Source organism: Enterobacter sp. E20, from assembly GCF_000801755.2.
Taxonomy (GTDB): domain Bacteria; phylum Pseudomonadota; class Gammaproteobacteria; order Enterobacterales; family Enterobacteriaceae; genus Enterobacter; species Enterobacter asburiae_B.
Window position 1 is genome coordinate 4,001,539 of sequence record NZ_CP012999.1, and the last position, 456,299, is coordinate 4,457,837.

The following is a 456,299-nucleotide window of genomic DNA, read 5'->3' on the forward strand; positions in this document are numbered from 1 at the left end:
CTTCACCTGCCACCACGGCAAAACCACGCCCCTGTTCACCCGCGCGCGCCGCTTCAACCGCCGCATTGAGTGCCAGAATATTGGTCTGGAAGGCAATGCTGTTGATCACGTTGGTGATTTCAGCAATTTTCTTCGAGCTTTCCGAAATACCGCTCATGGTGGTCACCACCTCTTCCACAAGCGAGCCGCCGCGGCTGGCGGTAGTTGAGGCGACATCGGCCAGCTGGCTGGCCTGACGCGCGCTTTCCGCGTTCAGTTTCACCGTGGCGGTCAGCTGTTCCATGCTGGCTGCCGTCTCTTCCAGCGCAGCCGCCTGTTCTTCGGTACGGGAAGAGAGATCGTTGTTACCGCTGGAGATTTCTGTCGCGCCGCGCCAGATATTTTCACTGCCGGAGCGAATCGTGCTGACCGCTTCGCGCAGGCTGTCCTGCATCGCGCTCAGCAGCGGCACCAGCTGCCCCACGCAGTTGCGGCCGAACGGCTCAATGGGCTGGCTGAGATCGCCCTGGGCAATCTGGCGGAACTGCTGGCGAATGCGAGCCAGCGGTTTGACCAGCATCGCCACCAGATAACGGTCGGTGAAGAGCAGGATCAGCAGGCCGATAATCGTGGCGACGATAATCACCGTGCGGGTCATACTTGTCAGGCCGTCCACCACCACGCGGGTACTGTCGAGCGACTTCGCGGCGGCATTGTTGAACTCCTCAGCGGCCGCACCGAACGCGCGGCTCAGCGGTGGCGTGACGTTGTTGGCCTGCTGGCGATACCCCTCCAGAGCCCCCTGCTTCGCCTGCTGCATTTGCGGCGTTACGCCCTGTTCAAGCAGCGCCTGCCAGGAGCCGATCACCCGGGAAGAGACCTGCTCGTCCATCGGGCCTGGGGAGATCGCTTTCATCTCGGCCAGTTTCTTGCCCATGTTATCCAGCGCCTGTTGGGCAGAGGACAGATCCGGCGTGCCGCCTGCGGCTTTGACTTCCATCGCACGGCTCAGGCGGGTCACAAAGCGGAAATATTGATCGTTACCCTGGCTGAGTACCGTCATCTGTTTAACCAGCTGGCGATCGACTTCATTGCCATCCGATACGCGAGAAAGGGACCAGGTGCTGTACAACCCAACGCCCGCCCACATTAAACAAAAGATCCCGAGAATCGTCAGCATGACGAAACGGATCGTGAAATTACGGAGCATATTCATAAGTCTTCCTTGCCGTGAGGGTGAGTTCGCCCAGAGGCGAGTACTACTCTCGTTATCGGCAGGAAAGAGGGAAATTATAACGTTTTGTGATCATTTTTAATTAGCGTGGCTTCACTGGTCACACAGCAGACGTTAATCATTAGGCCCGCGCTTAGTGATGCAATTTGTGATGTGATAAGTGCAGAGTGGGAAAGCGCTTTGAATCTGTGGCAGGCGTCGTCGGATAAATAGTGCGGTCTGATACCCTCATCCCGGCCCTCTCCCACAGGGAGAGGGCGCTTAAGTAAGGGGAATTACTTCTTACTGATCTTATCCAGATACCCCATCACAAACGCAGACAGCACAAACGTCAGGTGGATGATGACGTACCACATCAGTTTGTTATCCGGCACGTTCTTCGCGTCCATAAACACGCGCAACAGGTGGATAGAGGAGATCGCCACAATCGACGCGGCCACTTTATTCTTCAGCGACGAAGCATCCATTTTGCCCAGCCAGCTGAGCTTCTCTTTACGCTCGTCGATATCGAGCTGGGAGACAAAATTCTCGTAGCCGGAGAACATCACCATCACCAGCAGCCCGCCCACCAGGGTCATGTCCACCAGCGACAGCAGAACCAGAATCAAATCCGCTTCGGCAATAGAAAAAATGTTCGGCAGAACATGCCAGATTTCCTGAAAGAACTTAATCGTCAGTGCGATAAGTGCCAGCGAGAGGCCAAAATAGACGGGGGCCAGTATCCAGCGGGAGGCGTACATGGCATTTTCAAAAAAGCGTTCCATAGAGTCCTGTTTGCAAAAGAAACCAGCGCCCAGTATATCTCAACGGCGCTGACTGTTTGCAATAACTCAACGGTACGTCACTCAGACGTTGTCTGGGTTAACCTCGGGACGTGCGTACTCCGGCCAGACAAGCGCCACCAGTTCAGGATAGGCTTCCAGACTGAACTCGCGAAAACACTGACGCAAATTTAATACGTCCAGATCGGAATAAGAGACCTTCTCGCCGTTAAGACAGCGCTTTTTAATATTGTCATAATATTTATAGACTGCTGAATTCAGATCGCTACAGCGACGCTGCGCCTCAAACAGTCCAGGCGTGTCATTAATTTCCGACATTTTCATGCGCTTAATTGTCGCGTGTAAAAAGTCGATATATTCGTGGTTCACCCGCCAGTACCAGACAGGCGTAACGGAGTTCATCAATACAGAGAAATGGTCTTCCCCTTCCTCTTTTGTCATCAGTTCAGGTTGCGGGGGTTCACTGGTGTCTTTCGACACTTTCGTTTTATTGAACTCCTGCATCAATAAAAGCACACCAGCGGTCAGTAATAGTAATGTGATGACCGTAAAAAAGATGCTGTTCATGGGTAGGCTCCATTTTTTTTGATTTTAAATTTGCCTCATGATATTGTCAACGAATCTCACGCCTTTACCAACCCCACCCTGTTGAAAATAAAGGAAATTAAAAATGCTGCCCGACTATCTCGTCCCGGCTAAGTACCACATTACGCCTGTGGAACAGCAACCGACGGAAGCAGAAAAAGAGGCCAGTTTCACTCAGGGGAAAAGAAAGCTCTCTGATTTCGAGCCCGATATATTAATTGGTGTTTCCCGAACTGGCAAATCCCGAAATATGTTGCTGGAAGAGCACGATCGCCATATAAAAGACCGCTTATTTCGCGCCATAAAAATTGAAGCCTTTGTCCACCTGCTGAATGACCTGCAGGCCGAGGGTGAAATAGATGCCCAGAAACTAAGTCAAATAATGACCGAGAAAACCGAAGAAATTAATGAAGCGGGCAATGAAATTTGGCTTAATTTAATTACGCGCGAAAAAAACAACCCAATCTTTTATAGCCTGGGGGAAGATTAACGTGAAAGAAGTTAAAAACAACGACGTTTATTTGACTTTAGATGATAAAAAAAGTGATGAATTTATCTTAAAGCAAAATCTCGACGCGCTAAGAAACACAAAAAATGACGAGATGACGCGTATTACGCAAGACCTGGTATCGATCCCGGCGACGCTCGTTCGTCTGAAATGGCAGAATCGCCGTGAAATTTATCCGCTGCAGGTCAAAGAAGAAATTTACGGTGCCGTGATGAACGCCATCATAGAGCAGCGTCCCGAGCTGAAAGAGAAGCTTCTGGGACGTCTTGAGGCCAATTATCAGTATCTGCTTGCCAGAGAAATCGCCACCCTGCGTCTGACGCGCAAGCTGTCCGACGGTGAGTACCGTACCTCAAACGTCACCTGCGTGGCGCTTGATGAGGACGCGCTGGCAACCCCTTCTACCGCACCGACGGATAATAAAAACGCATAAACCGACAGGCATAAAAAAAGCCGGCTTTCGCCAGCTTCTTTATTACTTCGAGGCCGCTTTCTCTTCGCCGACCAGTCCAATCTTCAGGTAACCCGCCTGATGCAGCGTGTCCATTACCTTCATCATGGTTTCATAATCAACGGTTTTATCCGCGCGGAAGAAGACCGTGGTGTCTTTCTTACCGCCCGTAAGCTGCTCCAGCGCCGGGATGACAGAGTCGGCCGTCACCGGGTCGTTCCCGAGGAACATTGATTTATCCGCTTTCACCGACAGGTAGATAGGCTTCTCCGGGCGCGGCTGGGGCTGGCTGGAAGAGGCGGGCAGATTCACCTTCACATCCACCGTCGCCAGCGGCGCGGCCACCATGAAGATAATCAGCAGAACCAGCATGACGTCGATAAACGGCGTCACGTTGATTTCATGCATTTCGCCGTTATCGTCCAGATTTTCGTTTAGACGCATCGCCATACTCTTAACCTGCGCGCAGTTTAGACGCCGCGTGCACCGGCTTAACCGAGCTGGCGTTCAGGTCGAGATCGCGGCTTTGCAGCAGCAGAACCTGCGCGGCAACGTCACCCAGCGTGGCTTTGTAGCTGCCAATCATGCGCGCGAAGATGTTGTAGATGACCACCGCCGGAATAGCGGCAACCAGACCGATTGCCGTCGCCAGCAGCGCTTCAGCGATACCCGGCGCCACGACCGCCAGGTTGGTGGTTTGGGTCTGCGCGATACCGATAAAGCTGTTCATGATGCCCCAGACCGTACCGAAAAGACCGATGAACGGAGAGATCGCGCCGATGGTCGCCAGATAGCCGTTGCCGCGCCCCATGTGTCGGCCAACGGCCGCAACGCGACGCTCCAGGCGGAAACCGGTACGTTCTTTGATGCCTTCGTTATCTTCACTGCCAGCGGAGAGTTCCAGCTCGTTCTGCGCTTCGTTCACTAACAGGGTGGTCAGGCTTTTCGCGTGGAAGGATGAGGTCATGTCTGCAGCCTGATCCAGAGAGCGGGCTTCGGCCAGCTGCTGCTGTTCCCGCTTAAGGCGACGCTTCTGCGAAAGCAGCTCGGCGCTTTTGCTGAAGAAAATAGCCCAGGTGACAACGGACGCCAGAATCAGGCCGATCATCACAATCTTAACCACGATGTCAGCATGCTGATACATGCCCCAAACGGAGAGATCCGTCTGCATCAAATTATTACCCACTCTGTATCTCCAGGACGCAAATCACAAAATCTGAGCGTAATAATATCAAAACGTCGTCGAATTGATAGTAGTTCTCATTAGTATTTGCATGGTGCCGTAATTTTCGTTCACTTTCCTTGCGCTTACGCAGTAAAAATTTCTTATGCAAATTTTTGCTAATATTTTCTGCTTATTCGATAAGCCCCGGGGTGCAGTTTTTTCCAATCGTGGTAGTCTGGACGTCCAGACGTATAAAAACAGGGTTAGCGAACATGACAAAGAAGCATCTTGATACCACGCTGGTACAGGCAGGACGCAGCAAAAAATATACGCAGGGATCGGTCAACAGCGTGATTCAACGAGCCTCCTCGCTGGTATTTGATACCGTAGAGGAGAAAAAAATCGCCACGCGCAATCGCGCGAAAGGTGGGCTGTTTTATGGCCGTCGCGGCACGCTAACCCATTTCTCTCTTCAGGAAGCGATGTGCGAGCTGGAAGGCGGCGCGGGCTGCGCGCTGTTCCCGTGCGGGGCGGCGGCAGTCGCCAACACCATTCTGGCGTTTGTGGAACAGGGCGACCATATCCTGATGACCAACACCGCCTACGAGCCCAGCCAGGACTTCTGCACCAAAATCCTCAGCAAGCTCGGCGTAACGACCGGCTGGTTCGACCCGCTGATCGGTGAAGGCATTGCCGAACTTATTCAGCCAAACACGCGCATTGTGTTCCTGGAATCTCCGGGATCGCTCACCATGGAAGTTCACGACGTACCGGCTATCGTGAAAGCCGTGCGCAGCAAAGCGCCAGAGGCGATCGTGATGATCGACAACACCTGGGCGGCGGGCGTGCTGTTTAAAGCCCTGGAGTTCGACATTGATATCTCGATTCAGGCGGCGACGAAATACCTGATAGGCCACTCTGACGGCATGATTGGCACCGCGGTTTCCAACGCGCGCTGCTGGGATCAGCTGCGTGAAAATGCCTACCTGATGGGCCAGATGGTGGATGCAGATACGGCCTACATGACCAGCCGCGGACTCCGCACGCTGGGCGTTCGCCTGCGTCAGCACCATGAAAGCAGCCTGAAGGTGGCCGAATGGCTGGCGCAGCATCCGCTGGTTGAGCGCGTGAATCATCCCGCGCTACCGGGCAGTAAAGGCCACGAATTCTGGCAGCGTGACTTTACGGGCAGCAGCGGTCTGTTCTCGTTCGTGCTGAAAAAGCGGCTAAATAACGACGAGCTGGCGAGCTATCTGGATAATTTTACCCTCTTCAGCATGGCCTACTCCTGGGGCGGTTTTGAATCTCTGATCCTGCCTAACCAGCCGGAACAGGTTGCGGCTCTGCGTCCCGGCGGTGAAGTGGACTTCAGCGGTACCCTGATTCGACTGCATATCGGTTTAGAAAACGTTGACGATCTGATTGCCGATTTAGCAGCAGGGTTCGAGCGTATCGTGTAGAGTGCTGGCTGAAAATGTACTCCCTGGACGCTTTTGTGGACACCGCAAGCAGAAAAGTCTGCATGAGTTGCGCCCGGGATCAAACCCGACGGGCGAATAAGGGAGTACAATAGCGCTATATCTGCTGTTCCACAGGAAAGTCCATGGCTGTTATTCAAGATATTATCGCGGCGCTCTGGCATCACGACTTTGCCGCGCTGGCGGATCCTCACGTCGTCGGTATCGTTTACCTCGTGATGTTCGCAACTCTGTTTCTGGAAAATGGATTACTGCCAGCCTCTTTTTTACCCGGTGACAGCCTGCTTTTACTTGCCGGGGCGTTAATCGGGAAAGGCGTCATGGACTTCACGCCAACGATGGTTATTCTCACCTCCGCAGCCAGCCTGGGCTGCTGGCTGAGCTATCTGCAGGGCCGCTGGCTCGGGAATACCCGCGTCGTGAAAGGCTGGCTGGCGCAGTTACCGCATAAATATCATCAGCGTGCGACCTGCATGTTCGACAGGCACGGCCTGCTGGCACTGTTGGCGGGGCGTTTCCTCGCGTTTGTTCGCACGCTTCTGCCAACGATGGCGGGCATTTCCGGTCTGTCAAACCGCCGCTTTCAGTTCTTCAACTGGCTCAGCGCCCTGCTGTGGGTGGGTGTGGTCACCACGCTCGGCTACGCGCTGAATATGATCCCCTTTGTGAAACACCATGAAGATCAGGTGATGACATTCCTGATGGTGCTGCCGATGTTCCTGCTGGTGGCAGGACTGGTGGGAACCATCGCGGTAGTGATTAAGAAGAAGTACTGCAGCGCCTGATCCCCTCACCCTGACCCTCTCCCCATAGGGGAGAGGGGAAAAGCTTAAGCTCCCTGCATGGTTCGGATGCGTGATGCATCCTCTCCCGGCGTGACGCCGAAATAGCGCTTAAACTCCCGACTGAACTGCGACGCACTTTCGTAACCCACCCGCATCGCCGCCGCGCTGGCCTTCATGCCGTCGTGGATCATCAGCATCCGCGCCTTATGCAGCCGGTAGGTTTTAAGGTACTGCAGCGGCGAGGTGCTGGTTACCGACTTGAAGTTATGGTGAAACGCCGAGACGCTCATGTTCGCTTCCGCCGCCAGCTGGTCGACGCTGAGGTTTTCCGTGTACTGGCTTTCGATACGCTTGAGCACGCGGCTTATCAGGCTGAAGTGGGTCTGTCGGCTCACCAGAGCCAGTAACGCCCCGCCGCCCGGGCCCAGCAGCACGTGGTAGAGAATTTCGCGGACGATCTGCTTGCCCAGAATACGCGCGTCCAGCGGCCTTTCCATCACGTCCAGCAGACGCTCAATGGCGCAGAGGATCTCTTCCGACAGCGTCGCCGAGTTAATCCCGCTCGACGCCATAGACGGCTGGAAGAATTCGTCTTCGCCAATATCCATCAGCAGCTCCTGCAGCTGAAGAATATCGACGTTGACGCGAATACCGGCCAGCGGAACGGCCTCTGTCGCGAAGGTTTCACATTCGAAGGGTAAAGGTACCGTCAGGAGCAGATATTCATTGGTGTCGTAGCGGAACACGCGCTCGTTGATATAGCCAATTTTATGGCCCGAGAAGAGAAAAACGATGCCCGGCTGGTACATGACCGGCGTGCGCGTCCCGGGCTGCGTGCCGTAGAGCAGGCGAATGTCAGGAAGCAGATCGCTGACACCATTTTCTTTATCTATCAGTCTTTTAATCTGCGCAGTGAGCTGATGGCAGATCGCTTCACGGTTCATATTACGTTACTCCGGGTACGGTTTCCGACGTTGACAGTGTGCGTCGTTTTCCGCGCTTTCTCCAGCGCTCTGTAGAAATGGGCAAGACATCGGCAGGAATGTGCATTGAGAGGATAGTCCCGGACAGACACAATGTGCAGCATCAGGTCGCCCTCTGCGCCACCACGGTTTTTCACCCACTAAAGGGAACGAGCAATGAACAACTTTAATCTTCACACCCCAACCCGCATTCTGTTTGGTAAAGACGCTATCGCCGATCTGCGCGCGCAGATCCCCGCTGACGCCCGCGTGCTGATCACCTACGGTGGCGGCAGCGTGAAAAAAACCGGCGTGCTGGATCAGGTTTACAGCGCCCTGGACGGTCTGGACGTGCGTGAGTTCGGCGGCATCGAGCCAAATCCGTCTTACGAAACGCTAATGAACGCGGTGAAAATTGCCCGCGAAGAAAATATCACCTTCCTGCTGGCCGTCGGCGGCGGCTCCGTGCTGGACGGCACCAAGTTCATCGCGGCGGCAGCGCACTACGCTGGCGGCATCGATCCGTGGCACATTCTGGAAACCCGCGGCAGCGACATTAAAAGCGCCATCCCGATGGGCTCCGTGCTGACCCTGCCGGCCACCGGTTCTGAATCCAACAAGGGCGCGGTGATCTCCCGTAAAACGACCGGCGACAAACAGGCCTTTATGAACGAACACGTTCAGCCTGTGTTCGCGATCCTGGATCCGGTTTACACCTACACCCTGCCTGCGCGTCAGGTGGCGAACGGCGTGGTCGATGCCTTTGTTCATACCGTTGAGCAGTACGTCACGTATCCGGTAGATGCCAAAATTCAGGATCGATTCGCGGAAGGCATTCTGCTGACGCTCGTCGAAGAAGGTCCGAAAGCGCTGAAAGAGCCGGAAAACTACGACGTTCGTGCCAACGTCATGTGGGCGGCAACGCAGGCGCTGAACGGCCTGATCGGGGCTGGCGTGCCGCAGGACTGGGCAACCCATATGCTGGGCCACGAGCTGACGGCGATGCACGGTCTGGACCACGCTCAGACGCTGGCCGTTGTGCTGCCTGCCCTGTGGAACGAAAAACGCGATACCAAGCGCGCCAAGCTGCTGCAGTACGCCGAGCGCGTGTGGAACATCACCGAGGGTTCTGACGATGCGCGTATTGATGCCGCCATCGAAGCGACCCGCAGCTTCTTTGAAGGTCTGGGCGTGCCAACGCGTCTGTCCGGCTACGGCCTGGACGGCAGCTCCATCCCTGCCCTGCTGGCGAAACTCGAAGAGCACGGCATGACCCACCTGGGCGAGCACGGCGATATTACGCTCGACGTGAGCCGTCGCATCTACGAAGCGGCACGCTAAGCGTTTTTGCCCTCCCGACTTTCGTTTTTTGACATTTCGTCCAGACTTAATGCACACCCCATCGCCGGAGGAACACTCCGGCGATGCGCACCTGAAGGAGGAAAAATGGCAAACCAAACCGTAATCAAGCTGCAGGACGGCAACGTGATGCCCCAGCTGGGGCTAGGTGTATGGAAAGCCGGTAACGACGAGGTCGTCTCCGCCATTCATAAAGCCCTGGAAGTCGGCTATCGGTCCATTGATACCGCCGCCGCATATAAAAACGAGGACGGCGTGGGTAAGGCACTTGCCAGCGCCGGCGTCCCCCGCGATGAGTTATTCATCACCACGAAACTGTGGAACGACGATCAAAAACGTCCCCGCGAAGCGCTGGAGGAGAGCCTGGAGAAACTCCAGCTCGATTTCGTCGATCTCTGGCTGATGCACTGGCCGGTTCCGGCTATCGATCACTACGTTGATGCCTGGAAAGGGATGATTGAACTGCAGAAAGAGGGGCTGGTGAAAAGCATCGGCGTCTGTAATTTCCAGGTTCATCACCTGCAGCGGCTGATTGACGAGACTGGCGTTGCACCAGTGATTAACCAGATCGAGCTGCACCCACTGATGCAGCAGCGCCAGCTACACGCCTGGAACGCTACGCATAAAATCCAGACCGAGTCCTGGAGCCCGCTGGCGCAGGGCGGCGAAGGGGTGTTTGATCAAAAGATTATCCGTGAGCTGGCGGATAAATACGGTAAAACCCCGGCGCAAATCGTCATTCGCTGGCATCTGGACAACGGCCTGGTGGTCATCCCGAAATCGGTCACGCCATCGCGCATCGCCGAGAACTTCGACGTCTGGGATTTCCGTCTGGACAAAGAAGAGCTGGGTGAGATTGCGAAGCTGGATAAGGGTAAACGGCTTGGGCCGGACCCGGATCAGTTTGGCGGATAACACCTAAAACGAGCCCGGTCTTGCGCCGGGCTCGTTTTAATCTATAAACCGGACTGACATCTCGCTTCTCCGGGAAGGTCAGGCAATGTGCAAATAACGTTATACACTTTCCCTTCAAGGTTATGTGGCCCACCGAGACCGCCGCCTGCTTCTGCTTCATATTCCTTTCCGTTGACGCTTATCTGGAGCGGGGTGTGATAAATCCAGTCCATCGGACCTATTGGCAGAAAAAAGATCCACTCATGCTGGCTCTGAAAAGCAAAATGACCGTTGTGGTCAGAAAGCGTCTGCTCCCTCTCTAATATTATTTTTGCGCCCGGGACAGGCTTACCTACGCTATCGATTAGACGTCCTTCCACTTCTGGCTGCGTCTGGCGGTGCATTACACAACCGCATAGCGTCAGGCCAATCAGCATCGCTCCTGTTAACTTCCTTATTTTCATTTTGGGACTCCTACCCTTATGCAGAAAAAAGCCGGGTGGCGGCTTCGCCTTACCCGGCCTACGCGCCGACCTGTAGGCCCGGTAAGCGCAGCGCCACCGGGTTTTGTTACATGTTTAACCGATCTTACGTTTTACGTTCTTCTTCGTTCCCGCTCCACCGTTCGAACGCTGATGCATAATCGGCGTGTGCTTGGTCAGCGCCGGGCGCGTATTGCGGTTCTGGCGACGCGCTTCGCGCATCTCATCCAGCGTCGGGGCCGGTACCAGGCAGTCGCGGCGCGAGCCGATCAGGTGTTTTTTACCCATCTCTTCCAGCGCCTGACGGATCAGCGGCCAGTTTTTCGGATCGTGGTAGCGCAGCAGCGCTTTATGCAGACGGCGCTGTTTATCCCCTTTCGGCACCACCACCTCTTCACTCTTGTAGCCAATCTTACTCAGCGGGTTCTTGCCGGTGTAATACATGGTCGTCGAGTTAGCGAGCGGTGACGGATAGAAGTTCTGCACCTGATCCAGGCGGAAGCGACGCTGCTTCAGCCACAGCGCCAGGTTCACCATGTCCTCATCGCGCGTGCCCGGGTGCGCGGAGATGAAGTAAGGGATCAGGTACTGCTCTTTACCCGCCTGCTTTGAATAGGTATCGAACAGCTCTTTAAAGCGATCGTAGCTGCCCATGCCCGGCTTCATCATTTTCGACAGCGGGCCTTCCTCGGTGTGCTCCGGCGCAATCTTCAGATAGCCGCCGACGTGGTGCGTCGCCAGCTCTTTGATGTAGCGAGGATCTTCCACGGCGATGTCGTAACGTACCCCGGACGCGATCAGGATCTTCTTGATGCCCTTCAGGTCGCGCGCGCGGCGGTAGAGGTTGATCGTCGGCTCGTGGTTAGTGTCCATATGCTCGCAAATGCTCGGATAGACGCAGGAGAGGCGACGGCAGGTTTGCTCCGCGCGCGGCGACTTGCAGCGCAGCATGTACATGTTCGCGGTTGGGCCGCCAAGGTCGGAAATCACGCCGGTAAAGCCCGGCACCGAGTCGCGAATCGCTTCGATCTCATTGATGATCGAATCTTCAGAGCGGCTCTGGATAATACGCCCTTCGTGTTCGGTAATGGAGCAGAGCGAGCACCCTATAATTCTGATCATTTAGAAATTTTTTTGCGTTTAAAATCAATGAATTGAAAGATTTCATTTTTCTAAGTCTGATAAAACAGATGAAAACCCAACTGACTATACTCATAAAACTCAATCTTTGCGCTGCTGTACGATACCAGTAATTACAGGCGCCGAGTTTAACATCATGAAAAGTAGCCCAATAATGAATGACGCAACGCCAGCTGCGGTGCCTAACTTCTGACTGAACACCATTGAAACAAAGTACATATTTGGGATAAAAACGGACATAGCAATCACGAAAAGTAACTTATTCAGATAATTATTTATTCGGGTCTTAACCTCAACTCTATCATAAAAAGCCATCGAAACGTAAGCAGTTATCAGTGAATAAAAAGACCATGTCATATAGTTAACCGATTCATTAAATGCCTCTCGCAAAAGCAAAGCACTTTCTGTCATTCCCTACCTCATTAAATCAATAGAAAATAAATCTGAATAATTTATTTTTAAAAGAAAAGAACACAACATAACTTCAGTAGTTATGATTAATCCCTGAATGATTATTTCTTAGCAAGATATAACATGCTTAATGTATATCAGGCAATAAAAAAACTCCCAAAGACCACCGCTGTGGTCTTCAGGTATAGGATTTAAAGAACGAACTCAGTCCGGAAACGTATCACTATCTTCTGTAACGTCCGCTTTCTCTGGTAACATTCTGTTTTTAATATACTGTGAATTCCTGCAGATGAGAGGAAAAATCTCCGAGTTATTCATTATACAACTCGTTGCCGTACGGGCGTCCTCCGGAGACCATGATGAAAATGAAAACGTCTGACGGTCAAGCCATTGAGACAATAATACATTATCAACAGAAGCGCTAAACAGCGCCGCAATAGCCCTGCGTTCAACGGCCTTCTCAGGTTCAATAAACGACAACTCATTATGAAAACGGGTAATAATCGCAATACGGCTGTCAATACGAATATGTCTTTCAAGTAAGACATCGTGCAACTCATCAAGTACAGTCTCTCTCTGGGTATCGTCGAGGCAAGACCACAGGAAATGAATGTTCTCGGCATTTGTGACAACGTCTGGCTCTGCATCACGGAACCATGATGCAAAGATACCCACACTACCTTCCATCCGGATATGCTGCCCCTGAAGTTGCATTTGTTCAAGGATAAAGCGCATGTTCACAGGAAGAACCGTAAAACACTCAATAAGCCTTTCAGAAGAACTAAATACTCCACATGCCAGGGCGTTCAGCTTTTTCTTCAAAATATCAAACTGCTCACCTGACTGATATACGTCATGGAGAAATACTGGACCCATAGCATTCACATCAGACTCAATTATTTTCTCTGACAGTGCTTTTTGACGCTCTCGCACAAATATTAAAAGAGAGGTTGCATTTGTAGCTTCTTTGATGACGTCATACTGACCTTTAACAAAGCTCAGGACAGGTATATTCACCAGAAGACCTAAATCAACAATCCTGCCAACAGCATTTTTGATGTACGGCAGAACATTTTTATCCTTAAGTGCTATAAAGATACTCTCGGCAGTACGTAGATAACGAAGATATGCAGCCAAAGCCAGGTCAAACCGTTCCTCACCAATATGTTCACTGTACGACTCGATACCGGCATAGTTACCATGGAGCACCATGTGAGCAACAGCCTGTGCAGCAAATTCCGCAGGGAAGAGATTCCTCGTCGCCGTATTATTAAGATAATATTGATTTAAAACATTATTATTCCAGTCCGGGCTCAGAACAATTTTTCTGAAATGGATAACGTCCTCAACAACCTGACGATTTTTAAGCGTCATTATTGCAGAGCTAACCTGAGCCCCACCTGTACCATCATTCTTTCCAATTACGTTCTGTACCGCCTTCGATGCAATATTGATATGCCGGATAATTCCCGGATTAAAAAGGTCTATCTGAGGTTGCTCAGCTCCATAGCGTAACATCTCCTCCCGACCGTGATTTCCGATATCTAGTGTGCCAATTTTCAGGTTTGACAAGGTCTCTTCATTATTGACAAGGTATTCCACATAAAATACGCCATCTACAAAATTCTCCATTTTATTCAGTAGTGATTCACCGGCCAGAACAGAGTATGAATCAGCTTCCTGCAGCAACGTCTGCGTGGATTCAGCCTCCAATTTTTCTGAATCCTGAATTTCATCAAGTTTACTCACAATAAACGATATTTGCCTTTCGACGAAAGGCTCTAGGCTTATCCGCCCGTCAGCCATCAGTTTCTGCAGACTCAATACGAAACCTTCATCATTCTTTTCTCTGAGTGAAACAGCATAACTCTGATTCAGCATTTGCACTGCGACTTTGAGTTGCGGTTCGGCGAGAGCCTGACACTTCTCATCCATCCGGCTATAAGAAACCAGCCAGTCTCGCATCTGAATATGTGGTGCCACTCGCTGCCATGCTTCAGCGAAACCCCACAAGGCCGTCAGTTCTTCAAGCCGTGGGATATTTATAGCACCAATCGCGTCTTTAAGAGGCGTATCAAGCAACTCGCTCCTGGCAAGCTCCACCGTGGACTGATAGTGGATGCTCATCAGAAATTCGCTCCATCTTTCTGTATCGTTATTAAAAATTCGGGATATTTGTTGATAAGTTAGCGAGAGCATCTCGTCAAAATCATCCGGAGCAATACCGGGTTCGGTCTGACTAGCTTTGGGATCGCGAAGTAATACTTTAATATCTCGCTCCCCGTATCTGACCACCAGTAAGTAGAGAGCAATAAGAATATGGCGATGATCTTCTGTTGCAGGAACGGTAAGGTTCAGAATATGAATATCATTAACAAACTTCTTCATTAATCGCGGTGTGATACGAGGATACTCAGAGGGTTTCCAGCGCTCAAGCAACACCGTTGCTTCCCGGCACGCTATCCCTGCATCCTCATTTACTGTTTCTTTCCAGTACTGCCTTAACGCTTCCTGCCATCCTGCCGAAATAAGAGGAGGAACCTGAAAACTTACAGGAATCCGCTTTGCAATAAACTCACGCCCGCTGAAACCCGCCACAGAAAGTGAGGCTGAAACCTGTCTTGCCGAATAGGGCACCACTATCCTGAAGTGTTCATGAGTGGCTCCGGCAATAAGCTCCATATCACTCCAGAGCTCTTTCACTTTGTCTGCACTGATTCGGTCCAGATTATCAATGATAAGGATGAAGCGATCTCCATGGGAAATGACCTCTTTGGAGGTAAATCCCTGCAGAGCTTCAGCCAGCTCAATAGCTCCGACCTCCTTATTAACTAGCCAAGTCTCTTCAATCCTGTCAGTACTGTTGCGTTTGAACAAATCACCAATACTCGAATACCCTTTCTTTCTGTACCATTCCATGTTCTGCAGGCATGCCAGTCCTGCGACCATAATGGCAGGAGAAAGAAACGCGGCCACCTCAACATAAAAAAGCCACCCTAATAATGACTCCTTGTTAGTAAAATATTGATTAAGGTCTGTTAGCACATAACGAAGCATCTGCACGGAAAGCAATGACAGTAAAATAAAAACGACGGTCAACCAGCTTAGCCTGCTGCTGACCCTCTTGTCGTATTCAACGATGTTACCCAGAGCCAGATTTTTATACTTATCCAACACATCCCGGGAGCCCGGACATTGTAGGCTGACCCCGTGGTGGATGACATCGATAAGCGCTTTTTTAGTTGAGCCATGATGGTAACGTTCTGCATCAAAGTTAATGAACGTAAAATCATCTTTAAGCTTTTTCTGCAGGAACTTCAATATTGTTGACTTACCTGAACCCAGCTCACCTTCCAGACCAATAATATTGACATCAGGTGTCCTGATGATCTGAGCCACATTCTCTGCAACTTTTTCATGACTGCTGCCTCTAAACATATCCTGGTCAGCGGGTGATTCCGTCTGCAATCGTAGAGTCATTCAGCAATTTCCTTCGTTATAACGTAAGATTCTTTCACTATTAGACACAGTACAGAGCCCACAGCAACCAAATGACTGCAGCCGGGGCAGTTTAGTTTTAAGCATGCATAAGCCGATTTCGATGGAATCCCTTTCACACAATAATATTGAATTGAAGCAATGAAAACATTAATGTGTTTGTTGTGACTAGCTGCAGGGGCCTGGAAGAAATTCCAAAGCCTGACAAACCGGAACAGGGCTTGCTCTGCTCCGGTTTTATCCAGTTCATCTTGAAGCCCTTGTTTTTGTTACATATCCCTGCTCACTCTTTCAGCCATTGTTAAGCTTCTTGTGTGTAATCTGCGAATAATACGGATGCAAAATTGATGCAATGGATTATACATACCTACAGCGCACGTTACGCTGAGCTGAATCGAATTTCAGAGAACGTTCTTCGCTATTACCCTGCCCAGCCAGTTGAACACATTTTATCATCCGGCCCCGAGAGTGACATGTTCTCTGCCTGGTACAGCCTTCATCAGAGTCAAACTAGACGTTATTTACAGGCAAAAGAAGACAGCTACAGAGTTTAAGTCTGACATTATTCGTGGCTGTGTCTGCCTTCGGAGTTTTCAGCTTATCCCGATAACAGCGGTTTTGAAAAATTGACGTTTTTTACACCGGTACATTGCCCGAACGCAATCTCCCCCGTAGCGAAATACCGCCCCGCAGAAAATCGTCCATGCTCGGCATGCCCCTGGAACATCAGCATCTTTTCAATAAAGGTTTTACAGCCTATAGTCTGTATAACACAAAATACACCTTACCTGCTGTATTACAGGGCGGTACTCCCTACTCAGTCTGCGAGGCAGGTCACTTATGAATAATCAGTTCCCGATAAAAACGCTGAACCAGCTCAGACCTGTGCTAATCGGGTTTCGCAAAATCAAGGGCTTCACGCAAAAAGATGTGTCTGAGAGGCTTGCCGTAACGCAGCAAACCTATGCCCGCCTGGAAGCAAACCCTGCTAGCGCCAGTATTGATCGTCTGTACAAGGTATTCAGTATTCTGGGCGTAGAAATAACGCTGTCATCTATTTCCCCTTCACCCTTCATTTCCCACACAGAGATGAGGGGGGCATTTGACAGCACTCCCGCCAGACGGGAGAAATGGTGACTATTAGAAGTTTGCTAGTTTTGTCGAATGACGCCAACTACATGTCCGCATCCATCGAGTAGTGGCTTCAAGCCACGATTGTCACTGCCTCCGCTGCCTTTTTCCAGTAACTCTCTCCTTTTAATTCTAATATTTAGGGGTGTCAACGCAAAGCAGAAACGGCACCTTCTTTGCGAGACAGAAATGACCTGTGATTGCCTGGCCGATTTATGGCAGCTAAGTGCGAGAAGCGGATATAGCGAATTCGCCATTGTACGGGATTAGCAGGTTTACTGAAGCAACCTGCGATGGCGTTATGGCAATAGTCAGTCCCCTGTCCAGTCGGCATAGGTGGCCACCTCGTCACCGCCGGGGATAAACTGATTGAAGCCTCCGCGCAAAATCACTTATTCTTTTCCGTTAATAAAATGCAGGAGCAAAGTCATGACTGGCGAAATTCGTGGGCGAGGCAGGCCACGAAAAACAGAGAGTACCTATACAGATACCCGTAATGACCTGATCCGAAGCGGGCTTGAACTGCTCACGCAGAATGGTTTTCTTTCAACGGGAGTCGATGCCATTGTCAAAAATGCCAGTGTTCCTAAAGGCTCATTTTATTACTATTTCAAGAGCAAAGAAGAGTATGCCCAGACTGTTCTGAGCGCCTATGACAGTTTCTTTGTGCATAAACTCCAAAAACATCTGTATGAATCATCCTTCACACCAATGATGCGTCTGGAAAATTTCATCGACGATGCCTGCGACGGCATTAAAAAGTACAATTTCACCCGGGGCTGTCTGGTTGGCAATATGATGCAGGAGAGTCCGGGTCTTCCACTGTCCTTTATCAAACAGCTCCACGAAATACTTGAGCGCTGGCAGGCGCTTGTGGCGTGCTGTCTGTCCGACGCGTTATCTTCGGGCGAAATCCGTTCCGATATGAATAATACGCAACTGGCGGCCATTTTCTGGAGCAGTTGGGAGGGTGCCGTAATGCGTGCCAAACTTTATTGCTCAACCCAGCCTGTGTACGACTTCTGGAGCTATTTCAAAAAGTCAGTACGCTATCAGCCCTCTAAGGACACGGCTGTTGAAAAGTAAAAAAGGGGCCGCAGCCCCTGATAATAATTATCAAACCCAGGCTGAGCCTGGCTTCCACTTCATTAGCTACACTGAATTACTGCCCGGCCACGAATTCCGCCACTCAGAAGTTTTTCGGCCACATTGATGGCATCACTCAGCGGATAAACGGTGGTCAGGCTATCCAGTCTGGACTCCGGTAAATACTGTACCGCCTGCTGCCAGATCGCCGCTCTTTTTTCCTTCGCGAACATGACACTGTCAATCCCTTTCAGCGTGACGCCACGCAGGATAAACGGAGCCACATTCCCCATTAGTTCCATCCCCTGTGCCATGCCGCAGGCTGCAACAATACTGCCATAACGCACCCCGGCGCATACATTGCAGAGCGTATGGCTACCGACTGTATCAATGGCGGCAGCCCAGCGTTCTTTCTGTAACGGTTTTCCGGGACAGGAGAGCTCGGAACGGTTAATAATCTCGTCCACACCGACCGTTTTATAGAGCCAGGCAGCCTCTTCCGGGCGTCCAGTAGACGCCGTAACGCGGTACCCCATTGATGCAAGGATCATGGCCGCAATGCTCCCGACGCCGCCGCTGGCACCGGTAACAAGTACCGGACCATCTTCAGGCTTAATACCATGATTCAGAAGTGCGTCTACGCACAGCATCGCGGTAAACCCAGCTGTTCCGATTGCCATTACGTGTTTGCCGTTAGCGCCAGCCGGGAGCGGCGTCAGCCAGTCTCCATTTACCCGTGCTTTTTCGGATAGTCCGCCCCAGTGTTTTTCCCCAACACCCCAGCCGGTCAGGAGAACCTTATCTCCGGCCTGATATTCGGGATGTGAACTGGCGGACACTGTACCGGTAAAATCAATGCCGGGCACCATGGGAAAGCGTCGGACGATTGGGCCCCGGCCCGTAATGGCCAGTGCGTCTTTGTAGTTGATGGATGAATAGTCAACATTGACCTCCACATCCCCCTGCGGTAGTTCACTTTCAGCGATTTCAGCAAGTTGCGCACTATAGCGTCCATCTGTTTTGTTGATTAATAAAGATTTAAACACGTTCACCTCGTTTGTCCGGGCGTTTACCGTTCAGTCATTAAGTCGTCAATAAATAATATTGACCGATCGTCTAATAATCAACACTACGATCCCAGTGCTTTGCCAGCATTCAAGAAACATTATTCATTTCATGCACTTAAAGCTGTCTTTTTTGACCGACATCAAACTGTATTCTGGTTTATCTGGTGCAGAGGGAAAATCAGCATCCCTGAAGATACATAGCTAATGCTTCAGAACACGGCTGATGATGCGATAAAACAACCAGGCTTTAATGAGTTAGTCTGAGCGGACCTTCGGCTCAGTAAATAGGTCCGCTCCGTGCCAAGAGCAGACGCTGGTAATTCGGGTAATGGTGCCAACTTACTGATTTAGTGTATGATGGTGTTTTTGAGGTGCTCCAGTGGCTTCTGTTTCTATCAGCTGTCCCTCCTGTTCAGCTACTGAAGGCGTGGTGCGTAACGGTAAAAGTACTGCCGGACATCAGCGCTATCTCTGCTCTCACTGCCGTAAAACATGGCAGCTACAGTTCACTTACACCGTCTCTCAGCCCGGTACACACCAGAAAATTATTGATATGGCCATGAATGGCGTCGGATGTCGCGCCAGTGCACGCATTATGGGCGTTGGCCTCAACACGATTTTACGACACTTAAAAAACTCAGGCCGCAGTCGGTAAACTCACGCATACAACCGGGCAGTGACGTCATTGTTTGCGCGGAAATGGACGAACAGTGGGGTTACGTCGGCGCTAAATCACGCCAGCGCTGGTTGTTTTACGCGTATGACAGGATACGGAGGACGGTTGTGGCGCACGTATTCGGTGAACGCACGTTGGTCACGCTGGAGCGTCTTCTGGGCCTGCTGTCGGCCTTTGAGGTCGTGGTATGGATGACGGATGGCTGGCCGCTTTATGAATCACGCCTGAAGGGAGAACTGCACGTTATCAGCAAGCGATATACGCAGCGCATTGAGCGGCATAACCTGAATCTGAGGCAGCATCTGGCAAGGCTGGGCAGGAAGTCACTGTCGTTCTCAAAATCGGTGGAGCTGCATGACAAAGTCATCGGGCATTATCTGAACATAAAACACTATCAGTAAGTTGGAGTCATTACCGGTGCTCTGATATATTTATTATACTATAGTGGGGTATGTGTTGATCTTAATGTAATACTCCCCTATAGTATAAGAAATACAGAGCAGTGAGGTAAGCAATGCCCAGTACTCCTGAAGAGAAAAAAAAGGTCCTAACCCGGGTTCGCCGTATCCGGGGTCAGATTGATGCTCTGGAAAGAGCACTTGAAAGTGGCGCTGAATGCCGTTCCGTTCTCCAGCAAATCGCCGCCGTCCGGGGCGCCGCTAACGGACTGATGGCAGAGGTGCTGGAGAGCCACATACGGGAAACCTTTGACCAGAATGACAGCTACAGTCATGAAGTCAGTAAATCAGTTGACGATACGATTGAGCTGGTTCGTGCCTATCTTAAATAGGTGAGGCCATTATTACATTGAGGATATATTACGTATGAAATCACGTGCCGCTGTTGCATTTGCACCAGGGAAGCCCCTGGAGATTGTTGAAATTGATGTTGCTCCGCCTAAAAAAGGCGAGGTGCTGATTAAAAACACCCACACAGGTGTCTGCCATACCGATGCCTTTACCCTCTCAGGGAATGACCCTGAGGGCGTTTTCCCGGTGGTTCTCGGCCACGAGGGAGCCGGTATCGTCGTTGAAGTTGGTGAAGGCGTCACCAGTGTGAAGCCGGGTGACCATGTTATTCCGCTCTACACCGCTGAATGCGGGGAGTGTGAATTCTGCCAGTCCGGTAAAACGAACCTCTGTGTATCGGTTCGCGAGACTCAGGGCAAAGGACTGATGCCTGACGGGACCACTCGCTTTTCATACAACGGTCAGCCTCTTTACCACTACATGGGATGTTCCACATTCAGTGAATACACCGTTGTGGCCGAGGTTTCTCTGGCAAAAATTAACCCGGAGGCGAACCATGAACACGTCTGCCTGTTGGGTTGTGGCGTGACTACCGGTATTGGCGCCGTCCATAACACGGCTAAAGTGCAGCCGGGCGATTCAGTTGCCATTTTTGGTCTGGGGGCAATTGGTCTGGCTGCGGTACAGGGGGCCCGTCAGGCAAAAGCGGGACGTATTATCGCTATCGATACTAATCCGACAAAATTTGACCTGGCCCGTCAGTTCGGGGCCACTGACTGCATTAACCCGAATGATTATGACAAACCGATTAAAGATGTTCTGCTGGATATCAACAAGTGGGGTATTGACCATACCTTTGAATGTATCGGTAACGTTAACGTCATGCGTGCAGCGCTGGAAAGTGCTCACCGTGGGTGGGGGCAGTCCGTTGTCATTGGTGTCGCAGGGGCCGGACAGGAGATTTCCACCCGTCCTTTCCAGCTGGTCACCGGGCGCGTATGGAAAGGTTCCGCGTTTGGCGGAGTAAAAGGCCGCACTCAGCTCCCCGGTATGGTCGAGGATGCCATGAAGGGGGATATTGACCTTGAGCCATTTGTAACCCATACGATGACACTGGATGAAATCAATGACGCCTTCGAGCTTATGCATGAAGGCAAATCTATCCGGACAGTGATTCATTACTGATCCCATCAGAATTTTAATCAACTCAAACTGAAGGAAGTGGAAAATGACAACTCCGGTAATTTCTGGTGACGGCATCTTTTCTCATGTGTTCATTGGCGCAGCCGATGTCGAGAAATCCTCCGCATTTTACGATGTCGTCCTGGGCACGCTTGGTATCAATAACCTCGGCCCGTTTGGCAACGGCTGGGTACTCTATGGCCGCGAAAAGCCGGCATTTATCATTGCCCGTCCGGGCAACGGTGAAGCACCTTCCGCTAACGGGGTGACTGTCGGCTTCGCTGCTGCCACCCCGGAAGAGGTTGATGCTTTCCATGCTGCCGGCCTTGCCGCCGGTGGAGCTGATGAAGGTCAACCTGGCCCGCGTGGTCACCTTCCCGGGGCCTATGCTGCCTACCTGCGGGATCCGGCGGGTAACAAAATCACGGCGTATACGTTTATCTGACGTCCGGATTTAAAGATACTTCCCCTGGCTTCGGTCAGGGGAAATAACCATGAGATAACGGCTGATGGAACTCATTGAGCAGCATGCCAGCTCTGGCGGCTGGCAAAACGTGTACCGGCATTATTCACAATCCCTTAATTGTGAAATGAATTTCGGTGTGTATCTTCCTCCCAAAGCAGTAACAGAAAAACTGCCGGTACTATACTGGTTGTCGGGCCTGACCTGTACTGAGCAGAATTTCATCACCAAATCAGGTATGCAGCATTATGCAGCCCGGCATAACGTCATCGTTGTTGTCCCGGATACCAGTCCCCGGGGTAATAATGTCCCGGATGCCGACAGTTACGATCTTGGCCAGGGGGCCGGTTTTTATCTGAACGCGACGGAACAGCCGTGGAATGTTCATTACAGGATGTATGACTATATTCTCAGAGAGCTTCCGGATGTCGTCATGAATCATTTTCCTGCAACGGCAAGAAAATCTATATCCGGTCATTCTATGGGAGGGCTGGGTGCTCTGGTGCTGGCTCTGCGAAATCCTGGTGAATATGTGAGCGTATCAGCATTTTCCCCGATAGTATCGCCTTCTCAGGTGCCATGGGGGCAACAGGCATTTAGCGCTTACCTGGGTGAAAACAGAAAAACGTGGGAAGCCTACGATCCAGTCAGCCTCATTTTACAGGGTGAAAAATTACCAGAAATCTTCATTGATCAGGGGCTGAGTGACGCCTTTTATGAAGAGCAACTGCGCACCAAAATCCTTGAGAGAGTATGCAATGAGATGAACCTCAATGCGTCGTTCCGATATCATACTGGATACGACCACAGCTATTATTTCATTTCCAGCTTTATTGGTGAGCACATTGCTTACCATGCCAACAGGCTCAGGCTGTCAGCATGAGTTGATTTCCAGCCTCAGAAAATGTGCTTAATTTTCAGGCCTGAACAGGGCCTGAACCCTGCAGACCTGAGATGTACTGTAACTGAATCGCCACGGATAATCTAGACACTTCCGAGCCGTTGATGGACTGACCCCGCCCCGGTAGACGATCCTGCCCTATAGTTTGGACTGACCCCACGCCTGTAGACAAATCCTGTCCTCACGACGAGGCCTGTTCGAAGGCCTCCGGACTGACGTCGCCGAGGTGGCTGTGGCGCCGGGACCGGTTATAGAAGACTTCAATGTAATCGAAGATCCGCCCGGGCCAGATCCCTGGTTTTATATATGCGTTTTCTGATCCGTTCTTTTTTCAGCGAACTGAAGAACGATTCGGCCACCGCATTATCCCAGCAGTTGCCACGCCGGCTCATGCTCGGCGCCAGGTTATTGGCCCGGTAGAAGCGCTGCCAGTCGTCACTGCCGTACTGGCTGCCCTGATCGCTATGTACGATAACCTCGCTGTCTGGTTTTCGGCGCCAGACCGCCATCATCAGCGCGTCGAGCGCCAGTTCGCGTGAGAGAGTGGGTTTCATCGACCAGCCGACCACATTACGGGCGAAGAGATCGATAACCACCGCCAGATACAGCCAGCCCTGCCAGGTGCGGAGTAGAGTAAGAGGCAGGGCGTAGTCGGACTATTTCCCTGCCTCTCCTCCCCGAACCGGACGTGCACCTTTCAGCGCATCCGGCTCTCCATTTAAATGCTGGCGAACGCCATTGCCACTTCTGTAAAGCGCGATGTATACGTGTTTCTGGTCTCCGTCCTCAGATAGGGATTACCTTCGGGTAGCCGCCAGCGGAACAGCTTCTTGCCTTGCCCCACCAACCGGTACAGTATTTCGCCGCTGAGCTTGCCGTGATTGGTTTTACCAAATAAAACCCACGTTTTGCTCTGACCCGGTTTCGGTGATTTACACCACCACCTCATCAGGGAAGCGATACCTGTACGGTATTTGCGGGCCAGCCAGTGAGCCAGCTTCCAGAACACGACACGGTCGATATAACTGAAGACTTTGGCCTTAAAATCAACGAACTGATAGAACATGGCCCAGCCTTTCAGTTTTCGGTTGAGTTGTTCAGCCATATCGACTTTGCTTTCACTGTAGTTGCCTGATAACAGTGCTGTCAGCGATGCGGCGAAGTTTCTGGCTTTCTCCTGCGGGATCGTTGAGACCACTCGCATCTCGCCATAACGACTGCGTTTGCGAATGATCCTGTGCCCCAGAAAGATAAAGCCGTCATTAACATGGGTGATTTTAGTCTTATCCATGTTCAGCCTGAGTTTCAGACTGCCTTCGAGCACACCCCGACACTCCTCCCTGATGGCTTCCGCCTGTGCTTTGGTGCCTTTGACGATGAGGACAAAATCATCGGCATAGCGGCAGTACGCCACCGCGGGTTTCCACTGCCAGTTTTCTCTGACCGCCGTACTTCGGCCCCGTTGGATACTGTTATTCCAGTACCACCGATCTTTTCTGGCTTTCCCGCTCAGGTAGCGCTCATGCAGGTATTGATCGAACTCATTCAGCATGATGTTCGATAATAGCGGCGATATAACACCGCCCTGTGGTACACCTTCACTGGCCGCCCGAAAGAGACCGACATCGATATGTCCCGCCTTGATGGTTTTCCACAGCAGAGTCATGAAACGTGCGTCACTGATCCTGCGGCGTACAGCCTTCATCAGCAGTCGATGATGTACGGTGTCGAAGTAACTGGACAGGTCGCCTTCAATCACCCAGCGTCCCCGGGTTTCACCACAGTCTGTGAGCTGTAATTTCACCGTGCGGATCGCGTGGTGGACACTGCGCTCAGGCCGGAAGCCATATGAGAGCGTATGAAAATCACTCTCCCATATCGGCTCCATCGCCATCAGCATGGCCCGCTGAACAATACGATCCCGCAACGCGGGGATACCCAGTGGTCGCAGTTTGCCGTTGCTTTTAGGGATGTAAACCCGTCTGGCGGGCAAGGGCTGGTAGTGGCCTGAGAGTAATTCATCCCTGAGGATTTGCAGCTCAACAGCCAGTCTGGCCTGTAGCATTGTTTTGTTCACGCCATCAACGCCGGGGGTATGGGCCCCCTTTGATGAAAGCGTGATCCGCGCCGCTTCAGCCAGCCATTCTGGTTGTGTTATCAGACGCAGCAGCCGTTGAATCCGTAGGGACGGATCGGTGGCTGCCCATGTGGCAAGCTTGCGTTGCATTTCGCTGATTATCAAAGGTCTTCACCTCGTTAGGTCAGTTAATTCACGTCGCAAACACATTCAAACTGCTTCCCTTCGCCATGTAATGGGCTTTCCCCATCGCGGACTACTACGGAAGCTCCGCCAGCCAGCGCGTCATCGGAGCCATGCCCCCTTAACATCCGTCGCTGACCTTCCCCGGTTTACCTGCCTGGACTCAGGCATACTGAGGAGGCTGCCCGTCGCACTCTTTATCCTTGCTTGCCGCAAGTTGGCAGAAGTCAGCAACGCAAGCGTGATAGACGCTGCTGCCCCGGTGTTTCGCATACATGTCAAAACACCTTCGACCGGCAGTGCTTACGTATCACTGCCAGTTCCTCCTGCACGGCCTGTCAGATCACGTAGGCCGTGGTGACGTTTTCAACCCACAGAGGCGGATTAACGGGTTCATGTTCTTCAGCCTTTCAGTACTTAACCTTGAGGATCATCTCGGCTTAGTGATCTCGCCTCAATCCCCGTTGTCAGCGGGTTACATCACCCTGCGGGCATGCCGCAGGTCACTGCCGCTCAGGTTCTCCACCGTCACACCCGGTGGGATTGTTGGGTTTCTCATCGTGAGTTACCGGTTCAATATTCCAGACAGACTCGCGGTTCATTTAAGCATCCATGCCCGCCCTGAACTCCGGGCACACTATAAGTAATATCGGTGACCCAGACCTGGGTGGCCCGGACAACGGTGAACTGCCGCTGCACGAGATTAGGAGCAACGACTGAAGGCCTGCCAGCGATACGACGTGGCGCTTTATAGCCGCGCACAGCTTTAATCCGGTCCAGTTGCATGATCCGACCCACCCGGTTTCTACCACAGGTTTCCCCGATTTCGTTCAGATCGCCATGAACCCGCCGGTAACCGTATACGCCTCCGCTCAGGGAATATGAGTCGCGGATAAGCATCAGCAGGCGCTGGTTATCTTTATCACGCGCCGAGACAGGGTTATGCAGCCACGCATAGAACCCGGCCCGGGCGACATTCAGTACCCGACACATCGTCATCACACCCCATACAGTTCGGTGCTCATTGATAAAGCGGTACTTCAGTCGGGCTCCTTTGCAAAGTACCGCGCGGCCTTTTTCAGGATATCCCGTTCTTCTTCGGTGCGTTTTAGCTGCGCCCGGAGTTTCAGGATCTCGCTTTTAGCTTCCAGTAAATCCCGGGCATGCTGCTCGCTGTTATCAGGTTTGATAGCCCGTAGCCACTTGTAGAGGCGGTGTGCAGAGACGCCCAGACGCTCAGATACTTAGGCGACGGAATAACCGCGTTCCGTTATCTGACGGACGGCTTCTTCCTTAAATTCAGGTGTAAATCGTGGTGTGCCCATACGCTCCTCCTATACTCAAACTATAGGGCAGGATCGTCTACCGGGGCGGGGTCAGTCCAGGGAGCCGTTAACGACCTGATGGCGGTTGTTCTGGAAAGCTATCTTCGGGAGGAATTCCCCGATACGGGCAAACGAAATGAGTCGCAGAAGAGGTCAATCGACGACACCATTTCGATAGTCCGCTCCTATCTCCGTTAACTCTGCCAGGCAGATGTCTGATGGGGTCTAAAACTGTAATGAAAGGAAATGACATATGAAATCACGTGCATTATTCATCTGTATTTTTTAATTGGTACCCGAAACCGCCTGAGTGTCGCCATCAGCTGGGTCTGGAACCACAGCGTCGCGTACCGGGGAGCCCGCATTATCACGGGAGCCAAATCTCCGGTCCCGGGTACGCCGCCAGCCAGTTCTCATACAGAAGGCGGATCCGCAGGGTACCGCTGAAACTTCAGCGGTGTCCCACATGGTACCACCGGGCCCAGCTTCAGCAATCTGTTTCCAGTCACACAAACGCTTTTTTCGACGGGCTTTCTGATCGAGCGGTCCGGCACACCAGATACCGTCACAAGAGGTGGCCTTATTAAGAGCGGACACACCTAGCACAGGAAATTCTATGGCAAAGAAACTTTTCGGTTATCATCCCATCCTGACTGACGACAACAATTCAGTTGTGATTCGCGGTGCTCGCGAGAACAACCTTAAAGAGGTGGATGTTTCCATTCCGCGCAACGCATTGGTTGTTTTTTCGGGTGTGTCAGGCTCGGGTAAGTCTTCACTGGCCTTTGGCACCATTTATGCTGAGGCGCAACGGCGCTACTTTGAATCGGTTGCCCCCTACGCTCGTCGCCTCATTGATCAGGTCGGGGTTCCGGATGTGGATGCCATTGACGGACTGCCGCCAGCCGTTGCGCTTCAGCAACAACGCGGTGCCAGTAACGCGCGCTCCTCTGTCGGCAGCGTGACCACCTTATCCAGTCTGGTGCGAATGATGTACTCACGGGCGGGCGCTTATCCTGCCGGACAACCGATGCTGTATGCCGAGGATTTTTCTCCCAACACGCCGCAGGGGGCATGCCCTTCTTGCCATGGTCTGGGCCATATCTATGAGGTAACTGAAACACTGATGGTGCCCGATCCCTCACTTAGTATCCGTGAAAAGGCTATTGCTTCCTGGCCCCCGGCCTGGCACGGACAGAATCTGCGGGATATTCTGGTGACGCTGGGGTATGACATCGACACTCCCTGGAAAAATCTGCCAGCGGAAGACCGTCAGTGGATCCTTTTTACCGAAGACACCCCCACTGTACCGGTTTTCCCGGGACTGAGTCCGGAAGATACGCGCGAAGCCGTCAGGAAAAAAATGACGCCGGGTTATATGGGGACCTTCACCGGGGCACGTCGTTATGTGCTACATACCTTCGCCAGCACGCAAAGCGCGTTGATGAGAAAACGAGTCTCCCGTTTTATGGAAGGCAAGCTGTGTCCGGTCTGTCACGGGAAAAGACTGAAGTCAGAATCATTGTCCGTCACCTTTGCCGGTGTGGACATTGGTGAATTTATGCAGATGCCCTTAGACCAGCTGGCGGAATTGCTCCTTCCAATCTCCCGGGGGGATTTCAGTGCCCACCACGCCGGCGCAGATGCCGACAGGGATATCACCCGTCGGGATCTGACAGAGCGTGCTGCATCCGGAAAAGCGGTCCATTCCGATAACGCCGATGTCTGCCGGACATCGGCGTTATCGGAAGAGAAACGACTGGCGGCACAACGGCTGACCGGTGGTGTCATGGCCCGGTTGTATCAGTTGCAGAAGCTGGGGCTGGGTTATCTTACGCTGGACAGAGCAACCCCAACTCTATCTGCAGGAGAGCTTCAGCGACTGCGTCTTGCCACGCAACTCAGTTCGATGCTGTTTGGTGTGGTCTATGTTCTTGATGAACCGTCTGCGGGTCTGCACCCCTCAGACAGTAAAGCGCTTTACGATGCGCTTGAGAACCTTCGTGATGCCGGCAACTCGGTGTTTGTCGTTGAACATGATCTTAACCTGATGCGACGGGCGCAATGGCTTGTTGATGTGGGACCGTCGGCTGGTGAACAGGGAGGACATGTTCTCTACAGTGGTATTCCTGAAGATCTGAAAGCCGTCACCCAATCTCGTACCGCGCGTTATTTATTTGATGAAGTCCGGCCACCACAATCTTTTGCCCGTATCCCATCCGGGTGGCTGAAACTGCAGGGGATCCATCGCCACAATCTTAAGTGGATCGATGTTGATATTCCTCTGGGTGTGCTGACAGCCGTGACGGGAGTCTCTGGCTCCGGTAAATCCAGTCTGATTGCCCAGGCCTTACCGGAACTGGTGCTTTCTTCACTTGGCGGTGAGCCAGAAGACGTGCTTTCCGAAGCCAGCGACGCTGAGGGGCCATCCGTAACGGAGAAAACGTACGGTACCCTGACCGGTGATACCGGACTGGTAAAGCGTCTGGTTCAGGTTGACCAGAAACCGATAGGCAGGACCCCCCGTTCAAACCTGGCGACATATACCGGGTTGTTTGATCCTGTTCGTAAGCTCTTTGCCGGAACGACTGACGCCAAACTCCATCATTACGATGCGGGTCAATTCTCTTTCAATGTGGCAAAAGGCCGCTGTGCAACCTGTGAAGGTGAAGGATTCGTCAGCGTGGAGCTGTTGTTTATGCCGAGCGTGTATGCACCGTGCCCGACCTGCCATGGCGCGCGGTATAACCGGGATACTCTCAGGATCTGCTGGCAGGACAAAAATATCGCGGAGGTCCTGCATATGACGGTGGATGAAGCCAGTCAGTTCTTTGCGACTGAAGAACCAGTGGCTCGTCCCCTCCGTCTGCTGAGTGAAATTGGTCTGGGCTACCTGCGTCTGGGACAACCAGCAACCGAGTTATCCGGAGGGGAGGCGCAAAGGATCAAGCTGGCAACCGAACTACAACGTAGCCAACGTGGCCACACGTTGTATATCCTAGATGAACCGACAACCGGCCTGCATGCTTCAGACGCCGACCGCCTCCTTGTGCAGCTGCAGCGGCTTGTTGATGCAGAAAATACGGTGATAATGATTGAACACGATATGCGGGCGGTTACTCAGGCAGACCAGGTTATCGACATCGGTCCTGGAGCGGGACATGAGGGAGGACGCCTGGTTGCCGCAGGAACTCCCGAACAGGTATCGCAGGTCAAAGAAAGCCGTACCGCACAGTATATTGCCAGGGAACTCTCACGGAACGGTTAAAAAGGGCTGTGTCGTCATTGCGTCAATGGCGGCACATTCCCGGCGTGTTCTGTATCAGTAATCTCCCGCAGGTATAATTTCAGCGCATCCCACTGGTTCAGCGCGTACGCGAACGCCTTCGACAGCTCCGAGTGCCGTGACAGCGTTTTCTGCTTTTCACGCAGCCAGCCCTCCAGCGCGGTCAGCAGCGGTACCGCTTTTTCCTGCCGAATGGCCAGCCGTTCCGCCGCGCTTTTGCCCCGGATGCCCGCCTCGATGCCATACAGCTCGCCGATACGGCACAGCGCTTCGGTCGTGGTGTCAGAGGGCGTCCGCACGTGCACGTCCGCCTGCAACACCCCGCTGAACCCCGCAAGATGCGACTGCGGATGTGTAACGCTGGCGTGATAGAAATTTTAAGTCAGTCATCAGGTGTCCACCTAATTAGGGGTCAGTTTGGATATCGAAAATTATTGTACGTCAAGGTTATTTTTTGACCTCTCTACTTTAGCGGGCCTCAGCCGACGAAACTTATCGGAAGCCGGTACCGGCCAGTCTGACTGAAGATGGAAGCAAAATTAATGCTGTGGGCTACCATACCTTCTTTAACAGGTGATTTGTGAACTGCAACTTCTCGGAACGGGAGTTTGCGCAAGGACCGGAAGTCCGCTTTTCGCTCATAGCGGACCGTTCCTGCGCACATGTCTGCTATGTGGTAGAGGCAGACAATACTTACAGCACAGGGCGTTAATAAATACGGAACAGATCAACCGCAGATGCCTCCTCCTGAATGTATTAATTTTGCTATCTCGTCGGCAAAATCAGGGAACAAGTCTGGATATGGAAGCGCCTGGCAGCTGAAAGTATGAATAATAACGCCCTGACAGGATATTTTATTGCACCCTGTCAAAAGTCATACATTCTTTCCCGGTTTTTGCTTTCTCATACCGGATAACTCTATTTAAGGCTTAAGGATAACCTTCGTCCATCCTTCATCCCGCTCATCGAAGTGCTTATATCCGGCAGGAGCCTCTTCAAGCGAAAGACGATGAGAAATTATTTTGCCCGGACTGGCTTTATCGTGATGGATGAGGCGAGACAGCTGACGGTTATAGGCCTTAACGTTCGCCTGGCCGGTACGGATTGCCTGTCCTTTAAACCAGAAACTCCCAAAATCAAATGGCATCTTACCCTCTCTGGCAAGCTCCGATTCAGCCCCCGGATCCTGAGGAATAAAGACGCCAACCACACCAATTCCCCCGGTTGCTTTCGTCGACGCAACAAGACTGTTCATGGTAACAGAGTTATCTTCATGGCCATGTTTGTTACAGCACTGATAGCCAACACATTCGCAGCCACAATCCGTACCGCGTCCATCCGTCAGGTCGAGAATTTTTTGTACAGCTTCATCGCCAGTAGCATTGATGCCCGTCGCCCCCATTTTTTCAGCCAGAGCCAACCGGTCTGTGTGCGTATCAACCACAAACACCTGTGAAGCACCTTTAATGATCGCCGAATGAGCTGCCATCAAACCGACCGGCCCCGCGCCATAAATGGCCACGCTTTCACCAGGCTTCAATCCGGCAAGTTCTGTTGCATGCCAGCCGGTAGGAAAAATGTCAGAGAGCATCACATAATCATCTTCTTTTTCTGCCGCATCAGGGGGAAGAACAAGGCAGTTAAAGTCGGCAAATGGCACCCGAAGCAGTTCCGCCTGACCTCCCTCCCAGGGACCCATTTCAGCAAAACCATAAGCTGCGCCTGCCGTACCCGGATTGGTAGTGAGACAAAAGCCGGTCAGACCTTTTTCACAGTTTTCGCAAAAACCACATCCCACGTTAAACGGCAGACAAACATAGTCGCCCACCTTAATACGTTCAACGCCTGAGCCAATTTCGACCACTTCACCCAGGTTTTCGTGACCCAGAATCCGTCCCTGTTCAAAGCTGGTCCGGCCCTCATACATGTGCAAGTCCGACCCACAAATGTTGGTGGTGGTGATGCGGACGAGTACATCCGTGGGGCGGACAATTTTCGCATCCGGTACGTCTTTTACTTTTACATCATAAGGACCGTTGTAAATTACTGCTTTCATGATCTTCTCCTTCTTGCGTGCGGAAAGGAAATGCTGCCCCGCGGATTGGGGTATCAATCGAGTTTAGCTGCCATAACAGATCTCGCGATCGGCGAAAGGACGATTAGGATGTTTCTTAACTAAGTGCATTGAAGTCTGTAAGACAGGTACTTACCGATGAAGGCTGCCTGGAAAACGTAAAAACATCACACGTTAATCGTAAGCGTGCAGTGAGAACCGTATTGACGAAGTGAAGCTGGTCAGGCAGGCAGAGTAACCCGCCACGGGAGCAGAGCACCCACCCGGTTCACAGGCCAGTCGGCGATGACATCAAGTACATGATGCAGATAGCGTTCCGGATCCACGCCGTTTAATTTGCACGTCCCGATAAGACTGTACAGTGACGCACCGCGCTCACCACCATGATCCGAGCCGAAGAACAGCCAGTTTTTTCTCCCCAGACTGACCAGTCGTAGGGCGTTTTCGGCAATGTTATTATCCACCTCCACCCAGCCATCTTCTGCATAGCGGGTCAGCGCCGGCCACTGGTTCAGCGCATACCCGAACGCCTTCGCCAGTTCTGAGTGCCTTGAGAGGGTTTTCTGTTTCTCCCGCAGCCACCCCTCCAGTGACGCCAGCAGCGGCAGCACTTTTTGGTGCCGGACTGCCTGCCGTTCCTCTGCTCTTTTACCTCTGAGCTCCGACTCGATGGCATACAGCTCGCCGATCCGTTTCAGCGCCTCCTCCGTCAGGGCTGACGGGGTACGGACGTGAACATCGTGGATTTTTCGGCGGGCATGGGCCCAGCACGCGGCTTCCTTTATATGGCCGTCGCGGTAGAGCTCGTTGAACCCGGCGTAGGCATCAGCCTGCAGTACGCCACTGAAGCCTGCAAGATGGGTCTGAGGGTGGATACCTTTTCTGTCCGGGCTGTAAGCGAACCACACTGCGGGGGCCAGCGCTGATCCGGCGTTGCGGTCGTCTCGAACGTACGTCCATAAGCGCCCGGTCTTCGTCTTCTTATTGCCTGGCAACAGCACCGGGACAGGCGTATCGTCAGCATGGAGTTTGCCGTCGGTCAGGACATAGTGCTGAAGGGCTTCATCCAGCGGTGCCAGCAGACGACAACACGCATCCACCCAGCCCGACAGTACAGAACGACTCAACACTACACCCTGGCGGGCATAGATCTCCGACTGGCGATACAGCGGTGTGTGCTCTGCATACTTTGAGGTCAGCACTCGGGCCAGCAGCCCCGGTCCGGCGATCCCCCGTTCGATGGGGCGCGAAGGAGCCGGGGCCTGAACGATGCGATCGCACCGACGGCAGGCATGCTTTTCACGGACTGTCCGGATAACCCGGAAGGCGCTGCGCATCAGCTCCAGCTGTTCGGCGGCATCCTCACCCAGGTAACTCAGCGAACCACCGCACTCCGGGCAACACGGCTCAGTCGGCAGCAGCCGCTTCTCATCCCGTGGGAGTGACTCAGGGAACGGTTTGCGGGTGCGGGTCTGACGCAGCGGGCGCTGCACTGCCGGGTCATCCACCCGGCCGGTCAGCGTATCGCTTTCCTGCTGCAGCAGGTTCAGGTCAGCTTCCATTTGCGCGATACGGCGGGATACCTTTTCGGAACGACTGCCGAAGTTCATCCGGCGCAGCTTATCCAGTTGCGCCTGCAGATGGTCTATTTCGCGTTCCCGGTTGCTCAGCTTTTCCTGCAGGGCGTGGATCAACGCTTCCTGTTCGGCCAGGCGCTGTTTCAGCAGAAGGATGTCGTCAGAAGAGGTGTCGTTCATAAGCCTGTATTTTACCAGGCTTATTCTGCGACAACCAGGATAAAGAGCGCTACAACATGGTCAGGGATGTCAGTAACCGCTTTGGCTGTCGCCAGTCGATACCTTCCATCAGCATCGCCAGTTGCGCCGGCGTCAGGAACACTTTGCCATCGCGGGCTGAGGGCCAGGCGAAGCGACCACGTTCCAGTCGCTTTGTCAGCAGGCACAGACCATCGCCGGTGGACCAGAGCAGTTTTACCTGACTGCCGCTGCGTCCCCGGAAGATGAAGACGTGGCCGGACATCGGGTCATCTTTCAGCGCGGTCTGCACCTTTGCGGCGAGGCCATTGAAGCCGTTGCGCATATCGGTGATACCGGCAACCAGCCAGATTTTTGTGCCTGCGGGAAGATTTATCATACAGGCCCCCGCATCAGTTCGCGCAGGACAGTGCTCATGAGTTCAGCAGAGGGATGAGTCAGTGTTATTTCTCCTCCCCGACATTTTATGTGGCAGGTAGCGGGAGGAGAGCAGGATGGTAGTTCGAAGGTTGGGAGAGAAGAGCCCGCCTGAAGCTGCACGGGTATCAGGGCAGGAAGCGACGATGAGTTTTTTCGGGGCCGACAGACCCGCCCTTCACGCTGCCAGAGCCTTATCCATTTAAAGAGCAGGTTATCATTGACGTCATGTTTCCGGGCCAGTGCGGCAATACTGCCTTCTTCTTCAAGAGCCAGCCTGACCAGTTCCATTTTGAATTCAGGGGAATAGTGTTTCCGGGGAAGTCTTTCTTTAGCGCGCATGAGGTGTCCACCTGCAAAATAAGTGGGTGCTTAAGTTACAGGATCCTGGATTCGGGACCAGACGGTACTCAGACGACGCTTACCGTTAATCCGGTTTTTTTAAGCAGGCAAGGGATTACGGACAGCTTTGAGCGAGAAGCGGATAAAGTAAATCTATCTCATTTCTGCATTGTGCCAGAAGTAGACATAGGTGAATTAGGTAACCCTAGAGATGCACTTTGAATCAATGATATGAAATGCTGAAAAGGTAATTAACTAATTCAAAATTTGAATAATCAGTTATCTCTTCCATGCTTAATACGTAACCTTAGCTAAGGAGAAATTATGTTAGACGAATACAAAAAATGCATCGAAGCCTGTTATCTATGTGCAACGGCATGTGATAACTGTGCGGCTTCGTGTCTCGACGAAGAGAATCTGGAGATGATGCGCGAGTGCATAAAACTGGATATGCAGTGTGCAAATATCTGCCGTCTTGCAGCTCAATTCATGACACTAAATAGCGGGTCTGCCCAGGATCTTTGCCGTCTTTGCGCTGATGTTTGTCAGAAGTGCGGTGACGAGTGTGGAAAGCATGAACATGACCATTGTCAGGATTGCTCAAGCGCTTGTCATCACTGCGCCGAACAATGCAGAAAGATGGCCGCCTGAGAAAAACTCAAATTACCAAACCCGCTTCGGCGGGGTTTTATATTCCCGGTAATAAGTCGTAGAAGGATGAGATAGATGAGTTTAAGAGTACGGGCGGGAAATAGATCTACTCGAAAGTACTAGCCTCAATGACAAATTCTGGCACAGATTATTTGATTGGCTCAATGTCCGTTTTCGCTGACAGCGGACTGCACCCCGCCGGGGTGACCGCTTCGTGCCAGAATTGGACGTTTCCAAAATCTGCATGCACTAATCGGTGGAGAGCAGATCTCACTGCATAGCCATGCAGACGCGCAGAAATCATCAGGGGCGTTTGAAAGGTGCCGGAAACAGGCGGGAGGCCGCAGAAACGTGCTGAGGGCGCCTGCGGCGGTGCGCCCAAGGGTTGTTATGTTTAATATGGCAGAACTTTCCTGTCGCTATCATTTTGACGCCCGCTATTCGCTCATAGATATGCCTGTCGCGTTTGCGGCTTTACTTGTTATACCCAACCTGCCTGATTTTTATCGCCAGCATCCCGGAATTGAAATTATCCTGAGCAGCTCAGACCGCCGACGGAATATGCTGCATGATGGCCTGGACTGCATACTGAGGGTGGGGGAGCTGGACGATGGCGACTATATCGCAAAGGAGGTGGGAACCGTTAAAATGACGACCTGCGCCAGTCCTGCGTATCTTGATCAACACGGCACCCCGGAAACAATGGACGAGTTGCAGCAGCATCAGGCCGTCAACTGGATTAACAGCAGCAACAGACAAGTTATGCCCTGGACATTCGGGACGTCAGAGGGCTCCACCGAAATTGAACTTCCAGGCAGGCTTGTCGTGGATAACTCAGAAGCCTACATTGCAGCAGGCCTGGCGGGGCTGGGAATACTACAGGGCATGAATATTTTTTTGCAGCCTTATCTCGATCGCGGGCTGTTGGTAGAGGTTCTGCCAGATAATACGTCCCCGAATCGCAAACTGTAACTTCTGTATCCGCACCGCCATCTCTCCCGAAAAGTACGGGCGTTTACCGACTGGCTGGAAAGTTTATTGTAAACGCCTGGGGGCCTGCAGCCTGCTGGTACGTGCGCTGCCTTTTATCGGCCCGCCAGCTTCTGTATGGCTTCACGGACAGGAGCATCGCCAGACGTCAGCTCAATGATGACGCGGCTGACGGCAGGTTGCTCAATGAGTTCAGCCAGCGTAGCCGCCACGTCATCACGGGGCACGTTACCATACGGGATGGCCAGGCCGGCACGTACATAACCCGTACCAGTCTTATCCTGCAGCGCGCCGGGGCGCAGGATCACCCAGTCAAGCTCGCTTTGTGCTAGTTCCACATCGGCCATTTTTTTAACACGCATATAATTTTCGAATGATTCAGAAGTGGTTTCTCCCCGTGCGGACTCCGGGAATGCAGAAACGAGCAGAAAGCGAGACACACCGGCACTGAGGGCGGCAGCTACCGACTTTTTCAGCCCTTCGCCGTCGACCGCATTGGTCATCTCCTGTCCCCCCTTACCGCCGGCACCGGCAGTAAACACCACTGTATCACTACCTGCAAAGTGCATCGCCAGCGCAGCTGCATCCAGCTCTGTCAGGCTCCCACTGACGGGCTCAGCACCCAGCTCGCCTAGCAATGCCTGCTGCTCTGGCTTACGGTAGAGGGCACGAACAGCATGCCCCCTACCTGAAAGGATCCTGCACAGACGCTGGCCGATTTTGCCTGCACCACCGATAATGAAAACATGAACCACAGTTGTCTCCTTCTGGGGTTATGATGTGTCCGAAATTATAACCTGACATCAGGTCAGTTCCTTTGAGCCTGACCGATTGCACTGCATGCTGCTGCCAGCACCAGACAGCTGGTCAGATACTCAGTTGTTCTTATAGCTGAGAACAACAGCCGTACCGATTTAGCTCTCCCGTCACGATGAGAACTCCTGAACCGGTTACACGCAATGCCGGCCAATATCTTCCGTTATATTCGAAAGATCCACGCAAGTTACTGAAGTGCGAGGGACGCAATGTGTACCTTGAACGAACTGAAGTCAGCGGAACCCTGAAGGTTCGATTCCATAGCGTTCAGAAAACTGCTTGCTGAAGCTCGATAGTGAATTGTAACCCACCCGCCCCGCGACCGTTTTTACCGGCAGCGTCGATGTCATCAGCAGGCGGAGAGCCTCCGCGATACGTGCATCGGCGATAACTGAGCGTAAGCTGGTTGACTCACTGGCCAGGTGGCGCCGAAGCGTGGGGCCACTGAGTCCCGTCAGATCTTCAATTTCAGCAGCACTCCAGGGATGAGCCGGTTTGTCCGCTACCATCTGACGGATTTTCATGGCCAGACTTGGCTGCCGGGCTCGCAGCAAAGCATGGTATCCCATGCCATAAAGCCAGAGCACCACTTCAACCATGGCGTGCAGGGAAAGCGGACGCTTCCCTTCCCGCATTGCGGCTGTCCAGCGGTTAAGGGGTGAAAGAAGAGCTGATACGGAAATGGCTGCGATGCTGCCGGTGTCCTGTGGTGGTGGTGCGGCAAGTAACAGCCTGGCTGCTTCAAGCTGTTCCTCCGCGAGCACCACGCTCAGGGCAACAAACTCACCACTTTGTTCTGAAGGGGCATATTCTATATCGATGCTACGGGCATTCGGGACGACCATAATCTCGCCCGGGATCACCCGGTGCCATTTCTCATTTTCACGATACCGGAATTCTCCTTCCAGCGGGAAGGAAAGGGTCGCACCTTCCACCTCGAACTTCTTTACCTGATGCGTCTGTTCTGCGCGAAGGCAATCGCAGGGAAGTGGAAAACGGGAGCGTGCCAGGGTAAGAAGCTCAGCGAGGAGATCATCAACGGGAGAATCGGAAAAGCTGACTGTTTGCATATTCATCCGGAATTTGACTTTGACCGCTATTATACGTCGCCATATACAAAAGCATACAGCGACGCGTGCGGTTGTCTATTCCCGGATGACAAAAATCAGGCCGATTATAGTTATTGCCATACCCACAAGCATGGGCAATGTAATGGCCTCTCCAAACAGCAACCACGCTTCAGCTGCCGTGAGAATGGGAACCAGGTAAAAGTAAGTAGCGACTTTGGTTGCTTCACCGCTTCGTATCATAAAAATCAGCAACATAATCGCCAGAACCGATACGCCAATAACCAGCCAGCCCAGACCCAGCGCAAATGATAAGCTCCACTGCGTCGGAGCAGATTCGAACATCAGGCTAATTGCACCCATCGATATTGTCAAAGTGACGTACTGTAAAAACGTGTTCGCAAAGATATGTCCATCTCCCTGAGCACGGCGCTGATAAAGCGCTCCGATCGTTACGCCAAATAACCCCAGCATGACCGACCCAAAAGCCACAGGATCCAGTGCAAAACTATGCTGGCCTGGCGAGAGCACCAGGAAAACGCCCGCAAAGCCAATCGCAATACCCAGCCATTTCCGGGGATGCAGGGACTGACGGTGCATGAGTGAAACCAGTATTGCAGTCAGTACCGGCTGCAGGCCGGTGATGAGCGCCACAATGCCTGACGGCATGCCACGATGGATGGCATAAAAGCATCCGCCCAGAAAGAAGCTATGCAGGAAAAGTCCGACAATCAGGTTGCGAACCATTCCTCTGCCGGACGGAAAACGGGCCCTGAACCCCAGTGTAAGCAGCAGAAGGACCAGACAGGAAAATGCGCCACGCAGGAATAAAAGATGAAACGGCGCGCTGTACTGCACGGTAAATTTGGCTGCGACAAACCCTGACTCCAGAGGAATACAAAAAGCCAGGGCGCAAGAGTAATGAGCCATTTTTTTGTGAGGCAGTGATATTCATAGTATTGCAGGTGGGTTCTTGTCGGGCGATATGAAAGGGGATCTTCCCGGTCACTATTGTGTGCACCGGGAAGGAAGGTGATCAGACTGCGGGTGACCACAGGTCGTAATTCAGTGCGAAGCTGTTACCTTCACGGATAACCTTACCGGTAGTAGGCAGGTTGAAGTGCATACCACTGACAGCCAGGTTATCGCTCGCTGCGCGGTCAAGCACTTTGCTACGGATGGCCGCCGCCGCCGCAGGATCGCTGTCGAACGCGATAGTAACGTCAGGCTGAGCAACCTGAATGTGCGGGAAGTGAACAATATCACCCCAGATGAGCAGCGACTCTTTTTCATCACCCAGCAGATAACCGGTATGTCCTGGTGTATGGCCGAACAGCGGTACAGTCTGAATACCTGGTAAAATCGCTTCCTCGCGGAATGGCACCAGTTTGTCGTCATAAGCGCTGAAGGCGTTCCTTGCTACTTCAAAGAACGGCTTGAATGCGTCAGGCGCGCCAGCGGAAATGGTTTCATCACGCCAGAAAGCGAGTTCTTTCTCATGCACAAACAACTGCTGAACATTGCGGAAAACGGGAGTCTGCAGGGGGCCTGCAAGCCCGCCGATATGGTCAGGATGCGCGTGAGTCAGGAGAAGGGTATCAATCTGAAGCGGGTCAATGCCTGCCGCGGCCAGGGCTACCTGAAGCCGACCGCCCCAGCCATTGATACCTCCGGCACCACTGTCAATCAGGATGGTTCGCTCAGGCGTCTGGATAACGTAGACGTTGATATTAATACGGGGTACTGCTGGCACACCGCGCTTCTGCAGTAAATCCTCGGCACGTGAGCCGTCAATACCAGACAGCAGCTCAAAAGATACGTCCAGATAGCCATCACTCAGCATGGTCACAGTCATGTCACCTACTTTTTTGCGATTGATAGCCGGGGCCTGCCAGTTCAGTTGTGAAGTCATATTGGTCTCCGTTACGATTAGAGGTCATCAGGTTTTACTTTAGCAATAGTAACGAAATTTCTGGTTCGAACTGCTCATCCTGCTACGTAAACCGCTCATTCTTAAAATCCGGAGCACAGCAGGTTATATTGCTTTTGCCTTTCTCATGTAAGGTGTCGGTATTATCTTTACCGGAGCCTGTAATGGACATTATTGGAATTATCATGTCGGCGGGAAAAGCCTCTGACCAGTCCTCAAGCACCCGACAATAGTGTCCCGCCTCAATCCCCGCCAGGGCAGAAGACTCCGGCAGGTAGGCCAGGCCGTAGCCATCTTTTACTGCCTGAAGCATTGGATAAATGCTTGAAAAAGTAAGCTGCCCGTCCACTTTTTTCACAATCTCCCCCTGCCTGACAAATTCCCAGCCATACAGCGGGCCTGTGGGTGACAGACGTATATTGATGCAGTCATGTTTTTCCAGCTGAGAGGGATGTAGCGGCAGACCTCTTTCTGCAAGATAGGTGGACGATCCAATGACGACAAACCGTATGTCCGGTGCGATTCGGACGGCCACCATATCCTTTAATATGTCATCACCAATTCGGACTCCGGCATCAAAATTGCCCTCAACAATGTCGACAAAACCGTTCTGCTGCGACATTTCCACCTTGATATCCGAATATTTTTTTAGTAACGGTGACAATCGTGGCCAGAGACATTCATGAATCATGTGATCTGATACCGTAAGTCTGACCAGCCCAGCCGGTGTATGGCGCAGTCTCTGAAGAGCTGTCACGCCCGCTTCAATGCGCGCAAGACCGGGTTCAAGCGTCAGTAATAATTGTTTACCGGCTTCGGTGACAGCCACCCGCCTGGTTGTACGCATAAGTAACGGCATGCCAACGCGCTCCTCGAGACGACGTATCGTGTGTGAAAGCGTGGATGCCGAGATCCCGAGGCGGACAGCAGCCCGTGAAAAACTGCACTCCTGTGCTACTGCCATGAATGCAACATAGTCATTAAAATCGTGACGCATACCGTTCCCGTTCAGGATCTCCGATAACATTATCAGAACCATTTAGGTTCATGATGCCGATTCTGTGAGCCATCAGGCAACCCCCCCGTTCCGCTCATCCGATCATAATTTTTATAAATCTAGATATTGGTAAATCTCAATATGTGGAATAAAGTGTCGTGGTTCTGCGGCTACATCGGCCGAACGACGACATGCCAGGTCGTAAATGCTGAGACATGGCGTTTCAGTGATATTGAAAATTCGCTATATCAGGATATGTAATGAAGACGAAAAACCTGTTCTCTCCCACCAGACTAGGTCCCTACACCCTGAAGAATCGTGTTGTACTTCCGCCTTTAACCCGCTCACGGAGCTCACAACCGGGTGATATTCCGAACGAACTGATGGCTGAATATTACGCACAGCGCAGCAGTGCCGGGTTTATGGTGACCGAAGGAACACAAATCGAACCTCGTGGGCAGGGTTATGCGTGGACCCCGGGGATCTACAGCTCACGGCAAGTGGAAGGCTGGAAGAAAGTGACGCGGGCAGTGCATGAAAAAGAAGGCATCATTTTTGCCCAGCTCTGGCATGTCGGAAGAGTATCCCATAACTCCCTGCAGCCATGTAACGCCTCGCCTGTCGCTCCGTCGGCGATACCGGCAGGGGAAAACGTTAAGGTATTCATCGAAACCGGGCCGGGAGAGGGTGCGCTGGCTACCGCTTCCTGCCCCCGCGCACTGGAAAAAGAGGAAATTAGTGAGATTGTCAGGATGTACGCCGGGGCAGCTCAGAACGCCCTTGATGCCGGTTTTGACGGTGTGGAAATTCACTGTGCAAATGGATACCTGGTTAACCAGTTCATGTCATCCCATAGCAACAAAAGAGAGGATGAATATGGTGGCTCATTACATAACCGGCTGCGGTTTCTGCGCGAAGTGACGCAGGCTGTCGCTGATGTGGTCGGTAAAGACCGTGTGGGAGTCCGTTTTGCTCCGCTCTTTCAGACCACGGATGAAGTAAGGGTCTATCTTGGCCTGGTGGAAGATGATCCCCATGAAACCTATACCGAAGCCGTTAAAATTCTTGAAGAAATCGGAATAGCCTATATTTCTCTTGCTGAAGCCGACTGGGATGATGCTCCCGAATTGCCTGAAGCATTCAGAGCTGAAGTCCGTAAGTTATTCAGCGGTGTAATTATGTATGCCGGGCGATATACGCAAGAAAAAGCCGAACGGATTATCGGTGCTGGCTGGGGAGACATTATCGGATTTGGCCGCCCGTTCATAGCTAATCCGGATTTACCGCAGCGCCTTTATCATGAATGGCCACTGAATCCGGTCGATCCAACAACCATGTATGGTGGAACGGCAAAAGGCTACACAGATTATCCCGCCTTTGGCTAACCATTCTTATGAGCATCAGCTTTTCAAAAGCTGATGCTTAACGTAGAGAAGTATCGTAACATTGCAATTCCTCAATGCGACAAGTGACAGAGTTTATGCCTGATATTGATTTGAATGACGTGATTAAGGCGCTGGGAAACCCTGTTAGAAGAAAAATTCTGCATATGCTCAAGGAACCGAAAATACACTTCCATCAGCCTTATGCTGATGCGGACGAGTTCGGTGTGTGTGTCAGTATCATTCAGGAAAAGGTCGGGCTCTCACAGTCTACCGTTTCTCTTTACCTCTCAGCTCTTCAACGGGCACAACTTGTTACTTCTCAGCGCATCGGTCCCTGGACGTACTACAAACGTGACAATGATAAAATAAGGGTTGTTCTTGAGTTGCTGAAAAATACAATCTGATACAGGACTGAGCACATTCAGTGTAACAGTACCGGGGGTTCGTACTTGCGATCCCGGCAGGCATTCCATGAAAGCGCACTAATTCCTCAATATCAGGCTGCAGACCGGTCATAAGAGGCTAATAGTTTTGCAAAATATCCACCAGTTTGGGTCAAATCACTCTGTCGGTTGGTGTGCATACTCGGTGCAAGGACCTGCAGATATTTAAGATGGCGGATAGCTTGTTACAGTGCCGCTGATGACATTCCGACCCTGTTGCCGTCCGGGTAAGATAATACCTCTGACAGCGGTCATAAAAGCCCAACATAATTGTCTTTCGAGCCATATATTAATCGCTCATCGCGCTCTCTTTTTCGAAGAGGTGTCACTTAATCATGATCGGTCAGTACAAAAAGACAGTGCTTTTCCAAATTCCGGACGGTTGTATGCGAAAACGGTGAAGCTCAACAAATGGTGTCATCGCTGTGCAATGCTCTGCGGGCTCATTCTTTCAGTTAACTGTTTGGTTACAGCTTCAATGAAGTATTTCAGTTAATTCACAGCGAGGGTTTGAGGAAACCACGCTGTGATTACCCAACGCTCATCCGGAGCATCCGGATTGAACTGTCGCTGGAGCTTGTTGGGCGACACGATACTGGCCTCGCCTTTACATGCCCTCGGGCTCCGGTATCCGACCTGAGCCTTTATCCCGACACGTTTCATCAGTCGCCAGACTCTGTTCACTCCGCACTGTTGCCCGCTGTCCCGCAGATCCAGATGGATTTTGCGATAACCATAGACGCATCCCGATTCCAGCCAGAACTGTTTAATCTGTCCTGTCAGTCTCAGGTCTGCCTGATGGCGTTGTGAATGCGGCTGCTGAAGCCAGGCGTAAAAACCACTGGGATGTTCATCCAGCACCCGACAGAGCAGGCGAACAGGCCAGCAATAGGTGTTGTCACGAATAAAGGCGTACCTCAGTCGGACAGCTTTGCGAAGTACGCCGCGGCTTTTTTTAATATGTCCCGTTCGTCGGTAACCCGCTTCAGCTCTTTCTGAAGACGGCGGATCTCGGCCTGAGCATCTGACTGTTCTTTATTAGTGGAAGAATCCGGACCGTAGTTCTTTATCCAGGCGTAAAGGCTGTGGGTGGTGATATCGAGACGCGTTGCAACGCTGGCAACAGAATAACCGCGATCAACAACCTGTTTGACTGCTTCAATTTTAAACTCTTCAGGATAACGCTTACCGCTCATGGGCACCTCTCTTTAAGTCATCTTAAATGACTCTGAGGTGTCTGTTAAACCTGTGGCGATTCACCTCGCGTCCTTCCGTTCAGTATAGCCTCAGTCCCTGACACCACCCGAGAACGGAATGACGTCCCCTTTCTCCCTCCCGGTGTTGCGTTCAAGCTCCCTGACATACTGCTGTAAAAGTATAAGGTTATGTAACAGCTCTACATTTTCAGCCATCATCTTTTTGATTTCTTCCCTCAGCTCATTTCTCTGACGGCGATACTTTTCTTTCAGCTTGATCTGCTGCTCAATGCCCTGCTCATCAACCGGCGCGGTGCCCTGGCACGTTTTTTTCAGACTGCGGATAGCCTCCCTGACCTGCCTGTACTCAGGACAGTTATAATTCAGGGTGCCGTTTGCCAGCCCCGCTCGTTTTTCCACAGCATACTGGCTGATACGCTCCCCTGATAACATCAGTTCCCTCAGGGCCTGCTCTGCTCTTGCCTGTGTTTTTTTAACCCCCGACTGTTCGTTCGTCATGCTCTATTCATCCTTTTCAAAAAAACGGACAGCATCTGCATAAAAATCTCTCTCAAGCATCAGAAAATCCCTGTCAGCCTGAGGAGCATTATTTCGCACGGCAATCTCCAGAAGGTTGTCATAATGAGCCATCCTGCGTTTCCACACGGGAACAGAATCAGCTCCGGCCAGCATGTTCTCACATCCCGGATTGCAGGACGCTGACTGAACAACCGCCTTAAACTCGCAGTCATGGCCATTCATGCAATAAAAACCGTTTCCAAGAGATACCAGTTTTTGCCCGCCTCGTTTAGCCATGCTCATCGCTTTTTTCAGTGTAGGAAACGTCATCTGATGTAAGTGCCCACCTCTCTGGGACATCAGTAACTTCCCGCCTTCGCCATAAAGCAGGCCTTCATGCTGATAAGAAACAGCCCTGGAAGCTGAGAGTTCGGTATCAACCCTCTCAATCTCGGCAGCGAATGCCTGAGGGATCGCCCGGCTAAAATGCGAAGCGTTGAGTGCACCGGACATATACCACTCCGTCATGCCTCTGATTAAGTGCTTAAACTGCCGGATAAGATCATTAGTAGAAATCAGATCAAGACGCCTGAGGTGTACAGCAAGTGAACGGCGAAACTGATGGGTTCGCAATGGCCAGAAAGCCCCCTCCCGAATCTCCATCGCAACGCGTTCATCATCACGTATGTTTGGATTTAAAAGCCTGAACTCATCAATATGGTCACGTCGGATGAACAGATGGTGTCTTTTCACAAATTTCTTTGCCCACTCAGTCTGGCGCTGCGTCCCCATAAAAGAGAGTTTTTGCTCCGAGAACCACGACCTGATATTTAAAGACAATGGAACATTGTCCAGCGTCTTCCCGTCCAGGCCTGTCATGATTTGATTAATTCTGCGTAAATGCTGAAAAGGCTTTTCCACATAGCGACAAACAACCCAGTCTTCGTGACTTCCACCTTCCGGGGCGAACTTATGCAACACCGAACGAAGTCCCAGGATATCACCATCATAAATCAGTGAACCGTGCATCACGCCAAGCACTTCGCTGTGTCTCATCCCCGACATGGCCTGTATCACATTCATGACTTTTAACGTCAGCTCAAAATGCCAGGTGTTCAGCTTTATGTGATCAACGCCAATAAAATCAGATCTCCAGCGCTTATTTTTATGTACCGAGAACCAGCCCTGCATCCCGGGGCCAAGTGTCGCGAAAAGCGCCCGAATTTCCCCGGCAACAATATTGTAGTAATACGCGGCCCGGTAATCCGGTATGCTTTTTGCTGTCCCTCTTTTACGGGCTTCCAGCATCGACGTATAGTAAGGCGAATCATAAAAACCGTTTATGATAGCGCACAGCCGGGAAAACCCGTCAAAATCGAAATCACTGATTTCAGCATCCAGTTCAGTAATCAGCCCTTCCCAGACAGACATCATAAGACTGAAAGGCATACAATATGTCTGGTTTGAATCATCCACACTGTTGTAACTGTCGAAGCTAATATCAGGAAAGTAACCGTATTTTCGAAGACGGGTATGACCTGTCAGCGAGATATCCGCCAGGTCCATAAAGTAATTACGTAATGTTCTTTCAGAACGCTTCCTGCCGTGCTCATCCTCCTCCTTCATCTTTACAATGAAAGCATTCCGGACAAGCGGAAAACGAAGCTGAAACAGACTGCGATACCCCATAGACTCAATAATACGGGCTCCCGCCACAATGTTTGCACATTTCCGGATCAGGGACTGCGTCTTCGCGGTCCTGCCGACAATCCAGAGCAGGCTGGCTGAGATGATTTTGGCTTCAAGACGCAGTTCAGGATCCCGTATGCCTGAAAAATTAACGGTTCTTAACGTTTCACCAATATGGGTTCTGACATAGCGATTGGTCCAGACATCATCCCTGAAATAAATATTCAGCGTCTCCTCATTGATAAAACGCATATCATGTTCATCTGAGCTGGCGATAACCAGGCAGTTATTCAGACGTTCAAAGCTTTTGTTTTCTAGTGCCTCACAGATGATATCCTCAGTCGGAAACTCATCCCCTGAACGAAGCGGCGTTCCGGCAGGAAACTCCGCCATTCGACTACGGCTTACCTCTTTTTTCTTCAAATCTGCCATACCGGAGCCACACCTTCTCGCTGAAGTTTAACGCGCGCTTTTTTCAGGGTCGCCTCATCTACCAGCCCAAGCCGTAAATCAATCTTCAGGAGTAACGTTTCATAACGCTCCACAGCATTGACCGAACCGATGTACAACGGTTTTCCATACTCGATAGCATGCCTGAATGACAGCAGGAGCCATACAGACTCCAGCGTTTCCACAACGCAACTTTTTGAACATTCGACACAATGAGAAAAATCCGCACAAGCCTTTGGTGTCCGGCCAAATCGTTTTTGCTTTTTTATAAAGCGCAATTCAATATCTGTAGGCGGCTCCTGCGATCGACATCCCAGGCCATTCAATAAAAGATCCACACCCTCATCGCTTCCACGCAGATCGATCCCCAGCTCATCAGCAACTTTTACCCGCTCGGATAACGCACGTGTCGCAATCCCCTGATTCATAAGCGTATCAAGTGCAGCACTGAAGTTTTCCTTCGCCCCCTGTGGGTTACCTGCAGCATAATTCCGCCTGTAAGTGCCCCAGTTATGCTGTGCTTTTTCCGCCGTAATCAGACCATTCTTTAATGTTCTGTCCGTATACTGCTCAGACGTTTTGCGCAAGCCAGAAACGGTAATTGATGGAAGCGAGGGATTAAGCTGCCGCATCGTGGCCCACGCCCCCTCAGAGTTAGAAAATTTAGTCAGATGACTGGGATTAAGAGAATAAAGCTTACGGAATTTCACCTGCGGCTCACTCAGAAACAGCGCCTGTACCGGAGGGAAGTTATCTGCGGAAACCAGATAGTTAACGATGTCGTCCCTGAGCCTGATAAAAGACAGAAACCAGTAATAGCCCGCACGTTTGGTCACATACTCCGATTTACCTATCGTCAGACGTATATACTTATTCGCTCTCCCCTTATAAACATAATCAGTGCTGATACCCTTTTCATCCAGATGTATATCATCCCGCGTCAGACCCAGAACCTGAGAGGTGTTTCCCCATGTGTGGTAACAGAACAGAAAAAAAGAAGTAAGAAAGTAATTTTCCAGAACGTCCCTGATGATGATCTCTGCCCTGCTGACCCCGTTCTCTCCCGGATACCGGAAATACGCTTCATAAACAGGTGCCAGCAAAGACGGTGAGAAATGCCGCACCCCTTTTTCCGATTTAGCGATATGCTCCCGGATACATCCCGCAAGGAACTCATTCATGGATGACAACTGCCTCAGGATCTCGGAAAGTTCATTCCTGGTATAGCTATCCCTTCCCTGCTGCTGATACGTTCCTTTCGGTAAGAATTCATATTCATACCGCCTCTGAATCTGCCCGCCCGTAAGCAAAAACCGGTTGACCACGGACAAGTAGTGTCTTGCCATCCTGACTGAAATTTTTCGCCGACGAATATCGTTCATGAGATGTTTAATATACATTTCAACGCCTTCAGCCGTGCCATAGTCATACTGATTGACTGACTGCCATATAAAAAACATATTGAGATAACGGAAAATGGTTAACCTTCCGGCGGGACGGTAAGACAGAAGAAATCGTTTCAGAGAGGCAATAAAATCGCGTTTTTCAGGGCGGGCAAGATGCGAATGTTCACTAAACCATCCGGGGAGCAACACATAATCTGAAAAATGAGCCTGAAGATAAACGTCAAGTAAATAATATCGGTTCAGATCCCGCTGAGTGATGTGTCCGCTGACCGTCTCCCATGACAGCACATTTTCGGCCATCCACGTTATCTGCGTTTCACTCCGGCTCATATATGGCTCCATCGCGACCTGCAGCACCGTCAATCAATGCGTCCATGACCCCGGCGACTGCATCAGAAATCTGGTTTTGCTGAAGAAAGACGATGTATTTCATCGTCGTATTTTCGCTTTTATGGCCCATCCAGTATTTTACTGTACCCAGCGCATTTGCGGCCTGATCGGGATAGCAACTCAGTGCCGAGCGTAAAAAATGGGTCGCAAACGTTGCCCGCAAATCATGGGGTTTATGTCTGAACACATTTCCCGGAGCAGACCGGGCCAGGCGATGGCGAAAACTGTACCAGCGGGAGTAAAAGGCTTTTTCAGACATCCGTTTCCCGTTTGCCATTAAAAATAAAGGCTCGTGCCGCCCTTCCCCACCCTGTCGTGCACGCCATTTTTGGATCTTCTTTTCATACTCCTCATCCGCCAGATAATCCAGAACCTGCTCGTACAATCGTCTGGTGATGAAGAGTTCTCGCGTCATCCCAAACTTCGTATGAACTCCGCATCTCGGACCAATATGAAGCCCCCTGATGGTCAACTCAGATACAGGGACACTGGCAAGGTACTCTTCAGTAAAGAGTGACGACGGCAGGGTCAGCATTTCATCCAGCCGTAACCCACAATTTTTCATCAGCACAATCATTAAACTGAACAACCCGGACTCAGATTTCAGTGCCTCATCCAGGATATGAACCTCTGCATCATTCAGTGGGTTGATTGTCCTTTTTGTTGTGCTGGTTATCCTGATGGCAAGATCCGAACTTATCACCTTGCGTCGCCCGTCAACGACTTTTTCGACCAACGTAAAAAATGAGCTGGCAGCCAGCTCACCACACTTGCCCAGAAATACGTAAAACCGTCGGATAACGCTGATGTACACCGCCGCGGTGGATGAGGCGATGCGCCCCTGCCTTACGGCCCCCAGAAGATACTCCCTGAAGCCATATGTAGGGCTTTGGTATTTCAACGTTCCCGGGGTGAAAGGGTCAAGTCCGTTATCCTCCAGCCACCTTATCCAGCGTAAAAATGCCCGGGCTAAAGGCTTTAAATCCCTGGCCTGCAGGATAGCTTTATCCATAAGATAAAAGTGTACATATCGGCTCAGTTTTCGATTCTGGATGCCGCTAATATAAGGTATTTCAGCATACAGAAATCCGGGTTCAAATTTCAGTTTCGGCTCTGTTGCATCCAGTTTGCTGACACGCCCATAACGCGCATGAATGTTAGTGATTATCCTCACAGTCTGTCGCCCTGAAACGCCACCTCATGCCTACACTATAAATCCGGAAGAAGAAAAAACAAACAACCAGGTTGCCGGGAGTGAATATGCAAATCAGGAGGAAAGTAAAAGATGTAACGACACCATCACGATGCAATACATTGACCTCAACACGTTACCCGGACCATACGTGATAAACATCACAAATCCTTTGAGTGAAGAACTTAAGATGTGATTTTCATTTCCCGGCACAAACCGTGCCCTTAAAAAACAGGCAACGGATACATCTTAATGCCAGAAGTAAACCTTAATTGATTGAATACAGCCTGAGTCCATTGCAAAAATAACACACAGGGTAAATTCGCATATACAGAACCCAACGAAAAGCAAAAGAAACCTGTAACACATTTCGTTTACCTGTCACTTTCAATTGTAAAAGCCAGCAGAAAAAGCGCATATAACTATATTTATCCCTGCGGGGACTTTTGTTTGTGCTATATATTTTTTACAGAGAACCGCAACGCGTCCAAACACAAGAATATATTTACCTCTGGAAAATGGTCTGACTCCCTTTCACGTGGTTGTAGTGACCTGTTCTGTGATTCATGTAATGTCTTTTCTGGATGAGGAAAATATGTCATCACTGATATTTTATACAGACGAAGCACAAGCACTGATTGTAACAGATACCCTTGCCGTCACCGATAATGGGGAGCCGTTATCTTTTGTTTCCAAAGCAGGTTACATCCCCCAGCTAAGAACCATCATAGCAGGTACGGGGGCAGGTGGATTTTCTAACACCTGGTTGCTTGAAGCATCAACCAGAATGGTCGTATCAGGTATACAAAATCTCAATTATCATACATCGGCCTGTCTAAGGAGGCTGTGGAAACAATACAAGCATGACCATGCAATTCCCTCTTCTTCAACGGTGACAACCAGTGTTTATCAGTTCGCAATTTGCGAGGAAACAGGAAATATCGTTTCGTTCGCCTATCGCTCAGTCCATGATTTCGAATCAGAGCAATTACAATACGGAACAGGAGTAAAACCTGAGTGCCAAATCCTGGATGGGGATTTGTTGCAGACAATTCCTGTAATGATGAATGAACAAAGGGCTATACAGGCGACATACTCACACCCGGAACGGATCCATATTGGCGGTGAGATGATTGCGCATTATCTGACATCATCTATGTATCAATGCTTTAAGATTGGGGAATTTGAGGATTTCAGAACTCAGGGAGAGTATATATTGAGCAGGATTTAGGCAAAACGCGGTTCAGATAAAGTGCTTTTAACAGGCTTGCTGAACATTAAAAGGATATCTCTCAATTACGATGAATAGCTTGAATTCTAAAAATAGAAAAGTAGAGTTTAACTCTAAATACATAAAAACAAGAGTAAACGAACAGCCGCCGAAGCAGCCGCGCATGATGTTGATCGAGAAGCGGATCATCTCATACGCCGGGATACGGGCGTTACCGTACGCCGGGTGCGGCACGCGCTTGTACGGCAGCGCAAAGACGCTGTCCATCTCTTCGGTGGAGAGCGGGATCGCCGGCGGGTTGATCCAGATAAAGCGCTCGCCGTGCTTCTGCATCAGCGCGCGGGCGCAGCCCGGGTTGGTTTCATGGTGCAGAATACGGGACGCGTGCGCGTAGAGCACCTTGTCGGCTTTCACCTTCTCGTAGGACGGCAGCAGCACATAAGTCTTTTCCCACGGTTTCGGACGCGGCGGCTGCACAACGATAGCCTTCGCTTCCGCTTTTTTCGGCTCAACCGGCTTGTTATCGGCACACGGCAGATCTTCGCCGTACGGATGCGGGATCGGGTCGATTTTGCCCGGCATATCAATGATGCGGGAATCCACCCCGCTCCAGCCCGGCAGCGCCTCTTTCACCATAATGGCGGTATTGCGCACGTCGCGGATGCTGCTCACCGGCTCACCCTGCGATAGACGGTGCGCCACTTCCACCAGCGGACGCTCGCCGTTACCGTAAATCAGCATGTCGGCTTTGGAATCCACCAGCACCGAGCGGCGAACGGTATCTGACCAGTAGTCGTAGTGCGCGGTGCGGCGCAGGCTCGCCTCGATGCCGCCCAGGATCACCGGGACGTCTTTCCAGGCTTCTTTACAGCGCTGGGTATAGACCAGGGTTGCGCGGTCGGGGCGTTTACCCGCCACGTTATCCGGCGTGTAGGCGTCGTCATGGCGCAGCTTGCGGTCGGCGGTATAGCGGTTGATCATCGAGTCCATGTTGCCTGCGGTCACGCCGAAGAACAGGTTCGGTTTACCCAGACGCATAAAGTCGTCTTTGCTGTTCCAGTCAGGCTGGGAGATGATCCCCACGCGGAAGCCCTGCGCCTCAAGCATACGGCCACAGATGGCCATGCCGAAGCTCGGATGGTCAACGTAGGCATCGCCCGTGACCAGAATGATGTCGCAGCTGTCCCAGCCCAGTTGGTCCATCTCTTCCCGGGACATCGGCAGGAATGGCGCCGGTCCAAAGCAGGCCGCCCAGTACTGGGGCCAGGAGAAGAGGTCACGATCCGGCTGGATCAGGGAAATTGCGCTCATAATGCTTCCGAAGAAAAAATAGACAAAAGGAGCGGGATTATACGCTGTTCATCCGCCAGATTTGAAGAAAAGGATGCAGGAAGCAGGCAGATATTCGTGGAAGTCGTTAAAATACGGCGCCCTGATAATTTTGAATCATAATATTCACTATATTTTCCGGTGAGTTGCCCCGGAACGTGTTATTGCGCGGAGCTCTGTCGTGAAGCCCAACGATTCGTTACATGTATCCCAGCTGCGGGTTGTCCTTCACCTCTGCGGTTTTCTGGTTCTGCTGTACAGCCTTTCCATGCTGCCGCCGATGGTTATCGCCCTGCTGAATAAAGAGCGGACCTACTTTGCCTTCCTGACCACCTTTTTAACCTTTTTTACTCTCGGAGGGTTAACCTGGCGGGCAACCCGTCACGCCGGCATACAGCTTCGCACCCGCGACGGGTTTGTGATTATCGTGCTGTTCTGGCTGCTGTTTTCATTCATTAGCGCCATGCCGCTCTGGATGGATGACGGGCTACAGCTCTCCTTTGCCGACGCGCTCTTTGAAGGGGTTTCCGGGATCACCACCACCGGGGCAACGGTGATCGGGGACGTCAGCGCCCTGCCCAAGTCGTACCTTTATTACCGCGCTCAGCTGAATTTTATCGGCGGGTTAGGCGTCATCGTGCTGGCCGTCGCGGTCCTGCCGCTGCTGGGCATCGGCGGCATGAAGCTCTATCAGTCAGAGATGCCGGGGCCGTTCAAAGAGGAGCGTTTGACTCCCCGCCTTGCCGATACCGCGCGCACGCTGTGGGTAACCTACTTCGCGCTGGGCGTAGCCTGCACCCTGGCCTACTGGCTGGCGGGAATGTCATTTTTTGACGCCCTCTGTCACGGGCTGTCGACCGTGTCGTTGGGCGGGTTCTCCACCCGCAGCGAGAGCATTGGGTTTTATGACAGCCACGCGATTGAGCTGGTCGCCGGGGCGTTTTCACTGCTCTCCGCGTTCAACTTCACCCTCTGGTACGTCGCCATTGTCAGACGCACCCTGAAACCGATTCGCCGCAGCCCGGAGGTTAAATTCTTTCTGAGCGCCGCCGCGGTGATTATTGTCATCACCGCCTGGCAGGTCTGGCATGCCGGGATGTACAACGCTACGGATAGCCTGGTGCACGCCTTCTTCCTTGCCAGTTCGATGATGACCGATAACGGCCTTTCGACCGCCGACTATGCCCAATGGCCCGCACACACCATTTTCCTGCTGTTGAGCGCTAGCTTTTTTGGCGGCTGCGTAGGCTCGACCTGCGGCGGGATCAAAGCCCTGCGTTTTCTCATTATGTTCAAGCAGAGTATTCAGGAGATGAACCAGCTGGCGCATCCGAGAGCGCTGCTGAGCATTAAGGTGGGCAAAAGCGTGGTGAATGAACGCGTCCTGCGCTCGGTATGGAGCTTCTTTTTTCTCTACGTCATGATCACGGGCTTTTTTGTCTGGTCGCTCAACCTGATGGGCTACGACCTGTTTACCTCATTCGCAACGGTTGCCGCCTGCATCAACAACATGGGGCTGGGGTTTGGCGAGACGGCGTCGACGTTTGGCACGTTAACCGAGGGGGCAAAACTGCTGATGTGCGCGGCGATGATCCTGGGGCGTCTGGAAATTTACCCGGTGCTGATTCTGTTCTCGCGCTTTTTCTGGCGGGCATAAAACATTCCCGGCGAACCGGGAATGTTGGGGTTAAGGTGCGGGGTTGATCAGCATCTGCCCCACGGAGCCCCTGTCCATCATCTCCAGCGTCTGGCTGTGGAACAGGAACGGGAAGTGCGGCCACGAAGGCTGACCGTAATAGACAAGCAGTTCAACCTGGCCGTCTACCCAGACGGTATCTTTCCAGCCGCGGTCTTCCGGGAACGGCATCGCACCGTTGACGTTGCGGATCAGGAATGCCACCCCTTCAATATGGAACGACTGCGGCATATCTGAACGGACCGTCCAGCGCTCCCAGGTGCCCTGCTGCGCGGTAATGTCGATGCGGTTGACGTCCCACAGCGCGCCGTTGATGCCCGGGTCGTCGCCCAGGCTGATATCACGGCTACGCACCGGCGAGCCGCTCATGATCTCCTGCGGCAGCAGGCGCATTGGCAGGCTATCGGTCACCAGCGGCAGTAGACCGGTTGGGCGCAGGGTCAGCACCAGGGTCGAGACAAGAATGCTCGACGGTTCAAAGAACCCGCGAATGCGGTCCACAATGCTGGCCGCTTCACCGCAGGTGACAGACACTTCATCCCCATTGGTCATATCAATGAGAACTTCGCGACGTTCGCCCGGCGAGAGCGCCAGCTGTTTGACGGACACCGGGGCCGGTAAAAAGCCCTGGTCGCCGGAGATCACGTGCAGCGGACGGCCATCGCTCATTTGCAGCTGATAGCGGCGCGAGTTAGACGCGTTGAGCAGACGCAGGCGGACCCAGCCGCGCGAAACTTCCACATACGGGCTTTGCGCGCCGTTGACCAGCAGCGTATCGCCGACAAAGCCACCGCTGCCCGGCTCGCTGTATTCTGGCGTACCGAAATTATCCAGACGCTTGTCCTGGATGATAACCGGGAAATCATCCACGCCGTAGTGGTTCGGGATCGGCAGGGATTTGCTGACCTCATCTTCCACCAGCCACATTCCGGCCAGGCCATTATAAACCTGCTGCGCCGTGCGGTTAGGCGTGTTGGCGTGATACCACAGGGTGGCCGCGCTCTGGCGAATCGGCAGAACCGGCGCCCAGTCGGCGCTGGGTGACATCATTCGCGCCGCGCCGCCAATCAACGGGCCAGGCACCTGTAAGCCGCTGATGGTCATGGCGACATTTTCAGGGGTACGGTTACTGTAGATGAGCTTTACGTCATCGCCATTCCACACGCGTATGGTCGGCCCAAGGTAACGTCCGTTAATGCCCCAGACCGGCGCGCGCGTCCCCTGGGTAAAGGACCAGTGGCTACGCTGCAGCGTCAGGAAAAGCGGCTGACCGCGACGGGATTCAATTAATGGCGGAATGGGCAGCGGCTGTTGCTGCCCGGCGGCGCTGGCTGTCAGCGGCATCGCACCCGCACAAAGGGCGATCCCGGAAGCCTGAATAAACTGACGCCGACTGAGTGACATATAAGCTCCATCTGAAACGACTAACAACGCGGGAATTCGTTTTCCCTTCAACGCCGGATTAAATCTTACCGGCGGCTTCTCTCTCTGCGACTTCTTTGTCGAGCTGCGCAATATGCTGAGCCATCAGCTCACGGCAGTGCGCTGCCAGCTCGCGCACCTGGTCTTTACCGTATTTGCTGGTATCGACGGGTGGCAGCATTTCGACAATCACCAGCCCGTTATTCAGGCGGTTAAGATTAATCTTATTCGAAGTATTGGAAACACACACAGGAATAATTGGAACACCTGCCGCAATTGCGGCATGAAACGCCCCGGTTTTAAACGGCAGCAGGCCGCGGCCGCGGCTGCGCGTTCCTTCCGGGAACATCCAGATTGAGATTCTGCGCTTTTTAAAATGATTGACCACTTCCGCAATGGTGCTGTGCGCTTTCGCACGGTTATTACGGTCGATCAGCAGGTTACCGGTCAGCCAGTACAGCTGGCCAAAAAACGGGATCCACAGCAGGCTTTTTTTCCCCACCGTCACGGTCGGTGGCAAAACGATATTTGCGGCGGTCACCATATCGTAATTGTTCTGATGGTTGGCGATATAGATGGCGTTACCGAAATTCTCCGCCCCTTCAGGCAGACGTTTTTCAACCTTCAGACCAAACAGCGGCGCAAGGCGACCGAACATATGGCCGAAGGTGGCAACATGCTTAGGATTACGCGGACTGAACAGGCAATAGATGCAGCCGAAAATACAGACCAGAATGCAGTAGATAACGGTAAGAATAAGACGAACAATATATAGCATAGCGACCTCTGAAGCCCCAACAGCTGACAATTATACTTCACCTGTGGCCAGGTAAGGACTTTATTACGAGCGCGTATTGTTAATCGCAACGCACGAATTAACAACGATTTTACGGGAAATTTTATTGAAACTCCCCCTCCGGGCAGAGGGGGATATCACGACATTACTCTTCGCTGTCACCCGCAGCGCTGCGTGCAGGAGAGTCAATCTCCACGCGGTCGATGCGCTGCAGGCCGCGCATCAGCGAGCCGCGGCGACCGCGCTCACCCACCACTTTCTGCAGCTCTTCCGGACGAAGCTTGATCTTACGCTTGCCGACGTGAATGGTCAGCGTGCTCTGCGGCGGCAGGAGGAAGAGGTGCGCCAGGCCATCTTCGCCTTTCGCGGCTTCCGCCGACGGGATGTTGATGATCTTGTTGCCCTTGCCTTTCGACAGCTCCGGCAGATCGCTGACCGGGAACATCAGCATACGTCCGGCGGTGGTGATCGCCAGCAGCATGTCGCTTTCGTTCTCGATCACCAGCGGCGCCATCACGTGGGCGTTGTCCGGCAGGCTAATCAGCGCCTTACCGGCACGGTTACGGGAGACCAGATCGTTGAAGGTACAGATAAAGCCGTAGCCCGCATCGGACGCCAGCAGCAGCTTCTGGTCATCGGCTTCCATCAGCATATGGTCAACCGTCGCACCCGGCGGCAGCGTCAGCTTGCCGGTGAGCGGCTCGCCCTGCCCGCGCGCGGAAGGCAGCGTAATCGGGTCGATGGCGTAGCTGCGGCCGGTGGAGTCGATAAACGCCACCGGCTGGTTGCTCTTGCCTTTCACCGCCGCTTTGAAGCTGTCGCCCGCTTTGTAGCTCAGCCCCGGCGCGTCGATATCGTGGCCTTTGGCGCTACGCACCCAGCCGCTCTGCGACAGAACAATGGTCACCGGCTCGGACGGCTGCATGTCGTGCTCGTTCATGGCCTTCGCTTCTTCGCGCTCGTGCAGCGGAGAACGACGGTCGTCGCCGAAGGCATCGGCATCGGCCTGCAGCTCTTTCTTCAGCAGGGTGTTCATCTTGCGCTCGGACGCGAGGATCGCCTGCAGCTGATCGCGCTCTTTTTCCAGCTCGTTCTGCTCGCCGCGGATCTTCATCTCTTCCAGTTTGGCAAGATGGCGCAGCTTCAGTTCGAGGATCGCTTCGGCCTGGGTTTCGCTGATGCCAAAGCGCGACATCAGCGCCGGCTTCGGCTCGTCCTCGGTACGGATGATCTCAATCACTTCGTCGATATTGAGGAACGCCACCAGCAAACCTTCGAGGATATGCAGGCGCTTAAGCACTTTCTCCAGACGATGGTTCAGACGACGGCGGACCGTATCGCGGCGGAACGTCAGCCATTCGGTGAGGATCTCCAGCAGGTTTTTCACCGCCGGGCGTCCGTCGAGACCAATCATGTTCAGGTTGATGCGGTAGCTTTTTTCCAGATCGGTGGTGGCGAACAGGTGGTTCATCACCTGCTCCATGTCCACGCGGTTGGAGCGCGGCACGATCACCAGACGGGTCGGGTTCTCGTGATCCGATTCGTCGCGCAGGTCGTCCACCATCGGCAGCTTTTTATTGCGCATCTGGGAGGCGATCTGCTCCAGCACTTTGGCACCGGAAACCTGATGCGGCAGCGCGGTGATCACCACGGCGCCGTCCTCTTTATTCCACACCGCGCGCATGCGCACGGAGCCGCGACCGTTCTGGTAGATTTTGCGGATTTCCGCGCGCGAGGTGATGATCTCGGCTTCGGTCGGGAAATCTGGCCCCTGCACGATATCCAGCAGCTCGTCGAGCGTCGCTTTCGGCTGCTCAATCAGGGTAATGGCGGCTTTCGCCACTTCACGCAGGTTGTGCGGCGGAATGTCCGTCGCCATACCGACCGCGATACCGGTGGTACCGTTCAGCAGGATGTTCGGCAGACGCGCGGGCAGCATCTTCGGCTCCTGCATCGTACCGTCGAAGTTCGGCACCCAGTCAACGGTTCCCTGCCCCAGCTCGCCCAGCAGCACTTCGGCATATTTAGAGAGACGGGATTCGGTATAACGCATCGCCGCGAAGGATTTCGGATCGTCCGGCGCACCCCAGTTCCCCTGCCCGTCCACCAGCGGGTAGCGGTAAGAGAACGGCTGCGCCATCAGCACCATCGCTTCATAACAGGCGCTGTCGCCGTGCGGATGGTATTTACCCAGTACGTCACCGACGGTACGGGCGGATTTCTTAAACTTGGCGGTGGCGTTCAGCCCCAGTTCGGACATCGCATACACGATGCGGCGCTGAACGGGCTTCAGGCCATCCCCGATAAACGGCAACGCCCTGTCCATGATGACGTACATGGAGTAGTTCAGGTAGGCGTTTTCCGTGAATTCATGTAGCGCGAGGCGCTCTGCCATATCGCTCATTACGTGTGATTCCTCAACTCAGAAACCGAAGGGTTTCAGGCAATATTGCCGCAGATACTACCTCATCTGATGAATTGAGTCACAAAGAAAAAGGGCCGCACAGGCGGCCCTTTTCGGGTTATTTGTTCAGCTTAATAACCTGCTTCACGTCGATTTCAAACTCGTTCCAGTCTTTATCGACTTTACCCTGCAGTTCAACTTTATCCTGCGGAGTGACGGTTACGCCGTTCCAGCGCTTGTGGTCAATCTCAACTACGACCGTGCCGGACTCATCGCGGAAGGTGTAGCGGTCATCGGACAGGCGCTCGGTGATGTTCCCGCGCAGCTTCACCCAGGCATCGTCCTTCAGGTCTTTCACTTTTGCCGCGGTGGTGAGGTTGGCGTTGTTATCGACAAAACCGCCCTGCTGAGTTTGCGTCTGGGTCTGTGTGGCCGATGGGCCAGTAAAACCGCCCTGAGCAGCAAAGACCGGCGCGGTGGTCATCATCATGATGGCAGCAATTGCAGCGAATTTTTTCATTTTCATCTCTCCCTTTAATGTCGTTTCGCAATCCATTTAACAGGGTAATCCTTAACAACTTCTTAAGGGAAAAATTTATTTATTATTGCTGTACAGCAGGCGCTTACAGAGGGTTTACTGACGACATCAAGGAGGGAACATGCGCATTTTACTGGTAGAAGACGACAGGTTAATCGGCGACGGTATCAAGGCGGGGTTGAGCAAAATGGGCTTTAGCGTGGACTGGTTTACCGACGGTAAAACCGGCCAGGCCGCGCTCTCCTCTGCACCCTATGATGCCGTGGTGCTGGATCTGACGCTGCCGGAAATTGACGGTCTGGACATCCTGCGCGCGTGGCGCGAGAGCGGGCGCAGCGAGCCGGTACTGATTCTGACGGCGCGGGATGCGCTTAACCAGCGCGTCGAAGGGCTACGTCTTGGCGCGGATGATTATCTCTGTAAGCCGTTCGCGCTGATCGAAGTGGGTGCCCGCCTCGAAGCGCTGGTCCGCCGCAGCCACGGCCAGGCGAGTAGCGAGCTGCGTCACGGGAAGGTCACGCTCGATCCGAGCCGTCTCATCGCCACGCTGGACGGTGAGCCGCTGACGCTCAAGCCGAAAGAGTTCGCGCTGCTGGAGCTGTTAATGCGTAACGCCGGTCGGGTGCTGCCGCGAAAGCTGATCGAGGAAAAACTCTATACCTGGGACGACGACGTCTCCAGCAACGCCATCGAGGTTCACGTCCATCATTTGCGCCGCAAGCTTGGGAGCGAGTTTATCCGCACCGTGCACGGCATCGGCTATACCCTGGGTGACGCATGAAACTGAGCCTGAAGCTGCGCCTGACGCTTCTCTTTTTACTTCTGTCTCTGACGGCCTGGTTTGCCGCCAGCCTGGTTGCCTGGCAGCAGACGACCCACAAGCTCGACAAGCTGTTCGATACCCAGCAGATGCTGTTTGCTAAACGGCTGCTGACGATGGATCTGGACGAGATCCGCGCCCCCGAACGCATGCGCGAGATCCCGAAAAAAGTGAAGCACGGTCGTCTGGACGACGACGCGCTGGCTTTCGCCATTTACGCCGTCGACGGCAAAATGCTCCTCAACGACGGTGAAAACGGACGCGATATTCCGTACCACTATCGCCGCGACGGGTTCGATAACGGGCAGCTGCAGGGCGACAACGACGAGTGGCGTTTTTTATGGCTAACCTCACCCGACGGGAAGTACCGCGTAGTGGTCGGCCAGGAATGGGAGTACCGCCAGGAGATGGCGCTGGACGTGGTCAGCTCGCAGCTGACCCCCTGGCTGGTGGCGCTGCCCGTGATGTTGCTGCTGCTGATCGTCCTCCTGAGTCGGGAGCTGAAGCCGCTGAAAAAGCTGGCGCAGACCCTGCGCTCCCGCTCGCCGGATGCCACCGATAAACTGCCGACCGAGGGCCTTCCTACGGAAGTACGCCCCCTGCTCGACTCGCTGAATCATCTCTTCGCGCGCACCCAGGAGATGATGACCCGCGAGCGCCGCTTTACGTCCGATGCCGCCCACGAGCTGCGCAGCCCGCTGGCGGCCCTGAAGGTGCAAACTGACGTGGCCCAGCTCTCTCATGACGATCCGCAGGCGCGGGAAAAGGCGCTGACGCAGCTGCATGCGGGCATCGACCGCGCTTCCCGGCTGGTGGATCAGCTCCTCACGCTGTCGCGTCTGGACTCGCTGGATAACCTTGACGATGTCGAACCGATTCCCCTGGCCGACTTGCTGCAGTCGGCCGTGCTGGATATCTGGTATCCGGCGCAGCAGGCGGGCATTGATATTCGCCTGAACATCCATGCACCAGAGGTGACACGCACGGGCCAGCAGCTGCTCCTGAGCCTGCTGGTGCGCAACCTGCTGGATAACGCGATTCGCTACAGCCCGCGCGGCAGCGTGGTGGACGTAACGCTGGACGCGCGTGGCTTTACCGTGCGCGACAACGGCCCAGGCATTTCATCGGACGCGCTGGCGCGCATCGGCGAGCGCTTTTATCGCCCGCCGGGTCAGGATGCCACGGGCAGCGGGCTGGGGTTATCCATTGTAAAACGCATCGCCGCCCTGCACGGGATGCGCGTTTCGCTGGGCAATGCCCCTGAAGGCGGTTTTGAAGTGAAGGTCAGCTGGTAAGGGATTATTGCGTTTAACGCAAAAGACTTTGCACATTTTGCTCATTTTACCGCACCGTCCTCGCGCGTAGAATACTGGCCATACTCTCATCATCGAGGACAAATAATGAGCAACATCCTGATTATCAACGGTGCAAAAGAATTTGCGCACTCTAAAGGCCAGCTGAATGACACCCTGACCGAGGTCGCGGACGGTTTCCTGCGCGACGCCGGGCATGATGTTAAGGTCGTGCGTGCAGACAGCAGTTATGACGTGAAGGCCGAAGTGCAGAACTTCCTGTGGGCTGACGTGGTGATCTGGCAGATGCCAGGCTGGTGGATGGGCGCGCCGTGGACCGTGAAAAAATACATGGACGACGTGTTCACCGAAGGTCACGGCTCGCTGTATGCCAGCGATGGCCGCACCCGCTCTGACGCCTCCAAAAAATACGGCTCGGGCGGCCTGATTCAGGGCAAAAAATATATGCTCTCGCTGACCTGGAACGCCCCGCTGGAAGCCTTCACCGATAAAGAACAGTTCTTCGAAGGCGTGGGCGTCGACGGCGCGTACCTGCCGTTCCACAAGGCTAACCAGTTCCTGGGCATGGATCCGCTGCCGACCTTTATCGTCAACGACGTGATTAAAATGCCTGACGTCCCGAGCTATATCGCAGAATATCGCAAGCATCTCGCGGAAATTTTTGCTTAACTGGTAGCCTGGAATTAAAGGAGTAGTAAACATGCTTACCGTAATCGCAGAAATCCGTACTCGTCCAGGTCAACATCACCGCCAGGCGGTGCTGGATCAGTTCGCGAAAATTATCCCGACCGTACTGAAAGAAGAAGGCTGCCACGGCTACGCGCCGATGGTGGATGCCGCCACTGACGCCAGCTTCCAGGCGACCGCGCCAGACTCGATCATCATGGTTGAGCAGTGGGAAACCGTCGCGCATCTTGAAGCGCACCTGCAGACCGCGCACATGAAAGCGTGGAGCGACGCGGTTAAGGGTGACGTGCTGGAAACCCACATCCGCATTCTGGAGCAAGGGGTTTAAGTTTCCCCTCCCCCGCCCTCTCCCGAAAGGAGAGGGAGAACAGATCCAGGCCCGGTGAGCGTCAGCGCTACCGGGCTTTGTTTTTAGGTGCTTTTCTTCCCCGGCTTTAACCCACGGTGTAGCTCGTTGATGCGCTTCATCGACTTGATGGTGCGCTGCGGCTCGGTGGAGGCGACGGATAAGATGATCATCTCCAGACACAGCAGCACCGTGCCGTGGAGCGGGATTTTGCCTTTTTCGCCGCCGCGCGGAACGTGGATCACCACGCTGGCCTCCTTGCTGAAACGCGAATCGAGGGCGTTGGTCAGCAATATAGTTGGAATGCCCAGACGTTTTGCTTCACGCAGCGTGGTTTGCCCCTCCCGGTGCGCGGATTTCTGCGCCATCATCACCAGCACGTCGCCGCGCTGAAGCGCAATCAGCTGCTCGGCAAGCCCTATCCCGGTACGGTTAAGCGGCGTGGCGGGTAACCCCATGCGACTGAACAGCCTGGCGGTGTACTCGGCCAGAATGCCGGAGGCGCCAATGCCAAATATGGCAACCTGCCTCGCCTGCGCCAGCAGAGAGACCGCCTGGGCCATCGCGTAGCGGTTGTGGGGCTCGGATAACACCTCGCAGGTATGCTGATGCCCCTCCAGCACGAAATCAATGCTCGCGTTGACGTCGCTGGCGAGCGTATTCACCGTGGTGGACATCTTTTCGCTGGAGGTGACCACCGGACCAAACCACTGCTCCAGCGTCTGCTTGAGATCGCGCAGCCCGGCGAAACCCAGCGCCTGAATGGCGCGGACCACCGTGGCATCCGAGGTTTTCAACAGCGTCGCGATCTCCATTGCGGTCTGTTCCATCACCGCTTCGCGGTTGTCATGGATATAGCGTGCAACCTGCAACAGACGCGGCGTCAGCTGATGCGCACGCGCGCGAAAGCGGTCACCATAGACATCCACGCGCCCTTTCTCTTTGCGGATCACCGTGACGCCTCCGGCAGCGGACGCCCGGCAATCTGCGACTGCACCTGCGCGGCCATCAGCCCTAACGAGGCGTACGAATTCGAGATGGCCTCTTCACGCGAGATCAGCACGTAATGCCCGGTTCTGCAGGCATTCAGGAACTGACACCAGCCCGGCATGACCGCATCCATCGCCGCCAGCTCGTCCTGCGGTTTACCGCCCGTATCCCCGCGCCAGGTGGCGAAGACGAAATCGGCATCCAGCTCCGGCAGGCGCTCGGCGCTGACGTCGATGCGCCCTCCGTCCGGGATGGACTCAATCAGCGGCGGGAAGGTGAACCCGGCGTCGCGCAACACGCGGCCCAGCGAGTGGTAGCTGTGCATGGCATTAATCTTTCCCTGATTCGCCTGAATCACGGACACGGTCACCTTGCTGGTATCAATTGTCGCCTTCAGGGCCTTAATCTGCTCCTGATAGCGCCGCTCCAGAACCTTGAGCCGCGCCTGCGTTCCCGTCAGCTGAGCCAGCTTGCGGTAGATCTCCGGCGCGCCGCCGTCGAGATGATCGATGCTCACCGTCGGGGCAATTTTCGCCAGCTGTTCCACCGGGGTGTTGCGGGTCGGCTCGGTAACGATCAGGTCAGGCTTTGCGGCGGCGATGGCTTCAATGTCGATATCGGCCGTGCCGATAAACTTAATGTCGGAATTATCGAAGTCGACGCCGGTCAACATGCCGCTGGAGCGCAGGAAGTGGCTGCCGTCCGGCCGCGTGCGGCCATGGCTTGCCACCGGCGGCACGCCAAGCTCAATCAGCGGAATGGTGATATCCAGATCGTGTAAAGAGACAATCCGTTTCGGATGAACCGGCACCACCACTTTTCGGTTCAGATCGTCAGTAAACGTCTGCGTCGGCTCCGCCGCACCCACCGCGAACCCCACCAGCAACAGCATCGAAAACACTACGCGCATTTTAGTCCCCTAAAATCTGTCCCGACGCTGCCAGAGCAGCAGCAGGAAAAACGGTCCGCCAATCAGTGAAATCACAATTCCCGCCGGCAGCTGCAGCGGGAGGAACGCCAGACGTCCGACGTTATCCGCCAGCAGCACCAGCAGCGCGCCCAGCACGGCGCTTCCCGTCAGGAGCGCGGTTTGCCCACCGCGCAGCAGCAGGCGCGCCATATGCGGAGCAATCAACCCCACGAAACCAATACTGCCCACGCACGAGACGCAGGCCGCCGTCAGCACTACCGGGGCGAGAACCCGCAGCAGCGCCAGCCGGGTTATGCGCACGCCAAGGCCCGCTGCGGCCTGATTGCCGAGCAACGCCACGTCCGCTGCCCGCGCGGTAAAAAGCAGCAGCGCAAACGCGGGGGCGGCCCAGAGCGCGGCTAACCCCACCAGCGTCCAGTTTGCCGCATGCAGGCTTCCCGCCAGCCACAGCATCGCCGTCTGCACGTCCCGCACGTCGGCGGTGGTGATAAAGACGCCCATTGCGGCGGCAAACGCCCACGACACGCCGATGCCGATCAGGATAAATCGCGGGCGCGAGATATCGCGCGCCAGGGCGATCACCAGCAGCGCGGTAAGCAGCCCGCCGGCCATGCCGACCAGCGGACGCCAGGCCAGGCCCAGCGCCGGGAACTGAAAAATCAGCAGCAGTACCGCCGCGCTACAGCCCTCCTTCACGCCGATAAGCCCGGGGTCAGCCAGACCATTGCGGGTGATGGACTGCATTGCCGCCCCCGCCATGCCGAGCATCGCGCCGCACAGCACCGCCATCAGCAGGCGCGGCAGGCGGATATCCATCACGATGTAGCGCGTCTCCGCCGTCAGGCTCTCAGGAGAAAACAGCGCCCGCCCGATGGCGGAGGTGGGAACAGGCAGAGATCCGTGCGTCAGGCCAAAGCCCAGCAGGCTTAACGCCACCAGCGCTAAAAGCGTCAGGCACGCCAGCGCCCTCGGGCGAACCAGCGCCGATAAACGGCCAATACGGATCGCGCGGAATCCGGCCCGGTTCATTTGAACATCCTCGATGCCATAAAGATGAATACGGGTGCGCCGACCAGGGCCGTCATGATGCCGGTTGCCAGCTCCCAGGGCGTAAACAGCGTGCGGGCGGCGATATCCGCCAGCAGCAGAACCAGCGCGCCACACAGGGCAGACAGCGGCACCATCACGCGTAAATCGACCGACACCAGACGGCGAATGAGCTGCGGCACGACCAGGCCGATAAAGCCAATCGGCCCGGCAATTGAGACGGCCGCGCCGCAGAGCAGCGCGATGGCCAGCAGGGCGAGCAGGCGGGTTTTCAGCAGCGACACGCCAAGCCCCTGCGCCATTCGGTCTCCCAGCGCCAGCATGTTGAGCGAGGTCGACAGCCCGATGGCGAGAACAAAACCGGCTGTTGCGGCCCACAGGGCACTCCGGAGCGTCTGCACGTTGATCCCGGACAGGTCCCCTGCCAGCCAGGTGCGCATGGCGAGCAGCGTCTGTTCATCGAGGATTAACACCGCGGCGGTAATCGACGAGGCAAACGCCGACATCGCCACGCCGCACAGCGTGACCTTCATCGGCGTAAGCCCGGTGCGACCGGACGAGGAGAACATCAGCACCAGCAAAAACAGCGCGGCGGCACCGGCGGCGGCAACGAGCGGGCGCCCAAACGGCAGTGACAGCCCAAGCGCGCTGGTAATCACGACCGCCAGCGCGGCCCCGGCGTTGAGCCCCAGAATATGCGGCTCGCCGAGCGGGTTGCGGATCACGGACTGCAGCAGCACGCCCGCCACGCCGAGCGCGGCGCCCGTCACCATCGCGGCGCAGAGGCGCAGCAGTCTTAATTTGATAATGACGTTATGGTCGAAATTGCGCGGATCGAAATGGAAGAATGCCTCCACCACCGTCTGCGGGGCGATGAAGCGTGCGCCGATGCCCAGATGCATAATCGCGCCCAGCGCCAGCAGCAGTGCGAAGATCGGAAAGGCCAGAGAGGAGCGCATCATGGCTGAACGGTGCTCTGGCGAAACGGCATAAAGAACGGCTTGCCGGTCAACGGGTTTATGGACATATGCACGTCGACATCAAACACCGCTTTGATCAGCTCCGGCGTGCAGGCATCGCCCTCATGCAATACGCCTTCAACTTTCCCCTGGCGTAAAAAGACCAGCGAATCGCCGTAGTTTACGGCGAAGTTGAGATCGTGCAGCACCACCACGACGGTACGTCCGTGCTGGCGGGTCAGGGTGTGCAGCAGTTCCAGGATTTCCACCTGATAGCGGAGATCGAGAAACGTTGTGGGCTCGTCAAGCAGGATATACGGCGTTTGCTGCGCAAGCGCCATGGCGATCCAGCAGCGCTGACGCTGGCCGCCGGATAAGCTTTCCACCGGCATATGGGCGAACTCCGCCGTGCCGGTCAGGCGCAGGGCCTCTTCTACCGCCAGCTCGTCCTCGTCGCTCCACTGGCGCATAAAGTTCTGCCAGGGAAAACGCCCGCGCGAGACCAGCTCAAAGACGGTCAGCCCTTCCGGGAGCAGCGGAGACTGCGGCAGGATACCCAGCTGGCGGGCGACGGCTTTGGTCGGCTGCTCGTGGATCGCCTTGCCGTCGAGAACTGCCGCGCCGCCAAGCGGCTGAAGCAAACGCGCAATGGTGCTCAGCAGCGTGGATTTTCCGCAGCCGTTCGCCCCTACCAGCACGGTCATTTTCTGCTGTGGGATCGCAAGGGAGATATCATCAACGATGATTTTTTTCTGATAGCCCGCAGAGAGGTTCTCCAGAACCAGTCCCGGTTTTTTTGTGTTGTGAGCCACGTGAATGCCAACGTAATAAAAAAGCGCAACAAATATAAATAAAAATCATTCTCTTTTGAGAGTTTGACGCTGCGCCATGTAGTAGTCAAGAGAAGAAACACCCTGATAAAACCAGGGGTAAGCCTGAGGGAAAATGAACGCGGAACGGCTTGCAATAACAATTATTTCAATAGATTAATGATTATCCCGCTGCGCTTATACGCCCGGCTAAACGTTGTAGTCGATTTTTTCTTTTTTCCATTTACTACTACATTCGCGCATGATTGAATGATTCTCAATTACATGTCCGATGTCCACCGTGGCTAACGGACAGACCGTAAAGGGCAATGACTCACACATTTTTCCGCGAAACGTCATTCGCGGGATATTTCGGGATAACAGATGTAATGGCTACGTTCACACCTTCACTCTCTGGGGTAAAAGGGCGCGCGCTCTTTTCACTGCTGTTTATGGCGCCGCTGGTGCAGGCAGCAGATAACACCGCGACTAAAGACGGCGAAACGCTTACCGTCACCGCCGATCCAAATACGACGGCGGAGGCCACGAATGGCTATCAGCCGTTGAATACCTCCACCGCGACGTTAACCAACATGCCGATGCTGGACATCCCGCAGGTGGTCAATACCGTCAGCGACAAAGTGCTGGCGGATCAGCATGCCACCACGCTGGATGAAGCGCTCTATAACGTCAGCAACGTGGTGCAGACCAACACACTGGGCGGTACGCAGGATGCCTTCGTGCGCCGCGGATTTGGCGCGAACCGCGACGGCTCGATCATGACCAACGGCCTGCGCACCGTGCTGCCGCGCAGCTTTAATGCTGCAACCGAGCGCGTGGAGGTGCTGAAAGGCCCGGCCTCGACGCTCTACGGCATTCTCGATCCGGGCGGCCTGATCAACGTCATCACCAAACGCCCGGAGAAGACCTTCGGCGGTTCCCTTTCCGCTACCTCGTCCAGCTTTGGCGGCGGCACCGGACAGATCGATGTTACCGGCCCGATTGACGGAACGCGCCTGGCGTATCGCCTGACGGGCGAATATCAGGACGAGGATTACTGGCGTAATTTCGGCAACGAACGCAGCACCTTTATCGCTCCGTCGCTGACCTGGTTTGGCGATGATGCCACCGTGACCGTGCTCTATTCGCATCGCGACTATAAAACGCCGTTCGATCGCGGAACGATCTTCGATCTCAACACTAAAAAAGCCGTCAACGTCGATCGCAAAACCCGCTTCGACGAACCGTTTAACGTGACCGACGGACAGTCCGATCTCGCTCAGCTCAACGCGGAGTATCGCCTTAACAGCCAGTGGACCGCGAAGTTCGACTACAGCTACAGCCAGGATAAATACAGCGATAACCAGGCCCGCGTGATGGCCTACGATTCAAAAACCGGCAACCTGACCCGCCGCGTGGATGCGACCCAGGGCTCGACCCAGCGTATGCACACGACGCGCGCGGATCTGCAGGGAAACGTGGACATCGCGGGCTTTTACAATGAGATCCTGACCGGCGTGTCGTATGAGAATTACGATCTGCTGCGTACGGATATGATCCGCTGTAAAAACATTAAAGACTTCAATATTTACCACCCGAGCTACGGCAGCCTCGGCAAGTGCACCACCGTCTCGGCATCCGACAGCGATCAAACCATTAAGCAGGAAAGCTACTCCGCCTACGCGCAGGACGCGCTGTACCTGACCGATAAGTGGATCGCCGTCGCCGGAATGCGCTATCAGTATTACACCCAGTACGCGGGGAAAGGCCGTCCGTTTAACGTAAACACCGACAGCCGCGACGACCAGTGGACGCCGAAGCTGGGTCTTGTTTATAAGCTCACCCCGGCGGTCTCGCTGTTTGCCAACTACTCTCAGACGTTTATGCCGCAGTCGTCCATTGCGAGCTACATCGGCGACCTGCCGCCGGAAACGTCAAACGCGTATGAAATAGGCGCTAAATTCGACCTGTTCGACGGCATTACCGCCAATATTGCGCTGTTTGATATCCACAAGCGCAACGTGCTGTACACCGAAAGCATTGGTGATGAAACCGTCGCCAAAACCGCGGGCCGCGTGCGCTCTCAGGGCGTGGAGGTGGATCTCGCCGGGTCGCTGACCGAGAACACCAACATTATCGCCAGCTACGGCTATACCGACGCGAAGGTGCTGGAAGATCCGGACTATGCGGGCAAACCGCTGCCGAACGTGCCGCGCCATACCGGCTCCCTGTTCCTGACCTACGATATTCACAATGCGTTTGCCGGGAATACCCTGACGCTGGGCGGCGGCGGGCACGGCGTAAGCCGTCGCTCAGCAACCAACGGTGCGGATTATTATCTGCCGGGCTATTTCGTGGCGGACGCGTTTGCGGCGTACAAGATGAAGCTACAGTATCCGGTGACGCTGCAGGTGAACGTGAAAAACCTGTTTGATAAGACCTACTACACGTCGTCGATTGCGACCAACAACCTGGGCAACCAGATTGGCGATCCGCGCGAAGTGCAGTTTACGGTGAAGATGGAGTTTTGATGTAAAAAAGCCCGGTGCCGCTAACGCTTACCGGGCCTACGATCCATTCCCTCTCCCTGTGGGAGAGGGTTAGAGTGAGGGCATCAGGCCTCAATATCCGCCATATCGCCTTTCTCCTGCAGCCAGTTACGTCGGTCTTCCGAACGTTTCTTGGCAAGGAGCATATCCATCATGGCGTTGGTTTGCTGCTCGTCTTCATCGCTGATCGTCAGCTGCACCAGACGGCGCGTGTTCGGATCCAGCGTCGTTTCGCGAAGCTGCATCGGGTTCATCTCGCCCAGCCCTTTAAAGCGCTGCACGTTCGGTTTGCCCTTCTTGCGCTTCAGCTGTTCCAGGACGCCCGCTTTCTCTTCTTCCGTCAGCGCGTAGTAAACCTCTTTGCCGAGGTCGATACGGTAGAGCGGCGGCAGCGCCACGTGGACGTGACCATTTTTCACCAGCGTTTTGAAGTGCTTCACGAACAGCGCGCACAGCAGCGTGGCGATGTGCAGACCATCGGAGTCCGCATCCGCGAGGATACAGATCTTGCCGTAGCGCAGCTGGCTCAGATCGTCGCTGTCCGGATCGATACCGATCGCTACCGAGATATCGTGCACTTCCTGCGAGGCCAGCACTTCATCAGAAGAGACCTCCCAGGTGTTCAGGATCTTACCCTTGAGCGGCATGATCGCCTGATATTCACGATCTCGCGCCTGCTTGGCCGATCCGCCCGCCGAGTCCCCTTCCACGAGGAACAGCTCGGTACGGTTGAGATCCTGCGCGGTACAGTCCGCCAGCTTGCCCGGCAGCGCAGGGCCGCTGGTCAGCTTTTTACGCACCACTTTCTTCGCGGCGCGCAGACGACGCTGGGCGCTGGAAATGGCCATTTCGGCCAGCATCTCTGCTGCCTGCACGTTCTGGTTCAGCCACAGGGTAAACGCATCTTTCACCACGCCGGAAACGAACGCCGCGCACTGACGTGACGACAGGCGCTCTTTGGTCTGACCGGCAAACTGCGGATCCTGCATCTTCACGGAGAGCACGTAGGCGCAGCGATCCCAGATATCTTCCGCCGACAGCTTCACGCCGCGCGGCAGAATATTGCGGTATTCGCAGAACTCACGCATCGCGTCCAGCAGCCCCTGACGCAGGCCGTTGACGTGGGTACCGCCGAGCATGGTTGGGATCAGGTTGACGTAGCTTTCGGTCAGCAGCTCGCCGCCTTCCGGCAGCCACAGCAGCGCCCAGTCCACGGCTTCGGTATCGCCGCTAAAGTTACCGACAAACGGTTTTTCCGGCAGCGTCGGCAGGCCGTTTACCGCTTCGCACAGGTAATCGTTCAGACCGTCGGCGTAGCACCAGGTTTGTGCGGTATTGTTAACGTGATCGGTAAAGGTGATTTCCACGCCCGGACACAGCACCGCTTTGGCTTTCAGCAGGTGCGTCAGGCGAGAAACGGAAAAACGCGGGCTGTCGAAGAAGCTTTCGTCAGGCCAGAAGTGGACGCTGGTACCGGTGTTGCGTTTGCCGCACGTGCCGACAACCTGCAGATCCTGCACCTTATCGCCGTTTTCAAACGCGATGTTGTACACCTGACCGTCGCGACGGACGTTCACTTCCACGCGTTTGGACAGGGCGTTCACCACGGAAATGCCCACGCCGTGCAGACCACCGGAGAACTGGTAGTTCTTGTTGGAGAACTTACCGCCCGCATGCAGACGACAGAGGATCAGCTCAACGGCAGGCACGCCCTCTTCCGGATGGATATCCACCGGCATGCCGCGCCCGTCGTCGATGACTTCCAGCGACTGATCGGCGTGCAGAATGACGTCAACGCGTTTGGCATGGCCCGCCAGCGCTTCGTCAACACTGTTATCAATAACTTCCTGGCCCAGATGGTTTGGGCGCGTCGTATCGGTGTACATCCCCGGGCGGCGGCGAACCGGCTCAAGCCCGGTGAGGACCTCAATGGCATCAGCGTTATAGGTTTGCGTCATGATTTAAACTAGCAATTCGCATTGATTGTCAGTGGCTGTGCAGTCCAAGAAAATCGACAATCTGGGTGAAATGATTCTCAAAGCCCGTGAAAGCATGGTTTCCGCCCTCTTCTATAGTCTGGCGGCAGGAGGCGTAATACGCCACTGCCTGGCGGTAATCCAGCACTTCATCACCCGTCTGTTGCAGCAGCCAGATGAGATCCGGTGCCTCAAGCGGGTCGACCTGCATAACTTTGAGATCGTAAATATGGCGTGACTCTAGCACATATTGCTGCCCGGTGTAGGGGTTCTCGTTTTCGCCAAGAAAGTCCCTCAGCAGCTCAAATGGCCGTACCGCCGGATTAACCACAACGGCGGGCAGCATGAAGCATTGTGAGAGCCAGGTGGCGTAGTACCCGCCCAGGGATGAACCGACCACACCGAAGGTTTCGCCGCCGTGCGCAAGCACAATAGATTCCAGCATCTCCGCGGCCTCTGCCGGGTAAGGCGGCAGCTGCGGGATAATCATCTCAACGTCGGGGTGATGCTCGCTCAGCCACTGGCGAAACTGTGTCGCTTTTGCAGAGCGCGGCGAGCTGTTGAATCCGTGCAGATAAAGGAGCGTAGACATCAATAGCCTTCTGAAGCGGTATCCGGGCGGAATTTTGCACCGGTCAAACGGCAGACTTCCGTGGTCAGCGTGCCGTCGGCATGCAGTTCCAGCCAGCGCCAGCCTGGCGCGATGGTGTCAAGCGTAAAGTTGGCGCAGTGCGGCTTAAACTGAACGCAGGTCGACGGCGTCGCCAGCATGCGGCGCCCGTTCCAGTCGAGATCCTGTTCCTGATGAATATGTCCACACAGCAGATTTTTCACCCGCGGGAACTTCGCCAGCACGCGATCCAGCGCCGCGGAGTTGCGCAGGCTGTGCTGATCGAGCCAGCTGCAGCCCGCCGGCAGAGGATGATGATGAAGCAACAGCAGCGTGTGACGTTCAAGTTCAGCAGCCAGTTTGGTCTCAAGCCAGTCGAGCTGAAACTCGCTTAACTCACCGTGCGGGACGCCAAACACCTGGCTATCGAGCAGCAGGATCTGCCACTGTTCACCCGCAAAAACACATTTCGCCGGAGAAATTCCCGCATCCTGAAGAGAACTGTACATGGCGGGCTGGAAGTCATGGTTTCCCGGCAGCCAGACGCAAGGCACACTAAAGCTCGCGATGCCTTCAGCAAAATGCTGGTAGGCCGCGGAGGACTGATCCTGCGCCAGATCGCCCGTTGCGACAATCAGATCGCATGCACGGTTTTCAGCGTGAATGGCGCTAAGTACCGCCTGATAACTCTCCCAGGTGTTGACCCCCAGTAGCGTTTCATGCTTTTCGGCAAAAAGGTGGGTATCGGTGATTTGTAATATCCTGACTGGCGCCCCACCAGCAACAGTCAGGTTCAACAGGCTTTCCAAATGGTGTCCTTAGGTAGGTTTATGACGCTAACAAACCGGAATCGCCATTGCTCCATGTGCTAAACAATATCTTAGCCAGTCGGCTAAAAACTGGTTAATTTGATGCTTTTCGTCGCGTTGATGCAACTTTTTATTCGGGTAATCATACCGCGCCTTGAAGCGAAAGATCTGCTGGCTTGAACACACTTCAGCGACCATCGCGTCGTGATAGAGGCGCACCGTCATCGACGGCAGGCTCCAGTAGCTAATGCTGGGTGCCGTTTGCTCAATCTCCACCAGCGTAGTGTAGCGCGTTGATTCTGTTATCGTTAACCGATACTGCGCGTTGCTCACCTGATAGCTTACCGTTTCGCCGGGTGCGTCGTTTCGCGGCAGCAGGCGGCGCAGCTGTGCGAAATTGGTTTCGCACAGGCGCATCATTTCTGGGAAGTCAGGCGTATAGCGCTTCATTTTTTCCACTCGTTTCGTAATGTCTGATAATGCAGCTGCAGCCATTGCAGGGCGATGACAGACGCTGCGTTGTCGATTTTCCCCTCTTCTACCCACTGATAAGCCTGTTCCCGGCTCACCACATGAACCCGAATATCTTCGTTTTCATCTGCCAGACCGTGGATCCCTTCCGCCGTCGTGGCGTCCACTTCGCCCACCATTATGGACAGGCGCTCGCTGGTACCGCCCGGGCTTGCCAGATAGCTCAGCACCGGTTTTGTACGGCCCACCACCAGTCCGGCCTCTTCCAGCGCCTCGCGACGGGCGACGTCTTCAACAGACTCACCTTCTTCGATCATCCCGGCCACCATCTCCAGCAGCCACGGGCTCTCACTGACGTCATAAGCGGCGATGCGGATCTGCTCCACCAGCACAACTTCGTCACGCACTGGGTCAAAGGGTAGCAAGACTGCCGCATGCCCGCGCTCAAAAATTTCGCGTCTGATTTCGCCGCTCATTTCCCCGTTAAACAGGCGATGCCTGAAACGGTAAAGATCCATTGAAAAAAAACCGCTATAAAGCGTTTCTCGTGCAATAATTTCTACATCGTTTTTGGCGAATGTCACGGGCAACTTTTCTGTTTTTTGCATGAGTCGAGTCCTGGTAGCAATGGTGATGAAATTGTGAATTTCAAGGCTGTTTGGCTGCCGTTTGTAAGGGTATATGGTAGATTGGTGCAAATTACCGCCAGATGGCACGTTACGCCAACCTTTTGGTATGGAAGATTCTGTTAGAATCGGCAATTATTTTTTAATTAGATCAGCGCTAATACTGCTTCACAACAAGGAATGCAAATGAAGAAATTGCTCCCCATCCTTATCGGCCTGAGCCTGACGGGCTTCAGTGCAATGAGCCAGGCGGAAAACCTGTTACAGGTCTACCAGCAGGCACGTCTGGGCAACCCTGATTTACGTAAATCAGCGGCCGATCGTGATGCTGCGTTTGAAAAGATTAACGAAGCGCGTAGCCCCTTGCTGCCACAGTTAGGTTTAGGTGCAGATTATACCTACAGCAACGGTTTCCGCGACGCTAACGGCGTAAACTCCAATGCTACCAGCGCCTCACTGCAATTGACACAGACGCTGTTTGATATGTCCAAATGGCGCGCCCTGACCCTGCAGGAAAAGAGCGCGGGTATCCAGGATGTGACCTATCAGACCGACCAGCAGACGCTGATCCTGAACACCGCCACGGCGTACTTCAACGTGCTGAGCGCGATTGATGCACTCTCCTACACCGAAGCGCAGAAACAGGCGATTTACCGCCAGTTAGATCAAACCACCCAGCGTTTCAACGTGGGCCTGGTCGCGATCACCGACGTGCAGAACGCCCGTTCACAGTACGACACCGTGCTGGCTAACGAAGTGACCGCGCGTAACAACCTCGACAACGCGCTGGAATCCCTGCGTCAGGTCACCGGGAATTACTATCCTGAGCTGGCGTCGCTGAACGTGGACAGCTTTAAAACGGATAAACCGCAGGCCGTTAACGCCCTGCTGAAAGAGGCGGAAAACCGCAACCTGAGTTTGCTGCAGGCGCGTCTGAGCCAGGACCTGGCCCGCGAGCAAATTCGTCAGGCGCAGGACGGCCATCTGCCAACCCTGAGCCTGAGCGCGTCTACCGGCGTCTCTGATACGTCCTATAGCGGCTCTAAAACCAATACGTCCCAGTATGACGACAGCAATATGGGTCAGAATAAAGTGGGTCTGAGCTTCTCCCTGCCGCTGTATCAGGGCGGTCAGGTCAACTCTCAGGTGAAACAGGCGCAGTACAACTTTGTTGGCGCGAGCGAGCAGCTGGAAAGCGCCCACCGCAACGTGGTGCAGACCGTACGTTCCTCCTTCAACAACGTGAACGCCTCGATCAGCAGCATCAACGCCTATAAACAGGCCGTTGTGTCTGCGCAGAGCTCCCTGGATGCGATGGAAGCGGGCTACTCGGTCGGTACGCGTACTATCGTGGACGTGCTCGACGCGACCACCACGCTGTACAACGCGAAACAGCAGCTCTCAAGCGCGCGTTACCAGTACCTGATTAACCAGCTGAACATCAAACAGGCTTTGGGTACGCTGAACGAGCAAGACCTGCAGATGCTGAACAGCGCGCTGGGCAAACCGGTCTCCACCTCTCCGGACAGCGTTGCGCCGGAGAACCCGGAGCAGGTTGCCGCGGTTGATAACTTCAACGCTAACAGTAGCACCCCTGCGGCACAGCCGGCCGCTGCGCGTACCACTACATCCGCCAGCAAAGGCAATAATCCGTTCCGTAACTAAGAGTGTTATCAGGCCCACTGCGGCCTGATGCCCTCCACCCCGCCCCTCTCCCACAGGGAAAGGGGCGCATCTGAATCACATCCGAACGTAAGCCAACGTAAAGATCCCCCTGATTCCGCCCCTCTTCGCTTCATTTTCAACCACTCATCCTCTATCCTGAGCGTTATTACCACTGGGTCCTGGAAGACAAACATGAAACGGACAAAATCCATAAATCACGCTTCGTTCCGCAAGAGCTGGAACGCGCGTCACCTCACCCCTGTTGCGCTGGCGGTCACGGCTGTCTTTATGCTGGCAGGCTGTGAGAAAAATGACGAAACGGTTTCGCTGTATCAAAACGCAGACGACTGCTCTGCCGCAACCGGCAAAGCCGCCGAATGTAAAACGGCTTACACCAGCGCGCTGAAAGAAGCGGAACGTACTGCACCGAAATATGCCTCACGCGAAGACTGCGTGGCGGAGTTTGGTGAAGGTCAGTGCCAGCAGGCACCGGCTCAGGCAGGCACCGCACCTGAAAATCAGGCGCAGGCGCAGTCCAGCGGCAGCTTCTGGATGCCGCTGATGGCAGGCTACATGATGGGTCGCCTGATGGGCGGCGGTGCGGGCTACCAGCAGCAGCCGCTGTTTAGCTCGAAAAACCCGGCCAGCCCGGCTTACGGTCAATATACCGATGCCAGCGGCAAAGGCTACGGCGCAGCGACCCCAGGCCGCACCGTGAACGTTCCGAAAACGGCGATGGCGCCGAAGCCTGCGACGACCAGCACCATCACCCGCGGCGGGTTTGGTGAATCTGTGGCGAAGCAGACCAGCATGCAGCGTAGTGCGACAGGCACCTCCTCTACTCGCTCAATGGGCGGCTGACCATGGAACGAGTCAGTATCACCGAACGCCCGGACTGGCGCGAAAAAGCCACCGAGTACGGTTTTAACTTCCACACCATGTACGGCGAGCCGTACTGGTGTGAAGACGCCTATTACAAGCTCACGCTGGCTCAGGTGGAAAAACTGGAAGAGGTGACGGCCGAGCTGCACCAGATGTGCCTGAAGGTCGTGGAAAAGGTCATCGACAGCGACGAGCTGATGGCAAAGTTCCGCATTCCGAAGCACACATGGGGCTTTGTGCGCCAGTCGTGGAAAACGAATCAGCCTTCGCTTTACTCTCGCCTGGATCTGGCGTGGGACGGCAAAGGTGAACCGAAGCTTCTGGAAAACAACGCCGATACGCCAACCTCTCTGTATGAAGCGGCGTTCTTCCAGTGGATCTGGCTGGAAGACCAGGCCAATGCCGGAAACCTGCCGGAAGGCAGCGACCAGTTTAACAGCCTGCAGGAAAAGCTGATTGAGCGTTTTGCCGAGCTGCGTGAACAGCATGGCTTTAACCTGCTCCATCTCGCCTGCTGCCGCGACACGGAAGAAGACCGTGGCACGGTTCAGTATCTGCAGGACTGCGCCGCCGAAGCGGAAGTGGCGACCGAGTTCCTCTATATCGAGGATATCGGCCTGGGTGAAAAAGGTCAGTTTACGGATATGCAGGACCAGGTGATAAGCAACCTGTTCAAGCTCTACCCGTGGGAATACATGCTGCGCGAGATGTTCTCCACCAAGCTGGAAGATGCTGGCGTACGCTGGCTGGAGCCGGCCTGGAAGAGCATCATCTCTAACAAAGCCCTGCTGCCGATGCTCTGGGAGATGTTCCCGAACCACCCGAACCTGCTGCCAGCCTATTTTGCGGAAGATGATTACCCGCAAATGGAAAAATACGTTGTTAAGCCGATCTTCTCCCGCGAAGGCGCAAACGTCTCGATTATCGAAAACGGCAAGACGCTGGAAGCGGTTGAAGGGCCGTACGGCGAAGAAGGGATGATCGTCCAGGAGTTCTATCAACTGCCGAAATTTGGCGACAGCTATACGCTGATTGGCAGCTGGCTTATCAACGATCAACCGGCCGGGATTGGTATTCGCGAAGATCGCGCGCTGATCACGCAGGATCTGTCACGGTTTTATCCGCACATTTTTGTCGAATAGGCCGCGGCCTGATGCCCTCACCCCGCCCCTCTCCCACAGGGAGAGGGTGCAAACACTCAAAACGGCAACCTGAGGTTGCCGTTTTGCTTTTATTACCCAATCTGCACCGACAGCATACTCAGACTCCCCATCTCAATACCGTCGACCGGGATCGTAACCGGCTCCTGACCATCCCACGCGCCAAGCACGTACAGCAGCGGCAGGAAGTGTTCCGGCGTCGGGTTAGAGAGCGAACCGCCATCATGATCCAGATAGTTCACCAGCGGATGCTCCTCAGCCGGGCCTTGCCAGGTCAGGTTCGCTTTGACGTAGTCGTTAAAAGAGGTTGCCCACGGGTACGGCGTGTTCTCACCGTGCCAGCGTGCGGTACGCAGGTTATGCACCACGTTGCCGCTCGCCACCAGCATGATGCCTTCATCACGCAGGGTTGCCAGCTTGCGCCCCACCTCCAGATGCCAGGCCACCGGTTTAGTGCTGTCGATGCTCAACTGCACCATCGGGATATCCGCGTCAGGATACATTTTAATCAGCACGCCCCAGGAGCCATGGTCAAAGCCCCAGGCTTCTTTATCCAGCGCCACAGGGACAGGCGCCAGCAACTCTACCAGCTTTTGCGCCAGCTCAGACGAGCCGGGGGCCGGATAATGCGTGTCGTACAGCGCCTGCGGGAAGCCGCCAAAATCATGAATGGTTTTTGGCGCTTCCATGGCGGTCACGCCCGTCCCACGGGTAAACCAGTGCGCAGACACCACCACGATCGCTTTCGGACGCGGCAACGTCTCGCCCAGATGACGCCAGGCGCGGGTATAGACGTTGTCTTCCAGAACATTCATAGGGCTACCGTGGCCTAAAAACAGGGCTGGCATACGGGAAGAAGTCATGGTGATATCCTTACAGAAGGTGTCAATTTAATGGTGCTACATTACGCGCAATCCGGCAAAGATGAACGCAGATAAGCGTGAAGATCATCATCAGGAAATTTGAATGTAAGGAATGTGTAAAGCCGGGTTTTCACCCTCGCTTTGCCAGAAATGGATCATTTATATTAATGAGAATGATTATCAAAAGGAGCAATGCATGTCAGTCCCCCTGATCCTGACCATACTGGCGGGCGCCGCGACCTTTATCGGTGCGCTCCTCGGCGTGCTCGGCCAAAAGCCCTCTAACCGCGTACTGGCCTTTTCACTGGGCTTTGCTGCCGGGATCATGCTGCTCATCTCCCTGATGGAGATGCTGCCTGCCGCGCTGGGCACGGAAGGCATGTCTCCGCTGCTGGGCTACGGCATGTTTGTCTTTGGCCTGCTGGGATACTTTGCCCTCGATCGGATGCTACCACACGCGCATCCGCAGGATTTAATGCAGAAAAACGTGACGCCCATGCCGCGCAATATCAAGCGTACCGCCGTGCTGTTAACGCTTGGCATCAGCCTGCACAACTTCCCGGAAGGGGTCGCTACCTACGTGACGGCCAGCAGCAATCTTGAGATGGGCTTTGGCATCGCGCTGGCGGTCGCCTTACACAATATTCCTGAAGGACTGGCCGTCGCCGGACCCGTGTATGCCGCAACGGGATCGAAACGCACCGCGGTGTTCTGGGCGGGCATTTCCGGGATGGCCGAAATCCTTGGCGGCGTACTGGCCTGGCTGATCCTTGGTAGCCTGGTCTCTCCGGTGGTGATGGCGGCGATTATGGCCGCGGTAGCCGGGATCATGGTTGCGCTTTCGGTGGATGAACTGATGCCGCTGGCGAAGGAGATCGATCCTAACAACAACCCCAGCTATGGCGTGCTGTGCGGAATGTCGGTGATGGGATTAAGTCTGGTTCTGCTGCAGACCGCAGGAATCGGGTAAAAAAACGCCGGGATATCCCGGCGTTTTTATTTTCAGCTGGCTTTGCGCTCGTGCGCCTGGCGATACTCAACCAGATCTTCAATCGTGACCACCGGCATGTTGTGCAGGCGGGCAAAGGTGATGCACTCCGGCGCGCGCGCCATGGTGCCGTCATCGTTGGTCAGTTCGCACAGCACGCCAGCAGGTTTGAAGCCAGCCAGCGTCACCAGGTCGATCGTCGCTTCGGTGTGACCACCGCGGGTCAACACGCCGCCCGCCTGCGCACGCAGTGGGAAGACGTGGCCTGGACGGTGCAGATCGGATGGCTTCGCACCATCAGCAATCGCTGCACGTACGGTGGTCAGACGGTCAGCCGCAGACACACCGGTGGTCACGCCATGCGCAGCTTCAATGGTCACGGTAAAACCGGTACCAAAGGCGCTGGTGTTGTTTTCGACCATCATCGGCAGCTCGAGCTGCTTACGACGATCTTCGGTAATACACAGGCATACGATGCCGCTGCCGTGACGGATGGTCAGCGCCATCTGTTCAACGGTCATGTTTTCGGCGGCGAAAATCATGTCGCCTTCGTTTTCACGGTTTTCATCGTCAAGCACCATCACACCGCGGCCTTCGCGCAGTGCATCCAGTGCATGTTCAACACGTTGAGTTGAAGTGCCAAAAGAGGAAAGTAGCGTCTGATTCATGGTAAAAAAACCTCATTAACATTATGGTTACCAGAATCAGGGCAGTCTTAGGAGCGCCGTATAAGCGGCAAAAAGATAACGTGAGCGGGCCCATGCCCGACTTGATCGTTACTCTCTCCCATCCGGACTCTAACCGTCGGCCCCGGAATTACACCGGATCTGCTGACCTTTGAGTATTCACCCAAAGCGCTCGCGGGCTTTCAGCGTCACGCTGATTTACCGCCGGTGGGGAATTTCGCCCCGCCCTGAGAATAAGCGAGATAACTATAACGCTATTGATTATCCTGGGCAATGCATAAGCATCAAACAATTTTGTTTACCCCGGGCATGACGCGCTACAATGGACACTAACACTTTTCCATCAAGGGAAACGCCAATGATTGACCCGAAAAAAATTGAGCAGATCGCGCGTCAGGTTCATGAATCTATGCCAAAAGGCATTCGTGAATTTGGTGATGACGTAGAAAAGAAAATCCGCCAGACGCTGCAGGCGCAGTTGGTTCGCCTTGATTTAGTCAGCCGCGAAGAGTTTGACGTGCAGACCCAGGTTCTGCTGCGCACCCGCGAGAAGCTGGCGCTGCTGGAACAGCGTCTGAGCGAGCTGGAAAACCGCAATGCGCCGGAAGAAGTGAAGCCGGCACCGGCCATTCCACCGGTGGATGACCAGGAGTAAGTGCGGCCTGATGCCCTCACCCCAGCCCTCTCCCACAGGGAGAGGGAGAAAAAAACGGGCCAGCTGGCCCGTTTTTTTTTACTGACTGTCTTTCTGGATCTTCTTGATGATGTTGGTGGTTGAGCACCCGTCCTCAAAGTTGAGCACCATCACCTCGCCGCCGTTGGCCCAGACCTCTTCGCTACCCGCGATTTGCTCCGGCTTGTAATCCCCACCTTTTACCAGCAGGTCCGGCAGAATGCCGGCAATCAGGCGCTGCGGGGTATCTTCTTCAAACGACACCACCCAGTCCACCGCTTCCAGCGCGCCGAGCACAATCATTCGCTGCTCTAGCGGGTTCACCGGACGCGTTTCGCCCTTCAGGCGTTTCGTCGATGCATCGCTGTTAACCGCCACAATCAGGCGATCGCCCAGCTTGCGCGCGTTCGCCAGATACGAAACGTGGCCCGCGTGCAGAATGTCGAACACGCCGTTGGTCATCACCACTTTTTCACCACGCTTGCGCGCGGCGGCAACGGCCACCTTCAGCTCGTCTTCGGTCATGACGCCAAAACCGGTATCCGCACGACCGCGCACCGCGTTTTCCAGCTCGATTGGCGAAACGGTTGAGGTACCAAGTTTACCGACGACCACGCCCGCCGCAGCGTTAGCGAAGTAGCACGCCTCTTCCAGCGAGTTTCCTGCTGCCAGCGTCGCCGCCAGCACGCCGATCACCGTATCACCGGCGCCGGTCACGTCGTACACTTCCTGCGCCTGGGTTGGCATATGCAGCGGCGCTTTGCCCGGCTGCAGCAGCGTCATCCCCTGCTCGGAGCGGGTCACCAGCAGCGCGGACAGCTCGAAATCGGCAATGATCTTCATGCCGCGCTCAACCAGTTCGTCCTCGGTTTTGCATTTGCCCGCCACCGCTTCAAACTCGGAGAGGTTTGGCGTCAGCAGCGTCGCGCCGCGATAGCGCTCAAAATCGGTCCCTTTCGGGTCGATCAGCACCGGCACGCTGGCTTTACGCGCCAGCTGAATCATCGTTTGCACGCTCGCCAGCGCGCCTTTGGCGTAGTCGGACAGCACCAGCGCGCCAATATTGCCCAGCGCCTGGTTGATACGCTCGTGCAGCGGCTCAGGATCAACGCCTTCGAACCCTTCTTCAAAGTCGAGGCGGATCAGCTGCTGGTTGCGCGACAGCACGCGCAGTTTCGTAATCGTTGGGTGGGTCGGAACAGAAACGAAGTCGCACTTCACGTTCACGTCCGCCAGCGACTTGCTCAGCGCGCGCGCCGCATCGTCGATGCCGGTCAGGCCCACCAGACGCGACTGCGCGCCCAGAGAGGCAATGTTCATCGCCACGTTTGCCGCGCCGCCGGGACGCTCTTCAATGGTGTCGACCTTAACCACCGGTACCGGTGCTTCCGGAGAGATGCGGCTGGTAGGCCCATACCAGTAGCGATCCAGCATCACATCCCCAACAACCATTACCCCAGCACGTTCAAACTCTGGCAGTGTTACTTTCATTCCTGACTCCAGAAAGATTCACAATTTGCGCGCGATAATATCACACTTGATTTGTTACGCACGGTTCCACCAGCCACTTCTGCCAGCTGGCCGTTACCTGAGCACGTTCATGAGCAAAACAGTCCAGCGCTACGTGCCCCGGCTGCTCCTGCAGCGCCAGGTGATGAAGCTCATCGCGAAGCGTCGTGTAGGCGCGGGTTAAGGCCTGCGCCTCCTGCTCGTCCATGATGTCGTTTTGCGCCAGCAGCTCCAGAATGCGCACGTTATCGGACCAGCGCGTCAGCTTCGGCTTGTCGTGGGCGTGCAGCAGCACCAGATACTGGGTAATGAACTCAATATCGGTAATCCCGCCCTCGTCGGCTTTAATATCAAAGCGATCGCGGTGTTTATTGCCGAGATGCGCGCGCATTTTCTCGCGCATTTCGCGCACTTCCGTTTGCAGCGTGCTGCCATCACGCACGGTGGTCATAACCTCCTTACGGATGACGTCAAACTGCGTTTTGAGCTGCGGATCGCCATACACCACGCGAGCGCGCACCAGCGCCTGATGCTCCCACGTCCAGGCTTCATTCTTCTGGTAATCGGCGAAGGACTCCGTCGAGGTCACCAGCATGCCCGCCGCGCCGGACGGACGCAGACGGGCATCCACTTCATACAGAATGCCCGACGAGGTGCGGGTGCTGAAAAGATGCATAATGCGCTGCGCCAGGCGAAGGTAGAACTGGCGCCCGTCAATTTCACGCTCGCCGTCGGTCATTACGTCAACCGGACAGTCGTGCAGGAAGATTAAATCCAGATCGGAGCTATAGCCCAGCTCCCAGCCGCCAAGCTTGCCGTACCCCACGACCGCAAAGCCGCGTCCTTCACGTTCGGCCAGGTGTTTCGGCTGGCCGTAGCGCGCCACCATCTGCACCCACGCCTGATGGACCACCGCGTCGATGATCGCCTCAGCAAGCCAGGTTAAGTGATCGCTCACTTTCATCACCGGCAGCGTTCCGGCGATGTCAGCCGCCGCCACGCGCAGCATCTGCGCCTGCTTAAACTGGCGCAGCGCCTCCAGCTGTTGCTCTTCGTCTTCTTCCGGCACGCGCAGCAGATACTGACGCAACTCGTCCCGGTAGGCATCCGTCGCCGTGGGCTGATACAGCGTGTTCGGATCGAGCAGCTCATCCAGCAGCAGCGGGTAACGCGCCAGCTTGTTGGCCACCATCGGCGACGCGGCGCAGAGCGTAATCAGGTGCTTCAGTGCCCCCGGAAACTCGCTCAGGAGTTCCAGATAGGTGGTACGCGTGATGATCCCGCTCAGCAGCGGCATCATGCGCGACAGCGGCACCGGCGCGTCCGCCCGCGAGCAGACCTCGCTCAGCAGGTGCGGCATCAGGTGATCCAGCACCTGACGGCCGCGCGGGCCGATGGCGCGTTTGTTCAGCTCAAGACGGAAATCCGCGATCAGCGCCACCACGCGATGGCGGGCGTCGTCGGTTAAGTGCGTCAGCACCGGCGTGGTGTCATCTTCCTGGAGCGCATCCTGCCACAGCTCGCGCCAGTGCTCGGAAAGGGCATCGTCCGGTGATTCACTTTCGTCATCACCGATCAGCTCGTTAAAGATGCGGCGCACGCCTGCCATATGGGCATCCAGCCGTTCGGTTAACGCCGCCCAGTCGTCCACACGCATGCCCCAGGCCAGGCGCGCCCGGTTAAGGTCATCGCCCGGCAGGGTCTGGGTCTGTTCGTCGTTGATGCTTTGCAGCAGGTTTTCCAGACGACGCAGGAAAAGATAGGCCTCGCGCAGGGTTTGCGCGTCGCCGTCCGGCAGCAGGTGCAGCTGCTCGATGGCGCTCAGCGTCGGTAACAGCGAGCGGGACTGCAGGGACGGCTCACGGCCACCGCGAATAAGCTGGAAGACCTGGACGATAAATTCGATTTCACGGATGCCGCCCGCGCCGAGCTTGATGTTGTCTTTCAGGCCGCGACGGCGCACCTCACGGGCAATCATCCCTTTCATATTACGCAGGGACTGGATCACGCTGAAGTCGATATAGCGACGGAATACGAACGGGCGCAGCATGGCGCGCAGCTCGTTGGCGTAAGCGTCGTCGCTGTCGCCCATAATCCGCGCTTTAACCATTGCATAGCGCTCCCAGTCGCGCCCCTGCTCCTGGTAGTAATCCTCCAGCGCGGCAAAGCTCAGCACCAGCGGTCCGCTGTCGCCAAACGGACGCAGGCGCATGTCCACGCGGTAAACAAAACCGTCCTGCGTCGGCTGATCCAGCGCCTTAATCAGACGCTGACCGAGACGGGTAAAGAACTGGGCGTTGTCCAGCTCGCGACGGCCGCCGCGCGTGGAGCCGTTCTCGGGCCAGGCAAAAATCAGGTCGATGTCGGAGGAGAAGTTCAGCTCGCAGCCGCCCAGCTTGCCCATCCCCAGAATCAACAGCGGCTGAGGAACCCCTTCCTCGCTGCACGGCGTGCCCCACTCTTTACAGCAGGCGGCGTACAGCCAGTCGCGCGCGGCGACAATCAGCGTTTGCGCCAGCTCGCTTAGCTGCTGCAGCGTACTCTCTTCGCTCACCCGCTCCAGCGCCTGAGCCCAGGCAATGCGCACCATCACCCGACGGCGGAACTGGCGCAGGACGCGCATCAGCGTGGCTTCATCCGCAACGTCTTCGAGCGCGGTTTGCAGCCAGCCGGCATACTGTCGCCACTCGTCCGCGTGCGGCGGCGCGTTCTCAAGCTCTGCCAGCCAGTCCGGGTTGGCGGTGATGCTTTCCTGCACAAAATCACTGAAGGCGAGCACGCTCTTCGCCTGCTCGCTTAACGATGACGCCGGTAATGACTCAGGCAGACGTTCGCAAACGGTCTGCCACTGCTGCTGTAACGGTGAAGAAAGCGGCATTATAGGGGTTCCTTGCCAGAGTTAACGTTTTCCGCTGTGCAGCCAGAACGGCTCCTGCGAAATGGCCTCGTTACGGAAATGCTCAATCTCAATATGCTGGCGGGTTTCAATGGCATGCTTCAGCCCCTGCCAGTTTTCCAGCCAGGCCTGGGTTTTAACGCCGTCATAAGCGCCGGAAAGCAGCAGCATGCTGTCGATGTTGCGCGACAGACGGGGAAGCTGATCGCCATACTGGTCCCCGAGCGGATACGCAAAGGTGCTCTTCAGCTCGGCGGCATGACGGGAAAGATGAATATCCGCGAAACGCTTAAAGTTTTCCGCGATTTTGGTCTCCGCTTTCGCATCCAGGAAGGCGCGCCAGCCGCGCGTCACCAGAAACTCGGTCAGCGCCAGTTTTGCCGAAGCGGCTTGCGGGCTGTAGATCGCCGTTTGCGCCGATACGTCGGAGAGCATCAGCGTTTCGGTTTGCGTCAGCAGATCACGTAAGTGAGCGCTCGCTTTGCGAGGAACAATACCGCCGAACAGCGTCAGGGTATGGCGCACCAGGGCAATCGCCGCCAGCACGTGGGATTTCGCGTTTTTCACATTTCGCACCCACAGCTCTTCATGGTACTGCCACTGAGAAAGCGCCAGCTCCAGCGCGGCTTCCAGGCCCTGTTCAACGCTGGCCTTCGGCGCAACGTGCAAAATGGTCGTCTCTTTCAGCACGCGCGGCGCATTTCCGGCGGCCAGATGGTAACCCCGCGCGGCTTTACTCAGGCTTCCCTGACGCAGTCCGGACTGGTTCACCAGCCTGCGCGCCAGCTTCAGCACGTCAATGGCGTCCCCTTCCAGCAGCTCAAGCTCGAGTTCACAAATCGGTTCCTGGAACTCACCCGCCTTCACGTCGCCCAGATCGAGGGCGATTTCGATGCGGCTTTTGCCTTCCGTCACCAGCCATTTTTCGCGCCAGAAATCGGTGCTGAACAGCGGCTGTACCTGTTCCGCCAGCGTGGAAGGCAGCTCGCCATCCGGCCAGACTTCCGTCGGGAAACGTTCCAGCTCAAGTTCTGGCTTGCTGATGTCGATATTGTATTCCGGGCGCTGATGTAAACCGCCGACCACGCGGCCGGCAATTTTCATCGTCATCTCGTAGCGCCCGCTCGCGCCGCGGATGCGCAGCCCCATATCGTGGCGGCGCAGCCAGTTGTCTGGCGTTTCGTAATAGATATTAAGCAGTTGTACCGGTTCATGGTGTTCGCCGGAAAGCGTATGCAGATGCTGGCGGAGTGCGTCAACGCTGTCTTTTTCGACGATAAACTTTAATTCGATTTCTTGTGCCATAGCCTTGTACTTTTGCGTGCGTCACAGACGCGTCAATGAGGGCGAACTTCCTCGCCATTTGTTTGTCAGTACATAGTATTTTGCGCCAAATTGCCATGCAATGAGCAATTTGTCGGGCGTAAATCTGTAGAGTCGTGACACAGATGATTCTGATTGCTGACGAATGCTTTGCGTAGAGACACTGTTGCCACTACTATCGTTCCACTATTTATGAAAATAACGACTAATGATGCTTAAATTACGCCTGATTGGACTTACTTTACTCGCTTTTAGCGCCGCAACCGCAGTGCACGCTGAAGAGAAGCGTTACGTTTCTGACGAACTGAACACCTGGGTACGCAGTGGCCCCGGAGATAATTATCGCCTCGTGGGCACGGTGAATGCCGGCGAGGAAGTCACCCTGTTACAGACCAACGCGGACACCAATTACGGTCAGGTGCGCGACAGTACCGGCCGTACGTCCTGGATCCCGCTGAAAGAGCTGAGCACCGTGCCAAGCCTGCGCACGCGCGTTCCCGATCTGGAAAACCAGGTGAAGACCCTGACCGACAAGCTGAACAACATCGACGGCACCTGGAACCAGCGCACCGCTGAAATGCAGCAGAAAGTGGCGCAAAGCGACGGGGTGATTAACGGTCTGAAAGAAGAGAACCAGAAACTGAAAAACGAGCTGATTGTCGCGCAGAAGAAAGTGAATGCCGCTAATCTGCAGCTCGACGACAAGCAGCGCACCATCATCATGCAGTGGTTTATGTATGGCGGCGGCGTGCTGGGCGTGGGTCTGGTGCTGGGTCTGGTCCTGCCGCATCTGATCCCAAGCCGCAAGCGTAAAGACCGCTGGATGAACTAATTCGTCTTCTCTGCCAGACTTGCGTATCATTCTGGAAAAGAGAAAACGGGAGAGTTGGGCGTGAAGAGTTATCTGGTCGGTGGTGCGGTACGTGATGCGTTGTTAGGTCTGCCGGTCAAAGATAAAGACTGGGTGGTGGTTGGCGCTACCCCTGAAGAGATGCTCGACGCGGGCTACCAGCAGGTAGGCCGCGATTTTCCCGTGTTCCTGCACCCGAAAAGCCGTGAAGAGTATGCCCTGGCGCGTACCGAGCGGAAATCGGGCTCGGGCTATACGGGCTTCACCTGCTATGCCGCGCCGGACGTGACGCTGGAGCAAGATCTTCTGCGCCGCGATCTCACCATCAACGCGCTGGCGCAGGACGAGGACGGGCAGATCGTTGACGCCTATGGCGGTCAGGACGATCTGCGCAACCGTCTTTTACGTCACGTCTCCCCGGCGTTTTCTGAAGATCCGCTCCGCGTGCTGCGCGTGGCGCGCTTTGCCGCGCGTTACGCCCATCTCAGTTTCCGTATTGCCGATGAGACAATGGCGCTGATGACCGCCATGACCGAGGCGGGCGAGCTTGAACATCTGACGCCAGAGCGCGTCTGGAAAGAGACGGAAAATGCCCTCACCACGCGCAACCCGCAGGTCTTTTTCCAGGTCCTGCGCGACTGCGGCGCGCTGAAGGTGCTGTTCCCGGAAATAGACGCGCTGTTTGGCGTGCCTGCCCCGGCAAAATGGCACCCGGAAATTGATACCGGCGTACACACGCTGATGACCCTGAGCATGGCGGCCATGCTCAGCCCTGAGGTGGACGTGCGCTTTTCCACCCTGTGCCACGATCTCGGCAAAGGCCTAACGCCAAAAGAATTCTGGCCTCGCCACCACGGGCACGGCCCGGCGGGGGTGAAGCTGGTCGAGGGGCTGTGCCAGCGTCTGCGCGTGCCGAACGAGATCCGCGATCTGGCGAAACTGGTGGCCGAGTTCCACGATCTGATCCACACCTTCCCTATTCTGAAACCGGCCACCATCGTTAAGCTTTTCGATAACATCGACGCCTGGCGCAAACCCCAGCGCGTCGAGCAAATCGCGCTCACCAGCGAAGCTGACGTGCGCGGTCGTACCGGGTTTGAAGCGTGCGATTACCCGCAGGGACGTTTATTGCGTAAAGCCTGGGACGTAGCGAAAGCGGTGCCCACGAAGGACGTTGTCGAAGCGGGATTCAAAGGGCCGGAAATTCGCGAAGAGCTCACGAAACGGCGAATTCAGGCGGTGTCGGACTGGAAGGAAAAGCATTGCCCTCAGCCGAAAGACTGAGGGCCATCGGTCAGAAGAAGACCACGTACACCGCAGCCGCCACGATAAAGCGATAGATCGCGAACGGAATAAACGAGATACGCTTAATCAGCTGCAGGAAGGTTTTAATGGCAATCAGCGCCACGATAAACGCGGTGATGAAGCCGACGGCGAACATCGGAATGTCGCCAGCCGTCAGGAAGTGATAGCTCTTATAGACGTCGAGTACGGTGGCGCCCATCATCATCGGCACCGCCAGCAGGAACGAGAACTCTGACGCGGCGTAACGGCTTACGCCCATCAGCATCCCGCCGGAGATGGTTGCGCCTGAACGCGAGAAGCCCGGCCACAGCGCCAGACACTGGAAGCAACCAATGATAAACGCCTGACGATACGTCATATCGTCCAGACCTTCCGCGCGCGGCGTTTTTGGCTTCAGCACTTCCGCGGCGATCAGCAGGAAGCCCCCCACCACCAGCGCGTACATTACGTTAATCGGGTTAAACAGCGATTTGATGGCGTCGTGGAACACCAGGCCCAGCAACACCGCAGGGATCATCCCAAGCAGAATATGGATCAGTGACAGACGACCTTTACTGGCCCCCTCGTGCTGAGGCGGACGGCCAAAATGGATGCCGATCAGGCCAAACAGGCGACGCCAGAACATTACGACCACCGCCAGAATAGACCCCAGCTGGATCACCACTTCAAACGTTTTTGCGGTATCGCCTTCAAAGCCCAGCAGATGGCCAACGATAATCATATGGCCCGTACTGGAGACCGGCAAAAACTCCGTCAATCCTTCGACCACACCCAGTATTGCCGCCACCAGCAGCGAGTGCATATCGCTCATCTATAAACCCCTAAAAAGATATAAAAAAACGGTCGCCCCAACGGCTACCGTGAAAGATACAGCTTTAAGACCGGTATAACCTAAATTGGTTTAGCAATTATGACGTTAATTCTTGCCTTTCAGATTTGTGCCACGCTCAATAATGACGCCAACGTTGGCGGCGCGCGCCACCGCTCCCGGCTTGCTCAGCTTGATGCGCACCCACGGTGAATTGAATTTGTTCAACAGCAATTCTGCGACTTCTTCCGCCACCCGTTCGACCAGCGCAAAACGTTGCCCTTCAACGTGGGCGATGACCGCTTCACTGATATCGGCATAGCTCAGACAGTCGTTCACGTCATCGCTTTTTGCCGATTTGCGGTTATCCCATCCCATTTCGATATCGAACACCAGCTTCTGCTCGATGGTCTGTTCCCAGTCGTAAACACCAATTGTGGTGATTACCGAAAGTTGCTCTATAAATACAATATCCATCACGACCTGCCTGCTTTTTGGCTAAACCGGATACCACTTCCGGCGAATTATGCGTATTATCCACAGATGCTGAGAATACAGATACATTTTCAAAACGGAACAGCGTTATGAGTGCAATCGCGCCTGGAATGATCCTCCTCGCCTATCTTTGCGGCTCAATCTCCAGCGCCATTCTGGTCTGCCGCATTGCCGGGTTACCTGACCCGCGTGAAAATGGTTCCGGGAATCCGGGGGCGACCAACGTACTACGAATTGGCGGCAAGGGAGCAGCCGTAGCGGTTTTGATTTTTGATGTTCTGAAAGGGATGCTGCCCGTCTGGGGCGCCTATGCGTTGGGAGTTACGCCGTTCTGGCTGGGGCTCATTGCTATTGCCGCCTGCGTTGGCCATATCTGGCCCGTATTCTTCGGCTTTAAAGGCGGCAAAGGCGTTGCGACCGCCTTTGGTGCCATTGCGCCCATCGGCTGGGACTTAACCGGCGTCATGGCCGGGACCTGGCTTCTGACCATTCTTCTGAGCGGCTACTCGTCGCTGGGCGCCATCGTCAGCGCGCTGATCGCTCCGTTCTACGTCTGGTGGTTCAAACCCCAGTTCACCTTCCCGGTGTCGATGCTCTCCTGTCTTATCCTGCTGCGTCATCACGACAATATCCAGCGCCTGTGGCGTCGTCAGGAGACCAAAATCTGGACGAAGCTCAAGAGAAAGAAAAAAGACGCTCCGAAGGGTTAGTTATGCCTTATAGCCAAATGTGATTTTGGTCACCTTCTGCCTGTGGTAACTGTTAGAGACACAACACAACCACACAAAAAGAAAAATGGCAGAAATCACAGAACCAACTCCCCTTTCAACGGCAGGAAGCACCCCGGATGGCGACATCAAGTGGGTGCGCAGCGCATCGGATGTATCACGCCTCGTTAATGACGGTTCTCAGGGCCGGGCAAACGCCCGTATCGTGGTCAGTATCGCGCTGGGCGGCATTTTTCTCGATGCCTACGATCTGGGCGCGCTGGCGTTCGGCATTAAAGACATAACCCGCGAATTTAACCTGACGCCCGCCGGGACCGGTATGGTGGCCTCGGCCATTACCTTTGGTGCCATTGTCGGGGCGCTGCTCGGCGGTTACCTCACGGATAAAATCGGGCGCTACCGCGTTTTTATGGCTGATATGGTGTTCTTCGTGGTGGCAGCAATCGCCTGTGCGCTGGCCCCGAACGAATATGTGCTCGCGGGCGCCCGCTTTGTGATGGGGCTGGGGGTCGGGATCGACCTTCCCGTGGCGATGGCGTTTTTAAGCGAGTTCGCCAGGCTGAAAGGGCCCGGAAATAAGGCCTCCAGCGTCGCGATGTGGTGCCCCACCTGGTATGCCGCCATCAGTATCTCCTACCTGCTGGTGCTTTTCTTCTACGCCGTGCTGCCGGAAAGCCACAGCGACTGGCTGTGGCGTTTGATTCTCGGCTTTGGCGCGGTGCCCGCGCTGGTAATTATCGCCATCCGCAGCCGCTATATGAGCGAATCTCCGGTCTGGGCGGCGAATCAGGGCAACCTGAAAGAGGCGGCGTCGATTTTACGCCAGTCGTATAACATCAATGCCCACGTGCCGCAGGACGCGCTCGGCCAGCCCGCACCTGTCGTGAATAAAGCGAAATGGTCAAACTATCTGAACCTGTTCCGCGGCATCTACTTGCGCCGCACGACGCTCGCCACGCTGCTGTCCGTCGTCTCGTCGTTTGCCTACAACGCCGTGGCGTTTGGCCTGCCGGTGATCATCTCCAGCTTCTTTGTCCAGTCGATGCTCACCACCATTCTCATTTCTCTGGCGCTTAACCTGCTGTTTGCCTTCGTCGGCGGACTGCTGGCGGTACGCTACGTACCACGCTTCGGCGCCTGGCGGATGTCGCTTGCGGGTTATGCCTGCCAGCTTGTCGCATTGCTTGGCCTGGCGCTGATTGGCCGACCGGAAGGTGTCTCTGAAGGCGTGCTTGCTGTGGCGATGCTGGCGCTTTTCCTGTTCGGTCAGGGCTTCGGCCCGGGCGCGCATACCATGACGTTCGCCTCCCTGAGCTACCCGACCTCGCTGCGCGGCGTGGGCGTGGGCCTCAACCAGACGCTGATGCGCAGCAGCTCGACGCTGTCGCTGTTTCTGTTCCCGCTGCTGGTGGCGTCGCTGGATACCGCCGTCTTCTGGGTGATTGCGCTGGCGCCGTTTATCGGCCTGGCGTCGCTGCTGGCAATCCGCTGGGAGCCGTCCGGGTATGATGTGGATGCGGAGGACTACCGGTAACGACACATCACTTCGGTGGGTTCACCCCACCGAAGGGTTCTTATAAATCGTCAAGCAGCGTCCGGGAGAGTTTTTTTAGCATCTCAAGCTCATCGTCATTCATCCGCATGCTGCAGCGAATCTGGTCCGGCAAAGCCATCACCCGTTTCTTCAGGTCTTTCGCCTTATCGGTCAGTACGACATTTTTCATCCTTTCATCACCCACAACCGCGATACGGTTGAGGAATCCTTTTGCCTCAAGCTTTTGTACAAGCGGGGTCAATGTGCCCGAATCAAAAAACGTCTTATCGCTGAGATCGCGAAGTGGAATGTTGTCTTTCTCATAAAGCGCCATCAAAACAACGAATTGCGGATAGGTTAGATCCATCTCTTGCAGTAAAGGGCGATACTGCCGAACGAACGCGTTGGTGACCGAGTACAGCGAGAAGCAAAGTAAATCGTCTAGCGTTTTGTTTTCTTTCATTTTTCTATCAACTCCGAATCGGTTTCCTGAAAAAATTATAAATAATGTTTGACTAAAAGTATCTTGCGCGCAAGTATTATATCAACAACTAAGTAGCGCACTACATAGTTATCTCATCCGATCAAATACGCTTAAAGAGGCACTACCATGAAAACACTAACCGCCATCTTGGTTTCTTCAGTCTTCGAGTCAGCTGCGGCATCCGCTCAAACCACCAATACCCCAACCCCGACCGCAGGCGTACAGGCATTTCTGAATGTTTTGAATTCCGGCAAGGGTAGGCCAATGGAACAGATGACCCCGCAGGAGGCCCGCCAGGTATTGATTGGCGCACAGCAAGGCGCAAAACTGCCGCCCGCTCAGGTTTCTGAAAAAACGATCCAGGTAAATGGCCAGGCGATAAAACTGAAAATAGTGAAACCTGAAAACGCCAGCGGCACGCTCCCCGCTTTTATGTTCTTTCACGGCGGCGGTTGGGTGCTGGGTGACTTCCCTACCCACGAACGCTTAATCCGCGACCTCGTTCGCGCTTCGGGTGCCGCTGCGGTTTACGTCGATTACACTCCGTCACCTGAGGCCCATTTCCCGGTAGCAATTAATCAGGCCTATGAAGCGACAAAATGGGTCGCCGGGCACGGTCAGGAAATTGGCGTGGACGGTAGCCGTCTGGGTCTGGTGGGTAACAGCGTGGGCGGCAACATGGTGGCTTCGGTGGCGCTGCAGGCCAAACAGTTCAATGGGCCAAAAATTCGCTACAACGTCATGCTCTGGCCGGTTACCGATGCGAACTTTGATACTGCCTCGTATAACCAGTTCGAAAATGGCTATTTCCTGTCGAAAAACATGATGAAATGGTTCTGGGATAACTACACCACCAGCGCTGCCGATCGCAACAATATTCTTGCCTCTCCGCTTCGCGCCAGCACCGCGCAGTTGAAAGGCTTCCCCGAAACGCTGATCCAGACAGCGGAGCTGGACGTTCTGCGGGATGAAGGTGAAGCATTCGGGCGTAAACTGGATGCGGCTGGCGTCCCGGTGACCGTCACGCGCTATAACGGCATGATCCACGACTACGGCCTGCTTAACCCGCTGAGCCAGGAGCCAACGGTGAAAGTTGCCCTTGAGCAGGCAGGTGCAGCATTGCATGAACACCTGAAGTAGGATCGTCATTCATCTACAGAGCACGGCCCCGGCCGTGCTTTTTTATTTCTCCTGCCTGGCCATCCATAAGCGACTCGTATGACAGCCTTCATTTCTGCCAGGGCATACTGAAACGTATCCCGATGGTGTGGAAATGGATGCAGCATGTTAGCAGCTCAGGTCACTGATAATACGTATAAAGGCTGGCAGGCGTCGCTTGCCCTGCAGTTTTGTCACACCCCTGAGAAAACCCTCCTGTACTCCGCCCACCACGTCGGGCCGCTCACCGTTCAACGTCCGTTTTACCCCGAAGGCGAAACCTGCCACCTTTACCTGCTGCACCCGCCCGGCGGAATTGTGGGCGGCGATACGCTGGACATTTCCGTTCGGCTGGACGCCAAAAGCCACGCGCTCATCACCATGCCCGGGGCGAGCAAGTTCTATCGCAGCAGCGGCCCGCAGGCGCGTCTGAACCAGCATTTTTACCTCGATGAAGATTCCACGCTGGAGTGGCTCCCGCAGGACACCATTATCTTCCCCGGCGCGAATGCCGCGCTGCGCTCCGTCTTCCACCTGAAGGCCTCCAGCACGCTGCTGGCGTGGGAGCTGTACTGCCTGGGGCGTCCGGTGATCGGTGAGACCTTTAGCCACGGCACGCTGGAAAGCCGCCTTGAAATCTGGGTTGAAAACGAACCGCGCCTGATCGAGCGTCAGCATCTTAGCGACGGCGATCTCACGCCCGTCGCCGGACGTCCGTGGCTCGGCACGCTGCTGTTCTATCCGGCCAAAGAAGAACATCTCGACGCGGTGCGCGAACGGCTCGCGCCGCTGGAAAATTATGCAGGTGCAACGCTCGCTGACGATCTGCTGTCGGTGCGTTTTCTCTCCGACGACAACCTGATTTGCCAGCGGGTGATGCGCGACATCTGGCAGTCGCTTCGCCCGCTTCTCACCACCAAAACCGCCTGTTCGCCGCGTATCTGGCAGACATAAGAGAAACGTTATGGAACTGACTCCCAGAGAAAAAGACAAGCTGTTGCTGTTCACCGCCGCGCTGGTTGCCGAACGCCGCCTCGCGCGCGGGGTAAAGCTCAATTACCCGGAATCGGTCGCGCTGATCAGCGCCTTCATTATGGAGGGCGCGCGCGATGGCGAAACCGTCGCCTCGCTGATGGAAGCGGGCCGCCACGTCCTGAGGCGCGACCAGGTCATGGAGGGCGTCCCGGAGATGATCCCGGATATTCAGGTCGAAGCCACCTTCCCGGACGGATCGAAGCTCGTCACCGTCCACAACCCGATCGTCTAAGGAGCGCGCGATGATCCCAGGTGAATACCAGATCCAGCCCGGAACGATTGCCCTCAACGTCGGGCGTGAAACCCAACGCGTGGTTGTCGAAAATCACGGCGACAGGCCGATCCAGGTCGGATCGCACTACCACTTTTACGAGGTCAACCCGGCGCTGAAGTTCGATCGGGAAGCCACCAAAGGCTTCCGGCTGAACATCCCGGCGGGCACCGCCGTGCGCTTCGAGCCCGGCCAGAAGCGGGAAGTGACGCTGGTTCAGATCACCGGTGCGCAGCGCATTTTCGGCTTTCGCGGTGAGGTAATGGGCGAGGTGAAACATGGCTGACATTTCGCGCCGGGCGTATGCCGATATGTTCGGCCCCACCACCGGAGATAAAGTGCGGCTTGCCGACAGCGAGCTGTGGATCGAAGTGGAAGACGATCTCACGGTCTACGGCGAAGAGGTCAAATTCGGCGGCGGAAAGGTGATTCGCGACGGCATGGGCCAGGGGCAGATGACCGCTGAGGGCTGCGTGGATCTGGTTCTCACCAATGCGCTGATCGTCGATCACTGGGGGATCGTAAAAGCCGATATCGGCGTCAAGGACGGACGGATCTTCGCCGTCGGCAAAGCCGGGAACCCGGACATTCAGCCCGGCGTGACGATCCCCATTGGCGCGGCAACGGAAGTGATTGCCGCCGAGGGGAAGATCGTTACCGCCGGCGGGATCGACACCCACATCCACTGGATCTGCCCGCAGCAGGCGGAAGAGGCGCTGGTTTCCGGCGTCACCACCATGATCGGCGGCGGCACCGGACCGGCGGCGGGCACCAACGCCACCACCTGCACGCCGGGGCCATGGTATATCGCCCGCATGCTGCAGGCTGCCGATACGCTGCCGGTGAATATTGGCCTACTCGGCAAGGGTAACGGCTCCAGCCCGGACGCCCTGCGCGAGCAGATTGCCGCGGGCGCCATCGGGCTGAAGATCCACGAAGACTGGGGCGCGACGCCCGCGGCAATTAACTGCTCGCTGGAGGTGGCTGACGAGATGGATATTCAGGTGGCGCTGCACAGCGACACGCTGAACGAGTCCGGGTTTGTCGAAGACACGCTGGCGGCCATCGCCGGACGCACCATCCACACTTTCCACACCGAAGGCGCGGGCGGCGGCCACGCGCCGGATATCATCACCGCCTGCGCGCATCCGAATATTCTGCCCTCTTCCACCAACCCGACCTTGCCCTACACGGTGAACACCATCGACGAGCATCTCGACATGCTGATGGTTTGCCATCACCTCGATCCGGATATCGCCGAGGACGTGGCGTTTGCGGAATCCCGCATTCGTCGTGAAACCATCGCCGCCGAAGACGTGCTGCACGATATCGGCGCGTTCTCGCTCACGTCGTCTGATTCTCAGGCCATGGGCCGCGTCGGGGAAGTGATCATCCGCACCTGGCAGGTGGCGCACAGCATGAAGGTCCAGCGCGGCGCGCTGCCGGAAGAGACCGGCGATAACGACAACTTCCGCGTGAAGCGCTATGTCGCCAAATACACCATTAACCCGGCGCTCACCCACGGCATCGCCGATGAAGTCGGTTCGATTGAGGCGGGCAAGCTGGCGGATCTGGTGGTCTGGTCCCCGGCGTTCTTCGGCGTCAAACCCGCCACCATCGTCAAGGGCGGGATGATCGCCTGCGCGCCGATGGGCGATATCAACGCCTCAATCCCTACGCCGCAGCCGGTGCATTACCGCCCGATGTTTGGCGCGCTGGGCGCCGCGCGCCACGCTACCCGACTGACGTTTATCTCGCAGGCCGCCAGTACGAACGGCATTCCGCAGCAGCTCAACCTGCAGAGCGCCACCGCGGTGGTGAAAGGCTGCCGAACGGTGAAAAAGGCGGACATGATCCACAACGGCCTGCAGCCGAATATCACCGTGGACTCGCAAACCTACGAGGTGCGCGTCGACGGTGAACTGATAACCAGCGAACCGGCTGACGTTCTGCCGATGGCGCAACGCTATTTCCTGTTTTGAGGAGTGATGATGATCTATTTAACCCAACGCCTGGACCACGCGCATCCGATTACCGCCAGCGTCACGCTGCCGATTGACGTGCGGGTGAAAAGCCGCGCCCGCGTAGCGCTGAACGACGGACGCGAAGCCGGGCTGATGCTGCCGCGCGGCCTGCTGCTGCGCGGGGGCGACCTGCTGACGACCGACGACGGCAGCGAGGTCATCGAAGTGATCGCCGCCCCGGAGTCGGTTTCCGTGGTGCGCTGCGCCGATCCGTTCCTGCTCGCCCGCGCCTGCTACCACCTGGGCAACCGCCACGTGCCGCTGCAAATCATGCCCGGCGAGCTGCGCTATCACCACGACCACGTTCTCGACGATATGCTGCGCCAGTTCGGTCTGGACGTGACCTACGCCAGCCTGCCGTTTGAACCGGAAGCGGGCGCTTACGCCAGCGATGCCCACAGCCACAGCCATTCTCACGCTCATTCACATTAAGGATCCATCATGCGCAAGTATTTACCGCTGTTACTGCTGGCTTTTTCCGTTCCCGCGCTCGCGCATCCCGGCCACGGCACCGACAGCTTTCAGGCCGGTTTTCTCCACCCGCTGACCGGGCTCGATCATCTGCTGATGCTCACCGGTGCGGGCGTGCTCTCGGCGCTGAGCGGCCGCAAACTCCTGCTGCCGTTTGCCACCCTCGGGATGATGCTTGTCGGCGCCATTGCGGGCAGCCTGCTCGGCGGCTTCAGCGGCATGGAGATGCTGATTATCGCCTCGCTGGCGGTATCCGGCGTGATGATGTTTAAAACTGAAAACCGTCTGCTGCTGGCGGTACCTGCCCTGGCGATGTTCCACGGCTGGGCGCACGGCGTGGAGATGTCCGGCCACAGCTTCTGGCTCTTCACCAGCGGCTTTATGCTCGCCAGCGCCACGGTGCTGTGCGCCAGCTTTGCTGCGGGGCTGCTGCTGCGCCGTCACGACGGCCTGCGTAAAACCTTCGGCGGCGGGCTGATTGTCTCCGCCCTGCTGGCGCTGATGAGCTGATGGAACACGCCCGCCAGAGGCTACGCCTGATGCAGCTCTCAAGCAGCAGCCTGCCGGTCGGGTCGTTTACCTGGTCGCAGGGGCTGGAGTGGGCCGTTGAGGCAGGCTGGGTCACCGACGCCGACGCGTTCAAACGCTGGCAAATCCAGCAGATGGAGCAGAGCTTTTTCTGCGTCGATCTGCCGCTGTTTATCCGTCTTTATCAGGCCTGCGAGCAACGCTCTCTTACAAATGCAAAACGCTGGACGGCATACCTTCTCGCCTGCCGGGAAACGCGCGAGCTGCGCGAAGAGGAGCGCAACCGTGGAGCGGCGTTTACGCGGCTGATTAAGAGCTGGGAACCTGACTGTCCGCCCGAATGGCTGCCGCTGTTTATGCAAAGCCAGCTCTGCGGTATGGCCTGGCTCGGCGTGCGCTGGGGCATTAGCGCGCACGAGCTGGCGCTCAGCCTCGGCTACAGCTGGATGGAGAGCGCGGTGATGGCGGGCGTCAAGCTGGTGCCGTTTGGGCAACAGGCCGCGCAGCAGCTGATTATCGAACTGGGCGACCATTACGCCGCCGGGCTTGAACAGGCATTTTTGCGCAGCGACGACGCGCTGGGGGCAGCAACGCCGCTGTCCGCCATCGCCTCCGCGCGCCACGAAACCCAATATTCACGACTATTCCGTTCCTGAGGAGTCAACATGGCTGATTACAAACATCCCCTGCGCGTAGGCGTGGGCGGCCCGGTAGGATCGGGCAAAACCGCGCTGCTGGAAGCGCTCTGCAAGGCGATGCGCGACACGTATCACCTGGCGGTGGTCACGAACGATATCTACACCAAAGAGGATCAGCGCATCCTCACCGAGGCGGGCGCGCTGGAGCCGGAGCGCATCGTGGGCGTAGAGACGGGCGGCTGCCCGCATACCGCCATTCGTGAAGATGCGTCGATGAACCTGGCGGCGGTGGAGGCGTTAAGCGAGAAGTTCGGCAATCTGGATCTGATCTTCGTGGAAAGCGGCGGAGACAACCTGAGCGCGACGTTCAGCCCGGAGCTGGCGGATCTGACCATCTACGTGATCGACGTGGCCGAAGGGGAAAAAATCCCGCGCAAGGGCGGGCCGGGGATCACCAAATCCGATTTTCTGGTGATCAACAAAACCGACCTCGCGCCGTATGTCGGTGCGTCGCTGGAGGTGATGGAGCGCGACACCAACCGCATGCGCGGCGAGCGCCCGTGGACCTTTACCAACCTGAAAGCGGGTGACGGTCTGGCGACGATTATTGCGTTTCTGGAAGAGAAAGGGATGTTGCGGGTGTAGGGCCATAATCCCCTCTCCCTGTGGGAGAGGGTTAGGGTGAGGGATTACGCCTCCGGCAGTTCCGCCAGCGGCCAGCGCGGACGCACGGACACGCTCAGGTCGGACGTTGCGCCCGCGTTCAGGCGCACCATTCCGGCGTAAGCGATCATCGCGCCGTTGTCGGTGCAGAATTCCGGACGGGCATAGAACACTTCCCCGCGACGCTTTTGCATCATCTCGGCGAGCTTCGCGCGCAGCGTGCGGTTGGCGCTGACGCCGCCCGCCATCACCAGACGCTTAAAGCCGGTCTGATCCAGCGCGCGCTTGCACTTGATCATCAGCGTGTCCACCACCGCATCTTCGAACGCGCGGGCGATATCGGCGCGGGTCTGCTCGCTGTCATCGTTATTGCGAATCGTATTCGCCGCGAAGGTTTTCAGCCCGGAGAAGCTGAAATCCAGCCCTGGACGGTCGGTCATCGGACGCGGGAAGACAAAGCGCCCTTCCGTTCCCTGCGACGCCATTTTCGACAGCATCGGGCCGCCCGGATAATCCAGACCCAGCAGCTTGGCGGTTTTATCGAACGCTTCACCGGCGGCGTCGTCGATCGACTCGCCCAGCAGCTCGTACTTGCCAATGCCCGTTACGCTAATCAGCTGCGTATGACCGCCGGAGACCAGCAGCGCCACAAACGGGAATTCAGGCGGATTCTCTTCCAGCATCGGTGCCAGAAGATGCCCTTCCATATGGTGAACCGGGATCGCCGGCACATCCCACGCAAACGCCAGCGAACGGCCAACCGTCGCGCCGACCAGCAGCGCGCCGACCAGGCCCGGGCCTGCGGTATAGGCCACAGCGTCGATATCGTTTGAACTCAACCCGGCCTCTTTCAGCGCCGCCTGAATCAGGGGAACCGTTTTACGCACGTGGTCACGAGAGGCCAGTTCAGGTACGACGCCGCCGTAGTCAGCGTGCAATTTCACCTGACTATACAGCTGGTTGGCCAGAAGCCCTTTTTCGTCGTCGTAAATGGCGATGCCGGTTTCATCGCAGGATGTTTCAATACCCAGTACACGCATGACTTGTTTTACCTCGTTTCAATACCGCGCAGTGTAGAGCCTGGGCGGGTTGATGTAAAACTTTGTTCGCCCCAGGAAGAAGGCTCGTGTATACTCCTCACCCTTATTAAAGTCCCTTTCAAAATCGCATCGGTGCTTTACAAAGCAGCAGCATTTGCAGTAAAATTCCGCACCATTTTGAAATAAGCTGGCGTTGATGCCAGCGGCAAACCGAATTTATTAAAGGTGAGAGTTACATGCCGGTAATTAAAGTACGTGAAAACGAGCCGTTCGACGTAGCACTGCGTCGCTTCAAACGTTCATGCGAGAAAGCAGGTGTTCTGGCTGAAGTTCGTCGTCGTGAGTTTTATGAAAAACCAACGACCGAACGTAAGCGCGCTAAAGCTTCCGCTGTGAAACGTCACGCGAAGAAACTGGCTCGCGAAAACGCACGCCGTACTCGTCTGTACTAATTGGTTGAGGGCCTCAGCCCTCAATTGACAGACAGAGTAATAGTCGTAAGGCCGTGCTTCCGGAAGGAATGCGCGGCTTGTTTTCGTTTATGAGTCACTAAAAATAACGGGGCATATGGCCGGAAGAATCCCACGCGTTTTCATCAATGACCTGCTTGCCAGAACCGACATCGTCGATCTCATCGACGCGCGGGTAAAGCTAAAAAAGCAGGGCAAGAACTACCATGCGTGCTGTCCGTTCCATAACGAAAAAACCCCCTCCTTCACCGTAAACGGTGAAAAGCAGTTCTACCATTGCTTCGGCTGTGGCGCACACGGTAATGCCGTCGATTTTTTGATGAACTACGACAAGCTCGAGTTCGTTGAAACCGTCGAAGAGCTGGCGGCGATGCATAACCTTGAAGTGCCGTATGAAGCAGGCAGTGGGCCAAGTCAGATCGAGCGCCATCAACGGCAAACGCTGTATCAACTGATGGATGGCCTGAATTCGTTTTACCAACAGTCTCTTAAGCACTCTGCGGCTGAGCCTGCGCGTCAGTATCTGAACAAGCGCGGACTGAGCGACGATGTCATTGCGCGTTTCGCTATTGGTTACGCCCCGCCCGGCTGGGACAACGTGTTAAAGCGTTTTGGCGGCAATAGCGAAGATCGTAAGTCTCTCATCGATGCAGGCATGCTGGTCACCAACGACCAGGGACGAAGCTACGACCGCTTCCGCGAACGGGTGATGTTCCCGATCCGCGACAAGCGTGGCCGGGTAATTGGTTTTGGTGGTCGCGTGCTGGGTGATGCCCTGCCGAAATACCTTAACTCCCCGGAAACCGATATTTTCCATAAGGGCCGCCAGCTGTACGGTCTTTATGAGGCGCAGCAGAATAATGCGGAACCTCCGCGTCTTCTGGTCGTCGAAGGCTATATGGACGTCGTGGCACTGGCGCAGTACGACATCAACTACGCGGTTGCGTCGTTAGGGACGTCCACCACCGCCGATCATATTCAACTGCTGTTCAGGGTGACCAATAACGTCATCTGCTGTTACGACGGTGACCGCGCAGGGCGCGACGCCGCCTGGCGCGCGCTGGAAACCGCGCTACCCTATATGACCGACGGGCGTCAGCTACGCTTTATGTTTCTGCCCGACGGTGAAGACCCGGATACGCTGGTGCGTAAAGAGGGCAAAGCGGCGTTTGAAGCGCGGATGGAGCAGGCTCAGCCGCTCTCCACGTTTTTGTTTAACAGCCTGATGCCGCAGGTCGATTTGAGTACCCCTGACGGGCGCGCGCAGCTCAGTACGCTGGCGCTGCCGTTAATCAGCCAGGTGCCCGGCGAAACGCTTCGCATCTATCTGCGTCAGGAGTTAGGCAACAAGCTCGGCATTCTGGATGACAGCCAGCTTGAACGTTTAATGCCAAAACAGGCTGAAAACGGTGCGGTTCGCCCCGCGCCTCAGCTAAAACGCACAACCATGCGTATACTGATAGGGTTGCTGGTCCAAAACCCCGAGCTTGCGCCGCAGGTGCCGTCGCTGGCGGGTTTAAACCACGAAAAATTGCCCGGACTTGGCTTATTTTCAGAACTGGTCAACACGTGTTTGTCTCAGCCAGGTCTGACCACCGGACAACTTTTAGAGCATTATCGCGGCACAAAAGAGGCCGCTACCCTTGAAAAATTGTCGATGTGGGACGATATAGCAGATAAGGACATTGCAGAAAAAACGTTCACCGACTCACTCAACCATATGTTTGATTCGATGCTTGAGCTGCGCCAGGAAGAGTTGATTGCTCGCGAGCGCACACACGGTTTAAGCAGCGAAGAACGCCGGGAGCTCTGGATGATTAACCAGGAACTGGCGAAGAAATAAAAAATTTAACGGCTTAAGTGCCGAATATCGATCGGGAAGCCCCCGGCAGCCGCACTGAGAGGCAGCGGCAAAAATATAAGTACGCCCTCGCTTTAAAGGTTGGCAGCCCCATCGCCGACACCAATCAAACGAATTAAGTGTGGATACCGTCTTATGGAGCAAAACCCGCAGTCACAGCTGAAACTTCTTGTCCAACGTGGTAAGGAGCAAGGCTATCTGACCTATGCCGAGGTCAATGACCATCTGCCGGAAGATATCGTCGATTCAGATCAAATCGAAGATATCATCCAAATGATCAATGACATGGGCATTCAGGTGATGGAAGAAGCACCGGATGCCGATGATCTGTTGCTGGCTGAAACCTCCAACAACACTGACGAAGATGCGGAAGAAGCTGCTGCACAGGTACTGTCCAGCGTGGAATCTGAAATCGGGCGTACCACTGACCCGGTCCGCATGTACATGCGCGAAATGGGTACCGTTGAACTGTTGACCCGCGAAGGCGAAATTGACATCGCAAAACGCATCGAAGACGGGATCAACCAGGTTCAGTGCTCTGTTGCCGAGTACCCGGAAGCGATCACCTATCTGCTGGAGCAGTACGATCGCGTTGAAGCGGAAGAAGCGCGCCTGTCTGACCTGATCACCGGTTTTGTCGACCCGAACGCTGAAGAAGATATGGCGCCTACCGCCACTCACGTCGGTTCTGAACTGTCTCAGGAAGAGATGGATGATGACGAAGACGAAGATGAGGAAGAGAGCGACGACGACACCGCGGACGATGACAACAGCATCGACCCGGAGCTGGCGCGTGAGAAGTTTGCCGAGCTGCGTACCCAGTACGAAGTGACGCGTGACACCATCAAAGCGAAAGGCCGCAGCCATGCCGCCGCTCAGGAAGAGATCCTGAAGCTGTCTGAAGTATTCAAACAGTTCCGCCTGGTGCCAAAACAGTTCGACTACCTGGTGAACAGCATGCGCGTAATGATGGATCGCGTACGTACCCAGGAACGCATCATCATGAAGCTGTGCGTTGAGCAGTGCAAAATGCCGAAGAAGAACTTCATCACCCTCTTCACCGGCAACGAAACCAGCGAAACCTGGTTCAACGCGGCTATCGCAATGAACAAGCCGTGGTCTGAAAAACTGCACGACGTGAAGGACGATGTACATCGCGGCCTGCAGAAACTGCATCAGATTGAAGAAGAGACCGGCCTGACCATCGAGCAGGTTAAAGACATCAACCGTCGTATGTCCATCGGTGAAGCGAAAGCCCGCCGTGCGAAGAAAGAGATGGTTGAAGCGAACTTGCGTCTGGTTATCTCTATCGCCAAGAAATACACCAACCGTGGTCTGCAGTTCCTGGATCTGATTCAGGAAGGCAACATCGGTCTGATGAAAGCGGTAGATAAGTTTGAATACCGTCGTGGTTACAAGTTCTCCACCTACGCAACATGGTGGATCCGTCAGGCTATCACCCGCTCTATCGCGGATCAGGCGCGCACCATCCGTATCCCGGTGCATATGATTGAGACCATCAACAAGCTCAACCGTATCTCTCGCCAGATGCTGCAGGAGATGGGCCGCGAGCCGACGCCGGAAGAGCTGGCCGAGCGCATGCTGATGCCGGAAGACAAGATCCGTAAAGTGCTGAAGATCGCCAAAGAGCCAATCTCCATGGAAACACCAATCGGTGATGATGAAGATTCGCATCTGGGTGATTTCATCGAGGATACCACCCTCGAGCTGCCGCTGGACTCTGCCACCACCGAGAGCCTGCGCGCTGCGACGCACGACGTTCTGGCTGGCCTGACCGCCCGTGAAGCAAAAGTCCTGCGTATGCGTTTCGGTATTGATATGAACACCGACCACACGCTGGAAGAAGTGGGTAAACAGTTCGACGTTACCCGTGAACGTATCCGTCAGATCGAAGCGAAGGCGCTGCGTAAGCTGCGTCATCCAAGCCGCTCTGAAGTACTGCGTAGCTTCCTGGACGACTAATCGGTCCTGACAGTGAAAAAGCTCCCTTCGGGGAGCTTTTTTTGTTTATTCCCTCTCCCTGTGGGAAAGAGTAAGGGTGAGGGTGAGGGCATCAGGCCTCAAAGGATTACAGCCCCCGCACCATCAGCGCCTCATCCAGCTCGCGATACGCTTCCACCAGCTTATCCAGCGTCGCCCTGTTGAGCCCGCTCGGGTTCGGCAGCACCCACACCTGCGTAACGCCAATCATGATGCTCTGCTTGCCCCACTGCGTTCCACGCTGGCTAAACGCCTGCTCGTAGGCCTGCTTGCCGAGGATCGCCAGCGCGGCGGGCTGATAATCCTCTATCTTCTTGATCAGCTCCCGCCCGCCGCTGCGCAGCTCATGCAGGTTGACCTCGCTCGCCTGTACCGTAGGCCGCTCGACCAGCATGGTAATTCCACAGCGCGTGTCCAGCAGATGCTGCTCCTCTTCGGGCTTGAGTAGCCTGTCGGTAAACCCGGCCTGGTAGATCACCTTCCAGAAGCGATTACCCGGATGGGCAAAGTGAAAACCGGTGTGCGCCGAGGACTTGCCCGGGTTGATTCCGCAGAACACCACCCGCAGGCCTGGGGCCAGAATATCGTTGATCATCTTTACTCCCGCTCGATACATCGTCTGGGAAGTATAAAGGATTGATTATGCGTTGTTTATAAAAACAGCAGGCAGGTGTGAATGGCTGGATTGCTGCGGGGAGTTACTTTATAATTCACCGCCACGGCCCCTTAGCTCAGTGGTTAGAGCAGGCGACTCATAATCGCTTGGTCGCTGGTTCAAGTCCAGCAGGGGCCACCATATACAGCAAGGGCTGACGAGATATCGTTGGCCCTTTTGCTTTTTTTGGGGATATGCCGGGGATATTCCGCAAAGGGAAGTATGGTTCACTATCGTGACTACGTGCCGTTAAAAAGCTAAACGTTCTAACCAAACTTAACGAAGGGATAAAGCATGAGCCCACGGCGCCCAATACCTCAGAAATTATACTTTCAGTCTATTGAAAGGCAGCAGGAACGTGAAAGATACAATGAATTTCTAACCTCTCGGGGCTATGAAAATAGCCCTGATAGCGCTCACCTGTACACAATGAGCAGGGGCTATACCGGCATGAAAGCAAGGGACACTATAATCATGCTGGTGGGTGAACTGCCTTACATGTATGACTAATAAAGTTGATGGCCCTTTTTATCAAATCACCCCATTTTTTTATTTTCGCGGGTGTAAAAATATGATGAAGAGGGCCGTTCCGCAAAACAAAGGGCTCAGGGATTGATCCTCCCCCTCCTATCGATGGGTATGCAGCAAGATAAACGATACAGAAAAGCTAAATATACAGATGTTTATTTAGCTTTTCTGTTACGAGTCTAATGCTGGTGGTAATCCAATAGCGTTGTTTCAGATGACAGTATGGAGACTCGTCAGGAATGTTTATAAAGCGTAAACGATCTGTCCAGCCAGAGAACAAAGGTAGCATTACGCTTGTAACCCACCATACGTGCCTTACTGCAAAATCGAAATGCAAAAAGTTCTACGTCTTCGGTTACATGGGCAGGAATAGCTGCTTTGATTGAGCTACGGGAGATTTTTTTCGTATCCGAGCTTATGCCGGTCCTGCTGGCGGATATCCGCCCATGAAAGTTGACTCAACCAGAAAAGCTTATCAGTTAACGCTGCCTTTTCCTTTTGCTCATAGCAATCAACGCAAAAACCGTTTTTGAAGATAACGAAACGAAAATTCATGAGGTTTAACGTAAGTAAACAAGCCTGGCAGGCATGCCAGCTGCACTATCGCCCTGCAAGCAGGGTGGAGCACAGTGTGCTGGTAATTTCCGAAATGTTTAAATGTAAGCTGTGCAGTTCGCAGCTCCCCGAATGCGAATAGGCTTTTTACGACGCAATTAACAAATAAAAAAACCATTTACAGATATCAGAATTGAAGCGAAAAACCGGAAACTGCTAATTACGTACTTTTAACGGAGTACTTAACTGCGAATTCGCAAAATTAACTCCCCAAAAAAAGCCCCTACGCGGGGCGTTTGTTAGTTGCTGGTGGTGGGCCTGCTGCAACCCGTCAGAACTGCACAACTGTTTTATGAATTGCGCACTAATAAGACAAGCTTTTCCCCGCTAAAAACGATCACAGCGGCTACCAGCGCATTAAACATGATGTACATCGTGAAATAGTTATCCTCAACACGGTCTGGGTAAGGTTCCAGTTGCTCTGTCGGGATGTAATTCATGAGATTCGTGACGGCATATTTCAGGCTGTCGGCCAGCGGGTCGAATACCCCTGAGAGCATCAGCGCAAACGTGATAGTCAGAAACATCAGCAGGCGTAACGACCACTTAGCGGGGCGTGACATCGCAACTCCCTGAGGCATTACCAATAACCGTAATATCACCATAAGCCCAGAGTTTATCCCCCTGCAGAATCCGGTGCCGGTGAGCCTTCAACAGAGCAGCACGTACCATGTAAAAATCACGCGAAAGAAAGAAGGTGATGCAGCCCTCACTGATGCCAGAACCATCTGGACGCGGTGGATGCAGGCGGAAATGACCTCGTTGATAGTGATGTGAACTGTCAACGTCAAAGGTCATGTAGTCATCCACTACACCGTCTTTGCGGAACAGGGCAAACCAGTCGTAGTAGTTATTTCCGGTAAACGCGTGTTTGAACCATGTCTGGCTGTGAGAAAATAATCCACCTGACGGACGATCTACAATCCAGTAACTCCCTGGAGGGACGGTGGCATTTGTCATGTACGAACATTCAGGTTTGTTGGCGAGATCGCCCAGCCCGGAAAACACCGGAAATGAACCTACCCCGCCCACATCCAAACGGGCTACGCGCCCCTCATCGTAAAGATGGTTAAAATCAACCCGGCAACTGTTCATCAGGCCACCACTCGCTGGTTCCATGAGTCTGTGTAAGAAATATTCCCGTCGAGATATAGCCAGGTAATGCTTTCATACGCCAGCGACACGGATTCAGTAGGGTTATTCATTTGACCGCCAGTGTTTTTAAAATTGTGCATCACTGGCGTGACAGCCACCACTTTGACGTTTTTCAAAATAACGTGCATGAATTCTTCCTCTACGCCTGCGTCATTAATCCGATACCATTTAATGATTGCTTGCTGGAGTGTCTCGCCCTGACAGACGGCACGATTCAGGTAAGGTGTGGCCTTATCGAACTCTTTGGTAAAACTTAACTGGTCATGCACACGCGTCCCCGTAAGTTTTCCAAAAGTATTATCGTAAGGGATATGCACGCCGTGGTTAAAGCTCTGCATTTCAATAGCACCTTCACGCAGCAGAACATTGCTACTCCCTTGAATCAGGGTTCCAGTAGAGTTATAAAGCCAAATATATGCAGGAACAGCCATTTTGTTAATTCCATTTAGTTGAGAAATTAACCAAACCTTACAGCCACTATTTTTATCAAAATGTAATTTTTTATAACGATTGAAACCCCAATAAAATATTTATATAAATAAAAACAGCTAATAAATATGCTGAATATTTTAAAGTTGAAAAGGGTTGAGTTTTTTAAAGTCAGACTTTCGACTTTTTTACGCGATCTTATTCAACCTGGTCAGAAAATTGTGCTTTCGCCTGCTTCATTGCTTACAGACATTCGACAGCATGCTGGCGCTCTTCTGAGGTGATTTCGCCGCACGGCTTACTCTTCAGAGCGTAATGCACCACACAGTGGCTGCCGGCGGCGACTGCTTTTATTTTTTCTCTGCTGTCTGGTGGTTTCCGGTTTCACCTGGATATCACGCCATTTATCGCCGGGGCTGAGAGCAGCCCTCAGGATGAGCCTGATTAATTTTTCTGTTCACAGATTAATTCCCCTGGTGAAAATTCTTTCAGCAGGGGCCACCAAATTTTAGTTTTAGAATCATATGATTAAGCCACTCAATTGAGTGGCTTTTTTATTGATTTTTTGAGCCGGCAACGCAGCCGCTAACCGTGGTTTAGCGAAGCCGTTCGGACACGCTCAGAGGCGCCCGGGGTCGCGATCAGGCGCTCCACGGACTCCATCGTCACGAACGTACAGCTGCAGTCTACATTGGTGCACTGGTGATAGCGCTCTTTGGTATTTTCACTTAGATAGCGACTGGTACGCGCATGCGCAGAGTGCTTGCACTTAGGACAATGAAACATGTACCCCTCCACTTGATTCACATTTTGTGAATCAATAATACCCAAAATAAAACCAATAGCAACTACATTACTCACTATCAACAGTAAATTTTTCGTCGCTGACGTTCAGCTCAAGCTTAAGCTGCGTGGTAAATCCGCTATCGTTGAGGGTATGCACCACCTCGCTGATGATCCACGCCTGCTCGTCGATGACGCGTTTAAAACCGTTTACCAGTACCGGCGTTTCGGGGAACAGATCGGCGCGTCCCAGGGCAAGCTGGATGGAAAACTCTACGGTTCCCCGCTGAAGCGCGCGCCACTTAGCCTCTGCGGCCCTGAGCGCCTGCTCTTCAGAGGCATAAACCGTGGTGAGCTCAAATACGTTCTCCGCCGATCCCACCAGCCTCTCTTGCGGTTTCTGCTCCTTGCCTGCTGCTCCCGCTACCGGTGCGGCGGCATCCGGGTGCTGCAGTGCTTCTGTCTGCTGCCCTCCGGACTGACGATTAATACTCAATTGAGGATTTTGTTGTTTGGGGTCACGCGTTTGCAGCCATTTGGCCGTTACGCCGGAATAATTTTCACGGTCAGTTATGGAAAAAAGGTGCTTATCGCCATCCCCACGTTCAATCATCATTAAGGAAAGCGGAGTGCCGCTGGCCGTCACGGCCTGGCCCGCTTTCATAAAGATAATCTTCCCGGCTTTGATTGAAACAAATGCTCCATTACGTTCAGCAAGGCGGGAGAGGAAGGCCGCGTCTTTCTCCTGAGACTGGTCAATATGAGAGATGGCGATGGATGCAAGCCCTGACGCGACGCTGGCGGTCAACTGGTTACGCTGAGCGATGGTATCGACTATCGCGCCAATCGTCGTGTCATGCCACGACTGTTCGCGCCGCACGTTTAGCTTTCCACGAAAATCTGCGCTGAATCCCTGGATGGTCAGCGTGTCCGGCGCGCCCCGGAAATGAATCGCATCAATCGTAAAGTCCCCTTTCTCCTCGAGCGGGGTTCCCTCCCATCCCAGCCATAAGGACAGCCTTGCCCCCCGGGCAGGCAAGTCCAGCAGCCCGTCGGAATCATCCAGCAGAATATCCAGCTGATCGGCTTCCAGCCCCCGTTTGTCGGTCATGGTCAGGCTGATAAGACGATGGCTGAAATTTTGCGTGATATCACGATCGTCAAGCTTAAGCATAAAATCAGGGGCGATTTTTCCACCCGCCCGGATATTCATTTCGGTGATCATCCCACCAGCCCTCCAATGCTATTCCGTGCGCTTTCCACCAGCTCTGAGGCCTGCGTTCGCAGGTCGCCAAACGTCGTCATCAGCGATTCGTCCACGCGTTTTAGCGACAGGGTAAACTCAATTTTTCGGGCGGTACCGTCACTGTAAAAATCCGAATGCGTGTGCGTGACTTTCTCAATGACAAACATGCCGTGAATGATGCCGGTACCGTCTATCAACGGCCATGCCCGCCCCTCATTTGCCATCAGCTCAACCGCCTTGAGGGAAAGCCGCCCTCCCGTGAGTTCCGGGTAAAGTAAGCCGGAGAGGCTAAAGGATGTCTCACCTTCGCCAAGGTACTGCCAGGCTTTGGGTTTCCCGATGCGAGCGCTGGATGCCCAGCGGTAGTCTTTTGTGAATATCATTGACTGATACGGTAAGGTTCGTCGTTCAAAGACAAACAGACCCAGCACCATTAACATTTTTTCTCTCCTCAACCATACATAAAGCTGGATTGCTGCCGTCTCGCTTTATCCTGTTCAATGCTATCTATCGTCTCCCGGATTTGACGCGTCAGATCCGTTCCGGAGGCCGTGCTCCCCTGCAGCGTGATGTTATATTCGCTTTTACTCTGATCGACGTAAGAGCGTCCTCCAGTAGCGATGGTCGGCTGATACCCCAGGCTGCCGCCAGAAATCCCCGCGCCCGGAATATAAGCGCTGCCCGCCGGTGAGGATGCCGCTTCTGCTTTTGCCGCAGCGGCGTCGAGATCGCCCGACTCGTTTTTGATAAGACCGAGCTTCTCCAGCAGCCAGCTGGCCTTGCCGCTCAGGCTATTAAAGAGATCAAGCGGCGCCATTAACGCATCGCCCAGCGCCTGACCAAAAATCACGCCAGCGTTTTTACAGCCATCCAGCGTTTCCTGCGTTGCCTTGATCGGCGTAATCAAGTCGGTGAACCATTGCCAGATACCACCCAGCTTCTCCGAGATAGCGTCAAATACTGCCATCACCGGTGAGAACAGCGCCCCCAGCGGTGCGAAAGCCGTCGAAAGCCCTTCCATCACCCCGCCAAAGAAGGCGCTGATGGGCTCCCAGTATTTAAAAATCAGTAAAGCACCGGCAGCAATCGCCGCGCCAAGGGCAATCACCGGCCAGCTAAGCGCGCCCAGCACCGTCATGATGGCGCCTCCCACCACGCTGAATACCGTTCCCAACATCCCGGCCGCGGTAATCACCATATTGACTCCCGTCAGAACCGGGCCGATAACCGTGCCTACGCCACCCAGTACGCCAGCAAACGCCTGTGCGCCGACAACGATGCTGGCGAGGGTCTGCGTCAGCTCAGGGTTGGCATTCACCCAAAGGGAGGCCGTGCCAAGCCAGCCGGTTGCGGTTGTTATCAGGTTGCGCAGAGTGCCATCCGCTTGATCAAATACATCAATCTTCAACCCGTTCCACGCGGCCTGGAATCGGTTGATATCGCCGTCAAGATTATCGGTCTGCACGGAAGCCGCGAGCGCGGTACTGCCCTTTGCCCCCTGCAACTGCTGGCGTTTTTCATCAAGCGATCCATCACCCGCAGCGGAAGCCAGCGCCCCCGCGGCTTTTATGGCATCCGGAGTCTGAACATGGCGCAACATCGCGCTGAGCGCATCCCCGGCGGCGGCACCTTTCATTCCTTTTTCTGCCAGAACGCCCAGCAGCGCGGTGGTCTCTTCAAGCCCCATACCAGATACATCCGCAGCGGGCGCAGCAGAGGTGACGGCCGCTACCATTTCAGCGAGGCTGGTATTCGAAGAGGTGAAACCGCGCGTAAGCACATCTGCGATGCGTCCCGCATCCGTATCGGCCAGGCTGTACGCGGCCTGCGTGCTGGCGATCATATCGGCCGCTTTAGCCGCGTCGACATTCCCCGCCAGGCTGAGGTTGACCGTTGGCGCGGTGGCCGCAAGCAGCCCATCGGCGTCATACCCTGAACGAGCCAGTTCGGTTTGTGCCTGGAGGACCGTATCTGCAGGTACTCCGGTCCTGGCGCTGACCTCCCGCGCCTGCTGGCGAATCGCCTCAAGCCGTGAATCCCCCTTCGCCAGACCAAGGTTTGCCTGAATGGCCGACATCTGCTTTTCAAAGCTGATGCCAGGCGCCATAAACCGGGACGTCTGGTCAAAGCCCGCTTTTGCCATGCCCACGCCCGCATTCGCAAGCTGACGCACCCGCGCGGTAACGCGTTTGCCTGACTCGTACCGATTCTGAACGGTACTCAGCCGCTCCTGCTGCTGATTGACGCGGGCAAGCGCATCCCGCTGCCGGTTAAGCTGCTGCGTTTTTTCGCTGATGTGAGTTCGTAAACGACGCTCATCCGACGAGAGCGTGCGCGTGTTGACTCCCGCCTGAGCGAGTTCAGCGCGCTGACGCTGTACCGAGTAGCGTAAGCTGTTGTACTCATGCTTAAGGTCGGCCGCCGATTTTCGGGCTGCAGTCAGCGCATCAGCCTGTGCCTGGGTGGGGTTTTGCGTGTTTTTAAACTGCACCGCCAGCGCCGCTGCCTGCTGTTTCGCCTGAGCAAGCGACTGCTCCGTCGTGGCGAGCCGGGCATTTGCTTTTCTGAAGCCGTTAATGCGCCCCGCCTGCTCATCGAGCGCCCCCAGCGCCGTCTGCGCATCGCGGATATCGCTCGCGAGAGTGAGGCTGGCGTTCTGGAGAGCGTTAAGCGGTCGGGTTGCCCGGTCGACTGCCTTAAGCAGCTCCTGAAGACTGACATTATTACTCATGGTGGTTTCCGCTTCGCTGCAGCGCTTTTTCGCGCCATAAGAGGAGTTCGGTCACGCTAAGGGAGTACAGTTCTGACGGCGGCCAGTGAAAAATCACCGCGATATCCGCCATCAGATCGTCGACCGACACATTTTCGGGAAATTTCAGCGAGCCGAAGCCGGTGACAAAAAACCGATCACCTTACCTGCAAAAGAGAGCAGATCGCAGGCATCCAGGCGCGCAACCTCATGCTCGGTCAGCGCCGGCGAGGTCATTCGCGGCAGCACCTTAATCAGCGCATCCACGTCAGATTGCGCCAGCGACGCCAGCGATACGCCGCGCAGGGTCCCCGCATTGGGTTTTGCGACGGTCACCTTTTCGATTTTTTGCTCGCCGCGCTGAACGGGGCTATCAAGCGTGACGATGTGTGGGTTTTCACTTTCGTTCATGGCGGTCTCGTTGATATGTTCCATTTCGTTACTCTTCAGAAAGTTAACTCACCGGCCGGTCATCCCGGCCGGTTAAAGGGTTACAGGCCGATGGCCTTACGGTGTTCTGCCAGGCGATCGACGCCGTCGACTTTGAGCACCATGTTGATGATGTCGATTTCGATGATCTCTTTGCCATCAATGGTCAGCTGGTAGTAAGCGCACTCGGTGGACATCTTGGTGGTGCCGCTCTCGCCCTGCTTGTTTTCACCGCCATCAAACTCTTTATGACGGCCGCGCATGACGATTTCGACGGCGGAGATTTCGCCGGTATCATCGCGCTGATAAGAGCCGGTAAAGCGCAGCGGCACGCTGTCCGCGCCCGGAGAGGCATACTGCGCCCACAGCGCGGCGTCCGGCAGGCCGCCAACGGTCCACTCCAGCGCCAGGGCATCATCGTCCAGGCCAAGGTCGACAGAGACCGAGCCCGGCATACCGCCGCCGCGATACTTCTCCAGCTTGCGGGTCAGCTTCGGTAAGGTGACAGACTCAACAACGCCCATATAGCTCAGGCCATCATTGAACATATTCAGGTACTTAAGTTTGCGTGGTAACGCCATGCTTCAGCTCCTTAGCTGTTAACCGAATCTGACAGGTCTGCCAGATAGGTATCGGTGATGCGCTGGCGCAGGGTCAGATTTTCCAGCGGCGGGACGGGGGTGTAGTCGTAATCGATATACAGTTTCCCCGCTTTCAGGGTGGATGCATCGTTCGACTCAGGGTCATACCAGCAGGAGCCGTCGACGATATAGCCGTTGGTTTTCAGCTCGCGGAACTTGGCGTTAATACCGGAAACGATGTCGCGGATAAGCGTTGGCGTGATGGGTTTATCCATCGCCCACGCGTGCGCTTCCGCCATGGTATCGGCCAGCACCTGTGCGGTACGGGTGTAGTTTTCAAAGACGAATAACGGATCGTCTGAGCAGGTACGGTTACCCCAGAATTTAAAGCCGTCGTTGCGAATCAGCGTGGTGACGCCAGCCTGGTTAAGCAGGTTCGCATCGGTAGCCTGTTCCTGCAGATCCCAGGAGACAGAGGCGCTTACGCCAGTAACGCCGTTGACGCCAACGTTTGACAGGGTTTTATGCCAGCCCATGGTCTGGTCGATTTTGGCGCGCAGGCCAAGCGCGCGGGCGGTCGCCCAGGCCGTCGTCGTTGCGTTCGTGGTGGTATCCCATGCCAGAAAATCAGGATGGATAACCATCAGCTCGCGCTGGCTGAAGTTTTTGCGATAATTAATCGCTTCAGAAATGGTTTTACATCCCCATGCGCTGACATAGCCGAACGCGCGCAGGCTCTGGCACATGGCGGCCAGTGCGGTCGCCACTTCCTGAGAATCCAGCCCCGGCACGCCGAGAATACGTGGCTTGACGCCGGTTACCGTTTTCGCCGTGAGAAGCGCCTTCAGGCCGGTATATTTAATGAGATGGTCACTCCCTCCTTCCCGGTACTATGCTGAGGACAGGCTTTCATTCGGAGAACTATCATGGAAAACATTGCGCTCATTGGTATCGATCTGGGTAAAAACTCTTTCCATATTCATTGCCAGGATCGTCGCGGGAAGGCTGTTTACCGTAAAAAATTTACCCGGCCAAAGTTGATCGAATTTTTGGCGACATGCCCCGCTACAACCATCGCAATGGAAGCCTGTGGCGGTTCTCACTTTATGGCACGCAAGTTGGAAGAGTTGGGGCATTCCCCAAAGCTGATATCACCACAATTTGTCCGCCCGTTCGTTAAAAGCAATAAAAACGACTTTGTCGACGCCGAAGCTATTTGTGAAGCTGCATCGCGTCCGTCTATGCGTTTTGTGCAGCCCAGAACGGAATCTCAGCAGGCAATGCGGGCTCTGCATCGTGTCCGTGAATCCCTGGTTCAGGATAAGGTAAAAACAACCAATCAAATGCATGCTTTTCTGCTGGAATTTGGCATTAGCGTTCCCCGAGGAGCTGCCGTTATTAGCCGACTGAGTACCATTCTTGAGGATAATAGTTTGCCTCTTTACCTCAGCCAGTTATTGCTGAAATTACAACAGCATTATCACTATCTTGTTGAGCAGATTAAAGATTTGGAATCCCAGTTGAAACGAAAGTTGGACGAAGATGAGGTTGGACAGCGCTTGCTGAGCATTCCCTGCGTCGGAACACTGACAGCGAGTACTATTTCAACTGAGATTGGCGACGGGAAGCAGTACGCCAGCAGCCGTGACTTTGCGGCGGCAACAGGGCTTGTACCTCGGCAGTACAGCACGGGAGGTAGGACGACATTGCTGGGAATTAGTAAGCGAGGTAATAAAAAGATCCGAACTTTGTTGGTTCAATGTGCCAGGGTATTCATACAAAAACTGGAACACCAGTCTGGCAAATTGGCCGATTGGGTCAGGGATTTACTGTGCCGGAAAAGCAACTTTGTCGTCACTTGTGCTCTGGCAAACAAGCTGGCCAGAATAGCCTGGGCCCTAACGGCACGACAGCAAACTTATGTAGCATAACGGCAGAAATACACCGGTTTAAAGAATTACTGATCTGGTTTTGCGAATACTGATATTGATGATACTAACGGCCCACCGGCCTGTTGAGGAACCTGTAAAACGGAAAGGCTCATTGAAGCCGTATATTTTCTGGAGGTTCATCAGGCGCGGAACTCATCAAGGCGCGGGAATAAAATCCCATTCAGACGCCGGATAGATTCAAGCAAGCCAACTTGTCGTCAAAATCGGTGTTGCAAAAACGGGAGTGACCATAGATACCGTTTTCATCGGTAGTACCGATGATATTGGAAACGGTCTGCTTGCGCGCCTCTTCCGGGGTTTCAGCGGTGCCTTCGGCCACGCGAACAACCACGACAACCGGTTTGCACTGGTCGGCGATCGCTTGCAGAGAAGCGGACAGCGTCCCCGCCTTGCCGGCTTTCGCAATCGCGTTTTGCACGTTGGTAATGAGCACGGGCTCGTTTAAAGGAAATGTCTTGTCGTCAGCATCGCTGGCCGTACAGACCATGCCGATGATTGCCGTCGAGACGGTGGAAATGGTGCGGGTGCCATCGTTGATTTCGATAACTTCCACGCCGTGGTGAAAATCACTCATCCGTTTAACTCCTTGGTTAGTTGGTGAGTGATATTGTCGCGGCTGGGCTTGCTATGAGCTAACCATCCCTGTCCAGCGGCCGCTGGCACAACGATTGTCCGACTATCGTGGCGGGGAATTTTTTATAAAGCGTGGAAATACCCACATCAAAAATTAACGCAACGCGCTGTCGGGATTCCCCGGAAGCAATCAGCCTGCCAGCCTGAGCCCATTCCTCCTGCGTCAATTTAGGGCGTCTGCCACCAATTCGTCCCTGTTCTCGCGCTGCGGCCAGCCCGGCGCACGTCCTCTCGACAATGAGTTCACGCTCCATTTCAGCAAGCGCCCCCATGATATGGAAGAAGAAACGACCCATTGGCGTTGAGGTATCAATGCTATCAGTCAAACTGCGGAAGTTAATGCTTCGCTGGCGTAGTTCCTCGGTCATTGAAACAAGGTGGCGCATACTGCGCCCGAGCCGATCAAGTTTCCATACAACGAGAGTATCGCCCGCATTAAGTTGTCTGAGGGCTCGATTGAGTCCCGGTCTGCTTGTCGATTTACCGCTGATTTTATCTTCAAAAATGAGCTCACATCCTGAACGCTGCAGCGCGTCACGCTGTAAGGCGGTGTTTTGTTCATTTGTTGACACGCGTACATAGCCAATAAGCATGGTATTTCTCTCCGTCAAAACCGGAAATCATGCCATTTAATGGATAAACACGCATTTTCGAAAACCTTGGTTTGGGAGAAGGCTCTGCTTTGCCGGTTGGCGTCCCCGTTCCGTGGCCGTCAGCAACTCCACCGACGGGGTGGCTTAAATGCAACGGAGCGGCGTTCGCGGCTGCGCAATATCCGAATCTGGCTCTGGCTTATCCAACCTTGAAACTTCCAGACTTACGCGGGGAGTTTATCCGTGGCTGGGATGATGGACGTGGAGTTGATTCCGGGCGTAGCTTACTGTCGGCTCAGGGGGATGCTATTCAAAATATTGTCGGGACGTTGGGAAGAACCCAGCTATTTCAAGATACGATGTACACTGGTCCGTTTAATCAAATCGACCAGCTAGGTTCCGTTGGTTTGTCTCCTGCTCCCGGCCCTGCTGTTGGATATGGTGCCTGTAACTGGTCTTTTGATGCATCACGCGCAGTCCGCACTGCAACTGAAACTCGTGCGCGAAACATCGCATTTAACTACATCGTGAGGGCTGCATGATGGCTAAAGCTGAATTAAATCAGGACATGATCGCCACGATGGCAGGGGAAATCACCGTGTTTAACTACGATGGTGAGACACGCGAATATCTGTCTTCATACGTTGAGTATCTCGCCGTGGGGGTAGGTATTCCTGCAAATTCCTGCGTTGATGTTCCGGGAGAGGGTAAAACCGGCTTTGCCATTTGCCGTACAGAAGACCTTTCATCATGGGAATATATCACTGACCACCGTGGTGAAACGGTATACAGCACAGAGACGATGCAACAAGTTGAAGTGACGGCACTGGGGGAATATCCCGAAGGTGCAACGCCCAATGCTCCTGCATCACCGTACGATAAATGGGACGGAGAAAAATGGGTCACGGATTCTGCCGCAAAACATCAAGGTGATATTGCTGATGCAGAACAATACCGACAAGCACTCCTCGTTAATGCAGATGACCTAACCTCCGACTGGCGAGTAGAGCTGATGCTAGGCGATATAAGTGAAGAAAATAAAAAGAAATTGTCGTCGTGGATATCTTATAAAGCTGCGGTTAAAGCCGTCGATGTGTCGACGGCTCCTGATGTTAGCTGGCCTGTTAAACCGGCGGTGTAGGCCATTTGATATTTGGTGCAGCGTCAGGAATGACAGCTTGCAATTCCTTTATGTAGGTCAGCCAGAGCATCAGGCTGGCCTTATCTTTATCATTGATAATGCCTAACTGCAGCTCCGTCTGCCATAGGCTGATCGTTGCCTGCGCTTTAACTAATAAAGCTGATTTTTGCTTTTCTGCAGCTTCCACGTCTGCGGTATGTAGCTTGTCGGTATTCGTAACCCACTCGCTGCCGTTCCACGTATCGTATGGCGTAGCAGGAGCCAGCGTCGTGGTCTCTTCTGGGTAATCCCCTGGTAAAGATACAACAAGTGCTTCACCAGTTTTGGTGCCGTAGATTGTTTCACCTCGATGGTCGGTAACATATTCCCACGCCGTAAAGTCTGCTGTACGACAAATGGCAAAACCCTCCTTTTGCTCTCCTGGCGCATCAGTACAGGATAAGGCTGGAATACCGACCCCTACGGCGAGATACTCAACGGATGAGGACTGTAATTCACGGGACTCACCGTTAAAGTTATAGACGATAATATCCCCAGCCACTGTGGCGATAAATTCACTATTTAGTTCAACTTTCGCCATTATGCGGCCCTCACGATGTAGTTAAATGCGACGTTCCGTGGCCTTGCCACACCACCCACTGCGGATTGACCACTAACTGTTGTACTTAATTGTGCGGTTGAGTACGGGATAGTGCCGTTTGATGACAGCCGGTTAACAGCAAAAGGCTTTTGATAATTAGCCATTGAATCCATGCCCACACCATCCATTAATGGTTTGTAGTCAGGAGGTGCATATACATGCATGGTGTTCATCACATCATCTTCTGTACTGCCGGAAATAGATACAGCCATCAAACTACCCATCTGAAGCGATAGCAGGCCGCGCCCGGAATCAACTCCACGTCCATCATCCCAGCCACGGATAAACTCCCCGCGTAAGTCTGGAAGTTTCAAGGTTGGATAAGCCAGAGCCAGATTCGGATATTGCGCAGCCGCGAACGCCGCTCCGTTGCATTTAAGCCACCCCGTCGGTGGAGTTGCTGACGGCCACGGAACGGGGACGCCAACCGGCAAAGCAGAGCCTTCTCCCAAACCAAGGTTTTTGAGAACCTCAGCGCTCAACCCCGCATCGGCAATTTCTTTTAACGCATTGGCGATTAAAGGGTACTGTTTATGCGGATTATCAGCAGCAATATGCTTTTTCATCTGATCATCAGCATAGCTCTTTACCTCAAGAGCTTTATCGTCAACGTACTGACGCGTTGCCAGCACAACCGACGGATCAATTTTCAGGGAAATTGACGATGTGCTCGACACAATAAGAATCATGCGAATGGTCTGCGTGCGGCCACTGCCTTCCTGCAGCTGAGGCTTATATGTCTCCGGGCAGTTAGCCACGGCGATCAGAATGCCGTCGTCGTCATAGAGACCGATCTCTCGGATCCAGAAACCGCCCTCATTCTCGGGAATAATCTGTTCAGCGATGATCTGGCTGGTATTGTTTGGGTCAACAGCGAGCAGGTTCAGCGGCGCTATGCGTTTTTGGTTGACGAGCTTCGTCTGCGCCGGGTCGGGGGTTGGCAACGTTCCGTTGGCGTCGCCTACCGCCATTTGCGTCAGGCTGAGTTGCGTACCAAGTGCCGTCGCGTTAGCTAGCCGCGCCGCGCCCTGATTCGTCAGTATGGCAAAATATTTTGCGGTCATGCGTTCACTCTCAGGTTATCAATCAAATGGATGGCCGAGGCCGGGTAATAATCACCACTGACAATAAGTTCCTCAGTGGTATAGGGGTAAACAGCCAGCGCATCGCCGTGATAGCATCCTGCGCCAACATAAAACTCTCCCGTTGAGCTCAGGCTGATAGCCAGCCCGGTCATGTGTCTACTTGCCGGTTTGGCATCCTCAATGAGCCGTTCAAGCTCCTGATACATTTCGTCAGTGATGCCGTTATCAAGCACACCGACAACCAGACGGAATGTGCCAGGCTCCTCACCGAGCTGCCACCACTCGCGCACCTCAATCAAAAAGCCAAGCGGTTCCACCACACGACGCAATGCGCTGATGGTTCCTTTGTGCTGATGGACGAAAAACGAGGACATAATGACGCTGCGCTTCGTGCTCTCCGGCCACGCCTCATCCCAACGGTCTACCGACAGCGCCCATGCCAGGTAGGGAAGTAAATTCACCGGGCACGCGCTGGGGTTCCATAAGGTGCGTAGCGGTACCGGCACTCGTTCAATATTCGAGAGCGCAGCGGCAGCGGCGACTTCCAGCGGCGAGGATCCAACGGGTAACAGCCTTTCACTCATCCGAACCCCCGATCGCTATCTGATACGAGGTACAGTTCGAGGCCTGCGACTTACTCAGTACAATGTCAGAGTGGGGAGATTCCAGTTCCACGCGCTGCACGCCTTCAACGTGAAGTGCTGCATAGATGGCCGAGAGACGAATATCGCGTCCAAGGCGATGCTGCGCGCTGATATAATTCCGCAGCTTCTGCTCTGCAGCTTGCCTGATGGGTTCAGCTTCTGGTCCGGGATAAACGTAGAGCGTTGCGTTTATCTTGTAAGGCACAATTTCTGCTGACTGGACAGTTACACGATCGCCGACCGGGCGGACGGTTTCAGCGTTAAGCGCTTTTTCAACAACCGCCAGTAGTTCAGGACGAGCGGTACCATCCCCCTCACGGGATAACACCGAAATCGTCACGTATGCGGGCTGAGGGCTTTCAACCGAAACGTCAGCGACCCGCCCGTCGGCACTTCGACCATGATATTCATAGGCTCCAACCGGCCCCGCGACGCTCAACCCTTCAAAGGCCTGCTGCGCACGCAGTCGCAGGTCAGCATCAGACTCCATGACGGCAGCCGTTGGCGGAATGGTAGTGTCATCGCCCGGGGTGATGGTCAGGCGTTCGGTATTATTGTTTCCCGCAATAACGTCCAGATCGTGACCGGAAGAATAGGCCAGCGTCACGGCCAGCGCAGCCTCATTAACCCGCTGGCGCCAGATAACTTCCCGGTAGGCATTCTCCTGCAGCAGCTTCACAATCGGCTCGGATTCCAGCGTCAGCGTCCGTGCAATCGCCTCTCGCTCCTCTTCCGGATAGAGGGAGACAAAAGTGGCCTTTCGTTCTGCCAACAGCGTTTCATAATCCACCTCCTCCACGACATCAGGCGCGGCGAGCTGGCTCAGATCAACAATAGCCATAGCGTTTAACTCAGTGAAATGGTGATAGAAAAGGATTGCCCGGAGGTCGGGCGCGTGCCGGTGATATCGACATACAACGTCCCGTCGTTCTCCGAACGCTCGAAAGTGATGGCCGTCAGGCTTATTCGCGGCTCCCATTTCTGGATGGCGGAATAACAGGCGGCCATGATTTGCAGACGCAGCGCCGGGCTCTGCGGCCTGTCGATCATCGCCGCCAGCAGCGAGCCGTAATCCCGCCGCATGACCCGCGAGCCAATCGGCGTAACCAGAATGTCGCGCACGCTTTGCCGGATGTGTTCCGCCTCTGAAAGGCTAAGCCCGGTCTGCCTGTTCATCCCCCTGTAACGCACCGTCATTGTGTCCCCTTAGTCCAGCTTCCACCGCTTTGCACACTGCCGTGCGCGTGGTTATCCAACTGCACCCCGTTGGAGGTGAATTTACCGCCGGAATGCTCAATATTTCCGGCCATCAAGCCGCCCTTCTGCACTTCAAGAGAGGCAGTAATTAACTTGTTAGTGCACACCACTTCAGGCGTATCCAGCGTAATGCGGGACGTTGACGTCACCCTCACCTCCGGCACTGTGGCGGTCAGCGATTCAGAGGCGGTAATGTCGGCCGTTTTAATGCCTGTAACCGTCAGCGCCCCGTGACCGGGTTCGTACTCGATGACCGCCCCGTCAGGAAACGAGACGTGGAACGCATCAGGTGACCCGGACGGCGCCGGATGGTCGTCAGAGAAAATGCCGGGCAGCACAAAGGCGGTATCAAGCTCGCCGCCGATGGCCAGCAGCAGCACCTGCTCTCCCTCGGAAGGGGCCCACCAGACGCGCGAACGTCCCGCACGACAGGTGAGCCAGTTCAGCCAGGTGGTTTTCATCCCGCCGGTCTGGACACGACAAAGCCCTCTGCTGAGGTCAACATCGGTCACAACACCGATACGAATAAGATTGCGGATCGCGCGAGCGATGCCGTTCATGGAAGTTAATGTATTCATGAGAAGAGAATGCCGTTCAGGAGGAACGGCAGCAACGAGACGGGGTTTTCTGCGGGATGATACAACAAGCGGTCCAGACGGCAGTCGGATGGCGGCCTTCAGCGCGAGGAAATTACTCCTCCCACTGGCTGACCAGCTCGCCGTTAACGTACAGCGCCTTCGGACGCGTGACGGGCTCCGGCAGCGGCGGCTCGGGGGAATACGTCGCGTGCAGAGCGCCCTGCTCCTGGGAAACAAGAATACGCTCGGTTAATTGCACGCTGATGGTGATATTCATCGTATCGTCATCGTTTAAGACGATCGCGAAGGTGTAACCGTTTTTACGGCCTTCATCGAGGGTAAAAATATCCGGCTGGTTTTCCCGAAGCCAGGCCAGCACCGGGACGAAAAATCCCTCGCTGTCGCCGGTGAAGCCGCTAACCTTCACGTTCAGCGCATACCGCTTTTCAAAGGAGAGCGAGGAGGCCAGTCGGGCGTCAATATTGCCGCCTCCGGCCGACATCTGCAGGCGCTCCGGGTTGGCATTGAGTTGGGGGATCGCGTCAATTAATGCCTGACGCAGGCTCTTGAGTTTGTGCATCGAGTTTATCCTGACAGTCTTTGATGATTTCAACCTGCAGCGCGCAGGCGATAAGGGCGTATTCCAGCCTGCGAATATCCGCGCTGAGATCGCCGTTAGTGGCGGGTTCGCTCCCCGGCATCGGGCAGCGGCTCACCTTCGGGCAGGCGTTGTAAACAATGGGCTGCGGAGGCGCAGGCGGTGCGGGTGTGCAGCCTGCGGACAGCATCAGGCAGCTGAGCGGTATACCAGCGGCGTAACGCTTCATTTTCATTGAGTAATCTCCCGATAGTCGCTTCCCGTCTTGCCCTCTCCTCGCCCGCGGTGACAAGCTCCTCACGGAGCCTGACCTGGGCGTTTTCATTTGCTCTGGCCATCCGCTGCGACAGGGACAGCTGCTGATTAAGCGTGGCGAGGGCCGTTTTTTGCTCGCTGGCGACCCGATTGGCCGTAGCTAAGGAACGGGACAGGTTCAGGTTGTCATGACGAAGCCACAGCGCGATGGCCAGCAGCCCGGCCAGCGCCAGCATGAGCGTTCTCACGGCAGCCCCTTCATGCACCAGGCCTTCTCGCGGACGCGACGGTTTTCCAGCCCGGCATTTTTGACGCCGTTGACGTACACCCAGCGGGTAAGCTGCCCGCATGCATGCGGCCACTGTTTACGTTTGATAAAGGACACCAGCGTCGAACGGCAGGCGGCGCCTGCGCCGACATTAAAGGTAAAACTCACCAGCGCGTCATAGACCCGGGGCGGCATCTCTACCGGCGCACACGCCGCCAGACGCCGCTCAACGTTGAGCACATCAGCGACCAGATTTACCGCGGCCTCACGCTCGGTAATGTCCCGCGTCGGCACAACGTTTGCCGTGTGGCCAATGCCGGACGTCCATACGCCGGCGCTACACCGGTAGGGCGAGAGGCGACATCCTTCGAGATCGGCAATCAACGCCAATCCTTCCGGGGATGTTTTCAGTAATCGAAAATCAGGCATCAGCACCGCCAGGGCCAGCACGCCGGCGACGCTGCAACGCTTAATGATTGAGTTCACGAATGCTCTTCTTATCGAGGCCAAGAGACTGGAGATAGCGCCAGGTTTTTCGCTTAAACCAGTAATTCGTTAATGCGGTAAAAATGGCGCACAGACTCCCCACGTACAGCGCGACTTTTTCAGGAGACATCGCCCCGAACCAGGCCAGCGCCACGGCCAGCCAGTAGGCGATAACCGTGGTGATTTTCTCCAGGCTCAGTCCCATAGGTTTACGGATTCTTTTGTGGGGGCGCTATTCACCTCCGGCATCTCTACCGGCGTGCCGTGAGGCAAGATAACGCCTAACTCCGCGAGGCCAGGATTGGCCTTCAGAACGGCTTCAACGACGCCAGCCGTGCGCCCATAAAAGCGGGCGCAAACGGCATCAAGCGTGTCCCCCTGCATTGCATAGATTTTCATCAGACGCTCCCAACATCCGGTTTCCAGGTACTGTAGAGTTTCCCGGGCCAGCAGGCTTTTCGCTATCGCTGGCAGATGGACAATCGCGGGCACAACAGATCGTCCGCAAGCGGCGAAGCGTGGTTCAACGGAAGCGCAAAACAGGAATGAGGGTGTTGGTACGGGTGATGACGCCGGGGCTAGCGCCAGCTCTCGTCTTCCCAGACTTCCCGGAGGATAGCGTCCAGCGCCTCGCGATCGGCTTCTTTTTCAAGCCCCTGGAGCTCGACACCCGTCACCGATCCTATTTTCACGTTCACCCGCGATGACGGAAACAGGGAGCGTATTCTGCGGGTCAGTTCGCACTGAAAGGCCTCAACGACGGCATGATCGATCTGCTGATCTTTATCGAGAGTAATGTTCACCCGAACGTTGCCCTCTTTTTTGATTCGTTCCGGAACAGGCGATGCTGAGAACACAACGGTAAATGCGTTGTTCTTGATTAAATTTCCCCGCGCAATCTCAGCAATCAAATTCAGGGCAATCTCACGATCTCTTTCCTGACACGTTCCTTCCGTCGTCAGTCGCGCAATCAGCTCGACTCGTTCAATCATGACCTGCTCGTTCAACTCTCTGTCCACACAACCTCCACCACGAGATACTGTATAAACATACAGTAGCACGTATTCACAAAAAGAGTGAAGCGAAAAATCAGAACCCTTCACGGTATGTACATGATATGGATGGAGATTAGCGGCCCTCTGAGCGAAGAGATCCGTTAAATACCCAATACGTTCAAGGATTTTCCGCGCCTTTTGCTGGTAAGAACACGGTGCCGGAAATAGCGATCCGTCAGCTGCGCCCCTGCACCATTTATTGTTAAAGCGGCTGATGCCTCCCGCCATCAGATGCAGGGCTTCTGCCCGGCTGATGGCTATCCCGGTGGCGAGCCGTATCTCATCGATCACCTTCTCCGGTACCCCGTTCTGCGGGTCGCTCGCGAAGACGACGGGCGCTGTCGCGCCAGGGCGGATGAATTTGATGCGTTCGGTTAACGCCCGCCTCGCACGTCGGCTGAGGGGTTGAGAAAGATCGGTCTGCGTACAGTTATTGACAGAACTCCGAGAGGATACGGGTGCGTCTTTAAGATCCGCGGCCCGCTTCGGCACAATTTTCCACTGCGTGAGCCGGGTTAAAACTGGGCTGCCCGCGCCAACGGCAGAATCGTACACGCCGCGGATGCGGACCGTTTCCTCGCCGTACTGGTTAAACCCGGCGCGCGGCTCATACAGCGTGCGCACCTGTAAATCATCGCGACGCACAAACGGCCCGCCCTGCGCGGTAACGTAACCCGCCCAGTCCCCGGCGTCGGCAGCCTCCTGGACGGCGGCAAACTCAACGCTCAGACCGCGCGCGGCCTCGGCATCCACCAGACGTCGCAGCTCGCGGTAGACCGTTACCGGCGCGCCGCCGATGAACTGAAACTGGCGAATGTGCCAGCGTCCTGCCCAGGCCGATACGGCGGACGCCGTCTCCTTCAGCAATCCACCGCTTTCGTTATCAGTCTCGCCATCAAGCGCATAGCCGTCGATATTCTTTGAGATGTATTTGGCGATATAGCCGGTAGCGCTGCCTTTCTGCGGATCGATCGCGTCCGCGTGAAAGCGCGCCTGTCTGGCGTCTTCGCTCTGCAGCTCAGCGCCATCCTCCTGCCGGGCGTAATCCCCGATAATCCGGCGAACGCATTCGACGTCTTCCGGCAGCATAAACATCAGCATGTGCCAGTGGGGTGTACCGTCGTGATGGGGTTCCGCAACGCGGATACCAAAGATACGGCGCCCGTCCCGGTGCAGTTTTGCCCGGATACGCGCCCACAGTCGGGTAAAGTAGAGTTGCGTATCCGCCGGGCTGGCCCCGTTCCACTTCGCGTTGGGGAAGCCTGATTTCAGCGTCGCGTGATACTGCGCGGGCGCGGTTAAGGTATAGAACTCGCCCACGTAGCCCAGCGCCTCACAGATATTTTCAAACCCGCGGATACGGGTCATCAGTTCACAGCGACGTATCGCCGGGTTGGCCGCCGAGCTGTCGTATTTTTCAATCAGGCTGATGCGGTTGCCCTCTTCATCTTCCAGCTCCATGCCCTTGAGAAATTCGCGCGTGCGGCGCTTCTGCTCGCGCCACTCGGTCACGCAGCGTTTGCTCGCATACGCCGCTTTTCGCTTGCTGACGTTGCCGAGGGCAATCTGCAGATGCTCGCGCCAGGCAGCCGCGACCCGACGCAGACGCCCGCGCCACCACGCCTCGGAAAACATGCGGATCACCGCCGCGGCAACGTCATCTTTGTTGAAAAACGTCTTCGACACCCGCTCCCAGTGCGGAGGCGACACGTTGAACTGTCGGGCGATCAGTCCGGCGCGCTGATACCAGACGTACAGCGTCTGGTATTCACCCATCTCAGCATCGTTAATATTCGCCAGCTCGCCGCGAATAAAGCTGGCGATATCTGCGGCCAGCAGGTCGATGTCCGCGCGGGTCATATCCGGAAGGCGGTTATAGCGGGCCACCAGTTCGACCATCCGCGAGGCGAGGTATTGCAGAAGCTTGGTGTCGAAATGGCCGTCAAACACGGCCCTCGAGACCTCGTCGTGCAGGCCTGTGCAGGCATAGCGTTCAGAGACCCGCCTCAGACGGGGTAACATCCTTTTGCAGAAGCGGATCAAAAAGGCGTTAGCCTGCGGGCTGCCCCTATGCTGTTCGAGGGCGTCAACCGTGCGCCAGACCTCGAAGCGTACGCAGTCAGGCTGCTGTGAGAGGGAAATTCTTGCCTGCTGCAGCGCCGCGAAAAGTCGATCGCGGCGCTGCTGTTGGGCGTGGGTGAGATAAGGGCTGGCAATGGCCGACCGCGGGGCATTCCACGGATAAGCAAATGACGTAGCCAACTTATCCTCCCCGGAGGTGTTTATTTTTCATCTCCGCGATCTCCTGACAGGTCACGCACAGGGCTACGCCAGGCACCGCTATTCGGCGCGCCTCCGGTATCGGGGCCTCGCAGTCCTCGCAGAGGAAACGCGAAGGCGATACGGGTCGTCTGCGGGCGCGATTAATGTATCGCTCTCTGTCTTCCTGCTCGCGCGCCTGCGCAAGATCGATAAAATCGGCCATCAGTGCAGCTCCTGGGATTCACGCTCGTAGCGAGCCGCCTCGTGGCACAGCAGTTCGGCAACGTCTTCTCCGCTCATGCCGGTTTTGTAGATATGGCTCGCCAGCGCCTCCAGACGCAGGGAGACCGCGAGGGCTCGCGCGCATCGTTCCTCTGTTTTTGCCTCTGCCAGCAGGCGCTTCAGTTCTTCACTTCCGGTCGGATAAGGGCGGTTTTCACTGTTTCGCATCACGCGTTCTCCTTAAATTCAGGCAAAAGGATGCCCGGCGGGTTTACGCCATTAGTTTTTGGGTTGGGTTATATCGGCATGGTCAGCCGTTCAGGAAATAAACTCACGACAGCACGAAAATGATTCATGGCGTTAATCAGCGCCCTTTTCTCCTCTGTGGTTAGCTCACTGAGCTCGCACTCATGACGGGCGACGGGCAATCTCGCCAGGAAAAAGAGGGCGGCCAGCGCCCTGCTGTTCTCCTCAAAACAGGGATCGCGCTTATCGCGCAGCTCAGCCATAAACCGCGCCAGCTCTTTTCCGCTATCGCTCCCGTATCGGGCGCGCAGTTCAGCGACGTGGTTAAGCCCGCTAAGGCGAGCTCCCACGCTAAGTGGAACCCTTGCACGGGCAGCTTCTATCGCCATATCTCCCCTCGCGTAAATTCACGCACGCTAGTGCGCTGAAAACGGGCAGAGCACGGTTTTTTCCGCCGTTTGATGATTGCGATTTCAGATGCCATGCTGCATGATTCCCATTTTGATAATGTCTGCAATCATTAGCCTCTGTCTGCCAACGCCTGCCGCTGATTGCCCGAATTTGCAATGATACTAATACCCAAATGAGTATCAGTAAACACCCAAAGGAATATATTTTGATTTTAGATTCTCAAGTGAATAATGAAGAGTTACTCGATAGAATCTGTCAGGTATATGGTTTCACGCAGAAAATCCAGCTGGCCCGGCACTTTAATATCGCCGCCAGCTCGCTTCAGAACCGCTACGCGCGCGGTACCGTCTCTTACGACTTTGCGGTTCAGTGCGCGCTGGACACCGGCGCCAGCCTTCGCTGGCTGATGACCGGACAAGGTGCGCAGTTTGAAGGTAATCCCGCGCCGGGCGATCCGGTTTCGGTTTCCACATTCACACTGAGTGATGGAAGGCTGGAAGAAAATACCACTTTGAGTATCGCTTCTGGTTTCTTTAGCAAACCGCTGGCTCGCGGCATCGCCGTTCGGGCGGAGGGGAAGCTGCACTTTGTTGAAAAAGAAGCATCGTTAACCGACGGCCTGTGGCTGGTTGAGATTGAAGGCACCGCCAGCATCCGCGACCTCACGCTGCTACCGGGTAAAAAACTCCACGTGGCGGGCGGCAAGGTTCCGTTTGAATGCGGTATCGACGAGATAAAAACGGTGGGTCGCGTAGTGGGGATTTACAGCGAGGTTAATTGAGGGTGGGTCGAACGCATGCGCCACCAAAGGTGGGGCGCTCGCTTTCGGGTAGGACACGGAAAAACCCGAGGCAGGGGAAAAAGAGGATCGACGCACATTAACAGGGCTGGTGAAGGCGTGGCATGTCGCTCTATCGGGTTTACCCCATAATGAGAGCACCACACATCAACTCATTAAAGAAATCCACCATCGCGCCGATCATCATCCGTGTGTATTATTTCCTGTAGCTTTTACAACAACTAACCTTAACTCAAATACTTAAGCGCCAAAGCGAAAGGCATCATGAGCACACCGATCAAACGGCTAGAAATCATTAAAAATGCCATTGAACTGGAAGATGACGACATCATCCAGAGCCAGCTGACACGCCTGAAAAATGAAGCGTTTGACGATGAGCTACAGGCAATCGTCGTGGCGCTTGAGGAGAAGAACTACACCGCTGCGATGGCGGCAATTACCGCCTGGCTGCAGGGCCAGCGCGCCGTGACTCAATGGCGCGATCCGCAGGTGGCCGCCAGCAAGCTGGAGCTGAAGGCGCTGGAAGAGCGTCTGCGCGATCTGATTGACCGCCGCAACGCCCGGGTGCAGCAGCTTGATGAGTTCAACGATCTCTATTTCTCTCGACTCGGACCGCTGATGCAGCAGATCCTCGCCCTGCGTAAAACGCTGGCCGAGCTCAATCTGCGCCGTCAGCAGGCGGAAGCGCGTCGTCGCGAGGAAGATTACCGTCGCTGCCAGCGCTATATGGCGCAGGCGGTAGGGGTGCTGGCGACGCTCACCCAGCGCTGGCGCGATCTCCCGGCCGACTCCGTGCAGGCCGCTGAGGCGCGTAAGCATCTGGAACAGCAAAGCAATCTGATTGCCAACCTGCTGGCCGAAGCGCTGGAGCTGGAGAGCGGCTTAACGCGCGAAGAGGAGCCTGCGCGTCAGGCGCGCGACGACGCTAACGAAGAGTACGAGAAGTATCGCGAGCAGCATCACGATGCCGAAGTGCGGCTGCGCAAGGGTAAGGATCTTTCGGAAGAGGACCGGAACGAGCTCAAGCGCCTCTGGCGGCAGGCGAGCAAGCTCTGCCATCCGGATCTGGTGGCGGACGACCTGAAAGAGGAAGCTAATGCGATGATGGTCCAGCTCAACCAGGCGAAGCAGCGTGGCGACGTTAAAACCATTCGCTCACTGGTAGCTCGCCTGCAGCAGGGCTTTGAGCCATTGATGGCAAGCGACAGGCTGAACGATCTGGAACGTATCCGCAAAAAAATGGCGCAGGTTCGCGAGCAAATCGACATTTTAGTGAACGAGCTGGCAGAGCTGGAGAAAGAGGAGTCCTGGCTTCTGGTCTCGTCGCTGAACAATATGGAAGCTTACTTCGCTCAGCAGGAGAAAGCGCTGCACGAGGTCCGCGCCTCGCTCGAACATCAGGTGAGCGAAGCGCAGCTGGATTCCGCCGCCTGATTATTTGGCGTGCCAGTATGCGCTGGCACGCACCAGTTGAGGGTCAATCGCGTCGGTTTCAAACTGACGGCTCAGCGTCTTCACCACCTTCCCTTCCCCGGTCAGCCAGATGAAGTAATCTTCACCCGGAACGGTCAGCGCCGCCAGATGGTCCGCTACCGCCTGCTCGCTGTGGCCCACCACCCAGGTGATGTTGAATTCGCTCAGGTGCGCCAGATACGCCTTATAAGAATCGTCTCCGACCGTCACAACCGCATGAATTTCCGGGCGAACCGGCAGTTTAGCAATGCTCTCTAAGCGTCGACGCAGCGCGGGCATGCCGGACTCGTCGCACACGTACAGCTGCCAGGCGTAATCCTCCGGCACCACCAGCGAACCGCGCGGACCGCCGATGGTCAGCCTGTCTCCCGCTTTCGCCTCGACCGCCCAGCGGCTGGCAATGCCGCCGTCATGAACGAAGAAATCGAGTACCAGCTCATGGTTTGCCTCGTCGTACAGCGGCGTGTAGTCGCGCGTCTGAGGACGTACGCCGTCGCCCCAGTCGATGCCTTCATCGGTGACCACCGGCGGCACAAACACTGCCCCCGGGGCCGGGAAAAAGACTTTGGTATGGTCGTCGAAACCGCGGGAGCTAAAGCCCTCCAGCTGCTCGCCGCCTAAAACAATGCGCTGGAAACCCGCGCTGGCGCGCTCAACGCGGAGCACCGTCAGCTCGCGAAAGCGCAGGTCATTACGAACACGCTGTGGGTAACGGGTAGATGCCATTTTTAGCCCCTTCTCTGGTGAATACGATATATCTAAATCAATTATCCAAATGATAATGATTACTAGTAAGTAAAAATGCAAGATCTTTTAGATTGCATCTGAATATATCTTAGATATAGTTTAGATATATCAAATTAAGAGAGCTACTATGCGACACGAACACGACAGCGGCGGGCGCCGACCGCGCTTTTTCGGCCATGGCGATCTGCGGCTGGTGATCCTGGATATCCTGACCCGCAGCGCGAGCCACGGCTACGAGCTGATAAAAGAGATCGAGAACCTGACCCAGGGGAATTACACCCCGAGCCCAGGAGTGATCTACCCGACCCTGGATTATCTTCAGGATCAAACCTTTATCACCATTACGGAAGAAGAGAACGGTCGTAAGACGATTACGATTACCGCTGAAGGACAACGCTGGCTGGACGAAAACCGGGAACAGCTGGAACAGATCCAGGTGCGTATCAAAGCGCGTTCCGTCGGTTTTCAGCTGCGCAAAAACCCGCAGATGAAGCGGGCGCTGGATAACTTCAAAGCGGTGTTAGACCTGAAGGTGAATCAGGGAGAGCTCAGCGACGCGCAGCTCAAGCAGATTATCGGCGTTATTGACCGCGCGGCGCTCGAGATCTCCCAGCTGGATTAAGCGGGAGCGTGCTCGCTCACGCGGAAGACGCGTACCAGCTCCTTCAGGTGCATCGCCTGTTCGTTAAGCGATGCTGCCGCCGCGACGGACTCCTCCACCAGAGCGGAGTTCTGCTGGGTGGTGGCATCAATCAGGCCAATCGCGCTGTTAATCTGCGAGATACCTTCCGTCTGCTCGTGGCTGGCCTGGCGGATTTCGCGCAGGATCACGTCCATCTCTTCCACGTTGCCGACCATCCCGTTGATCAACGCACTCGCTTTTTCAACCAGGTTCATCCCGTCCTGGGTCTGGCTGGTAGAGCTCTCAATCAGCTCGCGGATTTCGCTGGCAGATGACGCGCTCTTCTGGGCAAGCTGGCGAACTTCACCCGCCACCACCGCAAAGCCGCGACCGTGCTCGCCGGCGCGCGCCGCTTCCACCGCCGCGTTCAGCGCCAGAATGTTGGTCTGGAACGCAATGGCGTCGATCAGGTCGATAATGTCGGACATCCGGTTCGACGTCTCGTTAATCAGGCGCATTTTGCTGGTCACCTGCTTCATCATCTCGCCGTTGTTTTTAACCACCGTGGCGGCATCCGCCGAGAGGTTGGTCGCTTCCCCGGTATGCGAGGCGGTATTTTTCACCGTTGCGGTGATCTGCTCCATCGAGGCGGCGGTCTGTTCAACGGAGCTTGCCTGCTCTTCGGTACGCGCGGCCAGATCCTGGTTCCCGGCGACAATCTGCGCGGCTGCGCTGGAGATATTCTCCGAGCCGGTTTGCACCTGCTGCACGATGTCCAGCAGTCGCGTTTTCATCTCCATCAGCGCATGCAGCAGCAGACCCGTTTCGTCTTTACCGTGTGGCGTGATGCTGCCCGTCAGATCGCCCTCAGAAATGGCTTTTGCAAAATGCACCGCCTCGCCGAGCGGACGCGTGATAGCGCGCACGATAAACCAGCCGATCAGGCTGCCTGCCGCAATGCTAAAGAGCGTGAGCAGGATCAGCAGCAGTCGGTTAGACCTGAAATCCCCTTCCACCTGCGCGCCGGCACTCTGCATCTCGCTGTTTTGAATGGTAATCAGCTCCTTCACCTTCGCTTTATAAGCCTGCTGCACGGCGAGGGTGGTGGTCATCATCTCCTGAATAGCGCCCGCACGATTGTTGTTCTGCACCGCCTGCAAAATGCGGTAGCGCGAGTCCAGATACTGCTGGCGCACGCTGCGGATTTCCGCCAGCACCTGCTGAGACTTCTGATCCTGCAGCGCGTTGTTCAGCTCGCCCAGGATCACCGTGATGTGCTCGCTGATCTCTTTCAGGCGCTGCTGAGATTGCCCCGTGTAAGTGCCCTGCTCGTCCAGCAGCATCAGCTGTTGAGTGCTAATAAATTCCTGGAAGTTATCGATTAACTGGTTCGCTTTTACCGTGGTCGGATAATCACTGGTAATAATCGATTGCATCCCGTTATTAGCCCGGTTCAGGCTCAGCAGAGACAGGCTCGCGCTGATGGCCATCAGGACAATAAAGAACCCGAACGCCAGAAATAATTTCGTGCCGATCTTTACGTCATGTAAGAACATATTTTCTCCATCGATGTGATTATTTCTCAGACGATCGCTGTTATCGGTAACGATTTCGCTAACTTTATGAGTTTGATCGTTTTTTTATTTCATAACCCCCGCAATACATAGGTGTAGGCTATTAATATGGCCTCATCGATCGTTACCAGACCGTCAAACGGGGTATTTTCGAAATAGCATTCTGAAGAAATGACTTAGGCAGGAATAAATAACTGAGGCACTTTCTTTAGTTATTTAATATTAAATTAACAATAAACCACATTAATAGTCACAATCAAAAAAATAAAACGCCGTTTATTCCTTACGGAATAAACGGCTTTTTTGGAACATTACTGACTCAGTGGAGCACAGTCACCGCATCCTTGAGGCGTCCGGCGCGGTGCTTCACCATTGCAGAAATGTGGGCGCTCTCCTCGACCAGGTCGGCGTTTTTCTGCGTAATGCTGTCGAGTTCAGCCACCGCGCGGGTCAACTCTGACAGCCCGGTGGCCTGCTCGGAGGTCGCGTGGCTGATCTGGGCGATAAGCTGCGTCACGTTTTTCACCTGCACCACGATATCATCCATCGTGCGGCCTGCGGCGTGAACCTGCTCAGAGCCGGACTGCACCTTGCTGGCGCTGGCATCAATGAGTTTACGAATATCATTGGCGGCACTGGCGCTGCGGCTGGCGAGATGGCGAACTTCGCCCGCGACCACGGCAAAACCTTTTCCCTGCTCTCCTGCCCTTGCCGCTTCAACCGCCGCGTTCAGCGCCAGAATATTAGTCTGGAAAGCGATATCGTTAATCAGGGAGGTAATCGAGCCAATCCGCTGCGTGCTGTCGGCAATGTCATCCATGGTTTTGACCACGGTCTGCATCGCGTTGCCCCCTTTCGTCGCCGCGCTGCTCGCGGCCACGGAGAGTTTATCCACCTCGGCGGCGGTTTCAGAGTTACTCTGAACGGAAGCGGCCATCTGGTTCATTGTTGCGACGGTCTGCTGCACGTTCGCCACGGTCTGACGCGTGCGATCGTTCAGGTCTTCATTTCCCTGCGCCAGCCTGTCGCTGCCGTCACGGACGCTCACTACCTGGCTCGAGACGTCATTGATTAACCAGCGGCACATCAGGCCCAGCTGCCCGATCGCGCGCAGCGTCAGCCCGAGCTCATCGCTGCGGTTCAGATGCTGCACGCTGTTGCGCTCACCGGTTGCGACCTTCAGCGCCTGTCGCGCCACATTCTCTACCGGGTGGACAATCTGTTGCTCAAACAGCAGCGTCCCCAGCAGCATCACCACCGCGGCAGCAACGAGCGGCATCCACCCGGCGGAAGTCGCGACCAGCGTGGCGGCGAGAACGGCAAAAAGCACCGCCATCACGCTGCGCACGCGCCAGCGCAGCGGCATTGCCGGCAGTTTACCCAGCCAGCCTTTTCCAACCACCAGCCCCTTGTGCACGCGTTTCTTACAGCTCCCGTCGTTCAGCGCCCGGTAGAGCGGCTCCACGATCGCAATCTCTTCGGCTGTGGCTTTGGTGCGAATGGACATATAGCCCGTCACCTGCCCGCGGCGCACCATCGGCACCGCATTCGCACGCACCCAGTAGTGGTCGCCGTTTTTGCGCCGGTTTTTGACAATTCCGCTCCACGGCTCGCCCTGCTGCAGCGTGTACCACATATCGGCAAACGCGGCTTTTGGCATGTCGGGGTGGCGGACCAGATTGTGCGGCTGGCCCGTCAGCTCATCGAGCTGGTAGCCGCTCACCTGCACAAAGGTGTCGTTGGCGTGTGTGATGTAGCTGTGGACGTCTGTGGTAGACATTAAGGTGGTGTCATCGTCCAGAGGATATTCATTCTGGGTGACATAGGTTGGAGAGGACATCGTGGGCATCCCTTGCAGGTTATTTGAATGTTAATTTTGTGGGTCAATGTTTTTTCGGCGGTAAACAATTTATCTTTAGTTGTTAAACTTGATGAAGATCGCAGATTTCACTTAAACCATACTTTTTGTACGATTTTATAATTCATTGATTTCAAATACTTTCGTAAAGAAATTACCTATAAAGCATGACCAGTTAATGCCCACTTAAGTTGCAGCCAATGCACTTCTTTAGGGCAGATGCGCTTTTCCGCCTCATTTACCCTTTTTGTCCTGTACCGCTAAATCCCGTTTCGGTTGCTCCGGCATGATTAAATATTGTGCAACATTATTTTAACCTGGCGTTTATCCCGATTTTCGTTAAGTCATCTGAAGTGGCGTAATCCCTGCAATACTTAAACCAGTATCATGTGATACGCGATCCCCGGGAGCACATTTTGAACAGGTTACCTTCCAGCGCCTCGGCTCTTGCCTGTACCGCGCACGCACTGAATCTCATTGAGAAGCGAACGCTCGATCATGAGGAGATGAAACAACTTAACCGAGAGGTCATCGATTACTTTAAAGAGCACGTCAATCCAGGTTTTCTGGAGTATCGCAAATCTGTTACCGCCGGCGGGGATTACGGAGCCGTAGAGTGGCAAGCGGGGAGTCTTAACACGCTTGTCGACACCCAGGGACAGGAGTTTATCGATTGCCTGGGTGGTTTTGGTATCTTCAACGTGGGGCACCGTAATCCAGTTGTGGTTTCCGCCGTACAGAATCAACTTGCGAAACAACCTCTCCATAGCCAGGAACTGCTCGACCCGCTTCGCGCCATGCTCGCGAAAACGCTGGCGGCCTTAACGCCCGGCAAACTGAAGTACAGCTTCTTTAGCAACAGCGGCACGGAATCGGTCGAAGCGGCGATTAAACTCGCCAAAGCGTACCAGTCGCCGCGCGGAAAATTCACCTTTATCGCCACCAGCGGCGCGTTCCACGGTAAATCCCTGGGCGCACTGTCTGCTACCGCCAAATCCACCTTCCGCAAACCGTTTATGCCGCTGCTGCCGGGCTTCCGCCACGTGCCGTTTGGCGACATCAACGCCATGCGCACCGTGCTGAGCGAATGCCGTAAAACCGGTGATGACGTGGCCGCGGTGATCCTGGAGCCGATTCAGGGTGAAGGCGGCGTGATCCTCCCTCCGCAGGGCTATCTGCCCGCCGTGCGTCAGCTGTGCGATGAGTTTGGCGCGCTGCTGATCCTCGACGAAGTCCAGACCGGGATGGGGCGCACCGGCAAGATGTTTGCCTGCGAGCACGAAAACGTTCAGCCGGACATCCTGTGCCTGGCGAAAGCGCTCGGCGGCGGCGTGATGCCGATTGGTGCGACGGTTGCGACTGAAGAGGTCTTCTCGGTGCTGTTCGACAACCCGTTCCTGCATACCACCACTTTTGGCGGTAACCCGCTGGCCTGTGCGGCCGCGCTGGCAACCATCAACGTGCTGCTGGAGCAAAACCTGCCCGCCCAGGCGGAGCAGAAAGGTGACATGCTGCTGGACGGCTTCCGTCAGCTAGGCCGGGAGTATCCGGACCTGGTGCAGGACGCGCGTGGCAAAGGGATGCTGATGGCGATTGAGTTTGTCGATAACGAAACCGGCTATAGCTTCGCGAGCGAGATGTTCCGCCAGCGGGTGCTGGTCGCCGGAACGCTCAACAACTCGAAAACCATCCGCATTGAACCGCCGCTGACGCTGACGATTGAGCAGTGCGAGCAGGTGCTGAAAGCGGCGCGTAAAGCGCTGGCAGCGCTGCGAATAAGTGTGGAAGAGGCGTAATCAACGCCGGGTGGCGCTACGCTTACCCGGCCTACAAAATACTGCATGCAGGCCCGGTAAGCGTAGCGCCACCGGGCTGCTTTTTATCGGTGAAATTCCGCCACCGTCATGGTGAAGCGAAGCACGGTATCGCCTTCGTTCGCATATCCGTGCGCCGCTTCCGTTTTCGCCACCGCCGATGCGCCAGCGTTAACCTGGGTCACCGTCTCATCCACCGTCAACGTTAAAACGCCTTCGTTCACGTGCAGCAGCTCAAAGGTTCCCGCCGGGTGCCCCGGAGAGGTAAAGCGCTCTCCCGGCTGCATCTCCCACTGCCATAGCTCAATCATATCCGGGCCTGCGGTTCCCGCCAGCAGTCTGGCGCGTCCACCCTGTGCGCCCTGCCACAGCACCGGAATCGCGGCCTCTTCGATAACGTGCACCAGCGGCTCGCTGGATACGTTGACGATATCCGCTACGGAGATGCCGAGCGCGGCGGCCAGCTTGCACAAGATGGCGATACTGGGGTTGGCTGCGCCCTTTTCGATCTCCACCAGCATGCCTTTGCTAACGCTTGCCCGGCGGGACAACTCGTCCAGAGACAGCTTTTTCTCTTTGCGCCAGTTGCGTATGCGGTTTGCCACGGCCAGGCTTACCAGGGCAACATCGGCACCCTGCGAAGTCATTATATTGACTTTATCAGTCATTGGTCACTACCATGGTATAAAACAGTCAATACAGGATTATTTATGTCTCTCGTTACGCCGTCAATAGATTCGCATCTTGCCGGGATTGTCCCGGGCTTTCGGGCGCTGAGCATTCTGGTTGAAGCTGCGCTGATAACCCACCCCGAGGTTGCGCCCGCCGCGTTGGCGCAGGCCTGCCAGCAGATGTTGAATGATGATGTGCCATGGGCTGATGCACACCTTTCAGACTGGGATGAGGTGTTTAAAGCCTTCGGCGCGAAACCGAAACGCACGCCCTGCTCGGCATCTGCCCTGCGCAAGCGGGTACTGAAAGACGGTTCGCTGCCGTCGCTGGATCCGGTCGTAGATATCTATAACGCGGTGAGTATTCGCTATGCCATTCCGGTGGGCGGGGAAAATCTCGCGGCGTATTCGGGTGCGCCGCGTCTGACGCTGGCCGACGGCAGCGAGCCGTTTGATACCTTCAAAGAGGGACAACCAGTGATGGAACATCCGGAACCGGGCGAGGTTATCTGGCGCGACGATCTCGGCGTCACCTGCCGCCGCTGGAACTGGCGCCAGGGGGTGCGTACCCGTCTGGACAGCCAGGCGCAATCCATGTGGTTTATTCTTGAAAGCCTGCCGTCGATGCCCCTTGCGGCACTGGAAGAGGCAGGAGAAGAACTGGTCAACAACCTGCAGCGGCTGATGCCGGGAGCCACGGCTCGGGTTCAGCTGCTGACGCTGTAGGAGGACAACACGATGTTTCACGGGTTAAGCGCGTTTCCGTTAACCCCCCTGAAAGAGGGGACGTTTGACGAGCACTCCTTCATCAATCTTCTGCGCCCCGTGGTCGACGCTGGTATGGATTCACTGGGCATTTTGGGCTCAACGGGAAGTTACGCCTATCTGACCGTTGAAGAGCGCGGTCGGATCGCACGCTGCGCGGTGGCGCATGCTGATGACATTCCGGTCATCGTCAGCATCGGCGCATTGCGGCTGGACGATATTCTGCGTCTGGCTGACGACGCGCAATCGGCAGGTGTCTCCGGCGTGCTGCTGGCACCCGTGTCGTACCAGCGATTAACGGAAGACGAAGTATTTAATCTGTATGAAACGGTGACCCGCCAGCTCTCAGTACCGCTGTGCATTTACGATAATCCCGCCACAACCGGTTTTTCGTTTAGCGATGAACTGTTATTTGCCGCCGCGGCCCTGCCGAATATAGGGTCCATTAAGCTTGGCCGCGTGCCGGAGGACCTGTTGCAGGTACGCGCTCGTCTTCCTGATACCGTCACGCTGGGCATCGCCGGTGACTGGCGAGCGGCCTCCGCCCTGCAGGCCGGGTTTGACGTCTGGTACTCGGTGGTCGGCGGGTTGTTTCCGCAAACAGCGCTGGCGATTGCCCGTTCGAAAAAGGCGGTACAATCCGAGCGGCTGGAGCCGCTTTGGGCGCTGTTCCGCCATTATGGTAGTTTGCGGGTGGTAGCGGCAGCGGCAGAAATGCTGGGGAAAGTGGCTGCACCTGCGTTGCCTTTCCCGTTACAGGCGCTTCAGGGTGAGCCGCGTGAAGCGCTTGCAAAGTTATTTGTCAGCCTGGATCTGGCCTGAAAAACGCCGGGTGGCGCTAACTTACCCGGCCTACCGCACCGTCCCGCACCCCGTAGGCCCGGTAAGCGTTAGCGCCACCGGGCAAAGCCGCTACTCCGGCAACAGCCCCACAAAACTGCGTTTCTTGCGCGGCTCCGACATCAGCTCCTCAAGCTTATCCACGCACGCCAGATAGTGCGGGGTTTGCTTGTGCGCCAGCACCGCCTCTTCGTCTTTATAGGCTTCGTAGATAAAGAACCGGGTTTTCACCCTCGGATCCTGCAATACGTCAAAACGCAGGTTTCCCGGCTCCTGGATTGCCCCCTCGTGGTTGGCGCGAAACACCTCCAGAAATTCGTCCACCCGCTCGGGCTTAATGTTGATCTCCACCAGCGTCACGTTCATTTTGCTTCTCCCTGTTTCTCATCCTGCCAGAACTGGAACGCATCGCGGGCGTTCCAGTTCTCGTGAACCACTTTTTTCACCGCCTTCAGCATGGCGAGCGGCGCGCTGGACTGGAAGATGTTGCGCCCCATGTCCACGCCCGACGCGCCCTGGTCGATCGCCCGCCAGCACATTTCCAGCGCCTCGTGCTCCGGCAGCTTTTTGCCCCCGGCGATCACGATCGGCACCGGGCAGCTGGCGGTCACTTTTTCAAAGCCCTCGTCCACGTAGTAGGTTTTGACGAACTGCGCGCCCATTTCGGCGGCGATGCGGCTGGCCAGCGAGAAATAGCGCGCGTCGCGCGCCATCTCTTTACCGACGCCCGTCACCGCCAGCGTCGGCATACCGTAGCGCGCGCCCGCATCGACAAGCTTGATGATGTTGTTGATCGACTGGTGTTCAAACTCGCTGCCGATGTAAACCTGCGCCGCCACCGCGCAGACGTTCAGGCGCAGCGCGTCCTCCATCGCCACCGCCACGCACTCGTTCGACAGTTCGCCCAGAATCGAGTTACCGCCCGAGGCGCGCAGCACCACCGGTTTGTTCGTCGCGGCAGGCACCTGGCTCCTGAGGATGCCGCGGGTGCACATCAGCACGTCGGTTTCGCCAAACAGCGGCGCGATGGAGAGATCGATACGCTCAAGGCCGGTGGTCGGCCCCTGAAAGTAGCCGTGGTCAAAGGCCAGCATCACCGTGCGGTTGCTCTGCGGGTTGAAGATGCGCGCAAGCCTGGACTGCATGCCCCAGTCCAGCGAGCCGCAGCCCTTCAGGGTGTACGGCACATTCTGCTGCGGCGTGCCGATGCCAAAATCCTTGCCGTCTTTGATGTCGTCTAAATCAGCCATTTGCTCCCCCGTCAGAAATCGTATTTGCTGATGTTCTCTTTGGTGAACACCACGCGCTCCGGCAGCAGCACGATGCCGTTGCCCTTCGCCTCATACTGGTAGCCCTGCACGCTGTTCGGCTCGACCTTCAGCGCGCCGATATTTTTTACGTCCACGCTGTCGCCGACGTTAAGATCGCCTTTTTTCAGCAGGCGATCGGCGACGTTGACCGCAATTTTCCCCTGTTGCACCACATCCCACAGGCCGAAGGCTTTCACCGTGCCGCGCTCAACGTACGGGCGCATCACGTTCGGCGTGCTGAAGCCGACAATCGCCACCCCTTCCCGCTTCAGGTTTTCCGCCGCCTGCGCCGCCGCCGGCAGCGCGTTGGCGTCCGGGGCGATAATCGCATCCAGATCCGGATAGGCTTTTAAGATCCCTTCAGCGGTTTGCAGAGATTTGGTGGCGTCGTTATAGCCAAACTGGGTCGTCACGACCTGCCACTGGGGGTGATCTTTCTCGATTTTGGCCTTCGCCTCTTTCACCCACTGGTTCTGGTCGGTGACGGTCGGGCTGGAGTAGAAGAACGCCACTTTAGCGTTCGGTTTGGTGACCTGTTTGCCCGCCATCTCCACCAGCAGGCCGCCCAGCTGCTCCGGCGTCCCCTGGTTGATGTAGATGCTGCGGCACTCCGGTTTGGTGTCGGAATCCCAGGTCAGGACCTTGACGCCGCGCTGCATCGCGCGCTTGAGCGCCGGGCAGAGGCCGTCCGGCGACACGGCGGAGACGATAATGGCGTTATAGCCCTGGTTAACGAAGTTATTGATGAGCTGCACCTGCCCGGAGACGCTCGGCTCGGTTGGGCCGTCGTAGGTCACGTCCACGCCGAGGTCTTTCCCCGCCTCTTTCGCGCCGTTGCCGCCACTGGTGAAGAACCCCACGCCCACCAGCTTCGGGATAAAGGCGATGCGGTCCGCCGCCTGCGCCGAGGCGAAGCTGAGGGCCATTGCCAGGACTATCAGTTTTGTTTTCATCTTACGCTCCGGATAGTTTTCTAAAGAGAGAACGCACCCACTCGCGGTGCAGACTCAGCGAACGTCCCATCACCACCACAACCAGCAGCGCCCCTGACAGCGCGCTCGACACCTGGTTAGGGATGCCGACCATCTGTAAACCCTGCTGCAGGTAGCCCACCAGCAGCGCCGCCAGCGCCGTACCAACAACCGAACCTGACCCGCCGTAGATATTAGCCCCGCCGAGCACGGCGGCGGTGAGCGCGGGCATCAGCAAATCACGCCCCAGATCCGAACGCGCGGAGCCGAAATAGGAGACCATCACCAGCGCGGCAACCGCCGAGGCCACGCCCACCAGCCCGTACAGCGCGTAGGGCATGCCGTTCACCGACAGCGCCGCATAGCGCGCCGCGCGCGGGTTTTGCCCGATCAAAAACAGATGGCGACCAAAGCGCCCGCGGTGGGTAATCAGCCAGAAGAAAAACGTAATTACCGCGAACAGCACCAGCGGGATCGGCAGGCCCAGCACCGTGAGGTTAGCGAACGCCGTGAAGCCGTCCGGGAAGCCGCCGATGCCCTCGTAGCCCGTCGCGCCCGCCATGCCGGAGAGCAGCAGCGCGCCGCCGCCGTAGAGGTAAAGCGTGCCGAGGGTGATGACTAAAGGACTAATGCCGGTGTAGTGGATCAGCGCCGCATTCAGCAGCCCGCACAGCAGGCCGAGCAGCAGCGTCAATGGAATAGCGACCGCCATCGGCCACCCCGCCTGCATCATCACGCCCAGCGCGATGGCGCACAGGCCGATGGTTGAGCCGAGGGAGATGTCGATCCCGCCGCTGATAATCACCAGCGTAAGCGGCAGCGCCACGATGCCGATGCAGATGAAGTCGCTGGTGCTGAACAGCAGCATGTTGACATCGAGCATGCGCGGGTTGATGGCGCCAAAGAGCAGGATCTCCAGCACCAGTAAAATCAGCAGCGCGCTTTCCCAGTTAAGCCTCATTTACGCCACCTCTTTTTTGCGTTTGGGAAACGGGGTGACGTGCTTTCCCCCTTTGTTACCCGGCTGGAAGCGACCGTACTTCAGCGCCCGCTGATGGCGCGCCAGCGCCTGGCGCAGACGCCCGTCGAGCACCAGCACACCCAGCAGCACCAGCCCGGCGATAAAGTCGTTCCACCACGCCGGGAGCCTGAACAGCACCAGCACGGTGTCGATTTGGGTCAGGAAGAAGGCGCCGAGCAGCGCGCCAATCAGCGTGCCCGTGCCGCCCAGCAGCGAAATACCGCCGAGCACGCAGGCGGCGATGGCCTTCATCTCCAGCCCGCTGCCGGTCTGGTTGGGCACAAAGCCAATCTGCGCGGCAAAGACGATCCCGGCGCAGGCCGCCAGCATGCCGTTGAGGGTAAAGGCGATCATGCGGGTGCGGTTCACCGCCACGCCCAACTGTCGCGCGGCGGCGAGGTTATCCCCCACCGCGTAGAAATCACGCCCGAACGCGGTGCGCGAGAGCGTCCACGCGCCGGTGACCGCGATAATCAACACCAGCATGCCGAGCGGCGAAATGCCGACGGCGGCAGGCTCAGAGAGGGATTTCAGCCCGGGCGGCAGCCCTTCAATCCACTTTCCGCCGGTCCAGAGCAGCATTGCCCCGCGGTACAGCCCCAGCGTGCCGAGGGTGGCGACAATCGCCGGGATGCGCAGCCCCACCACCAGGAACCCGTTGAACGCCCCGGCCAGCGCGCCAATAGACAGCGCGAAGAGAATGGAAACGGGAAGGCTGTAGCCGCTATTAAGCGCCACGCCGACGGCGATGGCGGACAGCCCGACGATGGAACCGACGGACACGTCGATATTGCGGGTCAGCATCACCAGCGCGGCACCGATGGCCAGCAGGATCAGGATCTGCGAGCTGGCGAAAATCATCCCCAGCGTCTGTAAACTCAGGTAGGACGGATTCAGCGCCACCAGCACGGCGAACAGCGCCAGGATGGCGAGGAACGCGCTCAGCTCGCGGTTTTTCAGCAAGGTCTTCATGACTGCCCTCCGAATGCCAGCGCCATCATCCTGTCGAGGCTGACGGCGTGGCGCGGCAGCTCGCCGCTGAGCACGCCCTGATGCATCACCAGCACGCGGTCCGCAAGGCCCGGGAACTCGTCAAGATCGCTTGAGATCATCAGCACCGCCACGTTCTGCGCCGCCACGCTTTTTATCAGCTGATAGATGTCGGCGCGCGCCGAGACGTCCACTCCGCGCGTCGGTTCATCGACGATCAGCAATAAGGGGTTGGCCTCCAGACAGCGCGCCAGCAGCACCTTCTGCTGGTTGCCGCCGGAGAGCGTGCGCACGGTTTGATCCGCATGGTTGAGCTTGATCCCCAGCGCCCGGTGATAGCGCTCCACCACCGCAGCCTCCCGCTTGCGCTGCTGCCAAATCGACGGCTCGTTCAGCGCCACGGTGTTCCAGCGGATCGGCGCGTCGAGGAACAGGCCGGACACCTGCCTGTCTTCCGGCAGGTAGACCAGCCCTTTTTCCAGGCGTGAACTTACCGGCTCGGCGGTAATGTCCTGATTCTCCAGCCAGACGCGTCCGCCGCGTACCGGCCGCAGGCCGTAGAGCGTTTCCGCAAACTCGGTGCGCCCGGATCCCACCAGCCCGGCCAGGCCGACGATCTCGCCGGCGTAGATCTCAAGGCTGAGATCGATAAAGCCTTCCCCGGTGAGATCCTCCACCCGCAGCACCGGGAAATCCTGCGGCTGGGTGCGGCGGTTGCCCGGCAGCGCCAGCCACAGCTTTTGCGTATCGCTGAGGGATTTCTCCCGGCTTACCGGCGTCATGGCGGCGATCAGGGCGCTGTCGTCAAACTGCGCGGTTTCACCGCTCAGCACCACCGCGCCGTCGCGCATCACCGAGACGTGGCTTGCCAGCTGGCGAATCTCCGGCAGCTTGTGCGAGATAAAGACAATCCCGACGCCGAGCGCCTGCAGGGCGCGGATCTGGCGGAACAGCCGCTCGGTTTCGCCGGGCGTGAGGGAGGCCGTGGGTTCGTCGAGGATCAGGATCCTCGCGTTGCGCATCAGCCCGCGCAGGATCTCCACCATCTGCTGATCCGCCACTTCCAGGGTGCTGGCGGCGGCGTCGAGGTTAAGCTGGCACTGGAGCTGCTGGAGCTTCTCCGCCAGGCGCTTTTCCAGATCGCGTTCGCGCGGCAGGCGAAACAGGATGTTTTCCCGCACCGTCAGGTTGGGGAACAGCAGCGGCTCCTGCGGCACCAGATAAATGCCTAACCCGTGCGCCTGAGCGGGCGTGAGCCGCGCATATGACTGCCCCTCGACAGAAAGTTCACCGCCGTCCGGCGTTTCGACCCCGGCGATGATCTTCATCAGCGTCGATTTTCCCGCGCCGTTTCCGCCCATCAGGGCGTGCACCTGGCCCGCAAGCAGCGTGAAATCAATGCCTTTTAAGACCGGCACGCCTGAGAACTGCTTGCTGATATTCTGCGCGTCGAGAAGTGGTGTCATCATCGCTCCACTATTGAACAAATGATTTTTAGATTTAATAATGTTCAAAAGCGTAGACGGTGAACTATATTTACAACCGTGCAGGGATCACAGTTTTATCGATTGAGATTCAGATAAACCAGAAACGATCTAAAAGATCCGTTTTGTCGCGTGGCTCACACTTTCCCTTCGCGCCATCACGAACATATGATCTAAATTTTTATAAGAGTTCAACTATGAGCGATAAACGCACTGCGGAAGAAGGACGGTTTGCCGGGCTGGCACTGGCGGAAGAGGAGCTCGTGGCGCGCGTGGCCTGGTGCTACTACCACGACGGATTAACCCAGAACGACATCGGCGAGCGGCTCGGGCTGCCGCGCCTGAAAATCTCCCGCCTGCTGGAAAAAGGCCGTCAGTCCGGGGTGATCCGCGTGCAGATCAACTCCCGCTACGAGGGCTGCCTGGCGCTGGAGACCGAGCTACAGCAGCGCTTTGGCCTGAAGCTGGTGCGCGTGATGCCCGCGTTAAATACGCCGCCGATGAACGTGCGGCTCGGCATTGGCGCGGCGCAGTCGCTGATGGGCGTACTGGAGCCCGGCCAGCTATTAGCGGTGGGGTTTGGTGAAACCACCATGAGCTGCCTGCAGCACCTGAGCGGCTTTATCAGCTCGCAGCAGATCCGCCTGGTGACGCTCTCCGGCGGCGTCGGGCCGTACATGACCGGTATCGGCCAGCTGGACGCGGCCTGCAGCGTCAGCATGATCCCCGCCCCGCTTCGCGTGTCATCCGCAGAGGTGGCCGGGATCTTAAAACGCGAAACCAGTGTGCGGGACGTGATCCTCGCCGCGACCGCCGCCGACGTCGCTGTGGTCGGCATTGGTTCAGTGAACCAGCGCCGTGACGCCACGATACTGCGATCCGGCTATATCAGCGAAGGTGAACAGCTGATGTACGCCCGCAAAGGCGCGGTCGGCGACATTCTCGGTTATTTCCTCAATGCCGAAGGGGAATGCGTCGAGGAGCTGGAGATCCACAAAGAACTGCTGGGCGTCACGCTCGATGAACTGGCGCAGCTGCCCACCATCGTTGGCGTGGCCGGAGGAGAAGAGAAAGCCGATGCGATTTATGCCGCACTGAAGGGTCGCCGTATCAATGGCCTGGTGACGGAGGAGACGACAGCCCGCGCGGTGCTGGCTCTGGCCGACTAAGAGCCGCCCTGCGCTAACAACGAGGCAAGCTCATGAGTTACCTTTTAGCGTTAGATGCAGGGACAGGCAGCGTTCGCGCCGTGATTTTCGATTTACAGGGCAACCAGATTGCCGTCGGCCAGGCCGAGTGGAAGCACCTGAGCGTGGAGAACGTGCCGGGATCGATGGAGTTCGATCTGGAGACCAACTGGCAGCTGGCCTGCCGGTGCATTCATCAGGCGCTGGAACGTGCGTGCCTGAGCGCGGCGGATATTCAGTCCGTCGCCTGCTGCTCGATGCGCGAAGGGATCGTGCTGTACGACCGCAACGGCGAGGCCATCTGGGCCTGCGCCAACGTCGACGCCCGCGCCAGCCGCGAGGTGGCCGAACTCAAAGAGATCCACGACGACCGTTTTGAATCCGAGGTGTATGAGGTTTCCGGCCAGACGCTGGCGCTGAGCGCCATGCCGCGCCTGCTGTGGCTGGCGCACCATCGTCCTGACATCTACCGTAAAGCCGCCACCATCACCATGATCAGCGACTGGCTGGCGGCGAAGCTCTCCGGCGAGCTGGCGGTCGACCCGTCTAACGCGGGCACCACCGGCATGCTGGATCTCTTCTCCCGCGACTGGCGTCCGGCGCTGCTCGACATGGCCGGGCTGCGCGCCGATATCCTCTCCCCGGTGAAAGAGACCGGTACCGTGCTGGGCGCGATTACCAAAGAGGCCGCTCAGCAGAGCGGCCTGCGCGAAGGCACGCCGGTGGTGATGGGCGGCGGCGACGTGCAGCTGGGCTGCCTGGGGCTGGGCGTGGTCCGCGCCGGACAAACGGCGGTGCTGGGCGGTACCTTCTGGCAGCAGGTGGTGAACCTGCCGCAGGTGCGTACCGACCCCGAGATGAACATCCGCGTGAACCCGCACGTTATCCCCGGCATGGCGCAGGCGGAGTCGATCAGCTTCTTTACCGGGCTGACCATGCGCTGGTTCCGCGACGCCTTCTGCGCCGAGGAAAAGCTGATTGCCGAGCGGATGGGGATGGACACCTATTCCCTGCTGGAAGAGATGGCCAGCCGCGTACCGGCTGGCTCCCACGGGGTGATGCCGATCTTCTCCGACGCGATGCATTTCAAGCAGTGGTACCACGCCGCGCCGTCGTTTATTAACCTCTCCATCGACCCGGAAAAGTGCAACAAAGCGACGCTGTTCCGCGCCCTGGAGGAGAACGCGGCGATCGTCTCGGCCTGCAACCTGGCGCAGATTTCGCGCTTCTCCGGCGTGACGTTTGAAAGCCTGGTGTTTGCGGGCGGCGGGGCCAAAGGCGCCCTGTGGAGCCAAATTTTAAGCGACGTCACCGGGCTGCCGGTGCGCGTGCCGGAAGTGAAAGAGGCGACGGCGCTCGGCTGCGCGATTGCCGCAGGCGCGGGCGCGGGGCTGTTTGCGGATATGGCCTCGACGGGCGAGCGGCTGGTGAAGTGGAGCCGCGAGTTCACGCCGAACCCGCAGCACCGCGAGCTGTACGACGGCATGATGCAGAAATGGCAGGCGGTGTACGCGGACCAGCTCGGGCTGGTGGACAGCGGGCTGACGACGTCGATGTGGCAGGCCCCGGGGTTAGTAAAAACCCACACCCCTCACCCTGCCCCTCTCCCCTGAGGGGAGAGGGAAAAAACCAGATCGAGCCAATTCTTTGAGACCGCACCAGCCAGTCCCCTCTCCCCTCAGGGGAGAGGGTTAGGGTGAGGGGCGAAGTTCTTTGAGATCTATCACAATCATTCGATCCCGCTTTTACCTTTCCGCTCCCGCTGGCTAAATTAGTAACTCATCCGACCACATAACAATAATTTTACACTGGAAGAGACTATGAGCCGCTACCCGTCGTTATTCGCCCCCCTCGATCTGGGGTTCACCACACTCAAAAACCGCGTGTTGATGGGCTCGATGCACACCGGGCTGGAGGAGCATCCGGACGGGGCCGAGCGTCTGGCAGCCTTCTATGCCGAGCGCGCCCGCCACGGGGTGGCGCTGATTGTCACCGGCGGCGTGGCCCCGGCGCCTTCCGGCGTGGGCATGGAGGGCGGCGCGGTTCTGAACGATGCGTCACAGCTGCCGCACCACCGCATTGTGACCGACGCGGTACACCGCGAGGGCGGTAAAATCGCCCTGCAAATCCTGCACACCGGACGCTACAGCTATCAGCCGAACCTGGTCGCGCCGTCGGCCATTCAGGCGCCAATCAACCGCTTTAAACCTCACGCCCTCAGCCACGATGAGATCCTGGCGCTGATCGACGACTTTGCCCGCTGCGCGGCGCTGGCGCGCGAGGCGGGCTATGACGGCGTGGAGGTGATGGGCTCGGAAGGCTACCTGATCAACGAGTTCCTCGCGGCCCGCACCAACCAGCGCGATGACGAATGGGGCGGCGACTACGCCCGCCGGATGCGCTTTGCCGTGGAGGTAGTGCGCGCGGTGCGCGAACGTGCGGGCGCAGACTTTATTATCGTTTTCCGCCTGTCGATGCTCGACCTGGTGGAAGGCGGCGGCACGTTCGACGAAACCGTGCAGCTGGCGCAGGCGATTGAAGCCGCCGGTGCCACCATTATCAACACAGGGATTGGCTGGCACGAGGCGCGCATCCCCACCATCGCCACGCCGGTGCCGCGCGCGGCGTTCAGCTGGGTAACACGGAAGCTGAAAGGCAAAGTCTCTGTTCCACTGGTCACCACCAACCGCATTAACGATCCGCAGGTGGCGGACGATGTGATTTCACGCGGCGACGCCGACATGGTGTCGATGGCGCGCCCGTTCCTGGCCGATGCCGAACTGCTCTCCAAAGCGCAAAGCGGCCGTGCGGACGAGATCAACACCTGCATCGGCTGTAACCAGGCCTGTCTGGATCAGATCTTCGTCGGCAAGGTCACCTCTTGCCTGGTTAACCCGCGCGCCTGCCATGAAACCAAAATGCCGATCGTTCCGGCGGTTAATAAAAAGCGTCTGGCCGTGGTGGGCGCTGGCCCCGCGGGCCTGGCGTTTGCGGTGAATGCCGCCTCGCGCGGGCACAGCGTGACGCTGTTTGATGCGCTGGCGGAGATTGGCGGGCAGTTTAATATCGCCAAACAGATCCCCGGCAAAGAGGAGTTCTATGAAACCCTGCGCTACTACCGCCGGATGATCGACCTGACGGGCGTCGAGCTGCGGCTTAATCAGTTTGTCAGCGCGGCGGATCTGATCGGTTTCGACGAGGTGATCCTGGCGAGCGGGATCGTGCCGCGCACGCCTGCGATCGAGGGTATCGATCATCCGAAGGTGTTGAGCTATCTGGATGTATTGCGTGACAAAACGCCGGTCGGTGAGAAGGTGGCGATTATCGGCTGCGGCGGGATCGGCTTTGATACCGCCATGTACTTAAGCCAGCCGGGCGAGGCCACCAGCCAGAACATTGCCGAGTTTTGCGTGGAATGGGGTATCGACACCAGCCTGAACCAGTCCGGCGGGCTACGCCCGGAAGGGCCGCAGCTGCCGAAAAGCCCGCGCCAGATCGTGATGCTGCAGCGCAAGGCCAGCAAGCCGGGCGAAGGGCTGGGCAAAACCACGGGCTGGATCCACCGCGCCACCCTGCTCTCGCGCGGGGTGAAGATGATCCCGGCGGTGGGCTACCAGAAGATCGACGACGAGGGTCTGCACGTCACGATCGGCGGCGAGCCGCAGCTGTTACGTGTGGATCATGTGATTTTATGCGCCGGGCAGGAGCCGAAGCGCGATCTGGCCGATCCGCTGCGCGAAGCCGGTAAAACGGTGCATTTGATCGGCGGGTGCGACGTGGCGATGGAGCTGGACGCGCGGCGGGCAATTGCGCAGGGGACGAAGTTGGCTCTGGCGATCTAGGACATTGCCGGGCGGCAGGGTAAAAGCAAAACGGCAACCCAGTTGCCGTTTTTAGCGTTTGCTCCCTCTCCCTGTGGGAGAGGGCCGGGGTGAGGGCATCAGGCCGCACATAACAGTCTTACCGACGACGCCCCAGCTTCACCGCTTTCAGCACCACGAACTTGTTGTTCGTCGCAATGGTGACGCAGTTGCCGAAAATCTTCTTCAGCTTGTGGAAGTAATCCAGGTGGCGGTTCGCCACGATGTACAGCTCGCCGTTGATTTTCAGGCAGCGGCGCGCGTGGTGGAACATCTCCCACGCGACGTTATCCGTCAGGGCGTGCTTCTGGTGGAACGGCGGGTTGCAGAACACGGCGTTGAAGCGGAACGGCTCTACGCCGGACAGCGCGTTGTTGATCATAAACTCGCAGCGGTCCAGCGCTTCCGGCATGTTGGTTTCCACGTTCAGACGGCTGGAGGCCACCGCCATCGGCGACTCGTCGCTGAACACCACGCTGGCGTCCGGGTTCTTCGCCAGCAGCGTCAGGCCAATCACGCCGTTACCGCAGCCCAGATCGACGATTTCACCTTCCAGATTTTCCGGCAGATGTTCCATAAAGAAACGCGCCCCGATATCCAGCCCGGTGCGGGAGAAGACATTCGCATGGTTGTGGATGGTCCAGTCGGTGCCTTCCAGCTTCCAGCTCAGCGTCTCCGGCGCGTCGGCCAGCTCCGGCGCGCTGAAGGTGCAGTTGATCAGGCGCGCTTTTTTCCAGGCCAGCGTCGTGGTGGTCGGGCCGAGGACTTTCTCGAACAGCTCGAGCGTCGAGGTGTGAATATCGCGCGCTTTAGCGCCCGCGATAATGCGCGTTTCCGGCGTCACGACCTTACGCAGCGCGCGCAGCTGTTGCTCCAGCAGCGCCATGGTTTTTGGCACTTTGATCAGCACCACGCCCGGCGCCTGCGGGTAGTCCGCGGTGCTGTCGAGGAACTTCACGCTGGACTCTTCGATGTCGTTATGGCGCAGGTTTTCACGCGTCGCCAGCTCGCTCAGGTAGGAATCGCCGATGCTGTATGGCGTGTGCTCCGCCAGGGCGCAGCCCAGCGCGCCAAAGGCGTCATTCAGGATCAAAACCGGGCCGCGGATTTCAGTCTCATCCAACTGCTGCAGCAGATATTCATCCGCCGCTTCCCACGCCATGAGCGGGTTAACGTCGTCCGTTTCCGGGAAACGTTTAAGGTTGAGTGAACGGAAACCGTTGTCTAAGTGGCTCATCGGCCCTCCTGAATGGTAAAATTTGGCGTATCCCTGAAAAGGGTGCGTGAGTATACCCGTTTTCGCATTAATTTGGGCTTTTGATGAACCAACTTACTTATCTCCAGGGCTATCCGGAGCATTTACTGACTCAGGTTCGCAGCCTGATTGCCGAGCAGAAGCTCGGCGCGGTGCTGGAAAAACGCTATCCCGGTACGCACGATTTCGCGACCGATAAGGCCCTCTGGCAGTATACGCAGGATCTGAAAAGCCGGTATCTGAAGAGCGCGCCGCCGATCAACAAGGTGATGTACGACAACAAGATCCACGTGCTGAAAAACGCGCTCGGCCTGCACACCGCCATCTCCCGCGTACAGGGTGGCAAGCTGAAAGCGAAGGCCGAAATCCGCGTCGCGACGGTTTTCCGTAACGCGCCGGAAGCCTTCCTGCGGATGATCGTCGTCCACGAGCTGGCACACCTGAAAGAGAAAGAGCACGACAAAGCGTTCTATTCCCTGTGCTGCCACATGGAGCCGCAGTACCACCAGCTGGAGTTTGATACCCGCCTGTGGCTTACGCATTTATCGTTAAATGGTAATGCGGAATAGCGCACGCGAATTGTCATGATGACGTGCTACAGTGGCTAAAGGTTCCCCGCTACGGAGTACGTAAACGTTTATGATACGTTTCGCAGTCATTGGTACGAACTGGATCACGCGCCAGTTCGTCGACGCCGCCCACGAAACCGGCAAACTTAAGCTTACCGCAGTCTATTCCCGCAGCCTTGAGCAGGCGCAGAGTTTTGCCAACGATTACCTCGTTGAGCATCTCTTCACTTCGCTTGATGACATGGCGCAAAGCGACGCCATTGACGCGGTGTATATCGCCAGCCCGAACTCCCTGCACTTCCCGCAAACGAAGCTGTTCCTCAGCCATAAAAAGCATGTGATTTGCGAGAAGCCGCTGGCGTCAAATATTGAGGAAGTGGAAGCGACCATTGCGCTTGCCCGCGAAAACCAGGTGGTGCTGTTCGAAGCGTTCAAAACCGCCAGCCTGCCGAATTTCCTGCTGCTGCAGCAGTCCCTGCCGAAAATTGGCAAAGTGCGTAAAGCCTTTATCAACTACTGCCAGTACTCGTCGCGCTATCAGCGCTATCTGGACGGCGAGAACCCGAACACCTTTAACCCGGCGTTTTCGAACGGCTCGATTATGGATATCGGTTTCTACTGCCTGGCCTCTGCCGTGGCCCTGTGGGGCGAACCGCACGGCGTCAGTGCGCAAGCCAGCCTGCTGGAGAGCGGCGTGGATGCGCACGGTGTAGCGGTGCTGGATTACGGTGATTTCAGCGTCACGCTGCAGCACTCCAAGGTGAGCGATTCCGTGCTGCCGAGCGAAATTCAGGGCGAAGCGGGCTCGCTGGTTATCGAGAAGATCTCCGAGTGCCAGAAAGTGAGCTTTGTGCCGCGCGGCGGCAAAGCGCAGGAGCTGACGCAGCCTCAGCATATTAACACTATGCTCTATGAGGCAGAGGTCTTCGCCCGTCTGGTGGAAGACAACGAAGTGAATCACCCCGGCCTCGCGGTGAGCCGCACCACGGCGAAGCTGCAAACGGAGATCCGTCGCCAGACCGGCGTGGTATTCCCGGCAGACGGCGTGAGCGCGGAAGCGATCGCGTAAAGCTGTGTAATGAAACGGCGCAGACCATTGACGAAACCAATGGTCTGACATATTTTGTTACCTGCAAAGGGGAGTAACTTCTTCGCCGGTGGATCGTCATTACGATGCGTTAAACACGCATCCGGTCGCCGGGCAACCTTCGTGGTTGTAAGTGAGACCTTGCCGGAAGGCGAGGTCTATGCATAAAAAGCTAACGGCTATCGTCTTCTGACCATGGCCGTTTTTGTTTTTTTATGTGTAAGGAAAATAGTATGCATTCTGTCGGCACTCCAATGTTGTGGGGCGGATTCGCGGTTGTCGTGCTCATCATGCTGGCGATCGACCTCTTTTTGCAGGGCCGTCGCGGCGCGCACGGCATGAGCATCAAACAGGCTGCGGCCTGGTCTCTGGTGTGGGTCACCCTCTCCCTGCTGTTCTGTGCCGCCTTCTGGTGGTACCTGGCGTCGACCGAAGGCCGCGCGGTGGCCGACCCTCAGGCGCTCGCCTTCCTCACCGGTTATCTGATTGAAAAAGCCCTGGCGGTTGATAACGTCTTCGTCTGGCTGATGCTGTTCAGCTACTTTGCCGTGCCTGCTGCCCTGCAGCGACGCGTGCTGGTGTACGGCGTGCTGGGCGCGATTATCCTGCGTACCATCATGATCTTCGCCGGCAGCTGGCTGATTACCCAGTTCGAATGGCTGCTGTACGTCTTTGGCGCGTTCCTGCTGTTCACCGGGGTCAAAATGGCGCTGGCGAAAGAGGACGGCTCCGCGATTGGCGATCGCCCGCTGGTGAAGTGGATCCGTGGGCATCTGCGCATGACCGACAAGATCGAGAGTGAGCACTTCTTTGTGCGCAAGAACGGCCTGCTGTTCGCCACTCCGCTGCTGCTGGTACTGATTCTGGTTGAGCTAAGCGACGTGATTTTCGCGGTGGACAGCATTCCGGCGATCTTCGCGGTGACCACCGACCCGTTCATCGTCCTGACGTCTAACCTGTTCGCCATTCTCGGCCTGCGTGCGATGTACTTCCTGCTGGCGGGCGCGGCGGAGCGCTTCTCGATGCTGAAGTACGGTCTGTCGGTGATCCTGGTGTTTATCGGCATCAAGATGCTGATCGTCGATTTCTACCATATCCCGATCGCCATTTCGCTCGGCGTGGTGTTTGGCATTCTGATCGTGACGCTGATTATCAATACCTGGGTTAACCGCCAGCACGATAAGAAGCAGCAGGTGGAATAATCCCCCTCACCCCGGCCCTCTCCCACAGGGAGAGGGTGAACACACTTTTGTAACGCAGCAGTTAAAAAATATGATGCAACACGTAAAATCCAGCATTTTACGCTTCCTTCCTTTCGCGCATTCCCTATACTCGACCAGGCAAACATTTACTTACATCCGGACATAAATGTGACTAAGAGCACATCCGGGATGGAACGCAATTTCACTCAGGAAATACGTATGAGCACACAATCAAGCGGACTGTTCGCGCGCCTGGCGCAGGGCAGCCTCGTTAAACAAATTCTGGTCGGGCTGGTGCTGGGTATTCTGCTGGCGATGGTGTCAAAACCTGCTGCGGAGGCTACGGGGCTGCTCGGGACCCTTTTCGTTGGCGCACTGAAGGCCGTGGCACCGGTACTGGTTCTGATGCTGGTCATGGCGTCAATTGCCAACCACCAGCACGGACAAAAAACCAACATTCGCCCCATTCTGTTCCTGTATCTGCTGGGAACCTTCTCGGCTGCCTTAACGGCCGTGGTGTTTAGCTTCCTGTTCCCGTCCACGCTACACCTGACCAGCGCGGCCGGTGACATCACGCCGCCATCCGGCATTGTCGAAGTGCTTCGCGGACTGCTGATGAGCATGGTTTCTAACCCCATCACCGCGCTGATGAGCGGAAACTACATTGGCATCCTGGTCTGGGCGATTGGCCTGGGCTTCGCGCTGCGTCACGGTAACGACACCACGAAAAACCTGGTCAACGATCTGTCCAACGCCGTGACCTTTATGGTGAAGCTGGTGATTCGCTTTGCGCCAATCGGTATTTTCGGGCTGGTCTCCTCTACGCTTGCAACCACCGGTTTCGACGCGCTGTGGGGCTACGCGCAGCTGCTGGTTGTGCTGGTCGGCTGTATGCTGCTGGTGGCGCTGGTGATCAACCCTCTGCTGGTGTTCTGGCAGATCCGCCGCAACCCGTATCCGCTGGTGCTGACCTGCCTGCGCGAGAGCGGAGTGTATGCCTTCTTCACCCGCAGCTCTGCGGCGAACATTCCGGTTAACATGGCGCTGGCGGAGAAGCTGAACCTGGACCGCGATACCTATTCCGTGTCGATCCCGTTGGGCGCAACCGTGAACATGGCGGGCGCGGCAATCACCATCACCGTGCTGACCCTGGCGGCGGTGCATACGCTGGGCATTCCGGTGGATCTGCCAACCGCATTGCTGCTGAGCGTGGTGGCGTCACTGTGCGCCTGTGGCGCATCCGGCGTAGCGGGCGGTTCGCTGCTGCTGATCCCGCTGGCGTGTAATATGTTCGGCATCCCGAACGAGATTGCGATGCAGGTTGTGGCCGTCGGCTTTATCATCGGCGTGCTGCAGGACTCCTGCGAAACAGCGCTGAACTCCTCTACCGACGTGCTGTTTACCGCAGCGGCCTGTCAGGCGGAAGACGCGCGTTTAGCGAAGAATGCCCTGCGCAGTTAAAAACAAAAGCCCGGTGTCGGCTACGCCTTACCGGGCCTACAGAGTAAATGCAAAACGGCAACCCTGAGGTTGCCGTTTTTAGTGTTTGTACCCTCTCCCCGTGGGAGAGGGTAAGGGTGAGGGCATCAGCCCGCACCGATTAAAGCGTCACACCACTCTTAAAGATCGCCAGCTCGCGGAAGTCGTTCTTCTCGTTACAGGTCTGCCTGCCGTTAGCAAATTCCACGATAGTATCCACGAACTCCGTCAGCAGCTGCGGCATCGCTTTGCCGTGAATCAGCTGGCCCGCATCAAAGTCGATCCAGTGCTTTTTCTTTGCCGCCAGCTCGCTGTTGGTGGCGATTTTCACAGTCGGCACAAAACCGCCGTACGGCGTGCCGCGACCGGTACTGAACAGCACCATATGGCAGCCCGCTCCCGCCAGCGCGCTGGTGGCGACCGCATCGTTGCCCGGTGCGCTCAGCAGGTTCAGACCGTGGGTTTTCAGGCGCTCGCCGTAGCGCAGCACGTCAACCACCTGGCTCGCGCCCGCTTTCTGGGTGCAGCCGAGGGATTTCTCTTCCAGCGTGGTGATCCCGCCCGCTTTGTTGCCCGGCGACGGGTTCTCGTAAATCGGCTGATTGTGGGCGATGAAATACTGTTTGAAGTCGTTCACCATGGTGACGGTCTTCTCAAAGGTCTCTTCGTCGCGGCAGTGGCTCATCAGAATACGCTCCGCGCCGAACATTTCCGGCACTTCGGTCAGCACCGTCGTGCCGCCGTTGGCAATCACGTAATCCGAGAAGCGGCCCAGCATCGGGTTAGCGGTAATGCCGGAAAGGCCATCTGACCCGCCGCACTCCAGCCCAAACTTCAGCTCGCTCAGCTTGCCCGGCTCGCGCCTGTCGTGGCGCATCACCTCATAAAGCTGGTGAAGCTGTTCAACGCCCGCTTCCACTTCGTCGTCCTGATGCTGGCACACCATAAAATGCACGCGCTCGGGATCGAACTCGCCCAGCGTGTCGCGGAAGGCGTCAACCTGATTGTTCTCGCAGCCCAGGCCAATCACCAGCACCGCGCCCGCATTCGGATGACGCACCATGTTTTGCAGCATGGTGCGGGTGTTAATGTGGTCGTCACCGAGCTGGGAACAGCCGTAGGTGTGGCTGAAGAGATGCACGCCGTCAGTCCCTTCGGCGTTGTTGGTCTCTTTCAGGAAGCGCGTCTGGATCTGGCGCGCAATTCCGTTGACGCAGCCGACGGTCGGGAGGATCCACAGCTCGTTGCGGATCCCCACGGCACCGTTGGCGCGACGGTAGATCTGCACCTCACGATCGGCCGCCTGACGCTCTTCCGCCGGTAAATCAGGTTGATAGCTGTACTCGTCCAGATCGCTCAGATTGGTGCGGGTATTGTGTGAGTGAATGTATTCACCCGGCGCAATATCCGCCAGCGCATGGCCGATGGGCAAACCGTACTTCACCACGTTCTCCCCTTTCGCAATGGGGATCAGGGCAAACTTGTGTCCACGGACGATCGCCTGACGCAGGGTGACGCTCTGGTTATCAACGGTCACCACGTCGCCTTCAGCGAGATCCGTCAGCGCGACGGCCACGTTATCCAGCGAATGGATTTTGATGTATTGCATATCAACCTCAAACGGCCTTAGTTCAGTTCAATGGCGAAGTAGTCACGCGCATTGTTAAAGCAGATGTTTCTCACCATTTCGCCCAGCAGCTGGATATCCGCTGGCGCTTCGCCCGCGTGTACCCAGCGGCCAATCATCTGGCACAGAATGCGGCGGAAATATTCATGACGGGTATAGGACAGGAAGCTGCGGCTGTCGGTCAGCATGCCGACAAAGCGGCTCAGCAGACCCAGCTGCGCGAGCTGCGTCATCTGACGCTCCATGCCATCTTTCTGATCGTTAAACCACCAGCCGGAACCGAACTGCATCTTGCCCGGCATCCCTTCGCCCTGGAAGTTGCCGACCATGGTACCCAGCACTTCGTTATCGCGCGGGTTCAGGCAGTACAGGATGGTTTTAGGCAGCAGGTTTTGTTCGTTCTGTTTGCTCAGCAGTTTTGACAGCTCTTCCGCCAGCGGACGATCGTTGATGGAGTCGAAGCCCACGTCAGCACCGAGCAGTTTGAACTGGCGCTGGTTGTTATTGCGCAGCGCGCCGATGTGGTACTGCTGTACCCAGCCGCGACGCGCGTATTCCGCACCGAGAAATACCAGCACCGCCGTTTTGAACTGCGCCACTTCGTGCTCGCTTAAGCCTTCGCCAGAGAGACGACGCGCCAGAATGCTGTCCAGCTCGGCTTCGTTTGATTCCGCAAACAGCACCACGTCCAGCGCGTGGTCAGACACTTTACAGCCGTGCGCCGCGAAGTGATCCAGACGTTTGGTCAGCGCGGTTTGCAGGTCAGCGAAACGACGGATGTCGGTATCCGACACTTCCGCCAGCTTCTCCATGTAGTCGGTGAAGGTGGCCTGCTCAATGTTGAAGGCTTTGTCCGGGCGCCAGCTTGGCAGCACTTTGATATCGAAAGAGGTGTCTTTTGCGACAACGGCATGATGCTCCAGGGAGTCAATCGGATCGTCGGTGGTGCCCACCATCTTCACGTTCATCTGCTTCATGATGCCGCGCGCGGTGAAGTTATCCTGCGCCAGCAGCGCGTTGCACCGATTCCAGATTTCATCCGCGGTCGTTGGGGAGAGCAGCTTGCCGGTGATGCCAAACGGACGGCGGAGTTCAAGATGGGTCCAGTGGTAAAGCGGGTTGCCGATGGTGTGCGGAACGGTTGCCGCCCAGGCGTCAAACTTCTCACGGTCGGTCGCATCGCCGGTACACAGGCGCTCCGCCACGCCGTTGGTGCGCATGGCACGCCATTTATAGTGGTCACCCTTCAGCCAGATGTCATACAGGTTTTTGAAGCGATAATTTTCGGCAACCTGCTGCGGCGGTAAATGGCAGTGGTAGTCGAAAATCGGCTGGTCTTTTGCGTAGTCGTGGTACAGGCGGCGAGCAAATTCGGTATCTAACAGAAAATCTTCGGTCATAAACGGCGTCATTATCGTCTTCCTCATTACGGGAGCGCAGAAAGCGTATGTTCATATGCTGCAAAGTTATCACACCAATTTCCACCAACCGAAGCTTTTTTCGTGAGTGAGATCAATAAACGCCAACAAATAAATTACCCTCAATGAAGCAAACCCTTCTGCAGACCGCGCCAATACTGGCTTTGCGCGCGACGATTAATGTCCCCACAAAGAATCATACATTTGTGATGTCACTCACCTTTTAAAGATGTATGACAAGTTATCTTTTCGCCGTCGCAAACTATAAGCCGACGGAATGCATTACCGGTGTGAGAGACATCGGGTTTAACGGTACGGATACCGACTTATGCACGCTTACTTATGGCAAGGTTCGGGCCGCTCCGGGACATGCTCCTGGTTACGCCCCTCCCGTTACACAACTGCTCCCGGAAACGGTTGAGAGGTTGCCGTGCTCTGGCGCGGAAATAACATAACGATGAGGTTTTAGATGCGTAAAATTAAAGGGTTACGTTGGTATATGATCGCACTGGTGACGTTAGGCACCGTGCTGGGCTACCTGACGCGTAACACCGTGGCAGCAGCAGCGCCAACGTTGATGGAAGAGCTGCATATCTCCACGCAGCAATACTCCTACATCATTGCCGCCTATTCCGCGGCGTATACCATCATGCAGCCTGTTGCGGGCTACGTGCTGGATATTCTCGGTACCAAAATCGGTTATGCCTTCTTCGCCATCGCCTGGGCGGTGTTCTGCGGTGCAACCGCGCTGGCAGGCAGCTGGGGTGGACTGGCGCTGGCGCGCGGTGCGGTCGGTGCGGCTGAAGCCGCGATGATCCCGGCGGGCCTGAAGGCCAGCTCCGAGTGGTTCCCGGCGAAAGAGCGTTCCATTGCGGTCGGCTACTTCAACGTGGGCTCGTCCATTGGGGCGATGATAGCGCCGCCGCTGGTGGTGTGGGCCATCGTGATGCACAGCTGGCAGATGGCGTTCATCATCTCAGGCGTGCTGAGCTTTGCCTGGGCGATGGCGTGGCTGATTTTCTACAAACACCCACGCGATCAGAAAAAGCTCTCCGAAGAAGAACGCGAATACATCATTGGCGGTCAGGAAGCGCAGCATCAGACCAACAACGGCAAAAAAATGACCGTCTGGCAGATCCTGGGCACCCGTCAGTTCTGGGGTATCGCCCTGCCGCGCTTCCTGGCTGAACCGGCCTGGGGTACCTTTAACGCGTGGATCCCCCTGTTCATGTTTAAAGTCTACGGCTTTAACCTGAAAGAGATCGCGATGTTCGCCTGGATGCCGATGCTGTTCGCTGACCTGGGCTGTATCGTGGGCGGCTACCTGCCACCGCTGTTCCAGCGCTGGTTTGGCGTGAACCTGATCGTTTCCCGTAAGATGGTGGTGACCATGGGCGCGCTGCTGATGATCGGCCCTGGCATGATCGGCCTGTTCACCAGCCCGTACGTTGCCATTGCCCTGCTGTGCATCGGTGGCTTTGCGCACCAGTCCCTGTCCGGCGCGCTGATTACGCTCTCGTCTGACGTCTTTGGTCGTAACGAAGTGGCAACCGCCAACGGCCTGACCGGCATGGCCGCCTGGACCGCGAGCACCATGTTTGCACTGGTGGTCGGCGCGCTGGCGGATACCATCGGCTTCAGCCCGCTGTTCGCGGTGCTGGCGATCTTCGACCTGATGGGTGCGGTGGTTATCTGGACGGTGCTGAAAAGCAAATCGGCAGAGGAGCTGGCGAAAGAGTCCCTCGGAAAACCGGCAACGCAGAGTTAGCGAAAATGCGTTTCACCGAAGCCGCCTCCGGGCGGCTTTTTTAATGGCATAATCTGGAGAGTGGCACGCAAAAGTGGTATAACAAATCATCTGCCGTACCCTGCCTGGAGCGCATATGGAAATCACCGAACCACGTCGTTTGTATCAACAACTTGCTGCGGAGCTGAAAGATCGCATCGAGCAAGGGGTCTATCTTGTCGGTGATAAACTTCCCGCCGAGCGCTTTATCGCGGATGAAAAAAGCGTCAGCCGCACGGTGGTGCGTGAAGCGATTATCATGCTGGAAGTGGAAGGCTACGTTGAGGTACGCAAAGGCTCCGGCATTCACGTGATTTCTAATCTGCCGAAACACTCTCCCGTCGCGGACGAAAGTCTGGAATTCGCCAGCTATGGCCCGTTTGAGCTGCTCCAGGCTCGCCAGCTGATCGAAAGCAATATCGCTGAGTTTGCGGCGACGCAGGTGACCAAGCAGGACATCATGAAGCTGATGGAGATCCAGGAGAATGCCCGTAAGGAGAAATGTTTCCGCGATTCAGAGTGGGATCTGCAGTTCCACGTTCAGGTCGCCCTGGCAACCCAAAATACGGCCCTGGCGGCAATCGTTGAAAAAATGTGGACTCAGCGCGTTCACAACCCGTACTGGAAAAAACTGCACGACCATATCGATTCCCGTACCGTCGACAACTGGTGCGACGATCACGACCAAATCCTTAAGGCGCTGATTCGTAAAGATCCGCATGCCGCCAAGCTGGCGATGTGGCAGCACCTGGAAAACACCAAGCAGATGCTGTTCAACGAAACCAGCGATGACTTTGAATTTAACGCTGACCGCTATCTTTTTGCCGATAATCCGGTTGTTCATCTCGATACGGCTTCCAGTGCCGCAAAATAGATGACCTTTCTGCTGGCAGGCGCTACGTCGCGCCTTCCGGCTTACAGGAGTAAGCAAAACATATATAGTGTCAGCCTTTGTAAATCCCCTCGCTCACTTCCTGGGCTTACGCCAAAATCAACTCACCCCTGCAAATTCTGTGACGCAGAACGTTGGGCTTTGTTACAATTGGATTCAATTCCTTATTTTGTAAGTTAGTGCTTGCTAACCAGCCAATTAACAGGGAACAGTGTTGGCCACACCGCAATGTGTCCGCGAGCGACCATAATGAAATCACAACAATGTCGCCGTGCTGTTTGTCCCGGATAACAGGCGTGACGTTAACCGATTTCCAGGAACACTGAATGGAACTTTTGACCCAACTGCTGCATGCCCTCTGGGCGCAGGATTTTGAAACGCTGGCCAACCCTTCCATGATTGGCATGCTCTATTTCGTCCTGTTTATGATCCTGTTCCTTGAGAACGGTTTGCTGCCTGCTGCCTTCCTGCCCGGTGACAGTTTGCTGGTACTTGTCGGCGTGCTGTGTGCCAAAGGGGCGATGGCGTTTCCACACACCATTTTATTACTGACCGTGGCGGCCAGCCTCGGCTGCTGGGTGAGCTATATCCAGGGACGATGGCTGGGCAATACCCGGATCGTCCAGAACTGGCTCTCTCATCTTCCTGCGCATTATCACCAGCGGGCGCACCACCTTTTCCACAAGCACGGGCTTTCCGCGCTGTTGATTGGCCGCTTTATCGCCTTTGTTCGCACCCTGCTGCCGACCATTGCCGGTCTGTCGGGGTTGAGCAGCACGCGCTTCCAGTTCTTTAACTGGATGAGCGGCCTGCTATGGGTGCTTATTCTGACGACGCTCGGCTATGCGCTGGGTAAAACCCCGGTCTTTATGAAATATGAAGATCAGCTGATGTCCTGCCTGATGCTGCTGCCAGTGGTTCTGCTGGTCTTCGGCCTGATTGGCTCACTGGTTGTCCTGTGGAAGAAGAAATACGGAGCCAGAGGCTAACGATGGCTATCTCACCGCTCGCCCTGCGCCGTTTTGCCGTTGCCGTGATTACGCTGATCGTCCTCAGCGCCATGCTGCTGGCATGGAGCGCGCTTTCGCATCAGGAATCGACGCTGGCTATTCGCCCGGTAAACCAGGGCGCCAGCGTGCCTGACGGTTTTTCTGTCTGGCATCATCTGGACGCGAACGGGATCCGCTTTAAGAGCATTACCCCGCAGGACGATGTTTTACTGATCAAGTTTGATTCCCGTGCGCAAAGTGCCGCCGCGAAAGTGGTTCTCGACCGTACGCTGCCGCACGGGTATATCATTGCCCAGCAGGAAGATGACAGCCAGCCTGCAGCCTGGCTGTCATTGATTCGCGATACGTCGCATCGGTTTGGATAACTTCCAGGATTCCGAATCTTTTCACTCACTTTGGTTAATCCCCCGTTTACTTACTATGCTTAAGTACGCGGAGCACCCCTCGATGTACTCCGCATAACTTTGGATAGCGGCTAACGCCGCAACACAATGGAAGGTTTCGATAATGAAATTCCGCATGACTCTGGCTCTGGCCCTTTTTTCTTTAAGCACAGCATCCTTCGCAAACTCTCTCTGTCAGGAGAAAGAACAGGATATTCAGCGTGAGATCGGTTATGCCGAAAAGCATAACAATCAGCACCGTGTTGATGGTCTTAAAAAAGCGCTGAGCGAAGTGAAAGCGAACTGTTCAGACAGCAAGCTTCGTGCCGACCACAAGAAGAAAATCGCTGAACAGAAGGACGAGATAGCCGAGCGCCGTCGCGACCTGCAGGAAGCGAAAGAGAAAGGAGATGCGGAAAAAATTGCTAAGCGCGAGAAGAAGTTGAAAGAAGCGCAGGACGACCTGAAAGCGCTGGAAGCTCGCGATTATTGAGTTAACGGAAATCTCAACAGGAGAGAGAATCATGTCAAAAGATACGACGTCTGAACATCTGCGCGCTGAACTGAAATCCCTGGCCGATACCCTTGAAGAGGTGCTGAACTCCTCTGCTGACAAGTCAAAAGAAGAGGTCAGCAAGCTGCGCAGCAAGGCGGAGCAGGCGCTGAAAGAGAGCCGCTATCGCCTGGGTGAAACCGGTGATGCGCTGGCGAAACAGACCCGCGAAGCGGCTGCCCGCGCGGACGAATATGTGCGTGATAATCCATGGACGGGTGTAGGGATTGGTGCCGCAGTGGGTGTGGTACTGGGTGTCCTTCTGACGCGTCGTTGATATGGAAGATCCTCGTCACGCACAAGGGCCTGCTAACAACGTCCTCGGCATCGGCCAGCGTATTTTAACGACGCTGGTCGGGATTGCCGAAACGCGCGTCCGGCTGGCAGTGGTCGAGCTGGAGGAGGAGAAAGCGAACCTCTTCCAGATGCTGCTGATGCTCGGGCTGACCATGCTCTTCGCCGCGTTTGGCCTGATGAGCCTGATGGTGTTAATCATCTGGGCCATCGATCCGCAGTATCGTCTTAACGCGATGATTGCCACCACCGTCGTTCTGCTGGTCGCCGCGTTGATAGGCGGTATCTGGACGCTGCGTAAAGCGCGCAAGTCCACTTTCCTGCGCCATACGCGTCAGGAGCTGGCGAACGATCGCGCTCTGCTGGAGGATGACTAGCCGTGAGCGATAAAGCCGAACGTCAAAAGCGAAAAGCGTACCTGTTAAGCCAGATCCAGCAGCAACGGCTGGATCTGTCGGCCAGTCGTCGCGACTGGATCGACGCGACGCGACGGTTTGACCGGGGCTGGAATACCGTCCTGAGCCTGCGTTCCTGGGCGCTGGTCGGCAGCAGCGTAATGGCGATCTGGTCCGTTCGTCATCCGAACATGCTGATCCGCTGGGCTCGTCGTGGATTCGGCGCCTGGAGCGCCTGGCGTCTGGTGAAAGCAACGTTACGGCAGCAGCAGCTGCGGTGATAAAAGCAAAACGGTAACCCTGGTTACCGTTTTTTGTTTTTGCGGCCTCTCTCTGCGGGAGAGGGTTGGGATCAGGGCACCAGCGCGCACGCCCCCTTACTCAATATCTTTGAAGAAGATTGACAGTTTTCCTTGCTAACAATTACCACCCGCCCCGTTTATTATCCTCTCCATCGACAGCAACGCCGCGGTATCTACCCGGAATTGCAGACAAATAATGTTCAGCCGCTCATGTGGTTTCCTGGAGAGTAAAATGAAAAAATTAGAAGATGTTGGTGTACTGGTCGCGCGTATTCTGATGCCAATTCTGTTCATCGTGGCAGGTTGGGGAAAAATCACCGGTTATGCGGGTACCCAGCAGTATATGGAAGCCATGGGCGTTCCGGGGTTCCTGCTGCCGCTGACCATTCTTCTTGAGTTCGGCGGCGGCCTGGCGGTACTGTTCGGCTTCCTGACCCGTACTACCGCGCTGTTTACCGCAGGCTTCACCGTGCTGACGGCGTTCATCTTCCACAGCAACTTTGCGGAAGGCGTGAACTCTCTGATGTTCATGAAAAACCTGACCATCGCGGGTGGCTTCCTGCTGCTGGCCGTCACTGGCCCGGGCGCATACAGCATCGACCGCGTTCTGAATAAGAAGTGGTAAGCACGCTATACTGAATGAACACAAAGCGAGGAGACATCTCCTCGCTTTTGCTATCTGACGGAGGAGAAAAAATGGGACAACTCGTAGACGGCGTATGGCAGGATGTCTGGTATGACACCAAATCCACCGGAGGTCGCTTCAAGCGCTCAGTTTCGGCCTTCCGTAACTGGCTGACCGCCGACGGCGCACCAGGCCCGAGCGGCGAAGGCGGCTTCGCGGCTGAGAAAGACCGTTATCATCTTTATGTTTCGCTTGCCTGCCCGTGGGCACACCGCACGCTGATTGTGCGCAAGCTTAAAGGTCTCGAATCCTTAATTCCGGTTTCGGTCGTGAACCCGCTGATGCTGGAAAACGGCTGGACGTTTGACAGTGATTTCCCCGCGGCGACCGGCGACGATCTCTACCACCACGATTTCCTTTACCAGCTCTATCTGCGAGCCGATCCGCACTACACCGGGCGCGTTACCGTGCCGGTGCTGTGGGACAAGAAAAACCAGACGATTGTCAGCAATGAGTCTGCGGAAATCATCCGCATGTTCAATACCGCCTTTGACGCGCACGGCGCCCGTGCCGGAGATTATTATCCGGCTGAGCTGCGAGAGAAAATTGACGAGCTGAACAGCTGGATTTACGACAACGTCAACAACGGTGTCTACAAGGCAGGTTTCGCCACCAGCCAGGAAGCGTATGACGAAGCGGTTGGAAAGGTGTTTGAATCGCTGGAGCGTCTGGAGCAGATCCTGGGCCAGCATCGCTACCTGACGGGCGATCGCCTGACGGAAGCGGACATCCGCCTGTGGACCACGCTGGTTCGCTTCGATCCGGTCTATGTCACCCACTTTAAGTGCGACAAGCACCGCATCAGCGATTACCTGAACCTGCATGGTTTCCTGCGTGACATCTACCAGATGCCGGGTATTGCCGACACGGTCGACTTCGACCATATCCGCACCCACTATTTCCGCAGCCACAAAACCATCAACCCGACGGGCATTATCTCCATTGGGCCGTGGCAGGATCTGGATGAACCTCACGGGCGCGACGTCCGATTTGGATAAATACGAAGGGCATCACCAGATGCCCTTTTTTAATTCACAATCTCCATCTATCCTTACCTCGATCGCTTAGAAAACAAGTGATTGACTGACTAATGAGGCAAGGAAAATGGACTGGTATTTAAAAGTACTGCGTAACTACATTGGATTTGGTGGCCGTGCCCGCCGCAAAGAGTACTGGATGTTCGTTCTGGTGAACTTCATTCTCATTATGGTGCTGGGTATTGTGGATAAAATTCTTGGCTGGGAGCGGGCTGGCGGTGAAGGCGTGCTGACCACCATTTATGGCCTGTTAGTCCTGCTGCCATCGTGGGCGGTGCTGTTCCGTCGACTGCACGACACCGATCGTTCAGCGTGGTGGTTATTGCTGCTGCTGATCCCGATTATTGGCTGGATCGTGATTTTGATCTTCAACTGCCAGAGCGGGACGCCGGGCGAAAACCGCTTTGGTCCGGATCCTAAGATCGGCGCATAAAAAAAGCCCGGTGGCGCTTCGCTTACCGGGCCTACCAATTACGATTTTATTTATTGTATTGCGTGAAAAGCTTCGGAATTTCGCGTAAACACCATGATTTGGCTTCTCCCATGCTGTCACGGCGCCACGCCATAATAATATCCACCTCGTGGCTATATTCCGGGCTGACTACGCGCAGCCGCCCTTCTGCAATGTCTTTTTCGACAAACGGGTACGGCATGGTCGCCACGCCCAGACCGGCCAATAGCGCCTGCCGTTTGTCTTCCAGCGAGGTCACCGTCAGACGAGGCTGTTTATCCAGCAGCTGCACCGTCAGCACCGGACGCTCGCGCGCGGTATCCGCTACCGCCACGCCGCGATACTTCACGCGCGTCACTTCAGAGAGCGGCTCCGGCTCCTGGTGAATCGGGTGATTAGGTGCGGCAACATAGACGTTCATCACGCTGTAGAGCTTGCGCGAGTTGATTTCCGATGAGGAACGGAAGTGCATGTCCGGCGCAATCACAATATCCGCCCTGCCCGTTTCCAGACGTTCCCACGCGCCTGCCAGCACCTCGGTGATGATTGACAGCTGCGTATTGGCCTTCGCCGCCAGGCGGTCCACCAGCGGGAACAGCGCTTCTGTCGGCACCAGCGCTTCGGTAACTAACGTCAGATGGGTTTCCCAGCCGCGCGCCAGCGCTTCGGCGTCCGTCGTGAGCTTGTCCGCCGCTTCCAGCAGCACGCGGCCGCGCTCCAGCAGCATTCGCCCCACGTTGGTGAATTTTGTTCGATGACCGGAGCGGTCAAACAGCACCACATCCAGCTCTTCCTCCAGCTTCTGCATGGTGTAGCTTAGCGCAGACGGAACGCGCCCCAGCTCATCTGCCGCCGCCGCAAAACTGCCGCGCCGGTCAATCGCGTCCATGACGCGAAGCGCCTCAAGCGTCAATGCTCTCTCTTTAGCCATCTCGTTCTCATTCAGGAAATTTGAACATACCGGGCAGAATATCTGGCTAACAATGCAGCGTCCATACCTTTACCATTGTTTTAGTGTAAAGAGAGGTCAAGTTTATGATTACGACAAGAACAGCTAAACAGTGCGGACAAGCCGATTTCGGTTGGCTGCAGGCCCGCTACACCTTTTCCTTTGGACACTACTTTGACCCTAAACTCCTCGGTTACGCTTCACTGCGCGTGTTAAACCAGGAAGTGCTCGCCCCGGGCGCCTCCTTCCAGCCGCGTACGTACCCGAAAGTCGATATCCTGAACCTGATCCTGGAAGGCGAGGCAGAATACCGCGATAGCGAGGGCAATCATGTCCAGGCAAAGGCTGGCGAAGCGTTGTTAATTTCCACGCAGCCGGGCATCAGCTACAGCGAGCATAACCTCAGCAAAGACAAAACGCTGACCCGTATGCAGCTGTGGCTGGACGCCTGCCCCGAGCGGGAAAATCCGCTGGTACAGAAGTTAGATTTAACGGGCGATAAGCAGCAGCTGATTGCATCGCCGGACGGCAGTAAAGGTAGTCTGCAGCTGCGCCAGCAGGTCTGGCTGCACCATATCGAACTGAAGAAAGGTGATCAGGCGAGCTTCCAGCTTCATGGTCCGCGCGCCTATTTGCAGTCTATTCACGGTACGGTACATGCGGTGACGCACACGGAAGAGAAAGAAGCGCTCACCTGCGGCGACGGGGCGTTTATTCGTGATGAAGCGAATATCACCCTGGTGGCGGATACGCCGCTGCGCGCGCTGCTGATTGATTTGCCGGTTTAGAGAATGCTCTCACCCTAACCCTCTCCCAATGGGAGAGGGAACCGATCGAGCCACGGCAGAATCATCCGGCGCCGTAAGAAATCACTCTGCCAGCGCGTTAGCCATATCGGTTCTAATCTGCTTACGCTGTTCCGGCGTCAACACCTGGCTGACGTCGAAGTAATATTTCACGCGGTAATAGCGGGTCTGCTCTTCAATTTTACTAAAGGCAGCAAGCTGGCTTTTCACCGTGCTTTCGTCCCATTTACCCGCCTGGAACATGTCGATCAGCGCGCCGTCCTTCACCCCCGTCATCGGGATCTTGCTGACATTTTGTTCCAGCTGCTTATGCAGATCCTCAATCTTTTTAACCTGCTCATTGCTGAGCTTCAGGTGCTGTACCAGCGGATCCTGCGAGGGAGACGGGGCAGCCTCAACGTTCGCGGCATGTGCCGTAAAACTGCACGCTGCCAGCGAGGCGGCGACCAGCGCAATACGGGTCATTTTCATCATCTTACTGTCCTTACATGCTGTGATAGGGAAAAGCAGGCGTATTGTTTTTCAAGAGCGGATGAATATGTGTGAGTAATTATATAAACAATTTTGTATGTTTAGCGGGCAAAAAAATGCCCCCAGGGTGAGGGGGCATGAGACCTGAATGTCGTCAGATAGATTGCGTAAACGTCCTCGAAATCACATCCTGCTGCTGCTCGCGCGTCAGTGCGTTAAAACGCACCGCATAGCCTGAAACGCGGATCGTCAGGTTCGGGTAATTCTCGGGATGCGCGATGGCATCGAGGAGCATTTCCCGGTTCATGACGTTGACGTTCAGATGCTGCCCGCCCTCAATGGACGCTTCGTGATGGAAATACCCATCCAGCAGCCCTACGAGGTTGGTTTTGCGCACCAGCTCGTCCTTGCCCAGCGCCTGCGGCACGATGGAGAAGGTGTAGGAGATCCCGTCTTTCGCGTAGGTGAACGGCAGCTTAGCCACCGACGTTAGCGAGGCCACGGCCCCTTTTCTGTCGCGGCCGTGCATCGGGTTCGCGCCTGGGGCAAACGGCGTGCCGCCGCGGCGTCCGTCCGGCGTGTTCCCGGTCTTCTGGCCGTAAACCACGTTGGAGGTGATGGTCAGGATCGACTGGGTTGGCACCGCGTTGCGGTAGGTTGGCAGCGCCTGAATTTTCTTCATAAAGCGCTCCACCAGGTCGCAGGCGATGCTGTCCACGCGGTCGTCGTTGTTGCCGTACTGCGGATAGTCTCCTTCAATCACGAAATCGACCGCCAGACCGGTGTGGTCGCGCACCGGCTTCACCGTGGCGTATTTAATGGCCGACAGGGAATCCGCCGCCACCGACAGCCCGGCAATGCCGCAGGCCATGGTGCGATAGACGTCGCGGTCGTGCAGCGCCATCAGCGAGGCTTCGTAGCTGTACTTATCATGCATGTAGTGAATGAGGTTCAGGGCGCTGATGTACTGCACCGCCAGCCAGTCCATAAAGTGGTCGAGGCTCGCCATCACGGTATCGTAATTCAGCACGTCGTCCAGCAGCGGCTCGGTTTTCGGGCCGACCTGGATCTTCAGCTTCTCGTCCACCCCGCCGTTGATCGCGTACAGCAGCGTTTTGGCGAGGTTGGCGCGCGCGCCAAAGAACTGCATCTGCTTGCCGATCACCATCGGGCTGACGCAGCAGGCAATGGCGTAGTCGTCGCTGTTGAAGTCCGCACGCATCAGATCGTCGTTCTCATACTGCAGCGAAGAGGTGACGATCGACACCTGCGCGGCGTATTTCTTGAACGCGATCGGCAGTTGTTCAGACCAGAGGATCGTCAGGTTCGGCTCCGGCGCAGGCCCCATGGTGTGCAGGGTATGCAGATAGCGGAAGCTGTTTTTGGTCACCAGCGTGCGCCCGTCCAGCCCCATGCCGCCGATCACTTCCGTCGCCCAGATCGGATCGCCGGAGAAGAGCGTGTCGAACTCCGGCGTGCGCAGGAAGCGCACCATACGGATCTTCATGATGAAGTGATCGATCAGCTCCTGCGCCTGGACTTCATTCAGCCTTCCTGCCTGCATGTCGCGTTCAATGTAGATATCGAGGAACGAGGCCGTGCGCCCCAGCGACATCGCACCGCCGTTCTGGGATTTCACCGCTGCAAGATAGGCAAAATAGACCCACTGCACCGCTTCCTGGGCGTTCATCGCCGGACGTGAAATATCAAAGCCATAGTTCGCCGCCATCTGCTGGATCTGCAGCAGCGCGCGCCTGTGCTCCGCCAGCTCCTCACGCAGGCGGATCGTCGCCTCCAGATCTTCACCGCGCTCCAGCCTGCCCTGCAGATCGGCAAACTGCAGTTCGCGCTCGCGCACCAGATAAGCGATCCCGTACAGCGCCACGCGGCGATAGTCACCGATGATGCGTCCGCGCCCGTAGCCGTCCGGCAGACCGGTCAGCACGCCGGATTTACGGCAGCGCATCATCTCCGGGGAGTAGACGTCAAACACGCCCTGGTTGTGGGTTTTGCGCAGGTCGGTAAACAGGTATTCGAACTGCGGATCCATCTCCCGGCCATAGGCTTCGAACGAGCTGCGGATCATGTTGATCCCGCCATAAGGATGCAGCGCGCGCTTGAGCGGTTTATCGGTTTGCAGGCCGACGATCGTCTCCAGATCCTGGTCGATATAGCCCGGCCCGTGGGCCGTAATGGTGGTGGCGATGTTGGTATCAAAATCCACCGGGGCGTGGGTGGCGTTCTCCTGGCGAATGCCGACCATTACCTTCTGCCACAGCGCCGTCGTTGCTGGCGTCGCCTGCGCGAGGAAAGCTTCATCGCCTTCATAAGGGGTGTAGTTATGCTGAATAAAATCGCGGACGTTGACGGCGTTTTTCCATTCTTCACCGCGAAACCCGGCCCATGCGTCGCTGTTGGGCGCGACGCCCGTATCGATTGTTACTTTCATGTGATTCTCGCTTTATCAGGCGTAAGCCGCGGCCGGGGTAACCTTTCCAAGACGGAGGGCGTCCAGCGCGATCATTTTTTCTTCGTTGGTAGGGATAACCGCGCAGGCCACGCGGGACGATTCGGTGGAGATCACGCGCTCACCCGCGCTCCCCGGCAGGGCATTTTTGGCGTCGTCGAGGATGATGCCGAAGACTTTCAGATGTTCCGCCACCAGCGCGCGGACAAGCTTCGAGTTTTCGCCAATGCCACCGGTAAAGATCACCCCATCCAGGCGGTGCAGCGACGCCGCGTGGCCGGCAATATGTCGCGCAATGCGGTGAACAAAGGTGTGTATTGCCAGCTGCGCCCGCTCGTTGCCTTCGTGCCAGGCTTTCTCCAGCGCACGTAAATCGGAGGAGATGCCGGAGATCCCCAGCAGCCCGGACTCTTTATTAACCACGCGCTCCAGATCCTCAAACGACTGGCCGGTCTGCTGGGCAATCCACGCCATCGCGCCGAAGTCCACATCGCCGCAGCGCGTCCCCATCACCAGCCCTTCCAGCGGCGTCATCCCCATCGAGGTGTCGACGCTTTCGCCGTTGCGCACCGCGCAGATCGACGCCCCGTTGCCGAGATGGGCAATCACCAGGCCGCTGTCGTCGGCGGACAGCCCGAGAAGCGTATGCGCCTGTGCGGCCACGTAGCGGTGAGAGGTGCCGTGGAAGCCGTAGCGGCGCACGCCCAGCTCTTCAAAATAGCGGTACGGCAATCCGTACAGATATGCCTGCGGCGGCAGCGTCTGGTGGAAGCTGGTATCAAATACCGCGACCTGCTGCACGCCCGGGAACAGGCGCTCTGCCGCTTCCACGCCGCTCAGGTTGGCGTAGTTATGCAGCGGCGCCAGCGGGGAGACCTGGCGAATCTGCGCGATCGCCTCTTCCGTGATCAGGGTCGACTCGCTGAAGAGGTTTCCCCCGTGCGCAATGCGGTGGCCAATTAAGGCCACGCTGCTCATCAGGTTACGCTTCTCCAGCTCCAGGGCGATGGCAGCCAGCGCCCCTTCGTAGTCCTGGTGAGCCAATCTGGCCGGCTCACCCCCGTTCACGGAAATAAAGGCCTTCTCGGTGTTGATACCGTCTGCAATGCCCGTCATCAGGGCATCGCAGCTGCTGGCGTCGAGCACCGAAAACTTAACAGAGGACGATCCGCAGTTAATAACCAGTACAACCGGAAACTCAATCATCATGTGACTCCGCTCTTCCTGAGCAATGGGTTAGAACAGTTTGTAAACGATATTCAGAATGGTCAGCAGGCCGACCGCGGTAACGAAGATGTTCTCGGTACGCCCTTTGTATTTCGCCAGCGCCGGTGCTTTGCGGATGGCATACATCGGCAGCAGGCACAGCAGAGAGGCGATGATTGGCGCACCCATGGCTTCAATAAGGTCCAGAATGTTCGGGTTAGCGTAGGCCACAACCCAGGTGGAGCCCATGATGAACACCATGCTGATGGTGTTCAGCTTGCCAACGGAGACTTTCTTCTTATCGCCCTTGTAGCCGAACTTAAGGATCAGGCCATTCAGCCCTTCCAGCGTGCCCAGGTAGTGACCGAAGAAGGATTTGAAGATAGCCACCAGCGCGATGATGGAGGCACCGTATTCCAGTACCGTTGCGAACGTCGATTTGGTTCCTGACATTGACGCAAAGTGGTTCGCCAGGTAGGAGAGCACCGGAATGTTCTGCGCCTTGGCGTCCGCCATGTTCTGCGGAGAGAGCGTAAACAGGCAGCTAAAGGCGAAGAACATCACCACGGCCACCATCAGCATGCTGGCGCGACCGATGATTTTGGAACATTTCTGCTCGGTGAACGCTTTCCCGAACTCCGGCTCGTACTCTTCGCGCTTGGAGACCACAAACGAGGAGACGATAGGCGAGAAGTTGAAGGAGAAGACCATGATGGAGATACCCAGCCACACCGTGACCAGAATGCCGTCATGACCGGTGAAGGCGATATCGCTCAGGTTGACCTGATCAATCACCGCCGAGTTCCAGTAAGGGATCAGCGACAGGGAAATCAGCACAAGGCTGGCGATAAACGGGAACACCAGGAAGCTCATGACTTTCACCATCAGGTCTTTACCAAACCAGATAACAAAGGCCATCAGCAGCAGCAGGAACAGCGCCACCACGCCGCGGTTCAGCGCAGGCAGCTGGAGCTGGTTTTCCCAGAAGGTCATAAAGGTGTTGGTAATGGTGACGCCGTAAATCCACAGCAGCGGGCAAATGGCGAAGAAGTAGAGGAAAGTGATCACCACCCCACCGGTTTTACCAAAGTGCTCTTCCACCGTTTCGGTGATGTTGCCGGAGACGTTGCTGCCGGAGAGGCACAAACGCGCCAGCGCGCGGTGGCAGTAAAACGCAATCGGGAACGCGAGAACCAGCATCAGCAGGATAGGGATCAATCCACCAAAGCCTGCGCGAATGGGGAAGAACAGCACGCCTGCGCCAATGGCGGTACCAAACAGGCCGAGCGTCCATGTGGTATCAGACTTACGCCAGGAGGACGTTTTTGTCTGGCCAACGATAATGCTTTCTGTGTTGCTCATAGGTCACCTTTATGCGTCAACGAAGCCGGTAATTTGGGAAACACGGGAGAGATCGATATTGCCGCCGGAAATAATGCAGACGGTTTTACGACCCTGAATATAGTGGTCCAGCTTGCCGCTTAATAACGCGGCACAGGCCAGCGCGCCGGCACCTTCCGTCACCACTTTATTTCGCTGAATAAGCGCGATCATGCTGTCACGAATGTTGTCTTCGCTGACCAGCACAATGTCATCAACCAGCTCGCGAACAATTTCGAACGGTAAATTACCGGGACGAGAAACATCACAGCCGTCGGCCAGCGTGCCGGTAACGCGATGGCTCATTATTTCCCCGGCCTGATACGATGCCGCCATGCCGTGAACATTTTCTGACTGCACGCCGATGATATTAATGGTGGGGTTAATGGATTTAATTGCCGTCGCAATCCCGGCAATTAAACCGCCGCCGCCGATAGGCACAATAACGTTATCCACATCGTATAAATCTTCGAGAATTTCCAGACCGATGGTGCCCTGCCCGGCAATGACTTTGGCGTCATCGTATGGCGGAATAAAAATACGCCCTTCCATCTCGACGATTTCGCTAACTTTGGCAATGGTGTCGTTGAAGTTCTCGCCGTGCAGCACCACTTCCGCCGAGTAGTCCCGCGTCGCGGCCACTTTAGACTTCGGCGCGCCCATCGGCATCACCACTTTGCCGTCGATGCCAAGCATCGCGCAGGAGAGGGACACACCCTGCGCGTGGTTTCCCGCGGAGCAGGCGACAACGCCTTTGCGTTTTTCAGCGTCGGTCAGCGAGCTTAATTTGTTAAACGCGCCGCGGATCTTAAACGAGCCGGTACGCTGCATGTTCTCAAACTTCAGGAATATTTCGCCCTTGCAGCGTTCGCTAAGATAATTCGAGCGCGGCATACCTGTTTTATATATTTTTCCTGCCAGTCGTTTTCTGGCGTCCTGAATATCTTCAATCGTTACCGGGAGATCGTAGGTAATATGCATAATATCCTCGTTATAATAATTCATTCTTTTCGGGCAAAGTCAGGGTATCAGAGCGTTACAGAGATAAGCTCTGGGTGTTTTTAAAATGATTACTTATTATTCATCGTCGTCTTTCGATATTCATCGACGAATACTGTTTTGCCAGCTCAACTAATACTGACGCCGATTTTTTAATCCTGTAATTTTTTGACCACACGGCGGCATAACGCGCCACGGGTAATTCATCTTCTACGGGCAGCACAATAAACTGGTCAGAACCGAACGGGGCAATCATGTCGCGGGGAATCACCGTCAGATAATCGGCATTCAGGACAAGGTTATAAATGGTGACGACAGAATCGGTCTGGACGATGTTTTCGATGCTGATGTGGTTGTCTTGCAGGGTGGTCAGAAGTTCTTTGTAGTAGCCCATATCGGTTTGCGGCATCACCCACTGCTCGTGCGTGAGCGATGCCAGTGTCGTCGGGCCGGTGCACGTTCGCGTTTTGCTGGCGACCAGCACAAACTCGGACTCAAACAGCGGTTCGACGTGCAGATCCTGCAGCAGCATTTCATCACTCAGCGTGCCGATAGCGAAATCCAGACGACCGTCGCGAATAGCCGGAAGGAAAGAGGAGAGCTGGGCTTCATACATCGAGACGCGTGCTTTCGGGAACACTTCCTTGAATTTTTTGATCATCTCGGACAGGAAGGTAAAGCCGATCAGCGACGGGTAGCCAAAGGAGACGTCCATAACGGTACTGAAGCTCAGGCTGTTAATCTCACTCACCATGTTTTTCATTTCGCGGGTGATCGACTCAGAGTACGAGAGCAGAACCTGGCCCGCGGCGGTGAGTTTTACGCCGGTGTTTTTACGCACCATCACTTCCACGCCGAAGTAGGACTCAATATCGCTGATGATTTTGCTGACGGCGGGTTGCGTCAGGCCAAGCTGTCTTGCTGCAGAACCTATGGAGCCACTTTTAATGACTTCCTGAAATACCACGAGGTGCTGTGTTTTCGGTAGAATAATAGTGTTCATAATATTCTGCGCTTATTTCCCTATGACGGAGCGGATTCTACCTAATAGTGTTTAAGGGGGTATGTGCTGTCACTCACAATTTGCTTTTTCGCACGCTTCACAGGAACAGCGAAAACCAAAAAATGCATTTATTATCAATAACATAAATAAATACGGCCACACCATTACGCTGATATCGATCAATAAAAGCAGTAGTAATAAATTTATTTTATGGCGATAACCTTGATAAATTTTTCAGCGTTAAAAAAATCAATAAAGACGATCTTTCAGGCAATTAAAGACCAATAAATAACCGCTATTAGCTTGAAACATTCTTTCAGTTTATTAAATTTTTCCGACGCGAATTTTCAGGTTTGCGGAAAAGAGTGGAATGCGTCACATATTCACGGGAGAAATGTATTTGATTTCAATATATGCATATCAAACGCGAAAAGTTTCGGGATCATAAAGGTAACAAACATAACAAATCATCAATACTAAAAATCGCGTGTTTTTTAGCGTGAAATTTTGTGATGGCGATCGTCTACAGATGTAGGAGCGATACGGAAGGGATAAAAACAGTGAAATGTGCTTAATGTCGCAAATATGAGAATTGATGTCGTTTGTCCGGCGCTGCGCTTACCCGGTCAGCAACACCCGGAAAGCAAAAACCCCGCCGAAGCGGGGTTTTTTAAGAAGTTGAAGCTGACCGATAAGGCGGCTTCGTTCAACCATACGTCAGGTATCTGCGGCGCTGGAGTATCTTGTGTCGCAGACTGTATCCCACTTTGTGTTGCAGATAAAGCCAATCAGCGACGGTTCATTCTCTACTCTTTCTTATTGGCTTGCCTGCTTTCCCATTCTTCTCTAGCCAGTTGAAGCCGTTCATCTCTCATCTTTTTTTCATCAATTCTGTCTTCTGAGTCATAGATGTCTGTTTGAATTCGCCTCGTACCTTTCGCGATATGCTTCCAATCTTCACGAATTCCTTTAATTTGTTGTGAAATTTCTGTCATTGGGTTTTTGGCACCCAATTGACTAATACCAGCAAAGGAAGCCATGTCGTATGTATAACTCATGATCTCTTTCACCGTAGAGTTTGGTTTTTTGGTCCAGCTAATGCTGACTTGGAATACCTTACCTTCTATCTGTTTGTATTCACATAGATTGCTGGTCATTTGTTGACCATTTCTTAAGACACTTATTTGCTTTAAAGGGATAGTTTTATCTTTTCGATGGGAGGCATTTTCAAGAGGAGGATCAAATGTGACCTCAATGTTGAAAGCTGGCGCGTTTCCGGTGTTAACGACACTGATATCAAAGTAAAGCATTGACCATGCGTTAGGTTCCAGCGTCGCCACTACTTGAGGCTGCTCGGAAGCGTCGACCATTCGCTTTGTCTCTTCTGCCAAGATACGGGTTACACGCCATAAGAAAAAAGTTGCTATGGCAGTTAACAGTGCAGCAAAAGCAGAAATGAAAGTGCTGATTTTATCAATGTGCTCTAAGAAATATGGAATCATTTTGTTCGTACCCTATGGCTTAACCCCTGTTGATTTTCCCATATTGTATGCTGCTGTGAGTATTAATTTGTTGAAATCTATTCACTTTCACTTACATCAAAACTTTTCGAAAAAGGACAGTGCTTCGATCTGGTGACATAAATAAAGCTGTAGATGCTGTTGGAGTAGACGCACAATGTGTGACCGTTCTCAGTGGTGGACTGTTTCGGGTTGCTCATCGTTATACGGCCTGCGTCAGCGTTGAATGCCGTCAACAGAACACAAAACATAACTGCATAGCCTCGCATCTTCATCTCTCCTATCTCGGGTTTGTTAGTGTATCAGTGGTGTAGCGCACAAATTTTGCACACAAGATTATAGTAACCACATTGATCAATTTTACCGATCGATTTTATTATTTCGATCGATTAAAGTAATTACAAGTCATCAGCGTTGTTGCCGATGACCCACTAAATTATTCGGCTATGGAGGCTAATATGAAGAAGATTCTTGCGGTATTTCTGGGACTTAGTGTTTGTGGCGGGGTTTTTGCTGACGGAGGTTCACCTGAACTCAAGGCAGAGAGCCAATTGGTGATCCGCCAGGCTGGTTACAAGTGCAATACAGTAAATGGAGTTTACCCTGCCGCGTTTGGTGGCTCGGTCAAAGTGTTCTGCGATGATTTATATACTTACATCATTAAAGACCACGGTGGGCGCTATACGGTCGAGGTGGATGATTAATAATCAGGTTTTCTAAGCATCTGCTCTGATTGCTAAATTATGTATCCCTGGAGGTGAGCCCCTTCACCTCCTAACTCCCTCAGCCACTCTATCAGCCTCTTCAACGCTAAACCCTGTAATGGTTTCTATTCTCCAAATATCCCCCGAGTGTACGCATATCGATCAAGCGCCCCCTCACTGTATGAAAGTTGCACCGTTCATGTTTTCCAAATATCAGAGACCTGTTTCATTGTGCTGATTCACTGGTATCAACAATCGAACGTTTTACGATACTAACTTATCCCCGTCAAAATCGGTATCAACAAAATACCCTATTGACATACAGATACCACAGATCAATTATGATACCGTTTATTGATACCTTTCAAGGAAATGTTATGAGCCGCACATTTGCATATTGCCGTGTTTCCACCAGCGAGCAGACAACCGAAAACCAGATCATGGCGATTCGTCAGGCTGGCTATGAAGTGCTTGATAATCGTGTTGTGTCAGAAGTCGTTTCAGGTGGTGTACAGGCAATGAAGCGTAAGGCCTTCTCCGACCTCGTTAACCATAAACTGGAAGTCGGGGATAAGTTAGTTGTCCTCAAGTTGGATCGCTTAGGGCGTGACAACATCGATGTGCAACAAACAATCGCGATGCTTGTAGACAAAGGGATTGATGTTGTTTCTCTGGATCTGCCTGCGAGTAACCTTTCCAGTTCAGAAGGAAAATTGATGCTGCAAATGTTCTCGGCATTTGCTGAATTTGAAAAATCCCGTATCACAGAACGCACCAAAGAGGGCCTAGAACGAGCGAGGAAAGAAGGCAAAAAGTTGGGCCGCCCTGTTGCAAAACAAACGTATAAACGTGTACAAGAATCTAAAGCTACGGGACTAAGCCAGGCCAAGGTTGCTTCTGCGTTAGGATTAGGGATTGCCACTGTAAAGCGACACTGGAATAGTTAACTTGTTCTAATTTAAACTTAATCATTACTCACAAAAATAAAGCGTTAAGTGTGATCTGAGCCAGCTAAAAATAAATCAGATAATTTACAATTCTTCAGTGTCTTAACTTCTTGATTGTGTTTACGAATAACATTTATGGAGAGAGTATGGCTTTTGACACTACTATTTTTGATGACAAGGAATTTAGAGGTGCTTTAAACAAACTTGAGGAGCTACTTTCACATTCCAAAGCTGTTTTAGTAGGTGCTGGTAGTAGTGCCTGTGCTGGGCTACCCTTAACTAACCAATTGACTAATAAGGCATTAGAAAGTGATAAGCTTTCGGTGGATTCGAAGGAGATACTTCGATCTATTCAATCTTCATTTGCCGGAGCAAACCCTACATCACATATCGAAGATTATTTAAGTGAACTTGTCGATTGGTTAGCTATTACTTCACGTCGCATAACGCGAGGTATTGATTCCAGTAATGTGAAAATTGGTGATGCAGAATATAACCACAGGCAATTGATTGCGGCAATTGATGAAATTAAGTTAGCTATTTTTGAAGTAATCAACATTGAAGTTGACTCCGAAATTCATGAAAGATTTGTGAAAGCACTTCATCGCCCGATGAGGCCAGGGAAAGAAAGCCATGCAGGAAGTGTCGATTACTTAGTAATGAATTATGACACCCTGATCGAGGATGCTTTAGCATTATCTGAATTAAGATATGCGGACGGTCTTGAAGGGGGCGTTTCTGGATGGTGGTCGCCAACTACCTTCGATAAAATGCCCTTAGACGCACGAGTATTCAAATTACATGGTTCAATAAATTGGGCCGAACATCCGTCATCTACCACACCTATACGTATCGCCCCACATCTTAAATGCAATAAGAAACAAACCGCCAAAATAATGATTTGGCCAGCGTCAACAAAGTATCGAGAAACTCAACTTGATCCATATGCAAATCTGCTACAACGTGCTCGTCTTGTTTTAAACCCCACTAACGGAAACCAAAAAGTTTTGCTAGTTACGGGTTATAGCTTCGGTGATTCTCATATTAATTTAGAAATTGAGCGGGGATTGAAATCCTCAAAGGGTAACTTGACGTTAGTAGCTTTCACTAGCGATACACAACCAAACGGTGTTCTGAAAAAATGGCATGAAGATAGCACTATAAATGAACAAGTATTAATATTTGCTGATAAAGGTTTTTTTCATGCAGCACAAGTTTTGAAATCATCAGATAGCATTGAGTGGTGGAAATTTGAAAACCTAACACAAATTCTTGAAGGTGGAGTTTAATATGGATAAAAAATACACAAAACCAATTGAGAATTTGGCAATAGGTAAAATCATTGAAGTTGATGGTTCACGCATAATTGCAGAGCTTGATCCTTCTATTTCAGATTTATCTAGAGTTTTTGCTGGGGAGAACTATCCCATAGGTCAATTTGGCTCAATAATTAAAATCCATTTTGGCCGACGCTCCATCTACGGCTTGGTTAGTCGCTTACGTATGAAATCAGATTATCAAATTGAAAAAGGAATACCTGTAGTCGCCTCAGATGAAAGAATAATTGAAGCCGATTTATTTGGTGAAGGGGAATGGCGTTTAAAGTCTGAAGGAATTTTAGCCCTCGATTTTGAACGTGGGGTTGCCACTTACCCCCTCCCACAGCAAACTATTTATCTTACACCAAAGTTAGAGCTTAGATTTATATATGGTGATGCTAAAGGTGCAGTAATTCAACTTGGCGAGCATGTTGGTTCGGGTGGTGCTCCATGTTATGCGGAACTTAACGAACTGGTCGGCAAACACACTGCGATTTTAGGATCAACTGGTGCTGGTAAATCAGGAACAGTAGCTGCTGTAATTCATAGTATTCTTGAGCGTGGCGAAATTGCTCAACACAAACACTGGCACCCCCAGATTATTATTCTCGACCCACATAATGAATATGGGAAAGCATTTTCAAATCATCAGCGCTTATCTACAGATGAAGGGACCTTAAAATTACCTTACTGGCTACTTGACCTTGAGGAATCATTAGGTTTATTCATTGGGAAAACAGAATTTGCAGCGACGTCCCAATCTAATATTATTAAGAATGCTTTAATCTATGTACGAGAGCAAACAGCAGAAAAACTCGATCTTGATAAAAGAAGATTAACCGTGGACTCACCTATACCATATATTTTAGGGAGTACTGAAGGTTTAGACCATTTTGGTTATAAGGATGGCGTATTGTATACAGAAGGTTTAATTGGTGCTATCAACTTACAAAGACCCGAAGGAAAAGACAAAAGCAAGCATGAAGATTTTAGTAAAGTGATCCGAAAGATCGACTCTTTATTAAAAGATGGTCGACTTAAATTTATGATGGAGAACTGGGACGAGGGGCAGGATCCATTACCAGTTATCGTTAATCAATTTTTGACTGAAAAAACAACCGTACAGATAGTTGACCTTTCCGGTGTGCCAAATGAGGTGGCTGGAGTTGCAAGCGCGGCAATTGCGAGGATTGTATTCCAAATTAAAATTTGGCAAACAGAAGACGAGCGCCAAACCAGCCCGGTATTATTAGTCTGTGAAGAGGCGCATCGATATGTACCTAATCGAGGTGATGCACAATATGAAGCTGCACAATCCGCCATTCGTCGGATTGCAAAAGAGGGTCGTAAATATGGTGTTGGCCTGCTGCTAGTATCACAAAGACCAAGTGAAGTTGAAGCTACAGTTTTATCTCAATGCAACTCATGGATTGTGCTGAGGATTACCAATGACACTGACCGAGAGCACGTTAGAAGCGTGTTGCCGGACTCAATGTCAGGTCTTACTAAAATGCTTTCAGGCCTTAGACGTCAAGAAGCTATTTTTGTTGGTCAAGCTGCTACACTGCCAACAAGAGTTATGATTCGTAGTTTACAGGCAGAGCAACTGCCTCGCTCTAACGATGTCAACTTCGACCAAGGGTGGCAACATAAAGCGATGAGTTTGGAACAAATTGATTTAGTTGTTAAGAAATGGCGCTACCAGATGAAATGACCAACCAGACAGAAATCTGAGAGCTCTGCGTAATTATAGATTTCATGTTGTCAATTAGACCAACACAGTTTTCTAAAATCTAGTATGTTTAATCGCCAATAGAAATGAGAAAACAAATAAAGGGCTACGCTGATGAATGCGATAGCCCTTTGATTGTTTATTAAGCAAGATTGAGAATTACATTCAATAAATTAAATTTAAGAAGAGATAGAGGATAAAGAGCCCTACCTGGTGGCCTGTGAGCCTCCCTGAGAGGATTTTACCATGCAAGCAATGGAAGGGTACTACCTAGCATCAAAAATTGAACACAGGACCTTATGTGAGGGATTTTAATGCATTGTATTAACCGCTTTAAATCTGACCCTCGAAGCTGAGAATGTTTGCTGTCCTTTGCCATTAGAATACTTACCACGATTCTTGGCAAGGTATGATACCCGCTTGACCATCTTAACAAGTGAATCGTGATCATCTCTTTTGATTCTATATCCATCATCGGGAAGATGGACACGGGAAACTCCATTCGTGAGTTCTGACCAGATACGGCTTACCCTTCCAATAATCCCTTTGTCTTCAAAGCCAGCAGTGTTTACCTGGAAATATGGTAAAGCTATCCAGCAGTGGTAATGAACTTGTTTAGCCCTTTCTTTCTCACGAACCCAGCCATATGCGAATTTTTTAATTGGCTGATTGTTCCAGGTTTTTGCAGTGAACTCACCTCGCAGACGAGTAAACAACTGGCTAATAAGTTTGTTGCTTTCATCAACAGACATCCCTTCAGGGACAGACAAATCAAAGCGGAATCCATACAGTTCGTTATAGTGCGACAACATAGCGCGAAGCTGGTCAATAAACCGGTCGATAATTTCTTTTCGTATCGGACTGCTACGCTTATTTAACGGATTATGGTTAAGCTTATAGGTCAAACCATCGTGGAGATAGGTTGAGGAATGGATCAGTGTGTAATGACCATTGTCACGGTGAGATGTCAGTACATTAGTAGGTTGTTGTACAGATAAGACAGATTGCTGCATACGCCTCCTTCTAGAGTGTCAGATTGATGTAGATCCTTATATAGGTATTAATAAAAACCAGTAGGAAAAAGAAACGCAAAAAGCCCAGCAGTCCCGCACCATTTCTGGTGTTGGAATACAGGCATCATAAAATTTTTTACTCAGAAAAGTTTCTGCTTTGCAACAGAAATCTCTACCAGATTACCACTGGATTTTATGTTTCGCAAGGGCCTGGCTGGCGCTAGTATATTCCTGATTGCAGCAGGGGCAAAAATTAGGGTGGTTAGCTGAGACCAAGAACCAGCGAGATACGCCTGAGCGGTCAATGATGTAGTCAGCCAAACCAGCCTTAGACAGTACAGACAAATTGCGGTGTGTAGTTGAAAGTGGGACGTTCAGGAGTTTTGAAAGTTCGAAGGCCGTACTTGGAATAACAGTTCTGGTTAGATGGTATAAAACATTAATGCGGGAAGTTGTCAGCGTTAATCTGGCTGACTTCAGGATCGTTGCCATGCGTTTACGTTCATCAAGGGACGGGGGGTTAAACGCAGGCAAATTGAATTCAAGGTACAATATTGTCTCTCTTCAGCTCTGTTGCACGAGAAGTATATTTTACCACAAAACACCACAAATGAGAAGCATTCTCATTAAATCCAGTTAATACTATCTATCACCGAAATCAAGTCGGAAATCCTCATTCTGTCCGTATAAGTCTGTGTTTCCTTATGACCTGAATGTTCATGCCCAACAGTTTGCTGAACAAGAGTAAGGGCATTATTTTTTGATAAGGCTTCAGTAATAAAGGTATGCCGAAAGCTATGTACAATGCGCCTTTCTTTGAAATCATTAAGATAATCAATTTCCAAGTTGTCTCTTATCGCGTGGAAGATCCGTGTTACCTGGTTGCTATACGAAATTTCAGGGAATAGCTTGTCGCTACGATGTTTGCCCTCTAGGTAATTCAAAAATCCCATATCGATTAGGCGAAGCGAAATAGGAACCTGCCGAATACCAGCTTCCGTTTTGCTGTCCTCAATCATAATGTAGTATCGCTGGCTATCATCGTCTAAGCGAACATCCGATACCTTCAGGTTAGCGATTTCACTTCTACGAGCGCCAGTATATGCCAGAAGCAGGAACCCCCATTTCTTCCAGCCGTCCAACGTTTCGAAATGTGTAACCAATTTTCGCATTTCAGTTTGGCTGTATACGCCGTAACCTTTACTCTTTGATTCATACTTAACATTATTTGTCGGCGATGATTCAAGAACATCAAGTTCACCAGTCAGGTACGTAGAGAACAATCCTTGACAGAGTTTCAGGTAATCTTTGACGGTTTTTGAGGATACCAAATCATCTTCTGGTACTTCATCCAAGTCCAAACACTGCTGGGCCCCCATCCTGTTGTATGGTTTCTTGTTTTGTCGAGGAAGGCCTTCGACCACTTCAAGCAAATTTTTAATATCACGACGGGTAATGCTCGTAACTAGTGTTTCAGCCCCCAGAACAGCCTCAATTACTTCGAAATATTTTTCATTGCCTTGCCGAATCTTAGGTTTCCAGTCTGACTTGAACTCAAGAAATCCCTTCCATGCCTGAGATACTGTCAGTTCGGAGGCCAATGTTTTTTCAGGTTTATCGACCACAGCGGGAGCGTAGTCATTCTCTGGTCGCAAAGAGCTAAGGATCTGCCGATATTCAGAATGTCGGGAATCAAGAAAGGCTACATGTGCATCACAATAATGTTTCCACATGAGGTCATATTCCGAGGCTATATAATCGATCTCCTCCGCCATGCCTGTAATGTCATACTGCCTGCTAAGATGTTCAATAACAGAGTCTTCCGATAAAGCTGGACCATCCGTTGTGAAAGTATCACCAAGCACCTCCCCTAAGAGGGTGACGTTACTTTTTTCATAAGTTAATGAAGTCGAGCTACGCAGTCTCTTACGTACATTTGTTGGAATTTTTTTTGCTGCGGAATAAAAAGCGGCCTGAATACTGAGCAAATAATCATCAATGTCTTTTTGTTCTAATTTCTTCATTTTATGCACTATGTCCAATAGTAGGGCTGGCTCCATCTTGGACGATTTTACAAGAGAAATGAACATAGTGAGACGGGAAGATATAAACCTTGCTCTGCTGGCTGAATCGCAGCCCAGAGACACGCGAAAAAAACCGCCTGAAGGTAGTCGGAAATGAAGGCAGTAGCGGTTGCCGCGCTTTAGAATATTCGGGATGGAACAGCCGTTGGTGTGCCTCGTTTGTATCACAGTCTGTGTCACATTTTCACCTATGAAGGCCTGAGACACACCAACGTATTGTTTTAGAAGAAGTTGAAGCTGACCGATAAGCCGGGTTCTGTCGTGGACAGTCATTCATCTAGGCCAGCAATCGCTCACTGGCTCAAGCAGCCTACCCGGGTTCAGTACGGGCCGTACCTTGTGAACCCCTATTTGGCCTTGCTCCGGGTGGAGTTTACCGTGCCACGGACTGTTACCAGCCGCGCGGTGCGCTCTTACCGCACCCTTTCACCCTTACCTGATCCCGCTTGCGCGGGCCATCGGCGGTTTGCTCTCTGTTGCACTGGTCGTGGGTTTCCCCCCCAGGCGTTACCTGGCACCCTGCCCTATGGAGCCCGGACTTTCCTCCCCTCCGCCCGTCTCCCCCGAAAGGGACGACGACGAAGCGGCGACTGTCTGGTCAGCTTCGGCGCGCAGTATAGAGGGTTTGCGCGCCGCTGTCACCTTAAGGTGTAGGCAAGGCGTGATTAACGCGCCACTTCCACCTTCGCCAGTTTTTCGTAGTAGCACGCAATCGCGCTGTGATCGGCCGTGCCCAGGCCATCGGCACGCAGCGCCTGCATCATCTCCATGACCGCAGCGGTCAGCGGCAGCTGTGCGCCCACGCCATGTGACGTATCCAGCGCGTTCGCCAGATCTTTAATGTGCAGGTCAATGCGGAATCCCGGCTTGAAATTACGATCCATCACCATCGGCGCTTTGGCATCCAGCACGGTACTGCCCGCCAGACCGCCGCGAATGGCCTGATAAACCAGGTCCGGATTAACGCCCGCTTTGGTTGCCAGCGTCAGCGCTTCGGACATGGCGGCAATGTTCAGCGCCACAATCACCTGGTTTGCCAGCTTGGTCACATTACCCGCCCCGATGTCCCCGGTATGCACCACCGAGCCCGCCATGGCTTTCATCAGGTCGTAGTATCTATCGAAAATGGCTTTATCACCGCCGACCATCACCGACAGCGTGCCGTCGATCGCTTTCGGCTCACCGCCGCTGACCGGCGCATCCAGCATATCGACGCCCTTCGCTTTTAACGCCTCGCTGATTTCACGGCTTGCAAGCGGCGCAATAGAACTCATATCAATCAGCACCAGGCCCGGCTTCGCACCGTCGATAATGCCGTTCTCACCCAGCGCAACCTCTTTAACATGCGGGGAGTTGGGCAGCATGGTGATGATGACATCGCACTGCTCGGCAATGGCCTTCGCGGTGGTGGCCGTTTCAGCGCCCGCCGCTATCACCTCTGCCACGGCCTGCGGATTGTGATCGGATACCACCAGTGAGTAACCCGCTTTGATGAGGTTCTTACTCATTGGTTTACCCATGATCCCCAGGCCAATAAAACCCACTTTTAGCGTCATAATCTGTTTCCTCAATGATGGTTATTTTTTAAAAGCGTCGGCTAATTTCTGCGTGGCCGAGCGGAATACCCCGAGGTCGCTGCCGACGGCAACAAACGTGGCTCCCCACTCCAGATAGCGACGGGCGTCAGCCTCAACCGGTGCCAGAATGCCGCACGGTTTGCCGTGTGCTTTAGCGCGGGCAAAGATGTGCTGGATCGCGCGCTGCACGTCAGGGTGGCTGGCGTTACCCAGATGGCCAAAAGCGGCCGCCAGATCGCTTGGGCCGACGAAGATACCGTCCACGCCGTTTGTGGCTGCAATCGCGTCAACGCTATCAACGCCCTGCTGGCTCTCGATCTGAACCAGAATAGTGATGTTGTTATTGGACTGCGCGAAGTAGTCCGGCACGGTGCCAAACATATTGGCGCGATGCGAAACGGAAACGCCGCGGATCCCTTCTGGCGGATAGCGCGTTGAGGCTACGGCCAGGGCCGCTTGTTCTTCCGTCTCCACAAACGGGATCAGGAAGTTGTAGAAACCGATATCCAGCAGGCGCTTGATAATCACCGGCTCGTTAGTTGGCACGCGCACTACCGGGGCGCTGAGGCTGCCTTTCAGCGCCATCAGCTGCGGAATAAAGGTGCTGATATCGTTCGGCGCATGTTCGCCGTCCAGCACCAGCCAGTCAAAACCGGCCAGGCCCAGCACTTCGGTGCTGATTGGGTTTGCCAGCGCGGACCAGCAGCCAATCTGAATCTGGTGTGCCGCGAGGGCCGCTTTAAATTTATTCGGGAAGATATCGTTACTCATCGTATTTACCTTTTTTATTCCGCAGCCTTTTTCAGTATCATTTTATTTATTCAGACACCGCACCAGCATTATATTTATTATTCTGACGTATTTTGGCGTTATAAAATCGTCATTCAGTATAAGACGCAATCCACGACCGCACATTGTTTTAATGCTCAAGTATTGCGTTACACTTCGATAAATTTTTTTGCATATGCACAAGGCGCTGGGCGCTAATGCACAGAATCAGGCATTACTGGTTCTGGAGCGATCGCGATCACATTTTCATATCCCCTATGCTGACATGCTTTATTTCTGAAAGCCGCGCATTTATTTCTGCCCTTTGAAAATTGGCTGAATTTATTATCAGACACTTTGCTGGAGAATACTGAACAATGGCCGACATTGAAATTCGACAGGCATCGCCGACGGCGTTTTATATAAAAGTCCACGACACCGATAATGTGGCGATTATTGTCAACGACAATGGCTTAAAAGCGGGCACCCGCTTCCCGGACGGGCTGGAACTGATTGAGCATATTCCGCAGGGACATAAAGTTGCCCTGGTGGATATCCCTGCTAACAGCGAAATCGTACGTTACGGTGAAGTCATCGGCTATGCCGTTCGCTCTATACCGCAGGGGAGCTGGGTTGAGGAGTCGCTGGTGGCGCTGCCGGAAGCGCCGCCGCTGAACACGCTTCCGCTGGCGACCCGCGTGCCGGAACCGCTTCCTCCGCTGGAGGGCTATACCTTCGAAGGCTACCGCAACGCGGACGGCAGCGTCGGCACCAAGAATCTGCTCGGCATTACCACCAGCGTGCACTGCGTGGCGGGCGTAGTGGATTACGTGGTGAAAATCATCGAACGCGATCTGCTGCCGAAATACCCGAACGTCGACGGCGTGGTGGGCCTGAACCACCTCTACGGCTGCGGCGTGGCGATTAACGCACCCGCTGCGATAGTGCCGATCCGCACCATTCACAATATTGCCCTCAACCCGAACTTTGGCGGCGAGGTGATGGTAATTGGTCTGGGGTGTGAAAAATTGCAGCCAGAGCGCCTGCTGCAGGGCACCGAAGATGTCAAAGCCATTCCGGCAGACGAGGCCAGCATCGTGCGTCTGCAGGACGAACGCCACGTGGGTTTCCGCTCAATGGTCGACGATATCCTGCAGGTGGCTGAACGCCATCTGGACAAGCTCAACAAGCGCCAGCGCGAAACCTGCCCCGCGTCTGATTTGGTGGTGGGCACCCAGTGCGGCGGCAGCGATGCCTTCTCCGGCGTAACGGCCAATCCGGCGGTGGGCTATGCGTCCGATCTGCTTGTTCGCTGCGGCGCCACGGTCATGTTCTCCGAGGTGACCGAAGTGCGTGACGCCATCCATCTGCTCACGCCACGCGCCGTTAATGAAGAGGTCGGCAAGCGCCTGCTTGAGGAAATGGCCTGGTACGATAGCTATCTCGATATGGGCAAAACCGACCGCAGCGCCAACCCGTCTCCGGGGAACAAAAAAGGCGGCCTGGCAAACGTAGTGGAAAAAGCACTCGGCTCCATTGCCAAATCCGGCCAGAGCGCGATTGTGGAAGTGCTCTCTCCGGGCCAGCGCCCGACGAAGCGCGGCCTGATCTACGCGGCAACGCCGGCCAGCGATTTCGTCTGCGGCACGCAGCAGGTGGCGTCCGGCATTACGGTACAGGTCTTTACCACCGGGCGCGGCACGCCGTACGGCCTGATGGCGGTGCCGGTGATCAAGATGGCGACCCGTACCGAGCTGGCAAACCGCTGGTATGACTTAATGGACATCAACGCGGGCACCATCGCCACCGGGGAAGAGAGCATTGAGGACGTGGGCTGGAAACTGTTCCACTTCATTCTGGATGTCGCAAGCGGGCGGAAGAAAACTTTCTCGGATCAATGGGGATTACATAATCAGCTGGCGGTGTTTAACCCGGCACCGGTGACGTGATTTTTCGCACCACATCTATCCCGCATTTAGATAACCCGCCGGACACGCCGCAAACCTTCCAGGTTGAGGCGATACCTGTTGGCTAAAAGACGCATAACGATCTGCAGGCCGGGTTAGGCGCAGCCGCCAACCGGCAAAACAGGCGGCAGGGGCTTACTCCCCCTGCTGCTCCAGCGCATGTTTATACAGCGCATTTTTCTTCACGCCGTGAATTTCCGCCGCCAGCGCAGCGGCCTTCTTCAGCGGCAGTTCCGCTTGCAGCAATGCCAGCGTGCGCAGCGCGTCGGCAGGGAGCGCGTCTTCCTGCGCCTTATGCCCTTCGACGATCAGCACCATTTCACCCTTGCGGCGGTTTTCGTCTTCCTTCACCCACGCCAGCAGTTCACCCACTGGGGCACCGTGAATGGTTTCCCAGGTTTTGGTCAGCTCGCGCGCCAGCACCACGTAGCGGGCTTCTCCCCAGACGGTCACCATATCTTCCAGGCTCTCCAGCAGGCGGTGCGTGGATTCGTAGAAAATCAGGGTGCGCGGTTCCGCTTCCAGATCTTTTAACACGTCACGGCGGCCTTTGGATTTGGCAGGCAGGAAGCCTTCATAGCAGAAACGGTCAGACGGCAGACCCGCGGCGCTCAGCGCAGCAATAGCAGCGCACGGCCCCGGCAGCGGCACAACGCGAATACCGGCTTCACGACAGGTACGCACCAGGTGATAGCCGGGATCGTTGATCAGCGGCGTACCGGCGTCGGAGACCAGGGCAATGTTCTGCCCCTCTTTCAGCTTCGCCACCAGCGTTTCGGCTTTTTGTTGCTCATTGTGATCGTGCAGAGCAAACAGACGGGCGTTAATCGCGAAATGTTGCAGCAGCAGGCCGGTGTGGCGGGTATCTTCAGCAGCAATTAAATCAACAGCTTGCAGTACGGTGAGCGCACGTTGGGTAATATCAGACAAATTCCCGATAGGAGTAGGTACAATATAAAGCTGGCCTTGAGAATTATCTGCCGTTTCGTGTTGTTTCATTGTTTCGTCCGTATTGCCGATTTAATATTGAGCATTGCGTAAAAAAAATCACTGGATACAGTATGGTACCGTTAACGTTTCTTCGAAAAAAAGCCACGCGCAGCGTGCCGCTTCTGCTGGCAGCCCTGATCTTTGCAGGCTGTGGCACCCAGGCACCTGACCAGAGCACCGCCCATCTTCAGGGGTCTGCTCAGGCTGATTCTGGCTTTTATCTGCAACAAATGTCGCAGAGTTCAAATGATACCAAGACCAACTGGCAATTACTCGCCATTCGTGCACTGCTGAAAGAGGGTAAAACCCAGCAGGCAGCCGAACTGTTTAACCAGTTGCCAAAAGATCTTAACGACGCCCAGCGTCGTGAGCAGAGCCTGCTCTCTGCCGAGCTGAAGGTCGCGCTGAAAGATTACGCCGCCGCGAAGAAGATCCTCGGTGACATTGACGTGAGCGCGCTGGATAAAAATCAGCAGGCTCGCTTCTGGCAGGCGGGCATTACCGCTGAGCAGGGGCGCCCTTCTCTCACGCTGCTCCGCGCCCTCGTCGCGCAAGAGCCGCTGCTCGGCGGTGCCGATAAGCAGAAAAATATTGATGCCACCTGGCAAGCGCTTGCCTCGATGACCCAGGAACAGGCGCAGGCGCTGGTCATCAACGCCGATGAAAACGTCCTTCAGGGCTGGCTGGATCTGCAGCAGATGTGGTTTAACAACCGCAGCGATCCAAAGATGCTGAAAGCCGGTATTACGGACTGGCAGACGCGCTACCCGCAAAACCCGGGGGCGAAAATGCTGCCAACCCAGCTGGTAAACGTGCAGAACTTTAAGCCAGCGTCCACCAGCAAAATCGCCCTGCTTCTGCCGCTCAACGGCCAGGCGGCGGTGTTTGGCCGTACCATTCAGCAGGGCTTTGAAGCCGCGAAAAACGGTACCACTTCGGTAACCGGCAGCGCGGTTCCCGCGCAGGCGGCCCAGGCGGCTAACGTGAATGATGTGGTCAGCCCGTCCGCAGCGGAGACCAGCGACCTGACCACGGCGCAAGCGCCGGCGCAGGGTACGATGCAAAACCCGGTGACGGCCCCGACGACGCCTCCGGCTACAGCTGCACCGGCTGCGGCAGCCCCGGCTACTACAGCACCTGCTGCTCAGGCTCCGGCCGAGACGCAAGCGGCGCCAGCGCCTGACGCAACAGCAGAACAGACTCAACCGCAGCCTGCACAACCCGCGGCCCAACCTGCTGCGCAGCCGCAGGCCGTGGCAACCACCAGCGCCAACCCGGGCGCTGAGTTGAAAATTTACGACACCAGCTCGCAGCCGCTTGATCAGGTTCTGGCGCAGGTTCAACAAGACGGGGCGAGCATCATTGTCGGTCCGCTGCTGAAAAACAACGTGGAAGAGCTGATGAAGAGCAATACCACGCTGAACGTGCTGGCGCTCAACCAGCCTGAGCAGGTTCAGAACCGAGCCAATATTTGCTACTTCGCGCTTTCCCCTGAAGATGAAGCCCGCGATGCGGCGCGTCATATTCACGAGCAGGGTAAACAGGCTCCGCTGCTGCTCATCCCACGCAGCGCGCTGGGCGATCGCGTGGCCAATGCCTTTGCCGATGAGTGGCAGAAGCTCGGCGGTGGCGTGGTGCTGCAGCAGAAATTCGGTTCCGTCTCTGAACTGCGCGCGGGCGTAAACGGTGGAGCGGGTATCGCGCTCAACGGCAGCCCTGTCACCGCGAGCCTGCCGCAGCAGCAGGGCGTGACGATTGGCGGCCTGACGATCCCTGCCCCGCCTACCGACGCGCAGATTAGCGGTGGCGGTAAAGTGGATGCGGCCTATATCGTTGCCACGCCTCAGGAGATCGCCTTTATCAAACCGATGATCGCGATGCGTAACGGCAGCCAGAGCGGCGCAACGCTCTACGCCAGCTCGCGCAGCGCGCAGGGCACCGCAGGCCCGGATTTCCGTCTGGAAATGGACGGTCTGCAGTACAGCGAAATCCCGATGCTGGCAGGCAGCAACCCGGCGCTGATGCAGCAGGCGCTGAGTACCGTACGTAACGATTATTCGCTGGCGCGTCTGTATGCGATGGGTGTCGATGCATGGGCGCTGGCGAACCACTTTACCCAAATGCGTCAGGTGCCGGGCTTTGAGCTTAACGGCAACACCGGCGATCTGACCGCGACTCAGGACTGCGTGATCAACAGGAAGTTATCATGGCTCAAATACCAGCAGGGGCAAATCGTCCCGGCCAGTTAAGCCGTAAAGAGACCGGCGATGCGTGGGAGTTAAAGGCGCGTCGCTGGCTTGAAGGCAAAGGACTGCGCTTTATCGCCGCTAACGTCCGCGGGCGCGGCGGCGAAATTGATCTGATCATGAAAGAGGGTCAGGTCATCGTGTTTGTAGAAGTCCGTTTTCGACAGTCCTCCCGTTTTGGCGGTGCTGCCGCCAGCGTGACGCTCGCCAAACAACATAAATTATTACAGACTGCCCACTTGTGGCTTGCCCGCCATAATGGGAGCTTTGATACTGTGGATTGCCGGTTCGATGTGATAGCCTTCACCGGAAATGAGATCGAATGGCTTAAAAACGCTTTTGGCGAAGACGCATAATTAAGATTTAAAAGGGATAACGTGCTCGAAAGAATTAAAGTGTGCTTCACAGAAAGCATCCAGACTCAGATTGCCGCGGCGGAAGCCCTTCCGGATGCTATCTCGCGTGCCGCAATGACGCTGGTGCAATCCCTGCTTAATGGCAACAAAATTCTCTGTTGTGGCAACGGCACGTCAGCCGCCAACGCACAGCATTTTGCTGCCAGCATGATCAATCGCTTTGAAACAGAACGCCCGAGTTTACCCGCCATTGCACTTAATACCGATAATGTGGTCTTAACGGCGATTGCTAACGATCGTCTGCATGACGAAATTTACGCAAAGCAGGTGCGAGCCCTGGGTCATGCGGGAGATGTGCTGCTGGCCATCTCCACGCGCGGCAACAGCCGGGACATTGTCAAAGCCGTTGAAGCCGCCGTCACCCGCGACATGACCATCGTGGCCTTAACCGGCTATGACGGGGGTGAGCTGGCGGGTCTGCTTGGGCCGCAGGATGTGGAAATCCGCATTCCTTCTCACCGAAGCGCGCGTATTCAGGAGATGCATATGCTTACGGTGAACTGCTTATGTGATTTGATCGATAACACGCTTTTCCCTCACCAGGATGATTAAGGAGTTCTTATGAAGGCTTTATCGACCCTCGCAGTCCTTATGTCTGCATTACTGCTTCAGGGATGTATCGCTGCGGCCGTTGTGGGTACCGCCGCGGTAGGCACCAAAGCGGCAACCGATCCACGCACCGTGGGGACACAGGTGGATGACGGTACGCTGGAGCTGCGCGTCAACAGTGCGCTGTCGAAAGACGAACAAATCAAGAAAGAAGCGCGTATCAACGTGACGGCTTATCAGGGCAAAGTGCTGCTGGCAGGCCAGGCGCCAAATCTGGAGCTCGCCTCGCGTGCGAAACAGATTGCGATGGGCGTAGAAGGAACCACAGAGGTGTTTAACGAAGTGCGCCAGGGCAAGCCAATTGGCCTGGGTGACGCCTCTTCCGATACCTGGATCACCACCAAAGTGCGTTCCCAGCTGCTGGGCTCGGACCAGGTGAAATCTTCCAACGTGAAAGTGACGACTGAAAACGGCGAAGTGTTCCTGCTGGGTCTGGTGACCGACCGTGAAGGGAAAGCGGCGGCGGATATCGCCAGCCGGGTGAGCGGCGTGAAGCACGTCACCACCGCGTTTACTTACATCAAATAAAAAAAATCCCCTCGCTTGAGGGGATTTTTTTGTAGGCCCGGTAAGCGCCAGCGCCACCGGGCTTTTTTTACATCAACGCAATACTGCCCACAATCACCCCGCTCAACGCCACCAGCCCTGCGGTCAGCCACAGCGCTTTCGCCGGGAACGACTTACGCAGCATGATAAGCGACGGCAGGCTTATCGCCGGCAGCGTAATCAGCAGCGCCAGCGCCGGCGCGGTGCCCATACCGGCCAGCATCATGGTCTGAACAATCGGGATTTCCGCCGCCGTTGGGATCACAAACAGGCAGCCCGCAACGGCCATCGCAATGACCCACATCAGCGTGTTGTCGATAGCGCCATCCGCATGCGGGAAGAGCCAGACGCGCGCCGCCCCCAGAACCAGTACCGCCAGGATATAGACCGGGATGGTGCTCCAGAACAGCTGCCATAGCGCCCTGCCCCAGCGCGCAAAGAAGCCACCCTGCGGCTCGCTGACGTCCAGCTCAACGGCTGCGGGTTCTGCGGCAGTATCCTTGACCAGTTTTTGCACCAGCGTCGCCACCACCAGCACGGTCAGCAGCCCGGCGACCAGGCGGATGAACGCGAAATGCCATCCCAGCACAAAGCCCATAAACACCAGCGTCGCCGGGTTGAGCAGCGGGTTCCCCATCCAGAACGCCAGCGCGCCGCCCATCGACACGTGCTGACGCCGCATCCCTGCGGCCACGGGCGCGGCGCAGCAGGAACACATCATCCCCGGCAGGGAGAAAATCGTCCCCAGCAGCGTGCCCTGAAAGCGCGGCTGCCCAAGGGTTTTCACCAGCCAGTTACGAGGGATAAGCACCTGAATCAGCGAGCCCAGAATGACGCCTAAAACGGCGGCCTTCCAGACGGCAAGGAAGTAGACCATGGCATAGTCCCACGCCGCCTGCAGCGGGCTGGAATCAGCCTGAGCGAGAATAGATTTACCGATGCTGTGCGTTTCGGCGGCAGTGAAGGCTTTGCCGTAGTACGGCTGCCATTTCACGTACCAGAGGCCAACAATGACCACGAGAAAGAAGAGTGCGGGCTTCCACCATTGGACAGGTGTTGCCGCCTGAGATGAAGACTGACCAGTCATAGCATTCCCCGGAGAGTATTAGGTTATTAGCCGGGGGAGTTTACGCCTCGCCCTGCGCGATTTCACGCAGTTTTGCCGAAGGGATAATGTTAACACCCGCTTTCGACGGGGCCAGCCCCTCTTTTAGCATCGCGCGCGCGACGTCCCGCGCCTCGATGGATTTCCAGTTGCCGGGAAGAATGCGAAACAGCGGGGCAAATATCGACTCGTTAAACCGGCGTTCGTCCCGGTGGCCGATCAGCATCGAAGGGCGCACAATCGTCAGCTGCTCCCATTTCTGCGCAATCAGCGCATCCTCCATCTTGCCCTTCACCTTGTTGTAGAAGAAAGGCGACCCGGCACTGGCGCCCAGGGCGCTGACCACCAGAAAATGTTTGGCGCCCAGCTTTTTCGCCGTGAGTGCGGTATCCACCACCAGCGTATAGTCGGCGTGGATAAAGGCCTCTTTGCTGCCCGCCTCCCGCCGCGTGGTGCCCAGACAGCAAAAGGCGATATCAATGGGATCCTGCACCTGCGCCAGCGCGTCGGTCAGCTGAGGATCGTGCGGATTAAAGACGCCGGATAAGTCCGCCAGCGGTCGACGCGTCGGGGCGGCGATATAGTTCACGCGGCGATCCTGAATCAGCAGCCGCAGCAGATGATCGCCCACTAACCCGGTAGCACCCGTAATCAATACCTGACTCATCTTTTCCCCTTTACAGAATTGTCCGTTTGCGAACTCAGCGTCGTCGACCACACTTAGAAGTCTGTTACAGGTAAGTATTTACCACAAGCGGAGAAAAATCAGTCTGAAGCCAAAACAACGGAGGAAGCATGGGCAAGAAAATCGCAGTCTTGATTACCGACGAGTTTGAAGATTCAGAATTCACCTCTCCAGCAGAGGCGTTCCGCAAGGCGGGACATGAGGTCATCACCATTGAGAAAGAGGCAGGCAAAACGGTGACAGGCCATAAGGGCGAAGCGACCGTGACCATCGATGAGACCATCGATAACGTTAGCCCTTCAGATTTCGACGCTCTGCTGTTACCCGGCGGCCATTCCCCGGATTCCCTGCGCGGGGACGAGCGCTTCGTGACCTTCACCCGAGACTTTGTCTCGACCGGCAAACCGGTCTTTGCCATCTGTCACGGCCCGCAGCTGCTCATCAGCGCAGAAGTGGTCCGCGGGCGTAAGCTGACCGCCGTGAAACCGATCGTTATCGATCTGAAAAATGCGGGGGCCGAGTTTTACGATCAGGAGGTGGTCAACGACAAAGACCAGCTGATCACCAGCCGAACCCCGGACGATCTCCCGGCGTTTAACCGCGAAGCGCTACGCCTGCTCGGCGCGTAACCAGTGCAGCTTCTTGCCAAAGCCCAGGGTGTTGTCGGTAAATTTCAGCTCATCGAGGCGGATTTCCCACACTGGGGCTTTTAGCGCAGCGGCAACGGGAAAGCGGCGCGTGTAGAGCTTACGGCGCGCGTCGCTCTCTTCACCATCCAGACGACGGATTTCCCCTTTAAACTGCACGCCGCGGATCAGCGCGACCGTTTTCGGCTGGCCGTTTACCGTGCCTGCCACCTTTGCCTGCTGGCCGGTCATCTGCGCATGACGCGTTTTGTCTTCACTCATGACATAAAAAGCCACGCGCTCAGGGTCATAGTAGTAAAACGCATTTGCGCACCACATCTCACCCTCGTCACAGACGCACCAGGTGACAACATGCTGCTTCGCCAGCCAGCGGTTAATGGCGGCCAGTGTTTCCATTTTCGTTCTCTCTCATGCTATGGTGCGTTCACCTTAACATACTGAATCCGTTTACCGTGTGCTGGTTTCTCTATCTTGTCCGAACCGCTGATAACGCCCTCTACACCGGGATCACCACCGATGTGGCGCGGCGTTTTTTACAACATCAAACGGGAAAAGGGGCAAAGGCGCTGCGGGGGAAAGGGGAATTACAGCTCGCCTTCTCAGCGGCAGTCGGCGACCGTTCGCTGGCGCTCAGGCTGGAATACCGCATCAAGCAGCTGACGAAGCGCCAGAAAGAGCGCCTCGTGACCGGAGACGGCTCCTTTGAGGCGCTACGCGAGAGCCTGATTAAAAGCGATTGAAATGGTCGTGATACTCGACCAGGCCATTGACGCCGTTGAGCGCATCGTCCGCCAGGCGATGGACCTGGAAAGCGGATTCCGTACCCGGCCAGCGGCAGCGCAGATCGTAATGCGCGGCCTGCTCAAAGCCTAAACGGCCATAGAACGCAGGATCGCCCAGCGTGACAACGGCCGCGTAACCGAACTCATTGAGCGAGTCCAGCCCTTCATAGACCAGCTGGCGCGCCAGACCTTGCCCGCGATAGCTTTCATCTACCGCCAGCGGTGCCATGCCTACCCACTGCAGCTCTTCGCCCTGAACGATGACCGGACTGAAGGCAACATAGCCCACCACCTGACCTTCGTCATCGGTGGCAACCAGCCCCAGCGTAATCAGGCCGTCTTCGCGAAGGTCGTGGACCAGTTGGGCTTCGGCATCGCTCGCAAAGGCGCGACGTAACAACGCATCGATCCCCGGCGCATCAATCCCAATTTCGACTCGAATCAGCATGGCTCACCTACTGAAGTGTGTTTACCGTCCGGCGGGGTTTTCAGCCCGGCCTCAACGAAATCTGCCATTTGCATTAACATCACGCGCAGCGCTTTTGGCATCTGCTCCAGCTCAATGGCATCCATTAAATTCTTCACGTACAGGCCCAGCTCCGTGTCGCCTTCAATCACCAGACGGCGCTGGAAGAAGAGCGTATCCGGATCCTGCTTGCGCGCGGCGATCATCAGCAGATCGCTGGCGTTGGCGCTAAAGCTCACGTCCGCCTCTGCGGATTCGCGCACGATCAGCTGGCCGTTCTCTACGGAGGTAAACCAGCGCAGCCCGATGTCGCGTACTTCAATGCTTAACCAGCGGCCTTCCAGGAACTCCAGCTCGCCGTCCTGCAGCGCCTGGCGGAACTGCCAGCTCAGGACCTGCTCCAGCACCTGGCGTTTAAGCGCGAACGGTGCCAGCTTGACCGGCACGCTCAGCATTGATGGACCAAATTGTACGAGACGTGAACGCAGTTTATCCAGCACGAGCTTTACTCCCTGATATCTATAGTCCTGCTATTTTGCCATATCCGAAGCGCAACATAGCGGCGTAAATCAACAAACCGTCGTCAGCCGTACCTCATTATTGGTGTCATCAATACGCCATTAGCTGCCTTAAATCAAAAATTGTCGCGTATGGGTTAATTAAAATCCCAGCTCGTTAACAATTTTGCGATCGACTACATCAGGATAAATTATGGAGCTGCTCTGCCCTGCCGGAAATCTTCCGGCGCTTAAGGCGGCCATCGAAAATGGGGCCGATGCGGTCTATATCGGGCTGAAAGATGACACCAACGCCCGCCATTTTGCTGGCCTCAACTTTACGGAGAAAAAGCTTCAGGAAGCCGTTAACTTCGTTCACCAGCACCGCCGCAAGCTGCATATCGCCATCAATACCTTTGCTCATCCTGACGGCTACGCCCGCTGGCAGCGCGCGGTGGATATGGCGGCACAGCTGGGTGCCGATGCGCTAATCCTGGCCGACCTCGCCATGCTTGAGTATGCGGCAGAACGCTATCCCCATATTGAGCGCCACGTCTCTGTTCAGGCATCTGCCACCAACGAAGAGGCGGTGCGTTTTTATCATCAACACTTTGACGTGGCCCGCGTGGTGCTGCCGCGCGTGCTCTCTATTCATCAGGTTAAGCAACTCGCGCGCGTCACGCCAGTGCCGCTGGAAGTTTTTGCCTTTGGCAGCCTGTGCATCATGGCCGAAGGCCGCTGCTATCTTTCCTCTTATTTAACCGGTGAATCGCCGAATACCGTAGGGGCCTGCTCCCCTGCCCGCTTTGTTCGCTGGCAGCAGACACCGCAGGGGCTGGAGTCTCGCCTGAATGAGGTGCTGATTGACCGCTACCAGGACGGGGAAAACGCCGGTTATCCCACCCTGTGTAAAGGCCGCTATCTGGTCGACGGCGAGCGCTATCACGCGCTGGAGGAGCCGACCAGCCTCAACACGCTGGAGCTGCTGCCGGAACTGCTGGCGGCCAATATTGCCTCGGTGAAAATCGAAGGTCGTCAGCGCAGCCCGGCCTATGTGAGCCAGGTAGCGAAAGTGTGGCGTCAGGCCATCGACCGCTGCATGGCGGATCCGCAGAACTACGCTCCACAGCAGGCCTGGATGGAGACGCTCGGATCGATGTCCGAAGGCACGCAAACCACGCTTGGCGCGTATCACCGTAAATGGCAGTGAGATCATCATGAAATATTCATTAGGACCGGTGCTCTACTACTGGCCAAAAGAGACGCTGGAAGATTTTTACCAACAGGCCGCGACCAGCAGCGCCGACGTGATTTACCTCGGCGAAGCGGTGTGCAGCAAGCGCCGCGCCACCAAAGTGGGCGACTGGCTGGATATGGCGAAAGGCCTGGCCGGCAGCGGCAAACAGGTGGTGCTCTCCACGCTCGCGCTGGTGCAGGCGTCGTCCGAACTGGGCGAGCTGAAGCGCTACGTTGAAAAAGGCGAGTTCCTGCTGGAAGCGAGCGATCTGGGCGTGGTGAACATGTGCGCTGAACGCAGGCTGCCGTTTGTCGCGGGTCATGCCCTGAACTGCTACAACGCCGTCACCCTGCGCCTGCTGCTCAAACAGGGGATGACGCGCTGGTGCATGCCGGTGGAACTCTCGCGCGACTGGCTGGCAAACCTGCTTAACCAGTGCGACGAGCTGGGCATTCGCAATCAGTTTGAAGTGGAAGTGCTGAGCTACGGCCATCTGCCGCTGGCCTACTCCGCCCGCTGCTTCACCGCGCGCTCGGAAGACCGCCCGAAAGACGAATGCGAAACCTGCTGCATCAAGTACCCGAACGGACGCAGCATGCTGTCGCAGGAGAATCAGCAGGTGTTTGTCCTCAACGGCATTCAGACCATGAGCGGCTATGTCTATAACCTCGGCAACGAGCTGGCGTCGATGGACGGGCTGGTGGATATGGTTCGGCTGTCGCCGCTGGATACCGGCGTGTTCGCGATGCTGGACGCCTTCCGCGCCAATGAAAACGGCGCCGCGCCGCTGCCGCTGACGGCAAACAGCGACTGCAACGGCTACTGGAGACGGCTTGCCGGGCTGGAGCTGCAGGCGTAAAAAAGGCTCACTTTGTTAACAACGGTTATCATTATTTAATGCAGTATTAAAGATTCACCGTCGACAAAGTGAGCTGTTATGACTGACAAAACCATTCCGTTTTCGGTGCTGGACCTGGCGCCGATCCCTCAGGGCTCCTCGGCAAGAGAAGCCTTTTCGCACTCTCTGGGTCTGGCTCAGCTTGCCGAAAAGCGTGGCTATCACCGCTACTGGCTGGCCGAGCACCACAATATGGTTGGCATCGCCAGCGCCGCGACCTCGGTACTGATTGGCTATCTGGCAGCAAATACCACCACCCTGCACCTGGGCTCCGGTGGCGTAATGCTGCCGAACCACGCCCCGCTGGTGATTGCCGAGCAGTTTGGCACCCTGAATACCCTCTATCCGGGACGTATTGATTTGGGTCTTGGTCGTGCGCCGGGCAGCGACCAGCCAACCATGCGCGCCCTGCGTCGCCATATGAGCGGCGATATCGACAACTTCCCGCGCGACGTGGCCGAGCTGGTGGACTGGTTCGACGCGCGCGATCCGAACCCGCACGTGCGCCCGGTACCGGGCTACGGTGAGAAGATCCCGGTGTGGCTGTTAGGGTCAAGCCTCTACAGCGCACAGCTCGCCGCGCAGCTGGGGCTGCCGTTTGCGTTTGCCTCCCACTTTGCACCGGATATGCTGCATCAGGCGCTGCATCTTTACCGCACGAACTTCAAACCGTCCGAGCGTCTGGAGAAGCCGTACGCGATGGTGTGTATCAACATCATTGCCGCCGACAGCAATCGCGACGCGGAATTCCTGTTCACCTCAATGCAGCAGGCGTTTGTGAAGCTGCGCCGCGGTGAGACGGGCCAGCTTCCGCCGCCGGTGGAGAATATGCATCAGCTGTGGTCCGCCTCCGAGCAGTATGGCGTGCAGCAGGCGCTGAGCATGTCGCTGGTAGGCGATAAATCGAAAGTGCGCCACGGGCTTGACGCGGTGCTGCGCGAAACGCAGGCGGATGAGATTATGGTTAACGGCCAGATTTTCGATCACCAGGCGCGTTTGCATTCGTTTGAACTGGCGATGCAGGTGAAAGAGGAGCTTGTGGGGTAGTTTTTGCTTTTTTCCCTCTCCCTATGGGAGAGGGCCGGGGTGAGGGATTCAACCCCTCGTTTTACTGATAAACGGGCAACAGGTTAAAACTCGACAGCACGTGTACCAGAGCGTTACCAACGCCGAATACCAGAATCAGCACAATCATCGGCTTGCCGCCCCAGACGCGGAATTTCGGGCTACCGAAGCGTTTACGTGATTTGCGCGCCAGCAGCGCCGGCACAATTGCCGCCCAGATAGTTGCCGCCAGCCCTGCATAGCCGATGGCGTACAGGAAGCCGTTCGGCCACAGCAGACCGCCCACAATCGGCGGCAGGAAGGTCAGCAGCGCGGTTTTTAAACGCCCCATCGCAGAATCATCAAAGCCGAACAGATCCGCCAGATAGTCAAACAGGCCCAGCGTCACGCCCAGGAAAGAGCTCGCCACCGCAAAGTTAGAGAAGATAACCAGCAGCAGATCCAGACTGCGGCTGTTCAGCACGCCGCTCAGCGCCTGCACCAGCACGTCGATGTTACCGCCCTTCTGGGCAATGCCGATAAATTCCGGACGCGGGATGTTGCCCATCGTCCCCAGCAGCCAAATCACATACAGACCCAGCGCCAGCAGCGTGCCGTAGACCAGACACTTCACAATGGTGCGGGGATCTTTGCCGTAGTACTTCATCAGGCTCGGCACGTTACCGTGGTAGCCAAACGACGCCAGACAGAACGGCAGCGTCATCAGCAGGTACGGCGTGTAGGAGGTATTCACTTCGGCGACGTTAAACAGCGTGGCGGGCGTCACGTGCCCCAGCAGGCTGCCGAAGGTCAGGAAGAAAGTGATGACCTTCGCGCCTAATACGATCGCCGTCATGCGGCTCACCGCTTTGGTACTCATCCAGACGATAAACGCCACAGCCAGCGCAAAACACAGCCCTGCCAGACGCGCCGGAACGTTCAGCGACATCTCCGAGAAGGTATGGTGCAGAATCGAGCCGCTCGCTGAAATGTACGCGTAGGTCAGGATATAGAGCACAAACGCGATGGACAGGCCGTTCACCAGGTTCCAGCCTTTGCCCAGCAGATCTTTGGTGATGGTGTCGAAGCTGGAGCCAATGCGGTAGTTCAGGTTTGCTTCAAGGATCATCAGCCCGGAATGGAGCATGCAGAACCAGGTAAAGACCAGCGCCGCCAGCGACCAGAAGAACCACGCACCGGACATGACCACGGGCAGGGAAAACATCCCGGCACCAATGATGGTTCCGCCGATGATCACCACGCCGCCAAGCAGCGAAGGTGACGTTTGGGTGGTGGTTAGTGTCGCCATACAGCCTTTTCTCCAGTCAATCATGCGGTTCTGCATTTTAATGTGACGCACTGTACCAGTACAAGAGTACAAAAGGAATAAAAAAAGCCCCGATAGCGTGTATCGGGGCTGTATATTTTACTTTACGTCAGTTGCGTAAGGCTTACGCGTCACGGCGACGGCTGGTGCCTTCGTCACGACGTGGGCCGCGGTTTTCGCGACGCTCGCCGGAGAAACGACGACCTTCACCACCGCGACCTTCGCTGCGGCCGCCTTCACGACGCTCGCCACCGAAGCTGCGACCACCGCCACGACGCTCACCACCGCGGTCAGGGCGTGGCTGTGCATCGCCCATCAGCTGCATGTTCATCGGCTTGTTCAGGATGCGGGTACGCGTAAAGTGCTGCAGCACTTCGCCCGGCATGCCTTTTGGCAGCTCGATGGTAGAGTGGGATGCGAACAGCTTGATGTTACCAATGTAACGGCTGCTGATGTCGCCTTCGTTAGCGATCGCGCCAACGATGTGACGAACTTCAACGCCATCATCACGGCCCACTTCAATGCGGTACAGTTCCATATCACCCGCGTCACGACGTTCACGACGTGGACGATCTTCACCACCACGCTCTGGACGGTCACCACGTGGGCCACGGTCATTGCGGTCATTACGGTCGCCACGACGTTCGAAGCGATCGTCACGATCACGGAATTCACGCTTAGGACGCATCGGCGCATCTGGTGGCACGATCAGGCTACGTTCGCCCTGAGCCATTTTCAGCAGTGCTGCAGCCAGGGTTTCCATGTCCAGCTCTTCGCCTTCAGCAACAGGCTGAATCTGCGACAGCAGCGCACGGTACTGGTCCAGATCGCTGCTTTCCAGCTGCTGCTGTACTTTCGCGGCGAATTTTTCCAGGCGGCGTTTGCCCAGCAGATCTGCATTTGGCAGGTCAGCTTCTGGAATGGTCAGCTTCATGGTGCGTTCAATGTTACGCAGCAGACGACGCTCGCGGTTCTCAACGAACAGCAGCGCACGACCCGCACGACCCGCACGACCGGTACGGCCGATACGGTGAACGTAAGACTCGGAATCCATCGGGATGTCGTAGTTAACAACCAGGCTGATACGTTCAACGTCCAGACCACGTGCTGCCACGTCGGTTGCAATCAGGATATCCAGACGACCGTCTTTCAGACGCTCCAGAGTCTGCTCACGCAGGGCCTGGTTCATGTCGCCGTTCAGCGCTGCGCTGTTATAGCCGCTACGCTCCAGGGCTTCAGCCACTTCCAGGGTCGCGTTTTTGGTACGAACGAAGATAATCGCCGCATCAAAATCTTCCGCTTCCAGGAAACGTACCAGCGCTTCGTTTTTGCGCATGCCGTACACAGACCAGTAGCTCTGGCTGATGTCCGGGCGAGTGGTAACGCTGGACTGAATACGCACTTCCTGAGGATCTTTCATGAAGCGCTTAGTGATACGACGAATCGCTTCTGGCATGGTGGCAGAGAACAGCGCGGTCTGATGACCGTCCGGGATCTGCGCCATGATGGTTTCGACGTCTTCGATGAAGCCCATACGCAGCATTTCATCTGCTTCATCCAGTACCAGGCCGCTCAGTTTAGAGAGGTCCAGAGTACCGCGCTTCAGGTGATCCAGCAGACGGCCCGGCGTACCGACAACAATCTGTGGGCCCTGGCGCAGGGCGCGTAACTGCACGTCATAACGCTGGCCGCCGTACAGGGCTACCACGTTTACGCCGCGCATATGTTTAGAGAATTCCGTCATGGCTTCTGCAACCTGAACAGCCAGTTCACGGGTTGGAGCCAGGACGAGGATCTGCGGTGCACGCAGGTCCGGATCAATGTTGTTCAGCAGCGGCAGCGAGAATGCTGCAGTTTTACCGCTACCAGTCTGGGCCATGCCCAGCACGTCACGACCAGAAAGCAGGTGTGGGATACACTCAGCCTGGATCGGAGATGGTTTTTCGTAACCCAGATCGTTAAGGGCTTCAAGGATAGGAGCCTTCAGGCCCAGATCTGCAAAAGTGGTTTCGAATTCAGCCATGTAGTACAAGTGCCTCGATATTAATGGCGGCCAGTCTACTTAGCTCATCGTGAAAATGATTAGCAATTTTCATTGAAAAGTGTGAACCGGCTCAAAGTAGGTGTATTGACGAACAACAACGCCCTCACCAGTTAAGGTGATGGCAATCAAAAGATTACGGGCTGATGTTTATGTCGTCAGCTATTGCTGGTCCGATTCTGCCAGGTCGTCATGCTCCTGGCCCAAGAGCGATAATTCCAACAATGCATAACGGTGCTCAACGAAGTTGTGTACGTTGTTAGCAACCGCTAATTTGAACAGTGCCGTAGCGCTGTCCATATCCCCCAGACTTAGGTAGTACTTACCTAAATAGAAGTTGGTTTCACTGAGATGCTCAGCGAGCGAGGTGTTATCCGTTGCGTCCGCCTTGAGGCGTTCCATCAGCGTTGCTTCGCTAATGTTGCCCAGGTAGAACTCGACAATGTTCCATCCCCACTGTTCCTTGTCCGATTTATCGAAGCGCTGTTTCAGTGCCTCTTTTGCCTGCTTCTCATCGAGCTTCCGCTCAACGATGTAAAGCCACAGGCTACGGAAAGGATCATTAGGATCGTCTTGATAAAACGCCAGCAGATCATCTTGCGCTAACTTATCACGACCGCCGTAATACAATGCGATACCGCGATTCAAGTGCGCGTAGTTGTAAGTTGGATCAAGCTCAAGTACAGAATCAAACGCTTCATAGGCAGCATCAAAATTGCCTGCCTGCGTTAAATAAATGCCTAAGTAATTGAATACTTCAGGCATATCAGGTCGGATAGCCAGCGCTTGTGAAAAATCATTTCGCGCCAATGCCCTCAGACCGAGACTATCATACAACACTCCGCGCTCATATAAAAGCTGTGCGCGTTCTTCATCGGTTAAAGCCCGACTGGCAAGTATTTGTTCCATGCGTGCCAGAATCACTTCCTGCTGCAAAGTCGGTTGCAATGGCACTGCGAGGACTTCGCTCTTACGCCAGGCAGAGTTGCTGCATCCTGCCAGCGTTAAAGCTGTCGCAACGAAACACCAGCGCAAAAAAGGCTTCATTTCCCACTCCCGAAGACAACTATTGGATGAACGTCCTGTCCCCCGGCGGCTTAACAAGGCGTCCTGCCTGATAATAGGCCCTCCGCAAAGCGGAGGGCAAATGGCAACTTACTCGCCTTGCTGTTCTGCTGCCTGTGCTTCTGGCGCAGCAGCTGGCTGAGACTGCTCGGTTGCTTCTTTAATGCTCAGACGGATACGGCCCTGGCGATCAACTTCCAGAACTTTCACCGGTACTTCCTGACCCATCTGCAGGTAATCGGTCACTTTCTCAACGCGCTTGTCAGCGATCTGAGAGATGTGAACCAGGCCTTCTTTACCGCCACCGATGGCAACGAACGCGCCAAAGTCAACGATACGGGTCACTTTACCTGCATAGACGCGGCCTACTTCGATCTCTGCCGTGATTTCTTCGATGCGACGGATCGCGAATTTCGCTTTCTCGCCGTCGGTTGCTGCGATCTTCACAGTACCGTCATCTTCGATTTCGATCGTGGTGCCAGTCTCTTCGGTCAGCGCACGGATTACGGAACCGCCCTTACCGATAACATCTTTGATCTTGTCTGGGTTGATCTTGATGGTGTGGATACGTGGAGCGAACTGAGAAATGTCGCCACGCGGCGCGTTAATCGCCTGTTCCATCACGCCCAGGATGTGCAGACGCGCACCTTTAGCCTGGTTCAGAGCAACCTGCATGATCTCTTTGGTGATACCTTCAATTTTGATATCCATCTGCAGCGCAGAGATACCTTCGCGGGAACCCGCTACTTTGAAGTCCATATCGCCCAGGTGGTCTTCGTCACCCAGAATGTCAGACAGAACAACGAAGTTGTCGCCTTCTTTCACCAGGCCCATTGCGATACCCGCAACGGCGGCTTTGATCGGCACGCCTGCATCCATCAGCGCCAGAGAAGCACCACACACGGAAGCCATGGAAGAAGAACCGTTGGATTCGGTGATTTCAGAAACCACACGAACGGTGTACGGGAACTTGTCAGCTTCTGGCATCACTGCCAGCACGCCGCGCTTCGCCAGACGACCGTGACCAATTTCACGACGCTTCGGCGAGCCAACCATACCGGTTTCGCCTACGGAGTACGGAGGGAAGTTGTAGTGGAACAGGAAGCTGTCAGTGCGCTCGCCCATCAGTTCGTCGATGATCTGTGCGTCACGTGCAGTACCCAGGGTCGCGGTTACCAGCGCCTGCGTTTCGCCACGGGTGAACAGCGCGGAACCGTGAGTACGTGGCAGAACGCCAGTACGCACATCCAGACCACGGATCATGTCTTTTTCGCGGCCATCGATACGCGGCTCGCCTGCCAGCACACGGCTACGAACAACGTTTTTCTCGATTGCGTGCAGGATGTCGCTCAGTTCGTTAGCGTCCAGCGTTTCGTCTTCAGCAACCAGCGTCGCGATAGTTTCAGACTTGATCACGTCAACCTGAGCGTAACGCTCCTGTTTGTCAGTGATGCGGTATGCATCGCTCAGACGAGATTCTGCCAGAGCTGCAACACGTGCGTTCAGCGCGTCGTTTGCTGCTTCTGGCTGCCAGTCCCAACGTGGTTTACCGGCTTCTTTCACCAGGTCGTTGATGTTCTGGATAACGATCTGCTGCTGGTCGTGGCCAAATACCACAGCGCCCAGCATCTGGTCTTCGCTCAGCAGTTCAGCTTCGGATTCAACCATCAGCACAGCCGCTTCAGTACCCGCAACAACCAGGTCCAGCTTACTTTCTTTCAGCTCTTCCTGGGTTGGGTTCAGCACGTACTGGTCGTTGATGTAGCCAACGCGCGCGGCACCGATTGGGCCATTGAATGGAATACCAGACAGTGACAGGGCAGCGGATGCGCCGATCATGGCAACGATGTCCGGGTTAACCTGTGGGTTAACGGAAACAACGGTCGCGATAACCTGTACTTCGTTAACGAAGCCTTCCGGGAACAGCGGGCGAACCGGGCGGTCAATCAGACGCGCAATCAGGGTTTCACCTTCGCTTGGACGGCCTTCACGACGGAAGAAACCACCCGGGATTTTACCGGCAGCGTAGGTACGCTCCTGGTAGTTAACGGTCAGCGGGAAGAAGTCCTGACCTGGTTTAGCTTTTTTCTGGCCAACAACGGTAACGAATACCGCAGTGTCATCCATGCTTACCATAACGGCAGCAGTAGCCTGACGTGCCATCATGCCGGTTTCCAGCGTGACGGTATGTTGACCATACTGGAATTTACGAACGATCGGATTCAGCAAAGTTCTGTCCTTTCTTAAATGTTTGACAGCACACCACCGGTGTGCTGTCGATTTAACCCGACCTTCTTCGCATCCTCGCGACTAATGACAACCAACACCCCCATGGGTGAAGCCTCTCATTAGCCGCGCGAACCTCTGCAATGAAGATCATTTATAGCAACAATACAATAGTTTCCAGTGAATTGCTGCCGTCTGGTTGAAAAAAGGGGCCATCAGGCCCCCTTTTCTGAAACTCGCAAGAATTAGCGACGCAGACCCAGACGCTCGATCAGCGCGGTGTAGCGTGCAACATCTTTACGTTTCAGGTAGTCGAGCAGTTTACGACGCTGAGAAACCATACGCAGCAGACCACGACGGCTGTGGTGATCTTTTTTGTGCTCTGCAAAGTGACCCTGCAGGTGGTTAATCTGTGCAGTCAGCAGTGCAACCTGAACTTCGGTAGAACCGCTGTCGTTAGTACCACGACCAAACTCAGAAACGATTTTAGCTTTAGCTTCAACGCTTAGAGACATTTTCAAACTCCAAAGTATAAAGAATGTAAGGATGCCGATCTCTAATTCAGCAATCCCATGTACGCCCCGCAGATTGTTAAACAATTTACCAGGCGTTAAGCGGCGATATTCTACTCGTCTCCCCTGCTTATCGCAAGGTGAGCCGTTACCACCGTCACGCGTCGACCGGATATTCGACGACCAGACGACGCGGCGCAACGCGCCCTTCGCCATCCATTTCGCCCATACCGATGAATTTCCCTTCGTCACCTTCGGTCACGCGTACCAGTCCTTCCAGCGGCGCTTCCGCCGTACGAACCGGGTTGCCGTTCTTAAAGTAAACGGACGATGTTAAAGGAAGATTAACAACCGGGAAGTCAGCTGCCGGACTGTCCATCGGCATCAGCAAAGGATCCAGCAAATCTGCCGGCGCAATCCCCTGCGCTTCCGCCTGTTCTACCAGCTCGCGCAGATATTCCAGGGTCACCATCCGCTCCACCGGGTACTTGCTCACCGCCAGGCGGCGCAGGTAAATCACATGCGCGCCGCAGCCCAGCTTTTCACCGAGGTCGTCGATGATAGTGCGAATATAGGTCCCTTTCGAACAGTGTACTTCCAGCTCCAGTTCATCACCTTCGTGGCGAATAAACAGCAGCTCATACACGGTTATCGGACGGGCTTCACGCGGAACGTCAATGCCCTGGCGCGCATATTCGTAGAGCTTCTTGCCCTGATATTTCAGCGCCGAATACATCGACGGCACCTGCATCGAGTCCCCACGGAAGCTCTCCAGCGCAGCATCAAGCTGCTCCGCGCTGAACGTCACCGGACGCTCTTCCACCACCTGGCCATCCGCGTCGGAGGTATCCGTGCGCTGGCCCAGTTTAGCGATAACGCGGTAGCGCTTATCGGAGTCGAGCAGGTACTGGGAAAATTTTGTCGCCTCTCCCAGGCAGACCGGCAGCATGCCGGTTGCCAGTGGATCGAGCGCGCCGGTGTGGCCCGCACGGTTGGCGTTATAAATACGCTTAACTTTCTGCAGCACGTCGTTGCTGGAAGCGCCCTGGGGTTTATCCAGCAGCAGCACACCATGCACGTCGCGACCGCGACGACGAGGACGACTCATTAGTCCTCCTTGCTGTCGTCCGCCGGGTTAACACGACGCTCGTCATCATGTTTAACCACGCTGGTCACCAGGTTGGACATACGCATACCTTCGACCAGCGAGTTGTCGTAGAAGAAGGTCAGCTCAGGCACGATACGCAGGCGCATCGCTTTGCCGAGCAGGGAGCGGATGAAACCAGAGGCTTCCTGCAGCGCTTTAATGCCGTTTTTCACTGCCGCTTCGTCCTGATCGTTCAGGAAGGTGACGAACACTTTTGCATACGCCAGATCGCGGGACATTTCGACACCGGAAACGGTGGTCATCATGCCGACGCGCGGGTCTTTAATTTCACGTTGCAGAATGAGCGCGATCTCTTTCTGCATTTCCTGCGCTACGCGCTGAGGGCGACCAAATTCTTTCGCCATAATAAATTCTCCAGACAAAAAAGGGGCTAAAAGCCCCTTTTAAAATTATTGCCGGGTGGCGCGAGGCGATCCCGGCTTACAATCGGTAATTAAGCGATGGTACGCTGAATTTCGATGATCTCGAACACTTCGATCATATCGCCAACGCGAACGTCGTTGTAGTTCTTCACGCCGATACCACATTCCATGCCGTTACGGACTTCGTTAACGTCATCTTTGAAGCGGCGCAGGGATTCCAGCTCGCCTTCGTAGATAACCACGTTGTCACGCAGTACGCGGATTGGGTTGTGACGCTTGATGTTACCTTCGGTAACCATACAGCCCGCGATCGCACCGAATTTCGGTGATTTGAACACGTCACGTACTTCAGCCAGACCGATGATCTGCTGTTTCAGCTCCGGAGACAGCATGCCGCTCATCGCTGCTTTCACTTCGTCGATCAGGTTATAGATGACGGAGTAGTAACGCAGATCCAGGCTTTCGGCTTCAATTACTTTACGCGCAGATGCATCCGCACGAACGTTGAAGCCAACCAGGATAGCGTTGGAGGCAGCAGCCAGGGTCGCGTCGGTTTCGGTGATACCACCTACGCCAGAACCGATGATCTTCACTTTCACTTCGTCGGTAGACAGTTTCAGCAAGGAGTCGGAGATCGCTTCCACAGAACCCTGAACGTCAGCTTTCAGAACGATGTTCACTTCGTGAACTTCGCCCTCGGTCATGTTGGCAAACATGTTCTCGAGTTTAGATTTCTGCTGACGAGCCAGTTTAACTTCACGGAATTTGCCCTGACGATACAGCGCAACTTCACGCGCTTTCTTCTCGTCACGCACAACGGTCACTTCGTCACCGGCAGCCGGAACACCGGACAGACCCAGGATTTCCACTGGAATGGACGGACCCGCTTCCAGAACTTCCTGACCCAGTTCGTTACGCATCGCACGAACGCGGCCGTATTCGAAGCCACACAGAACGATGTCGCCCTTGTTCAGGGTACCTTCACGAACCAGAACGGTTGCAACCGGACCACGACCTTTATCCAGGAAGGATTCGATTACCGCGCCGCTCGCCATACCATTACGGATCGCTTTCAGCTCCAGTACTTCAGCCTGCAGCAGGATCGCGTTCAGCAGGTCGTCGATACCGGTACCCGCTTTCGCAGATACTGGGATGAACTGCGCTTCACCGCCCCACTCTTCCGGCATAACGCCGTACTGAGACAGTTCGTTCTTCACGCGGTCCAGATCGGCTTCTGGCTTATCGATTTTGTTGACTGCAACAACCAGAGGCACCTGCGCCGCTTTCGCGTGCTGGATAGCTTCGATGGTCTGTGGCATCACGCCGTCGTCTGCGGCAACAACCAGTACAACGATATCCGTTGCCTGAGCACCACGAGCACGCATTGAGGTAAACGCTGCGTGGCCTGGGGTATCCAGGAAGGTGATCATACCGTTTTCGGTTTCTACATGGTAAGCACCGATGTGCTGGGTAATACCACCCGCTTCACCAGAGGCAACCTTAGTAGAACGAATGTAGTCAAGCAGAGAGGTTTTACCGTGGTCAACGTGACCCATGATGGTCACAACCGGTGCACGCGGTTCAGCCGCAGCGCCAGTATCACGGTCGCTCATTACTGCTTCTTCCAGCTCGTTTTCACGACGCAGGATAACTTTGTGGCCCATCTCTTCAGCAACCAGCTGTGCGGTTTCCTGATCGATGACCTGGTTGATGGTCGCCATGGCGCCCAGTTTCATCATCGCTTTGATGACCTGAGAGCCTTTAACCGCCATCTTGTTCGCCAGATCGCCAACGGTGATGGTTTCGCCAATCACGACGTCACGGTTAACGGCCTGAGCAGGCTTCTGGAAGCTCTGCTGCAGAGCGGAACCTTTACGCTTACCGCCTTTACCGCCGCGAACAGCAGCGCGTGCTTCTTCACGGTCAGCTTTGGATTCAGCGTGTTTGTTGCCTTTTTTCGCCGGACGCGCTGCTTTTGCATTACGGCCACGGCCACGACCGCCTTCAACTTCACGGTCGTTATCATCTTCAGCCTGACGCGCATGCTGAGAAGTGGTCACGTGATAGTCGCTGGTGTCTTCAGTCGGCTCAACGGTATTCACACCATTCTTCTCGTTTTCTTCTGCCATACGGCGCGCTTCTTCGGCGACGCGGCGAGCTTCTTCTTCCAGCTTACGGCGGGCTTCTTCTTCCGCTTTACGCTTCAGCTCGGCAGCTTCATTTTCACGGCGGGCTTTTTCAGCCTGGGCGGTTTTGGTCATTTCGTCTGTCTGTTGATTGCTCACTTTGTCTTTTTCCGCAGCGTCACGCTTCACTTTATCACTTGCGTCGCGTTTCGCTTTTTCTGCGGCCTCACGTTCAGCTTTTAATTCTGCTTCACGTTTGGCGGTTGCTTCCGCCTCACGCTGAGCTTGTTCTTCCGCTTCACGCTGTGCCTGCTCTTCCGCGGCAAGGCGTTCTGCCTCTTGCGGATCACGTTTTACAAAGGTGCGCGTCTTGCGGACTTCAATTTGGACCGATTTGCTTTTGCCACCGGTACCAGGGATGTTTAACGTGCTACGCGTTTTGCGCTGCAGCGTTAACTTGTCAGGCGTAGAACCGTGTTCACGGTTCAGGTGCGTTAACAAGGTTTGTTTTTCTTGCGCGGTCACCGAGTCATCAGCGGACTTCGGGATCCCTGCATCAGCAAATTGCTGTACCAGGCGGTCCACGGAGGTCTGAATCTCAGCAGCCAGCGATTTTACAGTTACATCAGTCATGCTGTTCCTTCCTGCTACAGTTTATTACGCTTCGTCGCCGAACCAGCAAATATTACGTGCGGCCATGATGAGCTCGCCGGCTTTCTCGTCGGTTAAACCTTCGATATCAGCCAGGTCATCAACGCCTTGCTCAGCGAGATCTTCCAGCGTACAAACACCACGGGCAGCCAGCTTGAACGCAATCGCACGATCAAGACCTTCCAGATTCAGCAGGTCATCAGCCGGCTTCTTATCGCCAAGGCTTTCTTCCTGAGCCAGTGCCAGGGTGGTCAGTGCGTTTTTAGCGCGTTCACGCAGGGCTTCAACGGTTGGTTCATCCAGACCGTCAATTTCCAGCAGCTCTTTCATTGGCACATAGGCCAGTTCTTCCAGCGTAGAGAAACCTTCTTCAACCAGAACAGTGGCGAAGTCTTCGTCAATATCCAGGTATTTAGTGAAGGTATCGATCGCCGCATGGGCTTCAGCCTGATGCTTAGCCTGCAGGTCATCAACGGTCATTACGTTGAGTTCCCAGCCGCTCAGCTGTGACGCCAGGCGTACGTTCTGACCGTTACGGCCGATTGCCTGCGCCAGGTTGCCCGCTTCAACAGCGATATCCATGGTGTGTTTGTCTTCGTCAACAACGATAGACGCCACATCAGCTGGAGCCATTGCGTTGATCACGAACTGCGCCGGGTTGTCATCCCACAGAACGATATCAATACGTTCGCCGCCCAGCTCAGTCGAAACTGCCTGAACGCGCGCACCGCGCATACCGACGCAAGCACCGACCGGGTCGATACGCTTGTCATTGGTTTTCACCGCAATTTTCGCACGGGAGCCCGGATCGCGAGCCGCCGCTTTAATCTCGATAACTTCTTCACCGATTTCCGGCACTTCAATACGGAACAGTTCTACCAGCATTTCTGGTTTAGAACGGGTCACGAACAGCTGTGCACCACGCGCTTCAGGGCGAACGGCGTACAGAACACCGCGAATACGGTCGCCTGGGCGGAAGTTTTCACGCGGCAGCATATCTTCACGCAGGATCACGGCTTCAGCGTTACCCGGCAACCCTTCGGATTTGATCTCCAGGGAGATGTTGTCGCGGTTCACTTTTTTCACCACGCCGGTGATGATCTCGCCTTCCTGATCGCGGAACTGATCGACAACCAGCGCACGCTCGGCTTCGCGCACTTTCTGCACGATAACCTGTTTAGCGGTCTGAGTCGTGATACGGTCGAAGGTCACAGATTCAATCTGATCTTCTACGTACTCGCCCACGTTCAGACTTTCGTCTTCAAAACGGGCAGCTTCCAGCGTGATCTCTTTGGTCGGCTGGGTCACTTCTTCAACGATTACCCAACGACGGAATGTATCGAAGTCACCGCTTTTACGATCGATTTCTACGCGAACATCGATCTCTTGTTCGTATTTTTTCTTGGTTGCTGTAGCCAGTGCACTTTCCAGCGCTTCGAAAATCTTCTCACGCGGCAGTGATTTCTCGTTGGAGACGGCTTCAACAACAGCCAAAATTTCTTTGTTCATCGCGGGCTTTTCACCTCAATCCAGACTGTTAAAAGTGGGGAACCAGGTTCGCCTTCTGGATATTACTCAGCGCGAACACTTCATCTTTGCCTTCGACTGTCACCGTGATCATTTCACCATCAACGGCTTTGATAATTCCCTGCCATTTACGGCGGTTCTGTACGGCCATACGCAGAACGAGAGCCACTTCTTCACCGGTAAAGCGCACATAGTGCTCGGCCGTGAACATCGGGCGATCGAGGCCAGGTGAGGAAACTTCCAGGTTGTACGCAACGGTAATCGGGTCTTCAACATCAAGAACCGCACTCACCTGGTGGCTGACATCAGCACAATCATCAACATTGATGCCATCTTCACTATCAATATAGATGCGCAGCGTCGATGTACGGCCGCGAACGAATTCGATGCCGACCAGTTCGTAGCCCAGTGCTTCGACCGGTGCAGTAATCATCTCTGTTAATTTTTGCTCTAATGTGGACAAGCCCACCCCCAAGACATAAAAAAAGGGCGTAAAGCCCAGTTATTCTGTAGTCAGATAACAAAAAACCCCGATAAATCGGGGCTTTAGATAACTGAACCCTATAGCCACAACTGTGGCCTGGAGCACTTTCCGAAAGAATTTTTTCAAATCCAGCTACGAAGGCTCTAAGTCTTCACAGTATATTTGAAAAAGAACTTTATGGGAAAGTGGTTGCGGGGGCCGGATTTGAACCGACGACCTTCGGGTTATGAGCCCGACGAGCTACCAGGCTGCTCCACCCCGCGCCTGAAACGTGGCAAATTCTACGCGTTTTGGACAGAATTTGCAAATAATGCTGGGATTTGGTACCGAAGACGGGACGTAAAATCGGCGTTTAGTATATTGATAGTTGACCCCACCTGTCAACCCAACTTCCGCCAGATCGATTAGACCAAAATTTTTACAAAAAACGCACGACTCTCTTCCGGTCTTCGCCAAAAGATGATTAAATGAATACTCACTTATTTTGCATAAAAATGCACAAGAGAGCGAAAGCGGTCTCTAATCAGTCAATCAAGCAGGGTTTTATTCTATGACGACGATTCTCAAGCATCTTCCGGTAGGACAACGTATTGGCATCGCTTTCTCAGGCGGCCTGGATACCAGCGCTGCACTGCTGTGGATGCGCCAGAAGGGAGCGGTTCCGTACGCCTATACTGCGAACCTGGGTCAGCCGGATGAGGACGACTACGATGCCATTCCTCGTCGCGCTAAAGAGTATGGTGCAGAGAACGCGCGCCTGATTGACTGCCGCAAGCAACTGGTCGCTGAAGGTATCGCGGCTATTCAGTGCGGTGCGTTCCATAACACCACCGGCGGCCTGACCTATTTCAACACTACCCCGCTGGGCCGTGCGGTCACCGGCACCATGCTGGTTGCAGCGATGAAAGAAGACGGCGTGAACATCTGGGGTGACGGTAGCACCTATAAAGGTAACGATATTGAACGTTTCTATCGTTATGGCCTGCTGACCAACGCCGAACTGCAGATCTACAAGCCGTGGCTGGATACCGACTTCATCGACGAACTGGGTGGCCGTCATGAAATGTCCGAGTTTATGATCGCCTGCGGCTTCGACTATAAGATGTCAGTCGAGAAGGCCTACTCCACCGACTCCAACATGCTGGGTGCGACGCACGAAGCGAAAGACCTGGAATTCCTGAACTCCAGCGTGAAGATCGTTAACCCGATCATGGGCGTGAAGTTCTGGGACGAGAACGTCAAAATCCAGGCTGAAGAAGTGACCGTGCGTTTCGAACGCGGCCATCCGGTTGCGCTGAACGGTAAAACCTTCTCTGATGATGTTGAACTAATGCTGGAAGCTAACCGTATTGGTGGTCGTCACGGTCTGGGCATGAGCGATCAGATTGAAAACCGCATCATCGAAGCGAAAAGCCGTGGCATCTATGAAGCCCCGGGAATGGCGCTGTTGCACATCGCTTACGAGCGTCTGCTGACCGGCATTCACAACGAAGACACCATTGAGCAGTATCACTCTCATGGCCGTCAGCTGGGTAAACTGCTGTATCAGGGCCGCTGGTTCGATCCACAGGCGCTGATGCTGCGTGATGCGCTGCAGCGTTGGGTGGCAAGCGCGATCACCGGTGAAGTGACGCTGGAGCTGCGTCGCGGCAACGACTACTCCATCCTGAACACCGTGTCTGACAACCTGACCTATAAAGCAGAGCGTCTGACCATGGAGAAAGGTGAATCCGTGTTCTCGCCGGACGATCGTATCGGTCAGCTGACCATGCGCAACCTGGACATCACCGATACCCGCGAGAAGCTGTTCAACTATGTTGAGAATGGCCTGCTCTCAGCGAATTCCGGTAACGGTCTGCCGCAGGTTGAAAACCTGGAGCACAGCGATAAGAAGTAATCGCTGATATAACGTGCAAAAGGCGTCCTATGGACGCCTTTTTTGTGGACTTTCGTAGGGCGGGTAAGCGCAGCGTCACCCGCCATTTTGCCCGGTGGCGCTGCGCTTACCGGGCCTACAAAACCACACCTCAGAATATGCAGACGAAAAAAAAGACGCCTTTCGACGTCTTTCTTCTGGAATATTGGTACCGAGGATGGGACTCGAACCCACAAGCCCGTTAGGGCACTACCACCTCAAGGTAGCGTGTCTACCAATTCCACCACCTCGGTACAGAATACTTAGTGCGGGATATCGCTGGTTGGCTTAGCCGGTGCAGCTGGCTGAGTCTGCTCAGTTTTCGCTGGCGCGCTCAGATTTTCCCACTCGCTTCCTTTGCTGGTCTTGTTGCTGTTGATATTGCCAAGCACCAGACTGATGATGAAGAACAACGTAGCCAGAATCGCCGTTGTGCGGGTCATGAAGTTCGCAGAACCACTTGAACCGAACAGCGTACCGGAAGCGCCTGCTCCGAAGGAGGCTCCCATATCAGCGCCTTTACCTTGCTGCAGCATAATCAGCGCTACGAGAGCGATGGCTACAATAAGGAAAACAACTAAAAGAGCTTCGTACATAATCAACCTGTTCCTTGCGGATTTGCCGCATACCAATGCTTCGACCAATTAGCAGGATTTTTGTTTCCCACTGAAGCGGGTGTGAATACTAACCAAAGCGAATGACCTTCGCAAGGGCATTTTTGACGCATTGTATCAACTGCGGAAAAAAACAGCAAAAAGCCATTAATTGCTTAAAACAAAGGCGACAAAAGCCGCCTTTTTATACATTTAGCGTGCACAATTATGCAGCTTTCACAGCATCCGCAATACGATGTGCAAATTCGGTTACCTGCGCTTCGTCTTCACCTTCCACCATCACGCGGATCAGCGGTTCAGTACCGGACTTACGCAGCAGCACGCGGCCACGATTGCCCAGGGCCGCTTCAACGTCAGCCATCACCGCTTTAACGTTCTCATTTTCCAGCGGATCGCCTTTACCTGCAGTGAAGCGTACATTTACCAGGATCTGTGGGAACATTTTCATTCCGCTGCACAGATCGTGCAGGCTCATATGGTTGCGCGCCATTGCGGCAACCACCTGCAGCGCAGCCACGATACCGTCACCGGTTGTGGTTTTATCGAGCAGGATCACGTGACCCGAGTTTTCTGCGCCGATGCGCCAGCCCTTCTCCTGCAATTTTTCCAGCACATAGCGGTCACCCACTTTCGCGCGGACAAACGGAATACCGAGCTGTTTCAGCGCCAGTTCCAGGCCCATGTTACTCATCAGCGTGCCCACCGCACCGCCGCGCAGCTGGCCCTGACGCAGGCCCTCACGGGCAATGATGTAGAGGATCTGATCGCCGTCTACCTTGTTACCTTCGTGGTCGACCATGATCACGCGGTCACCGTCGCCGTCCAGCGCAATGCCCAGGTCGGCTTTCTCTGCCAGAACACGCGCCTGCAGGGCACGAACATCAGTTGCCCCCACCTGCTCGTTAATGTTCAGACCATCCGGCTCGCAGCCAATGGTGATGACTTTCGCACCCAGTTCGCGGAAGACATTCGGGGCGATGTGATAGGTCGCGCCATTAGCACAGTCCACCACAATTTTGAGGTGAGCCAGGCTCAGCTCATTCGGGAAGGTACCTTTACAGAATTCGATATAACGGCCCGCCGCATCAACGATACGGTTCGCTTTACCCAGCTCTGCGGAATCTACACAGGTGATCTCTTTTTCCATTTCGGCTTCAATGGCTTCTTCCACGTCATCCGGGAGCTTGGTGCCGTCAATGGAGAAGAATTTAATGCCGTTGTCGTAGAACGGGTTGTGAGAAGCTGAGATGACAATCCCCGCTTCCGCACGGAAAGTGCGCGTCAGATACGCGACAGCAGGCGTTGGCATTGGGCCCGTAAAGGACGCGGACAGTCCAGCCGCCGCCAGACCCGCCTCCAGCGCGGACTCCAGCATATAGCCGGAAATACGGGTGTCTTTACCGATAATGATCTTACGGGAACCATGACGCGCCAGCACTTTGCCAGCAGCCCAGCCGAGCTTCAGGACAAAATCAGGGGTGATGGGAGCATCGCCTACACGCCCACGGATACCATCGGTGCCAAAATACTTACGATTACTCATAGCGTTTGTTTTCCTTCGCTGCCAGTGTGGCTTCCACCACACGCATGGCTTCTACTGTTTCTTTGACGTCATGGACACGAATAATGTGCGCGCCCTGCATCGCCGCAATCACCGCGCAGGCCAGGCTGCCGCTCAGGCGTTCGCTCGGCCCCACATTCAGCAACTGCCCAATCATCGACTTTCTCGACATCCCCACCAGCAGCGGCAGGTCAAAGTGATGGAATTCCGATAAGCGCGCAAGCAACGCATAATTGTGGGAGAGATTTTTACCGAAACCGAACCCCGGGTCGAGCAGCAATTTCTCTTTTGGGATACCTGCACGTTCACAGCGCGCAATATGCTCAATAAAGAAGCGATTCACGGCGGCAAAGACATCATCATACTTCGGTGCTTCCTGCATGGTTTTCGGTTGGCCCTGCATGTGCATCAGGCATACCGGTAACCCGGTCTCTGCCGCAGCTTCAAGTGCGCCGGGCTCAGTGAGCGAGCGAATATCATTGATAATGTGAGCGCCCACTCTCGCCACTTCACGAATCACTTCGGGTTTAGAGGTATCAACGGAGATCCATACTTCAAACCGCTGCGCGATAGCTTCAACCACCGGCACCACGCGCGCCAGCTCTTCTTCCACAGGCACGTCCGCCGCACCAGGACGCGTCGATTCGCCGCCCACGTCAATAATGGTGGCACCCGCATTAATCATTAGATTCGCGTGTTTAACCGCCTCGATAAGCGTGTTATGCGTGCCGCCGTCAGAGAAGGAGTCAGGGGTAACATTCAGGATCCCCATCACATGGGGATGTGAAAGATCGAGATGCGAGTCCTGAGCGAATAATTTCATGGCGAAATCCCTGGTATCTATATCGTTAAACAGAAATGAAAAACCCCGGAGCAAGCTCCAGGGTTTGAGGTACAGACAAACGCTTCAACAGCAGTGACTTACTTATCGCCCAACTGTTCTGACATGGTGTTGCCCGGGTTTGGCGTACGCGGTTCATCAACCGGACGCGGCGCACGCGGGGTGCCATTGTTGTCAGAATTATTGGAAGCGCCTGGGTCTTCCCAGCCCGCTGGCGGACGCACTTCACGGCGCGCCATCAGGTCGTCAATCTGCGGTGCATCGATGGTCTCATATTTCATGAGCGCATCTTTCATCGAATGCAGGATGTCCATATTGTCGGTCAGGATCTGGCGAGCACGTGCATAGTTGCGCTCTACCAGAGATTTTACTTCCTGGTCGATGATACGAGCCGTCTCATCGGACATATGTTTCGCTTTAGCCACAGAACGGCCGAGGAATACTTCCCCCTCTTCCTCTGCATACAGCAGCGGACCGAGTTTGTCGGAGAAGCCCCACTGCGTCACCATGTTACGCGCCAGGTTTGTCGCAACTTTAATGTCGTTGGACGCACCGGTAGAAACATGTTCCACACCGTAGATAATCTCTTCTGCCAGACGACCGCCGTACAGGGTCGAAATCTGGCTTTCCAGCTTCTGACGGCTGGCGCTGATCGCGTCGCCTTCAGGCAGGAAGAAGGTCACACCCAGCGCACGACCGCGCGGAATAATAGTCACTTTATGCACCGGATCGTGTTCCGGCACCAGGCGACCGATAATCGCATGACCCGCTTCGTGGTATGCCGTGGACTCTTTCTGCGCTTCCGTCATCACCATGGAGCGACGTTCCGCACCCATCATGATTTTGTCTTTCGCTTTCTCAAACTCTACCATCGACACGACGCGCTTGTTACCGCGAGCGGCAAACAGAGCAGCTTCGTTGACCAGGTTCGCCAGGTCAGCACCGGAGAAGCCCGGAGTACCGCGCGCAATGATTGCCGCGTCGATATCTGGCGCCAGCGGTACGCGACGCATGTGAACTTTCAGAATCTGTTCACGACCGCGAACGTCCGGCAGACCCACAACAACCTGACGGTCGAAACGGCCTGGACGCAGCAGCGCGGGGTCAAGTACGTCCGGACGGTTAGTCGCCGCGATAACGATGATACCTTCGTTACCTTCGAAGCCGTCCATCTCAACCAGCATCTGGTTCAGCGTCTGTTCACGTTCATCGTGACCACCGCCCAGACCCGCGCCACGCTGGCGGCCCACGGCGTCGATTTCATCGATGAAGATAATGCACGGTGCTGCCTTTTTGGCCTGCTCGAACATGTCACGCACACGAGATGCACCGACACCCACGAACATTTCAACGAAGTCAGAACCTGAAATAGTAAAGAACGGCACCTTCGCTTCGCCCGCGATGGCTTTCGCCAGCAGGGTTTTACCGGTACCCGGAGGGCCAACCATCAGCACGCCTTTCGGGATCTTACCGCCCAGCTTCTGGAAACGGCTCGGTTCACGCAGGTATTCAACCAGTTCACCCACCTCTTCTTTCGCTTCGTCACAACCGGCGACGTCAGCGAAGGTGGTCTTGATCTGGTCTTCCGTCAGCATACGCGCCTTGCTCTTACCGAACGACATGGCACCTTTGCCACCGCCGCCCTGCATCTGGCGCATAAAGAAGATCCAGACGCCGATAAGAAGCAGCATCGGGAACCAGGAAATGAAGATAGAAGCCAGCAGGCTTGGTTCTTCTGGCGGCTCACCTACCACCTTGACGTTTTTGGTCAGAAGGTTATCAAGCAGCTTAGGATCGTTCACCGGGATGTAAGTCGTGTAACGGTTACTATCTTTCTTGGTAACGTTGATCTCACGTCCGTTGATACGCGCTTCGCGAACCTGGTCCTGATTGACCTCCTGCAGGAAGGTAGAATAATCCACCTTGCGGCCATTCGACTCGCTGGGCCCAAAGCTCTGGAATACTGACATCAGCACAACGGCAATGACCAGCCAGAGTATTAGGTTTTTCGCCATGTCACTCAAGGGATTAACCTCATATTACAACTGTGTTAAAAACAGCGTCAGGATACTCTATATCCAGTTTCATTCAAACTTTCGCCTGAAATCCACCGGTTATCATTTTCGCCCGGTCGCTACAATATACACTTCTCGGGAACGGGCCCGGGAAGAGTCCGGCTTACGAACTTTAACCTTCGCAAACAGGGAGCGAATTTCCTTAAGATACTCCTCGAAACCTTCGCCCTGAAACACCTTCACAACAAAACTACCACCAGGCGCTAGTACATCACGACACATTTCTAACGCTAGCTCCACCAGATACATGGCGCGGGGGATATCCACCGCCGGTGTTCCGCACATATTTGGTGCCATATCTGACATGACAACCTGGACCTTACTATCACCTACACGATCAAGTAACGCTTTCAGCACTAATTCATCACGAAAGTCGCCCTGAAGGAAGTCGACACCGACGATGGGATCCATTGGTAAAAGATCGCACGCGATGATTCGGCCCGTTCCGCCGATCTGCGTTACCGCATACTGGGACCATCCGCCAGGTGCCGCACCGAGGTCAACAACCGTCATCCCCGGCTTAAAAAGTTTGTCACTTTGCTGTATTTCATCAAGTTTAAACCAGGCACGGGAACGCAACCCCTTTTTCTGTGCCTGTTGAACATATTTATCGCTAAAGTGTTCCTGAAGCCAGCGGCTGGAGCTGGCAGAACGCTTTTTACCTGTCATTTAACATTTCCGTCCTGGTTCATCGTTACCTGCCTGTGACGTAAATTTCTACGCAGCTATTTGGCGATATAAGGGAGATGGCGGTAGAATGAACCGTTTTCAATCCCAACGTAAGCAAAAATATACGATGAATCTGAGTACTAAACAAAAACAGCACCTTAAAGGTCTGGCACATCCGCTCAAGCCTGTAGTCATGCTTGGCAACAATGGTTTGACCGAAGGGGTGCTTGCCGAGATTGAACAAGCGCTGGAACACCACGAGCTGATCAAGGTGAAAATCGCCTCTGAAGACAGAGACACTAAAAACCTGATCGTGGAAGCCATCGTGCGCGAAACCGGCGCCTGTAATGTACAGGTCATCGGTAAAACGCTGGTGCTCTACCGCCCATCTAAAGAGCGTAAAATCTCGCTGCCACGCTAAGGATATCCTGAATCAAACACATTTTCTGTGTGAAACGAGGGATTTCTGTCAGCAGGCGAGCAAAATGCCATGCTCCTTGAGTTGATAAAAGGCCGCTATGCGGCCTTTTTCTTTTCTTTACAATGTATCAACATCTTAGTAGAGAAGCGAATTACAGGTATTCAACCTTAATAATTTCGTATTCCACTTCACCGCCAGGGGTGCGAATGGTGACAACATCGTCCTGCTCTTTGCCAATCAGGCCGCGAGCAATCGGGGAGTTCACTGAAATCAGGTTCTGTTTGAAGTCTGCTTCATCATCACCCACGATGCGATAGGTCTGCTCTTCGTCGTTGTCCAGGTTCAGCACGGTCACGGTAGAACCAAAGATCACACGCCCGTTGTTAGGCATTTTGGTGATATCGATAACCTGTGCATTGGACAGTTTTGCTTCGATATCTTTAATACGCCCTTCGCAGAAGCCCTGCTGCTCACGCGCGGCGTGGTATTCAGCGTTCTCTTTCAGGTCGCCATGCTCGCGCGCATCCGCGATAGCGGCGATGATTTCAGGACGACGCACGGATTTCAGGAAATCCAGCTCTTCGCGCAGTTTTTCGGCACCACGTAAGGTCATCGGAATAGCTTGCATTTGTTATACCTCTTAAACATTCCTGTTGGGAGCAGTGTTCCCTGCTCCTGCCCCCCTAAGCGGGCAAGAAGCAAAAAGAAAACCGACCCGGGAGCAATGCCCCAGGTCAGCAGCAATTTTTCAATTTGATATGCATTTTACCGCGAAGTTCACTATGGGTCATCGTTTACTTTGCAGTGCCATGCACCGTAGTATGACGGTTTGTTTTCGGGTTGTTAGCGCGAGATTATGCGATTTTCCAGATTTATCATCGGATTGACTACCAGTATAACGTTCACCGCCCAGGCCGCGAATGTTGATGAGTACATTAATCAGCTCCCCGCAGGCGCGAACCTTGCCCTGATGGTGCAGAAGGTTGGCGCACAGGCTCCCGAGATTGACTATCACAGTCAACAGATGGCGCTGCCTGCCAGTACCCAAAAGGTGATCACTGCCCTCGCCGCCCTGCTCCAGCTCGGGCCTGACTTCCGTTTTACGACCACACTCGAGACCAAAGGTAACGTCGAAGGTGGCGAACTGAAAGGCGATCTTATCGCCCGTTTTGGCGGCGATCCGACCTTTAAGCGCCAGGATATCCGCAATATGGTTGCGGTACTGAAAAAATCTGGCGTGCAGAAAATTGATGGCAATGTGCTGATCGACACGTCAATCTTTGCCAGCCACGATAAAGCCCCAGGCTGGCCGTGGAACGACATGACCCAATGTTTTAGCGCCCCGCCCGCCGCCGCAATCGTTGACCGTAACTGCTTCTCGGTTTCGCTTTACAGCGCGCCAAAGCCAGATGATTTAGCGTTTATCCGCATAGCGTCCTACTACCCGGTCACAATGTTTAGCCAGGTCCGCACGCTGGCGAAAGGCTCCCCGGATGCGCAATATTGTGAGCTGGACGTCGTGCCGGGCGATCTTAACCGCTTCACGCTTACCGGCTGCCTGACGCAGCGCGCCGATCCGCTGCCGCTGGCCTTTGCGATACAGGATGGAGCAAGCTACGCGGGTGCCATTCTGAAAGATGAGCTGAAACAAGCGGGCATAACCTACACCGGCACGCTGCTTCGCCAGACGCAGGTCAATCAGCCCGGCACGGTCATCGCCAGCAAACAGTCTCCTCCGCTGCACGATTTACTGCGAATCATGCTGAAAAAGTCGGACAACATGATTGCCGACACCGTGTTCCGCATGATTGGCCACGCGCGTTTCGGCGTGCCGGGAACCTGGCGCGCGGGTTCAGACGCCGTTCGTCAGATCCTGCGCCAGCAGGCCGGGATCGAGCTGGGTAATACCATCGCCGTCGATGGCTCAGGATTATCGCGTCATAATTTGATCTCTCCGGCCACGATGATGCAGGTGCTTCAGTACATTGCACAGCATGACGCTGAGCTAAACTTTATTTCAATGCTGCCGCTGGCCGGGCATGACGGTTCGCTGCAGTATCGCGCCGGGCTTCACGCTGCCGGCGTGGATGGCAAAGTATCCGCTAAGACAGGCTCGCTGCAGGGGGTTTACAACCTTGCAGGCTTCATCACTACCGCCAGCGGACAACGCATGGCATTCGTGCAGTATCTTTCCGGCTATGCCGTCGAACCGACCGACCAGCGCAATCGTCGTATTCCGCTTGTTCGCTTCGAAAGCAGGCTTTATAAGGACATCTACCAGAATAACTAGCGATGAAACTACTCATAGTTGAAGACGATCTGTTATTGCAGGAAGGGCTGGCGCTGGGGCTGGCTAATGAAGGGTATGCCCTCGACTGCGCTGGCACCGCAGCGGAGGCGGACGCCCTGATCCAGAGCGGCGAATACAGTCTGGTGATCCTCGATTTGGGCTTGCCTGATAAAGACGGCGCCACGCTGCTCAGCCAGTGGCGACGCCGCGGTATCGCCAACCCGGTGTTAATCCTGACGGCACGCGATGCCATTGAGGATCGCATCACCGGCCTCGATGCAGGCGCAGATGATTACCTGGTGAAGCCTTTCGCGCTCGCGGAGCTGCAGGCACGGGTGCGGGCGTTGATTCGCCGCTATCAGGGCCATAGCGATAACTTGCTGACCGACGGCGATATTACGCTGAATCTGCAAACCCAGCAGGTACTGCGCCGGGACCAGGCGGTAGAGGTGACGCCAAAAGAGTTCGCCCTGCTTACGCGTCTGATCATGCGCAGCGGACAAACGGTGCACAGAGAGACGCTCCAGCAGGATATCTACTCCTGGCAGGACGATCCTGGGTCAAATACCCTTGAAGTTCACATCCATAACCTGCGTCGCAAGCTCGGCAAGGACAGAATCAAAACCGTCCGTGGCGTTGGCTATCGCCTTGAGAGCCAGAAATGAACAGCATGCGTCGGCGTTTAATGGTGCTGCTGGCGGTCATTCTCTTATTTTTCCAGCTGATAAGCGTCATCTGGCTGTGGCATGAAAGCCGCGAGCAGATCGGTTTTCTGGTGAATGAAACGCTGTCGGCAAAAGCCCGTAATAACCATGTCGAAAAAGAGATCCGCGAGGCGATTGCTTCCCTTCTCGTCCCTTCTCTGGTGATGGTAGGCTTTACGCTGTTTTTCTCGTTCTGGGCAGTCACCTGGATAACCCGACCGCTGAATAAACTGCGTGACAGCCTGGCTAACCGTTCGGCGGATAATTTAACTCCGCTTCCTATGTATTCCGACATGGAAGAAATCGGCGCGGTGACAACCTCCCTGAATCAGCTGCTCGCCCGGCTGGACAATACCATTCAGCAGGAGCGTCTCTTCACCGCTGACGCCGCGCACGAGCTTCGAACGCCCCTTGCTGGTATCCGGCTCCATCTGGAGCTTATGGCGCAGTCAGGCGCACCACAGGCCGCGACGTTAATTAGCCGTATCGATCAGCTCATGCATACCGTTGAGCAACTGCTGATGCTGGCCCGTGCCGGACAGGCAATGGCCAGCGGCCACTACGAAACCGTGAGCTGGACGGAAAATATCATTGAACCTCTCGGCCTGGGCCATGAAGCCAAAGAGCATACGGTGATTTGGCCCGCTAAAAGCGCGCTCACGGTTCAGGGAGACGCCGTGCTCCTGCGTCTGATGCTGCGCAACCTGCTGGAGAATGCCGGGCGCTACAGCCCGGCAGGGACAACGATTACAGTGACATTAACCGAGGTCGACGGGGGGACGCAGATCGGCGTGATCGATCAGGGGCCCGGTATTGATGACGCGCACCGACAGTCAATTACCGAGCCATTCCGCCGTCTTGACCAGCGCTACGGTGGCAGCGGTCTGGGCCTGAGTATCGTGCAGCGCATCTTGCAGCTCCACCACGGCAGGTTGACGCTTGAGAACGGCGCTGAAGGTGGTTTGATCGTCAGCTGCTGGCTGCCCGCAACGCTGGAATAAAAAAAGCCCCCATAATGGGGGCTTTGGACAGATATTAGTGCTTGTAGATGAACTCGACGCCTTCTTCGTCGTCTTCATCCCAGTCATCGTCCCAGTCTTCATCATCTTCTTCCGCTTCCAGCTCTTCGAGCTGCTGACGGTGGTAGTCATCCCACATGAATTCGACTTTTTCAGGCTGTTTCGCTTCTTCCGCCTGAACAACTGGGTTCTCAATGATGAAGGTCATCACATCCCAGCACAGATCTTTCACGCCAACCTGGCTTGCCGCAGAGATCAGGTAGTATTTATCTTCCCAGCCCATCGCTTCAGCAATCGCTTTAGCTTTCGCTTCCGCTTCAGCTTTGTCCATCAGGTCGATCTTGTTGAAGACCAGCCAGCGTGGTTTATTCGCCAGTTTTTCGCTGTATTTTTCCAGCTCACCGATGATGATGCGGGCGTTTTCAACCGGATCGGAACCGTCGATAGGATCGATATCGATAAGGTGCAGCAGCACGCGGCAACGCTCAAGGTGTTTCAGGAAGCGAATACCCAGACCCGCGCCTTCCGCAGCGCCTTCAATCAGACCTGGAATATCGGCAACCACAAAGCTCTTCTCGTTATCCATACGGACAACGCCCAGGCTTGGTACCAGCGTGGTAAACGGATAGTCCGCCACTTTTGGTTTCGCCGCAGAAACGGCGCGAATGAACGTCGATTTACCGGCGTTTGGCATACCCAGCATGCCCACGTCTGCCAGAAGCATCAGCTCCAGCTGCAGATCGCGCTTATCGCCCGGCGTACCCATCGTTTTCTGACGCGGAGTACGGTTAACGGAGGATTTGAAACGGCTGTTACCCAGACCGTGCCAGCCGCCTTTCGCCACCATCAGGCGCTGACCGTGTTTGGTCATGTCACCCATGGTTTCACCAGTTCCCTGGTCAATCACACGCGTACCGACCGGAACTTTAATGGTGACGTCTTTACCGCGTTTCCCGGTACAGTCACGGCTCTGGCCGTTCTGGCCACGTTCAGCGCGGAAGGATTTTTCGAAACGGTAGTCGATCAGCGTGTTGAGGTTCTCATCCGCCTCCAGCCACACGTCACCACCATCCCCGCCGTCGCCGCCGTCAGGACCGCCACGTGGGATATACTTTTCACGGCGGAAGCTCACGCAACCATTGCCGCCATCACCAGCCACGACCAGGATCGTCGCTTCATCAACAAACTTCATTTTACTCTCCGTAACTCATTCGCCTGAGCGGGGGACTACTACAACCGCTTCATTTTTGCGCCAACGTCCCCAAAGACGATGACCAATGGCGGAATACATCGCGCCCGCAACCACGACAAACGCACCGAGATAACCCAACAGGTTGAGCATCGGTCTGACGAAGACATCGGGCCAGGCCATTGATAACAAATCTGAAAATAACAGCGTAAACAGCGGAGTAAGCGTAATTAACGCGCTCACCTGTGCCGCCTGCCAGCGCGCCATCGCTTCGGCCAGCGCGCCATAACCGACCAGCGTGTTCAGCCCACAAAAAATGAGGCACGCCAGTTGCCAGTCGCTAAGCTGGGAAATCACACCCGGCTTTGCTAATGGCAGCAATGCTATTGTACACAAAGTGTACAATAAAAAGAGGATCTGCTGTGAGGCAAGACGACGCAATAACACCTTTTGCGCGACGCCATAGCTCACCCAGACCGTTGCCGCCCCCACACCGAAAATTACACCCCATGTGTAATCCGTCAGGCGGGTGAAAATCTCAATCAGACTGGTGTTGAAGAACATCACCAGACCGCACAGCAGCATGCTCGCCCCGATAATCTGCGTACCGCGCATCTTTTCCTTGAGGATAAAGACGCTGGCGACCATCATGCCCACCGGTGAAAGCTGACCTATCACCTGCGACGCCGTGGGGCTGAGATATTGCAGGGAAGAGCTGAACAGGATGAAGTTACCGAACAGACCGCCCGTCGCGATAGCCAGCAATACCAGCCAGCGCGGTTTGCGGAAGAGCCGCAAGGGTGGAAGCTTACCTTTGACAGCCAGAATGGCCCCGAGGCCGATGCTTGCCATCAGAAAGCGATAAAAGACCACCGTAGGCGGCTCCATCACTTCCAGTACCTGCTTCATTGCAATTGGCAGCGCACCCCAGCACATTGCGGTAGTGAGCGCCAAAAGAATACCAATGCCGGCCTGCTGCTTCATGCCCGTTTTCCCTACAGAAAAAATTACCGGGTTTCCAATGTAAAAAGCCCCGCAACAGGTTGCGGGGCTTTAATCCGTTACCGGACCGAGAAAACCTTACTCAGCAACGATGCTGATGTATTTACGGTTGTTCGGGCCTTTAACTTCAAATTTCACTTTACCGTCTGCTTTAGCAAACAGAGTGTGGTCACGACCGCAACCTACGTTGTTGCCAGCGTGGAATTTGGTACCACGTTGACGAACGATGATGCTACCCGCCAGAACGGATTCGCCACCGAAACGCTTAACGCCAAGGCGTTTAGCTTCTGAATCGCGACCGTTACGTGTGGAGCCGCCAGCCTTTTTATGTGCCATTTAAATCTCTCCTCAGGTCTTAGGCGCTGATGCCAGTAATTTTCACATCAGTGAACCACTGACGGTGGCCCTGCTGCTTACGGTAGTGCTTACGACGACGAAACTTAACGATTTTAACTTTCTCGCCACGACCGTGTGCAACAACTTCAGCTTTGATAACGCCGCCATCAACGAAAGGAACGCCGATTTTGACTTCTTCACCGTTTGCGATCATCAGAACTTCTGCGAACTCAACAGATTCGCCAGTTGCGATGTCCAGCTTTTCCAGGCGAACGGTCTGACCTTCGCTTACTCGGTGTTGTTTACCACCACTTTGGAAAACCGCGTACATATAAACTCCGCTTCCGCGCACGTCCTCGTATGAATCAGAGTGCGCTATAAATATTCACAATAGGGCGCGAATATTACGCAAAACGCGAGCCTTTGACAAGTGCTACCGTCAATACATGAAGAAAAAAAACACAACACGTACGGTAACGTTTATCTGTGCCGTTTTTTCAGTACAATCAGCACTACTATTGATAAACCGAAACCCTTCGTTACCCCATTGAAGATGGGATCAACAGGATAAAAAGCCCGGCTTTTGCGATGAATTTAGAAAAAATCAACGAGTTAACCGCGCAAGATATGGCGGGTGTGAATGCAGCAATCCTGGAGCAACTCAACTCTGACGTTCAGCTGATCAATCAGTTGGGCTATTACATCGTCAGCGGCGGCGGTAAACGCATTCGTCCGATGATTGCCATTCTGGCTGCCAGAGCCGTTGGCTATCAGGGAAATGCTCACATCACTATCGCAGCGCTCATCGAATTTATTCACACGGCGACGCTTCTGCATGACGATGTTGTGGATGAATCGGATATGCGTCGTGGCAAAGCCACGGCAAACGCCGCTTTCGGAAACGCAGCCAGCGTCCTGGTGGGGGATTTTATCTATACCCGCGCCTTCCAGATGATGACCAGCCTGGGCTCCCTGAAAGTGCTGGAAGTGATGTCCGAAGCCGTAAACGTCATTGCTGAAGGCGAAGTGCTGCAGCTGATGAACGTCAACGACCCTGATATCACCGATGAAAACTACATGCGCGTCATCTACAGCAAAACGGCGCGCCTGTTTGAAGCGGCAGCCCAGTGTTCCGGCATTCTGGCCGACTGTACTGAAGCCCAGGAAAAAGGCCTGCAGGACTATGGCCGCTATCTGGGTACGGCCTTCCAGCTGATTGATGATTTGCTGGACTACAGTGCGGACGGCGAAACGCTCGGTAAAAACGTGGGCGATGACCTGAACGAAGGTAAACCCACCCTGCCGCTGCTTCATGCTATGCGCAACGGAACAGCCGACCAGGCGAAAATGATCCGTGAAGCGATTGAGCAGGGAAATGGCCGCCATCTTCTGGAACCTGTACTGGAAACTATGGCTATCTGCGGATCGCTGGAATGGACGCGTCAGCGCGCGGAAGAAGAAGCCGACAAAGCCATCGAAGCGCTTCAGGTCATTCCAGACAGCCCGTGGCGCGAGGCACTGATTGGTCTTGCCCACATCGCCGTTCAGCGCGACCGTTAATCCCCTTGTTTCTCCCCGCAGCGATAGCGGGGAGATTCCAGTACACACCTGTAAATTCCGTGTTCATGTAAATTCATCGGTTTAGAGACCGCATGAATAAAGCCGTGTCTTATTCTGAATATCCCTTCAAGTAACGCGAACTTTTTAGAACAAGAAGTTGAAATGGGTATAGTAACCGCGTCGTTTCAGAAGAAACGGCGTAGGTGAATCCGAACTTAAGGACGGCGTTATGGATACGAAATTTATCGACTGGCACACGGCTGATATTATTGCCGCGCTGCGCAAAAGAGGCACTTCACTGGCAGCAGAGTCCCGCCGCCATGGACTGAGTTCTTCCACTCTGGCAAACGCCCTCACCCGCCCCTGGCCCAAGGGAGAATTAATTATCGCGACGGCGCTGGATACGCATCCGTGGGTAATTTGGCCTTCGCGCTATCACGATCCCATTACCCATGAATTTATCGACAGATCGCGCATGATTCGCCAGAGAAAGGTAAAAAGAGAACCGCAGGAATAACGCATTTTTGACAGGAACAGCAACCCCCCGGTCATTGCTGGCAGGGGGCTGCCGGAACGATTACTCGCCCTTCACACGCTCGATGTTGGCACCCAGCGCGCGCAGTTTATCTTCGATACGTTCATAACCACGATCGATGTGATAGATACGATCCACGATCGTTGTACCTTCCGCGATACAACCCGCCAGCACCAGGCTTGCAGACGCACGCAGATCGGTTGCCATCACCTGAGCACCTGACAGTTTCTCAACGCCGTGGCAAATCACGGTATTACTTTCGATCTCAGCATGCGCGCCCATACGGATCAGCTCCGGTACGTGCATAAAGCGGTTCTCGAAAATGGTTTCTGTGATGAAGCCAGTGCCTTCGGCGACCAGGTTCAACAGGGTAAACTGCGCCTGCATGTCCGTAGGGAACGCCGGATGCGGCGCCGTACGCACATTGACTGCTTTTGGACGCTGACCGTGCATATCGAGGCTGATCCAGTCTTCACCGATTTCGATATCCGCACCCGCATCGCGCAGTTTCGCCAGCACCGCATCCAGGGTATCTGGCTGCGCGTTGCGACAAACAATCTTACCGCCAGAAATCGCCGCAGCGACCAGGAAGGTGCCGGTTTCGATACGGTCCGGCAGAACGCGATAGACACCGCCGCCCAGACGCTCAACGCCCTCGATGGTGATACGATCGGTCCCCTGACCGGAAATCTTTGCCCCCAGCGCCACGAGGAAGTTGGCGGTATCCACAATCTCCGGTTCGCGCGCGGCATTTTCGATGATGGTGGTACCTTCTGCCAGCGTCGCCGCAGACATAATGGTGACCGTTGCGCCCACGCTCACTTTGTCCATGACGATGTGCGCGCCTTTCAGACGACCATTAACGGACGCTTTAACGTAACCTTCTTCCAGCTTGATCTCGGCGCCCAGCTTCTCCAGACCAAAGATGTGCAGGTCAACCGGACGCGCACCGATGGCGCAACCGCCAGGCAGAGAGACCTGCCCCTGACCAAAACGCGCCACCAGCGGGCCAAGCGCCCAGATGGATGCACGCATGGTTTTCACCAGATCGTAAGGGGCTGAGAAGTTGTTCACCTTGCTGGCGTCGATCCAGACGGAACCGTTACGCTCGACTTTCGTGCCCAGCTGGGTGAGCAGCTTCATGGTGGTGTCGATATCTTTCAGCTTCGGTACGTTCTGAATTTCTACCGGCTCTTCAGCCAGCAGCGCAGCAAAGAGGATTGGCAGCGCGGCGTTTTTAGCGCCAGAAATTGTGACTTCGCCCTGGAGACGCGTTGGCCCCTGTACACGAAATTTATCCATTGTGTGCTCTCTTATAAATTCAACCGTGCTGCGGGCCTGTCGCCCTCAGCTCAAAAACCGTTTAGTTTGCGATCGCGTGCCCACTCTTGCGGGGTGAACGCTTTAATCGACAGGGCGTGGATGCGGTTATCCGCAATATATTCCATCAGCGGCGCGTACACAGCCTGCTGTTTCTTCACGCGGCTCATACCGTCGAACATCTCACCCACAGCAATAACCTGGAAGTGACTGCCATCGCCAGTGACGTGGGCTTCCTGAAGGGAGAGTGCATTCATCAGCACTGTCTGGATTTCATGATTTTCCATGGGCTCTTAATCATCTGATAGTGAAAACAAGCCCAACATCTTAGAGCAAAGTGGCGTTGTCTTAAACAAGCAAAAAGCCCCGACGATGAAACAGTCAGGGCTTTCGGAAGTAACGCACTGAAAATATTAACGAGGCAGTACGTCCTGAGGGAGATTGTAGAGCTGCGCAAGGGTCACGACATTATCGCTCGCGCCGTGAAGCGTGACGCTTGTCCCCTGCTTTTTCCCCACAGCAATCAGATGGGCAAGCAGCGCAACACCTGCCGTATCTACCCGCGTGACGTCTGTTAAATCGATAAGCGTCACGCCCTGCATCGCTTCGTGGCGTTTGTCCCACAGTGGGTTCAGCAGATCCTGATCCAGTTCACCGGACAGCTTTAATGTCTCGCCTTCACGCGACCAGCTGAGTTGCTGTGACATTACTTCTTCTCATCCAGAGTAATTTTCTGGCGAGAGATAGACTGCAACTGAGCGGTCAGGCCATCAATGCCTTTGGTGCGCAGCAGGTCGCTCCATTCGTTCTGTTTGGTGGTGATCATGCTTACCCCTTCGGCAATCATGTCATAAGCCTGCCAGTGACCGGTCTGGCTGTTTTTACGCCACTGGAAATCCAGACGAACCGGCGGACGACCGTTAGGATCGATGATCGTCACACGGATAGGGACGATGGTCGCATCGCCCAGCGGCTGCTCAGGCGCAATCTGATAGGTCTGGCCGTGGTACATCGCCAGCGCCTGGCCATAAGCCTGTTTCAGGTATTCACGAAACGCGGCAAAGTAGGCATCACGCTGCGCAGGGGTCGCGTCTTTGTAATAACGTCCCAGCACCAGCGCACCCGCATATTTAATCTGCACGTACGGCAGCAGCTCCTGATCAACGACGTCACGCAGATAATCAGGATTAGCACGAATTTTAGGCTGTTCGTTTTTAAGACGGTCGAATGTCTTCTTCGCCGCTTCGTCCATCAGTTTGTACGGGTTACTCTGATCCGCAGCGTGGGCGGCGGTTAGAGGGGCGATGACCAGCATGGCAACCATTAACAGTCGTTTAAACATGAATGACTTCTCCTGATATTAATTCGCAGCACCTGGCGTCGGTGCGACGTCGGTATGATCTTCGCTCTGCGCAGGGGCAGCGTCGGTTTTTTTCTCATCCCCTTTACTGTTGTAAAGGAACTGACCAATCATATCCTCCAGAACCATCGCGGATTTCGTATCCTGAATGACGCTACCGTCTTTAAGGATAGTCGTTCCCAGCTCGGGATCTTCAAAGCCAACGTTAAGCGCCAGATATTGTTCGCCCAGCAGGCCGGAAGTACGGATAGAAAGGGAACTGGTGTCCGGGATATGGTTGTAACGCTCTTCGATATCCATCGCGACGCGTGGCAGGTAGGTTTTCTCATCCAGCGTAATGTCAGATACGCGTCCGATCACCACGCCGCCGATGCGGACCGGTGAACGCGCCTTCAGCCCGCCGATGTTATCGAAGGTGGCATAGATGCGATACGTCGGCTCGGTGCGTACAGACGTGATATCCGCCGCTCTCAGGCAGATAAACAGCGCGGCCAGCAGCGCCAGCAGCAGGAATACACCGACCCAAATTTCATTTTTTCTCGTTTGCATGAACTCAATTCCCAAACATCAGTGCGGTGAGCACAAAATCCAGACCCAGTACGGCCAGCGACGAATGTACGACTGTACGTGTAGTTGCGCGGCTAATGCCCGCCGACGTCGGGATGGCATCGTAACCATTGAACAATGCAATCCAGGTGACCGTAATGGCAAATACCACGCTTTTAATCAGGCAGTTAACCAGATCCATTCGCAGGTCGATGGCGTCCTGCATCGCGGACCAGAAGAAACCGGCATCAATGCCTTTCCAGTGCACGCCAACCAGCGAACCGCCCCAGATACCCACGGCGACAAACAGAATAGTCAGTAACGGTAAAGAGATCACCCCAGCCCAGAAACGCGGCGAGATCACGCGACGCAGCGGATCGACCGCCATCATCTCCATGCTGGAGAGCTGCTCGGTCGCACGCATCAGGCCAATTTCAGCCGTTAATGCCGACCCCGCGCGCCCGGCGAACAACAGCGCCGCCACAACCGGCCCCAGCTCGCGCAGCAGCGAGAGCGCCACCAGCATCCCGAGGCTGGTTTCCGCACTGTAGGTTGTGAGAACCAGATAGCCCTGCAGCCCAAGCACCATACCGATAAACAGACCGGAGACAATGATGATGAGCATCGACAGCACGCCGACATTATAAAGCTGCCGCACCAGCAGCGGTGCGTGCTTACGGAATTCCGGCTTGCCGACCAGCGCGTTGAATAACATCAATCCGGCACGCCCGAACGTCCTGATGGTTTTTATGCCACGGTGTCCGAGAGCGGCCAACGCATTTAACAGCATGAGTGGCTTAACTCCCTATTCCCAGTAAATCGTCACGATAGTCGCCCGCCGGGTAGCGGAACGGCACAGGGCCATCGGCAATACCGTCAAGGAACTGCCGCACGCGCGGATCGCAATTTTCCTGCAGCGCCTGAGCGCTACCGTGTGCGACGATCTTTTTGTCCGCCACAATATAGGCGTAATCGGCAATGCTCAATACTTCCGGTACATCGTGAGATACCACAATGCAGGTGACGCCAAGCGCGCTGTTCAGTTCAGAGATGAGCTTCACCAGCACGCCCATCGTGATGGGATCCTGTCCAACAAACGGTTCGTCGAACATGATTAAATCAGGTTCTAATGCAATGGCTCGTGCCAGCGCGGCGCGGCGCGCCATTCCGCCGGACAGCTCCGAAGGCATCAGCTTTGCGGCGCCCCGCAAACCGACGGCTTCGAGCTTCATCATCACCGTGCTTTTCAGCAGTTCAGGCGGCAGGCTGGTATGCTCACGCAGCGGATAGGCCACGTTATCAAAGACATTCATGTCGGTGAACAAGGCTCCCGACTGAAAGAGCATGCTCATGCGTTTGCGGACAGTATACAGACGCGAGCGTGACATCTCCGGAATGTTTTCGCCATCAAAGAGGATTTCACCGCTATCAGGTGGGATCTGCCCACCAATAAGGCGCAGCAGGGTCGTTTTGCCGATCCCGGACGGCCCCATGATGGCAGTGATTTTGCCACGCGGTACGGTCAACGAAATATCATCAAATATCAATCTGTTGGCGCGAGAAAAACTCACGCCGCGAACATCGACTAAATTCGCCATCGTTTGGCTCATTTATGGTTCCTTTATTACCCTGCTCACGTTAAGGCATGCCGCCTGAATCAGCCCTCAACTCCGCATTTTTACAGAATAATAGCCGTTGAGGTTAGCGAAAGCTGGCATTTGTTTTACTTTTCCGGCGCATAAAGTCAAAATTAGGAATTCGTTACGCCTCAGACTGTATGCAGTCCAGCCATTCCCGTGCGATGGACCGACGAGTATACCTGAAGAAAGGACTTTTGATGCTTTTAGCAACAGCACTGTTAATAATTGGTTTACTTTTGGTGGTCTACAGTGCTGACCGTTTAGTGTTTGCTGCATCTATCCTGTGTCGCCTGACGGGCGTACCGCCTGTCGTCATCGGGATGACCGTTGTCAGTGTGGGAACGTCGCTTCCTGAAATCATCGTCTCTGTCTCGGCATCGCTGCATGGTCAGTTAGACCTGGCAGTAGGTACCGCGATTGGCTCCAACATCGTCAATATACTCTTGATTTTGGGCCTGGCCGCACTGCTCCATCCATTTCGCGTGCATTCTGATGTTCTGCGCCGTGAATTGCCGCTAATGTTAATCGTAAGCCTGCTGGCTGGCTGCGTATTTTACGATGGTGTACTGAGCTACAGCGACGGCATTTTCCTGCTGGCGCTGGCCGTCATCTGGTTGCTGTATAGTGTTAAAATCGCCCGTCAGGCTGAGAAGCAGGGTCAGGATAGCCTCACGCGGGAGCAGGTCGCCGAACTGCCGCGAGAAGGCACGCTGCCTGTTGCCCTGCTCTGGCTTGGCGTTGCGCTGATCATCATGCCGATGGCAACGCGCATGGTCGTGGATAACGCGACCGTGCTGGCGAACTATTTCGCCATCAGTGAACTGACCATTGGCCTGACGGTGATTGCCATCGGCACCAGCCTGCCGGAGCTGGCCACGGCCATTGCGGGGGCACGTAAAGGTGAGGATGACATTGCCATTGGTAATATCATCGGTTCCAACATATTTAATATCGCCATTGTGATGGGCCTGCCGGCCCTGATAACGCCAGGGCCCTTTAATCCCCTGGCGTTCTCACGCGACTACGGCGTGATGTTATTGGTCAGCGTGATATTTGCCCTGCTCTGCTGGCGGCGGCAACGACAGATCGGCAAAGGCGCAGGCGCGCTGCTGACGGGTGGATTTATCGTATGGATGGCGATGCTGTACTGGCTCTCGCCTCTTCTCTCTGGGTAAACGGAAACGCATTATGTCGCAAATAGAATTGCAGCCGGGTTTTGACTTTCAGAAAGCAGGCAAAGAGGTTCTGGAGATTGAACGTGAAGGTCTGGCGCAGTTAGATCAGTACATTAATCAGGATTTTAGTCTGGCATGTGAGAAGATGTTCTACTGTGCCGGCAAAGTCGTGGTGATGGGGATGGGTAAGTCCGGCCACATTGGACGCAAAATGGCGGCAACGTTTGCCAGCACCGGAACCTCTTCCTTCTTTGTACATCCGGGGGAAGCCGCGCACGGTGACCTGGGTATGGTCACGCCGCAGGATATCGTCATCGCGCTGTCCAACTCCGGGGAGTCCAATGAAATTCTGGCGCTGATCCCGGTACTGAAGCGACTGCAGGTGCCGCTTATTTGCATGACCAGCCGTCCGGAAAGCAGCATGGCGCGGGCGGCCGATATTCACCTGTGCGTGAAAGTGCCCAAGGAGGCCTGTCCGCTCGGCCTGGCGCCGACGTCCAGCACCACCGCCGCGCTGGTCATGGGTGATGCGCTTGCCGTCGCGCTGCTCGAAGCCCGCGGTTTTACGCCGGAAGATTTCGCGCTTTCCCACCCGGGCGGCGCGCTGGGGCGCAAGCTTCTGCTTCGGGTAAACGATATTATGCACACCGGGGATGAGATCCCTCACGTCAGTAAAGAAGCCTCCCTGCGTGATGCGCTGCTGGAAATCACCCGTAAGAATTTGGGTATGACGGTCGTGTGCGACGATCTGATGAAAATTCAGGGGATCTTCACCGATGGCGACCTGCGCCGCGTGTTCGACATGGGTGTAGATGTCCGCACGCTCGGCATTGCCGATGTGATGACGCCGGGCGGTATCCGCGTCCGTCCGGGTACGCTGGCCGTGGATGTGCTGAACCTGATGCAGTCCCGCCACATTACCTCAGTGATGGTTGCCGATGGCGACCAGTTGCTGGGTGTGGTACATATGCATGATCTGCTGCGCGCAGGCGTAGTGTAATGAAGGATAAAACAATGAGTAATGCGGGTGCATCCCTTGCAACCTGTTATGGACCGGTCAGTACCCAGATGATGGCAAAGGCGGAAAACATTCGTCTGCTCATCCTGGACGTGGATGGCGTACTTTCCGATGGCCTTATTTACATGGGCAATAATGGTGAAGAGCTGAAAGCGTTTAACGTTCGCGACGGCTACGGTATCCGCTGCGCGCTCACCTCGGGTATTGAGGTGGCTATCATCACCGGGCGAAAAGCTAAACTGGTAGAAGACCGCTGTGAAACCTTAGGAATTACCCATCTGTATCAGGGTCAATCCGATAAGATGGCGGCGTTTAAGGATTTACTGGGTAAACTGGCTATCGCACCGGAAAACGTAGCCTACGTCGGGGACGATCTGATTGACTGGCCCGTGATGGCTGAAGTTGGGCTGAGCATCGCCGTTGCCGATGCGCATCCGCTGCTGATCCCGCGCGCTGATTATGTTACCCACATCAACGGGGGCCGTGGTGCCGTACGTGAAGTCTGCGATCTGCTTTTGCTGGCGCAGGGCAAGCTTGATGAGGCCAAAGGGCAATCGATATGAGTAAAACCAGACGCTGGATTATCATTTTGCTTTCGCTTGTCGCACTGGTCTTGATTGGCGTGAACCTTGCCGATCGCGACGATACGCAAACGGAAGTGGTCAACAATAACGATCCAACCTATAAAAGCGATCACAGCGACACCGTGGTCTACAGCCCGGAAGGCGCGCTGAACTATCGCCTGATTGCCCAGCATGTTGAATATTTTTCAGATGACGGTATTTCGTGGTTTACCCAACCTGTCATGACCACATTTGATAAGGACAAAGTGCCGACGTGGTCAATTAAGTCTGATCGGGCAAAACTGACAAATGACCGTATGCTTTATCTGTATGGCCACGTTGAAGTCAACGCCCTGACCGCTGACTCGCAACTGCGAAAAATTACGACGGATAATGCCCAAATTAACCTGGTAACCCAGGACGTGACTTCGCAGGATCTGGTCACACTGTATGGCACAACATTTAATTCCAGCGGTTTGAGAATGCGCGGGAACTTACGCAGCAAGAACGCCGAGCTGATTGAAAAGGTTAGAACCTCCTATGAAATTCAAAACAAACAAACTCAGCCTTAAAGTAATTATCGCCAGCGCGATGCTGGCGACCAGTCTCCCCGCGCTTGCTGTAACGGGCGATACCGACCAACCGATCCATATCGAGTCTGATACCCAGTCTCTCGATATGCAGGGCAACGTCGTCACCTTCACGGGTAACGTCGTCATGACTCAGGGCACCATCAAAATTAACGCCGACAAAGTGGTCGTGACCCGTCCGGGTGGCGAGCAGGGCAAAGAGATCATTGATGGTTACGGCAACCCGGCCACCTTCTACCAGATGCAGGACAACGGCAAGCCGGTGAAAGGCCGCGCCTCGCATATGCACTATGAGCTGGCGAAGGACCTGGTCATCCTGACCGGAAACGCGTATCTGGAACAGCTGGACAGCAACATTACCGGCGACCAGATCACCTATCTGGTGAAAGAGCAAAAAATGCAGGCCTCCAGCGAGAAAGGCAAACGCGTCACGACCGTCCTGGTTCCGTCACAGCTGCAGGACAAAGGCAAAGGCCAGGCCCCGGCACAGAAGAAGAGTAACTAATTCGTTATGGCAACATTAACTGCAAAAAATCTCGCGAAGGCCTACAAGGGCCGCCGTGTCGTAGAAGATGTCAGTCTGACCGTCAACTCCGGCGAAATCGTGGGGCTGCTTGGCCCTAACGGTGCGGGTAAAACTACCACCTTCTACATGGTCGTTGGCATTGTGCCGCGCGATGCCGGCAACATTATCATTGACGATGAAGACATCAGCCTTCTGCCGCTGCACGCGCGCGCGCGTCGCGGGATCGGCTACCTGCCGCAGGAAGCCTCCATTTTCCGTCGTCTTAGCGTTTACGATAACCTGATGGCGGTCCTGGAAATTCGTAACGATCTGACCAGCGAACAGCGTCAGGATCGTGCCAACGAGTTGATGGAAGAGTTCCACATTGAGCATCTGCGCGACAGCCTCGGTCAGGCACTCTCCGGGGGTGAACGCCGTCGTGTTGAGATTGCGCGTGCGCTGGCCGCAAACCCGAAATTTATCCTTCTGGATGAACCGTTTGCCGGCGTTGACCCGATCTCGGTTATCGACATTAAACGCATCATTGAACACCTGCGTGACAGCGGGCTTGGCGTACTGATCACCGACCACAACGTCCGTGAAACGCTGGCCGTGTGTGAACGCGCGTATATTGTCAGCCAGGGCAATCTGATCGCCCACGGTACGCCGCAACAGATCCTCGAAGACGATCATGTTAAGCGCGTCTATCTTGGGGAAGACTTCAGACTCTGATAGGGTAGAGGTAACGTAACGCCGAACCGGAGAAAAACGCTCTGAACATGAAGCAAGGTTTGCAATTAAGGCTCAGCCAACAACTGGCAATGACGCCGCAGCTACAGCAGGCAATTCGCCTGTTGCAACTGTCCACGTTAGAACTTCAGCAGGAGCTCCAGCAGGCGCTGGACAGCAACCCCCTGCTGGAACAAACCGATCTTCATGACGAGGTAGATACTCAGCAGTCACAGGATACAGAAGCGCTCGACACCGCGGATGCACTCGAACAAAAAGAGATGCCCGACGAGCTACCGCTGGATGCCAGCTGGGATGAAATCTACACCGCCGGAACCCCTTCCGGTACGCGTGCAGACTACCAGGATGATGAGCTACCGGTCTATCAGGGAGAAACCACCCAGTCGCTGCAGGATTACCTGATGTGGCAGGTGGAACTTACCCCCTTCTCCGATACCGACCGCGCGATTGCCACCTCAATTGTCGATGCCGTTGACGACACCGGCTATTTGACCGTCACGCTGGACGATATCCTGGAAAGCATGGGCGACGACGAAATTGAGCTTGAGGAAGTCGAAGCCGTACTGAAGCGCATCCAGCGTTTCGATCCGGTAGGCGTGGCCGCAAAAGATCTGCGCGACTGCCTGCTGATCCAGCTATCTCAGTTCAGCAAAGAGACGCCATGGATCGACGAGGCGCGCTTAATTATTAGCGATCATCTGGATCTGCTGGCCAACCACGATTTCCGCTCCCTGATGCGCGTCACGCGCCTGAAGGAAGAGGTGCTGAAAGAAGCGGTAAATCTGATTCAGTCGCTCGATCCGCGCCCGGGACAGTCGATCCAGACCAGCGAGCCCGAGTACGTCATCCCGGACGTGCTGGTGAGAAAACACAATGACCGCTGGGTCGTTGAACTGAATTCAGACAGCATCCCTCGCCTGCAAATCAACCAGCAGTATGCCTCCATGTGCACCAGCGCGCGTAACGACTCCGACAATCAATATATTCGCAGCAATCTTCAGGAAGCGCGATGGCTGATCAAAAGTCTGGAGAGCCGAAATGATACGCTGCTGCGCGTCAGCCGCTGTATTGTCGAACAGCAGCAGGCGTTCTTTGAGCAGGGTGAAGAGTATATGAAACCGATGGTACTGGCGGATATCGCCCAGGCCGTCGAGATGCATGAATCAACCATTTCCCGTGTCACCACGCAGAAGTATCTGCACAGTCCACGCGGTATATTTGAGCTTAAGTATTTCTTCTCCAGCCATGTGAATACCGAGGGCGGCGGCGAAGCGTCGTCAACGGCCATTCGTGCCCTGGTGAAGAAGTTGATCGCCGCGGAGAACCCCGCGAAGCCACTAAGCGACAGTAAGTTAACCACCATGCTGTCCGATCAGGGTATTATGGTGGCACGTCGTACTGTTGCGAAGTATCGAGAGTCTTTATCCATTCCGCCGTCCAACCAGCGTAAACAGCTGGTCTGACACAACCGATAAGGAAGACACTATGCAGCTCAACATCACTGGACAAAACGTCGAAATTACTGAGGCTTTACGCGACTTTGTGAACGCGAAGTTTGCAAAACTCGAGCAGTATTTCGAAAGGATCAATCAGGTCTATATTGTGTTGAAAGTGGAGAAAGTGACTCATATCTCGGATGCCACCCTGCATGTTAACGGGGGTGAACTGCATGCCAGTGCGGAAGGGCAAGACATGTACGCTGCTATCGATGGCTTGATTGATAAGCTTGCACGACAGCTCAATAAACATAAAGATAAACTGAAACAACACTAATTGTCCGGGCAGTTAACGGGTGCAGGACGGCCTGTTGTGAAACACAACAGGCCATTTGTACAGTTAGCGCTTAGGTGAAATTATGATGAACAACGATTCCGCTCTTCAACTGAGCAATGTCCTTAACCAGGAATGTACCCGCAGTGCGGTTCACTGCCAGAGCAAAAAACGTGCGCTGGAGATCATCAGTGAACTGGCTGCCAAACAGCTGGGCCTGCCGCCGCAGGTGGTGTTCGAAGCGATTCTGACCCGTGAAAAAATGGGCAGTACCGGTATCGGCAACGGCATCGCGATCCCGCACGGCAAACTGGAAGAGGATACCCTGCGTGCCGTTGGTGTGTTTGTGCAGCTTGAAACACCCATCGCCTTCGATGCCATTGATAACCAGCCCGTCGATCTCCTCTTCGCGCTGCTGGTGCCTGCCGACCAGACGAAAACCCATCTGCATACGCTGTCGCTGGTCGCAAAACGTCTGGCCGATAAAACCATTTGCCGTCGACTGCGCTCGGCCCAAAGTGATGAAGAGCTCTATCAAATTATCACTGAAGCAGAAGGCAATCAGGATGATGCATAACCAGGAGATGGCCTTCACATCTGTTGTCCTGAGGAGAAACGGAACATGGTGCTGATGATTGTCAGTGGCCGTTCAGGGTCGGGGAAATCCGTTGCTCTGCGCGCCCTGGAAGACATGGGTTTTTACTGCGTCGATAACCTGCCGGTCGTGTTGTTACCCGATCTGGCCCGCACGCTGGCGGAGAGACAAACCTCTGCCGCCGTCAGTATCGACGTTCGTAACATGCCTGAATCGCCAGAGATCTTCGAACAGGCCATGAGCAACCTGCCTGACGCGTTCTCGCCTCAGCTGCTGTTCCTCGATGCAGACCGCAATACGCTGATCCGCCGCTACAGCGATACCCGTCGCTTGCACCCGCTATCCAGCAAGAACCTCTCTCTGGAGAGCGCTATCGATGAAGAGAGCGACCTGCTGGAACCGCTGCGTTCTCGTGCCGACCTGATTGTCGACACCTCTGAGATGTCCGTTCACGAGCTGGCGGAAATGCTGCGTACCCGGCTGTTGGGTAAACGCGAGCGCGAACTGACGATGGTGTTCGAATCCTTCGGCTTTAAGCACGGTATTCCGATTGATGCGGATTACGTTTTCGACGTGCGCTTCCTGCCGAACCCGCACTGGGATCCAAAACTGCGTCCAATGACCGGTCTGGATAAGCCGGTGGCGGCGTTCCTCGACCGGCACACAGAAGTACACAATTTTATCTACCAGACGCGAAGCTACCTTGAGCTATGGTTACCTATGCTGGAGACAAACAATCGTAGCTACCTGACGGTGGCGATTGGCTGTACCGGCGGTAAACATCGTTCGGTTTATATCGCCGAACAGCTGGCCGACTATTTCCGCTCCCGCGGGAAGAACGTTCAGTCCCGTCATCGCACGCTGGAAAAACGTAAAACATGACCGTAAAACAAACCGTTGAGATCACCAACAAGCTGGGTATGCATGCACGCCCGGCGATGAAGCTGTTTGAGCTGATGCAGGGTTTCGATGCAGAGGTTCTGCTGCGGAATGACGAAGGCACCGAAGCGGAAGCGAACAGCGTGATCGCGCTGCTGATGCTGGATTCCGCCAAAGGGCGCCAGATTGAAGTAGAAGCCACCGGCCCTCAGGAAGAGGAAGCGCTGGCGGCGGTGATTGCCCTGTTTAACGCAGGGTTCGACGAAGATTAAGGTCTGCTATTCAGGCGGGTAGCGCTGCGCTTACCCGCTCTACATAAGATTATTACGCTGCATAAACTCCTCTCCACCCAGCTGATTCATCTGGCGCATAATCCACGCCTGACGGCTTCGCACGTACCCTGATGGGGCACTGGCCTTAAAGCGGATAGGGTTAGGTAACACAGCGGCCAGTAGCGCTGCTTCTGACATGCTCAGACGGCTGGCTGGCTTATTGAAATACCGCTGTGCGGCAGCTTCCACGCCAAATATGCCGTCGCCAAACTCCGCGACGTTGAGATAGACGGTCAGAATGCGTTTTTTGCTCCAGACCGTTTCCATCCCCAGGGTCAACCCCGCTTCCAGCCCTTTTCGCAACCAGCTTCGACCATCCCACAGAAACAGATTTTTGGCCGTCTGCTGCGACAAGGTTGATGCCCCGCGCACGCGGTTTTCATGGCGTTCGTTATGGGCTAGCGCCTTCTCAATGGCCGCCACGTCGAACCCCCAGTGCTCCGGGAATTTCTGGTCCTCCGCCGCGATGACCGCCAGCCCCATGAACGGGGAGATCTCGTCCATGCTCACCCAGTCAGAGTGGGCAACGTAGCTGAAATCGCCGCTGAACCACGCGCTAAGCTGTCGCTCAACCATAACGGCAGAGAACGGAACCGGCATAATGCTGAATAAAGCCAGCCCGCCTCCCCAGAATACCGCCAGCACAAGTACGATGCGCAAGAGAAAACGTTTCACCCCTGCGCCTGCGGCAAATTTACGCCTCATTCAGTCAGCACCAGCACGCGAGCCACCAGCTTTTCAATACCTGAGGCCGCCTCAGCGATATTATTCGCCAGCATATAAGCCGGCGTGGTGACAATTTTGTTATCTTCATCAACCACAATGTCATCAACCGGGCACGGAACGTGTTCGCCCCCCATTTCCTCCACGATCTCTGCGGTATCAATATCCGTCCCGATAGTCAGGCGCAGCGGGAAATCAAAAATCCTGGGCAGCATTGCCGGCGCGATGCAGATAAAGCCCTGCGGTTTTCCTGCCGCATGCATGGCCTGCGACAGCGCCTTTAAATGAGGATCGACCTGACACTCCGCGCCCTGCGCAGCAAAGGTACTGAGATTTTTGGCCGCACCAAACCCACCCGGCACAATGAGCGCATCAAGCTCTGTAGGGTCTGCCTGAATAAGAGCATGGATATCACCTCGCGCAATACGCGCGGCTTCAATCAGTACATTACGGGTTTCCGCCATCGGCTCGCCGGTCAGATGATTAATCACATCCGCCTGATTTTTGTCCGGCGCAAAACAAATAACCTCTGCTCCCTGCTTAGCCAGGGCCAGCAGCGTGATTACGGCTTCATGTATTTCAGAACCATCGTAAACACCGCATCCGCTCAGCACGACACCAATCTTTTTCATCATGACAATCCTTTTCTGCAACTTGCTGAAGCACATTAATAATTTTGATTAAAACGCTATGCTTCACACATTTCACTGATTCATGTAACAAACCATTTAAGATTTGCTATCTTATCTGCGTGCGGCCTAAATTTTTCAGGCAGCGCCCTTTCGAAAATAACTTTATAAAACAGGCGCAGCCACGATTTCCCTGGTGTTGGCGCAGTATTCGCGCACCCCGGTTAATCCGGGGTCATTTTTTTCTGGCGTCTACCCAGGCTTTAAGCACCGCCACATCGTTTTGCCACTCTTGTTTCATCTCTTCAACCCAATCACCCACGTTATCTTCCCATGCGGGTAAATCAGGCGACTGAATCTGTTGACCCAGCTGCTGCAGATGGCGTAAGCCAACCGAGCCGGCGGCACCTTTGATTTTATGTCCTTCTTCGACGATGCCCTTCTGGTCACGAGCCGTCAGGTTTGATTCCAGCACGCTCAGATAGCCCGGCATCATTTTTTCGAACACCGCCAGACCATCGGTAATCAGTTTCGGACCCACCAGATCGATGTACTGCTCCAGCATCGCGGTATCGAGTATCGTTTGGGCTTTTGCGCTATCAACAGACGTCATGGTGCTCTCCTCTTCATCACGGGTATCCCAGAACTTCTTAATCATGGCGGTCAGAGCAGGCACCGCCAGCGGCTTGCTGAGTACATCGTCCATACCGGCATCGAGATACTCTTTTTTGTCTTTCAGCACGTTCGCCGTCAGCGCCACCAGCGGCGGCAGCTCGTCGGCCGCGTACTGACGCGTCAGCTCACGCGAGATATCCAGCCCGGTCATATCCGGCAGCTGAATATCCAGCAGAACAAGATCGTATTCGCCCGGTTTAAACATCTCCAGCGCGGCCTTACCGGTCATCGCGACATCCACGCTGTTGCCCAGTTTTTCCAGCACCGAGCGCGCCACAATCACGTTCAGCTCAATGTCTTCCACCAGCAGGACGTGCAGCGCTGGCAGCGGCATGTCGTCGTTTTCAAAGGTATCCTCAACCTCCTCCGCCACCGCCGGCGCATGGACCGTCAGCGTGAAGGTTGATCCTTTGCCCGGCAGGCTGACAACGGTGATATCGCCACCCATACTCTTCGCCAGCCGCTTAGAGACCGCCAGGCCAATGCCTGTTCCGGTAGCCGGTTTCCCGCCGTTGCTGTCCTTCACCTGGTAGTACATCGCGAAAATTTTGTCCTGCTCCTCCTGCGGAATACCCATCCCGGAGTCTTCCACCTCGAAGTGCAGCATATCGCCTTCGTCATAGCGGATGCGCACCGCCACCTGCCCCTTCCGGGTAAATTTCACCGCGTTGCTGATGAGATTCCACAGGATCTGGCGCAGACGCGTGCCGTCGGTCACCACTTTATGCGGCAGCGGCAGGGTGGGATCCATAACAAAGCTCAGCCCCTTCTGCTGCGCCTGCAGGCCGGACAGGTTTTCGAGGTCGGCAAGGAAGCTGGTGAAATCAACAGGCTGATTATCAAGCTGAACTTTACGGCGCTCCATCTTATCCATATCAATAATATCGTTGAAGATATTACCCAGCGTGACCGCTGAGACATGGATAGTCTTGAGGTATTTTTCCTGCTCTGCGGTCAGGTCGGTATCCAGCAGAATACGGCTCAGGCCGACAATGCCATTAAGCGGCGTACGCAGCTCGTGGCTGATGGTGGAGATAAAGGTAGTCTTGTCGCGGCTGGCGCGCTCCAGAGCGTCCTGGTAGCGCTTACGCTCGGTGATATCGCGGCCAAAGCCCATCAGGCCGTGGCGTTTCCCCACGCGGTCATAGTAGGGCACCTTACGGATCTCAAAGCAGGCTTTGCGTCCGTCCGGGTAATCCAGCCACTGTTCATAGGTCAGCGAGACGTTATGGCGGAATACTTTTTCGTCCGTCTCCATGACCTTGGCCGCCGCCTCTTCAGAGTAAACGTCCTGCGGCTTCAGGTTAATCAGCTGCTTCTCGCTTTTCCCGGTGAGCAGCTCCATCGCCCGGTTACAGCCGGAAAACTCTTTATCTTCATTACGGTAAAACACCAGATCCGGCGAAGCATCAAGGAACGACCGCAGGAAAGAGGATTGCTGTTCAAGCTGGATCTGCGTGACCTCGCGCTCTTTCATTTCGATTTTCAGCTGCTCCAGCGTGGCCTGACGCTCGGCTTCCGCCTTCTCACGATCGGAGATCTCCTGATTCAGCTGCGCAATGTTGTCTTTAAGCTGGACGTTGAGCTTCAGGTCGCGCTCGCGCATCTCTTCCAGTTTATCGACCAGTTTTGACAGACGCTGACGGGACTCTTCCAGCTGTTCAACCACTACGGAAAGGAAATAGACCGCCCAGGGCGTAATGAGCAAGCCAAAGAAGATGGAGCGGATAACGTCGATACTCTCGACCTGACCATGCAGAACCATGGTGACGGCCATTTGCACAACAATGGCCAGAACGACCAGCGCCAGCGCAAGCAGCATGGAGAAACGCACCAGCCCAAGCTTCATCATCAGGTCGACGTAATACTGGGCAAGCATTCGAATTTGCTTCATAGAGGATCCCTTCACGACTTTATCGCTCAATAATACTCAAATTCAGGGCGAGGCGTTGAAGGTTGTGAGAAAAAGTGCGGGGTGAAACAGGAGATTAGCCTCGCTCCCGGTTAACCGGAAGCGAGGAGAGGTCAATCAGGAGCGTTTCAACAGCAGCCAGAGGCTGATCAGGAGGAAACTGGCGCTTGGCAGCAGCGCACCAATTATCGGCGGAATGCCATAAACCAGCGTCAGCGGACCGAAGATCTGATCGAGCACGTAGAACACAAAGCCGAAACTGATACCGGTCACGACGCGCACGCCCATCGGCACGCTGCGTAACGGGCCGAAGATAAACGACAGCGCCATCAGCATCATCACCGCCACGGACATCGGCTGGAAGATCTTGCTCCACATGTTGAGCTGGTAACGTCCCGCATCCTGCCCGCTCGACTTCAGGTATTTCACATAGTTGTGCAAACCGCTGATGGAGAGCGCGTCAGGATCCAGCGCCACAACACCGAGCTTGTCAGGCGTCAGGTTGGTTTTCCACGTACCGGTTACCGTCTGAGAACCCGTAATCTGTTTCGGATCGGTCAGGTTAGACTCATCGACCTGGGACAAACGCCACTGTTTATGTTCGGCGTCAAATTTTGCCGAAGAGGCGTGGCGGACTGACTCCAGACGGCGCTGGTCATCGAAAGCATAGATGCTCACCCCACCCAGTTCATCATTCCCCTTTACCCGTTCGATGTAGACGAAGTTTTTACCGTCTTTCGCCCATAAACCTTGTTGGGTCGAGAGCAGCGAGCCGCCGTACATGGCCTGCGCACGGTAGTTACGCGCCATCTGTTCGCCCTGCGGCGCGACCCACTCGCCAATCGCCATGGTCAACAGCACCAGTGGGATCGCGGTTTTCATTACCGACAGCGCAACCTGCATGCGGGTAAAGCCCGAGGCCTGCATAACGACCAGCTCACTGCGCTGCGCCAGCATCCCCAGCCCCAGCAGCGCGCCCAGCAGGGCCGCCATCGGGAAGAAGATCTGTACATCTTTCGGCACGCTGAGCAGGGTATACATCCCCGCGCCCATCGCGTCATAGCTCCCCTGGCCGGCTTTTTTCAGCTGATCGACAAATTTGATAATGCCGGAGAGCGACACCAGCATGAACAACGTCATCATGATGGTGGTAAAAATGGTTTTACCGATATAGCGATCAAGAACGCCAAACGCCTGCATTAGATGGCTCCTTTACGCGAGAATCGGGCACGTATGCGGCGCACAGGCACCGTATCCCACAGGTTTAATCCCAGCGCCAGTAAGATGTACAGGCTGTTGACGAACCATGTCCAGACCATAGGGTCCAGCTTACCCTTCGCGCCGTTAGAACGAATCGAGGTTTGCAGCAGGAAATAGATCAGGTAAAGCAGCATCGCCGGCAGCATAGAGAGCACGCGGCCCTGGCGCGGGTTCACCACGCTCAGCGGAACGACAATCAGCGCCATCATAAACACGGTGAATACAAGCGTAATACGCCAGTGGAACTCAGCACGCGCCCTGTCGGTATCGGTATTCCACAGGGTACGCATGTCCATTTGCTCGGTATCCGTTGGATCGAGCGCCACCGCCTGATGGCCGATAATGGCCTGATAGTTCTGGAAATCCGTAATACGGAAGTCGCGCAGCATGGCTGTGCCTTCGAAACGGGTGCCTTTGTTCAGCGTCACGATCTGAGAACCATCTTTGCGCTGAGCAAGCTGGCCGGAGTCTGCAACCACCACGGAAGGACGCGCGTTACCTTTGGGACGTAACTGCGCCAGGAATACGTCGTTGAATTTACTGCCGTCAACGCTCTCAATGAACAGCACGGAGTTACCGTCGGTCGCCTGCTGGAACTGCCCCTGGGCTAAGGCTGCCATGCCGGGGTTGGCTTTCGCTTCGGCCAGCACTTCGTCCTGATGACGGGAAGACATGGGACCCGCCCACATCACATTCACCGCCGCGACAATACCCGTGAACAGCGCCAGTATCATGGCCGCTTTCACCAGTACCGCTTTGCTCAGGCCACAGGCATGCATCACCGTGATTTCACTCTCGGTGTAGAGTTTCCCAAGCGTCATGAGCAGGCCAAGGAAAAGACTTAGCGGCAGGATGAGCTGCGCCATTTCCGGGATCCCTAAGCCAAGCAGGGAAAGCACCAGATTTGTTGGAATTTCGCCGTCAACGGCCGCACCGAGGATCTTAACCAGCTTCTGACAGAAAAAAATCAGCAGCAGGATGAAGAGGATCGCCAGTTGGCTTTTGAGCGTCTCCCGCACCAGATATCTTATGATTATCACTTTAAATACGCCCGTAAAAACCCGTCTCTTTGCTGGAAAATCGCTTGTTTCATGGCTTAAACGTCATTTATTCTCTTGAGTCGTCGAAATCATCGCTAAGATTAAAACATCCGGCGGATTCACGCTTCAGGACTTTTTCTGACGTGTCGAAACCGTAGTAACGTAAGATTAACACGAAGTCACCACAACAGCGGACATGAGTTACGAAAGGTTTCAATTCTATCCGTAGCTGCCGCCGTTGTCTTTAAGATTCAGGAGCGTAGTGCATGGAGTTCAGTGTAAAAAGCGGTAGCCCGGAGAAACAGCGGAGTGCCTGCATCGTTGTGGGCGTCTTTGAACCACGCCGACTCTCCCCGATCGCCGAGCAACTCGATAAAATAAGTGACGGCTATATTAGCGCCCTGCTGCGCCGTGGCGAACTGGAAGGCAAACCTGGGCAGACGCTGTTACTGCACCATGTTCCGAACGTACTGTCAGAACGTATTCTGCTGATTGGCTGCGGCAAAGAACGCGAGCTGGATGAACGTCAGTATAAGCAGGTGATTCAGAAAACAATCAATACGCTGAATGATACTGGCTCAATGGAAGCCGTATGCTTCCTGACGGAGCTGCACGTTAAAGGGCGTAACACCTACTGGAAAGTGCGTCAGGCGGTTGAAACGGCAAAAGAGAGCCTGTACAGCTTCGATCAGCTGAAGACCAATAAAAGCGAGCCGCGTCGTCCGCTGCGTAAAATGGTCTTTAACGTGCCAACCCGTCGCGAGCTGACCAGCGGCGAACGCGCGATCCAGCACGGTCTGGCGATCGCAGCCGGCATTAAAGCGGCCAAAGATCTCGGCAACATGCCGCCTAACATCTGTAACGCGGCGTACCTGGCCTCTCAGGCGCGTCAGCTGGCCGACGCCTACAGCAAAAACGTCATTACCCGCGTCATCGGCGAACAGCAGATGAAAGAGCTGGGGATGCACTCTTACCTGGCGGTCGGTAACGGCTCGCAGAACGAATCCCTGATGTCCGTCATCGAGTACAAAGGCAACCCGTCCGAAGACGCGCGCCCGATTGTGCTCGTCGGTAAAGGCCTCACCTTCGACTCCGGCGGTATCTCCATCAAGCCTGCCGAAGGCATGGATGAGATGAAGTACGACATGTGCGGTGCGGCGGCGGTTTACGGCGTGATGCGCATGGTTGCGGAACTGCAGTTGCCTATTAACGTGATCGGCGTACTGGCGGGCTGCGAAAACATGCCTGGCGGGCGCGCCTATCGTCCGGGTGACGTTCTGACCACCATGTCCGGCCAGACCGTTGAAGTGCTGAACACCGACGCCGAAGGGCGTCTGGTGCTGTGTGACGTGCTGACCTACGTTGAGCGCTTCGAGCCGGAAGCGGTGATTGACGTAGCCACCCTCACCGGAGCCTGCGTGATTGCGCTGGGTCACCACATCACCGGCCTGATGTCGAACCACAACCCGCTGGCGCACGAGCTTATTGGTGCCTCAGAGCAGGCCGGGGACCGCGCATGGCGTCTGCCTCTGGGTGACGAGTATCAGGATCAGCTGGAGTCTAACTTTGCAGATATGGCGAACATTGGCGGACGTCCTGGCGGGGCGATCACCGCGGGCTGCTTCCTGGCACGCTTCACCCGCAAGTACAATTGGGCGCACCTGGATATCGCGGGCACCGCATGGCGCTCCGGTAAGGCCAAAGGCGCAACCGGTCGTCCAGTTGCGCTGCTGTCGCAGTTCCTGCTCAATCGTGCGGGTTTTAACGGCGACGAGTAAGTCAAAACGGCAGTAAACCGTAGGCCGGGTAAGGCGAAGCCGCCGCCCGGCTTAAGCATTTAAAGTGAGCACAAGAAGCCCCATATATGAAGAATGCAACGTTCTACCTTCTGGACAACGACACCCATCAGGATGGCCTCAGCGCCGTAGAACAGCTGGTGTGTGAAATTGCCGCAGAACGTTGGCGCGCAGGTAAACGCGTTCTGATTGCCTGTGAAGATGAACAGCAGGCGATTCGCCTGGATGAAGCGCTGTGGGCGCGCCCACCGGAGAGTTTTGTGCCGCATAACCTGTCGGGCGAAGGCCCGCGCGGCGGTGCACCGGTTGAAATTGCCTGGCCGCAAAAGCGCAACAGCAGCGCGCGCGATATTCTGATTAGCCTGCGGATAGATTTTGCAGATTTTGCCACCGCTTTCACAGAAGTGGTAGACTTTGTCCCTTACGAAGAATCTTTGAAACAACTGGCGCGCGAACGCTATAAAGCGTACCGCCTGGCTGGTTTTAACCTGAATACGGCAACCTGGAAATAATGGAAAAGACATATAACCCACGCGATATCGAACAGCCGCTTTACGAGCACTGGGAACAGCAGGGCTATTTCAAGCCTAACGGCGACGAAAGCAAAGAGTCCTTCTGCATCATGATCCCGCCGCCGAACGTCACCGGCAGTTTGCATATGGGTCATGCTTTCCAGCAGACCATCATGGACACCATGATCCGCTACCAGCGCATGCAGGGTAAAAACACCCTGTGGCAGGCGGGGACTGACCACGCGGGTATCGCGACCCAGATGGTGGTTGAGCGTAAAATTGCCGCTGAAGAAGGAAAAACCCGCCACGACTACGGTCGCGACGCGTTCATCGACAAAATCTGGCAGTGGAAGGCGGAATCCGGCGGCACCATTACCCGTCAGATGCGCCGTCTCGGCAACTCCGTGGACTGGGAGCGCGAGCGCTTCACCATGGACGAAGGCCTGTCCAACGCCGTTAAAGAAGTCTTCGTCCGCCTGTACAAAGAAGACCTGATTTACCGCGGCAAACGCCTGGTAAACTGGGATCCAAAACTGCGCACCGCCATCTCTGACCTGGAAGTGGAAAACCGCGAGTCTAAAGGCTCCATGTGGCATATCCGCTATCCGCTGGCCGATGGCGCAAAAACCGCAGACGGTAAAGATTACCTGGTGGTCGCAACGACCCGTCCGGAAACCCTGCTGGGCGATACCGGCGTGGCCGTTAACCCGGAAGATCCGCGTTATAAAGATCTGATCGGCAAATTCGTGGTGCTGCCGCTGGTAAACCGCCGTATTCCGATTGTGGGCGACGAACACGCCGACATGGAAAAAGGCACCGGCTGCGTAAAAATCACCCCTGCGCACGACTTCAACGACTATGAAGTCGGCCGTCGTCACGCCCTGCCGATGATCAACATTCTGACCTTCGACGGTGATATCCGCGAAAGCGCAGAAGTATATGACACCAAAGGCAACGAATCCGACGTTTACTCCAGCGACATCCCGGCTGAGTTCCAGAAGCTGGAGCGTTTTGCCGCGCGTAAAGCCATCGTGGCTGCCGTTGACGCGCTCGGTCTGCTGGAAGAGATCAAACCTCACGATCTGACCGTGCCGTACGGCGACCGTGGCGGCGTGGTTATCGAGCCAATGCTGACCGACCAGTGGTACGTGCGTGCCGACGTGCTGGCGAAACCGGCTGTCGAAGCGGTTGAAAACGGCAGCATTCAGTTCGTGCCGAAGCAGTACGAAAACATGTACTTCTCCTGGATGCGCGACATTCAGGACTGGTGTATCTCCCGTCAGCTGTGGTGGGGTCACCGTATTCCGGCGTGGTACGACAACGAAGGCAACGTTTACGTTGGCCGTAGCGAAGACGAAGTGCGTCAGGAAAACAACCTGAGCGCGGACGTTGCGCTGCGTCAGGACGAAGACGTGCTGGACACCTGGTTCTCCTCCGCGCTGTGGACCTTCTCCACCCTCGGCTGGCCAGAAAACACCGACGCGCTGCGTCAGTTCCACCCAACCAGCGTGATGGTATCCGGCTTCGACATTATCTTCTTCTGGATTGCCCGCATGATCATGATGACCATGCACTTCATCAAAGACGAAGACGGCAAGCCGCAGGTTCCGTTCCATACCGTCTACATGACCGGTCTGATCCGCGACGACGAAGGCCAGAAGATGTCCAAGTCCAAGGGGAACGTGATTGACCCGCTGGATATGGTTGACGGTATCTCTCTGGAAGATCTGCTGGAAAAACGTACCGGCAACATGATGCAGCCGCAGCTGGCTGAGAAAATCCGCAAGCGTACCGAGAAGCAGTTCCCGAACGGGATCGAGTCTCACGGTACCGACGCCCTGCGCTTCACCCTGGCGGCACTGGCCTCAACCGGTCGTGACATCAACTGGGACATGAAGCGTCTGGAAGGTTACCGTAACTTCTGTAACAAACTGTGGAACGCCAGCCGCTTCGTGCTGATGAATACCGAAGATCAGGATTGCGGCTTCAACGGCGGCGAGATGACGCTGTCTCTGGCAGACCGCTGGATCCTGGCGGAATTCAACCAGACGGTGAAAGCGTTCCGCGAGGCGCTGGACAGCTACCGCTTCGATATCGCGGCGGGCATTCTGTATGAATTCACCTGGAACCAGTTCTGCGACTGGTATCTGGAGCTGGCGAAGCCGGTGATGAACGGCGGCACTGAGGCGGAGCTGCGCGGCACGCGCAACACGCTGATTACCGTTCTGGAAGGTCTGCTGCGCCTGGCGCATCCGGTCATTCCATTCATCACCGAAACCATCTGGCAGCGCGTGAAGGTGATTGCGGGCATCAACGCCGATACCATCATGCTGCAGCCGTTCCCGGAATTCGATGCGGCTAAGGTTGATGAAGCGGCGTCCGCGGATACCGAGTGGCTGAAACAGGCGATCGTTGCGGTACGTAACATCCGTGCTGAAATGAACATCGCCCCAGGCAAACCGCTGGAGCTGCTGCTTCGTGGCTGCAGCGAGGCTGCCGTTCGTCGCGTCACCGAGAATAACACCTTCCTGAAAACCATGGCGCGTCTGGAAAGCATCACCGTGCTGCCTGCGGATGACAAAGGTCCGGTTTCCGTGACCAAAATCATCGACGGCGCCGAGCTGCTGATCCCGATGGCGGGCCTGATCGACAAAGACGCCGAGCTGGCTCGTCTGGCGAAAGAAGTGGCGAAAGTCGACGTGGAAATTGGCAAAATCGAAAGCAAGCTGGCGAACGAAGGCTTTGTCGCCCGCGCGCCGGAAGCGGTCATCGCGAAAGAGCGCGAGCGTCTGGTTGCCTTCGCCGATGCGAAGACCAAGCTGATCGAGCAGCAGGCGGTTATCGCAGCCCTGTAATGCTTTTACCCCTTACGCTTCAGGGCGTAAGGGGTATCCTTCCTGAAAACTCCTCGCTTGCACTCCCCTTTCTGCGGTGCTATTAACAGCAGTTATGTGTCAATTTTTGTAATGAGTAATGCTATGAGCGTGATTACCCCCGTCGCGACGACGATGCGCCGGATCGCTGAGCAGGATAACCCGGCAATCGCCGCCGTTATCCGCACCGTTTCTGCCGAATATGGCCTGACGGCTGACAAAGGCTACACGGTTGCCGACCCGAACCTGGACGAGCTTTACCAGCTCTACAGCCAGCCAGGGCATGCCTACTGGGTAATCGAGCAGAACGGTCAGGTTGTGGGCGGCGGCGGCGTGGCGCCCCTCAGCTGCAGCGAGCCGGATATCTGTGAGCTGCAGAAAATGTATTTTCTGCCAACGGCGCGCGGGCAAGGGCTGGCGAAAAAGCTGGCGCTGATGGCGCTGGACCACGCGCGCAAGCAGGGTTTTACCCGCTGCTACCTGGAAACCACCGCTTTCCTCAAAGAGGCCATCGGCCTGTATGAACATCTGGGCTTTGAGCATATCGATGCGCCGCTGGGCTGTACCGGCCACGTTGATTGCGAAGTCAGAATGCTGAAAAGTCTGTAAGTTTCGTTCCTGCCCTGTTCTGTTAAGCGGCTGTAAACTGAATGCTCTACACTCTCAGTTCACACCACAACGGGGGAAACACGATGTCGAAGATAAAAAGCTACGCCGCACCGCAGGCGGGTGCAGAACTTGAGCTGTACGAGTACGATGCGGGCGAACTAAAAGCAGAAGACGTCGAAGTACAGGTTGATTACTGCGGGATCTGCCACTCGGATCTCTCGATGATCGATAACGAATGGGGCTTCTCGAGCTATCCGCTGGTTGCCGGGCACGAAGTCATTGGCCGCGTCGTGGCGCTCGGTAGCGCCGCGCAGGACAAAGGGCTGAAGGTAGGCCAACGCGTGGGCATTGGCTGGACGGCACGCAGCTGTGGTCACTGTGACGCCTGTATCAGCGGCAATCAGATCAACTGCCTCGAGGGCGCCGTTCCCACTATTCTGAACAAGGGCGGTTTTGCCGACAAACTGCGCGCCGACTGGCAATGGGTGATCCCGCTGCCGGACAGCATTGATATCGAATCCGCAGGTCCGCTGCTGTGCGGCGGTATCACCGTCTTCAAACCTCTGCTGATGCACCACATCACCGCCACCAGCCGCGTGGGCGTCATTGGTATTGGCGGTCTGGGCCATATCGCCATCAAGCTGCTGCACGCGATGGGCTGTGAAGTCACGGCGTTTAGCTCGAACCCGGCGAAAGAGAAAGAAGTGCTGGCGATGGGTGCGGATAAAGTCGTGAACAGCCGCGATCCTGACGCGCTGAACGCGCTGGCTGGGCAGTTTGATCTGATCATCAACACCGTGAACGTCGATCTCCACTGGCAGCCGTACTTTGAAGCGCTGGCCTACGGCGGTAACTTCCACACCGTAGGTGCCGTGATGAAGCCGCTGCCGGTTCCGGCGTTTACCCTGATCGGCGGGGATCGCAGCGTGTCAGGCTCCGCGACCGGTACGCCGTTTGAGTTGCGCAAGCTGATGAAGTTTGCCGGACGCACCAAAGTGGCGCCGACCACCGAACTGTATCCGATGTCGAAAATCAACGAAGCGATCCAGCACGTGCGTGACGGCAAAGCCCGCTACCGCGTGGTGTTGAAAGCGGATTTTTGATGTGACATTGGCGGGGAATGTGCGGCCTGATGCCCTCACCCCAACCCTCTCCCACAGGGAGAGGGCGCACACACTAAAAACGGTAACGGTCGTTACCGTTTTGCATCTACCATGGCCTTAAACACCTCAGCCACCGCGACCGCACCGGGATCCATTACCCCATCCAGATTCTCTTTATTCACATACGACGAGCGCCCCGCACCGGCTTTCGCCATTTTCGCCGTTGCTTCGGCACCGTGCTGTGCGGCCTTCGCCGCTGCCTCGATATCGCCTTTCAGCAACGCCTCCAGCGCCGGCTGCAGCGCGTCAATCAGGGTACGATCGCCGAGATCTGCCCCACCGTACTGCTTCATCTGCGCCAGCCCGCTGAGCAATGCTTCGGCTAGCGGCTGACCATCGTGAAGCTTTTGCCCGGCCGCGGTGAAGAAGATCGACATCAGCACCCCGCTCGATCCGCCCATCACCGTCGCCAGCCGCTCGCCCACCAGCAGCAGCAGCGTCGATAGGTTATCAAGCGGGAGCTTGCGATCCTCCAGACGCTGCGCAATATCCCGCGCCCCTTGCGCAAAAGTGGAGCCGGTATCGCCGTCGCCCACTTTGGCATCCAGCGCGTTCAGTCGGTTTTCCAGCTGGAGCAGCGTTTTCGTCACCGAGGAGACATACTCGCCCACCCGCAGATTGTCCGACGGGGTGTATTCCACGCGATCGTGAATGGCGGTATGCGCCACGGTGCGCAGTGGCGCAAACGCCACGGGCTTTTGCCAGCCCAGCGTTTCAACCTCGGCGTGAATCGCCTTTTCAAAGAAATCGTTGAGCTTCAGCAGCGTGAGCGAAAAGCCCTTCATGTCCAGCGCGCTCACCAGCGGCGCGGGGCCTATCAGGTACGCGATCTCCTCTTTCAGCGCCGAATGCGCCAGTTCTTTGGTCAGCAGCGCCATCTCCAGCGCCGATACGCCGCCGAGATTGTTAATCAATACCGCAAACCGCCCTTCTCCCGCCTGCGCGCGTAACGGCGTCACCAGCGTGTCGATAATGGCTTTACTGTTCTGCGTATCCACGACGGAAGCACCGGGCTCGCCGTGAATGCCCAGCCCCAGCTCGACATGGCCCTGCTTAATGCGCCCCTCTTCCTCGTCGCTGCCCGGCAGGTTGCACGTTTGCATCGCAACGCCCAGGCTCCAGAGGTTATCGCAGGCCTGTTGCGCAATATCCCGCACCTCGCTTAGCGATTTACCATGCTCCGCCGCATAGCCCGCAATCTTATGCACCAGTGCCGTACCGGCAATACCGCGCGGCTGTTTGTTATCCGGCAGCGCGATATCGTCCGCCACGATCGCCATCTCCACCTTCAGGCCGTAGCGTTTGGCTTTTTCAGCCGCCAGACCAAAGTTCAGGCGATCGCCGGTGTAGTTTTTGACGATCAGCAGACAGCCGCGATCGCCCGTGACCGCCACAATGGCGTTCAGCACCGCATCCACGCTCGGCGAGGCAAACAGATCGCCACACACTGCCGCCGTCAGCATCCCTTTGCCAACAAACCCGGCGTGCGCGGGTTCGTGGCCTGAGCCGCCGCCGGAGATCACCGCCACGCGGCTTTTGTCCCAGTCTCCACGTGCGACGATCCTGATGGCCGGATCGATATCAAGTTTGACGAGGTTTGCGTGTGGCGCAGAAAGCAGTATGCCTTCAATGGCATCGTTGACCAGCTGTTTGCGATCGTTAAAGAAGAATCTGGACATCGTTTCCCACTATTTTTGTGAACCGTATGCAAAAGCATAGTCCGCGCTGGATAATGCGCCGCAAAGTCAGGAATTTACTCAACCAAATTGCGGTCAGGTTGCCTATACTCCACCCAGGACTAAGAGAGGAAGCGCATCATGAGTACACCATTGTTAATTGCCCGGACGCTGGAAAAAGAGCTGTATTTACTGCCTGCGATGGCGAACCGCCACGGTCTGATCACCGGAGCGACCGGGACAGGGAAAACCGTCACCCTGCAAAAGCTGGCGGAGTCGCTTTCGGAGATTGGCGTACCGGTCTTTATGGCTGACGTGAAAGGCGATTTAACCGGTGTGGCTCAGGAAGGTACGGCCTCTGAGAAACTGCTTGAACGGCTGAAGAATATTGGCATCACGGACTGGACGCCGCATAACAATCCGGTGGTAGTGTGGGATATCTTTGGTGAGAAAGGCCACCCGGTGCGCGCCACCGTCTCCGATCTCGGCCCGCTGCTGCTGGCCCGTCTGCTTAACCTCAACGACGTGCAGTCCGGCGTGCTGAATATTATCTTCCGCATTGCCGACGATCAGGGACTGCTGCTGCTTGATTTTAAAGATCTGCGCGCCATTACGCAGTACATCGGCGATAACGCCAAATCCTTCCAGAACCAGTACGGCAATATCAGCAGCGCCTCGGTGGGTGCCATACAGCGCGGGTTGCTGACCCTGGAGCAACAGGGGGCCGAACACTTCTTCGGCGAGCCGATGCTGGATATCAAAGACTGGATGCGCACCGACAGCAGCGGTAAAGGCATCATCAACATTCTGAGCTCAGAGAAGCTCTACCAGATGCCAAAGCTCTACGCCGCCAGCCTGCTGTGGATGCTCTCTGAACTCTACGAACAGTTACCCGAAGCGGGCGATCTGGAAAAACCGAAGCTGGTCTTCTTCTTTGACGAAGCGCACCTGCTGTTTAACGACGCGCCGCAGGTATTGCTGGATAAGATTGAACAGGTCATTCGCCTGATCCGCTCAAAAGGCGTTGGCGTCTGGTTTGTTTCACAAAACCCGTCGGATATCCCGGATAACGTGCTCGGCCAGCTAGGTAACCGCGTGCAGCACGCCCTGCGCGCCTTTACGCCGAAGGATCAGAAAGCGGTGAAAGCCGCTGCGCAGACCATGCGCGTCAATCCTGCCTTTGATACCGAAGCGGCGATTCAGGCGTTAGGCACCGGTGAAGCGCTGATCTCATTCCTGGATGCGAAGGGCAGCCCGTCCGTGGTGGAACGCGCCATGGTGATTGCGCCCTGCTCGCGCATGGGGCCGGTTACCGACGATGAACGTAACGGCCTGATTAACCACTCTCCGGTTTACGGGAAGTACGAAGACGAGGTTGATCGCGAGTCTGCGTTCGAGATGCTGCAAAAAGGGGTGCAGGCGACCACCGAATCCCAGGATGCGCCTGCCGCTAAAGGGCAGTCCGTCGCCGTGGATGACGGTATTCTCGGGGGGCTCAAAGACATCCTGTTCGGCAGCACCGGGCCGCGCGGCGGCAAGCGCGACGGCGTGGTACAAACCATGGCGAAAAGCGCGGCGCGGCAGGTCACCAATCAGATAGTGCGCGGCATGCTGGGAAGTCTGTTAGGCGGCCGTCGCCGGTAGACGGGGAACCCACGGGCGGCCAAGCGCTGAACCCTGCACACCGTTCTCCTGCAGATAGCGGTCGATTTCCACCATCCCCGTCCAGCGGTTCTCACACCATAGCGGTGCCAGAAGCGTTGGACGGCGGGCGCTGGCCGAGATGCGATGGTAAACAATTTCCGGCGGGGTGTGGCGAATCATCTCCCCCGCTGTAACCGTATAGTCCTCAAGCTCAATACCGCTTAACCGCCCGGCTTCCCAGGCTTTCGCCATAATGCTTCCCGTAACGATATGCAGCGGGTGTAGCTTAATGCCGTCCACGCCGGTCTCAACCACCTTTTCCAGCGTCTCCAGGCCGTGCTGCAGCCCTTCACCCGGCAAGCCGACAATCAGATGCGAGCAGACCTTCAGCCCACGCTCGCGGGCCAGGCGCGTGGTGCGCTGGTAGCAGGCGAAATCATGGCCACGGTTAATACGGTGCAGGGTTTTGTCGTGCGCGGTCTGCAAGCCCAGCTCCAGCCAGATCTCGTAGCCTTGTTCTTTGTACTCGCTGAGCAGGTCCAGCACCGCGTCCGGTACGCAGTCCGGGCGCGTGCCCACGCACAGCCCAACGATGTTAGCCTGGCTGACGGCCTGCTGGTACATAGAGCGCAGCACCTGCACCTCCGCCCACGTGCTGGTGTAGGCCTGAAAATAGGCCAGATACTGCTTCGCGCGGTTCACCAGGCTGGCCTGATGGGCAAGCTGTTCAGCGATAGATTTATGCTGCTGGGCTTCGTCAGCAAAGGACGCAACGTTACAGAAGGTGCAGCCGCCGCGCCCGATGGTGCCATCGCGATTCGGGCAGCTAAACCCGCCGTGCAGCGTCAGCTTATGAACCTTTTGCCCGTACCGCTGCAAAAGATCCCCACCAAACATATTGACTAATTTCTGTAACTGCATAATCTGATAGACCGTCCCGGAGAAAGGGGACAAGCCTGCCACTTTTAGCCTCTGTCGGCGATGACCTGGATCAATCGCCCCGGACGGCCTTTATCTATATGAATAAATACTCAGGATTACTGCAATTTCATTCACGCCATTCGTGATTACTTTTCCTTATGTTCTGATTGTTTTTTTCATTTATAGCGCCACCACTGAAAAACAGTGGGTTTATGCGGGTTTGCAGACAATGCCAGATTATTATTCTGCTATAAAACTGCTATTCAGCACGCTACATTGATAATACCGCTTTCATATAGTGAGTCAGATCACACTCCGCTGCGTCCTGCCAGGGCATACAATCAATGTAAAAATAGTTAAATACTATTTAATTTCAAATGCATAAACTCTCTTTAGCACATTTTTGTATAAATAAGATTGCCATTTGACCTGTGTACCAATTCCCGATAAGTTGGAAATCCGCTGGAAGCTTTCTGGATGAGCGGCCTGCTCATCATATTTATGCAGTAATTGAGATTCCCTCTGAAGCAAGTCCTCAAACTTGTTTACCTGCGCGAAAGGATGAAAAAGAGGGCGAATGCGAGGTCCGCGTATGAAACGCAAACCCCGTCGCCACGCTCTTTCTGTGCCTGTGCGCCACGGTAAAGTTCAGTGGGAAGCCCGACGAGCCTGGGGAGGTTCACTGATATGTTGTACGATAAATCCCTTGAGAAGGATAACTGTGGTTTCGGCCTGATCGCCCACATAGAAGGCGAACCTAGCCACAAGGTAGTGCGTACTGCTATTCACGCACTGGCCCGAATGCAGCACCGTGGCGCGATTCTTGCCGATGGTAAAACCGGCGACGGTTGCGGCCTGCTGCTGCAAAAACCGGATCGTTTCTTCCGCATCGTGGCGGAAGAGCGCGGCTGGCGTTTAGCCAAAAACTACGCTGTCGGCATGCTGTTCCTGAATCAGGATCCTGAAAAGGCTGCCGCCTCACGCCGCATCGTCGAAGAAGAACTTCAGCGTGAAACCCTGTCGATTGTCGGCTGGCGCAATGTGCCAACCAACGAAGGGGTGCTCGGTGAAATCGCCCTCTCCTCGCTGCCTCGTATTGAACAAATTTTCGTCAACGCGCCTGCGGGCTGGCGTCCGCGTGATATGGAACGCCGTCTGTTTATTGCCCGCCGCCGCATTGAAAAACGTCTCCAAGACGATAAAGAGTTCTACGTTTGTAGCCTCTCTAATCTGGTGAACATCTATAAGGGTCTGTGTATGCCGGCTGACCTGCCGCGCTTCTACCTGGACCTGGCGGACCTGCGTCTGGAATCGGCCATTTGCCTGTTCCACCAGCGCTTCTCCACCAACACCGTTCCACGCTGGCCGCTGGCTCAGCCGTTCCGCTACCTGGCGCACAACGGCGAGATCAACACTATCACCGGTAACCGCCAGTGGGCCCGTGCCCGTACCTATAAATTCCAGACGCCACTGATCCCCGATCTGCACGATGCCGCGCCGTTTGTGAACGAAACCGGCTCTGACTCCAGCTCCATGGATAACATGCTGGAACTGCTGCTGGCGGGCGGGATGGACATCGTGCGCGCCATGCGTCTGCTTGTGCCACCGGCCTGGCAGAACAACCCGGATATGGACCCTGAGCTGCGCGCGTTCTTCGACTTTAACTCCATGCACATGGAGCCGTGGGACGGCCCGGCGGGCATCGTCATGTCCGACGGCCGCTTCGCCGCCTGTAACCTGGACCGTAACGGTCTGCGTCCGGCACGCTACGTCATCACCAAAGACAAGCTCATCACCTGCGCCTCTGAAGTCGGTATCTGGGATTACCAGCCTGACGAAGTGGTCGAGAAGGGCCGCGTCGGCCCGGGCGAGCTGATGGTTATCGACACCCGCGGCGGGCGCATTCTGCACTCTGCCGAAACCGATCACGATCTGAAGAGCCGCCATCCGTATAAAGAGTGGATGGAAAAAAACGTGCGTCGCCTCGTGCCGTTCGAAGATTTATCGGATGAAGAAGTGGGTCGCCGCGAACTGGACGACGATACGCTTGCAAGCTTCCAGAAACAGTTTAACTACAGCGCAGAAGAGCTGGACTCCGTTATTCGCGTGCTCGGTGAAAACGGCCAGGAAGCGGTCGGCTCCATGGGTGACGATACCCCGTTTGCCGTGCTCTCCAGCCAGCCGCGCATCATTTACGATTACTTCCGCCAGCAGTTCGCGCAGGTGACCAACCCGCCGATCGACCCGCTGCGCGAAGCGCACGTGATGTCGCTGGCCACCAGCATCGGTCGCGAGATGAACGTCTTCTGCGAGGCCGAAGGCCAGGCGCACCGTCTGACCTTTAAATCACCGATCCTGCTGTACTCCGATTTCAAACAGCTCACCACCATGAAAGAGGAGCACTACCGCGCCGACACGCTCGATATTACCTTCGACGTGACCGAAGCGAGCCTCGAAGAGACGGTGAATGCGCTGTGTGACAAAGCCGAACAGATGGTGCGTAACGGTACCGTTCTGCTGGTGCTGTCCGACCGCAATATTGCGAAAAACCGTCTGCCGGTGCCTGCCCCGATGGCGGTTGGCGCTATCCAGACGCGTCTGGTCGACAAGAGCCTGCGCTGCGACGCCAACATCATTGTTGAAACCGCCAGCGCCCGCGACCCGCACCACTTTGCCGTGCTGTTAGGCTTCGGTGCGACGGCGATCTACCCGTACCTGGCCTACGAAACGCTGGCCCGTCTGGTGGATACCCGCGCGATCGATAAAGATTACCGCGCGGTGATGCTGAACTACCGTAACGGCATCAACAAAGGCCTGTACAAGATCATGTCCAAAATGGGCATCTCGACCATTGCCTCCTACCGCTGTTCGAAGCTGTTTGAAGCGGTCGGCCTGCATGACGAGGTCGCCAACCTCTGCTTCCAGGGCGTGGTCAGCCGCATCGGCGGCGCCGGTTTTGCTGACTTCCAGCAGGACCTGGTGAACCTGTCCAAACGCGCATGGCTGGCACGTAAGCCGCTGGATCAGGGCGGTCTGCTGAAATACGTTCACGGCGGCGAGTATCATGCCTACAACCCGGACGTGGTGCGCACGCTGCAGCAGGCGGTTCAGAGCGGTGAATACAGCGATTACCAGCAGTACGCTGAGCTGGTAAACAACCGTCCGGCGGCAACGCTGCGCGACCTCATTGCCCTGAACTCGGGTGATGAAGCGGTCAGCATTGACGAGGTTGAGCCTGCATCCGAGCTGTTCAAACGCTTTGATACCGCGGCGATGTCCATCGGCGCGCTGAGCCCGGAAGCCCACGAAGCGCTGGCGGAAGCCATGAACAGCATCGGCGGTAACTCCAACTCCGGCGAAGGCGGTGAAGATCCGGCGCGTTACGGCACCAACAAAGTGTCCCGTATCAAGCAGGTGGCATCCGGTCGCTTTGGCGTGACGCCTGCGTACCTGGTCAACGCCGACGTGATCCAGATTAAAGTCGCTCAGGGTGCTAAACCGGGCGAAGGCGGCCAGCTGCCGGGTGATAAAGTTACCCCGTACATCGCCAAACTGCGCTATTCCGTGCCGGGCGTGACGCTGATCTCCCCGCCGCCGCACCACGATATCTACTCTATCGAGGACCTGGCGCAGCTGATTTTCGACCTGAAGCAGGTCAACCCGAAGGCGATGATCTCCGTGAAGCTGGTTTCCGAACCGGGCGTCGGCACCATCGCGACCGGCGTGGCGAAAGCCTATGCGGACCTCATCACCATCGCCGGCTATGACGGCGGTACCGGCGCCAGCCCGCTCTCCTCCGTGAAATATGCGGGCTGTCCGTGGGAACTTGGCCTGGTGGAAACCCAGCAGGCGCTGGTGGCTAACGGTCTGCGTCACAAGATCCGTCTGCAGGTGGACGGTGGCCTGAAAACCGGCCTCGACATCATCAAAGCGGCGATCCTCGGCGCGGAAAGCTTCGGCTTCGGTACCGGCCCAATGGTTGCGCTCGGCTGTAAATACCTGCGTATTTGCCACCTGAACAACTGCGCAACCGGCGTGGCTACCCAGGACGAGAAGCTGCGTAAGAACCACTATCACGGTCTGCCGTTCAAAGTGACCAACTACTTTGAGTTCATCGCCCGCGAAACCCGCGAGCTGATGGCGCAGCTGGGCGTGAAGCGTCTGGTGGACCTGATTGGCCGCACTGACCTGCTGAAAGAGCTGGAAGGCTTCACCGCGAAGCAGCAGAAGCTTGAGCTGTCTAAGCTGCTGGAAACCGCGCAGCCGCACCCTGGCAAAGCGGTCTACTGCACCGAGAACAACCCGCCGTTCGATAACGGCGTGCTGAACGCGCAGCTGCTGCAGCAGGCGAAACCGTACGTGGACGACAAGCAGAGCAAAACGTTCTGGTTTGATATCCGCAACACCGACCGCTCCGTGGGCGCCTCCCTTTCCGGCTACATCGCGCAAACGCACGGTGACCAGGGGCTGGCAGCGGATCCGATTACCGCGCACTTCAGCGGTACCGCGGGTCAGAGCTTCGGCGTATGGAACGCAGGCGGCGTTGAGCTGTATCTGACCGGCGATGCCAACGACTACGTCGGTAAAGGCATGGCGGGCGGTCTGCTGGCGGTGCGTCCTCCGGTTGGCTCAGCCTTCCGTAGCCATGAAGCCAGCATCATCGGTAACACCTGCCTGTACGGCGCGACCGGCGGTCGTCTGTTTGCAGCAGGCCGTGCGGGCGAGCGTTTTGCGGTGCGTAACTCCGGTGCTATCACCGTGGTGGAAGGCATTGGCGATAACGGTTGTGAATACATGACGGGCGGGATTGTTTGCGTTCTGGGTAAAACCGGCGTGAACTTCGGCGCGGGCATGACGGGCGGTTTTGCGTACGTCCTGGATGAAGACGGTGAGTTCCGCAAACGCGTGAACCCGGAGCTGGTGGAAGTGCTGGACGTTGATACGCTGGCTATCCATGAAGAACACCTGCGCGGTTTGATTACCGAACACGTGCAGCATACCGGTTCTTCGCGCGGCGAAGAGATCCTGGCGAACTGGCCAGCGTTCTCTGCGAAATTCGCGCTGGTTAAGCCGAAGTCCAGCGATGTTAAAGCCCTGTTGGGTCACCGTAGTCGTAGCGCAGCAGAGCTGCGCGTGCAGGCGCAGTAAGGAATTCAGATGAGCCAGAACGTATACCAGTTTATCGACCTGCAGCGTGTTGATCCGCCAAAGAAACCGCTGAAGATCCGCAAAATTGAATTTGTTGAAATCTACGAGCCGTTTTCAGAAGGCCAGGCCAAGGCACAGGCAGACCGCTGCCTGTCCTGCGGGAACCCTTACTGCGAATGGAAATGTCCGGTACATAACTACATCCCGAACTGGCTGAAGCTGGCTAACGAAGGACGTATTTTTGAAGCCGCCGAGCTGTCTCACCAGACCAACACCCTGCCGGAAGTGTGCGGCCGCGTGTGTCCTCAGGACCGTCTGTGCGAAGGCTCCTGTACGCTGAACGACGAGTTCGGCGCGGTGACCATCGGCAACATTGAGCGCTATATCAATGATAAAGCGTTCGAGATGGGCTGGCGTCCGGATATGACCGGCGTGAAGCAAACCGACAAGCGCGTGGCGATCATCGGCGCGGGCCCGGCGGGCCTGGCCTGTGCGGACGTGCTGACCCGCAACGGCGTGAAGGCGGTGGTCTTTGACCGCCATCCGGAAATCGGCGGTCTGCTGACCTTCGGTATCCCGGCCTTCAAGCTGGAAAAAGAGGTCATGACCCGTCGCCGTGAAATCTTCACCGGCATGGGCATTGAGTTCAAACTGAACGTGGAAGTGGGCCGCGACGTGCAGCTCGACGACCTGCTGAAGGATTACGACGCCGTGTTCCTCGGCGTGGGCACCTATCAGTCCATGCGCGGCGGTCTGGAGAACGAAGATGCGCCGGGCGTGTACGACGCGCTGCCGTTCCTGATTGCCAATACCAAGCAGATCATGGGCTACGGCGAAACCGCCGATGAGCCGTTCGTCAGCATGGAAGGAAAACGCGTGGTGGTGCTGGGCGGCGGTGATACCGCGATGGACTGCGTGCGTACCTCCATTCGTCAGAATGCGGCACACGTGATCTGCGCCTACCGTCGTGACGAAGAGAACATGCCGGGCTCTAAACGCGAAGTGAAAAACGCGCGTGAAGAGGGCGTGGAGTTCCAGTTCAACATCCAGCCTCTGGGTATTGAAGTGAATGCCAACGGTAAAGTGAGCGGCGTGAAGATGGCGCGCACTGAGATGGGCGCACCGGATGCGAAAGGCCGTCGTCGCGCCGAGATCGTCGCCGGTTCTGAGCACGTGATCCCGGCCGATGCCGTGGTGATGGCGTTCGGTTTCCGTCCTCATAGCATGGAATGGCTGGCGAAGCACAGCGTTGAGCTGGATTCGCAGGGCCGCGTGATTGCGCCAGAAGGCAGCGACAACGCATTCCAGACCAGCAACCCGAAAATCTTCGCCGGTGGCGATATCGTTCGCGGTTCTGACCTGGTGGTAACGGCGATTGCCGAAGGCCGTAAAGCGGCTGACGGGATCCTGAACTACCTGGAAGTGTAAAAAAAACAGGCCCAATCGGGCCTGTTTTTATTTCACGACGCGAAGAGCCGGACGACCACCGCGCGGAGGCGGATCGTCATCAGGATCATTGTCGTCATGACGATCGGGTTTATCGCCATCGATAAGTGACATCACCGTGTCGCTTTCGCGCTCATCGGATGCGTTGTCATCATTCAGGCTGGCAACATCTTCATCATACGCCGCTTCCGGCTCGAACATGGTACCCGCACCGTTTTCACGCGCGTAGATAGCCAGCACAGCTGCCAGCGGCACGGAAACCTGACGCGGCACGCCGCCGAAACGCGCGTTGAAGCGCACTTCATCGTTTGCCAGCTCCAGGTTACCCACCGCACGCGGCGCAATGTTCAGTACGATTTGTCCGTCACGCGCGTATTCCATTGGAACCAGCACGCCCGGCAACGTCACATCCACAACCAGGTGCGGCGTGAGCTGGTTATCCAGCAGCCATTCATAGAAGGCGCGCAGCAGATACGGACGGCGTGGGGTAAGTTGTGACATTTCCACAGTCATTAGCCTCGGCCGAGACGCATTTCACGTTCCGGTTCAGTTAAAGATGCCAGGAAAGAGTCGCGTTCAAATACGCGAGTCATATAGCCCTTCAGCTCTTTCGCGCCAGGACCGCTGAACTCTACGCCCAAGGTTGGCAGACGCCACAGCAGCGGTGCCAGGTAGCAATCCACCAGGCTGAACTCATCGCTCAGGAAGAATGGTTTCTGACCAAACACAGGGGCGATTGCCAGCAGCTCTTCACGCAGTTGCTTACGTGCAGCGTCGGCTTCAGAAGCGGAACCGCTGGTAATCACGTTCATCAGCGAGTACCAGTCTTTTTCGATACGCTGCATGTACAGGCGGCTTTCACCACGCGCGACAGGGTAAACAGGCATCAGTGGCGGATGCGGGAAACGCTCATCCAGATATTCCATAATGATACGGGATTCCCACAGGGTCAGCTCGCGATCCACCAGCGTCGGTACGCTTTGGCTCGGGTTGAGATCGATCAGATCCTGAGGCGGGTTATCCTTTTCCACATGCTCGATCTCAAAACTGACACCCTTCTCGGCCAGCACGATACGAACCTGATGGCTATAAATGTCAGTAGGACCAGAAAACAGCGTCATTACCGAACGTTTGTTGGCAGCGACAGCCATGAAAACCTCCAGGTATATTCAGAATTTTTACTGCTACCAGCCCAACAGGGGCCAGCCAGATGTTGTATCGCCCATCCCAGAGAAAACACATTGTTCAAGAAACGAACAAAAATCGAGTATTCACCGATATTTGGGCAGAAAATTGGATGATAGTTTACCAGATTTTGATGGCTTTGTGGTGAGGGGATTCTGGAAATGTGGAAAAAGAGAAGATATATGCATGGATATTGTGGATAACCTGCGCATTATCCATAAAAAAACCCGCCGAAGCGGGTTTTTCGCCAATCGTTCTGCGTAAGCAGAATGGATTAACGTTTGGAGAACTGTGGACGACGACGTGCTTTACGCAGACCCACTTTCTTACGTTCAACCTGACGCGCGTCACGAGTAACGAAGCCAGCTTTACGCAGTTCAGAACGCAGGGATTCGTCGTACTCCATCAGAGCGCGGGTGATACCGTGACGGATCGCACCTGCCTGACCGGAGATACCACCACCTTTAACGGTGATGTACAGATCCAGTTTTTCTACCATATCAACCAGTTCCAGCGGCTGGCGAACTACCATGCGGGCAGTTTCGCGACCGAAGTATTGTTCCAGAGAACGCTGGTTGATTACGATTTTACCACTGCCCGGTTTGATGAAAACGCGAGCTGCGGAACTTTTGCGGCGACCAGTGCCGTAGTATTGATTTTCAGCCATTGCCTATAATCCCGATTAGATGTCAAGAACTTGCGGTTGCTGTGCCGCGTGGTTGTGCTCGTTGCCTGCGTAAACTTTCAGTTTACGGAACATAGCACGACCCAGCGGGCCTTTTGGCAGCATGCCTTTAACCGCGATTTCAATCACACGCTCAGGACGGCGGGCAATCATCTCTTCAAAGGTCGCTTCTTTGATACCACCGATATGGCCGGTGTGGTGATAGTACACTTTGTCAGTACGCTTGTTGCCGGTTACAGCAACTTTATCAGCGTTCAGAACGATGATGTAATCACCGGTATCAACGTGCGGAGTGTATTCCGCTTTATGCTTACCGCGCAGGCGACGAGCCAGTTCAGTAGCCAGACGGCCCAGAGTTTTACCGGTCGCGTCAACAACATACCAGTCGCGCTGTACGGTTTCTGGTTTAGCTGTAAAAGTTTTCATTAAAAGCTTACCCAAATAATAAGTTACACGTTGGTGAACACCCAAACGTTTAGTCAGTTGAGGTTCACACGACAAAGTCCGGCAAACCTACCCCTTCGAATAGCACATGCCGACACATAGAAAGTTTCGGGAAAAAAACCTTCTCGTAACGTGGGGTCGCAAGATTATAGAGAAGTTGAGGTCAAAGATCGACCCTTAAATGCGTTTTGGAATGGGTTTTTCGGGGGTGTGTATTGTGCGGTCTGGTGCCCTCACCCCCAGCCCCTCTCCCACGGGAGAGGGTGGCATTTGTTACGGCATATGCTCCAGCTTCAGGTATTCCTCGCTTTGCATCTCCTGCAGGCGCGACAGGCAGCGCTGGAACTCAAACTTCAGCCGCTCGCCCTGGTAAATCTCATATAAAGGTACCTCAGCGCTGACCACCAGCTTGACGTGGCGCTCATAAAACTCGTCCACCAGCGCAATGAAGCGCCGTGCTTCGCTCTCCATCAGCCGCGTCATCACCGGCACGTCCAGCACCATCACGGTGTGGAACAGACGCGAAAGCGCAATGTAGTCGTGCTGGCTGCGGGCATCCACGCAGAGCGTCGTAAAGGAGACCGCCAGCGTTTGGTTTTCGACGCCAAGGGTGGGTAGCGGGCGATGGTTAATCTCGAGTTCCGGGGCGTGCTCGCGTTTTGCTCCCGCCAGCGCCAGCCAGAGTGTATCCATCTCGCGGGTGGTCTCTGCATTTAACGGCGAAAGCCACAGGTGCGCCTGGGTCAGCGTGCGCAGACGATAATCGACACCGGCATCGACGTTCATGATATCGCAGTGCTGCTTGATGGCATCGATGGCGGGCAGGAAGCGTGCGCGCTGCAGGCCGTTACGATAGAGTTCATCCGGCGGGATATTCGACGTGGCCACCAGCGTGATCCCGCGGGCAAATAGCGCCTTCATCAGGCCGCCTAGCAGCATGGCATCGGTGATGTCAGACACAAAAAATTCATCGAAGCAGAGCACGTCCGTTTCCGCCTTGAACCTGTCGGCCACAATCTCCAGCGGATCGCTTTTGCCCTGCAGTGCGGTCAACTCTTCATGCACCCGCAGCATAAAACGATGGAAGTGCAGACGCTGTTTACGTGCGCCAGGCAGGCTTAGATAAAACAGGTCCATCAGCCAGGTTTTTCCGCGACCGACCCCGCCCCACATATATAAACCGCGCACCGGCGCGTGAGCCTGTGGCGCTTTTTTACCGAGCAAGCGCCCAAACGCCGCCTTTAGCCCACTGTTCTGTTCGACTTCAGCGGGTTTTGCCGTGAGCTCCTGATAAATCATCTCCAGGCGGTTTACCGCCTCACGTTGAACGTCATCAGGCTGATGAGTGCCCTCGTTAAGGGCCAGTTGATATCGCGATGCAGGGGACAGGTTTTGCATAATCTTATTGTTATTCCTTCAATTAACGCTCACCAGCAGACGTGACTGATGAAAAAAAGGCCGTTCTACACTACGCGATGATACGTCAGGATTCCACTTCTGCAGAAATAGCGGTTATAGTGGCATTATCAGGCACAGGCAGGAGCCGAGCCAACACCCTACGGAACAACAAGACAACGGGAGAAGTTCATGACCTGGGAATATGCGCTAATCGGTTTAGTCGTCGGCATCGTCATTGGTGCTGTGGCCATGCGTTTCGGTAATCGCAAATTGCGTCAGCAGCAGTCACTGCAGTACGAACTGGAAAAGAACAAAGCCGAGCTGGAAGAGTATCGCGAAGAGCTGGTCAGCCATTTTGCCCGTAGCGCCGAGCTGCTGGACAACATGGCAACCGACTATCGTCAGCTGTACCAACATATGGCAAAAAGCTCCAGCAGCCTGCTGCCGGAAATGACCGCGGAAACCAACCCGTTCCGCAACCGTCTGGCTGACTCTGAAGCCGGTAACGATCAGGCGCCCGTTCAGATGCCTCGCGACTATTCCGATGGCGCGTCCGGCCTGCTGCGCGGCGGTGTAAAACGCGATTAATCGCACAACCTGAATATATTTTACGGGCGCAGCGATTGCGCCCGTCCTTTCCTGATGACCCCAGCTATCATTTAGTTAAACACCTCATTGTTCAGCGGTTTAAAATTCAATAACATCAACGTGTTTTTAGGGCCGTTTTTCCTTTATTCCAGGTTACGAGAGTCAACATCGATGAAGAAAAAAAACCAGCTGTTGAGCGCTATCGCGTTAAGTGTCGGGTTATCTCTCTCGGCGTCCGTCCCTGTATTTGCCGCCATTCCCTCCCAGGTACCTGGCCAGGCGGCCATTCCAAGCCTCGCGCCTATGCTGGAAAAAGTGTTGCCGGCGGTCGTCAGCGTTCAGGTTGAGGGCACCGCAGTACAAAGCCAACGCGTCCCTGAAGAACTGAAAAAATATTTTGGCGATGAGTCTCCCGACCAGCAGGCTCAGCCTTTTGAAGGCCTGGGTTCTGGCGTCATTATTGATGCGGCAAAAGGCTATATCCTGACCAACAACCACGTCATCAGCCAGGCCGATAAGATCAGCGTCCAGCTGAACGATGGCCGTGAATTTGATGCCAAACTGATCGGCGGCGATGACCAGAGCGACATCGCGCTGCTGCAGGTGCAAAATCCGAGCAACCTGACCCAGATTGCCATCGCGGATTCCGACAAACTGCGCGTCGGCGATTTTGCCGTCGCCGTAGGCAACCCCTTTGGCTTAGGGCAGACCGCCACCTCCGGGATCGTCTCGGCGCTCGGGCGCAGCGGCCTCAATCTGGAAGGGCTGGAAAACTTTATCCAGACCGATGCCTCAATCAACCGGGGTAACTCCGGCGGAGCATTGCTCAACCTTAACGGCGAGCTGATTGGGATTAACACGGCGATTCTGGCCCCGGGCGGCGGCAGCATCGGGATCGGTTTTGCTATCCCCAGCAACATGGCCAAAACCCTGGCGCAGCAGCTGATCCAGTTCGGTGAAATCAAACGCGGGCTGCTGGGTATTAAAGGTATGGAGATGAGCGCGGATATCGCAAAAGCGTTCAATATCAACGTACAGCGCGGGGCGTTTGTCAGTGAAGTGCTGCCAAACTCCGGCTCGGCAAAAGCGGGCGTGAAATCAGGAGATGTGATCGTCAGCCTGAACGACAAACCGCTGAACAGCTTTGCAGAACTGCGTTCACGGATTGCCACGACGGAACCTGGCGCCAAAGTGAAGCTGGGCCTGATACGTGACGGTAAGCCGCTTGACGTTGAAGTGACGCTGGATAAGAGCACCTCTTCCTCGGCCAGCGCGGAGCTTATCGCCCCGGCGCTACAGGGGGCAACGTTGAGCGACGGGCAGCTGAAGGACGGCACGAAAGGCATTAGCATCGATACCGTCGAGAAGAGCAGCCCTGCCGCACAGGCCGGATTGCATCAGGATGACGTGATTATCGGTGTCAACCGCAACCGCGTGCAGTCTATTGCCGAACTGCGCAAGGTGCTGGAAAGCAAACCGGCGGTTATTGCCCTGCAGGTCATGCGTGGCAATGAGTCCATCTATATTCTGTTGCGCTAAGCATTTGCGACCCGGACATCACCGCTGCGTGTGATGTCCGGATAACTCATGTTATGCTGCAAATCGTTCCTTTTTTAACGACACGCGCATCATGCTTTTAAAGCTCTTACGTTCTACTGTCATCGGTTTGATTGTCGCTGGCCTGCTGCTGCTGGCGCTGCCGTCTTTACGTCAGTTCAATAAACTGTCGGCTCCCCAGTTCGATAGCACGGATGAAACGCCGGCCACCTATAACCAGGCCGTTCGCCGTGCCGCACCTGCCGTGGTTAACGTCTATAACCGAGGCCTGAATACCTCAGCCCATAACCAGCTGGAGATCCGTACCCTCGGCTCCGGCGTGATCATGGACGAGCGCGGCTACATTATTACCAACAAGCACGTGATTAACGATGCCGACCAGATCATCGTCGCCCTGCAGGATGGCCGCGTGTTTGAGGCGTTACTCGTTGGGTCTGACAGCCTGACCGACCTGGCCGTTCTGAAAATTAACGCCACGGGCGGCTTGCCGGTCATCCCGATCAACCGTAAACGTACCCCGCATATTGGTGACGTCGTACTGGCTATCGGTAACCCTTACAACCTGGGCCAGACCATCACCCAGGGGATTATCAGCGCGACCGGTCGTATCGGATTGAACCCCTCCGGGCGGCAGAACTTCCTGCAAACCGATGCCTCCATCAACCACGGTAACTCCGGCGGGGCGCTGGTCAACTCGCTGGGCGAGCTGATGGGCATCAACACCCTCTCGTTCGATAAGAGTAACGACGGTGAGACGCCGGAAGGGATCGGCTTTGCCATTCCGTTCCAGCTGGCGACCAAAATCATGGATAAACTGATCCGCGACGGACGCGTGATCCGCGGCTATATCGGTATCGGCGGGCGCGAAATTGCACCGATGCATACCCAGGGCGGCGGTATCGATCAGATTCAGGGCATCGTGGTTAACGAGGTGGCACCGGGTGGTCCGGCGGCTAACGCGGGAATTCAGGTAAACGATGTCATTGTGTCGGTCAACGGCACGCCAGCGGTCTCTGCGCTGGAGACGATGGATCAGGTGGCAGAAATTCGCCCGGGTTCTATCATCCCTGTTGAGGTCATGCGCAACGATAAAAAACTGACGCTGCACGTGACGATTCAGGAATATCCGGCCACCAACTGACAGGCATAAAAAAACGGAGCGATAAGCTCCGTTTTTTTTACCGGGAGACGGTTCGTTTTACTTATTAACGAACTCTTCGCCCAGGGTGATATCTTTCTTCAGCGTATCCAGCATGCCTTCCATCGCGTGTTGTTCAAACGCGCTCAGCGTACCAATGGATTTACGCTCTTCGATACCGTTTTTACCCAGCAGCAGCGGCTGAGAGAAGAAGCGAGCGTGTTCGCCATCGCCTTCAACGTAAGCGCATTCAATAACGCCTTTCTCGCCCTGCAGAGCGCGAACCAGTGACAGACCAAACCGCGCAGCCGCCTGGCCCATAGACAGGGTTGCAGAACCGCCACCCGCCTTCGCTTCCACCACTTCGGTGCCCGCGTTCTGGATGCGTTTAGTCAGGTCAGCCACTTCCTGCTCGGTGAAGCTCACGCCTGGGATCTGCGACAGCAGAGGCAGGATGGTGACGCCAGAGTGACCGCCGATGACCGGTACTTCCACTTCTGTTGGCTGCTTGCCTTTCAGCTCAGCAACAAAGGTGTTGGAACGGATGATATCCAGCGTGGTTACGCCGAACAGTTTGTTTTTGTCGTAAACACCCGCTTTCTTCAGCACTTCTGCCGCGATAGCCACGGTGGTGTTCACCGGGTTAGTGATGATGCCGATGCATGCTTTCGGGCAGATTTCTGCAATCTGCTGCACCAGGTTTTTCACGATGCCCGCGTTGACGTTGAACAGGTCTGAACGATCCATGCCTGGCTTACGCGCCACGCCTGCAGAAATCAGCACCACGTCGGCACCCTGCAGCGCAGGACGTGCATCTTCACCGGAGAAGCCTTTGATTTTTACAGCAGTCGGGATGTGGCTCAGGTCAACCGCCACACCTGGGGTTACCGGAGCAATATCGTACAGGGAGAGTTCTGAGCCTGAAGGCAGTTGGGTTTTCAGTAGTAGGGCAAGCGCCTGGCCGATACCACCAGCAGCGCCGAGGACTGCGACTTTCATCCTAAACTCCTTATTATGGTTAACTTAAGTATCTGTAAATCCGTTGCGGCGACCATAATTCAGCAAGTAAATAATTACAATTTTCGTAGCTAAAGAATTTGAGGTCACGCGACTTTATCTCTCACCAGAAGACTATCTGACGACAGAGGGCAACGCATTAAGAGGTGGTTACAATACACCCTGCCCCGCCACCAAAACAACATCATTTTGATAACATTTAATTTACTTTTAAGCTTATTTGCGCGGCGTGACCCAGGCATGTTTTCTGATAACGAAATCTGATAAAATCACTCCCTTTCATAACATTATTTCAGCCTGGCGCTGAGTAGATAATTTGCATAAAAATTCATCCACATGCATAATAATGTTGTTTCTATCGTCATATTCCGGGTGACTTATGCGAAGCTCGTCTAAGCAAGAAGAATTAGTAAAGGCGTTTAAGGCGCTACTCAAAGAAGAGAAATTCAGTTCTCAGGGAGAAATTGTTCAGGCGCTGCAGGAACAAGGCTTCGATAACATCAACCAGTCGAAAGTCTCCCGCATGTTAACGAAATTTGGCGCGGTGCGTACGCGTAACGCCAAGATGGAGATGGTCTATTGCCTGCCGGCAGAACTTGGCGTGCCGACCACCTCCAGCCCGCTCAAAAACCTGGTTCTGGATATCGATCATAACGACGCCGTCGTGGTGATCCACACAAGCCCGGGTGCCGCGCAGCTCATTGCCCGCATGCTGGACTCGCTGGGTAAAACGGAAGGTATCCTCGGGACTATCGCCGGTGATGACACCATCTTTACCACACCGGCTAGCGGTTTCTCCGTGAAAGATCTCCACGAAGCCATTCTGGTACTGTTCGAACAGGAACTCTAATCCCCTCTCCCCGTAGCGCCGCTGCGGGGATCGTTCTGCTTCCGCTGCGTTCTCCCCTCTTTTCTACTGCCCTTCACTTTGACAAATAGTGCTTTTTACCACCTATTAACATTCATCTGGTGAATGCTAAATCAAAAAATCGCACAAAAAATCAAAAGCTGATATCCATATGATTTTATTAGAAATAACCAACTAAAATGAACAAAAAACGCCCAATATTATGCGATTTGGTTATAAAAAACAGACTGGCTAACACGTAATAACAATAGAAACCATTAGTCTGGTATTAATTTTTACCGTTATTAGTGTATACTTGATTTTGTGATGAGGGTCACGAAACAAGACCCCACTAAAAAATTCGACGAGGTAAAAATCATGAAAATCAAATCAACTGTAGCGGCGCTCAGCGTCCTGTCCGTCCTGTCATTCGGTGCTTTCGCAGCTGACTCTATCAATGCTGACCAGGCGCAATCCCGTCAGGCCATCGGTACGGTTTCTGTCGGCGCGGTCGGCACATCGCCAATGGACATGCATGAGATGCTGAACAAAAAAGCGGAAGAACAGGGTGCGTCATCCTATCGCATCATCGAAGCGCGTTCCGGTGACCACTGGCACGCCACCGCTGAGCTGTACAAATAAGTTTTAGTAATAGCTGAAAACGAAAATCTCCACTCAACGGCACCAGGCATAAAAATAGCGGCTCAACCCTTCTCGCCGTTGAGTAAAAAACCCTATTCAGGAGTAAAGACTATGAAAACCAAATTGATCATCGCAACCCTCGGTCTGGCATCCGTTCTCTCTTTCGGCGCAAGCGCAGCCGTACAGCAGGTGAATGCCGACCAGGCACAAAATCTACAGCGTATGGGCAGCGTCTCCGTAACGTCTGTCACCGGTTCACCGATGGATATTCGTCACGAACTTGCCGCCAAAGCTGAAAAAGCAGGCGCCAGCAGCTATCGCGTCACCGAACTGAATCAGGGTGACCACTGGCATGCAACGGCAGAGCTGTATAAATAAACCCTCGTCGTATCTCATCATACGACTTGCCCCTGGCCTCATGGTCAGGGGCTTTTTTCATTCAATGCCGCGCGTTAAAGCGCAGTTGCCCTTCAAGCTCTTCTTCCGCTTCATCGAACAGCAAGATCAGCGCGCCAAAACGTCTTCGCAGCTTATCGGGCAAATGGATGAACTCAATTTCCAGCGGTAGCGGCAACTGACTGCCGGTGACCACGTCCCACAGCGTATCCAGATTCGTCACGCTTTCCCGTTCAAGATCAAACGCCCGGATAAATTCACGGTAGAAGTCTTCCTGACTGTCGATCTCGTCAAAATCAAACGTATAGGTTTTCATTGCCAGCCACCCAGTCCAGGCGAGCGGCAGATGCCGCCCTGTCTTTTATAATCCCCCAATATGCAGGGTTTTAACTTCCAGATACTCTTCCAGCCCCAGCACGGAGCCCTCTCGTCCAAGGCCTGACTCTTTTACGCCGCCAAAGGGCCCAAGCTCCGTGGAGACGGCGCACTCGTTGATGCCGATCATCCCGCTCTCGATGGCCTGAGAAACGCGGAAGACCCGGGAAAGATTCTGGGTGTAGAAGTAAGCCGCCAGTCCATAGGGGGTGTTGTTGGCGCGCTGGATAACTTCATCTTCCGAGGTGAAACGGAAGCACGCCGCCACCGGGCCAAACGTCTCTTCTTCTGCCAGCTTCATGCCCTCATGGCAGTCGCCCAGTACGGTTGGCATCCAGAAATTCCCGCCAAGCGGATGAGGCTTACCTCCTGCCAGTACGGTTGCGCCCCGGGCAACGGCGTCGTCGACATGCTCACGCACCTTGTTGACCGCAGAAGGTTCAATCAGCGGCCCGACGACCACCCCCTCTTCGAGACCATTACCCACCTTCAGCGACTTCACCGCATCGGCGAGTTTATTCACAAATTTGTCGTAGACGGTTTCCTGAATATAAAAACGGTTCACGCTGACGCAGACCTGCCCGGCATTGCGGAACTTGTTGGCGATCGCGCCCTTAACCGCTGCGTCGATATCCGCATCCTCAAAAACGATATACGGGGCATTTCCCCCCAGCTCCATCGAGACTTTTTTCATGGTTTCTGCGGCGTTACGCACCAGCGTTTTGCCGACGGAGGTTGAGCCGGTAAAGGAGATTTTACGCACGTCGCGGCTTGCCATAATCGCATCGCTGATTTCATGCGTATTCCCGGCGACGGCGTTGAGAACACCGTCGGGTACACCGGCCTGTTTCGCCAACGTAAGCAGCGCAAAGGCGCTGAGCGGCGTGTTGTTGGCCGGTTTAATGACCCCGGTGCATCCTGCTGCCAGCGCCGGGCCTAACTTGCGGGTGAGCATGGCCATCGGGAAGTTCCACGGCGTAATCGCCGCGACCACGCCAATGGGTTCACGGGTCGCCAGAATGCGTGAGCCGGGTTTGATCGGCGGAATAATTTCACCGTTCGCGCGTTTGGCCTCTTCAGCAAACCACTGGATAAAGCTGGCGGCGTACTCGACTTCTCCCTCCGCTTCTTTCAGGGGTTTGCCCTGTTCGGTGGTCATCAACCGCCCGAGCCAGCTTTTATTCTCAATAATCAGTTCGTACCAGCGGTAGAGAATCGCCGAGCGTTCTTTCGCGGTTTTGGCACGCCATGCCGGGAAGGCCTGGGTAGCCGCTGCAATAGCGTCTTCGGTTTGTGCTTTACCCGCTTTAGCGACTTTAGCAATGACCTCGCCGGTCGCGGGATTCAGCACATCAAAGGTTGTATCCAGCGTTTTCCAGATTCCGTTGACCAGATAACCGGTCTGAAAAAGGATGTGGTCCTGAAGCGCCTGGGTCGTCATGTGTTCTCCCTTTCTGAAATGTAAGAACGTGCTGGAATAAGTATAGCCACAAAAAAACCGACGCTTTTGGCGTCGGTTTTTTTACTTCTGTCAGTTATCCGTGAGGGCATTCTGGTAGCGATGCAGCATAAACACCAGCCGTCCTACCGGCTCGGTCACCTGAGGCGGCGCCTCCCAGTGCTTGAGCTTTTCCTGATAGGTATCGAGCTCTTCAAGCAGCTGCGTAAAATAGCGACGCCGTTTGTCATCGCTGCTGGCAGTAAGCACGTGATCGGCGGTACGACGCAGCTGGCGGTGGTATGCCGACAAATCGTCGTTGATCGGCACGGGCGCGTTACGCAAACGCTGGTGCGCAATGATCATGGTTAACGCCAGGCGGAACTTGGCGATATCGCCCGGGAACTTGTTCAGCAGCAAAAACAGCTGCTGGTAGAGCGCGGGCAGGTGGTTCTCTTTACGGCGCGCGGTATTGGTTGTCAAAGACGACACGGCAGCCGACACGAACTGGTTCAGCAGCACGCGGCCCGTTCTTGCCTGCGAGTTATCCCGCACCAGCAGTATCACCATCATGGCCAGGAAGCAGCCCACCAGCTGGCCTAACGCGCTGTCGAGGAACTGGCTGAAATGGAAGGTCATCGGGTTATCGAGAACGATGATGTTAATCGTACTCGCCAGCGCCCCCAGCGATCCAAGACGCCGTTTTTGCACTTCAATGCCGATAAAGAACGCCATTACCGCCAGGCTAATACAGAGCAGCAGCATACTCTGTTGCGTCGACGGGATGATGACCAGGAAATAGAGCGCGCCTATCGGCAACGCGGCAATCGTGCCGTAAAGGAAATCAATGGCGACCATACGCGGATTAGGCAGACGCATCGCCAGTGCGGTCACAACGGCAATCATCACCATCGCGCCGCTGCCGGACGTCCAGCCCGTCCACAGCCAGAACAGCGTGCCGAGCATGCAGGCAAGCGTCGTACGCCAGAAATTGACCATGGCGTGATGGCGCTCGGCGGATTCCGCCTTGATCACCACTTCCCCCTGCAGCACCTCTTCTTCCGCCGCGCTGATTTTGGTGTTACCGATCACGCCGCGCTTCAGAAGCAGGTAGCGCGTCGCGGCGCCGACCCAGGTGTAGATGGTTACCGGCGTGTCGCGCTCCCCGGTCCAGGCAATCACCCGACGCATCCGCTTAAGCTGCTTATGCACGTCCTGTACGGTTTCCACCGGCTCGGCAAACAGTTCGCGGAACGTATCGGTGACAACTTCCGGCCGGGTGTTCTGAATCAGATAGGTTTCACAGGCCTGGGTAATCAGCGTCAGAGTGACGGTGTTGAGGGCTTTCAGGCGACGATTCGCGCGGGCCCAGCGCGACGACTCCATATTAAGGTTGCTGCGCATTCCTTCCAGCGCCTGCGTACGACGTACCAGCCCGCTCCAGGCTTTATCCACCTCTTCGCTATCGCCATGCTTAATGCACAGCTGCATCAGCTGATACTGGGCAACGATCAGCGCGTCAAGCTCACGGTCGACTTCCTGCTTGATGGAGCGCGGGGAGAAAAGCAGGTCAGCGACGATCGCGCTGACAATACCAATCACAATCTCGCTGCAGCGCTCAACCGCAAACTGCGGGGCGAGCAGCGGTTCACTTTGGATAGTGATGACAATAATCAGCGCGGTATAGCCCGCCAGTCCCCAGGCGTAGGAGTTCTCCACTTTCACCAGAGACGAGAGCCAGGTGCAGAAACCCGCCCAGATACAGCACACCATCAGCATCAGCAGCGGGGTGCGGATCATCAAAATAATAATGGTCAGCGCCGCGAAACAGCCGATAAACGTCCCGATGATACGCAGCATCCCGCGATAGCGGATCGCGCCAGAATAGGGCTCACCGCCCGCGGCAAAGGCAGGACCCGCCGCGACAATCGCAGCCGTCAGCACTGCCCAGCGAGGGGTTTCAAGCTGGAAGTGAAAGCCAACAAACAGCGCCAGCACGATGGCGCACGCCAGCTTCACGGCGAAGCGAATGTGCTGGCTGGCGATGGAAAAGATACCCATGGCGATTAACCAAACTCGCGCAGGCGGTGGGCAATTTTACGGAAGAACGAGTCCTGGCTGGCATCCCGGTCCTTTTCACCGGTGATCACCACCGTCGCCGTGGTACCCGCGGGCCACAGATTTCCCTGCTGTTCATCCAGATGAATACGTACCGGCACGCGCTGGGCCAGACGCACCCACTCCAGGTTGGAATCTACCGTCGCCATCCCTTTGGCATCGTTAGAGCTGCTGGAGTTAGTCACCCCTGCAGCAACGCTGTCGACGGTGCCTTTAAAGACGCGGTTGCTGCCGAGCGGCGTGATTTCCGCCCGGTAACCTGGGCGCACGCCTTCCAGCTTGGTCTCTTCCATATAGGCGAGCACGTAGAAGGAGTTCTGTTTAACCAGCGCCACGGCGGTTGAGCCACGGGTAATGAATTCCCCGGCATAGACGTTAAGGTTGGTGACCCAGCCATCGGATGGCGCGCGGATCACGGTGCGCTCGAGATCGAGCTTCGCCAGATCGCGCGTTGCCTGCGCTTTCGCCAGCTGGTGCAGCACGGTTTGCAGCACGTTGTTGGACTGGTCAATCTCTTCACGGGACATTGCCTGAACGCCCAGCTGGTTACGTCGCCCTGCCTCGCGGCGTTTCTCCGCAGCGAGCGCCTGATAATAGGCCACGTCCGCTTCCGCCTCTTCCAGCGCTTTCTGGTAACGAGGCTGGTCGATGGTGAACAGGACCTGATCTTTTTTCACCAGCTGGTTATCGTGGACGTTGACCGCCGTGATAAGACCGGCCACGTCAGGGGCTATTGCCACCACATCGGCGCTGAAGCGCGCATCACGCGTCCACGGTGATTCGGTGTAATAAACCCAGGCGCGGAAAATAGCGATGAAGGCGAGGATAACCAGCGCCATTGTGATGGCAGTGCGGGAGATTTTTCTTGTTAGCGTTTTCACATCAACCTCAGACAAACATGCGCGATATCAGGTAAAACAGGCAGCAATACAGCGCGGTATTGAACAATGCAGGGTGCCAGACGAAATCGTAGATCCCGGTAGGGACCAGCACCTTGCGCACCAGCCAGAAGATCGCCAGTGATAAAAGAAGCTCGAAAAATATCGGTGGGAACGACAGACCGAACACCACGATAACGGGAAACAGACTCATGTTGACCTTGATAAGAGAGAGTGCAGGCTTCAGAATTTTTTAGCGCACGCCACCGCAGGAGAGCAAGAAACGCCGGGCGAGAATGACGCAGCCGTTATGTAATTAATAATATATTAACGTAACTGTTATGCTGTTATCTATAATATGTGATCTAAATCACTTTTAAGCCAGAGTGAACAATGGAACGTTTAAAACGCATGTCGGTCTTCGCCAAAGTGGTTGAGCTGGGCTCTTTTACCGCCGCTGCACGCCAGCTTCAGATGAGCGTCTCATCCATCAGCCAGACGGTGTCCAAACTGGAAGATGAGCTTCAGGTCAAGCTGCTCAACCGCAGTACCCGCAGCATTGGGCTGACCGAAGCGGGTAAAATTTACTATCAGGGCTGTCGCCGCATGCTGCTTGAAGTGCAGGATGTTCACGAACAGCTGTATGCCTTCAACAACACCCCCATCGGCACGCTGCGCATCGGGTGTTCTTCAACTATGGCACAAAATGTACTCGCTGCCATGACCGCGGATATGCTGAAAGAGTACCCCGGTCTTACGGTCAATCTGGTGACGGGTATTCCGGCGCCGGACCTGATTGCCGACGGGCTGGACGTGGTGATCCGCGTCGGCGCGTTGCAGGATTCCAGCCTGTTCTCGCGTAGGCTGGGCAGCATGCCGATGGTGGTCTGCGCCTCGAAAAGCTATCTGGCGCAGTACGGCGTTCCGGAGAAACCCGCCGATCTCACCAACCACTCGTGGCTGGAGTACAGCGTGCGGCCCGATAATGAATTTGAGCTGATCGCTCCGGAAGGGATTTCCACCAGGCTGCTGCCGGAAGGACGGTTTGTCACCAACGATCCGATGACGATTTCACGCTGGCTGGTGGCCGGCGCCGGGATCGCCTACGTGCCGTTAATGTGGGTGATCAACGAGATCAACAGCGGCGTGCTGGAGATCCTCTTCCCGCGCTACCAGTCCGATCCGCGACCGGTGTACGCCCTGTATACCGAAAAAGACAAACTCCCGCTCAAGGTTCAGGTGTGTATTAACTATCTGACCGAATATTTTGTGGACGTGGCGGAGCTGTTTCAGGGGATGCGGGGGAGAAGGAAAGAGTAGGCCTTTTTCCATAAGGACGAGGGAGAAAAGACAGCGTGGAGCAGTCCCCTCTCCCCTTTGGGGAGAGGGTCAGGAAATTACGCCGTGCCGCCCACCGTCAGGTTGTCCACCTTCAGCGTTGGCTGGCCCACGCCAACCGGCAGGCTCTGGCCCTCTTTACCGCAGACGCCCACGCCGTTATCCAGCTTCAGATCGTTACCGACCATAGAGATCTGCTGCATGGCTTCAATACCGGAGCCAATCAGCGTCGCCCCCTTCACCGCTTTGGTCACTTTGCCTTTCTCGATCAGATACGCTTCTGACGTGGAGAAAACAAACTTACCGGAGGTGATGTCCACCTGGCCGCCGCCAAAGTTTGGCGCAAAGATACCGTAATCAACGGATTCGATAATCTCCTGCGGCGTGGATTTGCCCGGCAGCATGTACGTGTTGGTCATGCGCGGCATCGGCAGGTGCGCGTAAGATTCACGGCGTCCGTTGCCCGTCGGCGCAACGCCCATCAGGCGCGCGTTGAGTTTGTCCTGCATGTAGCCTTTCAGCACGCCGTTTTCGATCAGCACGTTGTACTGGCCTGGCGTACCTTCATCGTCGATAGCCACCGAGCCGCGACGATCGCGCATGGTGCCGTCATCCACCACGGTGCACAGCTCAGAGGAGACAAGCTGCCCGATTTGACCGCTGAACACGGACGTCCCGCGACGGTTAAAGTCGCCTTCCAGGCCGTGGCCTACGGCTTCGTGTAACAGTACGCCCGGCCAGCCGGCGCCCAGCACCACCGGGAATGAGCCCGCCGGCGCCGCGACGGCATTCAGATTCACCAGCGCCATGCGCACGGCTTCTTTCGCCCAGGCGTCGGCGCGTGCTTCACCGTCAACGTCGCCCAGGAACCAGTCATAGCCGAAACGACCGCCGCCGCCGCTTGAGCCGCGCTCGCGTTTGCCGTCGTCATCGACCTGCACGCTGATGGAGAGACGCACCAGCGGGCGAACGTCTGCCGCAAGGGTACCGTCCGTTGCCGCAACCAGAATCAACTCATACACGCCGCTCAGGCTGGCAGAAACTTCCTGCACGCGTTTATCCGCCGCGCGGGCGACTTTGTCCACGCGACGCAGGATATCCAGCTTCTCTTCACGGCTCATGCTCTGCAGCGGATCGATGCTGGTATAGAGTGCAGAGTGCTGCACTTCTCCCAGGGTTTTCACGCGACCATCACCGGTATCACGCACAATGGTACGTGCGGCCTGCGCGCTCTGCTCGAGTGCGGTGAGGCTAATCTGATCGGCATAGGCGAAACCGGTTTTCTCGCCGCTGACGGCACGGACGCCGACGCCCTGGTCAATGTTGTAGGAGCCATCTTTGATGATGCTGTCTTCTAAAACCCAGGATTCGTGATAGCTCGACTGGAAATAAAGGTCGCCGTAGTCGAGGCGGCGTTCGGTCAGTTGACCAAGAATGGAGAACAGGTCCTGATGGCTCAGGCCGTTCGCTGCGAGCAAATGTTCACTTACCAGGTTCAGACTCATCGTATTGCTACTCGTTCGTTGCCGCCCGTGGCGGTATAAAGATCGTATTTATTGAGAGTGAGGCAATTACCTGCCCACGTCAAATCATTGCTGTGCATCTTTGCGCGGCTGGCGCAGCACCTCGTTAATCTGCGGTTTATCGACCGGACCGGTAATGCGGTAGCGCAGAATGGAGACTTTACTCCACAGCGGACCCAGCACTTTGCTGGCGGCAAACACCGCCGCACCGACAATCGGGTTCACCACAAAGGCCGCCGCCACGCCCACGCTCGCGGAAATTTCCGGCGCCACCACGGCTTCCATATCCAGCTCGCGACGCACGAGGTTAACGGAGCCTTTCATGGCGATATCCGCTTCCAGGCCATCCACCAGCGTGTCGTCCGTATGCAGAACGCCGTCCTTGATCCACGCCGTGCTGCGGATGGAATCATAGTAGAAACCTTCGCTGAAGGTATCGCTGAAATCGAAGCGCAGCTTGCGCAGCAGCGCATCAAAACTCAGCAGGCGCAGGATCTGACCGGCGCGCCCCGTGCTCACGTCAGCAATTTCACCTTTGCCGAAGCGGGTTTTCAGAATGCCGTTCAGCGAGGCTTCATTCGGCTTCCACGGGGCGTCACGCCAGTGAAGATCGTAATCGACGTCAAACGACGAGCCGCGCAGCGGCGTGCTGATTCCAAAGAAATTGGCTGCCGCATCCAGCTTGTTGCCTTTAATGTCGCCCTTCAGGGAAGTTCGCTGCTCGCCCGGGTTATTCACCCATTCCCCTGCGGCCGTCATGCGGCCAAAACCGGTATCAACCAGGCCGCCGGAGAGCGTAAGCGTGTTGGCCTGAATAGTGAAATCACCGTCAATACGGCCGTATTTCTGCCCCCACAGCCAGCACTCCGCACAGCGCAGCTGGAGATCGGGCCAGCCGCTAAAATCGACGCGGGAGACATTGCTCAGCGGCGAGGCTTCTGCCGGTTTATCTTTCCCGCTCGCGGCGCTTGCCGGGTTGTAGTAGAGGTAGCGGATCGCCGCCTGCCACGGCGCGTGATTGCGCATGGTCAGCGTGCCGTTGATCTCCCTTCCCTGGGCCTCCACCTTAGTGCCGTTAGCGCCTGGCTGTGAAACCAGGCTCAGGTTGTTCCACTGCTGCCCACCCAGCATCAGTGACGGCGTGCGTACGGTAATGGCTTGCGGGAACTGGGCGGTTTCATCAACGTTTTGCCCAACGCCTTTCTGGAACAGTGCCAGCCACTCTGCACCGTCCATCGGCGGGAGATTCAGCTCAATGCCCGACTGCTCCGGCAGAGGCGGCGTGGAGCGGCTATCCGTTGTCCAGATGGCTTTGTCGAGGGTGAGCTTGCGGTTAAGCAGCCAGCGGCTGTTGAAGTGGTTTGTCCCGCCCGCGCTTCCGGTCAGCGCGAAGCTGTTCAGGTTGCCATCGACGTTCAGCTTTACCGGCAGCGGCTGTCCGGCCTGTTTATCCAGCGGCGCAGGCAGCTGGCTCTGAAGGTTTTTCAGATCGCCCGTGATGTCGACCTTATACTGAGCACCCGCGTGATATGGCAGGTCGATTGCCACTTTACCCTGCCAGGCGACTGCGCCCTGCACTGACGCCTCAATGGGCTTCGGCAGGACCTCCATGCGCGCTGGCTGCCAGTTACCGTCCAGATTGACGGCTACCTGATAAGCCTTTTCACCCTCGGTGGTCGTGAAGTCGATATTAACGGGCTGATTAAACCAGCTGGCCGTAAGCGGCTCGCTCTTCAGGTTTCCGTTGTCAAAGCTGAACTGCCCGCTGAGATTTTTCAGCGTGCTCTCAAGGGGCTTAATGAACAGGCTGTTGTTCTTCAGGCGGACGTCACCTTTGGCGGTGGTCATCTCGCCGTCCAGCGGGATATCAAGATGTAAGCGAGCATTCACATCTCCATCAAGCTGTAGCTGCTGGAGCGTCGCCGCCAGCGAATCTTTCAGCGGCGTCTCCTCAAAGTACGGCCCCACCGCTTTGCCCGGGCCATTGATGTCGGCATCAATCAGCAGCTTCTCTTTGGAGTAATCCGGGATGTTGGCCGTCAGGTTGCTGGCCGTCACGCCGCCCAGCGCCACGCTGTCGGACTTCATCCATAGTCCGTCATTGAGGAAGTTGAGCTCGATATCCAGGTCTTTCAGCGCGGGCCAGCCGGGCTGGAACGCAAATGTCGCGTTATGCAGCGGCACCAGCACCTGGAACTGGCCTTCATTATGTTTGTACGGGAAAAGATGCGGGTTACCGCCGTACACCAGCGTGGCATTGTCCGCCTGACCGCCCTGAATCGCGCCGCTGAGATAGTCCACCAGGGCTTTTCCCATCAGGTTTTCCGGGAAGTAGCGCCAGGCCTGAGAGCCGTCATCGGTGCTGATCCCGGCCAGAATGCCCAGCCACGGCTCGTCACCTACAGGCTGCAGATAGCGGAAATCGCCGCGCGCGTGCACCGCTTTGGCTTTCACGTCGATATGGCGGCCATCAAGCTGGAAGCCCTTGTCGTTACGGAGCCAGTTAAGCACCGCACTGCCCTGTTCGATTTCCAGCGGCGCGCGGAAGACCGTCTCGTAAGGCATTTTGGCATCGTGCATATCAACCGTTAGCCTGCCGTTTTCCACGCTGCCTTCCAGCTTGCCGCTAAAGTGCTCCGCCCCCGGCAGCAGCTTCCACTGCTTCCAGGCAAGATCTTTCCACGTTGCCTGGAAGCGGGTTTTTTCCGTCGCCTGGAGCGGAATATCCAGCGCCAGAGCGTCTATTTTCCCGCTCGGCTGCGTTGCCAGCCAGATCTCGCCCAGGTCCGGAGAGAGCTTTGCCGCCATCGAGCGCAGGCCCTCAATGGCCGCCAAATCGAGGTTGCTGGCGCGGATGCGCAGCTCATCGCTGCGTTTACTGGCCGTGCCGCCGACGTCCTGCTCCGGCATCCAGGCCAGCGTCAGCGCACCGCGCGGCCACGGCTTGCCGTCCATGGTGATGCGCGTATCCGGAATGGCAAACTGCCAGCCCTCTTTCTCCTGCGTCACGTGCGCGGTGAGGTTATCGACGGAAAGCTGATGCTGCTGTTTTTCGCCTTTCCAGCTGGCGCCCCCCTGCTTGAGCCAGATATCGCCGCTGGCAAATTCGCCTTTGGTCAGGGTCAGCCAGCCTTCAAGGCTGAAGCGGGCAGTCTCCAGCTGCATATTTTGCTGGAGCCAGTCGCCCAGCCACGGCTTCACGTCAACATCGTCGGCCTGCAGCCAGACTTTGCCGTTGTTTAACAGGCCGTCATCGTCCCGCAGATCCATCCGCACCTGCATCACGCCGTGCTGGCCGTTCAGGCTTGAGAGATTGACCTGCCCCTCGGCGCGGTGACGTTCTTTACCGTTGAGCCAGGTCAGCTGAGGGATCGCCAGTTCGGCACGCTGGCCGGAAAGGGTAATGAAGCTCACTTCGCTGTCGCGCAGATCGAAGTGATCGAACTGACGGAGGAAAAGATCGCTGAAGCGGTTGGCTTCCAGACCCTGACCGCTATCGCCGCCGGACAGAGGCGTATTGGTCAGGAACTGGAGTTGATAAAAGGTGAGATCGCGAAACTGCCAGCGCAGATGCAGCAGGCTTTGCCAGACGTCCAGCGCCAGGGTCACGCGTTTGATTTTCAGGTGGCCGCCATCTTTGAGGCTGGCGTTTATATCCCGGACATCGAGCGTCGGGCCAAAATTCTGCCAGTTAGCGCTAATCTGGCTTACGTTCACCGGCACGCCGGTGGTGGATTCGATTTTAGCCAGCAGCTGCGGACGCCAGCTGTCCAGATGCGGTAATACGAGGCGTAGCCCGCTCACGAGCAACGCGACAATCACGACCAGCGTTGCCCCTGTAAGCAATAAAATCCCCGGCAATCGCCTCACGCATCTCTCCTTGTCAGCTTTCGTCACGCAGCGTACTGCGTCTTACATCATCACGACGTCAAACTGCTCCTGGTTATAGAGCGGTTCAATTTGTACTTTTACCTGTTTGCCGACAAAGATTTCCACTTCCGCCAGCGCGTGTGACTCTTCGCCTTTCAGCGCTTCAGCCACCGCAGGGGAAGCATAGACCAGAAAACGATCGGAGTCGTAGGCATGATGAACACGGACGATTTCGCGCATAATTTCATAGCAGACGGTCTCAACCGTCTTTACCGTTCCGCGCCCATGGCAGGTTGGGCATTCATTACACAGCACATGCTCAACGCTCTCGCGGGTACGCTTACGCGTCATTTCCACCAGCCCCAGCTGCGAGAAGCCGTTGATACTGGTTTTCACGCGGTCTTTGCTCAGCGCCTGCTCAAGCGAGTGCAGCACGCGGCGACGATGGTCTTCATTACTCATATCGATGAAGTCGATGATGATAATGCCGCCCAGATTGCGCAGACGAAGCTGGCGCGCAATCGCCTGCGTGGCTTCGATGTTGGTGTTGAAGATGGTGTCATCGAGGTTACGATGGCCGACGAACGCGCCAGTGTTGATATCGACGGTGGTCATCGCTTCGGTCTGATCGATGATCAGATAGCCGCCTGACTTCAGCTCAACCTTACGCTCCAGCGCGCGCTGGATCTCGTTTTCGACATCATAGAGATCGAAGATCGGCTGACGCCCTGAATAGTGCTCCAGCAGGCCGGGCATCTCCGGGATATATTCGGCGGTAAACTCCAGCAGGGCTTCATAGGTCAGGCGCGAGTCCACGCGAATGCGGTCGAGCTGGGCATCAGCAAAGTCGCGCAGAACGCGCTGAGCAAGGGCCAGCTCACCGTAAAGCTGGTAGCGGGTCTGGTTGCGTTTTTTACGCTCCATCACCTTGGTCCAGACGCGCTTCAGGTAAGCCGCATCCGACGCCAGGTCTTCTTCGCTGATCCCTTCCGCAGCGGTACGGATGATAAACCCGCCCTGTTCATCGCAGTAGGCGCTAACCACTTTCTTCAGACGCTCGCGCTCGGTTTCGCTCTCAATACGCTGCGAAACGCCCACGTGCGACGCGCCGGGCATAAAGACCAGATAGCGGGAAGGTAAGGTGATGTCGGTGGTCAGACGGGCGCCTTTGGTACCGAGGGGGTCTTTCACCACCTGCACCATCAGATCCTGTCCCTGACGCACCAGTTCAGAAATATCGCGCACGGCAAACTGCTTTTGCTCTTCGCCCGCGACGCACTCGGTGTGCGGCATGATATCGGAGGCATGTAAAAACGCCGCCTTATCCAGTCCAATATCTACAAAAGCCGCCTGCATACCCGGTAGCACACGACTGACACGACCTTTGTAGATATTGCCTACTATTCCGCGCCGCGCTTCACGCTCAATATGAATTTCCTGAAGAATGCCACCATCAATATAGGCCACACGGGTTTCCGATGGCGTTACGTTTACCAACAATTCAGCCGTCATAATTATCCCTTCCCTCACGCAGTGAGTTAAAATTGCTCAGCAACTCATACGTTTCCACCAGCGGTAAGCCGACTACGGCGTGATAGCTGCCATTAATCTTCCTGACAAAACAGCCACCCAGCCCCTGAATACCGTATGCACCTGCTTTATCCATTGGTTCACCGCTGGCAATATAAGCGGCGATGTCGTCGTCGGTAAGTACTCTGAACGTCACTTCGGTCACCACCAGGCAATCCAGCACGTGCTGGCGGTCAGCCAGGGCGACGGCCGTCATCACCTGATGCGTTTGTCCGGACATTTTGTGCAGCATGCGCGCCGCATGATCGGCGTCGCGCGGTTTCTCAAGCACTTCACCGTTCAGAATAACGATGGTATCTGCTCCCAGCACGGGAAGATCGCGTGGCACACTGGCCACGCCCGCCTGCGCTTTCTCGCGCGCCAGGCGAGACACGTACTGTTGAGCGCTTTCGCCCTCAGCACGTTTTTCTTCAATGCCGGTAACGATGCGTTCAAAAGAGACGCCTAGCTGCGTCAGGAGTTCCTGACGGCGCGGGGAGCCGGAAGCGAGATACAAAGACGTCATAGAAACCTTTTATTGCACAGCAAACTGCTGGCGAACCTTACGCATCAGCAGGAATAACCAAGGCCAGAGCACACCGTTTACTACACTACTCCAGAACACTTCCGGTCGGAAAGAGACGTTGATCACTAAAAACTCTGCCCAGAAAACAACGATATCCGCAGCGAGCGACAATAGCATCACTACCAGGGCCTGTTGCCAGAGCGCAAGGTTACGAAAGAGCTGGAATTTGAGTGCGACGAGGTACGCAATAATGCTCATGGACAAGGCGCGCACGCCAAGCGTAGAGCCGCTAATGAGATCCAGTATGGCACCCATCACGAAACCTGTGCCGACATTTACGCGATGCGGCAGGGCAAGGATCCAGTAGAGTAAAATGAGTAATACCCAGTTTGGCCGGAAAACGAGAATATCATCCGGCCAGGGCATCACTTGCAGTAACAGTGCAATGAGAAACGAGAGCCAGATGACCCAGCGTCCCTGGCTACGATAGCTTGCCACTACTGCCCTCCCGAAGAGAGTTTAGGCGGTGGCGGCGCATCCGGCAGCGGCTGCGTTAACCCGGTTGCCGGCGCCGGTACTGGCGCAGGCGGCCCCATGGAATCCGCAGGCGGGAGAACCTGCGGCATCATCTGCATCAGGCGCTCGTTCGCCACGCGATGCACCTCTTCAGGCGTCATCGGATTAGCACCGTTACGATCGGCGCCCCACAGCAGCAGCAGATAGCGCAGACGCTGCAAACCGGCGGTTGGACGGGCCTGAATCACGGTATAGGCACGTTGGGTATCCAGCTTGACCGAAGAGACCACCGCAACCGGATAGCCTTCAGGGAAGCGTCCACCCAGGCCGGACGTCACCAGCACGTCGCCCACGCGGATATCCGTGTTAGCCGGCAGGTGTTCCAGCTGCAGGTCGTCCGTACAGCCGTTACCGGCCGCAATCACGCGGATGTCGTTGCGCAGAACCTGGATCGGCAGCGCATGCGTGGCATCGCAAATCAGCAGCACGCGGCTGGTCAGTTTAGCCACGGCAACAACCTGGCCCACAACGCCTTTATCGCTGATAACAGGCTGACCTTCATACACCCCGTTCACGCTCCCTTTGTCGATCACAACCTGATCGCTGTAGGGGTCGTTCACGGTGGAGATCACCTGCGTGACCATTTTCTGCTCATCCTGACGCAGCGGCGAGCCGAGCAGTTCACGCAGACGCGCGTTTTCCTGCTTGTATTGCCCCAGCATCAGCAGTTCGCTGTTTTTCAGCAGCAGTTCCTGACGTAATGCCCGGTTTTCGAGTTCGAGCTGGTCGCGCGAAGACAGCGTTTGAGAAACGGAGTCGAGCAGTTCACGGGGACCATTTGAAACAAAGTAGAAAGGACTGACGGCGGTATCCATGTACGTTCTGATCTGGCTGAACGTACCGAGGCGGCTATCGGCAATAATGACCCCAAGCGCAACCAGAACCGCCAGAATGAGGCGAAACTGTAGCGATGGGCCACGGCTAAAAATTGGCTTCATAGGCTATGCGTATTCTCGCGTCAGAGAGAAAGGGTAGCAAATTGCTACCCTCTCAAACTCGACTACTCTTCGCTGAACAAATCGCCGCCGTGCATGTCGATCATTTCCAGCGCCTTGCCACCACCACGGGCGACGCAAGTCAGTGGATCTTCTGCAACTACGACAGGAATACCTGTCTCTTCCATTAACAGGCGGTCGAGGTTACGCAGCAGCGCACCACCACCGGTCAGAACCATACCGCGCTCGGAGATATCGGACGCCAGCTCTGGTGGGCACTGTTCCAGCGCAACCATTACCGCGCTCACGATGCCCGTCAGTGGTTCCTGCAGAGCTTCCAGAATTTCGTTGGAGTTCAGGGTGAAACCGCGTGGAACACCTTCAGCCAGGTTACGGCCACGCACTTCGATCTCACGCACTTCATCGCCCGGATACGCAGAGCCGATTTCGTGTTTGATACGCTCTGCGGTGGCTTCACCGATCAGAGAGCCGTAGTTACGGCGCACATAATTAATGATGGCTTCATCGAAGCGGTCACCGCCGATACGTACGGAAGAGGAGTACACCACGCCGTTCAGAGAGATAACGGCCACTTCCGTGGTACCACCACCGATATCCACCACCATAGAACCGGTAGCTTCGGAAACAGGCAGACCAGCACCGATGGCTGCAGCCATAGGCTCTTCAATCAGGAACACTTCGCGTGCACCTGCACCCTGGGCAGATTCACGGATTGCGCGACGCTCTACCTGGGTTGCACCAACCGGCACACACACCAGAACACGCGGGCTTGGACGCATGAAGCTGTTGCTGTGAACCTGCTTGATGAAGTGCTGAAGCATTTTTTCAGTCACGAAGAAGTCGGCGATAACGCCGTCTTTCATTGGGCGAATGGCGGCGATGTTGCCAGGGGTACGACCCAGCATCTGCTTCGCGTCATGACCCACTGCAGCCACGCTTTTCGGCGAGCCTGCACGATCCTGACGAATGGCCACAACGGAAGGCTCATTCAATACGATGCCTTGTCCTTTTACATAAATAAGGGTATTCGCGGTACCCAGGTCAATGGACAGGTCATTGGAAAACATGCCACGAAATTTTTTCAACATACTAAGGGATAATCCTGAAAGCTGGGGCGGAAAACAAAATCCGCTTACTTTACCAACCACACGCAGCAGCGACAAGGCGCAAAAATCATCTGCAACGGTGAAAATTTGTGCAGTACGTTTCCTGATGTTACAAAATCATCCCCTGATTCCCTCAGGGCTGAGTAAACAGTAGCGTTCCCCACTGACGTTTGTAACCCGTTACAGGTCGTTCACTGGCTTTTTGCTCGACATACTCAAAGCTACAGGCGCGATATTCTACGTGAAAACAGCGTAAACGGCAGGTCAAACAGAGTATCTTTGCAAATATTTTTTCACGTTGGTGTCAAGCGGTTGAGAGGCAGCAAAAAAATCCCCCTGACCGCCCATCACGCCGCGCGCTGTTAACATCTGCCATTCGCTTCTGGAGCGCACGCCCGTGGCGAATACTTGTGTTCGCGTACCCTTGCACGCTTCTACCAGACTCTGTACCAGCAGCTGGTTTTCCGTACGCTTCTCAATATTCCTTACCAGCCCCGGATGTAGCTTTAATAACTCCACATCCAGTTCCTTGATCCAGCTGGTGCTGACCAGCGTTAAACCTGCCTGCGTCACAGCGATACGTGCACCGAGCGCATTGATCAAACGTACCACCGGACGTAACCGGCTGATGTGTTGACCTACATCGGCCTCAGCAAGTTCAAAAATAATGTGTTTACGTTGCGATTTTTCGCATTGCATTAGCGTATCACGTAGCCAGCGCTGAAAACGTGGGCGTATTAACGACTCCACGGTGACCTGTAACGCCAGGTTTTCTTCAGGCCAGAAGGATAAAAACGGAATCAGCCGGGTAATTTGCTGGCGGTCATACTCTTCGGACAGGCCAAATTGCAGCACCATCGGCAGATATTCCGCAGAGATGACCTCTTCGGTACCGTCAAAAATACGACACATCAGTTCACGGTGATGAACGTTGCCGTTTTTCATGACCGCGGGTTTTTGATAAATACGTGGCCCGCCGCGGCTGAGCATTTGCTCAATCAGCGTGCGCCAGCGCACGTTGCCGCGCCCTTTTTCCGGCAGCGAGTCATCATAAACCGCCCATCCGTTGGCTCCCTGCAACACGGCGTTGCGGGTAGCGGCTTCCGCGTGCTCCATCACCTGTTCAGTCGATTGTCCACCACGCCAGGCGCAGATCCCCATGTGGACCATATCGTCCCTGTCGAGCATTTTGCTCTGCGGCAGCGCATCTACCGCCTTCAGCAGCTGACTGGCGATGCTTTCGGATTCCTTCAGCGTACGATGAGGCAACAGCACGGCAAAGTCGCTGCGGTGATAGCGGGCCAGCAGCGCGCCCGGGTAGCGCATAATAAAGGTGGAGAGCAGGTTGATCAGCGTAAAGAGGTTTTCTTCCGCGGCACGCTGTCCCCAGGTGTCGCGCAGGAGATCGAAATCGGGCAGGCGAATCATCATCACCACCCCGTGTGTCCCCACTTTTTCTGAATCGTCGAGCAGCGTGGCGAGCTGATTATCAAAGAAAAGACGGTTGTTAAGGCCAGTTTTATTATCCTGCGCCGCATAAGAGCGGATCAGCGTATCCATACGGCTGCGCTGGTCGCTGGCAAACTGGATTTCGGAGAGCAGGGTATCGAGCGCGCTGCTGGCCCGTGACGGCCACTCGTGGACAGAGCCACGCACCTGCGGGCCGCGTTCACCGTTCAGGATCCGCACGGAGCGCATCTCCAGCAGCTCCTGACCGGAAAGCTGGCGGCGCAGCCAGCGGACCGCGAGAAAGATCAGCAGGACGATAAACGCAACGGCGACGGTGAGCGGCGCGGTGGTCATCATGGAACGGAAATAGCTGGCCATCGGATCGAGGTAGACCATGTGTATGGTCATCCCCGGATTTTTAAGGGAATGCACCGTCACTTCCCGATACTGGCTTACCACGCCCGCGGGGCGATAGCTTCCCGGTCGTTCATGGCTTAAAACACGATGCTTTCCCTGCAGAATGTCGATCTGAACGATATCAACAGGTACCATCAACTCATCAAGCTCACGGGAGAGCGCCGGTAGGGGCGTCGTCAGCAGACGCGTATCAATCACCGAGGCAACAGACTGTACCCGGTTGACCAGCTTGTCCTGAATGGCGGTGTAAAAACTCAGGGAACAGCCCAGAAGCGTGACAAAAATGGTAAGCCCCGTCAGCAAGGTGATAAAAGCTGAGAACTTCGTCGTTAATCGCATCCTTGAGATTACTCCGTGGGTTGATGGGGTAGCGAGTAAGCGCTAACTTGCATTTCAAATGCGGCATACTACCAAATCGGGCGTATCTGGCAATTTATTGCGTTAAATCGGCACTGCGTTTCCCTGAGCGAGTATAGTCTTCAGAAATTATTTTCCAATCATCTGAGTCGTGAGGACCCCGTATGCAGGCTTTGATCTTAGAACAGCAGGACGGCAAAACGCTTGCCTCAGTGCAGGCGGTTGAAGAGAGTCGCCTGCCGGAAGGCGACGTAACCGTCGACATCGACTGGTCCAGTTTAAATTATAAAGATGCGCTGGCTATTACCGGTAAGGGTAAAATCATCCGAAATTTCCCTATGGTGCCGGGGATCGATTTCGCTGGGCGGGTTCATACCAGCGAGGATCCGCGCTTCCATCCGGGCCAGCATGTGCTGCTCACCGGCTGGGGCGTGGGTGAAAATCACTGGGGCGGGCTGGCAACGCAGGCGCGCGTGAAAGGCGACTGGCTGGTGCCTGTGCCGAAAGGCATGGATGGCCGCAAGGCGATGATCGTCGGCACGGCAGGCTTTACCGCCATGCTGTGCGTGATGGCGCTGGAAGATGCAGGTATCCGCCCTGAGTCAGGGGAAATTGTCGTCACCGGCGCCAGCGGAGGCGTGGGCAGCACGGCAGTCACGCTGCTCCACAAGCTGGGCTATCAAGTCGCTGCGGTTTCCGGCCGAGAAAGTACCCATGACTATCTGCGCCAGCTCGGCGCCAGCCGCATTCTCAGCCGCGACGAATTTGCCGAAACCCGTCCGCTGGAAAAACAGGTTTGGGCAGGGGCGGTGGATACCGTCGGTGATAAGGTGCTGGCAAAAGTCCTGGCGCAGATGAACTACGGCGGCTGCGTGGCAGCCTGCGGTCTGGCGGGCGGATTTGCCCTGCCAACCACCGTGATGCCATTTATTCTGCGTAACGTACGCCTGCAGGGTGTGGATTCCGTGATGACCCCGCCGGCCCGTCGTCATCAAGCCTGGGAACGACTGGTGCGCGATCTGCCGGAATCTTTCTATACCCAGAGCGCAACGGAGATAACCCTCAGCCAGGCGCCGGAATACGCCAGTAAGATCATGGACAACCAGTTCCACGGTCGCGCGCTGGTGAAAATCGCCTAATCTTCAAATTTTCGTGACATATTCGCGCGAATCCCTCTCCTCCGTCATGCTTAGAAAAACGCATGACGGAGGATGCCATGAAAAACCGAAAACTGACGGAAGCCGACGTAACGTCCGAGTCTGTCTTTATGTTACAGCGCCGCCAGATCCTGAAAATGCTTGGCATCAGCGCCACTGCCCTGACGCTCTCTCCCGCGGCACACGCCGACCTGCTCGACTGGTTTAAAGGCAACGATCGGCCAAAGGCCCCATCCGGCGCCCCGCTCACCTTTACCAAACCGCCCGAATGGCAAAACAAGCTGACGCTCACGCCGGAAGATAAAGTTACCGGCTACAACAACTTCTACGAATTTGGTCTCGATAAGGCCGATCCTGCCGCCAACGCGGGGAGCCTCAAAACCGATCCGTGGACGCTGAAAATTGATGGCGAAGTGGCGAAACCCCTGACGCTGGATCACCACGATCTTACTACCCGTTTCCCGCTCGAAGAGCGCATCTATCGCATGCGCTGCGTGGAGGCCTGGTCGATGGTGGTGCCCTGGGTCGGCTTCCCGCTGCATAAACTGCTGGCGATGGTTGAGCCCACCAGCAATGCAAAATATGTCGCTTTCCAGACGCGCTATGCGCCGGACGAGATGCCCGGGCAGAAAGATCGGTTCATCGGCGGCGGGCTTGAGTATCCGTATGTGGAAGGGTTACGTCTCGACGAAGCTATGCACCCCCTCACCCTGCTGACCGTTGGCGTTTATGGCAAAGCGCTTCCGCCGCAGAACGGCGCCCCCATCCGTTTAACCGTACCGTGGAAATATGGCTTCAAAGGGATTAAATCTATCGTCAGCATTAAGCTTACCCGCGAACGTCCGCCAACCACCTGGAATCTGGCGGCCCCGGACGAATACGGTTTCTTCGCCAACGTGAACCCGCACGTGGATCATCCGCGCTGGTCGCAGGCAACCGAGCGGTTTATCGGTTCCGGCGGTGCGCTGGACGTAAAGCGCCAGCCGACGCTGCTGTTTAACGGCTATGCGGATGAAGTGGCCTCGCTTTACCGTGGTCTCAACTTACGGGAGAACTTCTGAGTGCGTTTAACGGCAAAACAGATTATCTGGCTGAAAGTGCTGCTGCACCTGGCCGGGCTGCTTCCTTTTATATGGCTGTTCTGGGCCGCCAGCCAGGGGCTCTTTAGCGCAGATCCTGCAAAGGATATCCAGCATTTTACCGGTCGGATGGCTCTGAAATTTTTGCTGGCCACCTTGCTCGTCTCGCCGCTGGCGCGCTACGCTAAACAGCCCTTATTGATACGCACCCGTCGGCTGTTAGGGCTATGGTGTTTTGCCTGGGCGACGCTGCACCTCACCAGCTACGCCCTGCTGGAACTGGGAATTAACAATCTGGCGCTGCTTGGCCGCGAACTGGTGACACGTCCTTATCTGACGCTGGGTATCGTGAGCTGGGTGGTTTTACTGGCGTTAGCGCTGACATCCACGCAATATGCGCAGCGAAAACTGGGCAGGCGCTGGCAGCTGCTGCACAACTTCGTCTATCTTGTCGCGATCCTCGTCCCCATTCATTACCTGTGGTCGGTGAAGATCCTCTCGCCGCAGCCAATCCTGTATGCACTGGCGGCCGTGGCGCTTTTAGCATGGCGTTACAAGAAGTTCCGCCAGTGGTTGCGATAGTTCGCGAAACTGTGCGTTTTCCCGCAGATTACCCGTCAACCGCAAATCTTTTTCGGATAGCGGTTGATAATCTTCCCTGATAAGACCAGTATTTAGCTGCTAAATGCTACGAAATCGTTATAATGTGCGACCTTGGTTCGCCTGACAGCGGTTTTAAGCCTCTGAAAAGGTGACATTTGCGTTTCGAAGGTATATTTTGTTTTTTACCCGAAAATCGCAGGAGATAGCGGCATTATGACTGATAAGTTCCATATCTTAGTTTTGAACGGACCGAACCTGAACATGCTCGGCACCCGTGAGCCAGAGAAGTACGGCACGCTAACATTGAGTGAAATTGTTAACCGTCTGGGAACGGAAGCAGCGTCACTGAATGTGGATTTGGATCATTTTCAGTCGAATGCGGAGTACGCACTCATCGACCGTATTCATCAGGCTAAAGACAATGTGGACTATATCCTGATCAATCCGGCCGCGTTTACGCACACCAGTGTTGCTATCCGCGACGCACTGCTTGCGGTGAGTATCCCGTTTATCGAGATCCACCTGAGTAATGTGCACGCCCGAGAGCCGTTCCGTCACCATTCGTATCTGTCGGATATCGCTGCTGGCGTTATCTGTGGACTGGGCGCAGACGGCTATTCATACGCTTTACAGACAGCGGTAAAACGCTTGTCACAATCACACTAAACAAGAGTACGGAACCCACTCATGGATATTCGTAAGATTAAAAAACTGATCGAGCTGGTTGAAGAATCAGGCATCTCCGAACTGGAAATTTCTGAAGGCGAAGAGTCTGTACGCATCAGCCGTGCAGCCCCAGCCGCTAGCTTCCCGGTAATGCAGCAAGCTTATGCTGCGCCAGTGCAGCAGCCTGCGCTCTCCGCAGCCGTTGCGCCAGCAGCTGAAGCCGCACCTGCCGCTGCAGCAGAAATCAGTGGTCACATCGTACGTTCCCCAATGGTTGGTACTTTCTACCGCACCCCGAGCCCGGACGCGAAGGCGTTCATCGAAGTGGGTCAGAAAGTCAACGTAGGCGATACCCTGTGCATCGTTGAAGCGATGAAAATGATGAACCAGATCGAAGCAGACAAATCAGGTACTGTTAAAGCGATTCTGGTCGAAAGTGGTCAGCCGGTTGAATTTGACGAGCCGCTGGTCGTCATCGAGTAACGAGGCGTACATGCTGGATAAAATTGTTATCGCCAACCGCGGCGAGATCGCACTGCGTATTCTTCGTGCCTGTAAAGAACTGGGCATCAAGACCGTCGCTGTGCACTCAAGCGCGGATCGCGATTTAAAACACGTATTGCTGGCGGATGAGACGGTCTGTATTGGCCCGGCTCCGTCCGTAAAAAGCTATCTGAACATCCCGGCTATCATCAGCGCCGCTGAAATCACCGGCGCGGTGGCAATTCATCCGGGTTACGGCTTCCTCTCTGAGAACGCCAACTTTGCTGAGCAGGTTGAACGCTCTGGCTTCATCTTCATCGGCCCGAAAGCCGACACCATCCGCCTGATGGGCGACAAAGTGTCTGCAATCACCGCGATGAAAAAAGCCGGTGTTCCAACCGTACCAGGCTCTGACGGCCCTCTGACCGACGACATGGATGCTAACCGTGCTCATGCTAAACGCATTGGCTACCCGGTTATCATCAAGGCGTCCGGCGGCGGCGGCGGTCGTGGTATGCGCGTTGTGCGTAGCGATGCTGAACTGGCGCAGTCCATCTCCATGACCAAAGCAGAAGCGAAAGCCGCTTTCAGCAATGACATGGTGTACATGGAAAAATACCTGGAAAACCCACGCCACATCGAAATTCAGGTGCTGGCTGACGGTCAGGGTAACGCGATCTATCTGGCAGAACGTGACTGCTCCATGCAGCGTCGTCACCAGAAAGTGGTCGAAGAAGCACCAGCACCGGGCATTACCCCGGAACTGCGTCGCTACATCGGCGAGCGTTGCTCCAAAGCGTGTGTCGATATCGGCTATCGCGGTGCAGGTACCTTTGAGTTCCTGTTCGAAAACGGCGAGTTCTATTTCATCGAAATGAACACCCGTATTCAGGTTGAACACCCGGTTACCGAAATGATCACCGGCGTTGACCTGATCAAAGAACAGCTGCGTATCGCTGCAGGCCAGCCGCTGTCCATCAAGCAGGAAGAAGTTGTGGTGAAAGGCCATGCGGTAGAGTGCCGTATCAACGCCGAAGACCCGAACACCTTCCTGCCAAGCCCGGGTAAAATCACGCGTTTCCACGCGCCGGGTGGCTTTGGTGTGCGCTGGGAGTCTCATATCTACGCCGGTTACACCGTACCGCCGTACTATGACTCAATGATCGGCAAGCTTATCTGCTACGGCGAAAACCGTGACGTGGCGATTGCCCGCATGAAAAACGCCCTGCAGGAGCTGATCATCGACGGTATCAAAACCAACGTTGATCTGCAGATGCGTATCATGAGCGACGAGCACTTCCAGAATGGTGGAACCAACATCCACTATCTGGAGAAAAAACTCGGTCTGAACGAGAAGTAAGAGACCTGTGTTGCTAAAAGGCCGGATTATCCGGCCTTTTTTATTTCTGGGGATCGCCAGGCCCCATCATGTACAATCCCCGCTTTCTTCATCCACAAGGGACAAAAAATGGACAAACGTTTTGTTCAGGCCCATAAAGAAGCGCGCTGGGCGCTGTGGCTGACCCTTCTCTATCTCGCAGCATGGTTAGTAACTGCTTACTTACCTGACTCCGCTATTGGCATCACCGGCCTGCCGCACTGGTTCGAAATGGCGTGTCTGCTGGTACCGCTGGTTTTCATCCTGCTGTGCTGGGCAATGGTGAAATTCATCTATCGCGATATTCCGCTGGAGGACGATGATGCAGCTTGAAGTCATTCTGCCGCTTATCGCTTACTTGTTAGTGGTGTTTGGTTTATCCGTTTACGCCATGCGTAAAAGAACGACGGGCACCTTCCTGAACGAGTATTTTCTGGGCAGCCGCTCGATGGGCGGCGTCGTGCTGGCCATGACGCTGACCGCGACCTATATCAGCGCCAGTTCGTTTATCGGCGGACCCGGTGCGGCCTATAAATACGGGTTAGGCTGGGTGCTGCTGGCGATGATCCAGCTTCCTGCCGTCTGGCTCTCGCTGGGCATACTGGGTAAAAAATTTGCCATTCTGGCGCGCCGTTATAATGCCGTGACGCTCAACGATATGCTGTTTGCCCGCTATCAGAGCCGTTTACTGGTGTGGCTGGCCAGCTTAAGCCTGCTGGTGGCCTTTATTGGCGCAATGACGGTACAGTTTATCGGCGGGGCACGCCTGCTGGAAACGGCGGCGGGTATTCCCTACGAGACAGGCTTGATCATCTTCGGAGTCAGCATTGCGCTGTATACCGCGTTTGGCGGATTCCGCGCCAGCGTGCTGAACGATACGATGCAGGGCATGGTTATGCTTATCGGCACTATCGTTTTGCTGGTCGGCATCGTCCACGCCGCGGGCGGCCTGAGCCATGCGGTTGAAACGCTCGAGGCGATCGATCCAAAACTGGTTTCGCCGCAGGGCGCGGATGACATCCTTTCGCCAACCTTTATGACCTCGTTCTGGGTGTTGGTGTGCTTTGGGGTGATTGGCCTGCCGCATACCGCCGTGCGCTGTATCTCTTACAAAGACAGCAAAGCCGTGCACAGAGGTATCATTATCGGCACTATCGTTGTCGCAATCCTGATGTTTGGTATGCACCTGGCGGGCGCGTTAGGTCGGGCAGTTATTCCTGACCTTACCGTACCCGATCTGGTTATCCCAACCCTGATGGTTAAAGTGCTGCCGCCATTTGCCGCCGGGATCTTCCTCGCCGCACCGATGGCCGCCATTATGTCGACCATCAACGCTCAGCTGCTGCAAAGTTCCGCTACGATCATAAAAGATCTCTATCTGAACCTGCGTCCTGAGCAGGCAGAGAATGAACGGCGCCTGAAGCGCATGTCGGCCGTTATTACTTTGGTGTTAGGGGCATTGCTGCTGTTAGCCGCGTGGCGCCCGCCAGAGATGATCATCTGGCTGAACCTGCTGGCATTTGGTGGGCTTGAAGCGGTATTCCTGTGGCCGCTGGTGTTAGGGCTCTACTGGGAGCGCGCGAATGCCGCCGGTGCGCTGAGCGCGATGATTGTAGGCGGCGTGCTTTACGCCGTCCTCGCAACGTTTAAGATTCAGTACCTGGGCTTCCATCCAATTGTGCCTTCGTTACTGCTAAGTTTACTGGCGTTTGTGGTGGGGAACCGTTTCGGTCAGCCCGTCCCACAACCCGCTATGATTTCTACTGATAAATAAAGAGTTTTGCCATGCCGTGGATCCAACTAAAACTGAACACAACCGGCGCGAACGCCGAAGAGCTGAGCGATGCGCTGATGGAGGCCGGTTCGGTCTCTATCACCTTCCAGGACACGCATGACACGCCGGTCTTTGAGCCGCTGCCGGGCGAAACCCGCCTGTGGGGTGATACCGACGTTATTGGCCTGTTTGATGCCGAAACCGATATGAAAGAGGTTGTCGCGATTCTGGAGAATCATCCTCTGCTGGGCGCGGGTTTCGTGCATAAAATCGAACAGCTGGAAGACAAAGACTGGGAACGCGAGTGGATGGATAACTTCCACCCGATGCAGTTCGGCAAACGTCTGTGGATCTGCCCGAGCTGGCGCGATGTCCCTGATGAAAGCGCAGTGAACGTGATGCTCGACCCGGGTCTGGCGTTTGGTACCGGTACTCACCCAACCACGTCTCTGTGCCTGCAGTGGCTGGATGGTCTGGATCTGGACGGTAAGACAGTGATCGACTTCGGCTGTGGATCCGGGATCCTCGCGATTGCGGCCCTGAAGCTGGGCGCGGCAAAAGCCATCGGGATCGATATCGATCCGCAGGCGATTCAGGCCAGCCGCGATAATGCCGAGCGTAACGGCGTCTCCGATCGTCTGGAGCTGTATCTGCCGGATGCTCAGCCAGAAGCCATGAAAGCCGATGTGGTGGTCGCAAACATTCTGGCGGGCCCACTGCGCGAACTGGCTCCGTTAATCAGCGTGCTGCCCGTTGAGGGCGGTCTGCTGGGGCTTTCCGGTATCCTGGCAAGCCAGGCCGACAGCGTGTGTGAAGCCTACGCCGATCTCTTTGCCCTCGACCCGGTGGTGGAAAAAGAAGAGTGGTGCCGCATCACCGGGCGTAAAAAATAAGAATCTGGCGTGGTCATCTGACCACGCCTCTCACCCTCTGATAATCCTCTCTCCCCCGTTCATTCTTCGGTAAAATAACCCTACAAATCATGTTGATTTGTATTACAAAAATTCACCGGAAGAATATGATGACACACGTTACAGGCAAGGCAGCGCTGCTGGCGCTGAGCATGATTTCGGCTTCAGCATTTGCATCACACTGGAGCTATGAAGGGGAAGGTTCACCGCAACACTGGGGCGAGATGGACGAGGCATACAAGACCTGTCAAAGCGGTATGAACCAGTCTCCTGTTAATATTGATTCGACCACTAACGCCCATCTCTCCCCGCTACAAACCCACTACGTTGATGGCCCTGTTACACTGACGAACAATGGCCATACCATTCAGGCAGGTGAACAGGCGAACACCCGCGATACCCTTACTCTCGATAAGCAAACCTGGACGTTACAGCAGTTCCATTTCCACGCGCCGAGCGAAAACACCGTACATGGCAAGAGGTACGCGATGGAAATGCATCTGGTTCATAAAAATGCCAGTGGGGAACTGACGGTGGTGGCGGTCATGTTTGATAAAGGGGCCGCAAACCCGGAGCTTGAAAAACTGTGGCGCGTTATGCCTCAGCAGGCCGAGCAGAACGTCTCCATCAAACAGGATCTCAACCTGAACAAACTGCTGCCAAAAAATAAAACGTACTGGCGCTTTAGCGGTTCACTGACCACTCCACCGTGTTCAGAAGGCGTTACCTGGATTGTACTTAAACAGCCCCTGACGGTTTCTGCAGAACAACTTGCCAGATTCACCCGGACAATGCATCACGATAATAACCGTCCGGTACAGTCGCTGCATGGGCGCGTCGTGGTCGAATAACACGCATTTTTCGCATGACGATCATGTTCTAAAATGCGACGCAGATCGCAAAGAAGAAGGGAAATCTGCTGTTAAAAACAGCAGATTATCCCGCTTCAGCGACGCATTTATTCAGAAATGATGAGAAGTTACGGGAAATTGTAAGCGCCCATAAAATAACCATTATCATATAACTTAATGATTTAAATAATGAATAATTTTTAACGGGAAGATTGGGCGGCGATTCCTTGATCTACAACAGTGGATTGTTCAAAGTTTGGCCTTTCATCTCGTGCAAAAAATGCGTAATATACGCCGCCTTGCAGTCACAGTATGGTCATTTCTTAACTCATGCGCATCGGACACCACCAGCTTAGAAATCGCCTGATCGCAGCCCCAATGGCAGGTATTACAGACCGGCCGTTCAGGACGCTGTGCTATGAGATGGGAGCCGGTTTAACCGTATCCGAGATGATGTCGTCTAACCCGCAGGTTTGGGAAAGCGATAAATCCCGCCTTCGGATGGTGCACGTTGATGAACCAGGTATCCGCACCGTGCAAATTGCCGGAAGCGTGCCTGAAGAGATGGCAGATGCCGCGCGGATTAACGTGGAAAGTGGTGCCCAGATTATTGATATCAATATGGGGTGCCCGGCCAAAAAGGTGAATCGCAAGCTTGCAGGTTCAGCCCTTCTGCAATACCCCGACCAGGTGAAAGCTATCCTGACGGCGGTTGTCAGCGCGGTGGACGTTCCTGTTACGTTGAAGATTCGCACGGGTTGGTCGCCGGAACACCGTAACTGTGTAGAGATTGCCCAACTGGCCGAAGACTGTGGCATTCAGGCCCTGACCATCCATGGACGCACTCGCGCCTGTTTGTTCAACGGTGAAGCTGAATACGACAGCATTCGGGCAGTTAAGCAGAAAGTTTCCATTCCGATTATCGCGAATGGCGACATAACTGACCCGCTTAAAGCCAGGGCTGTACTCGACTATACGGGAGCTGATGCTCTGATGATAGGACGTGCAGCTCAGGGAAGACCCTGGATCTTCCGGGAAATCCAGCATTATCTGGACACTGGGGAGCTGCTTGCCCCGCTGCCTTTGGCAGAGGTTAAGCGCTTGCTTTGTTCGCATGTTCGGGAACTGCATGACCACTACGGTCAGGCAAAAGGGTACCGAATTGCGCGTAAACACGTCTCCTGGTATCTCCAGGAGCACGCTCCAGATGACCAGTTTCGGCGCACATTCAACGCCATAGAGGATGCCAGCGTACAGCTGGAGGCGTTGGAGGCATACTTCGAAAATCTTGCGTAATGAAATAAAGAGCTGACAGAACTATGTTCGAACAACGCGTAAATTCTGACGTACTGACCGTTTCTACCGTTAACTCTCAGGACCAGGTAACTCAAAAGCCCCTGCGTGACTCGGTTAAACAGGCACTGAAGAACTATTTTGCTCAACTGAATGGTCAGGATGTTAATGACCTGTATGAGCTGGTACTGGCTGAAGTTGAACAGCCACTGTTGGACATGGTGATGCAATACACCCGCGGTAACCAAACCCGCGCTGCGCTGATGATGGGTATCAACCGTGGTACTCTGCGTAAGAAACTGAAAAAATACGGCATGAACTGATACTAATCAGTTAAATGCTTGTTTAAAAAGGCGCTCTTCGGCATGGGGAAGCGCCTTTTTTATTACCTGCGCTTCTCCGTCAACGCATTGTAAACCTTCGCCTCTCCTGCTTTTCAACCCCGATTTTTCGTGTATATTTCCCCCACCTTACTGGCGCTCTTCCCGCGGAATGACACAATGATTCGTAAATACTGGTGGCTGGTTGTCTTTGCAATCTCCGTTCTCATTTTCGATGCACTCCTGATGCAGTGGATTGAACTAATGAGCACCGAAACCGATAAGTGTCGCAATATGAACTCCGTCAATCCGCTGAAACTCGTGAACTGCTCAGAGCTCGACTAACCGCCCGATTGCGCAAATCACCCCGTTATTACCCACTAAAAACGGGGATTTAAATCCCTTTGAGCCATTACCTGACGGTGATAATGTCTCGCCCTTCTCAACCGCTCTAGCGTAACCCCACACTCGAGTAGAACCGTCCATGCTGGTCAGCCAATACAACCCTATCCTTGTCGTCCTCTCCTTTGTTGTTGCCATTCTTGCTGCGTATACCGCGCTGAACATGGCTGCACGCGTCGCCGGGAGTGAGGGCGTCGCTGCCCGCGTCTGGCTGGCTGGCGGCGGTATTGCTATGGGGATTGGCGTGTGGGCCATGCATTTTATCGGCATGCTGGCGATGGACCTCTCCATGAGCATGAGCTACAACGCCACCCTGACGGTGCTATCCATGGTCATCGCCGTGGGTTCGTCGCTGTTTGCGCTATGGCTTGTGAGCTGCGAGCAACTACGCCTGCGCCGACTGCTGCCCGGCGCGCTGGTGATGGGGAGCGGTATTGTGGCCATGCATTACACCGGCATGGCGGCGCTGGAGGTGATGCCCGGGATAATCTGGGACAAGGTCTGGGTGGCCATTTCGGTCGTGATTGCGCTTGCCGCTTCACTCGCGGCATTATGGCTGACCTTCCGCCTGCGTCGCGAAGCCGCGCAGGTCGTGCTGATGCGCATGGGTGCCGCCATCACGATGGGAATTGCCATTGCCGGCATGCACTATGCCGGGATGAAAGCGGCGCAGTTTCCGATGTCCACAATGGTTCACCATGAGGGGATTAACGGGAGCTGGCTGGCGGTGCTGGTCAGCGTCGTCGCGCTCTCTATTCTTGGGATCACCCTGCTGGTGTCGATGCTGGATGCCCGCCTTCAGGCACGCACCGCCCTTCTGGCCTCGTCGCTGGCAGAAGCTAACCGGGAACTCGCTCAGCTGGCGCTACACGATACCCTGACGCGTCTGCCCAACCGTATCCTGCTGGAAGACAGACTCGATCAGGCCATCAGCAAAGCCGATCGTGAAGGGAATCACTTTGCCCTGATGTTCATGGATCTTGACGGCTTTAAAGCTATCAATGACGCCTACGGCCATGATGTCGGTGACAGGCTGCTGGTCGCCGTTACGCAGCGTCTGCTGCTTCTCCTGAAAGGCCAGTTCACCCTTGCACGCATCGGCGGTGATGAATTTGTTCTGCTGGCAGAGGGAGAAGGTCCGGACGACGCGGCATCGCTGGCGAATTCGCTGGTGCGCGCGATCGATAGCCCCTTCAATCTCAGCCCCTATGAACTGGTGGTGACCCTCAGCATTGGTATCGCGCTGTACCCTCACGACGGCAAAACCGAGCGTGAGCTGATGTTTAACGCCGACGCGGCGATGTATCACACGAAGCATATGGGCCGTAACGGTTACCACTTTTTCCAGCCCTCCATGAACACCCTGGCGCAGACCCATCTCCAGTTAATGAACGATTTGTGGATGGCGATCGATCGCAATGAGCTGCGCCTGCTGTATCAGCCAAAATTTCACGCCCCGGCGGGCCCGGTCCTCGGATTCGAGGCGCTGTTGCGCTGGCAGCATCCTAAGCAAGGGTTACTGACGCCGGACCTTTTTCTGCCGCTGGCGGAAAAAACGGGGCTAATCGTCCCCATTGGTAACTGGGTGATTAATGAAGCCTGTCGCCAGCTGCGGGAATGGCATCTTCAGGGACATCAAAGCTGGTCAATGGCGGTAAACCTGTCGACACTGCAGTTTGAACAACCTTCGCTGGTTAAAACGGTTCTCGACTGCCTGGCACTTCACCAGGTGCCACCGGAAATGTTGATCCTCGAAGTGACGGAAACCACGGCGATGAGCAACCCGGATGAGAGCGTACGCGTGCTGACAGAGCTGACGAATGCGGGGGTAAAGGCCTCCATTGATGATTTTGGCACCGGATATTCGAGCCTGCTGTACCTCAAGCGCTTACCGGCCTGTGAATTGAAAATCGACAGGGCGTTTGTGCAAGAGCTCAGCGGCGAGAGCGAGGATGCCACTATTGTCTCTGCGATTGTGGCTCTCGCTAAAACACTTAACCTGAAAGTTGTGGCTGAAGGTGTGGAAACCGAAGCGCAGCAAGCCTTTTTAACCGAGCTGGGCTGTAACACCCTTCAGGGTTATCTGTTAGGTAAACCCGTCAGCGCGCAGACCATAGAAGCACTTTGTGCCCGAGGGGAAATGTTACCCGGCGCTGAGCAATAAGCACCCTCACCTGGCGACATGCGAATAACCGGGAGTGTCGCCAGTATGCTATCGACCAGAGCGGGAGCCTGCTGATAAAGATTAAAACTGTCGTTATTCATTAACCAGTTTTTAATTATTCCGCTAAAAAAACCGTGGAATACAATCAAGGTGAGATCAACATTCACCTGTGGCGAAATGATGTTTCGCGAAATACAGGCCTCCAGCGTGGCGCGTAGCGTGTCATCGTTGAATCCGATACGCTTTCTGATTTCGCGCTCAGAAATCATATCACTGCTAAATTCACACTTATGATACAGAATTTGTAAAAGCGCACATTGCCGGGGTTCATGGGCAATATACTGCAGCGCAGTAATAAATTGCTCACGAAGTTTTAACAATGGATCGTCACTGTCGGAAAGGGAAAGCCTGTCGCGAATCATATCGCGAAGCGGTAATTGTTGTTCCCAGATGGCATTAAATATTTCAGATTTACTGGTGAAGTGCCAGTAGATCGCGCCGCGCGTCACCTTTGCAGCATCAGCGATATCCGTCAGCGTCGTGCTGGCTACGCCACGCGTGGCAAACTGTCCGATAGCCGCCTCAATCAGCTGCTGCCGGGTTTGTTGAGCCTCTTCTTTCTTTTTACGCGCCATAGGCAACTACTCGTTACTCACAAGGTTTAAAAGTAATATTGCGTTCATGCAAATGTAAGTATTCACTAAAATCCGTTTTAATTTTGCACAAAAAAAGTCACCCCTCTTAATTTATAATCAATATAAATATATCGCTCCAATTAAATTGGCGGAGTGAATAATTAAAAACATTAAACTCATTTACCTGATTAACATGCCTGAAGTATATCCCTGAATGGACCCGGTCTGATTCTGATTTTTTTCTACAAACACGGTCATTCGCACTTATAAATTAAAAAACATTAAATACCCTCATTATTATACGCAGCTACATTTTATTTTTATCCCTCTGCCCTTGCTACCGATTCGCGGCATATATCGGTGAATGGGTATTTAAAGGAACAGTAATGACGAATCATTTCAGACGTTTGCCCTTATCCGGTTTCATTGTCTGCGCGGTACTGCTCACTGGATGCGATGGTCAGGAAAATCAACAGCAACACCAGCAGGCGCCTCAGGTCAGCGTGCATATTGTGAAAAGCGCGCCTCTGGCGGTCACCACTGAACTCCCGGGCAGAACAGATGCATTTCGCGTTGCGGAGGTTCGTCCTCAGGTTAGCGGCATTATCCTGCGCCGTAACTTCGCGGAGGGTAGCGATGTAAAAGCGGGCGAGTCACTTTACCAGATTGATCCTGCGCCCTATCAGGCAGCCTATGACAGCGCGAAAGGCGAACTGGCGAAGGCTCAGGCGGCGGCCAATATTGCGCACCTGACGGTGAAACGTTATCTCCCGCTGGTAGGCACCCAGTATGTCAGTAAGCAGGAGTATGACCAGGCCGTGGCGACGGCTCAGCAGGCAGATGCCAGCGTGGTTGCCGCAAAAGCGGGTGTTGAGAGCGCACGTATCAACCTTGCCTACACCAAAGTGACCTCTCCGGTTGATGGTCGTATCGGAAAATCCAGCGTGACCGAAGGGGCGCTGGTGACGAACGGGCAAGCCGCAGCGCTGGCAACGGTCCAGCTGCTCGATCCGATTTATGTTGATGTCACCCAGTCCAGTAATGATTTTATGCGCCTGAAACAGACGAGCCTGCAAAAAGGTGATATCGCCAGCAACGTTGAGCTGCTGATGGAGAACGGGCAGCCCTACCCGCTAAAAGGCACATTGCAGTTCTCTGACGTCACGGTCGATGAAAGTACCGGCTCGATCACCCTGCGCGCCATTTTCCGGAACCCTCAGCATCTGTTGTTACCCGGCATGTTCGTTCGCGCCCGCATTGATGAAGGCACCCAGCCGGATGCGATTCTGGTACCACAGCAAGGCGTGACCCGTACACCGCGAGGCGATGCAACCGTGCTGGTGGTGAACGATAAAAACCAGGTTGAGCCGCGAACCGTCATGGCCCCTCAGGCAATTGGCGATCGCTGGCTGGTGACGGAAGGGCTGAAAAACGGTGACCGCGTGATAGTCAGCGGGCTACAGAAAGTCAGACCCGGGGTAACCGTCGTCGCCACGCCTGATATCACCACGACGCCAGCCGGTTAAGGGACGACGACATGGCTAATTTCTTTATTCAAAGACCGGTTTTCGCCTGGGTACTTGCCATCATTTTGATGATTGCAGGCGGGCTGGCCATTCTCAAACTTCCCGTCGCACAGTATCCGACCATTGCTCCTCCCGCCGTGGCGATATCCGCGACTTACCCGGGAGCGGACGCTCAAACGGTACAGGATACCGTGACCCAGGTTATCGAACAGAACATGAACGGTATCGATAAGCTGATGTATATGTCCTCCACCAGCGATTCAGCGGGTAACGTCACCATCACCCTGACCTTTGAGTCAGGAACCGATCCGGACATCGCCCAGGTACAGGTGCAGAACAAGCTGCAGCTCGCCATGCCGCTGCTGCCGCAAGAGGTTCAGCAGCAAGGGATTGGCGTGGAGAAATCCAGCAGCAGCTTCCTGCTGGTCGCTGGCTTTGTTTCAGACAACAAAAATCTCACGCAGAATGACATCTCTGACTATGTCGCTTCGAACGTCAAAGATGCCATCAGCCGAACGTCTGGCGTCGGTGACGTTCAGCTGTTTGGCGCCCAGTATGCGATGCGCATCTGGCTCGACAGCAACGCGATGAACAAATACCAGCTGACGCCGCAGGATATTATCAACCAGCTGAAAACGCAGAACGACCAGATAGCAGCAGGCCAGCTGGGCGGAACGCCGTCCATTCCCGGGCAGCAGCTGAATGCCTCGATCATCGCGCAAACCCGCCTGAAATCACCGGAGGAGTTTGGCCTCGTGACGCTCAAGGTGAATCAGGACGGCTCGATGGTTCATCTGAAGGACGTGGCTCGTATTGAGCTGGGTGGCGAAAACTACAACATGGTCACTAAAATCAACGGGCAGGCGGCAACCGGCCTGGGGATTAAGCTGGCAACCGGGGCAAATGCGCTGGACACCGCGGCAGCCATTAAGAGCAAGTTGGCGCAACTGCAGCAGTTCTTCCCGCAGGGGCTGAAAGTTGTCTATCCCTATGACACCACCCCTTTTGTGAAAATCTCCATTCACGAAGTGGTGAAGACCCTGTTTGAAGCGATCGTTCTCGTCTTCCTGGTCATGTACCTGTTCCTGCAAAACCTGCGGGCGACGCTCATCCCGACTATCGCGGTGCCGGTCGTTCTGCTGGGTACCTTTGCGGTTCTGGCGGCATTCGGTTTCTCCATCAACACCCTGACGATGTTCGGTATGGTGCTGGCGATAGGTCTGCTGGTCGATGACGCTATCGTGGTCGTTGAGAACGTTGAACGCGTCATGGTCGAAGACAAACTGCCGCCGAAAGAGGCCACGCAGAAGTCGATGGAGCAGATCCAGGGGGCACTGGTGGGGATCGCCATGGTGCTCTCGGCGGTCTTTATTCCGATGGCCTTTTTTGGCGGCTCGACGGGGGCGATCTATCGCCAGTTCTCGCTGACTATCGTTTCCGCGATGGCGTTGTCCGTACTGGTTGCGCTAATCCTGACGCCCGCACTCTGCGCAACGTTGCTTAAGCCCGTATCCGGCGACCATCATGAGAAGAAAGGCGGCTTCTTCGGCTGGTTTAATGCGCTCTTTGATAAAAGCGTGGAGCACTACAGTAACAGCGTGAGCGGTATTTTGCGTAAGACAGGGCGCTATCTAGCGGTGTACGTCATTATCGTCGGAGGGATGGCGGTGCTCTTCCTGCGCCTGCCTACCTCCTTCCTGCCCGAAGAGGATCAGGGGGTGTTTATGACGATGGTTCAACTCCCGGCGGGTGCAACCCAGACGCGTACTCAGCAGGTCCTCGATCTGGTTCAGGATTACTATCTGAACAACGAAAAGGCGAACGTGGAATCCGTCTTTACCGTAAACGGCTTTAGCTTTAGCGGCCAGGGTCAGAACGCCGGTATCGCCTTCGTCAGCCTGAAGCCCTGGGAGGAGCGCCCGGGGGCGGAAAACGGCGTCGAAGCCATTGTGAGCCGCGCGACAAAAGCCTTCAGTCAAATTACAGATGGCCTCGTGTTCCCGTTTAACCTGCCTGCAATTATCGAACTGGGTACCGCCACGGGCTTCGATTTTGAATTGATCGATCAGGCCAACCTGGGGCATACCCAGCTGACGCAGGCGCGTAACCAACTGCTCAGCATGGTGCATGAGCACACTGACCTGCTGGTTCGCGTGCGCCCTAACGGTCTTGAAGATACTCCTCAGTTCAAGCTGGATGTCGATCAGGAGAAAGCGCAGGCGCTGGGCGTCAGCCTTTCTGACGTCAATCAGACGATTTCGACGGCCTTAGGTGGCACCTATGTGAATGACTTTATCGATCATGGTCGCGTGAAAAAGGTCTACGTACAGGCCGACGCAAAATTCCGTATGTTGCCGGGAGATATTAACAACCTTTACGTGCGCAGCGCGAATGGGGAAATGGTCCCGTTTTCAGCTTTCAGCAACGCTCGCTGGGTGTATGGTTCACCTCGTCTGGAACGCTATAACGGGATGCCCTCTATGGAGATACTGGGTGAATCAGCCCCGGGTAAAAGTACCGGTGAGGCCATGGCTATGATGGAAAGTCTCGCGGCAAAACTGCCTTCCGGCATCGGCTATGACTGGACGGGGATGTCTTATCAGGAGCGGCTCTCGGGTAACCAGGCGCCTGCCCTGTACGCCATTTCACTGATCGTGGTGTTCCTGTGCCTGGCTGCGCTGTATGAAAGCTGGTCCATTCCGTTCTCCGTTATGCTGGTTGTGCCGCTTGGGGTCATTGGGGCTCTTCTCGCAGCGTCGCTGCGCGGGTTAAACAATGACGTCTATTTCCAGGTCGGCCTGCTGACGACGATTGGTTTATCGGCAAAAAACGCCATCCTGATCGTTGAATTTGCTAAAGACCTGATGGATAAAGAAGGCAAAGGCATTATTGAAGCCACGCTGGAAGCTTCCAGGATGCGCCTTCGACCGATCCTGATGACGTCTCTGGCCTTTATTCTTGGCGTCATGCCGCTGGTGATCAGCACCGGGGCCGGGAGCGGCGCGCAAAACGCCGTCGGTACGGGCGTTATGGGGGGAATGCTTTCCGCAACCCTTCTGGCAATTTTCTTCGTGCCCGTCTTCTTTGTGGTTGTTCGGCGACGGTTTACTCACCATAAAGGTTAATGTTTCCCTGAAAAGGCACCTCTGGTGCCTTTTTATTTTTAACTTAAACAACCAATTAGGTTTTACATAAAGGAAGCATTAAGAATATGATGATTTGCATTAAGTAAAAACAGTCTCTTGCAACTCCATAATGTCTCCATTAATTCCTCCTGAAACCGACTTTTCTCCACGATTTTTACAAACTACATAATTTGAGATTATTCCTCGTGTAACGAGGACTTACCCCGGTGGTAAAATAACCTCCAGTTCGTTAATAGCCCTCCTGGCTTTATAGCGGATGAGAAATAATACTGAGGTAACATCATGAAAAGATTCATTTCCGTTGCACTTCTCGCTGCGCTGCTTGCTGGTTGCGCGCACGATTCTCCATGTGTACCGGTTTACGACGACCAGGGCCGACTGGTTCATACCAATACCTGTATGAAAGGCACAACCCAGGATAACTGGGAGACTGCGGGTGCTATCGCCGGCGGTGCTGCCGCAGTAGCGGGTTTAACACTGGGTATTGTTGCCCTCACGAAGTAACATCTATTGAGAAAGCGCGGCTCTGGCCGCGCTTTTGCTTTTAATGAGTGCAATATTTTCAAATAAGTAAAAAAATAGCCCTGTAAATATTCACTAAATTAATCTAAGCCTGAAGTCAGTCACAACTTTTTCGCATATTCATTCAAATTACTTATTCTATCGTGATGATTTTCACACATTAAGATTATTGAATACCCTGCCAATATTCACGCTGAAAACTATCTCTTCTTTTTCCTGACCCAACTCGCAACTTTTGCTCCGATTTGTGGCACAGGTTGTAATTTCGCACCGTTCTGGGGCGCTCATTTTATTTAAGCCTGTCTACACTCAGCATTAAGCGTTCACTCGTCTCTTATTTTGTCGAACGCAAAACTGGCATTACGTTTGCTTTATAAACGTTGGCCAAAGCCACAGACAGGTAAAGCGTTTAAAAACGCCTCTATAACGATAAATTTCGCCACACAGGATGCATTATGAAAAAGACGATGATAGCCAGCCTGGCCGCTGCAGGCATGTTGTTTGCCGTAGCCGGTCAAGCCCATGCGGGAACGACACTGGATGCCGTTAAAAAGAAAGGTTTTGTTCAATGTGGTATCAGTGACGGTTTGCCTGGCTTCTCTTATGCCGATGCGAACGGCAAATTTACCGGTATTGATGTGGATGTCTGCCGTGGCGTTGCAGCCGCCGTTTTTGGCGATGACAGCAAAGTAAAATATACCCCGCTGACGGCGAAAGAACGCTTTACGGCGCTGCAGTCCGGTGAGGTCGACATGCTCTCCCGTAATACCACCTGGACTTCCTCCCGTGATGCCGGCATGGGGATGTCATTTACGGGCGTGACCTATTATGACGGCATCGGCTTCCTGACCCACAATAAAGCGGGCCTGAAAAGCGCCAAGGAACTGGATGGCGCCACCGTTTGTATCCAGGCGGGCACCGATACCGAGCTGAACGTCGCGGATTATTTCAAAGCAAACAACATGAAATACACCCCTGTGACATTCGACCGCTCGGATGAATCGGCCAAAGCGCTGGAATCCGGCCGTTGCGACACGCTGGCCTCTGACCAGTCACAGCTGTATGCCTTACGCATTAAGCTGAGCAACCCGGCAGAGTGGATTGTCCTGCCTGAAGTCATCTCCAAAGAGCCTCTCGGCCCCGTCGTTCGTCGTGGTGATGAAGACTGGTTCTCCATTGTTCGCTGGACGCTGTTTGCCATGCTGAACGCAGAAGAGATGGGTATCAACTCTAAAAACGTTGATGAAAAAGCCGCTAAGCCATCTAACCCGGATATGGCACACCTGCTCGGTAAAGAAGGTGATTTCGGCAAGGATCTGAAGCTGGATAACAAGTGGGCTTACAACATCATCAAACAGGTGGGCAACTACTCTGAGATCTTTGAGCGCAACGTGGGATCGGAAAGCCCGCTGAAGATCAAACGCGGCCAGAACAATCTCTGGAACAACGGCGGTATTCAGTACGCACCACCAGTACGTTAAGTCATAGCTGTAACGGGCACTGCTCCGGCAGTGCCCACTCCAGAGTCATGGTTACTGAGGTTTCTTTATGTCCCATCGCCGCTCAGCCGTAAAAGGATCGCTATCCTTTTCTCATCCCGCGGTCCGCGCCTGGCTATTCCAGATTATTGCTATTGTTGCGGTTGTTCTCATCGCCGTGTATCTCATCCATAACACCATCACCAACCTGAATAACCGCGGCATTACCTCCGGTTTCGCGTTTTTAGATCGCAGCGCGGGGTTTGGTATTGTTCAGCACCTTATTGATTACCAGGAAGGTGACACGTACGGACGCGTGTTCGTGGTCGGTTTACTGAATACGCTGTTGGTATCGGCGCTTTGTATCGTCTTCGCGTCGATACTGGGCTTCTTTATTGGCCTGGCGCGTCTTTCTGAAAACTGGCTCCTGCGGAAACTGTCGACTGTTTACATCGAGACGTTCCGCAATATCCCCCCGCTCCTGCAGATCTTCTTCTGGTATTTCGCCGTACTGCGTAACCTTCCCGGTCCCCGCCAGGCCGTCGACGCGTTTGAGCTGTTTTTCCTCAGTAACCGTGGGTTGTCCATTCCTTCTCCTCAGCCGGGTGAAGGGCTGTACGCTTTTATCGGCGCGATGGTGATAGCGCTTGCGCTCTCTGCGGGGGTATTCCGTTTTAACCGCAAGCATCAGATCAAAACCGGTCAGCTTCGTAGAACCTGGCCCACGGCAGTTGTCCTGATCGTTAGCCTGCCGCTAATTGCACACTGGCTGTTTGGGGCCGCTTTGCACTGGGATATTCCACATCTGCGGGGCTTTAACTTTCAGGGCGGAATGGTATTAATTCCCGAGCTGGCAGCCCTGACGCTGGCGCTGTCGATTTATACGTCCGCGTTTATCGCAGAGATTATCCGTGCAGGGATCCAGGCCGTTCCTTATGGGCAGCACGAGGCGGCGCGCTCGCTGGGATTACCCCATACCGTGACGCTTCGTCAGGTCATTATTCCGCAGGCTTTACGGGTCATCATTCCTCCCCTGACCAGCCAGTATCTCAATATTGTCAAAAACTCGTCGCTGGCCGCTGCGATTGGTTATCCGGATATGGTGTCACTCTTCGCCGGAACCGTGCTTAACCAGACCGGACAAGCCATTGAAACCATCGCCATCACGATGTCTGTCTATCTGATCATCAGCCTGGTGATTTCACTGCTGATGAACCTTTATAACCGCCGTATAGCACTGGTCGAGCGCTAAGGATCTATGATGACAAAAGCGATACTGTCGCACGCCTCGCGCCCTGCCAACTCGACAGGTGGACGTTTCATTCTCTGGGCGCGTAAGAATCTTTTCTCCAGCTGGAGCAACAGCCTGCTGACGATTGTCTGCCTGTGGCTCATGTGGGAATTGATTCCTCCCCTGCTGAACTGGGCGTTTTTACAGGCCAACTGGGTCGGTTCAACCCGAGCTGACTGCACAAAAGCCGGCGCCTGCTGGGTGTTTATTCATGAACGTTTCGGTCAGTTCATATATGGATTGTATCCCCATGAACAGCGCTGGCGGATAAATCTGGCGCTGGTTATCGGCCTGCTCTCTGTCGCGGCTATGTTCTGGAAAAAGCTGCCACATCGTGGACGCTATATTGCTGCCTGGGCCGTAGTTTATCCGATTATTGTCTGGGTACTGTTGTATGGCGGTTTCCTGGGACTGGAACGCGTTGAAACACGGCAGTGGGGCGGGCTGACGCTGACGCTGATTATCGCTTCAGTGGGGATAGCCGGTGCTTTACCGTGGGGGATTTTACTGGCCCTGGGACGGCGTTCAAAAATGCCGATCGTCCGCGTGCTCTCCGTTATCTTCATTGAGTTCTGGCGCGGCGTACCGCTTATCACCGTGTTGTTTATGTCGTCGGTCATGCTGCCGCTGTTTATGGCAGAGGGAACAACCATCGACAAGCTGATCCGTGCCCTGGTGGGGGTGATTCTCTTCCAGTCCGCCTATGTCGCTGAAGTTGTACGTGGTGGTCTGCAAGCGTTGCCTAAAGGCCAGTACGAGGCGGCGGAATCACTGGCTCTCGGTTACTGGAAAACGCAGGGACTGGTCATTCTCCCACAAGCACTCAAACTGGTCATTCCGGGTCTGGTCAACACGATCATTGCCCTCTTCAAGGATACCAGCCTGGTGATCATTATCGGATTGTTCGATCTCTTTAGCAGCGTGCAACAGGCAACCGTTGACCCTGTCTGGCTGGGTATGTCCACCGAAGGATATGTCTTTGCTGCCCTGATCTACTGGATCTTTTGTTTTAGCATGTCGCGCTACAGCCAGCATCTGGAAAAGCGCTTTAACACCGGGCGTACACCGCACTGAGGAAATTATGAGCCAAATAACTATGACACCCGCCGACGCGATGATTACGCTGGAAAATGTGAATAAATGGTACGGACAATTTCATGTCCTGAGGGACATTAATCTTAAGGTAAAGCAGGGAGAACGCATCGTCCTTTGCGGCCCTTCGGGCTCCGGAAAATCCACAACCATTCGCTGTATTAATCATCTTGAAGAACATCAGCAAGGACGCATTGTGGTTGATGGTATCGAGCTGAATGAAGATATCCGCAATATCGAACGCGTACGTCAGGAAGTAGGAATGGTATTTCAGCACTTTAATCTGTTTCCGCACCTGACCGTTCTGCAGAACTGTACGCTTGCGCCGATTTGGGTACGAAAGATGCCGAAAAAGGAAGCGGAGGCGTTGGCAATGCACTACCTTGAACGCGTACGTATCGCAGAGCATGCCAATAAGTTCCCTGGCCAGATATCGGGTGGCCAACAGCAGCGTGTGGCTATCGCCCGTTCGCTGTGTATGAAGCCGAAAATTATGCTGTTTGATGAACCGACATCTGCCCTCGATCCGGAAATGGTGAAAGAGGTTCTGGACACCATGATTGGGCTGGCACAATCCGGCATGACCATGCTCTGTGTGACGCATGAGATGGGGTTTGCGCGAACCGTGGCCGACCGGGTGATCTTTATGGACCGCGGTGAGATTGTCGAACAGGCGCCGCCGGATGAGTTCTTTGCCCATCCGAAGTCAGAACGTACGCGAGCATTCCTGTCGCAGGTGATTCATTAGTTGTTTGCTCTGCCGGGTGGAGGCTTCGCCTTACCCGGCCTACCGTTTTTTCGGCGCATAAACGCAAAAAGGCCATCCTTTCGGATGGCCTTCTCACTTATTTGATGTCTGGCAGTTCCCTACTCTCACATGGGGAGACCCCACACTACCATCGGCGCTACGGCGTTTCACTTCTGAGTTCGGCATGGGGTCAGGTGGGACCACCGCGCTAAAGCCGCCAGACAAATTCTTTTACTTCTTGCCGAACTTTAACCTAAGTATAAAGTGGTGCTGATACCCAGAGTCGAACTGGGGACCTCACCCTTACCAAGGGTGCGCTCTACCAACTGAGCCATATCAGCACGCTAAATTTGATGCCTGGCAGTTCCCTACTCTCACATGGGGAGACCCCACACTACCATCGGCGCTACGGCGTTTCACTTCTGAGTTCGGCATGGGGTCAGGTGGGACCACCGCGCTAAAGCCGCCAGGCAAATTCTGTTAAATCTGTATCAGGCTGAAAATCGTGTCTGTCTCTTCGCCGAAACAGCTTCGGCGTTGTAAGGTTAAGCCTCACGGTTCATTAGTATCGGTTAGCTCAACGCATCGCTGCGCTTACACACCCGACCTATCAACGTCGTAGTCTTCAACGTTCCTTCAGGACCCTTAAAGGGTCAGGGAGAACTCATCTCGGGGCAAGTTTCGTGCTTAGATGCTTTCAGCACTTATCTTTTCCGCATTTAGCTACCGGGCAGTGCCATTGGCATGACAACCCGAACACCAGTGATGCGTCCACTCCGGTCCTCTCGTACTAGGAGCAGCCCCCCTCAATTCTCCAGCGCCCACGGCAGATAGGGACCGAACTGTCTCACGACGTTCTAAACCCAGCTCGCGTACCACTTTAAATGGCGAACAGCCATACCCTTGGGACCTACTTCAGCCCCAGGATGTGATGAGCCGACATCGAGGTGCCAAACACCGCCGTCGATATGAACTCTTGGGCGGTATCAGCCTGTTATCCCCGGAGTACCTTTTATCCGTTGAGCGATGGCCCTTCCATTCAGAACCACCGGATCACTATGACCTGCTTTCGCACCTGCTCGAGCCGTCACTCTCGCAGTCAAGCTAGCTTATGCCATTGCACTAACCTCCTGATGTCCGACCAGGATTAGCTAACCTTCGTGCTCCTCCGTTACTCTTTGGGAGGAGACCGCCCCAGTCAAACTACCCACCAGACACTGTCCGCAACCCGGATTACGGGTCTACGTTAGAACACCAGCCATTAAAGGGTGGTATTTCAAGGTTGGCTCCACGCAGACTGGCGTCCACGCTTCAAAGCCTCCCACCTATCCTACACATCAAGGACCAGTGTTCAGTGTCAAGCTATAGTAAAGGTTCACGGGGTCTTTCCGTCTTGCCGCGGGTACACTGCATCTTCACAGCGAGTTCAATTTCACTGAGTCTCGGGTGGAGACAGCCTGGCCATCATTACGCCATTCGTGCAGGTCGGAACTTACCCGACAAGGAATTTCGCTACCTTAGGACCGTTATAGTTACGGCCGCCGTTTACCGGGGCTTCGATCAAGAGCTTCGCGTTGCCGCTAACCCCATCAATTAACCTTCCGGCACCGGGCAGGCGTCACACCGTATACGTCCACTTTCGTGTTTGCACAGTGCTGTGTTTTTAATAAACAGTTGCAGCCAGCTGGTATCTTCGACTGATTTCAGCTCCACCCGCAGGGGCTTCACCTACATATCAGCGTGCCTTCTCCCGAAGTTACGGCACCATTTTGCCTAGTTCCTTCACCCGAGTTCTCTCAAGCGCCTTGGTATTCTCTACCTGACCACCTGTGTCGGTTTGGGGTACGATTTGATGTTACCTGATGCTTAGAGGCTTTTCCTGGAAGCAGGGCATTTGTTACTTCAGCACCGTAGTGCCTCGTCATCACACCTCAGCGTTAATAAACGACCGGATTTACCTAATCGTTCCGCCTACATGCTTAAACCGGGACAACCGTCGCCCGGCTAACATAGCCTTCTCCGTCCCCCCTTCGCAGTAACACCAAGTACAGGAATATTAACCTGTTTCCCATCGACTACGCCTTTCGGCCTCGCCTTAGGGGTCGACTCACCCTGCCCCGATTAACGTTGGACAGGAACCCTTGGTCTTCCGGCGAGCGGGCTTTTCACCCGCTTTATCGTTACTTATGTCAGCATTCGCACTTCTGATACCTCCAGCATGCCTCACAGCACACCTTCAACGGCTTACAGAACGCTCCCCTACCCAACAACGCATAAGCGTCGCTGCCGCAGCTTCGGTGCATGGTTTAGCCCCGTTACATCTTCCGCGCAGGCCGACTCGACCAGTGAGCTATTACGCTTTCTTTAAATGATGGCTGCTTCTAAGCCAACATCCTGGCTGTCTGTGCCTTCCCACATCGTTTCCCACTTAACCATGACTTTGGGACCTTAGCTGGCGGTCTGGGTTGTTTCCCTCTTCACGACGGACGTTAGCACCCGCCGTGTGTCTCCCGTGATAACATTCTTCGGTATTCGTAGTTTGCATCGGGTTGGTAAGCCGGGATGGCCCCCTAGCCGAAACAGTGCTCTACCCCCGAAGATGAGTTCACGAGGCGCTACCTAAATAGCTTTCGGGGAGAACCAGCTATCTCCCGGTTTGATTGGCCTTTCACCCCCAGCCACAAGTCATCCGCTAATTTTTCAACATTAGTCGGTTCGGTCCTCCAGTTAGTGTTACCCAACCTTCAACCTGCCCATGGCTAGATCACCGGGTTTCGGGTCTATACCCTGCAACTTAACGCCCAGTTAAGACTCGGTTTCCCTTCGGCTCCCCTATACGGTTAACCTTGCTACAGAATATAAGTCGCTGACCCATTATACAAAAGGTACGCAGTCACACCACAAGGGTGCTCCCACTGCTTGTACGTACACGGTTTCAGGTTCTTTTTCACTCCCCTCGCCGGGGTTCTTTTCGCCTTTCCCTCACGGTACTGGTTCACTATCGGTCAGTCAGGAGTATTTAGCCTTGGAGGATGGTCCCCCCATATTCAGACAGGATACCACGTGTCCCGCCCTACTCTTCGAGTTCACAGCCTGTGTGCTTTCGTGTACGGGACTGTCACCCTGTACCGTGCGACTTTCCAGACGCTTCCACTAACACACAAGCTGATTCAGACTCTGGGCTGCTCCCCGTTCGCTCGCCGCTACTGGGGGAATCTCGGTTGATTTCTTTTCCTCGGGGTACTTAGATGTTTCAGTTCCCCCGGTTCGCCTCGTTAACCTATGTATTCAGTTAACGATAGTGCAACGAATTGCACTGGGTTTCCCCATTCGGACATCGCCGGGTCAAAGGTTCATATCACCTCGCCGGCGCTTTTCGCAGATTAGCACGTCCTTCATCGCCTCTGACTGCCAGGGCATCCACCGTGTACGCTTAGTCGCTTAACCTCACAACCCGAAGATGTTTCACTTCTGATTGCGAAAATTTGAGAGACTCGAACACACATTAACTGTGTGTCGTTTCAATTTTCAGCTTGATCCAGATTTTTAAAGAGCAAATATCTCAAACGTCACCCGAAGATGAGTTTTGAGATATGACGGCAGGTGACTTTCACTCACGAACCAGCAAGTGGCGTCCCCTAGGGGATTCGAACCCCTGTTACCGCCGTGAAAGGGCGGTGTCCTGGGCCTCTAGACGAAGGGGACGTGTAAGTCTCAATCGCAAGACGCCTTGCTATTTACTTTTCATCAGACAATCTGTGTGAGCACTGCAAAGGCAGGTTCTTTAAGGTAAGGAGGTGATCCAACCGCAGGTTCCCCTACGGTTACCTTGTTACGACTTCACCCCAGTCATGAATCACAAAGTGGTAAGCGCCCTCCCGAAGGTTAAGCTACCTACTTCTTTTGCAACCCACTCCCATGGTGTGACGGGCGGTGTGTACAAGGCCCGGGAACGTATTCACCGTAGCATTCTGATCTACGATTACTAGCGATTCCGACTTCATGGAGTCGAGTTGCAGACTCCAATCCGGACTACGACGCACTTTATGAGGTCCGCTTGCTCTCGCGAGGTCGCTTCTCTTTGTATGCGCCATTGTAGCACGTGTGTAGCCCTACTCGTAAGGGCCATGATGACTTGACGTCATCCCCACCTTCCTCCAGTTTATCACTGGCAGTCTCCTTTGAGTTCCCGGCCTAACCGCTGGCAACAAAGGATAAGGGTTGCGCTCGTTGCGGGACTTAACCCAACATTTCACAACACGAGCTGACGACAGCCATGCAGCACCTGTCTCAGAGTTCCCGAAGGCACCAAAGCATCTCTGCTAAGTTCTCTGGATGTCAAGAGTAGGTAAGGTTCTTCGCGTTGCATCGAATTAAACCACATGCTCCACCGCTTGTGCGGGCCCCCGTCAATTCATTTGAGTTTTAACCTTGCGGCCGTACTCCCCAGGCGGTCGACTTAACGCGTTAGCTCCGGAAGCCACGCCTCAAGGGCACAACCTCCAAGTCGACATCGTTTACGGCGTGGACTACCAGGGTATCTAATCCTGTTTGCTCCCCACGCTTTCGCACCTGAGCGTCAGTCTTTGTCCAGGGGGCCGCCTTCGCCACCGGTATTCCTCCAGATCTCTACGCATTTCACCGCTACACCTGGAATTCTACCCCCCTCTACAAGACTCTAGCCTGCCAGTTTCGAATGCAGTTCCCAGGTTGAGCCCGGGGATTTCACATCCGACTTGACAGACCGCCTGCGTGCGCTTTACGCCCAGTAATTCCGATTAACGCTTGCACCCTCCGTATTACCGCGGCTGCTGGCACGGAGTTAGCCGGTGCTTCTTCTGCGGGTAACGTCAATTGCTGTGGTTATTAACCACAACACCTTCCTCCCCGCTGAAAGTACTTTACAACCCGAAGGCCTTCTTCATACACGCGGCATGGCTGCATCAGGCTTGCGCCCATTGTGCAATATTCCCCACTGCTGCCTCCCGTAGGAGTCTGGACCGTGTCTCAGTTCCAGTGTGGCTGGTCATCCTCTCAGACCAGCTAGGGATCGTCGCCTAGGTGAGCCGTTACCCCACCTACTAGCTAATCCCATCTGGGCACATCTGATGGCAAGAGGCCCGAAGGTCCCCCTCTTTGGTCTTGCGACGTTATGCGGTATTAGCTACCGTTTCCAGTAGTTATCCCCCTCCATCAGGCAGTTTCCCAGACATTACTCACCCGTCCGCCGCTCGCCGGCAAAGTAGCAAGCTACTTTCCGCTGCCGCTCGACTTGCATGTGTTAGGCCTGCCGCCAGCGTTCAATCTGAGCCATGATCAAACTCTTCAATTTAAGTTTGATGCTCGTGAATTAAACTTCGTAATGAATTACGTATGTTCACTCAGAGACTTGGTATTCATTTTTCGTCTTGCGACGTTAAGAATCCATGTCACTTTGAGTGCCCACACAGATTGTCTGATAAATTGTTAAAGAGCAGTGCAACGCGGCTTTCGCTCACCGTTGCGAGGTGGCGTATATTACGCTTTCCTCTTTCAGAGTCAACCCGTTATTTCAGAATTTTTCTCTTCAACCGACCGCGTTGTCTGTGAAGTGATTCACATCCGCCGTGTCGATGGAGGCGCATTATAGGGATCCCATTTTTTAGCACAAGTATTTTTTAGATCTTTTTTTCCGACTGCTGATTTTCCGCGCTTTTCGCTGAAATCCCGCCCGATCTGCTTAAATATTGACGTATTTTGCCTTGCCGCGATCCATTAATATGATCAAAGTCTTCTGTATAGCGCTCATTGTTAGAGGTAGATATGCCCGCAGTATTACGTCCTTATAAAGATCTGTTCCCCCAAAAAGGCGATCGCGTGATGATCGATGCCAGCAGCGTGTTGATCGGCGATGTCCGAATGGCCGATGACGTCAGCATCTGGCCCCTCGTCGCCATCAGGGGAGATGTTAACTATGTGTCGATTGGCGCCCGTACCAATATTCAGGACGGCAGCGTTCTGCATGTCACGCACAAATCCTCCTATAACCCGGACGGTAATCCCCTCATCATTGGAGAAGAGGTTACCGTCGGCCATAAGGTGATGCTTCACGGCTGCACTATCGGGAATCGCGTACTTGTTGGCATGGGGTCGATTTTGCTGGATGGCGTCATAGTAGAAGATGACGTAATGATTGGTGCCGGTAGCCTGGTCCCGCAGAACAAACGGCTGGAGAGTGGCTATCTCTATCTGGGAAGCCCGGTAAAACAGATCCGCCCCCTGAAGGAGGCGGAGATCGAAGGATTAAAATACTCGGCGAACAACTACGTTAACTGGAAGAATGACTATTTGGATCAGGACAACCAAACCCAGCCCTGATCGTCTTCCTGCTGTTCGCGGATTAAATCGCTGGCTTCTTCTTCCAGATCCCAGCGATTTTCGCAAAATACCGCTATAGGGTCTGAACCGCCAAAACGGCGAAACAGCGTTTCCCCATGAATGGCACAAGTAAGTTGCATCCCCTGCACCAGCACCGGAAAACAGACCGCTTGTTTACTCTCATCCCAGATCTCTCTGTCCGGGAAATGAATAGCCTGGTTCACGCCGAAAGCTCCTGCTTTAACTTTTCAATGACAGGTTCGACCGCAGGCAACACGCCATGCCAGAGCAGCACCGCATGCGCAGCCTGCCCCACCAGCATTCCCAGTCCATCGGCTAACTGTTTCGCGCCGTGTTGTTCACACCAGCTCAGGAAAGGGGTCTTCCCTTTCTGATAAAACATGTCATAGAAGTACATATGCGCGCTGACCAGAGAAGCAGGAATTGCCGGGATCTCGCCATTGATGCCGCTGGACGTGGCATTGATGACAAGATCGAACTCACGATCGGCAAGATCGTCAAGCGCTACCGCGCTCACGCTGCCGGTATGCGCAAACAACGCCGCCAGTGCTTCCGCTCGGGAAAAGGTTCTGTTGGTAATGGTCACCGCACAGTCCAGTGAAAGCAGAGGCAACAGTACTCCCCGCGATGCGCCACCCGCACCAATCAGCAGGACCCGAAACCCGGGCTTAATAAACGACAGTCGTTCCAGATCGCTAAGTAAACCAACTCCGTCTGTGTTGTCACCCAAAAGGCGTCCATCCTCAAGCCGTTTTAGGGTATTGACTGCACCAGCCAGTGAAGCGCGCTCGGTGAGCTCATCCGCTCGTTCGAAGGCTTCCTCTTTAAAAGGAACCGTCACATTCGCGCCTTTACCGCCCGCGGCGAAAAAAGCCTCCAGCGTTGGAATAAATGCATCCACCGGTGCCAGTACGCGACCATAGGGATGATTTATCTGCAGCTGCTTCGCAAATTGCTGATGAATCAACGGTGACTTGCTGTGTGCAATCGGATTACCAAAAACAGCATAGGTTTCCATGAGACTACCCCTGGCGAAAACGTTCGCCGGTCAAAGCGTCGCGAATTTCAGACGGATTCAGGCGCCCTCCCGTTTCACCGACAGCGACTGGGAAGTCATTCCCGAACTGCGCCAGTACTTCTTCGGTTGTCCGACAAGGTGGCAATCCGGTCAGGTTGGCGCTGGTTGAGACCAGCGGTTTACCAAATGCCAGGCAAAGTTCAACCACCAGCGGATGGTCAGTTACGCGAACGGCGAGGGAATCAAAACGTCCGGTTAACCAGCGAGGCGTAGTCGGCTGCGCCGGGAAAACGAAGGTCACCGGGCCAGGCCACGCGGAGAAGATAGTCTCGCGCTGCGCCGGCGTCAGCATGGAGTCATCGATATAGGGTTTAAGCTGCTCATAATTCGCAGCGATCAAAATCAGCCCTTTCTCGACGGGTCTTTGTTTTAAGGCAAGCAGTCGGCTTACGGCCGTCTCGCTGTCAGGATCGCAACCGACTCCAAAAACAGCTTCAGTTGGATAGGCGATGACTTCTTCTTTTTTCAGTACGTCCACAGCATGCGCAATGGAGCCTGATGGCAGGTTATTATTCACTATTTTGATCCGCCGTAACCGGCTTTCCACATTGTTTACTGGCGCAGAAGCGTTTCATGCCTTGCGCGGTTTTCTTCTCTATAAGTAGCGGATAATTGCAATGAGGGCAGGTTCCCGCTACCGGTTTAAAATTGATAACGAACTGGCATTCAGGGTAGCGATCGCACGAATGGAAAGTCTTACCATAACGGGAACGGCGCTGTACCAACTGACCGCGCTGACACTGAGGGCACGCAATTGCCGTTTCATCAGGCTTATCAATTTGTTCCGTATGCTCACATTCCGGGTAGCGGCTACATCCAATAAACATGCCGAATCGCCCCTGCCGCAGGGCTAATTCACCACCGCAGAGTGGGCAATACTGACCTTCCAGAATTTTAACGATATGTCCATCCGCCTGGCTTTTCAGGGGACGGACATAATCACATTCCGGATAGTGTGAACAACCGAGAAACGGGCCGTGTTTCCCGGACCGAATAACAAGTTCAGCCCCGCACTGCGGGCAGGGCTCGTTTTTATGCACCGTGAATAGTGCTGATTTGGCCATAACAACTCTTGGTGCTGCACATTGAATTAGTGCAGCATACCTTCATTCACTTCAAAGAGTAATTCTTCCATTTGCTGATAGGCGTTTTCACAGCCCGGGATATTAAACAGAACCATCAGGATCACCCACTTGAGATCTTCCAGTTCAAATTCTGCTGTATCCAGCGCCATGACGCGCTCTATCACCATTTCTCTCGTTTCGAGGTTCAGCACCTGAATCTGCTCAAGGAATAAGATGAACCCCCGGCAGCTGGCATCCAGCCTTTCACACTCTTCCGCAGTATAAATGCGTACTGACAATGGGTCAGAAGCAAGCTGCATCGGTTCGGCGAGGCCTTCCTGATAATCAGCCAGTTTTTCCAGCCACATCAACGCATTATAGATATCTTCCCGCTCAAACCCCGCATCGGTAAGATCCTGTGTCAATTTGTCCTGATCCACTCGCATTTCTGCTTCGTTATGGATGTAAGTCTCAAACAAATACATCAGTACGTCGAACATGGCATGCCCTCCTTAATCGGACATAGCCGCCGGGTACAGCTGCGATCCACCCTGCTAACTCCAGTTCGAGTAGCTGTGCTACCGTTACTGGCACAGGTTGGCCGGCACGTTCAGCGACAACGTCAACAGGTGTTACCTCATCTCCTACGTTAGCCAGGAGCTTGGGAAATGGCAATGCCACCTTTCCCTGATCTGATGAATATTGTCGCTTTTCGGGATCTTCCTGCAGCCATTGCAACCCATATTGCAAATTTTCAAGAATATCTCCTACTTCCGTTACTGGCGTTGCCCCTTGCTTAATCAGCCAGTGGGGTCCCTCGCATCCGGGATTACCTATCGGACCAGGCAAGGCGAAGACTTCTCTCCCCTGTTCGAGCGCGCATCGCGCCGTGACCAGCGAACCGCTTCGGCGCGCCGCTTCAACCACCAGCACGCCTTTGCTGAGCCCGCTGATAATCCGATTGCGACGCGGAAAGTTTGCCGGCCTGGGCTGTGCGGAAAGCGGAAACTCAGACACTATCGCGCCGTCAGATTCGATAAGCCGCATCGCCAGTGCCTGATGCCGGCGTGGATAAATGCTAAAAAGACCGTTCCCCAGCACCGCTACGCTTCGTCCCTTAACTGACAGCGCCGCGCTGTGGGCTACGCCGTCAATACCGCAGGCCAGCCCGCTGGTGATCGTGAAACCGCTTTGAAACAGTTGTTCGCACAGGATTTTCCCCCATCGCTCGCCGTACCATGACGGCGCACGGCTGCCTACCACCGCCAGCTGAACGGTATTAAGCGCCTCAGGATTACCTTTTATGAATAACACCCCGGGATAATCAGGGATCGTGCGGAGCAAAGGGGGATATAGGGGATGGTTGGGCGTTAATAAATGATGTCCCGGCTGCTCAAGCCACACAAGACTACGTTCCAGCTCGCTCTCATCGAGTGCAAAGAACCGTTCAGCCTGCTTTGCTGTCAGCCCGGCCTCTCTGGCGACGAGCACGTTGAGGTGTTCCAGCTTCTGCAGTCGCGCAGCCGCTTCCAGCATTACATCACCACACAGAGACCCTGTGTGTACTAGCCGTAGCCATATCTCGGTAGACGTCATCCTTTCCCCTGCCATAAGCGGCCTCCGCAATCATTGCGATTGGTCACTGATGCTGTCAATCGATGGGGGATTTGTCTAGAATAGAGAGAGTATTCTTATCAACTCCTGAACACGACTCTGGAAATTTATGGCAGTTTTGCAAGTGTTACATATTCCGGACGAGCGCCTTCGCATCGTCGCTGAACCGGTCAAAGAAGTGAATGCAGAAATCCAGCGTATCGTTGATGATATGTTCGATACCATGTACGCCGAAGAAGGTATTGGCCTGGCGGCGACGCAGGTGGATATTCATAAGCGTATTATCGTGATTGATGTTTCCGAAAATCGCGATGAGCGTCTGGTGCTGATCAACCCTGAGCTGCTCGAAAAGAGTGGCGAAACCGGTATTGAGGAAGGCTGTCTGTCCATTCCTGAACAGCGCGCTTTAGTACCGCGTGCCGAAAAGGTGAAAATTCGCGCGCTGGATCGTGACGGTAACCCGTTCGAACTGGAAGCAGACGACCTGCTGGCGATTTGTATTCAGCATGAGATGGATCACCTGGTCGGTAAACTGTTTATCGATTATCTCTCGCCGCTGAAACAGCAGCGTATTCGTCAAAAAGTAGAGAAACTGGATCGTTTGCGTTCTCGCGCATAACGTCCCCCCGGATACAAGGATCATCGTGTCTAAAACACTACGTATTATCTTCGCGGGAACCCCTGATTTTGCAGCGCGTCATCTTGACGCGCTGTTATCTTCTGGTCACCAGGTTGTTGGCGTCTTTACCCAGCCTGACCGTCCGGCAGGTCGCGGTAAAAAACTGATGCCGAGCCCGGTAAAGGTGCTAGCAGAAGAGCATGGGCTACCCGTTTTCCAGCCCGCATCGTTACGCCCACAGGAAAATCAGCAGCTGGTTGCTGACCTGAATGCCGACGTAATGGTGGTGGTGGCTTATGGTTTAATTCTGCCAAAAGCTGTGCTCGATATGCCTCGCCTGGGGTGCATCAACGTGCACGGGTCTCTGCTTCCGCGCTGGCGTGGTGCTGCACCTATCCAGCGCTCGCTGTGGGCAGGTGATGCCGAAACGGGCGTTACCATTATGAAGATGGACGTAGGTTTAGACACCGGCGATATGCTGTATAAACTGGCGTGCCCCATAACGTCAGACGATACCAGCGCTACGCTGTATGACAAACTGGCAGACCTTGGCCCACAAGGGCTTATCGAGACGCTCCAGCAGCTTGCTGACAATACGGCGAAACCGGAAGTTCAGGATGACGCGCTGGTGACTTATGCCGAAAAACTGAGCAAAGAAGAAGCGCGTATCGACTGGTCCCTGTCAGCCGCGCAGCTTGAACGCTGCATTCGCGCTTTTAATCCGTGGCCGATGAGCTGGATGGAGATTGATGAGCAGCCGGTGAAAGTCTGGAAAGCCTCCGTCATTAGCGGTACTACCACGGCTGAACCCGGTACGATTATTGACGCCAACAAGAACGGAATTCAGGTGGCGACTGGGCAAGGGATCCTGAATCTTGAATCGCTACAACCGGCCGGCAAGAAGGCCATGAGCGCTCAGGATCTGTTAAATTCCCGTCGCGAATGGTTTATTCCGGGCAATCGTCTTGCCTGAGCAAATCTATCCTTAAGGCCCGGTGTTTCCGGGCATTTTTATTTTTACGGTTATGAAAAAACAAAATCTACGCAGTATGGCGGCTCAGGCCGTTGAGCAGGTTATCGAGCATGGCCAGTCCTTAAGTAACGTCCTGCCTCCCCTGCAACAAAAAGTATCTGATAAAGACAAAGCCCTGCTTCAGGAGCTCTGCTTTGGCGTTCTGCGCACGCTTTCTCAGCTTGAGTGGTTGATTAACAAGCTGATGTCACGCCCAATGACAGGCAAGCAGCGCACCGTACACTATTTGATTATGGTGGGTTTTTATCAGCTTCTTCATACCCGCATCCCACCTCATGCCGCGCTGGCTGAGACGGTTGAAGGCGCTGTTGCGATTAAACGCCCTCAGCTGAAAGGGCTGATCAACGGCGTACTGCGTCAGTTCCAGAGACAGCAGGAAGAGCTTCTGGTTGAATTTGCCCAAAGCGAAGCACGTTTTCTGCACCCGGACTGGCTGTTGAGGCGCCTGAAAAAAGCTTATCCACAGCAGTGGCAGGAGATTGCCGATGCCAACAACCAGCGCCCGCCAATGTGGTTACGCGTGAATCGGAATCACCACAGCCGTGACGCATGGCTGGCATTACTTGAAGAAGCTGGAATGAGTGGATTCCCGCATCAAGCCTATCCGGATGCTGTACGTCTGGCCTCACCGGCACCGGTACATGCATTACCCGGTTTTGATGAAGGTTGGGTAACCGTACAGGATGCCTCGGCGCAGGGTTGCATGACCTGGCTTGAACCCAAAAATAGTGAGCAGATCCTCGATCTTTGCGCCGCACCAGGGGGCAAAACGACGCATATTCTGGAAGTGGCTCCGCAGGCCAGCGTGATGGCAGTGGACGTCGATGAACAGCGTCTCTCACGCGTCTACGACAACCTCAAGCGTCTCGGCATGAAGGCTCAGGTTAAGCAGGGCGATGGACGCAAACCCGCAGAATGGTGTGGTGAAACCCAGTTCGATCGCATTTTGCTGGACGCCCCCTGCTCTGCAACCGGTGTTATTCGTCGTCATCCGGACATCAAGTGGCTACGCCGCGATCGTGATATTCAGGAACTTGCCCAACTGCAATCCGACATTCTCGACGCCATTTGGCCGCATCTTAAACCTGGTGGAACGCTGGTCTATGCAACCTGTTCCGTACTGCCGGAAGAAAACAGCCAGCAAATCGCGGCCTTCCTTAAACGTACGCCGGACGCCGCGCTGCGCGATACGGGAACGCCTGAATCCCCAGGTCTGCAGAACCTGCCGGGTGCTGAAGAGGGCGATGGCTTCTTTTACGCTAAGCTAATCAAAGAGTGATGTTGAGAACAGGTCACGAGATATGAAGATTATCATTCTGGGTGCAGGACAGGTGGGCGGAACGCTGGCGGAAAACCTGGTTGGCGAAAACAATGACATAACAATTGTTGATACCAACGGCGATCGTCTGCGTGTATTACAGGACAAGTTTGACCTGCGCGTGGTGCAGGGTCATGGTTCGCACCCACGTGTTCTTCGTGAGGCGGGCGCCGACGATGCCGACATGCTGGTTGCGGTAACCAGTTCTGACGAAACCAATATGGTGGCCTGTCAGGTGGCCTACTCGCTTTTCAACACGCCAAACCGAATTGCGCGCATTCGCTCTCCGGACTATGTTCGCGATGCTGAAAAACTGTTTAATTCCGAAGCGGTCCCCATTGACCACCTCATCGCGCCAGAACAGCTGGTTATCGACAATATCTATCGCCTGATCGAATATCCGGGTGCCCTGCAGGTGGTGAACTTTGCCGAGGGCAAAGTGAGCCTGGCAGTGGTTAAGGCCTATTATGGCGGACCATTGATCGGCAATGCGCTTTCCACCATGCGCGAGCACATGCCGCATATTGATACGCGCGTTGCAGCGATTTTCCGCCACGACAGGCCAATTCGCCCGCAAGGCTCCACGATTGTCGAAGCCGGTGATGAGGTCTTCTTTATTGCGGCCTCACAGCATATTCGTGCGGTGATGAGTGAACTTCAGCGTCTCGAAAAACCCTATAAACGCATTATGCTGGTCGGCGGTGGCAATATCGGTGCCGGTCTGGCACATCGGCTGGAAAAAGATTACAGCGTGAAGTTGATCGAGCGCGATCAACAGCGTGCTGCTGAACTGGCGGAAAAACTGCAAAATACGATCGTATTTTATGGTGATGCGTCGGATCAGGAGCTACTGGCTGAAGAGCATATTGATCAGGTTGATCTCTTTATTGCCGTCACCAACGATGACGAGGCGAATATAATGTCCGCCATGCTCGCGAAGCGCATGGGGGCAAAAAAAGTCATGGTGCTTATTCAGCGCAAGGCGTATGTCGATCTGGTTCAGGGTAGCGTTATTGATATTGCTATTTCCCCTCAGCAGGCGACAATTTCCGCGCTCCTGAGCCATGTTCGTAAAGCGGATATTGTCGGTGTGTCATCGCTCCGCCGTGGCGTAGCGGAAGCCATTGAAGCCGTTGCTCATGGAGATGAAACGACGTCGCGCGTCGTCGGCCGTTCGATCGACGAAATTAAACTGCCGCCAGGCACGATTATCGGCGCCGTTGTGCGCGGGAATGATGTCATGATTGCCAATGATAATTTACGAATTGAGCAAGGCGATCACGTTATTATGTTCCTTACCGATAAAAAGTTTATTACCGACGTCGAACGTTTATTCCAGCCAAGTCCATTCTTCCTTTAAAGAAATGGGTGCTCGAGTAAGAGCACCCTTACTTTATCCTTTTCATTTCTGTGCCTTTTATTTTTCATAATGTTTAATTATCCCGAATGGCAATTGGCTAATCATTTGTTAAACTTAAACTCGTCAGCTGGCACAAGGAGAGAACAATGAGTTTTATTAAAGAATTTCGCGAATTTGCGATGCGCGGGAACGTGGTAGATTTGGCAGTGGGTGTCATTATTGGTGCGGCATTCGGCAAGATTGTTTCATCATTAGTGGCCGACATTATCATGCCACCTTTAGGGTTGTTAATCGGCGGCATTGATTTCAAACAGTTCGCTTTCACGCTGCGTGAAGCGCAGGGTGATGTTCCGGCAGTAGTGATGCACTACGGCGTATTTATTCAGAACGTATTTGATTTTGTGATTGTCGCGTTTGCCATATTTATGGCCATCAAGCTGATCAACAGGCTCAACCGTAAAAAAGAAGAGCCGGCTGCAGCACCTGCGCCAACCAAAGAAGAAGTGCTGTTGAGTGAGATCCGCGATCTGTTAAAAGAGCAAAATAACCGCGTCTAATCAACAGATAAAAGCAGGAAGGCCAGTGGTAAATAAGCGATTCGCTTGCTTGCCACTGGCCTCCCAGTTACCCCGTTTATCATGTTTGTCTTTACGCAGATAACTTCCTTTCCCTTTTTTATTCTTCTCAACGCGCTGCCTGAATAACGGGTCGTGAAGTAACGCCTCAATGGCTTTGTCCTTAATTTGTCCTTTCGTGTGCTGATAGCGGCTCATAATGTCTCCAGAGCAGGGTTTATGACGAAGCGAGTCTAGACCCGGTTGAACTAAAAATCAACAGCCCTGCGTTTCTCCACTCGCTCCCTGTTCAAGGGCTTCGAGAATTGAACAGTAAATGCTGCTGTGGGCCGTACCGCAGCAGGCATCATTCAGCCTTTGCAGAGAGCGCTGCATGGTTTGCAGTTCCTGTATACGCGCTTCAACTTCATCCAGCCGGGCCTGCACGATGCTTTTAGATTCCTGGCAGGTGTGATGTTCCGGATCGATGCGGATCGATAATAACTCGCGGATCGAATCCAGTGTAAAACCGAGCTGACGAGCATAACGAATGAACCGCAGGCGCTGCAGATCGTTATCGGTATAAAGGCGAAAGCCCCCTTCAGTCCGAACTTCATGATCGATCATCTGCTGCTTTTCGTAATATCGGATGGTATCCGGCGTGACGTTCGCAAGCTTCGCAAGTTCACCGATACGGTACATAACTAGTCCTCGTTTATTTTCTGCATCAATCTTTCACCGTATTCACCGCGCAGAAAATCAGTGTTCATCCCAGCCTGGCGCAGCTTGAGTTCAAGCAGGGCGAGGCGGCGGCTAAGTTCAGAATGTCGTGGATCGTCATGGCGGATCCCTTTGAGAAGATCGGCAAGTTCAACAGCCTCTCTGCGCTGTTCGAGCTCCGGGGGGAGACAGCCCGCATTTTTCAGTAAACGGTATCCAGCCCGTAGTTCAGGCGCGATGTGCGAGTCATCGTCAAGCGCAAGGGGTTCGCCGCTCCCCGGGAGATCGTCGAATTCACCTTTTTTTTGGGCATCGCGAATATGGCGTTCTGCCCACTGGTCGAGCAACCACATTACCGGCTCCTGGGGATGAACAGAATTGATACAGACATTGTAGAGAAGTGGGGATATCGCGGATATAAAAAAACCCGCCGGAGCGGGTTTTTTTACGTTACTGCAGATTACTCTGCAGCAGCTTCTGCTTTCTCTGAACGATCAACCAGCTCGATGTAAGCCATCGGCGCGTTGTCGCCTGCACGGAAACCACACTTCAGAATGCGAGTGTAACCACCGGCACGGCTCGCGAAACGCGGGCCCAGTTCGTTAAACAGTTTTGCCACGATCTCGTTATCACGAGTACGGGCGAATGCCAGACGACGATTAGCAACGCTGTCAGTCTTGGCAAGAGTAATCAGCGGCTCAACTACGCGACGCAGCTCTTTCGCTTTAGGCAGGGTCGTCTTGATGATCTCATGACGAACCAGTGAACCTGCCATGTTGCGGAACATAGCCTGGCGATGGCTGCTGTTGCGGTTCAGTTGACGACCACTCTTACGATGGCGCATGACCTTATCCTTCTCAGTAAAACCTTAACCTGTGATCCGGTTACTCGTCAGCAATGCTTGCTGGTGGCCAGTTTTCCAGGCGCATGCCCAGAGACAGACCACGTGAAGCCAGCACGTCTTTAATCTCGGTAAGAGATTTTTTACCCAGGTTCGGCGTTTTCAGCAACTCAACCTCGGTACGCTGTACCAGATCACCGATATAGTGGATAGCTTCTGCCTTGAGGCAGTTAGCAGAGCGGACAGTCAATTCGAGATCGTCAACAGGGCGCAGCAGGATCGGATCGAATTCTGGTTTCTCTTCTTTCACTTCCGGCTGACGTACATCACGTAAGTCAACGAAAGCTTCCAGTTGTTCTGCCAGGATGGTCGCCGCACGACGAATCGCCTCTTCAGGATCGATTGTGCCATTGGTTTCCATTTCGATGACCAGCTTGTCCAGGTCGGTACGCTGTTCTACACGCGCTGCTTCAACATTGTAGGCAATACGCTCTACAGGGCTGTAGCATGCGTCGACCAGCAGACGGCCGATTGGGCGCTCATCTTCTTCCGAATGAATTCGGGCAGAAGCCGGCACATAACCACGACCGCGCTGAACTTTGATACGCATGCTAATAGCTGCGTTCTCATCGGTCAGGTGGCAGATCACGTGCTGCGGCTTGACGATTTCAACATCACCGTCGTGGGTGATGTCGGCTGCAGTCACAGGGCCAATGCCAGATTTATTCAGAGTAAGAATAACTTCATCTTTACCCTGAACTCTCACCGCCAGCCCTTTCAGGTTGAGCAGGATTTCAAGGATATCTTCCTGAACGCCTTCTTTGGTGCTGTACTCATGAAGTACACCATCAATCTCAACCTCGGTCACCGCGCAACCCGGCATCGATGAGAGCAGAATACGGCGCAGTGCGTTACCCAGAGTATGGCCAAAGCCACGCTCTAAAGGCTCAAGGGTCACCTTGGCGTGCGTCGAACTCACTTGCTCGATATCTACCAGGCGCGGTTTTAGAAACTCTGTCACAGAACCCTGCATTGTGTCCTCTCTTTGGTACTAAGCTTTACTTGGAGTAAAGCTCGACGATCAGGTGTTCGTTAATGTCCGCAGACAGATCAGAACGTTCTGGCTGACGCTTGAACGTACCTTCCATCTTGCCAGCATCAACTTCCAGCCAGGTTGGCTTTTCACGCTGCTCAGCCAGCTCCAGAGCGGCCTTCACGCGAGATTGCTTTTTCGCTTTCTCACGAATGCTAACAACGTCATTCGCTTTAACCTGATAAGAAGCGATGTTAACAACACGACCGTTTACCATGATTGCTTTGTGGCTAACCAGCTGACGTGATTCAGCACGAGTAGCGCCGAAGCCCATACGGTATACAACGTTGTCCAGACGACCTTCCAGCAGAGCCAGCAGGTTTTCACCTGTGTTGCCTTTCAGACGTGCTGCTTCTTTATAGTAGTTACGGAACTGACGCTCCAGCACACCGTACATACGGCGAACTTTTTGCTTTTCACGCAACTGCACACCATAGTCAGACAGACGCGGTTTACGCGCACCGTGCTGGCCAGGAGCTTGTTCAATTTTACACTTGGTATCGATCGCGCGAACGCCAGACTTAAGGAATAAGTCGGTGCCCTCACGACGGCTCAGCTTGAGCTTAGGACCCAAATATCTTGCCATTTTCTATCTCCAACTAACCTAAAAAACGGAGCGTTATACGCGACGTTTTTTCGGCGGACGACAACCGTTATGAGGGATCGGAGTCACATCAGTAATATTCGTGATGCGGAAACCAGCGGCGTTCAGAGCGCGAACAGTAGATTCACGACCCGGACCCGGACCTTTAACCATAACTTCCAGATTCTTGATGCCGTATTCTTTTACGGCTTCTGCGCAACGCTCTGCTGCAACCTGAGCTGCGAACGGAGTGGATTTGCGAGAACCACGGAAACCGGAACCACCGGCTGTTGCCCAACCCAATGCGTTACCCTGACGATCAGTAATAGTAACGATGGTGTTGTTGAAAGAAGCATGGATATGAGCCACGCCGTCAGAGACTTGTTTTCTTACACGTTTACGTGCACGAACTGGTGCCTTTGCCATTATTCAATCACCCCGATTATTTCTTGATCGGTTTGCGCGGACCCTTACGGGTACGTGCGTTGGTCTTAGTACGCTGACCGCGCACTGGCAGACCACGACGATGACGCAAACCGCGATAGCAACCAAGATCCATCAGGCGCTTGATGCTCATGCTGATTTCACGGCGCAGATCACCTTCAACGACAAATTTGGCAACTTCGTCACGCAGCGTGTCGATTTGTTCTTCAGACAGCTCACTGATCTTAACATCTTCAGCGATACCCGCTGCAGCCAGAATGGCTTTAGAACGGGTCTTGCCGACGCCGTAGATCGAAGTTAATGCGATCACAGCATGTTTCTGATCAGGAATGTTAATGCCTGCTATACGGGCCACTATGCACTCCTACTATTTAATATGTACGCACCATGCTGAAAAGCCCGTTTTCAGGATACTCAAATGGAAACGTACAGACATACAAAAGATTGGCTGGCTAATCTAGCCAGCTCAACCCAACTTTGCAAGAAAAATATGCGAAATAATCAGCCTTGGCGCTGTTTATGCTTCGGCTCGGCACTGCAAATCACACGGATGACACCATCACGCTTAACGATTTTGCAGTTACGGCATAATTTCTTGACGGAAGCACGAACTTTCATTTTTACTCTCCGTAACTTCTCAGGCGACCATTTAGCGGCCGTAGCCTTTCAGGTTCGCCTTCTTCAATGCAGACTCGTACTGACTGGACATCATCAGAGTTTGCACTTGAGCCATAAAGTCCATAATCACGACAACAACGATAAGCAGTGAGGTCCCACCGAAGTAGAACGGTACTTTCATTGCATCACGCATGAACTCCGGGATCAGGCAGATAAAAGTAATATAAAGCGCACCAACCAAAGTCAGGCGAGTCATTACTTTATCGATATACTTCGCCGTTTGCTCTCCCGGACGAATTCCTGGTACAAATGCACCGGACTTCTTCAGGTTATCTGCTGTTTCACGCGGGTTGAAGACCAACGCCGTGTAGAAGAAACAGAAGAAGATGATCGCAGACGCATAGAGTAACACATAAAGTGGTTGCCCAGGCTGCAAATACAGCGAAATTGTTGTCAGCCAGTTCCAACCAGTACCGCCCCCGAACCATGACGCGATGGTCGCCGGGAACAGAATAATACTGGAAGCGAAGATAGCCGGGATAACCCCCGCCATGTTCACTTTCAGCGGTAAATGTGTGCTCTGTGCAGCATAGACACGACGACCCTGCTGACGTTTAGCGTAGTTCACCACAATGCGGCGTTGACCACGTTCAACGAAGACAACAAAGAACGTCACTGCAAATACTAATACTGCAACCAACAGCAACAGGAGGAAGTGCAGGTCGCCTTGACGCGCTTGCTCGATAGTATGGGCGATGGCTGGCGGGAGGCCCGCAACAATACCGGCGAAGATAATGATAGAGATACCGTTACCGATACCACGCTCAGTAATCTGTTCGCCGAGCCACATCAGGAACATAGTCCCTGTGACCAGACTTACAACAGCGGTGAAGTAGAATGCAAAGCCCGGATTTAACACCAGGCCCTGCATACCAGGCATATTCGGCAGACCGGTAGCAATACCGATCGACTGGAATATTGCCAGCACCAGAGTACCGTAACGGGTGTACTGACTAATCTTACGACGTCCAGACTCCCCTTCTTTCTTCAACTCTGCCAGGGCCGGATGAACGACCGTCAGCAGCTGGATAATAATAGATGCCGAAATGTACGGCATAATACCCAATGCAAAGATAGAAGCACGGCTGAGAGCACCACCAGAGAACATGTTGAACATTTCAATGATGGTGCCTCGCTGTTGCTCAAGCAGTTTGGCAAGTACAGCGGCATCGATACCAGGGATCGGAATAAAAGAGCCAATACGGAACACAATCAGCGCGCCGATAACAAACAGCAGTCTGCGTTTCAGCTCGCCAAATCCACCTTTGGCACTTTGAAAATCTAATCCCGGTTGCTTAGCCATCTGCTACTTATTCCTCAATTTTACCGCCAGCAGCTTCGATAGCAGCACGAGCACCTTTAGTAACACGCAGGCCACGAACAGTTACCGGAGTAGAAACTTCACCAGCCAGGATCACTTTCGCGAACTCGATCTGGATACCGATAATGTTTGCTGCTTTCAGCGTGTTCAGGTCTACAACGCCGCCTTCAACTTTCGCCAGGTCAGACAGACGGATTTCCGCTGTGATCGCTGCTTTGCGAGAGGTGAAGCCGAACTTCGGCAGACGACGGTACAGTGGCATCTGGCCACCCTCGAAACCGCGACGTACGCCACCGCCAGAACGAGAGTTCTGACCTTTGTGACCACGACCACCGGTTTTGCCGAGGCCAGAACCGATACCACGACCCAGGCGTTTACCCGCCTTTTTAGAGCCTTCGGCCGGAGACAGAGTATTTAAACGCATCTCTTACTCCTCAACTTTAACCATGAAGTAAACCGCGTTGACCATACCACGAACAGCGGGAGTATCCTCGCGCTCAACGGTATGACCAATACGACGCAGACCCAGGCCAAGCAGCGTTGCCTTGTGTTTCGGCAGACGACCGATTGCACTGCGGGTTTGAGTGATTTTAATAGTCTTTGCCATGGTCAATTACCCCAGAATTTCTTCAACGGATTTACCACGCTTGGCAGCGACCATTTCTGGAGAATTCATATTTTCCAGGCCATCAATAGTTGCACGAACCACGTTGATCGGGTTGGTGGAACCATATGCTTTGGCCAGAACGTTATGAACCCCAGCAACTTCCAGAACGGCGCGCATTGCACCACCGGCGATGATACCGGTACCTTCTGAAGCTGGCTGCATGAATACACGAGAACCCGTGTGAACACCTTTAACTGGGTGTTGCAGGGTACCGTTGTTCAGCGCGACGTTAATCATATTGCGACGGGCTTTTTCCATCGCTTTCTGGATCGCTGCTGGAACTTCACGCGCTTTACCGTAACCAAAACCAACGCGACCGTTACCATCGCCTACTACAGTCAGAGCTGTGAAGGAGAAAATACGACCACCTTTAACGGTTTTAGATACGCGGTTTACCGCGATCAGCTTTTCCTGCAGTTCGCCAGCCTGTTTTTCGATGTGAGCCATCTTACACCTCTACCTTAGAACTGAAGGCCAGCTTCACGGGCAGCATCTGCCAGTGCCTGGACACGACCATGATATTGGAACCCGGAACGGTCAAAGGAAACATTGCTGATGCCTTTTTCCAGAGCGCGTTCAGCAACAGCTTTACCTACAGCTGCAGCGGCGTCTTTGTTACCGGTGTACTTCAATTGTTCTGAGATAGCTTTTTCTACAGTAGAAGCAGCTACCAGAACTTCAGAACCGTTCGGTGCAATTACCTGTGCGTAAATATGACGCGGGGTACGATGTACCACCAGGCGAGTTGCACCCAGCTCTTTGAGCTTGCGGCGTGCGCGGGTCGCACGACGGATACGAGCAGATTTCTTATCCATAGTGTTACCTTACTTCTTCTTAGCCTCTTTGGTACGCACGACTTCGTCGGCGTAACGAACACCCTTGCCTTTGTAAGGCTCAGGACGACGGTAGGCGCGCAGATCTGCTGCAACCTGACCGATCAGCTGTTTATCAGCGCCTTTCAGCACGATTTCAGTTTGAGTCGGACATTCTGCAGTGATACCGGCCGGCAGCGGATGCTCAACAGGGTGTGAGAAGCCCAGAGACAGGCCTACTGCATTCCCTTTGATAGCTGCACGATAACCTACACCAACCAGCTGAAGCTTTTTAGTGAAGCCTTCGGTAACACCAACAACCATTGAGTTCAGCAGGGCACGCGCGGTACCAGCCTGAGCCCATCCATCCACGAAACCATCACGTGGACCGAAGGTCAGAGCGTTATCTGCATGTTTAACTTCAACAGCTTTGTTGAGGGTACGAGTCAGCTCGCCGTTTTTACCTTTGATCGTAATAACCTGACCGTCGATTTTTACATCAACGCCGGCAGGAATAACGACCGGTGCTTTAGCAACACGAGACATTCTTTCCTCCGATTAGGCTACGTAGCAGATAATTTCGCCACCAAGACCAGCCTGGCGCGCTGCACGATCAGTCATAACACCTTTAGAGGTAGAAACAACTGCGATACCAAGACCAGCCATAACTTTTGGCAGCTCATCTTTTTTCTTATAGATGCGCAGGCCTGGGCGGCTGACACGCTGAATGCTTTCTACAACAGCTTTACCCTGGAAATACTTAAGAGTAAGTTCCAGTTCCGGCTTGGTGTCGCCTTCAACTTTAAAATCTTCGATAAAACCTTCTTCCTTCAGCACGTTGGCAATTGCCACTTTCAGCTTGGCGGAAGGCATGGTGACCGCAACTTTGTTCGCGGCCTGACCGTTACGGATACGGGTCAGCATATCCGCGATCGGATCTTGCATGCTCATCTGTCTTTACTCCCGTGATTCAATTGGTAATTACCAGCTAGCCTTTTTCAAGCCTGGCACTTCACCGCGCATGGCGGCTTCACGCAGTTTGATACGGCTCAACCCAAACTTGCCCACATAACCATGTGGACGACCTGTTTGACGACAGCGGTTACGCTGACGAGACGGGCTGGAATCACGCGGCAGAGACTGCAGCTTGAGAACCGCATTCCAACGATCTTCGTCGGAAGCGTTCACATCAGAAATGATCGCTTTCAGTTCAGCGCGTTTAGCGAAGAATTTATCAGCTAAAGCTACGCGCTTTACTTCGCGTGCTTTCATTGATTGCTTAGCCATTCAGTAACCCTACCTTACTTGCGGAACGGGAAGTCAAAGGCAGCCAGCAGAGCACGGCCTTCTTCGTCAGATTTCGCAGTAGTGGTAATGGTAATATCCAAACCACGCACGCGGTCGACTTTATCGTAGTCGATTTCTGGGAAGATGATCTGCTCACGGACACCCATGCTGTAGTTACCACGACCGTCGAAAGACTTAGCGGACAAGCCACGGAAGTCACGGATACGTGGAACAGCAATAGTGATCAGGCGCTCAAAGAACTCCCACATGCGTTCGCCACGCAGAGTTACTTTACAGCCGATCGGATAGCCCTGACGGATTTTGAAGCCTGCAACAGATTTGCGTGCTTTGGTGATCAGCGGTTTTTGACCGGAGATTGCTGTCAGGTCAGCTGCTGCGTTATCCAGCAGTTTCTTGTCAGCGATCGCTTCACCAACACCCATGTTCAGGGTGATCTTCTCGACCCGAGGGACTTGCATGACAGAATTGTAGTTAAACTCAGTCATGAGTTTGTTAACTACTTCGTCTTTGTAGTAATCATGCAGTTTCGCCATCGTACTACTCCAAATTACTTGATAGTTTCGCTGTTAGACTTGAAGAAACGGACTTTTTTGCCGTCTTCGAATCTAAAGCCTACACGGTCAGCCTTGCCGGTAGCCGCATTGAAGATTGCAACGTTAGAAACCTGAATAGCAGCTTCTTTTTCAACGATGCCACCTGGTTGGTTCAGGGCCGGAACCGGCTTCTGATGTTTCTTAACCAGGTTGATACCTTCAACGACAAGTTTGCCGGAAGACAGAACATTTTTTACTTTACCGCGTTTACCTTTATCTTTACCGGTTAACACGATAACTTCGTCATCACGACGGATTTTCGCTGCCATGATTCGCTCCTTAGAGTACTTCTGGTGCCAGAGAGATAATTTTCATGAACTTCTCAGTACGAAGTTCACGAGTTACCGGCCCAAAGATACGCGTGCCGATAGGCTGCTCGCTGTTATTGTTTAAAATAACGCATGCATTACCATCGAAGCGAATGACAGAACCGTCAGGGCGACGAACACCCTTCTTGGTGCGCACCACTACCGCCTTCAGCACATCACCTTTTTTGACCTTACCACGTGGAATTGCTTCCTTGATGGTGATCTTGATGATGTCGCCTACGCCTGCGTAGCGACGGTGCGAGCCACCCAGAACCTTGATACACATTACGCGACGTGCACCGGAGTTGTCGGCGACGTTCAGCATAGTCTGTTCTTGGATCATTTTAGTGCTCCGCTAATGTCAACTACTACCTGAGACTCTAAAATCAGAGCCGTTAAAAAGCCCCATATCGAGGGCGCGGCATTATAACACCGCTTCTGCAATATGGGTAGAAAAAATAAACGGCTCATCGCTGAGCCGTTTATTCGTATTGAGAAGGCGTACTGTATTACAGAACCGCTTTCTCTACAACGCGAACCAGCGTCCAGGACTTAGTCTTGGACAGTGGACGGCATTCACGGATTTCAACCTTGTCGCCGATACCACATTCGTTGTTCTCGTCATGTACGTGCAGTTTGGTCGTACGCTTGATGAATTTACCGTAGATCGGGTGTTTCACAATACGTTCGATAGCTACAACAATGGATTTCTCCATTTTGTCGCTAACAACACGACCTTGCAGAGTACGGATTTTATCGGTCATTACGCACCCGCCTTCTGAGTCAGTAAAGTCTTAACGCGTGCAACATTGCGACGCACTTGCTTCAGCAGGTGAGTCTGTTGCAGCTGGCCACTTGCAGCCTGCATACGCAGGTTGAACTGCTCACGCAGCAGGTTCAGCAGCTCAGCGTTCAGCTCTTCAACGCTTTTTTCACGCAGCTCTTTTGCTTTCATTACATCACCGTCTTAGTTACAAAGGTGGTTTTGATAGGCAGTTTCGCTGCTGCCAGGCCGAAGGCTTCACGGGCCAGCTCTTCCGGAACACCGTCCATTTCATAAAGGACTTTGCCCGGTTGGATCAAGGCAACCCAGTACTCCACGTTACCTTTACCTTTACCCATACGAACTTCCAGTGGCTTCTCGGTGATCGGTTTGTCCGGGAATACACGGATCCAGATCTTACCTTGACGCTTAACTGCACGGGTCATTGCACGACGTGCTGCTTCGATCTGACGTGCAGTCAGACGACCACGGCCAACAGCTTTCAGACCGAAAGTGCCGAAGCTAACATCCGTACCCTGCGCCAGACCACGGTTGCGGCCTTTGTGCACTTTACGGAATTTTGTACGCTTTGGTTGTAACATCAGCGACGCTCCTTATTTACGGCCTTTACGCTGCTGCTTTTTAGGTTGAGCAGCCGGTTTTTCCGGTTGTTCAACAGCAGCCATACCACCCAGGATCTCACCTTTGAAGATCCATACCTTAACGCCGATTACACCGTAAGTGGTGTGCGCTTCAGAGGTGTTGTAGTCGATGTCAGCACGCAGAGTGTGCAGCGGTACGCGACCTTCGCGGTACCATTCGGTACGTGCGATTTCCGCGCCGCCCAGACGGCCGCTAACTTCAACTTTGATACCTTTAGCGCCCAGACGCATTGCGTTCTGTACAGCACGCTTCATAGCACGACGGAACATAACACGACGTTCCAGCTGTGAAGTGATGCTGTCAGCAACCAATTTAGCGTCCAGTTCAGGCTTACGAACTTCAGCGATATTGATCTGTGCAGGAACGCCAGCGATATCCGCTACGACCTTGCGCAGTTTTTCTACGTCTTCGCCTTTCTTACCGATAACGATGCCAGGACGAGCAGTGTGAATAGTCACACGGATGCTCTTCGCTGGACGCTCGATAACGATACGAGATACAGACGCTTTAGCCAGTTCCTTAGTCAGGTACTGACGTACTTTAAAATCGCTGTCCAGGTTGTCAGCGAATTCTTTGGTGTTCGCAAACCAGGTAGAGTTCCATGGTTTTACAATACCCAGGCGAATACCATTAGGATGTACTTTCTGACCCATTGCTAGTCTCCAGAGTCTCAGCGATCGGACACAACCACAGTAATGTGGCTGGTGCGCTTCAGGATGCGATCTGCACGACCTTTCGCACGCGGCATAATGCGCTTCATGCTTGGGCCTTCATCTACGAAAATTTTCGCGACTTTCAGATCGTCGATGTCAGCGCCATCGTTGTGTTCAGCGTTAGCAATGGCAGATTCCAGTACTTTCTTGACCAATACCGCAGCTTTCTTGTTGGTATAGGTCAGGATGTCCAGGGCCTGCGACACTTTCTTACCGCGAATCAGGTCAGCAACAAGGCGAACCTTCTGAGCAGAAGAACGAGCATGGCGATGTTGAGCTAAAGTTTCCATCTCTTCCTCCTACCTTATTTCTTCTTCGCTTTTTTATCAGCAGCGTGGCCGCGATAAGTACGAGTCGGTGCGAATTCACCCAGTTTGTGACCAACCATTTCGTCGGTAACAAAGACTGGAACGTGCTGACGACCATTATGGACAGCGATGGTCAAACCGATCATGTTAGGAAAGATCGTTGAACGACGGGACCAAGTGCGCAGGGGCTTCTTGTCTCCGCTTTCCACCGCTTTCTCTACCTTCTTCAGCAAGTGCAGGTCAATAAAAGGACCTTTCTTGAGAGAACGTGGCATGGCTTATCCTCTAAAATTATTTGCTACGGCGACGTACGATAAATTTATCAGTACGCTTGTTGCTGCGGGTCTTCTTACCTTTGGTCTGAACGCCCCACGGAGTTACCGGGTGCTTACCAAAGTTACGACCTTCACCACCACCATGTGGGTGGTCGACTGGGTTCATCGCAGTACCGCGAACGGTAGGACGAACACCACGCCAGCGTGCAGCACCTGCTTTACCCAGAACGCGCAGCATATGCTCAGCATTGCCAACTTCGCCCAGAGTAGCGCGGCAGTCTGCTTCGACTTTACGCATTTCACCAGAACGCAGGCGCAGGGTGACATATGCACCATCACGAGCAACGATCTGAACGTAAGTACCAGCGGAACGTGCCAGCTGACCGCCTTTACCTGGTTTCATTTCTACGTTATGAACGGTAGAACCAACCGGGATATTGCGCATCGGCAGGGTGTTGCCTGCTTTGATTGCAGCATCAACGCCAGACTGAATCTGGTCGCCAGCTTTCAGGCCTTTAGGGGCCAGGATGTAACGGCGTTCGCCGTCTTTGTACAGAACCAGCGCGATGTTCGCGGAACGGTTCGGATCGTACTCAAGACGTTCAACAACTGCTGGGATACCGTCTTTGTTGCGTTTGAAGTCAACAATACGATAAGCCTGCTTGTGGCCACCACCGATGTGACGAGTGGTGATACGGCCATTGTTGTTACGACCACCGGATTTGCTGTTTTTTTCCAGCAACGGAGCAAAAGGTTTGCCCTTGTGCAGCTCAGGGTTAACCACTTTAACTACGTGGCGACGACCCGGAGATGTCGGTTTACATTTAACAACTGCCATTGTATTACTCCTCCGACTTACTCAGCGCCGCCAACGAAGTCCAGATTCTGGCCTTCTTTCAGGGTGACGTAAGCTTTTTTCCAGTCGCTACGACGACCGATACGCTGTCCGTGACGTTTAACTTTCCCTTTAACTACCAGGGTGTTAACGACTTCGACTTCGACTTCAAACAGTTTCTGCACAGCAGCTTTGATCTCTGCTTTGGTCGCGTCTTTAGCAACTTTGAGAACGATGGTGTTTGTTTTTTCCATCGCAGTAGACGCTTTTTCAGAAACGTGCGGTGCGCGAAGCACCTTCAGCAGACGTTCTTCACGAATCATGCCAGCATCTCCTCAACTTGCTTAACAGCATCAGCAGTCATTACGACTTTGTCGAAGGCGATCAGGCTAACCGGGTCGATACCAGTCGCATCGCGTACGTCAACCTTGTGCAGGTTGCGTGCGGCCAGGAACAGGTTCTCGTCCAGCTCACCGGTGATGATCAGCACATCTTCCAGAGCCATGTCTTTCAGTTTCTGTGCCAGCAGCTTAGTTTTAGGCGCTTCAACAGAGAACTTCTCGACAACGATCAGACGATCCTGACGTACCAGTTCGGACAGGATGCTTTTCAGCGCGCCGCGGTACATCTTTTTGTTAACTTTTTGACTGTGGTCCTGTGGACGCGCAGCGAAGGTCACGCCACCTGAACGCCAGATCGGGCTCTTGATAGAACCTGAACGCGCACGGCCGGTACCTTTCTGGCGCCATGGCTTTTTGCCAGAACCAGTTACTTCAGCACGAGTCTTCTGAGCACGAGTACCCTGACGAGCACCAGCTGCATAAGCAACAACAACCTGGTGAACCAGCGCTTCGTTGAAATCACGACCGAAGGTAGTTTCGGAAACAGTCAGCGCGCTCTGCGCGTCTTTCAATACTAATTCCATTGCTATCCCCTTACGCCTTCACAGCTGGTTTAACGATCAGGTCGCTACCGGTTGCACCCGGAACTGCACCTTTAACCAGCAGCAGGTTGCGCTCAGCGTCAACACGTACTACGTCCAGGCTCTGAACGGTCACACGTTCGTTACCCAGCTGACCTGCCATTTTCTTGCCTTTGAACACTTTGCCCGGAGTCTGGTTCTGACCGATAGAACCCGGAACGCGGTGAGACAAGGAGTTACCGTGGGTAGCGTCCTGGGTACGGAAGTTCCAGCGCTTAACGGTACCAGCAAAACCTTTACCTTTAGAGGTACCGGTTACGTCAACTTTTTTAACGTCAGCAAACAGCTCAACGCTAATGTCCTGACCTACGGTGAACTCTTCGCCTTCAGCAAGACGGAATTCCCACAGACCACGGCCAGCTTCTACGCCAGCTTTAGCGAAGTGACCCGCTTCTGGTTTGGTTACACGGTTAGCTTTTTTAGCACCAGTGGTCACCTGAACAGCGCGGTAGCCATCGTTAGCCAGATCTTTAACCTGGGTAACGCGGTTTGCTTCAACTTCGATTACGGTTACTGGGATTGAAACGCCATCTTCAGTGAAGATGCGGGTCATGCCCACTTTTTTACCGACTAAACCAATCATTGTATCAACCTCTCAATCGCTCGATGACCTGATTAACCCAGGCTGATCTGCACGTCTACACCGGCAGCCAGATCCAGACGCATCAGAGCATCAACGGTTTTCTCAGTTGGCTCAACGATGTCAACCAGACGCTTGTGAGTGCGGATTTCGTACTGATCGCGCGCGTCTTTGTTGACGTGCGGAGAGATCAGAACGGTGAAGCGCTCTTTGCGGGTCGGCAGCGGGATCGGACCACGGACTTGCGCACCAGTGCGCTTAGCAGTCTCGACGATTTCCGCGGTTGATTGATCGATCAGACGATGATCAAACGCTTTAAGGCGGATACGGATTCTTTGGTTCTGCATGAGACCAGAGCTCCAATTATTTTATAAACGAAAATGATTACTCCTCAAACCCATTACGATTGATGGGAGAGTGTAACCGTTCTTACGTAGCTCCCCAATTGGGAGCATTGTTGAGTAACAAAATGAGCTACTCTGGTTCTGATTGAACCCGCCGTCAATTACGACAAGCCCGCGCATTATACGTAAATCTGGACAAGACGCAAGTGCCGTTTAGAAATTAAGCGCCAGAGGCGCAGTGTGCGTAAGGGCGCGCAACTTTTTACGCAATGTATCCCTTCTCAAGGCTTTGTCTCGAGCCACTACGCAAGTGTCGTTTTTATAGATTGCCGACCAGGTCGATTATAGCGAGGATGCGCTCAAACCCTTTTGAGGCCTTTTCCATGTTAACCACCCTCCCCTTTTTGCTGGTCTATTTTTCGCTGACTGCCTTTCTCGTCCGTGCAGATATTCGCTGCGGACTGCTTCCTGATAAATTTCTCTGCCCGTTGCTATGGGCGGGCCTGCTCTTTCAGCTCTGTTTCCAACCTGATTTTCTGCCGAGTGCCGTGGTGGGAGCGATGGCTGGATATGTCGGCTTTGCCGTTATTTACTGGGGATATCGCTTTATCTGCCGGCGTGAAGGGATGGGATACGGCGATGTAAAATACCTGGCGGCGCTTGGCGCCTGGCATGGCTGGTGCGTGCTGCCTGCGCTGGCGTTACTCGCTGCGCTTATGGCGCTACTTAGCATTCTTGTGTTTTCGTTACTCACCGGCGATAAGGGAGCATTAAAAAACCCACTGCCTTTTGGGCCATTTCTGGCAGCAGCGGGTTTATGCGTAGGCTGGAAGTCGGTGGTTACTCTTCCACTTTAATCTGCGACTGAAGGTAGTTCTGCAGGCCGATTTTACCAATCAGATCCAGCTCCGTTTCCAGCCAGTCAATGTGGCCTTCTTCATCGGCCAGGATCTGGATCATCATATCGCGACTGACGTAGTCATGTACGCTGTCTGCGTAGGCAATGGCTTCACGGAGATCTTTGGCGCCTTCAAGTTCCAGCCTGAGGTCGGAACGCAGCATCTCTTCGACATCTTCTCCGATGCCCAGCTTTCCGAGATCCTGCAGGTTTGGAATGCCTTCAAGGAATAAAATACGCTCGATATATTTATCAGCGTGCTTCATTTCATCGATCGATTCATGGTACTCAACGTCGTTCAGACGTTTAAGCCCCCAGTTTTTGAACATTCTCGCGTGAAGAAAGTACTGGTTAATTGCGACAAGCTCATTTCCCAATAATTTATTGAGATAACTTATGATTTTAACATCACCTTTCATTATATAGTCCCTCCGCTTCCACTCATTGAAGCGTAGATCGGGCTACAAGGATGTCAAAAAAAAGATGGGCGCTTACGCGATCTCTTTGTATTCCGGGATCTGCATCAATTCGTCCTGCATGATCTCTCGCGCAGCACGCACACATTTACCGCATTGATTTCCCACCGGAACAAATTTGCGTAGCTGCTGAAATGACTGAGGCTGAAACTGACGAACGGCCTGACGTATTTTCTTGTCGCTTACACCATTACATAAACAAACGTACATAGAGACTCCCGTTCAAATTATGCGCAAAGTGTAAGTGAGAATGGTTATGATTACAATAGCACAAACGCCACAATACGGGGCGGGAGCAGGCAAAAAATGCGTAATTTTGTGACAGTACCTGAGCGGCAGAAAATAAAAAAGGACGCCGAAGCGTCCTTTTTTTATTCGGGGATAATTAATTAGCCCAGAACTTTAGCAACAACGCCCGCGCCAACGGTACGGCCGCCTTCACGGATTGCGAAACGCAGACCGTCGTCCATCGCGATTGGGTGGATCAGAGTCACAACCATCTTGATGTTGTCGCCTGGCATTACCATCTCAACGCCTTCTGGCAGTTCGATGGTACCGGTCACGTCAGTTGTACGGAAGTAGAACTGTGGACGGTAGCCTTTGAAGAACGGAGTATGACGGCCGCCTTCGTCTTTGGACAGGATGTACACTTCAGATTCGAACTTGGTGTGTGGCTTGATTGAGCCTGGCTTCGCCAGAACCTGACCACGTTCGATTTCTTCACGTTTGATACCACGCAGCAGAACACCAACGTTCTCACCAGCACGGCCTTCGTCCAGCAGTTTGCGGAACATTTCAACGCCAGTACAGGTAGACTTCGCAGTCTCTTTGATACCAACGATTTCAACTTCTTCGCCAACTTTGATGATACCGCGCTCTACACGACCGGTAACAACGGTACCACGACCGGAGATGGAGAATACGTCTTCGATTGGCAGCAGGAACGGCTTGTCAATCGCACGCTCTGGTTCTGGGATGTAAGAATCCAGGAAGCCAGCCAGTTCGATGATTTTAGCTTCCCACTCAGCTTCGCCTTCCAGCGCTTTCAGAGCAGAACCACGAACGATTGGAGTATCGTCGCCCGGGAAATCGTACTGAGACAGCAGTTCACGAACTTCCATCTCTACCAGTTCCAGCAGCTCTTCGTCATCAACCATGTCGCATTTGTTCAGGAACACGATGATGAAAGGAACGCCTACCTGACGACCCAGCAGGATGTGCTCACGAGTCTGAGGCATTGGGCCGTCAGTCGCAGCAACAACCAGGATCGCGCCGTCCATCTGCGCAGCACCGGTGATCATGTTTTTAACATAGTCGGCGTGGCCTGGGCAGTCTACGTGTGCGTAGTGGCGAGTCGGGGTGTCGTACTCAACGTGGGAAGTGTTGATGGTGATACCACGAGCTTTTTCTTCTGGTGCGTTATCGATCTGGTCGAATGCACGAGCAGAACCACCGTAGGTTTTAGCCAGAACGGTAGTGATTGCAGCAGTCAGGGTAGTTTTACCATGGTCAACGTGGCCGATAGTACCAACGTTGACGTGCGGTTTTGTACGTTCAAATTTTTCTTTAGACACGGCTATATTCCTTACTATAGTGCTCTCCCCTGTGGAGAGAGCACGGGACTTAGGTTTTAATCCTGTGGATTACTTACCACGGGCTTCAATAACGGCCTGAGCAACGTTGTTAGGCGCATCATCATACTTCAGGAATTCCATGGTGTATGATGCACGACCTTTGGTCAGAGAACGCAGCTGAGTTGCATATCCGAACATTTCAGACAGCGGAACTTCAGCGTGGATCTTAACGCCAGTTACTTCGGATTCCTGACCACGCAGCATACCGCGACGACGGCTCAAGTCACCGATAACGTCACCGGTGTTCTCTTCAGGAGTTTCTACTTCAACCTTCATGATTGGCTCAAGCAGAACTGGTTTTGCTTTCTTAAAGCCTTCTTTAAAGGCAATAGACGCAGCCAGTTTAAACGCCAGTTCAGAGGAGTCAACGTCGTGGTAAGAACCGAAGTGCAGACGAACACCCATGTCAACAACCGGATAGCCAGCCAGAGGGCCCGCTTTCAGCTGTTCCTGGATGCCTTTATCAACAGCTGGGATGTATTCGCCAGGAATTACACCGCCTTTGATGTCGTTGATGAACTCGTAACCTTTCGGGTTAGAGCCCGGCTCCAGTGGGTACATGTCGATCACAACGTGACCGTACTGACCGCGACCACCAGACTGCTTAGCGTGTTTACCTTCAACATCGGTAACTTTCGCGCGAATCGCTTCGCGGTAAGCAACCTGAGGTTTACCCACGTTCGCTTCAACGTTGAATTCACGCTTCATACGGTCAACGATGATGTCCAGGTGCAGTTCACCCATACCAGCGATGATGGTCTGGTTAGATTCTTCATCAGTCCATACGCGGAATGATGGGTCTTCTTTCGCCAGACGGCCCAGAGCCAGACCCATTTTTTCCTGGTCAGCTTTGGTTTTTGGTTCAACTGCGATGGAGATTACCGGCTCAGGGAATTCCATACGCTCCAGAATGATCGGGTGATCCGGGTCACACAGGGTGTCACCAGTGGTCACGTCTTTCAGACCGATAGCTGCAGCGATGTCGCCCGCACGAACTTCTTTGATCTCTTCACGTTTGTTAGCGTGCATCTGTACGATACGGCCAAAACGTTCACGCGCCGCTTTCACGGAGTTCAGGATGGTATCACCGGAGTTAACCACACCAGAGTAAACGCGGAAGAAGGTCAGGTTACCCACGAATGGGTCGGTAGCAATTTTGAACGCCAGTGCAGAGAATGGCTCTTCGTCGCTTGCGTGACGCTCAGCCGGAGTATCTTTACCGTCGTCCAGGATGCCGTTGATCGCAGGAACGTCAACCGGGGATGGCAGGTAGTCAACTACCGCATCCAGCATCGCCTGAACACCTTTGTTCTTGAACGCAGAACCACAGGTTACCAGGATGATTTCGTTGTTCAGAACGCGCTGACGCAGAGCTTTTTTGATCTCTTCTTCAGTCAGTTCTTCACCACCCAGGTATTTCTCCATCAGCTCTTCAGAAGCTTCAGCAGCGGATTCGATCAGGTTCTGGTGCCATTCGTCAGCCAGGTCCTGCATTGCAGCTGGGATATCTTCGTATTCGAAGGTAACGCCCTGGTCTGCATCGTTCCAGTTGATGGCTTTCATTTTCACCAGGTCGATAACGCCGGTGAAGCCTTCTTCAGCACCAATTGCCAGCTGCAGCGGAACAGGGTTCGCGCCCAGACGGGTTTTGATCTGGCCAACAACTTTCAGGAAGTTAGCACCCATACGGTCCATTTTGTTAACGAACGCGATGCGTGGAACTTTATATTTGTTCGCCTGACGCCATACGGTTTCAGACTGTGGCTGAACACCACCAACTGCGCAATAAACCATTACCGCGCCGTCAAGAACACGCATGGAACGTTCTACTTCGATGGTGAAGTCAACGTGCCCTGGGGTGTCGATGATGTTTACGCGATGCGGTTCGTACTGCTTAGCCATACCTGACCAGAATGCAGTAGTCGCTGCGGAGGTGATAGTGATACCACGCTCCTGCTCCTGTTCCATCCAGTCCATGGTGGCTGCGCCGTCATGAACTTCACCGATTTTATGGTTTACACCGGTGTAGAACAGAATACGTTCGGTAGTAGTGGTTTTACCGGCGTCGATGTGCGCACTGATACCGATGTTACGGTAGCGTGCGATGGGTGTTGTACGAGCCATTTGATTCCTCGTTTATATCTTTAGGCGTTCAGTTAAGTTACCCAGAGCGGGCGGCTTCTCTGAAGCGCCCGCCTGGTGACTAATACTCCGAAGGGATTACCAACGGTAGTGTGCGAACGCCTTGTTGGCTTCTGCCATACGGTGAACGTCTTCACGTTTCTTAACTGCAGTACCTTTGTTGTCTGCAGCATCAGAAAGTTCGTTCGCCAGACGCAGAGCCATGGATTTATCACCGCGTTTACGAGCAGCTTCAACGATCCAACGCATTGCCAGAGCATTACGACGAACCGGACGAACTTCAACTGGAACCTGATAAGTAGAACCACCAACGCGGCGGGACTTAACTTCTACGGTTGGGCGAACGTTGTCGAGAGCGACTTCGAAAGCTTCCAGTTCATTTTTACCAGAACGCTGAGCCAGGGTCTCAAGCGCGCTGTATACGATTGCTTCTGCAGTAGATTTTTTACCATCTACCATCAGGATATTTACAAATTTTGCCAGCAGTTCTGATCCGAATTTCGGATCTGGAAGAATTTTACGCTGACCAATAACGCGACGACGTGGCATGGGAATACTCCGTTGTTAATTCAGGATTGTCCAAAACTCAAAGAGTTTAGTTTGACATTAAGATAAATCAGTTTGGCCTTACTTAACGGAGAACCATTAAGCCTTAGGACGCTTCACGCCGTACTTGGAGCGAGCCTGCTTACGGTCTTTAACACCTGAGCAGTCGAGCGCACCACGAACGGTGTGGTAACGAACACCCGGAAGGTCTTTAACACGACCGCCACGGATCAGGATCACGGAGTGTTCCTGCAGGTTGTGACCTTCACCACCGATGTAGGAAGTCACTTCGAAACCGTTAGTCAAACGCACACGGCATACTTTACGCAGTGCGGAGTTTGGTTTTTTAGGAGTGGTGGTATATACACGAGTACATACACCACGTTTCTGCGGGCAGGCTTCCAGCGCAGGCACGTTGCTCTTTGCAACTTTGCGTGCGCGTGGTTTGCGTACCAGCTGGTTAACTGTTGCCATTAAATAGCTCCTGGTTTTAGCTTTTGCTTCGTAAACACGTAATAAAACGACCTCATACAATATGAGGACGCGAAATTTTAGGGCTACGTCGAAAAGGTGTCAAGAAATATACAGCGATCTCAAATCACCAGTTCATTTGACTGGCGTGCGTCACAGTAAGATTGACGAAATCAGTATAGCCAACCACGTCAATTTTGGCTGAAATTTGACCAGAAAGACCCCGCGCATCCAGATCGTCCTTCAGCGCAGAGACTGTTATGGGGGCATTCGTGAGAATTTCAACGAAACGACTGCCTTCCAGTGCGGCAAGCACGCCATCCTGAATCAGCAGCAGATCATCACCTTCGCGCAGCATACTCAGTAACGCGTCGATATCACATTGCCACGGTGAATGGCTCAGAGTATGGAGCATGTCAGCCTCAGAAAGTCAGAACGGTGTCGTAGTGGGAAAGGTGTTCGCGCAATGCAGCAGAAGACAAGACTGTCACATCCAGCACGAAAGGCGTTGCCTCGTTTAGGCCGCGCGCAGCCAGGGAGTCGGCACAGACATAGAAGGTTTCGATATCGTAAAGCGGTAACACTTTGAACGTCGCGATGTAATCACGCGCCAGAATGGCCTGAGGCTGTTGCCCCGCCAGAAGCTGAAATACGCCGTCGCCCAAAAAGAAGACACCGATATCTTCGGTCAATGCTGAGGTCGCGAGCAGCGCATCCAGCCCTTCTCTGCCGGACGCATTGCCGTGCGGTGCGGAGGAAAAAACAAACGCGACACGCTTCATCAGAATTGCACCACTCTGTCGGAGGTTAATGCCGCCTGTGCCAGTGCACCCAGGCCACTCAACGAAAAGCCGGGCTGCAGGTTAGAACCCAATAAACCAAGACGTGCGGCTTCGGTTGCATCGGTCACGCCGCGGCGCAGTGCTGCCGCCACGCAGATGTGCAGTTCTACGCCCTGCTTTTCGTTTAATGCCTGCCAGGCGCGCACCAGATCGAACTCGTCGCTCGCCGGTGACGTAAACTGATTCGCGTTATACACCCCTTCCCGATAGAAGAAGACGCTCGCCAGCTCATGTCCGGCCGCCAGTAGCGCATGCGCAAACTGCAGCGCGCTGCTGGCCTGCTGAGTGCCGTACGCCGGGCCTGTCACCATTAACGCAAAACGCATTACTTGTCTTGTCCCTGGAAATCGCCGCTTTTGAACTGGCGAATATAGAGGTAGACCGTGTGCTTGGAGATGTTCAGACGATCGGCCACCTGGTTGATGGCGTCTTTAATATCAAAAATCCCTTTTTCATAAAGATTGAGCACGATCTGGCGATTCTTGGCGTTGTTCGAGACGTTGCGATCGGCATTCACCTCTTCAATCGTAAACTCAAGCGTCTGCGTCACCAGATCTTCAACGGAGGAGGCAAAGTTAACAGAAGAGCCAACGTCCGGCGTTTCTGGCGGAATAAAGGTGCTCATGATTTGCGAGAATGGCACATCAAGGTTCATGTTGATGCACAGCAGCCCAATGACACGATGCTCGCGGTTTCGAATCGCGATGGTTTCTGATTTCATCAGCACGCCGCTTTTGGCGCGGGTGAAATAGCATTTTGAGACGCTGCTGTCCGCGCCGGTCATGTCATGCAGCATACGCAATGCAAGGTCGGTAATTGGCGAACCAATTTTACGGCCAGTATGTTCACCATTCGCAATGCGGATGGCGGAACACTTCAGATCTTGCAGGGAGTGCAATACGATTTCGCAGTGGGAGCCAATGAGCATCGCTAACCCGTCCACTACCGCTTCGTAGGATTTCAGAATATCGAAGTCGGTCTGATCGAAAGGACGTTGATCCAGCAAATCAAGTTCACTGGTTTCGTTGGTTAAAAGCGACCTGGACATGAAAAAAACACTCCTTTTCAGGAGCCTGTCGTTAGGTTTTCAGGGCAGGCTCATTATCTACACGGACAACTAAATTAATACAGCGTGCGTAGCGCTTTCCAGTGTTAATTATATCTGCCCCACAATAAAAAAACCGCCGCCTGAAAGGCGGCGGTTTTTTTCAACATTACTTCTTAGCAGCAGCGGCTTTATCGTCAGCCGGTGCGTCTGCTTTCGCATCCGCTTTCGGTGCCGGTTTGATATCCAGCAGCTCTACGTCAAAGACCAGCGTAGAGTTGGCAGGGATACCCGGAACGCCGGTTTTGCCATAGGCCAGATCCGGTGGGATAACCATCTTGATCTTGCCGCCTTTCTTGATGTTTTTCAGGCCTTCAGTCCAGCCAGGGATCACACCATCCAGACGGAAGGAGAGCGGCTCACCGCGGGTGTAAGAGTTATCGAACTCTTTACCGTCGATCAGCGTACCTTTGTAGTTCACAACAACGGTGTCGCTGTCTTTAGGCACATCGCCGGTGCCTTCTTTCTCAACTTTGTACACCAGGCCGGTAGAAGAGGTTTTCACACCTTTCTCTTTGGCAAAGGTGTCTCGGTAGGCTTTGCCTTTCGCTTCGTTGTCTTTAGCGTCCGCGTCCATCTTGGTCTGCGCGGCACCCTTCACGCGCGCTTCGAACGCCTGCAGAGTCTGTTCAATTTCCTGGTCAGACAGCTTGCTCTTATCTGCAAATGCGTCCTGAACGCCCGCGATCAGCTGAGCTTTATCCAGTTTGATGCCCAGTTTCTCTTGTTCTTTCAGAGAGTTTTCCATGTAGCGACCCAGAGATGCGCCCAGTGCGTAGGCGGATTTCTGGTCGTCATTTTTGAACGCCGCTTTGCTGTCTGCAGTGGCAGCAGGCTTCGCAGCAGTATCAGCAGCGAATGACAGCGGCGCGTTCAGCGCAACAGCCATCGTCGTCGCCAGCAGCGTTACTTTAAACAGTGATTTCATCCATATCTCCAGGGCCTGGGGACTCTCACCCCAGCGTTAAACGTAAATGAGTTACGTACTATAAAACGTTGCGGAAGAAATCTACAGACAGACACTTCCAATTCTCGCCACTTTTCAGACTATTTTTGTTTAAATAAGTTTCCTGCCAAAGGGATGCAGACTGTACTTAAGGATAAACTCAGTTAAACTGCGCCGCCGCAGGGCCATTATGGCGAATCTGAAATAAACGAGGTGAATGATGAAGGATACAGCAATAGAAGCGAGAATGGCTGAGCTGGAAAGCCGCCTGGCTTTTCAGGACATCACCATCGAAGAGCTAAACCAGACCGTGACCGCACATGAGCTCGAAATGGCAAAACTGCGGGATCATATGCGCCTGCTGACGGAAAAGCTGAAGGCTACACAGCCGTCAAACATTGCCTCTCAGTCAGAAGAGACGCCACCTCCTCATTATTGAGGCGTAAAAAAGCGGGATTATTATCCCGCTTTTTTATTTTCCGCATGACGGAATTAGTGGCAACCGCAGCCGCCGTTACCGCAACCACCTTTACCGTGGTCATGACCATGGTCGTGATCGTGGCCGTGACCACCGCAGCAGCCGTCGTGGCCGTGATCGTGGTCATGGTCGTGACCGTGCGCACCGTGAACGTGGCCATGAGCCAGCTCTTCTTCGGTCGCTTCACGGATCGCAACAACTTCTACGTTGAACTTCAGGTTCTGGCCAGCCAGCATGTGGTTACCGTCAACCACGACGTGGTCATCTTCCACTTCGGTGATTTCAACAGGAACCGGACCCTGGTCAGTTTCAGCCAGGAAGCGCATGCCAACCTGCAGTTCGTCAACGCCCATGAACACGTCTTTAGGAACGCGCTGAACCAGGTTGTCGTCATACTGACCGTAAGCGTCGTTCGCGCCTACAGCAACGTCAAATTTGTCGCCAACTTCATGACCTTCCAGCGCGTTTTCCAGGCCGGAAATCAGGGAACCGTGACCATGCAGGTAGTCAAGCGGCGCACTCACCGGAGACTCATCAACCAACACACCGTCTTCTGTACGTACCTGATAGGCCAGGCTGACCACCAGGTCTTTTGCTACTTTCATGATATCTCCTGAGCGTGGGAAAATTGCTGGCGCAGATTGTAGCGGAAATCTGCACCCGTGTACCCTTTAGCTTAAAAAAACTCAGGGCATATCGCTAGTCCGGATGAAAAATCCCGATAACTTGCTCTTCTTTGCGAACGTGATCGCGGGCCTCTTTATCGGCCTCACGCATCTGGTGACCGCACTTAACACACTCAACAACATCAACATTATTTTCCCGCCACATCGCCAGGGTATCTTGCGCCTGACAGGTCGGGCATTTTGCACCCGCGATAAAGCGTTTACGTACAGCCATCTTTCGTTACCCTTTATTCAAATTCATCCCAGCCATCAAGCTGGCGTCGTTCCTGTTGCATCTCTCGCTGGAAGATCTCCTCCAGCTCGCGACGCGCTTCCCGCACGCGGGAGATCTGCGCCGTATCGGTATGTACCGGCATCAGCTCGCGCAACATCCGCATATCCAGCCGGCGGAAGTGCATCTGGGCGCGCTGCGCCTGATGCGGATGCATGCCGAGCGAGATCAGCGCCTTACGGCCCAGCTCCAGCGCACTGGAGAACGTCTCACGGGAGAAGTGTTTCACACCCGCCTGCAACAATTCGTGAGCTTCAACACGTCCCCGCGCACGCGCCAGAATATGCAGATGCGGGAAATGCTGCTGGCACAGATCCACCAGCTTCATCGTGTCTTCCGGATCGTTACAGGTAATCACGATGGACTCTGCCGCTTCCGCCCCCGCCGAGCGCAGCAGCTCGAGCTGGGTCGCATCGCCGTAGTAAACCTTGTAGCCATATTTACGCATCAGGTTGACCGCGCTGATATCCCGCTCCAGTACCGTAATGCGCATTTTGTTCGCCATCAGCAGGCGTCCAATCACCTGTCCAAAACGGCCAAAGCCCACCACAATCACCTGCGGCTTATCGTCTTCCACCCACGGCGCTTCGTCTTCATCGTCATTTGGGTTCAGGCGGCGCGACAGCAGTTTATCCACCAGCTTCATCAGCAGCGGCGTGGTCATCATAGACAGCGTGACCGTCACCAGCAAAAGCGCCATCTGATCGTCTTTAAACAGCTTCTGGGAGGATGCGGTCGAGAACAGCACAAACGCGAACTCGCCTCCCTGGCTTAACACGCTGGCAAACTGCATGCGTTCCGAACTGCGCAGCCCGTAGATACGCGCCATGACGTACAGTACCAGCATCTTCACCGCCACCAGGATGGCGACGCTCACTATCACCCACAGCAGATGGGTATAGAGCACACCGAGGTTGAGCGCCATCCCCACCGAAATAAAGAACAGGCCTAGCAGCAGCCCTTTGAAGGGATCGATGGCAATTTCCAGCTCGTGACGATACTCACTCTCCGCCAGCAGCACCCCGGCGATAAAGGTCCCGAGCGCCATCGACAGCCCCAGCGCGTCCATAAACAACGCCGATCCCAGCACCAGCAGCAGCGTCGCGGCGGTAAACACCTCGCGAACGCCAGACGCGGCAATAAAGCGGAACACGGGACGTAGCAGGAAACGACCGCCAATCAGCATGCCCGCGAAGGCCAGCACCTTCATGGCGATTTTAGCCCAGTCGAAGTGATCGTCCCCGGACCCCGCCAGCAGCGGCACCAGCGCCAGCGCCGGGATCACCGCCAAATCCTGGAACAGCAGCACCGAAAAGCCCAGCTGACCGGCTTCGTTGCGATTCATCCCTTTATCGCGCATCAGCTGCAGCGCCATCGCCGTCGACGACATCGCAAGGCCTATCCCGCCAATCACCGCCGCCTGCCATGAAAAGTTTGTCAGCATTAACAGGCCACCCAGGATCGCGGCGCTGAACAACACCTGCGCGGCGCCCACGCCAAAGATAGAGCGTCGGAGCTGCCACAATTTCGAAGGATTCAGCTCCAGGCCGATGATGAACATCAGGAACACCACGCCCAGCTCGGAGAAATGGAGGATCTCATCTACATCGCTGATGAATCCCAGCCCCCAGGGGCCAATCGCGATCCCCGCCAGCAGATACCCCAGCACCGCACCGATACCAATGCGTGCAGCAAGCGGCACCGCGACGACGGCCGCAAATAAAAACAGCACCCCGGCGAGGAGTAAATTCGATCCTTCCATTAACGACCTCCTGCCGGGATAGGTGACGCCAGCCATTCACCGTAGGCTCTGGCGTGGCTTGCCAGCTCTTTCGGATCCTGACGCCGCGCCCAGTAGACAATAATCGGGCTCATCCAGTGCATACGGCACATCGCCGCCGTCAGCTCGAATGGCCTGAGGATATCGCTCATCGGATAGCGGTTCAGCCCGTCGTGACGGTAAGCGCTTTCGGGTTCACCGGTCGTAATCACACTACGCCAGTACTTTCCCGCCAGCTGGTTGCCCCCCACCCCGCTGGAGAAGCCCCGGCTCAACACGCGGTCCAGCCACTCTTTGAGCAGCGCCGGACAGCTATAGGTATAAAGCGGATGCTGGAACACAATCACGTCATGCTGACGCAGCAGCTCCTGCTCGTAAGGGATATCAATAAAGAAATCAGGATAGTGCGCGTAGAGATCGTGCACCGTTACGTTACTAAGCTGTGTGGCCGGCTTAAGCAGCACCCGGTTTGCCACCGAGTCCTGAGATTCCGGATGGGCATACAGCAGCAGCACTTTTGCTGTCTGAGACATCATTCCCCTCCCGGTCTTGTTTCTGTTTTTGTGTATCGTCGCTGTTTTGGGCTACCATGGCGGCCCGGTGCGGAAAATGGCCCACACCTTACATTATCATAATGACAAATTAACATAGTCGGAACATACGGCGCTTCTATGATTGTTTTCTCCTCGTTACAAATTCGTCGCGGCGTGCGCGTCCTGCTGGATAACGCCACTGCTACCATCAACCCGGGCCAAAAAGTGGGTCTGGTCGGCAAAAACGGCTGCGGTAAATCCACCCTGCTGGCGCTGCTGAAAAACGAGATTAGCGCGGATGGCGGTAACTTTACCTTCCCGGGAAACTGGCAGCTCGCCTGGGTAAACCAGGAGACGCCTGCGCTGAGCGAACCGGCACTCGACTATGTTATCGACGGCGACCGTGAATACCGTAAGCTCGAAGCGGAACTTCATTCTGCTAACGAGCGCAACGACGGTCACGCCATCGCCACCGTTCACGGCAAGCTGGACGCCATCGACGCGTGGACCATTCGCTCCCGCGCCTCCAGCCTGCTGCACGGCCTGGGCTTCAGCAACGAACAGCTGGAACGTCCGGTCAGCGACTTCTCCGGCGGCTGGCGTATGCGCCTCAACCTGGCGCAGGCGCTGATCTGCCGCTCTGACCTGCTGTTGCTCGACGAACCGACCAACCACCTCGATCTCGATGCGGTTATTTGGCTGGAGAAGTGGCTCAAGAGCTATCAGGGCACTCTGATTCTGATCTCCCACGACCGCGACTTCCTTGACCCGGTGGTGGATAAAATTATTCATATCGAACAGCAAACGATGTTCGAGTACACCGGCAACTACAGCTCCTTCGAGCGCCAGCGCGCGACGCGTCTCGCCCAGCAGCAGTCCATGTACGAAAGCCAGCAGCAGCGCGTGGCGCATCTGCAGAGCTTCGTGGATCGCTTTAAGGCCAAAGCCTCAAAAGCCAAGCAGGCCCAGAGCCGCATCAAGATGCTGGAACGCATGGAGATGATCGCCCCGGCGCACGTGGATAACCCGTTCCACTTCAGCTTCCGCGAGCCGGAAAGCCTGCCTAACCCGCTGCTGAAAATGGAAAAAGTCAGCGCTGGCTATGCCGACCGCATTATTCTCGACTCCATCAAGCTCAACCTGGTGCCGGGTTCCCGCATTGGCCTGCTGGGGCGTAACGGCGCCGGTAAATCGACGCTGATCAAACTGCTGGCGGGCGAGCTTAACCCGGTCAGCGGCGAAATCGGCCTGGCGAAGGGCATCAAGCTGGGTTACTTCGCCCAGCATCAGCTGGAATTTTTACGCGCGGATGAATCGCCGATTCAGCACCTCGCGCGTCTTGCGCCGCAGGAGATGGAGCAGAAGCTGCGCGACTATCTCGGCGGCTTCGGCTTCCAGGGCGATAAGGTGACTGAAAACACCGAGCGCTTCTCCGGCGGCGAAAAGGCCCGTTTGGTGCTGGCGCTGATCGTCTGGCAGCGCCCGAACCTGCTGCTGCTCGATGAACCGACCAACCACCTGGATCTCGACATGCGTCAGGCGCTGACCGAAGCGCTGATTGAGTTCGAAGGCGCGCTGGTGGTGGTTTCGCACGACCGTCACCTGATCCGCTCCACCACGGACGATCTCTATTTAGTGCACGGCGGCAAAGTCGAACCGTTCGACGGCGATCTGGAAGACTATCAGCAGTGGCTGACGGACGTGCAGAAGCAGGAAAACCAGCCGGAAGAGTCAGCGAAAGACAACGCCAACAGCGCGCAGGCGCGTAAAGATCAGAAGCGCCGTGAAGCGGAGCTGCGCACCCAGACGCAGCCCCTGCGTAAAGAGATTACCCGTCTCGAAAAAGAGATGGAAAAACTCAACGCCACGCTGGCTATCGTTGAAGAGAAGCTCGGCGATAGCGGCCTGTATGACCAGAGCCGCAAGGCTGAGCTGACCGACTGCCTGCAAACCCAGGCGAAGACCAAATCCAGTCTCGAAGAGTGCGAGATGGCGTGGCTCGACGCGCAGGAACAGCTGGAAGCGATGCTGCAGGCTGACTGACTTATTTACCCCGTTTGAAGAGCAGAATCCGTACCGGGTTCGGAAATCCAGCTTAAACGGGGTACAATTCGGAAAGTATCGTAAATTTCCGACAAGAATCAGCATCGCGCTTATGACCCAAATCATTCCATCAGACTTCGACATTGCGGCCGAAGACAGCACTGAGTTCGTGCCTATGCGCGGCGTGGCCAATCCGCATTTGCAGACCATGCTGCCGCGACTGATCCGCCGCAAGGTTCAGTTCACCCCGCACTGGCAACGGCTTGACCTGCCAGACGGTGATTTTCTGGATCTCGCCTGGAGCGAAGCGCCTGAACAGGCTCGCCATAAGCCGCGTCTGGTGGTTTTCCACGGTCTGGAAGGCAGCCTGCACAGCCCGTATGCGCATGGGCTAATTGAGGCGGCAAAAGCGCGCGGCTGGCTCGGCGTGGTGATGCATTTTCGCGGCTGCAGCGGTGAACCGAATCGTCAGAAACGCATTTATCACTCGGGTGAAACCGAAGACGGGACGTGGTTTTTACACTGGCTGCGGGAAAATTATGGCACCGTGCCAACGGCCGCCGTGGGCTACTCGCTGGGCGGCAATATGCTGGCCTGTCTGCTGGCCAAAGAGGGCGAAAGCGTACCGCTGGATGCCGCCGTCATTGTCTCCGCGCCGTTTATGCTCGAGCAGTGCAGCTACCACATGGATAAAGGCTTTTCCCGCGTCTACCAGCGCTACCTGCTCAACCTGCTGAAGGCCAACGCGGCGCGTAAGCTGAAGGCCTACCCGGATACCCTGCCGGTAAGCCTGCGCCAGCTGAAAAAGGTGCGTCGTATCCGCGAGTTCGACGACCTGATCACCGCGAAAATCCACGGCTTCGCCGATGCGATTGACTATTATCGTCAGTGCAGCGCCATGCCGCTGCTCAGCAAGATCACGCAGCCGACGCTGATTATTCATGCCAAAGATGACCCGTTTATGGATCATCACTCGATCCCCGCTCAGGAATTCCTGCCCGACAACGTTCACTATCAGTTGACCGAGCATGGCGGCCACGTCGGGTTTATCGGGGGCACGCTGCGCCGCCCGAAAATGTGGCTTGAGGCGCGAATTCCTGACTGGCTGACCCCTTATCTGGACGGTGCAAAATGATTATTCCCTGGCAGGATCTGGCTCCCGAAACGCTCGATAATCTGATTGAAAGCTTTGTATTACGCGAAGGCACCGATTATGGTGAACAGGAACGCTCGCTTGAGCAAAAGGTCAACGATGTTAAGCGCCAGCTGAAAAGCGGCGACGTGGTGCTGGTGTGGTCAGAACTGCATGAGACGGTCAATATCATGCCCCGCAACGCGTTTCACGGCTGATCTTCCACCCTTTTCAGTCAGGGAGTTGCTATGTCTGCCAGACATCCGGTTATTGCCGTTACGGGGTCGAGTGGTGCGGGAACCACCACCACCAGCCTCGCATTTCGCAAGATTTTCGCCCAGCTGAATCTCCGTGCGGCGGAGGTCGAAGGCGACAGCTTTCACCGCTACACGCGTCCGGAGATGGACATGGCCATTCGTAAGGCGCGCGATTCGGGTAAACACATCAGCTACTTCGGCCCGGAGGCCAATGACTTTGGCCTGCTGGAACAAACCTTTATAGAGTACGGTAAGAGCGGCAAAGGGCAGTCCCGCAAGTATCTGCACACCTATGATGAAGCCGTACCCTGGAATCAGGTGCCGGGAACCTTTACCCCGTGGCAGCCGCTGCCGGAACCCACCGACGTCCTGTTTTACGAAGGATTGCACGGTGGCGTGGTCACGCCTCAACACGACGTGGCGCGCCACGTGGATCTGCTGGTCGGCGTGGTCCCTATCGTTAACCTGGAGTGGATCCAGAAGCTGACGCGCGACATGAGCGAGCGCGGCCATTCGCGAGAGGCGGTGATGGACTCCGTGGTGCGCTCCATGGAGGATTACATTAACTTCCTGACGCCGCAGTTCTCCCGCACCCATATCAACTTCCAGCGCGTGCCGACGGTGGACACCTCGAACCCGTTTGCCGCTAAAAGCATCCCGTCGCTGGATGAGAGCTTTGTGGTGATCCATTTCCGCAATCTCGAAGGCATTGATTACCCTTGGCTGCTGGCAATGCTGCAGGGCTCGTTTATTTCGCACATGAATACGTTAGTCGTGCCGGGCGGAAAAATGGGGCTGGCGATGGAGCTCATCATGACGCCGCTGGTGGAGCGACTGATGGAAGGGAAGCAGATCGCGTGAGCATGTTCCCTCTCCCTGTGGGAGAGGGTTAGGATGAGGGCATCAACACGCACGATGCCCCATCAATCACGCCTCGATCACTTCATACGAATGCGTGATTTTTACCGCTTTCTCCAGCATTAACGCCACCGAGCAGTACTTCTCCGCAGACAGGTCCACCGCACGCGAGACCGCCGCGTCTTTCAGCTCTTTACCGGTGACCACAAAGTGCAGGTTAATATGGGTGAACAGGCGTGGCGCCTCTTCGCGACGCTCTGACGTGAGTTTAACCTCACAATCCGTCACGTCATGACGTCCTTTTTGCAGAATCGACACCACATCAATTGCGCTGCATCCTCCTGCCGCCATCAGCACCATTTCCATTGGGCTGGGTGCTTTATCGCCGGAGTTACCGTCCATCAAAATCTGGTGTCCTGACGCGGACTCGCCCAGGAACGTTAAACCTTCAACCCATTTCACGCGCGCTTGCATATTCATTAACTCCAACGTTGCATTTTTGGTGACAGATTACGTGTGCGTTACATTTATCGCAATGGAAGGCGACCTGCATCATGCTGAAGCGAGACACCAGGAGACACGCGGCGAAAGCTATGCTAAAACACTCAGGATGCTACAGTAATACATTGACGTTACACGTGTATGCAGAGGACATCAAACTTTACTGGCTGCGAAACGTTACGGTAGCCGACTTCCCAGGGTATGGGTAAGAATTCGATTGCAACCCCAGAGTCCGGATGCATCTGATGACTCTGGTGACAGCTTATAACAGAGGATAACAGCGCATGGTGCTTGGCAAACCGCAAACAGACCCGACTCTCGAATGGTTCTTGTCTCATTGCCACATTCATAAGTACCCATCGAAGAGCACGCTGATTCACCAGGGTGAAAAAGCGGAAACGTTGTATTACATCGTTAAAGGCTCGGTGGCAGTGCTGATCAAAGATGAAGAAGGGAAAGAGATGATCCTTTCTTATCTGAACCAGGGCGATTTCATCGGTGAACTGGGCCTGTTTGAAGAGGGCCAGGAACGTAGCGCCTGGGTTCGAGCAAAGACAGCATGTGAAGTGGCTGAAATTTCTTACAAGAAGTTCCGTCAGCTGATTCAGGTTAACCCTGACATCCTGATGCGTCTTTCTTCCCAGATGGCGCGCCGTCTGCAGGTCACGTCAGAGAAAGTGGGTAACCTCGCCTTCCTGGACGTTACCGGCCGTATCGCACAAACCCTGTTGAACCTGGCGAAACAGCCAGACGCCATGACCCACCCGGACGGCATGCAAATTAAAATTACCCGTCAGGAAATTGGTCAGATCGTCGGCTGCTCCCGTGAAACAGTGGGCCGTATCCTGAAAATGCTGGAAGATCAAAACCTGATCTCCGCCCACGGTAAAACCATCGTGGTCTACGGAACGCGTTAATTCCGCTTAAACGGCGTGCCATCGCAAGGTGTCACGCCGTTTTTGTCTCTACTCCCCATGTGGCGCAGGCTGATCTATCACCCGGAAGTTAACTACGCACTGCGGCAAACGCTGGTGTTGTGTCTCCCTGTGGCCATAGGCCTGATCCTCGGACATCTTCAGCAAGGCCTGCTGTTTTCCCTCGTGCCCGCCTGCTGCAACATTGCCGGTCTGGACACGCCGCATAAGCGCTTTTTCAAACGCCTGATTATCGGTGGCTGCCTGTTTGCCGGGTGTAGCCTCGCCGTACAACTCCTGCTTGCCCGGGATATCCCGCTGCCGCTGATCCTGACCGTACTGGCGATGACCCTTGGCGTCACGGCGGAAATCAGTTCGCTGCACGCCCGCCTGCTTCCCGCCTCGCTGATTGCGGCCATTTTCACGCTGAGCCTCGCCGGGAACATGCCGGTGTGGGAGCCGCTGCTGATCTACGCCCTGGGGACATTATGGTACGGGCTGTTTAACTGGTTTTGGTTCTGGCTGTGGCGGGAGCAGCCGCTGCGTGAATCCCTGAGCCTGCTCTATGTGCAGCTTGCGGATTACTGCGAAGCCAAATACACCCTGCTCACCCAGCATACCGACCCGGAAAAATCCTTACCGCCGCTGCTGACGCGCCAGCAGAAGGTGGTGGATCTCATAAGCCAGTGCTATCAGCAGCTGCATATGCTCGCCGCCAACAAGAACCACGAGTACAAGCGGCTGCTGCGCACCTTCCAGGTCGGGCTGGATCTGCAGGAGCATATCTCCGTAAGCCTTCACCACCCGCAGGAGGTGCAAAAGCTGGTCGAGCGCAGCCACGCCGAAGCGGTGATCCGCTGGAACGCGCAGACCGTCTCGGCACGTCTGCGCGTGCTGGCCGATGATATTCTCTACCACCGCTACCCGACGCGCTTTAACATGGAAAAACAGCTGGGCGCGCTGGAGAAAATCGCCCGCCAGCATCCCGATAACCCGGTCGGCCAGTTTGCCGCCTGGCACTTCAGCCGCATCGCCCGCGTGTTGCGCACGCAGCGCCCGCTTTATCCCCGCGACCTGATGGCGGATAAGCAAAAACGGCTTCCGCTATTGCCCGCGCTCAAAAGCTATCTTTCTCTTAAATCTTCCGCTCTGCGCAACGCCGCAAGGATTAGCGTTATGCTCAGTACCGCCAGCCTGATGGGCATGGCGCTGCACCTGCCGAAACCCTACTGGATATTAATGACCGTGCTGTTTGTCACCCAGAACGGCTACGGCGCCACGCGGGTGCGTATTCTGCATCGCGCTGGCGGAACGATGGCCGGGCTGATCATTGCGGGCGTAACGCTGCACTTCCACGTGCCGGAAGGCTATACCCTGGCAGGGATGCTGGCGATTACGCTGGTGAGCTATCTGATTATCCGCAAAAATTACGGCTGGGCGATGGTGGGCTTTACGGTGACGGCGGTATATACCCTGCAGCTGCTCACGCTCAATGGCGAACAGTTTATTGTCGCCAGGCTGATTGATACCCTGATCGGCTGCCTGATTGCCTTTGGCGGCATGGTCTGGCTGTGGCCGCAGTGGCAGAGCGGGCTGCTGAGGCAGAACGCCCACGACGCGCTGGAAGCCGACCAGCAGGCCATTCGCCTGATCCTGAGCGATGACCCTCAGCCCTCGCCGCTGGCCTATCAGCGGATGAAGGTCAACCAGGCGCACAACGCCCTGTTTAACTCGCTCAACCAGGCGATGCAGGAGCCGGGCTTTAACTCGCACTATCTGGCAGACATGAAGCTCTGGGTGACGCACAGTCAGTTTATCGTCGAGCATATTAACGCCATGACCACGCTGGCGCGCGAGCACACGATGCTGACGCCGGATCTGGCGCAGCGCTATTTGCAGTCGTGTGAAATTGCGTTGCAGAGGTGTCAGCAGCGTCTGGAGTATGACGCGCCGGGCGAGTCGGGCGACTCAAACATTTTGGAAGCGCCGGAGACGTTGACCCACGGGCCAATGAGCACCCTGGAGCAGCATTTACAGCGCGTTCTGGGGCATCTGAACACCATGCACACCATTTCGTCGGTGGCATGGCGTCAGCGTCCGCATCACGGCATTTGGTTAACGCGCCGGCTAAAGCGAACCGAGTATTAGCCTTTTACGATCTTCTCGACCGCCGCGGCAAAGCGGGTTAACCCGTCTTCGATGTCTTTGTCTTCTACCACCAGCGACGGCGCAAAGCGCATCACGTCCGGCCCGGCATTAAGCACCATCACCCCTTCGTGGGCGGCGGCGTGAAGGAAGTCGCGCGCCCGGCCTTTGTACTGCGGCTTCAGCTCGGCGCCAATCAACAGCCCCATCCCGCGAATTTCGCTGAACACATCGTACTGTTCATCAATCTTTTGCAGGTGTTTTACGAACAGCTCGCGCTTCGCGCTCACGGCGTTCAACACCTCCGGCGTGTTGATAATGTCGAATGCGGCACCCGCCACGGCGCTCGCCAGCGGGTTACCGCCGTAGGTGGAACCGTGAGAACCGACGTGGAACGCGGAGGCGATCTCCTGCGTCGTCAGTACCGCACTCACCGGGAAACCGCCGCCGAGCGCTTTGGCGCTGGTCAGGATGTCCGGCGTCACGCCGTAGTGCATATAAGCGAACAGATCGCCGGTACGCCCCATCCCGCACTGCACTTCATCAAAGACCAGCAGCGCCTGATGCTCGTCGCACAGCGCGCGCAGCCCTTTCAGGAATTCCGGAGTTGCCGCCGTCACGCCGCCTTCACCCTGGATAGGCTCGACCACCACCGCGCAGGTGTGGTCGTCCATGACCGCTTTCACCGCGTGCAGATCGTTAAACGGTACGTGGACGATGTCGGCCGGTTTCGGGCCAAACCCGTCGGAATACTTCGGCTGGCCGCCAACGGAGACGGTAAAGAAGGAGCGTCCGTGGAAGGCATTGTGGAAGGCGATGATTTTGGTTTTGTACGGGCTGTGGCGCGTTGTCGCGTAGTAGCGCGCCAGCTTAAACGCAGTTTCGTTGGCTTCAGTGCCGGAGTTCATAAACAGCACGCGCTCGGCAAAGGTCGCATCGATGATCTTGCGGCCCAGGCGCAGCGCCGGTTCGTTGGTGAACACATTGCTGGTATGCCACAGGGTTTCGCCCTGGGTTTTCAGCGCCTCAACCAGCGCGGGATGGCAATGACCCAGCGCCGTGACCGCAATCCCGCCCGCGAAATCCACATACTCTTTACCCTGCTGATCCCAGACGCGGCTGCCTTTTCCCTTCACCGGGATAAACTCAGCCGGTGCATAAATCGGCAGGATCACTTCATCAAATGTCGCGCGGGTAATTGCTGGTTGTTCAGTTGCCATGTCATGACCATCCATTTTTATGTCACAGTGATTGTGAAAATATAATCACAAAATATGCATAAAAAATCATAGCAAGGCAACAGATATTCAGCGATTGAGGAAATTTGCCAGCAGCGCGTGCCCCTGCTCGCTGAGGATGCTTTCCGGGTGGAACTGCACGCCTTCGAGGTCCCATTCGCGGTGGCGAATCCCCATGATCTCCTGCGTATCGCTCCAGGCGGTCACCTCAAAGCAGTCGGGCAGGGTCGACGGGTCAATCACCAGGGAATGGTAGCGCGTCACGGTTAACGGGTTATTGAGCCCCGTGAATACCCCGGTGCCGGCGTGGGTGACCGGAGAGGTTTTACCGTGCATCACTTTCGCGGCGCGCACGATGGTGGCACCAAACGCCTGAGCAATCGCCTGATGGCCCAGACAAACGCCCAGGATCGGCAGCTTGCCGGCATAGTGCTGGATAACATCCAGAGAAATACCCGATTCTGACGGCGTACACGGCCCCGGAGAAATCACGATTTTCTGCGGAGCCAGCATCCCGATATCGGCCAGTCCGATCTCGTCGTTGCGGCGGACAACCACCTCTGCACCCAGTTCACAAAAATACTGGTAAAGGTTCCAGGTGAAGGAATCGTAGTTATCAATCAGCAGAATCATGGCGGCCCCCGAAAAAAATGCCGCCCTATTCTACTCAGATTCCCGCGCTTCGCTCACTACTTTGGCAAAGATAGCGTTGAGCGCGGTTAAATCTCCCGTTGCGCCGCTTCGGTTAGCCGCCACCCACTGGTCGGGATCGATATCGCGCCAGTCCAGCGCGTAGCCCGCGTGGAGCGCCAGCTGCTCGAAGAAAACGCGCTGGGCAATACCGTTGCCGCGCATAAACGGATGCAGCATGTTGATTTCGCAGTAATAGTGGCTAACCCGGTCAACAAACGCCGCTTTCTCAAGACCCACGAGATACTTTTCGCTTTCCAGCGCCGCCATCAGCTCGTTGCCCATCTTCTCGATGTATTCGAAATGGCAGAACGGAATGTCACCCTTAAAAATATCGTCGGTACGTAACTCGCCTGCCCGCTTCATCTCGCTGCGGTACAAATGACGATGAATAAGGCACAGATGGGGCAACCCGGGCGCGGAAGGCCCAAGCTCCAGCGTCTCAATATGGGGCTCTGAGGGACCATTACCTTTTTCAAGGAGACAACTGGCCTGTAAATTGACGTTACGCTGCTGTTCCCAGAGACGGGATTTTTGCTTGTCGGTGAGCTTTTTCACTTAACGCCTCCCTGAATAGTCCGTTTGCCACAAGTATAAGCAGCAAAACGCGCTTTCGCAGGGAGGGCGACATAACGCGGGCAGAAGAAGCCCGCGTTCAGAAGAATTACGGCAGAACTTTTGCGGAGAGGATAACCACCGGTTTTGACGGCACATTCTGATACGGACCGACGTCGTGGGTAGGCACCTGAGAAATCTTGTCGGCCACGTCCATCCCTTTCACAATCTTACCGAAAACGGCATAGCCAAAGTCGCGCTGACCGTGGTCGAGGAAGGCGTTATCCGCCACGTTCAGGAAGAACTGGCTGGTCGCGCTGTCTTTGTCTGCGGTACGCGCCATGGAGATGGTGCCGCGTTTGTTCAGCAGCCCGTTGTCCGCTTCGTTTTTGATTGGCGGGTTAGGCTGCTTCTGCTGCATCTGCTCGTTGAAGCCGCCGCCCTGCACCATGAAGCCTGGGATCACGCGGTGGAAAGTGGTGTTGTTATAGAAACCACTGTTCACATAGTCGAGGAAGTTTTTCACGGAAACAGGGGCTTTCTGGCTATTCAGTTCCAGCTCAATATTCCCGGCAGAGGTGGTCAGCAGAACGTGAGGGTCCCCTTTGGCTGCCAGCGCAGCAGGGGAAACGGCAGAAAGAGCAAACACAGCTGCGACAGCCGCCAGTGTTGATTTGAGCATGAGAATTCCTTAACAAAGCGCAGTATAAAAAGCGAATGGCTTGATTCTAAAGAGCAGTATGAACGGAGACCAGCCTTTTACCTAATTTTACGAAGTTGAAACAATTATTACCGCGCAAACGATTGGTTACGCCGTCAATTAATGTGATTTAGATCACACTAAAACCTGCAATGACGTAATCATTGCCCTTAAAAGATAGGAATAGATCACTTTAGCGACTAAAATCTGCCCGCTCTCAGCGCCCCCCGGGCGCTTTTCTTTTTCTGAACAGGCCAGACATGACTAACAGCAATCGCATCAAGCTCACATGGATCAGCTTCTTCTCCTACGCCCTGACCGGCGCGTTGGTGATCGTCACCGGGATGGTGATGGGGAATATCGCAGACTACTTCCAGCTGCCCGTTTCCAGCATGAGTAACACCTTTACCTTCCTCAACGCGGGGATCCTGATCTCTATCTTCCTGAATGCCTGGCTGATGGAAATCGTCCCGCTGAAAACCCAGCTGCGTTTTGGCTTTGTGCTGATGGTTGCCGCCGTGGCGGGCCTGATGCTGAGCCACAGCATCGCCCTGTTCTCCGCCGCCATGTTCGTGCTGGGTCTGGTCAGCGGGATCACCATGTCGATCGGTACGTTCCTGATTACCCACATGTATGAAGGCCGCCAGCGCGGCGCGCGTCTGCTGTTTACCGACTCCTTCTTCAGCATGGCCGGAATGATTTTCCCGATGGTCGCGGCCGTTCTGCTGGCGCGCAGCATCGAATGGTACTGGGTCTATGCCTGCATCGGCCTGGTCTACGTGGCGATCTTTATTCTGACCTTCGGCTGCGAGTTCCCGGTGCTGGGCAAGAAAGCGCAAACCACCGCCGAGCCGGTTGCGAAAGAAAAGTGGGGCATCGGCGTGCTGTTCCTCTCCATCGCCGCGCTGTGCTACATCCTGGGCCAGCTGGGCTTTATCTCCTGGGTACCGGAGTACGCGAAAGGTCTGGGCATGAGCCTGAACGACGCGGGTAAACTGGTGAGCGATTTCTGGATGTCTTACATGTTCGGCATGTGGGCGTTTAGCTTCATCCTGCGCTTCTTCGACCTGCAGCGCATTCTGACCGTGCTGGCGGGGCTGGCGACCGTGCTGATGTACCTGTTCATCAACGGTTCACCGGAGCACATGCCGTGGTTCATTCTGACCCTGGGCTTCTTCTCCAGCGCCATTTATACCTCGATCATCACCCTGGGCTCCCTGCAGACCAAAGTGGCCTCGCCGAAGCTGGTTAACTTCGTCCTGACCTGCGGCACCATCGGCACCATGCTGACCTTCGTGGTCACCGGCCCAATCGTCGCCCACAGCGGCCCGCTGGCGGCGCTGCACACCGCGAACGGTCTGTATGCCGTGGTATTCATCATGTGCTTCGTTCTGGGCTTCGTGACCCGCCACCGCCAGCACAACGCGGCAGCAGCGTCTCACTAACCCCTACGCCCCTTTGCGCTCGGCAGAGGGGCTGTTTCTGGCAAAACTTACCTCTTCTCCTCCGATATCCATCTGGATCCACGTCTGCGCCAGCTGCGTCGTGGCGATCACGCGTCCCTGACGAATCGACCAGCGCACCGGCACCTGACAGCGCACCGCTTCAAACCCGCTCTCGGCAGGCAGAATAATCAGGTTCGCCGGGTTCCCCGTGGCAATACCGTAATCGCTCAGGCCGAAGGTACGGGCGCTGTTATGGGTGATGAGATTCAGACCGCTGTCGATTTGCGGATAGCCCATCATCTGGCAGACGTGCAGCCCCATATGCAGCACCTGCAGCATGTTGCCGGTGCCGAGCGGGTACCACGGGTCGAAGACGTCGTCATGGCCGAAGCAGACGTTAATGCCCGCTTCCTGCAGCTCTCTCACCCGGGTGATGCCGCGGCGCTTCGGATAGTCATCAAAGCGCCCCTGAAGATGAATATTGACCAGCGGGTTAGCGACGAAGTTAATTCCCGACATTTTCAGCAGACGGAAGAGCCGCGAGGTGTAAGCGCCGTTGTAGGAATGCATGGCGGTGGTGTGGCTGGCCGTCACGCGCGGGCCGATGCCTGCCTCATACGCCAGCGTTGCCACCGTCTCGACAAACCGCGACTGCTCGTCGTCGATTTCATCGCAGTGGATATCCAGCGGACGGTCATATTTCTTCGCCAGTTCAAAAGCGATATGCAGCGACTGTACGCCATACTCGCGGGTGAACTCGAAGTGCGGAATCGCCCCCACCACGTCGGCCCCCAGCCTTAACGCCTCTTCCAGCAGCGCCGCGCCGTTCGGGTAAGAGAGAATACCTTCCTGCGGGAATGCGACGATTTGCAGCGTCACCCACGGGGCAATCTCCTGCTTCACCTCCAGCATCGCCTTCAGGGCGGTGAGCGTCGGGTCGGAGACATCCACATGGGTACGGACAAACTGGATACCGTTGGCAATTTGCCACTTCAGCGTTTTCCAGGCGCGCGCTTTGACATCCTCATGGCTGAGCAACGCCTTGCGCTCCGCCCAGCGCTCAATGCCTTCGAACAGCGTGCCGGACTGGTTCCAGTTCGGCTCACCCGCGGTCTGGGTCGTATCAAGATGGATATGCGGCTCAATGAACGGCGGGATCGCAAGCCCGCCGCGCGCGTTCAATACTTCATAACTTTCGGCGTGGGTGTCGTCCATCGGGGTGATGTCACCAAATCGCCCGTTCTCAATGGCGAGCTGCCACAGCCCTTCCCGACCCGGTAAACGAACATTCTGAACAAGCCATAACGGTGTTGTAGACATACCCTTCCCCTAAAAAACGCCGCTGATATTCAGGCGTATCGATTTTGGCAAAACCGCCCCTGATTTGTATACAAATTCAACGAGCGCGAAAAGCCTGCGATTTCCGCCACTTATAAAAATCCTGACAAATCAGTTATATACCACCTAAGGAGTAGGCGAAGACGTATTTGATTTGCATCAATAAGCGCCCCTGCTGAATCGTTAAGGTAGGCAATAATAGAAAAGAAATCGAGGCAATAATGAGCAAAGTCAGACTCGCTATCATCGGTAACGGCATGGTCGGCCACCGCTTTATCGAGGATCTTCTCGATAAGGCCGATGCTGAGCAGTTCGATATTACCGTGTTCTGTGAAGAACCCCGCAAGGCGTACGACCGTGTGCACCTGTCTTCCTACTTCTCCCATCATACCGCCGAAGAGCTCTCTCTGGTGCGCGAAGGTTTCTACGAGAAGCATGGCGTAAAAGTGCTGGTGGGCGAACGCGCTATCACCATCAACCGTCAGGAAAAAGTGATCCACTCCAGCGCCGGGCGTACGGTTTTTTACGACAAGCTGATCATGGCGACGGGCTCTTATCCGTGGATCCCGCCGATCAAAGGCTCGGAAACTCAGGATTGCTTCGTCTACCGTACCATTGAAGACCTCAACGCCATCGAATCCTGCGCCCGTCGCAGCCGTCGCGGCGCGGTGGTCGGCGGCGGCCTGCTGGGTCTGGAAGCGGCAGGCGCGCTGAAAAACCTCGGCGTTGAAACCCACGTCATCGAATTTGCCCCGATGCTGATGGCCGAACAGCTCGACCACATGGGCGGTGACCAGCTGCGTCGTAAAATCGAAAGCATGGGCGTGAAGGTTCACACCAGCAAAAACACCAAAGAGATCGTTCAGGAAGGGACTGAAGCGCGCAAAACCATGCGCTTTGCCGATGGCAGCGAGCTGGAAGTGGACTTCATCGTCTTCTCCACCGGTATTCGCCCGCGCGACAAGCTGGCGACCCAGTGCGGGCTGGCCGTGGCGCAGCGCGGCGGGATCATGATCAACGACGCCTGCCAGACCTCCGATCCGGATATCTACGCCATCGGCGAATGCGCAAGCTGGAACAACCGCGTATACGGTCTGGTGGCACCGGGCTACAAAATGGCGCAGGTCGCCGTGGACCATATCCTCGGCAGCGAAAACGCGTTTACCGGTGCAGACATGAGCGCCAAGCTGAAGCTGCTGGGCGTGGACGTGGGCGGTATTGGCGATGCGCATGGCCGCACCCCGAATTCCCGCAGCTATGTCTATCTCGACGAAAGCAAAGAAGTCTACAAACGCCTCATCGTCAGCCAGGACAACAAAACCCTGCTCGGCGCGGTGCTGGTGGGCGACACCAGCGACTTCGGCAACCTGCTCCAGCTGGTGCTGAACGCCATCGAACTGCCGGAAAACCCGGACGCGCTGATCCTCCCGGCGCACGCGTCCAGCGGCAAGCCGTCTATCGGCGTGGATAAACTGCCGGACAGCGCGCAAATTTGCTCCTGCTTCGACGTCACCAAAGGCATGCTGATCTCCGCCATCAACAAAGGCTGCCACACCGTGGCGGCGCTGAAAGCGGAAACCAAAGCCGGTACCGGCTGCGGCGGCTGTATTCCGCTGGTCACTCAGGTGCTGAACGCCGAACTGGCGAAACAGGGCATCGAAGTGAACAACAACCTGTGCGAGCACTTCGCGTATTCTCGCCAGGAGCTGTATCACCTGATCCGCGTGGAAGGCATCAAGTCCTTCGACGAGCTGCTGGCGAAACACGGCCAGGGCTACGGCTGCGAAGTGTGTAAACCGACCGTCGGCTCCCTGCTGGCCTCCTGCTGGAACGAGTACGTACTCAATCCGGAACACACGCCGCTGCAGGACACCAACGACAACTTCCTGGCGAACATCCAGAAAGACGGCACCTACTCCGTTATTCCACGCTCAGCCGGGGGCGAAATCACGCCGGAAGGGCTGGTCGCCGTGGGTCGTATTGCGCGTGAATTTAACCTCTACACCAAAATTACCGGCTCCCAGCGTATCGGCCTGTTTGGCGCGCAGAAAGACGATCTGCCGGAAATCTGGCGTCAGCTGATTGAAGCCGGCTTCGAAACCGGTCACGCGTACGCCAAAGCGCTGCGTATGGCGAAAACCTGCGTGGGGAGCACCTGGTGCCGCTACGGCGTCGGCGACAGCGTGGGCTTCGGCGTGGAGCTGGAAAACCGCTACAAAGGCATCCGCACCCCGCACAAGATGAAGTTTGGCGTCTCCGGCTGTACCCGCGAATGTGCGGAAGCGCAGGGTAAAGACGTGGGGATCATCGCCACCGAGAAGGGCTGGAACCTGTACGTCTGCGGCAACGGCGGGATGAAGCCACGCCACGCGGACCTGCTGGCGGCGGATCTCGATCGCGACACGCTGGTTCAGTATCTCGACCGCTTCATGATGTTCTATATCCGCACCGCCGATAAGCTGACCCGTACCGCCTCCTGGCTCGATAACCTGGAAGGCGGCATCGACTACCTGAAAGCGGTGATCATCGACGACAAGCTGGGCCTGAACGAGCACCTGGAAGCGGAGATGGCGCGCCTGCGCGAGGCGGTGATCTGCGAATGGACGGAAACCGTCAACACCCCGGCGGCGCAGACGCGCTTCAAACACTTCATCAACAGCACCCAGCGCGACCCGAACGTACAGGTAGTGCCCGAGCGTGAACAGCATCGTCCAGCGACACCGTATGAACGTATTCCGGTCACGCTGGTGGAGGAAAATGCATGAGCCAGTGGATAAACATTTGCGATATTAACGACATCATCCCGGCCACCGGCGTATGCGCGCTGCTGGGCAGCGAGCAGGTTGCGATTTTCCGCCCTCGCCACGATGAACAGGTTTTTGCCATCAGCAATATCGACCCGTTCTTCGAGGCCAGCGTGCTCTCCCGCGGGCTGATTGCCGAGCATCAGGGCGAACTGTGGGTCGCCAGCCCGCTGAAAAAGCAGCGTTTCCGCTTAAGCGACGGTTACTGCATGGAAGATGAGAGTCATTCAGTGAAGCACTATGACGTTCGCGTGAAGGACGGCAAGGTGCAGTTGAAAGGCTAATCCCCCGCCTTTTCAATACGAAAAGCTTATGACCCCTAATGGGTAACGGCAGGAAAAACCGTATGTTTTGTACGATTCCTGCTGTTATCCTGACGTCAATTCTTACCCCCTCCATGAAAGCTGCGAGGTAACGTCGTGGATCACCTGCCGATTTTCTGTCAATTACGCAACCGCGACTGCCTGCTCGTGGGCGGCGGCGACGTGGCTGAACGCAAAGCGCGCCTGCTGCTAGAGGCTGGCGCCCGGCTCACCGTCAATGCCCTCACCTTCGCCCCACAGTTTGAGGTCTGGGCTCAGGAAGGGATGCTCACGCTGGAACAGGGTGAGTTTGATGAATCCCTGCTCGATACCTGCTGGCTGACGATTGCCGCAACGGACGACGATGAAGTGAACCAGCGCGTCAGCGACGCCTGCGAAGCGCGTCGAATCTTCTGCAACGTGGTGGATGCGCCGAAAGAGGCCAGCTTTATTATGCCGTCGATTATCGACCGCTCGCCGCTGATGATTGCGGTGTCGTCCGGCGGACGCTCGCCGGTTCTCGCCCGCCTGCTGCGGGAAAAGCTGGAAGCCGTGCTGCCGCAGCACCTTGGTCAGATTGCCCATTACGCCGGGCAGCTCCGCTCCCGCGTGAAGCAAACCTTCTCGACCGTTGGCGAGCGTCGTCGCTTCTGGGAAAAATTCTTTGTGAACGACAGGCTGGCGCAGTCGCTGGCGAATCAGGACACCAAAGCCGTAGAAGAGACGACCGAACAGCTGCTCAGCGAGCCGCTGGACCATCGCGGCGAAGTGGTGCTGGTGGGCGCAGGCCCCGGCGATGCGGGCTTGCTGACGCTGAAAGGGCTACAGCAGATCCAGCAGGCCGATACCGTGGTTTACGATCGCCTGGTCTCTGATGACATCATGAACCTGGTACGCCGCGATGCCGACCGCGTATTCGTTGGAAAACGGGCGGGCTATCACTGCGTGCCGCAGGAGGAGATTAACCAGATCCTGCTGCGCGAGGCGCAGAAAGGTAAGCGCGTGGTGCGCCTTAAGGGTGGCGATCCGTTTATCTTTGGTCGCGGCGGCGAGGAGCTGGAAACCCTGTGTGACGCGGGTATTCCGTTCTCCGTCGTGCCGGGCATTACGGCGGCATCCGGCTGCTCAGCTTACTCTGGCATTCCGCTGACCCACCGCGACTATGCCCAGAGCGTGCGTCTGGTGACGGGCCATCTGAAAACCGGCAGCGAGCTGGACTGGCATAACCTGGCCGCTGAAAAGCAAACGCTGGTCTTCTACATGGGGCTGAACCAGGCCGCGACGATTCAGGCGAAGTTGCTGGAGCACGGCATGGAGGCTGATATGCCGGTTGCGCTGGTGGAAAACGGTACGTCCATCAAGCAACGCGTGGTGAATGGCGTACTGACGCAGCTCGGTGAACTAGCTCAGCAGGTCGAAAGCCCGGCGCTGATTGTGGTGGGTCGCGTGGTTGAGCTGCGCGATAAGCTGAACTGGTTCTCAAATCACTAACGCATATTCTTCCTTTGCGGAGTAGTCCTTATGCGGACTACTCCCCTCTTACCGCTGTCGATAACATACCGCCCCGAAGTGGAATTTCTCCCTTTATTCCCTTGAGTTACATCCAACTTTCGTTTTTAAGACAAGGAATGCGTATGTTCAAACTGGCAAAAGCCGCCGTTCTGGTTGGCCTGTTATCGACTCTGACTGCCTGTACCGGTCATGTACAGAACACCAAAAATAACTGCAGCTACGATTACCTGCTGCACCCGGCGATCTCCATTTCGAAGATCATCGGCGGTTGCGGCCCGGCGGCGCAGCAGTAAGCGTTTTTCAGGTGTAAAAAAACCGGGAATTTCCCGGTTTTTTAGTTTAGGGAAGTGCGGCCTGATGCCCTCACCCTGACCCTCTCCCACCGTGAGAGGGTACAACCCTAAAAACGGTAACGTGGTTACCGTTTTGCTTTTACCTACGGTTTACCCACAAACCCAATCGCTTCGTATACCGCTTTCAGGGTTTCGGACGCGCGCGCGCTGGCTTTTTCCGCGCCGTCTTTCATCACCTTCTGCAGGAAAGCTTCGTCGTTACGGTAGCGGTGATAACGCTCCTGAAGCTCGGTCAGCATGCCGGAAACGGCGTCTGCCACTTCACCTTTCAGGTGGCCGTACATCTTGCCTTCGAAGTGTTTTTCCAGCTCAGGAATGCTCTGGCCGGTCACGCCGGAGAGAATATCCAGCAGGTTGGAGACGCCCGCTTTGTTCTGCACGTCGTAGCGCACTACAGGCGGCTCGTCGGAGTCGGTGACCGCGCGCTTGAGCTTTTTGACGACGGATTTCGGATCTTCCAGCAGGCCGATAACGTTGTTGCGGTTATCGTCAGACTTGGACATCTTCTTGGTCGGCTCCAGCAGCGACATCACGCGCGCGCCAGATTTTGGAATGAACGGCTCTGGCACTTTAAACACATCGCCGTAAATCGCGTTAAAGCGCTGGGCGATATCGCGGCTCAGCTCCAGGTGCTGCTTCTGGTCTTCACCTACCGGTACCTGGTTGGTTTGATACAGCAGGATGTCCGCCGCCATCAGCACCGGATAGTCGAACAGACCGGCGTTGATGTTTTCAGAGTAGCGCGCGGATTTATCCTTGAACTGGGTCATGCGGCTCAGCTCGCCGAAATAGGTGTAGCAGTTCAGCGCCCAGCCCAGCTGCGCGTGCTCCGGCACGTGAGACTGAACGAAAATGGTGCTCTTCTCAGGATCGATGCCGCAGGCCAGATACAGCGCCAGGGTGTCCAGGGTGGCTTTACGCAGCTTCTCAGGATCCTGACGCGCGGTAATCGCATGGAGATCGACGATGCAGTAAATGCAATGGTACTCATCCTGCATGCTGACCCACTGACGTAACGCACCCATGTAGTTACCAATGGTCAATTCACCTGAAGGCTGTGCGCCACTAAAAACGATGGGCTTAGTCATTATTCAATTCCTGATGTTCACTGTGCGAAAGCCCGAGTGCGGGCAACAAATCTTTGAAGTGGTCGAAGACCACATCCGGCTCACTTAGCGTGATGGCTTCACCGTAGTTGTAGCCATAGGTTAATCCGACGGAAGGACACCCAGCCGCTCGGGCAGCCAGAATATCATTGCGCGAATCCCCGACAAAGAGCAGCTCCGCAGGCGTTAAGGATAATTTTCCTGCCACCAGCAACAGCGGTTCCGGATGCGGCTTTTTGTTCTGCACGTCATCGCCGCCCACAATCACGGAGAAATACTTCGCGATATCGAGCGCTTCCAGCAGCGGTGCAACAAACGGCGTCGGTTTGTTGGTCACCAGCCCCAGCGGAATGCCCTTCGCGTGCAGCGCGCTCAGCGTTTCCTGAACGTCCGGGAACAGGAAGCTGCCCTCCTCGACGGTCTCTTCGTAGAAACGATCGAACAGTTTGCGCAGAATCCGCAGCTGCTCATCCTTAGGGATGTCAGCGTGGTCAACGCTCGGTTTGCCCTGCGCGGAACGCTGCGACGCGCGCTCCTGCCGCGCCCACGTCAACGCGCGCTCCATCAGAACATCGGCGCCGTTGCCAATCCACGTTACCACGCGCTCTTCACCCGCAACGGGGAGTTCAAGTGCATACAGCGCCTGGTCTACGGCGCTCGTTAAGCCCGGCGCGCTGTCGACCAGCGTGCCGTCGAGGTCGAATGCCACACCCCGAATTGCCTGCAATTTATCCATGACTTACCTTCGCCAGCTCACGGCGCATTTCATCAATGACTTTTTTGTAATCCGGTTGGTCGAAAATTGCCGAACCTGCAACGAACATATCCGCGCCGGCTGCCGCAATTTCACCAATGTTATTCACTTTCACACCGCCGTCCACTTCCAGGCGAATATCGTAACCTGACTCATCAATACGACGGCGCACTTCACGCAGCTTATCCAGCGTGTGGGGAATGAACGACTGACCGCCAAAGCCCGGGTTAACGGACATCAGCAGAATCACGTCCAGCTTGTCCATGACATAGTCGAGATAGCTCAGCGGCGTGGCCGGGTTAAACACCAGGCCCGCCTTACAGCCGTTCTCTTTGATCAGCTGCAGCGTGCGGTCCACGTGTTCAGAGGCTTCAGGATGGAAAGTGATGATACTGGCACCCGCTGCGGCGAAGTCAGGCACGATGCGATCAACAGGCTTAACCATCAGGTGAACGTCGATCGGCGCGGTAATGCCATAGTTACGTAATGCCTTGAGCACCATTGGGCCAATGGTCAGGTTAGGGACGTAGTGGTTGTCCATAACGTCGAAATGGACGACATCTGCGCCAGCCGCGAGAGCTTTGGCGGTGTCTTCACCCAGGCGGGCAAAATCGGCCGACAGAATTGAGGGAGCAATCAAAAACTGTTTCATCCGCTTCTCCTTGAAATGTGTTTACCGGCGGGCAAAACGGCTCAGGGGCGATAAAGAGCCAGAAGTTCGTCCACCTTTTTACGTGTGCCGCCGTTGCTGCTAATGCTACGCCGCACTTTGACCTGAAAATGCTTCGCGGCTTTATACCATTCGCGCGTATCAGGCGTGTCGTGATTCGAAATTAACACCGGAATTCTTTTGCTGACCAGCTTTTCTGCCATCTCCGCCAGACGGGCCTGTTCGGCCGGGCTGAAGCTGTTGGTGTGATAAGCGGTGAAATTCGCCGTTGCAGACAGTGGTGCGTAAGGCGGGTCACAGTAAACCACCGAGTTTACGCCTGCCAGCTCCATACACTCTTCATAGGAGAGGCAATGAAACTCTGCGTTCTGCGCTTTTTCGGCAAAGTGGTACAGCTCGTCCTGCGGGAAATACGGGCGCTTATAGCGACCAAACGGTACGTTAAATTCCCCGCGCAGGTTATAGCGGCACAGGCCGTTGTAACCATGACGGTTGAGATAGAGGAACAGCAGCGCCCGACGGAACGGATCCTGACTCTGATTAAACTCAGTGCGGAACTGGTAGTAAACGTCCGGCTGATTATTCTCCGGCGTAAACAGTTTGCGCGCCTCTGCGACATACTCTTCGGTACGCAGCTTAACGATGTTATAGAGGCTGATGAGGTCGTTGTTGATATCCGCCAGGATATAACGAGAAAAATCGGTGTTCAGGAACACCGATCCTGCGCCCACGAAAGGCTCGATTAGACACTCGCCTTTTGGCAGGTGCTTTTTAATATCATCGAGCAGGGGGTATTTCCCCCCTGCCCATTTCAGAAAAGCGCGATTTTTTTTCATGCTGACTAACTGATTACACCTTCTCCGGCTGTGGAGAAAGCTCCGACAGCATCCTGCGCTTTAAACATTACTTCAGATCGGCCTGAACCTGATGAATCGGCTTCGCCCAGGGATTTTTTGCCTGAACATCCGCTGGCAGTGCCGCTACGGCACGTTTCGCTTCATCTTTGGACGAATAAACGCCGCTGACCAGCACATACCACGGTTGACCGTTACGGGTCGTCTGATAAACAACATAGTCTTTCAGATTTGATTTCTTCGCCCAGCTGTTGAGGTTGTCATAGTTAGACGAACTGCTCAGCTGCAGCGTGTAGTTGCTGGATGGCGCAGACTTCATCGAGCCAACGTTACCTGCAGTTTTGCCTGCGGCGCTGCTGGAGGCTGTTGCCGTGGCTGCCGGAGCCGTTGCTGCAGGTGCAGCTGTGGTTGCCGTTGCTTTCGGCGCAGTCTGCGTGACTGGCGCTTTAGCAGGCTCGCTCACCGCAGCCGTTTCGGTGCGTTTCGGCTGTGCCGGTACCGCTTTCACTTCAGGCGCTTTTACGACTGCCTGAGGTTTGGTTTCACGCTTAGGCTCAATCACCGCCTGCTTACGTTCAGGACGCGTCGCAGTTTGCGTCTGGCGCGGTTTGGTTTCCGTCGCAGCCGTTTGTGGCTGAGCGTTACCACCGCGAATCGGGGCAACGGTTGCCGGCTCAGTTGGCAGCGTAGAGTTAACCACGACGTTATCAACCTGCTGCTGGTTCTGCGGCTGCGTCAGCGCATTGTTCAGATCACCCTGAACTTCTACGCGCTGCTGGCCTTCAGGCGTGGCAGGTACCTGACCCTGAGCAGGGGTTGAAGAAACGGGCGGCAGAGAAACATCCTGCGGCGCTGTAGTGTTACCTGCGGTCTGCTCTGCGGAAGTCGCACCCGGTGCAGGCTGTGCGCCATTCGCCTGATTGGTCGCATCGTTACCGGACAGGTTGATGCTCTTCTCAGCGGAAGCAGTTTGCTCGGTTGAGTTCGTTGACGGTGCTTTAAGCGCGGAGCCAATGCCAACAATCAGCAGCACAAGCACCAGAACGCCCAGGCCCATCATGATGTACTGGCGGGAAGCCGGTTTCGGCGCAGCGGCTTTTTTACGTTTACGTGGGCGACGCTCTACAGGCTGTTCGTCCATTGAATCTTCTTCGGACTCATAATCCTCTTCTGCTCGCTCTTCGTGCGCGTTGCGGCTGCGCGAAGGGCGACGATCGTCTGCATCCAGATCAACATCGTCAAAGTTGATCTGCGGCTCGTTATCACGTTCTGAAGATTGACGAGAACGACCAGTACGACGATCGCTGGGATCGGGTTTCAGCTCGTCTTCTGGTTTGAATTCATCCATTTAACACCCCACTCAAAGGCTTATGCTAACGACTTTGCATTTCACCTGAAGCTAAACGACCACCTGCGACAGTGGCCTGACCTTTCTAGTTGTTACGCCTGCTGACAATCAGCGATAGCGCCAAGAACGACATCGTGCGGCACTCCGCCGCGCACTTCACTCTTCCCTATTGCAAGCGGGAGTACAAGACGCATCTCACCTGCCAATACTTTTTTATCGCGCATCATGTGGGGTAAATACGCTTGCGCCGACATCTCCTGCGGCCCGGTTACCGGCAAACCTGCACGCTCAAGCAGCGCAATGATGCGTGCCGTCTCTTCAGGTTTAAACTGCCCCAGACGTTCAGAGGTGCGCGCTGCCATGACCATACCGGCCGCGACGGCTTCACCGTGCAGCCAGTTGCCGTAACCCATCTCGGCTTCAATGGCGTGGCCAAACGTATGCCCAAGATTCAGTAAAGCACGTAAGCCCGTTTCACGCTCGTCTGCAGCGACAACTTCTGCTTTCAGTTCACAACAACGACGAATGCAGTATGCCAGTGTAGCCTCATCCAGGCACAGCAGCGCATCCATATTCTCTTCAAGCCAGCTAAAGAACTCGCCATCCAGAATAATGCCGTATTTGATCACTTCTGCCAGACCCGAAGCCAGTTCGCGCTTCGGCAGGGTTTTCAGACAGTCGAGATCCACCACCACCGATGCGGGCTGGTAGAACGCGCCAATCATGTTTTTGCCGAGCGGATGGTTAACTGCCGTTTTGCCACCCACAGAGGAGTCGACCTGGGACAGCAACGTGGTCGGGATTTGAATAAAACGGACGCCACGTTGATAGCTTGCGGCCGCAAATCCGGTCAGATCGCCCACAACACCGCCGCCCAGGGCAAGCAGTGTTGTATCGCGACCGTGCGGTTTTTGCAGCAATGCGGTAAAGACGGTATCCAGTACCGTCAGGCTTTTATACTGCTCGCCATCGGGGAGAATCACACTGTCGACTTTTACGCCCGCCTGCTCAAGCAGGTGGCGTACGCGGTCGAGATAAAGCGGAGCCAGCGTCTCATTGGTGACCAGCATCGCCTGATCACCCGCTTTCAGTGGTAAAAAGGAAGCTGGGTCGTTAAACAAACCAGCCGCGATGGTGATAGGGTAACTACGTTCCCCGAGAGTAACTGTAATCCTCTCCATGACGCGACATCCACCTTTAATGCTTTTACCCGCAGGCGAGTGTATATAAAGCCAGAATCAGTTGCTTTCCAGCATATGAATAATCTGGTTTGCAACCACTTTAGCGCTCTGGTCGTCAGTACGAATGGTCACGTCGGCAATCTCTTCATACAGCGGATTGCGTTCATCGGCCAACGCTTCCAGAACTTCGCGTGGTGGCGTTTCAACCTGCAGCAGCGGGCGCTTTTTATCGCGCTGCGTACGTGCCAGCTGTTTCTCGATAGTCGTCTCAAGATAGACCACTACGCCACGGGCGGAGAGACGGTTACGGGTTTCGCGAGATTTCACAGAACCGCCGCCTGTTGCCAGAACGATGCCCTGTTTTTCCGTGAGTTCGTTGATCACTTTTTCTTCTCGGTCACGGAAACCTTCTTCGCCTTCTACATCGAAAACCCAGCCCACATCAGCTCCGGTTCGTTTCTCAATCTCTTGATCAGAATCGTAAAATTCCATATTGAGTTGTTGAGCTAACTGACGCCCAATAGTGCTTTTGCCGGCACCCATAGGCCCAACCAGAAAGATATTGCGTTTCTCTGCCATTTTATCGGTACTACTAAGACTATTCGTTAATGGTAATTCCCGCTTCGCAGACACCCAGCGTAGCAGGACATGAACTGAAACCTCATATGCAATAGAGCGAGAGTCAGACTAAAAATTATCTCAATACTCCGGCTTGTTTGGCAACTGATTAAATCACCGCGCCGGGCGCATAAGGTAATAAGACGTAAGTCCAACTCAAATCGGTACTCCTTGTATGCTAATTCATGCCCCACGTCAAACATCTGCAACAAACTGAATGCAAAATCATTGCGGGGATCGTTACCCGTCAGCGAATACCGACCAGACGTGGTGTAATAAACACCACTAGCTCGCGCCGTTCATTATCCTTCCCATCGTGGCGAAAAAGCTGCCCAAGCCAGGGGATTTTCCCCAGCCCCGGCACGCTGTCGCTGCCAGTTTTGTTCTTCTGCGAAAAAATTCCGCCCAACGCCAGCGTTTCTCCACTTTTTACCTCCACCTGGGTTTCTATCTCCTGTTTGTCGATCGCCAGCGTTTCGCCGTCAGCCTGCTGCAGGACTTGTCCCGGCATATTTTCACTGATGTGCAATTTCAGGCGCACGCGCCCTCCCGGTAAGACCACCGGCGTGACCTCCATCCCTAATACCGCCTCTTTAAACTCAACGGAGGTTGCGCCGCTTTCGCCGCTTGAGACCTGATACGGAATTTCACTCCCCTGCTTGATGCTGGCCGGTTGCATATGCGAGGCCAGCAGCCGCGGGCTGGCGATGATATCGACCTGCTGTTTTTGCTCCAGCGCAGAGAGCTCCAGATCCAGCAGCCGACCATTGATCCGTCCGATGTTAAAACCCACGTGGCTGGTGGCGCTGGCGACGGAAAGATCGCTGCCAAGCGTGGTGAGCTGGCCAACCTTTCCCGCGTCGGCGGCGTCGGCGAGATTCCATTTCACTCCCAGCTCACGCAGGCTTTTTTCATTAATGGTCACAATATGCGCCGCCAGCTCGACCTGTTCGACAGGAATATCCATCTGAGCGGCCCAGCGCTGCAGCGTCTCCACCACCGTCTGGTTATCGCGAATCAGCAGCCGGTTGGTGCGTTTGTCGAGAGACAAACTTCCCTTTGGGCTCAGGAGTTTTTCAGCGTCTTTTTGCAGCTCTCCGGCATCGGCATAGGAGAAAGCGAGGCTGTGAGAAACCAGCGGCGCCTCAAGCTGTCGACGCGTTCGCTCCTGTTCTGAGCGCTCCTGCTGTTCACGCTGCCAGGCCGCGGTATGAACATAAAAAATGCCGCCCTCCTCTCGCAAAACGACGCCAGCGCTGGTGACAACCGTTTGTAACGCTTGACGCCAGGGGACCCGCGTCAGGTTGAGCGAAAGCGTGCCGCCGACGTCAGGCGATATCACCAGATTTCGGTTCTCCTGTGCGACCAGGCTCTGCAGCACCTGGACTACAGGCACGTCATCCACCACCAGCGTGACCGGTTTTGGCGCGGCGGCCCACAGCGGATGGCTGAACGCCAGCAGCCACAGCATTATCCGTAAATTCATTCTTATTCGTTCCTTCTCGTTGCCACGTCCATGTTCCTGGTTCACATGTGTTACCCACATTAACAACCAGTTCCGTTTCATTGATGGCTGTTATCGTCCAGCCCGCCGGGAAGCGTTCATGCGTTTTCAGGCGGTACCAGCGCTTTTGCCCATCCTGTAAAATGCCGATAGCCTGCTGTCCTACCACCATGCCGCGATAGCGCCACTGCGCCAGCTCGCCAATGGCGCAGGGATCGTCCGGCGGGCGAAACGGATCGCGCATGCCGGTCAATAGCAGCGCTGAGCAAACCAGCAAATATCGCGCGCTATTTCGCATGTTCCAGCTCCAGCCGCAGGCGCAACGCTGTACCTTGTGGGGCAATCGCGAAAGCGGCGATCTGCACATCCCGCTGCGCCAGCCGGGAAAAAAGCGCCGGGAGAGCCTGCCACTCCACCTCCAGCATCAGTTCCCCTCCGTTCTGCAGCGGCTTCCAGTGAACCAGCGTCGCGTTATCACCCTGAAAATCGAGCGGGGAAAACGGCGTCAGCTCGCGTACTTCCGTTGTTTCCGTACGAAACGGCACCTTTCTGACGACAGGCCATAACGCCGCGTTCGTCCTCGCGTCCTGAATCAGCTGTCGCTGTCGTTCAGCACACTGCCTGTCTAGCGGTCTGAGCAAGGTGCCCCACGCGGCCAGTCCTGCCAGGAGGCTCCCCAGACACCAGAAAAGCACCCGATACCAGGGACGGCTTTCGCACCAGCGTTCTAACAGGGTATCCATGCGTTACCCCTCGCTTTTAAGATGGAGGGTGAACATCCAGCGCCCCTGGCTGTCCTGCCGAAGCTCACCCGCCGTTCCGGGCGTAAAACCCGCTATTTGGCCCAGCGCATCGCGCAGAGCAGACAGGGCTGGCAGGGTTATGGCATACCCACTCAACATCAGAGCAGGAGGCTGATAGCGAAGCTCTGTCAGCCAGACCTGTGAAGGAGTGGCGCGGGAAAGGGATTCCAGCACCGGCTGCCATGCGCGTTGTTGACGTGTCTGCGCTGGCTTCTGCGCCTGTGAGGCGAGTTTCTGCCGGGAGGCAAGCGCATGCTGCACGGTCTGCATTCCCGTCAGCTCCGTTTGCAGCGCGTGCAGCCTCATAACAGGGTTTATCCGCAGGCAGAAAATGACCGCGAACATCAACAGCACGGTGCCGACACACATTGCCCCCCAGAAGCGCAGGCATCGTGCGCGCCACTGCTGTCGCCAGGGCAGAAAGTTCATGAGGCTCATCCGGGAACCTCGCTCATGGCCAGCGCCAGCGCAACGGTATAATCAGCGCCGCAGTCCGGTAGCGGGGCATGGCAGCGCTCCAGGATTTCCCACGGGTCACGTCGGCTATCAAACAGCGCGATGTCATCCGGACCAAGCGCCAGCAGCGCCGCCAGCTCGGCCACGCTTTCGGCTTCTGTCGTAAAGCGGCGTCCCCACTGGTGGCGCATCGCCCACAGCCACTGCCGGTCGTCGCGCCAGGCGACGCACGTCGCTGGCGCCACCGCAGGAAGAAGATTCGCCAGCGCGCTGGCATCCGGCGTAATGGCCACCAGCCGCAAACGCAGCGTTTTCGCCAGCGCCAGTAGGGTATCAACCTCGTTGTTTTGCGCGGCGGTCACGTGAAAGGTATTGCTGAAGGTATCCTGCGCGTAATCGAAACAGAGCGTATCGGCAGACATCTCCAGTTCGCGCGCGAGCGCCGCGCCAAGCCATGAGAGCTGCTCGCTGTCGCGCAGCGCAACGGTCGGGCGGGGGAGCGTCCGTTGCAGAGTGCGTGCTGCCGGGAAAGAGAGGAACACCCGATGGTAGTGCGGCAGCGTTTTGCGCCAGTCGCGTAACGCATCAACCAGCTGTTCTGGCTGACAAATTTTGCCGTCACGAATGATGCCCTCGTCCAGAGGAATCGCCCACCAGCGGCGCAAGCACCAGCCCGACTTCTCCCGGGCCAAGGCGACGATCTGCACCCTATCCTGTTGAATATGAACGCCCGTTTGCCATGTTTTGAAAGCCATGCTTCACGATCTCCTTATCGCCCGTCGTCTTGACGGCTATATCAATGAATCAGGCTTGCCTTTATACTACCGCGCGATTGTTTAGAAACTGCCCAAGTGAAACCAAATGGGAAATCTCCGGTGAAGTTCGTAAAGTATTTATTCATCCTTGCAGTCTGTTGCATTCTGCTGGGAGCAGGCTCGATTTACGGTTTATACAAATATATTGAGCCACAGCTACCTGATGTCGCCACGCTTCGCGATGTGCGCCTCCAGATCCCGATGCAAGTCTATAGCGCCGATGGCGAGCTGATGGCGCAGTATGGCGAGAAGCGTCGTATTCCGCTGACCTTAAACCAAATTCCCCCCGTGATGGTGAAAGCCTTTATCGCCACGGAGGACAGCCGTTTTTACGAGCACCACGGTGTCGATCCGGTGGGGATTTTCCGTGCCGCGAGCATTGCGTTGTTCTCTGGTCACGCTTCTCAGGGGGCGAGTACCATTACGCAGCAGTTGGCGCGTAACTTCTTCCTCAGCCCTGAAAAGACGCTGATACGTAAGATCAAAGAGGTGTTCCTCGCGATCCGTATTGAGCAGCTGCTGAGCAAAGACGAAATCCTTGAGCTGTACCTCAACAAAATCTACCTGGGTTACCGCGCCTATGGCGTGGGGGCTGCCGCACAGGTGTACTTCGGTAAGCCTGTTGAGCAGCTCACCTTAAGCGAAATGGCAACCATCGCCGGTCTGCCGAAAGCGCCGTCCACCTTTAACCCGCTCTACTCGCTCGATCGCGCCACCGCGCGCCGTAACGTCGTTTTGTCACGTATGCTGAGCGAAGGCTACATCAGCCAGAGCGAGTACGACCAGGCGCGTAACGATGTCATTGACGCTAACTACCACGCCCCTGAGATCGCCTTCGCGTCCCCTTACCTGACCGAAATGGTTCGCCAGGAGATGGTGAATCGCTATGGTGACAAGGCCTACGAAGATGGCTATCGCGTGTACACCACCGTCACCCGTAAGGTCCAGCAGGCGGCTCAGGAAGCGGTGCGGAACAACGTGATGGACTACGATATGCGTCACGGCTATCGCGGCCCGTCAAACGTGCTCTGGAAAGTGGGCGAAAGCGCGTGGGACAGCAAAAAAATCACCAGTACGCTGAAGGCGCTGCCAACCTATGGTCCGCTCCTTCCTGCCGTGGTAACGCAGGCCGATCCTCAGGAAGCCGTTGCGACGCTCGCGGACGGTACGTCCGTCTCCCTGCGTATGGACGGTATCCGCTGGGCGCGTCCTTACCGCTCGGATACGCTGCAGGGCGCAACGCCGCGTAAAGTGACCGATGCAGTCCAGACCGGGCAGCAAATCTGGGTGCGCAAGGTAGGCGAATCCTGGTGGCTGGCGCAGGTGCCGGACGTCAACTCGGCCCTGGTCTCTATCAATCCACAGAACGGTGCCATCCTGGCCCTGGTCGGCGGGTTTGATTTCAACCAGAGCAAATTTAACCGCGCCACTCAGGCGCTGCGTCAGGTCGGTTCCAATATCAAACCGTTCCTCTACACGGCGGCAATGGATAAAGGCTTGACCCTCGCCAGCATTCTTAACGACGTGCCAATCTCCCGCTGGGATGCCGGTGCCGGTTCCGACTGGCAGCCGAAGAACTCTCCTGCGGAGTATGCCGGCCCAATTCGTCTCCGTCAGGGCCTGGGACAGTCGAAAAACGTGGTGATGGTGCGCGCCATGCGCGCGATGGGCGTCGACTATGCCGCAGAGTATCTGCAGCGCTTCGGTTTCCCGGCGCAGAACATCGTTCGCACCGAGTCGCTGGCGTTAGGCTCCGCCTCGTTTACGCCGCTTCAGGTCGCACGCGGGTACTCGGTGATGGCCAACGGCGGCTTCCTGATTGACCCGTACTTCATCAGCAAGATTGAGAACGATCAGGGCGGCGTGCTGTTCGAAGCGAAGCCGAAAATTGCCTGCCCTGACTGCGATATTCCGGTGATTTATGGCAATACGCCGAAATCCGAGGTGCTTGAGAATAAGGACATGGAAGACCCTGCCGTGTCTCAGGAGCAGCAGAACGGCGTCGTGCCGCAGCCGCAGCTCGAGCAGGCTAACCAGTCGCTGGTGGCACAGACCGGCGCGCCGGAGTATGCCCCGCACGTGATCAACACGCCGCTGTCGTTCCTGATCAAAAGCGCGCTGAACACCAACATCTTCGGTGAACCGGGCTGGCAGGGCACAGGCTGGCGCGCAGGGCGCGATTTGCAGCGCCATGATATCGGCGGTAAAACGGGGACAACCAACAGCTCGAAAGACGCGTGGTTCTCCGGCTACGGCCCGGGCGTGGTGACGTCGGTCTGGATCGGTTTCGACGATCACCGCCGTGACTTAGGTCGTACAACGGCCTCCGGCGCGATTAAGGATCAGATTTCCGGCTACGAAGGCGGAGCGAAGAGCGCGCAGCCGGCCTGGGACGCCTACATGAAGTCCGTTCTTGAAGGCGTGCCGGAGCAGCCGTTAACGCCACCGCCAGGCGTGGTGACGGTTAATATCGACCGCAGCACCGGTCAGCTCGCCAACGGCGGTAATAGTCGCGAAGAGTATTTCATCGAGGGCACGCAGCCAACCACGCAGGCGGTGCACGAGGTGGGGACAGAGATTATTGATAACGGCGAGACGCACGAGCTGTTCTGACAACAAAGCAAAACGGCAACCTCTGGTTGCCGTTTTTGTGTTTGCTCCCTCTTCCCGTGGGAGAGGGTTGGGATGGGGCATCAGGCCATTACAGCCGCCCCTGCCCCTTCAACCACTCCCGTACCAGGAACAGCGCGCTCACGTTGCGAGCCTCATTAAAGTCAGGGTCTTCAAGCAGATCCATCAGGTGCGCTAACGGCCAGCGAACCTGCGGCAGCGGCTCCGGTTCATCCCCTTCCAGCGATTCAGGATAGAGGTCTTCAGCCACCACGATATTCATTTTGCTGGAAAAATAGGACGGCGCCATGCTCAGCTTTTTCAGGAATGAAAGCTCATTCGCACCGAAGCCGACCTCTTCTTTCAGCTCGCGGTTTGCCGCTTCAAAGACGGTTTCACCCGGGTCGATAAGCCCTTTCGAGAACCCAAGCTCGTAAGATTCCGTTCCCACAGCGTATTCGCGGATCAAAATCAGATGATCGTCGACAATGGGAACAATCATCACCGCTTCGCGCGAAGAAGGGCGCATACGTTCATAAACGCGACGCACACCGTTGCTGAACTCCAGGTCCACACTTTCGACATTAAACAGGCGCGATTTGGCGACAGTTTCAACATTCAGAATGGTGGGTTTTTGTAATGGTTTGCTCATCTTGATGGGTCTTAGCAGTGAGAACTGGCGTTATTGTGCGATATGCCGCACGGTTTCGGCAATGTCAATCGTTCTTTATTTACATTTGTGCAACGTATCAGGGATCAATCCTCAATTCAAAACAAATGTCAAGAGGTTGAAATGTTTCCAGGAATTTGCTGATATCGCGCCATAACAGGCTTTGCTATCATCACCGGTCACTGGGATGCGCTTCAGAATGCTCAAGTTCGACTCCATACTTGCCGATAGCCAGCCACAGACTCTCATTCAATGTAAAGGTGCTACTGACTACACCTGTAAGAAGATAAGTAAGATGGGGAAAGCATGAGCACCATTTTGATTGTTCTCGCTGCTATGCTGGCCGGCGCGTTGGTTGCAGGGTGGTTGTACAGGCGCCGCGTACAGCGCCGTTATCGTCTGCCTTTTTTAAACGCATTTGCGGGTGCGAGCACGCGTAAACTCACGCAGGACGAGCGCGATGCGGTTGAAAACTATCTCGAAATCCTGAACCGTACTCAGTTAACGCCTGGGCCAACGGGAGCCACCGCTGCGCCCGTCGCGCTAAAGCTTAATGCGCAAAGTGATACCGTGCTGTGCGTGACACGCTCCATCACGCGCTATGGCATCACCACTGATGACCCAAACAAATGGCGCTATTACCTTGATTCCGTCGAAGTGCATCTGCCCCCGTCCTGGGAGCAATACATTAATGACGAAAACAGCGTTGAGCTGATTCACACCGATTCGTTGCCTCTGGTTATCACGCTTAACGGCCATACGCTGAATGAATACCTTCAGGAAGCCCCGCGTTTTGCGCTGGAGCGCGCGAGTTCAACGCAGGCGTCCATTCGTGGCGAAGAGACAGAGCAGATCGAACTGCTGAACATTCGCCAGGAAACGCATGAAGAGTACGCCCTGAGCCGCCCGGACGGCATCCGTGAAGCCATTCTGATCGTTGCTGCCTTCCTGCTCTTTTTCATCTGCCTGCTCACGCCGGATGTGTTTGTCCCCTGGCTGGCTGGCGGCGCGGTGCTGCTGCTGGCCGGCGGGCTTTGGGGTCTCTTTGCTCCACCGGCTAAAACCTCGTTGCGCGAGATCCACTGCCTGCGCGGGACGCCAAAGCGCTGGGGCCTGTTCGGTGAAAACGATCAGGAACATCTCAACAATATTTCGCTCGGTATTATCGACCTGATCTACCCGCGCCACTGGCAGCCGTGGATCGCACAGGATTTAGGGCAGAAAACCGATATTGATATCTACCTTGACCGCCACGTTGTGCGTCAGGGGCGCTTCCTGTCTCTGCATGATGAAGTGAAAAATTTCCCGCTTCAGCACTGGCTACGCAGTACGGTCATTGCCGGCGGCGCCGCGCTGGTCTTAGCCATGCTGCTGCTTTTCGTGCCGCTGGATATGCCCATTAAATTCACCCTGTCGTGGATCAAAGGGGCGCAAACCATTGAAGCGACAAGCGTCAACAAACTGGATGAAGCCGGTGTACGCGTGGGGGACACGCTGCGCCTGAAGGGAACCGGGATGTGTAATATTCACACCCCGGGGGCGTGGAACACGCGTCAGAGCTCGCCGTTCATGCCGTTCGACTGTTCGCAAATTATCTGGAACGACGCGCCGCCGCTGCCGCTGCCGGAATCCGAAGTGGTGAACAAGGCCACGGCTCTCACCCAGACGGTTAACCGCCAGCTGCACCCGAAACCGGACGACGATTCGCGCGTCAGCCCCGCGCTGCGCTCGGCCATTCAGAAATCAGGCATGGTTCTGCTGGATGACTTTGGTGACATCGTCCTGAAAACGCAGGATTTATGCTCCTCTCAGGATGAGTGCATACGCCTTAAAAACGCCCTGGTAAACCTGGGGAACAGCAAAGACTGGGACTCGCTGGTAAAACGCGCCGAAGCGGGACGACTGGATGGCGTTAACGTGCTGCTGCGTCCGGTGAGCGCTGAATCGCTGGATAACCTGGTCGCCACCTCGACGTCGCCGTTCATGATGCGCGAGACCACCCGCGCGGCTCAGGCGCTGAACAGCCCGGCGCCGGGCGGCTTTGTGATAGCAAGCGATGAAGGCAGCGACCTTGTCGATCAGCCCTACCCGCAGGTTGCGCTTTATGACTACCCGGCGCAGGAGCAGTGGAGCCAGTTCCAGCGCCTGGCGCAGATGCTGATGCAAACGCCGTTCAGCGCCGAAGGGATTGTCACGAGTATTTATACCGACGCCAACGGCACTCGCCATATCGGCCTGCACCGGATGCCGGATAGCGCAGGCTTGTGGCGTTACATCGGCACCTCTTTGCTGATGACCGCGATGCTGATCGCCATTTTCTGGAACGGCTTTATGGCCCTGCGCCGCTACCAGCGCTCGCGCACCCGGCTTGCAGACATTCAGCAGTATTATGAAAACTGCCTCAATCCAAAGCTGATCCCCTCGTCTGAGAGCCTGATCTGATAACGTCGTTGCGCGGCAAGTTGTGCTACCCTGTCGCGCACGTTTCTTCTGGCTGGAGTTCCCCCTTATGCATCTTGATATCGCCTGGCAGGAGGTAGATACCGTTCTGCTGGATATGGACGGCACGCTGCTCGATCTCGCCTTTGATAACTATTTCTGGCAAACGCTGGTTCCTGAAACCTATGGCGAGCAGCAGGGGATCTCCCCGGCAGAAGCGCAGGCATTCATTCATTCGCAATATAGTGCGGTGCAACATACGCTAAACTGGTACTGTCTTGACTACTGGAGCGAGCGCCTCGGTCTGGATATTTGTGCCATGACCACCGCCCAGGGCCCGCGCGCCGTTCTGCGCGAGGACACCGTGCCCTTTCTGGATGCGCTGAAAGCAAGCGGCAAGCGCCGTATTTTGCTGACCAACGCGCATCCACATAATCTGGCGGTGAAGCTGGAGCATACCGGTCTGGCGTCGCACCTTGATTTATTACTTTCCACCCACACATTTGGTTATCCGAAAGAGGATCAGCGGTTGTGGCATGCGGTGAAGGAAGAGACGGGTTTGCAGCCAGAACGTACGCTGTTCATTGATGACAGCGAGCCCATTCTGGATTCCGCGGCAAGGTTTGGCATTCGCTACTGTCTGGGCGTGACCAATCCTGACTCTGGCCTGGCTGAAAAAAGCTATCTGCGCCACCCTGGGCTGAACGACTATCGCCAGATGATCCCCTCACTGACCGTGAAGGAGACGCCATGAAAGAAAAACCCTCTGACGGGGTAAGACTGGACAAATGGCTGTGGGCAGCGCGTTTTTATAAAACACGCGCCCTCGCCCGCGAGATGGTTGACGGCGGAAAAGTGCATTACAACGGCCAGCGCAGCAAACCGAGCAAGCTGGTTGAGCTGAATGCCACCTTAACGCTGCGGCAGGGCAACGATGAACGTACGGTGGTGATTAAAGCCATTACCGAACAGCGTCGACCTGCAGCGGAAGCCGTACTGCTTTATGAAGAGACGGCGGAGAGCATTGAAAAGCGCGAGAAGACCGCGCTGGCGCGCAAAATGAACGCGCTGACGATGCCTCACCCGGACCGGCGACCGGATAAAAAAGAGCGTCGCGATCTGATGAAATTTAAACACGGTGAGACTGATTAACCTCACCCGCACGAGAGATGAAAATGGCCCAACACGACCAATTACACCGCTATCTGTTTGAACAATTCGCCGTGCGCGGCGAGCTGGTCACCGTATCCGAAACCTGGAAACAGATTCTGGAAAACCACAACTACCCGCTGCCGGTGAAGACCCTGTTGGGCGAACTGCTGGTTGCCACCAGCCTGCTGACGGCGACGCTGAAGTTTGCCGGTGATATCACCGTGCAGCTGCAGGGCGACGGCCCGATGACGCTGGCGGTGATCAACGGCAATAACCAGCAGCAGATGCGCGGCGTGGCGCGCGTTCAGGGCGACGTGCCTGAAAATGCAGACCTCAAAACGCTGGTGGGTAATGGCTACCTGGTGATCACCATCTCCCCTGAGGAAGGTGAGCGCTATCAGGGCGTGGTGGGTCTGGAAGGCGATACCCTGGCAGCCTGCCTGGAAGATTACTTCATGCGTTCTGAACAGCTGCCGACGCGTCTCTTCATCCGCACCGGTGAAGTGGACGGTCAGCCTGCTGCGGGCGGTATGCTGCTGCAGGTTCTGCCTGCGCAGGACGCACAAACCAATGACTTTGAGCACCTGGCGACGCTGACCGAAACCATCAAAGCGGAAGAGCTGTTCAACCTGTCGGCGACCGACGTGCTGTGGCGTCTGTACCACGAAGAAGAAGTGACGGTTTACGATCCGCAGTCCGTGGAATTTAAGTGCACCTGCTCACGCGAGCGCTGTGCTGGCGCGCTGAAAACCCTGCCGGATGAAGAGATCGACAGCATCATGGCGGAAGACGGCGAAATCGATATGCACTGTGACTACTGCGGTACGCACTACGTGTTCAATTCGATGGATATCGCTGAGATCCGCAATAACGCCTCCCCGGCGGATCCGCAGGTTCACTAAACCTCTTTCCCCGCACCCTAACCCTCTCCCCAAAGGGGAGAGGGAACTTGAACCCCCTCTCCCCTTTGGGGAGAGGGCTGGGGTGAGGGGTAAAAAACTCCCCCCAAGCTGAATCGTTTTCCTTATGTAACTCTTACGTAATTTTCTTACGTGTATGCGATTACATTCACATTCTTTCCGATAAAATCACCACTCTTTAACCTTTTCGGAACATTTTCCCCAACCAAAAAGCGATTCCTGCGATAATCCGCCTGCGCTGTGACTGGAGTCGCAGCGTTTTCCGTTAGTAAGGGTTTTGTCCAGATGCGTAAATCTATGAGCCCCGTCGCGGTTAACAACCTCAGAAAAACCCTACAATTTCAGGCAGTACATATTGGCTAAGGAGCAGTGATATGCGTGTTACTGGTTTAACCCCGCAAGATCTCAAGGCTTATGGTATTCACGACGTCCAGGAAATCGTCTACAACCCCGACTACGATACGCTGTATCAGGAAGAGCTCAATCCAGCACTGGAAGGATACGAGCGTGGTGTGTTGACGAATCTTGGTGCTATCGCCGTCGATACCGGTATTTTTACCGGTCGTTCGCCGAAAGATAAGTATATCGTCCGAGACGAAACCACCCGCGATACGCTGTGGTGGGCTGACAAGGGCAAAGGGAAGAACGACAACAAACCGCTCTCCCCGGAAACCTGGCAGCACCTGAAAGGGCTCGTCACCCATCAACTTTCCGGCAAGCGTCTGTTCATTGTCGACGCTTTCTGCGGCGCTAACGCCGATACCCGTCTCTCCGTGCGTTTTATCACTGAAGTGGCCTGGCAGGCGCATTTCGTGAAAAACATGTTTATTCGTCCAACCGACGAAGAGCTGCAGGATTTCACCCCGGATTTCATCGTGATGAACGGTGCGAAATGCACGAACCCACAGTGGAAAGAGCAGGGTCTGAACTCCGAAAACTTTGTGGCCTTCAACCTGACCGAGCGTATCCAGCTGATAGGCGGTACCTGGTACGGCGGCGAAATGAAGAAAGGGATGTTCTCGGTCATGAACTACCTGCTGCCGCTGCGGGGCATCGCCTCCATGCACTGCTCGGCTAACGTCGGTGAAAAAGGCGACGTGGCGGTATTCTTCGGCCTGTCCGGTACCGGGAAAACCACCCTGTCCACCGATCCAAAACGTCGCCTGATTGGCGATGACGAACACGGCTGGGATGACGACGGCGTATTCAACTTTGAAGGCGGCTGCTACGCGAAGACCATTCGCCTGTCTGAAGAGGCCGAGCCGGATATTTTCCACGCGATCCGTCGCGATGCGCTGCTGGAAAACGTCACCGTGCGTGCCGACGGCTCCATCGACTTCGACGATGCGTCGAAAACGGAAAACACCCGCGTCTCTTACCCGATCTACCACATCGACAATATCGTGAAGCCGGTGTCAAAAGCGGGTCATGCCACGAAGGTCATTTTCCTGACCGCGGATGCGTTCGGCGTGCTGCCTCCGGTGTCTCGCCTGACGGCCAGCCAGACGCAGTACCACTTCCTCTCCGGTTTTACCGCCAAGCTGGCGGGTACCGAGCGTGGCGTGACGGAGCCAACCCCAACCTTCTCCGCCTGCTTCGGCGCGGCCTTCCTGTCGCTGCACCCGACGCAGTACGCTGAAGTGCTGGTGAAACGCATGCAGGCATCCGGCGCGCAGGCATACCTGGTGAACACCGGCTGGAACGGTACCGGCAAACGTATCTCTATCAAAGATACCCGCGCCATTATCGACGCCATTCTGGATGGTTCTCTGGACGACGCCGAAACCTTCACGCTGCCGATGTTTGACCTGGCGATCCCAACGTCGCTGCCGGGTGTGGATACGCATATCCTCGACCCGCGCAACACGTACGGTTCTCCGGAGCAGTGGCGCGAGAAGGCGGAATCGCTGGCGAAGCTGTTTATCGAGAACTTCGAGAAGTATACCGATACCCCGGCGGGTGCTGCGCTGGTGAGCGCGGGACCGAAGCTGTAGGTCAAAGCAAAAAGGCAACGAAAGTTGCCTTTTTTATTGTTTTCTCCCTCTCCCCGTGGGAGAGGGTCGGGGTGAGGGCATCAGACCGCAGAGACCGCATTTTGTCGGGTGGCGGCTTCACCTTACCCGACCTACAAAAAAGGGTGGCAATTGCCACCCTTTTTTTAACCCTCTTTCACCTGCCCCCGCGTCACCGGGACCGGCAGCCAGGCGCGAATGCTCAACCCACCCCGCTCGCTGGTGCCAATCTCCAGCAGTCCGTTGTGGTTATCGATGATACGCTGAACAATCGCCAGGCCTAAGCCCGTGCCGCTGGTGCTGCGCGCGCTGTCGCCGCGCACAAACGGCTGGAACAGATGCTTACGCTGCTCGGGCTTGATGCCCGGACCGTCGTCTTCCACCTGGAACCAGGCGCGGTTGAGTTCAGACCCGCTGCTGACTTTGATCCAGCCATTGCCGTAGCGCGCCGCGTTGACCACCATGTTCGCCACCGCGCGCTTAATGGAGAGCGGGTGCATGCGTACCTGAATTTCACCCGCCTGCAGGTCGGTATCAATCTCGCGCTCGTAGCCGCTTTCCGCCGCCACCACTTCGCCCAGCACCGCGTTCAGATCCGCCATCTCCATCGGCATCTCCTGCCCGGTGCGCAGGTAGTCGATGAACTGCTCGATGATGGCATTACACTCTTCGATGTCCTTGTTAATGGACTCGGCGAGATAACCGTCCTCTTCCCCCATCATCTCCGTCGCCAGACGAATACGCGTTAGCGGCGTGCGCAGGTCATGGCTTACGCCCGCCATCAGCAGCGTACGATCGTCCGCCAGCTGCTTCACGCCTGCCGCCATATGGTTAAACGCGCGCGTCACCGAACGGACTTCCGAGGCGCCATACTCGCGCAGCGGAGGTGGAATAATTCCTTTACCGACCTGCAGCGCAGCGTGCTCCAGGTCGACCAGCGGTCGGTTCTGTATACGGATAAATAGCCACGCGCCGCCTATCGCCAGCAGCATAATCGCCAGGGTGTAGCGGAACAGCGGCGAGAAGTCGCCCTGATGGATTTCGGTCAGCGGGACGCGCACCCAGATATTGGGTGACAGCCAGGTTTTCAGCCAGACGACGGGCGAGCTTTTGTTGACCTCAACGCGCACTTCCGTTGGGCCGCCCAGCTGCTGCGCCATCTGCTGGCTGAGGAATTCGTAGTGCTGCGCCCAGCGCAGGCCAGCGTCTTCCGCCGCTTCGTTGGAGTAGAGCGAAATGCCCAGCTCACGGTAGATTTCACGGCGAAACGCCGGGGGAACGACGAGCTGCGTGCCGTCCTCCAGCTGCAGTTTGTCGGTCATCAGCATACGGACTTCGTAGGCCAGGACCTTATTAAACTGCTGGAGGCTCGGCAGGATCGCAAAGTTCAGCACCACCAGATAGGTCGTCACCAGGCTGACGAACAGCAGGGTGACGATCAGCAACAGGGTGCGGGCAAACGAGCTACGCGGCGAGAAGCGCATTCGCCTCATGCTTTAGAGCCGTCCGGGACGAACACGTAGCCCAGACCCCATACGGTCTGAATATAACGAGGATGCGCAGGATCTTCTTCCACCATGCGGCGCAGGCGGGAGATCTGCACGTCAATGGAGCGTTCCATTGCGGAGTATTCGCGACCGCGCGCCAGGTTCATCAGCTTGTCGCGGGAAAGCGGTTCACGCGGGTGGCTGACCAGCGCTTTCAGAACCGCAAACTCGCCGCTGGTGAGCGGCATTGGCTCATCTTCACGGAACATCTCGCGCGTGCCGAGGTTCAGCTTGAACTTGCCGAAGGCAATGACGGCTTCTTCCTGAGACGGTGCGCCAGGCAGTTCGTTCGCCTGACGGCGCAGCACAGCGCGAATACGCGCCAGCAGTTCACGCGGGTTAAACGGTTTTGGAATGTAGTCATCTGCGCCGATTTCGAGGCCGACGATACGGTCAACTTCCTCACCCTTCGCCGTCACCATGATGATCGGCATCGGGTTGCTCTGGCTGCGCAGACGGCGGCAAATAGAAAGCCCGTCTTCGCCAGGCAGCATCAGGTCGAGAACCATCAGGTGGAAAGATTCACGGGTCAGCAGACGGTCCATCTGCTCAGCGTTCGCGACGCTACGAACCTGGAAGCCCTGCTCGGTCAGATAACGCTCCAGCAGCGCGCGCAGGCGCATGTCGTCATCCACGACCAGAATTTTGTAGTTCTCTTGCATTGTGTGTACTCCCAAAGGTTCGGATAGTCTTTGTAACAGCGTATTCTAAAAAAGTGCACGTATTCGACCAGTTAATTCTGGTATAAATTCTAGTCGAAATTGTTACAAAGCATATTTAACAGCAGCTTATCTGCTCATTTCATCACATAAATCATTATTAATCCTGTCTGTTACACAGTGCGGTACGTATTGTGCGCAAGACAGTTAACCGGCAGGCAGCAAAGGCTTTACCATGAAAACGCCCCTGATCACCCGCGAAGGGTACGAAAAGCTCAAAAAAGAGATAGATTACCTCTGGCGCGAAGAGCGTCCTGAAGTAACCAAAAAGGTGACCTGGGCAGCAAGCCTGGGCGATCGCAGCGAAAACGCTGACTACCAGTACAACAAAAAGCGGCTGCGCGAAATTGACCGCCGGGTTCGCTACCTGACGAAGTGTCTCGAGAATCTCAAAATTGTCGATTACTCCCCGCAGCAGGAGGGCAAAGTGTTCTTCGGCGCGTGGGTGGAGATTGAAAACGACGATGGCGACACTCTGCGTTTTCGCATTGTCGGCTACGATGAAATTTTTGGTCGTAAGGACTACATCTCCATCGACTCCCCGATGGCTCGCGCGCTGCTGAAAAAGGAAGTGGGCGATCTGGCCGTCGTTCAGACCCCTGCCGGTGAAGCCAGCTGGTACGTCAATGAGATCGTCTACGTAAAATAGTCCGAGAGCGCCCTCCCCGGCTGGCATTTTGCCGTGTCAGCCCGTATAACTATCCCCTGATTTTTCGACTCAACAGATGATAAAGCCATGATGAAAGATTCGCTCTGCCGCATTATTGCGGGTGATATTCAGGCCAGAGCCGAACAGGTAGAAGCTGCCGTTCGCCTGCTTGATGAAGGGAACACCGTGCCGTTTATTGCACGCTATCGTAAGGAAGTCACCGGCGGTCTGGATGACACGCAGCTGCGTAACCTGGAGACCCGTCTGGGTTATCTGCGCGAGCTGGAAGAACGTCGTCAGGCGATCCTCAAATCCATCGGCGAACAGGGCAAGCTGACCAGCGAGCTTGAAAGCGCCATCAACGGCACCCTGAGCAAAACCGAACTCGAAGATCTCTATCTGCCGTATAAACCGAAGCGCCGCACGCGCGGGCAGATTGCGATTGAAGCGGGTCTTGAGCCGCTTGCCGACCTGCTGTGGAACGAGCCGTCCCACGATCCGGAAACTGAAGCTGCCAAATTTATCGACGCCGACAAAGGCGTAGCGGACACCAAGGCCGCCCTTGACGGCGCGCGCTACATTCTGATGGAGCGTTTCGCCGAAGACGCCGCCCTGCTCGCTAAAGTGCGTGATTACCTGTGGAAGAATGCCCACATCGTCTCTACCGTCGTCGCGGGTAAAGAGGAAGAAGGCGCGAAATTCCGCGACTACTTCGATCACCACGAACCGATTTCTACCGCCCCTTCACACCGCGCGCTGGCGATGTTCCGCGGCCGCAACGAAGGCGTGCTCCAGCTCTCCCTGAACGCTGACCCGCAGTTTGACGAGCCGCCGAAAGAGAGCCACTGCGAGCAGATCATCATCGACCATCTCGGCCTGCGCCTGAACAACGCTCCGGCGGACAGCTGGCGCAAAGGCGTGGTGAGCTGGACCTGGCGCATCAAGGTGCTGATGCACCTCGAAACCGAGCTGATGGGCACCGTGCGCGAGCGCGCCGAAGATGAAGCGATTAACGTCTTCGCCCGTAACCTGCACGACCTGCTGATGGCCGCCCCTGCAGGCCTGCGCGCGACCATGGGTCTCGATCCGGGTCTGCGTACCGGCGTGAAGGTCGCTGTGGTTGACGGCACCGGCAAGCTGGTGGCGACCGATACCATCTATCCGCACACCGGCCAGGCAGCGAAAGCGGCCGTCGTGGTGGCGGCGCTGTGCGAAAAATACAATGTGGAGCTGGTTGCCATCGGCAACGGTACGGCTTCACGCGAAACCGAGCGTTTCTACCTCGACGTGCAGAAGCAGTTCCCGAAAGTGACGGCACAGAAAGTGATCGTCAGCGAAGCGGGAGCATCCGTCTATTCTGCGTCCGAGCTGGCGGCCCAGGAGTTCCCGGACCTGGACGTTTCCCTGCGCGGTGCGGTCTCTATCGCACGCCGCCTGCAGGATCCGCTGGCGGAGCTGGTGAAGATCGACCCGAAATCCATCGGCGTGGGCCAGTATCAGCACGACGTGAGCCAGACTCAGCTGGCGCGCAAGCTGGATGCGGTGGTGGAAGACTGCGTAAACGCCGTCGGCGTTGACCTGAATACCGCTTCCGTTCCCCTGCTGACCCGCGTGGCGGGCTTAACCCGCATGATGGCGCAGAACATCGTCGCCTGGCGTGATGAGAACGGCCAGTTCCAGAACCGTCAGCAGCTGCTGAAGGTGAGCCGTCTGGGGCCAAAAGCCTTTGAGCAGTGTGCGGGCTTCCTGCGCATCAACCACGGCGATAACCCGCTGGATGCCTCCACCGTTCACCCGGAAGCGTACCCGGTTGTGGAGCGCATTCTGGCCGCCACCCAGCAGGCACTGAAAGATCTTATGGGTGACAGCAGCGCCCTGCGCAACCTGAAAGCCGTTGATTTCACCGATGACAAATTTGGTGTTCCAACCGTCACCGACATCATCAAAGAGCTGGAAAAGCCGGGCCGCGATCCGCGTCCTGAGTTCAAGACGGCGACCTTTGCTGACGGCGTGGAAACCATGAACGACCTGCTGCCCGGCATGGTGCTGGAAGGCGCGGTGACCAACGTCACCAACTTTGGCGCTTTTGTGGATATCGGCGTGCATCAGGACGGTCTGGTGCATATCTCTTCCCTTGCCGACAAGTTCGTTGAAGACCCGCACACCGTGGTCAAAGCGGGCGACATCGTGAAGGTGAAAGTGCTGGAAGTCGATCTGCAGCGCAAGCGTATCGCGCTGACCATGCGTCTGGACGAGCAGCCGGGCGACACCAGCGCGCGCCGTGGCGGCAATGGCGGTGGCCGCGAGCAGCAGCGCCCGACCGCGAAAGCGGCAAAACCGCGCGGACGTGATGCTCAGCCTGCAGGCAACAGCGCGATGATGGATGCGCTGGCGGCAGCGATGGGTAAGAAACGCTAAGGTTGCAATGCCCCTCACCCTAACCCTCTCCCCAAAGGGGAGAGGGGAGCGCACGGTGCGGTCTTTCCCCCTCGTCCTCATGGGTGGGGGGAATAAAATCATATCGAAATATATGAAACCGATTGCATAGCCATATTTAAACCACCAATTATCACCCCGTTAACAAATACTCCCCTTTTCGTTTTCCAGGCAATTCAGCAAATATTGAGCCAGGTCAAACAGGCCGTAAATTAATACCGTAAACAACATTCCGTCACAGTTTTAATATTGCTGATAAAAACTATTCTCATTATCATCCCATAGTAGATAATTTAACCTTTCGTGGAATCAGGCGTTATGCAATACACTCCAGACAGTGCATGGAAGATTACCGGTTTTACCCGCGAAATTAGCCCAGCCTATCGGCAAAAGCTGCTGTCGCTGGGCATGCTGCCCGGCTCGTCATTCCAGGTCGTGCGCGTGGCGCCGCTGGGCGATCCGGTTCATATCGAAACCCGCCGCGTGAATCTGGTGCTGCGTAAGAAAGACCTCGCGTTAATAGAAGTCGAAGCCTTATCCCGATAACAAGCCAGCGGTTTCAGTGAGTCTAAAAAAATGAAAAAGTTAACTATTGGCTTAATTGGCAATCCTAATTCCGGCAAGACGACGCTTTTTAACCAGCTGACCGGAGCCCGCCAGCGCGTGGGCAACTGGGCGGGCGTGACGGTTGAGCGTAAAGAGGGCCAGTTCACGACAACGGACAACCAGGTGACGCTGGTTGACCTTCCCGGCACCTACTCCTTAACCACCATTTCGTCGCAAACCTCGCTCGATGAGCAGATTGCCTGCCACTATATTCTTGGCGGCGACGCGGACCTGCTGATCAACGTGGTCGACGCTTCCAATCTCGAACGTAACCTTTATCTGACGCTGCAGCTGCTGGAGCTGGGGATCCCCTGCATTGTGGCGCTCAACATGCTCGACATTGCGGAGAAACAAAAGCTGCGTATCGACGTCGATGCCCTCTCCGCGCGCCTGGGTTGCCCGGTCGTTCCGCTGGTCTCGACGCGCGCTCGCGGTATTGATGCGCTGAAGCTGGCTATTGACCGTCACCAGGGAAATCATGACATTGAGCTGGTGCATTACGCGAAGCCTCTCCTGCGCGAAGCCAATGTGCTGGCGCAGGAGATGGACAAAAGCATGCCTGCGAAACAGCGCCTGTGGCTTGGCCTGCAGATGCTGGAAGGGGATATCTACAGCCGCGCTTACGCCGGGCATGCGGCCGATAAGCTGGACGCGACGGTGGCCCGTCTTAGCGACGAGCTGGACGACCCGGCGCTGCACATCGCCGATGCGCGTTACCAGGCCATCGCCTCGATTTGCGACGTTGTCAGCAACGCCCTGACGGCAGAGCCCAGCCGCTTTACGGCAGCGGTGGATAAGGTCGTGCTTAACCGCTTCCTCGGTTTGCCCATCTTCCTGCTGGTGATGTACGTGATGTTCCTGCTCGCCATTAACATCGGCGGCGCCCTCCAGCCCATTTTCGACGCCGGTTCCGTCGCGGTCTTCGTCCACGGAATTCAGTGGGTGGGTTACACTCTGCACTTCCCGGAATGGTTAACCATCTTCCTCGCACAGGGGATCGGCGGCGGTATCAACACCGTTCTGCCTCTGGTGCCGCAGATCGGCATGATGTATCTGTTCCTCTCGTTCCTGGAAGATTCCGGCTACATGGCGCGCGCCGCGTTCGTGATGGATCGTCTGATGCAGGCGCTGGGTCTGCCGGGTAAATCCTTCGTCCCGCTGATTGTCGGCTTCGGCTGTAACGTACCGTCGGTGATGGGCGCACGCACCCTGGATGCGCCGCGTGAACGTCTGATGACCATCATGATGGCGCCGTTTATGTCCTGCGGTGCCCGTCTGGCCATCTTTGCGGTCTTTGCCGCAGCCTTCTTTGGTCAGCAGGGCGCGCTGGCGGTCTTTTCGCTGTACGTGCTGGGCATCGTGATGGCGATCCTCACCGGTCTGATGCTGAAGCACACCATTATGCGCGGTGAAGCGTCGCCGTTTGTGATGGAGCTGCCGGTGTATCACGTGCCGCATCTGAAAAGCCTGGCGATCCAGACCTGGCAGCGCCTGAAGGGCTTTGTGCTGCGCGCCGGTAAGGTGATTGTCATCGTCAGCATTTTCCTGAGCGCGCTGAACAGCTTCACCCTCAGCGGGCAGGCGGCAGAAAACATCAACGACTCTGCCCTCGCCTCCGTCAGCCGCGTCATCACGCCGGTCTTCAAACCGATTGGCGTGCATGAGGATAACTGGCAGGCAACCGTCGGGCTATTCACCGGAGCGATGGCGAAAGAGGTGGTTGTCGGCACCCTGAACACGCTTTATACCGCCGAGAACATTCAGGAACAGGAATTTAATCCGGCAGAGTTTCATCTCGGTCATGAACTGCTGGGTGCCGTAGAGGAAACCTGGCAGAGCCTGAAAGACACCTTCAGCCTGAGCGTGCTGGCGAACCCTATTGAGGCCAGCAAAGGCGACGGCGAAATGGCAACAGGTGCCATGGGCGTGATGGGCGAGAAATTTGGCAGCGCGTCCGCGGCCTACAGCTACCTCATCTTTGTTCTGCTCTACATTCCGTGCATCTCCGTGATGGGGGCGATTGCCCGCGAGTCCAGCCGCGGCTGGATGGGCTTCTCCATCCTGTGGGGGTTAAACATTGCGTACTCGCTGTCGACGCTCTTTTATCAAACCGTTAATTTCAGCCAGCATCCGCGCTACAGCCTGGTCTGCATTCTCGCGGTTGTGCTGTTTAACGTGATAGTGCTCGGTTTGCTGCGGCGGGCGCGCAGCCGCGTCGACATCGACCTGCTGGCAAACCGTAAAACCGCCGCGACCTGCTGCAGCAGCCCGGCGGGCGACTGTCACTAAGGAGCACACCATGGCATCGTTGATTCAGGTTCGAGACCTGCTGGCACTGCAAGGGCGAATGGAGGCGAAACAGCTGAGCCTCAGCCTGCATACGCCGCAGCCGATGATCGATGCCATGCTGGAAAGACTGGAAGCCATGGGGAAAGCCGTGCGGATTCAGGAAGAAGCGGACGGTTGTCTCTCCGGCAGTTGTAAAAGCTGTCCGGAAGGAAAGGCCTGCCTCAGGGAGTGGTGGGCGCTGCGTTAACAAAGCCAGGCATCGCTGCCTGGCTTTATCGTATTACTTGTAGACTTCCGCCGTTGCGCGTACGTTCTTCGTGTCTTTGTTTGCACTGGTTATCACGTAGTACGTCCCACCCAGCTCATCCGCTTTCTTCGACAGCTCTCTGCGAGCATCCATCGGCGCGGTGGTATCAGACGTAGAAATCTCACCAATTTTCGTCAGATTCATGCCGGCAACTTTATCTTTTTCCAGCTCTTTTGCCGCAAAGACGCCAAATGACAGTGACCCAATAACCAGAGAAGTGACAATACCTGTAACAAGTTTCATAGCCTGACTCTCCATAGGATTGTTGTTTTGATTATCGTAGGCAGAACAACCGCAACGACATCTGGAGTATGGTTGCGGTGTGTTACTTTTTCCAGGCAGGATAGAAAATAATCAGTCGAAACGTTGACTTAACGCAATCAGCGCTGAACAAAATTCCGTCGGATGAGAGATAAACGGGGCATGTGCGGCTTTGGCAATGATCTGCGATTCACTCTCCGGCCAGAGTGAATCCAGCAGCGGAACCACTTTGCGCGGCACAATCCCGTCGAGATAACCGTAGATACGCAGGTGCGGCACCGTCAGCGCGGCCAGCGGCTCGCGCAGGTCAACCGTTTTCAGGAGCTCAAGTCCGCCGTTTAGCACCTCAACCTCCGGCATCGGCAGCGAAAGCACGGTCTGCTTCAGCGTTCGGGCATCCTTACGCGCGGTGTCAGTGCCCATTGTCTGCAATGCCAGGAACCGCTCTACGGTCCGCTGGAAATCGTCGCTCAGCTGCTGCTGGAAGCCCGCCAGCACGTCAGGCTTGATCCCCGGCCACTCTTCCTGCGCGCTAAAACAGGGCGATGACGCCACCGTCACCAGCGCTTTTACGCGTTCAGGCTGCGACAACGCAATCTGGCTCGCCACCAGCCCGCCCAGGCTCCAGCCCAGCCAGACCGCATTTTGCGGCGCAGCGTCCAGAACCTGCTGCGCCATTTCATCAAGCGACAACGCGCCATACCCGCGGCTGCGGCCAAAGCCGGGTAAATCCACCAGATGCAGCGTGAAATGCGAGGCAAGTTCCTCACGTATGCAATGCCATATCTCCGCATTCAGGCCCCATCCGTGCAGCAGCACAAGATGGCAATTTCCTGTCCCTACGGTCTGCCACCACAGCGTCTTCATCAGTTACTGTTCTCTTTTTTCACATGGAGGTTGCACATGCTAACAGTACCCGGCTTGTGCTGGCTATGCCAAATGCCGCTGGCGCTCAGCGGGTGGGGTGTCTGCTCCGTCTGTACGCGAGCGCTGCAATGGCGTATCGGGATCTGTCCACAATGTGGTTTACCGGCCACCAACCCCTCGTTGCCCTGTGGCCGCTGCCTGAAAAAATCCCCGCCGTGGAGTGCGCTGGTGGCAGTGGATGATTATGTTCCGCCGCTGAACAGGCTGATCCACGCGCTGAAGTTTTCCGGGCAGAGCTCGCTGGCACAGCCCCTTGCCCGCCTGCTGTTGCTGGCAGTTTTGCAGGCGCGACGTCACCGGGCACTGCCGAAAATCGACATGGTGGTGAATGTCCCTTTATACCGGCGTCGGCACTGGCGGCGCGGCTATAACCAGAGTGACCTGCTCTGCCGTCCCCTCGCGCGGTGGCTCGGCTGTCGGTATGAGGCCCGCGCGCTGACACGCGTTCATGCCACCGCCATCCAGCATCAGCTCAGCGCCCGGCTTCGCAAAAGAAACCTCAAAAATGCCTTTCGCCTTGAATTGCCGGTCGACGGTCTCCATATCGCGATTGTGGATGATGTCGTCACCACGGGCAGTACCGTTGCTGAACTTTCCCGACTGCTTTTGCGAAGCGGCGCCGCGTCGGTTCAGGTATGGTGTCTGTGCCGTACCTTGTAGCCCTTCTTCAATGGGCGTATGATTATACCCAGGTAATTTAGTCAACTATTAGGCCAAAGCTATGATCCGTATTTCCGATTCTGCACAAGCGCACTTTGCCAAACTGCTGGCAAATCAGGAAGAAGGGACGCAGATCCGCGTGTTTGTGATTAATCCAGGCACTCCGAATGCAGAATGTGGTGTTTCTTATTGTCCTCCGGACGCTGTGGAAGCGACTGACACTGCCCTTAAATTTGAACAGCTCACCGCGTACGTTGATGAGCTGAGCGCACCGTATCTTGAAGATGCGGAGATCGACTTCGTCACAGATCAGCTGGGTTCTCAGCTGACCCTGAAAGCGCCGAACGCGAAAATGCGTAAAGTGTCTGACGATGCCCCGCTGATGGAGCGCGTTGAGTATCTGCTGCAATCCCAGATCAACCCACAGCTGGCGGGCCACGGCGGTCGTGTTTCCCTGATGGAAATCACCGACGAAGGTTTTGCCATTCTGCAGTTTGGCGGCGGCTGTAACGGCTGCTCAATGGTCGATGTAACGCTGAAAGAAGGGATCGAGAAGCAGCTGCTGAACGAGTTCCCGGAACTGAAAGGCGTGCGTGACCTGACCGAGCACCAGCGCGGCGAGCACTCTTACTACTAATTCCGTATCCGTCTGTATCGCCCGGTGGCGCTGCGCTTACCGGGCCTACAGAAATAGTGAGGTCTGATGCCCTCACCCCGGCCCTCTCCCACGGGAGAGGGTGAAAACATTAAAAACGGTAACCTCATGGTTACCGTTTTGCGTTTACCTCCCATATGTTGACCTGCGTCTCATAATTCAAATTTAGCCTCCCAGGGTGATTCTCAATCGAGCCATGTTACCCGTATCATTCTCGTGGGCACTCAGCATCCTTATAACAGCCGACTAAACTTAATGGTTTCGAAGGCATCAGTATGAGTGCCGTTAACACTCTGTTCCCAGTTGGGACAATCGGAATTTGTCGTTGAAACAATGACGTTACCCATAACAATTCAAAGGCCAGGTAAATCATGCCATTAGTCATCGTTGCTATCGGTGTTGTGTTATTACTGCTCTTGATGATCCGTTTCAAAATGAACGGATTTATCGCTCTGGTTCTGGTGGCACTTGCAGTCGGTCTGATGCAGGGTATGCCGCTGGTTAAAGTTATCAGTTCCATCAAAGCCGGCGTCGGCGGCACGCTCGGCAGCCTGGCGTTGATCATGGGCTTCGGCGCCATGCTCGGCAAAATGCTGGCAGACTGCGGGGGCGCGCAGCGTATCGCCACCACGCTGATTGCCAAATTTGGCAAGAAGAACATCCAGTGGGCGGTGGTATTAACCGGTTTTACCGTCGGCTTCGCGCTGTTCTATGAAGTGGGCTTCGTGCTGATGCTGCCGCTGGTGTTCACCATCGCGGCTGCGGCAAACATCCCGCTGCTGTATGTCGGTGTGCCAATGGCTGCCGCGCTGTCCGTGACTCACGGCTTCCTGCCGCCGCACCCGGGTCCAACCGCTATTGCAACCATTTTCCACGCGGATATGGGTAAAACCCTGCTGTTCGGTACGATTCTGGCGATCCCAACCGTGATTCTGGCGGGCCCGGTTTATGCCCGCTTCCTGAAAGGCATTGATAAGCCGATTCCGGAAGGTTTGTACAGCGCCAAAACCTTCACCGAAGAAGAGATGCCGGGCTTTGGCGTCAGCGTCTGGACCTCTCTGGTACCGGTGATCCTGATGGCGATGCGTGCCGTGGCGGAGATGATTCTGCCGAAAGGTCATCCGTTCCTGTCCGTTGCGGAATTCCTCGGTGACCCGGTCATGGCAACGCTGATTGCGGTGCTGATCGCGATGTTCACCTTCGGCCTGAACCGCGGCCGTTCTATGGATCAGATCAACGACACGCTGACCTCTTCCATCAAAATCATTGCCATGATGCTCCTGATCATCGGCGGCGGCGGCGCATTCAAGCAGGTTCTGGTCGACAGCGGCGTGGACAAATACATCGCTGCCATGATGCATGAAACCAACGTGTCGCCGCTCCTGATGGCCTGGTCTATTGCCGCGGTTCTGCGTATTGCGCTGGGTTCTGCGACCGTTGCGGCGATCACCGCGGGCGGTATCGTTGCCCCGCTGATTGCGACCACGGGTGTTAGCCCTGAGCTGATGGTTATCGCCGTCGGTTCCGGTAGCGTGATTTTCTCTCACGTTAACGATCCTGGCTTCTGGCTGTTCAAGGAGTACTTCAACCTGACGATCGGTGAAACCATCAAGTCCTGGTCCGCGCTGGAAACCATTATTTCGGTGTGCGGTCTGGTCGGGGTACTGCTGTTGAATATGGTGGTTTGATGTAAAAAAGCCGGGTGGCGCTGACGCTTACCCGGCCTACATTCTATTTCCTCTCCCTCTGGGAGAGGGTTAGGGTGAAACTACCGCTTCTTGCCCACCGCCCTTCTGCGTTTGTCCAAATCCTTAATCAGCTTGTTCACCCCGTCATCGGCAAACATCTTCTCAAGCGTTGTGGACAGCTTGCGACGCCAGTTCTTGTACTGATAGCTGGTGCCCGGAATGTTCACCGGCTCCGCCATATCAATCCAGTCTTCCGGCTGCAGGCCCAGCAGGGCGCTGTTGCTGTCGGCAATATAGCGCTGCAAGCCGCGATTGAGGGTAGCGGTCATCGACATCAATGACGCCTTATGTCCGGCACGTTTCGGCAGACAGCCCTGCTTGTGCAGCGCATCCAGCAGCCCCTGTTTGGAGAGCTCGCGATCCTGATACAGGCCGCGCAAAACCTCTTCATCAGGGTACAGCCCGAGCGTTTTGCCGAGCGTCAGATCGCCGCTTTCCCAATAGCCACGAAGCGTAGGAAGGTCATGCGTCGTCGCGACTGCCATTGACTGTTCAGGGTACGCTTTCGGCGCGCGGAAGGTTTTCTCATGGTCGTTTTCAAAATAGAGCACTTTATAGGAGTAGACGCCGCTGTCGCGGAGCTTGCTGACAATTTCCACCGGCACGGTACCGAGATCTTCACCGATCACCATGCACTGGTGGCGTTTACTTTCCAGGGCCAGGATCGACAGCAGATCGTCAACCGGATACTGCACGTACGCCCCGTGATCGGCCGTTTCACCGTACGGGATCCACCACAGACGCAGCACGGACATCACGTGGTCGATACGCAGCGCGCCGCAGTTCTGCATGTTCGCGCGCAGCAGGTCGATGAACGGCTCGTAGGCGCGCGACGCCATGACGTGCGGATCCATCGGCGGTAATCCCCAGTTCTGACCGAGCGGACCAAGAATATCCGGCGGCGCGCCGACGGAAGCTTTCAGACAGTAAAGCTCACGGTCGCACCAGGTTTCCGCGCCGCCTTCCGCCACGCCGACGGCCAGATCGCGATACAGGCCGATCGGCATCTTATAGCCCTGGCTCACCTGCCAGCAGGCGGCAAACTGGCTGTACGCCAGCCACTGCAGCCACAGGTAGAAGTCCACTTCATCGGCATATTTTTTACAGAACGCTTTTACTTCAGGCGTGTCGACGGACTGATACGCTTCCGGCCAGACCGGCCAGCCCCAGCGCATTTCGTCCTCTTTCACCTGATACGCGTGCAGCGCATCAAACGCCGCCTGCCAGTACAGGCTCTCGCCCTCCTGCGTCACAAACTGGCGGAACGCGGCCATCTGCTCGTCATCGCGCTGCGAAAAGCCTTTCCACGCCAGACGCAGCGCGGCCATTTTCAGCGCCGTGACGGTGGAATAGTCCACCCAGTCCGCGTCGCGCGCCTGCTTCAGGGCCTGCTGCGTGGTGCTGAGTTTCCACCACGCCTGCGCCTCTTTGCTGTTTTTGAAGTCATCTAACGCGTTAACGTCGATATAAATCACGTTCAGCCAGCGACGGGACGACGGGCTGTACGGGCTGGCGCTCTCCGGGTTGGCCGGATAGAGCGCGTGGATCGGGTTGAGCCCGATAAACGCGCCGCCGCGCTCGCCCACATCCGCCAGCATCTTTTTCAGATCGCCAAAATCACCGATGCCCCAGTTGCTGTCGGATCGCAGCGTATAGAGCTGCACGCAGGCGCCCCACAGCTTTTTACCCTCGAGCAACGCCTGCGGCTCGTAGCAGCGTTTTGGCGCGACGATCACCCGGCAGTGGAAACGACGATCGTCCTGGGTGAGCGTTAAGGTGTGATACCCCTCCGGCAGCTTCGCCGGAAGGTTTAACGTTTTGCCGCCGGTGGCGTGGCCTTTGTGCTGATGCCCCTCTTCGGTGGTAAGCAGCCAGCTAAACTCGCCGCGCCCCTCCACCGCCAGCGGCATCTTTTTGCCTGCGGTGAACACCTTCACGTTCGGCACCGGCGCAACCGACGCTTTCGCGTCGGCTTTGTGCATGGCATCCAGCAAACGTCTTTTGGTGTCGGCGCCAATAGACTGCGGTTTGCCGTGCGCATTAATGTAACTGAGGCTGATCCCCGCCGCCTGCGCGGCGCTGTCCAGACGTTTACTCTCCATCGCGCTTCCTTAGCGTTTTGCCTGCCAGATACGGGCCTGATAATCACGGATTGAACGGTCAGAGCTGAACATACCGCAGCGCGCGGTGTTCAGAATGCACGCGCGGGTCCACGCCTCCTGGTCACGATACAGCACGTCGACCTGCTTTTGCGCTTCTACATAGGCCGTGAAGTCCGCCATCACCAGATACGGGTCACCGCCGTGTTTGTCCATGCTGTGCAGCATCTGGTCAAACGCGTGCTTGTCGCCGTCGCTGTATTTACCGCTTTCCAGCTCCTTCAGCACCGCGTCGAGCACTTTGTCTTTCTTACGCCATTTCACCGGGTCATAGCCTTTGGCTTTGATGGCCTTCACCTCTTCCACGGTATGGCCGAAGATAAAGATGTTCTCTTCACCCACCTTCTCGGCGATTTCGACGTTGGCCCCGTCGAGCGTACCGACGGTCAGCGCGCCGTTCAGCGCCAGCTTCATGTTGCCGGTACCGGACGCTTCTTTACCTGCCGTCGAAATCTGCTCGGAAATATCCGCCGCCGGGATCAGCATTTCAGCCGCCGAGACGCAGTAATCCGGCAGGAACACCACCTTCAGCTTGTCGCCCACTTTCGGATCGCTGTTGATCGCCGCCGCCACTTTATTGATGGCGAGGATAATGTTTTTCGCCAGGTAATAGCCCGGCGCCGCTTTCGCACCGAACAGGAACACGCGCGGCACGCGGTCGGCCTGCGGGTTCTCGCGGATCTCTTTGTACAGCGCCAGAATGTGCAGCAGGTTCAGGTGCTGGCGTTTGTACTCGTGCAGACGTTTGATCTGGATATCGAAAATGGCATTCGGGTTGATCTCAATCCCGGTACGCACTTTCACAAACTCCGCCAGGCGAACCTTGTTCTCCAGCTTGATCGCGCGGTACTGCTCGCGGAATTTCGCGTCGTCAGCGTATTTTTCCAGGTTGATGAGCTGGTCCAGATCGTTGGCCCACTCTTTCTTCAGGGTCTTATCCAGCAGACCGGCCAGCAGCGGGTTGCACTGCTTGATCCAGCGACGCGGCGTGATGCCGTTGGTCACGTTGTGGAATTTGGTCGGCCACAGCTGGTGGTATTCCGGGAAGAGATCTTTGACCACCAGATCCGAGTGCAGCGCCGCCACGCCGTTCACCGCAAAGCCGCTGACCACGCACATGTTCGCCATGCGCACCTGTTTGTCATGCACAACCGCCAGCTTCGCCCAGACCGCTTTGTTGCCTGGCCAGGTTTTATCCACCAGGTTTTTAAACTGGTCGTTAATCTTGTTGATGATCTGCATGTGGCGCGGCAGCAGCGTTTTCACCAGCTTCTCATCCCAGCACTCGAGCGCTTCTGGCATCAGGGTGTGGTTGGTGTAGGCAAAGGTACGGCTGGTGATGGCCCAGGCGTCATCCCAGCTCAGCTGGTGCTCGTCGATCAGCACGCGCAGCAGTTCCGGGATCGCAATCGTCGGGTGCGTGTCGTTGAGCTGAATCACTTCGAAGTCCGGCAGCTGCGCCAGCTTGCGGCCCGCCAGATGATGGCGACGCAGAATGTCCGCCACGGAGCAGGCGCACTGGAAGTACTGCTGCATCAGGCGCAGCTTTTTACCGGCCAGGTGGTTGTCGTTCGGGTAGAGGACTTTGGTCAGCTTCTCGGCGTCGATGCCCTGCTGCTCGGCGCGAAGGAAATCGCCGTCGTTGAATTTGGTCAGGTTAAACGGATGCGCGTGCTTCGCCTGCCACAGACGCAGCGGCTGCGCCACGCCGTTACGGTAGCCAAGCACCGGCAGATCCCAGGCTTCACCGGTAATGGTGAACGCCGGTTCCCAGAGCCCCTGCTTTGTCACTTTCCCGCCAATGCCGACCTGCACATCCAGCTGCGCGTTGTGGCGGAACCACGGATAGGTATTGCGATGCCAGTCGTCCGGCGCTTCCATCTGATGGCCATCGGCAAACGACTGACGGAACAAGCCATACTGATAGTTCAGGCCATAGCCAATTGCCGACTGGCCGACGGTAGCCATGGAGTCGAGGAAACAGGCCGCCAGACGTCCCAGACCGCCGTTGCCCAGCGCCGGGTCAATCTCTTCTTCCAGCAGGTCGGTCAGGTTAATGTCGTGTTCTTTAAGGACGTCACCAACGTCCTGATACCAGCCGAGGTTCAACAGGTTGTTGCCCGTCAGGCGGCCAATCAGGAATTCCATTGAAATGTAGTTTACATGGCGCTGGTTCTTCACCGGCTTTGCCAAAGGCTGAGCATCCAGCTGTTCTGCGAGCGCACCGCTCACTGCCTGCCACCACTGGTGAGGCGTCATCTCGTTTGCAGCATGAAGGCCAAAACGCTGCCACTGACGCGTCAGGGCAGCCTGGAATTGAGCTTTGTTGAAGGTAGGCTGTGACATAGGGGATCGGCATCCTTTAGAAAGAAAACACAAGTTGGCGCTAGTGTGCCTGGCTCATTTCCCCTCTTCCTCCTCCTGTGGGGGATTAGACAGGGAGGAGTAGCGGGGATGAGCATAAAAGTGTGATCGAGGCCACTCTCAGAGCATAGTTCGAGTGTGCCCGGAAGATAAAAAAGTAACCGGGGAGAATGTCAAAGAAATGAAATGCAGTTTCGGGTGAAATTAATCCGTTCTGAAATGATTACTTACGTAGAATAATAATTTAGTCATCGGGTTACATCTCCGGAGACTATTTCTCTCCCTCAACTTTACCCGCACTTTATTAAATTCGACGTCACTATACCTTTCTGAAACCAGTTTCAGCGCAGCGGGAATGTATACAGACAAACCAGCAGTGACGCGGCGTTACGGCCCTTTCGAGAAAGTTCCAACATTTGCCTGAATGTTTTGTGACAGAGTGCAAATTCAGAACCACAAAACCCAGACATAACTTGCAATAGTTCTCTTTCTGTTCGACCTTATATCGTATTAATTACGAAGCGCAAAAAAAATAAAATCTCTCGTTCCCCACAGTGAAGTGAAACCTATGTTGATTCCGTCTAAATTAAGTCGCCCGGTTCGTCTTGACCATACAGTGGTCCGCGAGCGTCTGTTGGCTAAACTTTCCGGCGCGCATAATTTCCGACTGGCGCTGGTTACGAGCCCTGCAGGCTATGGAAAAACAACGCTCATTTCGCAATGGGCCGCGGGTAAAAGCGATCTTGGCTGGTACTCCCTCGACGAGGGCGATAACCAGCAGGAGCGTTTTGCCAGCTATCTGATTGCCGCCATACAGCAAGCCACCCATGGACACTGCGTCGCCAGTGAGGTGATGGTGCAAAAGCGCCAGTACGCCAGCCTGTCCTCCCTTTTCTCTCAGCTGTTTATCGAACTGGCCGAATGGCATCGCCCGCTTTACGTGGTGATCGATGATTACCATCTCATCACGAATCCGGTGATTCATGAATCGATGCGTTTCTTCCTGCGCCATCAGCCGGAAAACCTGACTTTAGTGGTGCTGTCACGCAACCTGCCGCAGTTGGGTATTGCCAACCTGCGCGTGCGCGATCAGCTTCTGGAAGTGGGCAGCCAGCAGCTGGCTTTTACCCACCAGGAAGCGAAACAGTTCTTTGACTGCCGCCTGACATCACCGATTGAGGCCGCCGAAAGCAGCCGTCTGTGTGATGACGTTGCCGGCTGGGCCACGGCGCTGCAGCTTATCGCGCTCTCTGCCCGACAAAACAACAGTCCGGCGCATCAGTCTGCCCGGCGTCTGGCGGGCATCAACGCCAGTCACCTTTCCGACTATCTGGTGGATGAGGTGCTGGACAGCGTCGATCCCTCGACGCGTAATTTCCTGCTGAAAAGCTCGCTGCTGCGTTCCATGAACGATGCGCTCATCGTACGCGTGACGGGCTGTGAAAACGGTCAGCTGCAGCTCGAAGAGATTGAACGTCAGGGCCTTTTCCTGACGCGCATGGACGATCCCGGCGAGTGGTTTAGCTATCACCCGCTGTTTGGCAGCTTCCTGCGCCAGCGCTGTCAGTGGGAACTGGCGGTTGAACTGCCGGAGATCCACCGCGCCGCTGCCGAAAGCTGGATGGCGCAAGGCTTCCCGAGCGAGGCCATCCACCACGCGCTGGCCGCCGGTGATGCCAGCATGCTGCGCGATATCCTCCTCAACCATGCGTGGGGCCTGTTTAACCACAGCGAGCTGACCCTGCTGGAAGAGTCTCTCAAAGCCCTGCCGTGGGAAAGCCTGCTGGAGAATCCGCGTCTGGTGCTGCTGCAGGCCTGGCTGATGCAGAGCCAGCACCGCTACAGCGAAGTGAACACCCTGCTGGCGCGTGCAGAGCAGGAGATGGAAAGCGAAATGGATACCACCCTGCACGGCGAGTTCAACGCGCTGCGCGCTCAGGTGGCCATTAACGACGGCGACCCGGACGAAGCTGAACGGCTGGCGATGGTCGCGCTGGATGAACTGCCGCTGGCTAACTTCTACAGCCGCATCGTGGCGACCTCGGTGCACGGTGAAGTGCTGCACTGCAAGGGCGATCTAACGCGTTCGCTTTCACTGATGCAGCAAACCGAACAGATGGCGCGTCGTCATGATGTCTGGCATTACGCGCTGTGGAGCCTGATCCAACAGAGCGAGATTTTATTCGCGCAGGGGTTCCTGCAGGCCGCCTGGGAAAACCAGGAAAAAGCGTTCCAGCTGATTCGTGAACAGCATCTGGAACAGCTGCCGATGCACGAGTTCCTGTTGCGTATTCGCGCTCAGCTGCTGTGGGCATGGTCGCGTCTGGATGAAGCCGAAAGCTGCGCCCGCCAGGGTGTGGATGTCCTTTCCAGCTTCCAGCCTCAGCAGCAGCTGCAGTGTCTGGCGCTGCTGGTGCAGTGCTCGCTGGCGCGCGGCGATCTCGATAACGCCCGCAACCATCTGAACCGCCTGGAGAACCTGCTCGGCAACGGTCAGTATCACAGCGACTGGGTCTCAAACGCCGATAAGGTCCGGGTGATTTACTGGCAGATGACCGGCGATAAAAAATCCGCCGCCAACTGGCTGCGTCAGACGCCAAAACCCGAATTTGCGAACAACCACTTCCTGCAGAGCCAGTGGCGGAACATTGCCCGCGCGCAAATCCTGCTCGGTGAATTAGAGCCCGCAGAGATTGTGCTGGAAGAGCTGAACGAGAACGCGCGCAGCCTGCGTCTGATGAGCGACCTGAACCGCAACCTGCTGCTGCTGAACCAGCTTTACTGGCAGGCGGGTCGTAAAAACGATGCCCAGCGCGTGCTGCTGGAAGCGCTGCAGCTGGCTAACCGCACCGGCTTTATCAGCCACTTTGTGATTGAAGGTGAAGTGATGGCGCAGCAGCTGCGTCAGCTTATTCAGCTCAACACGCTGCCGGAGCTGGACCAGCATCGCGCCCAGCGCATTCTGCGCGAGATTAACCAGCATCATCGACACAAGTTCGCGCATTTTGATGAGAACTTCGTTGAACGTCTGCTGAACCACCCGGAAGTGCCGGAGCTTATCCGTACCAGTCCGCTCACCCAGCGCGAATGGCAGGTTCTGGGGCTGATCTATTCAGGCTACAGCAACGAGCAGATTGCCGGCGAGCTTGCGGTGGCGGCGACCACCATCAAAACGCATATCCGCAATCTGTATCAGAAGTTGGGCGTGGCGCATCGTCAGGATGCGGTGCAGCATGCGCAGCAGCTGTTGAAGATGATGGGGTATGGCGTGTAGGACCTCTGCGGTCTGATGCCCTCACCCCGGCCCTCTCCCACAGGGAGAGGGAGAACGGCTTTTCAACACAACTCTAACTGCAAATTATTATCTTTAATCACCTGCATCACGCCCGCCGGCGGCATCACGTCGGTATAAACAGCATCCACCATGCTGATGCTGCCCATGTTTACCATCGCATTTCGGCCAAACTTCGAATGGTCTACCACCAGCATCACGTGACGTGAGTTCTCAATAATCGCGCGCTTGGTGCGCACCTCGTGATAATCAAACTCCAGCAGCGAGCCGTCGCTGTCGATGCCGCTGATCCCGAGAATGCCGAAGTCGAGGCGGAACTGAGAGATAAAATCGAGGGTCGCTTCGCCGATAATCCCGCCGTCGCGGCTGCGCAGTTCGCCGCCCGCGAGGATGATGCGGAAGTCGTCTTTCTGCATCAGGGTATTGGCCACGTTCAGGTTGTTCGTGACCACGCGCAGGTTCTCGTGATCCAGCAGCGCATGGGCGACCGCTTCCGGCGTGGTGCCGATATCAATAAACAGCGTCGCCCCGTTCGGGATCTGGCTGGCGACCTTGCGGGCAATGCGCTCTTTCTCTGCCGTCTGCGTGGCTTTACGGTCGTGCCAGGAGGTATTGACCGAACTGGACGGCAGCGCCGCGCCGCCGTGGTGGCGAAGAATTCGGTTCTGATCGGCCAGGTCGTTCAGGTCACGACGGATGGTTTGTGGGCTGACGGCAAACTGCTCCACCAGCTCTTCGGTGCTGACGTATCCCTGTTTTTTTACCAGTTCGATAATAGCGTCATGACGTTGTGTTTGTTTCATCAATTATCCCTGAGAATTATGTTCGTTTTCGCGCATGGAGCGTGTCGGCAAAGGCCATCGCCAGCCCCACGGCCAGCCCGGCGACGTGTGCACCGTTGGCGATAGACATACCAAACAGATCAAACCATCCGGCAATTAGCCATATTAACGCAAAGGTTATTAATCCGCGCTGCAGATAGATGCCGCTTTCCGGATCGCGCTCCCCGCGAAGCCAGACATAGCCCATCAGGGCATACACGACGCCCGACAGCCCGCCGAACCACGGCCCGCTGAACTTGTGCTGCACATAGCCGCTCAGCAGGGCGCTGATAAGGGTGATAACGATCAGCTTGCCGCTGCCCAGACGCTTTTCAACAGCGCCGCCGAGATACCACCACCAGAGCAGGTTAAAGAGAATATGCATCACCGAGAAGTGCATCAGCGCGTGGCTAAAGTAGCGCCAGACGTCAAACTCAAGAGACGGGTCATAGGGCCAGGCCAGGGCAATCATCACGCTCTGGTCGCCCACCACGTTCATGATAATGAAGACGATAATGCAGGCCGCCATCAGCAGCAGCGTAAACGGGCCGGCGCGCTCGCGGATGGTGGCGAGGAAGGGAAAACGGCTGTATTGCAGTCCGCTGTCGGTCTGCCCGGACTGCCAGCTGGCCGCCAGATAGCGCGGGTCGCCGGGGTTCTCAAGAAAACGCGCCAGCTCTTCGTTTACGCGCGCGGCCTGGCTCTCGTCGGCCAGCCAGACGTCGGTCTGCGTATGTTGCTGAATGGTCAGAATAACGCCCTGCGTCGCCATATAGTCGACAAACGCCTGGGCGACGCGCGGGTTGGTAAAAGAGGTGATCATCAACATGGGCAGCGGTCGCTTATTTCCACACAAAAGGGGACAGTATAGCGGGATCAGCGCTCAAAAGCGTATTCCACTTCTGCCGGGAAATGACGATGCCAGGCATCGAAACCGCCGTCGACGCTGTATACCGCGTCGTAGCCCTGCTGAAGCAGATACTGCGCCGCGCCTTTGCTGCTGTTGCCGTGGTAGCACATGACCATGACCGGCGTCTCGAAGTCGTTATCGCGCATAAACGCGCCCAGCGTGTCGTTAGTGAGATGAAACGCGCCCGGCGTGTGGCCCATCGCAAAACTCTGCGGATCGCGGATGTCCACCAGCACCGCTTTTCCCTGGTGCATCTTCTGGTGGGCTTCTTCTACGTTAATACATTCAAACTGATCCATGGTGTTCTCTTTCGCTTATTCAGGTTTTATGCCGCCTGCTGACCCTCACCCCTGCCCTCTCCCTAAAAGGGAGAGGGAGCAAACCATCCCCTCGCCCCTCTGGGGAGAGGGTTAGGGTGAGGGGAGAGAGCATCAGACCGCACTATTTTACCCCGTAGTGTACGTCCTGGCGGCGGGTAAACGCCATTATGTTATCCATATCACTCTAAATTGTTTTTTTGATGTTACCAAAAGCGCGTTCCTTTGCTATTATGAGCGATATCGAACATTTCTGAGCTTTAACGAAAGTGCATGAGGGTGTTATGGAAACCAAAGATCTGATTGTGATAGGCGGTGGCATCAACGGTGCCGGTATTGCGGTCGATGCCGCAGGACGCGGTTTATCCGTACTGATGCTGGAAGCTAACGACCTCGCCTGCGCGACGTCGTCCGCCAGCTCCAAACTGATTCACGGTGGCCTGCGCTACCTGGAACACTACGAATTCCGCCTGGTCAGCGAAGCGCTGGCCGAACGTGAAGTGCTGCTGAAAATGGCACCGCATCTGGCGATTCCGATGCGCTTCCGCCTGCCCCATCGCCCGCATCTGCGTCCGGCGTGGATGATCCGAATCGGTCTGTTTATGTACGATCATCTGGGTAAACGCACCAGCCTCCCGGGTTCGAAAGGTTTGCGTTTTGGCTCAGAATCGGTCCTTAAGCCTGAAATCGTGCGCGGTTTCGAATATTCCGACTGCTGGGTGGACGATGCGCGTCTGGTGCTGGCGAATGCCCAGATGGTCGAGAAGAAAGGTGGCGAGGTGAAAACCCGTACCCGCGCGACCTCTGCCCGTCGTGAAAACGGCCTGTGGATCGTGGAAGCGGAAGACATCGATACCGGCGAGAAATTCAGCTGGAAAGCGCGCGGCCTGGTGAACGCTACCGGCCCGTGGGTGAAGCAGTTCTTCGACGACGGCATGCATCTGCCTTCGCCGTACGGCATTCGCCTGATCAAGGGCAGCCACATTGTGGTGCCGCGCGTGCATACGCAGAAGCAGGCCTACATTCTGCAGAACGAAGACAAGCGCATCGTGTTTGTGATCCCGTGGATGGACGAATTCTCGATCATCGGTACTACCGACGTGGAGTACAAAGGCGATCCGAAGAACGTCGAGATCGACGAGAGCGAAGTGAACTACCTGCTCAAAGTGTATAACGCGCACTTCAGGAAGCAGCTGTCACGCGATGACGTGGTCTGGACCTACTCCGGCGTGCGTCCGCTGTGCGATGACGAGTCTGACTCACCGCAGGCGATTACTCGCGACTACACGCTCGATATTCACGACGTTGACGGTCAGGCGCCGCTGCTTTCCGTATTTGGCGGCAAGCTGACCACCTACCGCAAGCTGGCCGAGCACGCGCTTGAAAAACTGGCGCCGTACTACAAAGGCATTGGCCCGGCATGGACCAAAGGCGCGGTACTGCCCGGCGGTGATATCGGCGACAATCGCGATGATTACGCCGCGAAGCTGCGCCGTCGCTTCCCGTTCATCACCGAAGGGATGGCGCGCCACTATGCCCGCACCTACGGCAGCAATACCGAGCTGTTCCTGGCCGACGCGAAGGACATTGCGGATCTGGGCGAGCATTTCGGCCACGAGCTGTACGAAGCCGAGCTGCGCTACCTGGTTGAGCACGAGTGGGTTCGTCGTCTGGATGATGCTATCTGGCGTCGTACCAAAGAAGGGATGTGGCTCAACGCCGAGCAACAGTCTCGCGTGGCGCAGTGGTTACAGCAAAATGCGGGGAAGCGTGAGCTGTCGCTGGCGTCGTAATACGATCGGTGCGGGCTGATGCCCTCACCCTGACCCTCTCCCACAGGGAGAGGGAACAAACACTAAAAACGGCAACCGAGGTTGCCGTTTTGCTTTTATAACCTCACCGGATCAATATGCCAGATCGTCTCGGCATACTCCTTGATGGTCCTGTCGGACGAGAAATAGCCCATATTGGCGATGTTATACATCGCGGCGCTGGTCCACTTCTCCTGCTGACGGTACAGCTCGTCAACCTTATCCTGACAGTCCACGTAGCTGCGATAGTCCGCCAGCACCTGGTAGTGATCGCCAAAGTTAATCAGCGAATCGACCAGATCGCGGTAGCGGCTCGGTTCATCCGGGCTAAACACGCCGGTCGCGATCTGCGTCAGCACCTGACGTAACTCTTCATCCTCTTCGTAATATTGACGCGGCGAGTAGCCTTTCCTGCGCAGCGCCTCCACCTCTTCCGTCGTATTACCGAAGATAAAGATATTTTCTTCGCCCACGTGCTCCAGCATCTCGACGTTCGCCCCGTCAAGCGTACCAATGGTCAGCGCGCCGTTAAGGGCAAACTTCATGTTACTGGTGCCGGATGCTTCCGTACCCGCCGTGGAAATCTGCTCAGAGAGATCCGCCGCCGGGATGATCATCTGCGCCAGGCTCACGCTGTAGTTCGGAATGAACACCACTTTCAGCTTGTCGCCAATGTCCGGATCCTGGTTGACCACCTTCGCCACGTCGTTGATGAGATGAATGATGTGCTTCGCCATGTAGTAGGCGGAGGCCGCCTTACCGGCGAAGATCTTCACGCGCGGCACCCATTCGGCCGTTGGATCGGCCTTAATGCGGTTGTAATGGGTGATCACGTGCAGCACGTTCATCAGCTGACGCTTGTATTCGTGGATGCGTTTGATCTGAACGTCGAACAGCGCTTTCGGGTTTGCCACCACGTTGAGGTGCATCGCCAGCCAGACCGCCAGACGCTTTTTGTTCAGCAGCTTGGCTTCGCGCACGGCTTTGTTCACCGTCGGGAAATCAATATGCTGTTCCAGCTCGCTCAGCTGGCTCAAATCGGTACGCCAGGTACGGCCGATATTCTCGTCCAGCACCTCAGAGAGCGGCTGGTTGGCCAGCGCCAGCCAGCGGCGCGGCGTGACGCCGTTGGTCACGTTGCAGAACCGCGTCGGGAAGATTTTCGCGAAGTCCGCAAAAAGCGACTGCACCATCAGGTTCGAGTGGAGCTCGGACACGCCGTTGACCTTGTGGCTGATGACGACCGCCAGCCAGGCCATGCGCACGCGGCGCCCGTTCGATTCATCAATGATGGATGCGCGGCTCAGCAGCCCGGTATCGTTCGGGTATTGCTCCTGCAGGGTCTTGAGGAAGTAGTCGTTAATCTCAAAGATAATCTGCAGATGGCGCGGCAGGATTTTGCCGAGCATGTCCACCGGCCACGTTTCCAGCGCTTCGCTCATCAGCGTGTGGTTGGTGTAGGAGAATACCTGACAGGTCACTTCAAACGCGTCATCCCAGCTGAACTTGTGTTCGTCGATCAGCAGGCGCATCAGCTCCGGTATGGAAAGCACCGGGTGGGTGTCGTTAAGGTGAATCGCCGTTTTCTCCGCCAGGTTGGCGTAGGTTTTGTGCAGCTGATGGTGGCGGCTGAGGATGTCCTGAATCGTCGAGGAGACGAGGAAATACTCCTGACGCAGGCGCAGCTCGCGACCGGAGTAGGTCGAGTCATCCGGGTACAGCACGCGGGACACGTTCTCGGAGTGGTTTTTGTCTTCCACCGCCGCAAAGTAGTCCCCCTGGTTGAATTTACCGAGGTTGATTTCGCTACTGGCCTGGGCGCTCCACAGGCGCAGCGTGTTGGTGGCATCGGTGTCATAGCCGGGGATAATCTGGTCGTAGGCCACGGCCAGGATCTCTTCCGTTTCTACCCAGCGGGATTTTTTGCCTTCCTGCTGGATACGTCCGCCAAAGCGCACCTTGTAGCGCGTATTGTGGCGCTTGAACTCCCACGGGTTGCCATACTCCAGCCAGTAGTCCGGCGACTCTTTCTGGCGCCCGTCGACGATGTTCTGTTTGAACATACCGTAGTCGTAGCGAATACCGTAGCCGCGGCCCGGCAGCGCCAGCGTTGCCAGCGAGTCGAGGAAGCAGGCAGCGAGACGCCCCAGACCGCCGTTGCCGAGCCCCGGGTCGTTCTCTTCGTCGATCAGCTCTTCTAAATCTAACCCCATCTCTTCCAGGGCGGTTTTGACGTCGTCATAAATACCGAGTGACAACAGCGCGTTGGACAGCGTGCGGCCAATCAAAAATTCCATCGACAGGTAGTAAACCTGACGCGTTTCCTGCGAGAGCTGGGCGCGGTTTGAGCGCAGCCAGCGTTCAACTAAGCGGTCACGCACCGCAAACAGGGTGGCGTTAAGCCACTCGTGCTTGTTGGCGATAACCGGATCTTTCCCGATGGTGAACATCAGCTTGTAGGCGATGGAGTGCTTTAACGCCTCAACGCTGAGCGTGGGTGAAGAGTAGCTAAATGGAGCGTTCATATCAGTAACTTCGCCTCGTTACATCAAGCGTTGATAGAGATCGCGGTATGACTGCGCCGCGACATGCCAGCTAAAGTCCATGGACATCGCCTGACGCTGAACGTAACGCCAGAGCGATGGACGGGACCACAAGACGAAAGCACGCCGAATCGCCCGAAGCAGCGACCAGGCATTACTGTCCTCAAAGACAAACCCGCTGGCGATACCGTCCGCCAGGTTTTCCAGAGAGCTATCGGATACGGTATCCGCCAGTCCGCCCGTGCGGCGCACCAGCGGCAGCGTGCCGTATTTCAGGCCGTAAAGCTGCGTCAGGCCGCAGGGTTCGAAACGGCTCGGCACCAGGATGACGTCCGCGCCGCCCATGATGCGGTGCGAGAACGCTTCGTGGTAGCCAATCTGCACGCCCACCTGCCCCGGATGTTCCGCCGCGGCGGCAAGGAAACCTTCCTGCAGCACCGGGTCGCCCGCGCCGAGCAGCGCCAGCTGTCCGCCCTGCTCCAGTAAACCGGGCAACGCCTCCAGCACCAGATCCAGCCCTTTCTGGCTGGTCAGGCGGCTGACCACCGCGAACAGCGGCACTTTATCGTTAACCTTCAGGCCCATCGCAATCTGCAGCTGGCGTTTGTTTTCCGCTTTGTCTTCCACGGAATCACGGCCATAGCGCGCCGCCAGCAGGAGATCGGTTTCCGGGCTCCAGATCTGTTCATCCACGCCGTTCAGAATGCCCGACAGGCGGCCTTCGCGGTGGCGCTGTTGCAGCAACCCTTCCATGCCGTAGCCAAACTCCGGCTGGGTGATCTCACGCGCGTAGGTTGGGCTCACCGCCGTGATGTGATCGGCGTAGTACAGCCCGGCTTTCAGGAACGAGATCTGCCCGTTAAATTCCAGCCCGTGCATGTTATAGAACGATAATGGCAGATCGATTTCACTCATGTGATGGGCATAGTACATCCCCTGATACGCCAGGTTATGCACGGTAAAGACCGATTTCGCCGGATGGCCGCGCGCCGCGAGATACGCCGGGGCAAGCCCGGCGTGCCAGTCGTGCGCGTGCACCACATCCGGGCGCCAGAACGGATCCAGCCCCGTCGCCATTTCTGCCCCGACCCAGCCGAGCAGCGCAAAGCGCAGCACGTTATCGGTGTAGGCGAACAGGTTCGTATCGTGATACGGGCTGCCCGGTCGCTCGTATAAGTGCGGCGCGTCGATCAGGTAAATCCCTACGCCATTGTAATGTCCAAACAGCAGGGTGATGCGTCCGGCGAAGGTCTCACGGCGGGTCACCACTTTTGCATCGGGAATTCCACGCCGGATATCCGGAAAGGCGGGCAGCAGGACTCGGGTATCCACGCCTCCGGCGATTTGCGCTGCCGGTAATGCACCCAGAACATCTGCCAGACCGCCCGTTTTTAACAACGGGAACATCTCAGAACATACATGTAAAACCTGCATCATCGCTCCTGTTTGATCTGCAGCTTCCGCAACATTTCCCGTGTGACTAACACGATCCCCTCTTCCGAACGATAGAAACGACGCGCGTCTTCTTCCGCGTTCTCACCAATCACCATCCCTTCTGGAATGACGCAGGCACGATCGATAACGCAGCGACGCAGACGGCACGAGCGCCCTACCCAGACATCAGGCAGCAAGACTGCCGAATCGATATTACAGAATGAATTTATTCGCACGCGGGGGAACAGCACCGACTGCACCACCACCGAGCCTGAAATAATGCACCCGCCGGACACCAGCGAGTTCAGCGTCATACCGTGGCTGCCGGAGCGGTCCTGCACGAATTTGGCCGGCGGCAGCGATTCCATATGGGTACGAATCGGCCAGTTCTGGTCGTACATATCCAGCTCAGGCGTGACCGACGCCAGGTCGAGGTTCGCTTTCCAGTAGGCTTCCAGGGTTCCCACATCGCGCCAGTAAGGTTCCGCATTGGGGTCGGACTGCACGCAGGACAGCGGGAAAGGATGTGCATAGGCCATGCCAGCTTTAGTGATTTTCGGAATGATGTCTTTACCGAAGTCGTGGCTGGAGTTTTCGTCTTTGTCATCGTCTTCCAGCAGCTCATAAAGATAATCTGCATCAAAGACATAAATCCCCATGCTGGCGAGCGATTTGGTGTCATCGCCCGGCATGGTTGGCGGGTTCGCCGGCTTTTCAACAAAGTCGATAATTTTGTCGTCGGCATCCACGTGCATCACGCCAAACGCCGTCGCTTCAGCAACGGGCACAGGCAGACACGCTACGGTGCAGCGCGCCCCTTTTTCGACGTGGTCGATGAGCATGTGGGAGTAATCTTGCTTGTAGATATGGTCCCCGGCGAGGATCACGATGTATTCCGCGTTATAGCGGCGAATGATGTCGAGGTTCTGCGTCACTGCATCCGCCGTTCCGCGGTACCAGTTCTCACCGTGGACGCGTTGCTGAGCGGGAAGGAGATCGACAAACTCGTTCATCTCTTCGCTGAAGAATGACCAGCCGCGCTGGATATGCTGAACCAGCGTGTGCGACTGATACTGCGTAATGACGCCAATACGGCGAATGCCCGAGTTCAGGCAGTTGGAGAGCGCAAAGTCGATGATACGGAACTTACCACCAAAGTGAACGGCCGGTTTCGCGCGCTTGATGGTCAAATCTTTCAGACGGGTACCACGTCCACCCGCAAGTATCAGGGCAACCGTTTTTAATGGTAGCTGGCGTGCCAACATTAAGGGATCGTTCTTCTCTAATCTAACCATGACTAACTCCTTTTTTATCATCTTTGGAATACGCACACTCCGTGCGCAGGCCCGTGCCAGACAGCCATTACTACCGGATTATCCGCTCCGGCAAAGGGGGGAACAGCTCGCCATTCCCCTTCAGGTAAAACAATCTCTGCGACGTCATCCGTCGCGTTCAGCGTGACCAGCCATTTATCCGACAGCAGGATTTGCAGGCGTGGTACGCCGTGTTGCCACTCTTGCGCGCTTAACGGTTGCGCGTCTTGATTCAACCAGCGAACGTTGCCGTCACCCTCTTCCCACCAGCGGTCGGCGGTCAGCGCGGGGATCTGCTGGCGAAGATGGATCAGCGCAGCGGTAAAATGAATCAGCCCGCTGTTGGCTTCACCCCAGTCGAGCCAGGTTAACGTGTTGTCCTGGCAATACGCATTGTTGTTACCGTGCTGGCTATGGCCGTGTTCATCGCCTGCCAGCAGCATCGGCGTGCCCTGCGACAATAAAAGCGTTGTCAGCAAAGCGTGAACGCTGGCGCGTCGCCGCTCGATGACGTCCAGGCTACCGCCTAACCCTTCTATACCATGATTAAAGCTATGGTTATTGTTAGTACCATCGCGATTCTCTTCGCCGTTTGCCTCATTGTGTTTCTGATTGAAACAAACGCAGTCCCTGAGCGTAAAACCGTCGTGTGCCGTCAACAGATTGACAGTGGCCGACGGGCGTTTGCCGTCGCGCTTAAAGAGATCGCTTGAAGCGGCAAAGCGTCCGGCGAACTCCCCCAGCGACAGATTCCGTTCCAGCCAGAAGCGGCGCGCGGCATCGCGGTAGTGATCGTTCCACTCGGCAAACAGCGGCGGGAAATTCCCGACCTGATAGCCGCCTTCACCGATGTCCCACGGCTCGGCAATGAGCTTCACCTGCGAGAGCACCGGACAGTTTTTTATCGCCTCAAACAGCGGCGCCTGCTGGCTGAACGCTGGCGTGCGCCCCATCACTGGCGCCAGATCGAAACGAAAACCGTCGACGTGGAACGTCTCCACCCAGTATTTCAGGCATTCATAAGCAAAATGCGTGACCGCCGGATGGCTGAGGTTGAGCGTGTTACCGCAGCCGGTCCAGTTCTCATAATCGCCATCCTGCCTGATCCAATAATAGCTACGGTTATCAATTCCGCGCATGGAGAGCGTCGGACCGTCGAGATCGCTTTCGGCACTGTGGTTCAGCACGACGTCCAGAATGACCTCAATGCCCGCCGTATGAAGCGCCCTCACCGCATCGCGAAACTCGTCACGCGCCTTTTCCGGATGGGCGGCATAGCGTGGCTCAAGCGCGAACATCGCCAGCGGGTTATAGCCCCAGTAGTTGCTTAGCCCCAGCCGCTGCAGGCGCGGCTCGCTGGCAAAGTGGGCGACGGGCAACAGTTCCAGCGCGGTGATGCCGAGGTGTTTCAGGTAGGCGATCATGGTTGGATGCCCGAGCGCCTTATAGGTGCCGCGCATCTCTTTGGGGATCGACGGGTGCAGGTACGTCAGCCCTTTGACGTGGGCTTCATAAATGACGGTATTGCCCCACGGCGTCTGCGGCGGGGCATCGTCTTCCCAGTCATAAAGATCGTTCACCACCACGCTTTTTGGCGCGACGGGCGCGCTGTCGCGGTGGTCGGGCTCGCCGTAGCCCACGTGGAAGAGCGGGTCGTCTTTAAACTCGCCGTCCACGCGGTGCGCGCACGGGTCGATCAGCAGCTTCGCCGGGTTAAACCAGTGCCCCTGCGCCGGAACCCACGGACCGTGTACGCGAAAGCCATAGTGCATGCCTGGCCGTCCTCCGGCCAGGTAGCCGTGCCAGGTATCCCCCGTGCGCGCGGGTAAATCGTAACGGTGCTCGTTACCTTCCCCATCAAACACGCACAGTTCTACCCGCTCAGCGTGAGCGGAAAAGAGGGTGAAATTGACACCCTTTCCGTCAAAACGCGCGCCGAGCGGTTCGGGTTTACCTGCCGTAAGCTGCGTCATTCGCCCTCCCGCATCAGCCAGATGGTGCCAAGCGGCGGCAGCGTCAGGCTCAGGGAGTTGGGTCGCCCGTGGCTTTCGATGGCGTCGCTCTGGACCAGCCCGCCGTTACCGGCGTTGCTGCCGTGATAGTGCATGGAGTCGGTATTCAGGATCTCGCGCCATTTGCCCGGCTGGTTAATGCCGAAGCGGTAGTGTTCGCGCGGCACCGGCGTGAAGTTGCTGGCGACGATGATTTCGTTACCCGCTTTGTCACGACGCACAAAGACAAACACCGAGCGCTCGTGGTCGTCCACCACCAGCCACTCAAAGCCGTACGGATCGAAGTCGAGCTCGTGCAGCGCTTTGTGGTGGCGATAGGTCAGGTTCAGGTCGCGCACCAGACGCTGCACCCCGTGGTGCCAGTTGTCGCCGCCTTCCAGCAGGTGCCAGTCGAGGCTGGCATCGTGGTTCCACTCGCGTCCCTGGGCGAACTCATTGCCCATAAACAGCAGTTTCTTGCCCGGGAAGGCAAACATCCAGCCGTAGTAGGCGCGCAGGTTGGCAAACTTCTGCCACGCGTCGCCCGGCATGCGGTCGAGAATGGATTTTTTGCCGTGCACCACTTCATCGTGCGACAGCGGCAGCATGAAGTTTTCGGTGTAGTTGTAGAGCATCCCGAACGTCAGCTTATCGTGATGATACTTACGGTGAACCGGATCCAGCTTCATGTAGTCGAGCGTGTCGTGCATCCAGCCCAGGTTCCACTTATACCAGAACCCCAGGCCGCCTGATGACGGCGGACGGGAGACGCCCGCAAAGTCGGTCGACTCTTCCGCCATAGTCACGGCACCGTCCACCTGTTCGCCGATAATGCGGTTTGTATTGCGCAGGAATTCAATCGCTTCCAGGTTTTCACGGCCGCCAAACTCGTTCGGGATCCACTCGCCCTCTTTGCGGCTGTAGTCGCGGTAGATCATCGACGCCACCGCATCGACGCGCAGGGCATCAATGCCAAACCGCTCGATCCAGTACAGGGCATTCCCGACCAGGTAGTTTGCGACCTCACGGCGACCGTAGTTGTAGATCAGCGTGTTCCAGTCCTGGTGATAGCCTTCGCGCGGGTCGCTGTGCTCGTAAAGCTTCGTGCCGTCAAACTCTGCCAGCGCAAAGTCATCCGCAGGGAAATGGCCCGGCACCCAGTCGAGGATGACGTTCAGCCCGGCGGCGTGCGCGGCATCAATGAAATAGCGGAAGTCATCGCGCGTGCCAAAGCGGCGCGTTGGCGCATACAGCCCGGTAGGCTGATAGCCCCAGCTGCCGTCGAACGGGTGCTCGTTGACCGGCAGCAGCTCAAGGTGGGTAAAGCCCATCCATTTGGCATAGGGCACCAGCTGGTCGGCAAGCTCACGATAGCTCAGCCAGAAGTTGTTGTCGGTGTGGCGACGCCAGGAGCCAAGGTGTACCTCATAGACGGAGATGGGCGCGTCAAAGCGGTTGGCCTGTTTACGCTCCTCCGTCTGGACGACCTTCTCCGGCAGGCCGCAAATCAGCGACGCGGTATCCGGGCGCATCTGCGCTTCGAAGGCATACGGGTCGGCTTTAATGCGCAGCTTGCCGTTGGCGTCGATCATCTCGAATTTATAAAGCTGCCCGGGGTGCGCCCCCGGGATAAACAGCTCCCAGATGCCGCTTTCCCGGCGCAGGCGCATCGGGTGGCGGCGGCCGTCCCAATAGTTGAACTGGCCGACAACGGAGACGCGCTGGGCGTTAGGCGCCCACACGGAGAATCGCGTGCCGGTAATGCCGTCCATGGTATCGGCATGGGCACCCAGCGTTTCATAAGGGCGAAGATGCGTTCCTTCGGAGAGCAGCCAGGCATCCATCTCTTTAAGCAGCGGGCCAAAGCTGTAAGGATCGTCAATCAGGTTTTGCTGACCGTGCCAGAGAACGGCGAGCTGATAGCGAAAAGGGTTTTTACGGCGGGGCATCACGCCCGAGAAAAAGCCACGGGAATCGAGGCATTCAAGATTACCGACCTTGCGGCCGGTTTTGGGTTCAATCACCCAGACTTCTGTGGCATCCGGTAACAGTGCCCGAACTTCAAGGCCATCCTCAGTTTGATGCATCCCAAGCACAGAAAAGGGGTCAGCAAAATGACCCGCAATAAGCGCATTAATCACGTCTCTATCCACACGATCGGACATGGTATTCATCCTGTTTTTTATGTCGTCCTTTTTAAGCGCTCCGGGACGACTTTTAATGTGACCTGAACGGGACAGCACAAAAATGTGCATCCATTCTGCTCCGTTCGAACCTCAGGTAAGAAATGACTCTTCCTTAAAGCATAGCCAACGCTCTAGATGACTCCTGATAAAAAATAAGACATACGCGTGTTACTCCATGTAGTACGCAAAAAAAGGGGGTGAAAATCACCCCCGGTAGTTAACAAATTATTACGCCAGCTGGCGCAGCATGCGGCGCAGCGGCTCGGCGGCGCCCCACAGGAGCTGGTCGCCGACGGTGAACGCGGAGAGATACTCCGGCCCCATGTTCAGCTTGCGCAGACGGCCAACCGGCGTGGTCAGCGTGCCGGTCACGGCAGCCGGGGTCAGCTCGCGCATGGTGATATCGCGATCGTTTGGCACCACTTTCGCCCACGGGTTGTGCGCGGCCAGCAGCTCTTCCACGGTCGGAATAGACACATCTTTTTTCAGTTTAATGGTGAAGGCCTGGCTGTGGCAGCGCAGCGCGCCGATACGCACGCACAGACCGTCAACCGGAATGGTGTTCGCGGTCGCAAGGATTTTATTGGTCTCAGCCTGGCCCTTCCACTCTTCGCGGGTCTGGCCGTTATCCAGCTGTTTGTCGATCCATGGGATCAGACCACCGGCCAGCGGTACGCCGAAGTTGTCCACCGGCAGCTCGCCGCTGCGGGTCAGCTGAGTGACCTTACGTTCGATATCGAGGATCGCGGACGCCGGGTTTGCCAGCTCGGTCGCGACGCTGTGGTGCAGCTGGCCCATCTGGGTCAGCAGCTCGCGCATGTGGCGCGCGCCGCCGCCGGACGCCGCCTGGTAGGTCGCCACGGAGACCCACTCAACCAGATCCTGCGCGAACAGGCCGCCGAGGGACATCAGCATCAGGCTGACGGTGCAGTTACCGCCGACAAAGGTTTTCACGCCGTTGTTCAGGCCGTCGGTGATGACGCCCTGGTTCACCGGGTCGAGAATGATGATGGCATCGTCTTTCATGCGCAGCGAAGAGGCCGCGTCAATCCAGTAGCCCTGCCAGCCGCTTTCACGCAGCTTTGGATAGATTTCGTTGGTATAATCGCCGCCCTGGCACGTCACAATAATGTCGAGTGCCTTCAGCGCTTCCAGATCGTAAGCATCCTGCAACGTGCCTGTGGTACCACCAAAGGACGGAGCAGCCTGGCCGAGCTGGGAAGTGGAGAAGAAGACCGGGCGGATAGCGTCGAAATCGCGCTCTTCAACCATGCGTTGCATGAGTACAGAGCCGACCATACCGCGCCAGCCGATAAAACCAACGTTTTTCATAGCATTTTTTTCCTGCTGAGGGTGTGTGCTGATTGTGCAAGCCAGTATTGAACTGGGATATGCTTCACATTACAAAATGCTGCCAAAGTCGCAAGCGAAATTAATCGATGATTGCCCGGCAATCAGAAAAAGCGCTAATCATCGGAATAACACTACTAAGTATCAGGGATAATTTAAAGATGAGTGAAATCATTTCCGCGGCGGTTTTATTGATCCTGATTATGGATCCACTGGGAAACCTGCCTATCTTCATGTCGGTGCTGAAGCACACCGAGCCGAAGCGCCGCCGCGCGATCATGATCCGCGAGCTGCTCATCGCCCTGCTGGTGATGTTTATCTTCCTGTTTGCCGGTGAAAAAATTCTCGCGTTCCTGAACCTGCGCGCCGAAACCGTGTCGATTTCCGGCGGGATTATTCTGTTCCTGATTGCCATTAAGATGATTTTCCCAAGCGCGGAAGGCAGCAGCAGCGGCCTGCCTGCGGGTGAAGAGCCGTTTATCGTGCCGCTGGCGATTCCACTCGTCGCCGGGCCGACCATTCTGGCCACGCTGATGCTTCTGTCGCACCAGTATCCGAATCAGATGAGCCATCTGGTGATTGCCCTGCTGATCGCCTGGGGCGGGACGTTTATCATCCTGCTGCAGTCGTCGCTATTCCTGCGCCTGCTGGGTGAGAAAGGGGTGAACGCGCTGGAACGCCTGATGGGGCTGATTCTGGTGATGATGGCAACGCAGATGTTCCTGGACGGGATCCGCGCGTGGATGAAAGGCTAGGTAAACGCAAAACGGCAATCAAAGATTGCCGTTTTTAGTGTTTGCACCCTCTCCCCGTGGGAGAGGGGCGGGGTGAGGGCATCAGGCCGCAGAGGACACATATTCGTCGGGTGGCGGCTTCGCCTTACCCGACCTACAGCAACGCCAGCCCATCTAACCCTTACGAATCAAATACCGGTACGGCAGCGCTTCGGTCTGCTGTGCCACCAGCTCATGCTCCATAAAGGTACAAAAACCGGGAATATCGCGGGTCGTGGCCGGGTCGTCGGCAATAATCAACAGCGTTTCACCGGTCTGCATGTTGCGCACGGTTTTGCGTACCATCATTACCGGTTCCGGGCAGCGAAGGCCCTGGGCATCAAGAGTGTGGTCTGGGCTGGAAAACAGGTCGGTCATGGTCTTCTCGGTCTGGTAAAAACGGCTGTAGTTTACGCCCGGTTGCGATCAATGCAAACCAGGTTAACGATTGCGTAAAAACTAACCATTGCAATGTCCTGCCAAAGCAGTATCATGCTGCGGTTTTTATTGGGTTCCCTCACCCCAACGTATAAAAAGGTCACAATATGACGTCGTTTTCTGAATCACAGCGCGTAAAAGCGTTGTTCTGGCTTTCGCTTTTCCATTTGCTGGTGATCACCTCCAGCAACTATCTGGTGCAGCTCCCAATCTCCATCTTTGGTTTTCATACCACCTGGGGCGCATTCAGCTTCCCGTTTATTTTCCTCGCGACGGATTTGACCGTGCGTATCTTTGGCGCACCGCTGGCTCGCCGTATTATTTTTTCGGTCATGCTCCCGGCGCTGTTCATCTCGTACGTGGTTTCGTCACTGTTTTATATGGGAAGCTGGCAGGGCTTTGAGGCATTAACCCACTTCAACCTGTTTGTTGCCCGTATCGCCGCGGCAAGCTTTATGGCCTACGCGCTGGGGCAGATCCTCGACGTGCATGTGTTTAACCGCCTGCGTCAGAATCATCGCTGGTGGATGGCGCCAACCGCCTCCACGCTGTTCGGTAACGTGAGCGATACGCTGGCCTTCTTCTTCATCGCCTTCTGGCGCAGCCCGGATGCGTTCATGGCCGAACACTGGATGGAAATCGCGCTGGTGGACTACTGCTTCAAGGTCCTTATCAGCATTGTGTTCTTCCTGCCGATGTACGGCGTGCTGCTCAATATGCTGCTGAAAAGGCTGGCAGATAAATCTGAAATCACGGCATTGCAGGCTGGTTAAGGGTTCGCTTTATCAGTTGTGATAAGATGAGCGAATGAGCCGTTATGGCCGTTTATCGAAAGGAAGAAGTCAATGCGCAATCTGGTTAAATATGTCGGGATTGGCCTGCTGGTTGTGGGTCTTGCAGCCTGTGATAACAGCGACACGAAAACGCCTGCTCAGGGCGCATCCGCAGAGAGCAACGCGACCGGCCAGCCGGTGAATCTGATGGATGGCAAACTCAGCTTCTCTCTGCCAGCCGATATGACCGATCAGAGCGGCAAGCTGGGCACCCAGGCGAATAACATGCACGTTTACTCCGACGCAACCGGGCAGAAAGCGGTCATTGTGATTGTGGGCGACGACACCAGCGAAGACCTGGCCGTCCTGTCCAAACGTCTGGAAGATCAGCAGCGCGGCCGCGATCCTCAGCTGCAGGTCGTGACCAATAAATCCATCGAGCTGAAAGGCCACACGCTGCAACAGCTCGACAGCATCATCTCTGCAAAAGGCCAGACCGCCTACTCTTCTGTGGTGCTGGGCAAGGTTGATAACAAACTGCTGACCCTGCAGATCACCCTGCCAGCCGAAGATCAGCAGAAAGCGCAGACGGCTGCTGAAAACATCATTAACACCATCGTGATCCAGTAACGCTTCACGACGATGACGTGGCCTCCGGTGCCTGCACCGGGGGCCATTTTTTTAGCCGCCACGTCAGCAGCAGCGCAATCACCACCAGACCCGCCGCGGCAAGATAGATCACCGGAACCCCTGCCCAGGCCATCACCAGCCCCGCCAGCGGGCCGGTAATGCCTAAAGACATATCCATAAATACCGTATAGGTCGCCAGCGCCGCCCCCTGATTCTGCTGCGGCACGGCTTTTACCGCCACCACGCCCAGCGCCGGGAAGACCAGGGAAAAGCCAGCCCCCGCGAGGAACACGCCCACTTTCGCGACCCAGGGCACCATCGCAATTCCGGTCAGTAGCAGCCCGACAATCTCTATCGCAAAGCAGATCATCGCCACATTCAGCCCGCCAAGGCGGTTGATGCCGTTAGGGAAAAGCAGGCGGGCGCCAACAAACGCACAGCTGAACAGGGTTAATGCAAAGGCTGCGCCGTCCCAGCCTTTGGCGTCGTAGAACAGGGTAATAAAGGTCGCAATCACGCCGAAGCCGGTAGTCGCCAGCGCCAGCGCCATGCCGTACGGCCAGACGCGCCCCAGCACCGCCCGAAACGGCAGCGGCTTGCCTTTGCTGGCCTTCACTTTCGGACGCGGCAGCGCAAAGAGGATTGCCAGCAGCGCGACCGCCATAATGGTGATGGAAAGCCCATACAGCCCGCCAAGCGCATAGCAGGCCACGCCGAGCGGCGCCCCGAGCGCCATCGCACCGTAGGTGACAATCCCGTTCCAGGAGATCACCCGGCCAATGTGCGGCGCGCCTACCACACCCACGCCCCACAGCGTCGAGCCGGTTCCCGCCAGACTTTGCCCAATGCCCAGAATGACGCGGCCCAGGCAGAGCAGCGCCAGGCTGACCAGCGGCCAGTGGCCGGTTGCGGCAGCCAGCAGGTAGCTCAGGCCACTGAGAAAACAGCCGCACAGCCCCACCACTACGATGCTTTTTGGACCGAACGCGTCCGCGTAGCGCCCGGCATGCGGGCGGCTGAGGAGCGTGGCGAAATATTGCAGGCTTATCACCAGCCCCGCCCAGAAGGCGCTGAAGCCCATCACGTCATGGACATAGCCCGGCAGGACCGCCAGCGGCAAGCCGATGGTCAAATAGCTGGCAAAGTTGAAAATAACAACGGAAACGATGCGCAGATTGAGGCGCAGTCCGCTCAGTGCCGGTTCAGCGGCAGGTTCGGGCATGGGGTTCTACCTGGATTTTTTACAACAGTGTTTCACTATTACCACGGCGCAATAAGAAAATCAGCCCCGACTTTCAGATTAACGGTGCCAGACGAAGCGAAGCCCGGGCACTACACTTATCGGGTCATCATATTAAGGAACACGCATGATCGCTAACCCGTCCGACAAAGCAGGACTCCACATCTTATTAAAACTCGCCTGTCTGGTGGTTATCCTTGCGGGTATCCATGCTGCCGCTGACATTATTGTTCAGCTCCTGCTGGCGCTCTTTTTTGCCATTGTGCTTAATCCTCTGGTCACCTGGTTTTTACGCCGGGGCGTCAGCCGTCCGGTAGCCATCACCATCGTGGTTATTGTCATGCTGATTGGCCTGACGGCGCTCTTCGGCGTGCTGGCGGCATCGCTGAGCGAATTCTCCACCATGCTGCCGCAGTACAACAAAGAGCTGACGCGTAAAATTGTCGCGCTGCAGGAGATGGTGCCCTTCCTCAATCTGCATATCTCACCCGAACGGATGCTGCGCAGGATGGACTCCGAGAAGGTCATGACCTACGCCACCACCTTGATGACGGGGCTTTCCGGCGCGATGGCCAGCATTCTGCTGCTGGTCATGACCGTTGTGTTTATGCTGTTCGAAGTCCGCCACGTCCCCTATAAGCTGCGCTTTGCGCTGAACAATCCGCAAATTCACATTGCCGGGTTACACCGGGCCCTGAAGGGCGTCTCCAAATATCTGGCGCTGAAAACGCTCCTGAGCGTCTGGACCGGGGTGATTGTCTGGCTGGGGCTGATGCTGATGGACGTGCAGTTCGCGCTGATGTGGGGCGTGCTGGCCTTTCTGCTGAACTACGTGCCCAATATTGGCGCGGTGCTTTCCGCCGTGCCGCCGATGATTCAGGCGTTTCTGTTTAACGGCTTCTACGAATGCATGCTGGTCGGCGCGCTGTTCCTCGTCGTGCATATGGTGCTGGGCAATATTCTTGAGCCGCGCATGATGGGACACCGGCTGGGCATGTCGACGCTGGTGGTCTTTTTATCCTTACTGGTTTGGGGATGGCTGCTGGGCCCGGTCGGTATGCTGCTGTCGGTCCCCCTGACCAGCGTATGTAAAATCTGGATGGAAACCACCAAAGGCGGCAGCAAGCTGGCGATCCTGCTCGGGCCGGGGAGGCCGAAAAGCCGGTTACCCGGCTAACCGACCTACCTGTACAGGTAGGTTTAAACCGTCAGTAATACACCGTAAATTACCGCGTCCCTAATCCGTCGCGGTATTTTTATTTGCGTTAAGGCGATACTCATTCTGTTTTTAATTACGCCGCGCGCATTACGTTCAAACGCAATTCATGATTTAACGCAAATTATAAAAAATGAAATTCTTATTTATTTTCCATGTTATTATGCCCGTCTTCGCGTCAACGTAATGTAAACATTAATATTGATTAAAAAATGCACCCAGCGATAACAAAAAGCCGGATGAATATTATTTGTAAAAAACACTACCTTTAATTGTTATTATTGATATGGAGTTGTTGATGAAAAAGATCGTTAAATGGTGTGCTGCTGCCGTATTCGTTGGCGCACTGGCAGGCTGTGCGCGCACCGCCCCAATTGCTCAGGTTCACTCTATTGTAAGCGCGGGCCATACTGCCGATCAGGTAAAAACGGCAATTTTGAAAGCAGGCCAAAAACGCGACTGGATCATGACGGAAACCGGCCCGGGAATGATTAAGGGGCGTCTGCAGTCACGCGATCACTCGGTCCAGGTGAGTATTCCGTACACGGCCACAAGCTATTCAATCAACTATGAAAACAGCCTTAACCTGAAAGCGGCAGACGGTAAAATTCACAAAAATTATAACCGTTGGGTAAATAACCTCGACCACGATATTCAGCTGAACCTCTCCGCTGGCGCCGCGCTGTAATATTTTTCTAAAGTCGGGCCGCGTATGGCCCGATAACCTCTCTTTATTAGCTTCAAAGGTTACGCAGGAATGTACGAAAAGGACACACTCAGCGCACTGGATGCCATTACCGAAGCGCAACGCATCGCCTTTGCCCCGATGTTATTCCAGACTGCGCTTTGTCTGCGTAACTCAGGCGTTCTCGCCTGGCTCGATAAACAAGGTAAAAAAGGGGCAAGCCTCGAGGAAATAACCGAACACAGCACGCTCGGCAGCTATGGCGTCAGCGTACTGCTGGATATGGGATTAAGCGGTCGAATTGTTACCCAACAGAATGGACGTTATTTTCTGGCGAAAGTGGGCCATTTTTTACTGCACGACGAAATGACCCGCGTAAATATGGATTTCACCCAGGACGTTTGTTATCAGGGGCTATTTCACCTGGCGGACGCCCTGCAGGAGGAAAAACCTGCCGGATTAGCCGTGTTTGGCAACTGGCCAACCATCTACCCGGCGTTATCCCAATTACCTGCTCCGGCGAAAGAGAGCTGGTTCGCCTTCGATCATTACTATTCTGACGCCGCTTTTGACGCTGCTTTGCCATATATATTCGCAAGCTCGCCGACAAAATTGTACGATGTGGGCGGAAATACGGGTAAATGGTCGTTACGCTGCTGCCGCTATGACAAAAATGTTGCCGTGACGATCCTCGATCTGCCGCAGCAGATAGCGCTGGCGCAGGAAAACATCGCAAAAGCAGGTTTTTCTCATCGTATTGCATTCCATGCTGTCGATATGCTTAGCCCAGCAACATTGCCGGGTGACGCCGACGTCTGGTGGATGAGCCAGTTCCTGGATTGTTTCTCTCCGGATCAGATTGTCGCCATGCTGACGCGCGTCGCGCAGGCCATGAAGCCAGGCGCACGTTTGTGCATCATGGAGCTTTTCTGGGATGCTCAGAAATTTGAAGCAGCCTCTTTCAGCCTGAATGCCACCTCGCTCTATTTCACCTGTATGGCGAATGGCAATAGCCGGTTTTACAGCGTAGAGAAGTTCTATCGCTACCTGGAGAGCGCAGGTTTCAGCGTTGAACAGCGGCTGGACAACCTTGGGGTCGGTCATACCCTGCTGATATGCACCAAACGTGAACAATAGAGCAGCTTAGCTGCCGGGTGGCCCAGTCTGCCCTTTGAATACGGTTTTTTTCGCGGACGCGCGTAGATGAAATTTTCACTGAACATTATCGACTGGCAGGCGAGAGCGCCAGGACTCAGCGATGCCACAGAGTGGCAGGCATGGTCGCGCCTGCAGTTGGCCGTTGACCCAGCGGCCCCGCTTCCCCGCCTGACCGCTTTACCCATGATGACCGCGCGCCGCCTCAATTCAGGCAGTAAGCTGGCGGTGGATATTGGTCTTGCCATGCTGCAAAACCACGCCATTGATGCCGTCGTCTATTCCAGCCGCCACGGCGAGCTGGAGCGCAACTACCGTATTCTGCATGCTCTGGCGACCGGGCAGTCCGTTTCACCCACCGACTTCGCGATGTCCGTGCACAATTCCGCGGTGGGTAATCTCACGATCACCGCACGCCAGGCCATCGTCTCGTCATCCATTTCTGCCGGGCTGGACACCTTCCAGCAGGCCTTATGCGAAGTGCTGAGCCTGCTGCATGCGGGCTATTCCCGCGTCCTGCTGGTCGACTTTGACGGCGCGCTGCCGGAATTTTACCATCCGGCGCTACCGCCGCACATGCCCACCTGGCCCTACGCGCTGGCGCTGGTGATTGAATCCGGCAACGGATTGCAGTGTGAAACCCGCAGCGGCAGCACGGGTGAAGAACCCGCCCTGCCGCAAAGCCTGATGTTCCTGCAGCGCTATCTCAGCGAGGAACGTCAGTTTGCGGTGCCCGGCGAACGTTTGCTGTGGCAATGGACGCGCGCATGAACCGCCTGGCTGCCCGTATCAACTGGTTATGGCGTCTGGTGATGACCGGCTTCTGCTTCGCGCTGTTTGGCGTGGGCGGGCTGCTGCTGTCGTTGGTCTGGTTCAACCTGCTGCTGATCGTCCAGCGCGACCGCGCCAGCCGTCGCCGCCTGGCGCGTCGCAGCATTGCGGCCAGCTTCCGCTTCTTCCTGACCGTTGCGCGCGGCCTCGGCGTACTGGACTATCGCATTCACAATCTTGACGCGCTGCGCAGCGATCGGGGTTGTCTGGTGGTGGCTAACCACCCCACGTTAATTGACTACGTGATTCTGGCGTCGGTGATGCCCGAAACCGACTGTCTGGTGAAAAGCGCGCTGCTGCGCAATCCCTTTGTCAGCGGCGTTATCCGCGCGGCGGATTATCTGATTAACAGCGAAGCCGAGCCCCTGCTCGCGGCCAGCCAGCAGCGTCTGGCTCAGGGCGACACGCTGTTAATCTTCCCGGAAGGCACGCGTACCCGGTTTGGCGAGGCTATCTCCCTCCAGCGCGGCGCGGCAAATATCGCCGTGCGCTGTAACAGCGATCTGCGGGTGGTGCTGATCCACTGTAGCGAACACCTGCTGGATAAAAAAAGCCACTGGTATGATGTACCGCCAGAAAAACCTGTTTTCACCGTGGATGTCCGCGACCGCGTGAACATCGACGAATTTTACGATGCAAATGAACAAGAACCGGCGCTGGCGGCAAGGCAGTTAAACCGGCATCTGCAGCATCGATTAACATCAGGCCTTCAATCTTTGTCAGGAATTAATGATGCAAGCGCTTTATCTTGAAATTAAGAATCTCATTATCACCACGCTGAATCTGGACGAGCTTACCGCAGAGGATATTGATACCGATGCCGCGCTGTTTGGCGATGGGCTGGGTCTGGACTCCATTGACGCGCTGGAACTGGGTCTGGCCGTGAAAAACCAGTATGGCGTGGTGCTTTCTGCCGAAAGCGAAGAGATGCGCCAGCACTTCTTTTCCGTCGCCACGCTGGCGTCCTTTATCAACGCTCAACGCGCCTGAGATGTGAACGATGACTGAACAAGAAACCATTTATCAGGAAGTCTGCGGCCTTCTGACCAAGCTCTTTGAAATCGACCCGCAGGACATTACGCCCGAAGCCCGTCTTTACGAAGACCTGGAGCTGGACAGCATTGATGCGGTGGACATGATTGTTCATCTGCAGAAGAAAACGGGCAAGAAAATCAAGCCGGAAACCTTCAAGTCGGTTCGTACCGTTCAGGATGTGGTAGACGCCGTCAAACAGCTTCTGCGCGAAGAGTAAGACGTCGTGCGTGGTGGACGGACGTTCCCGGTCATCCCACTGCTGACGGGGCTGATGCTGCTGGCGTGGCCCTTCCTGATTGGATTTGGGCTGACGCACAACAGCCTGCAGTGGCTGTTGCCGGTGATGGCGCTGGTATTGCTGCTGCGGCTGCGCCAGGCGCGACGGAACGCTGGCCCGATGCAGTATGTGGTGCAGTGCGTGGCGCTCGCGGGCATCGCGCTCTGCGCGGCCAGCTACCTGCTGAAAACCCACCAGTGGCTGCTGTTCTACCCGGTGGTCGTCAACCTTGTGATGCTGGCCGTGTTCGGCGGTTCGCTGTGGACCGCGATGCCGCTGGTCGAACGGCTGGCGCGCTTGCGCGAGCCAAACCTGCCCCCGGAGGGCGTGCGCTATACCCGCAAGGTGACCCTCGTCTGGTGCGGCTTTTTCATCGGAAACGGCGCGATGGCGCTGTTCACCGTGCTCCACGGCGACATGAATCTGTGGACGCTGTGGAACGGTATGGTGGCTTATATCCTGATGGGAACGCTGATGGCGACCGAGTGGCTGGTGCGCCAGCGGGTGATAAAAAAAGAGATGCACAATGACTAACCCCCTTCCGCTGGGCCAGTGGTTAAACGCGCCCCGCCCTGACGACATGCCCGTTGCCTGGCTTGACGATCGTACCTGGACGCTTGGCCAGCTGCGCCACGACGTGACCTTGCTGGTCGACACCCTGCGTCAGCAGGAAGGCGAGCGCTGGGCGCTGTGCTTTGAAAACAGCTACCTGTTTATCGTTGCGCTGCTGGCCTCGCTGCATGCCGGTAAAACGCCGGTCATTCCCGGCCATAGCCGCGTCTCGCAGCTTGAAGAACAGCAGGCGTTGTTTAGCGGCATCCTGAGCGATCGCGCTCTCGATTTCCATGGCAAGCTGATTGTGGTGGCCTCCAGCCATCAGACCGCTCGCCGCTGGGCGCCCCTGCCGGCCATTGACGAAAGCCGCTTCGTTGAACTGTTCACCTCCGGCTCCACGGGTACCCCGCGCCGGGTGATTAAGCACATCGTCAGCCTGGATCGCGAAGCCCGTCTGCTGGCTGACCGCTTCGGCGAACGTCTGACCGGCTGTAGCGTTGTCGCCTCGGTCGTACCGCAACATCTGTACGGGCTGACATTCCGCATCGTCTTGCCGATGGCGCTGGGCCTGCCGCTGCATGCCGCGATGCTCTACTACGCCGAGCAGCTGGCCGCCCTTCCTCATGACCGGCATTACCTGTTCATCAGCAGCCCGGCGTTCCTGAAGCGCCTGGATACGGAACTGCCCGCGCCGCCCGTCAGAATGCTGATTTCAGCAGGCGGAATGCTGCCCTGGTGTGACGTCACCACCACCGCTGGCTGGCTTAACATCTGCCCGGATGAAATTTATGGCAGCACCGAAACCGGCATCCTCGCCTGGCGCCATCGCCAGCAGGATAACGTCCCGTGGCTGGCCTTCCCCGGCGTTATCTTCCATCAGGAAGATGACGCCTGTCGCGTCACGTCGCCACTGATCCACGAGGCTGAAGGACTCCAGCTGGACGATATCCTGCACTTCGACAGCGAGGGGCTATTCAGCATCGCCGGTCGTCGCGGCCGGGTGGTCAAAATTGAAGAAAAGCGCATCTCGCTTAACGAGATCGAACGTCGCCTGCTGGAGCTCGACGGCATTTGCGAAGCGGCTGCGCTGCCGGTCACGCGCGGAGGCCGTCAGGGGATTGGCGCACTGCTGGTCCTGGATGAAGCGGTTCGCCAGCGCGGCTATATGCTGGATAAAAAAGCGCAGGAGTTCGCCTGGCGTCGCGCCCTGCTGCCGTGGCTTGAGCCGGTCGCCGTTCCGCGCTACTGGCGCATTGTCGATGAAATGCCGGTAAACAGTATGAACAAGCGTGTCTATGCGCAGCTAGAGGAGTTATTTCATGAAAATTCATGAACTTGAGCGCCACCAGACACAGCCGGAGAAGCTGGAAATCATTTTGCATCTCGACGCGGCGCTGTTCTGGTTTCAGGGCCATTTTGCCGTACAGCCGCTGCTGCCCGGCGTTGCGCAGCTTGACTGGGTGATGCACTACGCCACGACGTTACTGGCGCCGGGCTACCGCTTTCACAGCATTCAAAACGTGAAGTTCCAGGCGCCTCTGCTGCCGGAAACCACGGTGACGCTGGTGCTTGAGTGGCATGCCGAACGTCAGATGCTGACCTTCAGCTACCAGCGTCACGCCGGGGCGGAGCGCCATACCGCCAGCAGCGGGAAAATTCGGCTATGTCAGTAACCTTCCGCCCCTGCGTGCTGATCCCGTGCTACAACCACGGCGCCATGATCGCCCGCGTGCTGTCGCGTCTCGCGCCGTTCGGCCTGCCGTGCCTGGTGGTGGATGACGGCAGCGAAGCGAGCACCCGTCAGGAGCTCGAGCGCCTGGCGACGGAGCAGCCGCAGGTAACGCTGGTCCGCCTGGCGCAAAACGCCGGAAAAGGTGCCGCGGTCATCAGGGGGCTGGAGGAGTGCGCGCGCGCGGGCTATACCCACGCCGTGCAGGTGGACGCGGACGGTCAACACGCCATCGAAGATATCCCCAAACTGCTGGCGCTGGCGGAGCGCCACCCGGACGCGCTGATTTCCGGCCAGCCCATTTACGATGATTCCATTCCGCGCTCGCGGCTCTACGGACGCTGGGTAACCCACGTCTGGGTGTGGATTGAGACCTTATCCCTGCAGCTTAAAGACAGCATGTGCGGCTTTCGGGTCTACCCGGTCTCGCCCACGCTGCGCCTGGCAGCGCGTGAAACGCTCGGCAAACGGATGGACTTTGACACCGAAGTGATGGTCCGTCTCTACTGGCAGGGCAACACCAGCGTCTTTCTGCCGACCCGCGTCACCTACCCGCAGGACGGGTTGTCCCACTTCGACGCGTTAAAAGATAACGTGCGGATCTCCCTGATGCATACCCGGCTGTTCTTCGGCATGCTGCCCCGCATGCCCGGCCTGCTTTTCCGTCGACGCCGCCAGCACTGGGCGCAGCAGGACGAGGTCAAGGGCCTGTGGGGCATGCGCCTGATGCTGCGCGTCTGGAAGCTGATGGGCCGCCGGGCCTTTACCGTGCTGCTGTGGCCGGTCATCGGCGTGTACTGGCTTATCGCACGTCCGGCGCGGCAGGCCTCGCGGCAGTGGATTGGGAGAGTGAAGCAAGAACTGCGTCAGCGGAACATGCCCGTTCCCCCGCGGCTCAACAGTTTTTTCCATTTCATGCGCTTCGGCAACGCGATGCTGGATAAAGTCGCCAGCTGGCGCGGTGAGCTGCAGTTTGATCGCGACGTGGTCTTTGCCCCCGGCGCGAGCGAAACGCTTAATATCGCGGCGCCGCAGGGCAAGCTGCTGCTGGCCTCGCATCTTGGCGACGTAGAGGCCTGCCGGGCGCTGGCCCAGCTGGACGGCAGCAAAACTATCACCGCCCTGGTCTTCAGCGAAAACGCCCGGCGCTTTAAGCAAATCATGAGCGAAATGGCGCCCCAGGCGGGCGTAAATTTGATGTCGGTTACCGACATCGGCCCGGACACCGCGATTGCCATCAAAGAGAAGCTTGAGCGGGGAGAATGGGTCGCGATTGTGGGCGATCGCATCGCGGTGAATCCGCAGCGTGGCGGCGAGTGGCGCGTGATCTGGAGTCCGTTCATGGGCCAGCCAGCGCCGTTCCCACAGGGGCCGTTTATCCTGGCCTCCATCCTGCGCTGCCCGGTGGTGCTGATTTTTGCCCTGCGCCAGCAGGGTAAGCTCGTCCTGCACAGCGAACCGTTTGCCGACCCGCTGCGCCTGCCGCGCGGCGAACGCCAGCAGGCGCTGCAGGAGACCGTCGATCGCTACGCGCAGCGGCTGGAGCATTACGCCCTCCTGTCGCCGCTCGACTGGTTTAATTTTTTCGATTTCTGGCATCTGCCAGAGTCCAGAGAGAAGGAGTAAAGGGTGCTGACCGATCCCCGCTTTACGACTGAAGTCGAGATCACCGTTCCGTTCCACGACGTCGATATGATGGGCGTGGTCTGGCACGGTAACTATTTCCGCTACTTTGAGATCGCCCGCGAGGCGCTGCTCAATCAGTTTGACTATGGCTATCGCCAGATGAAGGCCTCCGGCTACGTCTGGCCCGTCGTCGATACCCGGGTGAAATACCGCGATGCGGTGACCTTTGAGCAGCGTATTCGCGTCCGCGCGCACGTTGAAGAGTATGAAAACCGCCTGCGCATTGCCTATCAAATTTTCGATGCGCAGACCGGCAAACGCACCACCACCGGCTACACCATCCAGGTAGCGGTGGAAGAAGCCACCCGCGAAATGTGCTTTGTGAGCCCGGCAATACTGTTTGAACGAATGGGAGTGACGCCATGAAATGGTGGCCTTTGCTGGCGCTGATCGTCAGCCCGCTGGTCAGCGCCGTGACGCTGGATGAACTGCAGCAGCGCTTCACCGGGCAGCCTGTCGTGCGCGCGCACTTCGAACAGGTTCGCACCATAAAAGATATGCCGCAGCCGCTGCGCTCGCAGGGCGAGATGCTGATCGCCCGCGACAGCGGCCTGCTGTGGGATCAAAAAGCGCCGTTTCCGATGACGCTCCTGCTGGACGACAAGCGGATGGTTCAGGCCATTAACGGCCAGCCGCCGCAGACCGTCACCGCCGACAATAATCCGCAGATGTTCCAGTTCAACCATCTTCTGCGGGCCCTGTTCCAGGCCGACCGCAGGGTGCTTGAAGAGAACTTCCGCATCGATTTTAAAGACCTGGGCGCCGGCCGCTGGTCGCTGGTGCTTACGCCAAAAACGACGCCGCTGGACAAGATTTTCGCCACCCTCGATCTGGGCGGCGCGACCTATCTGGAGACGATTCGCCTCAACGACAAACAGGGCGACCGTACCGATATCGCCCTTTCACGCCACCAACTGACGCCCGCCAGCCTGACCGATGACGAACGCCAACGCTTTGCCGCACCGTAAATCCCTGCGCCCGGCGCTGCTGTGGGCCACGCTATGCCTGATTCTGCTGGGCGTGCTGCTGTCGCTGCTGCCCGGCGCGCGTCTGAACAGCAGCGTGCTGGCCATGCTGCCGAAGCAGACGCTGGGGGCGATCCCGCCGGCGCTCAACGACGGGTTTATGCAGCGTCTCGACCGCCAGCTGGTCTGGCTGGTCAGCCCCGGCAAAGAGCCCGATCCGCGCGTGGCGCAGCAGTGGCTGGCGTTGCTGCAAAGCAGCGATTCGCTCAGCGAGGTCAAAGGCCCGATGGACGCCGCCGGGCAAAAGGCCTGGGGAGAGTTCTTCTGGCAGCACCGAAATGGCCTGATCGATCCCGCCACCCGCGCCCGCCTGCAAAACGGCGGAGAAGCGCAGGCGCAGTGGATTTTATCTCAGCTCTATTCGGCCTTTTCCGGCGTCAGCGGCAAAGAGCTGCAAAACGATCCCCTGATGCTGATGCGCGGCTCGCAGCTCGCTCTGGCGCAAAACGGCCAGAAGCTGCGGCTGATGGACGGCTGGCTGGTCACACAGGATGAGGCGGGAAACTACTGGTATCTGCTGCACGGCGAGCTGGCGGGCTCGTCATTTGATATGCAGCAGACCCACCGGCTGGTGACGACGCTTAACGCGCTGCAGGAGACGCTAAAAGCGCGTTTCCCGCAGGCGCAGCTGCTTTCGCGCGGGACCGTGTTCTACAGCGATTACGCCAGCCAGCAGGCCAAACGCGACGTCTCGACGCTGGGCATCGCCACCCTGCTTGGCGTGTTCCTGCTCATCGTGGCGGTGTTCCGCTCTCTGCGCCCGCTGCTGCTGAGCGTGCTCTCGATTGCCATCGGCGCGCTGGCGGGTACGGTGGTGACGCTGCTGCTCTTTGGCGAACTGCACCTGATGACGCTGGTGATGAGCATGAGCATCATCGGTATTTCAGCCGACTACACGCTCTACTACCTGAGCGAACGGATGGTGCACGGCGCGGAGCACTCCCCCTGGCAAAGCCTGGCCAAAGTACGCAATGCGCTGCTGCTGGCGCTGCTGACGACCGTCGCCGCCTACCTGATTATGATGCTGGCCCCCTTCCCCGGGATCCGCCAGATGGCGGTGTTCGCCGCCGTGGGGCTGAGCGCCTCCTGCCTGACGGTGATTTTCTGGCATCCGTGGCTGTGCCGGGGTTTACCGGTGCGCCCGGTTCCGCTGATGGTTATCATGCTGCGCTGGCTGGCCGCGTGGCGACGCAATAAAAAACTGTCCGTGGGTTTGCCCGTCGCGCTGGCGCTGCTCTCCGCCGTGGGGATGAGCACCCTGAGGGTGGACGACGACATCGCCCAGCTGCAGGCCCTGCCGAAAGATATTCTGGCGCAGGAGAAGGCCATTACCGCCCTGACCGGACAGAGCGTCGATCAGAAATGGTTTGTGGTTCATGGCGCCTCGCCTCAGCAAACGCTGGAGCGGCTGGAAGCCTTTACCCCTGCGCTGGCACAGGCGCAAAAAGCCGGAGAGATCGCCCGCTGGCGTACGCTGCCGCTGAACTCGCTGGCGCGCCAGAAAAGCGATCTGAAGCTGCTGCGCGAGGCTGCCCCTGCGGTAACGAACGTGCTGAAAAGCGCCGGGCTCAACGCCGTATCTCCAAATCTCGACGCCATGCCGGTCAGCGTGGACGCGTGGCTTAAAAGCCCGGCCAGCGAAGGCTGGCGTCTGCTCTGGCTGACCCTGCCCGACGGGGAAAGCGGCGTGCTGGTGCCGGTGGACGGCGCGAAAAACAGCGCTTACCTCGGTGAACTGGCCGTGCGCCATGACGGCGTCGTCTGGGTCGATCGCAAAGCCAGCTTTGACAGCCTGTTTGCCCTCTACCGCACGCTGCTGACGGGGCTACTCTTTGCCGCGCTGGCAGTCATTGCCTGCGGGGCGATGCTGCGCCTCGGCTGGCGTAAAGGGCTGATAAGCCTGGTGCCGTCCGTGCTGTCGCTGAGCTGCGGCCTGGCGGTGCTGGCCGCAACGGGCCACCCGGTGAATCTGTTCTCACTGCTGGCGCTGGTACTGGTGCTCGGCATTGGCATTAACTACACGCTGTTTTTCAGCAACCCGCGCGGTACGCCGCTGACCTCGATGCTGGCGATTACGCTGGCCATGATGACCACGCTGCTGACGCTGGGCATGCTCGTCTTCAGCGCCACCCAGGCCATCAGCAGCTTTGGCATCGTGCTGGTGAGCGGTATTTTTACCGCCTTCCTGCTGGCTCCGCTGGCGATGCCGGATAAGAAAGAGAGAAAACGTAAATGAACGCTTTTTACCGCGCCGTTGCGCTGGCCGCGGCGCTGCTGCTGGCTGGCTGCAGCCATTCGACCGATACCAAAGAGACGCGGCCTCAGGCCTGGCTCCAGCCGGGAACTAAAGTTATGCTGCCGCCGCCCGGCATTAGCCCGGCGGTGAGCTCCCAGCAGCTGCTGACCGGCAGCTTTAACGGACAAACGCAGTCCCTGCTGGTGATGCTCAACGCGGATGCGCATAAGGTCACACTGGCCGGGCTTTCTTCCGTGGGCATTCGTCTGTTCCTGGCAACCTACGATGAGACCGGTATTCATACCGAGCAGTCGATCGTCGTGCCGCAGCTGCCGCCCGCCAGCCAGGTGCTGGCCGACGTGATGCTCAGCCACTGGCCGATTAGCGCCTGGCAGCCGCAGTTGCCGAAGGGCTGGACGTTAACGGACAATGGCGATCGGCGCGAGCTGCGCAACGCCAGCGGCAAGCTGGTTACAGAGATTGTCTACCTGCAGCGCAAAGGCAAGCGCGAGCCGATCAGCATCGAGCAGCACGTGTTCAAATACCACATCACCATTCAATATCTGGGTGACTGAGATGATTTATATATCCGCTGTTGGCATGGTCAACGCGCTGGGCAACTCGCCTGACGAGATTGCCGCGAATCTGACGGCAGGCGTGGCGCCGGGGATGCACGCCCGGACCGGCTGGTTGCAGGGTTTACCCGAAGCCGTACTGGGCGGCGTGGAAGGCGAGCTTCCGCCCATCCCGGACGCCTTCACCGCACACCGTACCCGCAATAACCAGCTGCTGCTGGCCGCGCTGGCGCAGATTCAGCCCGCCGTTGACGAGGCCATCGCCCGCGTCGGTCGCGACCGCGTGGCCGTGGTGCTGGGGACCAGCACCTCCGGGCTGGATGAGGGCGATGAGCACGTGCGCCGCATGACCCATGGCGAAGCGAGCACGCGCTGGCAGTATCCGCAGCAGGAGCTTGGCGATCCGTCCCGCTTCCTCGCCAACTGGCTTCAGCTCGAAGGCCCGGCCTATACGATCTCCACGGCCTGCTCTTCCAGCGCGCGGGCGATGATCGGCGGTAAACGTCTGATTGAAGCCGGGCTGGTGGACATCGCCATTGTCGGCGGAGCCGATACCCTGAGCCGGATGCCCGTCAACGGCTTTAACAGCCTTGAATCCTTCTCCCCTACGCTCTGCGAGCCGTTTGGTCGCGACCGCCGGGGGATCACCATTGGTGAAGCCGCCGCGCTGATGGTATTGAGCCGGGAGCCCGCCGACGTGGCGCTGCTCGGAACGGGCGAATCCAGCGATGCGTACCATATTTCCGCCCCGCATCCGCAGGGTGAAGGGGCGATAAGGGCTATCGCGCAGGCGCTTAACGAAGCGGGTATGCAGCCGCAGGATATCGGCTACATCAACCTGCACGGCACGGCCACGCCGCTCAACGATCAGATTGAATCGCAGGTGATTCACGATCTCTTCGGGGAAAGCGTGCCGTGCAGCTCAACCAAACACCTTACCGGCCATACGCTGGGCGCCGCCGGCATTACCGAAGCGGCCCTGAGCTGGCTGATTCTGACGCGCGATCTGCCGTTGCCGCCGCAGGACTTCGCCCGCTACGCGCCGGACGACACGCTGGCGCCGTGCGGCCTTCTGCACCAGCGCACCGCCCTGAAAAAGCCGGTCATTTTGTCTAACTCGTTCGCGTTTGGCGGCAATAACGCCAGCATCCTGCTGGGGAGAGCCTCATGAGCTACTTATCACCCGAAGCCTATCTGCCGCACGAGCCGCCGATGATGCTGCTGGGGTCCGTTGAGAACGTTACGGACGACACGGCGGTCTGCCGCGTGGCCGTCAACGGGCAAAGCGTGCTGGCGCCGTTTCTCAATGCCGATGGCGACCTGCCGGGCTGGTACGCGCTCGAGCTGATGGCGCAGACCGTCGGCGTCTGGTCAGGCTGGCATCGCCAGCAGCAGGGGCAGGATCATATCGCGCTGGGCATGGTGCTCGGCGCGCGCGAGCTGGTCTGCGCCAGCGGGCGTTTCGCCGCAGGCCTGACGCTGGACATCACCGTTAAGCTGCTGATGCAGGACGAACGCTTCGGCAGCTTTGAATGCGCGATTTCCGCTAATGAAGAGACGCTGGCCACGGGCCGGGTCAACACCTTCCAGCCGAGCGCAGAAGAATTAACATCGCTTTTTAATCAGGGATCTAACGCATGAGTCGTTCCGTACTGGTCACCGGG

At 55.4% G+C, this 456,299-nt stretch carries 447 protein-coding genes, 5 tRNA genes, 4 rRNA genes, 1 other RNA gene, 10 pseudogenes and 1 riboswitch (2 of these 468 only partly in view); of the genes and pseudogenes, 199 read left to right on the forward strand and 268 right to left on the reverse strand.

Features of this window, described 5'->3' with window-relative positions:
• The 3 genes from NI40_RS18590 to NI40_RS18600 all read right to left on the reverse strand — a co-directional run.
• Positions 1-1,195, reverse strand: the 5' portion of a protein-coding gene (locus tag NI40_RS18590; protein WP_039262937.1) for a methyl-accepting chemotaxis protein. Its footprint begins 353 nt before the window's first position; 1,195 of the gene's 1,548 nt are visible here — the first part of the coding sequence; it begins with the start codon at positions 1,193-1,195; the stop codon falls past the left edge of the window.
• A gap of 293 nt (positions 1,196-1,488) precedes the next feature.
• Positions 1,489-1,977, reverse strand: a complete 489-nt coding sequence (locus NI40_RS18595; RefSeq protein ID WP_023309169.1) for a TIGR00645 family protein — start codon at positions 1,975-1,977, stop codon at positions 1,489-1,491.
• A gap of 81 nt (positions 1,978-2,058) precedes the next feature.
• Positions 2,059-2,562: an ESA_00282 family adhesion-associated protein gene (locus tag NI40_RS18600; RefSeq protein ID WP_023309170.1), complete on the reverse strand. Its 504-nt coding sequence runs from the start codon at positions 2,560-2,562 to the stop codon at positions 2,059-2,061.
• A 103-nt stretch (positions 2,563-2,665) separates the two neighbouring features.
• Here NI40_RS18600 and NI40_RS18605 point away from each other — a divergent pair, with 103 nt between their 5' ends.
• The gene (locus NI40_RS18605) at positions 2,666-3,070 is read left to right on the forward strand and encodes a hypothetical protein (protein ID WP_039262936.1); all 405 of its coding nucleotides are present in this window, start codon (positions 2,666-2,668) and stop codon (positions 3,068-3,070) included.
• Between the two features lies 1 nt (position 3,071).
• A complete protein-coding gene (locus NI40_RS18610; RefSeq protein ID WP_032659963.1) occupies positions 3,072-3,521 on the forward strand; it encodes a hypothetical protein in 450 nt (149 codons plus the stop codon).
• A 42-nt stretch (positions 3,522-3,563) separates the two neighbouring features.
• Here the strand turns inward: NI40_RS18610 and exbD are convergent, their stop codons facing one another.
• Both exbD and exbB read right to left on the reverse strand, forming a co-directional pair.
• A complete protein-coding gene (gene exbD, locus NI40_RS18615) occupies positions 3,564-3,989 on the reverse strand; it encodes a TonB system transport protein ExbD (protein WP_023309173.1) in 426 nt (141 codons plus the stop codon).
• 4 nt (positions 3,990-3,993) lie between these two features.
• A complete protein-coding gene (gene exbB / locus NI40_RS18620; RefSeq protein ID WP_023309174.1) occupies positions 3,994-4,725 on the reverse strand; it encodes a tol-pal system-associated acyl-CoA thioesterase in 732 nt (243 codons plus the stop codon).
• Positions 4,726-4,976: 251 nt separating this feature from the next.
• On the opposite strand from exbB, the gene metC reads away from it, so the two are divergent.
• Together metC and yghB are read left to right on the forward strand one after the other, a co-directional pair.
• Positions 4,977-6,164 carry a cystathionine beta-lyase gene (gene metC / locus NI40_RS18625; protein WP_039262935.1) on the forward strand — a complete coding sequence of 396 codons (1,188 nt, stop codon included), beginning with the start codon at positions 4,977-4,979 and terminating at the stop codon, positions 6,162-6,164.
• Positions 6,165-6,307: 143 nt separating this feature from the next.
• Complete coding sequence (gene yghB / locus NI40_RS18630) at positions 6,308-6,967, forward strand: DedA family general envelope maintenance protein YghB (RefSeq protein WP_039262934.1); 660 nt, start codon at positions 6,308-6,310, stop codon at positions 6,965-6,967.
• A gap of 44 nt (positions 6,968-7,011) precedes the next feature.
• On the opposite strand, the gene NI40_RS18635 is transcribed toward yghB, so the two are convergent.
• Positions 7,012-7,911, reverse strand: a complete 900-nt coding sequence (locus tag NI40_RS18635; protein WP_033146645.1) for an AraC family transcriptional regulator — start codon at positions 7,909-7,911, stop codon at positions 7,012-7,014.
• A gap of 195 nt (positions 7,912-8,106) precedes the next feature.
• Between NI40_RS18635 and yqhD the strand changes: the two genes are divergently transcribed.
• Positions 8,107-9,270 (forward strand): alcohol dehydrogenase, encoded by a 1,164-nt coding sequence (yqhD, locus tag NI40_RS18640; protein ID WP_039262933.1) that lies wholly within the window; start codon positions 8,107-8,109, stop codon positions 9,268-9,270.
• 105 nt (positions 9,271-9,375) lie between these two features.
• Positions 9,376-10,203, forward strand: coding sequence for a 2,5-didehydrogluconate reductase DkgA (gene dkgA / locus NI40_RS18645; protein ID WP_023309179.1), 828 nt, complete (start codon positions 9,376-9,378; stop codon positions 10,201-10,203).
• A 41-nt stretch (positions 10,204-10,244) separates the two neighbouring features.
• Here dkgA and NI40_RS18650 read toward each other — a convergent pair whose 3' ends face one another.
• The 4 genes and pseudogenes from NI40_RS18650 to NI40_RS18665 form a co-directional block, all read right to left on the reverse strand.
• Positions 10,245-10,619, reverse strand: coding sequence for a carboxypeptidase-like regulatory domain-containing protein (locus NI40_RS18650; RefSeq protein WP_226852674.1), 375 nt, complete (start codon positions 10,617-10,619; stop codon positions 10,245-10,247).
• 141 nt (positions 10,620-10,760) lie between these two features.
• Positions 10,761-11,771 (reverse strand): annotated as a pseudogene (locus tag NI40_RS18655) (radical SAM protein); the annotation flags it as partial.
• A gap of 114 nt (positions 11,772-11,885) precedes the next feature.
• Complete coding sequence (locus tag NI40_RS18660) at positions 11,886-12,215, reverse strand: hypothetical protein (protein WP_000140246.1); 330 nt, start codon at positions 12,213-12,215, stop codon at positions 11,886-11,888.
• 204 nt (positions 12,216-12,419) lie between these two features.
• Positions 12,420-15,695, reverse strand: a complete 3,276-nt coding sequence (locus NI40_RS18665; protein ID WP_023314849.1) for a P-loop NTPase fold protein — start codon at positions 15,693-15,695, stop codon at positions 12,420-12,422.
• A gap of 858 nt (positions 15,696-16,553) precedes the next feature.
• Between NI40_RS18665 and NI40_RS18670 the strand changes: the two genes are divergently transcribed.
• The gene (locus tag NI40_RS18670) at positions 16,554-16,850 is read left to right on the forward strand and encodes a helix-turn-helix transcriptional regulator (RefSeq protein ID WP_023314851.1); all 297 of its coding nucleotides are present in this window, start codon (positions 16,554-16,556) and stop codon (positions 16,848-16,850) included.
• Between the two features lie 423 nt (positions 16,851-17,273).
• On the forward strand, positions 17,274-17,930 hold the full coding sequence (gene acuR / locus NI40_RS18675; RefSeq protein WP_023280966.1) for an acrylate utilization transcriptional regulator AcuR: 657 nt from the start codon (positions 17,274-17,276) through the stop codon (positions 17,928-17,930).
• Positions 17,931-17,992: 62 nt separating this feature from the next.
• Here acuR and acuI (NI40_RS18680) read toward each other — a convergent pair whose 3' ends face one another.
• Positions 17,993-18,976, reverse strand: coding sequence for an acrylyl-CoA reductase (NADPH) (gene acuI, locus NI40_RS18680; RefSeq protein ID WP_023280857.1), 984 nt, complete (start codon positions 18,974-18,976; stop codon positions 17,993-17,995).
• A gap of 400 nt (positions 18,977-19,376) precedes the next feature.
• Here acuI (NI40_RS18680) and NI40_RS18685 point away from each other — a divergent pair.
• From NI40_RS18685 to fghA, 5 genes are all read left to right on the forward strand, one after another.
• Positions 19,377-20,074 (forward strand): IS1 family transposase gene (locus NI40_RS18685; protein WP_223195083.1). Its coding sequence is split into 2 segments (ribosomal slippage): positions 19,377-19,626 and positions 19,626-20,074, totalling 699 coding nucleotides; the frame shifts between segments, so codons are not numbered across the junction.
• Positions 20,075-20,187: 113 nt separating this feature from the next.
• Positions 20,188-20,463: a formaldehyde-responsive transcriptional repressor FrmR gene (gene frmR / locus NI40_RS18690; RefSeq protein ID WP_017384071.1), complete on the forward strand. Its 276-nt coding sequence runs from the start codon at positions 20,188-20,190 to the stop codon at positions 20,461-20,463.
• A gap of 34 nt (positions 20,464-20,497) precedes the next feature.
• Entirely contained in the window at positions 20,498-21,607 is a 1,110-nt protein-coding gene (frmA, locus tag NI40_RS18695) for an S-(hydroxymethyl)glutathione dehydrogenase (protein WP_017384070.1), read from the forward strand.
• Positions 21,608-21,650: 43 nt separating this feature from the next.
• Positions 21,651-22,049: a VOC family protein gene (locus NI40_RS18700; protein WP_012561111.1), complete on the forward strand. Its 399-nt coding sequence runs from the start codon at positions 21,651-21,653 to the stop codon at positions 22,047-22,049.
• Positions 22,050-22,113: 64 nt separating this feature from the next.
• Positions 22,114-22,950, forward strand: coding sequence for an S-formylglutathione hydrolase (gene fghA / locus NI40_RS18705; RefSeq protein WP_012561110.1), 837 nt, complete (start codon positions 22,114-22,116; stop codon positions 22,948-22,950).
• A 199-nt stretch (positions 22,951-23,149) separates the two neighbouring features.
• On the opposite strand, the pseudogene NI40_RS18710 reads toward fghA, so the two are convergent.
• The 3 genes and pseudogenes from NI40_RS18710 to NI40_RS23690 form a co-directional block, all read right to left on the reverse strand.
• Positions 23,150-23,606, reverse strand: a pseudogene (locus NI40_RS18710) (IS3 family transposase); the annotation flags it as partial.
• An 80-nt stretch (positions 23,607-23,686) separates the two neighbouring features.
• A complete protein-coding gene (gene ltrA / locus NI40_RS18715; RefSeq protein ID WP_001189111.1) occupies positions 23,687-25,195 on the reverse strand; it encodes a group II intron reverse transcriptase/maturase in 1,509 nt (502 codons plus the stop codon).
• Between the two features lie 672 nt (positions 25,196-25,867).
• Positions 25,868-26,553: pseudogene (locus NI40_RS23690) on the reverse strand (IS3 family transposase); the annotation flags it as partial.
• Between the two features lie 616 nt (positions 26,554-27,169).
• On the opposite strand from NI40_RS23690, the gene NI40_RS18730 reads away from it, so the two are divergent.
• Positions 27,170-29,821 carry an excinuclease ABC subunit UvrA gene (locus NI40_RS18730; protein ID WP_012561117.1) on the forward strand — a complete coding sequence of 884 codons (2,652 nt, stop codon included), beginning with the start codon at positions 27,170-27,172 and terminating at the stop codon, positions 29,819-29,821.
• A 71-nt stretch (positions 29,822-29,892) separates the two neighbouring features.
• On the opposite strand, the pseudogene NI40_RS18735 reads toward NI40_RS18730, so the two are convergent.
• The 5 genes and pseudogenes from NI40_RS18735 to tnpA all read right to left on the reverse strand — a co-directional run.
• A pseudogene (locus NI40_RS18735) lies at positions 29,893-30,192 on the reverse strand (IS66 family transposase); the annotation flags it as partial.
• A gap of 569 nt (positions 30,193-30,761) precedes the next feature.
• A complete protein-coding gene (locus tag NI40_RS18740) occupies positions 30,762-31,895 on the reverse strand; it encodes a glutathione-independent formaldehyde dehydrogenase (RefSeq protein ID WP_022651297.1) in 1,134 nt (377 codons plus the stop codon).
• Positions 31,896-32,134: 239 nt separating this feature from the next.
• Positions 32,135-33,670, reverse strand: coding sequence for an IS66 family transposase (gene tnpC / locus NI40_RS18745; protein WP_001000406.1), 1,536 nt, complete (start codon positions 33,668-33,670; stop codon positions 32,135-32,137).
• Positions 33,671-33,719: 49 nt separating this feature from the next.
• Positions 33,720-34,067 carry an IS66 family insertion sequence element accessory protein TnpB gene (gene tnpB / locus NI40_RS18750; RefSeq protein WP_000609174.1) on the reverse strand — a complete coding sequence of 116 codons (348 nt, stop codon included), beginning with the start codon at positions 34,065-34,067 and terminating at the stop codon, positions 33,720-33,722.
• Entirely contained in the window at positions 34,064-34,447 is a 384-nt protein-coding gene (gene tnpA / locus NI40_RS24530) for an IS66-like element accessory protein TnpA (protein ID WP_001201739.1), read from the reverse strand. Before tnpA ends, tnpB begins: the two co-directional genes overlap by 4 nt.
• A gap of 324 nt (positions 34,448-34,771) precedes the next feature.
• Between tnpA and NI40_RS23315 the strand changes: the two genes are divergently transcribed.
• Together NI40_RS23315 and NI40_RS18760 are read left to right on the forward strand one after the other, a co-directional pair.
• Positions 34,772-35,098, forward strand: a complete 327-nt coding sequence (locus NI40_RS23315; protein WP_022649401.1) for a four-helix bundle copper-binding protein — start codon at positions 34,772-34,774, stop codon at positions 35,096-35,098.
• A 447-nt stretch (positions 35,099-35,545) separates the two neighbouring features.
• Positions 35,546-36,142 (forward strand): annotated as a pseudogene (locus tag NI40_RS18760) (LysR substrate-binding domain-containing protein); the annotation flags it as partial.
• 41 nt (positions 36,143-36,183) lie between these two features.
• On the opposite strand, the gene NI40_RS18765 reads toward NI40_RS18760, so the two are convergent.
• From NI40_RS18765 to NI40_RS18785, 5 genes are all read right to left on the reverse strand, one after another.
• On the reverse strand, positions 36,184-36,843 hold the full coding sequence (locus NI40_RS18765; protein WP_007897903.1) for an SDR family oxidoreductase: 660 nt from the start codon (positions 36,841-36,843) through the stop codon (positions 36,184-36,186).
• Positions 36,844-37,137: 294 nt separating this feature from the next.
• The gene (locus NI40_RS18770) at positions 37,138-37,974 is read right to left on the reverse strand and encodes a helix-turn-helix transcriptional regulator (protein WP_023279881.1); all 837 of its coding nucleotides are present in this window, start codon (positions 37,972-37,974) and stop codon (positions 37,138-37,140) included.
• Positions 37,975-38,049: 75 nt separating this feature from the next.
• Positions 38,050-38,901, reverse strand: coding sequence for a DMT family transporter (locus NI40_RS18775; RefSeq protein WP_039262996.1), 852 nt, complete (start codon positions 38,899-38,901; stop codon positions 38,050-38,052).
• Between the two features lie 106 nt (positions 38,902-39,007).
• Positions 39,008-39,883, reverse strand: a complete 876-nt coding sequence (locus tag NI40_RS18780; RefSeq protein WP_017384065.1) for an MBL fold metallo-hydrolase — start codon at positions 39,881-39,883, stop codon at positions 39,008-39,010.
• 82 nt (positions 39,884-39,965) lie between these two features.
• Positions 39,966-40,898, reverse strand: a complete 933-nt coding sequence (locus NI40_RS18785) for a LysR family transcriptional regulator (RefSeq protein WP_158002126.1) — start codon at positions 40,896-40,898, stop codon at positions 39,966-39,968.
• A 260-nt stretch (positions 40,899-41,158) separates the two neighbouring features.
• Between NI40_RS18785 and NI40_RS18790 the strand changes: the two genes are divergently transcribed.
• Both NI40_RS18790 and NI40_RS18795 read left to right on the forward strand, forming a co-directional pair.
• Positions 41,159-42,283, forward strand: coding sequence for an alkene reductase (locus NI40_RS18790; RefSeq protein WP_023279877.1), 1,125 nt, complete (start codon positions 41,159-41,161; stop codon positions 42,281-42,283).
• 95 nt (positions 42,284-42,378) lie between these two features.
• On the forward strand, positions 42,379-42,687 hold the full coding sequence (locus NI40_RS18795; RefSeq protein ID WP_032415288.1) for an ArsR/SmtB family transcription factor: 309 nt from the start codon (positions 42,379-42,381) through the stop codon (positions 42,685-42,687).
• A gap of 546 nt (positions 42,688-43,233) precedes the next feature.
• Here NI40_RS18795 and NI40_RS23700 read toward each other — a convergent pair.
• From NI40_RS23700 to NI40_RS18820, 5 genes and pseudogenes are all read right to left on the reverse strand, one after another.
• A pseudogene (locus NI40_RS23700) lies at positions 43,234-43,922 on the reverse strand (IS3 family transposase); the annotation flags it as partial.
• Positions 43,923-44,012: 90 nt separating this feature from the next.
• A complete protein-coding gene (locus NI40_RS18805) occupies positions 44,013-44,441 on the reverse strand; it encodes a hypothetical protein (protein ID WP_017384060.1) in 429 nt (142 codons plus the stop codon).
• Positions 44,442-44,444: 3 nt separating this feature from the next.
• Positions 44,445-46,562 carry a hypothetical protein gene (locus NI40_RS18810; protein ID WP_017384059.1) on the reverse strand — a complete coding sequence of 706 codons (2,118 nt, stop codon included), beginning with the start codon at positions 46,560-46,562 and terminating at the stop codon, positions 44,445-44,447.
• Positions 46,550-48,316, reverse strand: coding sequence for a hypothetical protein (locus tag NI40_RS18815; RefSeq protein ID WP_007897920.1), 1,767 nt, complete (start codon positions 48,314-48,316; stop codon positions 46,550-46,552). Before NI40_RS18815 ends, NI40_RS18810 begins: the two co-directional genes overlap by 13 nt.
• Complete coding sequence (locus NI40_RS18820; protein ID WP_007897923.1) at positions 48,303-49,550, reverse strand: tyrosine-type recombinase/integrase; 1,248 nt, start codon at positions 49,548-49,550, stop codon at positions 48,303-48,305. The genes NI40_RS18815 and NI40_RS18820 overlap by 14 nt, the downstream gene beginning before the upstream one ends.
• A 613-nt stretch (positions 49,551-50,163) precedes the next feature.
• On the opposite strand from NI40_RS18820, the gene NI40_RS18825 reads away from it, so the two are divergent.
• Entirely contained in the window at positions 50,164-50,799 is a 636-nt protein-coding gene (locus tag NI40_RS18825) for a hypothetical protein (RefSeq protein ID WP_023279901.1), read from the forward strand.
• A gap of 135 nt (positions 50,800-50,934) precedes the next feature.
• Here the strand turns inward: NI40_RS18825 and NI40_RS18830 are convergent.
• Positions 50,935-52,110: pseudogene (locus NI40_RS18830) on the reverse strand (YgiQ family radical SAM protein); the annotation flags it as partial.
• 199 nt (positions 52,111-52,309) lie between these two features.
• On the opposite strand from NI40_RS18830, the gene NI40_RS18835 reads away from it, so the two are divergent.
• Complete coding sequence (locus tag NI40_RS18835; RefSeq protein ID WP_029740709.1) at positions 52,310-53,785, forward strand: TrkH family potassium uptake protein; 1,476 nt, start codon at positions 52,310-52,312, stop codon at positions 53,783-53,785.
• A gap of 30 nt (positions 53,786-53,815) precedes the next feature.
• Here NI40_RS18835 and ftsP read toward each other — a convergent pair whose 3' ends face one another.
• The 4 genes from ftsP to NI40_RS18855 form a co-directional block, all read right to left on the reverse strand.
• Positions 53,816-55,228: a cell division protein FtsP gene (gene ftsP, locus NI40_RS18840; RefSeq protein ID WP_033146650.1), complete on the reverse strand. Its 1,413-nt coding sequence runs from the start codon at positions 55,226-55,228 to the stop codon at positions 53,816-53,818.
• 58 nt (positions 55,229-55,286) lie between these two features.
• Complete coding sequence (gene plsC / locus NI40_RS18845) at positions 55,287-56,024, reverse strand: 1-acylglycerol-3-phosphate O-acyltransferase (RefSeq protein WP_023333413.1); 738 nt, start codon at positions 56,022-56,024, stop codon at positions 55,287-55,289.
• Between the two features lie 163 nt (positions 56,025-56,187).
• Positions 56,188-58,446 (reverse strand): DNA topoisomerase IV subunit A, encoded by a 2,259-nt coding sequence (gene parC / locus NI40_RS18850; RefSeq protein ID WP_032659942.1) that lies wholly within the window; start codon positions 58,444-58,446, stop codon positions 56,188-56,190.
• Between the two features lie 118 nt (positions 58,447-58,564).
• Positions 58,565-58,966, reverse strand: a complete 402-nt coding sequence (locus NI40_RS18855; RefSeq protein ID WP_023309189.1) for a YgiW/YdeI family stress tolerance OB fold protein — start codon at positions 58,964-58,966, stop codon at positions 58,565-58,567.
• Positions 58,967-59,105: 139 nt separating this feature from the next.
• On the opposite strand from NI40_RS18855, the gene qseB reads away from it, so the two are divergent.
• The 4 genes from qseB (at position 59,106) to NI40_RS18875 (ending at position 62,132) form a co-directional block, all read left to right on the forward strand.
• Positions 59,106-59,765, forward strand: a complete 660-nt coding sequence (gene qseB, locus NI40_RS18860; RefSeq protein WP_039262997.1) for a quorum sensing response regulator transcription factor QseB — start codon at positions 59,106-59,108, stop codon at positions 59,763-59,765.
• Positions 59,762-61,099, forward strand: a complete 1,338-nt coding sequence (gene qseC / locus NI40_RS18865) for a quorum sensing histidine kinase QseC (protein WP_039262998.1) — start codon at positions 59,762-59,764, stop codon at positions 61,097-61,099. The genes qseB and qseC overlap by 4 nt, the downstream gene beginning before the upstream one ends.
• Before the next feature lie 105 nt (positions 61,100-61,204).
• Entirely contained in the window at positions 61,205-61,786 is a 582-nt protein-coding gene (locus tag NI40_RS18870; RefSeq protein WP_039262999.1) for an NAD(P)H-dependent oxidoreductase, read from the forward strand.
• Positions 61,787-61,817: 31 nt separating this feature from the next.
• A complete protein-coding gene (locus NI40_RS18875; RefSeq protein WP_008502984.1) occupies positions 61,818-62,132 on the forward strand; it encodes a putative quinol monooxygenase in 315 nt (104 codons plus the stop codon).
• Between the two features lie 83 nt (positions 62,133-62,215).
• On the opposite strand, the gene NI40_RS18880 is transcribed toward NI40_RS18875, so the two are convergent.
• Genes NI40_RS18880 through NI40_RS18900 form a run of 5 tightly spaced genes read right to left on the reverse strand, consistent with a single transcriptional unit; the run spans position 62,216 to position 66,889 of the window.
• A complete protein-coding gene (locus tag NI40_RS18880; protein WP_033146656.1) occupies positions 62,216-63,103 on the reverse strand; it encodes a MurR/RpiR family transcriptional regulator in 888 nt (295 codons plus the stop codon).
• On the reverse strand, positions 63,100-64,050 hold the full coding sequence (locus NI40_RS18885) for an iron-siderophore ABC transporter substrate-binding protein (RefSeq protein WP_039263000.1): 951 nt from the start codon (positions 64,048-64,050) through the stop codon (positions 63,100-63,102). The genes NI40_RS18880 and NI40_RS18885 overlap by 4 nt, the downstream gene beginning before the upstream one ends.
• Before the next feature lie 9 nt (positions 64,051-64,059).
• Positions 64,060-65,100 carry a FecCD family ABC transporter permease gene (locus NI40_RS18890; RefSeq protein ID WP_039263001.1) on the reverse strand — a complete coding sequence of 347 codons (1,041 nt, stop codon included), beginning with the start codon at positions 65,098-65,100 and terminating at the stop codon, positions 64,060-64,062.
• Positions 65,097-66,080: a FecCD family ABC transporter permease gene (locus NI40_RS18895; protein ID WP_039263002.1), complete on the reverse strand. Its 984-nt coding sequence runs from the start codon at positions 66,078-66,080 to the stop codon at positions 65,097-65,099. Before NI40_RS18895 ends, NI40_RS18890 begins: the two co-directional genes overlap by 4 nt.
• Positions 66,077-66,889 carry an ABC transporter ATP-binding protein gene (locus NI40_RS18900; protein ID WP_039263003.1) on the reverse strand — a complete coding sequence of 271 codons (813 nt, stop codon included), beginning with the start codon at positions 66,887-66,889 and terminating at the stop codon, positions 66,077-66,079. The genes NI40_RS18895 and NI40_RS18900 overlap by 4 nt, the downstream gene beginning before the upstream one ends.
• Positions 66,890-67,275: 386 nt before the next feature.
• Between NI40_RS18900 and NI40_RS18905 the strand changes: the two genes are divergently transcribed.
• A complete protein-coding gene (locus NI40_RS18905; RefSeq protein WP_039263004.1) occupies positions 67,276-69,417 on the forward strand; it encodes a TonB-dependent siderophore receptor in 2,142 nt (713 codons plus the stop codon).
• A gap of 83 nt (positions 69,418-69,500) precedes the next feature.
• Here NI40_RS18905 and parE read toward each other — a convergent pair whose 3' ends face one another.
• Genes parE through nudF form a run of 5 tightly spaced genes read right to left on the reverse strand, consistent with a single transcriptional unit; the run spans position 69,501 to position 73,909 of the window.
• Positions 69,501-71,393 (reverse strand): DNA topoisomerase IV subunit B, encoded by a 1,893-nt coding sequence (parE, locus tag NI40_RS18910; RefSeq protein ID WP_029740698.1) that lies wholly within the window; start codon positions 71,391-71,393, stop codon positions 69,501-69,503.
• A 28-nt stretch (positions 71,394-71,421) separates the two neighbouring features.
• The gene (yqiA, locus tag NI40_RS18915; protein ID WP_008502976.1) at positions 71,422-72,003 is read right to left on the reverse strand and encodes an esterase YqiA; all 582 of its coding nucleotides are present in this window, start codon (positions 72,001-72,003) and stop codon (positions 71,422-71,424) included.
• Entirely contained in the window at positions 72,003-72,830 is an 828-nt protein-coding gene (gene cpdA / locus NI40_RS18920) for a 3',5'-cyclic-AMP phosphodiesterase (RefSeq protein ID WP_039263005.1), read from the reverse strand. Before cpdA ends, yqiA begins: the two co-directional genes overlap by 1 nt.
• 27 nt (positions 72,831-72,857) lie before the next feature.
• Positions 72,858-73,280, reverse strand: coding sequence for a DUF1249 family protein (locus NI40_RS18925; RefSeq protein ID WP_003862516.1), 423 nt, complete (start codon positions 73,278-73,280; stop codon positions 72,858-72,860).
• Positions 73,277-73,909, reverse strand: a complete 633-nt coding sequence (gene nudF, locus NI40_RS18930; RefSeq protein ID WP_039263006.1) for an ADP-ribose diphosphatase — start codon at positions 73,907-73,909, stop codon at positions 73,277-73,279. The genes NI40_RS18925 and nudF overlap by 4 nt, the downstream gene beginning before the upstream one ends.
• A 204-nt stretch (positions 73,910-74,113) precedes the next feature.
• On the opposite strand from nudF, the gene tolC reads away from it, so the two are divergent.
• From tolC to NI40_RS18950, 3 genes are all read left to right on the forward strand, one after another.
• Positions 74,114-75,592, forward strand: a complete 1,479-nt coding sequence (tolC, locus tag NI40_RS18935; RefSeq protein ID WP_033146662.1) for an outer membrane channel protein TolC — start codon at positions 74,114-74,116, stop codon at positions 75,590-75,592.
• Between the two features lie 192 nt (positions 75,593-75,784).
• Positions 75,785-76,453: a DUF1190 family protein gene (locus tag NI40_RS18945; RefSeq protein ID WP_029740695.1), complete on the forward strand. Its 669-nt coding sequence runs from the start codon at positions 75,785-75,787 to the stop codon at positions 76,451-76,453.
• Between the two features lie 2 nt (positions 76,454-76,455).
• Positions 76,456-77,616 carry a glutathionylspermidine synthase family protein gene (locus tag NI40_RS18950; RefSeq protein WP_029740694.1) on the forward strand — a complete coding sequence of 387 codons (1,161 nt, stop codon included), beginning with the start codon at positions 76,456-76,458 and terminating at the stop codon, positions 77,614-77,616.
• Between the two features lie 92 nt (positions 77,617-77,708).
• On the opposite strand, the gene ygiD is transcribed toward NI40_RS18950, so the two are convergent.
• Entirely contained in the window at positions 77,709-78,497 is a 789-nt protein-coding gene (gene ygiD / locus NI40_RS18955; protein ID WP_039263007.1) for a 4,5-DOPA dioxygenase extradiol, read from the reverse strand.
• Between the two features lie 196 nt (positions 78,498-78,693).
• Here ygiD and zupT point away from each other — a divergent pair, with 196 nt between their 5' ends.
• A complete protein-coding gene (gene zupT / locus NI40_RS18960) occupies positions 78,694-79,467 on the forward strand; it encodes a zinc transporter ZupT (protein WP_033146665.1) in 774 nt (257 codons plus the stop codon).
• Positions 79,468-79,499: 32 nt separating this feature from the next.
• On the opposite strand, the gene ribB is transcribed toward zupT, so the two are convergent.
• A complete protein-coding gene (gene ribB, locus NI40_RS18965; RefSeq protein ID WP_010435670.1) occupies positions 79,500-80,153 on the reverse strand; it encodes a 3,4-dihydroxy-2-butanone-4-phosphate synthase in 654 nt (217 codons plus the stop codon).
• A 106-nt stretch (positions 80,154-80,259) separates the two neighbouring features.
• Positions 80,260-80,410: riboswitch (FMN riboswitch) on the reverse strand.
• A 119-nt stretch (positions 80,411-80,529) separates the two neighbouring features.
• On the opposite strand from ribB, the gene ubiK reads away from it, so the two are divergent.
• Entirely contained in the window at positions 80,530-80,826 is a 297-nt protein-coding gene (ubiK, locus tag NI40_RS18970) for a ubiquinone biosynthesis accessory factor UbiK (protein ID WP_028014454.1), read from the forward strand.
• Between the two features lie 78 nt (positions 80,827-80,904).
• Here ubiK and hldE read toward each other — a convergent pair whose 3' ends face one another.
• The 3 genes from hldE to NI40_RS18985 are packed head-to-tail and all read right to left on the reverse strand — an operon-like array spanning position 80,905 to position 86,554.
• A complete protein-coding gene (gene hldE / locus NI40_RS18975; protein ID WP_033146667.1) occupies positions 80,905-82,335 on the reverse strand; it encodes a bifunctional D-glycero-beta-D-manno-heptose-7-phosphate kinase/D-glycero-beta-D-manno-heptose 1-phosphate adenylyltransferase HldE in 1,431 nt (476 codons plus the stop codon).
• Positions 82,336-82,375: 40 nt separating this feature from the next.
• Positions 82,376-85,231, reverse strand: coding sequence for a bifunctional [glutamate--ammonia ligase]-adenylyl-L-tyrosine phosphorylase/[glutamate--ammonia-ligase] adenylyltransferase (glnE, locus tag NI40_RS18980; RefSeq protein ID WP_039263008.1), 2,856 nt, complete (start codon positions 85,229-85,231; stop codon positions 82,376-82,378).
• A gap of 21 nt (positions 85,232-85,252) precedes the next feature.
• Positions 85,253-86,554 carry a CYTH domain-containing protein gene (locus NI40_RS18985; RefSeq protein ID WP_039263009.1) on the reverse strand — a complete coding sequence of 434 codons (1,302 nt, stop codon included), beginning with the start codon at positions 86,552-86,554 and terminating at the stop codon, positions 85,253-85,255.
• Positions 86,555-86,783: 229 nt separating this feature from the next.
• On the opposite strand from NI40_RS18985, the gene NI40_RS18990 reads away from it, so the two are divergent.
• Both NI40_RS18990 and NI40_RS18995 read left to right on the forward strand, forming a co-directional pair.
• Complete coding sequence (locus NI40_RS18990; protein WP_024906484.1) at positions 86,784-87,404, forward strand: TIGR04211 family SH3 domain-containing protein; 621 nt, start codon at positions 86,784-86,786, stop codon at positions 87,402-87,404.
• A gap of 60 nt (positions 87,405-87,464) precedes the next feature.
• Positions 87,465-88,706, forward strand: coding sequence for a multifunctional CCA addition/repair protein (locus tag NI40_RS18995; RefSeq protein WP_039263025.1), 1,242 nt, complete (start codon positions 87,465-87,467; stop codon positions 88,704-88,706).
• A 10-nt stretch (positions 88,707-88,716) separates the two neighbouring features.
• Here the strand turns inward: NI40_RS18995 and bacA are convergent, their stop codons facing one another.
• Positions 88,717-89,538, reverse strand: coding sequence for an undecaprenyl-diphosphate phosphatase (gene bacA / locus NI40_RS19000; RefSeq protein WP_039263010.1), 822 nt, complete (start codon positions 89,536-89,538; stop codon positions 88,717-88,719).
• 105 nt (positions 89,539-89,643) lie between these two features.
• On the reverse strand, positions 89,644-90,012 hold the full coding sequence (gene folB / locus NI40_RS19005) for a bifunctional dihydroneopterin aldolase/7,8-dihydroneopterin epimerase (protein WP_039263011.1): 369 nt from the start codon (positions 90,010-90,012) through the stop codon (positions 89,644-89,646).
• Positions 90,013-90,119: 107 nt separating this feature from the next.
• Here folB and plsY point away from each other — a divergent pair, with 107 nt between their 5' ends.
• Positions 90,120-90,740 (forward strand): glycerol-3-phosphate 1-O-acyltransferase PlsY, encoded by a 621-nt coding sequence (gene plsY, locus NI40_RS19010; RefSeq protein WP_023309216.1) that lies wholly within the window; start codon positions 90,120-90,122, stop codon positions 90,738-90,740.
• Positions 90,741-90,825: 85 nt separating this feature from the next.
• Positions 90,826-92,292, forward strand: coding sequence for an MFS transporter (locus NI40_RS19015; RefSeq protein WP_039263012.1), 1,467 nt, complete (start codon positions 90,826-90,828; stop codon positions 92,290-92,292).
• Between the two features lie 40 nt (positions 92,293-92,332).
• Here NI40_RS19015 and NI40_RS19020 read toward each other — a convergent pair whose 3' ends face one another.
• Positions 92,333-92,755 carry a MarR family winged helix-turn-helix transcriptional regulator gene (locus NI40_RS19020; protein ID WP_039263013.1) on the reverse strand — a complete coding sequence of 141 codons (423 nt, stop codon included), beginning with the start codon at positions 92,753-92,755 and terminating at the stop codon, positions 92,333-92,335.
• 147 nt (positions 92,756-92,902) lie between these two features.
• On the opposite strand from NI40_RS19020, the gene NI40_RS19025 reads away from it, so the two are divergent.
• From NI40_RS19025 to ureG, 9 genes are all read left to right on the forward strand, one after another.
• On the forward strand, positions 92,903-93,916 hold the full coding sequence (locus tag NI40_RS19025; RefSeq protein ID WP_039263014.1) for an alpha/beta hydrolase: 1,014 nt from the start codon (positions 92,903-92,905) through the stop codon (positions 93,914-93,916).
• Between the two features lie 144 nt (positions 93,917-94,060).
• Complete coding sequence (locus NI40_RS19030; RefSeq protein WP_039263015.1) at positions 94,061-94,888, forward strand: urease accessory protein UreD; 828 nt, start codon at positions 94,061-94,063, stop codon at positions 94,886-94,888.
• A 10-nt stretch (positions 94,889-94,898) separates the two neighbouring features.
• Positions 94,899-95,201, forward strand: coding sequence for an urease subunit gamma (locus NI40_RS19035; RefSeq protein ID WP_006811999.1), 303 nt, complete (start codon positions 94,899-94,901; stop codon positions 95,199-95,201).
• 10 nt (positions 95,202-95,211) lie between these two features.
• Positions 95,212-95,526, forward strand: coding sequence for an urease subunit beta (locus tag NI40_RS19040; RefSeq protein WP_029740682.1), 315 nt, complete (start codon positions 95,212-95,214; stop codon positions 95,524-95,526).
• Positions 95,519-97,222 carry an urease subunit alpha gene (gene ureC, locus NI40_RS19045; protein WP_039263016.1) on the forward strand — a complete coding sequence of 568 codons (1,704 nt, stop codon included), beginning with the start codon at positions 95,519-95,521 and terminating at the stop codon, positions 97,220-97,222. Before NI40_RS19040 ends, ureC begins: the two co-directional genes overlap by 8 nt.
• 9 nt (positions 97,223-97,231) lie before the next feature.
• The gene (gene ureE, locus NI40_RS19050) at positions 97,232-97,696 is read left to right on the forward strand and encodes an urease accessory protein UreE (RefSeq protein ID WP_039263017.1); all 465 of its coding nucleotides are present in this window, start codon (positions 97,232-97,234) and stop codon (positions 97,694-97,696) included.
• A 9-nt stretch (positions 97,697-97,705) separates the two neighbouring features.
• Positions 97,706-98,245, forward strand: a complete 540-nt coding sequence (locus tag NI40_RS19055) for a HupE/UreJ family protein (protein WP_029741751.1) — start codon at positions 97,706-97,708, stop codon at positions 98,243-98,245.
• Positions 98,245-98,919, forward strand: coding sequence for an urease accessory protein UreF (locus NI40_RS19060; RefSeq protein ID WP_039263018.1), 675 nt, complete (start codon positions 98,245-98,247; stop codon positions 98,917-98,919). Before NI40_RS19055 ends, NI40_RS19060 begins: the two co-directional genes overlap by 1 nt.
• Positions 98,920-98,928: 9 nt before the next feature.
• Positions 98,929-99,546: an urease accessory protein UreG gene (gene ureG, locus NI40_RS19065; RefSeq protein WP_014071813.1), complete on the forward strand. Its 618-nt coding sequence runs from the start codon at positions 98,929-98,931 to the stop codon at positions 99,544-99,546.
• A 44-nt stretch (positions 99,547-99,590) separates the two neighbouring features.
• On the opposite strand, the gene tsaD is transcribed toward ureG, so the two are convergent.
• A complete protein-coding gene (gene tsaD, locus NI40_RS19070; RefSeq protein WP_029741753.1) occupies positions 99,591-100,604 on the reverse strand; it encodes a tRNA (adenosine(37)-N6)-threonylcarbamoyltransferase complex transferase subunit TsaD in 1,014 nt (337 codons plus the stop codon).
• Positions 100,605-100,840: 236 nt separating this feature from the next.
• Here tsaD and rpsU point away from each other — a divergent pair, with 236 nt between their 5' ends.
• From rpsU to rpoD, 3 genes are all read left to right on the forward strand, one after another.
• The gene (rpsU, locus tag NI40_RS19075; RefSeq protein WP_001144069.1) at positions 100,841-101,056 is read left to right on the forward strand and encodes a 30S ribosomal protein S21; all 216 of its coding nucleotides are present in this window, start codon (positions 100,841-100,843) and stop codon (positions 101,054-101,056) included.
• A gap of 115 nt (positions 101,057-101,171) precedes the next feature.
• On the forward strand, positions 101,172-102,917 hold the full coding sequence (gene dnaG, locus NI40_RS19080; RefSeq protein ID WP_023333458.1) for a DNA primase: 1,746 nt from the start codon (positions 101,172-101,174) through the stop codon (positions 102,915-102,917).
• Positions 102,918-103,070: 153 nt separating this feature from the next.
• Positions 103,071-104,918, forward strand: a complete 1,848-nt coding sequence (rpoD, locus tag NI40_RS19085) for an RNA polymerase sigma factor RpoD (RefSeq protein WP_023309228.1) — start codon at positions 103,071-103,073, stop codon at positions 104,916-104,918.
• 106 nt (positions 104,919-105,024) lie between these two features.
• Here rpoD and mug read toward each other — a convergent pair whose 3' ends face one another.
• Complete coding sequence (mug, locus tag NI40_RS19090) at positions 105,025-105,531, reverse strand: G/U mismatch-specific DNA glycosylase (RefSeq protein ID WP_029741755.1); 507 nt, start codon at positions 105,529-105,531, stop codon at positions 105,025-105,027.
• Positions 105,532-105,656: 125 nt separating this feature from the next.
• Between mug and NI40_RS19095 the strand changes: the two genes are divergently transcribed.
• Positions 105,657-105,732, forward strand: a tRNA-Ile gene (locus NI40_RS19095).
• 1,292 nt (positions 105,733-107,024) lie between these two features.
• On the opposite strand, the gene NI40_RS19105 is transcribed toward NI40_RS19095, so the two are convergent.
• The 11 genes and pseudogenes from NI40_RS19105 to NI40_RS19150 all read right to left on the reverse strand — a co-directional run.
• Positions 107,025-107,297, reverse strand: a complete 273-nt coding sequence (locus tag NI40_RS19105; RefSeq protein WP_039263020.1) for a hypothetical protein — start codon at positions 107,295-107,297, stop codon at positions 107,025-107,027.
• A complete protein-coding gene (locus NI40_RS19110) occupies positions 107,281-107,829 on the reverse strand; it encodes a DUF2778 domain-containing protein (protein ID WP_039263021.1) in 549 nt (182 codons plus the stop codon). Before NI40_RS19110 ends, NI40_RS19105 begins: the two co-directional genes overlap by 17 nt.
• Entirely contained in the window at positions 107,829-108,320 is a 492-nt protein-coding gene (locus NI40_RS19115) for an Hcp family type VI secretion system effector (protein WP_039263022.1), read from the reverse strand. Before NI40_RS19115 ends, NI40_RS19110 begins: the two co-directional genes overlap by 1 nt.
• Before the next feature lie 583 nt (positions 108,321-108,903).
• Positions 108,904-109,104 carry an ogr/Delta-like zinc finger family protein gene (locus NI40_RS23350; protein ID WP_029741756.1) on the reverse strand — a complete coding sequence of 67 codons (201 nt, stop codon included), beginning with the start codon at positions 109,102-109,104 and terminating at the stop codon, positions 108,904-108,906.
• A gap of 67 nt (positions 109,105-109,171) precedes the next feature.
• Positions 109,172-110,326, reverse strand: a complete 1,155-nt coding sequence (locus NI40_RS19120; protein ID WP_039262246.1) for a phage late control D family protein — start codon at positions 110,324-110,326, stop codon at positions 109,172-109,174.
• Positions 110,323-110,787 (reverse strand): phage tail protein, encoded by a 465-nt coding sequence (locus tag NI40_RS19125; protein WP_023309232.1) that lies wholly within the window; start codon positions 110,785-110,787, stop codon positions 110,323-110,325. The genes NI40_RS19120 and NI40_RS19125 overlap by 4 nt, the downstream gene beginning before the upstream one ends.
• An 11-nt stretch (positions 110,788-110,798) precedes the next feature.
• Positions 110,799-113,078: a phage tail tape measure protein gene (locus NI40_RS19130; RefSeq protein WP_039262247.1), complete on the reverse strand. Its 2,280-nt coding sequence runs from the start codon at positions 113,076-113,078 to the stop codon at positions 110,799-110,801.
• Complete coding sequence (locus NI40_RS19135) at positions 113,071-113,190, reverse strand: GpE family phage tail protein (protein WP_023616176.1); 120 nt, start codon at positions 113,188-113,190, stop codon at positions 113,071-113,073. Before NI40_RS19135 ends, NI40_RS19130 begins: the two co-directional genes overlap by 8 nt.
• A 32-nt stretch (positions 113,191-113,222) precedes the next feature.
• Positions 113,223-113,531, reverse strand: coding sequence for a phage tail assembly protein (locus NI40_RS19140; protein WP_033146681.1), 309 nt, complete (start codon positions 113,529-113,531; stop codon positions 113,223-113,225).
• Between the two features lie 56 nt (positions 113,532-113,587).
• Positions 113,588-114,106, reverse strand: coding sequence for a phage major tail tube protein (locus NI40_RS19145; protein ID WP_023309235.1), 519 nt, complete (start codon positions 114,104-114,106; stop codon positions 113,588-113,590).
• A gap of 11 nt (positions 114,107-114,117) precedes the next feature.
• Positions 114,118-114,972 (reverse strand): annotated as a pseudogene (locus tag NI40_RS19150) (phage tail sheath subtilisin-like domain-containing protein); the annotation flags it as partial.
• 60 nt (positions 114,973-115,032) lie between these two features.
• On the opposite strand from NI40_RS19150, the gene NI40_RS19155 reads away from it, so the two are divergent.
• Positions 115,033-116,037 (forward strand): IS110-like element IS4321 family transposase, encoded by a 1,005-nt coding sequence (locus tag NI40_RS19155; RefSeq protein ID WP_000427623.1) that lies wholly within the window; start codon positions 115,033-115,035, stop codon positions 116,035-116,037.
• Between the two features lie 250 nt (positions 116,038-116,287).
• On the opposite strand, the pseudogene NI40_RS19160 reads toward NI40_RS19155, so the two are convergent.
• Positions 116,288-116,632 (reverse strand): annotated as a pseudogene (locus NI40_RS19160) (phage tail protein); the annotation flags it as partial.
• A 58-nt stretch (positions 116,633-116,690) separates the two neighbouring features.
• Positions 116,691-117,284, reverse strand: coding sequence for a recombinase family protein (locus NI40_RS19165; protein ID WP_039263295.1), 594 nt, complete (start codon positions 117,282-117,284; stop codon positions 116,691-116,693).
• Between the two features lie 89 nt (positions 117,285-117,373).
• On the opposite strand from NI40_RS19165, the gene NI40_RS23360 reads away from it, so the two are divergent.
• Both NI40_RS23360 and NI40_RS19170 read left to right on the forward strand, forming a co-directional pair.
• Complete coding sequence (locus NI40_RS23360; protein WP_236918786.1) at positions 117,374-117,826, forward strand: phage tail protein; 453 nt, start codon at positions 117,374-117,376, stop codon at positions 117,824-117,826.
• Positions 117,826-118,425 (forward strand): tail fiber assembly protein, encoded by a 600-nt coding sequence (locus NI40_RS19170; protein WP_039263297.1) that lies wholly within the window; start codon positions 117,826-117,828, stop codon positions 118,423-118,425. The genes NI40_RS23360 and NI40_RS19170 overlap by 1 nt, the downstream gene beginning before the upstream one ends.
• Here the strand turns inward: NI40_RS19170 and NI40_RS19175 are convergent.
• The 17 genes and pseudogenes from NI40_RS19175 to NI40_RS19245 form a co-directional block, all read right to left on the reverse strand.
• Complete coding sequence (locus tag NI40_RS19175; protein WP_039263298.1) at positions 118,409-119,005, reverse strand: tail fiber assembly protein; 597 nt, start codon at positions 119,003-119,005, stop codon at positions 118,409-118,411. The two genes, NI40_RS19170 and NI40_RS19175, sit on opposite strands and share 17 nt — an antisense overlap.
• Positions 119,005-120,129 (reverse strand): phage tail-collar fiber domain-containing protein, encoded by a 1,125-nt coding sequence (locus NI40_RS19180; protein ID WP_055703386.1) that lies wholly within the window; start codon positions 120,127-120,129, stop codon positions 119,005-119,007. The genes NI40_RS19175 and NI40_RS19180 overlap by 1 nt, the downstream gene beginning before the upstream one ends.
• Positions 120,126-120,734, reverse strand: coding sequence for a phage tail protein I (locus NI40_RS19185; protein WP_039260511.1), 609 nt, complete (start codon positions 120,732-120,734; stop codon positions 120,126-120,128). Before NI40_RS19185 ends, NI40_RS19180 begins: the two co-directional genes overlap by 4 nt.
• Complete coding sequence (locus NI40_RS19190; RefSeq protein ID WP_039260509.1) at positions 120,727-121,635, reverse strand: baseplate assembly protein; 909 nt, start codon at positions 121,633-121,635, stop codon at positions 120,727-120,729. Before NI40_RS19190 ends, NI40_RS19185 begins: the two co-directional genes overlap by 8 nt.
• A gap of 5 nt (positions 121,636-121,640) precedes the next feature.
• Positions 121,641-121,991 (reverse strand): GPW/gp25 family protein, encoded by a 351-nt coding sequence (locus NI40_RS19195; RefSeq protein ID WP_033146688.1) that lies wholly within the window; start codon positions 121,989-121,991, stop codon positions 121,641-121,643.
• Complete coding sequence (locus tag NI40_RS19200; RefSeq protein WP_039260507.1) at positions 121,988-122,629, reverse strand: phage baseplate assembly protein V; 642 nt, start codon at positions 122,627-122,629, stop codon at positions 121,988-121,990. Before NI40_RS19200 ends, NI40_RS19195 begins: the two co-directional genes overlap by 4 nt.
• A 112-nt stretch (positions 122,630-122,741) precedes the next feature.
• Entirely contained in the window at positions 122,742-123,209 is a 468-nt protein-coding gene (locus NI40_RS19205; protein ID WP_039260506.1) for a phage tail protein, read from the reverse strand.
• The gene (gene lysC, locus NI40_RS24230; RefSeq protein WP_236918787.1) at positions 123,172-123,417 is read right to left on the reverse strand and encodes an Rz1-like lysis system protein LysC; all 246 of its coding nucleotides are present in this window, start codon (positions 123,415-123,417) and stop codon (positions 123,172-123,174) included. Before lysC ends, NI40_RS19205 begins: the two co-directional genes overlap by 38 nt.
• The gene (lysB, locus tag NI40_RS24365; RefSeq protein WP_249435432.1) at positions 123,305-123,718 is read right to left on the reverse strand and encodes an Rz-like lysis system protein LysB; all 414 of its coding nucleotides are present in this window, start codon (positions 123,716-123,718) and stop codon (positions 123,305-123,307) included. The genes lysC and lysB overlap by 113 nt, the downstream gene beginning before the upstream one ends.
• A gap of 8 nt (positions 123,719-123,726) precedes the next feature.
• On the reverse strand, positions 123,727-124,236 hold the full coding sequence (locus tag NI40_RS19215) for a lysozyme (RefSeq protein ID WP_039260503.1): 510 nt from the start codon (positions 124,234-124,236) through the stop codon (positions 123,727-123,729).
• Positions 124,220-124,441, reverse strand: a complete 222-nt coding sequence (locus NI40_RS19220; protein WP_023309247.1) for an HP1 family phage holin — start codon at positions 124,439-124,441, stop codon at positions 124,220-124,222. The genes NI40_RS19215 and NI40_RS19220 overlap by 17 nt, the downstream gene beginning before the upstream one ends.
• A complete protein-coding gene (locus NI40_RS19225; protein WP_023309248.1) occupies positions 124,432-124,635 on the reverse strand; it encodes a tail protein X in 204 nt (67 codons plus the stop codon). Before NI40_RS19225 ends, NI40_RS19220 begins: the two co-directional genes overlap by 10 nt.
• Before the next feature lie 179 nt (positions 124,636-124,814).
• Complete coding sequence (locus NI40_RS24370; protein ID WP_227010840.1) at positions 124,815-125,228, reverse strand: DinI-like family protein; 414 nt, start codon at positions 125,226-125,228, stop codon at positions 124,815-124,817.
• A gap of 147 nt (positions 125,229-125,375) precedes the next feature.
• Positions 125,376-127,553: pseudogene (locus NI40_RS19230) on the reverse strand (replication endonuclease); the annotation flags it as partial.
• 1 nt (position 127,554) lies between these two features.
• Positions 127,555-127,776 (reverse strand): TraR/DksA family transcriptional regulator, encoded by a 222-nt coding sequence (locus NI40_RS19235; RefSeq protein ID WP_039260502.1) that lies wholly within the window; start codon positions 127,774-127,776, stop codon positions 127,555-127,557.
• Positions 127,776-128,003, reverse strand: coding sequence for a DUF2732 family protein (locus NI40_RS19240; protein WP_029741400.1), 228 nt, complete (start codon positions 128,001-128,003; stop codon positions 127,776-127,778). Before NI40_RS19240 ends, NI40_RS19235 begins: the two co-directional genes overlap by 1 nt.
• A 68-nt stretch (positions 128,004-128,071) precedes the next feature.
• A complete protein-coding gene (locus NI40_RS19245; RefSeq protein WP_039260501.1) occupies positions 128,072-128,410 on the reverse strand; it encodes a DUF5347 domain-containing protein in 339 nt (112 codons plus the stop codon).
• A gap of 227 nt (positions 128,411-128,637) precedes the next feature.
• Here NI40_RS19245 and NI40_RS19250 point away from each other — a divergent pair, with 227 nt between their 5' ends.
• Positions 128,638-129,213, forward strand: a complete 576-nt coding sequence (locus NI40_RS19250; protein ID WP_039260499.1) for a phage repressor protein CI — start codon at positions 128,638-128,640, stop codon at positions 129,211-129,213.
• 282 nt (positions 129,214-129,495) lie between these two features.
• Positions 129,496-130,665: a DNA repair protein gene (locus NI40_RS19255; RefSeq protein WP_039260497.1), complete on the forward strand. Its 1,170-nt coding sequence runs from the start codon at positions 129,496-129,498 to the stop codon at positions 130,663-130,665.
• On the opposite strand, the gene NI40_RS19260 is transcribed toward NI40_RS19255, so the two are convergent.
• The gene (locus NI40_RS19260; RefSeq protein WP_039260495.1) at positions 130,666-131,430 is read right to left on the reverse strand and encodes a siderophore-interacting protein; all 765 of its coding nucleotides are present in this window, start codon (positions 131,428-131,430) and stop codon (positions 130,666-130,668) included.
• 148 nt (positions 131,431-131,578) lie between these two features.
• Here NI40_RS19260 and NI40_RS19265 point away from each other — a divergent pair, with 148 nt between their 5' ends.
• Positions 131,579-132,073, forward strand: a complete 495-nt coding sequence (locus NI40_RS19265) for a PadR family transcriptional regulator (RefSeq protein ID WP_029741394.1) — start codon at positions 131,579-131,581, stop codon at positions 132,071-132,073.
• On the opposite strand, the gene NI40_RS19270 is transcribed toward NI40_RS19265, so the two are convergent.
• Both NI40_RS19270 and NI40_RS19275 read right to left on the reverse strand, forming a co-directional pair.
• Entirely contained in the window at positions 132,070-133,629 is a 1,560-nt protein-coding gene (locus NI40_RS19270) for a methyl-accepting chemotaxis protein (protein WP_039260492.1), read from the reverse strand. The genes NI40_RS19265 and NI40_RS19270 overlap by 4 nt on opposite strands.
• Positions 133,630-133,966: 337 nt before the next feature.
• Positions 133,967-135,487 (reverse strand): methyl-accepting chemotaxis protein, encoded by a 1,521-nt coding sequence (locus NI40_RS19275; protein ID WP_039260490.1) that lies wholly within the window; start codon positions 135,485-135,487, stop codon positions 133,967-133,969.
• A gap of 434 nt (positions 135,488-135,921) precedes the next feature.
• Here NI40_RS19275 and ygjG point away from each other — a divergent pair, with 434 nt between their 5' ends.
• Complete coding sequence (gene ygjG, locus NI40_RS19280; RefSeq protein WP_023309267.1) at positions 135,922-137,301, forward strand: putrescine aminotransferase; 1,380 nt, start codon at positions 135,922-135,924, stop codon at positions 137,299-137,301.
• Positions 137,302-137,384: 83 nt separating this feature from the next.
• Here ygjG and NI40_RS19285 read toward each other — a convergent pair whose 3' ends face one another.
• Positions 137,385-137,987, reverse strand: coding sequence for a helix-turn-helix domain-containing protein (locus NI40_RS19285; protein WP_039260488.1), 603 nt, complete (start codon positions 137,985-137,987; stop codon positions 137,385-137,387).
• A 42-nt stretch (positions 137,988-138,029) separates the two neighbouring features.
• Here NI40_RS19285 and NI40_RS19290 point away from each other — a divergent pair, with 42 nt between their 5' ends.
• A complete protein-coding gene (locus NI40_RS19290; protein WP_039260486.1) occupies positions 138,030-138,716 on the forward strand; it encodes a B3/B4 domain-containing protein in 687 nt (228 codons plus the stop codon).
• Positions 138,717-138,728: 12 nt separating this feature from the next.
• Positions 138,729-139,577, forward strand: coding sequence for a dihydrodipicolinate synthase family protein (locus tag NI40_RS19295; RefSeq protein ID WP_039260484.1), 849 nt, complete (start codon positions 138,729-138,731; stop codon positions 139,575-139,577).
• A 90-nt stretch (positions 139,578-139,667) separates the two neighbouring features.
• On the opposite strand, the gene lsrG is transcribed toward NI40_RS19295, so the two are convergent.
• The 6 genes from lsrG to lsrA are packed head-to-tail and all read right to left on the reverse strand — an operon-like array spanning position 139,668 to position 145,353.
• Complete coding sequence (lsrG, locus tag NI40_RS19300) at positions 139,668-139,961, reverse strand: (4S)-4-hydroxy-5-phosphonooxypentane-2,3-dione isomerase (protein ID WP_008503162.1); 294 nt, start codon at positions 139,959-139,961, stop codon at positions 139,668-139,670.
• Positions 139,958-140,845, reverse strand: a complete 888-nt coding sequence (lsrF, locus tag NI40_RS19305; protein ID WP_033146707.1) for a 3-hydroxy-5-phosphonooxypentane-2,4-dione thiolase — start codon at positions 140,843-140,845, stop codon at positions 139,958-139,960. The genes lsrG and lsrF overlap by 4 nt, the downstream gene beginning before the upstream one ends.
• Positions 140,846-140,856: 11 nt before the next feature.
• Positions 140,857-141,858 (reverse strand): autoinducer 2 ABC transporter substrate-binding protein LsrB, encoded by a 1,002-nt coding sequence (gene lsrB, locus NI40_RS19310; protein ID WP_033146708.1) that lies wholly within the window; start codon positions 141,856-141,858, stop codon positions 140,857-140,859.
• A gap of 1 nt (position 141,859) precedes the next feature.
• Positions 141,860-142,837: an autoinducer 2 ABC transporter permease LsrD gene (gene lsrD / locus NI40_RS19315; RefSeq protein WP_039260482.1), complete on the reverse strand. Its 978-nt coding sequence runs from the start codon at positions 142,835-142,837 to the stop codon at positions 141,860-141,862.
• Positions 142,838-143,869 carry an autoinducer 2 ABC transporter permease LsrC gene (gene lsrC, locus NI40_RS19320; RefSeq protein ID WP_039260481.1) on the reverse strand — a complete coding sequence of 344 codons (1,032 nt, stop codon included), beginning with the start codon at positions 143,867-143,869 and terminating at the stop codon, positions 142,838-142,840.
• Positions 143,866-145,353 carry an autoinducer 2 ABC transporter ATP-binding protein LsrA gene (lsrA, locus tag NI40_RS19325; protein WP_039260480.1) on the reverse strand — a complete coding sequence of 496 codons (1,488 nt, stop codon included), beginning with the start codon at positions 145,351-145,353 and terminating at the stop codon, positions 143,866-143,868. The genes lsrC and lsrA overlap by 4 nt, the downstream gene beginning before the upstream one ends.
• 215 nt (positions 145,354-145,568) lie before the next feature.
• On the opposite strand from lsrA, the gene lsrR reads away from it, so the two are divergent.
• The 3 genes from lsrR (at position 145,569) to NI40_RS19340 (ending at position 150,400) form a co-directional block, all read left to right on the forward strand.
• The gene (gene lsrR / locus NI40_RS19330; protein ID WP_039260477.1) at positions 145,569-146,540 is read left to right on the forward strand and encodes a transcriptional regulator LsrR; all 972 of its coding nucleotides are present in this window, start codon (positions 145,569-145,571) and stop codon (positions 146,538-146,540) included.
• 32 nt (positions 146,541-146,572) lie between these two features.
• Positions 146,573-148,171 carry an autoinducer-2 kinase gene (lsrK, locus tag NI40_RS19335; protein WP_039260475.1) on the forward strand — a complete coding sequence of 533 codons (1,599 nt, stop codon included), beginning with the start codon at positions 146,573-146,575 and terminating at the stop codon, positions 148,169-148,171.
• 207 nt (positions 148,172-148,378) lie between these two features.
• The gene (locus NI40_RS19340) at positions 148,379-150,400 is read left to right on the forward strand and encodes an NADPH-dependent 2,4-dienoyl-CoA reductase (RefSeq protein ID WP_039260474.1); all 2,022 of its coding nucleotides are present in this window, start codon (positions 148,379-148,381) and stop codon (positions 150,398-150,400) included.
• A 118-nt stretch (positions 150,401-150,518) separates the two neighbouring features.
• On the opposite strand, the gene rlmG is transcribed toward NI40_RS19340, so the two are convergent.
• Entirely contained in the window at positions 150,519-151,655 is a 1,137-nt protein-coding gene (gene rlmG / locus NI40_RS19345) for a 23S rRNA (guanine(1835)-N(2))-methyltransferase RlmG (protein ID WP_023333530.1), read from the reverse strand.
• Positions 151,656-151,738: 83 nt separating this feature from the next.
• Here rlmG and NI40_RS19350 point away from each other — a divergent pair, with 83 nt between their 5' ends.
• The 4 genes from NI40_RS19350 to sstT all read left to right on the forward strand — a co-directional run bounded on the left by NI40_RS19350 (position 151,739) and on the right by sstT (position 155,992).
• Positions 151,739-152,242: a YgjP-like metallopeptidase domain-containing protein gene (locus NI40_RS19350; RefSeq protein WP_023333531.1), complete on the forward strand. Its 504-nt coding sequence runs from the start codon at positions 151,739-151,741 to the stop codon at positions 152,240-152,242.
• A gap of 70 nt (positions 152,243-152,312) precedes the next feature.
• Positions 152,313-153,311: a Gfo/Idh/MocA family protein gene (locus tag NI40_RS19355; protein WP_039260472.1), complete on the forward strand. Its 999-nt coding sequence runs from the start codon at positions 152,313-152,315 to the stop codon at positions 153,309-153,311.
• A 251-nt stretch (positions 153,312-153,562) separates the two neighbouring features.
• Positions 153,563-154,531: a TerC family protein gene (locus NI40_RS19360; RefSeq protein ID WP_029739669.1), complete on the forward strand. Its 969-nt coding sequence runs from the start codon at positions 153,563-153,565 to the stop codon at positions 154,529-154,531.
• A 219-nt stretch (positions 154,532-154,750) separates the two neighbouring features.
• Complete coding sequence (gene sstT / locus NI40_RS19365; protein ID WP_029739668.1) at positions 154,751-155,992, forward strand: serine/threonine transporter SstT; 1,242 nt, start codon at positions 154,751-154,753, stop codon at positions 155,990-155,992.
• A gap of 139 nt (positions 155,993-156,131) precedes the next feature.
• Here sstT and NI40_RS19370 read toward each other — a convergent pair whose 3' ends face one another.
• Together NI40_RS19370 and uxaC are read right to left on the reverse strand one after the other, a co-directional pair.
• Positions 156,132-157,619, reverse strand: a complete 1,488-nt coding sequence (locus tag NI40_RS19370; RefSeq protein WP_039260470.1) for a UxaA family hydrolase — start codon at positions 157,617-157,619, stop codon at positions 156,132-156,134.
• Between the two features lie 17 nt (positions 157,620-157,636).
• Positions 157,637-159,049, reverse strand: coding sequence for a glucuronate isomerase (gene uxaC / locus NI40_RS19375; RefSeq protein ID WP_039260469.1), 1,413 nt, complete (start codon positions 159,047-159,049; stop codon positions 157,637-157,639).
• 475 nt (positions 159,050-159,524) lie between these two features.
• Between uxaC and NI40_RS19380 the strand changes: the two genes are divergently transcribed.
• From NI40_RS19380 to NI40_RS19430, 11 genes are all read left to right on the forward strand, one after another.
• Positions 159,525-160,823, forward strand: coding sequence for an MFS transporter (locus NI40_RS19380; protein WP_023333537.1), 1,299 nt, complete (start codon positions 159,525-159,527; stop codon positions 160,821-160,823).
• 115 nt (positions 160,824-160,938) lie between these two features.
• Positions 160,939-161,715, forward strand: a complete 777-nt coding sequence (gene exuR, locus NI40_RS19385) for a transcriptional regulator ExuR (RefSeq protein WP_023309288.1) — start codon at positions 160,939-160,941, stop codon at positions 161,713-161,715.
• Between the two features lie 344 nt (positions 161,716-162,059).
• Positions 162,060-162,722, forward strand: coding sequence for a DedA family general envelope maintenance protein YqjA (gene yqjA / locus NI40_RS19390; protein WP_024906405.1), 663 nt, complete (start codon positions 162,060-162,062; stop codon positions 162,720-162,722).
• Between the two features lie 2 nt (positions 162,723-162,724).
• Positions 162,725-163,108 carry an EnvZ/OmpR regulon moderator MzrA gene (gene mzrA / locus NI40_RS19395; RefSeq protein WP_039260467.1) on the forward strand — a complete coding sequence of 128 codons (384 nt, stop codon included), beginning with the start codon at positions 162,725-162,727 and terminating at the stop codon, positions 163,106-163,108.
• Positions 163,109-163,250: 142 nt separating this feature from the next.
• Positions 163,251-163,619, forward strand: coding sequence for a DUF1090 domain-containing protein (locus tag NI40_RS19400; RefSeq protein ID WP_023309291.1), 369 nt, complete (start codon positions 163,251-163,253; stop codon positions 163,617-163,619).
• A gap of 31 nt (positions 163,620-163,650) precedes the next feature.
• Positions 163,651-163,956: a DUF883 family protein gene (locus NI40_RS19405; RefSeq protein WP_008503141.1), complete on the forward strand. Its 306-nt coding sequence runs from the start codon at positions 163,651-163,653 to the stop codon at positions 163,954-163,956.
• Between the two features lies 1 nt (position 163,957).
• Positions 163,958-164,350 (forward strand): phage holin family protein, encoded by a 393-nt coding sequence (locus tag NI40_RS19410; RefSeq protein WP_023333540.1) that lies wholly within the window; start codon positions 163,958-163,960, stop codon positions 164,348-164,350.
• A gap of 2 nt (positions 164,351-164,352) precedes the next feature.
• Positions 164,353-164,649: a YqjK-like family protein gene (locus NI40_RS19415; RefSeq protein ID WP_039260464.1), complete on the forward strand. Its 297-nt coding sequence runs from the start codon at positions 164,353-164,355 to the stop codon at positions 164,647-164,649.
• A 253-nt stretch (positions 164,650-164,902) separates the two neighbouring features.
• Positions 164,903-165,295 carry a DoxX family protein gene (locus tag NI40_RS19420; RefSeq protein WP_023309292.1) on the forward strand — a complete coding sequence of 131 codons (393 nt, stop codon included), beginning with the start codon at positions 164,903-164,905 and terminating at the stop codon, positions 165,293-165,295.
• Between the two features lie 71 nt (positions 165,296-165,366).
• A complete protein-coding gene (locus NI40_RS19425; RefSeq protein WP_033146724.1) occupies positions 165,367-166,353 on the forward strand; it encodes a glutathione S-transferase family protein in 987 nt (328 codons plus the stop codon).
• Positions 166,354-166,459: 106 nt separating this feature from the next.
• On the forward strand, positions 166,460-166,825 hold the full coding sequence (locus tag NI40_RS19430; protein WP_029739660.1) for a DUF805 domain-containing protein: 366 nt from the start codon (positions 166,460-166,462) through the stop codon (positions 166,823-166,825).
• A 46-nt stretch (positions 166,826-166,871) separates the two neighbouring features.
• On the opposite strand, the gene NI40_RS19435 is transcribed toward NI40_RS19430, so the two are convergent.
• Positions 166,872-167,774: a LysR family transcriptional regulator gene (locus NI40_RS19435; RefSeq protein ID WP_029739659.1), complete on the reverse strand. Its 903-nt coding sequence runs from the start codon at positions 167,772-167,774 to the stop codon at positions 166,872-166,874.
• Positions 167,775-167,878: 104 nt separating this feature from the next.
• Between NI40_RS19435 and NI40_RS19440 the strand changes: the two genes are divergently transcribed.
• Complete coding sequence (locus NI40_RS19440; RefSeq protein ID WP_033146726.1) at positions 167,879-168,580, forward strand: pirin family protein; 702 nt, start codon at positions 167,879-167,881, stop codon at positions 168,578-168,580.
• A gap of 81 nt (positions 168,581-168,661) precedes the next feature.
• Here NI40_RS19440 and NI40_RS19445 read toward each other — a convergent pair whose 3' ends face one another.
• The 8 genes from NI40_RS19445 to NI40_RS24375 form a co-directional block, all read right to left on the reverse strand.
• Positions 168,662-169,072 (reverse strand): Spy/CpxP family protein refolding chaperone, encoded by a 411-nt coding sequence (locus NI40_RS19445; RefSeq protein WP_039260461.1) that lies wholly within the window; start codon positions 169,070-169,072, stop codon positions 168,662-168,664.
• Between the two features lie 151 nt (positions 169,073-169,223).
• Entirely contained in the window at positions 169,224-171,518 is a 2,295-nt protein-coding gene (gene pflB / locus NI40_RS19450; protein ID WP_039260458.1) for a formate C-acetyltransferase, read from the reverse strand.
• Positions 171,519-171,533: 15 nt separating this feature from the next.
• Positions 171,534-172,742 carry a propionate kinase gene (gene tdcD, locus NI40_RS19455; protein ID WP_039260530.1) on the reverse strand — a complete coding sequence of 403 codons (1,209 nt, stop codon included), beginning with the start codon at positions 172,740-172,742 and terminating at the stop codon, positions 171,534-171,536.
• A 30-nt stretch (positions 172,743-172,772) separates the two neighbouring features.
• Positions 172,773-174,104 (reverse strand): threonine/serine transporter TdcC, encoded by a 1,332-nt coding sequence (gene tdcC / locus NI40_RS19460; RefSeq protein WP_033146729.1) that lies wholly within the window; start codon positions 174,102-174,104, stop codon positions 172,773-172,775.
• A 9-nt stretch (positions 174,105-174,113) separates the two neighbouring features.
• Positions 174,114-175,103: a bifunctional threonine ammonia-lyase/L-serine ammonia-lyase TdcB gene (gene tdcB, locus NI40_RS19465; protein WP_032640996.1), complete on the reverse strand. Its 990-nt coding sequence runs from the start codon at positions 175,101-175,103 to the stop codon at positions 174,114-174,116.
• A 100-nt stretch (positions 175,104-175,203) separates the two neighbouring features.
• Complete coding sequence (tdcA, locus tag NI40_RS19470) at positions 175,204-176,124, reverse strand: transcriptional regulator TdcA (RefSeq protein WP_008501504.1); 921 nt, start codon at positions 176,122-176,124, stop codon at positions 175,204-175,206.
• A gap of 806 nt (positions 176,125-176,930) precedes the next feature.
• Positions 176,931-177,626: a hypothetical protein gene (locus tag NI40_RS19475; RefSeq protein ID WP_039260457.1), complete on the reverse strand. Its 696-nt coding sequence runs from the start codon at positions 177,624-177,626 to the stop codon at positions 176,931-176,933.
• 77 nt (positions 177,627-177,703) lie between these two features.
• Positions 177,704-177,895, reverse strand: coding sequence for a hypothetical protein (locus NI40_RS24375; protein WP_376781729.1), 192 nt, complete (start codon positions 177,893-177,895; stop codon positions 177,704-177,706).
• Between the two features lie 207 nt (positions 177,896-178,102).
• On the opposite strand from NI40_RS24375, the gene NI40_RS19480 reads away from it, so the two are divergent.
• The 4 genes from NI40_RS19480 to NI40_RS19495 all read left to right on the forward strand — a co-directional run bounded on the left by NI40_RS19480 (position 178,103) and on the right by NI40_RS19495 (position 182,328).
• Positions 178,103-178,348: a hypothetical protein gene (locus tag NI40_RS19480; protein ID WP_039260456.1), complete on the forward strand. Its 246-nt coding sequence runs from the start codon at positions 178,103-178,105 to the stop codon at positions 178,346-178,348.
• A 377-nt stretch (positions 178,349-178,725) separates the two neighbouring features.
• Entirely contained in the window at positions 178,726-179,295 is a 570-nt protein-coding gene (locus NI40_RS19485; protein WP_039260455.1) for a recombinase family protein, read from the forward strand.
• A gap of 146 nt (positions 179,296-179,441) precedes the next feature.
• On the forward strand, positions 179,442-180,584 hold the full coding sequence (locus NI40_RS19490) for an SIR2 family protein (protein WP_039260453.1): 1,143 nt from the start codon (positions 179,442-179,444) through the stop codon (positions 180,582-180,584).
• Between the two features lies 1 nt (position 180,585).
• A complete protein-coding gene (locus NI40_RS19495; protein ID WP_039260451.1) occupies positions 180,586-182,328 on the forward strand; it encodes an ATP-binding protein in 1,743 nt (580 codons plus the stop codon).
• Between the two features lie 329 nt (positions 182,329-182,657).
• On the opposite strand, the gene NI40_RS19500 is transcribed toward NI40_RS19495, so the two are convergent.
• From NI40_RS19500 to garL, 5 genes are all read right to left on the reverse strand, one after another.
• Positions 182,658-183,359: a YagK/YfjJ domain-containing protein gene (locus tag NI40_RS19500; protein ID WP_039260449.1), complete on the reverse strand. Its 702-nt coding sequence runs from the start codon at positions 183,357-183,359 to the stop codon at positions 182,658-182,660.
• A 626-nt stretch (positions 183,360-183,985) separates the two neighbouring features.
• Complete coding sequence (locus tag NI40_RS19505) at positions 183,986-185,383, reverse strand: site-specific integrase (protein ID WP_236918788.1); 1,398 nt, start codon at positions 185,381-185,383, stop codon at positions 183,986-183,988.
• A gap of 289 nt (positions 185,384-185,672) precedes the next feature.
• An RNA gene (gene rnpB, locus NI40_RS22280) (RNase P RNA component class A) lies at positions 185,673-186,049 on the reverse strand.
• 59 nt (positions 186,050-186,108) lie between these two features.
• On the reverse strand, positions 186,109-186,999 hold the full coding sequence (gene garR, locus NI40_RS19510; RefSeq protein WP_023309302.1) for a 2-hydroxy-3-oxopropionate reductase: 891 nt from the start codon (positions 186,997-186,999) through the stop codon (positions 186,109-186,111).
• Positions 187,000-187,020: 21 nt separating this feature from the next.
• On the reverse strand, positions 187,021-187,791 hold the full coding sequence (gene garL / locus NI40_RS19515; protein ID WP_039260444.1) for a 2-dehydro-3-deoxyglucarate aldolase: 771 nt from the start codon (positions 187,789-187,791) through the stop codon (positions 187,021-187,023).
• A gap of 374 nt (positions 187,792-188,165) precedes the next feature.
• Here garL and garD point away from each other — a divergent pair, with 374 nt between their 5' ends.
• Positions 188,166-189,737: a galactarate dehydratase gene (garD, locus tag NI40_RS19520; protein ID WP_039260443.1), complete on the forward strand. Its 1,572-nt coding sequence runs from the start codon at positions 188,166-188,168 to the stop codon at positions 189,735-189,737.
• A gap of 153 nt (positions 189,738-189,890) precedes the next feature.
• Here the strand turns inward: garD and rsmI are convergent, their stop codons facing one another.
• Positions 189,891-190,754 (reverse strand): 16S rRNA (cytidine(1402)-2'-O)-methyltransferase, encoded by an 864-nt coding sequence (gene rsmI, locus NI40_RS19525; RefSeq protein ID WP_023309315.1) that lies wholly within the window; start codon positions 190,752-190,754, stop codon positions 189,891-189,893.
• A gap of 62 nt (positions 190,755-190,816) precedes the next feature.
• Between rsmI and NI40_RS19530 the strand changes: the two genes are divergently transcribed.
• From NI40_RS19530 to dolP, 4 genes are read left to right on the forward strand one after another with little or no spacing between them, the layout of a single operon-like run.
• Positions 190,817-192,994 (forward strand): penicillin-binding protein activator, encoded by a 2,178-nt coding sequence (locus tag NI40_RS19530; RefSeq protein WP_039260441.1) that lies wholly within the window; start codon positions 190,817-190,819, stop codon positions 192,992-192,994.
• Complete coding sequence (locus NI40_RS19535) at positions 192,952-193,347, forward strand: YraN family protein (protein ID WP_025756731.1); 396 nt, start codon at positions 192,952-192,954, stop codon at positions 193,345-193,347. The genes NI40_RS19530 and NI40_RS19535 overlap by 43 nt, the downstream gene beginning before the upstream one ends.
• Positions 193,348-193,368: 21 nt before the next feature.
• Positions 193,369-193,959 (forward strand): DnaA initiator-associating protein DiaA, encoded by a 591-nt coding sequence (gene diaA, locus NI40_RS19540; protein WP_003861754.1) that lies wholly within the window; start codon positions 193,369-193,371, stop codon positions 193,957-193,959.
• Positions 193,960-193,968: 9 nt separating this feature from the next.
• Positions 193,969-194,544, forward strand: a complete 576-nt coding sequence (gene dolP / locus NI40_RS19545) for a division/outer membrane stress-associated lipid-binding lipoprotein (protein WP_029739641.1) — start codon at positions 193,969-193,971, stop codon at positions 194,542-194,544.
• 67 nt (positions 194,545-194,611) lie between these two features.
• On the opposite strand, the gene NI40_RS19550 is transcribed toward dolP, so the two are convergent.
• Together NI40_RS19550 and NI40_RS19555 are read right to left on the reverse strand one after the other, a co-directional pair.
• On the reverse strand, positions 194,612-195,649 hold the full coding sequence (locus NI40_RS19550) for a permease (RefSeq protein WP_039260439.1): 1,038 nt from the start codon (positions 195,647-195,649) through the stop codon (positions 194,612-194,614).
• A 40-nt stretch (positions 195,650-195,689) separates the two neighbouring features.
• Positions 195,690-196,334 carry an NAD(P)H-binding protein gene (locus tag NI40_RS19555; protein ID WP_033146736.1) on the reverse strand — a complete coding sequence of 215 codons (645 nt, stop codon included), beginning with the start codon at positions 196,332-196,334 and terminating at the stop codon, positions 195,690-195,692.
• Between the two features lie 128 nt (positions 196,335-196,462).
• Between NI40_RS19555 and NI40_RS19560 the strand changes: the two genes are divergently transcribed.
• On the forward strand, positions 196,463-196,981 hold the full coding sequence (locus NI40_RS19560) for a type 1 glutamine amidotransferase domain-containing protein (RefSeq protein ID WP_023333577.1): 519 nt from the start codon (positions 196,463-196,465) through the stop codon (positions 196,979-196,981).
• Here NI40_RS19560 and NI40_RS19565 read toward each other — a convergent pair.
• Positions 196,961-197,395, reverse strand: a complete 435-nt coding sequence (locus NI40_RS19565; RefSeq protein ID WP_032659732.1) for a YhbP family protein — start codon at positions 197,393-197,395, stop codon at positions 196,961-196,963. The genes NI40_RS19560 and NI40_RS19565 overlap by 21 nt on opposite strands.
• A 14-nt stretch (positions 197,396-197,409) precedes the next feature.
• On the opposite strand from NI40_RS19565, the gene NI40_RS19570 reads away from it, so the two are divergent.
• The gene (locus NI40_RS19570) at positions 197,410-197,739 is read left to right on the forward strand and encodes a GIY-YIG nuclease family protein (protein ID WP_023309323.1); all 330 of its coding nucleotides are present in this window, start codon (positions 197,410-197,412) and stop codon (positions 197,737-197,739) included.
• On the opposite strand, the gene NI40_RS19575 is transcribed toward NI40_RS19570, so the two are convergent.
• Together NI40_RS19575 and ubiT are read right to left on the reverse strand one after the other, a co-directional pair.
• Positions 197,726-198,229: a GNAT family N-acetyltransferase gene (locus tag NI40_RS19575; RefSeq protein ID WP_023309324.1), complete on the reverse strand. Its 504-nt coding sequence runs from the start codon at positions 198,227-198,229 to the stop codon at positions 197,726-197,728. The two genes, NI40_RS19570 and NI40_RS19575, sit on opposite strands and share 14 nt — an antisense overlap.
• Positions 198,223-198,747, reverse strand: a complete 525-nt coding sequence (ubiT, locus tag NI40_RS19580) for a ubiquinone anaerobic biosynthesis accessory factor UbiT (RefSeq protein ID WP_032642325.1) — start codon at positions 198,745-198,747, stop codon at positions 198,223-198,225. The genes NI40_RS19575 and ubiT overlap by 7 nt, the downstream gene beginning before the upstream one ends.
• 211 nt (positions 198,748-198,958) lie before the next feature.
• Between ubiT and ubiU the strand changes: the two genes are divergently transcribed.
• The 3 genes from ubiU to NI40_RS19595 all read left to right on the forward strand — a co-directional run bounded on the left by ubiU (position 198,959) and on the right by NI40_RS19595 (position 201,926).
• Positions 198,959-199,954, forward strand: coding sequence for a ubiquinone anaerobic biosynthesis protein UbiU (ubiU, locus tag NI40_RS19585; protein WP_023309326.1), 996 nt, complete (start codon positions 198,959-198,961; stop codon positions 199,952-199,954).
• 7 nt (positions 199,955-199,961) lie between these two features.
• Positions 199,962-200,840, forward strand: coding sequence for a U32 family peptidase (locus tag NI40_RS19590; RefSeq protein ID WP_039260526.1), 879 nt, complete (start codon positions 199,962-199,964; stop codon positions 200,838-200,840).
• Positions 200,841-200,918: 78 nt separating this feature from the next.
• The gene (locus NI40_RS19595) at positions 200,919-201,926 is read left to right on the forward strand and encodes a luciferase-like monooxygenase (RefSeq protein WP_039260433.1); all 1,008 of its coding nucleotides are present in this window, start codon (positions 200,919-200,921) and stop codon (positions 201,924-201,926) included.
• A 61-nt stretch (positions 201,927-201,987) separates the two neighbouring features.
• Here NI40_RS19595 and mtr read toward each other — a convergent pair whose 3' ends face one another.
• The 12 genes from mtr to NI40_RS19650 all read right to left on the reverse strand — a co-directional run bounded on the left by mtr (position 201,988) and on the right by NI40_RS19650 (position 215,675).
• Positions 201,988-203,232 carry a tryptophan permease gene (mtr, locus tag NI40_RS19600; RefSeq protein WP_039260524.1) on the reverse strand — a complete coding sequence of 415 codons (1,245 nt, stop codon included), beginning with the start codon at positions 203,230-203,232 and terminating at the stop codon, positions 201,988-201,990.
• A 142-nt stretch (positions 203,233-203,374) separates the two neighbouring features.
• Complete coding sequence (locus tag NI40_RS19605; RefSeq protein WP_039260432.1) at positions 203,375-205,273, reverse strand: DEAD/DEAH family ATP-dependent RNA helicase; 1,899 nt, start codon at positions 205,271-205,273, stop codon at positions 203,375-203,377.
• Entirely contained in the window at positions 205,266-205,346 is an 81-nt protein-coding gene (gene yrbN, locus NI40_RS24030) for a protein YrbN (RefSeq protein ID WP_097397692.1), read from the reverse strand. The genes NI40_RS19605 and yrbN overlap by 8 nt, the downstream gene beginning before the upstream one ends.
• Positions 205,347-205,453: 107 nt before the next feature.
• Positions 205,454-206,338: a lipoprotein NlpI gene (nlpI, locus tag NI40_RS19610; protein WP_023309331.1), complete on the reverse strand. Its 885-nt coding sequence runs from the start codon at positions 206,336-206,338 to the stop codon at positions 205,454-205,456.
• A 108-nt stretch (positions 206,339-206,446) separates the two neighbouring features.
• Positions 206,447-208,585, reverse strand: coding sequence for a polyribonucleotide nucleotidyltransferase (pnp, locus tag NI40_RS19615; RefSeq protein ID WP_024906369.1), 2,139 nt, complete (start codon positions 208,583-208,585; stop codon positions 206,447-206,449).
• A gap of 242 nt (positions 208,586-208,827) precedes the next feature.
• On the reverse strand, positions 208,828-209,097 hold the full coding sequence (gene rpsO / locus NI40_RS19620) for a 30S ribosomal protein S15 (protein ID WP_003861789.1): 270 nt from the start codon (positions 209,095-209,097) through the stop codon (positions 208,828-208,830).
• A 154-nt stretch (positions 209,098-209,251) separates the two neighbouring features.
• Positions 209,252-210,202, reverse strand: coding sequence for a tRNA pseudouridine(55) synthase TruB (truB, locus tag NI40_RS19625; RefSeq protein ID WP_039260428.1), 951 nt, complete (start codon positions 210,200-210,202; stop codon positions 209,252-209,254).
• Entirely contained in the window at positions 210,202-210,606 is a 405-nt protein-coding gene (gene rbfA / locus NI40_RS19630; protein ID WP_003024988.1) for a 30S ribosome-binding factor RbfA, read from the reverse strand. Before rbfA ends, truB begins: the two co-directional genes overlap by 1 nt.
• 89 nt (positions 210,607-210,695) lie before the next feature.
• Positions 210,696-213,383 (reverse strand): translation initiation factor IF-2, encoded by a 2,688-nt coding sequence (gene infB / locus NI40_RS19635; protein ID WP_029739629.1) that lies wholly within the window; start codon positions 213,381-213,383, stop codon positions 210,696-210,698.
• A 24-nt stretch (positions 213,384-213,407) separates the two neighbouring features.
• Entirely contained in the window at positions 213,408-214,910 is a 1,503-nt protein-coding gene (nusA, locus tag NI40_RS19640; RefSeq protein ID WP_029739628.1) for a transcription termination factor NusA, read from the reverse strand.
• A 28-nt stretch (positions 214,911-214,938) separates the two neighbouring features.
• Positions 214,939-215,391 (reverse strand): ribosome maturation factor RimP, encoded by a 453-nt coding sequence (gene rimP, locus NI40_RS19645; RefSeq protein WP_014833432.1) that lies wholly within the window; start codon positions 215,389-215,391, stop codon positions 214,939-214,941.
• A gap of 207 nt (positions 215,392-215,598) precedes the next feature.
• Positions 215,599-215,675, reverse strand: a tRNA-Met gene (locus tag NI40_RS19650).
• 287 nt (positions 215,676-215,962) lie between these two features.
• On the opposite strand from NI40_RS19650, the gene argG reads away from it, so the two are divergent.
• Positions 215,963-217,309, forward strand: a complete 1,347-nt coding sequence (gene argG, locus NI40_RS19655) for an argininosuccinate synthase (protein ID WP_023309336.1) — start codon at positions 215,963-215,965, stop codon at positions 217,307-217,309.
• 185 nt (positions 217,310-217,494) lie between these two features.
• Here the strand turns inward: argG and NI40_RS19660 are convergent.
• The 6 genes from NI40_RS19660 to rlmE all read right to left on the reverse strand — a co-directional run bounded on the left by NI40_RS19660 (position 217,495) and on the right by rlmE (position 223,087).
• Positions 217,495-217,581 (reverse strand) — tRNA-Leu (locus NI40_RS19660).
• A 9-nt stretch (positions 217,582-217,590) separates the two neighbouring features.
• Complete coding sequence (gene secG / locus NI40_RS19665; RefSeq protein WP_023309338.1) at positions 217,591-217,923, reverse strand: preprotein translocase subunit SecG; 333 nt, start codon at positions 217,921-217,923, stop codon at positions 217,591-217,593.
• A gap of 223 nt (positions 217,924-218,146) precedes the next feature.
• A complete protein-coding gene (gene glmM / locus NI40_RS19670) occupies positions 218,147-219,484 on the reverse strand; it encodes a phosphoglucosamine mutase (RefSeq protein ID WP_023309339.1) in 1,338 nt (445 codons plus the stop codon).
• Positions 219,477-220,325, reverse strand: a complete 849-nt coding sequence (gene folP / locus NI40_RS19675; protein ID WP_039260424.1) for a dihydropteroate synthase — start codon at positions 220,323-220,325, stop codon at positions 219,477-219,479. The genes glmM and folP overlap by 8 nt, the downstream gene beginning before the upstream one ends.
• Positions 220,326-220,423: 98 nt before the next feature.
• Complete coding sequence (ftsH, locus tag NI40_RS19680; RefSeq protein ID WP_029739626.1) at positions 220,424-222,358, reverse strand: ATP-dependent zinc metalloprotease FtsH; 1,935 nt, start codon at positions 222,356-222,358, stop codon at positions 220,424-220,426.
• A 102-nt stretch (positions 222,359-222,460) separates the two neighbouring features.
• Positions 222,461-223,087: a 23S rRNA (uridine(2552)-2'-O)-methyltransferase RlmE gene (rlmE, locus tag NI40_RS19685; protein ID WP_003861812.1), complete on the reverse strand. Its 627-nt coding sequence runs from the start codon at positions 223,085-223,087 to the stop codon at positions 222,461-222,463.
• 127 nt (positions 223,088-223,214) lie between these two features.
• Here rlmE and yhbY point away from each other — a divergent pair, with 127 nt between their 5' ends.
• Positions 223,215-223,508: a ribosome assembly RNA-binding protein YhbY gene (yhbY, locus tag NI40_RS19690; RefSeq protein WP_003861814.1), complete on the forward strand. Its 294-nt coding sequence runs from the start codon at positions 223,215-223,217 to the stop codon at positions 223,506-223,508.
• 151 nt (positions 223,509-223,659) lie between these two features.
• Here the strand turns inward: yhbY and greA are convergent, their stop codons facing one another.
• Complete coding sequence (greA, locus tag NI40_RS19695; RefSeq protein WP_014171793.1) at positions 223,660-224,136, reverse strand: transcription elongation factor GreA; 477 nt, start codon at positions 224,134-224,136, stop codon at positions 223,660-223,662.
• A 228-nt stretch (positions 224,137-224,364) separates the two neighbouring features.
• On the opposite strand from greA, the gene dacB reads away from it, so the two are divergent.
• From dacB to pmrB, 3 genes are read left to right on the forward strand one after another with little or no spacing between them, the layout of a single operon-like run.
• Positions 224,365-225,798 carry a serine-type D-Ala-D-Ala carboxypeptidase gene (gene dacB, locus NI40_RS19700; RefSeq protein WP_039260422.1) on the forward strand — a complete coding sequence of 478 codons (1,434 nt, stop codon included), beginning with the start codon at positions 224,365-224,367 and terminating at the stop codon, positions 225,796-225,798.
• Positions 225,799-225,800: 2 nt separating this feature from the next.
• The gene (pmrA, locus tag NI40_RS19705; RefSeq protein ID WP_033146744.1) at positions 225,801-226,463 is read left to right on the forward strand and encodes a two-component system response regulator PmrA; all 663 of its coding nucleotides are present in this window, start codon (positions 225,801-225,803) and stop codon (positions 226,461-226,463) included.
• Positions 226,460-227,503 carry a two-component system sensor histidine kinase PmrB gene (gene pmrB / locus NI40_RS19710; RefSeq protein WP_039260420.1) on the forward strand — a complete coding sequence of 348 codons (1,044 nt, stop codon included), beginning with the start codon at positions 226,460-226,462 and terminating at the stop codon, positions 227,501-227,503. Before pmrA ends, pmrB begins: the two co-directional genes overlap by 4 nt.
• A gap of 34 nt (positions 227,504-227,537) precedes the next feature.
• Here the strand turns inward: pmrB and cgtA are convergent, their stop codons facing one another.
• From cgtA to rplU, 4 genes are all read right to left on the reverse strand, one after another.
• Complete coding sequence (gene cgtA, locus NI40_RS19715; RefSeq protein WP_039260419.1) at positions 227,538-228,713, reverse strand: Obg family GTPase CgtA; 1,176 nt, start codon at positions 228,711-228,713, stop codon at positions 227,538-227,540.
• Between the two features lie 15 nt (positions 228,714-228,728).
• Positions 228,729-229,694 (reverse strand): DMT family transporter, encoded by a 966-nt coding sequence (locus NI40_RS19720; RefSeq protein WP_039260417.1) that lies wholly within the window; start codon positions 229,692-229,694, stop codon positions 228,729-228,731.
• 96 nt (positions 229,695-229,790) lie between these two features.
• A complete protein-coding gene (gene rpmA / locus NI40_RS19725; RefSeq protein ID WP_004385076.1) occupies positions 229,791-230,048 on the reverse strand; it encodes a 50S ribosomal protein L27 in 258 nt (85 codons plus the stop codon).
• A gap of 19 nt (positions 230,049-230,067) precedes the next feature.
• On the reverse strand, positions 230,068-230,379 hold the full coding sequence (rplU, locus tag NI40_RS19730; protein WP_003025032.1) for a 50S ribosomal protein L21: 312 nt from the start codon (positions 230,377-230,379) through the stop codon (positions 230,068-230,070).
• A gap of 257 nt (positions 230,380-230,636) precedes the next feature.
• Between rplU and ispB the strand changes: the two genes are divergently transcribed.
• Both ispB and sfsB read left to right on the forward strand, forming a co-directional pair.
• A complete protein-coding gene (ispB, locus tag NI40_RS19735) occupies positions 230,637-231,608 on the forward strand; it encodes an octaprenyl diphosphate synthase (RefSeq protein WP_039260414.1) in 972 nt (323 codons plus the stop codon).
• A 229-nt stretch (positions 231,609-231,837) separates the two neighbouring features.
• Positions 231,838-232,125: a DNA-binding transcriptional regulator SfsB gene (gene sfsB / locus NI40_RS19740; RefSeq protein WP_023309348.1), complete on the forward strand. Its 288-nt coding sequence runs from the start codon at positions 231,838-231,840 to the stop codon at positions 232,123-232,125.
• A 60-nt stretch (positions 232,126-232,185) separates the two neighbouring features.
• On the opposite strand, the gene murA is transcribed toward sfsB, so the two are convergent.
• The 7 genes from murA to mlaF form a co-directional block, all read right to left on the reverse strand.
• Positions 232,186-233,445: a UDP-N-acetylglucosamine 1-carboxyvinyltransferase gene (murA, locus tag NI40_RS19745; RefSeq protein ID WP_023309349.1), complete on the reverse strand. Its 1,260-nt coding sequence runs from the start codon at positions 233,443-233,445 to the stop codon at positions 232,186-232,188.
• 50 nt (positions 233,446-233,495) lie between these two features.
• Positions 233,496-233,750, reverse strand: a complete 255-nt coding sequence (gene ibaG, locus NI40_RS19750) for a BolA family iron metabolism protein IbaG (protein ID WP_008501458.1) — start codon at positions 233,748-233,750, stop codon at positions 233,496-233,498.
• 126 nt (positions 233,751-233,876) lie between these two features.
• Entirely contained in the window at positions 233,877-234,170 is a 294-nt protein-coding gene (gene mlaB / locus NI40_RS19755) for a lipid asymmetry maintenance protein MlaB (protein ID WP_023309350.1), read from the reverse strand.
• Positions 234,170-234,805: a phospholipid-binding protein MlaC gene (gene mlaC / locus NI40_RS19760; RefSeq protein WP_033146748.1), complete on the reverse strand. Its 636-nt coding sequence runs from the start codon at positions 234,803-234,805 to the stop codon at positions 234,170-234,172. The genes mlaB and mlaC overlap by 1 nt, the downstream gene beginning before the upstream one ends.
• Positions 234,806-234,823: 18 nt before the next feature.
• Positions 234,824-235,372, reverse strand: a complete 549-nt coding sequence (gene mlaD, locus NI40_RS19765) for an outer membrane lipid asymmetry maintenance protein MlaD (RefSeq protein ID WP_039260519.1) — start codon at positions 235,370-235,372, stop codon at positions 234,824-234,826.
• Between the two features lie 4 nt (positions 235,373-235,376).
• Entirely contained in the window at positions 235,377-236,159 is a 783-nt protein-coding gene (mlaE, locus tag NI40_RS19770) for a lipid asymmetry maintenance ABC transporter permease subunit MlaE (protein ID WP_010436044.1), read from the reverse strand.
• Between the two features lie 7 nt (positions 236,160-236,166).
• Positions 236,167-236,979 (reverse strand): phospholipid ABC transporter ATP-binding protein MlaF, encoded by an 813-nt coding sequence (mlaF, locus tag NI40_RS19775; protein ID WP_024906354.1) that lies wholly within the window; start codon positions 236,977-236,979, stop codon positions 236,167-236,169.
• A 227-nt stretch (positions 236,980-237,206) separates the two neighbouring features.
• Here mlaF and NI40_RS19780 point away from each other — a divergent pair, with 227 nt between their 5' ends.
• From NI40_RS19780 to npr, 11 genes are all read left to right on the forward strand, one after another.
• Positions 237,207-238,184: a calcium/sodium antiporter gene (locus tag NI40_RS19780; protein ID WP_039260412.1), complete on the forward strand. Its 978-nt coding sequence runs from the start codon at positions 237,207-237,209 to the stop codon at positions 238,182-238,184.
• Between the two features lie 13 nt (positions 238,185-238,197).
• Positions 238,198-239,184, forward strand: coding sequence for an arabinose-5-phosphate isomerase KdsD (kdsD, locus tag NI40_RS19785; RefSeq protein WP_023333606.1), 987 nt, complete (start codon positions 238,198-238,200; stop codon positions 239,182-239,184).
• Positions 239,185-239,198: 14 nt separating this feature from the next.
• Positions 239,199-239,765, forward strand: coding sequence for a 3-deoxy-manno-octulosonate-8-phosphatase KdsC (gene kdsC / locus NI40_RS19790; protein ID WP_023309356.1), 567 nt, complete (start codon positions 239,199-239,201; stop codon positions 239,763-239,765).
• The gene (gene lptC / locus NI40_RS19795) at positions 239,762-240,337 is read left to right on the forward strand and encodes an LPS export ABC transporter periplasmic protein LptC (protein ID WP_023309357.1); all 576 of its coding nucleotides are present in this window, start codon (positions 239,762-239,764) and stop codon (positions 240,335-240,337) included. The genes kdsC and lptC overlap by 4 nt, the downstream gene beginning before the upstream one ends.
• Positions 240,306-240,860: a lipopolysaccharide ABC transporter substrate-binding protein LptA gene (gene lptA / locus NI40_RS19800; RefSeq protein WP_033146750.1), complete on the forward strand. Its 555-nt coding sequence runs from the start codon at positions 240,306-240,308 to the stop codon at positions 240,858-240,860. Before lptC ends, lptA begins: the two co-directional genes overlap by 32 nt.
• Positions 240,861-240,866: 6 nt before the next feature.
• Positions 240,867-241,592, forward strand: coding sequence for an LPS export ABC transporter ATP-binding protein (gene lptB / locus NI40_RS19805; RefSeq protein ID WP_033146751.1), 726 nt, complete (start codon positions 240,867-240,869; stop codon positions 241,590-241,592).
• 47 nt (positions 241,593-241,639) lie between these two features.
• Positions 241,640-243,073 (forward strand): RNA polymerase factor sigma-54, encoded by a 1,434-nt coding sequence (gene rpoN, locus NI40_RS19810; protein ID WP_023309360.1) that lies wholly within the window; start codon positions 241,640-241,642, stop codon positions 243,071-243,073.
• A gap of 22 nt (positions 243,074-243,095) precedes the next feature.
• Positions 243,096-243,383 carry a ribosome hibernation promoting factor gene (gene hpf, locus NI40_RS19815; protein WP_008501444.1) on the forward strand — a complete coding sequence of 96 codons (288 nt, stop codon included), beginning with the start codon at positions 243,096-243,098 and terminating at the stop codon, positions 243,381-243,383.
• Between the two features lie 82 nt (positions 243,384-243,465).
• Positions 243,466-243,957: a PTS IIA-like nitrogen regulatory protein PtsN gene (gene ptsN, locus NI40_RS19820; RefSeq protein ID WP_008501443.1), complete on the forward strand. Its 492-nt coding sequence runs from the start codon at positions 243,466-243,468 to the stop codon at positions 243,955-243,957.
• Between the two features lie 45 nt (positions 243,958-244,002).
• The gene (gene rapZ / locus NI40_RS19825) at positions 244,003-244,857 is read left to right on the forward strand and encodes an RNase adapter RapZ (RefSeq protein ID WP_014885397.1); all 855 of its coding nucleotides are present in this window, start codon (positions 244,003-244,005) and stop codon (positions 244,855-244,857) included.
• Positions 244,854-245,126, forward strand: a complete 273-nt coding sequence (gene npr, locus NI40_RS19830; protein ID WP_003861872.1) for a PTS phosphocarrier protein NPr — start codon at positions 244,854-244,856, stop codon at positions 245,124-245,126. Before rapZ ends, npr begins: the two co-directional genes overlap by 4 nt.
• Before the next feature lie 39 nt (positions 245,127-245,165).
• Here the strand turns inward: npr and mtgA are convergent, their stop codons facing one another.
• From mtgA to lptF, 5 genes are all read right to left on the reverse strand, one after another.
• Entirely contained in the window at positions 245,166-245,891 is a 726-nt protein-coding gene (mtgA, locus tag NI40_RS19835; protein WP_039260411.1) for a monofunctional biosynthetic peptidoglycan transglycosylase, read from the reverse strand.
• Positions 245,888-246,541, reverse strand: a complete 654-nt coding sequence (gene elbB, locus NI40_RS19840) for an isoprenoid biosynthesis glyoxalase ElbB (RefSeq protein WP_039260518.1) — start codon at positions 246,539-246,541, stop codon at positions 245,888-245,890. The genes mtgA and elbB overlap by 4 nt, the downstream gene beginning before the upstream one ends.
• Positions 246,542-246,773: 232 nt before the next feature.
• The gene (arcB, locus tag NI40_RS19845; protein ID WP_039260410.1) at positions 246,774-249,107 is read right to left on the reverse strand and encodes an aerobic respiration two-component sensor histidine kinase ArcB; all 2,334 of its coding nucleotides are present in this window, start codon (positions 249,105-249,107) and stop codon (positions 246,774-246,776) included.
• 135 nt (positions 249,108-249,242) lie between these two features.
• Positions 249,243-250,325 carry an LPS export ABC transporter permease LptG gene (lptG, locus tag NI40_RS19850; RefSeq protein ID WP_024906346.1) on the reverse strand — a complete coding sequence of 361 codons (1,083 nt, stop codon included), beginning with the start codon at positions 250,323-250,325 and terminating at the stop codon, positions 249,243-249,245.
• Positions 250,325-251,425, reverse strand: coding sequence for an LPS export ABC transporter permease LptF (lptF, locus tag NI40_RS19855; RefSeq protein ID WP_024906345.1), 1,101 nt, complete (start codon positions 251,423-251,425; stop codon positions 250,325-250,327). Before lptF ends, lptG begins: the two co-directional genes overlap by 1 nt.
• 266 nt (positions 251,426-251,691) lie before the next feature.
• On the opposite strand from lptF, the gene pepA reads away from it, so the two are divergent.
• The 5 genes from pepA (at position 251,692) to ahr (ending at position 258,318) form a co-directional block, all read left to right on the forward strand.
• Positions 251,692-253,203: a leucyl aminopeptidase gene (gene pepA, locus NI40_RS19860; RefSeq protein WP_023309366.1), complete on the forward strand. Its 1,512-nt coding sequence runs from the start codon at positions 251,692-251,694 to the stop codon at positions 253,201-253,203.
• Between the two features lie 86 nt (positions 253,204-253,289).
• Positions 253,290-253,733, forward strand: a complete 444-nt coding sequence (gene holC, locus NI40_RS19865) for a DNA polymerase III subunit chi (RefSeq protein ID WP_008502815.1) — start codon at positions 253,290-253,292, stop codon at positions 253,731-253,733.
• The gene (locus tag NI40_RS19870) at positions 253,733-256,588 is read left to right on the forward strand and encodes a valine--tRNA ligase (protein ID WP_023309367.1); all 2,856 of its coding nucleotides are present in this window, start codon (positions 253,733-253,735) and stop codon (positions 256,586-256,588) included. The genes holC and NI40_RS19870 overlap by 1 nt, the downstream gene beginning before the upstream one ends.
• A gap of 123 nt (positions 256,589-256,711) precedes the next feature.
• Positions 256,712-257,215, forward strand: a complete 504-nt coding sequence (locus NI40_RS19875; RefSeq protein WP_039260409.1) for a GNAT family N-acetyltransferase — start codon at positions 256,712-256,714, stop codon at positions 257,213-257,215.
• A gap of 83 nt (positions 257,216-257,298) precedes the next feature.
• Positions 257,299-258,318 carry an NADPH-dependent aldehyde reductase Ahr gene (gene ahr, locus NI40_RS19880; protein WP_039260408.1) on the forward strand — a complete coding sequence of 340 codons (1,020 nt, stop codon included), beginning with the start codon at positions 257,299-257,301 and terminating at the stop codon, positions 258,316-258,318.
• A 92-nt stretch (positions 258,319-258,410) separates the two neighbouring features.
• Here the strand turns inward: ahr and NI40_RS19885 are convergent, their stop codons facing one another.
• A complete protein-coding gene (locus NI40_RS19885) occupies positions 258,411-260,057 on the reverse strand; it encodes a dihydroxyacetone kinase subunit DhaK (protein ID WP_039260407.1) in 1,647 nt (548 codons plus the stop codon).
• 138 nt (positions 260,058-260,195) lie between these two features.
• Here NI40_RS19885 and NI40_RS19890 point away from each other — a divergent pair, with 138 nt between their 5' ends.
• Positions 260,196-261,698 carry a helicase HerA-like C-terminal domain-containing protein gene (locus NI40_RS19890; protein WP_039260406.1) on the forward strand — a complete coding sequence of 501 codons (1,503 nt, stop codon included), beginning with the start codon at positions 260,196-260,198 and terminating at the stop codon, positions 261,696-261,698.
• On the opposite strand, the gene NI40_RS19895 is transcribed toward NI40_RS19890, so the two are convergent.
• Complete coding sequence (locus tag NI40_RS19895) at positions 261,678-262,619, reverse strand: TIGR01212 family radical SAM protein (protein ID WP_039260405.1); 942 nt, start codon at positions 262,617-262,619, stop codon at positions 261,678-261,680. The genes NI40_RS19890 and NI40_RS19895 overlap by 21 nt on opposite strands.
• Before the next feature lie 687 nt (positions 262,620-263,306).
• Here NI40_RS19895 and gltB point away from each other — a divergent pair.
• Positions 263,307-267,767, forward strand: coding sequence for a glutamate synthase large subunit (gltB, locus tag NI40_RS19900; RefSeq protein ID WP_039260404.1), 4,461 nt, complete (start codon positions 263,307-263,309; stop codon positions 267,765-267,767).
• A gap of 9 nt (positions 267,768-267,776) precedes the next feature.
• Entirely contained in the window at positions 267,777-269,195 is a 1,419-nt protein-coding gene (gene gltD, locus NI40_RS19905; protein ID WP_023309377.1) for a glutamate synthase subunit GltD, read from the forward strand.
• Positions 269,196-269,222: 27 nt separating this feature from the next.
• Here the strand turns inward: gltD and sspB are convergent, their stop codons facing one another.
• The 5 genes from sspB to zapE all read right to left on the reverse strand — a co-directional run bounded on the left by sspB (position 269,223) and on the right by zapE (position 272,925).
• Entirely contained in the window at positions 269,223-269,720 is a 498-nt protein-coding gene (gene sspB / locus NI40_RS19910; RefSeq protein ID WP_029740078.1) for a ClpXP protease specificity-enhancing factor, read from the reverse strand.
• Positions 269,721-269,725: 5 nt separating this feature from the next.
• Positions 269,726-270,364: a stringent starvation protein SspA gene (gene sspA / locus NI40_RS19915; protein ID WP_014885418.1), complete on the reverse strand. Its 639-nt coding sequence runs from the start codon at positions 270,362-270,364 to the stop codon at positions 269,726-269,728.
• 308 nt (positions 270,365-270,672) lie between these two features.
• On the reverse strand, positions 270,673-271,065 hold the full coding sequence (gene rpsI / locus NI40_RS19920) for a 30S ribosomal protein S9 (protein WP_003860436.1): 393 nt from the start codon (positions 271,063-271,065) through the stop codon (positions 270,673-270,675).
• A 15-nt stretch (positions 271,066-271,080) separates the two neighbouring features.
• Positions 271,081-271,509, reverse strand: coding sequence for a 50S ribosomal protein L13 (rplM, locus tag NI40_RS19925; protein WP_006178824.1), 429 nt, complete (start codon positions 271,507-271,509; stop codon positions 271,081-271,083).
• Positions 271,510-271,800: 291 nt separating this feature from the next.
• On the reverse strand, positions 271,801-272,925 hold the full coding sequence (zapE, locus tag NI40_RS19930) for a cell division protein ZapE (protein ID WP_039260403.1): 1,125 nt from the start codon (positions 272,923-272,925) through the stop codon (positions 271,801-271,803).
• A gap of 189 nt (positions 272,926-273,114) precedes the next feature.
• Between zapE and zapG the strand changes: the two genes are divergently transcribed.
• The 3 genes from zapG to degS all read left to right on the forward strand — a co-directional run bounded on the left by zapG (position 273,115) and on the right by degS (position 276,211).
• Positions 273,115-273,513, forward strand: coding sequence for a Z-ring associated protein ZapG (zapG, locus tag NI40_RS19935; RefSeq protein WP_008502832.1), 399 nt, complete (start codon positions 273,115-273,117; stop codon positions 273,511-273,513).
• Positions 273,514-273,684: 171 nt separating this feature from the next.
• On the forward strand, positions 273,685-275,052 hold the full coding sequence (degQ, locus tag NI40_RS19940) for a serine endoprotease DegQ (protein ID WP_023309385.1): 1,368 nt from the start codon (positions 273,685-273,687) through the stop codon (positions 275,050-275,052).
• Positions 275,053-275,143: 91 nt separating this feature from the next.
• Entirely contained in the window at positions 275,144-276,211 is a 1,068-nt protein-coding gene (gene degS / locus NI40_RS19945) for an outer membrane-stress sensor serine endopeptidase DegS (protein ID WP_023309386.1), read from the forward strand.
• Between the two features lie 57 nt (positions 276,212-276,268).
• Here degS and mdh read toward each other — a convergent pair whose 3' ends face one another.
• A complete protein-coding gene (mdh, locus tag NI40_RS19950) occupies positions 276,269-277,207 on the reverse strand; it encodes a malate dehydrogenase (RefSeq protein WP_039260402.1) in 939 nt (312 codons plus the stop codon).
• A gap of 397 nt (positions 277,208-277,604) precedes the next feature.
• Between mdh and argR the strand changes: the two genes are divergently transcribed.
• The 3 genes from argR (at position 277,605) to yhcN (NI40_RS19965) (ending at position 279,092) form a co-directional block, all read left to right on the forward strand.
• Positions 277,605-278,075: a transcriptional regulator ArgR gene (gene argR / locus NI40_RS19955; protein WP_023309388.1), complete on the forward strand. Its 471-nt coding sequence runs from the start codon at positions 277,605-277,607 to the stop codon at positions 278,073-278,075.
• Between the two features lie 375 nt (positions 278,076-278,450).
• A complete protein-coding gene (yhcN, locus tag NI40_RS19960) occupies positions 278,451-278,714 on the forward strand; it encodes a peroxide/acid stress response protein YhcN (protein WP_023309389.1) in 264 nt (87 codons plus the stop codon).
• A 111-nt stretch (positions 278,715-278,825) separates the two neighbouring features.
• Positions 278,826-279,092: a peroxide/acid stress response protein YhcN gene (yhcN, locus tag NI40_RS19965; RefSeq protein WP_032659672.1), complete on the forward strand. Its 267-nt coding sequence runs from the start codon at positions 278,826-278,828 to the stop codon at positions 279,090-279,092.
• A 61-nt stretch (positions 279,093-279,153) separates the two neighbouring features.
• On the opposite strand, the gene NI40_RS19970 is transcribed toward yhcN (NI40_RS19965), so the two are convergent.
• The 5 genes from NI40_RS19970 to aaeX form a co-directional block, all read right to left on the reverse strand.
• A complete protein-coding gene (locus NI40_RS19970) occupies positions 279,154-279,426 on the reverse strand; it encodes a barstar family protein (RefSeq protein WP_023309391.1) in 273 nt (90 codons plus the stop codon).
• A gap of 45 nt (positions 279,427-279,471) precedes the next feature.
• Positions 279,472-280,926: an NAD-dependent succinate-semialdehyde dehydrogenase gene (locus tag NI40_RS19975; protein ID WP_039260401.1), complete on the reverse strand. Its 1,455-nt coding sequence runs from the start codon at positions 280,924-280,926 to the stop codon at positions 279,472-279,474.
• 90 nt (positions 280,927-281,016) lie between these two features.
• On the reverse strand, positions 281,017-282,984 hold the full coding sequence (gene aaeB, locus NI40_RS19980; protein WP_039260400.1) for a p-hydroxybenzoic acid efflux pump subunit AaeB: 1,968 nt from the start codon (positions 282,982-282,984) through the stop codon (positions 281,017-281,019).
• 5 nt (positions 282,985-282,989) lie between these two features.
• Positions 282,990-283,922 (reverse strand): p-hydroxybenzoic acid efflux pump subunit AaeA, encoded by a 933-nt coding sequence (gene aaeA / locus NI40_RS19985; RefSeq protein WP_023309394.1) that lies wholly within the window; start codon positions 283,920-283,922, stop codon positions 282,990-282,992.
• Positions 283,923-283,929: 7 nt separating this feature from the next.
• Positions 283,930-284,133 (reverse strand): p-hydroxybenzoic acid efflux pump operon protein AaeX, encoded by a 204-nt coding sequence (aaeX, locus tag NI40_RS19990; RefSeq protein WP_003860416.1) that lies wholly within the window; start codon positions 284,131-284,133, stop codon positions 283,930-283,932.
• A 179-nt stretch (positions 284,134-284,312) separates the two neighbouring features.
• Between aaeX and aaeR the strand changes: the two genes are divergently transcribed.
• Complete coding sequence (gene aaeR / locus NI40_RS19995; RefSeq protein WP_023309395.1) at positions 284,313-285,239, forward strand: HTH-type transcriptional activator AaeR; 927 nt, start codon at positions 284,313-284,315, stop codon at positions 285,237-285,239.
• A gap of 77 nt (positions 285,240-285,316) precedes the next feature.
• Here the strand turns inward: aaeR and tldD are convergent, their stop codons facing one another.
• The 8 genes from tldD to csrD all read right to left on the reverse strand — a co-directional run bounded on the left by tldD (position 285,317) and on the right by csrD (position 297,588).
• Entirely contained in the window at positions 285,317-286,762 is a 1,446-nt protein-coding gene (gene tldD, locus NI40_RS20000; RefSeq protein WP_029740073.1) for a metalloprotease TldD, read from the reverse strand.
• 84 nt (positions 286,763-286,846) lie between these two features.
• A complete protein-coding gene (gene yhdP / locus NI40_RS20005; protein WP_039260398.1) occupies positions 286,847-290,650 on the reverse strand; it encodes an AsmA2 domain-containing protein YhdP in 3,804 nt (1,267 codons plus the stop codon).
• A gap of 42 nt (positions 290,651-290,692) precedes the next feature.
• Positions 290,693-292,162, reverse strand: a complete 1,470-nt coding sequence (gene rng, locus NI40_RS20010; RefSeq protein ID WP_010436156.1) for a ribonuclease G — start codon at positions 292,160-292,162, stop codon at positions 290,693-290,695.
• Positions 292,152-292,745 carry a Maf family protein gene (locus NI40_RS20015; RefSeq protein WP_023309398.1) on the reverse strand — a complete coding sequence of 198 codons (594 nt, stop codon included), beginning with the start codon at positions 292,743-292,745 and terminating at the stop codon, positions 292,152-292,154. Before NI40_RS20015 ends, rng begins: the two co-directional genes overlap by 11 nt.
• A gap of 9 nt (positions 292,746-292,754) precedes the next feature.
• On the reverse strand, positions 292,755-293,243 hold the full coding sequence (mreD, locus tag NI40_RS20020) for a rod shape-determining protein MreD (RefSeq protein WP_023309399.1): 489 nt from the start codon (positions 293,241-293,243) through the stop codon (positions 292,755-292,757).
• Entirely contained in the window at positions 293,243-294,259 is a 1,017-nt protein-coding gene (gene mreC, locus NI40_RS20025; RefSeq protein ID WP_023309400.1) for a rod shape-determining protein MreC, read from the reverse strand. Before mreC ends, mreD begins: the two co-directional genes overlap by 1 nt.
• A 62-nt stretch (positions 294,260-294,321) precedes the next feature.
• Positions 294,322-295,365: a rod shape-determining protein MreB gene (mreB, locus tag NI40_RS20030; protein ID WP_000913396.1), complete on the reverse strand. Its 1,044-nt coding sequence runs from the start codon at positions 295,363-295,365 to the stop codon at positions 294,322-294,324.
• 282 nt (positions 295,366-295,647) lie between these two features.
• Positions 295,648-297,588, reverse strand: a complete 1,941-nt coding sequence (gene csrD / locus NI40_RS20035) for an RNase E specificity factor CsrD (RefSeq protein ID WP_033146768.1) — start codon at positions 297,586-297,588, stop codon at positions 295,648-295,650.
• A 182-nt stretch (positions 297,589-297,770) separates the two neighbouring features.
• On the opposite strand from csrD, the gene acuI (NI40_RS20040) reads away from it, so the two are divergent.
• The 14 genes from acuI (NI40_RS20040) to NI40_RS20100 all read left to right on the forward strand — a co-directional run bounded on the left by acuI (NI40_RS20040) (position 297,771) and on the right by NI40_RS20100 (position 310,687).
• Positions 297,771-298,745 carry an acrylyl-CoA reductase (NADPH) gene (gene acuI, locus NI40_RS20040; RefSeq protein WP_039260397.1) on the forward strand — a complete coding sequence of 325 codons (975 nt, stop codon included), beginning with the start codon at positions 297,771-297,773 and terminating at the stop codon, positions 298,743-298,745.
• A 77-nt stretch (positions 298,746-298,822) separates the two neighbouring features.
• Positions 298,823-299,824, forward strand: coding sequence for a protein-methionine-sulfoxide reductase catalytic subunit MsrP (gene msrP / locus NI40_RS20045; protein WP_039260396.1), 1,002 nt, complete (start codon positions 298,823-298,825; stop codon positions 299,822-299,824).
• Positions 299,825-300,424 carry a protein-methionine-sulfoxide reductase heme-binding subunit MsrQ gene (gene msrQ, locus NI40_RS20050; RefSeq protein ID WP_039260395.1) on the forward strand — a complete coding sequence of 200 codons (600 nt, stop codon included), beginning with the start codon at positions 299,825-299,827 and terminating at the stop codon, positions 300,422-300,424.
• 234 nt (positions 300,425-300,658) lie between these two features.
• Entirely contained in the window at positions 300,659-301,111 is a 453-nt protein-coding gene (aroQ, locus tag NI40_RS20055) for a type II 3-dehydroquinate dehydratase (RefSeq protein ID WP_023309405.1), read from the forward strand.
• Between the two features lie 21 nt (positions 301,112-301,132).
• Positions 301,133-301,594 (forward strand): acetyl-CoA carboxylase biotin carboxyl carrier protein, encoded by a 462-nt coding sequence (gene accB, locus NI40_RS20060; protein WP_010436174.1) that lies wholly within the window; start codon positions 301,133-301,135, stop codon positions 301,592-301,594.
• Between the two features lie 10 nt (positions 301,595-301,604).
• Positions 301,605-302,954 carry an acetyl-CoA carboxylase biotin carboxylase subunit gene (gene accC / locus NI40_RS20065; RefSeq protein ID WP_023333644.1) on the forward strand — a complete coding sequence of 450 codons (1,350 nt, stop codon included), beginning with the start codon at positions 301,605-301,607 and terminating at the stop codon, positions 302,952-302,954.
• Between the two features lie 108 nt (positions 302,955-303,062).
• Complete coding sequence (locus NI40_RS20070; protein ID WP_006178860.1) at positions 303,063-303,305, forward strand: YhdT family protein; 243 nt, start codon at positions 303,063-303,065, stop codon at positions 303,303-303,305.
• On the forward strand, positions 303,295-304,746 hold the full coding sequence (gene panF, locus NI40_RS20075; protein WP_039260394.1) for a sodium/pantothenate symporter: 1,452 nt from the start codon (positions 303,295-303,297) through the stop codon (positions 304,744-304,746). The genes NI40_RS20070 and panF overlap by 11 nt, the downstream gene beginning before the upstream one ends.
• Before the next feature lie 11 nt (positions 304,747-304,757).
• Positions 304,758-305,639 carry a 50S ribosomal protein L11 methyltransferase gene (prmA, locus tag NI40_RS20080; protein WP_039260393.1) on the forward strand — a complete coding sequence of 294 codons (882 nt, stop codon included), beginning with the start codon at positions 304,758-304,760 and terminating at the stop codon, positions 305,637-305,639.
• A gap of 128 nt (positions 305,640-305,767) precedes the next feature.
• Positions 305,768-306,508 carry a carbonic anhydrase gene (locus tag NI40_RS20085; protein ID WP_033146772.1) on the forward strand — a complete coding sequence of 247 codons (741 nt, stop codon included), beginning with the start codon at positions 305,768-305,770 and terminating at the stop codon, positions 306,506-306,508.
• Between the two features lie 330 nt (positions 306,509-306,838).
• Positions 306,839-307,804 (forward strand): tRNA dihydrouridine synthase DusB, encoded by a 966-nt coding sequence (gene dusB, locus NI40_RS20090; protein ID WP_023309409.1) that lies wholly within the window; start codon positions 306,839-306,841, stop codon positions 307,802-307,804.
• 23 nt (positions 307,805-307,827) lie between these two features.
• On the forward strand, positions 307,828-308,124 hold the full coding sequence (gene fis / locus NI40_RS20095) for a DNA-binding transcriptional regulator Fis (protein ID WP_000462905.1): 297 nt from the start codon (positions 307,828-307,830) through the stop codon (positions 308,122-308,124).
• A 177-nt stretch (positions 308,125-308,301) separates the two neighbouring features.
• Positions 308,302-308,466: a DUF2556 family protein gene (locus NI40_RS23420; protein WP_008502862.1), complete on the forward strand. Its 165-nt coding sequence runs from the start codon at positions 308,302-308,304 to the stop codon at positions 308,464-308,466.
• A 139-nt stretch (positions 308,467-308,605) separates the two neighbouring features.
• On the forward strand, positions 308,606-310,687 hold the full coding sequence (locus tag NI40_RS20100; RefSeq protein WP_039260392.1) for a putative bifunctional diguanylate cyclase/phosphodiesterase: 2,082 nt from the start codon (positions 308,606-308,608) through the stop codon (positions 310,685-310,687).
• On the opposite strand, the gene envR is transcribed toward NI40_RS20100, so the two are convergent.
• Positions 310,603-311,322 carry an acrEF/envCD operon transcriptional regulator gene (gene envR / locus NI40_RS23425; protein ID WP_039260391.1) on the reverse strand — a complete coding sequence of 240 codons (720 nt, stop codon included), beginning with the start codon at positions 311,320-311,322 and terminating at the stop codon, positions 310,603-310,605. The genes NI40_RS20100 and envR overlap by 85 nt on opposite strands.
• A 386-nt stretch (positions 311,323-311,708) precedes the next feature.
• On the opposite strand from envR, the gene NI40_RS20105 reads away from it, so the two are divergent.
• The 7 genes from NI40_RS20105 to NI40_RS20135 all read left to right on the forward strand — a co-directional run bounded on the left by NI40_RS20105 (position 311,709) and on the right by NI40_RS20135 (position 321,125).
• Positions 311,709-312,848 (forward strand): efflux RND transporter periplasmic adaptor subunit, encoded by a 1,140-nt coding sequence (locus tag NI40_RS20105; protein ID WP_039260390.1) that lies wholly within the window; start codon positions 311,709-311,711, stop codon positions 312,846-312,848.
• Between the two features lie 11 nt (positions 312,849-312,859).
• Positions 312,860-315,973, forward strand: a complete 3,114-nt coding sequence (locus NI40_RS20110) for an efflux RND transporter permease subunit (protein ID WP_039260389.1) — start codon at positions 312,860-312,862, stop codon at positions 315,971-315,973.
• A gap of 303 nt (positions 315,974-316,276) precedes the next feature.
• Positions 316,277-316,498 (forward strand): lipoprotein, encoded by a 222-nt coding sequence (locus NI40_RS20115; protein ID WP_008502867.1) that lies wholly within the window; start codon positions 316,277-316,279, stop codon positions 316,496-316,498.
• Positions 316,499-316,971: 473 nt separating this feature from the next.
• The gene (locus NI40_RS20120; RefSeq protein WP_023333654.1) at positions 316,972-317,997 is read left to right on the forward strand and encodes an amino acid ABC transporter substrate-binding protein; all 1,026 of its coding nucleotides are present in this window, start codon (positions 316,972-316,974) and stop codon (positions 317,995-317,997) included.
• 67 nt (positions 317,998-318,064) lie between these two features.
• Positions 318,065-319,246: an amino acid ABC transporter permease gene (locus tag NI40_RS20125; protein WP_039260388.1), complete on the forward strand. Its 1,182-nt coding sequence runs from the start codon at positions 318,065-318,067 to the stop codon at positions 319,244-319,246.
• A 9-nt stretch (positions 319,247-319,255) separates the two neighbouring features.
• Complete coding sequence (locus tag NI40_RS20130; RefSeq protein WP_039260387.1) at positions 319,256-320,359, forward strand: amino acid ABC transporter permease; 1,104 nt, start codon at positions 319,256-319,258, stop codon at positions 320,357-320,359.
• Positions 320,360-320,366: 7 nt separating this feature from the next.
• Complete coding sequence (locus tag NI40_RS20135) at positions 320,367-321,125, forward strand: amino acid ABC transporter ATP-binding protein (protein ID WP_023309440.1); 759 nt, start codon at positions 320,367-320,369, stop codon at positions 321,123-321,125.
• A 106-nt stretch (positions 321,126-321,231) separates the two neighbouring features.
• Here the strand turns inward: NI40_RS20135 and rrf (NI40_RS20140) are convergent.
• The 6 genes from rrf (NI40_RS20140) to NI40_RS20165 all read right to left on the reverse strand — a co-directional run bounded on the left by rrf (NI40_RS20140) (position 321,232) and on the right by NI40_RS20165 (position 326,457).
• Positions 321,232-321,347: ribosomal RNA gene (rrf, locus tag NI40_RS20140) — 5S ribosomal RNA — on the reverse strand.
• 43 nt (positions 321,348-321,390) lie between these two features.
• Positions 321,391-321,466 (reverse strand) — tRNA-Thr (locus NI40_RS20145).
• 14 nt (positions 321,467-321,480) lie between these two features.
• Positions 321,481-321,596 (reverse strand): 5S ribosomal RNA (gene rrf / locus NI40_RS20150).
• Between the two features lie 70 nt (positions 321,597-321,666).
• Positions 321,667-324,572 (reverse strand): 23S ribosomal RNA (locus tag NI40_RS20155).
• A 182-nt stretch (positions 324,573-324,754) separates the two neighbouring features.
• Positions 324,755-324,830, reverse strand: a tRNA-Glu gene (locus NI40_RS20160).
• An 85-nt stretch (positions 324,831-324,915) separates the two neighbouring features.
• A 16S ribosomal RNA gene (locus tag NI40_RS20165) occupies positions 324,916-326,457 on the reverse strand.
• The 16S, 23S and 5S rRNA genes sit together here with 2 tRNA genes alongside, the layout of an rRNA operon.
• A gap of 470 nt (positions 326,458-326,927) precedes the next feature.
• On the opposite strand from NI40_RS20165, the gene NI40_RS20175 reads away from it, so the two are divergent.
• A complete protein-coding gene (locus NI40_RS20175; protein WP_039262762.1) occupies positions 326,928-327,482 on the forward strand; it encodes a gamma carbonic anhydrase family protein in 555 nt (184 codons plus the stop codon).
• Here the strand turns inward: NI40_RS20175 and NI40_RS20180 are convergent.
• From NI40_RS20180 to dprA, 6 genes are read right to left on the reverse strand one after another with little or no spacing between them, the layout of a single operon-like run.
• Positions 327,458-327,706, reverse strand: a complete 249-nt coding sequence (locus NI40_RS20180; protein ID WP_039262761.1) for a DUF1488 domain-containing protein — start codon at positions 327,704-327,706, stop codon at positions 327,458-327,460. The genes NI40_RS20175 and NI40_RS20180 overlap by 25 nt on opposite strands.
• Positions 327,703-328,521, reverse strand: a complete 819-nt coding sequence (gene aroE / locus NI40_RS20185; protein WP_039262760.1) for a shikimate dehydrogenase — start codon at positions 328,519-328,521, stop codon at positions 327,703-327,705. Before aroE ends, NI40_RS20180 begins: the two co-directional genes overlap by 4 nt.
• A 4-nt stretch (positions 328,522-328,525) precedes the next feature.
• A complete protein-coding gene (gene tsaC, locus NI40_RS20190; protein ID WP_033146781.1) occupies positions 328,526-329,098 on the reverse strand; it encodes an L-threonylcarbamoyladenylate synthase type 1 TsaC in 573 nt (190 codons plus the stop codon).
• Positions 329,091-329,645 (reverse strand): DNA topoisomerase family protein, encoded by a 555-nt coding sequence (locus NI40_RS23430; RefSeq protein WP_023309445.1) that lies wholly within the window; start codon positions 329,643-329,645, stop codon positions 329,091-329,093. The genes tsaC and NI40_RS23430 overlap by 8 nt, the downstream gene beginning before the upstream one ends.
• A 26-nt stretch (positions 329,646-329,671) precedes the next feature.
• Positions 329,672-330,145, reverse strand: a complete 474-nt coding sequence (gene smg, locus NI40_RS20200; protein ID WP_008503477.1) for a DUF494 family protein Smg — start codon at positions 330,143-330,145, stop codon at positions 329,672-329,674.
• The gene (gene dprA / locus NI40_RS20205; protein WP_039262764.1) at positions 330,117-331,241 is read right to left on the reverse strand and encodes a DNA-protecting protein DprA; all 1,125 of its coding nucleotides are present in this window, start codon (positions 331,239-331,241) and stop codon (positions 330,117-330,119) included. Before dprA ends, smg begins: the two co-directional genes overlap by 29 nt.
• Before the next feature lie 127 nt (positions 331,242-331,368).
• Here dprA and def point away from each other — a divergent pair, with 127 nt between their 5' ends.
• From def to mscL, 5 genes are all read left to right on the forward strand, one after another.
• Positions 331,369-331,878, forward strand: coding sequence for a peptide deformylase (gene def / locus NI40_RS20210; protein ID WP_006812188.1), 510 nt, complete (start codon positions 331,369-331,371; stop codon positions 331,876-331,878).
• Between the two features lie 25 nt (positions 331,879-331,903).
• Positions 331,904-332,851: a methionyl-tRNA formyltransferase gene (gene fmt, locus NI40_RS20215; protein ID WP_039262757.1), complete on the forward strand. Its 948-nt coding sequence runs from the start codon at positions 331,904-331,906 to the stop codon at positions 332,849-332,851.
• 52 nt (positions 332,852-332,903) lie between these two features.
• On the forward strand, positions 332,904-334,190 hold the full coding sequence (rsmB, locus tag NI40_RS20220; RefSeq protein WP_039262763.1) for a 16S rRNA (cytosine(967)-C(5))-methyltransferase RsmB: 1,287 nt from the start codon (positions 332,904-332,906) through the stop codon (positions 334,188-334,190).
• 22 nt (positions 334,191-334,212) lie between these two features.
• Positions 334,213-335,589, forward strand: coding sequence for a Trk system potassium transporter TrkA (trkA, locus tag NI40_RS20225; RefSeq protein ID WP_008503482.1), 1,377 nt, complete (start codon positions 334,213-334,215; stop codon positions 335,587-335,589).
• Positions 335,590-335,735: 146 nt separating this feature from the next.
• Positions 335,736-336,146, forward strand: a complete 411-nt coding sequence (gene mscL / locus NI40_RS20230; protein ID WP_023309449.1) for a large-conductance mechanosensitive channel protein MscL — start codon at positions 335,736-335,738, stop codon at positions 336,144-336,146.
• On the opposite strand, the gene NI40_RS20235 is transcribed toward mscL, so the two are convergent.
• The 31 genes from NI40_RS20235 to rpsJ form a co-directional block, all read right to left on the reverse strand.
• On the reverse strand, positions 336,147-336,362 hold the full coding sequence (locus NI40_RS20235) for an alternative ribosome-rescue factor A (protein WP_039262756.1): 216 nt from the start codon (positions 336,360-336,362) through the stop codon (positions 336,147-336,149).
• A gap of 57 nt (positions 336,363-336,419) precedes the next feature.
• Entirely contained in the window at positions 336,420-336,845 is a 426-nt protein-coding gene (gene zntR, locus NI40_RS20240) for a Zn(2+)-responsive transcriptional regulator (protein WP_029740638.1), read from the reverse strand.
• A 2-nt stretch (positions 336,846-336,847) separates the two neighbouring features.
• A complete protein-coding gene (locus NI40_RS20245; protein WP_039262755.1) occupies positions 336,848-337,216 on the reverse strand; it encodes a DUF1992 domain-containing protein in 369 nt (122 codons plus the stop codon).
• Positions 337,217-337,323: 107 nt separating this feature from the next.
• Positions 337,324-337,707 (reverse strand): 50S ribosomal protein L17, encoded by a 384-nt coding sequence (gene rplQ, locus NI40_RS20250; protein WP_001216368.1) that lies wholly within the window; start codon positions 337,705-337,707, stop codon positions 337,324-337,326.
• Positions 337,708-337,747: 40 nt separating this feature from the next.
• Positions 337,748-338,737, reverse strand: a complete 990-nt coding sequence (locus NI40_RS20255) for a DNA-directed RNA polymerase subunit alpha (RefSeq protein WP_002919219.1) — start codon at positions 338,735-338,737, stop codon at positions 337,748-337,750.
• A 25-nt stretch (positions 338,738-338,762) separates the two neighbouring features.
• Entirely contained in the window at positions 338,763-339,383 is a 621-nt protein-coding gene (gene rpsD / locus NI40_RS20260; protein ID WP_004868345.1) for a 30S ribosomal protein S4, read from the reverse strand.
• Between the two features lie 33 nt (positions 339,384-339,416).
• The gene (rpsK, locus tag NI40_RS20265) at positions 339,417-339,806 is read right to left on the reverse strand and encodes a 30S ribosomal protein S11 (RefSeq protein WP_003863312.1); all 390 of its coding nucleotides are present in this window, start codon (positions 339,804-339,806) and stop codon (positions 339,417-339,419) included.
• A 16-nt stretch (positions 339,807-339,822) separates the two neighbouring features.
• A complete protein-coding gene (rpsM, locus tag NI40_RS20270; protein ID WP_003863308.1) occupies positions 339,823-340,179 on the reverse strand; it encodes a 30S ribosomal protein S13 in 357 nt (118 codons plus the stop codon).
• 146 nt (positions 340,180-340,325) lie between these two features.
• The gene (gene rpmJ, locus NI40_RS23435) at positions 340,326-340,442 is read right to left on the reverse strand and encodes a 50S ribosomal protein L36 (RefSeq protein WP_000868187.1); all 117 of its coding nucleotides are present in this window, start codon (positions 340,440-340,442) and stop codon (positions 340,326-340,328) included.
• Between the two features lie 31 nt (positions 340,443-340,473).
• Positions 340,474-341,805, reverse strand: coding sequence for a preprotein translocase subunit SecY (gene secY / locus NI40_RS20275; protein WP_003863305.1), 1,332 nt, complete (start codon positions 341,803-341,805; stop codon positions 340,474-340,476).
• Positions 341,806-341,812: 7 nt separating this feature from the next.
• Positions 341,813-342,247, reverse strand: coding sequence for a 50S ribosomal protein L15 (gene rplO / locus NI40_RS20280; protein WP_003863304.1), 435 nt, complete (start codon positions 342,245-342,247; stop codon positions 341,813-341,815).
• 3 nt (positions 342,248-342,250) lie between these two features.
• A complete protein-coding gene (rpmD, locus tag NI40_RS20285; protein WP_003863301.1) occupies positions 342,251-342,430 on the reverse strand; it encodes a 50S ribosomal protein L30 in 180 nt (59 codons plus the stop codon).
• 6 nt (positions 342,431-342,436) lie between these two features.
• The gene (gene rpsE / locus NI40_RS20290) at positions 342,437-342,937 is read right to left on the reverse strand and encodes a 30S ribosomal protein S5 (protein WP_003863299.1); all 501 of its coding nucleotides are present in this window, start codon (positions 342,935-342,937) and stop codon (positions 342,437-342,439) included.
• Positions 342,938-342,951: 14 nt separating this feature from the next.
• On the reverse strand, positions 342,952-343,305 hold the full coding sequence (gene rplR / locus NI40_RS20295) for a 50S ribosomal protein L18 (protein ID WP_003863297.1): 354 nt from the start codon (positions 343,303-343,305) through the stop codon (positions 342,952-342,954).
• A 9-nt stretch (positions 343,306-343,314) separates the two neighbouring features.
• Positions 343,315-343,848: a 50S ribosomal protein L6 gene (gene rplF, locus NI40_RS20300; RefSeq protein ID WP_003863296.1), complete on the reverse strand. Its 534-nt coding sequence runs from the start codon at positions 343,846-343,848 to the stop codon at positions 343,315-343,317.
• 12 nt (positions 343,849-343,860) lie between these two features.
• Positions 343,861-344,253: a 30S ribosomal protein S8 gene (gene rpsH / locus NI40_RS20305; RefSeq protein ID WP_006178918.1), complete on the reverse strand. Its 393-nt coding sequence runs from the start codon at positions 344,251-344,253 to the stop codon at positions 343,861-343,863.
• A 30-nt stretch (positions 344,254-344,283) separates the two neighbouring features.
• Entirely contained in the window at positions 344,284-344,589 is a 306-nt protein-coding gene (rpsN, locus tag NI40_RS20310; RefSeq protein WP_003863291.1) for a 30S ribosomal protein S14, read from the reverse strand.
• 14 nt (positions 344,590-344,603) lie between these two features.
• Positions 344,604-345,143 (reverse strand): 50S ribosomal protein L5, encoded by a 540-nt coding sequence (gene rplE, locus NI40_RS20315; RefSeq protein ID WP_001096206.1) that lies wholly within the window; start codon positions 345,141-345,143, stop codon positions 344,604-344,606.
• Positions 345,144-345,157: 14 nt separating this feature from the next.
• Positions 345,158-345,472 (reverse strand): 50S ribosomal protein L24, encoded by a 315-nt coding sequence (gene rplX / locus NI40_RS20320; protein WP_003863287.1) that lies wholly within the window; start codon positions 345,470-345,472, stop codon positions 345,158-345,160.
• A 10-nt stretch (positions 345,473-345,482) separates the two neighbouring features.
• Positions 345,483-345,854 carry a 50S ribosomal protein L14 gene (gene rplN / locus NI40_RS20325; protein WP_002919748.1) on the reverse strand — a complete coding sequence of 124 codons (372 nt, stop codon included), beginning with the start codon at positions 345,852-345,854 and terminating at the stop codon, positions 345,483-345,485.
• 166 nt (positions 345,855-346,020) lie between these two features.
• A complete protein-coding gene (gene rpsQ, locus NI40_RS20330) occupies positions 346,021-346,275 on the reverse strand; it encodes a 30S ribosomal protein S17 (protein WP_008503489.1) in 255 nt (84 codons plus the stop codon).
• Positions 346,275-346,466: a 50S ribosomal protein L29 gene (gene rpmC, locus NI40_RS20335; RefSeq protein ID WP_003863282.1), complete on the reverse strand. Its 192-nt coding sequence runs from the start codon at positions 346,464-346,466 to the stop codon at positions 346,275-346,277. Before rpmC ends, rpsQ begins: the two co-directional genes overlap by 1 nt.
• Positions 346,466-346,876 (reverse strand): 50S ribosomal protein L16, encoded by a 411-nt coding sequence (gene rplP, locus NI40_RS20340; protein ID WP_002919759.1) that lies wholly within the window; start codon positions 346,874-346,876, stop codon positions 346,466-346,468. Before rplP ends, rpmC begins: the two co-directional genes overlap by 1 nt.
• Before the next feature lie 12 nt (positions 346,877-346,888).
• Positions 346,889-347,590, reverse strand: a complete 702-nt coding sequence (rpsC, locus tag NI40_RS20345; RefSeq protein WP_000529945.1) for a 30S ribosomal protein S3 — start codon at positions 347,588-347,590, stop codon at positions 346,889-346,891.
• Between the two features lie 17 nt (positions 347,591-347,607).
• The gene (rplV, locus tag NI40_RS20350; RefSeq protein WP_002919773.1) at positions 347,608-347,940 is read right to left on the reverse strand and encodes a 50S ribosomal protein L22; all 333 of its coding nucleotides are present in this window, start codon (positions 347,938-347,940) and stop codon (positions 347,608-347,610) included.
• Positions 347,941-347,954: 14 nt separating this feature from the next.
• Positions 347,955-348,233 carry a 30S ribosomal protein S19 gene (gene rpsS, locus NI40_RS20355; RefSeq protein ID WP_001138117.1) on the reverse strand — a complete coding sequence of 93 codons (279 nt, stop codon included), beginning with the start codon at positions 348,231-348,233 and terminating at the stop codon, positions 347,955-347,957.
• 16 nt (positions 348,234-348,249) lie between these two features.
• Positions 348,250-349,071 (reverse strand): 50S ribosomal protein L2, encoded by an 822-nt coding sequence (gene rplB / locus NI40_RS20360; protein ID WP_000301859.1) that lies wholly within the window; start codon positions 349,069-349,071, stop codon positions 348,250-348,252.
• A 17-nt stretch (positions 349,072-349,088) separates the two neighbouring features.
• Positions 349,089-349,391: a 50S ribosomal protein L23 gene (gene rplW, locus NI40_RS20365; RefSeq protein ID WP_000617546.1), complete on the reverse strand. Its 303-nt coding sequence runs from the start codon at positions 349,389-349,391 to the stop codon at positions 349,089-349,091.
• On the reverse strand, positions 349,388-349,993 hold the full coding sequence (gene rplD / locus NI40_RS20370; protein WP_000424395.1) for a 50S ribosomal protein L4: 606 nt from the start codon (positions 349,991-349,993) through the stop codon (positions 349,388-349,390). Before rplD ends, rplW begins: the two co-directional genes overlap by 4 nt.
• Positions 349,994-350,003: 10 nt before the next feature.
• A complete protein-coding gene (rplC, locus tag NI40_RS20375; protein ID WP_006178923.1) occupies positions 350,004-350,633 on the reverse strand; it encodes a 50S ribosomal protein L3 in 630 nt (209 codons plus the stop codon).
• 32 nt (positions 350,634-350,665) lie between these two features.
• A complete protein-coding gene (gene rpsJ / locus NI40_RS20380; protein ID WP_001181005.1) occupies positions 350,666-350,977 on the reverse strand; it encodes a 30S ribosomal protein S10 in 312 nt (103 codons plus the stop codon).
• Positions 350,978-351,357: 380 nt separating this feature from the next.
• Here rpsJ and NI40_RS20385 point away from each other — a divergent pair, with 380 nt between their 5' ends.
• A complete protein-coding gene (locus NI40_RS20385; protein ID WP_039262754.1) occupies positions 351,358-351,831 on the forward strand; it encodes a prepilin peptidase in 474 nt (157 codons plus the stop codon).
• Here the strand turns inward: NI40_RS20385 and bfr are convergent.
• From bfr to fkpA, 11 genes are all read right to left on the reverse strand, one after another.
• Positions 351,815-352,291: a bacterioferritin gene (gene bfr / locus NI40_RS20390; protein WP_039262753.1), complete on the reverse strand. Its 477-nt coding sequence runs from the start codon at positions 352,289-352,291 to the stop codon at positions 351,815-351,817. The genes NI40_RS20385 and bfr overlap by 17 nt on opposite strands.
• A gap of 72 nt (positions 352,292-352,363) precedes the next feature.
• Positions 352,364-352,558 carry a bacterioferritin-associated ferredoxin gene (gene bfd / locus NI40_RS20395; RefSeq protein WP_008503493.1) on the reverse strand — a complete coding sequence of 65 codons (195 nt, stop codon included), beginning with the start codon at positions 352,556-352,558 and terminating at the stop codon, positions 352,364-352,366.
• Positions 352,559-352,737: 179 nt separating this feature from the next.
• A complete protein-coding gene (gene tuf, locus NI40_RS20400; protein WP_014068448.1) occupies positions 352,738-353,922 on the reverse strand; it encodes an elongation factor Tu in 1,185 nt (394 codons plus the stop codon).
• 69 nt (positions 353,923-353,991) lie between these two features.
• Complete coding sequence (fusA, locus tag NI40_RS20405) at positions 353,992-356,106, reverse strand: elongation factor G (RefSeq protein WP_033146789.1); 2,115 nt, start codon at positions 356,104-356,106, stop codon at positions 353,992-353,994.
• Between the two features lie 96 nt (positions 356,107-356,202).
• A complete protein-coding gene (gene rpsG / locus NI40_RS20410; protein ID WP_004106370.1) occupies positions 356,203-356,673 on the reverse strand; it encodes a 30S ribosomal protein S7 in 471 nt (156 codons plus the stop codon).
• A 96-nt stretch (positions 356,674-356,769) separates the two neighbouring features.
• Complete coding sequence (gene rpsL / locus NI40_RS20415) at positions 356,770-357,144, reverse strand: 30S ribosomal protein S12 (protein WP_000246815.1); 375 nt, start codon at positions 357,142-357,144, stop codon at positions 356,770-356,772.
• Positions 357,145-357,268: 124 nt separating this feature from the next.
• Positions 357,269-357,556 carry a sulfurtransferase complex subunit TusB gene (tusB, locus tag NI40_RS20420; protein WP_024907951.1) on the reverse strand — a complete coding sequence of 96 codons (288 nt, stop codon included), beginning with the start codon at positions 357,554-357,556 and terminating at the stop codon, positions 357,269-357,271.
• A gap of 7 nt (positions 357,557-357,563) precedes the next feature.
• Positions 357,564-357,923, reverse strand: a complete 360-nt coding sequence (gene tusC, locus NI40_RS20425) for a sulfurtransferase complex subunit TusC (RefSeq protein ID WP_033146791.1) — start codon at positions 357,921-357,923, stop codon at positions 357,564-357,566.
• The gene (tusD, locus tag NI40_RS20430; RefSeq protein ID WP_039260550.1) at positions 357,923-358,309 is read right to left on the reverse strand and encodes a sulfurtransferase complex subunit TusD; all 387 of its coding nucleotides are present in this window, start codon (positions 358,307-358,309) and stop codon (positions 357,923-357,925) included. Before tusD ends, tusC begins: the two co-directional genes overlap by 1 nt.
• Positions 358,309-359,031, reverse strand: a complete 723-nt coding sequence (locus NI40_RS20435) for a helix-turn-helix transcriptional regulator (protein WP_014171909.1) — start codon at positions 359,029-359,031, stop codon at positions 358,309-358,311. The genes tusD and NI40_RS20435 overlap by 1 nt, the downstream gene beginning before the upstream one ends.
• A 166-nt stretch (positions 359,032-359,197) precedes the next feature.
• Positions 359,198-360,016, reverse strand: coding sequence for an FKBP-type peptidyl-prolyl cis-trans isomerase (gene fkpA, locus NI40_RS20440; RefSeq protein ID WP_039263096.1), 819 nt, complete (start codon positions 360,014-360,016; stop codon positions 359,198-359,200).
• Between the two features lie 238 nt (positions 360,017-360,254).
• Here fkpA and NI40_RS20445 point away from each other — a divergent pair, with 238 nt between their 5' ends.
• On the forward strand, positions 360,255-360,473 hold the full coding sequence (locus NI40_RS20445) for a protein SlyX (RefSeq protein WP_023309461.1): 219 nt from the start codon (positions 360,255-360,257) through the stop codon (positions 360,471-360,473).
• Positions 360,474-360,526: 53 nt separating this feature from the next.
• Here the strand turns inward: NI40_RS20445 and slyD are convergent, their stop codons facing one another.
• From slyD to kefG, 4 genes are all read right to left on the reverse strand, one after another.
• The gene (slyD, locus tag NI40_RS20450) at positions 360,527-361,117 is read right to left on the reverse strand and encodes a peptidylprolyl isomerase (protein WP_014833521.1); all 591 of its coding nucleotides are present in this window, start codon (positions 361,115-361,117) and stop codon (positions 360,527-360,529) included.
• A 94-nt stretch (positions 361,118-361,211) separates the two neighbouring features.
• A complete protein-coding gene (locus tag NI40_RS20455) occupies positions 361,212-361,412 on the reverse strand; it encodes a YheV family putative zinc ribbon protein (RefSeq protein WP_033146793.1) in 201 nt (66 codons plus the stop codon).
• A gap of 13 nt (positions 361,413-361,425) precedes the next feature.
• Positions 361,426-363,231: a glutathione-regulated potassium-efflux system protein KefB gene (gene kefB, locus NI40_RS20460; RefSeq protein ID WP_039263095.1), complete on the reverse strand. Its 1,806-nt coding sequence runs from the start codon at positions 363,229-363,231 to the stop codon at positions 361,426-361,428.
• Positions 363,231-363,782 carry a glutathione-regulated potassium-efflux system ancillary protein KefG gene (gene kefG, locus NI40_RS20465; protein ID WP_014885493.1) on the reverse strand — a complete coding sequence of 184 codons (552 nt, stop codon included), beginning with the start codon at positions 363,780-363,782 and terminating at the stop codon, positions 363,231-363,233. The genes kefB and kefG overlap by 1 nt, the downstream gene beginning before the upstream one ends.
• Before the next feature lie 138 nt (positions 363,783-363,920).
• Here kefG and NI40_RS20470 point away from each other — a divergent pair, with 138 nt between their 5' ends.
• The 4 genes from NI40_RS20470 (at position 363,921) to NI40_RS20485 (ending at position 368,075) form a co-directional block, all read left to right on the forward strand.
• Positions 363,921-365,825, forward strand: a complete 1,905-nt coding sequence (locus NI40_RS20470) for an ABC transporter ATP-binding protein (protein ID WP_033146795.1) — start codon at positions 363,921-363,923, stop codon at positions 365,823-365,825.
• A 112-nt stretch (positions 365,826-365,937) separates the two neighbouring features.
• A complete protein-coding gene (locus NI40_RS20475; protein ID WP_039263094.1) occupies positions 365,938-366,960 on the forward strand; it encodes a hydrolase in 1,023 nt (340 codons plus the stop codon).
• Positions 366,957-367,175, forward strand: coding sequence for a YheU family protein (locus NI40_RS20480; protein ID WP_008503016.1), 219 nt, complete (start codon positions 366,957-366,959; stop codon positions 367,173-367,175). The genes NI40_RS20475 and NI40_RS20480 overlap by 4 nt, the downstream gene beginning before the upstream one ends.
• A 30-nt stretch (positions 367,176-367,205) precedes the next feature.
• Entirely contained in the window at positions 367,206-368,075 is an 870-nt protein-coding gene (locus NI40_RS20485; protein ID WP_023309465.1) for a phosphoribulokinase, read from the forward strand.
• Positions 368,076-368,141: 66 nt separating this feature from the next.
• On the opposite strand, the gene NI40_RS20490 is transcribed toward NI40_RS20485, so the two are convergent.
• Entirely contained in the window at positions 368,142-368,546 is a 405-nt protein-coding gene (locus tag NI40_RS20490; RefSeq protein ID WP_008503018.1) for an OsmC family protein, read from the reverse strand.
• Between the two features lie 311 nt (positions 368,547-368,857).
• Here NI40_RS20490 and crp point away from each other — a divergent pair, with 311 nt between their 5' ends.
• Together crp and NI40_RS20500 are read left to right on the forward strand one after the other, a co-directional pair.
• Positions 368,858-369,490: a cAMP-activated global transcriptional regulator CRP gene (gene crp / locus NI40_RS20495; protein ID WP_000242758.1), complete on the forward strand. Its 633-nt coding sequence runs from the start codon at positions 368,858-368,860 to the stop codon at positions 369,488-369,490.
• 57 nt (positions 369,491-369,547) lie between these two features.
• A complete protein-coding gene (locus NI40_RS20500; RefSeq protein ID WP_039263093.1) occupies positions 369,548-371,635 on the forward strand; it encodes a YccS/YhfK family putative transporter in 2,088 nt (695 codons plus the stop codon).
• On the opposite strand, the gene argD is transcribed toward NI40_RS20500, so the two are convergent.
• The 4 genes from argD to ppiA all read right to left on the reverse strand — a co-directional run bounded on the left by argD (position 371,632) and on the right by ppiA (position 374,797).
• Entirely contained in the window at positions 371,632-372,852 is a 1,221-nt protein-coding gene (argD, locus tag NI40_RS20505; RefSeq protein ID WP_172421409.1) for a bifunctional acetylornithine/succinyldiaminopimelate transaminase, read from the reverse strand. The genes NI40_RS20500 and argD overlap by 4 nt on opposite strands.
• Positions 372,853-372,939: 87 nt before the next feature.
• Positions 372,940-373,503: an aminodeoxychorismate synthase component 2 gene (pabA, locus tag NI40_RS20510; RefSeq protein ID WP_039263092.1), complete on the reverse strand. Its 564-nt coding sequence runs from the start codon at positions 373,501-373,503 to the stop codon at positions 372,940-372,942.
• A 30-nt stretch (positions 373,504-373,533) separates the two neighbouring features.
• Positions 373,534-374,118, reverse strand: coding sequence for a putative adenosine monophosphate-protein transferase Fic (locus tag NI40_RS20515; RefSeq protein ID WP_039263091.1), 585 nt, complete (start codon positions 374,116-374,118; stop codon positions 373,534-373,536).
• 106 nt (positions 374,119-374,224) lie between these two features.
• Positions 374,225-374,797 (reverse strand): peptidylprolyl isomerase A, encoded by a 573-nt coding sequence (gene ppiA, locus NI40_RS20520; protein ID WP_023309471.1) that lies wholly within the window; start codon positions 374,795-374,797, stop codon positions 374,225-374,227.
• Positions 374,798-375,075: 278 nt separating this feature from the next.
• Between ppiA and tsgA the strand changes: the two genes are divergently transcribed.
• Positions 375,076-376,260, forward strand: a complete 1,185-nt coding sequence (gene tsgA / locus NI40_RS20525) for an MFS transporter TsgA (RefSeq protein ID WP_039263090.1) — start codon at positions 375,076-375,078, stop codon at positions 376,258-376,260.
• A gap of 3 nt (positions 376,261-376,263) precedes the next feature.
• Here the strand turns inward: tsgA and NI40_RS20530 are convergent, their stop codons facing one another.
• On the reverse strand, positions 376,264-377,580 hold the full coding sequence (locus NI40_RS20530) for a cytosine deaminase (RefSeq protein WP_039263089.1): 1,317 nt from the start codon (positions 377,578-377,580) through the stop codon (positions 376,264-376,266).
• 239 nt (positions 377,581-377,819) lie between these two features.
• Between NI40_RS20530 and nirB the strand changes: the two genes are divergently transcribed.
• The 4 genes from nirB to NI40_RS23445 all read left to right on the forward strand — a co-directional run bounded on the left by nirB (position 377,820) and on the right by NI40_RS23445 (position 382,509).
• Positions 377,820-380,363, forward strand: a complete 2,544-nt coding sequence (gene nirB / locus NI40_RS20535) for a nitrite reductase large subunit NirB (RefSeq protein WP_039263088.1) — start codon at positions 377,820-377,822, stop codon at positions 380,361-380,363.
• Positions 380,360-380,686, forward strand: a complete 327-nt coding sequence (gene nirD, locus NI40_RS20540; protein WP_023309475.1) for a nitrite reductase small subunit NirD — start codon at positions 380,360-380,362, stop codon at positions 380,684-380,686. Before nirB ends, nirD begins: the two co-directional genes overlap by 4 nt.
• A 135-nt stretch (positions 380,687-380,821) precedes the next feature.
• Positions 380,822-382,195, forward strand: a complete 1,374-nt coding sequence (gene cysG / locus NI40_RS20545; RefSeq protein ID WP_039263087.1) for a siroheme synthase CysG — start codon at positions 380,822-380,824, stop codon at positions 382,193-382,195.
• Between the two features lie 143 nt (positions 382,196-382,338).
• On the forward strand, positions 382,339-382,509 hold the full coding sequence (locus NI40_RS23445) for a YhfL family protein (protein WP_008503029.1): 171 nt from the start codon (positions 382,339-382,341) through the stop codon (positions 382,507-382,509).
• 143 nt (positions 382,510-382,652) lie between these two features.
• Here NI40_RS23445 and trpS read toward each other — a convergent pair whose 3' ends face one another.
• The 12 genes from trpS to pilM all read right to left on the reverse strand — a co-directional run bounded on the left by trpS (position 382,653) and on the right by pilM (position 392,618).
• Positions 382,653-383,657 carry a tryptophan--tRNA ligase gene (trpS, locus tag NI40_RS20550; RefSeq protein WP_023309477.1) on the reverse strand — a complete coding sequence of 335 codons (1,005 nt, stop codon included), beginning with the start codon at positions 383,655-383,657 and terminating at the stop codon, positions 382,653-382,655.
• Entirely contained in the window at positions 383,650-384,411 is a 762-nt protein-coding gene (gene gph / locus NI40_RS20555) for a phosphoglycolate phosphatase (protein ID WP_024907924.1), read from the reverse strand. The genes trpS and gph overlap by 8 nt, the downstream gene beginning before the upstream one ends.
• Complete coding sequence (gene rpe / locus NI40_RS20560; RefSeq protein WP_024907923.1) at positions 384,404-385,081, reverse strand: ribulose-phosphate 3-epimerase; 678 nt, start codon at positions 385,079-385,081, stop codon at positions 384,404-384,406. The genes gph and rpe overlap by 8 nt, the downstream gene beginning before the upstream one ends.
• A gap of 41 nt (positions 385,082-385,122) precedes the next feature.
• Complete coding sequence (gene dam, locus NI40_RS20565) at positions 385,123-385,935, reverse strand: adenine-specific DNA-methyltransferase (RefSeq protein ID WP_033146808.1); 813 nt, start codon at positions 385,933-385,935, stop codon at positions 385,123-385,125.
• 67 nt (positions 385,936-386,002) lie between these two features.
• Positions 386,003-387,301 (reverse strand): cell division protein DamX, encoded by a 1,299-nt coding sequence (damX, locus tag NI40_RS20570; protein ID WP_039263086.1) that lies wholly within the window; start codon positions 387,299-387,301, stop codon positions 386,003-386,005.
• 92 nt (positions 387,302-387,393) lie between these two features.
• Positions 387,394-388,482, reverse strand: coding sequence for a 3-dehydroquinate synthase (gene aroB / locus NI40_RS20575; RefSeq protein ID WP_033146810.1), 1,089 nt, complete (start codon positions 388,480-388,482; stop codon positions 387,394-387,396).
• Positions 388,483-388,539: 57 nt separating this feature from the next.
• Complete coding sequence (aroK, locus tag NI40_RS20580) at positions 388,540-389,061, reverse strand: shikimate kinase AroK (protein ID WP_003861630.1); 522 nt, start codon at positions 389,059-389,061, stop codon at positions 388,540-388,542.
• Between the two features lie 286 nt (positions 389,062-389,347).
• Positions 389,348-390,571, reverse strand: coding sequence for a DNA uptake porin HofQ (gene hofQ / locus NI40_RS20585; protein WP_232104817.1), 1,224 nt, complete (start codon positions 390,569-390,571; stop codon positions 389,348-389,350).
• The gene (locus NI40_RS23455) at positions 390,498-390,902 is read right to left on the reverse strand and encodes a HofP DNA utilization family protein (protein WP_039263084.1); all 405 of its coding nucleotides are present in this window, start codon (positions 390,900-390,902) and stop codon (positions 390,498-390,500) included. The genes hofQ and NI40_RS23455 overlap by 74 nt, the downstream gene beginning before the upstream one ends.
• The gene (locus NI40_RS20590) at positions 390,892-391,347 is read right to left on the reverse strand and encodes a HofO family protein (RefSeq protein WP_039263083.1); all 456 of its coding nucleotides are present in this window, start codon (positions 391,345-391,347) and stop codon (positions 390,892-390,894) included. The genes NI40_RS23455 and NI40_RS20590 overlap by 11 nt, the downstream gene beginning before the upstream one ends.
• Positions 391,348-391,350: 3 nt before the next feature.
• Entirely contained in the window at positions 391,351-391,845 is a 495-nt protein-coding gene (locus NI40_RS20595; protein ID WP_039263082.1) for a PilN domain-containing protein, read from the reverse strand.
• A complete protein-coding gene (gene pilM / locus NI40_RS20600; RefSeq protein WP_039263081.1) occupies positions 391,842-392,618 on the reverse strand; it encodes a pilus assembly protein PilM in 777 nt (258 codons plus the stop codon). Before pilM ends, NI40_RS20595 begins: the two co-directional genes overlap by 4 nt.
• A gap of 120 nt (positions 392,619-392,738) precedes the next feature.
• Between pilM and mrcA the strand changes: the two genes are divergently transcribed.
• Complete coding sequence (gene mrcA / locus NI40_RS20605; protein WP_039263080.1) at positions 392,739-395,291, forward strand: peptidoglycan glycosyltransferase/peptidoglycan DD-transpeptidase MrcA; 2,553 nt, start codon at positions 392,739-392,741, stop codon at positions 395,289-395,291.
• 88 nt (positions 395,292-395,379) lie between these two features.
• Here the strand turns inward: mrcA and nudE are convergent, their stop codons facing one another.
• Positions 395,380-395,940 (reverse strand): ADP compounds hydrolase NudE, encoded by a 561-nt coding sequence (gene nudE / locus NI40_RS20610; RefSeq protein WP_008503041.1) that lies wholly within the window; start codon positions 395,938-395,940, stop codon positions 395,380-395,382.
• 324 nt (positions 395,941-396,264) lie between these two features.
• Here nudE and NI40_RS20620 point away from each other — a divergent pair, with 324 nt between their 5' ends.
• The 5 genes from NI40_RS20620 (at position 396,265) to pckA (ending at position 402,463) form a co-directional block, all read left to right on the forward strand.
• Positions 396,265-398,400, forward strand: coding sequence for an intracellular growth attenuator family protein (locus tag NI40_RS20620; RefSeq protein ID WP_033146817.1), 2,136 nt, complete (start codon positions 396,265-396,267; stop codon positions 398,398-398,400).
• Positions 398,401-398,467: 67 nt separating this feature from the next.
• Complete coding sequence (gene yrfG / locus NI40_RS20625) at positions 398,468-399,151, forward strand: GMP/IMP nucleotidase (protein WP_039263079.1); 684 nt, start codon at positions 398,468-398,470, stop codon at positions 399,149-399,151.
• Positions 399,148-399,549 (forward strand): ribosome-associated heat shock protein Hsp15, encoded by a 402-nt coding sequence (gene hslR / locus NI40_RS20630; RefSeq protein WP_029740483.1) that lies wholly within the window; start codon positions 399,148-399,150, stop codon positions 399,547-399,549. Before yrfG ends, hslR begins: the two co-directional genes overlap by 4 nt.
• A 17-nt stretch (positions 399,550-399,566) precedes the next feature.
• Positions 399,567-400,451, forward strand: a complete 885-nt coding sequence (gene hslO, locus NI40_RS20635; RefSeq protein WP_161495995.1) for an Hsp33 family molecular chaperone HslO — start codon at positions 399,567-399,569, stop codon at positions 400,449-400,451.
• Between the two features lie 392 nt (positions 400,452-400,843).
• Positions 400,844-402,463 (forward strand): phosphoenolpyruvate carboxykinase (ATP), encoded by a 1,620-nt coding sequence (pckA, locus tag NI40_RS20640; protein ID WP_023309493.1) that lies wholly within the window; start codon positions 400,844-400,846, stop codon positions 402,461-402,463.
• A gap of 164 nt (positions 402,464-402,627) precedes the next feature.
• Here pckA and envZ read toward each other — a convergent pair whose 3' ends face one another.
• Positions 402,628-403,974, reverse strand: a complete 1,347-nt coding sequence (gene envZ, locus NI40_RS20645) for a two-component system sensor histidine kinase EnvZ (protein ID WP_010436407.1) — start codon at positions 403,972-403,974, stop codon at positions 402,628-402,630.
• The gene (gene ompR, locus NI40_RS20650) at positions 403,971-404,690 is read right to left on the reverse strand and encodes an osmolarity response regulator transcription factor OmpR (protein WP_001157751.1); all 720 of its coding nucleotides are present in this window, start codon (positions 404,688-404,690) and stop codon (positions 403,971-403,973) included. Before ompR ends, envZ begins: the two co-directional genes overlap by 4 nt.
• A gap of 232 nt (positions 404,691-404,922) precedes the next feature.
• Here ompR and greB point away from each other — a divergent pair, with 232 nt between their 5' ends.
• From greB to feoC, 5 genes are all read left to right on the forward strand, one after another.
• Complete coding sequence (gene greB, locus NI40_RS20655; RefSeq protein ID WP_039263078.1) at positions 404,923-405,396, forward strand: transcription elongation factor GreB; 474 nt, start codon at positions 404,923-404,925, stop codon at positions 405,394-405,396.
• Between the two features lie 87 nt (positions 405,397-405,483).
• Positions 405,484-407,814 (forward strand): Tex family protein, encoded by a 2,331-nt coding sequence (locus NI40_RS20660; RefSeq protein WP_039263077.1) that lies wholly within the window; start codon positions 405,484-405,486, stop codon positions 407,812-407,814.
• A 336-nt stretch (positions 407,815-408,150) separates the two neighbouring features.
• Entirely contained in the window at positions 408,151-408,378 is a 228-nt protein-coding gene (gene feoA / locus NI40_RS20665) for a ferrous iron transporter A (RefSeq protein WP_039263076.1), read from the forward strand.
• A 30-nt stretch (positions 408,379-408,408) separates the two neighbouring features.
• Positions 408,409-410,727 (forward strand): Fe(2+) transporter permease subunit FeoB, encoded by a 2,319-nt coding sequence (feoB, locus tag NI40_RS20670; RefSeq protein ID WP_039263075.1) that lies wholly within the window; start codon positions 408,409-408,411, stop codon positions 410,725-410,727.
• A 10-nt stretch (positions 410,728-410,737) separates the two neighbouring features.
• A complete protein-coding gene (gene feoC / locus NI40_RS20675) occupies positions 410,738-410,974 on the forward strand; it encodes a [Fe-S]-dependent transcriptional repressor FeoC (protein WP_039263074.1) in 237 nt (78 codons plus the stop codon).
• 33 nt (positions 410,975-411,007) lie between these two features.
• Here feoC and NI40_RS20680 read toward each other — a convergent pair whose 3' ends face one another.
• Both NI40_RS20680 and bioH read right to left on the reverse strand, forming a co-directional pair.
• Complete coding sequence (locus tag NI40_RS20680) at positions 411,008-411,277, reverse strand: YdgH/BhsA/McbA-like domain containing protein (RefSeq protein WP_039263073.1); 270 nt, start codon at positions 411,275-411,277, stop codon at positions 411,008-411,010.
• A gap of 111 nt (positions 411,278-411,388) precedes the next feature.
• Positions 411,389-412,162, reverse strand: a complete 774-nt coding sequence (gene bioH, locus NI40_RS20685; RefSeq protein ID WP_039263072.1) for a pimeloyl-ACP methyl ester esterase BioH — start codon at positions 412,160-412,162, stop codon at positions 411,389-411,391.
• 36 nt (positions 412,163-412,198) lie between these two features.
• On the opposite strand from bioH, the gene gntX reads away from it, so the two are divergent.
• From gntX to gntT, 3 genes are all read left to right on the forward strand, one after another.
• On the forward strand, positions 412,199-412,882 hold the full coding sequence (gntX, locus tag NI40_RS20690) for a DNA utilization protein GntX (protein ID WP_039263071.1): 684 nt from the start codon (positions 412,199-412,201) through the stop codon (positions 412,880-412,882).
• Positions 412,883-412,943: 61 nt separating this feature from the next.
• Positions 412,944-413,519: a Fe-S biogenesis protein NfuA gene (nfuA, locus tag NI40_RS20695; protein ID WP_008503055.1), complete on the forward strand. Its 576-nt coding sequence runs from the start codon at positions 412,944-412,946 to the stop codon at positions 413,517-413,519.
• A gap of 389 nt (positions 413,520-413,908) precedes the next feature.
• Positions 413,909-415,225: a gluconate transporter gene (gene gntT / locus NI40_RS20700; RefSeq protein WP_039263070.1), complete on the forward strand. Its 1,317-nt coding sequence runs from the start codon at positions 413,909-413,911 to the stop codon at positions 415,223-415,225.
• Between the two features lie 80 nt (positions 415,226-415,305).
• Here gntT and malQ read toward each other — a convergent pair whose 3' ends face one another.
• Together malQ and malP are read right to left on the reverse strand one after the other, a co-directional pair.
• Entirely contained in the window at positions 415,306-417,387 is a 2,082-nt protein-coding gene (malQ, locus tag NI40_RS20705) for a 4-alpha-glucanotransferase (RefSeq protein WP_039263069.1), read from the reverse strand.
• Between the two features lie 9 nt (positions 417,388-417,396).
• Positions 417,397-419,790 (reverse strand): maltodextrin phosphorylase, encoded by a 2,394-nt coding sequence (malP, locus tag NI40_RS20710; RefSeq protein WP_039263068.1) that lies wholly within the window; start codon positions 419,788-419,790, stop codon positions 417,397-417,399.
• A 586-nt stretch (positions 419,791-420,376) separates the two neighbouring features.
• Here malP and malT point away from each other — a divergent pair.
• Positions 420,377-423,082: an HTH-type transcriptional regulator MalT gene (malT, locus tag NI40_RS20715; protein ID WP_029742188.1), complete on the forward strand. Its 2,706-nt coding sequence runs from the start codon at positions 420,377-420,379 to the stop codon at positions 423,080-423,082.
• 62 nt (positions 423,083-423,144) lie between these two features.
• Here the strand turns inward: malT and NI40_RS20720 are convergent, their stop codons facing one another.
• The 3 genes from NI40_RS20720 to glpE are packed head-to-tail and all read right to left on the reverse strand — an operon-like array spanning position 423,145 to position 425,130.
• Complete coding sequence (locus tag NI40_RS20720) at positions 423,145-423,903, reverse strand: DeoR/GlpR family transcriptional regulator (protein ID WP_008503060.1); 759 nt, start codon at positions 423,901-423,903, stop codon at positions 423,145-423,147.
• 16 nt (positions 423,904-423,919) lie between these two features.
• Positions 423,920-424,750, reverse strand: a complete 831-nt coding sequence (glpG, locus tag NI40_RS20725; protein WP_039263067.1) for a rhomboid family intramembrane serine protease GlpG — start codon at positions 424,748-424,750, stop codon at positions 423,920-423,922.
• A gap of 47 nt (positions 424,751-424,797) precedes the next feature.
• Positions 424,798-425,130, reverse strand: a complete 333-nt coding sequence (gene glpE / locus NI40_RS20730; protein WP_006177908.1) for a thiosulfate sulfurtransferase GlpE — start codon at positions 425,128-425,130, stop codon at positions 424,798-424,800.
• A gap of 302 nt (positions 425,131-425,432) precedes the next feature.
• On the opposite strand from glpE, the gene glpD reads away from it, so the two are divergent.
• Entirely contained in the window at positions 425,433-426,941 is a 1,509-nt protein-coding gene (gene glpD, locus NI40_RS20735; RefSeq protein WP_023309507.1) for a glycerol-3-phosphate dehydrogenase, read from the forward strand.
• A gap of 95 nt (positions 426,942-427,036) precedes the next feature.
• On the opposite strand, the gene glgP is transcribed toward glpD, so the two are convergent.
• The 6 genes from glgP to asd form a co-directional block, all read right to left on the reverse strand.
• On the reverse strand, positions 427,037-429,484 hold the full coding sequence (glgP, locus tag NI40_RS20740; RefSeq protein ID WP_029740650.1) for a glycogen phosphorylase: 2,448 nt from the start codon (positions 429,482-429,484) through the stop codon (positions 427,037-427,039).
• An 18-nt stretch (positions 429,485-429,502) separates the two neighbouring features.
• Positions 429,503-430,936: a glycogen synthase GlgA gene (gene glgA, locus NI40_RS20745; RefSeq protein ID WP_039263066.1), complete on the reverse strand. Its 1,434-nt coding sequence runs from the start codon at positions 430,934-430,936 to the stop codon at positions 429,503-429,505.
• Positions 430,936-432,231, reverse strand: a complete 1,296-nt coding sequence (gene glgC / locus NI40_RS20750; RefSeq protein WP_023337914.1) for a glucose-1-phosphate adenylyltransferase — start codon at positions 432,229-432,231, stop codon at positions 430,936-430,938. Before glgC ends, glgA begins: the two co-directional genes overlap by 1 nt.
• A 17-nt stretch (positions 432,232-432,248) precedes the next feature.
• Entirely contained in the window at positions 432,249-434,222 is a 1,974-nt protein-coding gene (gene glgX / locus NI40_RS20755; RefSeq protein ID WP_039263065.1) for a glycogen debranching protein GlgX, read from the reverse strand.
• Entirely contained in the window at positions 434,219-436,405 is a 2,187-nt protein-coding gene (gene glgB, locus NI40_RS20760; protein WP_033147085.1) for a 1,4-alpha-glucan branching enzyme, read from the reverse strand. Before glgB ends, glgX begins: the two co-directional genes overlap by 4 nt.
• Before the next feature lie 249 nt (positions 436,406-436,654).
• Positions 436,655-437,758: an aspartate-semialdehyde dehydrogenase gene (gene asd / locus NI40_RS20765; protein WP_032662235.1), complete on the reverse strand. Its 1,104-nt coding sequence runs from the start codon at positions 437,756-437,758 to the stop codon at positions 436,655-436,657.
• Between the two features lie 179 nt (positions 437,759-437,937).
• Here asd and yhgN point away from each other — a divergent pair, with 179 nt between their 5' ends.
• Positions 437,938-438,531 (forward strand): NAAT family transporter YhgN, encoded by a 594-nt coding sequence (gene yhgN, locus NI40_RS20770; RefSeq protein ID WP_003861574.1) that lies wholly within the window; start codon positions 437,938-437,940, stop codon positions 438,529-438,531.
• A 153-nt stretch (positions 438,532-438,684) separates the two neighbouring features.
• Here yhgN and tusA read toward each other — a convergent pair whose 3' ends face one another.
• Positions 438,685-438,927 carry a sulfurtransferase TusA gene (gene tusA / locus NI40_RS20775; RefSeq protein ID WP_008503071.1) on the reverse strand — a complete coding sequence of 81 codons (243 nt, stop codon included), beginning with the start codon at positions 438,925-438,927 and terminating at the stop codon, positions 438,685-438,687.
• 167 nt (positions 438,928-439,094) lie between these two features.
• Between tusA and NI40_RS20780 the strand changes: the two genes are divergently transcribed.
• Entirely contained in the window at positions 439,095-439,760 is a 666-nt protein-coding gene (locus NI40_RS20780) for a 7-cyano-7-deazaguanine/7-aminomethyl-7-deazaguanine transporter (protein WP_023309514.1), read from the forward strand.
• Positions 439,761-439,832: 72 nt separating this feature from the next.
• A complete protein-coding gene (locus tag NI40_RS20785; protein ID WP_023309515.1) occupies positions 439,833-440,390 on the forward strand; it encodes a DcrB family lipoprotein in 558 nt (185 codons plus the stop codon).
• Positions 440,391-440,394: 4 nt separating this feature from the next.
• On the opposite strand, the gene NI40_RS20790 is transcribed toward NI40_RS20785, so the two are convergent.
• Positions 440,395-441,612: an MFS transporter gene (locus tag NI40_RS20790; protein WP_039263064.1), complete on the reverse strand. Its 1,218-nt coding sequence runs from the start codon at positions 441,610-441,612 to the stop codon at positions 440,395-440,397.
• Between the two features lie 145 nt (positions 441,613-441,757).
• On the opposite strand from NI40_RS20790, the gene NI40_RS20795 reads away from it, so the two are divergent.
• The 18 genes from NI40_RS20795 to NI40_RS20880 all read left to right on the forward strand — a co-directional run.
• On the forward strand, positions 441,758-442,807 hold the full coding sequence (locus tag NI40_RS20795; RefSeq protein WP_032662225.1) for an AI-2E family transporter: 1,050 nt from the start codon (positions 441,758-441,760) through the stop codon (positions 442,805-442,807).
• Between the two features lie 337 nt (positions 442,808-443,144).
• A complete protein-coding gene (locus NI40_RS20800; protein WP_023309518.1) occupies positions 443,145-443,534 on the forward strand; it encodes a hypothetical protein in 390 nt (129 codons plus the stop codon).
• A gap of 69 nt (positions 443,535-443,603) precedes the next feature.
• Positions 443,604-444,668 (forward strand): methyltransferase, encoded by a 1,065-nt coding sequence (locus tag NI40_RS20805; RefSeq protein ID WP_039263063.1) that lies wholly within the window; start codon positions 443,604-443,606, stop codon positions 444,666-444,668.
• 66 nt (positions 444,669-444,734) lie between these two features.
• Positions 444,735-445,457: a beta-ketoacyl synthase chain length factor gene (locus NI40_RS20810; RefSeq protein WP_039263062.1), complete on the forward strand. Its 723-nt coding sequence runs from the start codon at positions 444,735-444,737 to the stop codon at positions 445,455-445,457.
• A complete protein-coding gene (locus NI40_RS20815) occupies positions 445,454-446,269 on the forward strand; it encodes a lysophospholipid acyltransferase family protein (RefSeq protein WP_033146839.1) in 816 nt (271 codons plus the stop codon). Before NI40_RS20810 ends, NI40_RS20815 begins: the two co-directional genes overlap by 4 nt.
• The gene (locus NI40_RS20820; RefSeq protein WP_008503081.1) at positions 446,250-446,507 is read left to right on the forward strand and encodes a phosphopantetheine-binding protein; all 258 of its coding nucleotides are present in this window, start codon (positions 446,250-446,252) and stop codon (positions 446,505-446,507) included. Before NI40_RS20815 ends, NI40_RS20820 begins: the two co-directional genes overlap by 20 nt.
• A gap of 10 nt (positions 446,508-446,517) precedes the next feature.
• Positions 446,518-446,769, forward strand: coding sequence for an acyl carrier protein (locus tag NI40_RS20825; RefSeq protein ID WP_039263061.1), 252 nt, complete (start codon positions 446,518-446,520; stop codon positions 446,767-446,769).
• A 54-nt stretch (positions 446,770-446,823) separates the two neighbouring features.
• On the forward strand, positions 446,824-447,363 hold the full coding sequence (locus tag NI40_RS20830; protein ID WP_249435450.1) for a hypothetical protein: 540 nt from the start codon (positions 446,824-446,826) through the stop codon (positions 447,361-447,363).
• Positions 447,356-448,717, forward strand: coding sequence for an AMP-binding protein (locus tag NI40_RS20835; RefSeq protein WP_039263059.1), 1,362 nt, complete (start codon positions 447,356-447,358; stop codon positions 448,715-448,717). Before NI40_RS20830 ends, NI40_RS20835 begins: the two co-directional genes overlap by 8 nt.
• Positions 448,704-449,057 carry an ApeI family dehydratase gene (locus NI40_RS20840; protein ID WP_039263058.1) on the forward strand — a complete coding sequence of 118 codons (354 nt, stop codon included), beginning with the start codon at positions 448,704-448,706 and terminating at the stop codon, positions 449,055-449,057. The genes NI40_RS20835 and NI40_RS20840 overlap by 14 nt, the downstream gene beginning before the upstream one ends.
• On the forward strand, positions 449,048-450,739 hold the full coding sequence (locus NI40_RS20845) for a glycosyltransferase family 2 protein (protein WP_039263057.1): 1,692 nt from the start codon (positions 449,048-449,050) through the stop codon (positions 450,737-450,739). Before NI40_RS20840 ends, NI40_RS20845 begins: the two co-directional genes overlap by 10 nt.
• A gap of 3 nt (positions 450,740-450,742) precedes the next feature.
• The gene (locus NI40_RS20850; RefSeq protein WP_023309526.1) at positions 450,743-451,165 is read left to right on the forward strand and encodes an acyl-CoA thioesterase; all 423 of its coding nucleotides are present in this window, start codon (positions 450,743-450,745) and stop codon (positions 451,163-451,165) included.
• Complete coding sequence (locus NI40_RS20855; RefSeq protein ID WP_033146843.1) at positions 451,162-451,767, forward strand: outer membrane lipoprotein carrier protein LolA; 606 nt, start codon at positions 451,162-451,164, stop codon at positions 451,765-451,767. The genes NI40_RS20850 and NI40_RS20855 overlap by 4 nt, the downstream gene beginning before the upstream one ends.
• Positions 451,736-454,060 (forward strand): MMPL family transporter, encoded by a 2,325-nt coding sequence (locus NI40_RS20860; protein WP_039263056.1) that lies wholly within the window; start codon positions 451,736-451,738, stop codon positions 454,058-454,060. The genes NI40_RS20855 and NI40_RS20860 overlap by 32 nt, the downstream gene beginning before the upstream one ends.
• Positions 454,057-454,635: a DUF3261 domain-containing protein gene (locus NI40_RS20865; RefSeq protein WP_039263055.1), complete on the forward strand. Its 579-nt coding sequence runs from the start codon at positions 454,057-454,059 to the stop codon at positions 454,633-454,635. Before NI40_RS20860 ends, NI40_RS20865 begins: the two co-directional genes overlap by 4 nt.
• A gap of 1 nt (position 454,636) precedes the next feature.
• A complete protein-coding gene (locus NI40_RS20870; protein ID WP_039263054.1) occupies positions 454,637-455,806 on the forward strand; it encodes a beta-ketoacyl-[acyl-carrier-protein] synthase family protein in 1,170 nt (389 codons plus the stop codon).
• Positions 455,803-456,276 (forward strand): ApeP family dehydratase, encoded by a 474-nt coding sequence (locus NI40_RS20875; protein ID WP_039263053.1) that lies wholly within the window; start codon positions 455,803-455,805, stop codon positions 456,274-456,276. Before NI40_RS20870 ends, NI40_RS20875 begins: the two co-directional genes overlap by 4 nt.
• On the forward strand, positions 456,273-456,299 hold the 5' end (the start) of the coding sequence (locus tag NI40_RS20880; RefSeq protein WP_032662188.1) for a 3-ketoacyl-ACP reductase FabG2. It continues 705 nt past the right edge of the window; the window shows 27 of its 732 coding nt (coding positions 1-27); the start codon lies at positions 456,273-456,275; its stop codon lies beyond the right edge, outside the window. Before NI40_RS20875 ends, NI40_RS20880 begins: the two co-directional genes overlap by 4 nt.

Bases quoted from the DNA above. Each gene is read 5' to 3' on its own strand.
- NI40_RS18595 (WP_023309169.1), bottom strand. From the start codon at position 1,977: ATGGAACGCTTTTTTGAAAATGCCATGTACGCCTCCCGCTGGATACTG.
- NI40_RS18600 (WP_023309170.1), bottom strand. From the start codon at position 2,562: ATGAACAGCATCTTTTTTACGGTCATCACATTACTATTACTGACCGCT.
- NI40_RS18605 (WP_039262936.1), top strand. From the start codon at position 2,666: ATGCTGCCCGACTATCTCGTCCCGGCTAAGTACCACATTACGCCTGTG.
- exbD (WP_023309173.1), bottom strand. From the start codon at position 3,989: ATGGCGATGCGTCTAAACGAAAATCTGGACGATAACGGCGAAATGCAT.
- metC (WP_039262935.1), top strand. From the start codon at position 4,977: ATGACAAAGAAGCATCTTGATACCACGCTGGTACAGGCAGGACGCAGC.
- yghB (WP_039262934.1), top strand. From the start codon at position 6,308: ATGGCTGTTATTCAAGATATTATCGCGGCGCTCTGGCATCACGACTTT.
- NI40_RS18635 (WP_033146645.1), bottom strand. From the start codon at position 7,911: ATGAACCGTGAAGCGATCTGCCATCAGCTCACTGCGCAGATTAAAAGA.
- yqhD (WP_039262933.1), top strand. From the start codon at position 8,107: ATGAACAACTTTAATCTTCACACCCCAACCCGCATTCTGTTTGGTAAA.
- dkgA (WP_023309179.1), top strand. From the start codon at position 9,376: ATGGCAAACCAAACCGTAATCAAGCTGCAGGACGGCAACGTGATGCCC.
- NI40_RS18650 (WP_226852674.1), bottom strand. From the start codon at position 10,619: ATGCTGATTGGCCTGACGCTATGCGGTTGTGTAATGCACCGCCAGACG.
- NI40_RS18660 (WP_000140246.1), bottom strand. From the start codon at position 12,215: ATGACAGAAAGTGCTTTGCTTTTGCGAGAGGCATTTAATGAATCGGTT.
- NI40_RS18665 (WP_023314849.1), bottom strand. From the start codon at position 15,695: ATGACTCTACGATTGCAGACGGAATCACCCGCTGACCAGGATATGTTT.
- NI40_RS18670 (WP_023314851.1), top strand. From the start codon at position 16,554: ATGAATAATCAGTTCCCGATAAAAACGCTGAACCAGCTCAGACCTGTG.
- acuR (WP_023280966.1), top strand. From the start codon at position 17,274: ATGACTGGCGAAATTCGTGGGCGAGGCAGGCCACGAAAAACAGAGAGT.
- frmR (WP_017384071.1), top strand. From the start codon at position 20,188: ATGCCCAGTACTCCTGAAGAGAAAAAAAAGGTCCTAACCCGGGTTCGC.
- frmA (WP_017384070.1), top strand. From the start codon at position 20,498: ATGAAATCACGTGCCGCTGTTGCATTTGCACCAGGGAAGCCCCTGGAG.
- NI40_RS18700 (WP_012561111.1), top strand. From the start codon at position 21,651: ATGACAACTCCGGTAATTTCTGGTGACGGCATCTTTTCTCATGTGTTC.
- fghA (WP_012561110.1), top strand. From the start codon at position 22,114: ATGGAACTCATTGAGCAGCATGCCAGCTCTGGCGGCTGGCAAAACGTG.
- ltrA (WP_001189111.1), bottom strand. From the start codon at position 25,195: ATGCAACGCAAGCTTGCCACATGGGCAGCCACCGATCCGTCCCTACGG.
- NI40_RS18730 (WP_012561117.1), top strand. From the start codon at position 27,170: ATGGCAAAGAAACTTTTCGGTTATCATCCCATCCTGACTGACGACAAC.
- NI40_RS18740 (WP_022651297.1), bottom strand. From the start codon at position 31,895: ATGAAAGCAGTAATTTACAACGGTCCTTATGATGTAAAAGTAAAAGAC.
- tnpC (WP_001000406.1), bottom strand. From the start codon at position 33,670: ATGAACGACACCTCTTCTGACGACATCCTTCTGCTGAAACAGCGCCTG.
- tnpB (WP_000609174.1), bottom strand. From the start codon at position 34,067: ATGATAAATCTTCCCGCAGGCACAAAAATCTGGCTGGTTGCCGGTATC.
- tnpA (WP_001201739.1), bottom strand. From the start codon at position 34,447: ATGCGCGCTAAAGAAAGACTTCCCCGGAAACACTATTCCCCTGAATTC.
- NI40_RS23315 (WP_022649401.1), top strand. From the start codon at position 34,772: ATGTTAGACGAATACAAAAAATGCATCGAAGCCTGTTATCTATGTGCA.
- NI40_RS18770 (WP_023279881.1), bottom strand. From the start codon at position 37,974: ATGCAAACAGTCAGCTTTTCCGATTCTCCCGTTGATGATCTCCTCGCT.
- NI40_RS18775 (WP_039262996.1), bottom strand. From the start codon at position 38,901: ATGGCTCATTACTCTTGCGCCCTGGCTTTTTGTATTCCTCTGGAGTCA.
- NI40_RS18780 (WP_017384065.1), bottom strand. From the start codon at position 39,883: ATGACTTCACAACTGAACTGGCAGGCCCCGGCTATCAATCGCAAAAAA.
- NI40_RS18785 (WP_158002126.1), bottom strand. From the start codon at position 40,898: ATGCGTCACGATTTTAATGACTATGTTGCATTCATGGCAGTAGCACAG.
- NI40_RS18790 (WP_023279877.1), top strand. From the start codon at position 41,159: ATGAAGACGAAAAACCTGTTCTCTCCCACCAGACTAGGTCCCTACACC.
- NI40_RS18795 (WP_032415288.1), top strand. From the start codon at position 42,379: ATGCCTGATATTGATTTGAATGACGTGATTAAGGCGCTGGGAAACCCT.
- NI40_RS18805 (WP_017384060.1), bottom strand. From the start codon at position 44,441: ATGACGAACGAACAGTCGGGGGTTAAAAAAACACAGGCAAGAGCAGAG.
- NI40_RS18810 (WP_017384059.1), bottom strand. From the start codon at position 46,562: ATGGCAGATTTGAAGAAAAAAGAGGTAAGCCGTAGTCGAATGGCGGAG.
- NI40_RS18815 (WP_007897920.1), bottom strand. From the start codon at position 48,316: ATGAGCCGGAGTGAAACGCAGATAACGTGGATGGCCGAAAATGTGCTG.
- NI40_RS18825 (WP_023279901.1), top strand. From the start codon at position 50,164: ATGTCATCACTGATATTTTATACAGACGAAGCACAAGCACTGATTGTA.
- ftsP (WP_033146650.1), bottom strand. From the start codon at position 55,228: ATGTCACTCAGTCGGCGTCAGTTTATTCAGGCTTCCGGGATCGCCCTT.
- plsC (WP_023333413.1), bottom strand. From the start codon at position 56,024: ATGCTATATATTGTTCGTCTTATTCTTACCGTTATCTACTGCATTCTG.
- parC (WP_032659942.1), bottom strand. From the start codon at position 58,446: ATGAGCGATATGGCAGAGCGCCTCGCGCTACATGAATTCACGGAAAAC.
- NI40_RS18855 (WP_023309189.1), bottom strand. From the start codon at position 58,966: ATGAAAAAATTCGCTGCAATTGCTGCCATCATGATGATGACCACCGCG.
- qseB (WP_039262997.1), top strand. From the start codon at position 59,106: ATGCGCATTTTACTGGTAGAAGACGACAGGTTAATCGGCGACGGTATC.
- qseC (WP_039262998.1), top strand. From the start codon at position 59,762: ATGAAACTGAGCCTGAAGCTGCGCCTGACGCTTCTCTTTTTACTTCTG.
- NI40_RS18870 (WP_039262999.1), top strand. From the start codon at position 61,205: ATGAGCAACATCCTGATTATCAACGGTGCAAAAGAATTTGCGCACTCT.
- NI40_RS18875 (WP_008502984.1), top strand. From the start codon at position 61,818: ATGCTTACCGTAATCGCAGAAATCCGTACTCGTCCAGGTCAACATCAC.
- NI40_RS18885 (WP_039263000.1), bottom strand. From the start codon at position 64,050: ATGCGCGTAGTGTTTTCGATGCTGTTGCTGGTGGGGTTCGCGGTGGGT.
- NI40_RS18890 (WP_039263001.1), bottom strand. From the start codon at position 65,100: ATGAACCGGGCCGGATTCCGCGCGATCCGTATTGGCCGTTTATCGGCG.
- NI40_RS18895 (WP_039263002.1), bottom strand. From the start codon at position 66,080: ATGATGCGCTCCTCTCTGGCCTTTCCGATCTTCGCACTGCTGCTGGCG.
- NI40_RS18905 (WP_039263004.1), top strand. From the start codon at position 67,276: ATGGCTACGTTCACACCTTCACTCTCTGGGGTAAAAGGGCGCGCGCTC.
- parE (WP_029740698.1), bottom strand. From the start codon at position 71,393: ATGACGCAAACCTATAACGCTGATGCCATTGAGGTCCTCACCGGGCTT.
- yqiA (WP_008502976.1), bottom strand. From the start codon at position 72,003: ATGTCTACGCTCCTTTATCTGCACGGATTCAACAGCTCGCCGCGCTCT.
- NI40_RS18925 (WP_003862516.1), bottom strand. From the start codon at position 73,280: ATGAAGCGCTATACGCCTGACTTCCCAGAAATGATGCGCCTGTGCGAA.
- nudF (WP_039263006.1), bottom strand. From the start codon at position 73,909: ATGCAAAAAACAGAAAAGTTGCCCGTGACATTCGCCAAAAACGATGTA.
- tolC (WP_033146662.1), top strand. From the start codon at position 74,114: ATGAAGAAATTGCTCCCCATCCTTATCGGCCTGAGCCTGACGGGCTTC.
- NI40_RS18945 (WP_029740695.1), top strand. From the start codon at position 75,785: ATGAAACGGACAAAATCCATAAATCACGCTTCGTTCCGCAAGAGCTGG.
- NI40_RS18950 (WP_029740694.1), top strand. From the start codon at position 76,456: ATGGAACGAGTCAGTATCACCGAACGCCCGGACTGGCGCGAAAAAGCC.
- ygiD (WP_039263007.1), bottom strand. From the start codon at position 78,497: ATGACTTCTTCCCGTATGCCAGCCCTGTTTTTAGGCCACGGTAGCCCT.
- zupT (WP_033146665.1), top strand. From the start codon at position 78,694: ATGTCAGTCCCCCTGATCCTGACCATACTGGCGGGCGCCGCGACCTTT.
- ribB (WP_010435670.1), bottom strand. From the start codon at position 80,153: ATGAATCAGACGCTACTTTCCTCTTTTGGCACTTCAACTCAACGTGTT.
- ubiK (WP_028014454.1), top strand. From the start codon at position 80,530: ATGATTGACCCGAAAAAAATTGAGCAGATCGCGCGTCAGGTTCATGAA.
- hldE (WP_033146667.1), bottom strand. From the start codon at position 82,335: ATGAAAGTAACACTGCCAGAGTTTGAACGTGCTGGGGTAATGGTTGTT.
- glnE (WP_039263008.1), bottom strand. From the start codon at position 85,231: ATGCCGCTTTCTTCACCGTTACAGCAGCAGTGGCAGACCGTTTGCGAA.
- NI40_RS18985 (WP_039263009.1), bottom strand. From the start codon at position 86,554: ATGGCACAAGAAATCGAATTAAAGTTTATCGTCGAAAAAGACAGCGTT.
- NI40_RS18990 (WP_024906484.1), top strand. From the start codon at position 86,784: ATGCTTAAATTACGCCTGATTGGACTTACTTTACTCGCTTTTAGCGCC.
- bacA (WP_039263010.1), bottom strand. From the start codon at position 89,538: ATGAGCGATATGCACTCGCTGCTGGTGGCGGCAATACTGGGTGTGGTC.
- folB (WP_039263011.1), bottom strand. From the start codon at position 90,012: ATGGATATTGTATTTATAGAGCAACTTTCGGTAATCACCACAATTGGT.
- plsY (WP_023309216.1), top strand. From the start codon at position 90,120: ATGAGTGCAATCGCGCCTGGAATGATCCTCCTCGCCTATCTTTGCGGC.
- NI40_RS19015 (WP_039263012.1), top strand. From the start codon at position 90,826: ATGGCAGAAATCACAGAACCAACTCCCCTTTCAACGGCAGGAAGCACC.
- NI40_RS19020 (WP_039263013.1), bottom strand. From the start codon at position 92,755: ATGAAAGAAAACAAAACGCTAGACGATTTACTTTGCTTCTCGCTGTAC.
- NI40_RS19025 (WP_039263014.1), top strand. From the start codon at position 92,903: ATGAAAACACTAACCGCCATCTTGGTTTCTTCAGTCTTCGAGTCAGCT.
- NI40_RS19030 (WP_039263015.1), top strand. From the start codon at position 94,061: ATGTTAGCAGCTCAGGTCACTGATAATACGTATAAAGGCTGGCAGGCG.
- NI40_RS19035 (WP_006811999.1), top strand. From the start codon at position 94,899: ATGGAACTGACTCCCAGAGAAAAAGACAAGCTGTTGCTGTTCACCGCC.
- NI40_RS19040 (WP_029740682.1), top strand. From the start codon at position 95,212: ATGATCCCAGGTGAATACCAGATCCAGCCCGGAACGATTGCCCTCAAC.
- ureC (WP_039263016.1), top strand. From the start codon at position 95,519: ATGGCTGACATTTCGCGCCGGGCGTATGCCGATATGTTCGGCCCCACC.
- ureE (WP_039263017.1), top strand. From the start codon at position 97,232: ATGATCTATTTAACCCAACGCCTGGACCACGCGCATCCGATTACCGCC.
- NI40_RS19055 (WP_029741751.1), top strand. From the start codon at position 97,706: ATGCGCAAGTATTTACCGCTGTTACTGCTGGCTTTTTCCGTTCCCGCG.
- NI40_RS19060 (WP_039263018.1), top strand. From the start codon at position 98,245: ATGGAACACGCCCGCCAGAGGCTACGCCTGATGCAGCTCTCAAGCAGC.
- ureG (WP_014071813.1), top strand. From the start codon at position 98,929: ATGGCTGATTACAAACATCCCCTGCGCGTAGGCGTGGGCGGCCCGGTA.
- tsaD (WP_029741753.1), bottom strand. From the start codon at position 100,604: ATGCGTGTACTGGGTATTGAAACATCCTGCGATGAAACCGGCATCGCC.
- rpsU (WP_001144069.1), top strand. From the start codon at position 100,841: ATGCCGGTAATTAAAGTACGTGAAAACGAGCCGTTCGACGTAGCACTG.
- dnaG (WP_023333458.1), top strand. From the start codon at position 101,172: ATGGCCGGAAGAATCCCACGCGTTTTCATCAATGACCTGCTTGCCAGA.
- rpoD (WP_023309228.1), top strand. From the start codon at position 103,071: ATGGAGCAAAACCCGCAGTCACAGCTGAAACTTCTTGTCCAACGTGGT.
- mug (WP_029741755.1), bottom strand. From the start codon at position 105,531: ATGATCAACGATATTCTGGCCCCAGGCCTGCGGGTGGTGTTCTGCGGA.
- NI40_RS19105 (WP_039263020.1), bottom strand. From the start codon at position 107,297: ATGTCACGCCCCGCTAAGTGGTCGTTACGCCTGCTGATGTTTCTGACT.
- NI40_RS19110 (WP_039263021.1), bottom strand. From the start codon at position 107,829: ATGAACAGTTGCCGGGTTGATTTTAACCATCTTTACGATGAGGGGCGC.
- NI40_RS19115 (WP_039263022.1), bottom strand. From the start codon at position 108,320: ATGGCTGTTCCTGCATATATTTGGCTTTATAACTCTACTGGAACCCTG.
- NI40_RS23350 (WP_029741756.1), bottom strand. From the start codon at position 109,104: ATGTTTCATTGTCCTAAGTGCAAGCACTCTGCGCATGCGCGTACCAGT.
- NI40_RS19120 (WP_039262246.1), bottom strand. From the start codon at position 110,326: ATGATCACCGAAATGAATATCCGGGCGGGTGGAAAAATCGCCCCTGAT.
- NI40_RS19125 (WP_023309232.1), bottom strand. From the start codon at position 110,787: ATGTTAATGGTGCTGGGTCTGTTTGTCTTTGAACGACGAACCTTACCG.
- NI40_RS19130 (WP_039262247.1), bottom strand. From the start codon at position 113,078: ATGAGTAATAATGTCAGTCTTCAGGAGCTGCTTAAGGCAGTCGACCGG.
- NI40_RS19135 (WP_023616176.1), bottom strand. From the start codon at position 113,190: ATGGCGGATATCGCGGTGATTTTTCACTGGCCGCCGTCAGAACTGTAC.
- NI40_RS19140 (WP_033146681.1), bottom strand. From the start codon at position 113,531: ATGGAACATATCAACGAGACCGCCATGAACGAAAGTGAAAACCCACAC.
- NI40_RS19145 (WP_023309235.1), bottom strand. From the start codon at position 114,106: ATGGCGTTACCACGCAAACTTAAGTACCTGAATATGTTCAATGATGGC.
- NI40_RS19155 (WP_000427623.1), top strand. From the start codon at position 115,033: ATGGAAAACATTGCGCTCATTGGTATCGATCTGGGTAAAAACTCTTTC.
- NI40_RS19165 (WP_039263295.1), bottom strand. From the start codon at position 117,284: ATGCTTATTGGCTATGTACGCGTGTCAACAAATGAACAAAACACCGCC.
- NI40_RS19170 (WP_039263297.1), top strand. From the start codon at position 117,826: ATGGCTAAAGCTGAATTAAATCAGGACATGATCGCCACGATGGCAGGG.
- NI40_RS19175 (WP_039263298.1), bottom strand. From the start codon at position 119,005: ATGGCGAAAGTTGAACTAAATAGTGAATTTATCGCCACAGTGGCTGGG.
- NI40_RS19180 (WP_055703386.1), bottom strand. From the start codon at position 120,129: ATGACCGCAAAATATTTTGCCATACTGACGAATCAGGGCGCGGCGCGG.
- NI40_RS19185 (WP_039260511.1), bottom strand. From the start codon at position 120,734: ATGAGTGAAAGGCTGTTACCCGTTGGATCCTCGCCGCTGGAAGTCGCC.
- NI40_RS19190 (WP_039260509.1), bottom strand. From the start codon at position 121,635: ATGGCTATTGTTGATCTGAGCCAGCTCGCCGCGCCTGATGTCGTGGAG.
- NI40_RS19195 (WP_033146688.1), bottom strand. From the start codon at position 121,991: ATGACGGTGCGTTACAGGGGGATGAACAGGCAGACCGGGCTTAGCCTT.
- NI40_RS19200 (WP_039260507.1), bottom strand. From the start codon at position 122,629: ATGAATACATTAACTTCCATGAACGGCATCGCTCGCGCGATCCGCAAT.
- NI40_RS19205 (WP_039260506.1), bottom strand. From the start codon at position 123,209: ATGCACAAACTCAAGAGCCTGCGTCAGGCATTAATTGACGCGATCCCC.
- lysC (WP_236918787.1), bottom strand. From the start codon at position 123,417: ATGCTGTCCGCAGGCTGCACACCCGCACCGCCTGCGCCTCCGCAGCCC.
- lysB (WP_249435432.1), bottom strand. From the start codon at position 123,718: ATGCTGGCGCTGGCCGGGCTGCTGGCCATCGCGCTGTGGCTTCGTCAT.
- NI40_RS19220 (WP_023309247.1), bottom strand. From the start codon at position 124,441: ATGGGACTGAGCCTGGAGAAAATCACCACGGTTATCGCCTACTGGCTG.
- NI40_RS19225 (WP_023309248.1), bottom strand. From the start codon at position 124,635: ATGAAAATCTATGCAATGCAGGGGGACACGCTTGATGCCGTTTGCGCC.
- NI40_RS24370 (WP_227010840.1), bottom strand. From the start codon at position 125,228: ATGATTGAACGAGTCGAGCTGATTGCGCGACTGACGACGGAAGGAACG.
- NI40_RS19235 (WP_039260502.1), bottom strand. From the start codon at position 127,776: ATGGCCGATTTTATCGATCTTGCGCAGGCGCGCGAGCAGGAAGACAGA.
- NI40_RS19240 (WP_029741400.1), bottom strand. From the start codon at position 128,003: ATGCGAAACAGTGAAAACCGCCCTTATCCGACCGGAAGTGAAGAACTG.
- NI40_RS19245 (WP_039260501.1), bottom strand. From the start codon at position 128,410: ATGGCGATAGAAGCTGCCCGTGCAAGGGTTCCACTTAGCGTGGGAGCT.
- NI40_RS19255 (WP_039260497.1), top strand. From the start codon at position 129,496: ATGAGCACACCGATCAAACGGCTAGAAATCATTAAAAATGCCATTGAA.
- NI40_RS19260 (WP_039260495.1), bottom strand. From the start codon at position 131,430: ATGGCATCTACCCGTTACCCACAGCGTGTTCGTAATGACCTGCGCTTT.
- NI40_RS19265 (WP_029741394.1), top strand. From the start codon at position 131,579: ATGCGACACGAACACGACAGCGGCGGGCGCCGACCGCGCTTTTTCGGC.
- NI40_RS19270 (WP_039260492.1), bottom strand. From the start codon at position 133,629: ATGTTCTTACATGACGTAAAGATCGGCACGAAATTATTTCTGGCGTTC.
- NI40_RS19275 (WP_039260490.1), bottom strand. From the start codon at position 135,487: ATGTCCTCTCCAACCTATGTCACCCAGAATGAATATCCTCTGGACGAT.
- NI40_RS19285 (WP_039260488.1), bottom strand. From the start codon at position 137,987: ATGACTGATAAAGTCAATATAATGACTTCGCAGGGTGCCGATGTTGCC.
- NI40_RS19290 (WP_039260486.1), top strand. From the start codon at position 138,030: ATGTCTCTCGTTACGCCGTCAATAGATTCGCATCTTGCCGGGATTGTC.
- NI40_RS19295 (WP_039260484.1), top strand. From the start codon at position 138,729: ATGTTTCACGGGTTAAGCGCGTTTCCGTTAACCCCCCTGAAAGAGGGG.
- lsrG (WP_008503162.1), bottom strand. From the start codon at position 139,961: ATGAACGTGACGCTGGTGGAGATCAACATTAAGCCCGAGCGGGTGGAC.
- lsrF (WP_033146707.1), bottom strand. From the start codon at position 140,845: ATGGCTGATTTAGACGACATCAAAGACGGCAAGGATTTTGGCATCGGC.
- lsrB (WP_033146708.1), bottom strand. From the start codon at position 141,858: ATGAAAACAAAACTGATAGTCCTGGCAATGGCCCTCAGCTTCGCCTCG.
- lsrD (WP_039260482.1), bottom strand. From the start codon at position 142,837: ATGAGGCTTAACTGGGAAAGCGCGCTGCTGATTTTACTGGTGCTGGAG.
- lsrC (WP_039260481.1), bottom strand. From the start codon at position 143,869: ATGAAGACCTTGCTGAAAAACCGCGAGCTGAGCGCGTTCCTCGCCATC.
- lsrA (WP_039260480.1), bottom strand. From the start codon at position 145,353: ATGACACCACTTCTCGACGCGCAGAATATCAGCAAGCAGTTCTCAGGC.
- lsrR (WP_039260477.1), top strand. From the start codon at position 145,569: ATGAGCGATAAACGCACTGCGGAAGAAGGACGGTTTGCCGGGCTGGCA.
- lsrK (WP_039260475.1), top strand. From the start codon at position 146,573: ATGAGTTACCTTTTAGCGTTAGATGCAGGGACAGGCAGCGTTCGCGCC.
- NI40_RS19340 (WP_039260474.1), top strand. From the start codon at position 148,379: ATGAGCCGCTACCCGTCGTTATTCGCCCCCCTCGATCTGGGGTTCACC.
- rlmG (WP_023333530.1), bottom strand. From the start codon at position 151,655: ATGAGCCACTTAGACAACGGTTTCCGTTCACTCAACCTTAAACGTTTC.
- NI40_RS19350 (WP_023333531.1), top strand. From the start codon at position 151,739: ATGAACCAACTTACTTATCTCCAGGGCTATCCGGAGCATTTACTGACT.
- NI40_RS19355 (WP_039260472.1), top strand. From the start codon at position 152,313: ATGATACGTTTCGCAGTCATTGGTACGAACTGGATCACGCGCCAGTTC.
- NI40_RS19360 (WP_029739669.1), top strand. From the start codon at position 153,563: ATGCATTCTGTCGGCACTCCAATGTTGTGGGGCGGATTCGCGGTTGTC.
- sstT (WP_029739668.1), top strand. From the start codon at position 154,751: ATGAGCACACAATCAAGCGGACTGTTCGCGCGCCTGGCGCAGGGCAGC.
- NI40_RS19370 (WP_039260470.1), bottom strand. From the start codon at position 157,619: ATGCAATACATCAAAATCCATTCGCTGGATAACGTGGCCGTCGCGCTG.
- uxaC (WP_039260469.1), bottom strand. From the start codon at position 159,049: ATGACGCCGTTTATGACCGAAGATTTTCTGTTAGATACCGAATTTGCT.
- NI40_RS19380 (WP_023333537.1), top strand. From the start codon at position 159,525: ATGCGTAAAATTAAAGGGTTACGTTGGTATATGATCGCACTGGTGACG.
- exuR (WP_023309288.1), top strand. From the start codon at position 160,939: ATGGAAATCACCGAACCACGTCGTTTGTATCAACAACTTGCTGCGGAG.
- yqjA (WP_024906405.1), top strand. From the start codon at position 162,060: ATGGAACTTTTGACCCAACTGCTGCATGCCCTCTGGGCGCAGGATTTT.
- mzrA (WP_039260467.1), top strand. From the start codon at position 162,725: ATGGCTATCTCACCGCTCGCCCTGCGCCGTTTTGCCGTTGCCGTGATT.
- NI40_RS19400 (WP_023309291.1), top strand. From the start codon at position 163,251: ATGAAATTCCGCATGACTCTGGCTCTGGCCCTTTTTTCTTTAAGCACA.
- NI40_RS19405 (WP_008503141.1), top strand. From the start codon at position 163,651: ATGTCAAAAGATACGACGTCTGAACATCTGCGCGCTGAACTGAAATCC.
- NI40_RS19410 (WP_023333540.1), top strand. From the start codon at position 163,958: ATGGAAGATCCTCGTCACGCACAAGGGCCTGCTAACAACGTCCTCGGC.
- NI40_RS19420 (WP_023309292.1), top strand. From the start codon at position 164,903: ATGAAAAAATTAGAAGATGTTGGTGTACTGGTCGCGCGTATTCTGATG.
- NI40_RS19425 (WP_033146724.1), top strand. From the start codon at position 165,367: ATGGGACAACTCGTAGACGGCGTATGGCAGGATGTCTGGTATGACACC.
- NI40_RS19430 (WP_029739660.1), top strand. From the start codon at position 166,460: ATGGACTGGTATTTAAAAGTACTGCGTAACTACATTGGATTTGGTGGC.
- NI40_RS19435 (WP_029739659.1), bottom strand. From the start codon at position 167,774: ATGGCTAAAGAGAGAGCATTGACGCTTGAGGCGCTTCGCGTCATGGAC.
- NI40_RS19440 (WP_033146726.1), top strand. From the start codon at position 167,879: ATGATTACGACAAGAACAGCTAAACAGTGCGGACAAGCCGATTTCGGT.
- NI40_RS19445 (WP_039260461.1), bottom strand. From the start codon at position 169,072: ATGATGAAAATGACCCGTATTGCGCTGGTCGCCGCCTCGCTGGCAGCG.
- pflB (WP_039260458.1), bottom strand. From the start codon at position 171,518: ATGAAAGTAACAATCGATACGGGCGTCGCGCCCAACAGCGACGCATGG.
- tdcD (WP_039260530.1), bottom strand. From the start codon at position 172,742: ATGATTGAGTTTCCGGTTGTACTGGTTATTAACTGCGGATCGTCCTCT.
- tdcC (WP_033146729.1), bottom strand. From the start codon at position 174,104: ATGAGCAACACAGAAAGCATTATCGTTGGCCAGACAAAAACGTCCTCC.
- tdcB (WP_032640996.1), bottom strand. From the start codon at position 175,103: ATGCATATTACCTACGATCTCCCGGTAACGATTGAAGATATTCAGGAC.
- tdcA (WP_008501504.1), bottom strand. From the start codon at position 176,124: ATGAACACTATTATTCTACCGAAAACACAGCACCTCGTGGTATTTCAG.
- NI40_RS19475 (WP_039260457.1), bottom strand. From the start codon at position 177,626: ATGATTCCATATTTCTTAGAGCACATTGATAAAATCAGCACTTTCATT.
- NI40_RS24375 (WP_376781729.1), bottom strand. From the start codon at position 177,895: ATGTTTTGTGTTCTGTTGACGGCATTCAACGCTGACGCAGGCCGTATA.
- NI40_RS19480 (WP_039260456.1), top strand. From the start codon at position 178,103: ATGAAGAAGATTCTTGCGGTATTTCTGGGACTTAGTGTTTGTGGCGGG.
- NI40_RS19485 (WP_039260455.1), top strand. From the start codon at position 178,726: ATGAGCCGCACATTTGCATATTGCCGTGTTTCCACCAGCGAGCAGACA.
- NI40_RS19490 (WP_039260453.1), top strand. From the start codon at position 179,442: ATGGCTTTTGACACTACTATTTTTGATGACAAGGAATTTAGAGGTGCT.
- NI40_RS19495 (WP_039260451.1), top strand. From the start codon at position 180,586: ATGGATAAAAAATACACAAAACCAATTGAGAATTTGGCAATAGGTAAA.
- NI40_RS19500 (WP_039260449.1), bottom strand. From the start codon at position 183,359: ATGCAGCAATCTGTCTTATCTGTACAACAACCTACTAATGTACTGACA.
- NI40_RS19505 (WP_236918788.1), bottom strand. From the start codon at position 185,383: ATGAAGAAATTAGAACAAAAAGACATTGATGATTATTTGCTCAGTATT.
- garR (WP_023309302.1), bottom strand. From the start codon at position 186,999: ATGACGCTAAAAGTGGGTTTTATTGGCCTGGGGATCATGGGTAAACCA.
- garL (WP_039260444.1), bottom strand. From the start codon at position 187,791: ATGAGTAACGATATCTTCCCGAATAAATTTAAAGCGGCCCTCGCGGCA.
- garD (WP_039260443.1), top strand. From the start codon at position 188,166: ATGGCCGACATTGAAATTCGACAGGCATCGCCGACGGCGTTTTATATA.
- rsmI (WP_023309315.1), bottom strand. From the start codon at position 190,754: ATGAAACAACACGAAACGGCAGATAATTCTCAAGGCCAGCTTTATATT.
- NI40_RS19530 (WP_039260441.1), top strand. From the start codon at position 190,817: ATGGTACCGTTAACGTTTCTTCGAAAAAAAGCCACGCGCAGCGTGCCG.
- NI40_RS19535 (WP_025756731.1), top strand. From the start codon at position 192,952: ATGGCTCAAATACCAGCAGGGGCAAATCGTCCCGGCCAGTTAAGCCGT.
- dolP (WP_029739641.1), top strand. From the start codon at position 193,969: ATGAAGGCTTTATCGACCCTCGCAGTCCTTATGTCTGCATTACTGCTT.
- NI40_RS19550 (WP_039260439.1), bottom strand. From the start codon at position 195,649: ATGACTGGTCAGTCTTCATCTCAGGCGGCAACACCTGTCCAATGGTGG.
- NI40_RS19555 (WP_033146736.1), bottom strand. From the start codon at position 196,334: ATGAGTCAGGTATTGATTACGGGTGCTACCGGGTTAGTGGGCGATCAT.
- NI40_RS19560 (WP_023333577.1), top strand. From the start codon at position 196,463: ATGGGCAAGAAAATCGCAGTCTTGATTACCGACGAGTTTGAAGATTCA.
- NI40_RS19565 (WP_032659732.1), bottom strand. From the start codon at position 197,395: ATGGAAACACTGGCCGCCATTAACCGCTGGCTGGCGAAGCAGCATGTT.
- NI40_RS19570 (WP_023309323.1), top strand. From the start codon at position 197,410: ATGCTATGGTGCGTTCACCTTAACATACTGAATCCGTTTACCGTGTGC.
- NI40_RS19575 (WP_023309324.1), bottom strand. From the start codon at position 198,229: ATGCTGATTCGAGTCGAAATTGGGATTGATGCGCCGGGGATCGATGCG.
- ubiU (WP_023309326.1), top strand. From the start codon at position 198,959: ATGGAGCTGCTCTGCCCTGCCGGAAATCTTCCGGCGCTTAAGGCGGCC.
- NI40_RS19590 (WP_039260526.1), top strand. From the start codon at position 199,962: ATGAAATATTCATTAGGACCGGTGCTCTACTACTGGCCAAAAGAGACG.
- NI40_RS19595 (WP_039260433.1), top strand. From the start codon at position 200,919: ATGACTGACAAAACCATTCCGTTTTCGGTGCTGGACCTGGCGCCGATC.
- mtr (WP_039260524.1), bottom strand. From the start codon at position 203,232: ATGGCGACACTAACCACCACCCAAACGTCACCTTCGCTGCTTGGCGGC.
- NI40_RS19605 (WP_039260432.1), bottom strand. From the start codon at position 205,273: ATGGCTGAATTCGAAACCACTTTTGCAGATCTGGGCCTGAAGGCTCCT.
- yrbN (WP_097397692.1), bottom strand. From the start codon at position 205,346: ATGAAAATTGCTAATCATTTTCACGATGAGCTAAGTAGACTGGCCGCC.
- nlpI (WP_023309331.1), bottom strand. From the start codon at position 206,338: ATGAAGCCTTTTTTGCGCTGGTGTTTCGTTGCGACAGCTTTAACGCTG.
- rpsO (WP_003861789.1), bottom strand. From the start codon at position 209,097: ATGTCTCTAAGCGTTGAAGCTAAAGCTAAAATCGTTTCTGAGTTTGGT.
- truB (WP_039260428.1), bottom strand. From the start codon at position 210,202: ATGAGTCGTCCTCGTCGTCGCGGTCGCGACGTGCATGGTGTGCTGCTG.
- rbfA (WP_003024988.1), bottom strand. From the start codon at position 210,606: ATGGCGAAAGAATTTGGTCGCCCTCAGCGCGTAGCGCAGGAAATGCAG.
- infB (WP_029739629.1), bottom strand. From the start codon at position 213,383: ATGACTGATGTAACTGTAAAATCGCTGGCTGCTGAGATTCAGACCTCC.
- nusA (WP_029739628.1), bottom strand. From the start codon at position 214,910: ATGAACAAAGAAATTTTGGCTGTTGTTGAAGCCGTCTCCAACGAGAAA.
- argG (WP_023309336.1), top strand. From the start codon at position 215,963: ATGACGACGATTCTCAAGCATCTTCCGGTAGGACAACGTATTGGCATC.
- secG (WP_023309338.1), bottom strand. From the start codon at position 217,923: ATGTACGAAGCTCTTTTAGTTGTTTTCCTTATTGTAGCCATCGCTCTC.
- glmM (WP_023309339.1), bottom strand. From the start codon at position 219,484: ATGAGTAATCGTAAGTATTTTGGCACCGATGGTATCCGTGGGCGTGTA.
- folP (WP_039260424.1), bottom strand. From the start codon at position 220,325: ATGAAATTATTCGCTCAGGACTCGCATCTCGATCTTTCACATCCCCAT.
- ftsH (WP_029739626.1), bottom strand. From the start codon at position 222,358: ATGGCGAAAAACCTAATACTCTGGCTGGTCATTGCCGTTGTGCTGATG.
- rlmE (WP_003861812.1), bottom strand. From the start codon at position 223,087: ATGACAGGTAAAAAGCGTTCTGCCAGCTCCAGCCGCTGGCTTCAGGAA.
- yhbY (WP_003861814.1), top strand. From the start codon at position 223,215: ATGAATCTGAGTACTAAACAAAAACAGCACCTTAAAGGTCTGGCACAT.
- greA (WP_014171793.1), bottom strand. From the start codon at position 224,136: ATGCAAGCTATTCCGATGACCTTACGTGGTGCCGAAAAACTGCGCGAA.
- dacB (WP_039260422.1), top strand. From the start codon at position 224,365: ATGCGATTTTCCAGATTTATCATCGGATTGACTACCAGTATAACGTTC.
- pmrA (WP_033146744.1), top strand. From the start codon at position 225,801: ATGAAACTACTCATAGTTGAAGACGATCTGTTATTGCAGGAAGGGCTG.
- pmrB (WP_039260420.1), top strand. From the start codon at position 226,460: ATGAACAGCATGCGTCGGCGTTTAATGGTGCTGCTGGCGGTCATTCTC.
- cgtA (WP_039260419.1), bottom strand. From the start codon at position 228,713: ATGAAGTTTGTTGATGAAGCGACGATCCTGGTCGTGGCTGGTGATGGC.
- NI40_RS19720 (WP_039260417.1), bottom strand. From the start codon at position 229,694: ATGAAGCAGCAGGCCGGCATTGGTATTCTTTTGGCGCTCACTACCGCA.
- rpmA (WP_004385076.1), bottom strand. From the start codon at position 230,048: ATGGCACATAAAAAGGCTGGCGGCTCCACACGTAACGGTCGCGATTCA.
- rplU (WP_003025032.1), bottom strand. From the start codon at position 230,379: ATGTACGCGGTTTTCCAAAGTGGTGGTAAACAACACCGAGTAAGCGAA.
- ispB (WP_039260414.1), top strand. From the start codon at position 230,637: ATGAATTTAGAAAAAATCAACGAGTTAACCGCGCAAGATATGGCGGGT.
- sfsB (WP_023309348.1), top strand. From the start codon at position 231,838: ATGGATACGAAATTTATCGACTGGCACACGGCTGATATTATTGCCGCG.
- murA (WP_023309349.1), bottom strand. From the start codon at position 233,445: ATGGATAAATTTCGTGTACAGGGGCCAACGCGTCTCCAGGGCGAAGTC.
- ibaG (WP_008501458.1), bottom strand. From the start codon at position 233,750: ATGGAAAATCATGAAATCCAGACAGTGCTGATGAATGCACTCTCCCTT.
- mlaB (WP_023309350.1), bottom strand. From the start codon at position 234,170: ATGTCACAGCAACTCAGCTGGTCGCGTGAAGGCGAGACATTAAAGCTG.
- mlaC (WP_033146748.1), bottom strand. From the start codon at position 234,805: ATGTTTAAACGACTGTTAATGGTTGCCATGCTGGTCATCGCCCCTCTA.
- mlaD (WP_039260519.1), bottom strand. From the start codon at position 235,372: ATGCAAACGAGAAAAAATGAAATTTGGGTCGGTGTATTCCTGCTGCTG.
- mlaE (WP_010436044.1), bottom strand. From the start codon at position 236,159: ATGCTGTTAAATGCGTTGGCCGCTCTCGGACACCGTGGCATAAAAACC.
- mlaF (WP_024906354.1), bottom strand. From the start codon at position 236,979: ATGAGCCAAACGATGGCGAATTTAGTCGATGTTCGCGGCGTGAGTTTT.
- NI40_RS19780 (WP_039260412.1), top strand. From the start codon at position 237,207: ATGCTTTTAGCAACAGCACTGTTAATAATTGGTTTACTTTTGGTGGTC.
- kdsD (WP_023333606.1), top strand. From the start codon at position 238,198: ATGTCGCAAATAGAATTGCAGCCGGGTTTTGACTTTCAGAAAGCAGGC.
- kdsC (WP_023309356.1), top strand. From the start codon at position 239,199: ATGAGTAATGCGGGTGCATCCCTTGCAACCTGTTATGGACCGGTCAGT.
- lptC (WP_023309357.1), top strand. From the start codon at position 239,762: ATGAGTAAAACCAGACGCTGGATTATCATTTTGCTTTCGCTTGTCGCA.
- lptA (WP_033146750.1), top strand. From the start codon at position 240,306: ATGAAATTCAAAACAAACAAACTCAGCCTTAAAGTAATTATCGCCAGC.
- lptB (WP_033146751.1), top strand. From the start codon at position 240,867: ATGGCAACATTAACTGCAAAAAATCTCGCGAAGGCCTACAAGGGCCGC.
- rpoN (WP_023309360.1), top strand. From the start codon at position 241,640: ATGAAGCAAGGTTTGCAATTAAGGCTCAGCCAACAACTGGCAATGACG.
- hpf (WP_008501444.1), top strand. From the start codon at position 243,096: ATGCAGCTCAACATCACTGGACAAAACGTCGAAATTACTGAGGCTTTA.
- ptsN (WP_008501443.1), top strand. From the start codon at position 243,466: ATGATGAACAACGATTCCGCTCTTCAACTGAGCAATGTCCTTAACCAG.
- rapZ (WP_014885397.1), top strand. From the start codon at position 244,003: ATGGTGCTGATGATTGTCAGTGGCCGTTCAGGGTCGGGGAAATCCGTT.
- npr (WP_003861872.1), top strand. From the start codon at position 244,854: ATGACCGTAAAACAAACCGTTGAGATCACCAACAAGCTGGGTATGCAT.
- mtgA (WP_039260411.1), bottom strand. From the start codon at position 245,891: ATGAGGCGTAAATTTGCCGCAGGCGCAGGGGTGAAACGTTTTCTCTTG.
- elbB (WP_039260518.1), bottom strand. From the start codon at position 246,541: ATGAAAAAGATTGGTGTCGTGCTGAGCGGATGCGGTGTTTACGATGGT.
- arcB (WP_039260410.1), bottom strand. From the start codon at position 249,107: ATGAAGCAAATTCGAATGCTTGCCCAGTATTACGTCGACCTGATGATG.
- lptG (WP_024906346.1), bottom strand. From the start codon at position 250,325: ATGCAGGCGTTTGGCGTTCTTGATCGCTATATCGGTAAAACCATTTTT.
- pepA (WP_023309366.1), top strand. From the start codon at position 251,692: ATGGAGTTCAGTGTAAAAAGCGGTAGCCCGGAGAAACAGCGGAGTGCC.
- holC (WP_008502815.1), top strand. From the start codon at position 253,290: ATGAAGAATGCAACGTTCTACCTTCTGGACAACGACACCCATCAGGAT.
- NI40_RS19870 (WP_023309367.1), top strand. From the start codon at position 253,733: ATGGAAAAGACATATAACCCACGCGATATCGAACAGCCGCTTTACGAG.
- NI40_RS19875 (WP_039260409.1), top strand. From the start codon at position 256,712: ATGAGCGTGATTACCCCCGTCGCGACGACGATGCGCCGGATCGCTGAG.
- ahr (WP_039260408.1), top strand. From the start codon at position 257,299: ATGTCGAAGATAAAAAGCTACGCCGCACCGCAGGCGGGTGCAGAACTT.
- NI40_RS19885 (WP_039260407.1), bottom strand. From the start codon at position 260,057: ATGTCCAGATTCTTCTTTAACGATCGCAAACAGCTGGTCAACGATGCC.
- NI40_RS19890 (WP_039260406.1), top strand. From the start codon at position 260,196: ATGAGTACACCATTGTTAATTGCCCGGACGCTGGAAAAAGAGCTGTAT.
- NI40_RS19895 (WP_039260405.1), bottom strand. From the start codon at position 262,619: ATGCAGTTACAGAAATTAGTCAATATGTTTGGTGGGGATCTTTTGCAG.
- gltB (WP_039260404.1), top strand. From the start codon at position 263,307: ATGTTGTACGATAAATCCCTTGAGAAGGATAACTGTGGTTTCGGCCTG.
- gltD (WP_023309377.1), top strand. From the start codon at position 267,777: ATGAGCCAGAACGTATACCAGTTTATCGACCTGCAGCGTGTTGATCCG.
- sspA (WP_014885418.1), bottom strand. From the start codon at position 270,364: ATGGCTGTCGCTGCCAACAAACGTTCGGTAATGACGCTGTTTTCTGGT.
- rpsI (WP_003860436.1), bottom strand. From the start codon at position 271,065: ATGGCTGAAAATCAATACTACGGCACTGGTCGCCGCAAAAGTTCCGCA.
- rplM (WP_006178824.1), bottom strand. From the start codon at position 271,509: ATGAAAACTTTTACAGCTAAACCAGAAACCGTACAGCGCGACTGGTAT.
- zapE (WP_039260403.1), bottom strand. From the start codon at position 272,925: ATGCAAAACCTGTCCCCTGCATCGCGATATCAACTGGCCCTTAACGAG.
- zapG (WP_008502832.1), top strand. From the start codon at position 273,115: ATGACCTGGGAATATGCGCTAATCGGTTTAGTCGTCGGCATCGTCATT.
- degQ (WP_023309385.1), top strand. From the start codon at position 273,685: ATGAAGAAAAAAAACCAGCTGTTGAGCGCTATCGCGTTAAGTGTCGGG.
- degS (WP_023309386.1), top strand. From the start codon at position 275,144: ATGCTTTTAAAGCTCTTACGTTCTACTGTCATCGGTTTGATTGTCGCT.
- mdh (WP_039260402.1), bottom strand. From the start codon at position 277,207: ATGAAAGTCGCAGTCCTCGGCGCTGCTGGTGGTATCGGCCAGGCGCTT.
- argR (WP_023309388.1), top strand. From the start codon at position 277,605: ATGCGAAGCTCGTCTAAGCAAGAAGAATTAGTAAAGGCGTTTAAGGCG.
- yhcN (WP_023309389.1), top strand. From the start codon at position 278,451: ATGAAAATCAAATCAACTGTAGCGGCGCTCAGCGTCCTGTCCGTCCTG.
- yhcN (WP_032659672.1), top strand. From the start codon at position 278,826: ATGAAAACCAAATTGATCATCGCAACCCTCGGTCTGGCATCCGTTCTC.
- NI40_RS19970 (WP_023309391.1), bottom strand. From the start codon at position 279,426: ATGAAAACCTATACGTTTGATTTTGACGAGATCGACAGTCAGGAAGAC.
- NI40_RS19975 (WP_039260401.1), bottom strand. From the start codon at position 280,926: ATGACGACCCAGGCGCTTCAGGACCACATCCTTTTTCAGACCGGTTAT.
- aaeB (WP_039260400.1), bottom strand. From the start codon at position 282,984: ATGGGTATCTTTTCCATCGCCAGCCAGCACATTCGCTTCGCCGTGAAG.
- aaeX (WP_003860416.1), bottom strand. From the start codon at position 284,133: ATGAGTCTGTTTCCCGTTATCGTGGTGTTCGGTCTGTCGTTCCCACCG.
- aaeR (WP_023309395.1), top strand. From the start codon at position 284,313: ATGGAACGTTTAAAACGCATGTCGGTCTTCGCCAAAGTGGTTGAGCTG.
- tldD (WP_029740073.1), bottom strand. From the start codon at position 286,762: ATGAGTCTGAACCTGGTAAGTGAACATTTGCTCGCAGCGAACGGCCTG.
- rng (WP_010436156.1), bottom strand. From the start codon at position 292,162: ATGACGGCTGAATTGTTGGTAAACGTAACGCCATCGGAAACCCGTGTG.
- NI40_RS20015 (WP_023309398.1), bottom strand. From the start codon at position 292,745: ATGACGTCTTTGTATCTCGCTTCCGGCTCCCCGCGCCGTCAGGAACTC.
- mreC (WP_023309400.1), bottom strand. From the start codon at position 294,259: ATGAAGCCAATTTTTAGCCGTGGCCCATCGCTACAGTTTCGCCTCATT.
- mreB (WP_000913396.1), bottom strand. From the start codon at position 295,365: ATGTTGAAAAAATTTCGTGGCATGTTTTCCAATGACCTGTCCATTGAC.
- csrD (WP_033146768.1), bottom strand. From the start codon at position 297,588: ATGCGATTAACGACGAAGTTCTCAGCTTTTATCACCTTGCTGACGGGG.
- acuI (WP_039260397.1), top strand. From the start codon at position 297,771: ATGCAGGCTTTGATCTTAGAACAGCAGGACGGCAAAACGCTTGCCTCA.
- msrP (WP_039260396.1), top strand. From the start codon at position 298,823: ATGAAAAACCGAAAACTGACGGAAGCCGACGTAACGTCCGAGTCTGTC.
- aroQ (WP_023309405.1), top strand. From the start codon at position 300,659: ATGACTGATAAGTTCCATATCTTAGTTTTGAACGGACCGAACCTGAAC.
- accB (WP_010436174.1), top strand. From the start codon at position 301,133: ATGGATATTCGTAAGATTAAAAAACTGATCGAGCTGGTTGAAGAATCA.
- accC (WP_023333644.1), top strand. From the start codon at position 301,605: ATGCTGGATAAAATTGTTATCGCCAACCGCGGCGAGATCGCACTGCGT.
- NI40_RS20070 (WP_006178860.1), top strand. From the start codon at position 303,063: ATGGACAAACGTTTTGTTCAGGCCCATAAAGAAGCGCGCTGGGCGCTG.
- panF (WP_039260394.1), top strand. From the start codon at position 303,295: ATGCAGCTTGAAGTCATTCTGCCGCTTATCGCTTACTTGTTAGTGGTG.
- prmA (WP_039260393.1), top strand. From the start codon at position 304,758: ATGCCGTGGATCCAACTAAAACTGAACACAACCGGCGCGAACGCCGAA.
- NI40_RS20085 (WP_033146772.1), top strand. From the start codon at position 305,768: ATGACACACGTTACAGGCAAGGCAGCGCTGCTGGCGCTGAGCATGATT.
- dusB (WP_023309409.1), top strand. From the start codon at position 306,839: ATGCGCATCGGACACCACCAGCTTAGAAATCGCCTGATCGCAGCCCCA.
- fis (WP_000462905.1), top strand. From the start codon at position 307,828: ATGTTCGAACAACGCGTAAATTCTGACGTACTGACCGTTTCTACCGTT.
- NI40_RS23420 (WP_008502862.1), top strand. From the start codon at position 308,302: ATGATTCGTAAATACTGGTGGCTGGTTGTCTTTGCAATCTCCGTTCTC.
- NI40_RS20100 (WP_039260392.1), top strand. From the start codon at position 308,606: ATGCTGGTCAGCCAATACAACCCTATCCTTGTCGTCCTCTCCTTTGTT.
- envR (WP_039260391.1), bottom strand. From the start codon at position 311,322: ATGGCGCGTAAAAAGAAAGAAGAGGCTCAACAAACCCGGCAGCAGCTG.
- NI40_RS20105 (WP_039260390.1), top strand. From the start codon at position 311,709: ATGACGAATCATTTCAGACGTTTGCCCTTATCCGGTTTCATTGTCTGC.
- NI40_RS20110 (WP_039260389.1), top strand. From the start codon at position 312,860: ATGGCTAATTTCTTTATTCAAAGACCGGTTTTCGCCTGGGTACTTGCC.
- NI40_RS20115 (WP_008502867.1), top strand. From the start codon at position 316,277: ATGAAAAGATTCATTTCCGTTGCACTTCTCGCTGCGCTGCTTGCTGGT.
- NI40_RS20120 (WP_023333654.1), top strand. From the start codon at position 316,972: ATGAAAAAGACGATGATAGCCAGCCTGGCCGCTGCAGGCATGTTGTTT.
- NI40_RS20125 (WP_039260388.1), top strand. From the start codon at position 318,065: ATGTCCCATCGCCGCTCAGCCGTAAAAGGATCGCTATCCTTTTCTCAT.
- NI40_RS20130 (WP_039260387.1), top strand. From the start codon at position 319,256: ATGACAAAAGCGATACTGTCGCACGCCTCGCGCCCTGCCAACTCGACA.
- NI40_RS20135 (WP_023309440.1), top strand. From the start codon at position 320,367: ATGAGCCAAATAACTATGACACCCGCCGACGCGATGATTACGCTGGAA.
- NI40_RS20175 (WP_039262762.1), top strand. From the start codon at position 326,928: ATGCCCGCAGTATTACGTCCTTATAAAGATCTGTTCCCCCAAAAAGGC.
- aroE (WP_039262760.1), bottom strand. From the start codon at position 328,521: ATGGAAACCTATGCTGTTTTTGGTAATCCGATTGCACACAGCAAGTCA.
- NI40_RS23430 (WP_023309445.1), bottom strand. From the start codon at position 329,645: ATGGCCAAATCAGCACTATTCACGGTGCATAAAAACGAGCCCTGCCCG.
- smg (WP_008503477.1), bottom strand. From the start codon at position 330,145: ATGTTCGACGTACTGATGTATTTGTTTGAGACTTACATCCATAACGAA.
- dprA (WP_039262764.1), bottom strand. From the start codon at position 331,241: ATGACGTCTACCGAGATATGGCTACGGCTAGTACACACAGGGTCTCTG.
- def (WP_006812188.1), top strand. From the start codon at position 331,369: ATGGCAGTTTTGCAAGTGTTACATATTCCGGACGAGCGCCTTCGCATC.
- rsmB (WP_039262763.1), top strand. From the start codon at position 332,904: ATGAAAAAACAAAATCTACGCAGTATGGCGGCTCAGGCCGTTGAGCAG.
- trkA (WP_008503482.1), top strand. From the start codon at position 334,213: ATGAAGATTATCATTCTGGGTGCAGGACAGGTGGGCGGAACGCTGGCG.
- mscL (WP_023309449.1), top strand. From the start codon at position 335,736: ATGAGTTTTATTAAAGAATTTCGCGAATTTGCGATGCGCGGGAACGTG.
- NI40_RS20235 (WP_039262756.1), bottom strand. From the start codon at position 336,362: ATGAGCCGCTATCAGCACACGAAAGGACAAATTAAGGACAAAGCCATT.
- zntR (WP_029740638.1), bottom strand. From the start codon at position 336,845: ATGTACCGTATCGGTGAACTTGCGAAGCTTGCGAACGTCACGCCGGAT.
- NI40_RS20245 (WP_039262755.1), bottom strand. From the start codon at position 337,216: ATGTGGTTGCTCGACCAGTGGGCAGAACGCCATATTCGCGATGCCCAA.
- rplQ (WP_001216368.1), bottom strand. From the start codon at position 337,707: ATGCGCCATCGTAAGAGTGGTCGTCAACTGAACCGCAACAGCAGCCAT.
- NI40_RS20255 (WP_002919219.1), bottom strand. From the start codon at position 338,737: ATGCAGGGTTCTGTGACAGAGTTTCTAAAACCGCGCCTGGTAGATATC.
- rpsD (WP_004868345.1), bottom strand. From the start codon at position 339,383: ATGGCAAGATATTTGGGTCCTAAGCTCAAGCTGAGCCGTCGTGAGGGC.
- rpsK (WP_003863312.1), bottom strand. From the start codon at position 339,806: ATGGCAAAGGCACCAGTTCGTGCACGTAAACGTGTAAGAAAACAAGTC.
- rpmJ (WP_000868187.1), bottom strand. From the start codon at position 340,442: ATGAAAGTTCGTGCTTCCGTCAAGAAATTATGCCGTAACTGCAAAATC.
- secY (WP_003863305.1), bottom strand. From the start codon at position 341,805: ATGGCTAAGCAACCGGGATTAGATTTTCAAAGTGCCAAAGGTGGATTT.
- rplO (WP_003863304.1), bottom strand. From the start codon at position 342,247: ATGCGTTTAAATACTCTGTCTCCGGCCGAAGGCTCTAAAAAGGCGGGT.
- rpmD (WP_003863301.1), bottom strand. From the start codon at position 342,430: ATGGCAAAGACTATTAAAATCACTCAAACCCGCAGTGCAATCGGTCGT.
- rpsE (WP_003863299.1), bottom strand. From the start codon at position 342,937: ATGGCTCACATCGAAAAACAGGCTGGCGAACTGCAGGAAAAGCTGATC.
- rplR (WP_003863297.1), bottom strand. From the start codon at position 343,305: ATGGATAAGAAATCTGCTCGTATCCGTCGTGCGACCCGCGCACGCCGC.
- rplF (WP_003863296.1), bottom strand. From the start codon at position 343,848: ATGTCTCGTGTTGCTAAAGCACCGGTCGTTATTCCTGCCGGCGTTGAT.
- rpsH (WP_006178918.1), bottom strand. From the start codon at position 344,253: ATGAGCATGCAAGATCCGATCGCGGATATGCTGACCCGTATCCGTAAC.
- rpsN (WP_003863291.1), bottom strand. From the start codon at position 344,589: ATGGCTAAGCAATCAATGAAAGCACGCGAAGTAAAGCGCGTAGCTTTA.
- rplE (WP_001096206.1), bottom strand. From the start codon at position 345,143: ATGGCGAAACTGCATGATTACTACAAAGACGAAGTAGTTAACAAACTC.
- rplX (WP_003863287.1), bottom strand. From the start codon at position 345,472: ATGGCAGCGAAAATCCGTCGTGATGACGAAGTTATCGTGTTAACCGGT.
- rplN (WP_002919748.1), bottom strand. From the start codon at position 345,854: ATGATCCAAGAACAGACTATGCTGAACGTCGCCGACAACTCCGGTGCA.
- rpsQ (WP_008503489.1), bottom strand. From the start codon at position 346,275: ATGACCGATAAAATCCGTACTCTGCAAGGTCGTGTTGTTAGCGACAAA.
- rpmC (WP_003863282.1), bottom strand. From the start codon at position 346,466: ATGAAAGCAAAAGAGCTGCGTGAAAAAAGCGTTGAAGAGCTGAACGCT.
- rplP (WP_002919759.1), bottom strand. From the start codon at position 346,876: ATGTTACAACCAAAGCGTACAAAATTCCGTAAAGTGCACAAAGGCCGC.
- rpsC (WP_000529945.1), bottom strand. From the start codon at position 347,590: ATGGGTCAGAAAGTACATCCTAATGGTATTCGCCTGGGTATTGTAAAA.
- rplV (WP_002919773.1), bottom strand. From the start codon at position 347,940: ATGGAAACTTTAGCTCAACATCGCCATGCTCGTTCTTCTGCTCAGAAG.
- rpsS (WP_001138117.1), bottom strand. From the start codon at position 348,233: ATGCCACGTTCTCTCAAGAAAGGTCCTTTTATTGACCTGCACTTGCTG.
- rplB (WP_000301859.1), bottom strand. From the start codon at position 349,071: ATGGCAGTTGTTAAATGTAAACCGACATCTCCGGGTCGTCGCCACGTA.
- rplW (WP_000617546.1), bottom strand. From the start codon at position 349,391: ATGATTCGTGAAGAACGTCTGCTGAAGGTGCTTCGCGCACCGCACGTT.
- rplD (WP_000424395.1), bottom strand. From the start codon at position 349,993: ATGGAATTAGTATTGAAAGACGCGCAGAGCGCGCTGACTGTTTCCGAA.
- rplC (WP_006178923.1), bottom strand. From the start codon at position 350,633: ATGATTGGTTTAGTCGGTAAAAAAGTGGGCATGACCCGCATCTTCACT.
- rpsJ (WP_001181005.1), bottom strand. From the start codon at position 350,977: ATGCAGAACCAAAGAATCCGTATCCGCCTTAAAGCGTTTGATCATCGT.
- NI40_RS20385 (WP_039262754.1), top strand. From the start codon at position 351,358: ATGTTAACCACCCTCCCCTTTTTGCTGGTCTATTTTTCGCTGACTGCC.
- bfr (WP_039262753.1), bottom strand. From the start codon at position 352,291: ATGAAAGGTGATGTTAAAATCATAAGTTATCTCAATAAATTATTGGGA.
- bfd (WP_008503493.1), bottom strand. From the start codon at position 352,558: ATGTACGTTTGTTTATGTAATGGTGTAAGCGACAAGAAAATACGTCAG.
- fusA (WP_033146789.1), bottom strand. From the start codon at position 356,106: ATGGCTCGTACAACACCCATCGCACGCTACCGTAACATCGGTATCAGT.
- rpsG (WP_004106370.1), bottom strand. From the start codon at position 356,673: ATGCCACGTCGTCGCGTTATTGGTCAGCGTAAAATTCTTCCAGATCCG.
- rpsL (WP_000246815.1), bottom strand. From the start codon at position 357,144: ATGGCAACAGTTAACCAGCTGGTACGCAAACCACGCGCACGCAAAGTT.
- tusB (WP_024907951.1), bottom strand. From the start codon at position 357,556: ATGCTCCATACTCTGAGCCATTCACCGTGGCAATGTGATATCGACGCG.
- tusC (WP_033146791.1), bottom strand. From the start codon at position 357,923: ATGAAGCGTGTCGCGTTTGTTTTTTCCTCCGCACCGCACGGCAATGCG.
- tusD (WP_039260550.1), bottom strand. From the start codon at position 358,309: ATGCGTTTTGCGTTAATGGTGACAGGCCCGGCGTACGGCACTCAGCAG.
- NI40_RS20435 (WP_014171909.1), bottom strand. From the start codon at position 359,031: ATGTCCAGGTCGCTTTTAACCAACGAAACCAGTGAACTTGATTTGCTG.
- fkpA (WP_039263096.1), bottom strand. From the start codon at position 360,016: ATGAAATCACTGTTTAAAGTAACGCTGCTGGCGACGACGATGGCTGTT.
- NI40_RS20445 (WP_023309461.1), top strand. From the start codon at position 360,255: ATGAAGGATACAGCAATAGAAGCGAGAATGGCTGAGCTGGAAAGCCGC.
- slyD (WP_014833521.1), bottom strand. From the start codon at position 361,117: ATGAAAGTAGCAAAAGACCTGGTGGTCAGCCTGGCCTATCAGGTACGT.
- NI40_RS20455 (WP_033146793.1), bottom strand. From the start codon at position 361,412: ATGGCTGTACGTAAACGCTTTATCGCGGGTGCAAAATGCCCGACCTGT.
- kefB (WP_039263095.1), bottom strand. From the start codon at position 363,231: ATGGAAGGATCGAATTTACTCCTCGCCGGGGTGCTGTTTTTATTTGCG.
- kefG (WP_014885493.1), bottom strand. From the start codon at position 363,782: ATGTCTCAGACAGCAAAAGTGCTGCTGCTGTATGCCCATCCGGAATCT.
- NI40_RS20470 (WP_033146795.1), top strand. From the start codon at position 363,921: ATGATTGTTTTCTCCTCGTTACAAATTCGTCGCGGCGTGCGCGTCCTG.
- NI40_RS20475 (WP_039263094.1), top strand. From the start codon at position 365,938: ATGACCCAAATCATTCCATCAGACTTCGACATTGCGGCCGAAGACAGC.
- NI40_RS20480 (WP_008503016.1), top strand. From the start codon at position 366,957: ATGATTATTCCCTGGCAGGATCTGGCTCCCGAAACGCTCGATAATCTG.
- NI40_RS20485 (WP_023309465.1), top strand. From the start codon at position 367,206: ATGTCTGCCAGACATCCGGTTATTGCCGTTACGGGGTCGAGTGGTGCG.
- NI40_RS20490 (WP_008503018.1), bottom strand. From the start codon at position 368,546: ATGCAAGCGCGCGTGAAATGGGTTGAAGGTTTAACGTTCCTGGGCGAG.
- crp (WP_000242758.1), top strand. From the start codon at position 368,858: ATGGTGCTTGGCAAACCGCAAACAGACCCGACTCTCGAATGGTTCTTG.
- NI40_RS20500 (WP_039263093.1), top strand. From the start codon at position 369,548: ATGTGGCGCAGGCTGATCTATCACCCGGAAGTTAACTACGCACTGCGG.
- argD (WP_172421409.1), bottom strand. From the start codon at position 372,852: ATGGCAACTGAACAACCAGCAATTACCCGCGCGACATTTGATGAAGTG.
- pabA (WP_039263092.1), bottom strand. From the start codon at position 373,503: ATGATTCTGCTGATTGATAACTACGATTCCTTCACCTGGAACCTTTAC.
- ppiA (WP_023309471.1), bottom strand. From the start codon at position 374,797: ATGCTCAAATCAACACTGGCGGCTGTCGCAGCTGTGTTTGCTCTTTCT.
- tsgA (WP_039263090.1), top strand. From the start codon at position 375,076: ATGACTAACAGCAATCGCATCAAGCTCACATGGATCAGCTTCTTCTCC.
- NI40_RS20530 (WP_039263089.1), bottom strand. From the start codon at position 377,580: ATGTCTACAACACCGTTATGGCTTGTTCAGAATGTTCGTTTACCGGGT.
- nirB (WP_039263088.1), top strand. From the start codon at position 377,820: ATGAGCAAAGTCAGACTCGCTATCATCGGTAACGGCATGGTCGGCCAC.
- nirD (WP_023309475.1), top strand. From the start codon at position 380,360: ATGAGCCAGTGGATAAACATTTGCGATATTAACGACATCATCCCGGCC.
- NI40_RS23445 (WP_008503029.1), top strand. From the start codon at position 382,339: ATGTTCAAACTGGCAAAAGCCGCCGTTCTGGTTGGCCTGTTATCGACT.
- trpS (WP_023309477.1), bottom strand. From the start codon at position 383,657: ATGACTAAGCCCATCGTTTTTAGTGGCGCACAGCCTTCAGGTGAATTG.
- gph (WP_024907924.1), bottom strand. From the start codon at position 384,411: ATGGATAAATTGCAGGCAATTCGGGGTGTGGCATTCGACCTCGACGGC.
- rpe (WP_024907923.1), bottom strand. From the start codon at position 385,081: ATGAAACAGTTTTTGATTGCTCCCTCAATTCTGTCGGCCGATTTTGCC.
- dam (WP_033146808.1), bottom strand. From the start codon at position 385,935: ATGAAAAAAAATCGCGCTTTTCTGAAATGGGCAGGGGGGAAATACCCC.
- damX (WP_039263086.1), bottom strand. From the start codon at position 387,301: ATGGATGAATTCAAACCAGAAGACGAGCTGAAACCCGATCCCAGCGAT.
- aroB (WP_033146810.1), bottom strand. From the start codon at position 388,482: ATGGAGAGGATTACAGTTACTCTCGGGGAACGTAGTTACCCTATCACC.
- aroK (WP_003861630.1), bottom strand. From the start codon at position 389,061: ATGGCAGAGAAACGCAATATCTTTCTGGTTGGGCCTATGGGTGCCGGC.
- hofQ (WP_232104817.1), bottom strand. From the start codon at position 390,571: ATGCTGTGGCTGCTGGCGTTCAGCCATCCGCTGTGGGCCGCCGCGCCA.
- NI40_RS23455 (WP_039263084.1), bottom strand. From the start codon at position 390,902: ATGCGAAATAGCGCGCGATATTTGCTGGTTTGCTCAGCGCTGCTATTG.
- NI40_RS20590 (WP_039263083.1), bottom strand. From the start codon at position 391,347: ATGGATACCCTGTTAGAACGCTGGTGCGAAAGCCGTCCCTGGTATCGG.
- NI40_RS20595 (WP_039263082.1), bottom strand. From the start codon at position 391,845: ATGAGCCTCATGAACTTTCTGCCCTGGCGACAGCAGTGGCGCGCACGA.
- pilM (WP_039263081.1), bottom strand. From the start codon at position 392,618: ATGGCTTTCAAAACATGGCAAACGGGCGTTCATATTCAACAGGATAGG.
- nudE (WP_008503041.1), bottom strand. From the start codon at position 395,940: ATGAGCAAACCATTACAAAAACCCACCATTCTGAATGTTGAAACTGTC.
- NI40_RS20620 (WP_033146817.1), top strand. From the start codon at position 396,265: ATGAGCACCATTTTGATTGTTCTCGCTGCTATGCTGGCCGGCGCGTTG.
- yrfG (WP_039263079.1), top strand. From the start codon at position 398,468: ATGCATCTTGATATCGCCTGGCAGGAGGTAGATACCGTTCTGCTGGAT.
- hslR (WP_029740483.1), top strand. From the start codon at position 399,148: ATGAAAGAAAAACCCTCTGACGGGGTAAGACTGGACAAATGGCTGTGG.
- hslO (WP_161495995.1), top strand. From the start codon at position 399,567: ATGAAAATGGCCCAACACGACCAATTACACCGCTATCTGTTTGAACAA.
- pckA (WP_023309493.1), top strand. From the start codon at position 400,844: ATGCGTGTTACTGGTTTAACCCCGCAAGATCTCAAGGCTTATGGTATT.
- envZ (WP_010436407.1), bottom strand. From the start codon at position 403,974: ATGAGGCGAATGCGCTTCTCGCCGCGTAGCTCGTTTGCCCGCACCCTG.
- ompR (WP_001157751.1), bottom strand. From the start codon at position 404,690: ATGCAAGAGAACTACAAAATTCTGGTCGTGGATGACGACATGCGCCTG.
- greB (WP_039263078.1), top strand. From the start codon at position 404,923: ATGAAAACGCCCCTGATCACCCGCGAAGGGTACGAAAAGCTCAAAAAA.
- NI40_RS20660 (WP_039263077.1), top strand. From the start codon at position 405,484: ATGATGAAAGATTCGCTCTGCCGCATTATTGCGGGTGATATTCAGGCC.
- feoA (WP_039263076.1), top strand. From the start codon at position 408,151: ATGCAATACACTCCAGACAGTGCATGGAAGATTACCGGTTTTACCCGC.
- feoB (WP_039263075.1), top strand. From the start codon at position 408,409: ATGAAAAAGTTAACTATTGGCTTAATTGGCAATCCTAATTCCGGCAAG.
- feoC (WP_039263074.1), top strand. From the start codon at position 410,738: ATGGCATCGTTGATTCAGGTTCGAGACCTGCTGGCACTGCAAGGGCGA.
- NI40_RS20680 (WP_039263073.1), bottom strand. From the start codon at position 411,277: ATGAAACTTGTTACAGGTATTGTCACTTCTCTGGTTATTGGGTCACTG.
- bioH (WP_039263072.1), bottom strand. From the start codon at position 412,162: ATGAAGACGCTGTGGTGGCAGACCGTAGGGACAGGAAATTGCCATCTT.
- gntX (WP_039263071.1), top strand. From the start codon at position 412,199: ATGCTAACAGTACCCGGCTTGTGCTGGCTATGCCAAATGCCGCTGGCG.
- nfuA (WP_008503055.1), top strand. From the start codon at position 412,944: ATGATCCGTATTTCCGATTCTGCACAAGCGCACTTTGCCAAACTGCTG.
- gntT (WP_039263070.1), top strand. From the start codon at position 413,909: ATGCCATTAGTCATCGTTGCTATCGGTGTTGTGTTATTACTGCTCTTG.
- malQ (WP_039263069.1), bottom strand. From the start codon at position 417,387: ATGGAGAGTAAACGTCTGGACAGCGCCGCGCAGGCGGCGGGGATCAGC.
- malP (WP_039263068.1), bottom strand. From the start codon at position 419,790: ATGTCACAGCCTACCTTCAACAAAGCTCAATTCCAGGCTGCCCTGACG.
- malT (WP_029742188.1), top strand. From the start codon at position 420,377: ATGTTGATTCCGTCTAAATTAAGTCGCCCGGTTCGTCTTGACCATACA.
- NI40_RS20720 (WP_008503060.1), bottom strand. From the start codon at position 423,903: ATGAAACAAACACAACGTCATGACGCTATTATCGAACTGGTAAAAAAA.
- glpG (WP_039263067.1), bottom strand. From the start codon at position 424,750: ATGTTGATGATCACCTCTTTTACCAACCCGCGCGTCGCCCAGGCGTTT.
- glpE (WP_006177908.1), bottom strand. From the start codon at position 425,130: ATGGATCAGTTTGAATGTATTAACGTAGAAGAAGCCCACCAGAAGATG.
- glpD (WP_023309507.1), top strand. From the start codon at position 425,433: ATGGAAACCAAAGATCTGATTGTGATAGGCGGTGGCATCAACGGTGCC.
- glgP (WP_029740650.1), bottom strand. From the start codon at position 429,484: ATGAACGCTCCATTTAGCTACTCTTCACCCACGCTCAGCGTTGAGGCG.
- glgA (WP_039263066.1), bottom strand. From the start codon at position 430,936: ATGCAGGTTTTACATGTATGTTCTGAGATGTTCCCGTTGTTAAAAACG.
- glgC (WP_023337914.1), bottom strand. From the start codon at position 432,231: ATGGTTAGATTAGAGAAGAACGATCCCTTAATGTTGGCACGCCAGCTA.
- glgX (WP_039263065.1), bottom strand. From the start codon at position 434,222: ATGACGCAGCTTACGGCAGGTAAACCCGAACCGCTCGGCGCGCGTTTT.
- glgB (WP_033147085.1), bottom strand. From the start codon at position 436,405: ATGTCCGATCGTGTGGATAGAGACGTGATTAATGCGCTTATTGCGGGT.
- asd (WP_032662235.1), bottom strand. From the start codon at position 437,758: ATGAAAAACGTTGGTTTTATCGGCTGGCGCGGTATGGTCGGCTCTGTA.
- yhgN (WP_003861574.1), top strand. From the start codon at position 437,938: ATGAGTGAAATCATTTCCGCGGCGGTTTTATTGATCCTGATTATGGAT.
- tusA (WP_008503071.1), bottom strand. From the start codon at position 438,927: ATGACCGACCTGTTTTCCAGCCCAGACCACACTCTTGATGCCCAGGGC.
- NI40_RS20780 (WP_023309514.1), top strand. From the start codon at position 439,095: ATGACGTCGTTTTCTGAATCACAGCGCGTAAAAGCGTTGTTCTGGCTT.
- NI40_RS20785 (WP_023309515.1), top strand. From the start codon at position 439,833: ATGCGCAATCTGGTTAAATATGTCGGGATTGGCCTGCTGGTTGTGGGT.
- NI40_RS20790 (WP_039263064.1), bottom strand. From the start codon at position 441,612: ATGCCCGAACCTGCCGCTGAACCGGCACTGAGCGGACTGCGCCTCAAT.
- NI40_RS20795 (WP_032662225.1), top strand. From the start codon at position 441,758: ATGATCGCTAACCCGTCCGACAAAGCAGGACTCCACATCTTATTAAAA.
- NI40_RS20800 (WP_023309518.1), top strand. From the start codon at position 443,145: ATGAAAAAGATCGTTAAATGGTGTGCTGCTGCCGTATTCGTTGGCGCA.
- NI40_RS20805 (WP_039263063.1), top strand. From the start codon at position 443,604: ATGTACGAAAAGGACACACTCAGCGCACTGGATGCCATTACCGAAGCG.
- NI40_RS20810 (WP_039263062.1), top strand. From the start codon at position 444,735: ATGAAATTTTCACTGAACATTATCGACTGGCAGGCGAGAGCGCCAGGA.
- NI40_RS20815 (WP_033146839.1), top strand. From the start codon at position 445,454: ATGAACCGCCTGGCTGCCCGTATCAACTGGTTATGGCGTCTGGTGATG.
- NI40_RS20820 (WP_008503081.1), top strand. From the start codon at position 446,250: ATGCAAGCGCTTTATCTTGAAATTAAGAATCTCATTATCACCACGCTG.
- NI40_RS20825 (WP_039263061.1), top strand. From the start codon at position 446,518: ATGACTGAACAAGAAACCATTTATCAGGAAGTCTGCGGCCTTCTGACC.
- NI40_RS20830 (WP_249435450.1), top strand. From the start codon at position 446,824: ATGCTGCTGGCGTGGCCCTTCCTGATTGGATTTGGGCTGACGCACAAC.
- NI40_RS20835 (WP_039263059.1), top strand. From the start codon at position 447,356: ATGACTAACCCCCTTCCGCTGGGCCAGTGGTTAAACGCGCCCCGCCCT.
- NI40_RS20840 (WP_039263058.1), top strand. From the start codon at position 448,704: ATGAAAATTCATGAACTTGAGCGCCACCAGACACAGCCGGAGAAGCTG.
- NI40_RS20845 (WP_039263057.1), top strand. From the start codon at position 449,048: ATGTCAGTAACCTTCCGCCCCTGCGTGCTGATCCCGTGCTACAACCAC.
- NI40_RS20855 (WP_033146843.1), top strand. From the start codon at position 451,162: ATGAAATGGTGGCCTTTGCTGGCGCTGATCGTCAGCCCGCTGGTCAGC.
- NI40_RS20860 (WP_039263056.1), top strand. From the start codon at position 451,736: ATGACGAACGCCAACGCTTTGCCGCACCGTAAATCCCTGCGCCCGGCG.
- NI40_RS20865 (WP_039263055.1), top strand. From the start codon at position 454,057: ATGAACGCTTTTTACCGCGCCGTTGCGCTGGCCGCGGCGCTGCTGCTG.
- NI40_RS20870 (WP_039263054.1), top strand. From the start codon at position 454,637: ATGATTTATATATCCGCTGTTGGCATGGTCAACGCGCTGGGCAACTCG.
- NI40_RS20875 (WP_039263053.1), top strand. From the start codon at position 455,803: ATGAGCTACTTATCACCCGAAGCCTATCTGCCGCACGAGCCGCCGATG.